439 protein-coding genes, 1 tRNA gene, 3 pseudogenes, 1 riboswitch and 1 other annotated feature (2 of these 445 only partly in view) are annotated in these 461,373 nt (G+C 48.8%); of the genes and pseudogenes, 172 read left to right on the forward strand and 271 right to left on the reverse strand.

Annotated features, from left to right (window positions below):
• The 17 genes from ACAN54_RS04100 to ACAN54_RS04180 form a co-directional block, all read right to left on the reverse strand.
• A protein-coding gene (locus ACAN54_RS04100; protein ID WP_379152835.1) for an SDR family oxidoreductase crosses the window boundary here: on the reverse strand, positions 1-15 show its 5' end (the start). It extends 795 nt beyond the left edge of the window; the window shows 15 of its 810 coding nt (coding positions 1-15); its start codon is at positions 13-15; its stop codon lies beyond the left edge, outside the window.
• A gap of 242 nt (positions 16-257) precedes the next feature.
• Positions 258-1,124 carry a transglutaminase family protein gene (locus ACAN54_RS04105; RefSeq protein ID WP_379152838.1) on the reverse strand — a complete coding sequence of 289 codons (867 nt, stop codon included), beginning with the start codon at positions 1,122-1,124 and terminating at the stop codon, positions 258-260.
• Positions 1,121-2,074 (reverse strand): alpha-E domain-containing protein, encoded by a 954-nt coding sequence (locus tag ACAN54_RS04110; protein WP_379152840.1) that lies wholly within the window; start codon positions 2,072-2,074, stop codon positions 1,121-1,123. The genes ACAN54_RS04105 and ACAN54_RS04110 overlap by 4 nt, the downstream gene beginning before the upstream one ends.
• 68 nt (positions 2,075-2,142) lie before the next feature.
• The gene (locus ACAN54_RS04115; protein WP_379152842.1) at positions 2,143-3,606 is read right to left on the reverse strand and encodes a circularly permuted type 2 ATP-grasp protein; all 1,464 of its coding nucleotides are present in this window, start codon (positions 3,604-3,606) and stop codon (positions 2,143-2,145) included.
• A gap of 381 nt (positions 3,607-3,987) precedes the next feature.
• Entirely contained in the window at positions 3,988-4,986 is a 999-nt protein-coding gene (gene ftsY, locus ACAN54_RS04120) for a signal recognition particle-docking protein FtsY (RefSeq protein ID WP_379152844.1), read from the reverse strand.
• A 32-nt stretch (positions 4,987-5,018) separates the two neighbouring features.
• Complete coding sequence (gene smc / locus ACAN54_RS04125; RefSeq protein WP_379152846.1) at positions 5,019-8,588, reverse strand: chromosome segregation protein SMC; 3,570 nt, start codon at positions 8,586-8,588, stop codon at positions 5,019-5,021.
• A gap of 75 nt (positions 8,589-8,663) precedes the next feature.
• Entirely contained in the window at positions 8,664-8,843 is a 180-nt protein-coding gene (locus ACAN54_RS04130; protein WP_379152848.1) for a hypothetical protein, read from the reverse strand.
• 33 nt (positions 8,844-8,876) lie between these two features.
• A complete protein-coding gene (gene rnc / locus ACAN54_RS04135) occupies positions 8,877-9,581 on the reverse strand; it encodes a ribonuclease III (protein WP_379152850.1) in 705 nt (234 codons plus the stop codon).
• 13 nt (positions 9,582-9,594) lie between these two features.
• Positions 9,595-10,833, reverse strand: coding sequence for a beta-ketoacyl-ACP synthase II (fabF, locus tag ACAN54_RS04140; RefSeq protein ID WP_379152853.1), 1,239 nt, complete (start codon positions 10,831-10,833; stop codon positions 9,595-9,597).
• 199 nt (positions 10,834-11,032) lie between these two features.
• Complete coding sequence (locus ACAN54_RS04145) at positions 11,033-11,266, reverse strand: acyl carrier protein (RefSeq protein ID WP_019911228.1); 234 nt, start codon at positions 11,264-11,266, stop codon at positions 11,033-11,035.
• Positions 11,267-11,386: 120 nt separating this feature from the next.
• A complete protein-coding gene (gene fabG / locus ACAN54_RS04150) occupies positions 11,387-12,136 on the reverse strand; it encodes a 3-oxoacyl-[acyl-carrier-protein] reductase (RefSeq protein WP_379152855.1) in 750 nt (249 codons plus the stop codon).
• A gap of 48 nt (positions 12,137-12,184) precedes the next feature.
• Positions 12,185-13,108 (reverse strand): ACP S-malonyltransferase, encoded by a 924-nt coding sequence (fabD, locus tag ACAN54_RS04155; RefSeq protein WP_379152857.1) that lies wholly within the window; start codon positions 13,106-13,108, stop codon positions 12,185-12,187.
• A 94-nt stretch (positions 13,109-13,202) separates the two neighbouring features.
• The gene (locus ACAN54_RS04160) at positions 13,203-14,192 is read right to left on the reverse strand and encodes a beta-ketoacyl-ACP synthase III (RefSeq protein ID WP_143191797.1); all 990 of its coding nucleotides are present in this window, start codon (positions 14,190-14,192) and stop codon (positions 13,203-13,205) included.
• Between the two features lie 8 nt (positions 14,193-14,200).
• Positions 14,201-15,190 (reverse strand): phosphate acyltransferase PlsX, encoded by a 990-nt coding sequence (gene plsX / locus ACAN54_RS04165; RefSeq protein WP_379152860.1) that lies wholly within the window; start codon positions 15,188-15,190, stop codon positions 14,201-14,203.
• The gene (gene fapR, locus ACAN54_RS04170; protein ID WP_379152862.1) at positions 15,174-15,770 is read right to left on the reverse strand and encodes a transcription factor FapR; all 597 of its coding nucleotides are present in this window, start codon (positions 15,768-15,770) and stop codon (positions 15,174-15,176) included. Before fapR ends, plsX begins: the two co-directional genes overlap by 17 nt.
• 500 nt (positions 15,771-16,270) lie before the next feature.
• Positions 16,271-16,444, reverse strand: coding sequence for a 50S ribosomal protein L32 (rpmF, locus tag ACAN54_RS04175; RefSeq protein WP_019911234.1), 174 nt, complete (start codon positions 16,442-16,444; stop codon positions 16,271-16,273).
• Between the two features lie 52 nt (positions 16,445-16,496).
• Positions 16,497-17,018, reverse strand: coding sequence for a YceD family protein (locus ACAN54_RS04180; RefSeq protein ID WP_379152864.1), 522 nt, complete (start codon positions 17,016-17,018; stop codon positions 16,497-16,499).
• A 151-nt stretch (positions 17,019-17,169) separates the two neighbouring features.
• Between ACAN54_RS04180 and ACAN54_RS04185 the strand changes: the two genes are divergently transcribed.
• Complete coding sequence (locus ACAN54_RS04185) at positions 17,170-18,408, forward strand: nucleotidyltransferase (protein WP_379152866.1); 1,239 nt, start codon at positions 17,170-17,172, stop codon at positions 18,406-18,408.
• Here the strand turns inward: ACAN54_RS04185 and ACAN54_RS04190 are convergent.
• On the reverse strand, positions 18,398-19,435 hold the full coding sequence (locus tag ACAN54_RS04190) for a SepM family pheromone-processing serine protease (RefSeq protein WP_379152868.1): 1,038 nt from the start codon (positions 19,433-19,435) through the stop codon (positions 18,398-18,400). The two genes, ACAN54_RS04185 and ACAN54_RS04190, sit on opposite strands and share 11 nt — an antisense overlap.
• A 162-nt stretch (positions 19,436-19,597) precedes the next feature.
• Here ACAN54_RS04190 and ACAN54_RS04195 point away from each other — a divergent pair, with 162 nt between their 5' ends.
• On the forward strand, positions 19,598-20,827 hold the full coding sequence (locus tag ACAN54_RS04195; RefSeq protein ID WP_379152870.1) for a nucleoside recognition domain-containing protein: 1,230 nt from the start codon (positions 19,598-19,600) through the stop codon (positions 20,825-20,827).
• Here the strand turns inward: ACAN54_RS04195 and coaD are convergent.
• The 8 genes from coaD to ACAN54_RS04235 all read right to left on the reverse strand — a co-directional run bounded on the left by coaD (position 20,796) and on the right by ACAN54_RS04235 (position 24,785).
• Complete coding sequence (coaD, locus tag ACAN54_RS04200; RefSeq protein ID WP_379152872.1) at positions 20,796-21,317, reverse strand: pantetheine-phosphate adenylyltransferase; 522 nt, start codon at positions 21,315-21,317, stop codon at positions 20,796-20,798. The two genes, ACAN54_RS04195 and coaD, sit on opposite strands and share 32 nt — an antisense overlap.
• Positions 21,301-21,909: a 16S rRNA (guanine(966)-N(2))-methyltransferase RsmD gene (gene rsmD, locus ACAN54_RS04205; protein WP_379152874.1), complete on the reverse strand. Its 609-nt coding sequence runs from the start codon at positions 21,907-21,909 to the stop codon at positions 21,301-21,303. The genes coaD and rsmD overlap by 17 nt, the downstream gene beginning before the upstream one ends.
• 141 nt (positions 21,910-22,050) lie before the next feature.
• Positions 22,051-22,173 carry a hypothetical protein gene (locus ACAN54_RS04210; RefSeq protein ID WP_379152876.1) on the reverse strand — a complete coding sequence of 41 codons (123 nt, stop codon included), beginning with the start codon at positions 22,171-22,173 and terminating at the stop codon, positions 22,051-22,053.
• A gap of 196 nt (positions 22,174-22,369) precedes the next feature.
• The gene (locus ACAN54_RS04215) at positions 22,370-22,834 is read right to left on the reverse strand and encodes a ferritin-like domain-containing protein (protein ID WP_379152878.1); all 465 of its coding nucleotides are present in this window, start codon (positions 22,832-22,834) and stop codon (positions 22,370-22,372) included.
• Positions 22,835-22,943: 109 nt separating this feature from the next.
• Positions 22,944-23,234 (reverse strand): hypothetical protein, encoded by a 291-nt coding sequence (locus ACAN54_RS04220; RefSeq protein WP_379152880.1) that lies wholly within the window; start codon positions 23,232-23,234, stop codon positions 22,944-22,946.
• A gap of 115 nt (positions 23,235-23,349) precedes the next feature.
• Positions 23,350-23,487 (reverse strand): YjcZ family sporulation protein, encoded by a 138-nt coding sequence (locus ACAN54_RS04225; protein WP_379152882.1) that lies wholly within the window; start codon positions 23,485-23,487, stop codon positions 23,350-23,352.
• A gap of 294 nt (positions 23,488-23,781) precedes the next feature.
• Complete coding sequence (locus ACAN54_RS04230; protein ID WP_379152884.1) at positions 23,782-24,066, reverse strand: holin; 285 nt, start codon at positions 24,064-24,066, stop codon at positions 23,782-23,784.
• Positions 24,066-24,785 (reverse strand): glucosaminidase domain-containing protein, encoded by a 720-nt coding sequence (locus ACAN54_RS04235; protein ID WP_379152886.1) that lies wholly within the window; start codon positions 24,783-24,785, stop codon positions 24,066-24,068. Before ACAN54_RS04235 ends, ACAN54_RS04230 begins: the two co-directional genes overlap by 1 nt.
• Positions 24,786-25,109: 324 nt before the next feature.
• Here ACAN54_RS04235 and ACAN54_RS04240 point away from each other — a divergent pair, with 324 nt between their 5' ends.
• Positions 25,110-25,394: a hypothetical protein gene (locus ACAN54_RS04240; RefSeq protein ID WP_379152888.1), complete on the forward strand. Its 285-nt coding sequence runs from the start codon at positions 25,110-25,112 to the stop codon at positions 25,392-25,394.
• 185 nt (positions 25,395-25,579) lie between these two features.
• Positions 25,580-25,960 carry a PilZ domain-containing protein gene (locus ACAN54_RS04245; RefSeq protein WP_379152890.1) on the forward strand — a complete coding sequence of 127 codons (381 nt, stop codon included), beginning with the start codon at positions 25,580-25,582 and terminating at the stop codon, positions 25,958-25,960.
• Positions 25,961-26,060: 100 nt separating this feature from the next.
• Here ACAN54_RS04245 and ACAN54_RS04250 read toward each other — a convergent pair whose 3' ends face one another.
• From ACAN54_RS04250 to ACAN54_RS04270, 5 genes are read right to left on the reverse strand one after another with little or no spacing between them, the layout of a single operon-like run.
• On the reverse strand, positions 26,061-26,792 hold the full coding sequence (locus ACAN54_RS04250) for a hypothetical protein (RefSeq protein ID WP_379152892.1): 732 nt from the start codon (positions 26,790-26,792) through the stop codon (positions 26,061-26,063).
• Positions 26,786-27,487, reverse strand: coding sequence for an ABC transporter ATP-binding protein (locus ACAN54_RS04255; protein ID WP_379152894.1), 702 nt, complete (start codon positions 27,485-27,487; stop codon positions 26,786-26,788). Before ACAN54_RS04255 ends, ACAN54_RS04250 begins: the two co-directional genes overlap by 7 nt.
• Positions 27,488-27,500: 13 nt before the next feature.
• Positions 27,501-27,875 (reverse strand): GntR family transcriptional regulator, encoded by a 375-nt coding sequence (locus tag ACAN54_RS04260; protein ID WP_379152896.1) that lies wholly within the window; start codon positions 27,873-27,875, stop codon positions 27,501-27,503.
• Entirely contained in the window at positions 27,875-28,621 is a 747-nt protein-coding gene (locus ACAN54_RS04265; protein WP_379152898.1) for an ABC transporter permease, read from the reverse strand. The genes ACAN54_RS04260 and ACAN54_RS04265 overlap by 1 nt, the downstream gene beginning before the upstream one ends.
• The gene (locus tag ACAN54_RS04270) at positions 28,614-29,585 is read right to left on the reverse strand and encodes an ABC transporter ATP-binding protein (RefSeq protein WP_379152900.1); all 972 of its coding nucleotides are present in this window, start codon (positions 29,583-29,585) and stop codon (positions 28,614-28,616) included. Before ACAN54_RS04270 ends, ACAN54_RS04265 begins: the two co-directional genes overlap by 8 nt.
• 213 nt (positions 29,586-29,798) lie before the next feature.
• Between ACAN54_RS04270 and ACAN54_RS04275 the strand changes: the two genes are divergently transcribed.
• Positions 29,799-31,196, forward strand: a complete 1,398-nt coding sequence (locus ACAN54_RS04275; protein WP_379152902.1) for a cryptochrome/photolyase family protein — start codon at positions 29,799-29,801, stop codon at positions 31,194-31,196.
• 5 nt (positions 31,197-31,201) lie between these two features.
• On the opposite strand, the gene ACAN54_RS04280 is transcribed toward ACAN54_RS04275, so the two are convergent.
• A complete protein-coding gene (locus ACAN54_RS04280; RefSeq protein WP_379152904.1) occupies positions 31,202-32,206 on the reverse strand; it encodes a phosphotransferase enzyme family protein in 1,005 nt (334 codons plus the stop codon).
• 184 nt (positions 32,207-32,390) lie between these two features.
• Here ACAN54_RS04280 and ACAN54_RS04285 point away from each other — a divergent pair, with 184 nt between their 5' ends.
• Positions 32,391-33,284 carry a sulfurtransferase gene (locus tag ACAN54_RS04285; RefSeq protein WP_379152906.1) on the forward strand — a complete coding sequence of 298 codons (894 nt, stop codon included), beginning with the start codon at positions 32,391-32,393 and terminating at the stop codon, positions 33,282-33,284.
• A 211-nt stretch (positions 33,285-33,495) separates the two neighbouring features.
• Here ACAN54_RS04285 and ACAN54_RS04290 read toward each other — a convergent pair whose 3' ends face one another.
• A complete protein-coding gene (locus ACAN54_RS04290) occupies positions 33,496-33,633 on the reverse strand; it encodes a hypothetical protein (RefSeq protein ID WP_379152908.1) in 138 nt (45 codons plus the stop codon).
• A gap of 1 nt (position 33,634) precedes the next feature.
• Positions 33,635-34,558 (reverse strand): hypothetical protein, encoded by a 924-nt coding sequence (locus ACAN54_RS04295; RefSeq protein WP_379152910.1) that lies wholly within the window; start codon positions 34,556-34,558, stop codon positions 33,635-33,637.
• A gap of 1 nt (position 34,559) precedes the next feature.
• Here ACAN54_RS04295 and ACAN54_RS04300 point away from each other — a divergent pair, with 1 nt between their 5' ends.
• On the forward strand, positions 34,560-34,787 hold the full coding sequence (locus tag ACAN54_RS04300; RefSeq protein WP_379152912.1) for a hypothetical protein: 228 nt from the start codon (positions 34,560-34,562) through the stop codon (positions 34,785-34,787).
• Positions 34,788-35,276: 489 nt separating this feature from the next.
• Here ACAN54_RS04300 and ACAN54_RS04305 read toward each other — a convergent pair whose 3' ends face one another.
• Entirely contained in the window at positions 35,277-35,705 is a 429-nt protein-coding gene (locus ACAN54_RS04305) for an SRPBCC family protein (protein ID WP_379152914.1), read from the reverse strand.
• A 318-nt stretch (positions 35,706-36,023) separates the two neighbouring features.
• Here ACAN54_RS04305 and ACAN54_RS04310 point away from each other — a divergent pair, with 318 nt between their 5' ends.
• Complete coding sequence (locus ACAN54_RS04310; protein ID WP_379152916.1) at positions 36,024-36,245, forward strand: hypothetical protein; 222 nt, start codon at positions 36,024-36,026, stop codon at positions 36,243-36,245.
• A gap of 680 nt (positions 36,246-36,925) precedes the next feature.
• Here the strand turns inward: ACAN54_RS04310 and ACAN54_RS04315 are convergent.
• Positions 36,926-37,750, reverse strand: coding sequence for a GNAT family N-acetyltransferase (locus tag ACAN54_RS04315; protein ID WP_379152918.1), 825 nt, complete (start codon positions 37,748-37,750; stop codon positions 36,926-36,928).
• A gap of 332 nt (positions 37,751-38,082) precedes the next feature.
• Here ACAN54_RS04315 and ACAN54_RS04320 point away from each other — a divergent pair, with 332 nt between their 5' ends.
• On the forward strand, positions 38,083-40,359 hold the full coding sequence (locus ACAN54_RS04320; RefSeq protein ID WP_379152920.1) for a preprotein translocase subunit SecA: 2,277 nt from the start codon (positions 38,083-38,085) through the stop codon (positions 40,357-40,359).
• 190 nt (positions 40,360-40,549) lie between these two features.
• On the opposite strand, the gene ACAN54_RS04325 is transcribed toward ACAN54_RS04320, so the two are convergent.
• The 3 genes from ACAN54_RS04325 to ACAN54_RS04335 all read right to left on the reverse strand — a co-directional run bounded on the left by ACAN54_RS04325 (position 40,550) and on the right by ACAN54_RS04335 (position 44,298).
• Positions 40,550-42,463 (reverse strand): serine hydrolase domain-containing protein, encoded by a 1,914-nt coding sequence (locus ACAN54_RS04325; RefSeq protein ID WP_379152922.1) that lies wholly within the window; start codon positions 42,461-42,463, stop codon positions 40,550-40,552.
• A gap of 110 nt (positions 42,464-42,573) precedes the next feature.
• On the reverse strand, positions 42,574-42,807 hold the full coding sequence (locus ACAN54_RS04330; RefSeq protein ID WP_379152924.1) for a hypothetical protein: 234 nt from the start codon (positions 42,805-42,807) through the stop codon (positions 42,574-42,576).
• A 429-nt stretch (positions 42,808-43,236) separates the two neighbouring features.
• Entirely contained in the window at positions 43,237-44,298 is a 1,062-nt protein-coding gene (locus ACAN54_RS04335; RefSeq protein ID WP_379152926.1) for an S-layer homology domain-containing protein, read from the reverse strand.
• A gap of 828 nt (positions 44,299-45,126) precedes the next feature.
• Between ACAN54_RS04335 and gdhA the strand changes: the two genes are divergently transcribed.
• The gene (gdhA, locus tag ACAN54_RS04340; protein ID WP_379152928.1) at positions 45,127-46,509 is read left to right on the forward strand and encodes an NADP-specific glutamate dehydrogenase; all 1,383 of its coding nucleotides are present in this window, start codon (positions 45,127-45,129) and stop codon (positions 46,507-46,509) included.
• 112 nt (positions 46,510-46,621) lie between these two features.
• Here the strand turns inward: gdhA and ACAN54_RS04345 are convergent, their stop codons facing one another.
• The 6 genes from ACAN54_RS04345 to ACAN54_RS04370 form a co-directional block, all read right to left on the reverse strand.
• A complete protein-coding gene (locus ACAN54_RS04345) occupies positions 46,622-47,605 on the reverse strand; it encodes a diaminopimelate dehydrogenase (protein ID WP_379152930.1) in 984 nt (327 codons plus the stop codon).
• 291 nt (positions 47,606-47,896) lie between these two features.
• Complete coding sequence (locus tag ACAN54_RS04350; RefSeq protein WP_379152932.1) at positions 47,897-48,331, reverse strand: OsmC family protein; 435 nt, start codon at positions 48,329-48,331, stop codon at positions 47,897-47,899.
• Positions 48,332-48,348: 17 nt separating this feature from the next.
• Positions 48,349-49,095: an amino acid ABC transporter ATP-binding protein gene (locus tag ACAN54_RS04355; protein WP_379152934.1), complete on the reverse strand. Its 747-nt coding sequence runs from the start codon at positions 49,093-49,095 to the stop codon at positions 48,349-48,351.
• A 19-nt stretch (positions 49,096-49,114) separates the two neighbouring features.
• Positions 49,115-49,759 carry an amino acid ABC transporter permease gene (locus ACAN54_RS04360; RefSeq protein WP_379152937.1) on the reverse strand — a complete coding sequence of 215 codons (645 nt, stop codon included), beginning with the start codon at positions 49,757-49,759 and terminating at the stop codon, positions 49,115-49,117.
• Positions 49,760-49,801: 42 nt separating this feature from the next.
• Positions 49,802-50,623, reverse strand: a complete 822-nt coding sequence (locus ACAN54_RS04365; RefSeq protein ID WP_379152939.1) for a substrate-binding periplasmic protein — start codon at positions 50,621-50,623, stop codon at positions 49,802-49,804.
• Positions 50,624-50,643: 20 nt separating this feature from the next.
• Positions 50,644-51,228 (reverse strand): TetR/AcrR family transcriptional regulator, encoded by a 585-nt coding sequence (locus ACAN54_RS04370; protein ID WP_379154167.1) that lies wholly within the window; start codon positions 51,226-51,228, stop codon positions 50,644-50,646.
• 261 nt (positions 51,229-51,489) lie between these two features.
• Here ACAN54_RS04370 and ACAN54_RS04375 point away from each other — a divergent pair, with 261 nt between their 5' ends.
• The 5 genes from ACAN54_RS04375 to ACAN54_RS04395 are packed head-to-tail and all read left to right on the forward strand — an operon-like array spanning position 51,490 to position 55,713.
• Positions 51,490-52,152 carry a Crp/Fnr family transcriptional regulator gene (locus ACAN54_RS04375; RefSeq protein WP_379152941.1) on the forward strand — a complete coding sequence of 221 codons (663 nt, stop codon included), beginning with the start codon at positions 51,490-51,492 and terminating at the stop codon, positions 52,150-52,152.
• Positions 52,153-52,181: 29 nt separating this feature from the next.
• Positions 52,182-52,970, forward strand: a complete 789-nt coding sequence (locus ACAN54_RS04380; protein ID WP_379152943.1) for an ABC transporter ATP-binding protein — start codon at positions 52,182-52,184, stop codon at positions 52,968-52,970.
• Complete coding sequence (locus ACAN54_RS04385; RefSeq protein WP_379152945.1) at positions 52,954-53,718, forward strand: ABC transporter permease; 765 nt, start codon at positions 52,954-52,956, stop codon at positions 53,716-53,718. Before ACAN54_RS04380 ends, ACAN54_RS04385 begins: the two co-directional genes overlap by 17 nt.
• Before the next feature lie 37 nt (positions 53,719-53,755).
• Positions 53,756-54,781, forward strand: coding sequence for an ABC transporter substrate-binding protein (locus tag ACAN54_RS04390; protein ID WP_379152947.1), 1,026 nt, complete (start codon positions 53,756-53,758; stop codon positions 54,779-54,781).
• A gap of 14 nt (positions 54,782-54,795) precedes the next feature.
• Positions 54,796-55,713 carry an MBL fold metallo-hydrolase gene (locus ACAN54_RS04395; RefSeq protein WP_379152949.1) on the forward strand — a complete coding sequence of 306 codons (918 nt, stop codon included), beginning with the start codon at positions 54,796-54,798 and terminating at the stop codon, positions 55,711-55,713.
• Positions 55,714-55,898: 185 nt separating this feature from the next.
• Here ACAN54_RS04395 and ACAN54_RS04400 read toward each other — a convergent pair whose 3' ends face one another.
• The gene (locus ACAN54_RS04400) at positions 55,899-57,491 is read right to left on the reverse strand and encodes an ABC transporter substrate-binding protein (protein ID WP_379152951.1); all 1,593 of its coding nucleotides are present in this window, start codon (positions 57,489-57,491) and stop codon (positions 55,899-55,901) included.
• Between the two features lie 279 nt (positions 57,492-57,770).
• On the opposite strand from ACAN54_RS04400, the gene ACAN54_RS04405 reads away from it, so the two are divergent.
• Entirely contained in the window at positions 57,771-58,148 is a 378-nt protein-coding gene (locus ACAN54_RS04405; RefSeq protein ID WP_379152953.1) for a PilZ domain-containing protein, read from the forward strand.
• A 52-nt stretch (positions 58,149-58,200) separates the two neighbouring features.
• Here the strand turns inward: ACAN54_RS04405 and ACAN54_RS04410 are convergent, their stop codons facing one another.
• From ACAN54_RS04410 to ACAN54_RS04425, 4 genes are all read right to left on the reverse strand, one after another.
• Positions 58,201-58,845 carry a hypothetical protein gene (locus ACAN54_RS04410; protein ID WP_379152955.1) on the reverse strand — a complete coding sequence of 215 codons (645 nt, stop codon included), beginning with the start codon at positions 58,843-58,845 and terminating at the stop codon, positions 58,201-58,203.
• 92 nt (positions 58,846-58,937) lie between these two features.
• Entirely contained in the window at positions 58,938-59,672 is a 735-nt protein-coding gene (locus ACAN54_RS04415; protein WP_379152957.1) for a helix-turn-helix domain-containing protein, read from the reverse strand.
• Between the two features lie 315 nt (positions 59,673-59,987).
• On the reverse strand, positions 59,988-60,767 hold the full coding sequence (locus ACAN54_RS04420; RefSeq protein ID WP_379152959.1) for a hypothetical protein: 780 nt from the start codon (positions 60,765-60,767) through the stop codon (positions 59,988-59,990).
• Positions 60,768-60,999: 232 nt separating this feature from the next.
• Positions 61,000-61,962: an EamA family transporter gene (locus tag ACAN54_RS04425; RefSeq protein WP_379152961.1), complete on the reverse strand. Its 963-nt coding sequence runs from the start codon at positions 61,960-61,962 to the stop codon at positions 61,000-61,002.
• Positions 61,963-62,261: 299 nt separating this feature from the next.
• Between ACAN54_RS04425 and ACAN54_RS04430 the strand changes: the two genes are divergently transcribed.
• From ACAN54_RS04430 to ACAN54_RS04445, 4 genes are all read left to right on the forward strand, one after another.
• Positions 62,262-63,014 (forward strand): hypothetical protein, encoded by a 753-nt coding sequence (locus ACAN54_RS04430; RefSeq protein ID WP_379152963.1) that lies wholly within the window; start codon positions 62,262-62,264, stop codon positions 63,012-63,014.
• Positions 63,015-63,028: 14 nt separating this feature from the next.
• Entirely contained in the window at positions 63,029-64,717 is a 1,689-nt protein-coding gene (locus ACAN54_RS04435) for a vWA domain-containing protein (protein WP_379152965.1), read from the forward strand.
• A 131-nt stretch (positions 64,718-64,848) separates the two neighbouring features.
• Positions 64,849-65,988, forward strand: coding sequence for a toxic anion resistance protein (locus ACAN54_RS04440; RefSeq protein WP_379152967.1), 1,140 nt, complete (start codon positions 64,849-64,851; stop codon positions 65,986-65,988).
• A gap of 191 nt (positions 65,989-66,179) precedes the next feature.
• On the forward strand, positions 66,180-67,487 hold the full coding sequence (locus ACAN54_RS04445) for a DUF5050 domain-containing protein (RefSeq protein WP_379152969.1): 1,308 nt from the start codon (positions 66,180-66,182) through the stop codon (positions 67,485-67,487).
• A 159-nt stretch (positions 67,488-67,646) separates the two neighbouring features.
• Here the strand turns inward: ACAN54_RS04445 and ACAN54_RS04450 are convergent, their stop codons facing one another.
• The 13 genes from ACAN54_RS04450 to ACAN54_RS04510 form a co-directional block, all read right to left on the reverse strand.
• The gene (locus ACAN54_RS04450) at positions 67,647-68,504 is read right to left on the reverse strand and encodes a DUF4405 domain-containing protein (RefSeq protein WP_379152971.1); all 858 of its coding nucleotides are present in this window, start codon (positions 68,502-68,504) and stop codon (positions 67,647-67,649) included.
• A 174-nt stretch (positions 68,505-68,678) separates the two neighbouring features.
• Positions 68,679-72,065: a GH36-type glycosyl hydrolase domain-containing protein gene (locus ACAN54_RS04455; protein ID WP_379152973.1), complete on the reverse strand. Its 3,387-nt coding sequence runs from the start codon at positions 72,063-72,065 to the stop codon at positions 68,679-68,681.
• A 52-nt stretch (positions 72,066-72,117) separates the two neighbouring features.
• Positions 72,118-74,283, reverse strand: a complete 2,166-nt coding sequence (bglX, locus tag ACAN54_RS04460) for a beta-glucosidase BglX (RefSeq protein WP_379152975.1) — start codon at positions 74,281-74,283, stop codon at positions 72,118-72,120.
• 135 nt (positions 74,284-74,418) lie between these two features.
• Positions 74,419-75,411: a LacI family DNA-binding transcriptional regulator gene (locus tag ACAN54_RS04465; protein ID WP_379152977.1), complete on the reverse strand. Its 993-nt coding sequence runs from the start codon at positions 75,409-75,411 to the stop codon at positions 74,419-74,421.
• A gap of 43 nt (positions 75,412-75,454) precedes the next feature.
• Positions 75,455-76,279 (reverse strand): carbohydrate ABC transporter permease, encoded by an 825-nt coding sequence (locus ACAN54_RS04470; protein WP_379152979.1) that lies wholly within the window; start codon positions 76,277-76,279, stop codon positions 75,455-75,457.
• A gap of 43 nt (positions 76,280-76,322) precedes the next feature.
• The gene (locus tag ACAN54_RS04475; protein WP_379154169.1) at positions 76,323-77,177 is read right to left on the reverse strand and encodes a carbohydrate ABC transporter permease; all 855 of its coding nucleotides are present in this window, start codon (positions 77,175-77,177) and stop codon (positions 76,323-76,325) included.
• Between the two features lie 157 nt (positions 77,178-77,334).
• Complete coding sequence (locus ACAN54_RS04480) at positions 77,335-78,576, reverse strand: sugar ABC transporter substrate-binding protein (protein ID WP_379152981.1); 1,242 nt, start codon at positions 78,574-78,576, stop codon at positions 77,335-77,337.
• Positions 78,577-79,005: 429 nt separating this feature from the next.
• Positions 79,006-79,503 (reverse strand): DinB family protein, encoded by a 498-nt coding sequence (locus ACAN54_RS04485; protein ID WP_379154171.1) that lies wholly within the window; start codon positions 79,501-79,503, stop codon positions 79,006-79,008.
• Between the two features lie 112 nt (positions 79,504-79,615).
• Positions 79,616-80,608 (reverse strand): YiiG family protein, encoded by a 993-nt coding sequence (locus ACAN54_RS04490; RefSeq protein ID WP_379152983.1) that lies wholly within the window; start codon positions 80,606-80,608, stop codon positions 79,616-79,618.
• 310 nt (positions 80,609-80,918) lie between these two features.
• Positions 80,919-81,350 carry an SRPBCC family protein gene (locus tag ACAN54_RS04495; RefSeq protein ID WP_379152985.1) on the reverse strand — a complete coding sequence of 144 codons (432 nt, stop codon included), beginning with the start codon at positions 81,348-81,350 and terminating at the stop codon, positions 80,919-80,921.
• A gap of 2 nt (positions 81,351-81,352) precedes the next feature.
• Positions 81,353-81,853 (reverse strand): MerR family transcriptional regulator, encoded by a 501-nt coding sequence (locus tag ACAN54_RS04500; RefSeq protein ID WP_379152987.1) that lies wholly within the window; start codon positions 81,851-81,853, stop codon positions 81,353-81,355.
• Positions 81,854-82,045: 192 nt separating this feature from the next.
• Positions 82,046-83,278 carry an aminopeptidase gene (locus ACAN54_RS04505; RefSeq protein ID WP_379152989.1) on the reverse strand — a complete coding sequence of 411 codons (1,233 nt, stop codon included), beginning with the start codon at positions 83,276-83,278 and terminating at the stop codon, positions 82,046-82,048.
• Positions 83,279-83,401: 123 nt separating this feature from the next.
• Positions 83,402-83,749: a hypothetical protein gene (locus ACAN54_RS04510; RefSeq protein ID WP_379152991.1), complete on the reverse strand. Its 348-nt coding sequence runs from the start codon at positions 83,747-83,749 to the stop codon at positions 83,402-83,404.
• A 227-nt stretch (positions 83,750-83,976) separates the two neighbouring features.
• Between ACAN54_RS04510 and ACAN54_RS04515 the strand changes: the two genes are divergently transcribed.
• Positions 83,977-85,071 carry a VanZ family protein gene (locus tag ACAN54_RS04515; RefSeq protein WP_379152993.1) on the forward strand — a complete coding sequence of 365 codons (1,095 nt, stop codon included), beginning with the start codon at positions 83,977-83,979 and terminating at the stop codon, positions 85,069-85,071.
• A 100-nt stretch (positions 85,072-85,171) separates the two neighbouring features.
• Positions 85,172-86,635, forward strand: coding sequence for a serine hydrolase domain-containing protein (locus tag ACAN54_RS04520; RefSeq protein WP_379152995.1), 1,464 nt, complete (start codon positions 85,172-85,174; stop codon positions 86,633-86,635).
• An 84-nt stretch (positions 86,636-86,719) separates the two neighbouring features.
• On the opposite strand, the gene ACAN54_RS04525 is transcribed toward ACAN54_RS04520, so the two are convergent.
• Positions 86,720-87,484 carry an exodeoxyribonuclease III gene (locus tag ACAN54_RS04525; protein WP_379154173.1) on the reverse strand — a complete coding sequence of 255 codons (765 nt, stop codon included), beginning with the start codon at positions 87,482-87,484 and terminating at the stop codon, positions 86,720-86,722.
• 140 nt (positions 87,485-87,624) lie between these two features.
• Between ACAN54_RS04525 and ACAN54_RS04530 the strand changes: the two genes are divergently transcribed.
• Positions 87,625-87,912 (forward strand): hypothetical protein, encoded by a 288-nt coding sequence (locus ACAN54_RS04530; RefSeq protein WP_379152997.1) that lies wholly within the window; start codon positions 87,625-87,627, stop codon positions 87,910-87,912.
• A 109-nt stretch (positions 87,913-88,021) separates the two neighbouring features.
• Here the strand turns inward: ACAN54_RS04530 and ACAN54_RS04535 are convergent, their stop codons facing one another.
• Positions 88,022-89,125: a citrate synthase gene (locus ACAN54_RS04535; protein WP_379152999.1), complete on the reverse strand. Its 1,104-nt coding sequence runs from the start codon at positions 89,123-89,125 to the stop codon at positions 88,022-88,024.
• A gap of 114 nt (positions 89,126-89,239) precedes the next feature.
• Positions 89,240-90,091, reverse strand: a complete 852-nt coding sequence (locus ACAN54_RS04540) for a helix-turn-helix transcriptional regulator (protein WP_379153001.1) — start codon at positions 90,089-90,091, stop codon at positions 89,240-89,242.
• Between the two features lie 257 nt (positions 90,092-90,348).
• Between ACAN54_RS04540 and fabF (ACAN54_RS04545) the strand changes: the two genes are divergently transcribed.
• Entirely contained in the window at positions 90,349-91,587 is a 1,239-nt protein-coding gene (gene fabF, locus ACAN54_RS04545; RefSeq protein ID WP_379153003.1) for a beta-ketoacyl-ACP synthase II, read from the forward strand.
• Between the two features lie 170 nt (positions 91,588-91,757).
• Here the strand turns inward: fabF (ACAN54_RS04545) and abnB are convergent, their stop codons facing one another.
• From abnB to ACAN54_RS04580, 7 genes are all read right to left on the reverse strand, one after another.
• Positions 91,758-93,191 carry an arabinan endo-1,5-alpha-L-arabinosidase AbnB gene (gene abnB, locus ACAN54_RS04550; RefSeq protein ID WP_379153005.1) on the reverse strand — a complete coding sequence of 478 codons (1,434 nt, stop codon included), beginning with the start codon at positions 93,189-93,191 and terminating at the stop codon, positions 91,758-91,760.
• A gap of 169 nt (positions 93,192-93,360) precedes the next feature.
• On the reverse strand, positions 93,361-94,431 hold the full coding sequence (locus tag ACAN54_RS04555) for an ABC transporter ATP-binding protein (RefSeq protein ID WP_379153007.1): 1,071 nt from the start codon (positions 94,429-94,431) through the stop codon (positions 93,361-93,363).
• A gap of 346 nt (positions 94,432-94,777) precedes the next feature.
• A complete protein-coding gene (locus ACAN54_RS04560; protein WP_379153009.1) occupies positions 94,778-95,758 on the reverse strand; it encodes a phosphotransferase family protein in 981 nt (326 codons plus the stop codon).
• 4 nt (positions 95,759-95,762) lie between these two features.
• Complete coding sequence (locus ACAN54_RS04565; RefSeq protein WP_379153011.1) at positions 95,763-96,731, reverse strand: sugar phosphate isomerase/epimerase family protein; 969 nt, start codon at positions 96,729-96,731, stop codon at positions 95,763-95,765.
• A gap of 37 nt (positions 96,732-96,768) precedes the next feature.
• A complete protein-coding gene (locus ACAN54_RS04570; protein ID WP_379153013.1) occupies positions 96,769-97,833 on the reverse strand; it encodes a Gfo/Idh/MocA family protein in 1,065 nt (354 codons plus the stop codon).
• A gap of 39 nt (positions 97,834-97,872) precedes the next feature.
• A complete protein-coding gene (locus ACAN54_RS04575) occupies positions 97,873-98,970 on the reverse strand; it encodes a Gfo/Idh/MocA family protein (protein ID WP_379153015.1) in 1,098 nt (365 codons plus the stop codon).
• A complete protein-coding gene (locus tag ACAN54_RS04580) occupies positions 98,963-99,730 on the reverse strand; it encodes a sugar phosphate isomerase/epimerase family protein (RefSeq protein ID WP_379153017.1) in 768 nt (255 codons plus the stop codon). Before ACAN54_RS04580 ends, ACAN54_RS04575 begins: the two co-directional genes overlap by 8 nt.
• 326 nt (positions 99,731-100,056) lie before the next feature.
• Between ACAN54_RS04580 and ACAN54_RS04585 the strand changes: the two genes are divergently transcribed.
• Positions 100,057-100,890 carry a helix-turn-helix domain-containing protein gene (locus ACAN54_RS04585; RefSeq protein ID WP_379153019.1) on the forward strand — a complete coding sequence of 278 codons (834 nt, stop codon included), beginning with the start codon at positions 100,057-100,059 and terminating at the stop codon, positions 100,888-100,890.
• Between the two features lie 40 nt (positions 100,891-100,930).
• On the opposite strand, the pseudogene ACAN54_RS29910 reads toward ACAN54_RS04585, so the two are convergent.
• A pseudogene (locus tag ACAN54_RS29910) lies at positions 100,931-101,197 on the reverse strand (hypothetical protein); the annotation flags it as partial.
• Positions 101,198-101,331: 134 nt separating this feature from the next.
• Between ACAN54_RS29910 and ACAN54_RS04590 the strand changes: the two are divergent.
• Positions 101,332-102,012 carry a TIGR00266 family protein gene (locus tag ACAN54_RS04590; RefSeq protein WP_379153021.1) on the forward strand — a complete coding sequence of 227 codons (681 nt, stop codon included), beginning with the start codon at positions 101,332-101,334 and terminating at the stop codon, positions 102,010-102,012.
• Between the two features lie 133 nt (positions 102,013-102,145).
• Here ACAN54_RS04590 and ACAN54_RS04595 read toward each other — a convergent pair whose 3' ends face one another.
• A complete protein-coding gene (locus ACAN54_RS04595) occupies positions 102,146-102,616 on the reverse strand; it encodes a Fur family transcriptional regulator (RefSeq protein WP_379153023.1) in 471 nt (156 codons plus the stop codon).
• 174 nt (positions 102,617-102,790) lie between these two features.
• Here ACAN54_RS04595 and ACAN54_RS04600 point away from each other — a divergent pair, with 174 nt between their 5' ends.
• Positions 102,791-103,666 carry an AraC family transcriptional regulator gene (locus ACAN54_RS04600; RefSeq protein WP_379153025.1) on the forward strand — a complete coding sequence of 292 codons (876 nt, stop codon included), beginning with the start codon at positions 102,791-102,793 and terminating at the stop codon, positions 103,664-103,666.
• Positions 103,667-103,799: 133 nt separating this feature from the next.
• Positions 103,800-104,474: an S-layer homology domain-containing protein gene (locus tag ACAN54_RS04605; RefSeq protein ID WP_379153027.1), complete on the forward strand. Its 675-nt coding sequence runs from the start codon at positions 103,800-103,802 to the stop codon at positions 104,472-104,474.
• Positions 104,475-104,547: 73 nt separating this feature from the next.
• Here ACAN54_RS04605 and ACAN54_RS04610 read toward each other — a convergent pair whose 3' ends face one another.
• The 4 genes from ACAN54_RS04610 to ACAN54_RS04625 all read right to left on the reverse strand — a co-directional run bounded on the left by ACAN54_RS04610 (position 104,548) and on the right by ACAN54_RS04625 (position 108,702).
• A complete protein-coding gene (locus ACAN54_RS04610; protein WP_379153030.1) occupies positions 104,548-105,300 on the reverse strand; it encodes an amino acid ABC transporter ATP-binding protein in 753 nt (250 codons plus the stop codon).
• 11 nt (positions 105,301-105,311) lie between these two features.
• The gene (locus ACAN54_RS04615) at positions 105,312-105,980 is read right to left on the reverse strand and encodes an amino acid ABC transporter permease (RefSeq protein WP_379153032.1); all 669 of its coding nucleotides are present in this window, start codon (positions 105,978-105,980) and stop codon (positions 105,312-105,314) included.
• A 58-nt stretch (positions 105,981-106,038) separates the two neighbouring features.
• Positions 106,039-106,890 (reverse strand): amino acid ABC transporter substrate-binding protein, encoded by an 852-nt coding sequence (locus tag ACAN54_RS04620; RefSeq protein WP_379153034.1) that lies wholly within the window; start codon positions 106,888-106,890, stop codon positions 106,039-106,041.
• A gap of 291 nt (positions 106,891-107,181) precedes the next feature.
• Positions 107,182-108,702, reverse strand: a complete 1,521-nt coding sequence (locus ACAN54_RS04625; protein WP_379153036.1) for a DHA2 family efflux MFS transporter permease subunit — start codon at positions 108,700-108,702, stop codon at positions 107,182-107,184.
• 192 nt (positions 108,703-108,894) lie between these two features.
• Here ACAN54_RS04625 and ACAN54_RS04630 point away from each other — a divergent pair, with 192 nt between their 5' ends.
• The 7 genes from ACAN54_RS04630 to thiE all read left to right on the forward strand — a co-directional run bounded on the left by ACAN54_RS04630 (position 108,895) and on the right by thiE (position 114,796).
• The gene (locus ACAN54_RS04630) at positions 108,895-109,551 is read left to right on the forward strand and encodes a TetR/AcrR family transcriptional regulator (RefSeq protein ID WP_379153038.1); all 657 of its coding nucleotides are present in this window, start codon (positions 108,895-108,897) and stop codon (positions 109,549-109,551) included.
• A gap of 71 nt (positions 109,552-109,622) precedes the next feature.
• Positions 109,623-109,725: riboswitch (TPP riboswitch) on the forward strand.
• Between the two features lie 153 nt (positions 109,726-109,878).
• Positions 109,879-110,637: an ABC transporter ATP-binding protein gene (locus ACAN54_RS04635; RefSeq protein ID WP_379153040.1), complete on the forward strand. Its 759-nt coding sequence runs from the start codon at positions 109,879-109,881 to the stop codon at positions 110,635-110,637.
• Positions 110,638-110,650: 13 nt separating this feature from the next.
• Positions 110,651-111,400 carry an ABC transporter permease gene (locus tag ACAN54_RS04640; RefSeq protein WP_379153042.1) on the forward strand — a complete coding sequence of 250 codons (750 nt, stop codon included), beginning with the start codon at positions 110,651-110,653 and terminating at the stop codon, positions 111,398-111,400.
• A gap of 5 nt (positions 111,401-111,405) precedes the next feature.
• Positions 111,406-112,449 (forward strand): ABC transporter substrate-binding protein, encoded by a 1,044-nt coding sequence (locus ACAN54_RS04645; RefSeq protein ID WP_379154175.1) that lies wholly within the window; start codon positions 111,406-111,408, stop codon positions 112,447-112,449.
• 49 nt (positions 112,450-112,498) lie between these two features.
• The gene (thiM, locus tag ACAN54_RS04650; RefSeq protein WP_379153045.1) at positions 112,499-113,299 is read left to right on the forward strand and encodes a hydroxyethylthiazole kinase; all 801 of its coding nucleotides are present in this window, start codon (positions 112,499-112,501) and stop codon (positions 113,297-113,299) included.
• A 25-nt stretch (positions 113,300-113,324) separates the two neighbouring features.
• The gene (thiD, locus tag ACAN54_RS04655; protein ID WP_379153047.1) at positions 113,325-114,155 is read left to right on the forward strand and encodes a bifunctional hydroxymethylpyrimidine kinase/phosphomethylpyrimidine kinase; all 831 of its coding nucleotides are present in this window, start codon (positions 113,325-113,327) and stop codon (positions 114,153-114,155) included.
• On the forward strand, positions 114,155-114,796 hold the full coding sequence (gene thiE / locus ACAN54_RS04660; protein WP_379153049.1) for a thiamine phosphate synthase: 642 nt from the start codon (positions 114,155-114,157) through the stop codon (positions 114,794-114,796). Before thiD ends, thiE begins: the two co-directional genes overlap by 1 nt.
• 72 nt (positions 114,797-114,868) lie before the next feature.
• Here the strand turns inward: thiE and ACAN54_RS04665 are convergent, their stop codons facing one another.
• Positions 114,869-115,411, reverse strand: coding sequence for a GNAT family N-acetyltransferase (locus ACAN54_RS04665; protein WP_379153051.1), 543 nt, complete (start codon positions 115,409-115,411; stop codon positions 114,869-114,871).
• A gap of 159 nt (positions 115,412-115,570) precedes the next feature.
• Between ACAN54_RS04665 and ACAN54_RS04670 the strand changes: the two genes are divergently transcribed.
• Entirely contained in the window at positions 115,571-116,008 is a 438-nt protein-coding gene (locus ACAN54_RS04670; protein ID WP_379153053.1) for a MarR family winged helix-turn-helix transcriptional regulator, read from the forward strand.
• 62 nt (positions 116,009-116,070) lie between these two features.
• Positions 116,071-117,849 carry an ABC transporter ATP-binding protein gene (locus tag ACAN54_RS04675; RefSeq protein WP_379153055.1) on the forward strand — a complete coding sequence of 593 codons (1,779 nt, stop codon included), beginning with the start codon at positions 116,071-116,073 and terminating at the stop codon, positions 117,847-117,849.
• Between the two features lie 65 nt (positions 117,850-117,914).
• On the opposite strand, the gene ACAN54_RS04680 is transcribed toward ACAN54_RS04675, so the two are convergent.
• From ACAN54_RS04680 to ACAN54_RS04720, 9 genes are all read right to left on the reverse strand, one after another.
• A complete protein-coding gene (locus ACAN54_RS04680) occupies positions 117,915-118,811 on the reverse strand; it encodes a hypothetical protein (RefSeq protein ID WP_379153057.1) in 897 nt (298 codons plus the stop codon).
• Between the two features lie 31 nt (positions 118,812-118,842).
• On the reverse strand, positions 118,843-119,553 hold the full coding sequence (locus ACAN54_RS04685) for a pseudouridine synthase (RefSeq protein ID WP_379153059.1): 711 nt from the start codon (positions 119,551-119,553) through the stop codon (positions 118,843-118,845).
• A 107-nt stretch (positions 119,554-119,660) separates the two neighbouring features.
• Complete coding sequence (locus ACAN54_RS04690; RefSeq protein WP_379153061.1) at positions 119,661-119,837, reverse strand: DUF3934 domain-containing protein; 177 nt, start codon at positions 119,835-119,837, stop codon at positions 119,661-119,663.
• 145 nt (positions 119,838-119,982) lie between these two features.
• Positions 119,983-121,071: an aspartate-semialdehyde dehydrogenase gene (asd, locus tag ACAN54_RS04695; protein WP_379153063.1), complete on the reverse strand. Its 1,089-nt coding sequence runs from the start codon at positions 121,069-121,071 to the stop codon at positions 119,983-119,985.
• Between the two features lie 126 nt (positions 121,072-121,197).
• On the reverse strand, positions 121,198-122,409 hold the full coding sequence (locus tag ACAN54_RS04700; RefSeq protein ID WP_379153065.1) for a VWA domain-containing protein: 1,212 nt from the start codon (positions 122,407-122,409) through the stop codon (positions 121,198-121,200).
• Positions 122,410-124,755 (reverse strand): DUF5682 family protein, encoded by a 2,346-nt coding sequence (locus tag ACAN54_RS04705; protein ID WP_379153067.1) that lies wholly within the window; start codon positions 124,753-124,755, stop codon positions 122,410-122,412.
• The gene (locus tag ACAN54_RS04710; RefSeq protein ID WP_379153070.1) at positions 124,752-125,855 is read right to left on the reverse strand and encodes an AAA family ATPase; all 1,104 of its coding nucleotides are present in this window, start codon (positions 125,853-125,855) and stop codon (positions 124,752-124,754) included. Before ACAN54_RS04710 ends, ACAN54_RS04705 begins: the two co-directional genes overlap by 4 nt.
• 32 nt (positions 125,856-125,887) lie before the next feature.
• Complete coding sequence (locus tag ACAN54_RS04715; protein ID WP_379153072.1) at positions 125,888-127,741, reverse strand: HEAT repeat domain-containing protein; 1,854 nt, start codon at positions 127,739-127,741, stop codon at positions 125,888-125,890.
• 51 nt (positions 127,742-127,792) lie between these two features.
• Positions 127,793-129,232: an SWIM zinc finger family protein gene (locus ACAN54_RS04720; RefSeq protein ID WP_379153074.1), complete on the reverse strand. Its 1,440-nt coding sequence runs from the start codon at positions 129,230-129,232 to the stop codon at positions 127,793-127,795.
• 503 nt (positions 129,233-129,735) lie between these two features.
• Here ACAN54_RS04720 and ACAN54_RS04725 point away from each other — a divergent pair.
• Both ACAN54_RS04725 and ACAN54_RS04730 read left to right on the forward strand, forming a co-directional pair.
• Complete coding sequence (locus ACAN54_RS04725; protein ID WP_379153076.1) at positions 129,736-130,854, forward strand: amidase domain-containing protein; 1,119 nt, start codon at positions 129,736-129,738, stop codon at positions 130,852-130,854.
• 79 nt (positions 130,855-130,933) lie between these two features.
• Positions 130,934-132,421 (forward strand): oligosaccharide flippase family protein, encoded by a 1,488-nt coding sequence (locus ACAN54_RS04730; protein ID WP_379153078.1) that lies wholly within the window; start codon positions 130,934-130,936, stop codon positions 132,419-132,421.
• 49 nt (positions 132,422-132,470) lie between these two features.
• On the opposite strand, the gene ACAN54_RS04735 is transcribed toward ACAN54_RS04730, so the two are convergent.
• The 9 genes from ACAN54_RS04735 to ACAN54_RS04775 all read right to left on the reverse strand — a co-directional run bounded on the left by ACAN54_RS04735 (position 132,471) and on the right by ACAN54_RS04775 (position 143,774).
• The gene (locus tag ACAN54_RS04735) at positions 132,471-133,073 is read right to left on the reverse strand and encodes a response regulator (protein ID WP_379153080.1); all 603 of its coding nucleotides are present in this window, start codon (positions 133,071-133,073) and stop codon (positions 132,471-132,473) included.
• Positions 133,070-134,215, reverse strand: a complete 1,146-nt coding sequence (locus ACAN54_RS04740; protein WP_379154177.1) for a sensor histidine kinase — start codon at positions 134,213-134,215, stop codon at positions 133,070-133,072. The genes ACAN54_RS04735 and ACAN54_RS04740 overlap by 4 nt, the downstream gene beginning before the upstream one ends.
• 135 nt (positions 134,216-134,350) lie before the next feature.
• Positions 134,351-135,415, reverse strand: coding sequence for a Delta(5) desaturase DesA (desA, locus tag ACAN54_RS04745; RefSeq protein ID WP_379153083.1), 1,065 nt, complete (start codon positions 135,413-135,415; stop codon positions 134,351-134,353).
• A gap of 296 nt (positions 135,416-135,711) precedes the next feature.
• Positions 135,712-137,310 carry a response regulator gene (locus ACAN54_RS04750; protein ID WP_379153086.1) on the reverse strand — a complete coding sequence of 533 codons (1,599 nt, stop codon included), beginning with the start codon at positions 137,308-137,310 and terminating at the stop codon, positions 135,712-135,714.
• 18 nt (positions 137,311-137,328) lie between these two features.
• Positions 137,329-138,699, reverse strand: a complete 1,371-nt coding sequence (locus tag ACAN54_RS04755) for an ABC transporter substrate-binding protein (protein WP_379153089.1) — start codon at positions 138,697-138,699, stop codon at positions 137,329-137,331.
• Positions 138,700-138,713: 14 nt separating this feature from the next.
• The gene (locus tag ACAN54_RS04760) at positions 138,714-140,438 is read right to left on the reverse strand and encodes a sensor histidine kinase (RefSeq protein ID WP_379153091.1); all 1,725 of its coding nucleotides are present in this window, start codon (positions 140,436-140,438) and stop codon (positions 138,714-138,716) included.
• A gap of 65 nt (positions 140,439-140,503) precedes the next feature.
• Positions 140,504-141,352, reverse strand: a complete 849-nt coding sequence (locus ACAN54_RS04765) for a carbohydrate ABC transporter permease (RefSeq protein WP_379154179.1) — start codon at positions 141,350-141,352, stop codon at positions 140,504-140,506.
• An 11-nt stretch (positions 141,353-141,363) separates the two neighbouring features.
• Entirely contained in the window at positions 141,364-142,317 is a 954-nt protein-coding gene (locus ACAN54_RS04770; RefSeq protein ID WP_379153093.1) for a carbohydrate ABC transporter permease, read from the reverse strand.
• Between the two features lie 98 nt (positions 142,318-142,415).
• Entirely contained in the window at positions 142,416-143,774 is a 1,359-nt protein-coding gene (locus tag ACAN54_RS04775) for an extracellular solute-binding protein (RefSeq protein ID WP_379153095.1), read from the reverse strand.
• 226 nt (positions 143,775-144,000) lie between these two features.
• Between ACAN54_RS04775 and ACAN54_RS04780 the strand changes: the two genes are divergently transcribed.
• Positions 144,001-144,213: a hypothetical protein gene (locus ACAN54_RS04780; RefSeq protein ID WP_379153097.1), complete on the forward strand. Its 213-nt coding sequence runs from the start codon at positions 144,001-144,003 to the stop codon at positions 144,211-144,213.
• Between the two features lie 111 nt (positions 144,214-144,324).
• Here ACAN54_RS04780 and ACAN54_RS04785 read toward each other — a convergent pair whose 3' ends face one another.
• Together ACAN54_RS04785 and ACAN54_RS04790 are read right to left on the reverse strand one after the other, a co-directional pair.
• Complete coding sequence (locus tag ACAN54_RS04785; protein ID WP_379153099.1) at positions 144,325-144,483, reverse strand: hypothetical protein; 159 nt, start codon at positions 144,481-144,483, stop codon at positions 144,325-144,327.
• Positions 144,484-144,680: 197 nt separating this feature from the next.
• Complete coding sequence (locus tag ACAN54_RS04790; protein ID WP_379153101.1) at positions 144,681-145,679, reverse strand: aldo/keto reductase; 999 nt, start codon at positions 145,677-145,679, stop codon at positions 144,681-144,683.
• A 233-nt stretch (positions 145,680-145,912) separates the two neighbouring features.
• Between ACAN54_RS04790 and ACAN54_RS04795 the strand changes: the two genes are divergently transcribed.
• Positions 145,913-146,584 carry a tetratricopeptide repeat protein gene (locus ACAN54_RS04795; protein WP_379153103.1) on the forward strand — a complete coding sequence of 224 codons (672 nt, stop codon included), beginning with the start codon at positions 145,913-145,915 and terminating at the stop codon, positions 146,582-146,584.
• Positions 146,585-146,710: 126 nt separating this feature from the next.
• Here ACAN54_RS04795 and ACAN54_RS04800 read toward each other — a convergent pair whose 3' ends face one another.
• The 5 genes from ACAN54_RS04800 to rpiA form a co-directional block, all read right to left on the reverse strand.
• Positions 146,711-149,869 carry an MMPL family transporter gene (locus tag ACAN54_RS04800; protein ID WP_379153105.1) on the reverse strand — a complete coding sequence of 1,053 codons (3,159 nt, stop codon included), beginning with the start codon at positions 149,867-149,869 and terminating at the stop codon, positions 146,711-146,713.
• Positions 149,866-150,315, reverse strand: a complete 450-nt coding sequence (locus ACAN54_RS04805) for a MarR family winged helix-turn-helix transcriptional regulator (RefSeq protein WP_379153107.1) — start codon at positions 150,313-150,315, stop codon at positions 149,866-149,868. The genes ACAN54_RS04800 and ACAN54_RS04805 overlap by 4 nt, the downstream gene beginning before the upstream one ends.
• Before the next feature lie 239 nt (positions 150,316-150,554).
• Positions 150,555-150,995, reverse strand: coding sequence for a GNAT family N-acetyltransferase (locus tag ACAN54_RS04810; RefSeq protein ID WP_379153109.1), 441 nt, complete (start codon positions 150,993-150,995; stop codon positions 150,555-150,557).
• A 21-nt stretch (positions 150,996-151,016) separates the two neighbouring features.
• Entirely contained in the window at positions 151,017-151,598 is a 582-nt protein-coding gene (locus tag ACAN54_RS04815; RefSeq protein ID WP_379153111.1) for a VanZ family protein, read from the reverse strand.
• Positions 151,510-152,196: a ribose-5-phosphate isomerase RpiA gene (gene rpiA / locus ACAN54_RS04820; protein WP_379153113.1), complete on the reverse strand. Its 687-nt coding sequence runs from the start codon at positions 152,194-152,196 to the stop codon at positions 151,510-151,512. The genes ACAN54_RS04815 and rpiA overlap by 89 nt, the downstream gene beginning before the upstream one ends.
• Positions 152,197-152,272: 76 nt before the next feature.
• On the opposite strand from rpiA, the gene ACAN54_RS04825 reads away from it, so the two are divergent.
• The gene (locus ACAN54_RS04825; protein WP_379153115.1) at positions 152,273-152,470 is read left to right on the forward strand and encodes a hypothetical protein; all 198 of its coding nucleotides are present in this window, start codon (positions 152,273-152,275) and stop codon (positions 152,468-152,470) included.
• Between the two features lie 6 nt (positions 152,471-152,476).
• On the opposite strand, the gene ACAN54_RS04830 is transcribed toward ACAN54_RS04825, so the two are convergent.
• Both ACAN54_RS04830 and ACAN54_RS04835 read right to left on the reverse strand, forming a co-directional pair.
• The gene (locus ACAN54_RS04830) at positions 152,477-152,953 is read right to left on the reverse strand and encodes a GNAT family N-acetyltransferase (RefSeq protein ID WP_379153117.1); all 477 of its coding nucleotides are present in this window, start codon (positions 152,951-152,953) and stop codon (positions 152,477-152,479) included.
• A gap of 97 nt (positions 152,954-153,050) precedes the next feature.
• Complete coding sequence (locus ACAN54_RS04835) at positions 153,051-153,518, reverse strand: hypothetical protein (RefSeq protein WP_379153119.1); 468 nt, start codon at positions 153,516-153,518, stop codon at positions 153,051-153,053.
• A 229-nt stretch (positions 153,519-153,747) separates the two neighbouring features.
• Between ACAN54_RS04835 and fsa the strand changes: the two genes are divergently transcribed.
• The 3 genes from fsa to ACAN54_RS04850 all read left to right on the forward strand — a co-directional run bounded on the left by fsa (position 153,748) and on the right by ACAN54_RS04850 (position 156,202).
• Complete coding sequence (gene fsa / locus ACAN54_RS04840; protein WP_379153121.1) at positions 153,748-154,395, forward strand: fructose-6-phosphate aldolase; 648 nt, start codon at positions 153,748-153,750, stop codon at positions 154,393-154,395.
• A gap of 130 nt (positions 154,396-154,525) precedes the next feature.
• A complete protein-coding gene (locus ACAN54_RS04845; RefSeq protein WP_379153123.1) occupies positions 154,526-154,969 on the forward strand; it encodes a MarR family winged helix-turn-helix transcriptional regulator in 444 nt (147 codons plus the stop codon).
• Positions 154,970-154,981: 12 nt separating this feature from the next.
• Positions 154,982-156,202 (forward strand): MFS transporter, encoded by a 1,221-nt coding sequence (locus ACAN54_RS04850; RefSeq protein WP_379153125.1) that lies wholly within the window; start codon positions 154,982-154,984, stop codon positions 156,200-156,202.
• Between the two features lie 130 nt (positions 156,203-156,332).
• Here the strand turns inward: ACAN54_RS04850 and helD are convergent, their stop codons facing one another.
• Positions 156,333-158,690 (reverse strand): RNA polymerase recycling motor HelD, encoded by a 2,358-nt coding sequence (gene helD, locus ACAN54_RS04855; protein WP_379153127.1) that lies wholly within the window; start codon positions 158,688-158,690, stop codon positions 156,333-156,335.
• A gap of 270 nt (positions 158,691-158,960) precedes the next feature.
• A complete protein-coding gene (locus tag ACAN54_RS04860; RefSeq protein ID WP_379153129.1) occupies positions 158,961-159,992 on the reverse strand; it encodes an FUSC family protein in 1,032 nt (343 codons plus the stop codon).
• A gap of 290 nt (positions 159,993-160,282) precedes the next feature.
• Between ACAN54_RS04860 and ACAN54_RS04865 the strand changes: the two genes are divergently transcribed.
• Positions 160,283-160,789, forward strand: a complete 507-nt coding sequence (locus ACAN54_RS04865; RefSeq protein WP_379153131.1) for a hypothetical protein — start codon at positions 160,283-160,285, stop codon at positions 160,787-160,789.
• 70 nt (positions 160,790-160,859) lie between these two features.
• Here ACAN54_RS04865 and ACAN54_RS04870 read toward each other — a convergent pair whose 3' ends face one another.
• On the reverse strand, positions 160,860-161,435 hold the full coding sequence (locus ACAN54_RS04870) for a phosphatase PAP2 family protein (RefSeq protein WP_379153133.1): 576 nt from the start codon (positions 161,433-161,435) through the stop codon (positions 160,860-160,862).
• Positions 161,436-161,625: 190 nt separating this feature from the next.
• On the opposite strand from ACAN54_RS04870, the gene hfq (ACAN54_RS04875) reads away from it, so the two are divergent.
• Positions 161,626-161,847 carry an RNA chaperone Hfq gene (gene hfq / locus ACAN54_RS04875; RefSeq protein ID WP_379153135.1) on the forward strand — a complete coding sequence of 74 codons (222 nt, stop codon included), beginning with the start codon at positions 161,626-161,628 and terminating at the stop codon, positions 161,845-161,847.
• 144 nt (positions 161,848-161,991) lie between these two features.
• Here hfq (ACAN54_RS04875) and ACAN54_RS04880 read toward each other — a convergent pair whose 3' ends face one another.
• Positions 161,992-163,104, reverse strand: a complete 1,113-nt coding sequence (locus ACAN54_RS04880) for a lactonase family protein (RefSeq protein ID WP_379153137.1) — start codon at positions 163,102-163,104, stop codon at positions 161,992-161,994.
• A gap of 220 nt (positions 163,105-163,324) precedes the next feature.
• Between ACAN54_RS04880 and ACAN54_RS04885 the strand changes: the two genes are divergently transcribed.
• Positions 163,325-163,660, forward strand: a complete 336-nt coding sequence (locus ACAN54_RS04885; RefSeq protein WP_379153139.1) for a LytTR family transcriptional regulator DNA-binding domain-containing protein — start codon at positions 163,325-163,327, stop codon at positions 163,658-163,660.
• A 216-nt stretch (positions 163,661-163,876) separates the two neighbouring features.
• Positions 163,877-165,076, forward strand: coding sequence for a peptidylprolyl isomerase (locus ACAN54_RS04890; RefSeq protein ID WP_379153141.1), 1,200 nt, complete (start codon positions 163,877-163,879; stop codon positions 165,074-165,076).
• Positions 165,077-165,178: 102 nt separating this feature from the next.
• Here ACAN54_RS04890 and ACAN54_RS04895 read toward each other — a convergent pair whose 3' ends face one another.
• Both ACAN54_RS04895 and ACAN54_RS04900 read right to left on the reverse strand, forming a co-directional pair.
• A complete protein-coding gene (locus ACAN54_RS04895; RefSeq protein WP_379153143.1) occupies positions 165,179-165,373 on the reverse strand; it encodes a DUF2188 domain-containing protein in 195 nt (64 codons plus the stop codon).
• Positions 165,374-165,447: 74 nt separating this feature from the next.
• Positions 165,448-166,047, reverse strand: a complete 600-nt coding sequence (locus ACAN54_RS04900) for a nitroreductase family protein (RefSeq protein ID WP_379153145.1) — start codon at positions 166,045-166,047, stop codon at positions 165,448-165,450.
• A gap of 430 nt (positions 166,048-166,477) precedes the next feature.
• On the opposite strand from ACAN54_RS04900, the gene ACAN54_RS04905 reads away from it, so the two are divergent.
• Entirely contained in the window at positions 166,478-167,758 is a 1,281-nt protein-coding gene (locus ACAN54_RS04905) for a metallophosphoesterase (protein WP_379153147.1), read from the forward strand.
• A 76-nt stretch (positions 167,759-167,834) separates the two neighbouring features.
• On the opposite strand, the gene ACAN54_RS04910 is transcribed toward ACAN54_RS04905, so the two are convergent.
• From ACAN54_RS04910 to ACAN54_RS05010, 21 genes are all read right to left on the reverse strand, one after another.
• Positions 167,835-169,352 (reverse strand): copper amine oxidase N-terminal domain-containing protein, encoded by a 1,518-nt coding sequence (locus tag ACAN54_RS04910; protein ID WP_379153149.1) that lies wholly within the window; start codon positions 169,350-169,352, stop codon positions 167,835-167,837.
• Between the two features lie 88 nt (positions 169,353-169,440).
• Positions 169,441-170,109: a TraX family protein gene (locus ACAN54_RS04915; protein ID WP_379153151.1), complete on the reverse strand. Its 669-nt coding sequence runs from the start codon at positions 170,107-170,109 to the stop codon at positions 169,441-169,443.
• A 262-nt stretch (positions 170,110-170,371) separates the two neighbouring features.
• Entirely contained in the window at positions 170,372-171,535 is a 1,164-nt protein-coding gene (gene mmsB, locus ACAN54_RS04920) for a multiple monosaccharide ABC transporter permease (protein ID WP_379153153.1), read from the reverse strand.
• Between the two features lie 6 nt (positions 171,536-171,541).
• Complete coding sequence (mmsA, locus tag ACAN54_RS04925; RefSeq protein ID WP_379153155.1) at positions 171,542-173,071, reverse strand: multiple monosaccharide ABC transporter ATP-binding protein; 1,530 nt, start codon at positions 173,069-173,071, stop codon at positions 171,542-171,544.
• 104 nt (positions 173,072-173,175) lie between these two features.
• On the reverse strand, positions 173,176-174,270 hold the full coding sequence (gene chvE / locus ACAN54_RS04930; RefSeq protein ID WP_379153157.1) for a multiple monosaccharide ABC transporter substrate-binding protein: 1,095 nt from the start codon (positions 174,268-174,270) through the stop codon (positions 173,176-173,178).
• A 244-nt stretch (positions 174,271-174,514) separates the two neighbouring features.
• The gene (locus ACAN54_RS04935; protein WP_379153159.1) at positions 174,515-175,744 is read right to left on the reverse strand and encodes a response regulator; all 1,230 of its coding nucleotides are present in this window, start codon (positions 175,742-175,744) and stop codon (positions 174,515-174,517) included.
• Between the two features lie 25 nt (positions 175,745-175,769).
• Positions 175,770-177,632 carry a cache domain-containing sensor histidine kinase gene (locus ACAN54_RS04940; RefSeq protein ID WP_379153161.1) on the reverse strand — a complete coding sequence of 621 codons (1,863 nt, stop codon included), beginning with the start codon at positions 177,630-177,632 and terminating at the stop codon, positions 175,770-175,772.
• 23 nt (positions 177,633-177,655) lie between these two features.
• The gene (locus ACAN54_RS04945) at positions 177,656-178,669 is read right to left on the reverse strand and encodes a substrate-binding domain-containing protein (protein ID WP_379153163.1); all 1,014 of its coding nucleotides are present in this window, start codon (positions 178,667-178,669) and stop codon (positions 177,656-177,658) included.
• A 207-nt stretch (positions 178,670-178,876) separates the two neighbouring features.
• Complete coding sequence (locus ACAN54_RS04950; RefSeq protein ID WP_379153165.1) at positions 178,877-180,682, reverse strand: LTA synthase family protein; 1,806 nt, start codon at positions 180,680-180,682, stop codon at positions 178,877-178,879.
• 174 nt (positions 180,683-180,856) lie between these two features.
• Positions 180,857-181,846, reverse strand: coding sequence for an aldose 1-epimerase (locus ACAN54_RS04955; protein WP_379153167.1), 990 nt, complete (start codon positions 181,844-181,846; stop codon positions 180,857-180,859).
• Between the two features lie 83 nt (positions 181,847-181,929).
• Positions 181,930-182,652, reverse strand: coding sequence for an MgtC/SapB family protein (locus tag ACAN54_RS04960; RefSeq protein ID WP_379154181.1), 723 nt, complete (start codon positions 182,650-182,652; stop codon positions 181,930-181,932).
• A 256-nt stretch (positions 182,653-182,908) separates the two neighbouring features.
• The gene (locus tag ACAN54_RS04965) at positions 182,909-183,700 is read right to left on the reverse strand and encodes an SDR family oxidoreductase (protein ID WP_379153169.1); all 792 of its coding nucleotides are present in this window, start codon (positions 183,698-183,700) and stop codon (positions 182,909-182,911) included.
• Between the two features lie 284 nt (positions 183,701-183,984).
• A complete protein-coding gene (locus ACAN54_RS04970; RefSeq protein WP_379153171.1) occupies positions 183,985-185,097 on the reverse strand; it encodes a rhamnogalacturonan acetylesterase in 1,113 nt (370 codons plus the stop codon).
• A gap of 34 nt (positions 185,098-185,131) precedes the next feature.
• Positions 185,132-185,971 (reverse strand): carbohydrate ABC transporter permease, encoded by an 840-nt coding sequence (locus ACAN54_RS04975; RefSeq protein WP_379153173.1) that lies wholly within the window; start codon positions 185,969-185,971, stop codon positions 185,132-185,134.
• A 3-nt stretch (positions 185,972-185,974) separates the two neighbouring features.
• Positions 185,975-186,871 carry a carbohydrate ABC transporter permease gene (locus ACAN54_RS04980; protein ID WP_379154183.1) on the reverse strand — a complete coding sequence of 299 codons (897 nt, stop codon included), beginning with the start codon at positions 186,869-186,871 and terminating at the stop codon, positions 185,975-185,977.
• Between the two features lie 106 nt (positions 186,872-186,977).
• Positions 186,978-188,309 (reverse strand): ABC transporter substrate-binding protein, encoded by a 1,332-nt coding sequence (locus tag ACAN54_RS04985; RefSeq protein WP_379153175.1) that lies wholly within the window; start codon positions 188,307-188,309, stop codon positions 186,978-186,980.
• A gap of 148 nt (positions 188,310-188,457) precedes the next feature.
• Positions 188,458-190,017, reverse strand: coding sequence for a response regulator transcription factor (locus ACAN54_RS04990; protein WP_379153177.1), 1,560 nt, complete (start codon positions 190,015-190,017; stop codon positions 188,458-188,460).
• On the reverse strand, positions 189,992-191,785 hold the full coding sequence (locus tag ACAN54_RS04995) for a sensor histidine kinase (RefSeq protein WP_379153180.1): 1,794 nt from the start codon (positions 191,783-191,785) through the stop codon (positions 189,992-189,994). Before ACAN54_RS04995 ends, ACAN54_RS04990 begins: the two co-directional genes overlap by 26 nt.
• Positions 191,786-191,940: 155 nt before the next feature.
• A complete protein-coding gene (locus ACAN54_RS05000; protein ID WP_379153182.1) occupies positions 191,941-192,735 on the reverse strand; it encodes an ABC transporter ATP-binding protein in 795 nt (264 codons plus the stop codon).
• Entirely contained in the window at positions 192,722-193,648 is a 927-nt protein-coding gene (locus ACAN54_RS05005) for an ABC transporter permease (protein ID WP_379153184.1), read from the reverse strand. The genes ACAN54_RS05000 and ACAN54_RS05005 overlap by 14 nt, the downstream gene beginning before the upstream one ends.
• Positions 193,649-193,712: 64 nt before the next feature.
• The gene (locus ACAN54_RS05010) at positions 193,713-194,753 is read right to left on the reverse strand and encodes an ABC transporter substrate-binding protein (RefSeq protein WP_379153186.1); all 1,041 of its coding nucleotides are present in this window, start codon (positions 194,751-194,753) and stop codon (positions 193,713-193,715) included.
• Between the two features lie 326 nt (positions 194,754-195,079).
• Here ACAN54_RS05010 and ACAN54_RS05015 point away from each other — a divergent pair, with 326 nt between their 5' ends.
• Positions 195,080-196,009, forward strand: a complete 930-nt coding sequence (locus ACAN54_RS05015) for a C40 family peptidase (RefSeq protein WP_379153188.1) — start codon at positions 195,080-195,082, stop codon at positions 196,007-196,009.
• A gap of 115 nt (positions 196,010-196,124) precedes the next feature.
• On the opposite strand, the gene ACAN54_RS05020 is transcribed toward ACAN54_RS05015, so the two are convergent.
• The 4 genes from ACAN54_RS05020 to ACAN54_RS05035 all read right to left on the reverse strand — a co-directional run bounded on the left by ACAN54_RS05020 (position 196,125) and on the right by ACAN54_RS05035 (position 201,291).
• Positions 196,125-196,412 (reverse strand): stage VI sporulation protein F, encoded by a 288-nt coding sequence (locus ACAN54_RS05020; RefSeq protein WP_379153190.1) that lies wholly within the window; start codon positions 196,410-196,412, stop codon positions 196,125-196,127.
• Positions 196,413-196,483: 71 nt separating this feature from the next.
• Positions 196,484-198,535: an ATP-dependent DNA helicase RecG gene (recG, locus tag ACAN54_RS05025; protein WP_379153192.1), complete on the reverse strand. Its 2,052-nt coding sequence runs from the start codon at positions 198,533-198,535 to the stop codon at positions 196,484-196,486.
• A 13-nt stretch (positions 198,536-198,548) separates the two neighbouring features.
• Positions 198,549-199,409 (reverse strand): DegV family protein, encoded by an 861-nt coding sequence (locus ACAN54_RS05030; RefSeq protein WP_379153194.1) that lies wholly within the window; start codon positions 199,407-199,409, stop codon positions 198,549-198,551.
• Positions 199,410-199,509: 100 nt separating this feature from the next.
• Positions 199,510-201,291, reverse strand: a complete 1,782-nt coding sequence (locus ACAN54_RS05035; protein WP_379153196.1) for a DAK2 domain-containing protein — start codon at positions 201,289-201,291, stop codon at positions 199,510-199,512.
• Positions 201,292-201,482: 191 nt separating this feature from the next.
• On the opposite strand from ACAN54_RS05035, the gene rpmB reads away from it, so the two are divergent.
• Positions 201,483-201,671, forward strand: coding sequence for a 50S ribosomal protein L28 (gene rpmB / locus ACAN54_RS05040; protein WP_019911441.1), 189 nt, complete (start codon positions 201,483-201,485; stop codon positions 201,669-201,671).
• 101 nt (positions 201,672-201,772) lie between these two features.
• Here rpmB and spoVM read toward each other — a convergent pair whose 3' ends face one another.
• From spoVM to ACAN54_RS05140, 20 genes are all read right to left on the reverse strand, one after another.
• The gene (spoVM, locus tag ACAN54_RS05045; RefSeq protein ID WP_020431362.1) at positions 201,773-201,853 is read right to left on the reverse strand and encodes a stage V sporulation protein SpoVM; all 81 of its coding nucleotides are present in this window, start codon (positions 201,851-201,853) and stop codon (positions 201,773-201,775) included.
• Between the two features lie 280 nt (positions 201,854-202,133).
• A complete protein-coding gene (gene rpe / locus ACAN54_RS05050; RefSeq protein ID WP_379153198.1) occupies positions 202,134-202,802 on the reverse strand; it encodes a ribulose-phosphate 3-epimerase in 669 nt (222 codons plus the stop codon).
• A 4-nt stretch (positions 202,803-202,806) separates the two neighbouring features.
• A complete protein-coding gene (gene rsgA, locus ACAN54_RS05055; RefSeq protein WP_379153200.1) occupies positions 202,807-203,712 on the reverse strand; it encodes a ribosome small subunit-dependent GTPase A in 906 nt (301 codons plus the stop codon).
• Positions 203,713-203,836: 124 nt separating this feature from the next.
• Positions 203,837-206,026: a Stk1 family PASTA domain-containing Ser/Thr kinase gene (gene pknB / locus ACAN54_RS05060; RefSeq protein WP_379153202.1), complete on the reverse strand. Its 2,190-nt coding sequence runs from the start codon at positions 206,024-206,026 to the stop codon at positions 203,837-203,839.
• Positions 206,023-206,799: a Stp1/IreP family PP2C-type Ser/Thr phosphatase gene (locus tag ACAN54_RS05065; RefSeq protein WP_379153204.1), complete on the reverse strand. Its 777-nt coding sequence runs from the start codon at positions 206,797-206,799 to the stop codon at positions 206,023-206,025. Before ACAN54_RS05065 ends, pknB begins: the two co-directional genes overlap by 4 nt.
• Positions 206,800-206,805: 6 nt before the next feature.
• Positions 206,806-207,846 carry a dual-specificity RNA methyltransferase RlmN gene (gene rlmN, locus ACAN54_RS05070; RefSeq protein ID WP_379153206.1) on the reverse strand — a complete coding sequence of 347 codons (1,041 nt, stop codon included), beginning with the start codon at positions 207,844-207,846 and terminating at the stop codon, positions 206,806-206,808.
• 194 nt (positions 207,847-208,040) lie between these two features.
• The gene (rsmB, locus tag ACAN54_RS05075; protein WP_379154186.1) at positions 208,041-209,501 is read right to left on the reverse strand and encodes a 16S rRNA (cytosine(967)-C(5))-methyltransferase RsmB; all 1,461 of its coding nucleotides are present in this window, start codon (positions 209,499-209,501) and stop codon (positions 208,041-208,043) included.
• Between the two features lie 38 nt (positions 209,502-209,539).
• On the reverse strand, positions 209,540-210,478 hold the full coding sequence (gene fmt, locus ACAN54_RS05080) for a methionyl-tRNA formyltransferase (RefSeq protein ID WP_379153208.1): 939 nt from the start codon (positions 210,476-210,478) through the stop codon (positions 209,540-209,542).
• Between the two features lie 5 nt (positions 210,479-210,483).
• Positions 210,484-210,969: a peptide deformylase gene (gene def, locus ACAN54_RS05085; protein ID WP_379153210.1), complete on the reverse strand. Its 486-nt coding sequence runs from the start codon at positions 210,967-210,969 to the stop codon at positions 210,484-210,486.
• Between the two features lie 125 nt (positions 210,970-211,094).
• Positions 211,095-213,626 carry a primosomal protein N' gene (gene priA, locus ACAN54_RS05090; RefSeq protein WP_379153212.1) on the reverse strand — a complete coding sequence of 844 codons (2,532 nt, stop codon included), beginning with the start codon at positions 213,624-213,626 and terminating at the stop codon, positions 211,095-211,097.
• A complete protein-coding gene (gene coaBC / locus ACAN54_RS05095) occupies positions 213,626-214,858 on the reverse strand; it encodes a bifunctional phosphopantothenoylcysteine decarboxylase/phosphopantothenate--cysteine ligase CoaBC (protein WP_379153214.1) in 1,233 nt (410 codons plus the stop codon). Before coaBC ends, priA begins: the two co-directional genes overlap by 1 nt.
• Positions 214,859-215,085: 227 nt before the next feature.
• A complete protein-coding gene (gene rpoZ, locus ACAN54_RS05100; RefSeq protein ID WP_379153216.1) occupies positions 215,086-215,286 on the reverse strand; it encodes a DNA-directed RNA polymerase subunit omega in 201 nt (66 codons plus the stop codon).
• A gap of 55 nt (positions 215,287-215,341) precedes the next feature.
• Positions 215,342-215,911 (reverse strand): guanylate kinase, encoded by a 570-nt coding sequence (gmk, locus tag ACAN54_RS05105; RefSeq protein ID WP_379153218.1) that lies wholly within the window; start codon positions 215,909-215,911, stop codon positions 215,342-215,344.
• 18 nt (positions 215,912-215,929) lie between these two features.
• On the reverse strand, positions 215,930-216,190 hold the full coding sequence (remA, locus tag ACAN54_RS05110; RefSeq protein WP_006209218.1) for an extracellular matrix/biofilm regulator RemA: 261 nt from the start codon (positions 216,188-216,190) through the stop codon (positions 215,930-215,932).
• A gap of 51 nt (positions 216,191-216,241) precedes the next feature.
• Positions 216,242-217,132, reverse strand: a complete 891-nt coding sequence (locus ACAN54_RS05115; RefSeq protein ID WP_379153220.1) for a YicC/YloC family endoribonuclease — start codon at positions 217,130-217,132, stop codon at positions 216,242-216,244.
• A 38-nt stretch (positions 217,133-217,170) separates the two neighbouring features.
• Entirely contained in the window at positions 217,171-219,045 is a 1,875-nt protein-coding gene (locus tag ACAN54_RS05120) for a bifunctional homocysteine S-methyltransferase/methylenetetrahydrofolate reductase (protein ID WP_379153222.1), read from the reverse strand.
• A gap of 154 nt (positions 219,046-219,199) precedes the next feature.
• Positions 219,200-220,915: a methyl-accepting chemotaxis protein gene (locus tag ACAN54_RS05125; RefSeq protein WP_379153224.1), complete on the reverse strand. Its 1,716-nt coding sequence runs from the start codon at positions 220,913-220,915 to the stop codon at positions 219,200-219,202.
• Complete coding sequence (locus ACAN54_RS05130) at positions 220,912-222,216, reverse strand: ABC transporter substrate-binding protein (RefSeq protein WP_379153226.1); 1,305 nt, start codon at positions 222,214-222,216, stop codon at positions 220,912-220,914. Before ACAN54_RS05130 ends, ACAN54_RS05125 begins: the two co-directional genes overlap by 4 nt.
• A 249-nt stretch (positions 222,217-222,465) precedes the next feature.
• Positions 222,466-223,302: a diaminopimelate epimerase gene (gene dapF, locus ACAN54_RS05135; protein WP_379153228.1), complete on the reverse strand. Its 837-nt coding sequence runs from the start codon at positions 223,300-223,302 to the stop codon at positions 222,466-222,468.
• Between the two features lie 71 nt (positions 223,303-223,373).
• Entirely contained in the window at positions 223,374-226,199 is a 2,826-nt protein-coding gene (locus ACAN54_RS05140) for a calcium-translocating P-type ATPase, SERCA-type (protein ID WP_379153230.1), read from the reverse strand.
• A 192-nt stretch (positions 226,200-226,391) separates the two neighbouring features.
• On the opposite strand from ACAN54_RS05140, the gene ACAN54_RS05145 reads away from it, so the two are divergent.
• A complete protein-coding gene (locus tag ACAN54_RS05145; protein WP_379153233.1) occupies positions 226,392-228,317 on the forward strand; it encodes an Rqc2 family fibronectin-binding protein in 1,926 nt (641 codons plus the stop codon).
• 182 nt (positions 228,318-228,499) lie between these two features.
• Here the strand turns inward: ACAN54_RS05145 and ACAN54_RS05150 are convergent, their stop codons facing one another.
• The 11 genes from ACAN54_RS05150 to ACAN54_RS05200 all read right to left on the reverse strand — a co-directional run bounded on the left by ACAN54_RS05150 (position 228,500) and on the right by ACAN54_RS05200 (position 239,377).
• Positions 228,500-229,402, reverse strand: coding sequence for a PHP domain-containing protein (locus ACAN54_RS05150; protein WP_379153235.1), 903 nt, complete (start codon positions 229,400-229,402; stop codon positions 228,500-228,502).
• 49 nt (positions 229,403-229,451) lie between these two features.
• The gene (locus ACAN54_RS05155) at positions 229,452-230,351 is read right to left on the reverse strand and encodes a LysR family transcriptional regulator (RefSeq protein WP_379153237.1); all 900 of its coding nucleotides are present in this window, start codon (positions 230,349-230,351) and stop codon (positions 229,452-229,454) included.
• Positions 230,352-230,488: 137 nt separating this feature from the next.
• A complete protein-coding gene (locus ACAN54_RS05160) occupies positions 230,489-231,004 on the reverse strand; it encodes a hypothetical protein (RefSeq protein ID WP_379153239.1) in 516 nt (171 codons plus the stop codon).
• 36 nt (positions 231,005-231,040) lie between these two features.
• Complete coding sequence (locus tag ACAN54_RS05165) at positions 231,041-232,006, reverse strand: GGDEF domain-containing protein (RefSeq protein WP_379153241.1); 966 nt, start codon at positions 232,004-232,006, stop codon at positions 231,041-231,043.
• Positions 231,987-232,895, reverse strand: a complete 909-nt coding sequence (locus ACAN54_RS05170) for an EAL domain-containing protein (protein ID WP_379153243.1) — start codon at positions 232,893-232,895, stop codon at positions 231,987-231,989. Before ACAN54_RS05170 ends, ACAN54_RS05165 begins: the two co-directional genes overlap by 20 nt.
• A gap of 208 nt (positions 232,896-233,103) precedes the next feature.
• Positions 233,104-233,367, reverse strand: a complete 264-nt coding sequence (locus tag ACAN54_RS05175; protein ID WP_074088579.1) for a YlbG family protein — start codon at positions 233,365-233,367, stop codon at positions 233,104-233,106.
• Between the two features lie 39 nt (positions 233,368-233,406).
• Complete coding sequence (locus tag ACAN54_RS05180) at positions 233,407-233,847, reverse strand: YlbF/YmcA family competence regulator (protein WP_379153245.1); 441 nt, start codon at positions 233,845-233,847, stop codon at positions 233,407-233,409.
• Positions 233,848-233,920: 73 nt separating this feature from the next.
• Complete coding sequence (locus ACAN54_RS05185; protein ID WP_379153247.1) at positions 233,921-235,879, reverse strand: helicase-associated domain-containing protein; 1,959 nt, start codon at positions 235,877-235,879, stop codon at positions 233,921-233,923.
• The gene (locus ACAN54_RS05190; RefSeq protein ID WP_379153249.1) at positions 235,876-237,576 is read right to left on the reverse strand and encodes a DNA repair helicase XPB; all 1,701 of its coding nucleotides are present in this window, start codon (positions 237,574-237,576) and stop codon (positions 235,876-235,878) included. Before ACAN54_RS05190 ends, ACAN54_RS05185 begins: the two co-directional genes overlap by 4 nt.
• 123 nt (positions 237,577-237,699) lie before the next feature.
• The gene (locus tag ACAN54_RS05195; RefSeq protein WP_379153251.1) at positions 237,700-238,128 is read right to left on the reverse strand and encodes a CBS domain-containing protein; all 429 of its coding nucleotides are present in this window, start codon (positions 238,126-238,128) and stop codon (positions 237,700-237,702) included.
• A gap of 79 nt (positions 238,129-238,207) precedes the next feature.
• A complete protein-coding gene (locus tag ACAN54_RS05200) occupies positions 238,208-239,377 on the reverse strand; it encodes a M20 family metallopeptidase (RefSeq protein ID WP_379154188.1) in 1,170 nt (389 codons plus the stop codon).
• Between the two features lie 237 nt (positions 239,378-239,614).
• Between ACAN54_RS05200 and ACAN54_RS05205 the strand changes: the two genes are divergently transcribed.
• Together ACAN54_RS05205 and ftsW are read left to right on the forward strand one after the other, a co-directional pair.
• Positions 239,615-239,962, forward strand: a complete 348-nt coding sequence (locus ACAN54_RS05205; RefSeq protein WP_379153253.1) for a YugN family protein — start codon at positions 239,615-239,617, stop codon at positions 239,960-239,962.
• Positions 239,959-241,203 (forward strand): putative lipid II flippase FtsW, encoded by a 1,245-nt coding sequence (ftsW, locus tag ACAN54_RS05210; protein ID WP_379153255.1) that lies wholly within the window; start codon positions 239,959-239,961, stop codon positions 241,201-241,203. Before ACAN54_RS05205 ends, ftsW begins: the two co-directional genes overlap by 4 nt.
• 141 nt (positions 241,204-241,344) lie before the next feature.
• Here the strand turns inward: ftsW and ACAN54_RS05215 are convergent, their stop codons facing one another.
• The gene (locus ACAN54_RS05215) at positions 241,345-241,710 is read right to left on the reverse strand and encodes an Asp23/Gls24 family envelope stress response protein (RefSeq protein ID WP_019911482.1); all 366 of its coding nucleotides are present in this window, start codon (positions 241,708-241,710) and stop codon (positions 241,345-241,347) included.
• 153 nt (positions 241,711-241,863) lie between these two features.
• On the opposite strand from ACAN54_RS05215, the gene cax reads away from it, so the two are divergent.
• Complete coding sequence (gene cax / locus ACAN54_RS05220; RefSeq protein WP_379153257.1) at positions 241,864-242,934, forward strand: calcium/proton exchanger; 1,071 nt, start codon at positions 241,864-241,866, stop codon at positions 242,932-242,934.
• A 113-nt stretch (positions 242,935-243,047) separates the two neighbouring features.
• Here the strand turns inward: cax and ACAN54_RS05225 are convergent, their stop codons facing one another.
• The 5 genes from ACAN54_RS05225 to ACAN54_RS05245 all read right to left on the reverse strand — a co-directional run bounded on the left by ACAN54_RS05225 (position 243,048) and on the right by ACAN54_RS05245 (position 248,108).
• Entirely contained in the window at positions 243,048-243,353 is a 306-nt protein-coding gene (locus tag ACAN54_RS05225; protein ID WP_379153259.1) for an Fpa/YlaN family protein, read from the reverse strand.
• A gap of 180 nt (positions 243,354-243,533) precedes the next feature.
• A complete protein-coding gene (locus ACAN54_RS05230; RefSeq protein ID WP_019911485.1) occupies positions 243,534-243,779 on the reverse strand; it encodes an HPr family phosphocarrier protein in 246 nt (81 codons plus the stop codon).
• Positions 243,780-243,915: 136 nt separating this feature from the next.
• Positions 243,916-245,031: an aminopeptidase gene (locus ACAN54_RS05235; RefSeq protein ID WP_379153262.1), complete on the reverse strand. Its 1,116-nt coding sequence runs from the start codon at positions 245,029-245,031 to the stop codon at positions 243,916-243,918.
• Positions 245,032-245,126: 95 nt separating this feature from the next.
• The gene (locus tag ACAN54_RS05240; RefSeq protein WP_379153264.1) at positions 245,127-246,032 is read right to left on the reverse strand and encodes a hypothetical protein; all 906 of its coding nucleotides are present in this window, start codon (positions 246,030-246,032) and stop codon (positions 245,127-245,129) included.
• Positions 246,033-246,101: 69 nt separating this feature from the next.
• On the reverse strand, positions 246,102-248,108 hold the full coding sequence (locus ACAN54_RS05245) for a sensor domain-containing diguanylate cyclase (protein WP_379153266.1): 2,007 nt from the start codon (positions 248,106-248,108) through the stop codon (positions 246,102-246,104).
• Between the two features lie 492 nt (positions 248,109-248,600).
• Here ACAN54_RS05245 and rpsD point away from each other — a divergent pair, with 492 nt between their 5' ends.
• Entirely contained in the window at positions 248,601-249,200 is a 600-nt protein-coding gene (gene rpsD, locus ACAN54_RS05250) for a 30S ribosomal protein S4 (RefSeq protein ID WP_379153268.1), read from the forward strand.
• A 116-nt stretch (positions 249,201-249,316) separates the two neighbouring features.
• Here rpsD and tyrS read toward each other — a convergent pair whose 3' ends face one another.
• A complete protein-coding gene (tyrS, locus tag ACAN54_RS05255) occupies positions 249,317-250,570 on the reverse strand; it encodes a tyrosine--tRNA ligase (protein WP_379153270.1) in 1,254 nt (417 codons plus the stop codon).
• 79 nt (positions 250,571-250,649) lie between these two features.
• Positions 250,650-250,905 (reverse strand) — a binding site (T-box leader).
• A gap of 137 nt (positions 250,906-251,042) precedes the next feature.
• On the opposite strand from tyrS, the gene ACAN54_RS05260 reads away from it, so the two are divergent.
• The gene (locus ACAN54_RS05260) at positions 251,043-254,126 is read left to right on the forward strand and encodes a transglycosylase domain-containing protein (RefSeq protein WP_379153273.1); all 3,084 of its coding nucleotides are present in this window, start codon (positions 251,043-251,045) and stop codon (positions 254,124-254,126) included.
• Positions 254,127-254,226: 100 nt separating this feature from the next.
• Here ACAN54_RS05260 and acsA read toward each other — a convergent pair whose 3' ends face one another.
• Complete coding sequence (acsA, locus tag ACAN54_RS05265; RefSeq protein ID WP_379153275.1) at positions 254,227-255,951, reverse strand: acetate--CoA ligase; 1,725 nt, start codon at positions 255,949-255,951, stop codon at positions 254,227-254,229.
• Between the two features lie 162 nt (positions 255,952-256,113).
• Between acsA and ACAN54_RS05270 the strand changes: the two genes are divergently transcribed.
• Positions 256,114-256,746, forward strand: coding sequence for a GNAT family N-acetyltransferase (locus ACAN54_RS05270; RefSeq protein WP_379153277.1), 633 nt, complete (start codon positions 256,114-256,116; stop codon positions 256,744-256,746).
• Between the two features lie 28 nt (positions 256,747-256,774).
• Here ACAN54_RS05270 and ACAN54_RS05275 read toward each other — a convergent pair whose 3' ends face one another.
• From ACAN54_RS05275 to ACAN54_RS05285, 3 genes are all read right to left on the reverse strand, one after another.
• Positions 256,775-257,470 carry a 5'-methylthioadenosine/adenosylhomocysteine nucleosidase gene (locus ACAN54_RS05275; protein WP_379153279.1) on the reverse strand — a complete coding sequence of 232 codons (696 nt, stop codon included), beginning with the start codon at positions 257,468-257,470 and terminating at the stop codon, positions 256,775-256,777.
• 93 nt (positions 257,471-257,563) lie between these two features.
• The gene (gene ccpA, locus ACAN54_RS05280) at positions 257,564-258,574 is read right to left on the reverse strand and encodes a catabolite control protein A (RefSeq protein WP_379153281.1); all 1,011 of its coding nucleotides are present in this window, start codon (positions 258,572-258,574) and stop codon (positions 257,564-257,566) included.
• Between the two features lie 321 nt (positions 258,575-258,895).
• Positions 258,896-259,327, reverse strand: a complete 432-nt coding sequence (locus ACAN54_RS05285; protein ID WP_379153283.1) for a hypothetical protein — start codon at positions 259,325-259,327, stop codon at positions 258,896-258,898.
• Between the two features lie 249 nt (positions 259,328-259,576).
• Between ACAN54_RS05285 and ACAN54_RS05290 the strand changes: the two genes are divergently transcribed.
• Complete coding sequence (locus tag ACAN54_RS05290) at positions 259,577-260,101, forward strand: type 1 glutamine amidotransferase domain-containing protein (RefSeq protein WP_379153285.1); 525 nt, start codon at positions 259,577-259,579, stop codon at positions 260,099-260,101.
• A 141-nt stretch (positions 260,102-260,242) separates the two neighbouring features.
• Here ACAN54_RS05290 and ptsP read toward each other — a convergent pair whose 3' ends face one another.
• The 5 genes from ptsP to aroA all read right to left on the reverse strand — a co-directional run bounded on the left by ptsP (position 260,243) and on the right by aroA (position 266,682).
• Positions 260,243-262,009, reverse strand: coding sequence for a phosphoenolpyruvate--protein phosphotransferase (ptsP, locus tag ACAN54_RS05295; RefSeq protein WP_379153287.1), 1,767 nt, complete (start codon positions 262,007-262,009; stop codon positions 260,243-260,245).
• The gene (locus tag ACAN54_RS05300) at positions 262,006-263,892 is read right to left on the reverse strand and encodes a glucose PTS transporter subunit IIA (RefSeq protein ID WP_379153289.1); all 1,887 of its coding nucleotides are present in this window, start codon (positions 263,890-263,892) and stop codon (positions 262,006-262,008) included. The genes ptsP and ACAN54_RS05300 overlap by 4 nt, the downstream gene beginning before the upstream one ends.
• A gap of 338 nt (positions 263,893-264,230) precedes the next feature.
• A complete protein-coding gene (locus tag ACAN54_RS05305) occupies positions 264,231-264,665 on the reverse strand; it encodes a CoA-binding protein (protein ID WP_379153291.1) in 435 nt (144 codons plus the stop codon).
• A gap of 133 nt (positions 264,666-264,798) precedes the next feature.
• On the reverse strand, positions 264,799-265,347 hold the full coding sequence (locus tag ACAN54_RS05310; protein WP_379153293.1) for a GNAT family N-acetyltransferase: 549 nt from the start codon (positions 265,345-265,347) through the stop codon (positions 264,799-264,801).
• A gap of 42 nt (positions 265,348-265,389) precedes the next feature.
• Complete coding sequence (gene aroA, locus ACAN54_RS05315; RefSeq protein ID WP_379153295.1) at positions 265,390-266,682, reverse strand: 3-phosphoshikimate 1-carboxyvinyltransferase; 1,293 nt, start codon at positions 266,680-266,682, stop codon at positions 265,390-265,392.
• 113 nt (positions 266,683-266,795) lie between these two features.
• On the opposite strand from aroA, the gene ACAN54_RS05320 reads away from it, so the two are divergent.
• Complete coding sequence (locus tag ACAN54_RS05320; protein WP_379153297.1) at positions 266,796-267,104, forward strand: rhodanese-like domain-containing protein; 309 nt, start codon at positions 266,796-266,798, stop codon at positions 267,102-267,104.
• 25 nt (positions 267,105-267,129) lie between these two features.
• Here the strand turns inward: ACAN54_RS05320 and ACAN54_RS05325 are convergent, their stop codons facing one another.
• The 4 genes from ACAN54_RS05325 to ACAN54_RS05340 form a co-directional block, all read right to left on the reverse strand.
• The gene (locus ACAN54_RS05325) at positions 267,130-267,642 is read right to left on the reverse strand and encodes a shikimate kinase (RefSeq protein ID WP_379153299.1); all 513 of its coding nucleotides are present in this window, start codon (positions 267,640-267,642) and stop codon (positions 267,130-267,132) included.
• A gap of 189 nt (positions 267,643-267,831) precedes the next feature.
• Complete coding sequence (gndA, locus tag ACAN54_RS05330) at positions 267,832-269,244, reverse strand: NADP-dependent phosphogluconate dehydrogenase (RefSeq protein WP_379153301.1); 1,413 nt, start codon at positions 269,242-269,244, stop codon at positions 267,832-267,834.
• A 268-nt stretch (positions 269,245-269,512) separates the two neighbouring features.
• On the reverse strand, positions 269,513-270,109 hold the full coding sequence (locus tag ACAN54_RS05335; RefSeq protein ID WP_379153303.1) for a hypothetical protein: 597 nt from the start codon (positions 270,107-270,109) through the stop codon (positions 269,513-269,515).
• Between the two features lie 348 nt (positions 270,110-270,457).
• Entirely contained in the window at positions 270,458-271,747 is a 1,290-nt protein-coding gene (locus ACAN54_RS05340) for an MFS transporter (protein ID WP_379153305.1), read from the reverse strand.
• Positions 271,748-271,837: 90 nt separating this feature from the next.
• On the opposite strand from ACAN54_RS05340, the gene ACAN54_RS05345 reads away from it, so the two are divergent.
• Entirely contained in the window at positions 271,838-273,313 is a 1,476-nt protein-coding gene (locus ACAN54_RS05345; RefSeq protein ID WP_379153307.1) for an aminotransferase class I/II-fold pyridoxal phosphate-dependent enzyme, read from the forward strand.
• A 119-nt stretch (positions 273,314-273,432) separates the two neighbouring features.
• Here the strand turns inward: ACAN54_RS05345 and ACAN54_RS05350 are convergent, their stop codons facing one another.
• Positions 273,433-273,756: a DUF1292 domain-containing protein gene (locus tag ACAN54_RS05350; protein ID WP_019911532.1), complete on the reverse strand. Its 324-nt coding sequence runs from the start codon at positions 273,754-273,756 to the stop codon at positions 273,433-273,435.
• A 90-nt stretch (positions 273,757-273,846) separates the two neighbouring features.
• Complete coding sequence (locus ACAN54_RS05355; protein ID WP_379153309.1) at positions 273,847-274,398, reverse strand: copper amine oxidase; 552 nt, start codon at positions 274,396-274,398, stop codon at positions 273,847-273,849.
• A 153-nt stretch (positions 274,399-274,551) separates the two neighbouring features.
• Here ACAN54_RS05355 and ACAN54_RS05360 point away from each other — a divergent pair, with 153 nt between their 5' ends.
• Positions 274,552-275,286: an MBL fold metallo-hydrolase gene (locus ACAN54_RS05360; RefSeq protein ID WP_379153311.1), complete on the forward strand. Its 735-nt coding sequence runs from the start codon at positions 274,552-274,554 to the stop codon at positions 275,284-275,286.
• A gap of 75 nt (positions 275,287-275,361) precedes the next feature.
• Here the strand turns inward: ACAN54_RS05360 and ACAN54_RS05365 are convergent, their stop codons facing one another.
• From ACAN54_RS05365 to ACAN54_RS05385, 5 genes are all read right to left on the reverse strand, one after another.
• Positions 275,362-275,601, reverse strand: a complete 240-nt coding sequence (locus ACAN54_RS05365; protein ID WP_379153313.1) for a DUF3892 domain-containing protein — start codon at positions 275,599-275,601, stop codon at positions 275,362-275,364.
• 93 nt (positions 275,602-275,694) lie between these two features.
• Complete coding sequence (locus ACAN54_RS05370) at positions 275,695-276,138, reverse strand: GNAT family N-acetyltransferase (protein ID WP_379153315.1); 444 nt, start codon at positions 276,136-276,138, stop codon at positions 275,695-275,697.
• A gap of 103 nt (positions 276,139-276,241) precedes the next feature.
• Positions 276,242-276,457, reverse strand: coding sequence for a hypothetical protein (locus ACAN54_RS05375; RefSeq protein ID WP_379153318.1), 216 nt, complete (start codon positions 276,455-276,457; stop codon positions 276,242-276,244).
• A gap of 67 nt (positions 276,458-276,524) precedes the next feature.
• Positions 276,525-277,604: a site-2 protease family protein gene (locus tag ACAN54_RS05380; RefSeq protein ID WP_379153320.1), complete on the reverse strand. Its 1,080-nt coding sequence runs from the start codon at positions 277,602-277,604 to the stop codon at positions 276,525-276,527.
• A gap of 152 nt (positions 277,605-277,756) precedes the next feature.
• A complete protein-coding gene (locus tag ACAN54_RS05385) occupies positions 277,757-278,239 on the reverse strand; it encodes a cupin domain-containing protein (protein WP_379153322.1) in 483 nt (160 codons plus the stop codon).
• Positions 278,240-278,371: 132 nt separating this feature from the next.
• On the opposite strand from ACAN54_RS05385, the gene ACAN54_RS05390 reads away from it, so the two are divergent.
• Positions 278,372-278,443, forward strand: a tRNA-Val gene (locus ACAN54_RS05390).
• Between the two features lie 142 nt (positions 278,444-278,585).
• Here the strand turns inward: ACAN54_RS05390 and ACAN54_RS05395 are convergent.
• Complete coding sequence (locus ACAN54_RS05395; protein WP_379153324.1) at positions 278,586-278,777, reverse strand: helix-turn-helix domain-containing protein; 192 nt, start codon at positions 278,775-278,777, stop codon at positions 278,586-278,588.
• A gap of 504 nt (positions 278,778-279,281) precedes the next feature.
• Positions 279,282-279,524 (reverse strand): hypothetical protein, encoded by a 243-nt coding sequence (locus tag ACAN54_RS05400; RefSeq protein WP_379153326.1) that lies wholly within the window; start codon positions 279,522-279,524, stop codon positions 279,282-279,284.
• 383 nt (positions 279,525-279,907) lie between these two features.
• Between ACAN54_RS05400 and ACAN54_RS05405 the strand changes: the two genes are divergently transcribed.
• Positions 279,908-280,342 (forward strand): DUF4279 domain-containing protein, encoded by a 435-nt coding sequence (locus ACAN54_RS05405; protein WP_379154190.1) that lies wholly within the window; start codon positions 279,908-279,910, stop codon positions 280,340-280,342.
• 561 nt (positions 280,343-280,903) lie between these two features.
• Here the strand turns inward: ACAN54_RS05405 and ACAN54_RS05410 are convergent.
• The 3 genes and pseudogenes from ACAN54_RS05410 to ACAN54_RS05420 form a co-directional block, all read right to left on the reverse strand.
• Positions 280,904-281,116 carry a hypothetical protein gene (locus tag ACAN54_RS05410; protein WP_379153328.1) on the reverse strand — a complete coding sequence of 71 codons (213 nt, stop codon included), beginning with the start codon at positions 281,114-281,116 and terminating at the stop codon, positions 280,904-280,906.
• A 509-nt stretch (positions 281,117-281,625) separates the two neighbouring features.
• Positions 281,626-281,820: pseudogene (locus tag ACAN54_RS05415) on the reverse strand (DNA cytosine methyltransferase); the annotation flags it as partial.
• Between the two features lie 288 nt (positions 281,821-282,108).
• The gene (locus ACAN54_RS05420; RefSeq protein WP_379153330.1) at positions 282,109-283,281 is read right to left on the reverse strand and encodes a fibronectin type III domain-containing protein; all 1,173 of its coding nucleotides are present in this window, start codon (positions 283,279-283,281) and stop codon (positions 282,109-282,111) included.
• Positions 283,282-283,441: 160 nt separating this feature from the next.
• Here ACAN54_RS05420 and ACAN54_RS05425 point away from each other — a divergent pair.
• Positions 283,442-283,870, forward strand: a pseudogene (locus ACAN54_RS05425) (ATP-dependent DNA ligase); the annotation flags it as partial.
• Between the two features lie 173 nt (positions 283,871-284,043).
• On the opposite strand, the gene ACAN54_RS05430 reads toward ACAN54_RS05425, so the two are convergent.
• The 5 genes from ACAN54_RS05430 to ACAN54_RS05450 form a co-directional block, all read right to left on the reverse strand.
• The gene (locus tag ACAN54_RS05430; RefSeq protein ID WP_379154193.1) at positions 284,044-284,115 is read right to left on the reverse strand and encodes a helix-turn-helix domain-containing protein; all 72 of its coding nucleotides are present in this window, start codon (positions 284,113-284,115) and stop codon (positions 284,044-284,046) included.
• A 92-nt stretch (positions 284,116-284,207) separates the two neighbouring features.
• A complete protein-coding gene (locus ACAN54_RS05435; RefSeq protein WP_379153332.1) occupies positions 284,208-284,384 on the reverse strand; it encodes a hypothetical protein in 177 nt (58 codons plus the stop codon).
• 647 nt (positions 284,385-285,031) lie between these two features.
• Positions 285,032-285,505 (reverse strand): YhjD family protein, encoded by a 474-nt coding sequence (locus ACAN54_RS05440; RefSeq protein WP_379153334.1) that lies wholly within the window; start codon positions 285,503-285,505, stop codon positions 285,032-285,034.
• Entirely contained in the window at positions 285,502-286,764 is a 1,263-nt protein-coding gene (locus tag ACAN54_RS05445; protein ID WP_379153336.1) for a DNA polymerase IV, read from the reverse strand. Before ACAN54_RS05445 ends, ACAN54_RS05440 begins: the two co-directional genes overlap by 4 nt.
• On the reverse strand, positions 286,757-286,954 hold the full coding sequence (locus ACAN54_RS05450; RefSeq protein WP_379153338.1) for a hypothetical protein: 198 nt from the start codon (positions 286,952-286,954) through the stop codon (positions 286,757-286,759). Before ACAN54_RS05450 ends, ACAN54_RS05445 begins: the two co-directional genes overlap by 8 nt.
• 250 nt (positions 286,955-287,204) lie before the next feature.
• Here ACAN54_RS05450 and ACAN54_RS05455 point away from each other — a divergent pair, with 250 nt between their 5' ends.
• From ACAN54_RS05455 to ACAN54_RS05465, 3 genes are all read left to right on the forward strand, one after another.
• Entirely contained in the window at positions 287,205-287,441 is a 237-nt protein-coding gene (locus ACAN54_RS05455) for an MATE family efflux transporter (protein ID WP_379153340.1), read from the forward strand.
• Positions 287,438-287,671 (forward strand): MATE family efflux transporter, encoded by a 234-nt coding sequence (locus ACAN54_RS05460; RefSeq protein ID WP_379153342.1) that lies wholly within the window; start codon positions 287,438-287,440, stop codon positions 287,669-287,671. The genes ACAN54_RS05455 and ACAN54_RS05460 overlap by 4 nt, the downstream gene beginning before the upstream one ends.
• A 251-nt stretch (positions 287,672-287,922) precedes the next feature.
• Positions 287,923-288,225: an MATE family efflux transporter gene (locus ACAN54_RS05465; protein WP_379153344.1), complete on the forward strand. Its 303-nt coding sequence runs from the start codon at positions 287,923-287,925 to the stop codon at positions 288,223-288,225.
• Here ACAN54_RS05465 and ACAN54_RS05470 read toward each other — a convergent pair.
• Together ACAN54_RS05470 and ACAN54_RS05475 are read right to left on the reverse strand one after the other, a co-directional pair.
• Positions 288,206-288,877, reverse strand: a complete 672-nt coding sequence (locus ACAN54_RS05470) for a stalk domain-containing protein (RefSeq protein WP_379153346.1) — start codon at positions 288,875-288,877, stop codon at positions 288,206-288,208. The two genes, ACAN54_RS05465 and ACAN54_RS05470, sit on opposite strands and share 20 nt — an antisense overlap.
• Before the next feature lie 359 nt (positions 288,878-289,236).
• A complete protein-coding gene (locus ACAN54_RS05475) occupies positions 289,237-289,350 on the reverse strand; it encodes a YjcZ family sporulation protein (protein WP_379153348.1) in 114 nt (37 codons plus the stop codon).
• 210 nt (positions 289,351-289,560) lie between these two features.
• Here ACAN54_RS05475 and ACAN54_RS05480 point away from each other — a divergent pair, with 210 nt between their 5' ends.
• The 4 genes from ACAN54_RS05480 to ACAN54_RS05495 all read left to right on the forward strand — a co-directional run bounded on the left by ACAN54_RS05480 (position 289,561) and on the right by ACAN54_RS05495 (position 293,911).
• A complete protein-coding gene (locus ACAN54_RS05480) occupies positions 289,561-289,746 on the forward strand; it encodes a hypothetical protein (RefSeq protein WP_379153350.1) in 186 nt (61 codons plus the stop codon).
• Positions 289,747-289,886: 140 nt separating this feature from the next.
• Complete coding sequence (locus ACAN54_RS05485; protein ID WP_379153352.1) at positions 289,887-290,081, forward strand: hypothetical protein; 195 nt, start codon at positions 289,887-289,889, stop codon at positions 290,079-290,081.
• Positions 290,082-290,313: 232 nt separating this feature from the next.
• Complete coding sequence (locus ACAN54_RS05490) at positions 290,314-291,369, forward strand: LacI family DNA-binding transcriptional regulator (protein WP_379153354.1); 1,056 nt, start codon at positions 290,314-290,316, stop codon at positions 291,367-291,369.
• A gap of 106 nt (positions 291,370-291,475) precedes the next feature.
• A complete protein-coding gene (locus ACAN54_RS05495) occupies positions 291,476-293,911 on the forward strand; it encodes a glycoside hydrolase family 94 protein (protein WP_379153356.1) in 2,436 nt (811 codons plus the stop codon).
• Between the two features lie 129 nt (positions 293,912-294,040).
• Here ACAN54_RS05495 and ACAN54_RS05500 read toward each other — a convergent pair whose 3' ends face one another.
• The 6 genes from ACAN54_RS05500 to ACAN54_RS05525 all read right to left on the reverse strand — a co-directional run bounded on the left by ACAN54_RS05500 (position 294,041) and on the right by ACAN54_RS05525 (position 298,779).
• A complete protein-coding gene (locus ACAN54_RS05500; protein ID WP_379153358.1) occupies positions 294,041-294,802 on the reverse strand; it encodes an ABC transporter permease in 762 nt (253 codons plus the stop codon).
• A 2-nt stretch (positions 294,803-294,804) separates the two neighbouring features.
• Positions 294,805-295,563 carry an ABC transporter ATP-binding protein gene (locus tag ACAN54_RS05505; protein WP_379153360.1) on the reverse strand — a complete coding sequence of 253 codons (759 nt, stop codon included), beginning with the start codon at positions 295,561-295,563 and terminating at the stop codon, positions 294,805-294,807.
• Positions 295,564-295,578: 15 nt separating this feature from the next.
• A complete protein-coding gene (locus ACAN54_RS05510; RefSeq protein ID WP_379153362.1) occupies positions 295,579-295,896 on the reverse strand; it encodes a DUF1048 domain-containing protein in 318 nt (105 codons plus the stop codon).
• 12 nt (positions 295,897-295,908) lie between these two features.
• Positions 295,909-296,256, reverse strand: coding sequence for a DUF1048 domain-containing protein (locus ACAN54_RS05515; protein ID WP_379153364.1), 348 nt, complete (start codon positions 296,254-296,256; stop codon positions 295,909-295,911).
• A complete protein-coding gene (locus ACAN54_RS05520; RefSeq protein WP_379154196.1) occupies positions 296,256-296,561 on the reverse strand; it encodes a PadR family transcriptional regulator in 306 nt (101 codons plus the stop codon). The genes ACAN54_RS05515 and ACAN54_RS05520 overlap by 1 nt, the downstream gene beginning before the upstream one ends.
• Positions 296,562-296,811: 250 nt before the next feature.
• Positions 296,812-298,779 (reverse strand): glycoside hydrolase family 127 protein, encoded by a 1,968-nt coding sequence (locus ACAN54_RS05525; protein ID WP_379153366.1) that lies wholly within the window; start codon positions 298,777-298,779, stop codon positions 296,812-296,814.
• A gap of 160 nt (positions 298,780-298,939) precedes the next feature.
• Between ACAN54_RS05525 and ACAN54_RS05530 the strand changes: the two genes are divergently transcribed.
• Complete coding sequence (locus tag ACAN54_RS05530) at positions 298,940-299,812, forward strand: helix-turn-helix transcriptional regulator (RefSeq protein WP_379153368.1); 873 nt, start codon at positions 298,940-298,942, stop codon at positions 299,810-299,812.
• Positions 299,813-299,842: 30 nt separating this feature from the next.
• Here ACAN54_RS05530 and ACAN54_RS05535 read toward each other — a convergent pair whose 3' ends face one another.
• The gene (locus ACAN54_RS05535) at positions 299,843-300,055 is read right to left on the reverse strand and encodes a hypothetical protein (RefSeq protein WP_379153370.1); all 213 of its coding nucleotides are present in this window, start codon (positions 300,053-300,055) and stop codon (positions 299,843-299,845) included.
• 130 nt (positions 300,056-300,185) lie between these two features.
• Between ACAN54_RS05535 and ACAN54_RS05540 the strand changes: the two genes are divergently transcribed.
• Together ACAN54_RS05540 and ACAN54_RS05545 are read left to right on the forward strand one after the other, a co-directional pair.
• On the forward strand, positions 300,186-300,704 hold the full coding sequence (locus tag ACAN54_RS05540; protein WP_379153372.1) for a DUF3231 family protein: 519 nt from the start codon (positions 300,186-300,188) through the stop codon (positions 300,702-300,704).
• 118 nt (positions 300,705-300,822) lie between these two features.
• Positions 300,823-301,416 (forward strand): YitT family protein, encoded by a 594-nt coding sequence (locus tag ACAN54_RS05545; RefSeq protein ID WP_379153374.1) that lies wholly within the window; start codon positions 300,823-300,825, stop codon positions 301,414-301,416.
• Between the two features lie 112 nt (positions 301,417-301,528).
• On the opposite strand, the gene ACAN54_RS05550 is transcribed toward ACAN54_RS05545, so the two are convergent.
• The 5 genes from ACAN54_RS05550 to ACAN54_RS05570 form a co-directional block, all read right to left on the reverse strand.
• Entirely contained in the window at positions 301,529-302,578 is a 1,050-nt protein-coding gene (locus ACAN54_RS05550) for a protein-glutamate methylesterase/protein-glutamine glutaminase (RefSeq protein ID WP_379153376.1), read from the reverse strand.
• Positions 302,579-302,608: 30 nt separating this feature from the next.
• A complete protein-coding gene (locus ACAN54_RS05555) occupies positions 302,609-303,412 on the reverse strand; it encodes a CheR family methyltransferase (protein ID WP_379153378.1) in 804 nt (267 codons plus the stop codon).
• A gap of 5 nt (positions 303,413-303,417) precedes the next feature.
• Positions 303,418-305,154 (reverse strand): methyl-accepting chemotaxis protein, encoded by a 1,737-nt coding sequence (locus ACAN54_RS05560; RefSeq protein ID WP_379153380.1) that lies wholly within the window; start codon positions 305,152-305,154, stop codon positions 303,418-303,420.
• Positions 305,155-305,180: 26 nt separating this feature from the next.
• Entirely contained in the window at positions 305,181-305,669 is a 489-nt protein-coding gene (locus ACAN54_RS05565) for a chemotaxis protein CheW (protein ID WP_379153382.1), read from the reverse strand.
• Positions 305,670-305,764: 95 nt separating this feature from the next.
• Positions 305,765-307,864, reverse strand: coding sequence for a chemotaxis protein CheW (locus ACAN54_RS05570; RefSeq protein WP_379153384.1), 2,100 nt, complete (start codon positions 307,862-307,864; stop codon positions 305,765-305,767).
• A 216-nt stretch (positions 307,865-308,080) separates the two neighbouring features.
• On the opposite strand from ACAN54_RS05570, the gene ACAN54_RS05575 reads away from it, so the two are divergent.
• Both ACAN54_RS05575 and ACAN54_RS05580 read left to right on the forward strand, forming a co-directional pair.
• Positions 308,081-308,848 carry a threonine/serine exporter family protein gene (locus ACAN54_RS05575; protein ID WP_379153386.1) on the forward strand — a complete coding sequence of 256 codons (768 nt, stop codon included), beginning with the start codon at positions 308,081-308,083 and terminating at the stop codon, positions 308,846-308,848.
• A 45-nt stretch (positions 308,849-308,893) separates the two neighbouring features.
• Entirely contained in the window at positions 308,894-309,325 is a 432-nt protein-coding gene (locus tag ACAN54_RS05580; RefSeq protein WP_379153388.1) for a threonine/serine exporter family protein, read from the forward strand.
• A gap of 142 nt (positions 309,326-309,467) precedes the next feature.
• On the opposite strand, the gene ACAN54_RS05585 is transcribed toward ACAN54_RS05580, so the two are convergent.
• From ACAN54_RS05585 to ACAN54_RS05595, 3 genes are read right to left on the reverse strand one after another with little or no spacing between them, the layout of a single operon-like run.
• Positions 309,468-309,977, reverse strand: coding sequence for a GNAT family N-acetyltransferase (locus tag ACAN54_RS05585; protein WP_379153390.1), 510 nt, complete (start codon positions 309,975-309,977; stop codon positions 309,468-309,470).
• A 2-nt stretch (positions 309,978-309,979) separates the two neighbouring features.
• Positions 309,980-312,001: a Na+/H+ antiporter gene (locus ACAN54_RS05590; protein WP_379153392.1), complete on the reverse strand. Its 2,022-nt coding sequence runs from the start codon at positions 311,999-312,001 to the stop codon at positions 309,980-309,982.
• A gap of 57 nt (positions 312,002-312,058) precedes the next feature.
• Positions 312,059-312,262 (reverse strand): helix-turn-helix transcriptional regulator, encoded by a 204-nt coding sequence (locus ACAN54_RS05595; RefSeq protein ID WP_379153394.1) that lies wholly within the window; start codon positions 312,260-312,262, stop codon positions 312,059-312,061.
• A gap of 231 nt (positions 312,263-312,493) precedes the next feature.
• Here ACAN54_RS05595 and ACAN54_RS05600 point away from each other — a divergent pair, with 231 nt between their 5' ends.
• A complete protein-coding gene (locus ACAN54_RS05600) occupies positions 312,494-313,255 on the forward strand; it encodes an MBL fold metallo-hydrolase (protein ID WP_379153396.1) in 762 nt (253 codons plus the stop codon).
• Positions 313,256-313,378: 123 nt separating this feature from the next.
• Here the strand turns inward: ACAN54_RS05600 and ACAN54_RS05605 are convergent, their stop codons facing one another.
• From ACAN54_RS05605 to ACAN54_RS05680, 16 genes are all read right to left on the reverse strand, one after another.
• On the reverse strand, positions 313,379-314,254 hold the full coding sequence (locus tag ACAN54_RS05605; RefSeq protein ID WP_379153398.1) for a beta-1,6-N-acetylglucosaminyltransferase: 876 nt from the start codon (positions 314,252-314,254) through the stop codon (positions 313,379-313,381).
• 75 nt (positions 314,255-314,329) lie between these two features.
• Complete coding sequence (locus ACAN54_RS05610; RefSeq protein ID WP_379153400.1) at positions 314,330-315,196, reverse strand: VOC family protein; 867 nt, start codon at positions 315,194-315,196, stop codon at positions 314,330-314,332.
• A gap of 245 nt (positions 315,197-315,441) precedes the next feature.
• The gene (locus tag ACAN54_RS05615) at positions 315,442-316,173 is read right to left on the reverse strand and encodes a metallophosphoesterase family protein (protein ID WP_379153402.1); all 732 of its coding nucleotides are present in this window, start codon (positions 316,171-316,173) and stop codon (positions 315,442-315,444) included.
• Positions 316,174-316,269: 96 nt separating this feature from the next.
• Positions 316,270-316,641 carry a helix-turn-helix domain-containing protein gene (locus tag ACAN54_RS05620; RefSeq protein WP_379153404.1) on the reverse strand — a complete coding sequence of 124 codons (372 nt, stop codon included), beginning with the start codon at positions 316,639-316,641 and terminating at the stop codon, positions 316,270-316,272.
• A gap of 120 nt (positions 316,642-316,761) precedes the next feature.
• Positions 316,762-317,313, reverse strand: a complete 552-nt coding sequence (locus tag ACAN54_RS05625; protein ID WP_379153406.1) for an O-acetyl-ADP-ribose deacetylase — start codon at positions 317,311-317,313, stop codon at positions 316,762-316,764.
• A 39-nt stretch (positions 317,314-317,352) separates the two neighbouring features.
• A complete protein-coding gene (locus tag ACAN54_RS05630) occupies positions 317,353-317,529 on the reverse strand; it encodes a hypothetical protein (protein WP_379153408.1) in 177 nt (58 codons plus the stop codon).
• A 424-nt stretch (positions 317,530-317,953) separates the two neighbouring features.
• The gene (locus tag ACAN54_RS05635) at positions 317,954-318,232 is read right to left on the reverse strand and encodes a hypothetical protein (protein ID WP_379153410.1); all 279 of its coding nucleotides are present in this window, start codon (positions 318,230-318,232) and stop codon (positions 317,954-317,956) included.
• Between the two features lie 143 nt (positions 318,233-318,375).
• Positions 318,376-318,801 (reverse strand): Rrf2 family transcriptional regulator, encoded by a 426-nt coding sequence (locus tag ACAN54_RS05640; protein WP_379153412.1) that lies wholly within the window; start codon positions 318,799-318,801, stop codon positions 318,376-318,378.
• Positions 318,802-318,853: 52 nt separating this feature from the next.
• Complete coding sequence (locus ACAN54_RS05645; protein ID WP_379153414.1) at positions 318,854-319,669, reverse strand: hypothetical protein; 816 nt, start codon at positions 319,667-319,669, stop codon at positions 318,854-318,856.
• A gap of 79 nt (positions 319,670-319,748) precedes the next feature.
• The gene (gene map / locus ACAN54_RS05650) at positions 319,749-320,495 is read right to left on the reverse strand and encodes a type I methionyl aminopeptidase (protein ID WP_379153418.1); all 747 of its coding nucleotides are present in this window, start codon (positions 320,493-320,495) and stop codon (positions 319,749-319,751) included.
• A gap of 21 nt (positions 320,496-320,516) precedes the next feature.
• Entirely contained in the window at positions 320,517-321,032 is a 516-nt protein-coding gene (locus ACAN54_RS05655; protein ID WP_379153420.1) for a YhfM domain-containing protein, read from the reverse strand.
• Positions 321,033-321,212: 180 nt separating this feature from the next.
• On the reverse strand, positions 321,213-321,671 hold the full coding sequence (locus tag ACAN54_RS05660) for a ferritin-like domain-containing protein (protein WP_379153422.1): 459 nt from the start codon (positions 321,669-321,671) through the stop codon (positions 321,213-321,215).
• Between the two features lie 259 nt (positions 321,672-321,930).
• Positions 321,931-322,560: an SGNH/GDSL hydrolase family protein gene (locus tag ACAN54_RS05665; protein WP_379153424.1), complete on the reverse strand. Its 630-nt coding sequence runs from the start codon at positions 322,558-322,560 to the stop codon at positions 321,931-321,933.
• A gap of 114 nt (positions 322,561-322,674) precedes the next feature.
• The gene (locus ACAN54_RS05670) at positions 322,675-323,286 is read right to left on the reverse strand and encodes a class I SAM-dependent methyltransferase (RefSeq protein ID WP_379153426.1); all 612 of its coding nucleotides are present in this window, start codon (positions 323,284-323,286) and stop codon (positions 322,675-322,677) included.
• A gap of 259 nt (positions 323,287-323,545) precedes the next feature.
• Positions 323,546-324,724, reverse strand: coding sequence for an NAD(P)/FAD-dependent oxidoreductase (locus tag ACAN54_RS05675; RefSeq protein ID WP_379153428.1), 1,179 nt, complete (start codon positions 324,722-324,724; stop codon positions 323,546-323,548).
• 18 nt (positions 324,725-324,742) lie between these two features.
• Positions 324,743-325,150 (reverse strand): helical membrane plugin domain-containing protein, encoded by a 408-nt coding sequence (locus ACAN54_RS05680; RefSeq protein ID WP_379153430.1) that lies wholly within the window; start codon positions 325,148-325,150, stop codon positions 324,743-324,745.
• A gap of 332 nt (positions 325,151-325,482) precedes the next feature.
• On the opposite strand from ACAN54_RS05680, the gene ACAN54_RS05685 reads away from it, so the two are divergent.
• Positions 325,483-326,103: a nitroreductase family protein gene (locus ACAN54_RS05685; protein ID WP_379153432.1), complete on the forward strand. Its 621-nt coding sequence runs from the start codon at positions 325,483-325,485 to the stop codon at positions 326,101-326,103.
• Positions 326,104-326,186: 83 nt separating this feature from the next.
• On the opposite strand, the gene ACAN54_RS05690 is transcribed toward ACAN54_RS05685, so the two are convergent.
• The 3 genes from ACAN54_RS05690 to ACAN54_RS05700 form a co-directional block, all read right to left on the reverse strand.
• A complete protein-coding gene (locus ACAN54_RS05690; RefSeq protein ID WP_379153434.1) occupies positions 326,187-328,376 on the reverse strand; it encodes an alpha-galactosidase in 2,190 nt (729 codons plus the stop codon).
• A gap of 253 nt (positions 328,377-328,629) precedes the next feature.
• The gene (locus ACAN54_RS05695) at positions 328,630-329,253 is read right to left on the reverse strand and encodes a hypothetical protein (RefSeq protein ID WP_379153436.1); all 624 of its coding nucleotides are present in this window, start codon (positions 329,251-329,253) and stop codon (positions 328,630-328,632) included.
• Between the two features lie 556 nt (positions 329,254-329,809).
• Entirely contained in the window at positions 329,810-330,697 is an 888-nt protein-coding gene (locus ACAN54_RS05700) for a LysR family transcriptional regulator (RefSeq protein WP_379154199.1), read from the reverse strand.
• Between the two features lie 168 nt (positions 330,698-330,865).
• Here ACAN54_RS05700 and ACAN54_RS05705 point away from each other — a divergent pair, with 168 nt between their 5' ends.
• Positions 330,866-331,606: an SDR family NAD(P)-dependent oxidoreductase gene (locus ACAN54_RS05705; RefSeq protein ID WP_379153438.1), complete on the forward strand. Its 741-nt coding sequence runs from the start codon at positions 330,866-330,868 to the stop codon at positions 331,604-331,606.
• Positions 331,607-331,767: 161 nt separating this feature from the next.
• Here the strand turns inward: ACAN54_RS05705 and ACAN54_RS05710 are convergent, their stop codons facing one another.
• Both ACAN54_RS05710 and ACAN54_RS05715 read right to left on the reverse strand, forming a co-directional pair.
• Complete coding sequence (locus ACAN54_RS05710; protein ID WP_379153440.1) at positions 331,768-332,424, reverse strand: cellulose binding domain-containing protein; 657 nt, start codon at positions 332,422-332,424, stop codon at positions 331,768-331,770.
• Positions 332,424-333,293 (reverse strand): AraC family transcriptional regulator, encoded by an 870-nt coding sequence (locus ACAN54_RS05715; protein ID WP_379151580.1) that lies wholly within the window; start codon positions 333,291-333,293, stop codon positions 332,424-332,426. The genes ACAN54_RS05710 and ACAN54_RS05715 overlap by 1 nt, the downstream gene beginning before the upstream one ends.
• A 178-nt stretch (positions 333,294-333,471) precedes the next feature.
• Between ACAN54_RS05715 and ACAN54_RS05720 the strand changes: the two genes are divergently transcribed.
• Positions 333,472-335,541 carry a beta-galactosidase gene (locus ACAN54_RS05720; protein WP_379151583.1) on the forward strand — a complete coding sequence of 690 codons (2,070 nt, stop codon included), beginning with the start codon at positions 333,472-333,474 and terminating at the stop codon, positions 335,539-335,541.
• A 95-nt stretch (positions 335,542-335,636) separates the two neighbouring features.
• Here ACAN54_RS05720 and ACAN54_RS05725 read toward each other — a convergent pair whose 3' ends face one another.
• Complete coding sequence (locus ACAN54_RS05725; protein ID WP_379151585.1) at positions 335,637-336,260, reverse strand: NUDIX hydrolase; 624 nt, start codon at positions 336,258-336,260, stop codon at positions 335,637-335,639.
• 108 nt (positions 336,261-336,368) lie between these two features.
• On the opposite strand from ACAN54_RS05725, the gene ACAN54_RS05730 reads away from it, so the two are divergent.
• The 3 genes from ACAN54_RS05730 to ACAN54_RS05740 all read left to right on the forward strand — a co-directional run bounded on the left by ACAN54_RS05730 (position 336,369) and on the right by ACAN54_RS05740 (position 337,990).
• Positions 336,369-336,887, forward strand: coding sequence for a hypothetical protein (locus tag ACAN54_RS05730; protein ID WP_379151588.1), 519 nt, complete (start codon positions 336,369-336,371; stop codon positions 336,885-336,887).
• 81 nt (positions 336,888-336,968) lie between these two features.
• Positions 336,969-337,271 (forward strand): ArsR/SmtB family transcription factor, encoded by a 303-nt coding sequence (locus ACAN54_RS05735; RefSeq protein ID WP_379154090.1) that lies wholly within the window; start codon positions 336,969-336,971, stop codon positions 337,269-337,271.
• A gap of 143 nt (positions 337,272-337,414) precedes the next feature.
• Positions 337,415-337,990 (forward strand): NAD(P)H-dependent oxidoreductase, encoded by a 576-nt coding sequence (locus ACAN54_RS05740; RefSeq protein ID WP_379151592.1) that lies wholly within the window; start codon positions 337,415-337,417, stop codon positions 337,988-337,990.
• Positions 337,991-338,286: 296 nt separating this feature from the next.
• On the opposite strand, the gene kduD is transcribed toward ACAN54_RS05740, so the two are convergent.
• From kduD to kduI, 3 genes are all read right to left on the reverse strand, one after another.
• Positions 338,287-339,042 carry a 2-dehydro-3-deoxy-D-gluconate 5-dehydrogenase KduD gene (gene kduD, locus ACAN54_RS05745; RefSeq protein ID WP_379151595.1) on the reverse strand — a complete coding sequence of 252 codons (756 nt, stop codon included), beginning with the start codon at positions 339,040-339,042 and terminating at the stop codon, positions 338,287-338,289.
• A gap of 65 nt (positions 339,043-339,107) precedes the next feature.
• The gene (locus ACAN54_RS05750; RefSeq protein WP_379151598.1) at positions 339,108-339,863 is read right to left on the reverse strand and encodes a DeoR/GlpR family DNA-binding transcription regulator; all 756 of its coding nucleotides are present in this window, start codon (positions 339,861-339,863) and stop codon (positions 339,108-339,110) included.
• Positions 339,864-339,897: 34 nt separating this feature from the next.
• Positions 339,898-340,731, reverse strand: coding sequence for a 5-dehydro-4-deoxy-D-glucuronate isomerase (gene kduI, locus ACAN54_RS05755; protein WP_379151601.1), 834 nt, complete (start codon positions 340,729-340,731; stop codon positions 339,898-339,900).
• Positions 340,732-340,953: 222 nt separating this feature from the next.
• Here kduI and ACAN54_RS05760 point away from each other — a divergent pair, with 222 nt between their 5' ends.
• The 3 genes from ACAN54_RS05760 (at position 340,954) to ybaK (ending at position 343,565) form a co-directional block, all read left to right on the forward strand.
• On the forward strand, positions 340,954-342,630 hold the full coding sequence (locus ACAN54_RS05760) for a hypothetical protein (protein WP_379151604.1): 1,677 nt from the start codon (positions 340,954-340,956) through the stop codon (positions 342,628-342,630).
• Between the two features lie 167 nt (positions 342,631-342,797).
• Positions 342,798-343,049 carry a YolD-like family protein gene (locus ACAN54_RS05765; RefSeq protein ID WP_379151607.1) on the forward strand — a complete coding sequence of 84 codons (252 nt, stop codon included), beginning with the start codon at positions 342,798-342,800 and terminating at the stop codon, positions 343,047-343,049.
• Between the two features lie 39 nt (positions 343,050-343,088).
• Positions 343,089-343,565 (forward strand): Cys-tRNA(Pro) deacylase, encoded by a 477-nt coding sequence (gene ybaK / locus ACAN54_RS05770; protein ID WP_379151610.1) that lies wholly within the window; start codon positions 343,089-343,091, stop codon positions 343,563-343,565.
• Between the two features lie 82 nt (positions 343,566-343,647).
• On the opposite strand, the gene ACAN54_RS05775 is transcribed toward ybaK, so the two are convergent.
• On the reverse strand, positions 343,648-344,397 hold the full coding sequence (locus ACAN54_RS05775; RefSeq protein WP_379151617.1) for a YdcF family protein: 750 nt from the start codon (positions 344,395-344,397) through the stop codon (positions 343,648-343,650).
• A 390-nt stretch (positions 344,398-344,787) separates the two neighbouring features.
• Between ACAN54_RS05775 and ACAN54_RS05780 the strand changes: the two genes are divergently transcribed.
• From ACAN54_RS05780 to ACAN54_RS05805, 6 genes are all read left to right on the forward strand, one after another.
• On the forward strand, positions 344,788-346,386 hold the full coding sequence (locus ACAN54_RS05780) for a response regulator (RefSeq protein ID WP_379151620.1): 1,599 nt from the start codon (positions 344,788-344,790) through the stop codon (positions 346,384-346,386).
• Between the two features lie 35 nt (positions 346,387-346,421).
• On the forward strand, positions 346,422-348,170 hold the full coding sequence (locus tag ACAN54_RS05785; protein ID WP_379151623.1) for a cache domain-containing sensor histidine kinase: 1,749 nt from the start codon (positions 346,422-346,424) through the stop codon (positions 348,168-348,170).
• Between the two features lie 75 nt (positions 348,171-348,245).
• Entirely contained in the window at positions 348,246-349,580 is a 1,335-nt protein-coding gene (locus ACAN54_RS05790) for an ABC transporter substrate-binding protein (protein ID WP_379151626.1), read from the forward strand.
• A gap of 244 nt (positions 349,581-349,824) precedes the next feature.
• On the forward strand, positions 349,825-351,174 hold the full coding sequence (locus ACAN54_RS05795) for an ABC transporter substrate-binding protein (RefSeq protein WP_379151629.1): 1,350 nt from the start codon (positions 349,825-349,827) through the stop codon (positions 351,172-351,174).
• 87 nt (positions 351,175-351,261) lie between these two features.
• Entirely contained in the window at positions 351,262-352,194 is a 933-nt protein-coding gene (locus ACAN54_RS05800; protein ID WP_379151632.1) for a carbohydrate ABC transporter permease, read from the forward strand.
• Position 352,195: 1 nt separating this feature from the next.
• A complete protein-coding gene (locus tag ACAN54_RS05805) occupies positions 352,196-353,032 on the forward strand; it encodes a carbohydrate ABC transporter permease (protein WP_379151635.1) in 837 nt (278 codons plus the stop codon).
• Between the two features lie 290 nt (positions 353,033-353,322).
• Here the strand turns inward: ACAN54_RS05805 and ACAN54_RS05810 are convergent, their stop codons facing one another.
• Positions 353,323-354,429 carry a glycoside hydrolase family 88 protein gene (locus ACAN54_RS05810; protein ID WP_379151638.1) on the reverse strand — a complete coding sequence of 369 codons (1,107 nt, stop codon included), beginning with the start codon at positions 354,427-354,429 and terminating at the stop codon, positions 353,323-353,325.
• A gap of 132 nt (positions 354,430-354,561) precedes the next feature.
• Complete coding sequence (locus ACAN54_RS05815; protein WP_379151641.1) at positions 354,562-355,419, reverse strand: helix-turn-helix domain-containing protein; 858 nt, start codon at positions 355,417-355,419, stop codon at positions 354,562-354,564.
• Between the two features lie 140 nt (positions 355,420-355,559).
• Between ACAN54_RS05815 and ACAN54_RS05820 the strand changes: the two genes are divergently transcribed.
• Positions 355,560-357,143 carry a glycoside hydrolase family 43 protein gene (locus ACAN54_RS05820; protein WP_379151644.1) on the forward strand — a complete coding sequence of 528 codons (1,584 nt, stop codon included), beginning with the start codon at positions 355,560-355,562 and terminating at the stop codon, positions 357,141-357,143.
• A 322-nt stretch (positions 357,144-357,465) separates the two neighbouring features.
• Complete coding sequence (locus ACAN54_RS05825) at positions 357,466-358,755, forward strand: L-cysteine desulfidase family protein (protein WP_379151647.1); 1,290 nt, start codon at positions 357,466-357,468, stop codon at positions 358,753-358,755.
• Between the two features lie 109 nt (positions 358,756-358,864).
• Here the strand turns inward: ACAN54_RS05825 and ACAN54_RS05830 are convergent, their stop codons facing one another.
• Positions 358,865-359,620, reverse strand: coding sequence for a DeoR/GlpR family DNA-binding transcription regulator (locus ACAN54_RS05830; protein ID WP_379151650.1), 756 nt, complete (start codon positions 359,618-359,620; stop codon positions 358,865-358,867).
• A gap of 361 nt (positions 359,621-359,981) precedes the next feature.
• Here ACAN54_RS05830 and ACAN54_RS05835 point away from each other — a divergent pair, with 361 nt between their 5' ends.
• From ACAN54_RS05835 to ACAN54_RS05905, 15 genes are all read left to right on the forward strand, one after another.
• The gene (locus ACAN54_RS05835; RefSeq protein WP_379151653.1) at positions 359,982-361,133 is read left to right on the forward strand and encodes an iron-containing alcohol dehydrogenase; all 1,152 of its coding nucleotides are present in this window, start codon (positions 359,982-359,984) and stop codon (positions 361,131-361,133) included.
• Positions 361,134-361,160: 27 nt separating this feature from the next.
• Positions 361,161-362,624 carry a rhamnulokinase gene (gene rhaB, locus ACAN54_RS05840; protein WP_379151655.1) on the forward strand — a complete coding sequence of 488 codons (1,464 nt, stop codon included), beginning with the start codon at positions 361,161-361,163 and terminating at the stop codon, positions 362,622-362,624.
• 36 nt (positions 362,625-362,660) lie between these two features.
• Positions 362,661-363,917 carry an L-rhamnose isomerase gene (gene rhaA / locus ACAN54_RS05845; protein WP_379151659.1) on the forward strand — a complete coding sequence of 419 codons (1,257 nt, stop codon included), beginning with the start codon at positions 362,661-362,663 and terminating at the stop codon, positions 363,915-363,917.
• A gap of 58 nt (positions 363,918-363,975) precedes the next feature.
• Positions 363,976-364,821 (forward strand): rhamnulose-1-phosphate aldolase, encoded by an 846-nt coding sequence (rhaD, locus tag ACAN54_RS05850; protein ID WP_379151662.1) that lies wholly within the window; start codon positions 363,976-363,978, stop codon positions 364,819-364,821.
• 201 nt (positions 364,822-365,022) lie between these two features.
• On the forward strand, positions 365,023-366,117 hold the full coding sequence (locus tag ACAN54_RS05855) for an NADH:flavin oxidoreductase (RefSeq protein WP_379151665.1): 1,095 nt from the start codon (positions 365,023-365,025) through the stop codon (positions 366,115-366,117).
• Positions 366,118-366,280: 163 nt separating this feature from the next.
• The gene (miaB, locus tag ACAN54_RS05860; RefSeq protein WP_379154092.1) at positions 366,281-367,888 is read left to right on the forward strand and encodes a tRNA (N6-isopentenyl adenosine(37)-C2)-methylthiotransferase MiaB; all 1,608 of its coding nucleotides are present in this window, start codon (positions 366,281-366,283) and stop codon (positions 367,886-367,888) included.
• Positions 367,889-367,948: 60 nt separating this feature from the next.
• On the forward strand, positions 367,949-368,365 hold the full coding sequence (locus ACAN54_RS05865) for a YlbF/YmcA family competence regulator (RefSeq protein WP_379154094.1): 417 nt from the start codon (positions 367,949-367,951) through the stop codon (positions 368,363-368,365).
• A 50-nt stretch (positions 368,366-368,415) separates the two neighbouring features.
• Positions 368,416-369,186: an NUDIX domain-containing protein gene (locus ACAN54_RS05870; protein ID WP_379151669.1), complete on the forward strand. Its 771-nt coding sequence runs from the start codon at positions 368,416-368,418 to the stop codon at positions 369,184-369,186.
• A 15-nt stretch (positions 369,187-369,201) separates the two neighbouring features.
• Complete coding sequence (locus ACAN54_RS05875; protein WP_379151672.1) at positions 369,202-369,744, forward strand: cysteine hydrolase family protein; 543 nt, start codon at positions 369,202-369,204, stop codon at positions 369,742-369,744.
• A gap of 44 nt (positions 369,745-369,788) precedes the next feature.
• Complete coding sequence (locus tag ACAN54_RS05880) at positions 369,789-371,261, forward strand: nicotinate phosphoribosyltransferase (RefSeq protein WP_379151675.1); 1,473 nt, start codon at positions 369,789-369,791, stop codon at positions 371,259-371,261.
• Positions 371,262-371,704: 443 nt separating this feature from the next.
• Complete coding sequence (locus ACAN54_RS05885) at positions 371,705-372,715, forward strand: 2-oxoacid:acceptor oxidoreductase family protein (RefSeq protein ID WP_379153443.1); 1,011 nt, start codon at positions 371,705-371,707, stop codon at positions 372,713-372,715.
• Positions 372,716-372,740: 25 nt separating this feature from the next.
• On the forward strand, positions 372,741-375,047 hold the full coding sequence (locus tag ACAN54_RS05890; protein ID WP_379151681.1) for a thiamine pyrophosphate-dependent enzyme: 2,307 nt from the start codon (positions 372,741-372,743) through the stop codon (positions 375,045-375,047).
• A gap of 217 nt (positions 375,048-375,264) precedes the next feature.
• Positions 375,265-376,293 (forward strand): ROK family transcriptional regulator, encoded by a 1,029-nt coding sequence (locus tag ACAN54_RS05895; RefSeq protein WP_379151683.1) that lies wholly within the window; start codon positions 375,265-375,267, stop codon positions 376,291-376,293.
• Between the two features lie 13 nt (positions 376,294-376,306).
• Entirely contained in the window at positions 376,307-377,506 is a 1,200-nt protein-coding gene (locus ACAN54_RS05900) for an MFS transporter (protein WP_379151686.1), read from the forward strand.
• Positions 377,506-378,105: a DUF1349 domain-containing protein gene (locus ACAN54_RS05905; protein WP_379151688.1), complete on the forward strand. Its 600-nt coding sequence runs from the start codon at positions 377,506-377,508 to the stop codon at positions 378,103-378,105. Before ACAN54_RS05900 ends, ACAN54_RS05905 begins: the two co-directional genes overlap by 1 nt.
• A gap of 174 nt (positions 378,106-378,279) precedes the next feature.
• Here ACAN54_RS05905 and ACAN54_RS05910 read toward each other — a convergent pair whose 3' ends face one another.
• Positions 378,280-378,795, reverse strand: a complete 516-nt coding sequence (locus ACAN54_RS05910) for a MogA/MoaB family molybdenum cofactor biosynthesis protein (RefSeq protein WP_379154096.1) — start codon at positions 378,793-378,795, stop codon at positions 378,280-378,282.
• A gap of 176 nt (positions 378,796-378,971) precedes the next feature.
• Here ACAN54_RS05910 and ACAN54_RS05915 point away from each other — a divergent pair, with 176 nt between their 5' ends.
• From ACAN54_RS05915 to ACAN54_RS05925, 3 genes are all read left to right on the forward strand, one after another.
• Positions 378,972-380,012: a CobW family GTP-binding protein gene (locus tag ACAN54_RS05915; protein ID WP_379151692.1), complete on the forward strand. Its 1,041-nt coding sequence runs from the start codon at positions 378,972-378,974 to the stop codon at positions 380,010-380,012.
• Positions 380,013-380,104: 92 nt separating this feature from the next.
• Complete coding sequence (locus tag ACAN54_RS05920) at positions 380,105-380,452, forward strand: four-helix bundle copper-binding protein (protein ID WP_379151695.1); 348 nt, start codon at positions 380,105-380,107, stop codon at positions 380,450-380,452.
• A gap of 253 nt (positions 380,453-380,705) precedes the next feature.
• Positions 380,706-381,173: a hypothetical protein gene (locus tag ACAN54_RS05925; protein ID WP_379151698.1), complete on the forward strand. Its 468-nt coding sequence runs from the start codon at positions 380,706-380,708 to the stop codon at positions 381,171-381,173.
• Between the two features lie 10 nt (positions 381,174-381,183).
• Here ACAN54_RS05925 and ACAN54_RS05930 read toward each other — a convergent pair whose 3' ends face one another.
• The 3 genes from ACAN54_RS05930 to ACAN54_RS05940 all read right to left on the reverse strand — a co-directional run bounded on the left by ACAN54_RS05930 (position 381,184) and on the right by ACAN54_RS05940 (position 386,441).
• Positions 381,184-382,434 (reverse strand): winged helix-turn-helix domain-containing protein, encoded by a 1,251-nt coding sequence (locus tag ACAN54_RS05930; RefSeq protein WP_379151701.1) that lies wholly within the window; start codon positions 382,432-382,434, stop codon positions 381,184-381,186.
• A 145-nt stretch (positions 382,435-382,579) separates the two neighbouring features.
• Positions 382,580-384,670, reverse strand: coding sequence for an ABC transporter ATP-binding protein (locus ACAN54_RS05935; protein ID WP_379151704.1), 2,091 nt, complete (start codon positions 384,668-384,670; stop codon positions 382,580-382,582).
• Positions 384,671-384,692: 22 nt separating this feature from the next.
• The gene (locus tag ACAN54_RS05940) at positions 384,693-386,441 is read right to left on the reverse strand and encodes an ABC transporter ATP-binding protein (protein WP_379151707.1); all 1,749 of its coding nucleotides are present in this window, start codon (positions 386,439-386,441) and stop codon (positions 384,693-384,695) included.
• Positions 386,442-386,970: 529 nt separating this feature from the next.
• Here ACAN54_RS05940 and ACAN54_RS05945 point away from each other — a divergent pair.
• Entirely contained in the window at positions 386,971-387,288 is a 318-nt protein-coding gene (locus ACAN54_RS05945; RefSeq protein ID WP_379151709.1) for a HesB/YadR/YfhF family protein, read from the forward strand.
• Positions 387,289-387,388: 100 nt separating this feature from the next.
• On the opposite strand, the gene ACAN54_RS05950 is transcribed toward ACAN54_RS05945, so the two are convergent.
• Positions 387,389-387,904: an ADP-heptose synthase gene (locus tag ACAN54_RS05950; protein WP_379151712.1), complete on the reverse strand. Its 516-nt coding sequence runs from the start codon at positions 387,902-387,904 to the stop codon at positions 387,389-387,391.
• Positions 387,905-388,041: 137 nt separating this feature from the next.
• Between ACAN54_RS05950 and ACAN54_RS05955 the strand changes: the two genes are divergently transcribed.
• Entirely contained in the window at positions 388,042-389,790 is a 1,749-nt protein-coding gene (locus ACAN54_RS05955; protein ID WP_379151715.1) for an ABC transporter ATP-binding protein, read from the forward strand.
• A gap of 103 nt (positions 389,791-389,893) precedes the next feature.
• Here ACAN54_RS05955 and ACAN54_RS05960 read toward each other — a convergent pair whose 3' ends face one another.
• Positions 389,894-390,337, reverse strand: coding sequence for a DUF441 domain-containing protein (locus ACAN54_RS05960; RefSeq protein WP_379151718.1), 444 nt, complete (start codon positions 390,335-390,337; stop codon positions 389,894-389,896).
• 80 nt (positions 390,338-390,417) lie between these two features.
• Entirely contained in the window at positions 390,418-391,404 is a 987-nt protein-coding gene (locus tag ACAN54_RS05965; RefSeq protein ID WP_379151721.1) for a YpdA family putative bacillithiol disulfide reductase, read from the reverse strand.
• Between the two features lie 193 nt (positions 391,405-391,597).
• On the opposite strand from ACAN54_RS05965, the gene ACAN54_RS05970 reads away from it, so the two are divergent.
• The 4 genes from ACAN54_RS05970 to rsgA (ACAN54_RS05985) all read left to right on the forward strand — a co-directional run bounded on the left by ACAN54_RS05970 (position 391,598) and on the right by rsgA (ACAN54_RS05985) (position 395,142).
• Complete coding sequence (locus ACAN54_RS05970) at positions 391,598-392,194, forward strand: DUF2087 domain-containing protein (protein ID WP_379151724.1); 597 nt, start codon at positions 391,598-391,600, stop codon at positions 392,192-392,194.
• Positions 392,195-392,315: 121 nt separating this feature from the next.
• A complete protein-coding gene (locus ACAN54_RS05975; RefSeq protein ID WP_379151729.1) occupies positions 392,316-392,771 on the forward strand; it encodes a DUF3939 domain-containing protein in 456 nt (151 codons plus the stop codon).
• 144 nt (positions 392,772-392,915) lie between these two features.
• Positions 392,916-393,587: an HAD family hydrolase gene (locus tag ACAN54_RS05980; RefSeq protein ID WP_379151732.1), complete on the forward strand. Its 672-nt coding sequence runs from the start codon at positions 392,916-392,918 to the stop codon at positions 393,585-393,587.
• 463 nt (positions 393,588-394,050) lie between these two features.
• Positions 394,051-395,142 carry a ribosome small subunit-dependent GTPase A gene (rsgA, locus tag ACAN54_RS05985; RefSeq protein ID WP_379151735.1) on the forward strand — a complete coding sequence of 364 codons (1,092 nt, stop codon included), beginning with the start codon at positions 394,051-394,053 and terminating at the stop codon, positions 395,140-395,142.
• Positions 395,143-395,306: 164 nt separating this feature from the next.
• Here rsgA (ACAN54_RS05985) and ACAN54_RS05990 read toward each other — a convergent pair whose 3' ends face one another.
• Positions 395,307-395,933: an FMN-dependent NADH-azoreductase gene (locus tag ACAN54_RS05990; protein ID WP_379151738.1), complete on the reverse strand. Its 627-nt coding sequence runs from the start codon at positions 395,931-395,933 to the stop codon at positions 395,307-395,309.
• Positions 395,934-396,261: 328 nt separating this feature from the next.
• On the opposite strand from ACAN54_RS05990, the gene ACAN54_RS05995 reads away from it, so the two are divergent.
• Positions 396,262-396,402, forward strand: a complete 141-nt coding sequence (locus ACAN54_RS05995) for a hypothetical protein (RefSeq protein ID WP_379151741.1) — start codon at positions 396,262-396,264, stop codon at positions 396,400-396,402.
• A 143-nt stretch (positions 396,403-396,545) separates the two neighbouring features.
• Here ACAN54_RS05995 and ACAN54_RS06000 read toward each other — a convergent pair whose 3' ends face one another.
• A complete protein-coding gene (locus tag ACAN54_RS06000; RefSeq protein ID WP_036687997.1) occupies positions 396,546-396,785 on the reverse strand; it encodes a hypothetical protein in 240 nt (79 codons plus the stop codon).
• A 290-nt stretch (positions 396,786-397,075) separates the two neighbouring features.
• Between ACAN54_RS06000 and ACAN54_RS06005 the strand changes: the two genes are divergently transcribed.
• A complete protein-coding gene (locus ACAN54_RS06005) occupies positions 397,076-397,588 on the forward strand; it encodes a hypothetical protein (RefSeq protein WP_379151745.1) in 513 nt (170 codons plus the stop codon).
• Here ACAN54_RS06005 and ACAN54_RS06010 read toward each other — a convergent pair.
• Positions 397,578-399,311: an alpha-amylase family glycosyl hydrolase gene (locus ACAN54_RS06010; RefSeq protein ID WP_379151748.1), complete on the reverse strand. Its 1,734-nt coding sequence runs from the start codon at positions 399,309-399,311 to the stop codon at positions 397,578-397,580. The two genes, ACAN54_RS06005 and ACAN54_RS06010, sit on opposite strands and share 11 nt — an antisense overlap.
• 375 nt (positions 399,312-399,686) lie before the next feature.
• On the opposite strand from ACAN54_RS06010, the gene ACAN54_RS06015 reads away from it, so the two are divergent.
• From ACAN54_RS06015 to ACAN54_RS06045, 7 genes are all read left to right on the forward strand, one after another.
• Positions 399,687-400,694, forward strand: coding sequence for an ABC transporter substrate-binding protein (locus ACAN54_RS06015; RefSeq protein ID WP_379151751.1), 1,008 nt, complete (start codon positions 399,687-399,689; stop codon positions 400,692-400,694).
• 208 nt (positions 400,695-400,902) lie between these two features.
• Positions 400,903-401,682 (forward strand): ABC transporter ATP-binding protein, encoded by a 780-nt coding sequence (locus tag ACAN54_RS06020; protein WP_379151755.1) that lies wholly within the window; start codon positions 400,903-400,905, stop codon positions 401,680-401,682.
• Positions 401,679-402,515 carry an ABC transporter permease gene (locus ACAN54_RS06025; protein ID WP_379151758.1) on the forward strand — a complete coding sequence of 279 codons (837 nt, stop codon included), beginning with the start codon at positions 401,679-401,681 and terminating at the stop codon, positions 402,513-402,515. Before ACAN54_RS06020 ends, ACAN54_RS06025 begins: the two co-directional genes overlap by 4 nt.
• Positions 402,516-402,677: 162 nt before the next feature.
• On the forward strand, positions 402,678-403,655 hold the full coding sequence (locus tag ACAN54_RS06030) for an aromatic acid exporter family protein (protein ID WP_379151760.1): 978 nt from the start codon (positions 402,678-402,680) through the stop codon (positions 403,653-403,655).
• Between the two features lie 247 nt (positions 403,656-403,902).
• Positions 403,903-404,934 carry an HD-GYP domain-containing protein gene (locus tag ACAN54_RS06035; protein WP_379151764.1) on the forward strand — a complete coding sequence of 344 codons (1,032 nt, stop codon included), beginning with the start codon at positions 403,903-403,905 and terminating at the stop codon, positions 404,932-404,934.
• A gap of 268 nt (positions 404,935-405,202) precedes the next feature.
• Positions 405,203-405,760, forward strand: a complete 558-nt coding sequence (locus tag ACAN54_RS06040; RefSeq protein ID WP_379151767.1) for an outer spore coat protein CotE — start codon at positions 405,203-405,205, stop codon at positions 405,758-405,760.
• Positions 405,761-405,908: 148 nt separating this feature from the next.
• Entirely contained in the window at positions 405,909-407,378 is a 1,470-nt protein-coding gene (locus tag ACAN54_RS06045; protein ID WP_379151771.1) for a putative amidoligase domain-containing protein, read from the forward strand.
• A gap of 41 nt (positions 407,379-407,419) precedes the next feature.
• Here the strand turns inward: ACAN54_RS06045 and ACAN54_RS06050 are convergent, their stop codons facing one another.
• Positions 407,420-408,217 carry a GNAT family N-acetyltransferase gene (locus ACAN54_RS06050; protein ID WP_379151774.1) on the reverse strand — a complete coding sequence of 266 codons (798 nt, stop codon included), beginning with the start codon at positions 408,215-408,217 and terminating at the stop codon, positions 407,420-407,422.
• Positions 408,218-408,546: 329 nt separating this feature from the next.
• Between ACAN54_RS06050 and mutS the strand changes: the two genes are divergently transcribed.
• The 15 genes from mutS to ACAN54_RS06125 all read left to right on the forward strand — a co-directional run bounded on the left by mutS (position 408,547) and on the right by ACAN54_RS06125 (position 426,727).
• Positions 408,547-411,384: a DNA mismatch repair protein MutS gene (gene mutS, locus ACAN54_RS06055; RefSeq protein WP_379151777.1), complete on the forward strand. Its 2,838-nt coding sequence runs from the start codon at positions 408,547-408,549 to the stop codon at positions 411,382-411,384.
• Between the two features lie 84 nt (positions 411,385-411,468).
• Positions 411,469-413,571 (forward strand): DNA mismatch repair endonuclease MutL, encoded by a 2,103-nt coding sequence (mutL, locus tag ACAN54_RS06060; protein WP_379151781.1) that lies wholly within the window; start codon positions 411,469-411,471, stop codon positions 413,569-413,571.
• Positions 413,572-413,614: 43 nt separating this feature from the next.
• The gene (locus ACAN54_RS06065; protein WP_379151784.1) at positions 413,615-414,394 is read left to right on the forward strand and encodes a class I SAM-dependent methyltransferase; all 780 of its coding nucleotides are present in this window, start codon (positions 413,615-413,617) and stop codon (positions 414,392-414,394) included.
• The gene (gene miaA, locus ACAN54_RS06070) at positions 414,384-415,364 is read left to right on the forward strand and encodes a tRNA (adenosine(37)-N6)-dimethylallyltransferase MiaA (protein WP_379151788.1); all 981 of its coding nucleotides are present in this window, start codon (positions 414,384-414,386) and stop codon (positions 415,362-415,364) included. Before ACAN54_RS06065 ends, miaA begins: the two co-directional genes overlap by 11 nt.
• Positions 415,365-415,383: 19 nt before the next feature.
• Positions 415,384-415,623 (forward strand): RNA chaperone Hfq, encoded by a 240-nt coding sequence (gene hfq / locus ACAN54_RS06075; protein ID WP_025703341.1) that lies wholly within the window; start codon positions 415,384-415,386, stop codon positions 415,621-415,623.
• A gap of 140 nt (positions 415,624-415,763) precedes the next feature.
• Positions 415,764-418,430 carry a transglycosylase domain-containing protein gene (locus ACAN54_RS06080; protein WP_379151793.1) on the forward strand — a complete coding sequence of 889 codons (2,667 nt, stop codon included), beginning with the start codon at positions 415,764-415,766 and terminating at the stop codon, positions 418,428-418,430.
• 197 nt (positions 418,431-418,627) lie between these two features.
• Complete coding sequence (locus ACAN54_RS06085) at positions 418,628-419,182, forward strand: ribonuclease FAU-1 family protein (protein ID WP_379151796.1); 555 nt, start codon at positions 418,628-418,630, stop codon at positions 419,180-419,182.
• 2 nt (positions 419,183-419,184) lie between these two features.
• Positions 419,185-419,844: a YdcF family protein gene (locus ACAN54_RS06090; RefSeq protein WP_379151799.1), complete on the forward strand. Its 660-nt coding sequence runs from the start codon at positions 419,185-419,187 to the stop codon at positions 419,842-419,844.
• Between the two features lie 144 nt (positions 419,845-419,988).
• The gene (locus ACAN54_RS06095; protein WP_379154098.1) at positions 419,989-420,960 is read left to right on the forward strand and encodes an AAA family ATPase; all 972 of its coding nucleotides are present in this window, start codon (positions 419,989-419,991) and stop codon (positions 420,958-420,960) included.
• A 62-nt stretch (positions 420,961-421,022) separates the two neighbouring features.
• Positions 421,023-422,312 (forward strand): GTPase HflX, encoded by a 1,290-nt coding sequence (gene hflX, locus ACAN54_RS06100; protein WP_379151802.1) that lies wholly within the window; start codon positions 421,023-421,025, stop codon positions 422,310-422,312.
• 201 nt (positions 422,313-422,513) lie between these two features.
• Positions 422,514-423,767 carry a methionine gamma-lyase family protein gene (locus tag ACAN54_RS06105; RefSeq protein ID WP_379151805.1) on the forward strand — a complete coding sequence of 418 codons (1,254 nt, stop codon included), beginning with the start codon at positions 422,514-422,516 and terminating at the stop codon, positions 423,765-423,767.
• Positions 423,768-423,900: 133 nt separating this feature from the next.
• Positions 423,901-424,116 carry a hypothetical protein gene (locus ACAN54_RS06110; protein ID WP_379151808.1) on the forward strand — a complete coding sequence of 72 codons (216 nt, stop codon included), beginning with the start codon at positions 423,901-423,903 and terminating at the stop codon, positions 424,114-424,116.
• A gap of 294 nt (positions 424,117-424,410) precedes the next feature.
• Positions 424,411-424,821, forward strand: coding sequence for a MerR family transcriptional regulator (locus ACAN54_RS06115; RefSeq protein ID WP_019910684.1), 411 nt, complete (start codon positions 424,411-424,413; stop codon positions 424,819-424,821).
• A gap of 30 nt (positions 424,822-424,851) precedes the next feature.
• Positions 424,852-426,180, forward strand: a complete 1,329-nt coding sequence (glnA, locus tag ACAN54_RS06120; protein WP_379151813.1) for a type I glutamate--ammonia ligase — start codon at positions 424,852-424,854, stop codon at positions 426,178-426,180.
• Between the two features lie 163 nt (positions 426,181-426,343).
• A complete protein-coding gene (locus ACAN54_RS06125) occupies positions 426,344-426,727 on the forward strand; it encodes a MerR family transcriptional regulator (RefSeq protein ID WP_379151816.1) in 384 nt (127 codons plus the stop codon).
• A gap of 83 nt (positions 426,728-426,810) precedes the next feature.
• On the opposite strand, the gene ACAN54_RS06130 is transcribed toward ACAN54_RS06125, so the two are convergent.
• A complete protein-coding gene (locus tag ACAN54_RS06130; RefSeq protein ID WP_379151819.1) occupies positions 426,811-427,029 on the reverse strand; it encodes a hypothetical protein in 219 nt (72 codons plus the stop codon).
• 403 nt (positions 427,030-427,432) lie between these two features.
• Between ACAN54_RS06130 and ACAN54_RS06135 the strand changes: the two genes are divergently transcribed.
• On the forward strand, positions 427,433-427,660 hold the full coding sequence (locus ACAN54_RS06135) for a hypothetical protein (protein ID WP_074084564.1): 228 nt from the start codon (positions 427,433-427,435) through the stop codon (positions 427,658-427,660).
• A gap of 422 nt (positions 427,661-428,082) precedes the next feature.
• Here ACAN54_RS06135 and ACAN54_RS06140 read toward each other — a convergent pair whose 3' ends face one another.
• From ACAN54_RS06140 to lexA, 3 genes are all read right to left on the reverse strand, one after another.
• Positions 428,083-428,457: a hypothetical protein gene (locus tag ACAN54_RS06140; protein ID WP_379151823.1), complete on the reverse strand. Its 375-nt coding sequence runs from the start codon at positions 428,455-428,457 to the stop codon at positions 428,083-428,085.
• 235 nt (positions 428,458-428,692) lie between these two features.
• On the reverse strand, positions 428,693-429,031 hold the full coding sequence (locus tag ACAN54_RS06145) for a L,D-transpeptidase (RefSeq protein ID WP_379151826.1): 339 nt from the start codon (positions 429,029-429,031) through the stop codon (positions 428,693-428,695).
• A 229-nt stretch (positions 429,032-429,260) separates the two neighbouring features.
• Positions 429,261-429,887, reverse strand: a complete 627-nt coding sequence (lexA, locus tag ACAN54_RS06150; protein WP_379151829.1) for a transcriptional repressor LexA — start codon at positions 429,885-429,887, stop codon at positions 429,261-429,263.
• Between the two features lie 236 nt (positions 429,888-430,123).
• On the opposite strand from lexA, the gene ACAN54_RS06155 reads away from it, so the two are divergent.
• The 18 genes from ACAN54_RS06155 to ACAN54_RS06240 all read left to right on the forward strand — a co-directional run bounded on the left by ACAN54_RS06155 (position 430,124) and on the right by ACAN54_RS06240 (position 448,247).
• Positions 430,124-430,531, forward strand: a complete 408-nt coding sequence (locus ACAN54_RS06155) for a LysM peptidoglycan-binding domain-containing protein (protein ID WP_379151832.1) — start codon at positions 430,124-430,126, stop codon at positions 430,529-430,531.
• A 109-nt stretch (positions 430,532-430,640) separates the two neighbouring features.
• Positions 430,641-430,814 (forward strand): DUF896 domain-containing protein, encoded by a 174-nt coding sequence (locus ACAN54_RS06160; protein WP_379151835.1) that lies wholly within the window; start codon positions 430,641-430,643, stop codon positions 430,812-430,814.
• 84 nt (positions 430,815-430,898) lie between these two features.
• Positions 430,899-431,426, forward strand: coding sequence for a hypothetical protein (locus tag ACAN54_RS06165; RefSeq protein WP_379151838.1), 528 nt, complete (start codon positions 430,899-430,901; stop codon positions 431,424-431,426).
• Positions 431,427-431,462: 36 nt separating this feature from the next.
• On the forward strand, positions 431,463-432,248 hold the full coding sequence (locus ACAN54_RS06170; RefSeq protein ID WP_379151841.1) for an HAD family hydrolase: 786 nt from the start codon (positions 431,463-431,465) through the stop codon (positions 432,246-432,248).
• A gap of 220 nt (positions 432,249-432,468) precedes the next feature.
• Complete coding sequence (locus ACAN54_RS06175; RefSeq protein WP_379151844.1) at positions 432,469-432,891, forward strand: FixH family protein; 423 nt, start codon at positions 432,469-432,471, stop codon at positions 432,889-432,891.
• A 188-nt stretch (positions 432,892-433,079) separates the two neighbouring features.
• Positions 433,080-436,457 (forward strand): methionine synthase, encoded by a 3,378-nt coding sequence (gene metH / locus ACAN54_RS06180; protein ID WP_379154100.1) that lies wholly within the window; start codon positions 433,080-433,082, stop codon positions 436,455-436,457.
• Positions 436,458-436,627: 170 nt separating this feature from the next.
• Positions 436,628-437,569, forward strand: coding sequence for a ribonuclease Z (gene rnz, locus ACAN54_RS06185; protein ID WP_379151847.1), 942 nt, complete (start codon positions 436,628-436,630; stop codon positions 437,567-437,569).
• Between the two features lie 317 nt (positions 437,570-437,886).
• Positions 437,887-438,675 (forward strand): TIGR01457 family HAD-type hydrolase, encoded by a 789-nt coding sequence (locus ACAN54_RS06190; protein WP_379151851.1) that lies wholly within the window; start codon positions 437,887-437,889, stop codon positions 438,673-438,675.
• 45 nt (positions 438,676-438,720) lie between these two features.
• Positions 438,721-439,536, forward strand: coding sequence for an Fpg/Nei family DNA glycosylase (locus ACAN54_RS06195; RefSeq protein ID WP_379151854.1), 816 nt, complete (start codon positions 438,721-438,723; stop codon positions 439,534-439,536).
• A complete protein-coding gene (locus tag ACAN54_RS06200; protein WP_379151857.1) occupies positions 439,526-440,380 on the forward strand; it encodes a deoxyribonuclease IV in 855 nt (284 codons plus the stop codon). Before ACAN54_RS06195 ends, ACAN54_RS06200 begins: the two co-directional genes overlap by 11 nt.
• Positions 440,377-440,721, forward strand: a complete 345-nt coding sequence (locus ACAN54_RS06205; protein WP_379151860.1) for a cyclic-phosphate processing receiver domain-containing protein — start codon at positions 440,377-440,379, stop codon at positions 440,719-440,721. Before ACAN54_RS06200 ends, ACAN54_RS06205 begins: the two co-directional genes overlap by 4 nt.
• A complete protein-coding gene (locus tag ACAN54_RS06210; RefSeq protein ID WP_379151863.1) occupies positions 440,718-441,041 on the forward strand; it encodes a thioredoxin domain-containing protein in 324 nt (107 codons plus the stop codon). Before ACAN54_RS06205 ends, ACAN54_RS06210 begins: the two co-directional genes overlap by 4 nt.
• Positions 441,041-441,823, forward strand: a complete 783-nt coding sequence (locus ACAN54_RS06215; RefSeq protein WP_379151866.1) for an ABC transporter ATP-binding protein — start codon at positions 441,041-441,043, stop codon at positions 441,821-441,823. Before ACAN54_RS06210 ends, ACAN54_RS06215 begins: the two co-directional genes overlap by 1 nt.
• Positions 441,820-442,887, forward strand: coding sequence for an SAM-dependent methyltransferase (locus tag ACAN54_RS06220; protein ID WP_379151870.1), 1,068 nt, complete (start codon positions 441,820-441,822; stop codon positions 442,885-442,887). Before ACAN54_RS06215 ends, ACAN54_RS06220 begins: the two co-directional genes overlap by 4 nt.
• Positions 442,888-443,020: 133 nt before the next feature.
• Entirely contained in the window at positions 443,021-444,526 is a 1,506-nt protein-coding gene (locus ACAN54_RS06225) for a serine/threonine-protein kinase (RefSeq protein ID WP_379151873.1), read from the forward strand.
• 155 nt (positions 444,527-444,681) lie between these two features.
• Positions 444,682-446,235, forward strand: coding sequence for an ABC-F family ATP-binding cassette domain-containing protein (locus ACAN54_RS06230; protein WP_379151876.1), 1,554 nt, complete (start codon positions 444,682-444,684; stop codon positions 446,233-446,235).
• Positions 446,236-446,305: 70 nt separating this feature from the next.
• On the forward strand, positions 446,306-447,376 hold the full coding sequence (locus ACAN54_RS06235; RefSeq protein ID WP_379151880.1) for a ThiF family adenylyltransferase: 1,071 nt from the start codon (positions 446,306-446,308) through the stop codon (positions 447,374-447,376).
• A gap of 112 nt (positions 447,377-447,488) precedes the next feature.
• Positions 447,489-448,247 carry a winged helix-turn-helix domain-containing protein gene (locus ACAN54_RS06240; protein WP_379151883.1) on the forward strand — a complete coding sequence of 253 codons (759 nt, stop codon included), beginning with the start codon at positions 447,489-447,491 and terminating at the stop codon, positions 448,245-448,247.
• Positions 448,248-448,313: 66 nt separating this feature from the next.
• On the opposite strand, the gene ACAN54_RS06245 is transcribed toward ACAN54_RS06240, so the two are convergent.
• Together ACAN54_RS06245 and ACAN54_RS06250 are read right to left on the reverse strand one after the other, a co-directional pair.
• Positions 448,314-448,820, reverse strand: coding sequence for a C40 family peptidase (locus tag ACAN54_RS06245; protein WP_379151886.1), 507 nt, complete (start codon positions 448,818-448,820; stop codon positions 448,314-448,316).
• Positions 448,821-449,102: 282 nt separating this feature from the next.
• On the reverse strand, positions 449,103-449,744 hold the full coding sequence (locus ACAN54_RS06250) for a thiamine diphosphokinase (RefSeq protein ID WP_379151889.1): 642 nt from the start codon (positions 449,742-449,744) through the stop codon (positions 449,103-449,105).
• Positions 449,745-449,901: 157 nt separating this feature from the next.
• Here ACAN54_RS06250 and ACAN54_RS06255 point away from each other — a divergent pair, with 157 nt between their 5' ends.
• Complete coding sequence (locus ACAN54_RS06255) at positions 449,902-450,366, forward strand: low molecular weight protein-tyrosine-phosphatase (RefSeq protein ID WP_379154102.1); 465 nt, start codon at positions 449,902-449,904, stop codon at positions 450,364-450,366.
• Positions 450,367-450,518: 152 nt separating this feature from the next.
• On the opposite strand, the gene ACAN54_RS06260 is transcribed toward ACAN54_RS06255, so the two are convergent.
• Positions 450,519-451,250 (reverse strand): alpha/beta hydrolase, encoded by a 732-nt coding sequence (locus ACAN54_RS06260; protein ID WP_379151892.1) that lies wholly within the window; start codon positions 451,248-451,250, stop codon positions 450,519-450,521.
• A gap of 265 nt (positions 451,251-451,515) precedes the next feature.
• Here ACAN54_RS06260 and pdhA point away from each other — a divergent pair, with 265 nt between their 5' ends.
• The 8 genes from pdhA (at position 451,516) to ACAN54_RS06300 (ending at position 460,906) form a co-directional block, all read left to right on the forward strand.
• Entirely contained in the window at positions 451,516-452,583 is a 1,068-nt protein-coding gene (pdhA, locus tag ACAN54_RS06265; RefSeq protein WP_379151895.1) for a pyruvate dehydrogenase (acetyl-transferring) E1 component subunit alpha, read from the forward strand.
• 15 nt (positions 452,584-452,598) lie between these two features.
• Positions 452,599-453,576, forward strand: a complete 978-nt coding sequence (locus ACAN54_RS06270) for an alpha-ketoacid dehydrogenase subunit beta (RefSeq protein WP_379153447.1) — start codon at positions 452,599-452,601, stop codon at positions 453,574-453,576.
• 115 nt (positions 453,577-453,691) lie between these two features.
• Positions 453,692-455,353: a 2-oxo acid dehydrogenase subunit E2 gene (locus tag ACAN54_RS06275; RefSeq protein WP_379151901.1), complete on the forward strand. Its 1,662-nt coding sequence runs from the start codon at positions 453,692-453,694 to the stop codon at positions 455,351-455,353.
• A 3-nt stretch (positions 455,354-455,356) separates the two neighbouring features.
• Positions 455,357-456,769: a dihydrolipoyl dehydrogenase gene (lpdA, locus tag ACAN54_RS06280; protein WP_379151905.1), complete on the forward strand. Its 1,413-nt coding sequence runs from the start codon at positions 455,357-455,359 to the stop codon at positions 456,767-456,769.
• Positions 456,770-456,958: 189 nt separating this feature from the next.
• On the forward strand, positions 456,959-457,696 hold the full coding sequence (locus tag ACAN54_RS06285) for a class I SAM-dependent methyltransferase (RefSeq protein WP_379154105.1): 738 nt from the start codon (positions 456,959-456,961) through the stop codon (positions 457,694-457,696).
• A 160-nt stretch (positions 457,697-457,856) separates the two neighbouring features.
• Entirely contained in the window at positions 457,857-458,651 is a 795-nt protein-coding gene (gene thyA / locus ACAN54_RS06290) for a thymidylate synthase (protein WP_379151908.1), read from the forward strand.
• Between the two features lie 41 nt (positions 458,652-458,692).
• Positions 458,693-459,184, forward strand: a complete 492-nt coding sequence (locus ACAN54_RS06295; protein WP_379151910.1) for a dihydrofolate reductase — start codon at positions 458,693-458,695, stop codon at positions 459,182-459,184.
• Positions 459,185-459,418: 234 nt separating this feature from the next.
• A complete protein-coding gene (locus ACAN54_RS06300) occupies positions 459,419-460,906 on the forward strand; it encodes a glutamate synthase subunit beta (RefSeq protein WP_379151914.1) in 1,488 nt (495 codons plus the stop codon).
• A gap of 100 nt (positions 460,907-461,006) precedes the next feature.
• On the opposite strand, the gene ACAN54_RS06305 is transcribed toward ACAN54_RS06300, so the two are convergent.
• A protein-coding gene (locus tag ACAN54_RS06305; RefSeq protein ID WP_379151917.1) for a methyl-accepting chemotaxis protein crosses the window boundary here: on the reverse strand, positions 461,007-461,373 show its 3' portion. It continues 1,631 nt past the right edge of the window; the window shows 367 of its 1,998 coding nt (coding positions 1,632-1,998); its start codon lies off the right edge, out of view; the stop codon is at positions 461,007-461,009.

Here is a 461,373-nt window from a genome sequence, read left to right on the forward strand (position 1 = left end):
TATACTTGGGCTCATATGTACACTCCCTTTCTAATTCGTCCAGCTTAGTGGCTCTGTTTCAAGATTACCCAAACAGGCCTTGATTATAATCATTTTATGCAAAATTTGCACAAATTTGATGCAACGTGCACACTATACCTGCTAGATAACACTCCTTCCTTCCATGTCAGGAGCATTTCAACATTGCCAACTTACGGGTAACTCGCCCGCCATAATCAATAAAAAAGCCCCGCTGTCGCAGGGCTCTCCTCACTTCTTCAATTCTCCAGCTTACGGACATCCACCTTTACCGTCAGTGTTCCGCTGACTCCGCGGTAGACTCCTTTTACCGGAACGATATCCTTGTAATCACGTCCATGCCCCAGTTTAATATACCGCCAGTTCACTTCAACATTATTCGTAGGATCAAAACCGAGCCACCCGGTACCGGGGATATGCGTCTCCACCCAGGCATGCGAAGCTTGCTCGAAATCAGCATTGCCGCCCTGAAGGTCACCCACAAAATGATACCCGCTGACGTATCGTGAAGGAAGTCCGACACTGCGGCAGACAGCGATCATCAGATGAGCGTAATCCTGACACACACCGCGTTTTAGCTTTAAAGCTTTTTTAACGGTAGTGTTGACACTTGTCGCCTCAGGATCATAGGTAAATTGTTCATAAATCGTCGATGACAGCTTTTTGGTCCACTCGTACATGTCTTCCGCTTCATCAAAAGGATGCTGCGACGCAAATTCGACCAACTCTGGTGTAACCTCGGTATATCGGGTAGGTAAAATGAACTCCACGTACCGGTTCTGGAACTTATCATCATTTAGCAGCTTCACCTGATCCTCCAGCGGAATATGCGGAAGGTCTAATCCTTGCGCCTTATCCAGTGTAACCACAGTGGCCTTGGTATGAATCACCATCTCGGTATGTGGCTTATTCACTGAATAAGCATGCACACGATTGCCGAAAAAATCCTCATAAGTGAGCAAATTCGCTGGCGGAAACACTTCTACCTCATGGTGATAGCAGGACTGGCGGTAATTGGTCCGCGGGGTTAGGCGAATTTCATTGACACTGTCCGTAACCGGCTCCGGGTAACTGTATGTGGTCGTATGATTGATCTCGATTTTCATACAGAGACCCCCTCTCGGCGAAAAAAGGCACCTTCCATCGTTTTACCCAGCTTCTGGCAAGAGGTCATCAGCGATTGCAATACAACCTCTACGAGATCGCCCGACATCTCTTCCTTTTCCATAAAATCAAGCTCTGCCTTGATCTTCCCGGCCTGCCGGATCACCCGCTCGTGACCGGATCCCTTCTCGGAAGTATCCAGATCAAGCTTAGCCAAATGCTCCTCGAGCTTGTGGAATGAGAAGCGGATCGAACGTGGAAAATACGCATTTACGATTAAGAACTCCAAAATGCTCTCCGGGGACATCGCATCAGCATAATAACGCCGGAAGGCCTGATACCCGCTGACTGATTTGAGGACTGCCTGCAGCTGGGTATAGATACCGTTGATATCCTTAGACTTACAGGAGAACGTAACGGCTTGCAGAATTCGGGTCGTATTCTCTGCCCGCTCCAGGAAACGCCCACTTTCAATGAACCGCCACTCATTGGCTCGTAGCATAACGGATTGCTCAGCCCCAAGAAACATGGCAGCCCGTTCTTTGACATGCTGGTAGAATTGATGGGGTCCGACCATGATATCTGCCAAGGTTTGTTCACCGAGCCACAGGTTAAAACTGTTTGCAATATCCCACAACTCACTGGGAAGATGCTGCCTCAGCGTCCGAAGATTATTTCTCGCCTGATGTACGCAAGAGAATATTGAATTGGAATTTCCAAGGTCCAGTGTAATAAAGGACAATACATCCTGCTCGCAAAAGCTGTCAAATTGCTGCTGATATTCTTTTCTGACACCCAACGCATCAATCAGCCGTGACCATTTATGTCCCTCAGCCTGAAAGTCCTCTTCCTGTTGGATATGATAATGCACATCGATCAGCCTGGCATGATTCTCCGCCCGCTCCATATACCGGCCAATCCAGAACAAAGCTTCCGCATTGCGATTCAGCATCGTAGCCACTCCTTCATTTAACGTATGGATGCTGCATTTGTTAATTCTGAAGTCTTATGCTGTAGTGTCTAAGCCATTACCCAAGTGTCTTTTACTCCACCACCCTGGGAAGAATTCACCACCAGCGAGCCTTCCTTCATGGCTACTCGTGTCAGACCACCTGGAATCACATGCGGTTTGCGGTCGGCGCCCATGAGCACAAAAGCCCGCAAGTCAATATGACGGGGTTCCATACTGCCACCTGCAAGCACGGGAGCTCTAGACAGCGACATGATCGGCTGTGCGATATAACGAGCCGGATCGGCAAGAATTTTGAGTCGGAAATCGGAAAGCTCCTCCCTGGTCGCTTCACTGCCAATCAGCATCCCATATCCTCCAGACAAAGAGGTTTCCTTTACCACCATTTCATGTAGATTATCGAGCACATATTGTCGTTCCTGTAACCTTGATAACAGATAAGTAGGCACATTCCCAAGGATGGGTTCTTCGTTCAGATAATAGCGGATCATATCCGGTACGTATACATACATCGCTTTGTCATCTGCAACGCCGGTTCCCGGTGCATTGGCTATGGCTATATTCCCTGCCCGGTATGCATTCATCAGCCCAGCTACGCCCAGAAGTGAATTGGGCTGAAACGCCAGCGGATCTATGAAATCGTCATCCAATCTGCGGTACAGTACATCCACACGCCGGAGACCGTTCATTTCTTTTAAATACACCTTATGGTCCTGAGCAACCAAATCCCGACCTTCTACCAGGTGTATTCCCATTTGCTGAGCCAGAAAAGCGTGCTCGTAGTAAGCAGAATTGTATTCACCTGGTGTCAGCAGAGCTATGACCGGATTCTTCGTCCGAGACGGGGAAAGACTTCGCAGGACTGACAGAAACCGGTTCAAGCTATGGTCCACATCACGTATGAAGCTGGCAAAAGAGACTTCGGGAAACAGCTGGTTCATCAGGGATCTGCCTTTAAACAGGTAAGAGAATCCTGAGGGTGTCCGCAGATTGTCTTCAAGCACGTAATATTCTCCATCATGATGGCGGATCAGATCAATTCCCGAAGTAGTAATGTAAGCTCCGCCAGGTACCCGCATACCGGCCATCTCCGGGCGGAAGTAGCAGTTCGAGATGATCATACGCCGCGGCACGATACCGTCTTTGACAATGTATTGTTCATGATAGATATCATGAATAAAAAGATTTAACGCCGTAATACGCTGAACAATCCCAGCTTCCAGCCTTTCCCACTCCAGCTTGGGAATAATCCGAGGAATCATGTCAAAAGGAATTGTACGCTCCATAGGATGATCCTGTGCAGGATTATACAGTGTAAACGTAATTCCCTCTTCCATCATCCGACGCTGCATCAGTTTCTGCTTACCTTGCAGCTCTTCGGGGCTCATCCCGGAAAACATGCGGTTGACATGTTTGTAATGCGGCCGGACGCTCCGTTCATCGGCATACATTTCATCATAAAAATGTTGCAGTGGATACGGAGACAGCCCGGGCAGAGGATCAAGTTTGGACATGAGCCCGACTCCTTTCGGATCAATTTAATGTTACGTTTATTTACATTGATGCAAATTTCGCAAAAAAAATATGATGAAAATGTTATAAGATACTTTAATAATACGTAAATAATATTGTTCATGTCAATATATATAACGGCAAAATGGAGTTGTACTCCATTAAGCAACGGTGGAATCGCTTCCTTTCTCCTATAAGTGATGATCAGGGACAACCATATATAGAGTACATAGAATTGTATGCGCGAGAGTTGACATGCATTACTATTATGAATTTTTCATATGTTGAAATTTTGATACTTTATCTACAAAAAAAGAGCAGCTGTTGCTTCTATTAAAAGCACAGCCGCTCTTGTTGCCAAATCTCGTTCCATTGACTAAGGTTTAGTCCTGCTTTTCATTCAGTTCTTCATTGGCGATCATTCCAGCAAAGAGGGCATGTACAAACTGGGTAGAATCAAATGGCTGCAAATCCTCCATCTTCTCTCCCAGACCCACAAGCTTAACTGGCAAATTCATTTCTTGGCGGATTGCGACTACAATCCCGCCTTTGGCTGTTCCGTCCAGTTTGGTAAGCACCAGTCCGGTGACACCACTCTTTTCTCCAAAAAGCTTGGCTTGGGTCAATGCATTCTGTCCGGTAGTTGCATCCAGCACCATCAGCACCTCATGTGGGGCGCTTGGAATCTCCCGCTGGATCACACGGAAGATTTTGTTGAGCTCTTCCATAAGATTGCTTTTGTTCTGTAGTCTGCCTGCCGTGTCGCAGATCAGCACATCCACATTCCGCTGCTTGGCCGCCTGAACGGCATCGAACATAACCGCTGCCGGGTCCGAGCCTGCTTGCTGCTTTATGACATCCACTCCAGCACGCTGCCCCCATACTTCAAGCTGTTCTATTGCCCCTGCACGAAAGGTATCTCCAGCCGCAAGAAGTACTTTTTTACCTTCCTGCTTATAGCGATGTGCCAGCTTTCCGATGGTGGTCGTCTTCCCGACTCCATTAACGCCGACGAACAGAATGACAGTGATCCCGTCCGGGTTCTCCTTCAAGCTGTTATCATCATCACCACGCAGGAGTTCCATCAGTTTCCGGGACAGAATCGGCTGCAGCTCGGAAGCATCCTCAATCCGCTTCTGCTTCACTTCTGCTCTTAACTCCTCAACCAGCGTCATCACGGTGTTAACTCCGACATCGGCTCCAATCAGAATTTCTTCCAATTCCTCATAGAACTCTTCATCTATCTTTTTGCGGCGGATGATCAGGTCAGATACCTTCTCTACGAACCCTATACGGGTTTTCTCGAGACCGTCGCGGAACTGTTTTGTGACACTCTCCGTTTTACCGGAGATGCTTTCTTTTAATTTCCGAAAAAAGCTCATTATGTTCCTCCTCAATATTTGTAACGATTCCGTTAAGCAATCTCTGCTTCATCATCCTCCAGTTTAACCGAAACCAGCTTGGAGACGCCGCCCTCTTCCATCGTAACCCCATAGAGCACATCCGCTTCTTCCATAGTTCCTTTGCGGTGGGTGACTACAATAAATTGCGTCTGTTCCGAGAATTCACGCAGATACTGGGCAAAGCGTACTACGTTAGCTTCATCCAATGCAGCTTCAACCTCATCCAGAACGCAGAACGGAACCGGTTTAACCTGAAGGATGGCGAACAGCAGTGCCATGGCCGTCAATGCGCGCTCTCCTCCGGATAACAGCTGCAGGTTTTGCAGCTTTTTGCCTGGAGGCTGGGCTACAATATCAATCCCTGTATCCAGCATATTCTCAGGGTCCAGCAGCATTAGATCTGCTCTGCCTCCGCCGAAGAGCTTGGAGAATACGGTGCCGAATTCACGGCGGATGGCGTCAAAGGTCTGCTTGAAACGTTTGGACATCTCTTCTTCCATCTCATGAATCACGTGGTATAATGTGGTTTTGGCTTCCACCAGATCATCCTTCTGACCGCTGAGGAAGGTATAGCGTTCATGCACACGCTGATATTCCTCAATCGCCCCCAGGTTCACCTCGCCCAGCGCAGAAATGCTGCGTTTGAGTCGCTGAACCTCCATCTGGGCGGCAGGTACATCCTCAGGAATAGGGTACCGCTGCTTAGCCAGTTCGTAACTCAGCTCATAATCATCACTCAACTTGCGCAGAATATTGTCCAGCTCTACATCGAGCCGTCCCACCGCCACCTCGGTCGCACGCAGTTTGTCATCAACCGACTTCAAGGCCTGACGCTGATCCTTGGTTTCACCTTCCGCAAGCTCCAGCTTGCGTGTCAAAGCGGCACGGTCGGCACGAGCCAGATCCAACTTGCCTGCAGTATCTTCTTTTTTCAGCCGGTAATTGTTCAGGTCTTCCTTCTGTTTCACAGCTTCTCTCGTGTTTTCTTCCAGATCCTGTTCAATCGTGATCAGCAGGCTGCGGCTGTGACGCAGTTCTTTGTCCTGCGAACCCGCATCCTGTCTCATGCGCCGCAGCTGCTCTTCCAGCGAGAAAATCTCCTGGTCCAGCTTGCCCTCGGTCACCTTCATCCCGGTCAGCTTGCTTTGCAGCTCTTCTTTGGCCGATTCATTTGCTTTGCGCGCCGATTCCGCATTACGAATCGCCTCATGAGCCTCTTTCTCTTCCTTCTCTAACCGTTCAAGCTCGGACACCGCATGCTTCCGGCTCTCATCCAGTTCACGCACTTCGCTCTCAAAACCGCTGCGCTCTGCACCAGCTCCATCCACCTGCTCCTGTACATGGCGCAGTTCCTGCTCAAGCTGCTTCAAATCACCGGAGACACGCTGCTCTTCCAGCCGTTTCTCATCACCGCCATGACGAAGCTCTTCCAACTTCCGTGAAGCCGTCTCCTGTTCTTCCCGCAACCGGTTGATTCCCTGCTTCAACTTGGCAATTTGCCGCTCACTCTCTTCGATCTCACTAAAGAGCTGGTCAAGCTGACGTTTGCGGCTCAGCAGACTGTTATTCTTCTTATGCTGACTACCCCCAGTCATTGAACCACCCGCGTTGACCACATCGCCTTCCAAGGTTACCACCCGATAACGATATTGACACTTGGCGGCAATACGGTTAGCCTGCTCCAGACTCTCAGCGATAACCACATTCCCAAGCAGGCTGCCGACGATACTCGCGTATTTATCCTCGTATCCCACCAGTTCTGACCCGATTCCCACAAACCCTTCCGCGCCTTCAACCATTGCACGGTCACTTCCGCCAATCTGCCGGGAACGGATAACGTCCAGCGGCAGAAAAGTCGCACGTCCCAGCTGACGCTGCTTCAGGAAAGCAATTGCTTGCCGGGATACAGCTTCGTTATCCATAACTACATGCTGAAGCGAAGCACCCATAGCGGTTTCCACAGCCATTTCCAGCTTCTCGGGAACGGATATCAGCTCCGCGACCGCACCGTGTACACCACGAAGTTGTCCTTTGCGCGCACCCTTGAGCACCTCTTTTACCCCGAGCATGAATCCGTCAAAATCATCCTGCATTTCCTTCATGGTCTCATGCCGGGAAACCTGGGCTTCGCGTTTCTGCTCCCATTTGCGGAGTCCGCCCTGCGTCTCCTCCAGCAGCTTCTGGCGTTTGCTGGTCTGCTCGCTTTCAGTGATGTAAGCATTGCGGAGGGAGCCGATTTCATTGCCCAATCCCGCGATTCTATCCTTAAGTGCGCTCTGGGCGGCAATCAATTCTGCCAGCTTTGCCGTCCACTTACCGCTTTCTTCCTGACTGCGGCTCATTCTACGCTCCAGGCTTTCTTTTTGCTGGTCGGCATAGCGAATTTCATTCCGGGCCTGTGCCATCAGATTCATCAGTTCCAGCAGAGCACTCTTCAGCTTTTCTTCCTTGCTCTGGCTGATGCCTCCAGCAACGCCTTCCAGTCTGGACTCCTCGTCTGCCAGCTGCTTACGCAGCTCTTCGAGCGACAACCGGGATTGCTGGAGCTTATGCTCCAGCTCCGCAAGCTCGCGTTGACGGTCAGCGGAACGTTCGCCAACAGAACCCAGCGTAGCCATCAGCTGCTCCCGGTTACTCTCCAAATTGCGTCTGCGCTCTTTAAGCAGCTCCCCGTAGCCTTCGCTTTTCTCATTAGCTTCGCTATAGCGCAGCAGCTGTTCCTGCAGCTTCTCTACTTCCTCTTCCAATGTCCGCAGTTCTGCACGTCCACTTTCGAGCTTTGCGTCGTGGGCGGACACAACGGTTGACAACTGAAGCTGTTCATTACGGAGTACTTCCAGCCGGTCATTGCCTTCCTTCCACGCCGTATGTATCCCATCAATCTGGTGAACATACACAGCAATCTCCAATTGCTTGAGCTGCTCTCTCAGTTCCTTGTAACGGATTGCCTTTTCGGACTGATCCTTCAGCGGGCCTACCTGGTCTTCCAGCTCGCTGATCAGATCATGAATGCGCAACAGATTCTGCTCGGTTTCATCCAGCTTGCGGCCGGCATCCTTTTTGCGTGATTTATATTTAACAATCCCTGAGGCTTCTTCAAATATACCGCGGCGATCCTCGGAACGGGTGCTAAGGATCTCTTCAATCCGGCCTTGTCCAATAATCGAATAGGCCTCTCGCCCGATACCGGTATCCATGAAGAGTTCAGTAATATCCTTCAACCGGCAGGCCTGCTTGTTAATTAAGTATTCACTATCCCCGCTTCGGTGCACACGGCGTGTTACGGTTACCTCGCTGAAGTCCAGAGGCAGTGCATGATCCTCATTATCCAGAGTCAGTGATACTTCCCCGTAATTCACGGCTTTACGTGCATCACTTCCGGCAAAAATAATATCTTCCATCTTTCCACCGCGCAGTGATTTGGCGCTTTGTTCACCCAGCACCCAGCGGATGCCGTCGGATATATTACTTTTGCCGCTGCCGTTCGGGCCGACTACGGCTGTAATTCCGCGGACAAATTCCATTTCCGTTTTGTCGGCAAATGATTTAAAACCTGCTAATTCAATCCGTTTCAAAAACATACCCTGTTATTCACCTCTGCCCCATTATACCATAGCGCCTCACCGCCTAAAACAGCTCTTCACTACAAACCGTTTCTAGGCTGTATCTCTTTTTATTCCTTTTCTTACACTAGTCTGAATCTCGAAAAAGAGCAGCAAAAGTCTGACCTCCGCCTGTACGCCGGCTTTCAGACCATTGCTGCTCTCCTCCGCTGGACCCGCCACATTGTAAAGCTTGTCCTTGAAGTCAATAACAAAAAGTTCGAGAAATTCCAAAAAGCAAACTTTCACTACAGCACGTACACGGTACTACGCGCCATCTTCCTTCAACTGCAAAAGCGCTGCTGCTGCTGCCTGTTGCTCCGCTTCTTTCTTGGAGCGGCCACTGCCTCTGCCAAGTGATCGGCCGGCCATATAGACCTCAGAGACGAATTCCCGTTCATGTGCCGGTCCGCGTTCTTCAATAATCCGATATTCCAGCGTACCCATTCCGTGATGCTGAATCAGCTCCTGAAGCTCCGTCTTGAAATCGCTCATCTGCATTTGCAGCTTGCCATCCGTCTCCACCAGCGGAAACACATGATTATCCAGAAACCGCCGTGCTGTTTCCAGACCTTGGTCCAGATAAAGCGCTCCCACGAAGGATTCGAATACATCGGCCAGCAAGGCCGGGCGGGTTCTGCCGCCCGTAAGTTCTTCCCCTTTACCCAACAATACATAGCGTCCAAAGCCCAGACTTTCGGCGAATCTCACCAAAGAAGGCTCACATACAATTGCAGCCCGCAGCTTGGTTAACTCGCCTTCAGGTCGGTCCGGAAGCAAATTGTACAAATATTCAGACACCGTAAGCTCCAGAACGGCATCGCCCAGAAATTCCAGACGCTCGTTGTCCTGATGCTGATTGAACCGGTGTTCATTCACATAAGATGCATGGGTAAAGGCCTGCTTCAGAAGTGCAGCATCGTGAAATTGGATTTGAAGTTGGCTCTGTAACTGCTTCAGGTCTCCTTTCACTGCACTGTCTCCCTTACTGATTATATTTTTTGAGAATCACTGTTGCGTTATGTCCGCCGAATCCAAAGGAATTCGACATCACGATATTCAGATCCGCTTTGCGCGGAACATTCGGAACATAATCCAAATCGCATTCCGGGTCTGGATTGTCCAAATTAATAGTAGGTGCAATCATTCCTTTTTGCAGAGATAATCCGCAAATAATCGCTTCCACACCTCCGGCAGCACCAAGTAAATGGCCGGTCATGGATTTGGTGGAGCTAATTGCAACCTTATATGCATGCTCTCCAAGAGCTATCTTTACGGCAGATGTCTCCGACTTGTCACCTACAGGTGTAGAGGTTCCATGAGCATTGATGTAATCGATCTCTTCAGGGGCAATACCTGCATCGCGTATCGCCATCTTGATGCAGCGTGCAGCACCATCCGGATCAGGTTCCGTCATATGGTGGGCATCCGCACTAAGACCGTAGCCAATGACCTCGGCATAGATCTTGGCTCCGCGCTTCTCAGCATGCTCGAGTGATTCGAGAATTAATATTCCGGCTCCCTCTCCCATAACAAATCCATCGCGGTCTACATCAAACGGACGACTCGCCTTCTCAGGCTCATCGTTACGAGTCGACATCGCTCTCATTGCACAGAAGCCTGCCATACCCGTTGGACGAATAGTGGCTTCTGAACCGCCACAAATCATCGCATCCGCATCTCCGCGCTGAATCAGGCGGAAAGATTCACCAATGGAATGACTTCCTGTTGCACAAGCTGTTACTGTTGTAGTATTCGGTCCCTTGGCTCCCAGGCTAATCGACAATTGACCTGATCCCATGTTCGCAATCATCATCGGGATGAAGAACGGGCTGACCCGTTTTGGTCCCTTTTCCAGAAGAAGATTATGATTGTCTTCCCATGTGCCAAGTCCGCCAATACCGGACCCTACAGAGACGCCAATCCGCTCCGCATCGATATCTTCACCGATCACAAGCCCGCTATCCTTGAGTGCATCTTCACCTGCTGCTACTGCAAACTGGACGAAACGATCCATCTTGCGTGCTTCCTTACGGCCAAACCGCGCCTCCGGATCAAAGTCTTTAATGGATGCTGCTATTCTGGTTGTGTACTCGCTGACATCAAAAGCGTCCACTGTCGACACTCCGGATTTGCCATTCATCAAATTATCCCAGAACGTATCCAAATCCGTGCCAAGCGACGTCATCACGCCCATACCTGTTACAACTACTCTATGACTCAAACGCAATCACCCCATCTGTAGGCTGTATCTTCTTGTTATTAGAAACTATATAAACTTCAATCGCCGCAAGAACATTCCATGCGCGGTCCAGTTATTTTCCCCGTAAAGGTGCATATGGCATCCTTTGGTATTGACTTATTGCTGTAAAATGAGGAGAAGTCCCGCCCTCTGTAGGAACGGGACTCTCAATCATATGACTCTAGGTATGAGATTGTATGTACTTCACAACTTCACCCACGGTCGTAATCTTCTCTGCATCTTCATCAGAGATTTCCATATCGAATTCATCTTCCAATTCCATAACCAATTCTACTACATCAAGAGAATCAGCACCTAAATCATCTTTGAAAGACGCTTCTAATGTTACCTCAGCTTCATCGGCACCTAAGCGGTCGATGACAATGCGTTTTACACGCTCCAATACATCGGACATCCGGTTCACCTCCTCTTTTGGTATTATACGAGATATGAAGTCAAAATACCATAGAGCTCAAAAAACGCTTTCCGGCCGCCCCAATTCTCTTCCACTGTAGACTTTACAACTTTTGTGGCCTTACATGTACATTCCGCCATCCACATGGAGTGTCTGACCTGTCATGTAGGCTGCCCCTTCCGAGGCTAGAAATACAACCGTCATGGCAATGTCCTCCGGCCGCCCGAGACGTGCAAGGGGAATCCCCTTCTCGTATTCGCTGCGGACTTCATCGGACAACTGGTGTGTCATTTCGGTATCTATAAAACCCGGAGCAATACAGTTGACCGTAATTCCCCGTGAAGACAACTCGCGTGCTGCAGATTTAGTCATTCCAATAATACCTGCTTTGGCAGCCGAGTAGTTCAACTGTCCGGCATTTCCAATCACACCGATGACCGAAGAAATATTAATAATCCGGCCGTAACGCTGCTTCATCATGGGGCGGGTTGCTGATTTCAGACAGTTGAACACGCCTTTTAGATTCGTCTCAATAACCTGATCAAACTCTTCTTCCTTCATGCGCATGATCAGATTATCGCGGGTGATACCGGCATTATTGACCAGAATATCGATCTTCCCCCAGGTGTTTATAACCTCTTTCACCAGGTTATCTGCTTGCTGGCTGTTACCGACATCGCCCTTCAGCGCAATCCCTTCCGAGCCCAGTTCGACGATTCGCGCGACGGTCTCTTGTGCTGCCGCTTCATTACCGGAGTAATTCACAGCTACTTTCACACCATATTCCGCAAGTGCCAGTGCGATACTACGGCCAATGCCGCGAGATCCGCCAGTGACGAGAGCCGTCTGGCCTTTTAATGCTGAGAACATGCCATATTCCCCTTTCATCCATTCCACATCGTTTGACTATATCAGACTTTACCAGCCTGTCTGCGCACTTTCCAGACTATTGATATTAACAACTTTAACGGTTTTGTCAATCTTTCGGATTAAGCCTGCAAGCACACTGCCTGAGCCAATCTCCACAAAAGTATCCACTCCGGCTGCAATCAGCCATTCTACGCTATCCTGCCACAACACAGGAGAAAATACCTGCTGAACCAATAGTTTGCGGATCTCATCCGGTTCGGTCACGGCTGTTGCATTCACATTAACAACCACAGGAACAGATGGAGTATTAAAGGTCACCTTTTCAAGTTCAACAGCCAGGCGTTCAGCAGCTTCCTTCATCAGGGAAGAATGAAACGGTCCGCTTACTTCAAGAGGAATAGCCCGTTTCCCGCCAATTTCTTTGACACGCTTCACTACTTCATCAACACCAGCCTGAGAACCGGAGACAACAATTTGACCAGGGCAGTTGACGTTGGCCAGTTCCACAATCTTACCTGCTTCCGATATCTGGCGGCAGAGCACAGTCAAGGCTTCACGTTCCGCACCAAGCACAGCTGCCATGGCCCCTTGACCGCCGGGAACTGCTTCTTCCATAAAGCGTCCACGCAGACGCACCAGACTTACTGCATCTTCATAAGACAGCACTCCGGCCGCTACCAGAGCACTATACTCCCCAAGACTGTGTCCTGCAACATAGTCAGGTGTGACTCCTTGTTCCCGCAACGCCTCGAGATAAGCCACACTCGTTGTAACAAGTGCCGGCTGTGTTTTTGCAGTCTGCTTCAGATCACTGTCAGGGCCCTCAAAAATAAGGCGGCTAAGCGGAAATCCCAGCACTTCATCGCCCTTCTCGAACACCGCACGGCTATGCGGAAGAGCATCATATACATCCTTACCCATCCCTACGGCCTGTGCACCCTGGCCAGGAAAAACAAATGCTATTTTACCCATAACTCAATACTCCTTCACGTTGAACAATGAGGCAACCAGCCTGCTTACGACTGTTCTGCCATCACTTCCTTCTATTATTATAGAATCCGCGGCTTTACCAGATCAGGACAGAAGCGCCCCATGTAAGACCTCCACCGAAACCTACCATCAGCACAGTGTCGCCTTCCTTCATCCGGCCTTCTTCCGCTGCCTCTACGAGTGCGAGAGGAATCGATGCTGCAGAAGTGTTAGCGTATTTATCGACATTGATGACGCATTTCTCCGGCGGCAGATCCAAACGCTGCATCGCCGATTGGATAATGCGGATATTAGCCTGATGAGGTACAAACAGATCAATATCTTCTTTGGAGATACCTGCTTTGGTTAGTACACGCTCCGTCGCTGAACCCATGATCCGCACAGCAAATTTGAAGACCTCTCTGCCGTTCATGTAAATGAAATGTTTTTTATCTTCCACTGTTTGCTGTGATGCCGGGAGTCGTGAACCACCTGCTTCCATCTTCAGCAAACTTCCGCCGGAACCTTCAGCACCGAGATCAAAGGATTGGAACCCTCTTCCTTCAGGCACCTCCCCGAGAATAACAGCACCCGCACCGTCACCGAATAGAACACAGGTATTACGGTCTGTGTAATCGGTGATCCGTGACAAGGTATCTGCACCGATAATCAGTGCGTTATTGTACATCCCATTCTGGATAAATCCGGTTGCTGTAGCCAAGCTATATACGAATCCAGAACAAGCAGCAGACAAATCAAATGCCGCCGCCCCTTTTGCACCCAGTTTGTCCTGCAGGATGCAGGCCGTAGATGGAAATGCACTGTCCGGCGTTACCGTTGCGATAATAATCAGATCCAGATCTTCCGCTTTCATTCCCGCTGAATCCAGCGCTCTGAGCGCTGCTTCGTAGGCAAGATCGGAAGTCGCTTCATGCGGAGCGGCTATATGCCGTTCCCGGATACCTGTACGGCTGACAATCCATTCATCGTTGGTTTCGACGATCTTCTCCAGATCACTATTGGTTAATATTTTCTCAGGCACATATTTCCCAGTGCCAATAATCCCTACCGGACGTAATTGTTTCATGTCCTCACTCACTTCCCGCTAATTTCCTTGGATATACTGGATACCAAATCTGCTTGCAAAGCAATTCGTGCTTGTCTGACTGCATTCTTGACAGCGTTACCGTCAGATGAGCCATGTCCTTTCACTACCAACCCGCTAAGACCGAGCAACGGTGCTCCGCCATGCTCTTTATAATCCATTTTGCCTTTGAGGTTTCTAAGCTCTGGCATCAGTATGGCTGCTCCGAGCTTAGTCTTCAAGGACTTGCTGAACTGTTCCTTCAGCAGAGAGAACATCGCGCCAGCTGTACCTTCCAGTGTCTTCAATAGTATATTCCCTGCAAATCCGTCACATACGAGCACATCACAGTTGCCAGTGAGCACATCCCGGGCTTCCACATTGCCGACAAAATGGATCCCCTGCATTGCTTCCAGCAGCGGGTATGCTTCCTTTGTTAGTTCATTGCCTTTCCCAGGTTCGGTACCCACGTTCAGCAGGCCCACACGAGGTTTAGCTATGCCATGCACCTTACTGCGGTAAATACTGCCCATGAGAGCATATTGCACCAGATGTTGGGGCGTGGCATCCATATTGGCACCCAGATCGAGTGCCAGCACACCGACATCATCCAGAGTCGGAATCATGGGAGCCAGAGCAGGGCGTTCAATCCCCTGCATTCTCCCTACAACCAGTAACCCCGTAGTCATTAAAGCTCCTGTATTCCCTGACGAGATCATGGCGTCCGCTTCACCTTCGCGAACCATACGGCCTGCCACTACCATGGATGAATCCTTTTTACGGCGGACCGCCTTTACCGGTTCTTCATCAGAACCGATAACGTCCCCCGCGTGACGCACAGACACATTAGACGGTTTGTTCTTCAGCAGTGGTTCAAGTCTGGCCTCATCGCCGACAAGCACAATCTGCGTGTCACTCCACTCTGCTGCTGCGGATAATGCACCCTCAACATTACATTCAGGAGCATTGTCCCCACCCATCGCATCAATGGCGATCAGCACTGCGGTTTCCCCCTTCGCTGTATTCTTCAAATGCGGACCGGTATACCACGAAATGGCCCTGAAAAACCAATTCTTCACCGACATAGGTAAATACATCCACTTCCGCTTTGCCGTTCCGGCCCGCGAGTGAACGCACCTGCGCTTTGGCGATACATTTCTCATGGAGTCTAACCATTCGGATAAAACGAATATCAGCGGAAGCCGTCAGGGCAATCTCATCATTGATCACGGCAACCGCCAGTGAATTGGCTTGGGCGAACACATAGTGTCCACGCGCGATCCCGTTTCTGGAGAAGACATGCTCTTCACGAATTTCAAATATGGAAATCCCGCTCCGGTCCAGCTGCAGGTCTACAATATCACCGACCACTTCATCAGCAGGCAAAGAGCGCACCTGATCGTAGGAATGCTCGGCCATCTGCTTCATCCGCTCACGCAGCTCGGGAATCCCAAGCTCCATCCGGTCCAGGCGGATCGTCTGTATGCTCACTTTGAGCTGCCGGGTCAGTTCCCGGTCAGTTACAAATGGATTGCCGTCTATAATCTGCAGCAGCTTCTGCTGACGTTCTTTCTTGGACATCCGCTCTATGGCGGCTCACCTCCTGGCACATGCCAAGCGGAAACGGCTTCGGCGCCCATGAACAGGACGTCCCGTTTCAGCGAGAAATATAAGGACATTGAGTAACATGAAAAATTGGCTTCCTTATATTTTGAAAATAGCATCCGGCCTTGGATGGCCGCTGTTATCATAGCTATAAATCTTATGAAAAATTTAGAACCAGGTACTAATATGTAGTATAAAGCATGCCGCTACAAAAATAAAGCGCAGACTTACAAGCTTGCTTAAGAAGGCCTCATAACGCCGAGAACTTGAATGCGTGAAACATAGTATATAAAGCTTTTCACATGAAGCCTTTATAGATATTCCGAAGCAATCATGACAGCTTACCCCTCATAGAGATAGGATTCTTAGCAGTCGTGAAATCGAAGAACCTTTTATACGATTTAGTCTGTAAAAGCTTATCATTTCAAAAAAAATAGCACCTCACCAGCAGATGAAGTGCTACTTTTGTCGAGAGACTATTGTTTGATGATCTCTCTAGCTTTGTAAGTTCCGCAAACTTTGCATACGTGGTGAGCCAGTTTCAGCTCTCCGCATTGTTCACATTTCACCATGCCCGGCACAACCAGTTTGAAGTGGGTGCGGCGTTTGTCACGGCGTGTTTTGGACGTTCTCCGTTGAGGTACTGCCATTGTGTTACACCTCCTAATTCTGTTTTAACCCGTTATCACTCGGGATTTGTTCTTAGTCATCTTGCTTGGTAAAGAATCCTTTCAACCCAGCGAGTCTTGGATCGATCACTGTGTTGTCGCAACTGCAGGTGCCTTCGTTCAAATTTTGTCCGCATTTCTGACAAAGACCAAGACAGTCTGCCTTGCACAATACCGAATCCGGTAAGTGCAGTACGAAATTTTCCTCCACAAACGGGACAAGATCCACAATCTCATCCTCGATGTAAATGAGTTCATCATCTTCATCTTGGGGAAGAAGCGGCTGCTTAAGCCATTTGAAAGTCTCAGCAAAAGGAATGTTCAATTCACTGTTAACCTCTGTAAGGCAACGTGCACATAACATGTCCACATTCCCGTTCAATTTCCCCACCACGTTCACACAATCGGTGTCCGCGGGCAGCGCTTTAAGGTCCACTGAAAGTGGTGCAACAGCAAGTATATCCTTCCGCCCTTTGACAAGCTCGCTTACATCCAGTGTATCCTGAAAGTGCAGAGGCTCGTCGGCATTAGCCAATTTGCGAAAGTGAATCTTCATATTTCATCACTCCAAACAAACAAAATTTATTATACCTAGTATTACCGAACTTTGTCAACCATTTTCCCTTTATATTGTTTCGATGGACAGATCAAATTATGATATAACTAATCTAGAATCCTAATTATCAAGAATACGGGGTGAAATCATAGTGACTGCGGTCGGTATTATTGCAGAGTACAACCCTTTACATAACGGTCATGTCCACCACTTTGAGGAGGCCAAAAAACTGTCCGGTGCGGATCACTCCATTGTGATCATGAGCGGGCCATTCACCCAGCGCGGCGAACCGGCGACGGTGAGCAAGCGCGCCCGCACGGAGATGGCGCTCCATATGGGAGCCGACGTCGTGATTGAGCTGCCGGTGGCGTATGCCGTACAGCCGGCAGAGTGGTTCGCCTTCGGAGCGGTTGCTCTGCTGGAAGCGACCGGGGTCGTGGACAGCTTGTGCTTCGGCTCCGAAGCCGGCACTTTGAGCGTGCTGCTGCCGCTGGCCGAATTCCTGGCCAAAGAAAGCAGCGCGCTCAAGAGCGAGATCCGCAGCCGCATGGCACTCGGAGCGAGCTTCCCCGCCGCGTACAGTGCAGCTGCGGCGTCCGTCTGGGAAGCTTCTCTCCCCGGACAGGAGAGAAGCTTCGATGCCGCCGGGCTGTTGCGCCAGCCGAACAACAGCCTCGGCCTGCACTATCTGATCGCGCTGCAACGGCTCTGCAGCGCGATCAGGCCCCTGACTGTGCCGCGAACCGGCGCAGGGTTCCACGACCCGCTGCAGAGCGGGTCGAGAATTGCCAGTGCCACAGCGATACGCCAGGCGCTGTCAGAAGGCGAATCGCCAGAGGCATACATGCCAGATTATAGCATGTCCATCCTGGAAAGAGAGCATGCAGCCGGCAGAGGCCCGCTGAATCTGGAAAGCTTCAGCATTCAGCTCCGCCACCTGCTCTCCATACGGACAGCGCCCGAGCTGCAAATGCTGCAGGACATGAATGAAGGCCTGGAAAACCGGCTGCTGCGGATACTGCCTGCTCTTCCCCACTTCACTATGTCCGGTTTGCTGGAGGCACTGAAAAGCAAACGCTATACACATACCAGACTGCAGCGTCTGCTAATCCATGTCCTGCTGAACCACAGCAAGGAAGAAATGGCCCCTGCCCTCCTCGCTCAGGGACCCGGATACATTCGGGTCCTCGGTTTTCGGGAAAGTGGCCGCCAGTTGCTGAAACAGATGAAACACCGTGCTTCCTGGCCTGTAGTGACTAGTCCGGCCCATTTCTCTCATCCGCTGCTCGACAGAGATCTGCAAGCAGCGGCCGCTTATGCAGGAGCATTCAGCAACCCTTCGCGCACAGATTTTTACAGCGACTATCTGGAGTCCCCGGTCAGGATTTGACCGGCAGCTCCTGCATATATTTCAGTGCTTCGGCAAAGGTCGATACAGGTACAAGCTTCATGTCCGTACCGATCTTATCGGCCTTCGCCTTGGCTTCATCATAATTCTGAACCGGCACGAAAAAGATTTCCGCCCCTTTTCGGTCAGCAGCTACGATCTTATGTTTAACTCCTCCAATAGCCCCTACTTTTCCATCCGCATCAATGGTGCCTGTACCTGCAACCCGATGTCCCTTTGTCAGATCACCAGGAGTCAATTGGTTGTATATCTCCATGGTGAACATTAGTCCGGCAGAAGGCCCGCCTACATCTGTATCTACAAATTTGACCGTTGTGCCTTCAATCTCGGGTTTTACCTTCTGCACAGCTCCAATTACAACCCCAAGACCAGGTTTTACTGCTCCCGTCTGCTGATTCTTGACTTCTACAAGCTTGACCGTTTCCTTTACTTCCTTGCCTTCCCTTTGCAGTACAACCACTGCCGGATCACCAATTTTTCGGGTTGAAAGAAGTCTGGATAACGAGTCCGGATCAGGAATGGACTGTCCCTCTACACTGATAATTTTGTCGCCGGGTTTGAATTTTTGCTGATTGCCAGTCACAGGCACCGAGAATACGTACAGGTAGTCCACTACATCTTCATAAGGAATACCCGCAGCATGATAAGCCGCCTGGACTGCATAGGACTGTGAACTATTCATGTAATATACTTGCTCGGCCGCATACTCCTGCTCCGTTTTATCTCTCAGCCGGGTTTCTTTCAGGACCACCTCTGCATTGGAATTGAACACAGAGGCTACCAGTAGTGCTACATTGGCATAGCTGGCAGATACTGTGGTCATCATGAAGGTTCCCTTTTCATCCTTGTCAGCATTCTGAACCTGAATCATTGGCTCCACTTCAGAGGCGCTACCGGGTTGATAGACAATATAAGGCGTATTCATAAATACAGCAACATAAACAATCACCACAAATGTGAACAAGTAGACTGTGGCACGGAATCCTACCCGGCGTTTCAATGGCCTCACTGCTTTTCCCTTCTTTCCCTCAGCACTGGACTATACTCTTGGAATGATCTGTAAAGGCGGCTGGTTGAACCGAGGCATGACGGTTGTCTATTCTGCATAAATTGATAACAGTCTTAAGCCTATGTCCTAAGCTATGAAGAGGTGATGCTCAAAATGAGTCCTATGAAAATACAACGAATAACCTCAGGTGCCGCTCCATTTGCTGGCGGGGCAGCAGCCATACTGCTGGCTATTGCTATCGTATCTGCGCCGGAATCCTCATTCGCGGCCTCTCTGCAAGGCCTTAAGCTATGGTGGACCCTTGTTTTCCCGGCCCTTCTACCTTTCCTAATCCTCTCAGAGATGCTTACCGCATCCGGAATAATTCACGGCATAGGTGTATTGCTGGAACCTTTAATGAATCGAATATTCCGATTGCCCGGAGCGGGCGGCTGGACCCTTGCTCTGGGCATGACCGCAGGTTTCCCCGCCGGAGCTGGAGCAGTAATACATCTGCATAAACAGGGCCGTATTACGGACAAGGAGGCAGGAAGGTTAGCTTCTCTGGCCCACTATGCCAGCCCGGTGACTGTGCTGATCGTGGTAGGTGCAGCTTTTCTGCACAGTCCCGCGTCAGGATATGTACTACTGTCCATCCACTGGCTTGCCGGGCTATCAGCAGGCTGTACATCTGCTTTGTTTGCCAAACGTCCTAAGCTTCAATCAGCCATATCGCTGAAACAGCCACATCACAAAAGAGCTTCTCTGCTGATACGCATCAATCGTGCGGCTGCGGAAGCTCGTCTACAGGACGGACGCAGCTTCGGCAGACTGCTTGGTGAATCCATAAGTACCGCCGTCCAGAACCTCATGATTGTCGGCGGTTATATGATCATTTTTGCAGTAGTAATCCATATAGCGGCTTCAGTATTCCCCCAGATACCCCAGGCACTGGTTTCAAGTCTGCTTGAAATTCACCTAGGGGCAAATATGCTTACCACCGGAATCAAAGCAACCTCTCTTACAGTCTACAGTCATATGGACGCACTAGAAGCTGCCTGGTTATCGGCTGCCCTTGGCTGGAGCGGAATATGCGGACAGCTCCAGGCACTGACTTTGCTTAAGCAGGCAGGTGTAAGTTATCTTCCTTATGCTGCAAACCGATTGCTTCATGGCATGTATGCTTTTGTGTTCACGATTCTCCTATGGAAACCGTTGCTTAATCTGCAGACGATTGTACAGCCAGTAACGAGCGTACCGGATGAACATATGCCAGCAGTCATACTAAATCCTGTAGCATTCTGGAGCTCAATCCCGAAATTACTTGGTTTGCAGGTACTGATCCTGCTCTTATTATTAGCACTATCTGCAGCTGTATATGTTACGGCTTCACTCCGCCGTCCATCCGCTTGAATTTGAGATTCATGGCTTGCTCAACTTCGGGTGTCACGAAGTCGGACACATTCCCGCCGAAGTGTGCAATCTCCTTCACGACACTCGAACTTAAATAGGAATATTTCGGATTGGTCATCATAAAAATGGTTTCTGCGTCGGGGTCCAGATTATGATTGATCGAGGCATTCTGCAGCTCATATTCAAAATCGGTAACCGTTCGGATTCCGCGGACAATGACCTGGGCATCCTTCTGCCGGACATAATTGACCAGCAGATCACGGAAGCTGTCTACCTCCACATTAGGTATGTTTTGGGTGGCCTGCCGAAGCAGATCGGTACGCTCTTCCACAGTAAATAACGGATTTTTGCTTAAATTGTTAAGAACGGCAACAATCAGTCTGTCGAACTGTTTGGCTGCACGGTGAATAATATCCATGTGTCCCATCGTCACGGGATCAAAGGTTCCCGGATATATGGCCACACGTTCTTTTCTAATCTGCAGACTCATCATTACCCTCCTTGCCGCTCTCCTGAGTTTCTTGGGAGGCCGGCTCATACTTATAAATAGAGACTGTCGTCTCTCCGTATACAGCTTGCCGTATTCTCTGGAATCCCGGAATGTCCTCCGGATATTCATAGCCCGACTCATGCTCCAGCACGATAACGGCATCCGGGCGCAGCAGTCTCTTTTGTACCATAGCCAGCATTAGCTCATCCCCGTGCTTCAGCCTGTATGGAGGGTCCAGGAAGACCAGATCGAACGAACGACCCCGTTTCTCCAGTGCACTAAGCGCTCTCCCGGCTTCATTACGATAGACTTCTGCTTGTTCCTCCACCTTGGCCGCCTTCAGATTTGCGCGCACCGTATCGATACTCTTCTGTTCCATATCCACAAATACCGCCTGATCCATTCCTCTGCTCAAGGCCTCAATTCCGAGACCGCCCGTTCCGGCAAACAAATCCAGCGCGGCGCCACCCTCAAAATATGGACCAATCATACTGAACATTGCTTCCTTGACCTTGTCGGTTGTTGGCCGCGTTCCGCTTCCCGGAACACTCTTCAAAGGTCTTCCCTTTGCACTTCCCGATACAACTCTCACCGCTCATTCACCTGCTCTTATGTCTCTGTTAGTTATGCTGATTAGGGCATAAGTCCAAGCCTATAGTACCACAATTGTTTAATGAAATAAAAAGAATGTCTGTATATGTCTTCCTAAGACCGATAGAATTCCTCCGGCTTCTCATGTATAAGATTGGTCTTGCAGGGACATCATGTAATTATCGGCATTGCAAAATGTCGTAGACAACCGCGGAGCAGGCTTACGTTTCCCCATAAGCTCTTCGTCCGGTTTCTCCTCTCCCATGAAAGGGCGCTCCGAAAGGGGCGCCCGATTGTTATTTTAGGCCCCCCACTTTTGATACATAATTATTATCCGCAATACAAAAAAGCTGCCATCGTGGCAGCCTTTTACATAAAACCACACTTGAATCCATTTCTTCTTGTTCCGTTAATGACTTACTCAAAAAAAGCACCGAGCAAGGTGCTTTCTGAGCTCTTAATTACTTGTTTTTGGCGTACAACCAATTGTAATAGCTGGCATGTTTGATTTCATCCGTCATGATCTCAAAGATCCAGTCCCGGTACTGCGGGTTAATGTGCAAATACAGCTTGCGATACTTTTCAAACGCTTTAAGTTCACCCATCAGCGCCTTTTCAATCCCCTCCAGATAACTGGACGGCAATGGTTCTGTTCCTTCATCTGAAACCACAGGAGCCATTCCGGTCAGCTGGGTGTAAAGCGTCTTGAACATTTGCCGGTGTCTTCGCTCATCATCACGGATACCTGCAATAATCTCTTGTTCTTGCCGTGTAGGGGCCAATTTTATAAGATAGTCATAAAACAGCTCATCATTACGTTCTCCTTGAATCGATTGCTGAATGATTTGAAGAACCATTTCATCATTGCGGGTCAGAAGCCGGTTGGGCGTCTGGAAATTAGAAGCAAAATACGGTTGATAATTCACAGTGGCACCGCCTTTACTATAAATAGGAACACTTAATTACAGGATATTCACCTATAGCCTAAATGTTCCCCCGCGACGGATGTATACTCTAAGCAGTATTCTTAAATACTCACATCCTTCCAGACTCTTTCAGGAAAATAAAGTCTTTGCCACGCCGGGTCAATCTCACACCCTGTGTGTTGACGCCAAGCAGCCGGTTGCCGGCCCTTGAGAAGATAATATTCTCTACCAGCCGGTCATCAAAAATCTCCTCTATTCTTTCATTGAAATCTTCCTCACCCAGTTCCAGCGTCTCCTTATCCAGAGGAATACCCGATTCAATCAGCTTAAGTATGATATATACTCTTTCTTTCTCTTCCATCACTCCACCACTCTCATAGATAATTAAATTTGCACACAAAACTATACCCTCTTATTCTACACTACTCTTCTATATAATCACTGGCTTGTCCATCAACCCTGCGGCCGGAGACGCGACCCGGCATTCCTGCTCAGATACGCGTCTATATCCTGTATTAGATGAAACAGGCACTCAAAATAATAACCAGAAGGATATAAAGCACCAGAATCGCACCTGTGGAAGTAAACGGACTTCCAACAGGACCAACATTAGCACCACCTACATTAGCGCCATATCCGCAATCTGCACCCATGAGATTACCCCCTTCAATTTGATTACTACACAGTAGAATATGTACCCGCTTCCTATACAGTTTGGGCTAAACGATTTATTTTTAGGCCCTGGCTTGTATATTACCAAAAAGCATCCTGCCTTCTTAATGAAAAGGAATGACAGGATGCTGCTTATTAGTCCGAAACCAGAATCCCGTCGAAGTTCTCCGGTCCGACCCGGACAGTACCCAGAAGATTGGAGGAGACCAAACAATTGAGGCGTGTTGATTGCTTGGTCGACTGGCGTATGAGTAAGGCTCTAATATAAACAGGGGTCAATCCTTGGTTGAACCGTCCCTTTTGTTGAATGCAAGCTCAAAAAGTCCGGTTGCAGACAATCCTGCAAGTCCACCTGCCCAAAGGCGCAGAATCAGATTCATATCCGTAAACGGATAGGCAACAGCACCGACAAGCAGCCCAATCACCAGTCCAACGGCCGGCACCAGATTTCGCGGGAGGGTCACGGTTGTTTTGACCAATTGTACCAAAGCGAGGACAAAAACAGCCAAGACTGAAGCAAATGCCAGAACATTATTTAATGCCTCATTCACCACATTCATCACCCTTCCTTCTTCTCCGGCAAGAGGTCTGCCCGGTATAATATGGTGAGTGTTCTGTAGAAATCATAGCTGCCCTGGGAAGGGGTATCCAGCACTCCAGCACTTATTGCAGCGCTAACGGCTGATTTCGCCCACTCCGGAACATCCATGGCAAAATGTCCTTCTACAGCAGCCAGACGCTGCTGGAGTTCCTGCACCTTCGCTTCCAGAACATCCAGCCTTTGTCTATCTTCTGCTGACATCTCATCATCCTCCTTCATCTCATCATATGGAAACAGATTATTGGCCTTCATAATTTGAATAAGCTTAGAAGCATAATCGGGATCCGTGGCGTACCCTGACTCAGCGATCTCTCTTGCAGCGTCGGCGCCACCTAACCCAATTACCTTACTGTACAGATTCCGGTTCCAGTAAACCCCGTTCCGGATCAGCTCTGAATGGTCAGCAACGGATTCTCCCCAGTTATTATAGGCACGAAAAGCCGTAGTGACCTTCATGGCCTTGCCATCACGATATTCCGTAGTCTGCATTGAGATACTACCGGCTGGTCCAGTTCCTTTGATCCCGAACAAATTATTGGCTCTAACTGTTAATCTGCTACTGCCCCAGCCGGATTCAAGCGCAGCCTGAGCGATCGTTAAGGAAGCTGCAATACCACTTCGTCGCATATCAGCTATAGCAAAGGGGGCGATTGCAGCTATAAATTCTGTTCCGGTCATCCCATCACATCCTTTCTATATATAGAATGCTCGTTCTGTTAATATGCTTGTGCTGTCTCCTATAGATATGCGATTTTAGTAGATTTAAACACACAAAAAAACACCAGAGCATCAGCCCGAGCGTTCTATTTACGAAGATTATCCATCGGTTATACGGCACATCATATTTAGCTCATCGTCTCACATCGCATATAGACAGGATGTTCTTTCTTCATTTATCTGATCGCTTATAGCAAAATAATACTATGTTATCTGTATGATAATGCTTACATGAGAACGCTGTAGTATAATCTGCTCATCAACCATCACAAGGAGTGATCTCTGATGTCAGAACAATTCGAAATGTATGATGACCCGTTCAAGATGCTTATCCTTCTGGCTACCTTAATTTCCGAGAAGCAGGGTACTGAGCTCAAATATGAGCATGTCCCTTCGTATGAAAATGCTGTTTTTTCTATGGAGCATGAGAGATTCCTTTATAAAAAGGATCACACTGAAATTACATGGTTTGAATTCCTGGGCAGAGACATCGCTTCCTCCCGGGACTTGTCACGGTCTGAATACAACAAAATGTTCGTGGACTGCATGTCTTCCCTCTACAATCTGTAACCCGCTAAGCGATCCTACATAGTACCGCTTGATTTAGGAATCCCCTCCCTCATACCACTGAGGCTGAGGGGATTTCTGTTATCATTCTGAAAATATAATTCTTTTATTTCAAAAATAGCACTTTAGTAGATTGCCCAGATCCGAACAGTTCGATATAATAGCAAAAAAAAACAGCGGAGGTACATATGGACGACTCCAGCAGAAAAGAACCGTTCCGATACGTGATGAACCAGCCCATCGAATGCTGGCTGGAACTTCCCGCGGACAATTCCGGTCCAGGTGCCGGAAAATTGACAGAAGGGGTACTGCTTGACCTTAGCCGTTCCGGCTGCAAGGTGCGCACTTCGCTTAACCTCCGCTTTACCGCTGGTGATACGAGGCTGATCATTCATTTTCAGCTCGCGGATGACAAGCTGCAATTCGAAGGCAGCGTGCGTTGGGGATGGATGTTCGGACTGGGCCAGTTCCAGTATGGAATCCGTCTCGATTTACAGGAAGACGAAGAAGAGCAGCTGCTGCGCGAATTGGAGCTTTGGACCAACACCCGCAGAGCTCAAGGATTATAACAGGCTCGTCATGTTAGATGCCCTCCTTCAGGAGGACGTCTATTTGTGATGTGTGGTTCTGCCTTATGCCAGGACCAGAGGCTGCTGAAGACAAGGTCACCTATTCTTCAATCCTCTTCTTGATCAGCACAGTCATTACATAAATGAGAATGGCTCCAACAGCAGCCTCAAAGATCAGTGCCCACAGATTCGTTCCGATGTCAGGCAGACTTAGTCCAGTGTGTATGGCAGAAGCATCATAAATCTTAAACTGGAATGCTTTATCCAGTGCGTTCATGTAGCTTCCCCAGAACTTATTTTCGATAAAGCTTATTCCGTTATCGATCAAAGCAAACACGGCGATAGCGATCCAGATTGTCCCTTTTACCCGGAGGCTCATGGCTACGGTGATCGCAAACATTAAGAGGATTAACTCAAATCCGGAGGTCCAAAGAAGATTCAGTACGCTCCAAGGAGCCACATGCCAGAAATTCACCGGAAGAAAATCAGAGGAGTACACCAGAACATATAGACCCAGATGGATCGCTGCAATAAGAACCACCAGGAAGAGCAGAACCCAAATGAGCAACAGTGGCGAAAGAACGTTCTGAACAGTACCTACCGGTACAAGCTTTCTGGCATAAGACTTCAAGTAGCGAACATAGTTGAACACGACAAAAAGCAGCAGGATGCATCCAAAAATGCCGTAGATCATCATATGATATGAAAGTAGTTCAACACCCATGGAGCTGTTCGAAATCCATGTTCCGACCTGTGCCAAGAGCATAATAACAAATACTGCAAGAATCCGTTCCCGTCTGCGTTTCAAGTCGTATTTCATCAGCCTTAGCATTCTGCATACACCTCTCTGAATAGCTCATCAACACTTTTTCCGTGCTGAAGCCGGAGCTCCTCAACTTCACTATGGAGCACAAGCTTCCCCTCTTTGATAAAGATCACTTCGTCAAAGATCCGCTCAATATCCGTTACAAGATGTGTGGAGAGCAGAATTGTACTGTCTTCCTCATAGAACTCCATCAGCGCGTTAAGTATCTTTGTCCGGGCAACAGGGTCAACCCCGCCGATAGGCTCATCCAGAATATATAAGCTAGCCCGGCGTGAGAGCACCATAGTCAGCTGCAGGCGTTCACTCATTCCTTTGGACAAGGTGCGGACCTTGTCATTCCCCCTAAGCTTCATGAATTCAAGCATCTTCTTCGCTTTGCCTGGATCAAAGTCCGGATAAAAGTCCTGCTGAAACTTAAGCGCATCCCCCACATTCATCCAGGATTCGGTTAAGGGACGGTCTGGCATGAAAGAAACCAGCGATTTGCTCGCTTCTCCTACCGGAACACCAAGCACGGAGATCTTTCCTGAAGTCGGGTGGGCAAGCCCGGCAATAAGCTTCATCAGCGTAGTCTTGCCACTGCCGTTGCTGCCGAGCAGACCAACGATTTTACCCGCACCGATCCCCAGTGTGACATCATGCAGTGCGTGCTTGGAACCGTATTTTTTGGTCACATTTTCAACCTGAAGTATCCTGTCCACTGAAATAATCCCCCTATGATTTATTCCTTGAAGCAATATTTTCTGCTACAGCCGTCAGGATCTCTTCGCTCTGAAAGCCCAGCTCCTGCATGCCCCGAAAAAATCGTTCCAGCACATCCTGTGCCATCTCTTTTTTTATTGTGAGAATAGTTTGTTCATTACCTGTAACATATCTGCCCATCCCGCGCCGGGTTTCCACGATTTCTTCACGCTCCAGTTCCTGAAAGGTTCTTTGAACCGTATTCGGATTAATCTGCAGTTCTGCGGCCAATTCACGTACGGAGGGGATTTTATCTCCTGGTTTCAGCTTTCCGGTGACGATTTCCCCTTTCAGATAATTCATAATCTGGAGATAAATCGGCTGATTGTTGTCAAATTCTATGGTCATCAAGCAACGTCCCTTCGTCTGAACACCATAAACCCTGCCAAAAGAAACAATACGAAGTATACTGCCAGCACCAGGATAGAGAAGTGCAGAGTCATTCCCGGAATAGGGGCTCCTCCCCCTTCATAAGCCGCCAGATTCATATTAGGAAATAATACATATTTGTAGAACTCGCGGAAAATAACCAAATTGCTAATCGTAATAGCAAACATCGTGCTCCCTATGGTTACTCCAGTGGAAGTAGTCAGGATTCCAATCATAAAAGAGAGCGCAGTGTACATCACCAGATACACGCTGTTATAGAGCACAGAAGTGAGAACATCGCGAATACCAAAGCTGCTCCCCTCCATTCCAAACCACACACTGCCTGATGCATACACCGCAATGGTGGTCACGACGGTCAGGCTTAGGGCATACAGCAGCACGGTCACGTATTTCGAGGCCAGAATGGCAGTTCGGCTTCGCGCACGGATCAGCAGGAATTTGATGGTTCCCTGACTGTATTCCTTAGTGACCATACCCGCAGTCCCGATAATGACCAGAATACTCAGCACCTGGCCGATAGCATTCGGCATCATCATTTCCTTCGCAAATGCAGGCCCGGAGGCAAAAAGATCTGACGCAACCGAGTGCACAACGTACCCTACCAAAAAAGGCAATCCGATTAAAAGCGCGTAAGCTACGAAAAAGGTGCGTTTCTTGGATAATTTTAGCCACTCATTCAGTACCAGATTATTGAATTTACGCAATGCGGTTCCCTCCCGTCCATTTCAGGAATTCTTCTTCCAGACTCTGTTTGTTGTCTGTAATGCGGTAGACACCCACTCTTGATTCGCTGAGTGCAGCTACGAGCTCTGGCACTTCGTTATCTTTTATACTGACCACGAGTTCAGAATTCGCCTCGTCCGCCCGAATGAGCTGTACTCCCGATCGGGCTCCAATGACAGCAAGAGCAGCTTTCAGCTGATCTACCCGGATCGTAAGTGGGATCTCACCTCCGGCCTGCACTTCTTCTCCCAGGGGAGTTACAGCAATCAGCTGACCATTCTGAATGACAACCGCGCGGTGACAGATCTGTTCGATCTCTGCAAGCATATGGCTGGATATTAGAATCGATATCCCTTCCACCTCAGCTATTGTACGCATATATTCACGCATCTCACGGATTCCAGCAGGATCCAGCCCATTCGTAGGCTCATCAAGGATTAACAGCTTTGGCGCTTGCAGCAGAGCCTGGGCTATCCCAAGACGCTGGCGCATCCCCAGTGAATAGGCTTTTACCTTCTTGCCCATAGCTTCCTGCAGGCCGACTAGCTGTACCACTTCATCGATTCGGGCATTTGTGATGCCATCACTCATCCGCTGATATTGCTTCAGATTGTCATAACCTGTTAGATGGGGATAAAACTCCGGGTTCTCGATAATCGCGCCAATGTGGGCGATGGCCTTGTTGAAGTTATTACGGATACTGTGCCCGTCGACCAGCACATCGCCTTCCGACATACGGATTAGTCCGGTCATCATACGGATTGTGGTCGTTTTGCCGGCTCCGTTAGGTCCGAGCAGCCCCACAATTTCTCCCTTACGAATATCAAAAGACAGTTTATCGACAATCGCTTTCCCTTTGATAATCTTGCTGACACCATTCATTTGCAAGATAATCGGCGCGTTCCCAAAACCTGATGATTCAGCATGATATGCAATCTGACTCATGGCACCCTCCTGGATGAAATCAAATATTTCCGGTAAATTTTCGTTGTACCGGTGTGTTAGTTAAATAGTACACTGACTCATGTCATTTGTAAAGCCTAATTCTTCCAGACCGAATCTGTGGAACCAAGGCTGACGATGAATTCAAGAAGCTGGTATCTTGAATCATGTTACGGGTAATAACTATTTGGCTTGCGGAAGCTGTAGGGTCCCGCTATGATCAAAAGATCAGTTTTTTTAGGAAAGGAACCCGTACTTATGATTCTCTTCATTCACCGCAAAGATTTGCGGACTACCGATCTACCGGCCTTTGATGCCATCCATTCTGGTGGTGCAGCCAGCTTACATGTACTCATCCTTGATCCTTTTCTGCTGCGTAAAGAGCGGTATCTTGAACACAGCGGCCTGAACTTTCTCAAGCAAGTTGCAAGGCTACAGCAGGATTATATCCGTGCGGGAAAACAGCTTCATATTCTGTACGGCGAGCCTGACACAATCGTCAGGAAGCTTGTACAGACCCAGCCCATTCAGCAAATAATGGTTCATGCAGATTACACTCCTTATGCAGTGAAAAGAGACAAGCTGTTGAATGATACAGCATCCTCTCTTGGTATCCGTTATCAAGCTTACACAGACAACATGCTCTGTGACCTAGATGATTTCATGGAGTGGAGCGGGCGGGCAGAACCTTATAAGGTGTTCACTCCCTATTACCGCCGCTGGCGCACCTTCCTCGCAGAACGTTTCCGTCCTCCTTATTCCACAGACTTGAAGGAACTGCAAACGGTCAGCCTGGAACAAGGTATAACGGATACCTTCAGGATTCCGGATGAGATTGGCCTGCAGCTCAGGCTAGTATCCAGTCAGACCAAAGATCTGGATCCAAATCGAATGCTCGATCATTTTTTTAGTCAAAAACTGGCGGATTACACAGTGAATCGGGATCAATATGCGGAGGATGGCACGAGCCGGATCAGCCGGCATCTGAATACTGGAGCAATTTCAGCAAGGGCGATATACGTAAGGCTTACAGAGGAAGAACGGAGCGGAGAAGATTGGCTAAGACAGCTGGCCTGGCGGGATTTTTACCTGCTTCAGGCTCGTCTGGATACTGATTTTTTCAACTATGAGAATGTCTTTGATCTGACCAGCCTGGGTACCAAACATTTTGAAGCCTGGTCAAAAGGGAACACTGGTATTCCAGTCATCGATGCGGCTATGCACCAGTTGAACGAAACAGGCTGGATGCCGAACCGTCTGCGGATGATTACCGCGATGTTCCTCTCGAAGAATCTGGGCTGTCCGTTTATATACGGAGAACGGTACTTCCGGCTGAAGCTGAGCGATTATGATAACGTGCTGAACCGGGGCGGTTGGCTGTGGAGCTCTTCTCTCGGATTCGACGCCTCCCCTTACTTCAGGATTATGAATCCGGTAACCCAATCACAGACTCATAATCCAAGCGGAAGCTATATCCGTAACTGGCTGCCGGAGCTGTCAGAATTGTCTGACAAAGAAATCCATCTCCCCCGCCCCGGAGCGATTGTGGATCTGAAAAGCTCACGGGCACGGGCGATTGAAATCTATAAGGAAATTCTCCAAAGTAAAGGATAGATGCTTCAAATCCCCTCTTGTTCTTGCTTGAGAATTTCCAGAATAAGTGTTGTCCCTGCCGATAGCTGAATTAAGTCTTCTGCCAGCAGCTTCACTTGCTCCTGGAGCACATGCGCCTCATCTGTACCCTCCAGATACCGGGTGACAAAATGAAGAAAAACATCTACTTTTCTAAGCAGCATCAGAACTGGAATAGCCTTAATTTCTGCTTCCGTGAGATGGATATGGCGGCTGAAGCCCCGGCAAAAAGCTTGGACTGCGGCCCTTTCCTCCGCATGTCCAAGCAGCCCGGACAAAACAACCGCCGGCTCCATCGCCCGGACATCATAGGTACAGAATTCAAAATCCAGCAGCGCGGCTACTTGCCGGCGGCCGGTTGTCTCTACCAGAAGATTAGAAGCATTTAGGTCCCCGTGCACCAGCTGGTGCGGTAGTTCTTGCAATTCTGTCAGCGATCCAGCGATGTTGTCATAAGCTTCATATAGCATGTTCAGCTCTTGAGCAAGTTCTGCAAACGGCACAGCCGGCTTCAGACATAGCTCACGGATCGTATCTGCACTGCAAAGCGGATATGCCTGCCGGAGTTCATAATATGGCTTGTACACCGGAGAAAGGCCGGCATGAATGTCAGCCAGAGTGGAAGATAATACGCCTGCAGCCTCCCCGAAGGATTCTAAATATCCGCTATCCCCTTCTGACGGTGAATCCCCGTCAATATATTTGAACAGGCAGGCGAATTTGCCGTCTGCATCTTTCAACTGCACCACTGTCTCTCCAGCTGGGGTACAGACCGGTACAGGTATTTTAAAAGGTAAAGCGAGCTTTCCCAGCTTTTGCAGCAAGGCATGCTCAAATTCTATTTTTTCTCTGTCACGATGTGTATCATATATCCGCAAAATGCTCTTCCGGGCACCGCCGTTTACAATATAAGTCGTATTATTCCAGCCTCCGCTGCGCTTCTCCAAGGTTCCGGTCCACTGCGGCCAGATCTCGCTAACTATTGTTTCCACAAGGTGCGCCTCTCTTTCATGAATTTCAATCACCTATCAGTTCAAAAGCAATACTATATTTGTCATCCGTCTGTGTCAAATCCCTTTTCCCAACACTGAAAACGAATTTGAGGCCTGTATGCGTCTCTGTGTTTTTTCCGCTATAATAAATTTCATATTGATATGAGCAAAGGATGGGATATTTATGGACGCTACAGTTTCTAAGCGCTGGCTGCTGGCCAGGCTCTATGAGCCCGAGCAGACGATCGTGGACTGCCGTTTCACCCTCGGTAAACCGCAGGCCGGACGGGAGAGCTATGATCAGGAGCATATTCCGGGTGCTATTTATCTGGATCTGGAGCTGGATCTATCAAGCCCAGTAGGTGACCACGGTGGACGTCACCCTCTGCCCGATCCGGAGGTGCTTGCTGCACGTCTCTCCAAACTCGGAATCGGCAATGATACACGTATTGTCGCTTACGACGATGAGAGCGGTATGAATGCAGCACGGCTCTGGTGGCTGCTGCGCTACCTTGGGCATGAGCAGGTATTCATTCTGGAGGGCGGCTTCAGTTCATGGAAAGCTGAGAAATTCCCGGTCACAGATCATCAGCCGGTGCGGATACCAAGCAGCTTCACACCAAAGCTTCAACCGCAGATGCTGGCAAATGTCGATGAAGTTCGCAGTATTTCGGAGCAAACGGTTAAAGCAGGTGCGGGGGCTGGAATTAACGATTCTGCTGCAGGCTCGCCCGCTACTCTCTCCATCCTTATCGACTCCCGAGCGAATGACCGCTATCAAGGCAGAAATGAGACTCTGGATAAGAAAGCCGGTCATATTCCCGGAGCGGTCAACTACTTCTGGAAAGACACACAAAATGAGGATGGAAGCTTCAAGACCGCCGAACAGCTATCTGAACACTTCGCAGGATTAGATAGAGATCGTGAGATCATCGTCTACTGCGGCTCCGGCGTTACCGCCTGCCCGAATGTGCTGGCCCTTGAAAAGGCAGGGTTCAAGAACGTACGGCTGTATGCGGGGAGCTGGAGCGACTGGATTAGTTATGAGCAGAATCCCGTGGCTATTGGAGAGGAATGAACAATGGCATAAGCATGCAAAAGCCCGCGTCGGGTTCTCGCCCGACGCGGGCTTTTTGTACTGATTACCGCTACACTGGCGGTGCAACTTGATTTCAAAAAACACGGACTCCCTGTGCTTTTCCAGCGATTCGCGCTTATTACAATTGCTGCACAGACTCAAGTTGCGTATCTGCTGACTTCTACGGCCACATGCTCGAGCTTGGTTTTGCTTAACGAATGATAGGAGCAAAGGTTTGAATGATCTTTTTGTACTCAGCAGACGAATAAGGCACATCGCTCACCGTGAAGTTCAGCTTTTGGGAGGCTGCGGTGGAATTCGAAGCGACAGACGCTGCCTGTCTTTCCATATTACCGGCTGCCGAGGACGGCTGAGCCGATACGATTCCTGTGTTTGGTCAGCACATGCGCGCTCACAAAGTAATCCCTGTCTTCATATTCGTCATGGACGAACTCCCACAGCAGCGAAAACCTTAATTCAACTTTATACAACCGCATAATTTGCGGATGAACGTGGACAAATGCCCCCGGCAGGCACAAGCCTTGTTTTGCCATCTCCGGCAGATGCCCGTAAATCAGGTCAAAGTTTTCCCGGAGATTTCCTCCCGTCAGCTCCAGAGTCTTAAAAGCAGCCGGGCTGGTATAGCCGGTTGTTTTGATGTGCTGCAGCAGCAAAGTATCCGTTAAATGGACAATCACCCCTTCCGGTGCCAGAAGGCCCCACAAAGATTGAAAGATATTGATATGGATCCGTTCTAGCAGCCGATCCAGCTGAGCGCTGAATTCTGGCGTATGGGCAACCTTATTTTTCTTCCGGTAAAAAAAGGCGGAGATGAGCTGAGTCGTGAAGCATAAATTCATGACCACGTCAAAAGGAGGGTGCAACGGCGAGAAATCCACGTTTGGCAGCAATTCGTCAACCTTTGCTTTCAAGTCATCCGGCGATGACACTTCCGTTCCTACTCCGGTCAAATCAATGATTGCCCGTTCGTATTTTTCCGGGTGCGCCGACTTGGCCAGAAAACGGTCCAGCGCTTTTTCATCGATATCAACGATTGTGATCCGCTCAAATATAGACTCAATGTACGAAATGGGCACATCGTTTCCGTTCCCGGCCCCAAGCAGTAAAATATGCCCGCGCCCACAGCGGTTATGTTCCAGCGTTTGCTCCAGAACTTGCTGAATCTGATCCCGGTAACCCGCCCAGTGCTGCCAGTCATGCTGGGTCGAGTCATTTCGGAGGGTGTTGGCTTTGCGGAATCTGATGTAAGGCACTTTGACTTTTCTAGTAAATGGATTCATATCGGGATTCACCTTTTCTATCCAGAATGGAGCTTTAAGGAAATTATATCGTTTTTTCAGCCTTATCTCACCGGACTATGAGCAGGCCTCGAAATCCGTCGCCAGACTGAAGGTGTTCGATATCGGAACGGTCATTACTTATCACGGCGGTGTAAATACGGAACGAATTAAGGAACGTCTCACTGAAATTGCAGATGGATGAGGCTAAGTTCCGGTGGCTACTGGAAAAGAATAGTGATAAAGGTCCGCAGCGTATGCGGGCTTTTGTGCGTAGCACGATGTACAAAGGCTCAATGGATGCCCGCCATTAACATTGTTTCCAGTATAATTTCTGCAATCTTCAGTACTCAGTCAAATAATATAATTAATTGTTTGTCTATTCGTATAATATATGGTATAAATTGTAATAAGAAGAACAATATGCAAACTGGAGAGATTTTTATGAGGGATCGCAAAGAATTAAAGAGAATGGCTAAGGATGTACTCCGCACCTCGTATTGGAAGGCTTCTGTGGTAAGCTTAATTCTGGTTTTTCTCGGAGAAGGCTCGGGTATACCAAGCTTGAATCAAAGAATGGGTTCCTCATCGCACCGTGTTGATTTGTCCTAGCGGATTATCCCTATATGATTAAATGAGCAGCCTGTGTCTGATATCACGAAACTGCCTGATTCTGTTTGGTGACATGCAATGATCAGAAAGCTTGCCGCCCTCCTCCTTTAGCCTCTGCCTCAATCGTCGCCTTCATAATCTCCGCACCGCGGTGTACTCGCGCCTCAATCTCTGAAGCGAGCTGCGCCGGAAGAAAATCAGTAATCCAGATTAGTCTGGCGCTGTTGTCACCATGCGGGAAGACTTGAAACGATGCATGATGATGCGCAAGAGGCATACGGCCTTCAACAACCGCGTACGCCATTCGGCGTTCCTTGTGGTCCGTGGAGACGATATACTCACGTGTAATTCCGCCATTTGGCAGTATGAGTGTCCTTTCGTAACCGTCGAGCAAAGTGTTCTCGGTATAGATTGGAACTAGACGATAATGTACGGCTCCTACGTCACTGACGGCATCCCACACTTGCTCGGGTGAAGCATCAATAATAATCTCTTTGCGAATCGATGGCAAATGATCACGCTCCTTGTAATCATTTTAGGTATTGATACATTTAGAAGTCAATTAGAACAGAAGCCAAATTTAAAGAGAAGTATCTGTCAGCATCCAGGAGTATCTGGCAGCACTTTTGCGAACCCGTCCGCTGAAGGTTTCAGTTCCCGTCTTAGCGGTAATCTCCCTATCTGAGGACGACTGGTCCTCGTTGGGTACATTTGGACTTTCCTGTATAATGTTAAACATTACGTCGGATGTGATATTACACGTACGAGCCAACAAGTCAATATTGTCTATCCGACGTCTGAAACCGCAATACGGAAAGGATGAAGTAAATTGAGTTATACGGAAGTACTGGAGCGGAAAAGCGAAATTCTGAAGAAAACGGTGGAAAATTGGCTTTTGAAAGAAAATCGTGACGGATTGAACCGACAGGAGATCCATATTTATAGAAATACGCTCAAGGAACTTCATCAGAACCAACATGAATTAAATGGAGCACGGGACGAAGAAGTAATCAAACGTCAGGACTCCGAGTCCACGGAAAATAAATTGTAAAAGCCCTCGAACGGGCGGCGCAAATGCAGTGATCTCTGAAACCCAGGCGGTCAGCAGACTAGCTTCATGTTCCTCAATCCAAATCAAAAACCTCTAAACATCTCTAACTTCTGATTATAATGACGGATTATATTATCTTGATTACTTCACCTCGATCAATCCGCTCAACGAAGCAGGCTGGAGAGATTCTGAGTATGATAGCTACGTTCAAAATGCACATCTGACCAGCGATCCTACCACTAAAGCGCTAATGATGCAAAAAGCAGAACAGATTCTTTTAGATAAGGCGTTCATTATTCCTTTGTAATATAAATCTGAGTTATGGGTGCAAAAGACGATTATTCACGGAGTTTACATTAGTTTTGAGAAAAAGTTATTGATTCTTAATTAACCTCTTCTCTTTAACCGTAAATAAGTACCGATCATGGTGAGGTAACCGTGTTCGGTACTTTTTATTATAGTTGAAGTTAAAATAGGCTAAGTTCAACTCTACATTCCAGCGAGGTCACGCAGCATTGGCAGGCTTTAAACCCGTGTTCCAATGAACTCTTTCCATAAAGAGGTATTGAATGCGAGACATAACCCTTCCTTTTGGAAAAGAGAGATATCTCTTATCAGCCTCTGCAGGTTACATTCCATTCCTTTTTCAGTCATATCATTGATCACAGACATAGTCTTTTCTACTCATTGGCTTTGACATAGCAATATAGTGAATCCCATATCAGCTCTGGCTTTTCCTTCGACGCCTTCTCGAAATAGGTTCCCCATTCATACCAGCCGTCGTCACCTAAATCGGTCAGGTTTTCAATCGGAGGTGAGACACACAGCCAATCAATCTTGTTATACCCTTTATCAAAGCAAAGTTGGACAACTGCTGACACAACCTTCTTGGCAAGACCATTTCTTCTGTATTCAGGGTCTGTATGAATCCCCACAGCAATGCTATCACCTGCGCAACAATCGCTGATAGACCAACTGACAATTTTGTCATCCTTACGTATATAGCAGCCGCAGCCTGATTCCTCGAACCTCTCTTCGCTGCCCCAAGCCTCTGCCCAGTCGTAGATCCGATTTGCATTGCTGTAGTTTTTTTGCCTAAGCTCCTTAAGCTTAACGGTTTCAAGGACATAACCCTGCGGGAGGGAGAGATCCGCCATGATGTAATCTTTTCTAGTCAGAGTGTATTTATATCTTGTATACTCCCTAATCAATCGGTTGGGATGAACGGCTGGGATCTTCACTCTCCACTCATCACTATCGGGGGTTATGCTATCCCAAAAATCCAACATTCCGGAAATTCCCTTGTTATAATCCTCATGGGTGACACTACCAGCAATCAGTGTGGTCTCACTGGTCTTAATGAGCACTACATCCCGGTTTTCTGCTGAATTCACTATCACCTCACCAGACATTTCCCCGTCCAAAACTGAGAATACAGATAGCTCGTTTTGACTTTTCACCAGATGTCTTACCTTTCCATATTCCTCTTCTTTTAAAATAATCATTGTTCTATGATTAGTTCCCATTTATTACTAGGTAAAGTTTAGATAAAACTAAATTATTCGTATTTTCTAGAAGGTATAGCAGCTGGAGCAACCGGAACAATATGAACCTGTTAGAGAACAATACAGAGCTCTCAACTTTATCTGTAAGTAACTTCTATTTGTCACAATTGCTTTTAATAGAATATATTGGTAGATTGAATCCATGAACAAAATTGACTTAGTTATTCGATCTCGGTAAGTGGCGGAAGAGATACTGAATAATGATGATTGACTGATCATCTCAAATCGTGCTCAAAAGTAAGCTTATGTCTAACGAGGGGAGATCAAATTATATGAATATCGCCTACAAGATGATGAAAAAATTCAAAGACCGAGATACCCAGAATAAGCTGAAGATCTATCGGGACACAACAGAGCTCATCAGGCAGCGGAATTTGGAAGCATGGGACGATGAGCAGCTACAAGCGGAGTCCCTCCGGCTGCAAAAGGAAGCAAAAGCGGGCACGCCTTTAGATGAACTGCTTGTCGATGCGTATGCGTTAGTCTGCGAGGCGGCGAAAAGAAAACTCGGATTACAGCCTTACGAAGTCCAGATCATGGCTGGTATTGCTCTACATGAGAGATTTCTGATTGAGCAGCATACAGGTGAAGGAAAAACACTCTCAGCTGTTATGCCTGCATATCTAAATGCTCTGACTGGAAAAGGAATCCATGTGCTGACTTTTAACGATTATTTGGCCAAGCGTGATGCGGAGTGGATGGGCCCTATCTATTGTTTCCTCGGGTTAACGGTAAATTCGGTCCAAGCGGGCATGAAATTGTCCGAGAAACGGGAAGCATACTCCGCAAATATAACATATGTTACAGCTAAAGAGGCCGGATTCGATTATTTGCGCGATACAATCGCACTAAGCAAAGCCGATACCGTGCATCGTCCTTTTCACTACGTAATTGTCGATGAAGCGGATTCGCTGCTTCTCGACGAAGCTCGGGTGCCGCTAGTCATCAGTAGTGATTCGGCCTCTTTCTGGTCCGATGGCTTTCGTTTCGCAGAAGTGGCTCGGCAGCTCAAGCAAGCAGCGCACTACGAATTCGACGAATTCCAGCGGAACGTTTACTTAAATGAAGCAGGCGCTGCAAAAGCGGAGTCGCTGCTGGAATGCGGCAATTTGTACGATACACATAACATTCACCTGCTGACATCATTAAATTGTGCGCTGCATGCGGAATCGTTACTAAAAAAAGATGTCGATTACATCGTCCGGGATAACAAAATCGAGCTGATTGAAGAATATACCGGCCGCGTAGCAGAGAACCGGTATTTACCGGACGGGCTGCAAGCCGCTCTTACAGCCAAGGAAGGGTTGCACTCCATAGCCGGCGGGAAAATTCTCGGGACGATTACCCTTCAACACTTCATCAGTCTGTATCCGCAAATTTGCGGAATGACGGCTACCGCGTATGCTTCCGCAATGGAATTCAATGATATTTATGCGCTACAGGTCTTGCAAATCCCGCCGAACCGGCCAAACATTCGGATCGACCATCTACACCGGATTTATACCCATAAAGAAGCCAAGCTTAAGGCACTGGTACAAGAAATCTCATCTGTCCATAGTTCGGGACGTCCCATTCTTATTGGTACATCAAGCGTTGAGGAGTCTGCGTTGCTGACAGAGGAGCTAGCGGCTGCCGGTGTACCTTGCCATGTTTTGAATGCGAAAAACGATGCAGAAGAAGCCGCCATTATCGCCAAAGCGGGAGAAGTTGGCGCAGTAACAGTGTCTACAAATATGGCGGGACGCGGCGTGGACATACGGCTCGGCGGCGGCGACCCCTTGCAAGCAGAAGTAGTCGCCAAGCTGGGCGGGTTATACGTCATTGGCACCCATGTGAACGAGAGCGTGCGGATCGATGACCAGTTGCGCGGGCGTTCCGGCCGGCAAGGCGATCCGGGAGCTTCCGTTTTTTATATAAGCTTGGAGGACGAGTTGCTGCTTCGCTTCGGCATCCATAAAGCGGTTCGCGCTCAAAGGCAGGATGAGGCTCTTGAAGATCCGGTGCTCCGCAGCAAGATCACAAGTATTCAGCGTATTGTTATGAGCCAAAACTTCGATATCCACAAGGAACTGAACTGTTATTCGGATATGGTGGAAGATCAGAGGCGAATTCTATACGCAGAGCGGCTCCGAATATTGAAAGGCGAGCAGCCGTTGAGCCCTGCGGAGCAGCGGGTCCGGCTTTTCTATATCGACGAATTCTGGGCTGAACATCTGGCATACGTCTCTTATCTTCGCGAAGGCATTCACTTGGAGGGCCTTGCCAGCCGCAATCCGATCGACGAATTTCATGCGCATATCACCGAAGCCTACGAACAAATTCCTTCTAAAGTAAATTGTGCCTCAGAGAATATGCTTGAAATGCTCGGAGGTTCGAATGATCCGGCAGAATGGGAAAAGTTCGGTCTGAAGAGCCCTGCTTCCACCCGCACATATATTATTAGTGATCAATACCTCCAGAATAAGCGTAGCTCATGGACCGGATCAACCGTATTTGCTTATTGGCTTCGCACGATTATAAGGCCGGTATTCAAGCTGTCAAAATATTGATGCAGCGTCCAAGTTACAGGCCCTAGGCTTAGTAACACAAAAAATACATCGCCGGTGCATAAATCTCACTCGGCGATGTATTCAGAAACTGCGAACGATTAGAAATTAGCGTAGAAAAGTCCATCACGTTCACCGCGTATGTCGTTCCACAACGTGGAGAGGGTAACAATAACAGGCACACCCTGCCTTCTTAACTGTAGAATTGCCAGAATGCAAGCTGTCCCACCAGAATAATCATCATCACCACGGGAAGAATGACCAACCACTTGCCACGGGCAGATGAAGAAGAACGGTTATTCTTCCAAGATAGCAGCATTGCCGCCAAGAACAATACAGCCAGTCCAGTCAGACCATAGTTAACCATAATCTGTGGGTATACTTCGGCATAGGCACGCTCATTGTTGCTGAGCATTCGCAAGGCCAGAACCAGATTGTTAACCACAATGCCGGTTCCCGACAAGGTAAGTCCTACCACTAACTTGCTGTTGATGGCAGAAGGTACAGGGCGTGTTCTCCCTCTACGCTTATTCAAGACCACCTGCACCAGCCATACAAACGGGGCGATAATGAAGTAGGCGATGGCCAACACAGCCAGAGCGGCACTCAGGAGCAGCACCGGCAATGATTTATAGGCAGGTAGCGGCAAATAATCAGTGGTATAGACCGAGATCGCTTTTACCTTTCCATCATCAACCTTGGCATGTAGCATTGGCCAGGCATCTAGCGCCGAGTCTCCACTAACTTTCTCATAGAGGTATGGTTGAACCTGCTGATAGCTTCCGGTCATGCCTGCAAGAGACACCCGGATCTGATCTGCTCCCTGCGGCTCAATCTTCATCAGCGTGAGACAAGGGAATAGATTCATGAAGCCATGTTCAGTGCGGCGGGCTGCTACGAATTCGCCTTGAACTTCTGACGCATCCGGCAGATCGGCAGGAGCTGCCTGCTCACGCTGGCCCACTACTTCTTTGGTCAGACCATGGACAATATGGGATTCACTCGCCTGATTGGTCATAATTACGATCGCAAACCGGTCTTCAGGTACGATCTGCAGATTAGTGGCAAAAGCAATCGTATTCCCGCCATGTCCGAGCGTCCGGTGCAGTCCGGGATATTCCCAGAATCCATGCGCAATGCCCGGCATTCCTTCAGCTGAGGCATAACTCTGAGTGAGCATCATGCCTAGCGTCTCGGGCTTCTGGAACAGAGGGGAATGCTCGCCAGTTGCAGGCAGGAATGCCATCGCAAACTTAGCCAGATCTTCCGCAGTGCCATTATTACCGCCGTTGGGGTACATGGACATATAATTCCACGATCCCTGCTTAAAGGACCCTTCTCCTTCGAAGAAATAACCTTTAGCTTTATGTGCCAGCAGCTCCGGGCGGTCCTCTACGACGGAATATGCAATGGAATCCTTCATTCCCAGTGGATCAAAAATATGCTGCTGAACGTATTGATGATAAGGCTGACCACTGATTCTCTCCACTATATACGCAGCCAGTGAGTTGCCATAATTCGAATAGGCCACAACCTCACCAGGTTTATAAATCTGAGCCGGCTGGGCAAGCCGCAGGCCCTCTTCCAGCGACCGCACTTCCTCAGGGGATTGATAGGCCATATCGAACATATACTCTTCGAATCCGGCATTGTGGTTCATTAGGTTGAGCATCGTTATGGGATCATCATATTTCAGCTTGGTTAGGAAATGCTCCGGCAAATAGCTGCGGATATCTTCATTCAGATCAATTTTCCCTTGTTCCTCCAGCTGCATCACAGAAGTCCACACAGTAAGCTTGCTGATCGAACCCCACTCCATTACCGTATGCGGTGAGACAGGGATTTTCTGCTCCACGTCGGCATAGCCGTAACCCTTGGACAGTACCACCTTGCCATCCTTCACCATAACAACAGATGCTCCTACGGATTGTTTACCTATGTACTCTTTTACATAATTGTCTACAAAAGCTTCCAAACCGTCCAGCGGAATCCCGGAAGGGGTTGCTCCCCCTGCTCCCCCGCTTACCTTCGCCGCTGCAAATGTTGTGATACTTCCGGACAAAAGCAAAAGTATCAAGAACACAACTGTAAATCCTTTTCTTAACAATGAGACATCTCCTTCAACCCAATAAATTCCTGAAGCTCTCCTATTCTATCAAGAATCCGGACACATAACTGCATACTTTTGTAAATAGAAGCTAAGAAGAGCCCCCTATCTTATTTAAAAGCCACAGATTCTAGAATCCTATCCGTTTCAGCTTTTTCCTCATCCTTTATGTAGGTAACAATGAAACAGAGTGCATACTCATCTATTAGTGTGCTGTAAACCTCTTGTGTAGTTACAACAGCAGTTCCATAATCAACGGTCCCCTTCAACTTGTACATCTTTTTTCCACCAACTTTTACCTTGATGATATCTTCGAATTCATATGGGTACCCAGCTTTATTCATAAACCTTAGATAAGCCTTCAATTAGCTATGAGGAGAATCCGTTGTCGACGGGAGAAGAGCCAGAACTAAGATAGATCAGACAATTAGCTTAAGAGGAAATACATCGCCATAGGGTGAGAGTGCCATGAGCGATGTATTTTCTATGCCGGAGTCAACAAGTGGGGTGGAAATCCTTTGGTACAGAAGAAGCATGCTGTACTGCGGGTAGCATTCAGGCATAATCTTTTACAAAAGGATATAGGAAGAGTAGCACAAAGAACCTGTGCTGAATGCAGGTTCTTTGTGCTGGAAATTAAGCGGCTGTTAAGCGTTGAGATTCTGGGTGAGCCGTGTATAGATACACAAAAGCCGCCAAAAGATGGCGGCAACAAACTTGTTCAAAAAATATGCTTTTAAAGCTACACCCCACGCAGATAAGGTGTATAACATTTATGGAATAAGAATTGTACAATTGGGAAATAGCTCAGTCGGATTCGGACACATCGGCATCGGTGGCATTGTTGGTATCGGATAGAACGTCGGTGTCGGCGTTAATGTCGGAATTGGTGGTAGTGTCGGCTCCGGCGTCGGAGTTGGCGTCGGCTCCGGTGTTGACGTTGGTGTCGGCTCCGGCGTTGGTGTTAGCTCCGGTGTTGGCGTTAGCTCCGGTGTCGGCTCCGGCGTCGGAGTTGGCGTCGGCTCCGGTGTTGACGTTGGTGTCGGCTCCGGCGTTGGCGTTAACTCCGGTGTTGGCGTCGGATCAAAGGTTTGTGCTGGCAACGGTGTTGATGTTACAGTTGGTGCTACAGTTGGTGTTGGTGTCGGTGTTGGTGTCGGTGTCGGTGTTGGTGTCGGTGTTACTTTTGTCAGCGGCACATACTGTTGCTTGGCTTCATACGCCCCAGTAAGGAGCAGATCGCGTGTTGCATTAGCTTGACCACCAAACTTTCCATCTGTACCTGCAGACAACAATTTCAATGATATTGCCTGAGCGACATAACCTTGCGCCCAATCGGATACCGTTGTATCGGTTCCAGTTTTGGCTTTAGCTTCTTTGTCTTTACCCAAGATTCTAACCAGAAACGTTGCTAATTGTTCTTTGGTAACCTTGCCGGCCGGATCGTATACCCCTGCACCGTATCCATCTGTAATTCCGGCAGTTTTAATTGCTTCTATGTAAGGTAGTGCATAGCCATTAGCGGCGTCATCAGCTTTGACGTCCTTAAAACTGGATGTCTTCAGTGAAGTCTCGACGTTAAGACCCGTGATCAACGCGGCAACCTTGGCGAACTGGGCACGGTTCATTTCATCTTTTAACCCGAATGTCTTATCTGATATACCGTCGAAAATGCCAGCTGAAATCAATGCATCGAACTTAGCTTTCGTCGCAGCATCCAGATCCTTTAAATCGGTAAAATCGGCAGAGGTTTTTATCTCGGCCTGGGCAAGGCTAATCGAACCGTTTAAGCACAGGAATACAGCAATCGCAGTGCTCACAATTTTCCTTTTCATTTTTCCCACTACTCCTTCTTATGATTTAATAGACTCTTAGTTCATAGTTGCATAATATACCAGTAAAATATAAAAATAAAGAATTTTAATTTTTAACGATTTAGAAAAGTCAATACTTTTACATATAAAAGATAGATTGGTAAATAATTAATCTTAAAACTAACAGAAAGTGATGTCTCTTCCTCTTATTGGTTGCAATGAAATATCTGATGCATCAATTCGGCGAGGGATCATTTTTAAGTGATGGGTACCCGAGTGAATGACCGCTATCACAGCCAGACTTAGATACTCGGCAAAAAGGCCGGGGAGAAGAATGCTGAGAAAGCAGTTTTAAGGCATCCAAAACAGCCACATTCGCGGCAGCTAACACGTACTGGAGTTAAATGCTCTGTTGGTTCACAATTTACAATGACGCAGGGGATCAGTTTTGTTTACTGGATTTATCTGAAATGTGTGTATGACTCTACTATAAGGCCAATTAGCACTGTCATAAGTTTCACGAAGAAGTATCAGGATTGGGCACTTGATTCTGATTTGGAGAGTTGGTAGTGAGTTGATGAGGTCATGGAAAAGTCGATACTTCAACCCAAATCACTTACAGAAATAATTGATGGGTGGATTATTCTCGATTCTTCACAAATTAATAGTAAATGGACTGGATCAATCGTGGTTCAAATATAACCCGTCATGAAAGGTTCATAGATTTTTTCAATAAACTCGCGAAAAATATTTGATTGGTAAATTGATGTTAGGTTATATAAACTTATTAAAAATTCTAATAAGGCCGGTGTTACCCAATCCACGATCAGACAGGGAGTGTTTGTTAAAGTGTCCACCCTTCTTTCAGTTACTTCAGAAACTTTTAACCAGGCTGTAAAGTATGTACAGCAAATTTACGCCGATGTCCAACTCCGCGACCCGCATGAACTTGAGTTCCATCAAGCCGTCAAGGAATTTCTGGATTGTCTTGTACCCGTTCTAGCCCATCATCCCCAATATATGAATCATGGTATTCTGGAGCGGCTCGTTGAACCTGAACGCAGTATCTCCTTCCGTGTGCCATGGGTGGACGATTCCGGCAAAACCCAGGTCAACCGCGGCTTCCGCGTTCAGTTCAATAGCGCAATCGGCCCCTACAAAGGCGGACTCCGCTTCCATCCCTCAGTATACCTTGGTATTATCAAATTTTTGGGCTTCGAGCAAATTTTCAAAAATGCTTTGACCGGTCTGCCCATGGGCGGCGGCAAAGGAGGCAGCGATTTCGATCCCAAGGATAAGTCGGATCAAGAAATTATGCGGTTCACTCAAAGCTTCATGACTGAGTTATACCGCCACATTGGTCAAGATACGGATATTCCTGCCGGTGATATTGGTGTTGGCGCCCGCGAAATTGGTTATATGTTCGGGCAATATAAGCGGATTCACGGCGGGCATGCAGCCGGAATACTTACAGGAAAGGGAATTTCGTACGGCGGCAGCCTGGCTCGTAAGGAAGCTACTGGATACGGCTGTGTATACTTTGTACAGGAAATGCTATCAGCGCGGGGAACCAGTTTACGTAATAGCCGGGTTGTTGTATCTGGTTCAGGCAACGTCTCCATATATGCTATCGAGAAGGCTCAGCAGCTTGGAGCGTTGGTTATAGCTTGCAGTGACTCGGATGGTTACATCCATGATCCTCAGGGAATTAATTTGGCGACTGTTAAAAGACTAAAGGAAACCGAACGTCTGCGCATCAGCGAATACGTGAAAGAACATCCTCATGCCGAATACCAGGAAGGCTGTATCGGAATTTGGAACCTTCCCTGCGATATCGCTTTGCCATGTGCTACCCAAAACGAGCTCGACAAGGCATCTGCCCAAACGTTAATTCGTAACGGGGTCCAGGCGATCGGCGAAGGGGCGAATATGCCCACCACGATTGAAGCGGTTGAACTCTTCCTTGAGAATAATGTGCTGTTTGCTCCAGGCAAAGCGGCGAATGCGGGCGGGGTAGCAGTCTCCGGTCTGGAAATGAGCCAGAACAGCATGAGACTGGCTTGGAGCTTTGAAGAAGTAGATGAGAAGCTGCAGCAGATTATGAAAAATATTTACTGTAGTTCCATGCAGGCGGCAGAAGAATATGGCGTTGCTGGTAATCTGGTAGCCGGTTCCAATATTGCCGGTTTCCTGAAAGTTGCTGATTGTATGATTGCTCAGGGTATTGTATAAATTTTCGCATGCATAAGATTGATTCTGACAAAAAGACCCACAAGAATGAAGCCAGTTCATCGGCTTAGCCCCTTGTGGGTCTTTCATTTATATTGATAGTCCAATCAAATCTTTACAGAAGCTCCCGACGCAGTGTATCTGCCGATTTTCTGGAGAGGTAGCCCAGAGGAATATCGAATACCGTCTTTGCTCCCTTGCTTCCTTCACGGTTCATCCTATGGGCTGCCCGGGCGTAGGCCACCAGCACACTGGCCGTAAATTCGGGATTACTGCCAAGCTTCAACCCGAATTCCGCAATCTGTTTGCTTCCGCCGCCTGTTGACCCGCTGCGAATAACGAAACCGCCGTGCGGCATGCCTGAATGCCCGGATGCAAGTTCTTCTTCCGTAATAAAGGTGACGGATGTATCATAATCGGCAAAATAATTCGGCATTTCAACAATGAGCCGGGTAATTTCATCGCGGTCCGCTCCTTCTTCCGCCACGACAAAACATTCCCGGCAGTGTTTCTCGCGGGTGGACAACTGTGGTGTTTCTCCGGCCCGGATGCTGTCAATTACTTCTTGGACAGGTACGGTATATTGTACGCCTGCCTTCACTCCCGGAACACGGCGGATGGCATCCGAATGCCCTTGGCTGACCCCGGTGCCCCAGAATGTATACTCCTCACCTTCCGGAAGAACTGCCTGCATCAACAGACGGTTCATGGAGAAGAGCCCCGGGTCCCATCCCGTTGATATCACACTTACCTTCCCTCCTTCCAGCGAAGACTTATTAACCTCGTTGAAGAAATCGGGAATTTTGGCATGGGTATCAAAACTATCCACCGTATTAAACAATCCAGCAAGCTGCGGTGTCTGCTCCGGCAAATCCGTAGCCGATCCGCCGCATAGAATCATAACGTCGACTTTGCCTATATATTGATCGGCTGCGGAAATATGCTCTGTGAGCACACCCGTGATCTCAGCTAGTTGCTGTGGATCTCTGCGCGTGAATATGGCTGCAAGCTCCATATCCGGATTTTGTGCAATGGCCTGCTGAACCCCTCTACCCAAATTTCCATACCCGACAATCCCAACTTTGATTGTTGAATTCAATATAATCCTCCCTTTCCACTTGTTCCGGAAATATATTCTTCATAAATTATAAGTATATATACATTACACGAAATGTAAACATTATACCACAGACCTTCACTTCCTGATTGTTGAAGCCAAAGTTGTGATAAGCCAGCAAAATGACGTATAGAAGATTCTGCGGCTCTGAGATTGGTTCGTTTACTATTGTCTCTGGAAAAGGTAGGTTACTAGAATGTGAAGTTACATGCGGGGAGTTAGAGGACTGAACCAGCAGATTCATGATTCTCCTGTTACAGTCCTCTCATAACATTAATTAGCTTTCTCTGGTTTCTCTACTTCTACTCCATTGAGGATTAGATGCGGGTGAATCTCTGCTTTGAGTGAATCAGAGACGGCACAGTATTTCTCCTCAGCCATCAGGATGGCTTTCCAGAGACGGTAATCGGGGACGTTCCCATCGATATGAAAATACAGGTCAATCGCTGTAAATCCAGAAGGATTCGCTTCCTTGCGTGTTCCGTCTGCTTCAATTTCGAGGCGTGTGATTTCAGGCAGGAATCGATCCAGTATCATTGTGATATCGATACCCATACAGCCTCCCAAACCTGCCAGCAGCAATTCCATCGGAGTCATCCCTTCGCCGTTTCCGCCGTATTTGGGAGTTGCATCCATTCCTACGGAATAACCTGAAGGCCCTGTGGAATTAAACATCCGTTTACCCTTCCAAATGGTCGATACTTTCATAATATATACCTTCTTCCTTAAATTTCGCTGATCTGACGTAAGAATCTCCGCGTACGCTCCTCTTGGGGATCTTCAAAAAACCGCTGCGGAGCGGCTTCTTCGACAATTTTTCCATCTGCCATCAAAATGACTTTGGAGGCCACCTCACGGGCAAACTTCATCTCATGTGTTACGACCAGCATCGTCATGCCCTCCTGGGCAAGCTCGCGCATTACGCTCAACACCTCACCTACAAGCTCGGGATCAAGCGCAGAAGTAGGCTCATCGAATAACATCACCGCAGGTTCCATGGCCAGAGAACGAGCAATTGCCACTCTTTGCTGCTGCCCGCCGGAAAGTCGGGAAGGATAATATTCTTCACGATCCGCAAGTCCAACACGGTCCAGAAGCTTTCGGCCTATAGCTACCGCTTGATCCTTCGGCAGCTTCTTCACGGTAAGTAGACCTTCGATTACATTGCCGAGCGCTGTTTTATGCGGATATAGATTGAATTGCTGGAATACCATCCCGCTCTGCTTACGGATATTCCGGGTGGCCAGCTGGCGCGTACGTCTGGAGGCTGCGGCATCCACCACAATCCCGTTCACTTCAAAGCTCCCGCCCGAGATGTCCTCCAGACCATTTAAGCAGCGAAGCAATGTACTTTTCCCTGAACCGCTAGGTCCCAGGACGACGACAATATCTTGTGCGGCCACCTGTATATTGATGCTCTTCAGCACTTCATGATCCTGAAAATGCTTAGATAAGCCTATAGTCGTTATCATATTAATGTCATCTCCATGTTCAGTAAGCTCTGGCTAATCTCCGTTCAACCCTCTCCAGGATGAAGGCCAACCCTGTACTCATAATCCAATACATGATTCCGATTCCCAGATAAAAAGGCATATATTGATAATACTGCGCAATGAGCAGCTGTGCTTGACGCAGCAGTTCGCTGACTGTGATCACCGATACGAGTGAGGTCTCCTTCAGCATACCAATAAACGTATTGCCCATAGGAGGGATCGCAATACGCATGGCCTGAGGCAGCACAATTCTGCGCATAGCCTGCCATGGCGTCATTCCGGTTGAATACGCAGCCTCCAGTTGTCCCTGCGGAACAGATAGAATGGCCCCGCGAAACGTCTCGGACAAGTAAGCCCCGGCATTCACACTAAGCGCAATATAGGCTGCTGTCAGGGAACCCAGCGTAATTCCATAATCCACAAGCCCATAATAAATGATTACTATCTGTACCAGGAGCGGTGTACCGCGGATAATAGATACATAGAAACGGGCAATCCACCGAATCGGCGGATTCCCTTTGAGCCGTGCAATCGCCACCACTAGCCCGATGATCAAACCAAAGAACATGGAGACGATCGTCAAAATCAAGGTATATCCGGCGCCCTTCAGCAAGAAGGGCAGGTTGTCGAATACGAGTTGCATAGATACTACCCCCTTCCCGCCATAGGGCGCACGCTCCAACATTTATTTTGCAGGTGTCTCATTGAACCATTTCTGAAAAAGAGTATCGTAGGTGCCGTCTGCCTTCATATCTGCCAATGCTTTATTCATAGCATCCCGGAGTTCTGTGTTATCCTTACGGAGAGCTACACCCGCCATATCGGATTTGATAGCTTCGCCAACGGCTTTAATCTGAAAGCCATTCTCATCCACTACCGGCTTCAAGGCATACAGATTATTAATGGTAGCATCAATCCGGCCGGCATCCAGATCTTTCAATGAAGTAATGACATCATCATAGGTCTTGATCTCAAAATCCCCAACCTTTGGCAGCACTTCGGTACGCAGGTAGGTTTCATCGTTTGTTCCCAGTCCAACACCAATCTTCTTGCCTTTGAAGTCTTCCAGCTTCGTGATATCTGTATTCTTGGTATTGACGATGATCTTGACATTGTTCGTGATATAAGAATCCGTGAAATCAATTTGTGCCTTACGTTCATCTGTGATCGTAACCTGGCTAATGACGATGTCGAATTTCTTCGCTTGCAGACTTGGGATCAGCCCGGAGAAATCTTGAGTTGTGAATTCTGCTGTTACTCCAAGACGTTTGGCAATTTCCTTGGCGATATCAGGGTCAAAACCGTCTACTTCTTTCTTATCATTCAAAAAGGTATACGGCGGATAGGTTCCCATTGTACCAACCTTAATCACACCTGCTTTTTTAATTTGTTCCAGTTCATTTGCAGCCGTATTCCCCGAGTCGGATTTACCACCGCAAGCACTTAAAGCCAGACCAAACACCGCTAGAGCGGTTATTGTAACCACAGCAAATTTACGTTTTATCATTATTGTTTCTCTCCCTTTATCTATAGTTTTCCCAACAATCCGTAAAATTCAAAATTGGCCAATTCACTCGCTAATTGCTGTGCCGAGGCTTCTGCAACCTTAGAATGAATGTCTTCGGAGCCAAATAACCAGCGTGAGAGCAAACCGTCACACATACTCATCAACAGTGCAGCGCGAAGCTCAACGTCTATTCCCTCAGGCAGCATTTGCAGCTCAATTGCTCTTTCGATATTCCGGCGAAAAGCTTGCTCCATCGCATTTCGGGTAGCCGAAATACGTGTCCTTATGGTATGGTCGGCTCCATTTCCCATCAGGAGAATCTCCATCAGATGGCGGTTCTCTGCGGCGAAATTGAACAACCTGTGGAACAGTGCTTCTGAAGCTTTTACCATATCCGCTACATTTCCCGGATCTTGACGATAACCTTGGGATATCACTTGCAGCAGCTGCTCCTTGCCCGTGTCGATAATCTCTAGTGCAATAGCTTCCTTACTCTTGAAATGCCAGTAAAAGGTGCCTTGCGCTACACCAGCTTCTTGAACGATGTCAGATATTTTCGTCTGATGATATCCAAGTCTGGCAAACTTCTGCAGAGCTATCTGCATAAGTTGATTTCTACGATCTATGTTTCCATTGTTGTCATCTATAGGCAATCCCTGTCCCTCCTCCTGATTGATTCGTCAGTCAGTTGTCTTTTTTCAAATCCTATAGGATAACTGTGTTATTGTCAATAGATTCTTGATATTTCTTCCTATTGTCAGCTACACGACATTTTTTACGCATATATTGTGTTAATATACATATATCACATATGATTACTGTGAATTATTGTTCTATAGACTCTTCCGATAAGAGGTGACCTATTTATGGATTCCATTGAACCCTTGGATTTATTAGAGAAGCAGCAGATCAAGGAGGTCCTTCTTCGTGTCTTTCAAGAATACGGAACCCCAAAATCCTATAAGAAAAACGAATTCATTTTTTTGGAGAATGATCCCGCCAATGCAGTCTTTTATGTAGACACAGGCTTAGTGAAAATTTCACAGTCCTCTCAGGAAGGTCAAGGCATTACCCTCTTTCTACGTTATGCCGGTGAGATCTTCGGGAATGCGGAGCTGCTGGCGAACCTTCAACGCAAACGATATGCCAAGTGCCTGGTAGACTGTCAGATGATCACGTTAGACGGGCAGATATTTCTGGATTTAGCCAAGACCAACGCTGAGTTTGCGTACTCTTTAGCGGTTATCGGCGCCCATCGGCTATTGCAGACCCAAAACATGGTTGAGACGCTAATCAGTCGGCCTGTGGCATGGAGATTAGCCTGGTTAATATTCCAGATGGGCACTCGGAAAGATGAGCAGATCCATCTGCAACTGCAGCTCAGTCATGAAGAGATTTCTTATGTAATTGGCTGCAGCAGACAGACGGTCACCGAAACCTTGAATAAATGGCGTGAGAAAGCACTTATTGACTACAGCCATAAGAAAATTATCATAAATCATCCAAACCGCTTTTTCACAGATATTTAATGAGGCGCTTGGGTCAGGAAGGTGATCACATGATCGAAATCAACAATGTCAGCAAAGTATTCAAGCAGCGGAAAGGAGAACCTTACACGGTACTGGATCAGGTCTCCTTCCAAGTAGAACGCGGGCAATTTGTGTCCTTGGTAGGTCCTTCCGGCTGTGGGAAATCTACTTTATTAAACCTGATCGCCGGGTTTGAGACTTCCTATGAGGGTTCGATTACCTCCAACGGGCAGCGCATTACGTCACCGGGCTCGGACCGTGTTGTCGTCTTTCAAGAGCACGGGCTCTTTCCTTGGTTAACCGTACTCGACAATGTTGCCTTTGGATTAAAGCAGCGGGGCTTATCCAAAAAAGACCGTTATGAGCTGGCCTATGAGCAGATTAAAGCCGTGCATTTAAGTAAGTTCGTGGAACGTTATCCGCATGAGCTCTCCGGCGGGATGAAGCAACGGGTTGCGATTGCCAGAGCGCTGGTCATGGACCCGGAGATTTTATTAATGGATGAGCCCTTTGCCGCCTTAGATGAGCAGACCCGCTATATTCTGCAAAAGGATCTGGAGGAGATCTGGCAGAAAACGCAGAAAACCATTTTGTTTATCACTCACAATATTCGCGAAGCTATTCTTCTGTCTGAACGTGTGTTAGTCATGTCCACACAGCCCGGACGGATTAAACAGGAGTTCGCCGTCCGGGCCTCCCGCCCTCATGCGCTGGATGATCCTTTGATCCATTCTCTCGAAACAAAAATTCTGGCAGTTCTGACAGATGAACTGGATAAGGTTGTTCAAGGGGAGATAGATCATGAATACAGCATTTAGAAGGATTATTTTTCTGATTATTCTTGTTATTGCTTGGGAGCTAAGTTACCGGATTTTCGAATGGGGCTGGAAGTTCCCCTCTCCATTGCAGACCTATCAAGCCTTTTATGATGGATTTACGAAGGGGAATTTGCTGGAGGCTACCTTTTCTAGTCTGCGCCGCTTATTGATTTCGTTTGTTCTTGCCATTGGAATCGGTACGCTGCTGGGATTCTTATTCGCCCGTTTTCGTTATTTTGATGAAACCTTTGGGTTCCTGGTCGTTGCACTGCAGACAGTTCCCAGTATTGCCTGGCTGCCTTTCGCCATCATCTGGTTCGGACTTAACGATACCTCCGTTATTTTCATCACCACCATCGGCGCAACCTGGACCATGTCTATGGCCAGCCGAACCGGCATTCTGAATATCTCCACCATCCATTTAAGAGCGGCGCGGATGATGGGTACGGGCAGCGGGTTTAAGATGTTTTTTCAAGTGATGCTTCCCGCGGCTTTCCCTCATCTCATCACCGGAGTCCGCGTGGCTTGGGCATTTGCCTGGCGCGCACTTACTGCTGGTGAGCTTATTGCCAGAGGGCTGGGACTGGGCCAGACACTGCAGGACAGCCGCAGCATTGGCGATACCGCAACGATCCTGTGTGTTGTCATTATCATCGCCGTGATCGGCACCCTGTCGGATCATTTGTGCTTCAAAAGGCTGGAGGATCGTATTATGCTCCGCTACTGCTTAGATTCAGCCAAAGGATAAGTTGAAATCATCCACTCCAAGGTAAAGGGGCACAATCATGAGAAAATTATCGGTCGTCTTGTTACTAGTATTCACTCTGGTCGTATCAGCTTGCGGAAATAATGGCGGGAACGCTTCAACAACAGGTAATCTGACAGTTCATATTGGGCTTTTGAAAAATGTAACCCATGCTCCAGCCTTCATTGCCCTGAAGAACGGCTATTTCCATGATGCCTTCGGGGCCAATGTTAAGATTGAAGTCACGGCCTTTGACAACGGCTCTGACTTCTCTACCGCCATCGCAACCCACCAGATTGATCTGGGCTTTGTGGGTCCTGGGCCTGCCATCAACCAGTTTCTGAAGAGTGAGAACTTTCGGATCATTTCCGGTTCGAATAATGGAGGTGCGGTCTTCATTGCCCGCAAAGATGCCGGCATCCATTCCGTGAAGGACCTAGTGGGCAAAACCGTAGCTGTTCCCACCAAAGGCAGCACCAATGAAATCTCTTTGCGTTTACTTTTAGAACAGGAAGGTCTGAAGGTGTCGACGGATACATCCGGCGTACAGATTATCACCCGTGCTCCAGCAGACACGTTGGTCGCCATGCGTCAGAAAGAAGTCGATGCTACCTTAATTCCGGAGCCTTGGGGAATGCAGATGGTAGAGGAAGGCACTGGCGAGGTCTTGGTCGATTGGGACAAAATCCCGCCAAATGATGGCAACTACCCTTTAACCCTGTTAGTAGCCAGCGACAAATTTCTGCAATCGCATCGTGATCTAGCCAAACGAGCGATCCAGGCCAATTTGGACGGAATTGACTTTATTCAATCGCATCCTGCAGAAGCCTATGAAGCAATTAGCGCAGAGCTTAAAGAATTAAGTGGAAAAGGCATGGACGTCAAATTAATCAAAGGCGCCATAGAACATTTGAACCTAACCGATGAGGTTGATCCGGAGGTTATCGAGACCATGGCTAAGGTGTCTTTTGACGCAGGATACATCAAGGATATTACTGAGGATAAGCTCGACCTAAGCAAGTTTATCGATTTATCGTTATTAAATGAAGTGAAAAAGGACAGATAAGGAGATACAACTATATGCAAATACAAGATCAGAACAAACAAGAACCGAGCTTTCATGAGAACTTAAAGGTGATTATATTGGGCACAGGCACACCACGGGCATTCCAAGGTCGGGCCAAAGCAGGTGTGGTCGTTCTAGCCGGAGAGAATACCTTCTTGGTAGATTGCGGTGGTGCTACTGTAGATCAGCTCCTTAAAGCGGGTGTCATGCCGCAGCGGATTTCAGATATTCTCTTCACTCATCATCACAGCGATCATAACTCGGGATTCTTCGATGTATTCATCTCCAGCTGGCGCACCCATGTCAATGCCAATCAGGTATTTCAGGGCCGCTCAACGCCAATGAATGTTTATGGACCTACCAACACTAAGGAGATTATCGGCAAGATGCGCTTGGCCTTCGATTTCGATGTCAATCTGCGAATTAACTATAACCTCTCGGCTGACGAAGGGGCCAATATCAACTATTTTGAATGCAATGAAGGCATAATTTATGAGCAAAAGGGCATCAAGATTACAGCTTTTGAAGTCGATCATAAACCCGTCTATCCTGCGATTGCCTATAAGTTTGAGTATAATGGGAAGTCTGTGGTCATTTCAGGTGACACCATTCCCGTTGACAACATGGTTAAATACAGCCGGGGAGTTGATCTTCTAGTTCATGAATCCTATAACAAGAGATGGTTAGATGCCCTGATTGAGAAATTCCCGGATCAAGCAGCCTCCCTATCCAATCCCGCCAAATACCATTCCACTACACACGAAGTAGCTGAAATGGCCCAGCAGGCTGAGGTAAAGCATCTGGTGCTCACCCATCACATCCCCGCACCAGCAGAAACGGTAGAAGCAGAAGCAGAGTATAGTACAGGCATGCAGGAGATTTATAAAGGTCCCATCACCATGGGCCGTGATTTAATGGAGTTTGAATTGTGAGTATACTTGAACCAGTATATTCAAGATTCTATAGTTAATTTAAGGTCTGCTGTAAGGAGAGGTTCAATATCCTTATTGACAAAGTTGACTAATACATAAAGAAGAGCCCGCGCAGAATGCGGGCTCTTCTTTATGCTTTGAGTATAACAACCAACGGAAACAAGTTAACTCATTCTGATACATAATTATTTTGCCGATTTGGCCAAAAACTCATCGATCTGACGTTGTACTTCTGCAATAATCTTGTCTATTCCGGCAGCTTTTACCTGCTTTTGCAAGGTTGCCAAACCTTTGTCTACATCTTTCACTGTTCCATACTCCAGCGGAATGCCATATTGGAGCATTACATTGCCTACGTTAGCGACTTCCGTTTTGACCTTACTATTATCGAACGCAAAGGTTTCCAGAGGATAGTGGTACACCTCTCCTTCCCATTTGTTTGTCAGCGCGTTCGCTTCTTCCGGGAAGGAAGCATTGTCCCGGTTCAGCGGCGAGTTAAAGCCCCAATTGGAAAAACCAGTGAAGTTGGCGTTCTTTTCTGCATTCGTGTATTTGTCTTCTCCAACCGGATTGTAATGTACAGCAGGAATTCCGTTCATGATCAGATCATGCAGTTCCTTATCGTTCTGCAGCAGATCAACCATCATCAGCGCCCGTTCCGGGTTCTTCGAGGTCGAATGAATAGCGATCCCGTTCTGAGTAGAGACAGCCACAGATTTCTTCTTATCCGGTGTAATGTCTGCCAGTGCTAATTCATAAGGTGTTTTCTTCTCCCGCATATCAGTCATCAGAGCGCCAAGGGTGCCCAGATTGTGTGTAATAGAAGCCGTCTTCCCGGCCTTGAACTCCTGCTGGTGATCCAGCTTACTGTTCAATGCACTTTTTGACCAGGCATTGTTATCGGCCAGATCCTTATAATAGTAGATCAGGTCCTTGAATTCCGGCGTTTCGTATACATTGAATACTTTACCGGCAGGGTCGGTCAACTTGAAGCCAATTGGCAGATCAAAGTCGAGCATGTTCCATTCGTTCTGCTGCTTCAGCAGCACCCGGTCCAGATTATGCAGCTTCCAGTCCCCCGTCTCCGGCACGAATGGAGTAACGCCTTTCTCCTTCTCGGCGATCGTCTTGAGATAAGTTGCATACGCTTCCGGGCTGTTGATCTCCGGCAGGTTGTATTTCTTACGGAGGTCCTCCCGGTACAGAATCAGCTTCTCAACAGTTTCCCCGCGGTTCTGAGGCACCATATAGAGCTTGCCATTCACCTTTGCCTGACCCCAGCTCACCTCTGGCATTGCCTTCCAGGTTAACGGAGTGTACTTCTGCAGCATATCATCGGTCAGTTCCAGGAATCCGCCTTTGAGAGCCTGATCGTTATACCCTGCCCAGTTCGCCGCATAAATGAGGTCGAAATTCTCGTTGGCCGCAAGTTTGAGCGGATATTTCTGCGCCCAGTCCGACCAGTCCAGGAACTCGCCTTCTACCGTGGCATTGATCTTCTCCTTCAACTTCTTATTGATCTCCGCAAATACCGTATCATAATCGACTGGTTTCGGTCCCACGAAGATCATCTTCAGTGTGACTGGCTTGGATGTATCCACTGTGCCCGCATCCCCGGCAGGCTGAGTATTATCTCCCGCAGCCTGTGTTGCTGCAGCAGAAGCGGTAGGATCCGCCGCATTCCCTCCAGTGTTACCATTATTATTGCCTCCACACGCACTTAGAAGCGACAGAGTTAGAATACCTGACAGCAGTGTCAACCCTCTTAGTTTCTTCAAAAGATTAAGCCCCCTATCGATATATGTAATCGTTTACATTCATAGTATAAAGAAAAGTTACTCCTCATTGAATGCAGGCCGTCAACGATTATACATACTTTTGCAACGACTTCATCAATGCAGTATGTATATAACAGAACTACAGTGCCTGAAATAGGGGTTTTGAACAGAATGTGAATTCATTGTCTTAAATAGTCAAGATGCCCAAAGCTCTTCACTTCTCCCGTTTCCATGTCGATAAATTTAGAATACACTACTTGGAAAAGGTTGGAGGAGCATATGATTAGTAACCGCAGAACCGAGCCCTTTCGGTACACCCTTTTAGAACCTGTTGAATTCGATCTTCATATTCTTACCATCAATGGAACTCCGGTTCCTCCTAAGCCTGTAAATGCCGTACTGTATGACATCAGCCGTTCGGGATGCCGCCTGTCGATTCCTTTGAACGTCAATCCGGATGTTAATCAGGTACGTGTTGGTATGGAGATGAATCTTTCCTTAGAAACTATCTATATAGAAGGAACGTTGAAATGGAACAGGGAGCAGGAGGGCACCTTTCATTACGGTATTCAATTGGATATTCCCGAAGCTGATCGTGACCGTCTTCCAAGAATACTACGCACACTGGCCGGCGAAGGTAAAATATTGGTTCGTTAATAGGAACAAAAAAGGAGCATTCCTTCTGAGGGAATGCTCCTTTTTCCGGTTCCTATTTAAACGATACAGATTCCAATATCTTATCTGTTTCAGCCTTTGTCTTCTCATCTACGTACGTAAGAATGAGGTTAAATGCATACCCGTCAATAATGGTGCTGTAATATTCTTGTGTAACCAATGCCGCCCCAGTATTAATGGAAGCCTTCATCATATCCATATCTTTACCACCGACTTTGACTGTCTTGATCGCTTCGAATTCATACGGAAGTTTGCTGTCTTCCATCAATTTTTTTGAAGATTCAAGATAGTCCTTACCATCCTTAATGCCTTGGAGCATGCTGACCTTCTCGGCAACCGAGATAGCAGAAGCTCCGGTTTTACCGGAATCCAAAGGGAATTCAGAAGCCATCAGCAGGTTCAGCGTTTTGGTCTTCGCCAGATCAAGCATTTTACTCTTGGCTTTGTCCCCTCCGGCAACCACTTCCTGGCCTGCATCCATAAGCTTCATCATCTGGTCTGCGTCCTGATAAACCCATTCTTTAGGAAAGTTAAGGGATAACCCGAAAAAGTCATTAGTGTAAGTACCGCTTTCAGTCACACCCAAGCTAACCTCTTTGTTGTCTTTCCCGCCGCATGCTGTAATCATCATCAGCATTAACACCATAACCATAGATAATAAACCAACTTTTTTCTTCATAATACCCTCCTGATGTTTTCTCTCTTTGTGTACACCAGAAAAGTTTAACATGTAATGTCATCCTTTCCACCTATATAAAACTATAGGGAACACTAAAACAATAACATCCGTGTGGCTACGGAAACAGCTTCGGAGCTGGATTGGACCCCCAACTTATCAAAAATAATTTTTTTATGATGATTAACCGTACATTCTTTTATCTTTAATTTGTAGGCAATCGCTTTACCCGTCAGTCCTTGAGAGATCAGCTTGAGTACTTTCAGCTGACGTTCACTTAGTTGCGGAGGAAGATGGCCTGCGGTCTTGCTTGCAAGCTGGACCTGGTAACTGATGAGCATATCTGCCGGAATCAGCTTGGCAATCGCGATCAGTTCGCTTTTCATAGCTGCATTGATTGTTGATACATCGAGATAGCCAATAATTTCATTACTGACCATTAACGGAACCGAAAAACAGTGCCAATTCTTAAAAAAAGGACTTTCATGGTCTTCAGGCGGCAAATACACGGAACAGCCCTGTGCTATGGCCTCGGATATCGCATTAACACCACAACATTCTTCTGTAAAAAACATCCCCAGGTGAATAGGAGAACTGCTTACAACACTTTCCAGATTACGACTGTAATCCATCGCAAGGAGAACCCCCTCCTCATCCGTAAGCAGAAATAAATATGTACCGCTAAGATGATCTTTAATATTGAATATACAGTGCTGAAAAACATCAATTAAAAGTTGATTAGGAGCGTTAATACAGTTAAATTGCTGCGTGTTCGATGACAAACAGACCTCTTTTTCAAGCCGGCCAGGTGTATCGATGGTTGTGATCATTCCTACATTTCTCCTTCCACTTAAGATCACCCAGAAACTGGAGAATCCAATATACTTATCGGAATAAATGCAGGGGAAAATGAATTTTCGGCAAACCACGCTATATATTTCTGAATCTTTGAATATACGACTTTTGGCATGTTGTACTTAAAAAATACAATCATATCATCATCATTAAACGTTAATCTGCTAAAAAACAGGACTTTAAGTGCATATAGTAAGCTCATGTTATTACTGATCATCAGATAAACGTTACTATTATACTATTTTTTCATTTACTCTGTTCATGGACTGATTTATACAGATTGTTAAGCTTCAGAGCAGTACTACTGAATTCACTGCTCCTCTGGCGCAATGCACCAGGATTTCATACAACCGGGCTGATAGTTCACTATACTCCTGCTCCCGGTCATGCTGATAGGCAGAATATGGAGGACCGTCATTCCAGGAACCCATGCCCCCGAATACCCAAGCTTTGTAGACAGCATTCAGCAGAGTACGAGCCTGGTCGTTATAAATATCCGGTAAGGTAAAAGACAACTGCACAGCTGGACCGGTTCCGTTCAGTACTTGTCCTGCTGGCTCAAAGAAATGTTCCGTCCAGAAACTCTCACCGATCTCGCTAGCGAGGTCTCCAATCTGTCTTAGTACTGCTTCCAGCTTCCCTGATAAATCGGATAAAGGAAGGAATTCGCGATTGCCCTTCTGCCCATCGAGAAGTTTCTGCTCGGTATAGATAACTTTCCACTTGGTCTGCGAGCCATACTTATCCATCCGCCAATCAGCTTTCCATAACGATTCCCCTGATGTTCCAAGTGAGGTCACTCCGGTGGGTACCCCAGCGGCACTATAAGTACTACTGCTCCCAGAAACTTCTGAAGACATACCATTTAACATGAGCCGCCGGCATCCATTATTTCTCAGCTCAGCAAGCCACTCCGGCCAGGTTCTGCCCTTCCCGCCCGATTCTGCTATGAATTGTACTTCTATAGACTCCATATGCTCCATTTCTGCATTGGAAGCATCGGCCCCGCTAATCAAATATCCATTGCCCAGCGCTGTGATTAATAATAGCTGATGCAACTCCCCGTTCATATGTAATTCCCCCTTTTCTTGGCATAACCTGTGGTTGCAGTATCCAAATCTCCTATCTATATCCTCTCACTTCCTTGTTCCATTCATCAACCTAAGAATTCTTTTTTGCTGCAAAAACCTCTTTAGAATAAATAGAATTTAGCATTTAACGAAAACAGCGCGTACCCGTCTTATCCGGGTACGCGCTGTAATTTGACTGTTTTTACGTAAGCACACTCTCTAAATGACTGGGTTAGGCCTGTGAAGCTGCCCTGTCCGACATTCTCCATCGAAGTTTGTACACTTCAGGAAGCACAACTCCCAGAAGTACCAGGACAACCCCGGTCCACTGCAATCCGCTTACCTGCTCATGCAGTACGAATGAGGACAGCAATACGGCAACCGGCAGCTCGGCTGCACCAAGAATGCCAGCCATGCCGCCCCCGATATGAGGAACACCAATCGCAAATAATACCGGCGGAATAAACGCCCCGAACAAACCAAGTAAAAATCCAAACAGCAGCAGTTGTCCCCACAAAAGCCCGTTAAACAGAAAGTATGGCGGGAATATAATGAAGAGAAGAAGCAATCCGCCGGTAACCATCCATGCACTCCGGTATGCCGGATGTGCAGAGGGAACCGCTTTGCCGCTGAAAATAATGAACATGGAATAGCTCACAGCTGACAGCAGGCCAAGTGTAAGCCCCAGAGTGTTGAAATGTGCTGCACCCTGATCCATGATTCCTGCTGCAAGCAGTGTTCCGCCAAAGAGAAGCAGCAGCGTCAGCAGCGTCACCTTGTCAGGCCGCTGCCGCTTACTGACAGCCTGAATCAACACACTGATCCAAGTGAACTGGAATAGTAAAATAATGGCCAGCGAAGCCGGAATATAGCGCAATGACTGGTAATAGACTAAGCCCGTAACCACGGTTGGCGCACCCGCCATCATGAGCAGCAATCGCTGCTTCCAAGTAAGAGCTGGCGATTCCTGACGTGCGGCAGCAGGTGTGATACCTTGTCTACGTTGTTTGCGAGTCTGTCTAACCTTTGTATATAAAGCCAGCAGCCAGGCAAGGATGCAGCCGGTCAACAGCTGCGTTCCAACCACTTCACCAAGCTGGTACCCCTCTCCGTACGCCAATACGACGATCGTGGATAAAATGCCGTAGCTCATGGCACCCAATAATACCGATAACAAATATTTCAAATCCTTCATTCATTTATGCCTCCTGAATCTATTGAATCGGCCGCAATACGCAAATAAACCTAACTCCGGGGACGAGGACCGTGGAACACGATCCTTGCCATCGTAGTTAGGAAGAGTAGGCTTCCTGTAGAAACCCTCGCCCTGTTGATGCCCGTTAGGCTGCGAGGTTATACGAGAACAGTATGTAATTATACGTATGACGACTGTTCATATGTTACATGGCAAGTAAACTGCTGTCAACCTTTATTTCTTAAAATTTTAGGGTTCAACAATTCCTGACAAGAATCCTACCCTACCCTGCAGAGGAGGTGTGCATTCTGAATCGTTCTCGACCCGTCAAGCTGTTAGGACTCATCACCGGAATTACGCTCTCCAATATAGCTGTACTTTCCCCAGGACTGCTCGGTCTTCAAATTGTCGGCGGAAGTACGCTTGAGACTGCTTCAGGCGTTACCATGTTATTTATTAGTTTGCTTGTCGTGTTATATGGGAGTTATACCCTCCTCTTCAACACTCCGGCCGCTCCCTCTCTGCGTGCTTTAGTAACCCGGGAAGACTACCTCGCAGAGCTGAACCGCTACAAGAATGTGCAGGTGCTCAAAAAGGATGTCCTGCTTGCCCTGGAACAATTGGATAGAATCGACAAGAAGAAATCCACTTTGATGAATATACTGGGCGAGCGGTTTGAGCCTACGGAGTTAAGCTTCCGGAAGTTCCAATCCGTCATTATGGAGGTTGAAAAGCTCTTTTTCCTGAATCTGCGGGGAATTCTGAACAAACTCAGTGTATTCGATGCCTCTGATTTCACCTTGTTCACCAGAAGGCAAAAGCCGAAGGCCTTCACCGATACCCTGGTACAGAGAAAAACCGAGCTGTATAACGAATATTTTGCCCATATGACTGGCTATCTCGGGGCAAACGAGGAGATTCTGCTTAAGCTGGATCAACTGCTGCTGGAAATTTCTCTGCTGGATAGTACGGACTACAGCATAGTTGATGAAATACCTTGCATGAAAGAGCTTAACGCCTTGATCGGGCAAACCAAGCTCTATCAGAATTAGAAAGGAAGATGCACATGTCCGGAAAAGGCAAAAAAGGAATCATACTTGCAGGGATTGCAGCATGCGTATTTGCACTTGTCTATTTTGGAATCACGTTGACCGCTAATTTGGGTAAATCCGATAAGGAGATTTCGGCAGAAGACGCCGGTAAAAAGCTGAACAGACTATACAGCAATATTAATGTAACGATCGCAGATACAGTAAAAGGGCAAATCGATCTGGACCCTGCAGATATCGGTGAATCCTTGCCCGACATCTCCAAATTCCCGATTTCCGTTGAGAATACTACGGACAATTTCGTTGAAATATTCGCTTCCCCTGAGAAATCCGGGACGGGAAATAACGGCTGGCTGAATGAAGTAGCCACCGCCTTTAATGACGCAAAGATCATGATCGGCGGCAAACAGGCTTCTGTGAAGATCCGTAATATCGCCTCCGGTACCGCCGCAGACTTCATACGGTCCGGCAAGTATATTCCGGATGCTTTTACCCCATCCAATGAACTGTGGGGAGAAATGGTCAAAGCGAACGGTACACCTGCCGAGCTTATATCCAAGCGCATGGCCGGTAATGTCGCCGGTATCGTAACCAATAAGAAGAAATATGATGAACTGGTCGGCAAATACGGCTCTTTGAATGTCAAAACCATCACGGATGCTATCGCTGCGAATGAACTGTCGATGGGCTATACCGATCCGTTTGCCAGCTCCACCGGACTGAATTTCCTGGTGACCGCTCTCGGTACTTTTGACAGTTCAAATCTCCTTAGCGATCAAGCCGTGCAGGGCTTTGAACGGTTCCAGGCCAATGTACCTTTCATCGCTTCAACCACGCTGCAAATGCGGGATGCGGCCTCTACAGGGGTACTGGACGCTTTCGTTCTGGAATATCAAACCTATGTCAATGCGCCTGATCTGAAGAGCGGCTATGTCTTCACCCCGTTTGGAGTGCGTCATGACAGTCCACTCTACGCACTTGGGAATTTACCTGATGAGAAGCTGGACATCATTAAGAAATTTGCTGAATTCACAGAACAAGACAAATTTCAAAAGCTGGCTTCGGATAAAGGCTTCAATGGATTGAATGAATACGTCTCCGAACTCTCCCCTCCCCAGGGCAGCCTCCTCTCATCTGCGCAGAAGCTCTGGAAGGAGAAAAAGGATGGCAGTAAACCGGTTGCAGCTGTATTTGTGGCTGATGTGTCGGGAAGCATGGCTGGAGAACCGCTTAATCATCTGAAGGAGTCGCTCCTCAAAGGACAGAAATTTCTTGGTAAAGACAACAGTATCGGTCTTGTATCTTACTCCAGTGAAGTGACTATTAATCTGCCCATCGGCAAATATGACACCAATCAGCAGTCCATGTTCGTAGGTGCAATTAACAACCTGCAGGCTACCGGAGGCACTGCTACTTTTGACGGAATCATTGTGGCGATGAAAATGCTTCATGACCAAATTGCAGTGAATCCGGATATGAAGCCGCTGATCTTCGTACTAAGTGACGGTGAAACGAATGAAGGCCATTCACTGGATGAGATTAGAGGCTTAATTGAGACCTACAAGATTCCGGTCTATACCATTGGCTACAATGCGAACATCAAGGCATTAGAGAGCATCTCCAGCATAAATGAGGCAGCTAATATCAATGCGGATACAGACGATGTCGTATACAAAATAGGTAATCTGCTCAACGTGCAAATGTAGCTAAGGCTACCACCGTGCATGTTATCGGGGAAGCGAAGCTTCATAAAACTTGGCGTATGCTTTCGTAGCGAGTTTTATTGCGGTGATTAATCGGGGAAGCGAAGCTTCATAAAACTTTTAGGAGGTATGTTATGTCATTTACCATGGAAATTCCTAATACAGAAACGCTAAAAGCTGTTATTGAGGAACAGGTTAAGCCGGAGCCTGCTGAGATTACGCAGCTGAAGGAGCTGGCCGCAAGCAATGTGGCAAGTATTCTGGAGCTGGATATGGACTCTCTGGAAAAACGCAGATCCGTTCTCCAATCGATCGATACTTTCGGCATGAATACGATGCGCTCCTCTTCAGAGAAAAACTCTCTGCTTCAGGTGTCCGTTGGCAATCTATCCAAGACAGGTGATGAAGGCGGGCAAGTCGCCAAAGGATTAACGGAGCTTCATTTGCAGTTAAAGGATCTGGATCCCGGCGCTGTCGATTTTGCCAAAAACGGGATACTCGGCAAGTTCTTTAATCCGCTGCGTACGTATTTTGCCAAATACCAAAAAGCCGATGCTGTCATTTCTGATATTATTGTCTCCCTGGATAAAGGCAAATCCATTCTGAAGAATGACAACACAACCCTTGAGATCGAACAGCAGACCCTGCGGGAGCTCACCAAAAGGCTGCAGAAGGAAATCCAGCTTGGCATGCTGATGGACCAGGAAATCGAGCAGCAGATTGAAGCCGCCACGGTGCGAAGTGAGTCCGAAGACAAGATCCGCTTCATTACCGAAGAAGTCCTCTTTCCGCTCCGTCAGCGGGTCATGGATCTGCAGCAGATGCTGGTGGTGAATCAGCAAGGCATCATGGCCATCGAGGTTGTGATCAGAAATAACAAAGAACTGATCCGGGGCGTCGACAGGGCCAGAAATGTTACCGTATCTGCTCTCAAAATTTCAGTCACCGTAGCAAGCGCACTATATAATCAAAAAATTGTACTTAAAAAAATCGAACTGCTGAATCAAACGACAGACAATCTGATCAGCGGCACCTCAAAAATGCTAAAAGAGCAAGGTGCCGCCATCCAAAAACAATCGATGGAAACCGCGGTCTCCCCGGATACACTGAAACAGGCATTTACCGATGTCTTGTCCGCCCTGGACTCAATCAGCACCTACAAGCAGGAGGCACTGCCGAGGATGCGCGAGACCATCCATCAGTTCCGGGAGCTGGCCGACAATGGCGAGCAACAGATCCGGCGTCTAGAACGGGGCAATTCGCTAGGGTTATAGGTCACGATTCTATGTGAGAGTATGAAGGATATTTCTGATTTGCACATTTATGCAGGTCTTTTACCATGAAATATATGAATTGACTGATAAATAATGGTTCTTTCGCTTCATATATTTTCCTATAGCAATTCCGATATGTTATTAAGGTAATGTTATTATTCATACTATTTCACCTAAAGAGGAGTCGACAAATGAAAAAGTTCCAGAAGTTAACAAAAAGAATAGGGTCCATCCTGCTTGCAGGTGTACTGATCAGCACAGCCTTAGGGGTAGGAAAGCTGAATTCACAAGCATCGGCAGCAGCTGCTGAGAACGGGTATGTGTACTATAGTACGGAAGATGGAGCATTGTACCGTGTCCCTACTGCCGGGGGTAGTGCTCAAATGATCTCTGATTATTTCGAAGGATCCTATCTGGATGCAACCAGCCAGTATTTGTATTTTTATGATAATGAGGAAACAAGCAAGCTGCAGCGCTTGTCTCTGACCGAACCGGACGCACTGATCAGCAACTTTGCCGGCGGAAAGGATGTTATATTTTACCAGATCGAGGGTGATTACCTTTATTTCATGGATGATCATGGCGTGATCTACCGCTCGCTTGCTAATGCACCTGATGACACCCAGATCAAGCAAATTGCTAATAACGCAGACACAGAATTCCCTGGATTCTATGTTGAGGGTGGCCGCATTTACTACAATGTTCTGAAAAACGGAACCAACACCTGGGCTGCTTCAAAGTCCCGCGATGGTAGCGGAAATGTACAATATATAGGTCAAGGCGCCATTCCATCTTATTCCTTTATCCATTCGACTCCTACTACAGTATCTGTAATGGTAGATACCAAACCGGCAGAAAACTACTATTCACTTAACTCCATGGTTCTGTACACTCTTCCGATTACTGGAGGAAATCCCAAAGCAGCCAATGCCAAAAGCCCTCTGGATGTTAATGCAACCTTATCCGGCTTCTGGTCCAAAGATTATTATGTCTATAACAAAGGTGTTACCGTAGATGAAAATGATGATTATGTGTATTCCAAGGCCAAAAGCTTTGCTATAGATCATAACGGAAAATCGTTTCAGCTCAGTCAAAGCGCAGTTGTCAGCCTGGCCGATATGGGCGGAAATAAGCTGGCTTACGTAGGCAGCAACGGTAAAGGATACGTCAGTACGATCGCCAACGGTAAAGTAATCAGCACCAAAACGCTTGGGCTAAGTCAAGTGACAAATGTCTATAATGTGAAGAATGGTACAGCTGCCGGACAAACTGTATTTTTCACCAACAATGCGGCTTATGCTGTAAATGCGGATTTATCTTTATCCAAATTGAACGGCGTGACCTGGGATAACAGTTCAATCTATGACGATGTAACCGGTATTTTCTATTATAACGCTGATGATAATGATAGCCTCTATAAAATGAGTACCGACGGTAAAACAAAGCTGAAGCTCACTGATGGAGCTGTGAGTGAAATCTATACAATTACCACTAACTAAAAAAGCATGCTGGTACCTAACATCTGTCAGCCGGAGCTTCCTTTGAAGCTTCGGCTTTTTTTTCGCAGCAAGGACCCCCTTGTGGACGGGCCAAAAGGACAGATTACGGTCATTACATTCGTTACCTTGTCCTCTTGTCCAGATCCACACCGCAAGTAATTACGTTATACCAGGGTGCTCAAGCTTCTTCACAGCTAGCTTAACCTTCTTTCTCCGTGCAATCCATTTGTCCAGGTAATATGTAGCTCCGGCAAACACAGCCATAATCCCCGTGTAGGTAAAGAGCACTTTATACCAGCTGGTGCTTCCGATATTCCTTCCTTTTGACTTCCCTTTAACCGGGAAAGACGGCTTGTTCTCGCTTCCTCTTTGAGGTTTCACGAACTCCGATCTATTCCTATCCCCATGTTCATAGATTCCCTCTCCAGAAGCTGAGGAGACCGAGAACACTCCCTGCAGCATCTGCAGTCTGGAGAAGTAATTAGTCGTGTATACCTGATAGACCCCAAATGCAAGCACCATAATTGCCACGCCTGTCATTAGAACGCGGGATAATGAACGTGGCAGCTTGAGATTTAAAGGTTTCTGCAGCACTTTAATCACCCAATGCCAATGAAGTCCAATATGTACACCGATTAACCCAAGGCCCAGATACGCTACAGACATATGTGCTATTTTGAACCAGTTCTCATTTCCTAGCTGGAAGGTTGGAAGTACGACCCGAGAGATGACTAGACCGCTAACTAGAATGAGTGTCATCGATAACAACAGCGAAACGTTCAGTAAATAACTGAACCGTGTACGTACCGGAAGGGACCGGTCAAACAGCCTTAGGGTCACCTTCTGGACAAATCTCCAATTCAGTATAATGTGGGCCACGAACGCAAACCCGATCGCTATTCCAGCGATTTCATGAAAAGCAAGCCCGCCTAACACTCTTGTGTTATAGAGCAGTGCAAAGGTAATCCCCATTAATAGATCGAGAGTAAGTTTTACATATGATTTTTTATTCTTCATGATCTTCGTCTCCTTATCCTAATCTCTGAGCTTATGATAAGTGTGCTTGGTGAAAATTTGGTGAATATCGAAATATAGGCGGACAAAAAAACGGCCAGTGAGTGCCTGGCATCCCCAGAGGATGTCTGCATCACTGACCGCTATTAAATGTGTTACATAAAGTTTCTATAAAAATTACATATAAATATCTACAACTGTACCTTCTGTGCTGCGCAACCGGTCAAAATCAGCCCGTTTGATCCGTAGTCCGCCCAAGCGGTACCGATTCTCCAGCCGTTCTGCTGGAACTTCCTGTCCATTCACCTTAACATAGGCTAGTTGGCCTTGTGCACAATGGTACACAAACACGGCTGGCTTGCCATCGTAGTCGAAGTCGAATCGTGTGCCGTCCAGTTCATCCGGTAATACCGGATCGATGATCAGATCACCGCCGTCTTCGCGGATACCCAGCACATTCGAGATCAGTTGATTCATATAGATCCCCGGACCGCTGGAATAGATTCTCCAGCCGCCTTTTACCGGAACCGAACCGTCACGAAGCTCCGCAAAACGCTCCTGCGCTTCATACCGATTGGAGAATTTGCCGTCCGAGCTGCTGAAATAAGAATTGCTCTGCCGCAGCTCCGCATTTGGCACCGCATCACGAATGCCAATCGGGTTAATGACGGCCAATCCCTTCCATACCTGATCCCGTTTGCCGATCTTCGCCATTGCTTCAACAAAACGGATATGGGCATGCACATACTGCAGACCAATCTCGCGGCCAAAATTCGCCGCCTGCTCCGCACGTTTGAAGTGCAGACTGACACCACCGGCATATTGTGCCGGATGATTCATCAGACGCACGCCGTCCGGACAAAGGAATTGTTCCTGGATCAGCTTGTAGTGCTCCTCCATCTGCTCTGGAGTTAACAGCTCGCCAATCATGCTTCTGGTCATCGGTAGGAGCCGGTACTGGATGCCGGTCTCCTTATCTTCAGGATGCAGCAACAGCTTGGCATCGGCAGGATCTTCGAAGTAAAGGAAGCCCGGAATCACATCGGTTCCCAGCATATAGCGGTTGAAGTCACCTTGGATGCCTGTAGCTAGCTCCTTCAGTTCCCCGGCCCATGCGGCATCCGCGTCCTGCAGTACTCCCGATAATCCGAGCACCGTCTGATATGTCAATGCGACTGTCCAGCTGCTGACCATGTACTGCTTCAGCTGGGCATTGGCCGGTTGAAGGGTATCATCCCAGTCTCCGTCACCGTAAGAGGAGAGGAACGTATCATGCAGAAAATTCGCTTTGATATAGTCCAGTTCTTTGATCGCATGTTCCCGTAAGGAAGCTGTTTCTGATGTGAAGTCAAAATGGTGTCTGCGGGTGTACGGAAGCTGCACATCCAGAACATCGTAATCCCGGGTCGCCCGCAGATAATCGCCTAATACCTTCAGCGGCCAGACAATGATATCTCCGTGGCTCTCCTCCTGCTGGACTTGTGTATACTTGTCAAACATGAACCACTGCGGCCAGCTGCCGTCATCCTCATACTGATGAGTGAATACAGTAAGCAGGATTTCACGAACCTGTTCATACTTGTGGGTGGCCAGGAAATATTCCACCGGTCCCTGACAGACATCGCGGGTTCCCCATGCGGCTCCGCCGTACTGCTCCAGACCGTGAGGTACGGAATAATGAACCAGCATATTGTGGGTATACCACCAAGCCAGCGCATTCACCTTGAATAATTCTCCTTGTGTACCGCCCTGCTCCGTCAGCTTGAAACCATTCATGACTCCAGACAAAAATTCACGGTACCGTGCCGCCTCGGCTTCAACAGAAGTGGAGCTTATTGTACGCGCCTTGCCATCCAGCAGTCCTTGTATCGTCAAGGTCCAATCAGCACTTTCTTGCAGCTCCATCACTACAAGAGATGCACTGCCTTGAACATGCCCCTCTACCAGAATCGACTCGTCTCCCAGTTCGTATGCTGCGCCATCCAGTTGCATCCGGTAAGCTAATTCAGGGTATACCTGTGCGCTAGTCCCTGTCTGTGCTGCCCGGAAGGTTAGCGTACCATCCGAAGGGTCTTGGGACATTTCATATGGAACCTCATATTCCGCTACATTCATGGTGATCTGGTTCGTGATCAAGAACCGGTATGCCATGCCGTTAGCAGAATGCACATGCAATCTAACCTCCGGCTGATCCATCGTGGTGTAATTGGTGATTACCAGAGTATCCGATACCGTTTTATAATACCAGCGCACATAATTAAAGCCGATTTCGAACAGAGAAGGCATCGTTAGCAGATGATATTGTCCTTCCATGTAGACATATATCCGTTGTCCTGAAGTCTTGTAGACGTTCAAGGCGCTGCGGGCATTGGACATCATTTTATTGAAATTGGTGTTGCCTACGACCACCTGAGAATTGAAGATACCATACATATAGGAGGTTGTCGTCATCACCTCTGGGTTCATCCGCGCATTATCACCGCTCATAAGAATTTGTCCATGCGGACGCTCGACAAGAAGTTCCTTATCCTTGAGTACAACATGCTCATAGCCTTCCGTGAAAAAAGCCAGCAGCTTACCATCCTCACGCTCTTCTTGCAACTTGTGAGGGAACAGCACATCGAGCTCGGCACTAGTCAAAGAAAGAGTCTGCAGAGGTTCACCAATCTGAGGTTTGCCCGTTATCCGGTTCAGCAATTCCCCTTCAGCGGTGATGCTTCCCAAAGACTGTACCTCTTGCCAGGCTTCTTGAACCGACTCTGCATACTCCAGCTCCGTAATCGCAGCCGGATGATCCTCGCGAAACAATCCATAGAAGGTAAACCGCGTCTCCCCTTCCAGCTGGACCTTTGCAGACTGCAGGGCCGTGTAGGCAAATTCATACTGGTAAACCTCGTTTGCAAGCATGTCCCCTGACAATGCTTCTGGCTGATCCGTTTCCTTGTATGATAAGCCGAAAAATTGAAAACCATCGGTAGAATATCCAGCAGCACCTTCAAGCAGACCCTGCTGAAGATATGGGAACTTCCCGTCCTGCGGCTGATTCTGGCGGGAGCATACAACATATCCCTTATCTTTACTTTCAAAAACCGCATGATCGATGTATTGGGACAGATAAGCCTCATTGCTTGTAACTGCTCCAGGAGACGCTATACCCACATCTTGTGTATATATCACATCCACAAGAACTCCGCTGCCTTGGATGGAAATATCCCAGAACCAGACACCCGAACTTGTCATGGAGAAGACTACCTGATAACGGAGAGCCTCTTTCGCTCCCGTTCCTGCCTGCTCTACAGGAATATCGCCCTGCCATACTAAACGTTCGCCGTCTTTACGGAAACGGCTGGCTGATTTGACGCCAAGCAGCGGATAAGCCTGGATCCCTTTGGGGGTATGGAGCCTTACATACAGATTCCCAGGTGCACCATCCACAATGTTTGATAAAAGCTGATTAATCATCATTTTACCGCCCAGAGCCTGATACAAGTCACCGCTCTCCAGAAACGTAAAGGTTAAGTCACCCTTTTGAAGCGACAGCCTGGTTGTTGATGCAATTGTCATTTCGTTTCACTTCCTTATCTGCTGCGGTGAGAATACCGCTAATTAATAAATATTAGAGTAAACGGAACATGGCCGATTGAGTGTCACGACTGCTGGACCCGACATATACGGTGAACTGGCCGGGATCACTGGTGTAGGACAAATCACTATGGTGATAGCGAAGCTGGGATTCCTCAATGTGGAACACAACCTCTTTACTCTCTCCGGGTGACAGCTGAATCTGTCTGAAATCCTTAAGCTCTTTAACCGGACGCACAGTCTCACCGGACATATCTCGGATGTAGAGCTGAACGGTCTCGGTTCCGGCAAGGCTGCCAGTGTTCGTGACGGTTACTTTGGCTTCCAGCGGACGGTCTGCTGTCATCCGATCCGAAGACAGGGAGAACTCTGCATAGGCAAAGGAGGTATAGCTTAGACCAAAACCGAAAGGCAACAGCGGTTCATTGGGAATATCGATGTATTGAGAAATATAGCGGTTGTCAGTTGCTTCCTCCGGTTTCGGACGTCCGGTATTGTAAGCATTGTAATATACAGGAATCTGGCCCACAGAATGCGGGAAGGACATGGACAAACGTCCAGACGGATTCACCTTGCCATACAAAATATCCGCCAGTGCCGCACCGCCTTCACTCCCTGGGAACCATGCCTCCAGCACTGCATCGGCCACATCATAGACTCCATGGAGATCAAGCGGACGACCGTTAAAAAGCACAACAGCCAGCGGCTTTCCAAGCTTCTTCATCTCTCGGATCAGCTCAAGCTGAGCTTCCGGAAGACGGATATCACTGCGGCTGCCTCCTTCTCCGCTCATGTCTGAGGACTCGCCGAGCGCCAGTACAATAACTTCAGTTGCTGAAGCAGCGTTCAGCGCCTCAGCAAGGCCGCTTTCTGTAATTGTATCAATGCCGCAGCCCTCTGCGATTAATACATTTTCGGGATCACTGCTGATTTTCTGCATCGACTCTCCAAGCTTCACCGCAGTTTCCTTGGAACCGGTCCAGGACCACCAGCCGAGAATATCACCGCTTGCTGCAAACGGACCTATCAAGGCAATCCGCTGGTTAGCCCGGAGCGGAAGAACTCCTTCATTTTTGAGTAGTACACTCGACTTCTCAGCAAGTCTCCGGGAGACCTGCCGGTGCTCCGAACTAAACACGATTTGCCGTTCCAGCTCAGGATCAGCTCCGCGCATTGGATTCTCGAATAAGCCCAGCTTCTCTTTCAGCTCCAGAATCCGCAGCACGGCTTCGTCAATTATCGCTTCGTCAACAAGCCCATCTGCCACAAGCTCCGGCAAATGATTCACATAACTTGTGGTCATCATATCTATATCAACACCGCTGTGGATCGCCTTGAAAGCAGCCTCTTTCTCATCTTCTGCTGCTCCATGCGCAATAATCTCCTTAATCGCCGCCCAGTCAGAGATCAAGACCCCCTCAAATCCCCATTCGTCACGAAGCAGCCCGCGCATCAATTGGTGGTTGCCTGTAGCCGGAATACCATTCACAGTATTGAAGGAAGTCATCACCATTTCGGCGCCTGCGTCGATGGCCGCTTTATAAGCCGGCAGATAATATTCGCGCAGCTGACGCTCTGATAGATCTACAGTGTTATACTCACGGCCTCCTTCGGCCAGCCCATAGGCCGCAAAGTGCTTCACACATGCCGCAACACGGGTCATATCGTCCTTAAGATTATCTCCTTGGAAGCCTTGGACAAATGCCTTGGCAAATTCAGCATTCAAGTAAGTATCTTCACCCGTTGATTCCATCACCCGGCCCCAGCGGGCGTCACGAACCAAATCTACCATAGGGGCAAAAGTCACATGAAGTCCGGATACAGCCGCCTCACGCGCAGCAATCTCGGCACTTTGTTCAGCAAGATTGAGGTCCCAGGAACAGCCAATCGCCAGTGGAATCGGAAAAATCGTCTTGAAGCCATGAACGATATCCGCCATGAACAATAGCGGAATACCGAGTCTGCTTCCGGACAGGTGCTCTTTCTGAACCGCCATCATTTTCTCCGCACCTGCAATACCGAGAACCGAACCCGCAGCCCGTTTCGTATTGGCATCAATTCCGAGCTCTTCCATAGGACCGGTAATCTCAGAATCATCACCCGGTTCATCATAGAAAGGCGCTGCCAGCTGCAACAGTTGGGCTACCTTCTCTTCCAGGGTCATATGTTTCACATATTTGTTGTACAAATGTTCAGTCATAGCTGCTCCCCCAAAGAAACGAAACGTTTCTATTATATTTTTCCATATATAATATAGATTTTTTTTATTGAATCAATTTTATTTCCTAAACGTTTCAATTTAATTCGAAGATCCGCCGGAACCTCCCCAGGGCAGTCAGCTCCGGGGTTTGACCGATTTGCGTTCAACCAGCTCAATCTTGAGCTTATAGAAATCATTAACGGTGTCGCCGTTAAGCATTTGGAACAGCAGATGCCCCGCAAGCGATCCGGATTCATACATAGGCTGACGGATCGTTGTGAGAGGAGGCTGAATGTATTCGGACAGTTGGATATCATCAAAACCGATCACAGAAATATCATCAGGAACACTGATACCTCCCTCTTCAAGGGCCTTCAATCCTCCAACAGCCATTTCATCATTCGCATAAAAGACAGCTGTGGGCAGCTCTCCCTGCATCAGCATCATTTTGGTCGCCTTATATCCGCCCTCACGGATGAATCCCCCGTTCAGCTTCCATTTGGCCTTTTCCTCCAAACCTGCTTCCCGCATGGCCCGCAGAAATCCCTGGTAGCGCAGCGCATTATCATAGGAATTAGCCGGACCACTGATATAAGCAATATGCTCATGGCCTTTTTCGATCAAATAACGGGTAGCACTGTAGCCGCCCTGCTCTCCATCTACCACAACATTTATGAGTCCTTTGCCTGCAATCAGCCGGTCCATGACAATAATAGGAAATCTGTCACTTCCGGCAGCCTGCAAAATCTCATCAGTAATGTTATGTGCAAGCACAATGGCTCCATCCACCCGCTTCTCCAAAAGAAATCTTACCGCCGTGGAGTCCTTCCCGCCCATAGAACTGCATGCGATCAGGTCATAGGAATTGGACAAGGCCACATCCTGAATGCTCCGAATCAGCTCTGAATAATAAGGTCCGGATAAATCTGTCAATATCAGAGCTATGGTATTCGTACGGCTTCTCTTCAAATCCATGGCAAAGCCATTTTTCTGATAATTCAGCTGTTTTGCGGCTTCAAGCACCTTTTCCCTGGTTTTGGCGCTCACCTTGCTGTCGCCGCTCATAGCATAGGATGCTGTAGATAAGGCCACCCCTGCCAGCTTTGCCACATCTTTGATTGTTGCCATGTTTGTTCAACCCTTCCCGAGTCATGCCATATGCTTCTCTATATTATTTTATGCCGGAGATGGTATATCCTTCTATGATATGTTTTTGGAAGAAGATAAATATGATAATAATCGGCACAACCATGAAGGCCGCTCCGGCCATCTGCAATCCGAACTGTGTACCATATTGGCCTTTCAGCAGCGAGAGACCTACCGATAAGGTGTACAGCTTCTCATCATTGGCAATAATAAGCGGCCAGAGAAAGCTGTTCCAGGCGCCGATAAACGTCAGGATACCTTGTACTGCAAAAACCGGTTTCACAATCGGAACCATCAGTTGGAAAAAGATCCGGAGCTCCCCGGCTCCGTCCAATCTGGCTGCCTCCAGCAAGTCCATAGGAATCGTGGTCATGAACTGACGAAACAGGAAGATTGCGAACGCACCGACCAAACCAGGCAGAACTATTCCTGCCATCGTATTCACCAAATGCATCTGGTTAATGATCAGATAAGTTGGAATCATCGTAACCTGTCCAGGAATCATCATGGTGCCCAGAATAATATAGAAGAACTTGTTTTTACCCGGAAAATCAAATTTAGCAAAAGCATAACCGGCCATCGCGTTGAGAAACAGTCCTACAAAGGAGCACAGCACGATGATCAGTGTATTTTTCAAATAGATTAAAAAGTCCATCTTCACGAACAAATCCCGGTAGTTAGAGAACGTCGGGTGGTTCGGAATCAGTGTCGGGGGAATTACAGTGAATTCACTCTCCGGTTTAAAGGACGAGCCGATCATCCAGATGAATGGCACCATCATCAGCAGTCCGCCGATAATGAGCAGTGCGATCATCAATCCTTTTTCCATATGTTTCATTTTCAATGCCATGAAATTATACCTCCTCTTTAAGCAGCAGCGCTACAGCTGACACTTAATATTCCACTTCTTTCTTTTTGACCGCGAATTGAATGAGTGTTGCAATAATGATGATAATGAACAACACGAACGAGCCGGAAGCCGCATAACCGAACTTGCTGAGCTGGAAGCCGTTGTTATAGATGAAGAGTGCCATAGACATCGTGGCATTCAGCGGCCCGCCCTTGGTCATGACCAGCGGTTCTTCGAAGAATTGAATCCAGCCGATCAAGGTCGTAATGGTCACAAAGAAAGTAGCGAATCCAAGAAGAGGTACTGTGATGAAGCGCAGCTTCTTCCAGCCAGTCGCCCCGTCAATTTCAGCCGCTTCATAATAGGAACGGGGAATGCCCTGCAATGCTGCCAGGAAAATAATCATATTGAGACCTATGGATTTCCAGAACGCCAGCAGGATCAGAGATAATTTCGCAAGATTCGGGTCTTGAAGCCATTGCTGTGCCGGAAAGCCGAAGATAGACAGAATGTAGTTGAACAGCCCATAGCTGCCGTTATACAAATATCCCCACACCACCGCGACGGCTACAATGTTAGTAATCGACGGCATATAGTAGATGACGCGGAAGCTTTTGAACAGCCACCCTGTTCCATAATTAAGCAGCAGCGCCACCCCCATGGAGGCAATCACGACCATCGGTACACCGATAACTACATAGATCATTGTGTTGTACATCGATTTCAGGAAGACCGGGTCTTTGAAAATGTTAATGTAATTATCTAAGCCCACACTGCTGATATTGGAATAATCCGCAAGCCCCACCAAATCCATATCTGTAAAGCTGATGACCAGCGCTATGATAATTGGAATTATGGAGAATACAGTCAGCAGCAGGACAGCAGGTGCGATAAACATATATGGATATTTATTTTTGTTCCATTGCTTCACAAATGAACTCACAATCACTCACATCCTTTCGCTTTCTTGCACTACCTTTCCATACAATGAACGCACACACTGCCGAAACCCCTTCATTACGGAGAATCGGCAGTATGCCTGGAAAGAGTGTTGCTTATTTGTTGCCCAGAAGTTCATTTGCCTTTGCGTTAAGCTTGTCCAGTTCGGTCTGTGTATCCGCACCGCCAACCGTGATCTGTTCAAAGGAAGCCATAGCCGCTTGTGCAATCTCTTCATATTCTTTTACCGTTGGAGCAGGACGTGCATTCTTAAGCTGTTCACCAAAAGCGGCAATCATCGGATCTTTCAGCGCATCGTTATCCCAAGCGGCCTTCAGTGCAGGCATCGAGTTGGAAGTTTCATAATATTTCAGCTGTGCATCCTGTTCAGCCATGAATGCGATAAATTTAGCAGCTTCATCCGGATTTTTGCTGTAGTTGAAGATGGACAGATCAGCACCACCGATGGAAGAGGTGTTAGTTTTTTGAGCAGGAAGAGTGGTTACTGCCCATTTGCCGTCAATCTCCGGAGCTTTTTCCTTAACAGTCTGAATCATCCAAGGGCCACTGATGAACATCCCCATGGTACCATCTTTAAATGCAGCTACCGTATCCAGATCTGTTCCCTTAGGGGACAATCCTTCATCGTAGAAGCTCTTCAGAAATTTAATCGTGTCCACATATGCCGGCTGGTTGAACTGGGGCTGACGGTTGCTGTCAATCAGCTCGCTTCCGTTCTGCCAGGCGAAGATAGCCGTATAGATCGAATCCTTCGCTTCGATAGGTAACGCATAATGTCCAGCTCCACCTTTGGCAACCAGCTTCTTGCTGGCATCCTTCAATTCATCCCAAGTCTTGGGACCTTCCGGATAACCTACGTCACCTAGCAGATCAGTGCGGTAGAACATAGCGCGCGTCTCAACATAGAAAGGAACTGCTACCGTTTTGTCTTCATATTTTGTCGTTTGAACTGCACCGTCGAAGAAATTCTCCGCTTTCATGCTGGGATACTTTTCAATATAAGGCGCCATGTCCTTTAGTGCACCTGCTGCCGCAAACTCAGGAATCCAGGTTGTTCCCATTTGGATAACGTCAGGACCGTTTTTAGAGGCAACGGCAGTCAGCAGTTTATCATGTGCAGTATCCCAAGGAATCGCTTGCACATCCACTTTGACACCCGGATTCTTCTCTTCATACATTTTGGTAATCGGCGTTACAGTATCCGAAGTTCCCATGAACCATACTTTCAACGTTTTGTTATCACCAGCTGCTGAATCATTAGAATTCCCACAACCTGCTGCGACCAAAGAGAAACCCATTAATACAGTTGTAGCTACCAAACCAGTCTTTTTCATCATTACTTTCACCCCTGTTGTAGTGTTTGACAAATTTATATATTCATGAATAAAACCCTTACATCGAAACGTTTCGATTCACTTCGAAAAAAAATTCGAGTTTTTCTGTGAAACATAGTATAAATCGCAGACTCCTTAATGAATAATTACCCATAAAAAGAGATCTAAAACTACTTTTTCTACATTTTCCCTTGAAAACGAGATCTTTCCCTAAGTGTAAGGCTCATTAGTCGGATTCACAGATCGAATCGTTTCGATAAACCTATTATATGACTAGCTGTTAGCGATTTCAAGTAGGCCGTCTAAAAATGTCGAAAATAACATAAATGCCTTCGATTCATTTGCGCAGTTGAGAGGACCTTCCATCAGATAATAGCAAAAAGACCGCCATTTCTGGCGGCCCCTCCCGTTGCCTGTTGTGAAGAGTACACGCTACTTGCCGAGTTCGTCCGCGGTCGGACCGTAGACACCAGGTACCGGCTGATCAAGCAGACGCAAGTACATTCCGAGCTGTGCACGATGATGAATCATATGGCTCATCCCCATCGTACGGAATGCTATAGCCTTCGGCTGTACGGCCATGACCGTATCGCCGCGACGGAGTGTCCAGTTCGAGCCCAATGCCGCTTCATCGATTGTGTCCAGCGTCTGCTCGAGCTCCTGGATGTTCGCATTGAATTCGTCTAGCATCGCCTGCCTGCTCTCTAAGGCTACCCTGCGTGATGGTATGGTCCCCAGATCCAGTTCCGGATCGCGCAAAATGAACAGTTGCCAATTAATCAGGTTGACGACATGCGTTGCTAATTCCCCAAAAGTATAAGACTTCGCATGCGGTCTCCAACCCAGATGTTCGTCCGGTATGCTTTCCAACAACCTGCGCGTTCCCGCCCATTCTTGCATAACGTCCCCGACCAGCAATGATTTGTTCAACATCTCCTTGTTCCTCCTAATTGTTCAAATACTGTCAGTTCACTTAATTTTATAATAAAACCTCCCCATCGAAGCTATTAGATCTAGGTTTGCTTCTAAAGGGAGGTTTTGCTTAATTCATTTCATTATAACGTTCAACAGCCTTGCTCAGCAGATAATTGAAATTTTCAGGTGTTCCATCTGTAGTGTGGAGGAACTGACCGTTCAGATCAGAATCCGATACAGGCTCCTTCTTATTGATGCGCTCAATAATTTTCGAAGCGGCCGCTTTTGCCTCAGTGGCTGAGTCCACATAATTCCCTATACTGAAACTGTTAACCCCTTCTTTTTCAATCCGTTTCTTATCTTTTGAAAGGGTCATGAGCTCACTCAAATCCGCGGTCATCGTATCGTATTTGACTTTAAACTTCGTCATATCAAGCTTGAGCACATTGCCGGCGGTGATTCCCTGTTCATCCATTTCAATGGCCGTAGCCTCGGCGTCTATCATGAACTTCAAGGCACTATACCGGATCTGCTGGTCTGAATCCTTGAGTTTTTGCAGTTCAGCCAGACGCTGCTCGTTACCCAATTTCTGCAGAGCTGTGAAGAATGGTTTGGCGACTTTCTCATAAGCAAGATTGGCACTTACCAGCTTGGTATGCAGCTGCTTTCCTTGTGCGAATTCATCATCCACGTAACCCCTTGAATCATAGTAGGCTTTCATTTCATCCAGTACGGACAACAGCTCTTTGATGACTGGTGTCAGTTGGATTACTAAGGGGTCTGCGTTCGCAAAAGCAGGTTGGCTTGCGGTATAGCCGTTCGCTTGATCAATGACTACCCGTTCAGGTTCAGCAACGTCGAGCATGATGAAGCTGAAATTCTTCTCGATTACAGGCTGTGTATCCATTCCGAACTTCTCAAAATAATGAATTAGAACCTCATTGATTCTGCCTGTCATCAAGTTATTAAGCCTTACATATGCATTGTACTTCTCAATTTCCTTTTTCTCTCCGGAGGTAACACCAGCAGGCGCTTTATCCACTGAAGAGGTAATAGCAGAACAAGCGGATAACATTGTACCTAACATGATAATGGTAATAAAGAATGATAGCTTTCTCAAAATAGTGATTCCTCCGACTAGGTCATTTAATGTTCTCTTTCGGGTCTATACTCTTCTCTTAGCCGCATATCAATAAAGATTATGATACACATCTCTTCAATTTTAAAATTATTTTGTGAATAGGTCTTGAGTCTGGAGTAGCAAAATTGTCAAATTTTATTTATCGGCTCTCCGCTTGATCTGAACAGGTAAATTAAAAGGGGTGCCTTTCGGCACCCCTTAAGCTAAGTAAGATCTTTTTCTGTGTAACACGCAAATTTTCGCTAGGATATGAGGTCCTCGTCTGCAATAGTCCACATAATAAACCCCGCTAGAGTGTTTTGCCCAAGGCATCAAGCATTTCGTTCGTGCCTTGCTCGCGAATCTCTGGAGTATCTTGCCCGTCAAAAAACGCCCCCTGTTCGGTGAAAACCAGCTTGGTTCCTTCCTCGACCGGGATGAACTCAACCGTTGTAAGCGAAACGGAAAGGCGCTTATCGCCAGCATCCAATGAGTAAGTGTAGACAATCCGCTGTTCCGGAATGATCTCTTGGTAGTTAGCCTCGAAGGTGAAAACCGGTCCTTCTGGCGGCCCTCCTCTGCTATATTCCCGTCCTCCAACACGGAATTCAAAAATATCGGGCTTCGAAAACCACCTTGCTTTTAGAGCCGGGTCAGACCAAGCACCATAAACCTTTCCAAGCGATGAGGCATAGGTTCGTTCGACAACAAACGTAGCATGATTGACGAATCTTTCACTCATGGTTAATCCTCCTTTGATTTTGTTGCTTCATGTTCAGCATCAAGCAAATTTCCTAGAGTATCCAGTCTGTGCTCCCAGCTCATCCGACGCTCGATAACCCGCTTTTCATGGCTCATTTTCATTGTGTATAGGATACTTGTAAAGTCTTCCACCGTTAAGGGAGCCTTTACTTGAATGGACTTGGATACATATTGGAGTTGTTCTAGAAGTCTCTGCTGCAGCTTGATTTGGTCTTTGATCCGTGCTATTTGCAGGTCAACGATCTCAAGTGCACTGATCTGCCCGCCTTCCAGAAGACATTTCACTTCATCAAGGGATAGGCCAAGCTCCTTAAGGGATACAATCTGCTGCAGACGCGACAGGTCGGATTCGTTGTACAGTCGATGACCGGAGTCGGTCTGTCCGGACGGCGAAAACAAACCGATTTGATCGTAAAATCTAAGGGTACGAACGGTAAGTCCCGTTATTTTCGCAAGGTCTCCTACCTTCCAATACTGTCCCATAGTCACTCCTTCGTTAGCGCTAACGTACATTGATTATAAAAGATGACGTTACGTAAGGTGCAACAAAAATATTTTCAATGAAAGCTTATCCACACGGTTTATGACGATTCTAAAAAAGCCGCAAACCCACCCTTAGAGGGGTTCGCAGCTTCAGTAACCGGAACAACAAATAGGATCACATTCCCATGTGTTCTATAGTACCCAGTTTCCTTTGCGGAAGACAGGTTCAATGGTCCCATCGGCTAATTCGCCATCAATATCAAGCTCTGCAGAGCCTATCATGAAGTCAACATGCGTCAGGCTTACATTGGCTCCCCGCTCCAGCAGCTCCTCGCTGCTAAGTGAGGTTCCGCCTTCTATATTTACCGGATACGCACTGCCGAGTGCAAAGTGACAAGAAGCATTCTCGTCGATTCCAGTATTGTAGAAGACTCTATTCAGATTTGAAATAGGAGAATCATGTGGTACCAGTGCCACCTCTCCCAGATAAGAGGCGCCTTCATCCGTTTCCAGCAGGGAAGTCAGATGCTCCCGCCCGGATTCGGCATCATATGCAGTTACTTTACCGTCCGTAAAAGTGAGCTTGATACCATCTACTAGCCGTCCATTCAAATTAAGCGGCATCGTGCTGCTGACAGTACCGTTGACTCCTTTGCGGTGCGGCATGGTATAGATTTCTTCTGTCGGCATATTGGCTACAAAATAGACCCCGCCGGCATTTTCGCCGCCGCCGCCGCGCCAGAGATGTCTCTCTGGAAGCTCCACATGAAGATCCGTTCCAGGAGCGCGGTAATGCAGACTTTTGTAGCGTTTGGCATTCATCCGTTCCTGGGATTGCTTGAGGTCTGCAATATGTGCTCGCCACGCGGCTACCGGATCCTCGCTGCCCACACGGTTCATCTGGAATACCGCTTCCCACATGGCTTCCACACGCTGTTCCTCCGGTAGATCAGCAAACACTTTGTCCGCCCAAGCCCGTGTTGGCGCCTTGATCAGCGACCAGCTAATCCGGCTGTTGCGGGTATAGCTCTGATATTTCTTGCGTGCTATGGCTGCAGCTTTCACTGCCGTGGAAACTTTGGAGGAATCAATACCGCGGAATAATTCCGGATCAGGTACTTTGATATGTAATACAGCCCCACCTTCTTCCGCGAACCCTTCCAGCATATCTGCATGCCACTGCGGGTAATATCCAAAAGAATCATCTGCAGCCTTCTCATAACGAATACGTGTTACCTTTTCATCATCCCAATCCACAAGCACGTATTTGGCTCCTGCTTCATAGGCCTTGCCTACAATCAGACGAGTTAGCTCTGCCGTTTCCAGTGGCGAATGAATCATAAGTACTTGACCAGACTGCACATTTACTCCGACCTTGACAACCAGGTCAGCATACTTTTCCAGCATTACATCAAAATCCTTCATCGCTTCATTTCCTCCGTATCATGGATTGCTCTATTCAAATATATAAAGGAACACTTCCTTTATTTTAGCGCAAAATGCCGGAGGTGGCGATTTCTTTACTAAATACACGATTCAAGAATGGATTTATTTCTTATCTACTTGCAGCAGTGTAACTGTCTTGACAGCATACGTATGGGCGATTTTTTCTTCTTCGATAATATTCAGTTTAATCAGACTGGCGATTTTCGCCGAGTCCGCTTTGGAGAGCAATCGCCAGACCTCAGGATCAGATAACGTCCGGTATAGCTTGTCATCATCGTATTCCCTGCGGTTTTGCGTGACCAGCTTCACTCTGTAGCCTCCGATTTCATTGTCCGCCTGTCCCTGCTGCGCACAAAATGCCAGGATCTCTTGCCGAAGCTCGCCCAGTTCTTTCTCCATCTCCTTCTGCTTGGCCTTCAGTTTGTAATATTGCTGTACTTTCTTGTCCATCTTGCTTCACGCTCCTCTCCAGACATATGTATGCCGGATAGGCTCAATAAATAAGTGTCACTCCGCATTGCAGGGTTACCGGCACAACGCGGCGTCTAACATACGAAGGGTACTCATTGGTTTATTTCATGTTCAGATTTATTTCATGTACACACCACAACTACTATTCTATTTACGGCAGGTGGATCATGCTTCAATCCTATCTATTTCCAATTTCCTACGCATTCATGTCTTTTCCTGTGGCAGCGCTGCTGTTCACGCTCCCATTTCTTATGGTCCAATACAGACGCCATGGCTATATCAACAAGATTAGGGCACTTATTCTTTATTTGCTGCTGCTCTATTTGCTGAACGCCTTTTATCTGATTATGCTTCCCATGCCGTCGTCCAGGCATAATGCCTACCCTATCGGAAATATGATTCAGCATATACCGCTGCATTTCATTCAGGATATCATCCGCAATTCCAACATCAGCTCCGATGACCCTTTATCGTATTGGAAGATACTACGACAACCGGATTTCCTTCAGGCATTGTTCAATGTATTGTTGACGGTACCCTTTGGGATGTTCCTGGGTTATTATTTCCGCACACGCTGGGTCGTTTGCATTCTGCTTTCCTTTACGCTGTCACTGCTTTTTGAGATCACCCAGATCACGGCTCTCTTCGGATTTTTTGATCATCCCTACCGGATCTTTGATGTTGACGATCTATTGACCAATACGCTGGGCGGAATTGCCGGTTACCGGATTGCACTCTGGGTATCCGCACTGTTGCCACGAATCGAACAGCTCGATACACGGGTAGATTTATCTGCCAAAAGAGTCACCTATACCCGCAGAAGCATCGCCTCGGTATTAGACGCACCAATCTGGAGCATGGTATTGCTGCTGCTCTATTCCTTCCAGGTGCCATACGCTTATTGGATCACAACAGGTATATATTTTGTGGTGATACCTTGGTGTACCGGAGGGAGGACCTTTGGCAAATGGGTGGTCCGGATCCGCATCAGCAGCGAAGACGGCCGCAACCGGTTATGGGGATTAATCGTAAGATACCTGTTCCTGTATGGAATACTGGTGGGTATGAATATACATCTGCTTTCTCCCTCACGGCTCTCGAATTTGCCAGGTCCATGGATGGGAATCGTGTACGGCGCAGTCATGTTCATGAATCTCGCATTCTTTGTCCATCTTGTAATCCGTGTATTCAAGCGAAATCCGGTGCTGGTGTATGAACAACTTAGCCGGACCCGTAACAGAATTACCTGGCCCGACAAGGAGCACGCAGACTCCGGGAGTCCATTGTCAGATTCCGTCTGAACCTATAGGGGTCCCATACAGGACTCTCGTATCTTGTTCATGATTGTTATAATATAGGGGTTATAAGCTTTTATCCATATCATTCAAGGGAGATAGGATTATGGAAAATACGCAACAGAAACGTCAATTTCCAAGAAGCCTGCCGGAAGCGCAGGGGATCCCGTCAGCAGCAGTTTCTTCTTTTCTTAATGCGATGGAAGAGCAGCAATTAGGTCTTCATAGCTTCATGTTGCTGCGCCATGGTGCTGTAATAGCGGAAGGCTGGTGGTCGCCTTATCAACCCGAGCTGCAACATTCTTTATTTTCACTCAGCAAAAGCTTCACCTCAACCGCTATCGGACTGGCAGTGGCAGAAGGATTATTATCCCTGGAGGACCGGGTTGTGGCCTTCTTTCCCGAGGATGCTCCGGAGGACATCAGCCCCAATCTGGCACTGATGAATATTAGCCACCTGCTGATGATGGGTACGGGCCATACAGTAGATACCATGCCAACTATGATGAGCAGCGAAGACGTCAACTGGGTCAGAACATTCCTCCGGCTTCCGGTCGATAAGACACCTGGTACACATTTCCTGTACAACACTGGAGCTTCGTACATGCTCTCTGCCATTTTGCAAAAAGTAAGCGGTCTCACTTTACTGGAATACCTGGAACCCCGCTTGTTTGTTCCGCTGGGCATTCAACATCCGACTTGGGGCTCTTGTCCCCGGGGGGTCAATCTGGGCGGATTCGGGTTAAGTATCACTACCGAAGACATTGCCGCATTCGGACAATTGTATCTGCAGCAAGGGGTATTGAACAATACTCAGCTGCTGACCCAAGAATGGATTGCGGCCGCTACCTCCAAGCAAATCAGCAACGATGATGGTAGTCCGGGTGCAGCTTCCAGCGACTGGGCACAGGGTTATGGCTTTCAATTCTGGCGTTGCCGCCATGACGTATACCGCGGAGACGGAGCCTTTGGCCAATTCTGTATCGTAATGCCAGAACAGGATGCGGTAGTTGCCATAACAAGCGGCAGCAGTGATATGCAGCGTATTATGAACGGAGTATGGGAGCACCTTCTGCCTGCCATGACAAATGAACATGTAATTGTTGATAACGATCCTGCTGCAGCGGAGTTGAATGTACAGTTAGCCCAACTAAATATTCAGCCTCCAGAGATAGCCCCCTTTTCAAGCTTGGAAGAAACAGTGAACGGCAAAGTCTATACACTGGAAGCCAACTCGCTGCAGCTGGATGCACTGGCGGTTTCTTTTAGCGAATCAGCGGCTGAATTAACACTGCAAGGACCGTCGGGTGAACAAAAGGTTTCTTTGGGCCGCGGGGAATGGGTTGAAAGCACCGCCAGCATTCTGGATAATACTAGGAATCTAATCATGTCCAGCTTTACCTGGGTCACCGAGGATACGCTGCTGCTGACCCTCTTGTTCGTAGAAACTCCCTTCCGATTTACTGTAGAGATCACATTCCAAGAATCTTCCATTGTGGTTAAGCAGCAATATAATGTGTCTATGTCAGCTGAAGATCTGGAAACCGTAGTTACCGGCCATTTGTTGTAAATAATCATCTGGATTAACGACAAGGACCGTACACCCCTGATGTGGGATGTACGGCCCTTGTTTAGTTTTTACCCAACCTGCCCATTATTCCTGTATATCCTCAAACTCCACTACCACCGGGCAATGATCACTGCCCATTACGCTACACTCTATTCCCGCCATCCTCAGCTTCGGCGCTAATCGTGAAGAGGCCAGAAAGTAATCGATACGCCAACCCACATTCCGTTCTCTGATCTTCGGCATATAAGACCACCAGGTGTAGGCTCCCTCCTGATCCGGGTGCAGGTGTCTGAACGTATCAATGAATCCTGACTCCAGTAGTACTGTCATCTTCCCCCGCTCTTCATCGGTAAAACCTGAATTCCCGCGGTTGGCTTTGGCATTCTTCAAATCGATGTCCTGATGGGCTACGTTCAGGTCTCCGCATACCAGTACTGGCTTCAGCTTGTCCAGCTCCAGCAGATAGCTGCGGAAGCGATCCTCCCATTCCAGCCGGTAATCCAGTCTCGCCAGCTCACGTTGTGCATTTGGAGTATAGACATTTACGAGATAAAAGCCGGCGAATTCCAGTGTAATCAACCGGCCTTCGGGTTCAGAGTCCTCTTCCATTCCGTATCTTACAGAGAGTGGCTTGATTTTTGTGAATACCGCCGTTCCTGAATACCCTTTTTTCACTGCATAATTCCAGTATTGCTCATACTCTTCTCCCATATCCAGAAGAATCTGCCCCGCCTGAAGTTTAGTTTCCTGCACACAGAAAATATCTGCATCCGTTTCTTTGAAGTAATCCATGAAGCCTTTGCTAACACAGGCTCTTAGTCCATTCACATTCCAGGACACCAGCTTGATCATATGAATTCTCCTTACTATTAACAGTATTATTCTAAGTGTAACATATCATATTTGTGCGAATCTCCTATGTCATTTGTCAAAGCAATAATAGAGTAACCGAATATAATATTCTATCAAATGAAAAGGAGGTCGTTACCATGGCTATCTTGTTACCCATTCAATACTTTAATCTGGCTCCATCTGTAGGTAAATCATATTACGAGAATCTGTCAGGTGGCATTAACGCAGCTGTAACAGTAAACAACAATTCCGCATTCCCCGTGGATCTTGTCATCTACCGGGTCAACGCTCCAGTTGTCACTTATACCATTCCTGCACTGAACAGCCTTACACTTAGCGTGAGTGCTCTGCTCGTAGCCGCTCTTCTCAGCACGGCTGCCGGCGCTGTCTTTGGCACTATTGAAATTGCGACATCCGACTTCTAAAAAAACCCCAGAGTATCCCCCTCATACTCTCGCTCATGACCATCTCCTCTATATGAACAACCCCGGCCGCTTATCGGCTGGGGTTGTTTTTGCGCATCCATACTGTTCTTTAGAATTCGTTCTTGGGCATAGATCCTGTATAGACAGATTGCGGCCGAAAAATCCGGTTGTTCTCTGCCTGCTCCATAATATGAGCGGTCCAGCCAATAATTCTTCCAGCTGTAAAGGTTGGTGTGAAAATATCCGGAGAAAGCTCCAGCGCCTTCAAAATAGCTGCTGCATAAAACTCAACATTGGTGAACAATCTCCGGCCCGGCTTGTATTCTTGAAGTAAATGTATCGCCGTAGCTTCTACATGAAGTGCCAGATCAAAAGAAGGATCCTTGCCGATCATTTCCTGTGTCGCGATCTGAAGAGCTTCCGCACGCGGATCCTTGGTTTTATAGATCCGGTGCCCGAAACCCATGAGCTTGGTGCCACTATCCAGAGCATTCCGCAGCCACGGTTCCGCCCGCTCCTTGGTTCCGATATCCTCAAGCATCGATATCACCTCATATGGAGCACCGCCATGCAGCGGCCCTTTCATCGCTCCGATTGCACCGGCTACCGCAGCATTCATGTCCGATTCGGTAGAGAGCACAACGCGGGCAGCGAATGTTGAAGCGTTCATCCCGTGCTCCATGCATAGAATCAGGTATGCGCTAAGTGCCTTCACATGCGCCTCCGTTGGCTTTTCTCCAGTAAGCATATATAAGTAATTGGCAGCATGACCAAGTTCAGATAGCGGTTCCAGTGGTGTTAATCCATTCAGTGTACGATATCTGTAAGCAATAATAGTCGGCAGGATGGATGCCAACCTGACCGCCTGCCCAATTACCGGAGGCCAAGTGGAGTTTCCCTGCCCGCCAAGCGCAGCAACAGAGCTCTGCAGCACCAGCATCATAGGTACAGACGCAGGCATCAGTTCTATGATCTGGCGGAGATATTCAGGCAATTTACGGGATACGGCCATCTCGCTCTTTAGCAGTTCCAGCTCATCCGCAGAAGGAAGATGCCCGTTCCACAGCAAATAGGCCACTTCTTCGTATGTACGCGTGACTGCAAGCTCTTTTGCCCAATATCCCCGGTATACCAAATACCCCATTTCTCCATCTACCAGACCAATGTTGGTTTCTCCTGCCACAATGCCTTCTAATCCGGTGACTTTTGCCATTATGCTGCACTCCTTTTCCGATTCCATAAGTTAAACATCATATTAGGAGTATAAACGCCAAACCTTACATTGCATATTTATAGTTTTTTATGAATCCATAAAGATTTTTTATCATCATTCCTCTACATGCTGCTCCATTAACTGCTTAAGTTTGGCTTCAGTGTTGGAATCGCCTTCTGGCGTATAGATACTGCACCGCAAATCAGTACTGCCGTGTACTTGGAGCGAAGTGAGATGAAACAGCATTTTGCCCGCTTTGGCGTGACGGAATTCAAGCACTACGTCAGGTGCTGAGCTAACCCGGCTCTCTTCCCATAGCAGATTGAACTCCGTATGCTGCTGCTTCATCTCCGCAATGAAATCATCATACCAGCGATCCTCCACGTATTGGCCGTAATAGGCCCGGAATATGGATAAATACCCTCTGACGAACTGCTGCCAGTTCACGGCAAGGCGCTTGAATTCCTTCCGCACAAACAGTAGGGAGATCATATTCCTCTCCTCAGGCGGCAGTGTAGCAAAGTCGAGAAATACATGGGCTGCGGCTGCATTCCAACCAACGATCCCGCATCGGCGGTCAGAAATTATGGTTGGACAATTGGTTAATTCCTGCAGGATCTTCTGCAGTGAAGGACTGATCTCAGAGATATTCTCCTGCGGATAAAGGGCAGCGCCGGGACCGTTCTCCAGTGCCAGGGCAAATAAATAGCTACGCTCATCTTTGGTAAGCTGCAAAGCAGCAGCAATACAGTCCAATACAGAAGGCGAAACTTTGATGTCCCTGCCTTGCTCCAGCCAAGTGTACCAAGTGTTACTGACTCCTGCCAGCTGCGCAACCTCTTCCCTCCTCAGACCCGGAGTTCTTCTGCGCGTACCTTGAGGCAGCCCGGCCGATGCAGGGGATATCGCAGCCCGCCTTGCTTTTAAGAAGTCTGATAAAGCCTGAAGTCTGGTTTGAGTGGACATAAGTTAAGCGCCTCTTCCTGAATGAAGTTTAGAATAGCACTAATTATACTATGATAAACGACAACTTGTAATAGGATAAATTAAGTGGAAAAATAAACGTATAACAAAAACAGTTACATGCTTCGTCAGCAAGTTATACGGAGCCGATTCACATGGAGCTTATGCTATCAAAACATGTAGATGCTTACGAAGCCAGTTTTGCGGAGTCGATTCACATGGAGCTTATGCTATCAAAACTTTTAGGAGGATCATTCATTATGGAACGCGTAGTAATAACAGGCATGGGTTTGGTCTCGCCGCTTGGAAATACAGTAGAACAATTCTGGGGACGCCTGGTTGCAGGAGAATCAGGGATTTCTCCGATCACCACCTTTGATACCACACATTTCAAAGCAAAGATCGCTGGTGCTGTGCACGATTTCGATCCTGAGGGCAGGTTTGGACGTAAGGAGGCCCGGCGGATGGACCGGTTCAGCCAATTCGCCCTGGCTGCTGCCGAAGATGCTTGGGCAGATTCCGGACTTCAGTTAGACAAAATCGACCGCGAACGAATTGGGGTATACGTAGGCTCAGGAGTCGGAGGTATTCAGACCTTGATGGAGCAAGCCGATGTGCTGCGTTCCCGTGGTGCGGAAAGAGTCAGTCCGACGCTGATCCCTATGCTGATCTCCAATATGGCTGCAGCCCTGATCAGTATTAAGCTTGGGGCACTTGGCCCTACTCTCTCCCCTGTAACTGCCTGTTCCATCGGCAATACAGCTATAGGTGAAGCCTTCCGGATGATCCGTTTCGGCGGTGCCGATATCATCATTGCAGGAGGCACCGAAGCTGCAATTAACGAAATATCACTGGCCAGCTTCGGAAATGCGACTGCGTTGTCCACCCATAATGAGGACCCGCACAAAGCAAGCCGCCCATTTGATGCGAATCGTGACGGGTTTGTCATCGGAGAAGGGAGCGGGATTGTCATTCTGGAGTCCTTGTCTCATGCGCTGAAGAGAAATGCCGTCATTTACGGTGAAGTAACCGGTTACGGTGCCAGTTCCGATGCCTATCACATGGTGGCTACTCATCCCGAAGGTATAGGCGCCTATCAGGCGATGAAGCTGGCGATTAAGGAGGCCGGGATAGAGCCTGGGGATGTGGATGTGATCAGCGCTCATGCTACCAGCACTCTGGTGGGTGACCGTTCCGAAACGATGGCGATCAAAAAACTGTTCGGCGATCAAGCCTACCGTATTCCGGTCACAGCCAATAAATCAATGACAGGGCATGCCCTGGGCGGCGCCGGAGGTCTTGAGGCCATTGCACTCATCCAAAGCATCAGGAAGGGCATTATTCCGCCTACCATCAATCTGGAGGAGCCGGATGAAGTCTGTGACCTCGATTACGTACCTAATATCGCACGCCAAGCGGATCTGCATATCGGAATCTCTAATTCTTTTGGCTTCGGAGGACATAATGCAGTTATTGTGCTGCGGAAATACACAGAGTAACTAGGCACTCAACTTAAGGAATGTCTATAAGAATAAAAAGCCTCCAGCCCCCTACACAACAGGTGGGTCTGGAGGCATAATTACTGGTATAACTGCTGGTGCTTTTGTGGCAGGAATCACCAGAAGATTATTACTCTTGCTATATATTGGGTAGCGGGTTGGTGTAACGTTTAATTCTTATCGGTATCCGGCACATCATGGCTTCCCCAGAGTGTGACGCCAGCAGTTGAGACCACTGAAAACGTCATTACGTTTTTACCAGCCGCTTCATTCCACTCCTTCAGGAAAACTCCGCTGTAAGCCACTCCATCAATAGTCACCTCTGCATTATGATCTCCAGTCAACTTCCAGGTGCCTTCAACCGCCCCCGTGATCTTCCCGTCAGCTGTGAATTCAATGGATTCCGAGCTGACTATATCAGCAGTGATGTCTTTGCCGTGGTTGATGTATCCATAGCCGCCGCTGATCTCTTTGGTAGTGTACTTTCCAATCTTTTCTCCACTGTAACGGTGCGGAGCTACCACCGGCCATCCGTCTGTATTCATAAATATCTGATGTACACGGACCTCATGTTCCTCACCTCTTCCAGGAAAACGGGAATGGAAAATGAGGAAATACTGACCGCTCTTGGCATCGTAATAAGCTGAATTGTGTCCTGGAGACACATAACCACTACTTCCAGACTCCGCTTCATCTTCTGTATTTGTGAATTCGAAATTACCCATCAGCTTCACTCCATATGGAGAGTATGCCGGATCATCGAACAGTACGCCAGCTGTACCTTTCGCATCAATCATAGCCTTGCCTTCCGAGTCTTCAAAGGGACCATCCGGATTCTTGGAGCGGGCAACGCGGATATTATAGCCGCCGTTCGCATCCAAACCCCCATATGAGAGGAAAAGATAGTAATAATCGGTCTCCGGACTGTAGAGCATATAAGGCCCTTCAATCCGGGCATGATTGCCCCCTAGCAGCTTCTTGCCATAACCTTGATCAGGCAGCGGAAACCCGGTCGCGGGATCCAGCTCTAAAATGAAGATCCCCCCAGAATAGGAGCCATACACCATCCAAAGCTTGCCTTCCTTATCAAAAAACACATCCGGATCCACTACGTTAGGTTTCTCCGTTGCATCATAAATCTCACCGTCATCGCCGGTGCCTGCCATACCGGATTTAAGAATAATCCCTTTGTTTGTGTAGGGTCCCTCAATGTTGTCAGATACTGCGATTCCCATCGCCGACAGTGGAGAATCTCCTCTGCAGGCGTCATAGTACATATAAAATTTCCCGTTGGATAGCTGGATGACATCAGGTGCCCAGAGGGTATCCGACTGCGCCCAGCTGAGTGTCTCACTTAATTCTTCGGTTACATTAGGTATAAGTACATTGCCATCGGCAACGCCCGAAGACAACTGTGTCCAATTCATCAGATCCTTGGATTTGGCTGAAGCCAGGTGGGAACCAAAGACATAAAACGTATCATTCACTTTGATTACAGAGGGGTCATGAACAGAAACATTACTAAATTCAGGGTTGCTGTTACTACTGCTGCATGCCGACAATATAGACAACGATATTAAAGTGGTAAACATTCTTTTTTTCATCCTCTAGCCTCCTATGTATACCCTTACATTTTGCCGTCCGGAAATGAAATAGTCAATACTTTTATTTATATATATTAGTTATGTTTCACATTTACTTAAAGTATAATCTTTTATTCAGCACAAAAAAAGCGCCAAGCCCGTTAAGGAACTTGACGCCTCGTTACTATTATTAATAATCGCCGGCGTTCTCTACCAGCACCGGTTGAGGATATGCATTGCTAAGCACGCGCTGTCTCTTCTTCACCACTTCAGGCGGTTCTGCCGCAGGCGCCATGGGGTGCATGAGCCAAGACTTCACCAAATGGGAATCAGATACCTTGTACATTGGTGGTTCTTTCTCCATGTCGATCTGCATCGCATAAGTGCTGCGGAGTGCAAAAGCATCGCCCTTTGGCGGCTTGATCAGATCTGGAGGCGTTCCTGGAATCGCAGTAAGCAAAGATCCTTTGCTCTCGAGACTTGGCATGGAAGCCAGCAATCCCCAGGTATACGGGTGTCTCGGGTCATAGAAGATTTCTTCTGCTGTACCCATCTCAACAATTTGACCGGCATACATTACCGCAACACGGTCAGCCATTCTGGCTACAACTCCAAGATCATGTGTAATGAAGATAATTGCGGTATCAATCTTCTTCTGAAGGTCCTTCATCAGATCCAGAATTTGTGCCTGAATCGTTACATCGAGCGCGGTTGTCGGCTCATCGGCAATCAGTAGCTTAGGGTTAGCCGCAAGTGCCATTGCAATAACCACACGTTGGCGCATCCCGCCGCTGAACTCATGCGGATACTGCTGATAACGGCGTTCCGGTGAAGGAATACCCACCAGATTCAACAGTTCGATAGCGCGTTTGTACGCAGCATCCTTGGTGATTTTCTCATGCTTGAACAGCACTTCGGTAATTTGCTTGCCGACCTTCATCATCGGATTCAGCGAAGTCATCGGGTCCTGAAAAATCATTCCGATTTCTTTCCCGCGGATCTTCTGCATTTGCTTTTCCGTTTTACCGATTAGGTCCTGACCGTCGAACAAAATCTGTCCGCGCTTGTATTCACCCATCGGCTGGGGAACCAGCTTCATAACGGCCTGCGAAGTTACGCTCTTACCGGAACCGGATTCGCCCACGATCGCCAGTGTTTCCCCTTTATTCACATGAAAGCTAACTCCACGGATTGCTTGTACTTCGCCTCCGCGTGTTCTGAATGATATAGCCAGGTCTTTTACCTCTAAAAGGCGCTCCATCCTGTCACCCTCTCGTTTCTTTTCAAATTACGATAAAGATTCTCAATACGTAAAAAACACACAATAAGTATTATTTTATCTATTTACATGTGCTTACGTCAAGAATTTTCTGAAAATCGGCGATGCCGTAGCAAACGTCTTCATACTTGTGAAAACAGACATTTCTAAAATAGGAAATACCCAATTTATTAGAGCTGGCTTAATTCACGCTTACAAGAAATAAGCCTTTACAAAATATACACGAAACACAAGGGTATAGCAAAATTCTACATGGCTGTGCTAAGGCCGTTGCTGCTATTACCGGCAAGAAGACCGGTGTCTCCTGTGAGAACCGGCCTTCGCTTTTTCACACTTTCTCTTCAACTGTATCTACAAAGTCTTTCAAGGTTTCACGCAAATTATCAAAGGCCCAGCGTACATGATTCTCATCCTTGTATTGCCGGGAATAACACTCAATGACCATAATCAGATCAAGATACAGGTCGTACAACCTGATGCGGAGCTGCTCACCAGGAGTGTTAAAAGGTACGCCGTAGCCCTCCAGGAACGCAGGAGAATTCTCAAAATGGCGGAAGTAATATTCAAGCAGCACATCCCCCCAGAGCGCGCGTTCCCAGTCAATGATCGACACGATCACACCGTCTTTGACAAAAATATTGCCATTCCACAGATCCCAGTGAATCAGACGAGGTTCAGTTACCTCATCAAGTGCAGGCAGATACCTCTCCAACCCCTGCCTGATGTCCTCATAGGAAGACGGTAGCTTAGCTTCCAATCTTTCGCCATCATCCAGCACAGCATGAATCATGGTTGTAAAAGTCTCACGCCATGTTCTTCCCGCGGCTCCTGCAGATTCTCCAAAAAGCCCAAAATGTTCGCCAGTAATTTTATTAATCAGGTATTGATATCGGCCCAGCTCCCGTTCAATGGAGGCTTTACCTTTGTCCGTGAGACTCTCTTTGACCTCATCGTAGGGCGTTCCCTCAACCTTTTCCATGAAAAAATAAGGACTTCGAATCCGTTCACAGCTCTCATCGAATCCATACACAGCCGGCACCGGAATACCGCCTCTGGCCAGAACCAGGCGAAGCGCCTTCACTTCAGCACGCATGATGTCTTTTTCGTAGCTAAGCGTTGCTGTCTCCTCAGCAGGGGCGACCTTCAGAATCACGGATTTGCCGTCTGATAGTTCAAGATCATAAGCAGTATTGAAAAAACCTCCGGTCAACTCCTTGCTGCTGATCAAAGATATATCATTTCCAAATGTGCCCGTTACTAATGCTCTAAGCTGCTGATCATCTAATTTGACTTTTGTAAAGCTCTCCATTCATTTAGACCCACCACATATCGGCTAGAGGCTCCTCAATCAATACCTGGCGGAGATTGTCTACTGCTTTGGAGAATCCTTCTTCAATAGACATCAACCCGTCCTCGTGTTCAATGCTGACTACATAATCATAGCCAACTAATCGCAGTGCGCTGATGATATCCGCCCAGACCTTCACATCATGACCGTAGCCCACTGAACGGAACTGCCAGGCCCGGTCCAGCATATTCGTGTAGGACTGCATATCGGTCAAACCGTACATATTCACATTGACCGGATCGATCACGGTATCTTTGGCATGGAAATGATGAATTGCACCTTGGCGTCCCAGGATATGAATGGCCTGCACGGGATCAATACCCTGCCACCACATATGGCTCGGATCAAGGTTCGCGCCGATTACTTCGCCTGCAGCCTCCCGCAGACGGAGCAGTGTAGCCGGTGTGTGCACGGAGAAGCCCCCATGCAGCTCAAGGCCAATCTTCACATCGTGCTGTGCAGCAAACGCGCCCCATTCAGTCCAATAAGGGATGACCTTGTTCTCCCATTGCCAAGACAGAATCTCCTGATAATCATTCGGCCACGGAGCTACCGGCCAGTTGGGGTATTTGGCATGTTCATGGTCGCCCGGGCATCCAGAAAAGGTATTCACAACTGAAACACCCAGCTTCTGCGCCAGTTTCACAGAGTTCACGAAATCCTCGTGATCTTTGCGAGCGAGCTCTTTCTGGGGATGCAGCGGATTGCCGTGACAGCTCAGCGCACTGATCATCAGACCGCGTGACTCTACTGCATGCTTGAATTCCTGGAGCGCTGTCTCATTCTCCAGCAGCAGCTTGGGATCACAATGACTGTTACCCGGATTGCCTCCGGTACCGATCTCCACTGCCTTAAGTCCTTTGGAAGCTACATAATCCAGCGCGTCCTCCAGCTTGCGACCGCCGAAAAGCACCATAAATACACCAAGTTTCATTGCTCTGCCGCCTCTCATTAACGATTGTTAATCCTGTTTAGTACAAGTCAAAATCCTTCACGGTCTGATTAGTCTCAGCCGATTCAAATATCGCTTCTATTAGCTTCAATACACGCATTACCTCGGTATTTTTGACAATCGGCTCTGCCTTGCCCTCAATTACATCCGCAAAGTTGCTATAGAAGCTGGAGGACAGTTCCACTGCCTGCGGCAGCGCTTCAGTAATCGTCGCTCCTTCTGATGGAGGAGCCATGGTCTTGGTGAGACCGACACCGGCGCGGATCGGGGTAGGTTCCCGTCTCTCATTCTTCTGGTTACGGGTAACAATACGGCCCCTCAATGACCAATCTTCAATAATCCCTGTGCCTTCTGTACCTTTGACGTACCATCTTGGGAGTGTGATAAAATTGGTAGTCCCCACTTCGACGACAGCTTTGATACCATTCTCGAATTGCAGCAGGGCCTCGAAGCCATCATCCACTTCATTGCCCAGAATAAAGCTCAGGCTGCTGCTCACACTGGTTACTTTACTGTCAATCATGAACAACAGCTGATCCAGCAGATGAACCCCCCAGTCCAGCAGCATGCCGCCGCCCTGTGCCTTCACATGCCTCCAGTCACCCGGAATACCGTTGGCTCCGTGAACACGCGATTCAAGCTGGAACAGTGGACCGATCGTGTTACGCTCATACATTTCCTTGATGACCCGGAAGTCTTCATCCCATCTCCGGTTCTGATGTACCATCAGTACACGCCCGGCCGCCTCTGCCGCCTCCGTCATTTCTTTGAACTCATCTGACGACAGAGCGACCGGTTTCTCACAGATGACATGCTTACCTGCTTGGAACGCAGAGATAGCGATATCTTTATGCACATCGTTCGGCGTTGCAATCAGTATGGTATCAACCTTTGGATCTGCCAGTACATCCTCATAGCTAACGTAAGCGGTGTACCCTGCCGCTTCGGAGGCGCCTCGGCGCTCCTGCAGCAGGTCGAACGTTCCAGCCACCACCAGGCGGCCGTCCTCCTGAATCAATTGTGTGTGATAGCTGCCCATACCGCCATAACCAATGATGACAATGGTATGTTTCTGTAAACTCATGGTCTCCACTCCTGTTTCAATAGATGTTGCTTTTTCTAATTACTTGTCTGTGCTTCCGTCAAAATACACCGCACGACCTGTACGTGCCGATTCATAGACGGCTTCAAGAATTTGTGTAACGACAAAAGCCTGTTCCGGTTTAACTACCGGCTCCTTGTCTTCAATTACTGCTTCCAGCCACAGGCGGGCTTCCCGGTCCGCTTCACTCTCAGCAGAACCGCTGTAGAATGCCACACCACCCGAGGAGAGGTCCACTTTGGTCTCATACAGACGTCCGGCACGTTCTCCGTTCAGACGCAGACCATCCTTCATGTCCGCTCCGCCCTCTGTGCCAGCAAGCATGGTTTGGGCTTCACCGAATTCCGATACGTTCAGCGCCCAGCTGGATTCCAGGGAGATTGTAGCCCCATTCTCCATCGTAATGAAACCAAATGCAGAATCTTCTACTTTAAATTGTTCAGGGTCCCATGGACCGAAGGCATTGGCCGCATTTTTCTTCTGCCCCAGCTTGTGGAAAGTCGAGCCGACTACCATACGCGGTTTGTAATTATCCATCAGCCACAGGGTCAGGTCGAGCGCATGAGTCCCGATATCGATCAGCGGGCCTCCGCCTTGCTTTTCTTCATCCAGGAATACGCCCCATGTAGGTACTGCACGGCGACGCAGTGCAATGGCTTTGCCATAATAAATATCGCCCAGTTCTCCGCTCTCACAGAGTCCCTTCAGGTATTCACTGTCTGAACGGAAGCGGTTCTGATAAGCGATGGAGAGCTTTTTGCCGGTCCTGCGTGCAGCATCCAGCATTTCCTGAGCCTGGGCTGTCGTCTTAGCCATCGGTTTCTCACACATCACATGATTGCCGGCTTCAAGTGCTGCTACCGAGATCACGGAATGACTGTCATTAGGTGTACATACATGAACGATATCAAAACCGCCTTGGGCCAGAAGCTCACGGAAATCCGTGTAGACAGCTGCATCCTTCGTTCCGTAGGTTTTCGCCGCCTCCTGTGCACGTTCCTCTATGATGTCGCAAAAGGCCACCATTTCGGCATTCTCTTGACGGGACAGACTTGGCATATGTTTGCCGTTTGCGATACCTCCGCAACCGATAATAGCAATTTTGAGTTTGTTAGACATGAACTTTTCCTCCTTGATTGGCGTATGCTTTAATCCATTTTAAGCTGTCCGCTACACTTTCAAGCGGTGAACGGCTGCAATAATCCTGCTCTACAACTGCCCATTCTGCACCTGCTGCATCAGCGGCTTCCAGAATATCGGCCAAATTTACTTCCCCTTCGCCCAGAACTACTGTCTCTGCCGATCCGTCGTCTAGCTTCTTCATATCCTTCAGATGGATAATGGGCAGTCGTCCGGAATATTTGTGAATGTACTCTACCGGATCATATCCGCCGTAATATACCCAGCAGGTATCCATTTCCACCTTCAATACTTCTGCAGGAACTTCTTCGAAGATATAATCAAAAGCGGTCCGGCCGCCGATTTGCTCTGTGAATTCAAATTCATGATTATGATAAGAAAGAACGGCGCCGCGGGCGCTGCATTTCTCTCCGATAATCCGCAGATCTGCTGCAACCTTTTCCCAATTCCGCTGCTCTTCAGTCAAATAAGGGACAATCAGATTGGGGTTGCCGATAGCCAGATTGAAGCTGATCTCCTGCTCCGTATCATTCAGCATGGCATCATACGGACGGTGTGCTCCGAGTGCGGTAAGACCGGTTTCTTGAAGCAGCGCATTCACTTCCTCTGCCGTCCGTCCAAAGAAATGATAAAATTCCACACCGGCATATCCAAGCTCAGCCACCTTGCGGAGGGTTCCTTCAAAATCCTGTTCCAGTTCTTCTCTCAGCGTATACAGCTGCAAGCCGATCTTCAGCATGTTTGCCTCACTCCTCATGGTTTGGTTTGTACGTTCCTATCTATTCTGTTACTCCTAGTCCTTGGGTGCCAGATTACATGACTCACCTGAACAAAAGGGCTGCAAGCACCTGAATCTCCAATATCTGTCTCCCTTATCCCTTATGTTCCATTAGCGTATCTATGTAGCCTTCAGAGCCGCTATAAAGCCCCCTCCACCTTATTTATATGTTTTTTGCTCAGGTTCATAGTAATATGAAAGCGTATATAATAAAATGAAGAATATGATTAATACATGAACAATCTGCTTACTATTTATTTTCCCCACTTCATCATCAGGGAGGACCTATGACACATACAGCACCTTGCCACATCCTGTCTGCAGGATTCTCAGTACACCGTAAGCCATTCCATATGACTGGCGGTGACAGCGTTCAATATTATCTTCTGCGTCTGCAGACGGAAGGACGAAGCCGGACCCTGGTCGATGGTGTTCTCACCACTGTGGAGAGCGGTGATCTTATGCTGTTCGCACCAAGTGATCCTTATTATCTAAGCATCGACAAAGAAAGCTATCCCGTAGGGAAGCCCCGCATTGAAAGCGGTGATTATCATATTTTTTGCGGGGGGCCCTGGATTGAAGAATGGTGGACCCGCAAGAAGCGCCCGCTGGTTCTGCCCATGCCGCTAAGTGATTATTTCCTTGGCCTCTTCCGCCAAATCGTGCTGGAGCAGCGCCGGCTGTCCAACCCCTCACCGGAGATCTCTGCTTGTTATCTGCAGATTCTGTGCCTGGAAATCGACCGGTTGATGTCTGAACAGCCAGCGGTATCGCCTAAGGGCTATCTGGCTTACCGCATGAAGCAATATGTCGAGGAACATGCCGCTTATCCTTTCCGTCTTGAGGATGTGGCGGGACATGTGGATATTTCGGTCTCCCGTGCGGTTCATTTATTTAAAGAGGCTTTTGGCACCACAATCGTCAAGTATGTGAACGACGTCAGGCTGGATATGGCACGGGAACGGATCACCTTCAGCCCTATGCCGCTGGAGCATGTCTCCGAGACATGCGGCTTTGCCAATTATACTTACTTCCACCGTTTGTTCCGGGGACGCTTCGGGATGTCGCCCAAACAATATCGTACGTATAGCCGGCAGACAGAAATGGCTTCTTTACCGTAAAATAATTCTTCTGCGCCTTCTCCAGACATGCAAAAGGAGCGCCATCCTGAAAGATCCGCTCCTTGTGTTTGACCTTATTAAGTTTTTCCCGCTTGCTCGGGGTAACCCGGACATGCTGTGATATCGTGCCGTATTGATCGTTCTTCCTGCGGTTTCGTTCCGCGCACCAGGTACCGGAGCGTTCTGCTTGAAGCAGTGCCTTTTGTGTTTTTGTGCGTGCCATTTGCGCTTGCACTCCTTTATTGTTCTGAATGGTCAGCAGATGGGTGTCAGAACCTGCTGATATTTTTAATTTTAACATATTCATATGACAATTTCCCGGTAAAGTTGACTATAATCATCACGCCTGCCGCAGGCCGCTTGCACAAGCAGCTTTGGGTACAGTATCCTTGAAAGTGAAAACTAGGAAAAGCCGGTAACCACGGATGCGGAGGGGAATTCATGAAATACGATGTATTGTACGAAGGTGCTTTTGCCATGCTTAAGGTGCAGTTGAATCCGGGTGAAAGTGTCAAAGCGGAGATGGGAGCCATGGTCGCCATGTCCCCGAATGTGGAACTTAGAGGTACTGTTGACGGGGGGCTGATGAGGGGTCTCGGGAGAATGCTCAGCGGGGAGAAGTTTTTCTTCCAGGAGCTGACGGCGACAAGAGGGCAAAGTGAAGTCCTGCTCTCTCCAGGTTCCATTGGTGACATTCAGGCCATAGAGCTGGACGGGTCGTACAAGCTGTATGTACAAAAGGACGGCTTTCTCGCCGGTACCCATGGCATTCAGGTCAATACAAAAATGCAGAATCTGACACGAGGGCTATTCTCAGGAGAAGGATTCTTCATTATCGAGATCAGCGGCAGCGGAACCGTGTTCCTCTCATCGTTCGGAGCCATTCATGCCATTAATCTGGAACCCGGCGAGGAAATGATCATCGACAACGGGCATCTGGTGGCCTGGCCGGATTATATGGATTACAAGGTGGAAAAAGCAGCCTCCGGCTGGTTGAACAGCTTAACGAGTGGTGAAGCTCTGGTCTGCAGGTTCCGCGGTGAGGGCGTGGTGCTCGTGCAATCCCGTAATCCGGGCAGCTTCGGAACTTGGATTAAGTCTTTTGTGCCGTCCCGGCCTTGATCAATAGCAAAAACGGCATCTCAAAGCGTATGGTGTACGCTCTTGAAATGCCGTTTTTTTTGAGGTGCAAAAGCTCCAGCCTTGGCTAAATCCTGAACTTGTTAACCGTCCGCTCATAGCTGAACCAGACTTCTTAAACCGCCTGGCATTCCTTTTCTCCTTTACAGCCGCTCCGTTTGCATGTATGGTATGTGCCTTTGAAGTCCAGCCGGTGATCCGTAACCATGAAGCCATATTCCTGCTCCAGCCGCAGCTCCAGGTCATGGAGCCAATCGTCCTTGATCTCCTCCAGCCTGCCGCACACATTGCATATCAAGTGATGATGCATATGGGCATGATTATCATCGCGCAAATCATAACGTGCTGCCCCATCGCCAAAATTCATTTTTTCAACAATATGAAGTTCACATAGCAGTTCAAGTGTCCGGTACACCGTCGCTAGTCCAAGATGCGGATAACTGGCCTTCACCAGCATATATACTTCTTCAACACTTAAACGGTCCTTCTTATTATCAAGCAGAACTTGGACAATAGCCTCACGCTGAGGCGTCAATTTATAGTTTTGGGCAGCAAATTGCTGACTGATAGTAGCAATCGGGTTCACCTTAAGTCTCCCACCTTTCAGGAAGCGCAGATTGAGAATATAAATGCCCCTTTGAGTAAAGGGTCTGACATTATTATAACATTATGCATGGAAGTTACGCACAAACCATCAAAAAAAATCATTTCTCATGCCTCATAATAGAATTTGTACTCCACTTGTAAAGGGATGAAACGGATGAGTTATTATCAAAGGATTCAGCTGTCGCTGGATTATATTGAAGAACATCTGCAGGAAGAACTGCGGATTACCGAGATTGCCGGCAAAGCCTGTTTCTCGGCATTTCATTTCCAACGGATGTTCCTGGCGGTTTCCGGTTTTACTGTACACGAGTACATCCGTAAACGGAGACTTACCGAAGCTGCAAAGCACCTGCGCCACAGCAGTGAAAGTGTACTGCAAATATCCCTGGACTGCCAATATCAGTCCCAGGAGGCCTTCACAAGAGCTTTTCAAAGCTATACAGGTGTGACTCCAGGCAAGTACCGCAAATCTCTGGATATGATTACTGCATCCCAGCAAAAAATCAACTTTTTGGAGCTGCATAAAAATACCGAAGGAGATGTAGAGCAAATGGACAAACCAACCTTGATCCAGCTTGAACGCACACCTATCATCGGCTGCAGATACAAAACCAGCCTGAACGGAGATGGCCATTACGCGGATATTCCCGCATTTTACGATGATTTCGGACGACACGGGCGCTTTATGCCTATCACGGAAAAGGTCTCTCCTGGAATGTCTTACGGTATTTCTTGTGATTATCAGGACAATGGCGACTTCTCATTTATCGTAGGGGAGGCGGTATCAGAAACCGCACCATTACCGGATGAGAATTACCATCGGTTCATCCTGCCCGCAGGAAAGTATGCCATGTTCAAAGCTTATGGACCAGCATCGCTGACTCCAACAACCCGCAACTATATATATGGAACCTGGCTGCCAAATTCCGGCTATGAACGGCGGGAAGGTCCGGATTTTGAAATCACGGATGTGATGAACTCTTCGTTTCCCGATCATATGCGTATCACGATATATATTCCCGTAGATTAAGCATTCAAACCGTGTAGACTAACCTCCAATAGTGCTAAAAAATCAATTGCCTGCAACCTTTCCATATTCTGTGTCGTCTAAGAGTTGAAAAAGGCCAACGGCCTGAATTCTACAATCAAAGGCGGGCATTCATATGAACTTTAAAAAAACAGCTTTTGCAGCGGTCACCAGCTTATCCCTTCTTAGTTTTTCACTCGCCGGCCCCATCTTTGCCGCTGACAGCAGCTTCAAGGATATTGACAGCATAACCGGCAAAGACAAAATCAATTCCCTAAAGGACCAAGGTTTGATTAAAGGCATCTCAGACACCAAGTTCCTTCCAGGTTCCAAAGTATCCACAGCTCAAGGGATACAGTTCATCTCAGGAGGACTTCAGCTGAGCCTTGCGGCTATAGACTTCAATAAAGCACCGCTCGCCAGCAGCCTGTTCTCCAAGGTTAAGGACAATGCCTGGTACACGGAAGCTTTCATTAACGCGCACTACAACGGGATTGAAATTGCCGCCGATATCGACCCAGCGAAGCCAATGACCAAAGAACTTTTCACGAACCTGCTGATCCAAGGGGTAGAAAAAGCGGGCAATCTGCCAATGATCAATATCGTCCCTGTCGACATCACCGATGCAGATGCATTGAACCCTTCCTTCCAAGGCAGTATTCAGCGCTCGTTGAAATACAAGATCAACACCTTGGATACCGACGGCAAGTTTAATCCAAAAAGTGAAATCACACGCGCCGAAGCCGCTATTATGCTCTACAACGCTCTGGAATACCTGGAATCCAAAACAGACATCGCTCCCCAGAGTTAAGATCCATCCCGTGGTCAAGCAAAAAGGCAGTCCGGACTTTTCTCCGGACTGCCTTTTTGCGTTATGCATCTGATTAGATATCTTCACCGCTAAGCCGGTTTAGAAACTGTAGCGCCCGCGGATTTGTTGGATGCTCCAGCACCTGCGCCGGTGTCCCCTGCTCCAGGATTACGCCGTTATCCATCAATATAATCTGATCCGCCACATCCGCAGCGAATTTCATCTCATGGGTCACGATGACCATGGTCATCCCTTCAGCGGCAAGCTGCTTGATTACCTTCAATACTTCCCCTACCAGCTCGGGATCAAGCGCCGAAGTGGGTTCATCGAACAGCAGCACTTCAGGCTCCACGGCCATCGCCCGCGCAATGGCAACCCGCTGCTGCTGTCCGCCTGATAATTGATGCGGATAGGCGTCTACCTTGTCCGCAAGCCCAACCTTGGTCAGGAGTTCGATGCCCCGCTTGCGGGCCTCCTCCTTGGAACGTTTCTGGACTGTGACCTGACCCTCCATTACATTGCCCAGAGCGGTCATATGCGGGAACAAATTATAGGACTGAAAGACCATCCCGGTCCGCTGGCGGAGCGCCAGAACTGAACGTTGCGGGATTTTGACTCCGGCCGTGAAATTTAGCTTCAGATCACCCAGTGACAGGCTTCCCTGATCAGGTTGTTCTAACAGATTGAAGCAGCGCAGTAATGTTGTTTTTCCGGAACCGGAAGGACCTATAATTACGAGTACTTTACCATGTTCTACGGTAAGATCCACACCCTTCAGTACTTGGAGGGGACCGAATGATTTATGCAAGTCACGAATTTCAATCACGGTACTTCTCCTTATCTCGCCGAGAAGCGGTCGAGCCGTTTCTCCAGGTAATTTTGCAGAACGGACAGTACAGAACAAAACAGCAGATAGAACAAAGCCGCTTCGCAATACAACAACAGCGGTTCGTACGTAGTTGCTGTGATCTGCTGTGCTGTTTTGAAAATTTCGACATATGTGATCGTCGCGGCTAGCGAGGTATCCTTAACCAGACTTATAAAGGAATTGGACAATGGCGGAATCGATACCTGTGCCGCCTGAGGAAGGATGACTCTCCGCAGTGCCTGTCCCCTCGTCATTCCGACTGAGAATGCGGCTTCCCATTGGCCTTTATGTATCGACAGAATTGCAGCCCGCACAATCTCAGAGGAATAGGCGCCCACACTGAGCGTGAATCCTATTGTAGCTGCAATAAAAGGATCAAGTATGATGCCAACTACCGGCAAACCGTAGAAAATAATAAACAGCTGGACCAGAAGCGGTGTGCCGCGAATGATCCATACGTAAAAACGGGCGATCAGCTTCGGTATAGTCCATGGTGACAGACGGACAAGTGCGGTCAACACAGCAAGAAGCAGTCCCAATATAAAAGAGACAACAGCCAGCGGAATGGTAAAAGCCACCCCGGCTTTGAGCAGGGGCAGCATCGAATCAAGGAAAATTTGTATTTTGCGGTCATCCATAGATCAGACATCCTTCTCTAGACTCCGGGCGGCCTGAGCCGCCCTCGTCCATCCGTTATTATTTGGAAACGTCAGCGCCAAAATATTTCTCGGAAATCTTCAGATACGTACCGTCACTCTTCATAGCTGCCAGGGCTTCGCTCACCGCGGCTACGAGCTCATCATTGCCTTTCAGGAAAACAGCAGCACTCTGGGAACCCTCTGCAATCTCGTCAACGACCTTAATCTTCACATCCGGCTTCTGCTTCTTCAGATCCAGATAGGATAGTCCGTCATTCACGGTTGCATCAATACGTCCTGAGGTCAGCAGATCAATAGCCTGATTGAAGCCTTCAATTGGAACGATTTCAGCTCCGTTCTCACGAGCGATATCGGACAGGTTACTGGTCAGGGACTGGCCGGCTTTTTTGCCTTTCAGATCCGCGAAGGCTTTGATGTCTTCATTCTTCTCACCAACGATCAACACGGCTTTGGAGACAATATAAGGATCCGAGAAATCGTACTTCACCTTGCGCTCGTCGGTAATGGAAACTTCATTGAAAATAACGTCAAAGCGCTTGGCGTCCATCCCGGCAAAAATTCCGTCCCACTGGGTTTCGAAGAATTCCGCTTTCACTCCCAGCCGCTTAGCAACTTCTTCAGCGATCTCTACGTCAAAGCCAGTTAGTTTGCCGGAAGCATCATGGAAAGTAAATGGCGCATAGGTACCCTCTGTTCCAATACGCAGCTTGCCGCTGGCTTTGATGGCCTCCAGGCTGTTTTGTTCCGCAGATGCAGCTGCTCCTTCAGTGGGTGCTGCCGAGGACTCGGCTGCTGTGTTATTGCCTCCAGCATTATTGTTATTATTGCCGCAAGCAGCCACCAGCACCACTGTAAGCAGCAATAGGATAGTCAGACTAAGTTTTTTCATAAATAGATTAACCCCTCTCGTATCATTCTCTGTATGTACCGGCTGTTCACCGGCAAGTTGAATAGTAACACCGTCAAGTCAGTGGAGTCAATACCTTTTTCCGATAATAAACATCGGAATTATATTGTAAGCGTTATAACCCTACAATTCACTTTCTGAAGGCACTCATATAGGGATAGCTTGCCCAAAACTTATTAATCTCCCCAGAAGAATCAGAAACAAAAAAATCTCCGCAGCACCTGAATGCTGAACGGAGATTGTCAGATCTAATCCTGACTGTACTTCCAGAATTTAACCATGCATCATTTCTGGTTGCACTTTTGACTTTGAACCGTCTTTCCCACCTCTGCGCCCTCTCCGTAGGAGCAACCCCAATACAGCACCTCCGAGAGCAACAAAGATCATAATGTGAAAAGTATCGTCGAACCCTTTGGCCAGAACAGTCTGTGTAGCCAGCTTCAAAGCATCGGGCGAAGCTTGGGCCGCGTCCTTGCCGGCTGCACCTGCAGCCTTTTGCATTTCGGCGCCCCGTGCTGCCGCTCTTGAGGTCAAGATCGTTACAAGTGTAGATACAGCCAGTGAGTTGATTACCTGTTGCATGGAGTTAGTCAAAGAGGTAACCCGGTTAACCAAATGACTTGGGGCCTTGTTGAGCAGATGTGTATTCATAGGCATTACCATCATACCCATGCCTGCACCGCACATGATCAGCGGCAGAATCAAATCTCTGCTCTGCGTGGTGAGGTCCACATGAGAATACTGGAACAAAGCACCCGAGACAAGGCTAAGTCCGCAGACCACCAGCCAGCGAACTCCAATCTTGTCGAACAAAATCCCGGCAATGGGCATCATAAGGCCGGAAGCGATCGCCTGGGGCAGCAGGGTAAGACCGGTATCGAATGCCCCGAAGCCGCGGGCCTGCTGCAGAAACTGGGGGAGCAGGAACAACGCACCATACAAACCGAACTGTGCGATCCACTGTACAAATATACCTGTGCTGAAATCAAGCGAGCGCAGAATACGCAGCTCCAGCAGAGGTGTATCCGAACGGAGCTCAGCAATGACAAAAGCAATTAACGCTGCCGTACCCAGTAATAGGCCGATCAGTGTTTTGTCCGATGTCCAGCTATCCGCTCCCTGGCTTACCCCGTAAGAAAGAGAAGCAAATGCAAGCGGCCCAAGAATCATCCCAAGCTTATCCATACCCGGAACCTGGCTGCGTTCCGATTGCGGCAGCTTACGTGAACCGATGAGAAGACAGATGATTCCGATAGGAATATTAATCAGAAAGATCCAGCGCCAGGAATGATATTCCACCAGCCAGCCGGATAGGACCGGACCGATTGCCGGAGCGAACAGTACAGGAATGCCCATAATTCCCATGACTACGCCTACCTTACTCTTGGGAGCCAGCTTATAGACATAGGCCATGCCGACCGGGAGCACACATCCTCCTCCCAGACCTTGCAGGACCCGGAACGCTATCAACCACTCTGCACGGCTAGGTGTTGCACAGAGGATAGAACCGATAGTGAATACAATAACCGCAGTCAGAAAAACAGTCTTAGAACCGAATCGGTCAGACAACCACCCGGATAACGGGATTACTGAGGCCTGAGCCAGCATGTAGCCGGTCACAATCCATTGCAAAGTATTTAAATCTGTATTGAAATCCTTAACCAGAGTGGACAAAGCTACATTCATAGCAGTACTGTCGAGCACCACCATGAATACACCGGCAATAATAGCCAGCAGTGGAACCAGAATGCTTGACAGACGAAAATCGGCATCCGATTTCAGCGATTGCTCCATTCTCTATCTCCTCCTGAATTGAACTGCGAAGGGGAATTCATTGACCGCAACGCAGCATAATTTATATAATGTATATTGAAACGGACAATTGTCCGGTATCGCATTTTTTAGTCTACGGACAATTGTCCGCTCTGTCAATGTAGTTCTCACGTTTTCTGTAAATTTATGCTGAATTTCTGAAAGGAGTCTGCTATGAACCCGAGAGAACCCGCCAGCAGCCCGTCCTCAAATCCAACAGTTCAAACCAATCCATCATCCTCCCGGAACTATCAGGATCCATATGTACAGCGTATTCTTGAAGCCGCCCGAGAGCTTTTTAGAGATAATGGTCTCGAAGCAGTCAGCATGTACAGCATCGCCAAGCGGGCAGGAATGGGTCAGGGGTCGCTCTACCGCAGATTTACGGATAAAGGTGAAATTTGCTCTGCCCTGCTCTCCACCAATTCTGAACAATTTCTTGCAAGTCTGGAGCACGAGCTTCAAGTCCCGGCTGGATCAGACAGCTCCATTGAGGGGCTGCGGAGGAGTATCGAACAGGTCGTGGATTTCATAGACCAGCATGCCGAACTGCTCCAGATGATCAAGTCTGAGTTTACCGGCAAAAAACAGCTTACCCAGTTTGAGCATCCGATTTTCCAGCGGCTGAATGCTGTGATGGCCGAGCGGCTGCAGCGGCTCGCTGATGATGGCAAGCTGATAACCATTGATCCCCATTTTGCTGCAACTTCATTGATCGCAGTCCTCAGTCCTGATCTCTACCTCTATCAACAGAAGCTTCACGGGTCCGGCAAAAAAGAGATTACCGAGGGAATTCTGACCCTCTTCGTAACCGGGCTGCAGCGGTGCTGAGTACTATTTCTTTTGACAACATTCTGGAATATGCTATATTAGTTAGCAATTGCGAATATTATATTAACCTGCTATTTCACTAGGGGAGTCTATGACTGAGACGAAGCTTTAAGCTTCGGACCCTTGGAACCTGATCTGGATCATACCAGCGGAGGGAAGTGGAACAGAAACGATCTGCGGTACTGCTCCTTGCCTACTGCCGAACCTTTCAGACCCATTTGCCTCCTCTGGAGACGGATGGGTCTTTATTGTGTTTCCATCCCATTCAGATCGTTACAAATCCGGCTGCAAATGCGTGTACAAGAAAGGAGGCTTATACATACCAAGATGATATCTATCCGTAACCTGTCCTATTCCTACTCTGCTTCACCGCAGTCTACGGTATTCAGCGAACTCTCAATGAATGTCAGGCGGGGCGAATTCATTTCCATAGTCGGTGCCAGCGGCTGCGGGAAAAGCACCCTGTTCAAGATCATTGCCGGATTGCTTCAGCATACGGAAGGTGAATTGAAAATTCACGGAATGACGTCTAATGATCCTTCATCTAGACTAGGCCAGGTCGCTTATATGCCTCAGCAGGATCTGCTGCTGCCCTGGAGAACCGTGATGGACAACTGCCTGCTCCCCTGGGAGCTTAAGCGAAAAGGCAGCAAATCAGAAGCCATAAAGGAGATCCGTGAGATGCTAGACCGGTTTGGACTTAAAGGTAAAGAGCGGCTCTACCCGCAGGAGCTGTCCGGCGGGATGCGTCAGCGTGTAGCTATGCTGCGCACCCTTGCTGCCGGAAATGAGCTGATGCTGCTGGATGAGCCTTTTGGAGCCTTGGATGCCATTACCAAACGCGAGTTACACCGCTGGCTCCTGGAATTATGGGGCAGTCTGCAACAAACCGTTCTGTTCATTACCCACGATCTGGAGGAGGCACTGCTGCTCAGTGACCGGATCTATCTAATGAATGGAATTAGCGGCGGTGTACAGGAATTCAGGGTGGAAATGCCGCGTCCCAGACACTACCGTATGAATTATGAACCGCAATTTGTTGCTTTGCGGGAGGAATTAGAGCGGAGGCTGCATGAGACGCGCTAGTATCAGAACCCTTGTGAGTGATTATGTTCCTTTTGCCGTGCTAGTCCTCGTGACACTTACCGGCTGGGAGAGTGCTGCCCGGTTGAAGCTGATTCCGGCTTTCATTCTCCCTGCACCAACAGCCATATGGGCCGCGCTTGTGGAGCAGAGACTGCTGCTCTTCGGTCAGCATCTACCCGCTACTCTGGAGGAGGTTCTGCTTGGTTTTGTTCTGTCGGCCACCTGCGGGATGCTGCTGGGGACGGGTATGCACATGTTCACTCCACTTGAAAAAGCACTATACCCCTTGCTGGTGATCAGTCAGACCGTTCCACTGATTGCACTGTCGCCCATTTTTATTATGTGGTTTGGCTATACCATGTGGAGCAAGGTAGCGGTAGTATTCCTTACCGCCTTCTTCCCGGTAGTTATAGGTACCTTTGATGGTCTGCGCAAAAGTGGTGCTGTGTACAAAGAACTGCTGCTCACACTAGGTGCCACCCGCTGGCAGATTCTGCGTAAGATCCAGATTCCGCCTGCACTGCCCTCTTTGTTCTCCGGACTTAAGCTCTCTATGGTCTACTGCGTCATTGGTGCGACGATCGGGGAATGGCTGGGCGGAAGCCGGGGGCTCGGGTATTTCAGCCGGCGGATGGCGGGGAATCTGCAGAGTGCGGAAATGTTCGCCGCTGTATTTCTTTTATCCGCACTCGGAATCGTTCTATTTCTATTTATTGTGCTGCTCGAAAAAATTATTGTGCAGAAAAGAGGCATTCATCAATGAAACTAATGCATACTGAACAACCCTTTCGAAAAAGGTCCCTTCCTTTGCTTCCATTATTGCTGCTTCTATGCCTGGGAGTTGCGGTAGCCGGCTGCGGAAATAGCAGTACTAAGGAACCTGACAGTTCTGCAGCTGCAGATCATAGCGGGACCCCCCACAAGCTGACGATTATGCTCGACTGGTATCCGAATGCTGTCCACTCCTTCCTGTACGCTGCCCAGCAGAAGGGCTATTTTGCCGACGAAGGTCTTACTGTGGATATTCAGATGCCCGCAGACAGCAATGATGCTCTCAAGCTTGTAGCCGCAGGCAAAGTTGACCTGGCCCTAAGCTACCAGCCGCAGGTGCTGATGGCACGGGGTGAGCAGATTCCGGTGAAGTCCGTTGCTGCGATCGTCCGGCATCCGCTTAATCATCTGATGGTTCCTGCGGACAGCGGGATCAAGAGTCCTAAAGACCTGGCAGGCAAAACTGCCGGATACTCCTCTATCCCTCTCTATGAAGCAATGCTGAAAACAATGATCCAAAGCGATGGCGGGGATCCTGGCGCAGTAAACATAACTGATGTTGGCTTTGACCTGATTCCTGCCCTTTCTACCGGACGTGTAGATGGAATTATAGGAGGATTCATTAACCACGAGGAGCTGATTCTGGAACAGGAAGGCCATCCGGTTATTTCACTGGATCCAAAGGATTACGGTGTACCCGATTACTATGAGCTAGTCCTGGTTGCTAGTGACCTGGGTCTGCAGAATTCGGAAGGTTACATTCAGAAGTTCATCCATGCAGCACGTAAAGGACAACAATTCGTGGCAGACCACCCGCAAGAGGCGCTTGATCTTCTGCTGGCTCACGAAGATGCTACGGCTCCACTCGACAAAAGCATTGAGTCCAAAAGCCTGAATCTGTTGCTGCCCCTGATGGACGCCGGGAATGAGCCGTTTGGCTATCAGGACCCTGCATCGTGGGAAAAGGTACAGAACTGGCTGAGTGATAACGGTCTACTAAATGGTAAGGTGAAGACCGGAGAAGCTTTTATTAACTTGTGATGGGGAATTTAAGGAAGGATCACTCAAATATATTTTAGGAGGAATCATCATGTCTTTTTTATCCAAGGTGCGGGACAGCAATCCGCTAGTGCACAACATTACGAATATTGTGGTCGCGAACTTTAGCGCGAACGGGCTGCTTGCACTGGGGGCTTCCCCTTTTATGGCGGATGCACATGAAGAAGTCGCAGATATTGCCGCTATGTCGGGAGCTGTGGTGCTGAATATCGGCACCCTTAATGATTATGCCATTGATTCGATGCTGCTTGCCGGTAAGGCGGCTAATCTGCATAACGTGCCGGTCGTGCTAGACCCTGTGGGTGCCGGGGCTACCGCTTACCGTACCAGTGTTACCCATAAGCTGGTCAACCATATGCAGATTACCGCACTGCGCGGCAATGTCGCTGAAGTGGCCCATGTTGTAGGCGAGAGTTGGAGCATTAAAGGGGTGGATGCCGGAAGCGGAGATGGTGATGTGGCAGCACTTGCTGTAAAAGCTGCGCTGAAGCTTAAATGTGTGGTGATTATCACCGGTAAAGAGGATGTCATCACGAATGGCGTTACCACCTATGTAGTCAGTAACGGACATCCTGTTTTGACCAAGGTTACCGGCACCGGCTGCCTGCTCAGTGCAGTCGTTGGTGCATTCCTGGCAGCAAGTGGCGGAGCTTGGCTGGAAGCAGCGGTAGAAGCCCTGTCCTTCTATGGAGTTGCTGCCGAAATCGCAGCGGACCGGACGCGCCAGCAGGGAATTGGCAGCTTCCAGATCGAGTTCCTGAATCAATTGGCTCTCGTTACACCTGAAGTATACGCAGAGCGCTCCCGTGTACAGCAACTGGAACAACGATAACTGCTTAACCAAAGGAGAACCCGTAATGACAGAGTCTACAGGAAAAAAAGTATTCAAGGCATTAACCATTGCCGGTTCCGACTCCGGAGGCGGAGCTGGTATTCAGGCCGATCTGAAAACCTTTCAGGAGCTGGGGGTATACGGCATGTCCGCCCTTACCGCAGTAACTGCACAGAACACCTTAGGTGTACAAGGTGTATATCCTCTTGAAGTGGATGCCGTTGCTACCCAGCTTGATTCCATCGGAACCGATCTTAGACCGGATGCCGTCAAAACCGGCATGTTGTTCAGCAGCGGAATCATCCGTGTGGTAGCAGGCAAGGTCCGGCACTATGGCTGGGATCATCTGGTCGTTGATCCGGTCATGGTCGCCAAAGGCGGTTCCCCCCTGCTTCAGCAGGAAGCCGTGCAGGCTTTGATTACCCATCTGCTGCCATTGTCCTTGGCTGCAACACCGAATATCCCTGAAGCCGAAATCCTGACAGGAATGAGGATATCCGGCATGACTGACCGTGAAACAGCAGCCAGAATTATTCATGCCATGGGACCGCGATATGTGGTCCTTAAGGGCGGTCATGATGAAGATAATCACATGGTGACTGACCTTATCTATGATGGAGTGAAGTTCACTTATCTGGAAAGTCCGCGTATTGCAACGCACCATACCCATGGAACTGGCTGTACCTATTCAGCTGCCCTCACGTCCGGGCTAGCGCAAGGGCTTCCGTTCTCAGAGGCAATCCGTACGGCCAAGGATTTTATCCATGCAGCCATTGAAGACGGCTTGAATATAGGCTTGGGACACGGTCCGACGAATCACTTCGCCTACCAGAACAGACTGAGGGGGAAACGCTGATGCAGCGGATGGACAGTGAGCGGATGCGCAGAATGCTGAAGCTGTATTTCATTATGGGTAGTGTAAACTGCCGGAAAGATCCATTGGAAACACTCACTGAAGCGATTGACGGTGGGATAACCTTGTTCCAGTATCGGGAAAAAGGCAGCTCAGCTATCACAGGCCAAGCATATGTTGAGCTTGCCCGGCAGCTCCAGCGGTGCTGCCGGGAATACCAGGTACCCTTTATCGTGAACGATGATATTGAGCTGGCGATTGCCCTGGATGCGGACGGTGTTCATGTCGGGCAGGAGGATGCGCCGGCACGTTCTATCCGTGAGCGGCTGGGAGCACACAAAATCATCGGCGTCTCCGCCCACACCCTTGAAGAAGCTCAACAGGCCATTGCAGACGGAGCCGATTATCTGGGTGTCGGACCGGTCTATCCTACCTCATCCAAGGATGATGCTGAGGCGGTCCAGGGAACCGCTGTGATAGAGAAGCTGCGCCGAAGCGGACTTACCATTCCCCTGGTTGGAATCGGCGGTATTACTGCGGACAATGCAGTACCTGTAATGAAAGCCGGAGCCGATGGAATCGCCATAATCTCAGCGATCGCCGGAGCAGACAACATCAGCGTTGCAGCACGAAAGTTCCTGTAGGTAATTTAACAAAAAAGGCACAACAGCCCTTCTTCACTCGGCGTTGTGCTTTTTATATATCAACAAGAATCTTCAGTGCCATCTCCCCATTACAATAGTGTGGTAATACCTACCGTCAGAGAGCAGCTTATCGTTCTTCAGCAGGCCTTCCTCTTCAAATCCCAGCTTCTGATAGAGTGCGATTGCCTGGATGTTGGTTTCCAGCACTTTCAAAGTGATTTTGCGGATGCCACTGGCTTCCGCCCAGTTAATGGAGGCGGCCAGCAGCTGGCTGCCAATGCCAACGCCCCAATATTCCTTCAGCACACCTATCCCAAATTCCACTTGATGATTCAAACGCTTCAAGCTACTCCCCTCACATCTGGAGAATCCAGCCAGCCTGCCGTCTACCTCTGCCACTAAAAAAAGGTGCTTGGGGTTAGCAGCATCATCTTGGATAAGCTGTTCGAAGCCCGCTGCATCGATGAACGCCTCCCCTTGTTCCCTATCTAAATTCTCAGTCTCTCCATCGATTTGCAGCCGGAGTTGTGGCAGTAATCGGGCATCTGCGGGGTCTGCCTCCCGTATCGTGATGATTGTGCCTCCGCGTTCATATTGGCATAGTTCCTTTTTCATTATGTACTCTCCTTCCTGAGGGGTTTAGCTGCGCTACACCTTTCCATATTAAGCCTGCAAACAGTTTAGTCAATATTACTCGTTCTTGACTTTACTGTATTATTAGTTTACTTTATAAACAGTTTACAAGGATAACTTTTCTTCAAAGGGGGGTGCAGGATGGCTGATCGTGAGCAGACCATAGAAGTGTATCAATCGTTTTTTGCAGTAGCACGCCAGCTTAAGAAGCTGGCACATCAAAGCGCGGCGGACCTTGGTCTGACCGTCCATCAATTCGGCATCCTCAATTCCCTTCTACAGCATCCGGGTCAGACCCAGAAGGATGTCACAGAACGTATGATTTTTAACAAAAGCAGGGTTAGTCTGCACATTGATGCTCTGGCACTTAAAGGCTTGGTCACCCGTGCAGTATCGGAGTTGGACCGCAGAGAGACTAAGCTGTATCTCACCGCTGAAGGCGAAGCATTATGTCTGCGGTATAACGAGGAAGCCTGGTCCCATAAAGTACTCGGGGATGCCCTGGAGCAATTCAACGAGGATGAGCTGCGTCAGCTCATTCATATGAACAAGCAGCTGCTACTGCAACTGAATCCCTAAATCAAGAGAAGCTGGTGATGTAAATGTCCCGAGGTTTTGGACCGGGGGGCCCCCATGGCCGATTGAATTTCGATGATGACGCACGCAAAACTAATCTCAGCAAAGCTCTCCTGCTGCGTATCGCGAAATTTTTCATACCCTACTGGAAACAAACTCTACTCGTTATGGCTGTACTAATGGTAACCGCTGTGCTTGGACTCCTGCCTCCCCTGTTCATCCAGCAGATTATCGATCAGGCGCTTCCGGATAAAAATCTGCGGCTGCTCACTCTGCTCGTTTTTGCTTCACTCGGTACAACTATCGTGTCCGGCCTGCTGGGTGTACTGCAGAATTATTTGAATTCATTTATCTCACTGCACATTGTCTACGATATGAAAAATCAGATGTACCACCATCTGCAAAAAATGCCTCTGCAGTTCTACTCCGGGGTGCAGCAAGGTGAAGTCATTACGCGGATGACGAGTGACATCTCCGGTGTGCAGAGTGTGTTCAGCAGCACAGTAGTCAATTTTGCCAGCAATCTGTTCATTCTTGTCTCCACTGGAGTTACGCTGTTCATCATGAACTGGAAGCTGGCGCTGCTCGGCATGATTGTGATCCCATTATTCATCGTCCCAACCCGCAAGATGGGCAGTATTAGCTGGAAGCTGGCCAAGCAGACCCAGGAAAAAATCTCTGATCAGAATCAGATTATCCAGGAGACACTCAGCATTAGCGGGTATCTCCTTATGAAACTGTTCACCAAAGAATCTTCGGAATACGCGAAATTCCAGACCATCAACTCCGAAGCCACCCGCCTGCAAATCCGTCAATCTATGGCCGGACGCTGGTTCATGATGGTTCTGTCCACCTTCACCAGTATTGGACCCTTGCTGATTTACTTATATGGCGGCTATCTGTTCATTCAGGGAGATTTATCTGTAGGGGCAATCGTAGCCTTTGTAGCCTTGCTGGGGAGACTCTACGGTCCCGTGATGCAAATGACGAATCTCTATGTGGATATCAAACGATCTGCGGCGTTGTTTGAACGGATCTTTGACTATTTTGACATGAAACCTCAGATTATTGATAAGCCGGAGGCCAGGGCCTTAAGCGCAGTTGGCAAGGACGTCGGATTTCATGAGGTTTCTTTTGCCTACCAGGCGGATAAAATAGCGCTGCACGGAATTTCGTTCACTGCTGCTGCGGGAACCTTGACTGCACTCGTCGGTCCCAGCGGCGCCGGGAAAACAACCGTCACCAACCTTCTTCCGCGCCTCTATGATACAGATTCAGGATCGATCACGATCGGCGGCAGCGAGATCCGCGACTTCACGCTTGCTTCACTACGGTCACAGATTGGCCTCGTCACACAGGATACCTATCTGTTCAATGGAACGATTCGGGATAACCTGATGTATGCAGAAGACGGGGCCAGTGAAGCTGAGATGATCGCCGCGTGCCAGGCAGCCTATATCCACGATTTCATTATGAGTCTCCCGGAGGGATACGATACAGTTGTAGGCAACCGGGGCATCAAGCTGTCCGGAGGCGAGAAACAGCGGATTTCCATCGCCCGGGTGCTGCTTAAGAATCCGCCGATCATTATTATGGACGAAGCCACCTCCTCCTTGGACACAGCCTCCGAATATTATATCCAGCAAGCCATGCATTCCCTGCTTCAGGGCAAGACCAGCATCGTTATCGCCCACCGGCTCTCCACTATCATGGCGGCGGACCAAATTCTCGTGATGAAGGCCGGTGCGATCGTTGAGAAAGGGACACATAAGTCGCTGCTTGAGATTAACGGAGTCTACAGGGATTTATATGACAAACAGTTCGAACCCAAAGTGCTGGCTTAATGTAAATAAATGTATGACAAAAAATCCGCACAGTCCATCTAAGAAACGGGACTGTTGCGGATTATTTATAATGATGATGAAGGATGAGAGTGTTTCAGCGGTGTGAGCTTGCTCATCCATCCGTCGATCTGATCATAGGAACCCTCTTGGATGCGCCGGTTGTAAGTGTCCACAAAACCTCCATCCCCGGCAGTCTGTCCTGCCCAGTTATAGAACTCCGGGAACTTTGCCTGCGCCTTATCTATCCTCTCCAGGATCAGATAGACATCAAGCAATGCCTCTAAATTGCTTTCCGTAGGGTCAGTCTTGAAGTTCTGTTCCAGATGTGGCAGCTGATCCTCATAATATTGCAATGTTCTGTCCTTATCGGGAACATACTGGTTGCCCCTGAGTTCATATACTGCGAATAATGCAGGACCCAGCGGCACCTGACCGGAATAAGGACTGGCTAACAACTCCGGCTGTTCATCCTGATCCACATCCTCAAAGATCAGCAGCACATTATCATTTACCGTAACCTGAAACTCGCCATCAATCTCCTCAATTACTATCGTTGCTGACTCGGGTCGATTATCAGCCAGCTCGAATTGAAAGGTGGGCCGGCTGTTCTGCAGGAGTGCTTTTGCCCAAACCTCTTCCTTGCGATCACTAATCATTCCGCCCTCTGGTTTTAATGCGGCTTGCTGACTATCGAACACGATCTCGCGGTTCTTAGCGATCAAAAACTGTGTATAATCAAATTCGCCGTTATTCCAGTAGTAGACTTCATAGTTCTGAGCGTTCAGTTCAAAAGAATCCTTATGTACATAACCGGGATACTGATCCTCGATCCGTGGGAACGATTCTGGAGAGACTTCTGGAGAAGGAAGCGACGAAATAGCCGGTGTAGAAAGAGGTAATGTGGATGAGCACCCGGCTAGGGTCAGCATCAATAAAATGAGAGTAAGATTCACAAATCGCATATGAGATAGTCCTCCTCTATCACTCTAATTTTTATATAGAAGACGGGTTACCGCTCAGCGTTCCAAGAAGCTCTGTCAACTCTTTTTGCTCCAGATGCCTCCACTGCCCTCTCTCCAGTCCGCTTAAGGATATATTCATTATCCTGATCCGCTCCAGCCTTAGCACTCTGTACCCTAATTCCTTGCACATGCGGCGGATCTGCAGATTCAGCCCTTGGGTGAGTATAATCCGAAACTCGCATTCGCTAACACGGCTGGTCTCACATGATTTGGTCCGGGTGCCCAGGATATCTACGCCAGCGGACATTTTTTGCAAAAACTCATCGGTAACGGGTTTGTCTACGGTAACCACATATTCCTTCTCATGCCCGTTCTCCGAACGCATCATTTGGTTCACGATCGCACCGTCATTGGTCAGCAGGATCAGTCCCTCGGAATGTTTATCCAGCCTGCCGATGGCAAACACCCGCGAAGGATATCCCACAAAATCAATGATATTCCCCTCCACCTCACGCGAGGATGTGCAGGTGATGCCCACCGGTTTGTTAAGTGCAAGATAGACGGGGGCACCTTTCACCGTTGTTATCCGCTCTCCATCTACAGCTACAATGTCTCCCGGCTCAACCTCCGCACCTTTTGCACAAGGACGGCCATTAATCGTAATCCTTCCAGCCGCAATTAATCTGTCTGTTTCCCGTCTTGGATACACACCTGTCTCACTTATGTATTTATTGATTCTCATATTAGATTTCGCACTCCTGCAAGTTAAATAGAAAAAACATCTGATTTGAATCGAAGTAGCCATTCCAAATCAGATGCCCCTTGATGATCTATTGGCATCCGGCCGTTTTACTTGCCGCTCCCGGTTTGTTTTGCGTTGCTGCTCTTGGCTGCACCCGTACCTTTGCCGCCAGGTCCCCCGGAGGGTCCGCCTTTTGGTTTCACAGGTTTCGCCGTTTTGTTCCAGCGGGTCCAGCCTTTGCTGCCTGTTCCTCTGCCTGTGCCGCCGCCTTTACTTTTTGCCACAATATCACTCCGTCAGTAATCAGTTTTCGCCTTGCTTCCATCTATCTTACCATTACCATGCACCATATGTCAGGAAAATACGCAAACAGCCTGCCGGGGCAGATCCGGCAGGCTGTTACTACTCCAAATTATATAGAAATGCAGATTACTTTTTCGGTTGAATGTAGCCTTCTGCTTTGAGCAGTTCAGCGATTAATACCGCGCCTCCGGCTGCACCTCTTACCGTATTGTGGGACAGACTGACGAATTTGTAGTCGTACAATGAATCTTCGCGGAGACGGCCTGCAGAGATACCCATACCATTCTCGATATCACGGTCCAGCTGCGTCTGAGGACGATTTTCCTCTGTGAAATAGGTAATGAACTGTTTGGGCGCACTTGGAAGACCAAGTTCCTGCGGACGGCCTTGAAAGCTGTTCCAGCGTTCAAGAATCTCTTCCTTCGACGGCTTCTGTTCAAAGGAGGCGAACACTGCAGCCATATGACCGTCAGCAACAGGCACACGGATACATTGTGTCGTAATAACAGGCTGTTCGCTTTTCACAATACCTTCGTCTGTCACATTACCCCAGATCCGTAGAGGCTCCTGCTCACTCTTCTCTTCTTCACCACCGATATAGGGAATGACGTTGTCCACCATTTCCGGCCAGTCGGTAAAGGTTTTGCCTGCACCGGAGATCGCCTGATAGGTAGTCACCACCACCTTGGACGGCTTAAAATCATTAAGCGCATGCAGTGTAGGCATGTAGCTCTGAATCGAGCAGTTAGGCTTAACCGCGATGAATCCAGTCTCTGTGCCCAGACGTTTGCGCTGCTGAGCAATGACTTCCAGATGCTCAGGATTGATCTCAGGGATCACCATAGGAACGTCAGGCGTCCAGCGGTGAGCGGAGTTATTGGAAATTACAGGAGTTCCAGTACGCGCATATGCTTCTTCCAGCGCCTTAATCTCTTCTTTTTTCATATCGACGGCGCAGAAGATCAGATCAACATCTGCAGCTACTTCCTCCACCTTGGAGGCATCCTGAACCATGATGCTTTTGACCGCCTCAGGCATAGGAGTGGAGAGCTTCCATCTGTTCTTGACCGATTCTTCATAAGTTTTACCTGCCGAGTTCGCACTTGCGGCAATAGCCGTTACTTGAAACCAGGGATGATTCTCAAGCAATGCGATAAAACGCTGGCCTACCATTCCGGTACCCCCGACGATACCCGCTCTCAACTTACTTGACATAAGAATTTCATTTCCTTTCAAGCAGCGCCTTCGATAGGTGCTTTTTAATAACCGATTATAAATGATATATGCAGCTTACACAATATGTGATTGTAAAGAAGAGGCTTTTGGAAAAAATTATCGGTGTTATGAAGCGCCCAGGCGTTTCGCCAGTTCGCCAAGATCCTGCCCCTTAAGCGCCCCTTCCACAAGCGCAGGCAGTAGAGCCGGAGTACAGGCGAAACAAGGAGTGCCATCGCGTGACAACTGGCCAGCCAGCCGCTCATCATAGGAGGGCTTGCCTTCATCCGACAAGGCGAGCAGGGTCATTGTGCGGACTCCCGACTCGCGCAGATCGCGCATCCGGCGCACAAGCCCAGCTTGGTTCCCGTTCTCATACAGATCCGAGACGATAATAAACAGCGTTTTCTTCGGCTCTTCAATGAACTGCTCGCAATACTTTACCGACTTATGGATATCCGTTCCGCCGCCTAGCTGAATCCCGAACAGCATATCCACCGGATCATTCGCACATTCTTCCGTCAAATCCACTACCTCGGTATCAAAAACAACCACCCTGGTATTCAGCGCCGGAATACTGGCGAAGATTGACCCGATGACCGAAGCCCAGATAATAGAGCTGGCCATCGAACCGCTCTGGTCAATATCAACGATAACTGTCCATTCCTTGCTGCGTCTGGCCCGGTCAAAATAATAAAACCGCTCAGGAATAATGATTCGCCGCTCCTGGTCGTAGTGCTTCAGATTCCGCTGAATGGTCCGCTTCCAGTCAAGCCCACTTAGCGAAGGCAGTGGAGAATGCTGCCGCTTGTTCAGCGCCCCGGTAACAGCACGGCGGATATCGGTTTCAAGCAGCTTAACCAGATCATCAACCAGAGCTTGAACCAGCATTCTTGCGGTATCTTTTGTTTTTTCAGGAATTTTCCCCTTCAATGACAAAAGCGTGCCTACCAGCTGGATATCCGGCTTCACCGCAGCTAGCAGTTCCGGCTCGAACAGCAGCTGTTTCCAGCCCCGGCGCTCCATGGCATCGCTCTGGATGATCGATACGACATCCTCCGGGAAGTAGCTGCGCACATCACCAAGCCATTTCGAGAGATTCAGGGCGGCATGGCCGGTCCCTGCTCCTTTCCCCCGGCCGGCAGGAGAGTTACCGGAGCTGCTTCCTCCGTTTGTCTCATCATAGATAGCGGCAAGTGCTGAGTCCATAATCAGCTCCTCTTCAGTCAGGCTAAGCTGGCCGCCTTCGCCATAAGCTGCGAGTGATGCCTCGGCTTCCTGTCCCAAGATCAGACGCCAACGGGTAACTGTGCTCTCTTGCTTAATATCATTCGTCATCTAGAAATCCCCGAAGTCAAAATCATTCAAATCGTCCAGCATCTTGGCTTCATCCTCCTTCAGTTCTCCGGTAAGGATCTCTGCTGCCTGCTCCGTATCCACACCCCACAGTTCGCCAAGCAGCTCGGAGATCATCGTCTTCTCCCTTGGCGAGAAAGTGCTGAATGCCCGGCGCAGAAACACCAGCGCCCGCTTGAATTCATCATCTTCGAGCGCATTAATATATTCGTTCAACTGCTCCCAGAGGCTCATTCTTGACAGCAGTCCATACCGGTTACGCATGGACAGGCCTTCGAACCAGCCAGCCCCCAGATCGGCCGGGATGCCGGGAGACAAGCGGCGGGAGACTTCCGAAGCAACCTCCTCAGCAGTGATCGCCCCACGCTCCATTAGAATGGCACAGGCGAACCCGGAGAGTCTCGGGTTACGGTTATCCTGCTCCGACAGATGCAGCAATTCCTTCAGCCACAGCGGTTCATCAACCGTCTCACTGTGGTCCAGAGATATTCCGTTCAGTTCATTCATAGCCACAATCATCTGCCCGGCGGCCTCATCATTGCAGCCACTAGCATCGAGCAGGAACAGGCATCCCCGCCGGAATAGTTCTTCCAACAGTGGTCTTAGAGGCACGGTATCCACCTTACGGATGTCGCCAAAGCCGATAATGGTGGCCAGTTCACGGGCTGCTGCAGCAATACCAACTACATCGCGGCTGTCTGCAGCAAGACTCTGAAGTACACGGCTGGCTTCCTCCATCTGTGCCGTCAAACCGCATTCACAGGCGACTCGTATGAGCACCGAGGCTTCGGCGATAGACCGGCAAGCCTGCAGCTTCTCACGCAGTACATAGGCGGCAGCCACTTCGATCGTTTCTCCCAGCAGGGTCGATTCGACAACCTGAATCTCGACCTCCGGGGTCCACTGGATGATCCAGTATTCTGCCCAGGTGGCCGCATCCTGTCCACTGGGCCTATTCTTGGCAAAAGATATGCCAAGCAGCTGCAGTCTATGGAAGAGAACAGACCGGTTCAGATCCAGATACGCTGCTTCCTCACGAGTTACTCTGCGGTTCTCCCGCAGGTCTAACGATAGTTCACTGGCTACGGTAGATTTATACTTCTCCAGCTTATATCGCTTCAGCAGCCGGTTCAGATCGTCCTGAATGGGGGTCTGACTGACACCTTCAGCCAGTTGCCCGATGGCTGTCCCCACATCCACTCTAGCCAGGGCATCGGCAATGACAGATAATTCACCGTGGCCAAGAAGAGTCTGAGCAGCATCGCGCAAATCACGCAGGGTAGGCGCACTACCGCCGTGCAGCGCAGCCAGCGACTCGGCCAGGCGTACCGCCTCGATTACCTCAGCCGTGGAGCGGTGGGTCCCGCTGCTGCGCAAATAGCCCGCCAACGTGGACAAATAAAGATGCGCCAGCTCCTCCGGCCGCCCGGCCTCCATGGTCTCCCACATCATTTCAAAGTAATGTGGTGCTCCATTCCCTGCCCCGTAGCCAGACTTTGTCGAGAGCTTGTAATACGAATATGGCATCAGTGTCAGCTTGGTACTGCGTGAAGGCAGACCCGCCAGTTGCTTATCATCCAGGGGTTCTGACAGATCGGTAAGCGCAGAAGCATGATATGCTCCGCAAATGACCACGATCTTATCCGGCGCATGGCCCTCAGCGATTTTCTCCCGGATCTGCCGCCGCATATAGGCTTCGCGCAGCGCGTTATAAGCGTGCTCCTTCGGCTGCTCAAGCTGCTCCCGACCTTCCGACAGTAAGCGCATCTCGGCGGAGAATGAAAGAATCGCCGCACGATAAGCTCCGGTACTTGCGTTGTGTTCGTAATTACGCTCCCAGTACATATCATAATCATGTTCACCGGCCAGCCGAGCAATCCGGCTATACACCGACTCTTCTTCCTTAATCGCTTCCGTAGACGGCTCTCCCGTCTCATTCACTTCTGGCTTCACTTGCTGTACGGATAGACTTTCCCGTCTCATGGCATCCTGCAGACTCAGAATAACCGAGGAAGGAAGATCAATAAATGCTGCATCCGCCCCATGATCCCTGGCCCATTTCATCCCCTGATATTCAGGGGAATAGACCGCTAAAGGCCACAGTGCAGTCCGAACCGGCAGCTCTTCCGTGAAAGCCAATATAGCAACGGGAGGTTGGGTTGAACGATGCGTCAAATGGCGAATTTCATCCGTGGCATCACTTGGGCCTTCGATCAGCACCGCCGTTGGCTGAAGCTCATTCAGGTATTCCAGCAGATGCTTCGCGCCGCCCGGAGACAAGTGACGTACTCCGAAAATATTCACCCCGGCTTCAGCGGTCGCTTTCACTCGTTCAGCTCCTTACAGGCCTGGTAAAGTCCGCGCCATTCTGCTCCTTTTTTCTTCATCACATTATCCAGGTATTCTTTCCAGACCAGCTTATCCTTGTCATCGTCCTTGACCACTGCTCCTTGAAGTCCTGCAGCAAGGTCGCGTTCTGTCAGCTCACCATCACCGAAGCTGGCTGCAAGCGCCATACTGTTCGTCAGCAGGGAGATGGCCTCAGCCGTGGAGATCACCCCAGCCGGTGTTTTTACCTTCTCCTTCTTGTCCAGTGTCATGCCGCTGCGCAGCTCCCGGAAGATCGTAACCACCTTCAGCAGCGCCTCATCCGCAGGAACGGAAGCCCCAAGATTATAGGAGGATGCAATCTCAGCAACCCGCTTCTTCACAATCGACAACTCGGTTTCAATATCCGTCGGTGCAGGCAGCACGATAATATTGAAGCGCCGCTTCAGTGCAGCCGACATTTCGTTGACACCGCGGTCTCTTGTATTGGCAGTGGCTATAATGGAAAAGCCCTTGCGCGCACCCGTTTCCTTACCAAGCTCCGGCACGGAGATCGTCTTCTCCGAGAGAATGGAGATCAACGCATCCTGCACCTCCGAAGCACAGCGGGAGATCTCTTCGAACCGGGCAATCCCGCCATCCTCCATAGCCCGCATAATCGGGCTTTTGACCAGTGCTTCCGGGGTTGGGCCGTTAGCCAGCAGCATGGCATAATTCCATGAATAGCGAACATGCTCTTCACTGGTGCCGGCCGTGCCCTGTACAACAAGTCCAGAGTTGCCATAGATGGCCGCTGCCAGGTTCTCCGACAGCCAGGATTTTGCCGTTCCCGGCTCCCCGATCAGCAGCAGTGCGCGGTCGGTGACCAGGGTGGCTACGGCCATCTCAATCAGGCGCGTGTTGCCGATGTATTTAGGGGTAATCACCTTTTTGCCAGCCTTTCCGCCTGCGATAAAGGTCAGCACCGAGCGCGGTGACATCTGCCATCCGGCCGGAATATTACCTTTATCCTCCTTACGCAGCGCCTCCAGCTCTTCCTGATACAATACCTCTGCCGGCAGACGCATATAATCCTGAAGGTGTTCTTGTTCCGTTGACATGGATATCTCTCCTTTGATTAGACCGCTCATGATTATTCCTGGCTGCGAAGCTGATTGATCACATATTCCAGCTGCGCACGGCTTTCGTAGTACCTCAGATTCGGGAGAAGTGCTTCCAGACGGCTGATGAAGCTTACGGGAAACTTCAGCATTTGCTGGAATTGGGCATATTCAAATCTGTAGGGACTATAGCCCTTCTCATTTTCCATTGCCGATATCTGCAGCTCATTCAGTTCAGAATCCGGCATCCCAGAACGCGCCAGACCTGTAAAGATATTCGCCATAAAGTCATGATTCCGCTGCTTTTTCTGCTGGATGCTCTGATCGCTCAATTTATTCAGCAGATAGCTGCGGGATTCTTCATGATCCGGTCGGGCAAAAGCGCATACCAGCTCGGTCACATCCCGATGTATGAACAAATCCAACCAACGAGGGTCCCATGCGGCCTGGATTTTTTCGGGGGAGAGCATTCCCATCTCACGGTATGGACGCTCCCTCTGCGGGTCCCAGACTGCGTCATACCATATTTCCTCTACATTCATAACCTGCTGCATAATTGTATCCATAAGCAGCTTGTTACGCTGCGCAGAATCCTTGGTGACTACAGCTTTTAGCTTGTTTATCAGCGTGCCGCCAAATTGTCTGTAGAGCTCCTCAGGTGACATCAGCTGCTGGGCTGCGCGGAAAAAGTGCGGGAAATAGCGGGAATCAAGTTTTTCCAGCTGTCGCAGCTCCTCAAAAGCCGATTCCGAAGCGGCTCTCTGTTTATACCACGCGGCTTCATTAATTACAGTCGTAAAGCCCAGGGAAGCAAACCGTCTATATTCCTGGATTACATAGCTGTAGAGCTCATCCAACTGCGAATTCCGCTGTCCGGAAAGAACCGTCGCAAACGGCCGGATTCTGTTCCATACTTCCTCCGTATGCTTCTTATCCACATTCTCCTGCGGCGCTTCATGCAACTCTTTGTTATATAGTACTGACAGCTTTTCAAATAGTGTTGCTGAAGAACTGTGCACTATAGCATCTGCAGCTAGCTCCCGGTCTTTTTTGCCCGAAAAAGCTTCATACAGACGTTCCTCGCCTTGTGGTGAACCGCCTGCAGCCAGTGCTTTATACGCAGCTTCGCGGATCACTTTTTTCTTATCGGTACTCCACTCCAGCAGGGCTGGCAGGTAAGCTTCATGTGTGCCAAGGCATTCAATAGCAGCGGCCCGGATCTCGTCACTGCCGGTTTCAGCAGCATGAAAGATCTCTTCAAGCACTTCCGTTCCTCCCGCCTTGGCGATGGTCTTTAGCTTGCGGACTTCACTTTTACCGCCGGTGATATTCAGATTTTCGATCAGATAGCCGGTAATGTCAGGACCGTAGGCCGGGAGAATCTCCGACATACTATATTCGGCGATCTCGGAATAAGGATCATTGAGTGCCGCAATCGCGAGCGGAAGCAGACGAAGATCCTGAAACATCCCCTCCTTAAAAGCCTCAATTACAATCTCATATCTGCCGCTCCCGGTGGTAGTGAGCGCCTGCCGTACTGCGGCGAGCTTACGGTAAGGATATTTGGTCTCCAGCAAAAGATTACGGCTGCGAAGCTCACCAGGAGTGCCTTCTGGTGCAGTAACCCCTTGGGTATACAGCACCGATTCCAGCAGCAGCGTCAGCTCCTGCAGCCGGGTCGCGGCCTGCATTCCTTGCCCGTCCCCGGGCTCCAGCAGAGAGGCAATGCCTTCCCCGAGCCTTTTGAACACTGCAGCCCGCTCGCCAAGCTGCTGAAATTGCGGCAGCAGCCGTTTTAGGCGGAAATCACCTGCGGCCAGATCACTGCCGGCGATATATAATCTTCTGACCTCTTGGTGAAGCTCTTGCAATAATGCTGTACTCATGGGCTGTCCCCCTATAGGATATATAAGAACGTATATGATATTTATAGACAGTTAGTACAATAGCCGGGTAATCGACCCACCCTGGATCAGGGATAACGGCTGAGCTACCAGGCGTCCCTGATCCAGCAGATGCTCGAACATCACCAGCATGCAGCAATCCTTCAGAGCAGATGCAGGCAGGAACGGGAGCAGCTCAAGGGTGCCCTGAGGCAACGAAGGAATGTCTTCCAATACCAGCCCGGCTCCGGATTCATCCGTGATCACATACTGGCCGTTTTCGGTCACACCGAGGCTGGATGCATGAAGTAATACAACAGGGGTTTTATCACTTAAAGGGTTCTTCAATTGATTTTTGACCTTCTTGAGCGTCTCAGCATAAGAACGGCTAGCTTTTACCAAGACTTGTTCGAGATCTGCATCACTTACAGCTCTTGATGTCATTTCTTCATAACGCACTCTGACATTCATATCTCCCGGGTAAGTGTACAGCAGCGGAATACAGGCAAGCTCAAAAAAGCTGTCTTCCTCCCGCATCAGCTTGGCAGCTTTATAAGGACGGTAATTCACAGTCCGGTGAATCTCGCCGCTAGCGGTCTCCAGCCAGTAGCCTACATCTACCAACTCCTGCCGGGCAGCATCATCGTAACTATAGAACGCAAGCTGCATTAGCTCCACATTTTCCTTCACCAGCCCATACTCCTTAAGCTCCGATAGCTGCCATGCATGTCCCAGCCATTCATCAATCGAAGATTCATGATCGAGAGCCAGCTCCGGGTCCTCGGCTCTGGCTGTCAGATAGATCCGGCCTTTCTTGATAAAAGCATGCAGCCGCGTTAACTGCTCCATGGCATATGTATAACCCTCTTCTCTGTCCTCTCCCTTGCCCAGCAACAGAGCAAACCTGCGCAGCTGTGTCTGCGCTCCAGATAAATAATAATTACCAAGCTGCTTCACATGCTCTTGTATGGTTTTGAGTGTCTTGTTGTCGATGGAGGATAATCCGCCGCGGATCAGAGACAGCACAAGCTTTTCCAGCAGATCGAGTCCCTCGAGCTGTGCGTTTATTTTCTTCTTCAATGCAGACTTGTTGACCTTCTTTGGCTTACTCTCGGTACCCTCGGCCGTCTGCTTCGCCTTGTTCTCAACCCGTTTCTCCGCCTTCTCACGTTTGGAGGCAACATCCTCCGGCACAGGTGCTAGCGAGAAAGCCTGCCCATCCACATAAGCATAAAGGAGGCCCAAGGTGTGCTTGCAAGGGAACTGGCGGCTGGGACAGGTACAACGGAACACCGGACTTTCAGGGGTAATAAAATCCACAGAGCATTCGTAAGGGGTTTTACCGCTCCCGGCGCATTGACCAAAGAGCAACTCTCCATTCTCTGAAACATGCAGCTGTACGAAGCTCTTCTTGCGCACCAGACCCTGGCCATTCTTAATGGCAGCGGCATTGGGTGCGAGCGAATCTACATAGGATGATGTTAGTTCAGGCAAATTAGTTGTCCTCCCGACTGAATTAGGTGGCAGTTCAGCTGATATATTGTGTTATTTGCACACATGTACTTCATTACGTCATTACCCAGATTAAGGGATAAGATCACATGTTTGCATTTATCTTAGCAAAAATATCCACCGGTTCCAATCCGGGACACGCTCAGGCGGGAAAAACAGGAATAAAGTCATGTAAAGATAAGTTTATTGACAGCCCCTAATTAATTTCGCAAAAACAAAAAGATAACGCCCGAATGAAGCCCGGAAGCCATCTTATAATGTTCATCTGAAGCATTGCATTTCAAATGGCATTAAATACCCATATTAACCCGTAGCGTGTTGGGCAATATTAATTCTCGCAACAAAAAATTTCTTGTAGTAAACACAAAAAAAAATGGTCTGTAGCAATCTTGTCAATGTGCTCTGAACAACAAATGGATAATCGTAAAAAGCATTCCATGATAATCATGTATTTCCACAAGACTGGAAGGTGAACTTTGACACTAATGAAAAACAGATATCTCGTCTCTGCTGTTATTCTTCTGCTTGTTTCCTTACATTTCTCCGTTGAAAGGGCTGCTGCAAATCCCAGTGAACCCGATCGTGAGCTTGAAGCCGAGCTTGAAAACATTTATGCGGATAGAGCCAAAATCATCATTAATGGCAAAACGGGTCTCCTTAAGGAACATTACTTTATGGAACAGACCTTGAGTAAACATGCTCTCCAGCATGAACGCAATAGAACCGAATATATGAATACTTGGGCGGAGAAGCGGAATATTAAATTAATCCATGCCAACAACAACATTCGGATGATCCGCCGGAGCATCATTGGAGATACCGCCAAAGTATCTTTGGTACAATCACTTAAAATCACCTATGTATACAACAATAAAATTATCCCTGAGCAATACTTCGGCGTTGGGACGCGCCATTTTATGACCTTGAAGAAAAGTAACGGTCACTGGAGAATCACGCGCGAATGGTATTTGGACCCTCTGGATGAGAATCCCCGGAAGATCGCGGAAAAAGCTGAGCGGGCTGCTCCTTCTGTCACACCCAAATCAAATCAAAATGATGACAAGAACTTCAATCGCCTGCGGGCCGTCGCATATGCAAATAAATATGCCGGAGCTGCATGGGGGGCTGGAAATCAGCATCACTATAATAAAAAATATCTGGATTATACCAGTAAAGGCGGGGATTGTACGAACTTTGCCTCACAGGTTATCGGGGATTCTGAAGAAGGCGGAGGTTTGCCAATGAATGGAGCCTGGCGGTATTTCTATAAATCCGGCGGCACACAAACCTGGGTACAAACCGATTCCTTCAGCAGATTTCTCTTGAGGTCAGGATACGGGGAACTAATTGCCAAAGGCAATTATCAGCAGATTATGTCCCCGTCTAATAAATATCCCGGTGGGGCCATTTCAAAGCTTCAGCCTGGAGATCTGATTGGCTATATCCTGAAGCACGATGATACGGACCATTTCTCCGTGATAGTCGGATTTGATGATTCGGGCTATCCGCTTGTCAATTCTCACACCGCAGACCGGTATCGCGTTCCTTTTGATCTGGGCTGGGACGAAGATACCAAATACCAGCTTTTTCACATCAAAGGATGAACAATTCAGGCTTGTCAGCATAACACAGAATCAATGTCATAAATTAATCATATGATATTGGTGTTATGTTGGAGGTATTATGAAAGTTTCCCGTCTGTTAAGGCAATCTGCAATCAGAGCTTTTGCTTTGTTCATCGTGAAACTAATCGGACTGATCGGTCGTGTGATCTTGACAAGAATTGTTGGTGCAGAAGGAATTGGTCTGTATCAAATCGCCTACTCTTTTTACGGATTTGTGCTTATGTTCACAGGGGGATTGCCGACAACCTTGGCTATGGCAAGTGCAAAGAAACCTGCCCAAAGCTGGAGTCTACTTAAAATCATATCGCTGGGCGTTATTTTTTCTGGAGGAATTGTCAGTCTGGTGGTTTTTCGGCAGGCCACCGCTATCTCCGAAAGGCTAGGTAATCCCGGTCTGGAATTTTCAATTCGAAGTCTCGCTCCTGCACTGTTAGCTGTGCCGCTCTTGGGATTGGTGCGGGGATACTTGCAGGGTCACAAACAAATTGGGGTTATAGCGCTGTCCGAGATTATCGAGCAATCCTCCAGAATTTTCTTCTTACTATTGATTGTCTGGCATGTCTTGCCCCTTGGGATCAACCGCGCAATAGGTTCAGGGATTTACAGTACTTTCATAGGCGCATTGTTCGCCTTTTCTCTGCTCACTGTCTATATTTCTATAAATAAAGCAAGCTTTCATAACAACACCAGTTATTCAGTCCAGTCTCTTCCGATCTTCTGGTTCATTCAATCTTCACTTATGATCTCTGCCACAAGACTTATCATTCCCGCCTCTGAATTTATAGATGCTGTACTCATTCCCAATCGGCTGCTAGCAGCTGGCTATAGCACATCCGAAGCAACCTCTATATATGGAGTAATCTATGGAATGGCTGTCATTGTAGCCTATGCGCCCACCCTTCTGACTGGAGCCTTGTGCCACACCCTGACCGTGCAAATGGCGGCGGAGTGGCAGCAGGGAATGATGAAGAGATTTAATCATCTTTCCGCTACAGCCTTAAAAATATGCTGGTTATGGGGAATGGCAACAGCCCTATTTCTAAAGGGATATGCCCCTGAGCTATCATTATTTATCTTCAATACAGAAACAGCCGGACCTGCTATAAAATATTTAGCGGCGATCCCCCTATTGGTGGGTTTTCGCGAAATCTCCACCAGTATTTTGTGGTCACAGGATATCAGGAAGAGTCCATTTTACGGACTTCTTACAGGAATCACCTGCTCCATTATTGTCCAATATTTTCTGGTAGGAATCCCCGGTTTCGGTTATAAGGGTGCAGCCATTTCCATACTTTCACTGGAGGTAATTGCTTCTATATGGAACTTGCGGGCTTTACGGATTAAGCTAAATAAGCTCAGTAGATTGTTATTTGCCTTACTATGTGATCTCATGGTTCTATCTGTCACATTGTTCGGAGTCAGGCAATTATCGCAATCTTATCATGGAACAGCAGTGAGCTTATGGAGGTTTCTGTTTGCAGCTCTCTTGTATTTTCTGGTTTCGGGACTTTATATGTATCTTCGGTGCATGCGAAATAGAAAATAGATACAATTCAAAGCCTTGTTAACATACGCTCAGGCTTTACATCTCCGGTTTATTTAAACCAGCCCTTTTCCTTAAATCGGGTAATCGCTTCAATCCGGTTCCCTACGTCAAGCTTATCGAGTATTACAGATATGTAGTTGCGTACTGTTCCGGTTGTGATGTAGAGCTGGCTGGCGATCTCTTTCGTATTTTTGCCATCGGCAATGAGTCCGAGCACTTCCTTCTCCCGCTGGGTCAAGGGATTCGCTTCATTGCTGTAGGCCTCATCCATCAGTTCGGGAGCATAGAGCCTTTTGCCGGCCATTACACTGCGGATCGCGAGCGCAAGCTCTTCACTTGGACTGTCCTTCAGCAGATAAGCATCCACACCGGCTTTGACAGCACGTTCGAAATACCCCGCACGTGCAAAGGTGGTCAGAATCATTATTTTACAGACAGAATCCTTCAAGGCCTCCGCAGCCTCAAGACCGCTCATCGCCGGCATCTCAATATCCATGATACAAATATCCGGCTGGTGCAGCTGCACGAGCTTGACAGCCTCCTCACCGTTGCTTGCCCGGCCTACCACCTGCATATCTTCCTCAAGATCCAGCAGGGAAGCAAGTGCCCCCAGCAGCATGCGCTGATCTTCAGCAATTACTATTTTGATCATAGTTCTTTTACCTCCAGTTCCGGTTGCTTAAAGACATTCGGCACCTTAATGACGAGCGTCGTTCCTTGATCTTGCACTACATCCATACTTCCGTTCACGAATTCAAGCCGCTCCTTCATCCCCTGCAGCCCGTGTCCCTTATCGTACAGGTTGGTTCCTTCAATTCCCGTACCGTTATCCTTCACCCTAATCTGCAGGTCGGTCCGTGACGGTTCGATCAGCACCTGGCAAAGTGTTGCTTGGCTGTGCTTCACTACATTGGTAATAGCTTCCTTCAGACACATGCTTAGTACATTCTCTGTAATCAAGGAGGTATTCGTCAGCCTCGGACTGCCCTCCAAAGTGAATTCAATTTCTGCCGCCTGCAGCAATTGCCGGATACGTACCAGCTCATCCTCCAGACGGATTCCGCGCATTTGCGTAACCATTTCCCTGACTTCCTTGAGTGCACTTCTGGCAGTCTGGCGGACGTCATTAATCTCGTGTACCGCTTGCGCCGGATTTTTGTAAATCAATTTGCCGGCCAGATCACTTTTGAGGCCGATCAGCGACAGCTTCTGTCCAAGTGTATCGTGCAGATCCCGGGCGATCCGTTGCCGCTCCTCCATGATTACCAGTTCAGAAATGCGTTTGTTGGCATCCTCCAGCTGACCCTGCAGCTTATCCTGGTTGTTCCGGTTATGCGTTGTCGCGGGCAGAAGAACTACCGCGATCATACTCACCAATACAAACGGAATCTGTGAGATGAATACAGGGTTTCTAGTAATCAGCTCATAGTTGATAGCTACGATAGTGGTCAGCAGATGAATCGAATACAGAATAAAAAAACCGGCTCTTTTCTGAATATTCCCGATAAAAAAGGCAATAAACAAAGCAAAATACATATATCCGAACAGCAGAGTCATGGTAATTGAGACAACGATCTGCACACTGGTCCAGAAATAGACAACCCAGCCCTTCGATTTGAAGGAGAGGACATAGCAGGCGAAAAAGACCATAATCATAACGATTCCATAGACCCACTGGTTCTGATTCACCGAAGCGGAACGGAAGATGAAATAAAACGGGAGAATATAAAACACTACCCATACATATGGGCTGAGACCCGTACTTTTGTGAAAAATATGATGCCACTTCTGCATGTCAGCCATCCTTTTTGCCAGCAAGTTTGTACCCCCATTTTAGCATAAACCCAGCATCCTCCAACAATATGCAGCAAAAAAAGAGAAAGAGCAGCGCCTGATGTTCTCCGGCTGCTTCTTTCTCTGCTATATATTTTATTCGCCCTGGAATCCGGGTTTGATGACTTTCAGGCCATCTGTTCCCGGTTTCGGCTCTTTCATTCTCGCCTTGATCTCCCTGAAACCGACAAAACCTTTATTCTCTTCATCCCATAAGCGGAAATGGAGGGCCTTCAGGCTGGTTCCGATGGTAATCGTTGTTGCATGCTGCAGCGGTGTGGAGGCATTGTGTGCCAGCTCCAGATTATAGTTCGGCACCTTCGGACTTAGATGATGAACATGGTGAAATCCGATATTACCGGTAATCCATTGCAGCAGCTTAGGCAGTTTATAATAAGAGCTGCCTTCCACTGCGGCTGATACATAGCTCCACTCCTCTTCATGCTCGAAGTAGGAATCCTCAAATTGATGCTGTACATAGAACAGCCAAATGCCTAGAAAGCCGGATACGAATACAACAGGCAACTGTACCAGCAGAAAAGCCTGCCAGCCCATGGCCCAGATCAATGCAGCATAAAGTGCGGCAATAGAAACATTAGTTAAGTAAGTGTTCATCCGCTCCTTGCGTCTTGCACCCTTGGCATTGAAACGGTACTGAATCAGGAAGACAGCGATCGGCCCGACCACGAACATGATCAGCGGATTGCGGTAAATGCGGTAGTACAGGCGCTTCAATGGCTTCGCAGCAATATACTCCTCTACCGTCATAATCCAGATATCGCCGATTCCCCGTTTATCGAGGTTACTGCTCCCGGCATGATGGATAGAATGGCTATGCTTCCACTGGCGATAGGGTACAAGCGTCAGTACGCCCGTAATCGTGCCGATGATATCATTGGCTTTGCGGTTTTTGAAGAACGAGCCATGGCAGCAGTCATGGAAAATAATAAAGGTGCGGATCACGAATCCCGCAGCTGGGACCGCGAACAAAAGCGTGAGTCCGTAGGATACAGACAGGCTGAAATAGGCTGCCATCCATAAAAGTACCAGCGGAACGAGTGTATTGATCAATTGTCTGATGCTCGCACTCTGATTAGTTTTTTCAAAAGGGGCCATGCTTTTTTTCAGGCTGGAGAGCTGTGATGTCTGGTTTGTAGTCATCTTGTTCATTTCCTCCTCGGATGTGCCCGGTCACGGATACATTCATCTATCTTAATTATAGAGAAGTATGTGTCATCTGCGGAAGACATAAACATCAATGATACAGTATGACAAATGTCATACTTATGACAGGGAGACAGGCTGAACACCTCGTTTATCCCTGGGAGAAAGCTCCTTCCATGTATCCGGACAGCATCAAGCCAACCACCAATACAACAAAAAACCGCAGCAAAGGTCTTCAAGACCAGCTCCTGCGGTTTTGTTAGGCAAACTTAACATCAGAGATAAGGCAAAGCCTAATTAGCCTGCCGGGAATTCAATTCACGGTATTCCGTAGGTGTTTTTCCGGTGGCTTTCTTGAATACCTGCGTAAAGTAACGCGGATCCTGATAGCCGACAAGCGGTGCAACCTGATAGACCTTAACATTGCTGTTCTGCAAAATATATTTGGCTTTCTCCATCCGGCAGTGGGTTACGTATTCCAGGAAGGTATAGCCCGAGATTTGTTTGAACAGGGTGCAAAAGTGGCTGATGCTCAGATCTGCGACCTCCGATACCTCTTCTATGCTGAGATCCTTATGGTAATTTGCCTCAATATACCGTTTGGACTTCTCCACGATGCTCCGGCCATCCTCACGGGTGGCAGATTTATGGCTCTCCAGCATCCACTCGCGAAATTCCATCTTCAGTGCCGCAATCATAGCTGAAAGTGTACCTAGACCGTGTAGCCTGCTGAGCAATCCTTCTAAGGACCAGTCAGTATGCATATTGAGATGTTCAAACTGTCGGTACAGCACCACAATCATCTCAATAATCAGCCTCTCCGCAAGCTCCTGCGGCAATCCCTGTGCTTCAATGAAACTGGACAATTCATCGAATAAGGACAGCATCCGCTCAAGATCTACGGTGCGGATACTTTCAATCAGGGCAAGCTCCAGCTCTTTCGGATATTTCACTTCCCGGCTTCCGCCAGGTAAGGAATCCTCATCGAGGAATACACCTGCCTGACCTGAATAAAACCGCTGGTACAGAGCTTTGCAAGCAAGCGGGTACACGGTGCTCAATTGATTAAGCCCGTGTGTGATGCGGCTGATCCCCACTGAACATTCCAGCTTGGAATATCTTTTGATCCCTTCGATCAACTGTTCGCCAAGTTCTTTTCTGCCGGTAGTAAGATTTCCTGGAAAAAGCAGGATCCATTCACCGTTATAGAACGGGAACACAGACAACACACCATTTTCCAGCGACCACTCTTCCAGAATGTTCCTTACCGCGAACAGCCAAAGGCGCTTCTCCTCCACACTCCACTCGGCGATCAGAGCGGCATAATGATCCAGCCGGACCACCGCCATGAAATAGTCGCTCTCCAGCTCACTGTTCTCCAGCCATTTGAGATGCTGAAGCGGACGCGGATTACCAAGCGTGAACTCGGCAAACATCCGCTCACGGGCCAGCATCGACAGAGTCTGTACCGAGAGCATCAGCTGTTCATTCTCCTTCTGATGGTCGAGTCTTGCTCTGGCCCGTGTGAGCATCTCGGTTAATTCCTCATGATCAATTGGTTTCAGCAAATAATCAAATGCCCCCTGCCGCAGTGCTTCCCGTGCATACTCAAACTCCCCGTACCCGCTGATAAAGATAAAGATCAGCTTACCACTGCGCGGCAGCACCTCCTTCATCAGTGCAATACCATCAAGAACTGGCATGCGGATGTCGCTGATGATAATGTCAGGTTCCGTCTCCTCGATCATATGCAGCGCCACTTCCCCATTCCGCGCTTCCCCCACAATAGTAAGGCCAAGTTCTTCCCACGGTATGGCAACCTTCAAGCTTCGCAGAATGACCGGTTCATCATCCACCAGCAGCACTTTATAATTCACCTGTGTTACCCCCATCTAAAGACCCCCCCAGGCTTATTGAATGGCCGAGCTCCGAATCAATTTCCAGTATTGTTCCGATGAGGCCTGCAGCTGCTTTAATGCCTCATTGCCCTGCAGACCGCCATCAATCATCTCTTCTATGACACTCAGGAATGTTTTCTTGACCTCAGGGGAAAGGAGATTATCATACGGCACAAAGCTCTGCTGATTTTTCTCCATCATCTCCATGACTTGTGCAAATACCGGCCCTGTCTTATTCGGATCAATGATAATCCGCATGGACGGGATTCTTAAGCCTTCGTATACAATCCGTCTCTGTATCTCTTGTGTATAGAATGCTTGCATCAGCGCAAGCGCCGCTTCCCGTTTGGCTCCGCTCAGGCTCGAAGACAATCCGATTCCGATGGTGTACCCGCCCGCAATAGAGGCTTCCTCATCACTTCCTAGAGCCGGGAACGGAATAACCCCTACCTCGTTCTGGAAACCCTCAGATGCCTTCTCTCCAGTGAACAGGTTAATATCCCAGTTGCCGTTCAAATACATGGCAGCTTGCCCGTTTGTAAACAGGCCGACTGCATTTTCCGGTGATGTATCATTAGAGAGCGGACTAAATGCCTCTTCGTGGATCCACTCACCCAAATGCCGGAAAGCTTGTTTGTAATAGCTGTTCTCAAAGCTGGCTCCATCCTTGCCGGTGACCAGCTTCTGGATCAGATCCGGACCGGCATAGCGGTCCATTAAATAATGGGCAAATATTCCCGCAGGCCAGCGGTCTTCATTGCCGAGCGCAAAGGGAATGTAGCCGGCCTGCTTCAGTTGGCGGATCGCCTCATCCAGTTCAGCCAGCGTCTCAGGCACCTTAATACCGAGCTTGTTGAAGATCGTCCGGTTATAGTACAGCGGCTCCGCATTGCCTTCAATCGGCAGACCGTAAATATGATTATTATTGAACGTCCAGAGGTGCAGATCCTTGAACTGATCCTTCAAACCGTTCTCCTCGGCAAAGTCCGTCAAATCCATCAAACGGTTGGAGCGGACATAAGGTTCAATCTCGGCCCCTCCGAATAACACGAACATATCCGGCGGCGTACCGGTAACCATTTCACTCTTCAGCTTTTGCTCCCGGTGTATGGTCTGGTCCAGTCCCTCGAAATTCACTTTGACATTAGGATGCTCCTGCTGATACTCCTCCACAACCTCTTCAAAAATAGCCAGTAATGGCCGGTCATGCTCCTTAATCCAAAAATGGCGGAAGGTGAGTGTAATTTTCTCCTGGGCATTGTCCTCAATAGGTTCCCTTCTGCCTTGCATAATAAAGAAGACCGCCCCCGACATCAGGCCAATATAAAGAATGATCCATCCCCGTTTCATCAGCCATCTTTGGATCGTCTGCTTCCTGGTCATTCCGTCAGCCCCCGTCATGGCAGAATTCTCGGAATGCGGATACATATCGTTGACCCGAAACCTGGGGAGGAACAGACTACAATGCCATAAGGATTGCCGAACCTGATCTTCAGGCGCTCATGCACATTTTTAAGCCCGACCCCGCTGTCGCTGTATTTTTTCGGATTGATGCGTTCCTTATTCCACAGACTCATCATCGTAGCAAGATCAAAGCCCGGGCCATTATCCTTGACAATAATAATCAGATCCCTTCCCATCTCCTCCGCAGAGATTGTAATCACTCCATGCTCCTCCATCTGTTCAATGGCATGGTATAAGGCATTCTCGACAATGGGCTGAACTATGAGCTTTTGAGTCATCAGATACTTAAGGGAATCCGGCAGCTCCAGCGCATAAGAGAACTTGTCTTCAAAACGGAATTTCTGGATATCCAGATAATGGCGGACATGCTCAAACTCCATCTGCAGCGGAATCAGTTCCTGATTCTGACTGATGCTGATCCTCAGCAGCTTACCAAGCGAGATCACCATTTTACTGATATCCCGGTTGCCTGCCAGTATAGCCATGGAATTGATGGATTCCAGTGAATTATAGATGAAATGCGGGTTAATCTGTGCCATCAGCGCCTGCATCTCCGCTTCCTTCTTACGGCCCTGCTCCGTCTGCACCTGCTCGATCAGTTCTACGATCTGCGAGCTCATCCGGTTAAAACCGTCAATCAGCGAATCGCTCTCATCGTCGGCACGAGGGGGAATGGTAATGGGTGTAAAAATCCCCTGCTTCACCCGTTTCATACCGTTCACTGCACTGTTGATGCTGCGCACAAGCCTGCGCACAAAATAATGGTCAAATAAAAAAGCAGATATCAGCGAGACCGCACCCAGTATGAGCGCAATATTGCGGATGGAGACTGACTCTGATGATATCAGATTCATCGGTGTAATCGCTGCCAAATACCAGTCTGCATTATGTGAAGGGAGGAAAGTAATCAGTGATTTCTCCCCCTGATAATTGTCGATGTAATAATCCTCATCCTGAGAATAGTTATCCTGTAAAAAAGGAAAATCCGTTCGTTGTCCGATATGCTCTCCGGATTTGGTAAAGACGATGTTCCCCTGCTTGTTCACCAGCAGAATATCCCCTTTTTTCAGTGTGGCGGCTTCCCAGAAGATTTGATCCAGCAAATCCGGCTTCACATACACCACCAGATAGCCGATATCTTCCAGCGAATAATAATCCTTAATAATTCTGGCCTGCACCAGCACAGGGTGACCCGAAGCTTCCGAACCGTTCTCCCCTGGACCAGACCAGACAGGGCGCCCCTCTGCGCCCTCCATTGCCCCATACCAGACTTGCTTCCGCATGTCAGCGAAGGACATCGGAGCGTTGTATTGATACAATAAGCGGTCTTTGCCATACAAACTAAAGGATGTAATCATAGGATGATTGATCAGCAGATTATTGATCTCCTGCTTACGGTCATACGTCAGCACAAAATCCGGCTGCTTCAGTGACTGCTGAATCGCCGGCTGTGTAATGGCCGAATTGGTTATGGATGAGATTTCACTGAGCGCAAACTTCAGCTTGCGGTCGGTTTCCAGAAGGGAGATCCAGTAGAAATTGCTGGATTTCTTCTCCATGGCATTGGAAAAATTAACGTAGGTCACACTTCCCATCACAATGACGGGGATGAACACGAGAAGAATAATAGCGAACAATATTTTGCGGCGGAGCTTCATAAATCCTTCCCTTCCTCCTGCTGTCCTATGTCCTTATTATTCTTCACGGCAATCCTTAATTCCTCTTAGCTCTTGATCGCACCCGACGTAAGTCCGGCAATGACCCAGCGGCTGAAGAGCAGGAATACAACGAGCAGCGGTAGTGTTGCGGTGAATGTTGCAGACATAATCATTCCATAATCCAGGCCGTCACGCGTGGTGAACAGCTGCTGCAATGCAATCTGAATGGTGAAATTCTCTTTGTTCTTCAGCACGACGAGCGGCCAGAAGAAATCATTCCATACGGTCATGAAATTTAGAATACCAAGCGTAGCCATAGCTGGTGTAATGACAGGAATTGCAATGTTCCAGAAGATACGGAAATGACCTCCGCCGTCGATCCGACCGGCTTCAATCAGCTCCGTATGTACAGCTGTGGAAATGTACTGGCGCATCCAGAAGATCCCGAAGGCATTAACCATCGCTGGTACAATCAGCGCTTTGAAACTGTCGATCCAGTGCAGTTTGGCCATAATGACATAGGTTGGCAATACTCCGAGCTGCTGCGGCACGAACAGGGTGGCAATGACGAAGTAGAATAGTACATTTTTGAACGGAAACTCATATTTGGCAAACGCATAACCGGCCAGTGTGCAGAAGAATACGACCGAAACCGTCACCATTGATGATACAAACAGGGAGTTGCCCAGTGCCTGGAAGAAATCCGATTTATCCAGTACACGCTTGAAGTTGTCAATGAACTGATCCCCGATGGTCAAGAGCGGCGGCACATGGAATACAGCACCTTTGTCATTGGTACCTACCACAAACATCCAGTAAAACGGGAAGATGGACACCAGGGCCCCGAGAATTAGCAGAACATAGAACCAGAACTTACCGAAAAGGCCGAGATCGTCCGGATTTTTTTTGAACATACGCAGTGTGCTCACGCTTTTTTCCCTCCTGTATCTCCGCCCATGCGGCTTGAGACCAGCATATTAAGCAAGGAGAAAATAATCGTGACGAGGAACAGCAGAACTGCCGTAGCCGCCGCCGTACCAAAGAATCCATTACGGAAAGCTTCACTGTAGAGATAGGTCACCATCGTAATTCCTTCCTGTCTAGTCGATCCGGTTCCGGATTGGCCCAGGAATACATATGGCTCTGTAAAGAGCTGCAATGCTCCAATCGTTGAGAGCAGGGTAACAAAAATTATGAACGGACGCAGCAGCGGCAGGGTAATGAAGGTAAGCTGCTGTCTTCTGCTCGCTCCATCAATGCGGGCCGCTTCATACAGATCCATTGGAATACTCTGCAAGCCAGATAGGAAAATAATGGCATTGTAGCCCGTCCAGCGCCACATGACCATTGAAGAAATGGCGATTTTAACACCCCACCAGCCAGAGTTGAAGGCCATGCTGTCCAGACCGAGTCCATTCAGCATCCAGTTGATCATACCGTTATTACCGAACAACGTACTGAATACGAGAGTAACGGCAACAATCGAAGTGATGTTCGGCATGAAATAGAGGATACGGAACGTTTTCTTGAAACGGGTCATCCCCGAATGCAGGAGTACTGCCAGCAGCAGCGCAAGAATAATCTGCGGTACAGTTCCCATAAGGCCCATAATGAGCGTGTTGGTGAAAGAGATCCAGAAAGTAGGGTCGCTCGTCACCAGATCATAGTTTTTCATACCGACGAATTTCATGGGACCCAGTGCATCCCACTTAAAAAAGGATAAATAAATTGTGAAGAATATCGGGTACAGTCCAAATATCGAGAACAGAATAAAGAAAGGAGAAATAAAGGTATATGCAGTAATGCGGCTCCGTCTTTGTTCAGTTAAAAAAGGGCGTTTGCTCTCGGCATGTGGACTCGCGAGTACGGGCTCAGCCATGTCACACCTCCAGGGAATATAACGTTTTTAAATCCGGATTCAAGGAGGATACTGCTCCCCCATGAATCCGGACGATCATAACAACTTAATTGAACTAATTAACCGCGTTCTGCCAGAGTCTTCGCCTGTTTTACGGCTTCATCCCACTCTTTGGCCGGATCGGCTTTCTTCTCCAGTACATTCTTCAGTGCGTTCTTGAAGAACGTATCCGTCTGGTCATGCAGAGGACCGTAGTAGACAGGTTTTACACGGTTTGCTGATTTACCGAATTCAACCGCAGTCTGCTGGCCGCCGAAGAATTCATCCTTGAAGTCCTTAAAGGCAGGATCTTCATACAGTGCAGGAATGGAAGGCATCAGACCTTTAGTCTTGAACGATTCGAGCTGGTTGTCTTTATTAACAAGCCATTGGATGAAGTCATAAGCTTCCTTAGGATGCTTGCCTTCCTTCGGCAGGGTGATGAATGATCCGCCCCAGTTGCCGGCACCTTCTGGAAGCTGAGCAATTTTCCATTTACCGGAGGAATCCGGTGCATTGCTCTTAATATTACCGGCCATCCATGCAGGTCCCATAACTACTGCAAAGGAACCGTCGTTCATGCCTTGGCCCCACTCAGGAGACCACAGCATTACATTGCTGATCCATCCTTCCTGAATACCCTTAACTGTGAAATCATATGCCTTCTTAACCTGCGGATTCGTGTCACCGATGAATTTGCCATCAGCTTTGCTGAAGTAAATTTCGTCAGCCGACTGGTCGCGCAGAGCGTTATAAGTCAGATCCGTCAGATCCACAAACGGCTTGCCGGTCTTGTCTTTGAACGCTTTGGCTACTGTAGCAAATTTATCCCAGGTATCGATGGCAGCACCGAAGCCGTCTGGATCATCCGGTAGACCGGCATCTTTAGCCAAGTCGGTACGGTAGTATACAACAGTAGGTCCGATATCTGTTGGAAGACCCAATTGGAAGCTGCCATCCTTGGAAGAGGCTTGTTTCCATTTCCAGTCCAGATAATTGGCTTGAATATCCTTCGCGCCATAATCGTTCAGGTTGTAGAATTTATCCTGGGCCCCCAGGAAACGTTCCATGAAACCGATTTCAAGTTGGAAAATATCCGGTGCTCCCGAACCTGCTGACAATGCAGTCGTCAGGTTGTTGTGGTGAGCGGTCTGGTCACCGGTGTTCTGAACCTTAATGGTAACATTCGGATGTTCCTTGGTATACTGGTTCCCCAACTCTTCATAGTTGACGTTACCGAGTGTCCAGAAAGAGAGCTCAATTTTTTCAGCAGGATCTGCTGCCTTTTCTGTTGCTGGAGCATTAGTACTTGCCGCATTGTTACCTGAATTATCTTTTTTACCGTCGTTCCCGGCGTTATTGTTTCCTCCGCATCCTGCCAGTGAACCGACGAGCAGAACGGCGGCAAGTGACACTGCCAGGTGATTTGCTTTTCTCATTCCTCTGTACCCCTTTCAAAGGTTTCTCTTACTATATTTAGTGTACAGTAGGCGATCTTTTTTTTTGAGGAGGCAAACTTCTGATTTATGGTGGAAATACTTACGATAGATGTGACCCACATTTGAGTTCCTTCTGGATTTATCTGCTGCCCGCAGGTATACTATTTTTGAATTCCATTATCAGCAATCGCAGCATCGTTATATTGTATAAAAGGAGAGTACCATCATGCCTATTAACCGCCCTTTGCTGACCGACAGCGATCTCCAGGAAGCCGTTGACCGCAAACTGCCGGTAAGAGTCTTCGAGGATGACCATCTGGTGAATACCGGAGCCACCGTTGTACGCTTTACTGATTCGGATGTCGTGATTCAATCCAGAGTCAGCGACTTAACCTATTATTCCCGCAGCAGCTGCCAATTCTATGAGGTTAGACCTTAGCTTCTTTAACCAATCCACATTAGAAGGTACGCAAAAAGCCGGATAAACGACCTTAGTCGATTTATCCGGCTTCTATCTTATTATCATTATAGATATACTGAAGTATTGTAATTATTTCTTCATTCCGTTCTGCGCCTTCAGCTTCTCGCTCAGAATTTCCTTGAAGCTCAATGTGTGGTCATCGGATCTTTGCGGCTTGGGATCAGCAACGGGCTGAGGTCTGAAATAGTGAGGATTATAAGCCATAAGATTATGTACTGCCATACTCATTTAAGTCAACCTCCTTATATAGGTTCGTCCATATTTGCGCATCTGTGCACTATCTTATCCCTTAATTAACCCGTAACTTCCAATCCTAAACAGTTTTATTGCACATTGAGGAAAAAAATAAAAACCTCCAAATCCGCGCTGCGGAATGGAGGTCTTCTACGTTTCATTATAAAAGGTTCATTATCCAGTCATATCCGTCACTTCAAAACGGTCCAAGAGACTTCATTCAGATGCTCAAGCTCGCCTTGCTCAAGACGGAAGCTCATCGCTCCGATATTCTCCCGGGCATGCCGGACCTTGGATGCGCCTGGGATAGCAACCACCGTGTCGCCGTTGAAATACATCAGCCAGTTAAGAGCAATTTGGCCAGGAGTCACGTCGTACTTCCCTGCCAGTTCCTTCAGACTCTCGATTAATGGCTTACTGCGGGCCAGTCCTTTGTCACCAAGTCCGGACTGCATTCTCCGCATACGGGAAACAGCCTGTATCTGCGCAGGGTCCTCGTGGAAACGTCCGGTCAAGATGCCCTGCTGCAACGGAGAGTAAGCAATAATCGAAATTCCAAGCTCTTTCGCAGCCGCCATCGTTCCGTTCTGGTCAATTCTCCGGTCCAGCAGATTGTATTTCACCTGGTTGGAGACAAGATTCAAGCCATATTGGCGGAGAAGCCTGTGGGCTTCCGTCATCTGCTTGGCCGAATAGTTGCTCACTCCGATGTTACGGATCTTGCCGGCTTGAACAAGCCCTGCCATCGCTTTCATCTCACTGGCAATCGAAGAAAGGGAGAATGGCTGATGAATCTGGTACAAATCAATATCCCGGCCGCCGAGGCAACGGATCCGTTCATCAATCGTGGAGGTAATGGAATTAGCGGTACGGAAAAGCGGCCACCATTTGGTTGCAATCAGAGGTGCAGCATGGGGGCTCCCCTCCCTTTTTAGCTGATCCAGCACATGGGCTAGTGCTTCCTCCGATTTACCGCCGCCATAGATCTCAGCAGTGTCAACCCAGTTCATGCCCCCTTCCAGACTCACCCGGACAATATCCAGAATATCCGCATCCTCCAGATTACTCCAATACTTCCCGACAATGCCTTTACCCCGGCTGAACTGCCAGCATCCCAGTCCAAGCGGCGACACCATTAATGTGGATTGTCCCAAGGGACGTAAGCCGGCTGTTGCCAATCCTGATTCCATGAATCATCCTTCTCCCATAAATAGAGTACGTTCAGTTATGCAGGCAGAAAACAGGAAATCCCTGTGCGGAGCTGCAGATATTCTCAGCTTAAATCTTAAGCCATAGACTGTCAATTCACCCTGCTGCACGAAAAATAACAATCTGAAATAAAGGTCAATATGGTATAATTACCCTGCTCTGCAATCAGCTATAGGAATGAAGTTCGGATACACCAATATAACGGAGGGAATTCATGTTTAAAATTTTCGGTTTCTTACTGCTGTACCGCCTGGTGGGCAACCCTTTTCTGGCACTTCTCATTTTGTTCGTTATCCTGTATTTTCTGGACCGCCGATATGTCGGTATTTTCCCCAGCATCACCAAGCCGTTCCGCCGGAGCCGGCAAATGTCCAGACTGCGGACAACCATTTCACTCAATCCGAATGACGTGTCCGCCAAATTCGATTTGGCAAGACTACTGATTGAACGCAAGCGTTACAGTGAAGCCAAGGAATTGCTTGTACAAATCGCTGACCGCTATGAGCAATCTGCGGAGTATTGGGTGGAGCTGGGCTATGCGAATTTGAAGCTGGGACTGCTGCCTGAAGGCGAAGCACAGATGCTGCAAGGTCTGGAGATCAACCGCAAAGCCCAATACGGACAGCCTTATCTCCGTCTCGCTGAAACCTTCCGAAATATCGATCATGACAAAGCCTTGCATTATGTAACCCAGTTTCAGGAGATACAATCTTCTTCCAGTGAAGCCTATTATCTTGCCGGTTCGATGTATAAGGCACTGGGCAGAACTGACGATGCCAAACGTGCTTTTGCCGAATCGACAGCCATTTACCGCTCACTGCCCAAATACAAAAAACGCCAGGAACGCGGGTGGGCGCTTCGCAGCTATTTTGCAAAGATTCGCTAATTCAGCCGCTACATACATCCGCTAGACCAAAAACCTCCTGCCAGCACAAGTAATGTGCGGCGGAGGTTTTTTGGGATTAAGGACAATCCATTCAGCTGGTATTGATCGTTATATAAATATCCAGTTTTACATGTCTAGTGTTCTTGGTTTGTCATCCGAAGCAGATCCGCTGAACGGCCACCAGTTGGCCCGGCCGAACATTCTTACCATCACTGGTACGAAGAATGGCAGGAATACCAGGGCGTACAAGGCAAGACCCGACAGGACTACAGTAGCAATCTGCATCATCGACAGTACGCCGGACGGATACATCGAAGCGAAAGTTCCGCCCAGAATGACAACCGCGGACAAGATTACTGTACCCATGTTACGCATGGCGTGCAGGATGGCTTCCCGCACATCCCATGTCTTGTTCTCATTGAACCGGGCCATGAGGAAGATGCTGTAATCCACACCCAGCGCAATCAGCATTACAAAACTGAAGAATGGTGTCGTCCAGGTAATCCCGGAGTAGTTCAGCAAATGTACGAAAATCGCCTCAGTCACCCCGAGTGCTGTGAAGTAGGTGATCACTAGTGAAAGGATCAGGTATAGCGGCATAATAACCGAACGCAACAGCAGTACCAGTATGATGAAGATACCGCCTAACATTAGGATAACTGTCCGCGTATAATCCTCATTGGATATTTTCTGCAGATCGCTATAGGTGCTAGTTACACCGCTGATGGCCGTTTCGGCATTTTCCAGCTTTGTACCTTTGACGGCGCGGTCTACAGCTGCCTGAATATCACCCATACTGTCGATGGCTTTTGCGCTGTATGGATTAGCTGTAAATACCACATCCATGGTCATCACCTTGCGGTCAGATGACAGATAATTATCAAATACCTGCCCCATACCCTCAGCCTTAAGCGCCTCTTCCGGTACCAGGAATCCACTCAGTTCATCATCTTTGGCATCCTGAATCTGCTTCAGATAATCCTGAGCCGAATCCAGTCCGCCTGTAATCTGCTTCAGGCCCTTCGCACTGTCGCTCAGACCATCTGTCAATTGGCCAATTTGTCCTGTAAGCTGGCCGAAACCGTCCGCCAGCTGTTGCTGGCCGCCCTGTAGCTGATTCAGGCCGCTTGTAATAGAAGGTATCTTATCTACAATCTGTCCTTGTCCGGCAGCCGCCTGATTCAACCCTGATTGAAGCTGGCCGATACCCGCCACGAGCTTGTCGAGCCCCTGCGCAAGCGCAGTCTGTCCGGCTGCCGCTTTGGCATATCCTGTATTGGCCTGATCCAGGCCTGATGCAGCTCCTTTTAACTGTCCGGATATCTGGCTTAATCCAGCTGCTAGCTGGGCCGCTCCTGCCCCACTCTGCGTTACTGTGCCTTTGATTGTCTGATAGTTCACATCCTGCAAGAGATCGGGATGAGTAGCTTCCAGACCGGTGAAAGACGCATCCAAGCCGCCGAGCGCAGCCGCCACACCTTGAAGCTGGGTCTGGAGCTGACCAAGTCCGCCGTCTAGCGCCGTCAGTCCTGCTCCAATTTTCTTGTAACCCTCCAGCAGTGATGCATTGGCATCTGCTAACTTCTTGGCGCTGGCTGCCGCCTGTGCCAGTCCGGTTTTGATCTCTCCGGCGCCTGCGGAGCCGCTCTGAATGCCGCTTTGAATGCGTGACAGCCCATCACCCAGAGCATCGATACCTTTTTTCAGCTCAGTTGTACCTTCTGTCAGCTTCGCGCTGCCTGATACGGCTTCGTTCAGCTTCGGCTCATTGTCACTGAGCTGTTTGCTTGCTTCCTCAAGGCCCGATTGAATCTTGGTCAGTCCTTCATTGCTCTGACTGAGACCATCGGATAGGGTTGCCACTTGAGTTGGAATCAGGAAGTCATTGATCTGCTCGCCGGTCGGACGCGACATACTGCGTACTGATTTGACCCCTTCCACCTTTTCCAGCTCACGGCTGATCTTCTCCGCGAGTCCAATATATTCCGAGGTATCCATACGGTCGTCATTTTTGATGACGATCTTGCCTGGCATGGATTCACCCGGGCCGAAGCTCTCAGAGATGATGTTAAAGCCTTTGACTGAAGCATAGTTGGAACCAATTTCATCCATGCTGTTAAAGGACAGCTTACCCGTGTAAGTCAACAGGAAAGGCACTACGATCGCCGCTACGATCAGCAAAGCTGCCCAAGGTCTTTTGAGGGAAAAGGAACCTGCTGCCCCCCAAATCCGGCTCTCACTGTGCTCTAGCTTACTGCTTGAAGGCCAGAATAGTGTCTTACCCAATACTGCCATGAAGAAAGGAACGACTGTTACGAGTGCCAGCATCATCACAGCGATTCCTACGGCTACTGCTACCGCAGAACGGTAGAGACCGAACTTGGACAGCCCGATCGCCAGAAATCCTACGAATACGGCAAGGCCGGAGTAGAATACAGTCCCACCCGCTTTACGGTATGTAGTGATAATGGCACTTTTAGTATCCTCAGCAGCAGCCAGTTCTTCTTTGAAGCGGCTGATCAGTAAGATACAGTAATCCGTCCCGATCCCGAACATGACGGCAACCATAAAAATCTGCGTAAAGGTCGATAAAGGAAAATCGAAGCGGTCCACCAGGAATGCTACTACGGACTGCGAGACAATATAACTGAGCCCTACGGTCAGAAGCGGCACAAAGGGGGCAACAAACGACCGGAAGACCACAAACAGAATCAGCAAAATAAAGATGACCGTAATGTATTCCGATTTTTTGAGTCCGGCTTCCGAACTGGCAATGGTATCCTCCGTAATTAGTCCTTCACTCGTTAAGTAGTGATCGGCACTGACACCGCTAAGCAATGCATCCACCTGATCCGGCAATTGCTTAACCGCTTCCTCCCCGCCGCTTACCATCAGCGCAACCATTAGGGTTTTGCCGTCTTTGGCAATCAGGGTGTCCTTCAGTTCAGACTGCGAAAACGGGTCGGTGATCGAGTTGATCTTCAGCGTATCTTTTTGAGCAGCAAGCTTCTCAACGCCCTGCTTAATGCTCTCAGTATCTTCTGCGGAAAGACCGGCTGGTTTGTTGAAGACTAGCGCCACTTGATGCAGCGTCTCTCCGCCTTTGGTATCGGCCACTTCCTTCATAATCTCTGAAGCTCTAGTCGAGGTATAGCCGTCCGGAACGGATATCTGCCCCTTCTCACGAACGAGATCTGACATGCCCGGTGCAGTTAAAAATAATAGTACGGCTACCGCGAGCCATACGACTATAATGGCCCATCTTGCTCTAAGTATTGTCTTCAATTGTCTTTCCCTCCTGTTTCCTGCATCAAAAATGCCAGTTTCTCAAACATCGTGATAAATTTCTCGATATCCTGTTCCTCAAAATGCGAGAAATAAGGAGAAATCACCTCATGAACCTGCTTTTCAGCCGTACAATAGGTTTCACTTCCTACAGGTGTCAGCGTCAAATAGACTTGACGGCGATCATTCTCATCACGGGTCCGTTCAATAAATCCGGCTTCAACCAGCCGATTGATGATTGCAGTAATGGAGCTCTTCCCCACAGCTACTGCTTCTGCCAAAAAAGTGGATGTGCACAGGGCCTGGCTTTTGATCAGCCGCATAATTAGAAACTGGTCATTGGTTAATCCCTCTGCCATACTATCCCTGATCTGCGAGTTGATCTGCCGGGTCACTGCCATATATGCATCCACATAGCGGTTAATCCATTGTTCTTCAAGGTTCAATATTCCAACCTCCTATCTTTGATAATAGTTCGTGTGTAGAATAGTTTCACAGTGAAACTATATAATTTGCAGACTAAAAAGTCAATCTGCTTACAGAATATTTTCATACGGCCAAGTCAATATCACATACTCATTCCTGCAAAAGATATATCTCACACAAAAAAGCCACCCCGCCATAAATATGCGAAGTGGCTCATGCCCATGCTGCCTATGTGATAATTACGAATGCATCTGGCTGTTTACTCTTCATCCTCTTCTACTTCCACTTCATACACACAGCGGAACATCTCAATACCCGCAGGATTCTCACCAAGACTGTACACCATGAAGCCCAAGTTCCTGTAAAAATCTGCGGCAATCTCATCCTCTGTCTCAGCCAGAAGATACCGCGGATTGCGGGCTGCCAACAGTTCGAGAATGATCCCCCGCGCATAGCCTTTTCCCCGGTTCTCCGGGAGTACGGCAATATGACGGATGTCCAGCGAACCATCTTCAGTTTCCTCAAATCCTACCAATCCTACAAGCAATCCTTCCTCTTCCCACCCATAGAGCTGCAATGCAGCCTTGCTGCTATATTCCACCGTGGTGCGCCAGAGCGCATCCGGTTCATCAATCACGGCATAAGCCAGCAGTTCCTTCACTTCCTCTGTATCGGTACGCTGCTTCAAATCTGTCAGCATGTAATTCATTCTCCTCTCCATCTATTTTCTTCTAAAATACACAATGCGCAGCAAGAGGTATCCGAGTAATACTCCCGCCAGGTTAAGGATCACATCATCAATGTCAAAGCTACCGGCGCGAAGCAGCATCTGCATGATCTCCAGGAGCAGTATTCCTGCTGCCGACACTAGAAGCAGCCGAAAGACAGCATACAGATTCCTCTTCAGCAAGGGCAACAGAAAACCAAATGGTGCAAAGACAATGACATTGCCCAGTAAATTGATTATTCTGCCTGACAAAGAAACTCCGTTATCGAGATTTAGATATAATTCAATGGTACGAAGCGGCTGCACGTTATACCGGAACGGCCCTTCTGAATGAACAGTTCGTCCAAACCCCAGGAACATCCAGTACACAAGGGCGGAGCAGTATGCTACTAACAGGATCATAATCAATGCCCGGCCTATACCTCTAGTCTGCGGAGGCCTATGTTTTCTTTTGACTCTTTGGCCGGAACTGCCATGTTTACTTCTGCTATAAGACCTTCTTGAGCTCAATGATTTCAATGCTCCCGTCCGCTTTACCGATGATTGCCATATCGGCGATACCAATGAACAGTCCATGTTCCACTACCCCGGTAATATTCTGAAGAGACTCTGCGAGTGCAGTAGCTGAAGTAATGGACCCGAAGCAGCAATCTGCAATATAGTTTCCGTTGTCCGTCTTGTACAGAACATCCCCGCTGCGCCGAAGCTCTGGTGTACAGCCCAGCTTGGCCAGCTCGGCTACAGTCCACTCCCAGGCAAAAGCAACAATCTCTACTGGCAACGGGAATTTGCCTAGGGTATCAACAGCTTTGCTCTCGTCAGCCACCACTATCATCTGTGTACTATTGCGGGCCACGATCTTCTCACGAAGCAGCGCACCGCCGCCGCCTTTTATAAGCTCCAGATCATGATTCAGCTCATCCGCTCCATCAATGGTCAGATCAAGACCGTCGATATCACCGAAACCGACCAGGGGGATACCGAGCTCACGGGCCTGTTTCTCCGAAGCAACCGAAGTGGCAACAGCAGTAATCTGCAATCCCTCCTTCACCCGTTCACCCAGCTTGCGGATGGCCCAGTAAGCAGTAGAACCAGTTCCCAGTCCAACCTTCATTCCGTCCTTCACATACTCCACTGCTTTCTCTGCCGCGAGTTGCTTCACATTGATAGTCATTTTCTAATACCCCCATGTATCCGTTATAATAGTCCTTGAGAAGTAAGCAAATTATCATCGCCAGGAGGCTTCCAGCATGCGAACCGAACATCAGATCCAATCCAAAATTAATGAATTGACCCTGCAAAAAAGATCCATGGAATCCCGCCTGGCACCACTGCCGGCCGGTAGCCCGCAGCGAGAAACGCTGAACGCCCAGTTAAGCCGGCTTGAGGATATGATCCTGATGCTGGAGTGGGTACTGGATGCACCGACCGGCAAGTATCACGCTTAAAGTTAATTAAGACAAGACTTTGCCGTAACAAAGGCTGTCAGGATCACCAATATAGGGTCCAAACAAATCAATCGGCCGGTAGCCGTGCTTCTCATACAGCGCAATAGCTTCCGGCTGCTTGATGCCTGTCTCCAGCCGGATCTCTCTGCAGCCCACCGCTGCCGCCTTCTGCTCCAAATCCAGCAGCATACGGTTTGCAATTCCTTGTTTGCGGGTATCCGGGTCTACATAGAAACGTTTTAGTTCCATCATTGAAGAATCAGCAGCAAGCGGGCGCAGACCTCCGCAGCCTACCGGCTGATTCCCGGCATAGGCCACTACAAACGTCATCTCCCTCACCTTGGGATCAGAGAAATCCACAACATAGATCGTCTCATGCGGATATCTGGATTTCAATTCATCATCCAGCCGTTTAATCAGTTTCTGCAAATCTCTATTCTCTGGATCAACCACAACAAATTCCACTCCGATATTCAGTGACATTCCCGGTCCCTCACTCTCATCTGTATATTATCCAACTATTATATAGTTTTAGTATGGGTTTTCTTATCACCTTGTACAGGTATCAATGACCACATGGCTAATGACGATCCGCAACTGCGGTCTCCTCTTTTACGGCTGATTCCAAACGGAAGATCAGTTCTTTCTCCCCTTTGTTCACGGCCTTGTCCGTAAATGATGCAGGTAGAATCTGCTCGCCCCGCAGCGCAGACTGCCGGATACTGCCCAGCATCCAGTTCTGTGCGTCAGAGAGTGCCATTTCCCCGCTTCCGGCTGGAACACGGCAAAGGGCGATCGTCTTATCAACCTCTCCGCTAGCAAGCCGCCCCTCTTCGTCCGAATGTACGGTGAATTGAAACAAAGGAACGGCTTCCGGACGCTCTTCATTCATTGAAAAGGATTGATAATAGACGGAATACATCAAGCTGCTGATACGTCCCGTAGACTCTCCAGCCTCCTGTTGGGCAATTAGCCTGCTGTTCTGAAAGGCCATGACGCCGGCAGCAAATAACAGAAAGATAACAACCCCTGCATATACCATAATCATATCTGACACCTGCCATTTCAGCGTTATGAACAATACCGTTTCTATATTATCACGTGATGAACGTGTCAGGGAATGGGCACGGCCTGCTGAATTTACATTTCAGCCTGGAATTCTATAAAGTTATTTTGAAATATTCATCTTAACAGTTGAATCTTCCAGCAGCATGATTCATAATGAAGTGGTGCAAAACGTTTGTCAATCCATATCAACCAAGGGAGGATACCACGAAATGAAATTTTTCTTGGATACCGGAAATATTGAAGAAATCAAACGTATTACCCGCCTCGGATTAGTGGATGGCGTAACGACGAATCCGTCGCTTATCGCCAAAGAAGGCAGACTGTTCAAAGATGTAATCAAAGAAATCGTTGCGATCGTCCCAGGCCCTGTCAGTGCTGAGGTCATCGGTCTGAAAGCTGAAGAAATGCTGAAGGAAGCTTATGAAATCGCTGAATGGGCACCGAATGTTGTGATCAAGCTGCCAATGACCGAAGATGGTCTGGAAGCATGTTATGAACTAACCAAAAAAGGTATAAAAACCAACGTAACCCTCATCTTCTCGGCAGCTCAGGGCCTGATGGCAGCCAAAGCCGGGGCTACCTATATCAGCCCGTTTGTTGGACGTCTGGATGATATCGGTGTAGATGGCATGAAGCTGATCTCGGATTTGAAGACGATCCTGACCAATTACGGACTCCAATCGGAGATCATCGCTGCGAGTATCCGTAACATTGCGCATGTGGAGCAGGCTGCCATTGCAGGTGCACATATTGCAACCATTCCTGGTTCCCTCCTGCCTTCACTCTGGAAGCATCCGCTCACTGATAGCGGCATCGAGCGTTTCCTGAAGGACTGGGAGAAGGTTCCGCAGCTCTAAGCACTGTTTAACGATAAATTACCAGCCTATTTCCGCTAATGCGGGGATAGGCTTTTTTGTTGTTCATTGACAATTTTAATTGTCTTAAATATAATTGTCATAACAAGTATATTGGAAAGGACGACTATTCATGTCCCATTCTTCACATCAAGATTTTCTCGGATTTTTGCTGGGCTCTACGCACCGGAGAATCTCCAATCTATTCGCCCGTGTCCTTAAGCCCTATGACATCACCCCTGAGCAGTGGTCTATCCTGCTGATGATCTGTGACCATGAAGGCATCAATCAGAAAGAGGTTGCCGCTGCGGCTGCCAAAGACCAGCCGACGACTGCCCGCATTGTGGAGCTTTTGCAGAAGAAAGGTTTCATCCACAAGACCATGAGCCCCACCGACCGGCGTGCCTTCTTACTCTATGCAACAGAGACAGGCAAGTCATTGATAGAGCACACGGTTACTCTGGAGCAACAGACCATTGCAACAGCTGTTAATGGACTAAGCCGGCAACAGCTTGAAGATCTCCGCTCCATGCTGGAATTGATCTACAACAACACCGGAAATACACTTCAAGAATAGGAGACACCCGTTTTGAATCATACATCTGAACGTTTATGGACCCCGTCATTTATTATTCTTACGATCTGCAATTTAATGCTGTTCATGGGCCTGCAGATGACCCTCTCCACTCTCCCTGCCTATGCAGAAGAAACACTTCACGCTTCATCTGTTCAAGTCAGTCTTGTGACCAGTCTCTTCGCACTGAGTGCCATCGCTTCACGCCTCCTCTCTGCGAAGGCTATGGAGAAAGGCGGCCGCAATCTGCTGATCTTCCTTGGGCTTGCTATATCCCTTGCTGCGGTTATCGGTTACTACTGGGCAGGAAGCATTCTTGCTCTCTTGCTTATGCGGATGCTGTTCGGGGTAGGATTCGGCATGGCCAGCACCGCCTTCCCGACGATGGCCTCTGATGTAATTCCGATCCGGCGGATGGGTGAAGGCATGGGGTACTTCGGCCTGTCTACGAGTCTCGCCATGTCAGCCGGTCCCCTTCTCGGGCTGAGCCTACTTCAGGGGCCCGGCTTCAGCTCGCTGCTGATCTGTACAATCGCCGTATTGGCGCTGATTGTGCCGCTTGGCTACCGTCTGACCGCTAATTTGCCGGCACATCACAAGGAGCCCGCAAATACTCCGGTGACACAACTCAAAGGTGGAGCCTTCCGCAGACTATTCGTTCCCTGTGTGCTTAACTTTCTGCTCTCTGTCTCTTACGGGGGGCTTCTGGGATTTCTGGCTCTCTTCGGTAATGAAATTCATCTTGAACATATCGCTTACTTCTTCATGTTCAATGCTGTCGCTATTGTAGTGGTAAGACCTCTATCCGGCAAAATCTACGACCGTTATGGTCCTCCCGCTCTGCTCATTCCAGGCAGTCTCTTCATTATTGCAGGATTGCTGCTGCTCTCTTTCGCCACATCAACAGCCGCACTGTTTCCGGCCGCGATATGTTATGGTATCGGATTCGGATCCATGCAGCCTGCACTGCAGACCTGGATGATCCAGTCTGTAGAGCCCCGGCAGCGCGGGATGGCTAACGGGATGTTCTTTAACTCACTGGATCTGGGTGTAGCTATCGGCTCGCTGATTCTCGGTTCGATTGCACTTTATACCAGCTATGCTGTCATGTACCGTTATTCAACCCTTGCCCCGCTTTTATTGTTGTTGATCTATTTGGTTATTTTGCTTACTTCGCGGTATCAACGCCGTAGCTTTGCCCAGGAACCTTCCATAAATCATCCAGTAGGCAAATAAATTCCGCCTAAGATGTTACGGCTACGGATAAGACCCATTGATATCCCTTTAAATTAAATCTAACGCACAGCAAAGACCGCCTTCCAATATCCTTATGAAGGCGGTCTTTACGTATTGAAATCTTCGGTTCTTATCTCTGTGAAGCCCCGGCAGTCACGGACTCACGAACTTCAGCAGGCAGGAAATGATTGGGCTGGCCCAGACTGTAGATATGGAGCAGATGCATAGCCCGGGTGCATGCGGTATAGAACAGCTTGCGTTCACTTTCGCGGCCATATTTAGCTTCAGAGCCGTCGTAAATGATAACGGCATCGAATTCAACCCCCTTGGCCAGATAGGCGGGGAGAACCAGCGTTCCTTTTTGAAAATTGGGCGTATCCTTGGTAACCAGCCTCACTGGAAGCCGGTCCTGCAGTTCAGCATGAACGCGTGCACTTTCTTCAGCAGTCTTGCAGATTACGGCCACATAATGATAACCCATGGAATGCAAATTCAGTACATCCTTTTCTATAGAAGCCAGCAGGCCTTCCTCATTGTCCATAACCGTCAGCAACGGTGATTCTCCCCGCCGGTTAAATGGAATGATCTTTTCCCCTCCGGGTATCATCGAACGTGTAAACTCAACAATCTCATACGTAGAGCGATAGCTGCGGGTTAGGGAAATGACTTCGGTGTTCTCTTCCCCATAGATACTGACCAGTCCTCCCAGATCCCCCAGCACCTCGCCTTGGGCATAAATCGCCTGATTCAGATCACCAAGCACCGTCATTTTGGCCCGCGGGAACAGCCGCCGCATGAATTCCAGCTGGAATGGAGAGTAATCTTGCACCTCATCTACAATCACATGACGAATTAGTGTGTTCGTGCGAAAACCCTGACTAAGCTCTTTCAGATATAGAAAAGGTGTTGCATCTTCATAAGCAAGTTCGTTCTGGTTCAGCGAAATTAAAGTCTGCCGGCAGATGTCATTCCAGGCCTCAGGCAGCCTGCGGCCACCGCTCAGACGTTCCATTAATTCTTGATCCGTAAAAAGCAGGCTGTAGAGCCCCTTCACATCCACAAACCTACTGCGTTTGGTCCAGCCGCGCAGGGGCTTTAGACGCTGACTGACGATAAATCTGGCCAGCGAGGTTTTCTCCATATCGAAATCATCAAAGCTGTCATTCTGGCCTCCACCCTTACGGCGGAGCATATTATAAGCGCGCTGATAGTCACTGGAATCCATCAGCTCAATCTGATCCTCCACCCATTGCGAATCCCGTTCTTCCACGCTGAATGCAGCGATTTTTTTGAGCAGCCAGCCCGTCATAAGATCAATCCGGTTCGCCAGTTTAATACTGGGATCGAAGCTGTAGAACTTGTGCTCCATCTCTTCCTTGCTAACCACAGCCCGGCCTTGAAACATAAGCGGTTTAAACAGCATCCCTTCATGCTCCAGAAGATTAACGTAATGCCGGATCACATCCAGAAAAGCCACTGAGGATTTATAAGCGATCCCTTCTCTGCGTATAGCCGCCTCGGGCCCGTCCGGGGCATTCAGCAGACTTTCCGTCTGATTGAAAACATCCTCAAGCTCGAATTCCTGGCCTAGCCGATGCTCCAAATACATCTGGAACGTGGTCTGCTGCATATTTTCTTCACCCAGCTCCGGCAGCACTGTGGAGACATAGCTGTTGAAAAGCGGATTGGGCGAAAAGAGCAGCATTTGGTCTGCTTGGAGCACCTCGCGGTATTTATATAATAGATAGGCTACACGCTGCAATGCGGCTGAGGTTTTACCGCTGCCGGCAGCTCCTTGAACGACAAGCATCCGGCTCCGGTCATTGCGGATGATGGCATTCTGCTCCTTCTGTATCGTCGCAACGATGCTTTTCATCCGGTCGTCAGCGCTGTGGCTGAGGACTTGCTGGAGCAATTCGTCACCGATGGTAACGCCTGTATCAAACATGACTTCTATCGAACCGTTATCGATGACGAACTGGCGCTTTAACTCCATCGTTCCGGAGATTTGGCCCCCGGGCGTTTCATAGGATGCCGGTCCCGGAGCCCCGTCATAATAAAGACTGGAGATGGGGGCGCGCCAGTCGTAGATCAGGAAAGTACCGTTATCCTCCATTAACGAACCGATACCCAGATAAATCTTCTCTGTCCCGGCTTCAGGTGTCTCCTTAAAATCAATCCGGCCGAAATATGGGGAAACAACCAGCTTTCTATATTTTTTAAGTGCTTTGCTTGATTGTAGATGATGGCGTTCACGTTCATTCAGAATCTGGGCCTGCTGCCGAAGACTTGTTGATGTTTCCCCAAGGTCATCCGGGCTGCTGAAATTCACAGTAACCTCTTCCCAGAACTCTTTACGCATATCCACGACATCACTGCGATGAAGACCGAGCTCACCGGATAACCTCCGGATATGTGCTGTCAGCAGCTTCGTGATTCCATCGACCCTTTCCTGCTCTTCTTTCCATTCAATATCGTGTTTCTCCATTGAAATTCATCCCCTCCGAAAGGTTGACATCCACGCATTATCATGTTACAATTAAGTTGCGTAATTGTGCTTTGTATATCTAGAGTTACTGATATCCTTCAATTGTAACAACTACATTATATTTAATCAAGTCTTTGATGATCCGGTCCCCTTTGGGGCCGGATCTTTTGCTGTGTTCCAATCGATGCCCTTACAAGCTGATCACTATAAAGTATGCTCCTCATTCCGATGGATGGTCAACTTATTCGAATATTCATTAGGGATAGCGGATTATTCTTTTTCATCACCGGTAAGACGATTGATCTGGTCCGCCACCTTATCCAGGCGCTCCAGCTGGTACCCATAGTCATAGACCGCCGCAGCTACAACAGATAACCTCAACTGCCCGCTTTTCTCTGCATCATAGCCGCTGATTGCTGCTTGCAGGAAACTGTCGTTGTCTTCGCTGAGCGGGTCGATATCGGTCGCTCCCGGCTTCAGTTTGTCTTCGAATTTGAGCAAAATCGTCTCATGGTATTTGATTAGCTGCTCCAAATGACGGTCGAACAGCTCGTCTGTGCGTTCTGTACGTTCAGCCTGAAAATAATGCCGGTCCACCGCCTCCAGCACCTCAAACCCTTTCTGCAGTGAAGCCAGCAGATTCTTGTAGACGACCATTTGCCGGGTTTGGCTGTATTTAGCTCTGCGAAGCTGCTTTTGCTCCTCCTCAAACAAAGCATATTTGTCTGCAAGCGACCGGATAGAGCCTTCCAGCGCATTTTTCTCATCACGGAAGACGCTCTCCTTCATCTCGTGCGACACGGCAGTTCTGAGCAGTAATGACAGGCTTCCAAAAACATTTTCAATCTGCTGGATATATTGCTTACGCGGCTGGGGAGGAAATACTGCGATATTAATGATAAATGCTGCAATAATACCGGTCAGCGTGAGTAAAAAACGGGTTAAAGCAAACTCCCACTGTCCCGAGGCCTCCATGACCGAGATCACGGTTACCAGTGTCAGACCTATCGTATCGGCCCGGTTCATTCTCATACTGATCATAATCACAAGAATACATACCAGACCGACGGCAATCGGTTCATTGGATAGCAGCATTCCACCCAGGAGCGCCAGTACAGCACCCATGGTACTTGTCTGTATCTGGTCCAGAAAATAACGCCAGGATCTGTATATTGAGGGTTGCATTGCGAATATCGCTGCAATCGCCGCGCCCACGGGGGATGTGAAGTTAAGCAGAGCGGACAGATAGAGGGCAAGGGTTACTGCCAATCCGGTTTTGAGTATGCGGGCGCCAAAAGCCAAATCCATCCCTCCTAAAGTTTTGTGAGCATTACTTCATCGATTTCACTTCGTACAAAACTCACTTCGAAAGCATATGCCTAAGTTTTGTGAGCATTACATCATTGATTTCACTTCGTACAAATATGTATATCCTGATCTGCTTTGGTTCATCTCTAATAAAGCACAGACATTATTACCCAAGATGCGGGCTGGCGAATTTTAGTATGTCTTAAGCCGGCTTTCAGGTTTCTTTCAGCATACGGGGAATACTGGGTACTGCAGTCCCAACACATTACAGTAGAGGTGAAACAATGAACAACAATGTCAAAAGAATCACAGCCTTCGCAACAGCATTTCTGCTCTGTTTGGCTCCTGCCGCCGCTTATGCTGAGAATACGGCAGGTAATATTCCTTCCGCTAAGCCGGATTCGGCGGTTCATGCTGAAAAAGAACATCACCATTCCCATGCGCCTAATATGGACAAGGGATTTAAGGCCGCACGCGGACATTTCATCATCAATGAAACGTCCAAGCTGCTGGAGATGGACCGTACAGAAATAATCCGCAGCCTTAGAGCAGGAAAAACGCTATATACTTTAGCTCAGGAGAAAAAAGGCTGGACCGAAGAGCAATATATTCAAAAGCTAAGTGATGCGGCAAGCCTGAAGCTCGATGCTTCGATTAAAGAAGGCCAGCTTACCCGTGAAGAGGCGGATAAGCTAAAAGCCAGCCTGCCGGCGCTTATGAAACTGAGTATTAGCCGCACGGCACATGTTCAGGAGCCCAAATCTTCAGCCTTGCCTTCCAGAACACCTTGATTTCATATCCACGAACCAATTGTTAGCAAATGCGGATTCCCATACGAGCTGTATAGGGGATCCGTATATTTTATAGGCTCTGCTTTCCCTGCATCCTGGAATTCCGATATACCTCAAAGCAGGTGACACACAGCAGCAACCAAGCCCCGCTTGCAGCGTATCCTCCAATGACATCACTAGGGTAGTGAACGCCCAAATACACACGGCTCCAGCCGATCCCTCCTGTCATTAACACAGTAAAGAGAATCAGCAATATCCGTTCGGTACTGCTCCTCATATGCCTCCACAGCAGGAACGCAAGCACACCATAGAGCGAAAATGCCGCCATAGAGTGGCCGCTGGGGAAACTGTATCCTGCCTGTTCAATAAGCCTGTGAACGTTAGGGCGCTCCCGGTGAAACCATAACTTCATCCATGTGTTCAGCACCTGCGAGCCTAAGCCGACTACAAGAAACAAGAGAAGTTCCAACCTGTGCTTCAGTACAAAGAACAACAGGGCCATAGTAATAAGTGAAATACCTATCGCAAGTTTTGAGGAACCCACCAGAGATAGACCTTTGGCCAGGGAAGTGAGTGCCGGAATTTCTGCTGATTGTACCGCGTGTATGATCGAGATATCAAAACCAGAGATCCGATCCAATTTCACAAACACAGCGATCACAGCAAACACAAGCAGAAAACATAAAAAACCACGAAAACTTTTGTATCTATATAGAAGTTGCAGCTTGACTACCTCCTTGTATACTCTTAAACTTGGCGACTCTATTTCCTGAGAAGGTCTTACCCGTGGTATAATACCTTGGAAGACAATTCAAAAAAGATGGAGTGCTGCCAAAGTGGAAACTCTGAAATTACAGGAACGTTTGTTGAACCAATGCATCTCAACCAAGGTTCCCGTGACAATCTTTACTACCAATGGAGTCAAAATGCAGGGACAAGTAACCTCCTACGACGCATATACCATCACTTTGCAGGGTCAAGGTGACGGTAGACAGAATGTGCTGTTCAAATCGGCTGTTTCCACCATCGTGCCGCTGAAGCCCGTTTCGCTAAAATAAGCATATTTTGCCACAAGCCTCTTCTCAAAAGGAACACCGGAGCATGCAGCTCCGGTGTTCCTTTTGCATAAATTTGTAGGGATGTTAAGGGCTAACCTCGTACAACATCCCCCTGTTCCTCACAGTGCGGGATTCTCCCGAAATTTATAGTACCAAAGGAAAATATGCTGGTTTTACACATACCGGTTTGGAGACCTCAGCTGTATGACCCGTGAAGGCAAGCCTCCCGGTTGCGCGGTCAACACGGAATACAACCAGATTATTGCCATCACGATTAGCAACTATCAGGTAAGCCCCGTCCGGAGTCAAGGTAAAATGGCGGGGATGCCCACCACGGGTGGAGACATGTTCTACTAGTGTAAGTACGGCAGTTGCTGGGTCAACGGCGTAGACCACAATACTGTCATGTCCGCGGTTTGATCCATATAAATAAAGACCATCTGAAGATAAGGCAATTTCAGCACAGCCATTGTCAGCTGATGGGTAGCCTTCAGGCAATGTAGAGATTGTGGCAACCGTTTGAAGCGTTCCGGCATTCCGATCATAGATAAAAGAGGTAACGGTACAATCCAATTCATTAATGACATAAGCGGATTTGCCGTCCGGATGAAAAACGAAATGGCGCGGTCCGGCTCCTTCATGCAGCAAAGTATCCCCCAGCACTTCCAGCTTCTTCGCCTCGTGGTTAATCCGGTAAGTACGAATCAGATCAAGCCCAAGATCAGCAACGAAGAGGAATTTCTCATCCGGACTGAAGATGGCAGAATGGGGATGAGGTTTCTCCTGCCCAGGTAGATTTCTTTGACCCGTATGTACAGCAGTATCCTCCAGCCGAACCGGCAGTCCTTCCTGATCCAGAGTCAACAGACCCACCAGTCCACCATGATAGCTGCATACTATAAGATATTCATTGTGAGCATCTCTTGAAATATGGCAAGTTGTAGTTTGTTTGCTGCCTGTGGCAGGCATCGTTGAAACACGGTTCAATTCGGTGAGCTTGCCAGACTGCGGATCAATGGAAAAAGATACCACTTCCCCTTCCTTGCCACCTTCCCCATTCGACTTTTCTCCGATGGCATACAGCCGGCCTTCGGCAGGATTTACATTCACAAAGGTCGGGTTAGTAATACCCTGAATCTTATCCACCAATGTAAGTGTACCTCCAGCTTCTCCATCGAATTCAAATACCTGAACCCCGCTTTCCTCAGCGCTTGCGTAGGAACCGGTAAACAGCAGCAGTCTAGTATGGTCTTTCATCTCGGTCATCCTCCTCCAATGGTTCATCTCTCTTGTAAGCCTAGGCATCTCATTTCGGGTTAGCCATCTATATAATTTACATTTTTTCAGTGTCTATGACAAATCTCAAGCGGAAAATGTCATAAAACATTTTAAAAATAAGGCTTCTCAAGGTCAAATCAATATGCTATAATGAAAGCGCTAACATTGAGTTTTTATTTTTTATAAAGGGGGAACATGAATGAGCAGCCTGCTGGAAGCCAGAAATGTGTATGAGGACTTCGAGGTGGAAACGGACATTCTGTTCTTTAAGGTCGGAGACCATGATTTGGTCATTTTTCACGGCAGAAACTATAACATTAAAAAGAGAATGACTGCCGAACAGCTTAACCGTTTGTTATCTAATCCAAGTTATTATCATGTGTATGGGGGTTGTTACGTTAACCTCAACAAGATCAGTTCCATTGAAGACGACAGTATTTATTTCGGGGAGATGGGCCTGTTTGCCAAAACGGTCCGCGTGCCAAGACGCAAACAGGAAAGCATTCGCCATCTGTTGAAAAGCCTCAGTTCCTAAGCGGTACATATCCGCTGCAACCGAGGACTGCGGAGCCTTCACAAAGCCGGAGTAACATGGGTATATCCCTGTTACTCCGGCTTTTTCTTTGTATCTTAAGAAAAACTTAAAAAGTAAATCGGCTTTTTTATACTTTCTTAAGGTTTGGAATCCTGATTTCTGGTAAAGTTGTAGAAAGACAGGCAACACCTATATTGAAGGGAGTCATTAATTATAATGGACAAAAAGGATTTCAATGAGAATGAACAGCTAGACAACAATGGAACAACGGAAGATAACAGCACTTCCGGTATCAATGAAGCCACTCTGGAGGAATCTTCATCTGCTCCTGAATTGGAACCAGTAACCGCTCAGGAAGCTGCAGAAGTATTCGAAGAGGATGCTACACCTGACAGCGCTGTCAATGTTCCCGTTATGAATAAAGTCGGGGAAGGAACACCTCCATCCACCCCATCCTCCAAAAGCGGAAAGGGCTGGATGATCACATCACTTGTACTGGCTGCAGCCCTTATCGTTGTTCTTATCGTTCAGCCCTTCCAAAAGGATGACAATAAAGTAGCCGTTGCATCCGTCAATGGTACTGATATTACCAAAGCTCAGCTATACGACAAGCTCGTTGAAGCCGGCGGGGATTCCACCCTGGAGAACCTGATCACCACAACGCTCGTTGACCAGGAGGCCAAAAAGGCCAATATTACGGTTACCGATGCTGATATCACTAATGAAATTGAAGATCTGAAAACACAATTTGGCGGTGAAGAAGCGCTTAACAGTGCCTTGCAGCAAAGTTCAATGACGCTGGATGATCTGAAAAAACAAATGCCGCTGCAGGTTAAAATCCGCAAGCTCGTTGAGCCTAAGGTGACGGTTACCGATGATGAAATTTCCAAATACTTCGAGGACAACAAAGCTACCTTCAACCAGGAGGAACAAGTCCGCGCTTCCCATATTCTTGTAAAGACAAAAGAAGAAGCTGATGCCATTCTGAAACAGCTGAAAGATGGCGCAGATTTTGCTGCGCTTGCGAAAGAGAAATCCGCTGATACCGGCTCCAAAGATAAAGGCGGCGATCTTGATTTCTTCAAGAAGGGCGATATGGTTGCTGAATTCGCTGATGCTGCCTTCAAGCTCAAAGTTGGTGAAACTAGCGGCGCTGTCAAAACAGAGTACGGCTACCATATTATCAAAGTAACTGACCGTAAAGAAGCTCATGTATATACGCTTGCAGAGAAAAAAGAAGAAATCACCAAAACCCTGAAAGCTCAAAAGGTATCCGAAATGTCTAGCACTTGGCTTGCGGATCTGAAAGCTGGCGCCAAGATTACGAATACATTGACTGATGCCAAAGCGAAAGCATCCGCATCTCCTGCTACCAGCGCGGATCCGGCAGCCACGGAAGCCCCTGCTACTAAGTAGACGGTAACTTTACCGGCCAGTTATATTTAAGACCTTCTAAAAGAGGACAGGCACATCTATCGTGCCGTCCTCTTTTTTTAATTCAATTCGGGCAGACAATGGTTACTGGTTCTTTTTGCGGATCTGCTTATCATGGTTCTCGCCCCATTCTTTGGCTTGTGCCGTGGCGATGGAGATTGCCCTTCCCTCTTCATATCCTTCGTCCAAGAGGGCATTGGCGATCTCAATTGCTTTATTGCGCACCGGGGCCATAAAATTCTTCAGAGAATCTGGATAATCATCTTTGTTCCATGGCATCACAAAAACCTCCTTATTCGGGCTATAGATATCATTAGCCTGATCAAAGAGGTTTTAAACCATTTCTGGATCGCTTATTTAATAACTTTTACACGTTCTTCGATCGGTTGGAATTCCTTTTCACCCGGTGCGTTCACGGTTTTGCCAAAAGGCATTTGGGCAATAAGCTTCCAGTCTGCCGGAATATCAAAGGTTGCTTTCACTTCATCATCAATGAGCGGGTTGTAGTGCTGCAGTGAAGCACCAAGACCGGCATCAGCAAATGCTGTCCATACTACAAACTGAAGAATCCCGGAGGATTGGTTAGACCAAATCGGGAAATTCTCAGCGTACAAGGCAAAGTTCTCCTGCAGATGCTTCACCACTGCCTGATCTTCAAAGAAAAGTACTGTACCGTAACCAGCTTTGAATGAAGATAATTTCTGGGCTGTACCTTCAAATTGTTCTGTGGGAACAATTTTACGAAGGGTTTCTGAAGTAATATCCCATACCTTATCATGCTTATCTCCCAACAGTACTACTGCTCTCGAGCTCTGGGAGTTAAATGAAGTCGGGCTATGCAGAACGGCCGTTTCTACAATTTCCTGGATTTCCGCATCAGAGATCGGGGATTCTTTGCTGATTGCATATACGGAACGTCTGCCTTTTACTGCTTCAAAAAAGTTTTTAGACATAAAATTTAAACCTCCATTTATTTAGTAACTTACTTTTTTAAATCTTAACACTTTTATTCCGAATTCACAATACTTTTTCTTAATTTTTCCTTTGACTGATTTTCAATGCCAACGCTTATTGTTGTTTGCCTCGAATATAATTATACGTTCCCCTATTCTGTATACTCCATTCCCATGATTAAGAAACAGTTACTCACTTTTCGATATACAATCCCCCTCCAAATAGGCTACAATAATTCAGCAAAAGTTCAAAAGAAGGGTTGATCGAATGAGATTTCAAAGCCATAAAGAGATGTTTTCTACAAAAAAGACCAATATATATGCACTTTCCTTACTTTTAGCGGCCGGCTTCGCTCTTGCAAGCTGCAAGGACACAACTTTGTCACTACGAAATACTGCAGCAGCAAGCGTAGTATCTGCGGAAGAAACAATGGCTCCTATATCTTTCTGGGTAGCTACGGATACCCATTATCTCGATAATGATCTTCAGGATGGCGGGGAAGCCTTTCAGGCTTATGTGAATGGCGGAGATGGTAAAATTCTGCCTTACAGCGATGAACTAATGGAAGCCCTTGTCTATGATGCAGGGGTAAAGAAGCCGGAGTTTTTGATTCTCAGCGGGGATCTTACCAATAACGGGGAAGCAAGCAGCCACAAGAAACTAGCCGAGAAGCTGAAGCGTGTGGAAGCCGCGGGCACCGATGTCTATGTTATTCCTGGCAATCACGACTTGAATAATCCATGGGCAAGATCGTTCAAAGGGGGGAAGCAAGTAGTAGCTCCGCATATCACTCCGGAGAATTTCACAGAATTGTATGCGGATTTCGGCTATAAGGAAGCTATTACCCGTGACAAGGACAGCCTTAGCTACCTCGTTCAAGCGGCACCTGAATTATATCTGCTGATGATTGACAGCAGTCAGTATGCCAACAACGAAAGCTACGGGTTTCCCCAGACAGACGGCCGTATCCTCCCTTCAACCCTATCCTGGATAGATGAGTGCACGAAGCTTGCAGCTGAGAAGCAGGCCTCCGTCATTACGGTGATGCACCATAACCTGATCAGCCATACCTCCATGTCTGTATCGGGATTCACCCTTAACAATAGTCAGGAGACGATGAAGACCCTGCGCAAAGACGGGCTAAACCTGGTATTGTCCGGACATATACATATGCAGGATATTGCGCGTGATCCAGAAGAAGTGACTGACGGTACTGCCGGTTCCGGAGACTCGCCGGTCTATGATATTGCTACTAGTGCTATGGCTGTGAACCCGCACCAGTATGGTGCAATGCACTTTGATCCTGTTACCCGGGAAGTCACCTATCACACTACAGCGGTCGATGTGGAGGGCTGGGCCAAGGCCAATGGTAGTACCGATCCCCATTTATTAGACTTTAAAAATTATGCAGAGAAGGTATTCGCGGGACAGTCGTATGAGAAGGCAATGTCCAAGCTCAAAGACTCCACCTTCAGCCAAGATGAAAAACAGTCGATGGCTGAAGTGATGTCACGGCTTAACGTGAATTATTTCGCCGGGACGGCTGCGAGTAGGCTGGATGAAATCAAGGCCATGCCGGGTTATGAACTGTGGATGGGTATGGACGGCGGATTCATGTCCGGATATATCCAAAGTATGGCTAAGGGTAAAGAACTCAGCAATGTTTCACTCAGAATGGTACTGTCAAATCTAAAATCTTTAGAAGAATGATCCTGCAAAGTATAGAACGTCAAAAAGCCGGAGCCTCTTGTATAAGAGATTCCGGCTTTTTGTTGTTTAGTTTAGCTTATGGACGGTCAATATAGATGTATCCATCTTCGTCCACTTCAACTTTTGCATGGAGCGCTTCTGCCAGTACACGAAGCGGTACATAAGCATCACCATACTCGTCCACGAATACCGGCTGCGGGAGTTTCACTGTCTTCCCGTTAATCAGAGCCTTGTTAGACCCAATTGTGAATACCAGCTTATCTCCGTAGACGTCATCGGTTACAGTGATCGCACGTTTTGCCCCATCCCACTCCACTGCTGCATCCATATCTTCAGCAAGATACCGTAGTGGCACGTAGGTAGTGCCTCCTTCGACAATCGGATAATAATAATCATCATCAGGTGCAATCATCAGGGATTTTGCGGTAATATTCATATCATTCTTGAGCATGTTGTAGACATCTGAGCCTGGCGCAAAGCTTCGGAGGGTCTCTCCTGGTGTAAGCCCGGCAGAAGTCAAATCCATTGCTCCGTCTGTTGAAATCGAATCTGCGGTTACCGCACCATTCACGTTCCAGGTTTGTGTAGCCATTTTGAGGGAAATACTCTGAAGCGGCAGATCCTCACTTGCCGGCAATGCGACAAAGAGATTGATATTTTGCTTGCGGACATGGAATCCACTATCTACAAACATATCGATATCAAGCTTGGTCTCTTTGCTCAGGATGGTTTTCAGTTCTGGGGTGGATGAGTATAGATTATCCAGCTGTTTATCATAGATAAGCAGAAGGGCATCTACAGCCAATTTGGCCGCATCATGCACTACAGTCACTACACCTTCCTTGTCTTCAAGCGGGATTTCGCCCAGTCCCAGATCACTGAGTTCGTCTGCCCCGATACCATTGGCTTCGAGAAGCGGGTACAGATAATCATAGAGACTGCTGATGAAAGTCGTAAAGCCTTCAGAATCCTTAGAAATGGATTTCAGGAAGCTCTTCACAAGCACCGGCATTTCATCGCCAGTAATCTCCGTATGTAGCTTAGTCAAATTCAGTTGTTCGCCATATACAGATTCATTTACAGCAGCTACACTGATCGCGCCGGGATTCGGCAGATTTTTCACCACGAACTGGGTCAGCAGCTTGGAAATCTCCTGTGCTTTGTTCTGGTCAAGTCCTTCAATGCCCATGGATTCTTCGTACCCGGCAATCGGGTAGTAGAATGGATGTTTTGCTCCTTCAACATTAAAGACGACAGCCTCTTTATCCATAAAGAATGTAAAAGGAATAGATAATTGCTTGAAGCCTACAACTCCAGCTGCTGATACGTTGCCATTGTCCTGAAGCTTCATACTGCTAAGATTCAGAGAGAAGGAATTGATGAGATCTACCATTTCCTTATCTTCCGCACTAATTCCCGCAGCAGGTACAGCATTCAATGACATGGTGGTGCTGGATTCAGAAGACTTCACATCCAGATCTCCCAGTAGCGCCTTGTTCACATCAAATCCCGCAATACTCTGGCAGCCTGCCAATATCAGCAGTACGGCGAGAAAAGGGAGCAACCACTTGGTTCTTGCTTTCATTTTCTTCATAGCATTTCTCCTCTGATCATATTTACAATCTATATCCATCAACTCATAAAGAGGGAGGATCGTGCATAAAAGGAAACCGCTAACAGGATTATATTGTAAACAGACTCTGCCAATCTATAAATACCCATTCCTGAAATATCAGAATCTTCACTATTGCCAGTACCGCCAAATGGGCCGGGTAGAATGACCACCAGATCCAGCGCGGCAGCCGTTTTTTCTCCAGAAGCCTCCAGAAATCCGGAACCGCTCCTATGAGAATAGCAGGCACGATACTGAACATTTGTATCACCCATCCATAATAGAATAAATACACAACATTGAGTATGAAATGGGCCAGAATGAGCCAGTAGAATCGGGCATAACGGAAGATAAGCACCAGCAGCAGACCATAGGCATTATAATCCATCGGTAGACGGTCCATGAGAATTAATGCAATAAGGATTACTGGAATTCCATACCAGAGATTAGGCAGCTTATCGAGTATAAATAAAACTGCTGCAGAGAGCAGCAAGGTGAATACGACATTCCAGCCGCCAGGATCCAATGCCAGATTATAGGGAATCTGGGCTAACAGCGCTATCCATAGCAGCCGCCTCAAATAACGGGTTCTTGATGATGTATGTATATGCCCTTGTACGAGCGCATAGCAGTATATTGGAAAAGCAATTCTCCCCACATATCTCCAGGCCATCTCTCCCGGAAAAAAAATGTAGCCGATATGATCAATCAGCATGGTCAGCATCGCGAGAATTTGCATCTGTGGCCTCCAGTTGAATGAATGATGGGATGACGTCTTATGTAAACATATTGTCAACATTATAGCAGAGATGTAAGCAGTTTACTAAGAAAGAACTGTCAATTCCATCCTGATTCTACGAAAGGATCCGGTTCATACCTCTCCTTTACTATCGGCCAGATCATGATCCGAGTTGAATTCTATATAGAAAAGAACCTCTCCTTTATAATACCAGGAGCGGTTCTTCACATTTCTACTTCTTGTATTACAGTAGCCAGAGTTGTTAAGCAGTCTTCGACTTATTGTAAATATCAAAGCCCACAGCCAGCAGCAGCACCAGGCCTTTAATACCTTGCTGCCAATCTACACCGAGTCCGATGAGTGACATCCCGTTGTTCATAACACCCATGACCAGGCCGCCGATGATGGCGCCTACCACCGTTCCGATCCCGCCAGATGCAGATGCTCCTCCGATGAAGCAGGCTGCGATGGCATCCAGCTCGAAGTTGGTGCCGGCTTTTGGTGTCGCCGAATTCAGACGGGCTGCAAACACCAGCCCGGACAGGGCTGCGAGCACACCCATATTAACGAATACCCAGAAGGTGACACGTTTGGTTTTGACACCGGAGAGACTGGCTGCCTTCTCGTTGCCGCCGAGTGCGTAAATGTGACGCCCCATCGTCATATGATTCATAACAAAGGAATAGATAACGATCAGCACCATCAGGATCACCAGAATGTTCGGAATCCCGTTATATTGGGCAATGACATAAGTGAACAAGTTAATGACGATTACTAGCGCTGCAGCCTTGGCAATGGAGAGCCAGACAGAGGTTTGCTCAAAGCCATATTTGACAGAGATTTTCCGGTTACGGAACTCCTGATAGACAACCAGTACGGACAGTATAACGCCCACCACTAATGTCAGGACATTCAGCGTGCTTCCTCCAAAGATATCCGGAATGAACCCGGAGCTGATCTTTTGAAAGGTTTTGGGGAAAGGGGCTATCGACTGGCCATTCAGCACAATCATCGTCAGCCCCCTGAACAGTAGCATACCTGCAAGCGTTACGATGAACGCGGGGATTTTGATATAAGCGACCCAGAAGCCCTGCCAAGCTCCAACCAGTGCTCCCATCAGCAGTGAGAGAATGACCGCCAGCACTGGATTCATCTGCATGTCCACCATCATTATTGCGGACAGCGCCCCGATAAAAGCGGCTACGGAACCGACAGAAAGGTCGATATGACCAGTGATAATTACGAGCACCATCCCGATGGCCAGCACCAGAATATAGCTGTTCTGAAGAATCAGATTGGTTACATTAAGCGGCTTAAGCAGAATGCCGTCTGTAAGAATCTGAAAGAAAATCGAGATAAAGATCAGAGCAATGATCATGCCGTATTGGCGGATATTCTTTTTGAAAATTTCAGTTATCGCTCCCATGCGGTGCTACCCCCTGCTTCGTGTCATATATTTCATTAGCAGCTCCTGCGATGCATCCTGCCGTTCCACTTCGCCGCTGATGCGGCCTTCACACATGGTATAAATCCGGTCACACATTCCGATAATCTCCGGCAGTTCCGACGAAATGACCAGCACCCCTTTGCCTTCTGCCGCCAGCCCGTTAATAATGGAGTAAATTTCGTATTTGGCTCCCACATCAATTCCGCGTGTAGGCTCATCAAGAATGAGGATATCCGGCTGGGCGTAGATCCATTTGCTGAGGACAACTTTTTGCTGATTGCCTCCGCTGAGGTTCACGGTTTTCTGCAAAATGCTTGGCGTCTTGATGTTCAGCTTCCTGCGGTATTCCTCCGCGACCAGCACTTCCTCGTTCTCATTAATGACACCCCGGCGGGACAGCTTCTTCAAGCTGCTGAGCGAAATATTACGTTTGATGTCATCGATTAGAATCAGTCCGTAATGCTTGCGGTCTTCAGTCACATAGGCCAAACCGCTGTCGATTGCTTTGTTGATATCATTCAGATGGACCTCTTTACCCTGCATGAACAACTGGCCGCTGATCCGTCTGCCGTACGATTTGCCGAATACACTCATTGCCAGCTCTGTCCGCCCTGCTCCCATCAGTCCGGCAATACCAACCACTTCCCCGCGCCGGATATGGAGATTGATATTGTCGAGCATTTTGCGTCCCGCCTGAGTCGGATGGTATACTTCCCAATCTCGGATTTCAAAAATTGTCTCTCCCAGATTCGGCGTCCGCTCCGGATAACGATTGGTCAAATCACGGCCCACCATGCCTTTAATAATGACATCCTCGGTAACCTCATCTTGCTTCATATCCAAAGTGCGGATCGTCTGCCCATCCCGTAGAATGGTTACAGAGTCTGCTACCTTCTCAATTTCATTCAGCTTGTGGGAAATGATAATTGAAGCAATCCCGCGTTTTTTTAGCTCGAGAATTAATGTAAGCAGGTTTTCACTGTCATCCTCATTCAATGCCGCTGTCGGTTCGTCGAGTATGAGTAGCTTAACCTCTTTGGACAACGCTTTGGCGATCTCCACCAGCTGCTGCTTGCCGACACCAATCGTGGATACCTGTGTGAACGGCGATTCACTTAGGCCGACGGTCTCCAGCAGCTCCTTGGTTTTGACCGTGGTTGCGTTCCAGTTGATCACCCCGCGACTTGCCTGTTCATTGCCGAGAAAAATATTCTCCGAGATGGACAGATAAGGAATCAGGGCCAGCTCCTGATGGATAATGACAATCCCCAGGCTTTCACTATCTTTAATATCCTTGAACTGACAGACCTGTCCTTGAAATAAAATATCCCCCTCATAGGTTCCATGCGGATAGACGCCACTCAGTACCTTCATCAGAGTAGATTTTCCAGCTCCGTTCTCACCACAGAGGGCATGAATTTCCCCGGCTCTAACCTGCAGGTTCACGTTGGAGAGTGCCTTGACCCCGGGAAAGGTTTTGGTTATGCCCTTCATTTCCAGAATAATCTCGCTCATTGCCTCTCACCCAGCTTTCCTTTATGACTGTTGCAGCGGTTGTTGCGGCTTGCAGCCTTTAAAAGCACTGCTTGCCGCATTCCGCTAAAAACATTCGCAGCCTGCTATTCGCCAAGCTGTTCTTTTGTATAGTAGCCGCCTTCTACGAGCACTTTATCCACATTGGCAGCATCCACTGATACTGGCTCCAGCAGGTAAGATGGTACAATTTTGACTCCATTGTCATAGGTGGTGGTATCGTTGACTTCTGCTTCTGTGCCGTTTAGTACACTCTCCGTCATCTCTACAGCTTTTTTGGCCAGCAGACGAGTATCCTTAAATACAGTCTGTGTCTGCTCTCCGGCCAGAATCGACTTCACAGAAGCGAGCTCAGCATCCTGTCCGGTTACAACCGGAAGCTTCTTGTCACCCGAACCATAGCCCACGCCTTTCAGTGAAGAAAGAATACCAATACTGATGCCATCGTAAGGGGACAGGACAGCATCCAGATTATCGCTGGCATAATTGGCACTCAGCAGATTGTCCATGCGGGCTTGAGCAGCCGCACCATCCCAGCGAAGTGTAGCCACTTGGTCCATCGTAATCTGCTTGCTGCGGACAACTAGCTTGCCCGAATCAATGTAAGGCTTCAAGATCGACATGGCTCCGTCAAAGAAAAAGTAGGCGTTGTTGTCATCCGGCGAGCCGCCGAAAAGTTCAATGTTAAACGGCCCTTTGCCTTCTTTCAGTCCCAGCTTTTCCTCGATATAAGAGCCTTGCAGCACACCAACTTTGAAATTATCGAAGGTAGCGTAGTAATCCACGTATTCGCTTTTCTTGATCAGACGGTCATAGGCGATGACTTTGACGTTAGCATCATGCGCTTTTTGCAGAACGTCTGTCAGGGCTTCACCGTCAATGGAAGCGATAACGATGGCATTCACGCCCTTAGTGATCATATTCTCGATCTGTGATACCTGGTTCTCAACAACATCCTCAGCGTATTGCAGGTCTGTGCCATAACCCAGGCTCTTGAATTCTTTTACCATATTGTTGCCGTCGTTCACCCAGCGCTCTGAGGACTTCGTCGGCATCGCAATGCCCACCTTGCCCTTCGTTCCTTCCGAACTGCCGCCGGAGCTGTTTCCTCCGTTATTGCCGCAAGCGGATAATACCAGTACAAGTGCCAATGCCAGCATAATGAATGAATACTTTTTCATAATCTGCGCTACCCCCTGAACTATTCTGGTGTCGCGGGCAGTCTGCCCGTTTGACAAGTTGAGTATAGCAAGGGGAACAGGGATCGGTATTTACACTCAGGCTACTGTTTTTATAAAATCAGAACTTTTGTCAGCGTTTTCAAAATTGATATGTATGTCGAACTTTTGATTTATTTATGACGATAAATAAACCACATACGGGATAAGCCGCATGTGGTTCCTTTTATAGCCTATGAGTATAGTCTTACTCTCCTTCGCGGCCTGTACGCTCTCCATCTTCCGGCAGTACACCTTTGCGAAACTGGAGCGGGGATACGCCCGTCTGCTTCTTAAAAGCGGTACTGAAATAATGCTGGGTTTCGTAACCTGTACGTTCCGCAACTTCGCTAATGCTAAGTTCTGTGGAGTGCAGCAGCTGCGCCGCTTTGCGGATGCGGATTTGGGTCAGATACGCCCCGAAGGATTCACCTAGTTCCTGCTTGAATAGTCGGCTGAGGTAGACCGGTGAGGCTTGAAGACTGCCGGCAGTAGATTCTAGAGTGAGCCCGTATTCATTAAAATGCTCCAGCATATACTGCCTCGTTCTGCGGACCAAGGGGGACAAGGGCTGTTCCCTGGAGAGGTTCACTCTGCATTTGCGGTAAGCGGCTGCCAGACTTGAGGTATCTCCCTCAACAGATTGGATGCCAACCTCAACGGCGATCTTGAGATGGCTTCGCACTACGGCCTCAACCCCGGCCAGTACCGGTTCCCCAGATTCATCCCACAACAGAATGATGATCTGACCTGCGGCATCCCGGAAGATTACCTTACGATAATCCTGAAACAACTCTGCCACAATGTTCTCAATCGCAAAAAGAAACAGCTGCCGCTCTTTCTCCTGCATCCCTGAGTTCTGTGTCTCCCTCCAGCGGATCATGCCGATAACTTCAGGACGCTCCGGCGGCAGGCGCAGGAAGTGCAGCTGCTCCCTGATTTCGCCCCGGCTCAGATTCCCTTCCAGCCATTCCTGGCAGAAGCGTTCCCTGAGCAGCGGGAAGTTCTTAAGAATCTGCCGGGAGGCCTGCTGGAGATGCTGGCTCTTTTGCTTCTCCAAGACCAGCTGATCCCTGACTCCGCGAAGCACCTGCATCAGCTGCTTGGGATCGGCAGGCTTGAGAATATAGTCGTGAACCTGCAGACGAATCGATTCCTGGGCGTAAGAGAACTCATCATGGCCGGTAATCACAATGATTTTACAGTCAGAACGGTTCTCCCGCAGCTGCTTCATCAGCTCAAGGCCATGCATGATCGGCATGTTCAAGTCCACTAAGGCAATGTGTACTTCATGCTGGACGGCCAGCTCCAGCGCTTCCTCGCCGTCCTCCGCTTCCGCAACTACCTGAAGCCCCAGACCTTCCCAATCCACACTTCGTCTGATCCCTTCACGGATGATCGCTTCATCATCGGCAATCATTACTTTCCAAGGTTCCATTGCTTTCGGCTCCTCCCTATCAGATTCATTTCTCCGGATAGCTGTCAAGGACAACGGGATGTCGCACAGTTACTACCGTTCCCTTACCGCGTTCGCTCTCAATATGCAGCCCATAGGGCTCTCCATAAGTGAGCCGCAGGCGGGCCTGCACATTCAGAATGCCGTAGCCACTACCCGCACTGCCCGGCACCGGCTGCTCGATTTCCCCGGCATCTCCGTCATTTCTGCCCACAGCCGAAAGACGCTCCTGTAGCATAGCAAGCCGTTCCGGGGTCATTCCTGCCCCATCATCTCGGATCGTCAGGTACAGCTCATTTGCCTGCTGTACCACCTCGATGGAAATATGGCCCGGCCCCCGGCGCTCCTTGATGCCATGGTAGATGGCATTCTCCACAATGGGCTGTAGCAGCAGCTTAAGCACATATAGCTCGTGAAGCTGCGGATCCACTTCAATACGGTAAGCCAGCTTGCTGCTGTAACGCACCTGCTGAATTTTCAGATAGCTCACCATATGCTCCAGCTCGTCGGACAACGGAACCAGATCACTGCCTTTGCTGAGGCCCAGCCTGAACAGCTTGGATAAGGATTGAACCACTTCCGCAATATCCTCCGCCCCCTTGTTGCGGGCCATCCAGTGGATCGTATCCAGTGTATTATAAAGAAAATGCGGCTTGATATGCGCCTGCAGGCTGCGCAGCTCCGCTTCCCGCTTCTGCCGGGCCTGAAGCTCTGTCAACGAGAGCAGCCGGGCAATCTGGGCCAGCATCGAGTTGAAGCTGCGGCCCAGCAGGCCAATTTCGTCAGAACGGTTGCCCCAGTAACGGATCGTCAGATCACCGGACTGCGCCTTGCTCATGAAGGAGGCCAGTTGACCGATCGGACGCGAAATCGAGTAGGCCAGATAGAACGAGGCTGTCATCCCCAGCATGCAGACGATAAATACGAAGGTGACCACATTGAATGTAATCTCCCTGACCCCATAGGCCGATTCGTCCATTGGGAACACGCCCATGGTGGTCCAGCCCGTAAAGGGAGAGGTTCGATAAATCAGCTGCAGATGACGGCCAGCCACGGTCTCTGATGTAAAACCCGAGGTTTCAGTGAACAACGCTTTTGGGATATTGTTCATAAAAGGATGTTGCGGCGCGTAGATGATCTCCCCGCTGCTGTCGACGACGGTAAGATAACCGGTTTTGCCCAGTGTGACGTCTCTTGCTGTTTCAGCGATGACCCTTAGCTTCAGATCAATCAGCACAACCCCCTGAACCACTTGTGTCTCGGGGTCAACAATGGCTCTTACAGCAGACACCACCTCGCTCTCCTTATAGTCCACATGTGACATTACGGCACGGCCATAAGGGTGACCGATGATTTTGAATATCCCTTTATTGTTTTCAGCTTCTTTATACCAAGCCTCATTAATCACAGAGGTGCCCGGCCGGGTATACATCTCATTGCTGATGAAATCGCCTTCACGATTAACCAGCATAATACCCGCAATTTCGGAGCTAAGGGTGGTAAAGCCCTGGAGAAATTTACGGATGTTATATTCCGCAGACTCCCCGCCTTCGTACCATTTCCCAGCTTGCTCCGGATCCTTCATTGATCCGTTCATAAAGGCCTGCACACCGGGGTCAAATGAGATCAGGTAGGTGATCTTCTGGAGATCCTCCACTTCATTTTCCAATGAGGAGTTGACTTTGCCGATAAGCTGCATTGTATTCTCGTTGCTTCTTTCCTCTACAATCCGATCAACTGTCCAGCCGATGAGCAGCCCGAGTCCGATGGAGGGGAGAATACTGATTAAGAGAAAATGAATAATTAGCTTATAGCGGATCGGGAGGTTATTCAGCTTCAGCTTTTCCACATTCAGGCTATTCTTGCGCACAGGCAGCCCTCCCCTGCTTCTCACTACTTGGCATAGTAATTATCCACATTGGCCCGGGTCACTACATCAATCCCGGTATCCACATTATCCGGCACGGGCCTCGGCTTGCTGCCCTCATAGGCCGCCCGGTCTTGCTGCAAATCACGGTGCAGGTGGAACAGCTCGGTCAGCGACCAATAACCCATGTTCCAGGTCCCTTGCGCCATAGTCGCAGCAATCCTGCCTTCCTTTACAAGGTCGAGTGTCCCCTTATCGGTATCGAAGCTGATAATCTGTAGCGTGGAACTGTCTCCCTGCTTCGCCTGCACGGCTTCGGCTACGCCTATTCCACCGTTCGACTCTGTTGCAAATATCCCTTGAAGCTGCGGATACTGAATCAACAGCTGCTCTGCCGCCTGCCGTGAAGCTACCTGATCTCCACGTCCATCCTTGACCGATACCAGCTTCATTTCCGGATACTCACTGCGGATCGTGTGACTGAACCCATCCGTGCGTTCCTGGTGATTGTGCTGGTCAGGTGTTGTAATCACCGCCACTTCGCCTTTGCCTCCGGTAAGCTCGGCCATTTTGCGGGCAGCTTCAACACCAGCATTGTAATTATCCGTCCCAAGAAAAGAATAGGCTTTGCTGTCAGGCGCCCCCGAATCAAATAGAACTACCGGAATTCCACTCTCCACCGCTTTGTTGATCGTAGCTGTAAGCAGCTTTGAATTCACCGCAGAAATGGCGATTCCCGCTGGTTTTTTGGCTATCGTCTGCTCCAGCACCGTCATCTGCTCATTGGCATTATGCTGGGTTGAGCCATGATATTCTACAGATACATTCAGCTCCTCAGCCGCATCCTCGAAGCCTTTGAGCACACTTTTCCAGTAATCTATGCCGATCTGGAACGTAACCATCACGTACTTATCTTCGATGTTCCCGCGCAGACCGGCATTTTCCCAAGGGTCCTCGGGGCCCGGCTGCAGCTTGTAATTCAGCACATAAATCAGGAATAGGCCAATCAAAAGCACATAGACAAGCCCCAGCTTTTTCAACATGTAACCCCTTTCAATAATAAAATAACAGCTATTCGCTTTATACCCGCTCCCACCCTCATATGTTAAGTCCAACATGCTGATTCCGTCAATGAATGTACCAGACATTCCCTTGTCCGATTCCTAGAATCAAAAAAAGAACTCTGCCATAACAGCAGAATTCTCATCTTTCAAAAGTATCATTTTTCTCCGGAACAATAGGGTTACTCAGAACATCAAATCTGCCGCATATCCTTCTCCTTCAAGCAGATCATACTCCACCATACGGTAATCATCCAGCAGCGGCTGCTGTTCGGGAGTCACCGTGGTTATCTTGTCTGTTGCGCCGATCAGTGCGTTTTTACTGAGGCCGGGCAGCTGTGTCTGCACCTGCTCCAGCATTTTATAGTAGGACGGGAGCGATTGGCCAGATAGCTTGAACACGGTTGGTCCAAGATAGGCAGGACTCAGCGTTCCCAGCTTTTCCTTCCCGATATCATAATTGGCCAGGATCATAAGCTTGGTCTCATGCTTCAGCCGGGGTTCCTGGTCCCAGCCAGCATCCGTATAGATTCCCGCCGACAACGCCGGCAGATGGTCCCCCCAGAACACTACAATGGTTGGCCGTTCGATCGTCTTCAGTTCCTGCTGCAAATAAGACAATGCCTCGTCAGTCAGCTTGGTGTCCTGAACATAGGTTTCGAGCTCATCCTTCCAGGAATCCTTAGCACCATGTACAGTGATCGTATTCGGGCCATTATGACCTTTGGTAAATGGAAAATGATTCTGCATGGTAACCATGTGCAAAAAGGTCGGAGTATCTGAAGCTTTCAGCTCATGGATAGCCTCTTGGACTGCAGCTTTATCAGAAATATATCCCTCTGGTGTGATCCGCTCTGCATGCTGTAAATCCTTCTCACTCGTAAAACGGTCAAACCCAAGTACAGGATATACCCGGTTCCGGTTGTAAAATGTCTCATCGAACGGATGCAGAGCCAGCGTCTGATAACCTCTTTCCTTCAGGATGCTGACGATGGAGGGAAGCGAGGACATTTTGACAATCCGCTGCTGATAAGGAATCGACCCGTCCCCCAAAAAATACATCGACATCCCCGTCAGCGCTTCAAATTCCACATTCGCCGTATTGCCTCCAAACTCAGGGGAAAGCAGGTACCCTGCCGGGGTTACCGTTTCCTCTTGATGAATAAATGACAACGGATCTTCACTGAACTGGAGGCCAGGCAGCCGGGTGGGATCAAAAAACGCCTCATCCATCATGAACATGATGTTCGGCTGCTCCACCGCTTTTGACGCTGCAGGAGTATCCGGCAAAGAGCCATATTTTGCAGCTATGACTTCAATTGCCGCCCGGCTATATCCTTCCGGTTTCTCCAGCAGATTCTGCCGCAGATTCCCTGTGAATGCAAACACAAAGCCATTCTGGGAGTAATTCACCTTCTGGTTCCAGAAAATATTCTGGTAATTCAGGGAGGAAGCAAAGGTCGTTTGTCCGCTGACCATCACCACAAAACCGGCCATCATACCCGCTGACACCGCAGTGAGCAGCAGTCGCAGCGGCAATTGCACTCTGACCTTGGGTAACTTAAGCAGCAGCCATACCCCCGCTGCAATCACCAGAATAGCAAATATAGCCGCAAGCGGAGAAATCATACCTTTCGTAATCTTGCTCATTTCTCCGGCATTCTTCACCAGCATCAAATCCCAAGGAAACAGTGGCTCCCCTGTTGTACCCTGCTTCTTGTAATTCGCGATACCCAGCAGAAGAATCAGAAGAGTCCCAATCACCGGGCCAATATACATATTGGGTAAGATCGCCGAAAAGGCCATAAGCACGAAGAAAAAGAACAAGCTGCCGCCTACATACAGCCAATAAGACTTCCCGATCCACTGGAGCACGCTTATGAAATTCATGTCCAGCGAAGCCGCCTGAATAAAAAAGTTCAGCACGAAACCGCCTAGCAGCAGGCCAAGCAGCAGAAAACCAAGTTTTTTGGAAGGTAGAATATAACGCATTGCTTTCACTCCTATCTGTACTAAACGTACAGTATACGCCTCTTAGCTTAAAGGAGCATTAAAGCGGCCTCATAAATTAAGCTTCATACTATATAGCTGCAAAAAAACAGGGCGCAGCCACATTCGCTGCACCCCATCCGTAACACTGCTTACTGAACTCCCGCACTTAGTGACTTATTTTACATAAATACGGCTGGTTTCTTCCCAATATTCGCCCGGCTCCAGGCCAAACAATCCGATATCATCTGCTGGTAGATCTACCTTAGGTGCGTTAACCAGATTGATCTGCGGCTCAGGACAGAAGAATCCTTCGGTTGCGCCGTTGTTCCAGATCATCCATTGCTTGTAGGAAGTTCCCACATCGTATACGAGTGTGACTCCGGCCTTGCTGTCCGTAAGCTCCATGCGGTTGCGTCCATTCTGGGCGACTGCAGTGTAATGATTGTCCATTGGCGCATAAAAAGGATACAAGCCTTCGTCACGAAGAGCAATCTCATCGGCGGTCAGTTCCTGGAAGGATCCAGTTGGCAGCATACGGTTGCTGAGCTCCCAGCGGTTCCCGATGGTTAGCTTCACCCGGTAATCCTGAGGAGTGCTTCCCGGTGCAAATGGTGCATTAATCGCAGTGTGGAATGCGAGCAGACACGGCATAAGTTCCTTACCATCATTATGCACCAGAAGCTGCTGGGACAAACCGGCATCGCTAAGGCTATAACGCAGTTTGACCGTATATTTGAACGGGAGGTATTGATACGATGGATGATTCTCGTCGACCTTGATGAACACCGTAACAAAGCTCTCACTAACCCCACTGCCGAATTCTTCAACCTGCCAGGCTGCTGTATGTAAGAATCCGTGCAGATGGTTGTGCGTAGCCTCTTCATTCACCGGGAGACGATAGGTTTGTCCGTTCCATGGAAATTCCCCGTCCTCATAACGATTCGGTGGAAACAGTACAGGGATACCGTGGATTCCTGGGTTCGCCTTGAACGCATCCATCTCATCTGCACCCGGCTCATGCAGAAAACGGTAACCGTTTTCGGTATCGCGGAAGCAAATCAGATTGCCGCCGATGCCTGGTAGAATAGCTGCTTCATACCGGCCCGCCTTCAACCAGACCGCAGCCTCTCCTTCATATAGTCCTTCATAAGCTGTAATTGTCATAGTGTGTTTCTCCCTTCCATAATCTCAAAATGACGCTCTCCTAGATAGATTACCACATCTGTCCAGGAGGGAACATGTCATTTTTACAACTGTTCTACTTCAACGCTCATTACATGCTCTATTTTCTTCACGTCATAATAGATTTCTGTTGCGTAATCCCGGTCAGGGGCGGAAATAACCATATCGATCATTTGTCTGCCATCATCCAGATCCTTGATTTTCATCCGGCGGATCGTTCTTCCGTTCCTCTTCGACTTCCGGGATTCGACGGCATGACGTTCCTCAATTTTCTGAATTACATCCGTCAGTACATAATTAGGCTCCATGATGATTTTGATAGAGATCTCATGCTTGTTCAGCACCCCAGGCCCAATGGCTTTGATCAGATGCGGGACAGCATTGACAGCGAACATCAGCAGCACAACCGCATACCCGGCTTCCATATAAAAGCCTGCCCCGACCGCAATTCCGATCCCGGACGCCGTCCAGATCAGCGCAGCCGAGGTGAGGCCCGAAATAGCATCCCCGCCGCGCCGGAGAATAACACCAGCGCCGAGAAACCCGATCCCGCTGACAATCTGCGCCGCGAGACGCATGGGGTCCATATTCGGATGCGACGTCCCACCAAATTTGTCGTAAGCGTGAATAGAGACGAGCGTCACCAGACAGCTCGCGATACTGATGACCATACTGGTCCGGATGCCCAGCGGCTTCTGTTTCAATTGCCGGTCAATCCCGATGAACAGCCCGAACAGCATGGCCACAAGCAATTTGATAATCGATTCCATGTGCAAATTTAGATCCATACTCATAAATGCCCTCTCTTCTAAGACGATAAAAATAGTATACCTAAGCAGCAACGCCCGCGCCATCTTTAATAAGGGATCCTTATTAAGGATATTAACGTGAAGTTGTCTCATCAATAGAAAATGAAGAAACGGCATCGCTGAGATCTGCTATGCTTGCAGCCGTTCAGAGCTGCGCAAGTGCAGAAGACAGAGTCCGTTTCTCCAGACCACTGTTTCATTCAAGGTATGCTTTTTTATTATCGGTTAGAAGAGGTCACCCGTGCAGTAACGACTCAGCACCATCACAAAAGATTTCCGTACCGGTAATGTGGTCGGAATCATCGGAAGCCAGGAATAATGCCAGCTTAGCAACCTGATCCGGACGCCCTGGCCCTTTTTCCAGCGGCTCACCGCCATCCGGGAATTCCACAGCAATCTGCACTTCCTTCAGATCCTCGGATGGATAGGTATTGTCGTCAATATTGGTAGTGATCGCTCCCGGACATATCGCATTGACACGGATTTTGTATTGAGCCAGCTCCAGCGCGGCCATCTTCATAAAAGCGACTTGCCCAGCCTTGGTGGTACTATAAGCTGAGAAGCCAATATTTGAAAAAACACGGTTACCGTTAATCGAACTGTTAATCAATATGCTGCCGCCACTCTCTTTCAAGAATGGAATTGCATATTTAACAGTGGCAAAGGTACCGCGCAGGTTGATGTTGATCGTCTGGTCCCAAGATTCAATGTCCATGGTCTCAATAGGTGTCATCGCCCCATTAATACCAGCGTTGGCGAAGACAATGTCAAGTCTGCCCCATTTCGCTGCAGCCTGTTTCACCGCCTCTTCCACCTGCTGCGGTTCAGCAATGTCACATGCAATGACAATGGCTTCTCCGCCTTCTTCCTCCACCTGCTGGCGTACCTTCTCGGCATTCTCAACCGTCCGGTCAAGCAACGCGACTTTTGCTCCGTTTCGGGCAAATTCCAGCACAGACGCCCGTCCTATGCCTGATCCGCCTCCACTGACTATGGCTACCTTGCCTTGAAGCCTTTGTTCTGCCATACCTGATGTCCCTCCCTAAGTAATTACGTGTTCAAGTTATGTTGTTTCCCTAACTTATACCTCGCATACCTTGTCGTGAATCGGCAAATCATCGGAACTTCGGGTATTTGGAGGTGCAGTGTTGGTCAATTGGCTCCATAGGGCGGCTAATGCTCATATGTACAATACATGCTAAAAGGTTCCCGCCAATGAAAAATACACCCAGCAGCGCTCCCCGGATGGGGGACCGCTGCTGGGTATATTTAATTATTGTAACTTGATATAGTGAAAAGTACTGCTTACGTTCATTCACCCTGGCGTAAGTGAATAATCAGATCATTCAGTCCGGCTTCGCGGATGCCATCCACGACAAGCTGTGCCATAAGACGTGCTCCCAGGATTTGAAAATGAGTGTTATCTTGTACTCCGGCAGAGTGGCATAGATACTCACCGGGATAACTCCACATGAACAAGTCCTTGCTACCCTCCGGACCGTAAGTTTCATACAGCCTGCGGCTTTTGGAAGCCAGGTCAACCAGTGGCACCTGCTCGTCAGCGGCTAGTTCCTGCATTGCCGCTAAATATTCGCCGTGGGTATCCACGATCAAGCCTGCCTGATCGAACCGCCGCCGGTGCATTGGAGTGACTAGCACCGGGTAGGCACCAGCGTTCCGTGCGGCCATAATCATCTGGAGCAGGTTCTCTTTATAAGTCGTGTACGGTTCCGTATGTCTGGCTTCATCGGGCTTCGAATCATTGTGTCCGAACTGGATGAAGAGGTAATCGCGTGGCCTGAGAACGGCACTGATCTCCTGGAGGTGGCCTTCCTGGATGAAGCTGCGCGTGCTGCGCCCAGATAAAGCGCGGTTATCTACGACAACCCCGGATTTGAAGAAGAGCGGAAGCAGCTGCCCCCAGCCCGCGTAGGGATAACCCTCCTCTCCCTGGTCGGTTACAGTTGAATCTCCAGCGAGTACAATCGCCAACGCCTCGGTATCCTCTTGAATCACAAGTGTGTTAATCCGCGGCGCCTGTCCCGAAAAGGACAGGCTTAGCTGCCCTCCGCTCACTCTAAGCGCGAAGGCTTCATACAAAGCCTGGCCTGCCGGAACGTTCAACGTTTCAAGGACATATTTGCCATTGCCCGGTCTAACTGTGGTAATGGTGTCAGCCAGTATATCGCCGACCAATAGCGTGACCCGGTAGATGCCATCCGGCATATCCACCAGAAACTTAGCCTTCTGCGGAATACAAAAGTCTCCCACGAGAGTATCATCACCACCCCGGAATCGTCCAAACACAGATGAACCGGGAGTGAAGCCAAAGCCCTGCTCAGGACTGTAAAGGCTATCCGGCTTCACTTTGGTGTAGCCGGGTGCCGCAGCCTGTATGCCAAAATCAAAACAATAACTTTTCACAGGCGAAGCGCATCCTTTCCCCATGCATGCATATCTAGCCCTTAAGCCCGCTGGTGCTGATGCCATCTACGATCTGCTTCTGGAAGATGAAGAAGATCAGCATAACCGGTGTCAGGCTCAATACGGACATGGCGAACATCGGCCCCCAATTGGATACGGACTCACTGTCCAGGAACATTTTGAGGCCCATGGACACGGTATACTTGGACGGTGAATTCAGATATAGCACTGGTCCCAGCAGATCCTCCCAACGCCAATAGAAGGAGAAGATTGCTGCTGTTGCCATCGAAGGACGGATCAACGGAAGGATGATTTTGTAATACAGTCTGAACTTGCCGCACCCGTCGATGGTTGCCGCTTCATCCAGTTCACCGGGAATGGTGCGGATGAACTGCAGCATAAGAAAGATGAAGAATGGAACTCCGAAGAACTGCGGAATTACAATCGGGCGGATGCTGTCCAGCCAGTTCAGCTTGGTATAAATAATATATTGCGGTACAAGCACGACGTCAGCCGGCAGCATCAGTGTCATCATCATGATTCCGAACCAGAGACCATGACCGACAAATTTATTGCGGGCAAAGCCGAAAGCGACCAACGATGAGGAAAATACTGCTCCAATTGTAGCTACGATAACAATTACAAACGAATTTTTGATGAAAACACCGAAAGAATAACCGGCTACCCCTTCCCAGCCTTTAGCATAGTTCCCCCATTCCCAGGGATGCGGAAGCAGGGTCTTAGCCGTAACAAACACCATACGGCTTTCCTTGAAGGAGCTCATGATCATCCATAGAATCGGGTAGAGCATAATGATGGCGAGCCCGCCGATAAGGATGTGATAGATCGGCCATTTGATTTTATTCTTCGCCATGACTCACTTTCCTCCTCCCGATTCGTAGAAGACCCATGATTTGGAGGTCTTGAACAGAATACCTGTCATAATGCCGACCAGCAGCAGCATCACCCAAGCCATAGCCGAAGCATATCCCATGTTGTTGAACATGAAGGCCTGACGGAATAGATACAGGGAATAGAGCATCGTGCCATCCATTGGTCCACCCTCGCCTTTAGAGATGATATAGGCAGGAACAAAGGTCATGAATGCACTGATCGTCTGCATAACCATGTTGAACAAGATGACAGAGCTGAGCAGCGGCAGCGTGATTTTGAAAAATTTACGGAAAAAGCTCGCCCCGTCCACACTCGCGGCTTCGTACATCTCACCTGAGATATTCTTCAGCCCGGCCAGGAATATCAGCATGGAGGAGCCGAATTGCCAGACTGACAAAGTAATCAGCATGAACAGTGCGGCATTCGGATTACCAAACCAGCTAACCGGTCCAAGACCAAAGAAGCCAAGCATGCCGTTGATAATACCGGTATCACTAAAAATATTACGCCACATGATGGAGACTGCAACACTTCCCCCGATGATAGAAGGCAGATAATACACCGTACGGTAAGCTCCCACCATCTTGGATTTTGTATTCAGAATCATCGCGACGAACAAGGCGAAACCCAGCCGAAGCGGCACTCCGATGAACACATACAGCAGCGTAACCTTAAGGGAATGTAAGTATTTCGGATCGCCGGTGAACATTTTGACATAGTTATCCAGTCCTATCCAGCGCGGCGGAGCGAACAGATTATATTTAGTAAAAGACAGATACAGTGATATGACCATCGGCACCAGTGTAAAACACAGGAAACCGATAATGAAAGGACTGATAAAGGCATACCCCGTCAAATTTTTGCGCAGCCGCTGACCCAGCGATTTTTTCGCTCTATAAGTGCCAGGACTTACGGTAATGGGATTACTTAAGCCCAATGTTCTCCAACTCCTATCCAGTTAAATTCACAGTATGGCAATCACCATTTTAGCGGTTCGCAAGAATCTCGCTGGCTTCTTTGCGGAACTGGGTTGAAGCTGCTTCTGGTGTAATCTGGCCAAAGTTCATCTGCTCTGCAAGGTCAGTCAGCAAGGCTACCACTTCAGGTGAACCTACAGGAGGACTCATCGGTGAAGTTTTCGGCTCCATATCAGCAACGAATTTGAATACCTGTTTGCCGGAGTCTGTTAATTCTGTAGCAAGCGATTCCTTGATTTTACTCGAAATCGGTACGCCGCGTTCGCCCTTGATCAGCTTGTTCGCCTCAGCATTATTGGTCCAGAAATCAATAAACTTGGCTGCTTCTTCCTTGGCTTTGGAGTTCGATGTGATCGACCAGTACATGCTCGGCTGCATATACAGACCTTTCTCCATATCCGGACCCGGCATCGGGGCCAGTTCCATCGGGCGGTTCACCGCGATTTGAAGCGCGACATATTGGTTGGACCACTGCCACATACCGATTCCAGTTCCTTTGACGATGTCAGATTCTTCGATAACGCCTTTATTCTGACTCAGCTTATCTTGCGACGGTACTGCCCCTTTGGCAATCAGATCAGATGTCATCCCGAAAAAATCAGTGAACAGCGCATCGTCATCATACCCGAGAGCAGAGCCGTCTGAATTATAGAGTGACAGGCCTTTAGTACGCAGATAGTAGTTGAAGAAAATATCCGCGGCCATCGAGGAGTCCATGAAGAGTCCGGCATCCTTGGCTTTCATGGCAATTTCTTTGTATTGATCCCACGTCCAGTTCTCTTGAATCGAATCTACACCGGCTTTCTTCAGCAACGCAGGATCATACTGGAACCCGAGTACGTTAACTCCCAGCGGAATACCATATTGTTTGCTGTCGATAACACCGGTAGAGAGGACATTCTCATTCACATCCCCCACCTGAATCGTTTTGTTCAGGTAAGGCGTCAGATCCTCCAGTTGGCCGTTTGTGCCGTATTGATTAATATAAGAAACATCCATTTGTACGATATCAGGGAGGCGGTTAGCTGCAGCTTGGGGAGCAAGTTTTTTCCAGTAATCATCAAAAGATGCATATTCCGGTTCGATCTTCACATTAGGATTCTGGGCTTCATACATATCAATGACCTGTTGGGTATACGAATGACGCGTATCGCTGCCCCACCAGGCAATCCGCAGGGTTACGGGATCTGACGAGCTGGCGGCCGTTGCTGCAGCTGGCTGGTTGCCTGCTGCGTTTGTGGCAGCCGCATCCTTGGCGGCGTTATTGCTATTGTTGCCGCCGCATCCTGCCAGTATAGACAGCAGCATCGGAACAGCCATTAATGCGAATCTCTTTTTCAATTGGATATCTCCCCTTTTAGTGAAATGAGTAGGAAGTCCAGTTGTTCTGGTAACGCTTCCATGAATAGATTTTCTCAAATTCCGCCGCTTTCTTGAATACAAAAAACCGTCATCTTTGTTCAATAATCAGGTCCAAGTGTTCAATCAATCACTGAGGCTTCATAAAGTCAGTCGGCGTCATCCCGGTTACCTTCTTGAACACCTGACTGAAATACTGCGCGTTGCCGCCAAATCCGTACAGCTCTGCAAGCTCAAATACCTTCACATCACCGCTGCGGGTAATATGCTCAGAGGCCTTGCCGATCCGATAATTAGTGACATAATTCGAGAACTTCTCGCCGGTCACTTTTTTGAATATTTTGCCGAGATAGTCCGGATTCATATATAGCATCTCTGCAGCCACCGAACCGAGCGACAGCTCCGAGTTCTGATAATCCGCCTCGATGATCCGGAGCATTTTATCTACAATGGACGATTGTCGGGTCACAAAATGGCGGTCATACATTCCAGTAAGTCGTTCTGCCGCCCTCATAACAAAACCTTTGAGATTGCCCAGCGTACCCAGCTCTGCCAGCTCTGCCAGCCCGGAAGTAAAGCTGCTGCGCTCGTCTGGAACGCATAAACGGATCATAGCCGAATACAGCTGAAGCACATAAGAACGCGTTACATTCATATCATAGCGCTGGTCTGCAAGTACGCTAAATAAGCGGTCCAGCTCGTTCACCACTGCATTTTGATTCCCGGCTTTGATCAGGAGACAGATCTGCTCCTCTTGCAGATCTATTTCGCCATGACCGCTAAGCTCATCCTCGGGAATATCGCTGCCAGTGATCAGACTGCCTTCTTCCAGATAAAAGCGGTGGCTCATGCACTGCAGCGTCTGCCTGAACAGACTGCGCGACTCACTCATCCTTCCCTGGTCGCTGACAGCGGTCGTAACATGGATTTTATAAAAGTTAAAAAATACCTCCTTCACACTTGAAATCCGCTCAAGCAGATGTTGCTGAGGGACTGCTTCTTCCGGCTGCTCCAGAAGAATCAGAAGTTGTGATCCGATATTTGTGCTGAGAAGCACCTCACATAGCATATCTTGGGCGATATTTTGCAGGGCGAACAAATGCTCATACTCAAAGGAATCCTCCAGCTTGAAAAGAATAAGCCGGACGTTTTTGCTGCCCAGCTCAATGCCGAACAGCTCCTGGTAATAATCCAGGTCATGGCTGCCATACATCTTATTGGAGATCCATTCCTTTAGAAATTGTGTTTTGACATGCGGCAGCACCTTGGTAAGGCGTTGTTTCATCTCGGTAACAAATTGCTCACGGCGGCTCTGCTCATCCAGTTCCTGCACAAGCTCCGTCAGCGCTTCATGAATCTGCTGCTCATTGCAGGGTTTCAGCAGGTAATGCCTTACTCCATGCTGCATGGCGCTGCGGGCATAATCAAAATCTTTATAGCCGGTCAGCATGATGAACTTTATCCCGGGATACTTGCTGCTGCAGCGGTCTACAAGCCCAAGTCCATCCAGCCCCGGCATGGAAATATCAGTGATTACAATGTCCGGTTCCAGCAGCTCAATTTGTTCCAGCGCTTCAAGACCGTTGCGCGCCGTTCCCACCAGCTCGGTCCCTGCAAGCCCCCATTCCACCACTTGGGATATCCCCTCCAGAATCAGGCGTTCATCATCTACCAGCAGCAATTTGTACATGTCTTATTTCTCCTCTCCAATACGGGATATGCACATGAATCGTAGTGCCTTCTCCCGGTTCACTCTCAATGTCCGTTCCCCATTCCTGCCCAAAAACAATCTGAATACGCTCTGTTATATTAGCCAGCCCAATCCCTTCTCCACGTGTCTGAATGTTGCCCTGCTGCAGTTCACGGATGAATTCAGCCGTCATTCCCGGGCCGTTGTCACTGACCATCAGATCCAGTCCGCTTTCCGTCTTGGTGATGGTAATCGAAATAATACACGGCTCAATATTTGGCTCAAGCGCATACCGGATTGCATTTTCTACCAATGGCTGCAGCGTGAGCTTGGGAATCAGCGCATCCAGCAGATCCTCAGGAACATCCATCCTGAAATCCAGACGTTCCTCAAACCGTGTGCGCTGAATCGTTATATAGCTTCGGACGATATTCAGCTCCTTTTCCAGGGAGATCAGCATGTCTTTAAGCCCGATAGAACTTCGGAGCAGAAATCCCAGTGCCTCAACCATTTCAGAAATTTGCTTCTGCTTGTTGACCTTTGCCAGCCAATTGATGGATTCCAGCGTATTATACAAAAAGTGTGGATTAATCTGGGCTTGGAGCGCTTTCAATTCTGTCTCCCGAATCACCAGCTGCTTGGCATAATTCTCGTCGATCAGCTCCCGGATCCGCCGGATCATCATCTGGAAAGTCCGGTTCAATTGACTTACTTCATCCTGCGCAGTTTGCGAGACAAACCCTAACGCCTGCTCCTCAAGATTATCCAGGTCGCCCTTCTCAATCCGCCGCATCTTTTGTGTCAGCTTGGAGATAGGCCGCGCAATGCTTCGTGCCAGCCGGTATCCCAGCAGCAGCCCCAGCAGGAGGATACAACCGAAGATGACTACCACTAGTCTTTTGACAAAGGTGATCTGTCTGAACATTTCATTGAACGGTGTAGCATTAATGTAGGTCCAGTCCATATAAGAAGAATTCGTCTTGGCTACAAAATACGTGCCCTTGCTGTAGCTAACGGTTCTGTAGGATTCCTGGCGACGCACTTCCTCAGTCAGTTCCTGCGGCAGAAGGAACGGATTAACCGGGTAAATGGACTCTCCGGTACCTTTATCCATTACAATAACCTGGCTGCCATCCTCCGCTGTGCTGGTGCTGTCCGCAATAATGCGTTCGACGCGGATACGGATGACAAGGGTTCCCAAATGGTCCAGTGTGAAGGTAGACCCGGTGTACGATTTGATTTGTCGAATGGCCAGAAGTGAATTTTTGCTTCCCTGGGTGTACCATACATTACTGCCTGCACCTTCGATCGCGAGCGGTTTAAGCCGGTCCTGCAGATCTTGTGACAGTCCTTCCCTGTTCCCCGCAGTCATCACTCCGTCGTTCGCATCCAATATCATCATCGAATACACATATTTCTCCGCACCCGCAAAAGCCACGAGCCGGTTGATGATCTTGTTGTGGAGCAGCTGACGCTGATACGGTGAAGGATTGTCCAATAATTGGCGCAGACAGTTCTGAATCTGTTCATCTGATACAACTGTGAAGGATAGCTGCTCCAGTTCTTTCAGTTCGTTCTCAATGCTGATCGACGACATACCCAGCACCTCTGAGGCTTTTTCATAAATTTGATGGTCATAAATTCGATAGACATATTGGAGGAAGATCAGAGAGAACAAGAACGACAGTAGTAGTAAAAACGAAATCAGCATGATCATCTTGCTAAAAATTCCTGAATTCTTGAAAGCGCTCTTATTTCTATGCAACATCATGTCTCTCCCTCTGCTTTCTCATTCTGTTGTAAAATATGTACTTCATTATATATTAATCGAAAGCGCCTGCCATGGAAATATAAACCAAAAAAACTTGAATATCAGTCACATTTGACTGAAATCCAAGTTTATTTGCTTTTGCCTATTGGCAACTAACCCAACATCATCCGGTCATCCGCCAGCTTATGTCCGCTGATGGCCTCAAATTCACCAAGCAACCGCTCAACCGTCAGATCCTGCTTGCGGTCCTCATTAATATCCAGTATGATGCTTCCTTTGTCCATCATGATCAGCCGGTTGCCCAGACGTATGGCCTGTTCCATATTATGTGTAACCATAAGTGTTGTCAGCTTCAACTCACGGACAATGGACTCCGTGAGCCCGGTGATCAACTCCGCTCGGGCGGGGTCCAGTGCAGCCGTATGCTCGTCAAGAAGCAGAATCTGCGGATTCGTGAAGGTCGCCATGAGCAGACTCAGAGCCTGGCGCTCCCCGCCGGAGAGCAGTCCTACCTTGGCTCTTAGCCGATTCTCCAGACCAATACCAAGCCGGCTTAGCTGCTCACGGAAAAGGGTCCGGCGTGCAGCAGACACACCGAGAGACATACGGCGGCTCTGGCCTCTTTTGTAGGCCATAGCCAGATTCTCTTCGATCGTCATGTGAGGTGCTGTACCCGCCATAGGGTCCTGAAAAACCCGGCCAATCCAGCGGGCCCGCTGGAACTCGGCGAGGGAGCTGATCGGGCTCCCTTCAATGTGCACTTCCCCAAGATCCGGTTTCATCACACCGGAGATGACATTCATCAGAGTGGACTTGCCAGCACCGTTGCTGCCGATGACGGTCACAAAGTCTCCGCTTCGAAGCTCAAGGTCAATACCGAGGAGCGCAATTTTTTCATCCGGTGTACCCGGATTGAACAGCTTGGATACACGATTAAGCTTTAACATCGGCTGCGCCCCCTTTCTTGTTGTTCAGCGCTTCTTGCACCAGCTCCACACTACGTCTGCGCGCCATTCTCTTCTGCTTCATGAAACGCTGAACCGAAGGGAATACGAGTGCAATAATGACAATGATTGCAGTGATCAGCTTTAGGTCCGATGCCTTGAGCCAAGGAACCCGTAGCGCCAGCGCAACAACTATGCGATAGACGATGGAACCCAGTATGACTGCCAGCGTTGCCCGGAACACATTTCCCGCTCCAAAGATGGCCTCACCTATAATGACCGAAGCCAGACCAATCACGATCATTCCTATCCCCATAGTAGAATCAGCAAAAGCTGAATATTGGGCTACCAGCGCACCCGAGAGCGCCACCATTCCATTTGCCAGACTGATGCCGAGGATAGTAGTGGTATCCGTATTCACTCCGAAGCTTCGGATCATTCTGGAATTATCGCCAGTAGCCCGGAGAGCAAGCCCCAGATCGGTACGCAGAAACAGATCCATCAGAATTTTGACGGCAATCATCACAATGGGCATTACCAATAGAGGGTTAATAGAGGTAAATAAAGAATCTTCGCCCATGATTGAGACGTTAGGCTTATCCAGAATCCGCAAATTAATGGAATACAATGCGATCATCATCAAAATACCGGACAGCAGGCCATTAATCTTCCCCTTGGTATGCAGAAGTCCTGTACACATTCCCGCTGCCATTCCTCCGACAAGTGCACAAATTGTGGCCAGCCACGGCGAATAGCCGTGCGTAATCATAACCGCGGCAATTGCTCCACCTGTAGTGAAGCTTCCATCCACAGTCAAATCAGGAAAATCAAGAATACGAAATGTAATATATACACCTAAAGCCATAAAAGCATATAACAAGCCCATTTCCACGGCTCCAATTATTGAATCAACCATTGCTGACTTCCTCCTTCAAGCGGCAAGGGGCGCTCCTTTCGGATTCCCCCCATTGTTGTCATAATTATTGAATAATATTATTATCCGGATCAGCAACTTCAGCCTTCATAGCATCTGTCACTTCAATCCCCTGCGCCGCCGCAGCTTTGAGATTCATAATCAGGTCCAGCTTCTCCTGCATGGTCACCTTCATGTCCCCCGGATTCTTACCGTTTTTCAACACTTCCACAGCCATTTGGCCTACTTGGTAGCCATGATCATAGTATTTGAACCCGACGGTTGCAAAAGCCCCTTTTTCTACCGTATCCCGGTCAGCGGAGAAAAACGGAATTTTGTTGTCATTAGCAGTCTGAATGATCGTATCCACAGCGCTTACTACCGAGTTATCGAGAGTGATGTACAAGGCATCCACACGGCCAACAAGTGATTCTGCTGCCTGCTTCACTTCAGAGGTGTTAGTAATCGCAGCTTTAACCAGCTCGATGCCATGCTTGTCCAGCTCTTTTTTGGCAATATCAGCCATTACGACAGCATTCGGTTCACCCTCATTGATAATAAGGCCGAGTTTTTTGACCTTCGGGAACTGTTCGGCGATAAATGTCATCAGGCGTGTGATCGACTCAGGGTTGGTATCCGAAGCCCCGGATACATTGCCGCCGGGATGATCCAGATCGGTTACGATCTTGGCATCCAGCGGGTCTGTGACCGCCGCGAACAGAATCGGTGTATCCTTGCCCTCTGCCTGAACAACAGCCTGAGCCGAAGGTGTGGCGATCCCCAGCACAAGGTCATTCTTGTCAGCCGCTATCTTCTGGGCGATAGACAGATTATTGGATGAGTCTGCCTGGGCGTTCTCCAGATCCACCTTCAGATTCTCGCCTTCCACCAATCCAGCGTCCTTCAGAGCGGCGAGGAACCCTTCCCGTGTAGCATCCAAAGAAGGGTGCTCGACATATTGTGAGATAGCTATTTTGTAAGTTTTTGAATCCGCGCTCCCGGAATCAGCTTTTCCTGAATCCGCAGCATTGTTATTGTTGGAACCACAGGCAGTAACCGCCAGCAACGCGCTTAGACTTAAACCTAGCCATATTTTCTTTGTTCTCATCGTATAAACCCCTCTTCTTTTTACGAATTCAGCGCGTGCTTCAAGGGTAGCGTCTCAGCAGTAACACTTTCATCTTTAAAAGCATTAAAGCAAAATCAGCCACGAAGCCCGTAACTAAAAAGTAAATATAATATGCTTATCTTATATAAAGGTTCATTTTCCGTCAATCACTTATGACAGGACCACTTTTTACAATAAACGCACAATATTGGACTTTATCTTATTTATCTGGGTGATTATTACAGCGCTTGTCTTCTTCTCTTCCTACATAAAATAGGGCTCACTGTGCAAACTTATACTACAGTTTGAATATGGAGCGTGCCATTATGACAACAAACCGATCTGTAAAATCCATCACTGTCTCCGCTTTGTTGACTGCAGCAATTATAGCAAATAGTGCTTGCAGCTACGGCACAAGCGATCAGAAGCCAAAGGTCAATGCAGTCACGCCTGCCGGATCTCTTTCAGGCAGCTATTATGAAAAAGCTTCGTTCACCGATAAACAAGGTAAATACTGGATCCCTCTGAAACCGGCAGCCGCTTCTATCGGTTACCGGATGAAGGATGATACCGCCAGCGGGGGCTATGCCAAAATCGGCTATACCGATGTAATGTACATGCTTCATCCGAATTCAACCCAAGTATTCTCCTTGGGGGAAAAAATAAAATTGCCGGATGCTCCGATTCGTCGAAACGGTCAAATTTATATCACTCCTACTTCACTGTCAAAATTATTGCAGACCGAAGTCGGCTGGAACTCCCGTACCGGTGAGATCAACGTCGCTTCTCCCGCCGATAAGGAGCGTGCTGAACAGACTGGCAGACCCGAATCAGCCAATACTCTGCGTATCCAAAGTCTGTCCACTGCAGACAGCAGAGAACTGGTTGCCTATGCCAAAAGGTTTCTCGGCGTTCCGTATGACTTCGGCGCAGGACCATACGAGGAAACCAAGCGGTTCGACTGTTCCTCATTCACTCGCCATGTCTATAAGAAATTTGGTGTAGACCTCCCCCGTTTAGCTAAAGACCAGGATAATCGAGGCAGACGGGTAAGCCGCAGTGAACTGGAGGTTGGCGACCTGATCTTCTTTACAGTACCCGGACGTTTTGAGAGTGATGCGGTTCCGGGACATGTCGGCATATACATCGGAAACGGCAAATTCATTCATACCTGGGGTGATCCGGGTGTCCAGATCAGTGATCTGGATACTGGCTACTGGAGTAATGTCATGCTACACATGCAAAGAGTTCTTTAAACCGGCAACGCACCATCACGTAAAAATGCAAGGGGATCAGGACTCCGGGTAGCCGAAGTACAGACTCTCCTTGCATTTTTTACGGCCGGCTGGGTCATCCTGAGTTTGCATATTACTACCGGAACATTCCCCATAACCGGATCAAATGAAAAGTATTGTTAGGGTCAATCTTCTGCGCAATAACAAATTTAACAATTTGCTCTTCCTGCGTGGAGGTCAGCTTCTCCCCCAGTACTACCGAGGCATTTCGCACCAGTCTGCGCACCACCGCAGGATCCTGAAGCTCCTGTTTGGAGACTCCGTTGATCATATTCTTAATACGTTCTTTAACAGCCGGATTTTTCATCTTCAGCTTGATGCGATCCACTAGCTGGGGACTGATTCCAAATTGCTGATAGCCCACGCGCAGCACCTCCTGTCATATTCCAACCATTCACAGTATATGAGGGAGAGCTGGCACATGTGCCTAATTAATTAATCGATTAAGTCCCCTTGAAAAATCTGCTCATTCTGCAAATAGCTCCGCAGTGGCGCATAGTCATTAGAGGTCCAGAAGTCAGTTTCTTTCAGCAATCCTGCAGCATCATCTCTGGCTTGCTCCAGCACATCAAAATCAGCAGTCATATCGGCCAACCTGAACTCCGGAAGCCCGCTCTGCTTAGTCCCAAAGAAATCCCCCGGGCCCCGCAGCTCCAGATCCCTTCGAGACACCTCAAATCCATCGTCTGTATCGGTCATTGCCGTCATGCGCTCACGCCCGATCTCTGATTTGGGATCAGCTACAAGCACACAGAAGGAGGCGTGCTGGCCCCGTCCTACCCGTCCGCGTAACTGATGCAGCTGGGACAGTCCAAAGCGGTCTGCATCCATAATGATCATCAGAGTAGCATTAGGAACATCGACACCAACCTCTACCACCGTTGTGGAGACCAGCAGTTGAACCTCATTACTATAAAAAGCACGCATGATTTCGTCCTTTTCCCCAGGTGTCATCCGTCCATGCAGCAGCCCTACCTTGTAATTGGGAAAAGACTGCGACATTTGAATATGCAGGTCAATCGCGTTCTGCACATCCAGCTTTTCCGATTCCTCAATGAGCGGACAGATTAGATAGGCTTGTCTGCCCTGATCGATCTCACGGCTGATCAGCTTCAGCACCCTCTCCATCAAGTCCGGTTTTACCCAATAGGTTGTGATCGGTACACGTCCCTTAGGCCGCTCAGAAAGTGTGGACACGTCCATATCTCCGAAGACCGTAATCGCAAGTGTACGTGGTATAGGCGTTGCCGTCATGGTCAACACATCCGGATTGTAGCCCTTGCGGCGCAAAATACTGCGTTGGTTAACGCCAAAACGATGCTGCTCATCCGTGACCACCATTCCCAGCCCCCGAAAAAAAACATCCTCCTGAATCAAGGCATGCGTACCCACCACAATATCGAGCATTCCCAATTGCAGGGAGGCTAACAGATCCTTCCGTTTGCGTCCGGTGACGCTTCCTGTCAAGAGACCGACCGTAATCCCAAATGGCTCAAACATCTTAGTGAGTGAACGCATATGCTGCTCTGCAAGAATCTCAGTAGGTACCATCAGCGCTCCCTGAAATCCTGATTTCACTGTGGCATACAGGGCAATTGCTGCGAGTACTGTTTTACCGGAACCCACATCCCCTTGTAAAAGACGATTCATGCAATGCGGAGAACGCATGTCCTGCAGGATTTCCAGCTCCACGTGCTTCTGAGCATCGGTCAGTTCAAAAGGCAGGCTGCGGACAAACTGCCGGACCGTGGCATTGTCTACCGTATGCACCACTCCATCCATTCTGCCGCGGTTTAGCACCCGGAAAGCCTGTACCTTAAGCTGGAACAGAAACAGTTCTTCATATACCATCCGCCGCCGCCCCTGCTGGCCTTCCCGCGTATCTTCAGGCCGATGGATGGTGGCAATAGCCCGTTTGCGGGACATAAAATCATATTTACGTATAATCATCTGCGGAAGAATTTCCGGAATCAGCTCACCATACTGCTGCAGGCCCTGATGAATCATTTTGCGTATCCAGGACTGTGTTATCTTGCCCCCCACAGAATAGACCGGCTGCAGGGTGCCGATTTTGCCTTCTCCCCGATCAGTAAATTCATAATCCGTAACAGTGATGGCGTTACGTTTCTGATCCCATTTGCCGGTTATTACAATTTCACGCCCCACGGTCAGCTGCTCACGTACATAATGCTGGTTGAACCATGTAGCTGTGAACATCCAAGGCTCTGCTACCATTTTGCAGCTCAGTCGGGATTTACCCCCAAAACGCTGCAGGACAGGTATACCGATAACCTTCGCGACAAGCGTAGCCTTATCACCGTGTTTGATCTCACTCAGTGAGCGGGGGCGGAAATCATCATAGCGGAATGGATAATACTCCAGCAAATCCTTCACTGTAAAGACGCCAAAGGCGTGAAGCTCATTTTGCTTTTGAGCGCTCACGCCATTTATTTGTTTCACTTCGATTGAATCCAAAGATAGTCCCATATTCATCCCCTATTTACGCAGGCCAGATGAAAACGGCTAAGGTACCGTTGCCAACATGGCTCCCCACAACCGGGCCCACATTGGTCAGCACTTTCTCTTCCAGGGTGAAGTGTCCGGCCAATTCCCTAAGGAACTCTTCGCCGGAAGCCGGTTCAGCCGTATGACCCACGGCCACGTTGATTTTGTCCACACCCGGCAGTTCATTTTTGAACAGCTCGATCATGCGGGCTACTGCCTTTTTACGTCCTCTAACCTTCTCAACCGCGTAGATAATTCCTTCTGCATCAATAGAAAGGATCGGTTTGATGTTAAGCAGCGTCCCCAGAAACGCGGAGGCTTTGCCGATTCTTCCGCCTTTTTGCAGGTATTCCAAGGTATCGACGAGAAAGTACAGCTTGCGGGATTGACGAAGACTCTCGACTTTAGTCAAAATATCTTCCGGGCTATGCCCCTCTGCCGCCAGCCTCGCCGCCTCGATAACCATAAAGCCGAATCCATAGGAAGCGGAGAGTGAATCAATTACAGTAATTGATTCACCTTCCTCTTCCAGCATGGATTTAGCCAGAACAGCCGATTGATACGTACCGCTAAGACCTGAGGAAATGTGAAAAGATAGAATTCGGCAACCCGGTACACGTTCCTGAATCGCCCGGTAGACATCCATATATTCAGCCGGTGATGGCTGAGAAGTGGTCGGAAGCTGCGTTGAACGGGGAAGACGTTCATAGAATTGCTCCGGCGTCATGTCCACATTATCCCGGAATGCCTCCTCGCCAAACATCAGAGTCAAAGGAACAACCTCAATACCATACGCTTCCGCCATGGACGGCGGGATATCGGAAGTGCTGTCGGTGACGATCACAGTACGATTCATGGATTTCCTCCCCAAACTATGATGTGGCAGACAGAATGGCAGACCTGATAAAGGACACCATGCTGATTCTGCTTAAGACTATATAAGGAGTAAATGAAGCCTACGGTTCGACAGAGAAAAGGTAATAATACAGCGGCTGGCCGCCTTCATGAACCTCAACTTCAACCTGCGGGTAAGCCTGTTCAAGCCAGCTCTTGAGTGTTTCGGTAACCTTTTCCTCGGATTCAGCACCTGTCAGAATAGTGACAATTTCATCACCATTCACAAGCATGCTTGTGAGCAGCGCCTGACTTGCAACCAGCAGATCATCGGCAGCGGATACAATCTTCGAATTGGAAATTCCGATATATTGCCCCGATTTGATCTCCAGCTCCTCGATAACCGTATCACGGACGGCATTGGTAATTTGCCCCGATTTCACTTGAGTGATAGCTTCCAGCATATTGCTTGTATTCGAGTCTACCGTGTCCTCCTCCTGGAAGGCAAAGGCAGCGGCTATCCCCTGCGGGATGCTTTTGCTTGGAATAACGGTGATTTCCCGTTCTCCTTCAAGCAATTCCTTGGCCTGCTGGGCGGCAAGCACAATGTTCGAGTTATTTGGCAGGATGTAAATATGCTTCGCCGAAATGGATGAGATCGCGTTAACGAAATCTTCGGTACTCGGATTCATCGTCTGCCCGCCGGACAGAATAGCATCCACCCCCAGGCTTCTGAAAATATCAGAGATGCCTTCACCCGAAGAAACGGCAATGAATCCGTACTGAGCCATATCATCCGCAGGAGGAACAGCTGGAGCCTGTACACTGCTCACTTCCTTAGGAATATCTGCAAATACCTCAGGCATAGGCGCAATATCCATTCCTGCAATCAGAAGATCACGATGCTGCTCGCGCATGTTGAGGATATGGATTTGTGTGATCTCACCATATTGAAGCGCCAGATTCAGTACCTCTCCCGGAGTCTTGGAATGAACATGTACCTTGATGGTCTCATCATCCGAAATGACGATAATCGAATCACCATTAACTGATAGTGCTCTGCGGAATGCCTCTTCATCAAAGTGCGTTTTCACCGAATTGCCAAGCAAACGGTTGATAAAAAACTCCATATCGTATAAAAATTCAATGTCTTCCGTAGACAGCCGGGATTGAGCAGAGGACTGCACTGAGGACAATACGTTCTCATGTTTGGTCAGCACTGGGGCTGGGGCCGCTGCAGGAGCGGGGGCTTGTCCTTGCACAGTAACGGGAACTGCCGTGCTTCCATGGCCCGTCAAATGTTCAAGAAATCCTTCGTAAATATATACCAAGCCTTGCCCCCCGGAATCAACTACCCCTACCTGTTTCAGCACAGGCAAAAGTTCTGGAGTATTGGCTAACGCTTCTTTGGCTTTGGCCAGGACCTCAGTCATCAGTTCTATTACATCCGTTGTGCGCCGTGCATAGTAGCCGGCATGTCTTGCAGCTTCCTTGGCAACTGTAAGTATCGTTCCCTCTACCGGTTTGACCACCGCTTTGTAGGCTGTATCCACTCCGGTCTGCAGCGCTGCTGCGAACTGCTGCGTGTTCAATTCTTCGTATTGGGCAGCGTACCGTCCAAGACCTCTGAACAGCTGTGACAAAATAACGCCGGAATTTCCCCTCGCGCCCATTAAGAGACCCTTAGACAATACTCCTGCACATTGGCCAACAGAGGCGGTATTATTTTTCTTCAATTCGTTCACGCCTGCAGTCATCGTCAAATTCATGTTGGTTCCCGTATCCCCATCGGGTACAGGAAATACATTCAGGGAATTGACGTGCTCTGCATGCTGCTGCAGCTTCTCCGCTCCGGCGAGTACCATTGCGGTAAAATCTGTTCCGTTTATAGAACGCTTACTCAATGAGAATTCCCCTTCCTAACTTCATGCCTAATCAATTCTATGATTAACTGGACATAATACACTAATTTATATTGTACTATAAGAGCCAAAAGAAATAAATGTTTTTGAAGCGGTTGACGAAGCAAATTTTGCTGTGATATTATATTTAAGTATTGTTTTACGCAGGTGTAAGTAACAAGGAGGTGTAATCTATGTCCCGCAAATGTACTGTAACTGGCAAGAAACCGGGCAGCGGCAACCACGTATCTCATGCGAACAACCGCAACCGTCGCTCTTGGGGAGTTAACGTTCAGAAGGTCCGTATCCTCGTGAACGGCAAACCGAAACGCGTGTACGTCAGCACCCGTGCTTTGAAAGCCGGCAAAGTTGAACGCGTTTAGTCTTAGGTTTTCCTAGGACCTAGCGATATCTCATATGAAGCAAAAAGCACCCTTTACATATGTAAGGTGCTTTTTTTCATGTTTTCTTTTCTATTCCGCCCTCAACTTTTCTGAAATGTGTTCAAAATCGCTTTAACAAAACCTCCCAAAAATCTTGGCAGCTTGAACGTGTAAAATTTCATTATTAACCCTCCCATCAATTCATGCCATACGGTAGGAGACTTTCCTGGCGAGCCGATAACCTGGCGAATGCAGACCTCCCTTATTGAATAAGAAGAAACGACTTGGCCGTCCCCTGGAAGAGGCGGTGTTTTTGTTTCTCAAAAAATAAAAGGATACAGGGAATACTGGAACTTCGGCTTTCCTATTCAAAAAAGGCTACATGAGATTTCTGCTCATGTAACCATATTTATGCGTCGGCAACTTGGCCTATACCATTAGATCGAACGTATCGCTTACGTTTTAGCGCAGGGCTGCCTCCGCCGCTTCCCGAATGGCCTTGATGGCAGCTGCGCGGTCACTTCGTCCGAACACCGCATTTCCGGCGACCAAAATATCCGCACCAGCTTCTGCAACTAGTGGAGCGGTCTCTTCGGCGATTCCACCGTCTACTTCAATCCGTAGGGAGGTATGATTCACTTCCCGGGCCCATTCCCGGATCTGACGGATCTTCTTCAAGGTGTGCGGAATAAACGATTGACCTCCAAAACCGGGGTTTACCGTCATTATAAGCACCATATCAATATCCTCCAGCACCTCTTGCACAGCTGATGCAGGTGTACCCGGATTAATCGCCACACCGGCCATTAGTCCAAGCTCCTTAATCTGGTGAACTACACGGTGAAGATGAACACAAGCCTCGGCATGAACTGTAATAACCGATGCCCCTGCGGCTGCAAACTCTGGGATATAGCGTTCCGGATTCTCAATCATCAAGTGGACATCGAGCGGCAATGAGGTGTGTGCTTTGACAGCTTTTACAATCGGTGGGCCTAGGGTAATATTCGGCACAAAATGGCCGTCCATGACATCCACATGAATCCAGTCCCCGCCACTGGCTTCGGCTTCTGCGACCTCTGCGCCCAGTGCGGCAAAATCAGCTGATAATATCGATGGTGCGATTGTAATCATAGGGTTAGTACCTCCGCTTTTTATCTTTCATTTCAGTATAGAACAGCTTGTAATGGTCATAACGGCTGCCTGCAATCACTCCCGTATTCACGGCATCAATGACATGGCATCCGGGTTCATGCAGATGGCTGCAGCCGCGGAATTTGCATTGTTCGGCAAAAGGGGCAAACTCCCGGAAACAAGTAGACAACTCATCCACACCGAGCTCCAGAAAATCCAGCTGACTAAAGCCCGGAGTATCGGCCACAAAACCTCCGTTGCCAATATCCATTAACTCCACATGACGGGTAGTATGCCGCCCCCGGCCCAAGCGAAGACTGATTTCTCCTGTTTCCAGTTCAAGGCCGGGCACAAGGCGGTTCAGCAATGTAGACTTGCCGACACCGGACTGGCCGGAGAAGACACTGATAATGCCTGCCAGACGATTCCGCAGCTCCTCACTGCCGGAGCCGGTAAGCGAACTGGTGACCAACACTTCGTAACCAATACGCTCATACAGCTCTTTGACAAGTGCAGTGGCTTCACCTTTATCGTCAGCCAGATCCTGCTTCGTCAGCACGATAAGAGTCTCCAGACCGGAGTGTTCAATGTGTACCAGGAATTTATCAAGAAGATTCAGATTCATATCCGGTTCCCGCACCGAGAAGAGAAGCACAGCCAGTTTGACATTGGCTACCTGCGGACGGATCAGCTCGGACTCCCTGGGAAGCAGCTCATCAACCATCCCTTCTCCATTTTCGGTCAGAATATATTTAATCCGGTCACCCACAAGCGGAGCAACCCCTTTCTTCTTGAGGATTCCCCGCCCTCTGCATTGTACAGCCTCTTCCTCCGTAGCTATCAATCCTTCACGAAGCGGCTTGACGTAATAATAACCGCTTAATGCTTTGATTATAATTCCTTCAGGCATACATCCTAAGCCTTCCTCTCCTGATATTGCACAAATGACCCAAGTCTATAAAAAGCTCCCGGGTCATTCTGCTAGCTGCAGTCAGCTCCGGAATTTCTTCAGAAAAGCTGCAGCTTTTATCCATTTATTTACCTTTTTTATCTTTTCCACTCTTCGAAGATGCCTGTACGTTTCCGGCATTGTTATTCGTAAATCCGGTCTGATCCGCTGCTCCAGTGCTGCCACCTTCAGTAGAAGGAGGTAAAATCTCCGGTGCTATTGTAGGATCAGCTGAAGCTGGTGCCTCCGTAGGGGCCTGAGTCGGCTCAGGAGTATTCTGAACCGGTGGCTCTGGATCAGGAACCGTCCCATTTTTGGCGTCTGAATATTTTATCGTATAGGTTTCGATGAAATCGCCATCCTGATATACAGAGATGGAACCGTCCTTATTAGGAGCTAGCAATAGATTCACAGCCAGATTCTGGCTTTTGGCTATCGTGCGGGTTCCCCATTCCTGGTTCTCGCCATCCTTACGGGCGTCAGCATAAATAATGCGGATTTTTGTCTTTTTACCTTCGACTGAAGGAGTCACCGGCACATTGAATGTGTATTCCAAAGCCTCAGGTGGATAACCTGTACTTACCGTAATATTGATCTTCTCACCCGGTGAGGCCGTATCGCCTTTTTCATATGGCCATTGGTTCATTACGATGCCTTTTTCTTCAGAGAAGCTGGATTCCTCTTTAACTTCACCAAGGACAAGACCGGCTGCCTCCAGCATAGCCTTCGCATCTTCCTTCGTGTGGCCTTTGAGATCAGGTATAGGTGTCGTCTCTTGCCCCAGACTGACGATCAGCTTGATCGTTGCTGTCTCAGGGTCATATGGACTGCCCGCGGCCGGCTCTGTGCTGATGACCTGCCCTTCAGGAAAGTCCTCGCTATAACGCGGATCTTCAGTAATCCGGTTCTGTTCAACACCCTCTGCGATCAGCAGTTTTTCGGCTTCGTCTTTAGGTTTGCCCGATAACTCAATCATCTCAGGCAGCTCCTTGGCAATACTAACTGTGAGCAGAATAGAGGTTCCTTCTTTGACCATGGTATCCGGAGCTTTATTTTGCTTAAATACCACATCAGGCTCCTTATTGGGATTGTACTCCGTCAGTGGTGGTTCTTCCGCGACGAGCCCTACCTTGGCCAGCTCTGCTTTGGCCGCTTCAAAGGACATGTCGGTCACCGAGGGTACTGCCACTTCATCCACATCGAATTTGTCACTGACATACCACACCAGCCCGCCCATCGCCGCCAATAGCAGCAGTGTGAGGCCGATCCATAGCACAGGACGTCCCCATTTCCGTTTGGAAGGGCTTCGCGGCATTTCTTCTTCGTCATCACGCCTCATCCGATCTTCGCCGCCACGGCTGCCTAAAGTCCGCTGCATCGGCCGGATTGCCGGAATAATACGGGTTCTGTCCTCATCTTCTTCATCATGGAACTGAGCTTTGGACTCGCTTCGACGTTCAGGCAGCAGACATGTCTCCAAATCCTGCAGCATTTCTTTGGCAGACTGGTATCTCTCTTCCGGATTCTTGCGCATGGATCTTAAAATAACATTCTCTACGCTTTGGGGTATCAGCGGATTCAGAAGACGCGGCTCTTCAAATTCCTCCTGTAAATGCTTCAAAGCTACGCTAATCGGGCTTTCACCCAAGAATGGAAGCACTCCGGTAAGCATCTGGTAAAGGACAATTCCCAGGGAATAAAGATCGGACTTTTCCCCAGTCGCTACCCCTTTTGCATGCTCTGGCGAGAAATAATGAACTGAACCAACTACAGATCCCGTCTGGGTTATGGTAGTAGAAGTAACTGCACGGGCTATTCCGAAATCTGTTACCTTGACTCGTCCATTACGGCCAATCAGAATGTTGTGGGGTTTGATGTCCCTGTGAATGATCTGGTTCTGGTGTGCATGGTCCAGGGCATCGCATATCTGTGAAGCAATACGGATGGATTCATCTACCTGAAGCGGGGCCCGTTCTTTAATAATCTCATTCAAGTTCTTGCCTTCTATATATTCCATAACAATATAATGAATTTCATCTTCCTGTCCTACATCGTATATGCTGACCACATTTGGATGAGACAAGGATGCGGCGGATTGCGCCTCCCGCCGGAACCGGCGGATAAATTCCTCATCATGCACAAACTGGTTACGCAAAACTTTAATCGCGACGTTACGGTTAAGCAGGATATCATGGGCCCTATAGACGAGCGCCATGCCACCTCCTCCAATCCGTTCGATAACCTGGTAACGGCCGCCCAATTCGTGACCGATCATTTATCCCACTCCTTCGTTTCGGGCACAGCGGCCACTCCTTGATGTTCTAGCAAAGCGACGCTAATGTTATCGCCACCGCCGGCAAGCAAAGCCAGCTGAAGTAAACGGTCCGCTCTTTCTTCCAGGGATATTTCATGTATCCCTGCCACCTTGCCCAAATGCTCCTGGCTGACGAAATTGCTTAATCCATCACTGCACAGAAGCAAAAGCTCCCCTTGTGACAGATGGACAGGTGCCAGATCAGCCGTTACCTCCGCATCCGTACCCAGAGCCCTGGTCAATACATTTCTACGCGGATGGTTGTCAAGCTCCTCGTGGCTGATCTGGCCATTCTTGAACAGCTCATTGACCAGCGTATGATCATCGGTTAACTGTACGGCTATACCATCCTTGATCAAATAGGCTCTACTATCCCCGATATGGCCGATATATCCATCCGGACCATTTAAAAGAACAGTAACGACAGTCGTACCCATGTTATGGTATTTCTCATCGCGGGAAGCCTCATTGTGGACTGCACTGTTGGCCTCATAAATGGCAGCAGCGAGCGCACCCTGAAGTTCTTCCTCCGGAAGATCAGGCTGTAGCCCGTCCAAGGCATTCTTTATGGTCTCCAGAGCAAGACGGCTCGCGGTGTCGCCAGCCAAATGTCCACCCATTCCATCGGCTATAATGCCGAGGGTATAGCCGTTATGTGTCACCCCGATCCAGACTGAATCCTCATTGACCGTACGTACCCGGCCAATGTCGCTGGCATGAACTGTTCTGATCAAATATCCTCACCCCAACTCCATATGTTTGGCGCGCAGCTGTCCGCATGCGGCCGCTATATCATGGCCCTGCTCACGGCGGATGGTTACATTCACACCGTGATCGGCCAAAATACGTTGAAATTCAAATATATCATTGCGTGAAGTCCGTACATATTTGCGTTCAGGCACATGATTGACGGGAATAAGATTCACGTGGCACAGCATCGTCTTAAGCACTCCGGCAAGCTCCTCGGCATGCTCCTTCTGGTCATTAACGCCACCAATCAGGGCGTACTCAAAGCTGATCCGCCGGCCTGTCTTAGCCTGATAATACCGCAGAGACTCAATCACATCATCAAAAGGATACCGCCGGTTAACCGGCATCAGCTTCGAACGAAGTGTATCATTGGGTGCATGAATGGAAATAGCCAGATTGATCTGTGTATCTTCATCAGCAAACTTATATATATTCGGCACAATACCGCTGGTTGAGACAGTGATATGCCGTTGTCCAATATTCAGGCCTTTCTCATGGATCATGAGACGCAGGAATCGCATAGTGGCGTCATAATTCTCAAAAGGTTCACCCGTTCCCATGATGACAATGCTGCTGACCCGCTCCCCACGGCTATCCAAAATCTGTTGGGACCGGACGACTTGAGCCACTATCTCGCCCGCGGTCAAATCACGCTTAAGACCACCAAGTGTAGAGGCACAGAATGTGCACCCGATCCGGCAGCCTACCTGAGTCGTAACACACACGCTGTTGCCATAATTGTGTTTCATAATTACAGTCTCTATCGCATGATCATCATGCAGCCCGAAGAGGAATTTCACAGTACCATCTTTGGATTCCAGCTTAGTGATCTCCGTAAGAGCCGTAATACGAAATTGTTCTTCCAGCTTGGCGCGCAGCGCCTTGGACAAGTTACTCATAGATTCAAAATCATTCACCCGTTTGACATACAGCCAGTCAAAAATCTGGCCTCCGCGAAAAGCCGGCTCACCATTCTCCTTGGCCCACTGCTGCAACTCTTCCAGAGAAAAATCATATATTAAAGGTTTCATTAGATTCAGCACCTGTACTTTCTTAAAATATTGAAATTTATTAGAATACGCATCAATTTATACATTTTTATCATATGCGTATTATTTCTCATTCTTCCTATTTTAACACAAATTTCAGAGACGGTAAAAGAAAAGCCCGCCGCGCATAAAGACGTGCGGGCGGGAGACCGTAAAATGTCTTAAAGTTTGCTATATTACAAGAGTCTTTGAAGCCTGGAAATGAAGAAACCATCACTGCCATAATGCTGCGGCAGCAGCTGTATTCCGTCGCCCTCAGCAAGCGCGGTTCCCTTTACTCTATCCCATACTGGGGAGCTGAAGGTTACAGAGCTAAATCCGGGATTATTCTGAAGAAATTCAGCGATAATTTTGCTGTTTTCCGCCTGTTCAGTTGTACATGTACTATAGACCAGAATACCACCGGGTTTCAATAAACCAGAGACTGTCTGCAGCAGCTCAGACTGTAGTTCAGCCACACTGGCTACATCCTCCGGCTGTTTACGCCATTTAAGATCCGGTTTGCGGCGGATCACCCCAAGTCCGGAGCAAGGGGCATCAAGCAGAATCCGGTCAAACGATTCCGGCTCGAACTTCTGTGCTAGCTGCAGTGCATCACTGCTTCCCGTAACTATGCTATCGAGTCCAAGCCTCTTAGCCTGGTCTCCAATCAGCTGTGCCTTGTGAGGATGCAGATCATTTGCATAGATGAACCCTTCGTCCTTCATCAGCTCACCCATATGGGCGCTTTTGCCGCCAGGAGCAGCACAGCAGTCAAGTACTCTCATACCTGGTTCCGGTGCAACTGCCTCCGCCACCAGCATGGAGCTCTCATCCTGAACAGACAAATAGCCGTCCCGGTACCAGGTACTAAGCGCGAGATTGCCGCCGCCTTTGACAATAATGCCATAAGGGCTGAGCTGGGAGGGGGAGGCCTCCAGTCCTGCTTCAACCATTTGTGCCAGCAGTGCTTCGCGGCTGATCATCGTAAGATTCACACGAACACTGGATACTGGCGGTTCATTGTTCGCAGCGCATATCGCTTCAGCAGCCTCCAGCCCATACTCCGCAGCCCACTGTCTAACCATCCACAGCGGATGGGAATGGAGTACGGAAATCCGTTCTTCGCGGCTCAGATTCTCTGGCAAAACTGGGAGATCCCCGGCGCGAAGCACGCTTCGAAGTACACCGTTCACCATGCCAGATATCCCTTGATGCCCGCGTTTTTTGGCGATATTCACCGCTTCGTTAACAGCTGCATGGGACGGGACACGGTTCAGATACATAATCTGGTACAAGCTAAGTCGAAGCAAATTGCGTACCCAAGGCTGGAGCTTGGCAACACCTTTGCTTACGAAACCACCAAGTACATAATCTAAGGTAATTAGGCGAGAGATACTGCCATATACCAGCTCCGTTGCCAGTCCCGTATCTTCACGGCTAAGCGAGGACTTCTGCAAGCTGCTGTTGAGCAGCAGGTTACTGTATGCTCCTTGCTGCTCAACACGGACAAGAATATCTAGCGCTACTTCCCGTGCAGATTCGGCTGCTCCGCTACCCGAAGCACCTGACCGGTTATTCCTACCACTAGCTCCTTTGCCTTTGCTGCCACCTGCAGGTCTCGCTCCAGATCCCTTACCGCTGCCGTTCGGCTTCACCTGTGGACCTTGGCGGTCCGCGCCGCCTTTGCCCGCGCTCAACCCAGCACCATCCCGGGCTTCATCACCCCTCCACGGCTGAAGTCAGCTGCAGTCATGGCTTTTTTACCTGCTGGTTGAACTGAAGTAAGCAGTAGACATCCATCCCCTGACTTCACCTCAATACCGTCACTGCTCACTGCAAGCACCGTTCCTGGCATAGTCCCTTTGCTTTCACTGTTCCCGGCAGGTTTCTGCGCACCCCATACCTTGAACGTTTCTCCATTCCAAAGTGTAAAAGCGCCTGAGAACGGGACCAGTCCGCGAATACGGTTATAGATATCAAGCGAATTCGCCTTCCAGTCAATCCGTTCATCTTCTCTGCTGAGATTTGGAGCGTAGGTTGCTTCACTATCGTCCTGAGGAGTTGCCTGCACGCGGCCACTGACAAGCCTCGGCATTTCATCCTTAAGCAGCTCACAACCTGCCAGACTAAGCTTCTCAAACAACGTTCCCGACGTGTCCGTATCTTCAATAGAAACCTCTACCCGCGAGATCATATCACCAGTATCTAGTCCCTCCGCCATATACATCAGAGTAACGCCGGTAACCTTTTCCCCATTAATAATACAACGCTGAATTGGAGCACCCCCCCGGTATTTCGGAAGCAGTGATCCATGGACGTTCACACAACCGAATTGCGGAAGATCCAGTACCGATTTGGGCAAAATCTGCCCGTAAGCAGCCGTAACAATCAGATCCGGCTTGTAGGCTGCCAGCTCAGCTACGGCTTCAGGGCGCCGCATCCGTTCAGGCTGCAGGACCGGCAGGCCCAGAGCCAGAGCCGCTTCCTTCACCGGAGAAGGCGTCAGTGTTTTTTTGCGTCCCTGCGGACGGTCCGGCTGGGTGACGACGGCCACAACCTCATAGCCCTGCTTAAGCAGCATTTGCAGGGAGGGTACCGCAAACGCCGGAGTTCCCATGAATACTATCTTCATTTCCTTCACTCCTCAGTTTCGCTGCGCTCAGCTGTATACTCATATACCTTCTCGGCAATATCCGTGAACAGCACCCCGTTCAGATGATCAATTTCATGCTGAAACGCCCGGGCCAGCAAGCCGCTTCCGGTGATTGTCACTTCCGTACCCTCACGGTCAAGTCCGCGTACAGTCACTGTCTCTGCACGGCGCACATCTCCATTTAAGCCAGGTATGCTTAGGCAGCCTTCCGGTCCGAACTGCTCACCTTCCATACTAACAATTTCCGGGTTGATCAGCTGGATCAGTCCATGCTCTTCATCTGCATCCACTACGATGAGACGCTTCAGAATGCCAACCTGCGGGGCAGCGAGTCCGACGCCCTCCGCATCATACATAGTATCCGCCATGTCATCCAGCAGTTTTTGAACATTGGGAGTTACCTTCGTTACTGTCTTTGCTGTCTTGTGCAGCACTTCATCCGGTTCTTTTACAATCAGCCTTATCGCCATATACACACACCATCCTTGAAGATTTCTATAGGTTATCTAATTCTAATCAATCCAAGCTTGCTTGCGCTCTATATTTGCATTTTAGAATTCTCTGTAATGCGTACTTATTGTAACATGCCTGATGATCACATCAACATCTGCGGGTCTACGTCCAGACTGATTTGAAGACCTGTATCGCGAACTGAATCCTCAAGTTCTTCAGCCACCTGACGGGCCAGCCCAATCGCATCAATAGAGCCGCGCCACTTGATAATACATTGGAATCTGTATCTGCCTTTCAGCCGCGGTAGCGGAGAAGCGACAGGTCCGAGCAAATCCAGCGCATCGGATGACAGCTTATCCAGACTGCCGAACCAGCGCAGCTGCCGGGCCTTTCCCTGCAGATTCAGCGCATAATTTTCTGCCATCCGCAGCAGCACTGGAAGCTGTTCATGGGAAAGGGTAACAAGAATCAGGCGGCAATACGGCGGATAATGCAGCTCCCGGCGGTGTTTCAGCTCTTCCCGCACAAACGAGTGATAATCGTGTCCGCTGGCATGCACAATTGAATAGTGCTCCGGCGTATACGATTGTACAACCACCTCTCCCGGAAGCTGGTGTCGCCCAGCTCTCCCTGCCACCTGTGTCAGCAGCTGAAAAGTCTTTTCTGCCGCTCTGAAGTCCGGCAAATTCAGTGCTGAATCTGCTGTGATCACACCCACCAGCGTAACATCAGGAAAGTCCAGCCCTTTGGCTACCATTTGCGTGCCCAGCAGCACATCTGCTTTCTTATCTCTGAACTGGTTAAGTAGTTTCTCATGCGAACCCTTCTCCGTGGTAGTGTCAACGTCCATTCGGATGACACGGATACCCGGGAACAGCTTTCCGAGCTCCTCCTCCACCCGCTGAGTCCCCGTACCAAAGAAACGGATATGCTCACTGCCGCATTCCGGACACAGCTTGGGCGCCGGTTCGGCATGGCCGCAATAATGGCAGCGCAGGTTATCGCTGCGGCTGTGGTAGGTAAGAGAAATATCACACTCTGGACAGCCGGCCACATACCCGCAGTTACGGCACATCACAAAGGTGGAAAACCCTCTGCGATTCAATAGTAATACTGTCTGCTCTCCGCGTTCCAGTCTGCTCTCCAGAGCCGAATGGAGCCGGCGGCTGAACATCGAACGGTTCCCCTCCTTGAGCTCCTCCCGCATGTCAGTCACATGCACCTTAGGCAATTCATTGCCGAGCGCACGGCTTGGCATGTGCAGGAGAACCGGCGAGAAATGAATATCGCTCTGGGAGCGGGCCGCATGATAGCTCTCCAGCGAAGGAGTCGCTGAGCCGAGAATCACAGCAGCTCCTCCCTGTTCTGCTCTACGAACCGCCACATCACGGGCATGATATTTCGGATTCTCCTCCTGTTTATAAGAGGATTCATGTTCTTCGTCCATAATAATGAGGCCAAGATTCACAAACGGTGCAAAAACTGCGGAACGTGCGCCTACCGCCACTGTTGCTTTGCCTTCACGAATTTTACGCCATTCATCATATCGTTCACCGACAGACAGGCGGCTGTGCATCACCGCCACGCCGCTTCCGAAGCGGCCTTTGAAGCGTTCGACCATCTGCGGAGTAAGGGCAATCTCAGGAACCAGAACCACCGCCTGTCTGCCCTGGTCCACACAGCGCTGAATACACTGGAGATAAATTTCTGTTTTACCGCTCCCGGTTACCCCATGCAGCAGGAACACCTCATGCCGCTGCTCATCGACGGTTGCTGCGATTCGCGTATACACTGCTTCCTGTTCGGCTGTCAGCGGCAATGGAGCAGTGGGCTTAAAGTCACGGCCACGGTAAGGATCACGGTATACTTCAATCTCTGTGATCTCAATAAACCCCTTATCTTCCAGTGCTTTCACCGTCCCGGCCGTTACTTGCAGAACTGATAATATATCCTTCATCGGCATGGGCAACACGGCTTCCATTTCAATCAAAAAGGCCAGCACTTCTTTTTGGCGGGCTGAACGCGCCGGAAATCCGGCGAGGGATTCGCGGGCTGCGGAAAGGCCAATGGCCAAATCGACTGCCTTTAGCTTTTTTTTGCCCATCTTATCCTTAATCGACTGGCTCTCAGCCAATACACCGCGGCGGAGCATAAACTTCACCGTCTCCGCAGCATGAGGAAAGGTACGTGTCAGCAGCTTCATGGAGACTTCACCATGACGTCCCACGAATTCAGTGATTCGGCTCTCTTCCTGATCGGTCTCCAGAAACATAGGAAACAGCTCATCCGGATTGCTTCCGTTGTCTTCCGAAGTATCGCCAAGTGTGATGAGCCGTTCGGCCTTGCCTTTCAGAGCGGTTGGAAGCATCGCCTGAAGCGCAGAAATACGTCTGCAGGCATATCTTTGGCTCATCCAGTCACCGAGCTCCACTAGCTCAGGGGATAGCGGGGGAAGCAAGTCCAGCACTTCCTGTATGGGTTTCAATCCCGATACTGCACTAGTCTCCCCTGATTCCAGTGACACTACAAAGCCTTGCACCGTCCGGTGTCCAAAAGGCACCGCCACCCGGCTTCCCACTTCAATCCACAGCTTAAGCGAGTCCGGTATCAAATAGTCAAAAGGCCGGTCAGTGCTGCGTACAGGAACATCGACAATGACCTTGGCTATCTCCATTATAATCCAGCTCCGGAAATGCGAGTTGCAGCCAATTGCAGCACTTGCCTCGCAACTTCGTCTTTTGAAACCAGCGGAAGATCAAGCACTAGACCCTTGGCGTCATAGATGGATACGATATTGGTATCTGTCCCAAAACCCGCACCTTCGGTTGCCACATCATTGGCAACGATCAAATCCAGATTTTTGCGGATCAGCTTGTCCTTGGCATAAAGTTCGGCATTACCTGTTTCGGCGGCAAATCCGATCAAAAATTGCTTATCCTTCATTTTCCCGAGGCTCTCCAGAATATCCGTTGTCTTCACCAATTCAAGTGTCATCGTATCGCCGCTTTTTTTGATCTTGGATTCAGCACTCTGCCGAGGACGGTAATCTGATACTGCAGCGGCCTTGATCAGGAGATCACAATCCTTCCAGCGGCTTACCACTGCTTCATACATCTCCGCAGCCGATTCAACCTTAACCACCTGGATCTCCGGGTCCTGTGGAGGTGCTTCGTCCGTTCGTGCTGCGATAAGTGTTACCTCAGCTCCCATTGCACGCGCAGCCCGGGTGAGTGCAAAACCCATTTTTCCGGAGGAATCATTGGTAATGTAGCGTACCGGATCAATCCGTTCAATGGTTCCGCCAGCGGTGATGATCACTTTTTTGCCGGTTAGGGGCCCGTTAGCTGAAGTATGCTGAAGAGTGAAAAATTGCTCTACAACTTTTACTATAGCTTCAGGCTCCTCCAGCCGACCCTTCCCTACATAGCCGCAGGCCAGCAGACCCTCGCCGGGTTCAATAAACTTCACACCCCGCTTATACAGCGTATTAATATTTTCGAGCACCGCCGGATGCTGGTACATGTGCACATTCATAGCAGGTGCCACCATTACGGGAGCCGTTGCAGCAAGCAGTGTAGTGGACAGCATATCATCCGCCAGCCCATGTGCCATTTTAGCGATGATATTGGCGGTTGCCGGTGCTATCAGAATAAGATCGGCAGAATCTGCCAGGTCAATATGCGAAATCGAAGACGGATCACGCTCCTGAAAAGTATCGCTGTATACGCGCTGTTTGGACAATGACTGCAATGTCAGTTCGGTTATGAACTGTTTCGCTGAAGCTGTCATGATCACATGCACCGTAGCCCCTTTTTGCGTAAGCTTGCTGGTCAAGGCAGCTCCTTTGTATGCAGCAATTCCACCGGTAATCCCCAATATAATCGTTTTGCCCTGTAAGCTCTTCAACTTAATCTCCCCCCTGTTTCCTTGCTGGCACCTCTACCATCCTCAATTATGAAAAGAAAAACCGAAAATCCTCACTTTTTGAGAAAAAAATAACAACCTTCCGGTTGTCAGGTACAGCCCGGTCCGGGCTATTTAAAATATTGGACCTCTAACCCAAGAAGAAACGGCAGCAGCCATACAAAAGGTTGCGTCCGTTTCTGATCATGGCTTAGCAGGAATAGCTCGGACTACTCTTCGCCGCGGGTTACAACGATGCGGTCTTCATAAATTTCTTCCAGAGCGACACCGACGTTCTTATGTGATCTCGGAGCTTTGACATCAGTCTTGCCGCCTTCACGCAGCGCTCTTGCCCGGCGGGCTGCAGCAACAACCAAGGAATACTTGCTGTCGACTTTGGTCATCATTTCATCAATGGATGGATATAGCATGTAAAACACCTCTTCATCTTTTACTGTGATATGAGCTTGAGTTCTGATGTAGCTATCATCTCACCTTACAATGCTCGGCGATGATGATACTTTCTATTCGTTTGCAGGCCAGATCAATCTCATCATTCACTACTGCATAATCGTAATGTCGGATCAGGCCGATCTCATCCTCTGCCACGGACATACGGTGGTTAATGACATCAGGATGCTCCGTACCGCGTCCGCGGATGCGGTCCTTCAATTCGTCCATAGACGGTGGAAGGAGGAATACAAAGATACCTTCGGGAAATTTGTCTTTGACTTTGAGGGCTCCCTGAACTTCGATCTCCAGAATAATATCTCTTCCGCTGTCGAGTGTTCTCTCCACAAAATCACGCGGAGTACCGTAATAGTTGCCTACGTACTCCGCATATTCAAGCAGTTGGTCAGCTTCAATCATAGCTGCAAACTGCTCTCTGGTCTTAAAGAAATAATTGACTCCGTTCTCTTCGCCTTCACGCGGCAAACGTGTGGTAGCAGATACGGAATAGACTAGTTCAGGCATCTTCGGCCGCAGTGCGGAACACACGGTTCCTTTGCCAACACCGGACGGACCGGATAGTATGATCAGCAATCCTCTTGACATAGTACACTCCATTTGTTGTTATTCGTCGTTATCGTCATCTTTGCTGGAAAGACGGTGTGCCACAGTCTCCGGCTGCACAGCCGAGAGAATGACATGATCGCTGTCAGTAATGATGACGGCCCGCGTCCGGCGGCCATAAGTGGCGTCGATCAGCATATGCCGGTCTCTGGCCTCTTGAATAATACGTTTGATTGGTGCAGATTCCGGGCTGACAATGGAAATAATTCGGTTGGCCGATACGATATTTCCAAAGCCGATGTTGATTAATTTAATTGCCATGTTCCGGTTGTTCCCCCCATAGGTTACATCGTTGCTTGCTTCAGATAGCTGTCATTCCAAATTCGCTGCTTGTTCACGTATCTTCTCCAGCTCAGCCTTCATATCCAGCGTGAGGTTAACCAGAGTCAGATGATTGCATTTGGACCCGATTGTATTCGTCTCCCTGTTCATCTCCTGAATGAGAAAATCCAGCTTGCGTCCTGCCGGCTCGCTTCCTTTCAGCAGAGCCTTACATTGTTCAAAATGACTATACAACCGGGTAAGCTCTTCATCAATATTACAGCGGTCGGCAAAGATAGCCATTTCCATTCCGAATTTATGCTCTTCAAAAGGGAACGTCCCGTCACTCAGCACGCTAAGACGCTGGCGCAGCTTCTCACGGTATTCGTTCACGACCACTGGAGCAAGCACAGCCATTTCAGCATGCAGCTCCTCCAGATGATTCAGCCTGTGCCCCAGATCAGCGGTTAGAAATCCGCCTTCACGTGCCCGCATCGCTATCAAGGCTTCCAGACTCTGGTTCAGACCCTGCACAAGAATATCCTTGAAGTCCTGGGACAAGTCGGATGCATGGGCATCTTCCTTGGACTCCATTACACCGGGTAGCGAAAGGACGTCTTGCAGCAGCAGCTCACCTTGAATTCCAAATTCTTCTCGCAGCTGCTCGGCAGACTTCAAATAGGAACGTACCGCCGAACGGTTCAGCACTTGTGCTAACTCAGCTTCTTCGGTATGCTCCCTGTTAATGATGACATCCACTCGTCCCCGTTTGATATGAGTTTGAACCTGTCTTCGCAGCATATCCTCATAAACCGTCCATTCCCGGGGCATCCGCAGTACAACTTCGTAGTAACGGTTATTCACCGATTTGACTTCGAATGTAATCTTGTAACCGCCGAATTGCAGGGAAGACTGACCGTATCCGGTCATGCTAAATGACAACGGAATCACATCCATTACACTATTGTAATTGATTATTACTAGCGAAACAAGGGGGACAATTTGCGTCCTTGTTTCTCCCACACATACTCCAGTAGCTGCACACTCATATCATAGAACATGAAAGGCGTCATCAAATAGATACCATTAAAATGCGCAGTAGCCGCATCCAGCAGTTCTTTGGCGATCCGTACACCCTCTGCACGTCCTTCTTCGCCTTCCAAGCCCTGCATTCGGCTTCTCACTTCCTGGGACAACTGTATGCCGGGAACTTCGTTGTGAAGGTATTCAGCGTTACGTCCGCTGGCCAGCGGCATAATGCCGATAAAAATTGGAATCTCCAGATGTGCCGTAGCCTTTGCAATTCGTTCGATCAGCTCTGGATCATAGACAGGTTGGGTCATGATATAGTCTGCACCGGAGGCGATTTTTTTCTCCAATCGTTCAACTGCCTTGTCCAAATGTTTAACATTAGGATTAAAAGCGGCTCCGATGACAAAATTCGCATTTTGTTTCAGCGGCTTGCCGGAGAAGGCGATACCGTCATTCAACTGCTTGATCATCCGTATAATCTCAAAAGAGGTCAGATCGTAGATCGAGCTTGAACCCGGCAAATCGCCGAATCTGGCCGGGTCACCCGTAACTGCCAGCACATGATCAATCCCTAAGGCATCGAAACCCATAAGATGGGACTGGGTTCCGATCAGATTGCGGTCACGGCAGGCAATATGAACCAGCGGGCGCAGCCCCGTACGAGCCTGTACCAGATGTCCCAGCGCCATGTTGCTCATCCGTGTTACAGCGAGCGAATTATCCGCCAGAGTCAGCGCATCTGCTCCTGCTCTGCGCAGCGCTTCCGCTCCACGCATGAACTTTGCGATATCCAAATCACGCGGCGGATCAAGCTCAACAATTACCGTATGGCGTTCCTTGACCAGATCAACAAGTGTCGGTTCATGGCCATCGCGTTCCTCGTTCTCTCCCAAATGCTCCTGCACTATAATTCGTTCCAGATTGTTCTGGACGGTAGGCTCCGGCAGGGGCTGCAGAGAATACCCTCTAAGTGCAGCAGAGATTTCGGTGATATGTTGTGGCGTTGTGCCGCAGCAGCCGCCAATAATACGGGCGCCCATATCCGCAAAGACCGGGGCCATCTGGCCGAAATAATCCGGCGACGCACCATACCGGTACTGGCCGTCCACATAATCTGCGATCCCGGCATTGGGATACACCGATGCGGGGAGCCTCAGGCTTCCCTGCAGCGAATTCAGCGCCCGCTTAATGCCATTAGGTCCGGTCCGGCAGTTGAAGCCGATAATATCCGCCCCATCCTGTTCAAGAATATGAAAGGCCTCCGTCAGTGTTAATCCGTCCAAGGTCCGCGCGGTCTCATCTACAGCGAGCTGGCAGATGACCGGGAGCTCGCTGAGCTTGCGGACTGATCTTAATGCCAGATGCAGCTCCTCCACATCATAGAATGTTTCCAGCATAATCCCGTCAGGCTGCTCTTCCAGAAGCGCCGAAAACTGCTGGGTATAAAACCGCTTCAGCTCCGAGCTGGACAGATTTGCCCGTTTACCTGCACGGATTGAACCTACCGCACCTACAACGTAACCGTTATCTCCAGCGGCATGCCGTGCGATCCGCACACCTGCGCGGTTGATATCAGCCACCTTGGCCTCCAGGCCAAATTTGGACAGCTTATCATAATTGGCGGAGTACGTATTACTCTCTAGCAGCACCGCTCCCGCTTCCATATAGCTCCGGTGTACATCTTCAATAACCTCCGGAGAGGTCAGATTCAATTCTTCATAGGAGATACCGACCGGGAAGCCTTTTTGATATAAAAAAGTTCCCATCGCTCCGTCTCCGACCAACACGTTATTCTTCCACGCAGAGCGCAAATCCGGCTTCACCGTAAGAACCTCCCCTATTCAGTCCATAGTTTCATACTAATGTAACATAAAACGGGATGGATGATAAGCTTTCGCCAGGTAAAAGCTAAACGTCTTATCCGAACTAAAAAAAGCAAATCTCCGTATTGGAGACTTGCTGTAAACACATGGAAAATCAGCTTATTCTGAATTTCCCGGCGAGTTCTAATAATTCTTCAGACATTTTTGCCAGAGCCATAGAAGCACCATTGACTTCTTCAACCGTCGCCAGCGTTTCCTGCGCAGAAGCTGATACACTCTGTGTCCCGTCAGATGTCTCATTGACAATTGCAGATATTCCTTCAAAAGTTGTAACCAGATTATTGGTATCACTGGACATTTCTTTGGAAGCCTCGGAAACTTCACTTATCTCAGCGGTCACACCATTCATGGCCAATTCTATTTGTTCAAAAGCTTCCCCCGCTTCAGTGACAGAACGGATGCCCACAAGCACCACTTCTTCGCCTTTCAATACCTTGGATACACTGATTTCGCTCTCCACCTGGATACTCTTGATGACCTCAGATATCTGTTTTCCTGACATTGCAGTTTGGTCAGCAAGCTTCTTCACCTCAGAAGCTACAACCGCAAAACCTCTGCCTGCTTCTCCTGCACGCGCTGCTTCGATGGAGGCATTCAAGGACAAAAGATGGGTCTGCTCTGCAATCTCATTAATAAAGTTAATAATCGTACCGATTTCCTTTGATTTCTCACCCAGGGATTTAACGGATATGGCAACCTCAGAAGAATTATCCTGAATCGATGCCATTTGCTGTATAGCTAATTTTACGGCGTCTGAACCCTGAACCACAATTTGTGAGGCATTAATAGCTGATTGATTCACACTGAAGGCACTTTCTTCTATAAAAGTTGCCTGTTCATTCATCCTGTTTACCATCTTCATGCTTCCGGCTATACTTTCAACTTGTTTATCCGTACCTTGGGCCAGATCCTCAGTAGTGCGGGCAATATGTTCAGTGGCCTGGCTTGTCTGTTCCGCACCTGCTGTCAGTTCTTCGGCTGAAGCTGCAACTTGCTCGGCATGAGAGCCGATTTCCTGAATCAGATGGCGCAGATTGCCTGACATGTGATTAAACGAAACTGCCAAATCGCCAAGTTCATCCTTATTCTTGATATGAATTTCGTTAAGTGTCAAATCGCCATCTGCAATACGGACTGCCGCTGCCTGCAGCAACTTGATGGGCTTTGATATCTGACTGCTGATCAGTAGAGATGACCCCACTGCTGCTATTAGCGATATGATACTGATTCCAATGATTGTCGTTTTCACATCTTTTGCACGTTGCTGTGCCATTACAGTTCTAGCATCAGCTTCCGTCTGTTCCGTGGTAACCAGGTTACGGGCTACTTCAACAAACTTATCCAGTACGACGCTTTGGTTAACTGCAATAGAGACAACGCTCTCTAGATCACCTTTATTTTTAGCGTCAATCATCTGATCAGAGATTACTATAAATTGCAGTTGCAGCAAATCTAGTCCGGCCAAAATCTGCTTTTTACCGGGATCCGTTATCAGTGATTCCAGCTTTGCATGATGATCCGTGAATTTGAGGCGTGCAGCTGCATAACCATCCATTTTTTTCGGATCAGCGGATATAATATAATCGGATACATTGGCATGTTCAGATTCGATGGTAGTGTTCAAATCTTTGATTAAACCAATGGTGGCCACTTGCTTTTTCAGGAGGCTGGTATAGGTTGCATTAATTTGCGAAAGATACATGTATCCGGTAGCTCCGAGAAACACCAGCAAAACCAAAACAATACCAAACCCTACATATAAACGCTGCTTGATACTTTTCGCTTGTAAAAACCCCTGGATTCTATTCACTTGTTTCCCTCTCCCCTTGGCCCCAAAATCTCTTCAGCTTGTGCTCTGAACGTGCTTGCAGCCACCTCCGGTGTAATACTGCCGGCATATAGGTTTTTTAGTATAATTTTCAGAGCGTTTTGAACAACTGTATCAGACAACGGTGCCGGCGGATCAATAGGGGTAGAGTGCTTGGCAATATAACTCATATATGTGTATTGTTCTTTCCCCTGTTCGGTGGACTGGCTGGATAATTCTTTTGCAATTTTAGCAGCAATCGGAACCCCTCTGTCACCCTTGAGAATGTTATTCGCTTCCTTGTTATTGGTGAGAAAATCAATGAATTTAACCGCCGCTTCCTTATGTTTAGCATAAGAAGATACCATTATGAACATGGAAGGTTTCACAAAGTTCCCTTCTGCAGTAGCTCCCTCGACCGTAGGAAGGTTCATGATTTTCAGCGTTCTGCCCGCTTCTTCACCGTTAGAGACCATTTGGTTGCTTACAAGTTGTAAAAATGCCGCTTTCCCTGTTGCCAGTGGATTTTTCTCATCCTTGGACGAATCTGTACCGGGGTTCAGAAGCCCCTGATCCAGCCATGTTTTCGTCAGTGTCAGATATTCAACCAGGGTAGCATCTTTGAAGCCAAGACCCGTTTTTTCCTTATTGTAAAAGGACTCACCCTTCATTCTGAACCAATAAGATAAATCAAACATTGCATGCAAAGGATAAAAACCCGGTGTTTCCACCTTATCTTTAAATTGCTGCATGGTTTGCTGCAGATCCTGAATGGAATACGAATCTTTAAGCGGCTCTATGCCATACTGTTCAAACATAGCAGGGTCATATCCGATTCCGAGGGCATTTGATCCCAAAGGGATACCATACTGCTTCCCCTCATACTGCCCTGAGGCCAAATAGGATTTATCCACATCCGACAGATCAAGGATTTTGGATTTGATATACGGTTCAAGCGGCTCGATCAAATTATGGGTGACATAGTTAAAAGCAAAATTATAGTCCGTTTGCATAATATCCGGTGTTTTTTGCTCAGCGGTATCCATTGCCAGCTTTTGCGCTACCTCGGCAGTTGAAGAATAATCCTCTGTACTAATTTTTATATTGGGATTCTCTTTCTCAAACATCTCTATAACCTTTAAGGTGATCTCCTTACGGGCCGGTTTACCCCACCACACAAAATTCAATGTGATTTGTTCATCCTTCTGTACTTCTTCGCTCTCTTTTCCGGCACAACCCACAAGTGATATCAACATCACAAAGGTAAATACAATAGCAGAAATACGTGTTGATTTGTGTTTCATGAATGCCCGCCTCTCTAATACGAATCAATTTCTGTAAAAATAAATTCCTATAATTGCAAGTAACTTATCATCTATATCGGCTGGTTCAGTTAATTATTGCTAAGTTTTTTCGACTTATTTCAACAATAAGAAACTATTCCTATTGTGTATAAATTCACATTTCTACATAAATGCGAAAAAGAGCTACTTCCAAGTGAATAATCCACTCGAAAATAGCTCTAGTTATTAATTCATCTTATAGAAGGGCCGTTAGATATCTATAGAACCAGTGTAAACCACCTGAGCCGGACCGGTCATGTAGACATGATTGTCTTGTTCGTTCCATTCAATGTACAGATCCCCGCCCTTCAGACTGATCGTCGCGGAGCGGTCGGTGAGACCATTCATCACAGAGGAGACTAATGTGGCACAGGCGCCGGTTCCGCAGGCCAAAGTAGGTCCCGCGCCGCGTTCCCAGACACGCATATCGACATGTCCGCGGTCCAGCACGGTAGCGAATTCAACGTTAACTTTTCTCGGGAACAGCGGATGAACTTCCAGCTTCGGTCCCCAAGTGTTCAGGTCAAAGCCTACAGCATCGTCCACATAGATTACGCAGTGTGGATTGCCCATGGATACAGCTGTGAATTTGAACTCTCTGCCATCCGCTTCAATCGGCTGATCCAGTACCGGCTCAGCGTCAATAGCTACAGGTATCTGTGTTCCCGACAATACAGGCTCGCCCATATCAACCGTAACAGTCTCCACCACGCCATTATCCACCTTCAAAGATACTTTCTGTTCGCCGGCACCGATAGTTTCGATAACGATCTGCTCCGAGCTTACCAGGCCGTGCTCATAGACATATTTGGATACGCAGCGGATCGCATTCCCGCATTGTTCGGCTTCCGATCCGTCTGAATTCATGATGCGCATCATATAATCGCCGCGTTCAGACGGCAGGATATATACCAGTCCGTCAGCACCAATGCCGAAGAACCGGTTACACAGCTTTACTGCAAGCTCAGAGGCATTGGCAGGAAGCTCCTGTTCGCCGAAAACGATAATAAAGTCATTGCCAAGGCCGTGCATTTTGGTAAATTCCATTGAGATCCCACTCCTAAATGTTATTAACGTTAACCAAGCATACCTTAAGGAGTAGGTTTAAGCTATTGATTTTATGCCGAAATTTTTGTACTTTTTATCATCGTCCGTCCTCCGCTGCGGCTGCGGTTTTTCTTACCACCCCAGACACTGCCCGCTCCCATAAGGAAGGTGGGGATGCCAGCGGTGACAAGTACCAGACACCATTCACGGAAGCTAAGCGGCACAGTCTTGAATACTGGCTGGAGCACAGGCAGATACATAACTGCCAGCATCAGCAGAACAGATGATAGCACCGCTAGCACCAGATATTTGTTCTGGAACGGATTCCGGTGGAACACCGAACGGGAGCTGCGGCAGTCGAAGACATGAATCAGTTGAGCCATAACCAGGGTGGCAAAAGCAACAGACTGCGCCCGAATCAGCTGCTGCGGACTGTTTGGGTCAATTCGCAGGGTAAGCCAGAATGCAGCCAAGGTGCACAGGCCGATTAACAGCCCTCGGCTGATGATTTTCCAGCCGAGACGGCGGGCAAAGATATTTTCCTTGGATCCGCGCGGCTTGTGTTCCATCAAATCTTTCTCGGCCTGGTCCACACCCAGCGCCATCGCTGGCAGGCCATCGGTCACCAGGTTAACCCAGAGAATCTGGATGGGAACCAGAGGCAGAGGTAATCCCAGCATCATGGCAAAGAACATTGTCAGAATCTCTCCGACATTCGAGGCGAGCAGGTAACGGATGAATTTACGGATATTCTCGTAAATGTTACGCCCTTCTTCGATTGCAGCTACAATAGTAGAAAAGTTGTCGTCACCAAGGATGAGTGCTGATGCTTCTTTTGTTACATCTGTACCTGTGATGCCCATGGAGATCCCGATATCCGCCGCTTTGATCGCCGGAGCATCATTAACACCATCTCCGGTCATAGCCACCACATGTCCATGACGCTGCAGCGACTTGACAATACGCAGCTTGTGCTCAGGGGAAACCCGGGCATATACATATACGTTATCCGACACTTTATCCAGTGCATCGTCGTCCATCCGTGTAAGCTGACTGCCGGTCAATACAGTGCCGCCACGCTGCAAAATACCCAGCTGATGGGCAATCGCTTCAGCAGTGGTACCATGATCTCCAGTAATCATTACTGTCTTAATTCCAGCTCTGCGGGTGATACTGATGGCATCACGGACCTCACGGCGCGGCGGGTCGATCATCCCGGCCAGTCCGGCGAATACCAGCTGGCATTCCGCCTCTTTTTCACTGCCCGCAACTTCTCCGGAGCGCATATCCCTGTAGGCCATTCCCAGTACCCGAAGTGCGCCTGAAGCCATTTCTTCATTGGCCTCCAGCACCTTCTGGCGCAAGGTAGGCGTACAAGGCACGACTGCACCCTCCCACAGCATATAAGAGCAGCAGCTCAGCAGAACATCCGGTGCACCTTTGGTGCAGATCATTTTACCACCCGGATGCTTCACAACCACTGACATCAGCTTGCGTTCCGAATCAAACGGGAACTCTGTTTCCCTTGTATAGGTTACAGCGAGCGACTGCGCAGTGAGCCCCATTTTTGCGGATAAGGCGACCAGCGCCCCTTCTGTAGGATCACCTTTCAGCTCCCACACGGACGACTGAACCATATTCTTGTCGGCTTCACTGCCCTTTTCTTTCTCCTTGCCTTTGCGCTTGCCGCGCGTTTCTCCGGGAGCAGTCTCAATAATCTCTGCGTTGCTGCACAATGCACCGATTTGGAGCATGCGCCGAAGGCTTTGGTCATTTTTCAGGTCAATGGGCTTGCCTTTTTGCAGCACATGTCCGATTGGAGCATAACCCTCACCCGTAACCTCCAACTTACGTCCGGCGCTCCATAGCCGCGTAACCGTCATTTTGTTCTGAGTCAGCGTCCCTGTCTTGTCGGAACAAATTACCGAGGCGCAGCCAAGTGTCTCGACCGATGGAAGCTTGCGGACAATGGCCTTGCGCTTGATCATCCGTTGAACGCCGAGTGCTAGAGCAATGGTGACAATTGCCGGCAATCCTTCCGGAATCGCGGCTACCGCAAGGCTTACCCCGGCAAGGAACATAGCAGCAACAGGCTGCCCGTGTAAAATACCCGCCGCGACAACTACAATCGTTAATCCTAATGAAACATAGATCAGAATTTTACCCAGCTGCTCCAGCCGGTGCTGGAGTGGAGTTTCCTGGGATTCGGTATTCAGGATCAGATCGGCAATTTTGCCCATCTCGGTATCCATGCCGGTTCTTACCACGATAGCCCGGCCGGTTCCCCGTGTGACCATCGTGCCCATGAACCCGATATTTTTCTGGTCACCAAGTGGAATTTCTTCGGCATGAATGGTTTCCGAGTGCTTCGAGACAGGCAGCGATTCACCGGTTAGCGCAGACTCCTCGGCGTACAGGGCGCTGCACTGGAGCCAACGGACATCTGCCGGAATCCGGTCACCGCTCTCCAGCAGCACAATGTCCCCAGGCACTAGCATTTTAGCAGGAATATGCTCAATCTTACCGTCCCGCAGCACTTTGGCAGAGGGTGCCGAGAGCTGCTTAAGCGCACGCAGCGAACGTTCTGCGCGGAATTCCTGTACAAAACCCAGCACTCCGTTCAACATAATAATGGCGACAATCGTTATGGCATCCAGGTATTCTCCCAGCAGACCGGACACCAGTGTTGCTCCCATCAGCACCAGCACCATAAAATCCTTGAACTGGTTGAGCAGCAGGATAAGCGGGGATATCGCTTTTCCTTCCGACAGCTCATTGTGGCCATTCTCCTTTAACCTCTGCGCGGCATCCTCTCCGCTTAGGCCCGATCCCGGATGAACGCCGAATAATTGCTGCAGTTCCTCTGCACCGAGCCGGTGCCAACTTTTTTGTTCCATATTTCTTCTTTCCCCTCCCGGTCGTTTCTTGACTTCCGGCGGCGCACAGCTTTTCCACCTGTTCATGTCCAAGTGTATTCATGGTCGTCCCAAAATATCACCTTCGCCCGGCTTCTCCTTTTGCGCAATTGTGTCAAAGTATGGCATCATAGAGAGAGTAACTTTATTATCAGGCGACAGGAGAACATGATTATGGCATTAGACGGCATTGTAACCAAAGCGATCGTGCATGAGCTTCAGCCCTTTATAGGTGCACGCATCGGCAAAATATATCAGCCCAGCACACACGATCTAATCTTCATCCTGCGTGGCTCCGGCGGTGGCGGCAAGCTGCTGCTCTCGGCCAATCCTACTTATCCGCGGGTTCATCTGACCGACAGAAACAGCATTAACCCGGCGGAAGCGCCGATGTTCTGCATGCTGATGCGCAAACATTGTGAAGGCGGAGCCATTGAGAGCATCACTCAAGTAGGTATGGAGCGCATTATTCATATTCAGGTACGGACACGGGATGAGCTCGGGGATGTATCGGCCAAAAAAATCATCATCGAGCTGATGGGCCGCCACAGCAACATCATTCTTACCGATCTTGCGACAGGCACCATTATCGACGGTATTCATCATGTTACACCGACGATCAGCAGTTACCGGAATGTTATGCCTGGTATTGCCTATATTGAGCCGCCGCAGCAGCATAAGCTGAATCCTCTGGAAATTGATCAAGAGTCATTCATCGATCTGGCAGCAGCTGCCGAGCAGGAAGCACGTTCAGCCGGCTCCGGTGAAGATCAGGAGCCCGAAGAGATCATTGAGGGCGAGCTGGCCGACCTATTGAAGTCGCTGGAGGAGCCTAAGGTTGACGGTTCGGGGGGACCGGCGCCATCCGCAGATCCTATAGGCTGGATAGTGCATGCCTTCAGCGGCATGAGCCCTCTGATTGCCGGTGAGATTGTGCGGAAGAGCGGCGTGACCGGCGCTGCTGCAGCAGATGGCTCCGCAGGTGAACCTTCTGTGGCTTCACCTGATTTGGATGAACATTGGACGCAAGGGATCACTTCCTTATGGAGAGCCTTCGACAAAGTGCTTGCACCCGTACGGGCATGCAGCTTCTCCCCGATGTCAGGAGCGAATGCCAAAGGTAAGCCTGTCTTCTCGGCCATTACACTGACACTTCCGGATGAGCATGTGAAGCATTACAGCTCTATCAGCGCCTGCCTGGAGGATTATTACGGAGATAAAGCCGAACGAGATACAGTGAAACAGCGGGTTAGTGACTTAATTCGTTTCCTGAGCAATGAACGGACCAAAAATATCAAGAAGCTCGCCAATCTGCAAAAGGACCTGGACGAAGCCCAGGATGCCGATCAATTCCGGATCTGGGGCGAGCTGCTGTTCGCTTCATTACACGCCGTCTCCAAAGGCGACAAGCAAGCCACGCTTGTGAATTACTACGATGAGGACCAGGCAGAAATTACTATCCCGCTAGATCCGCTGCTCACCCCCTCAGACAATGCACAGCGGTATTTCAAGAAATATAATAAATACAAGAACAGCCTGCTGGTGATCAATGAACAGTTGCTCAAAACCCATGAGGAAATAGCCTATATGGAAACACTACTCCAGCAGTTGGCCCATGCTTCATTGAATGACATCGAAGAAATCCGCGATGAGCTTGTAGGTCAGGGCTACCTGCGCGACCGTAACAAGAAGGGCAAGAAAAAGAAAAAAGTCACCCGCCCTACCCTGCAGGTATTCACTTCCTCGGAAGGCGTGGAAATCTATGTTGGCAAAAACAATCTTCAAAATGAATATGTCACCAACCGTCTGGCTTCAGGCAATGATACCTGGCTGCATACCAAGGACATTCCCGGCTCTCATGTAGTGATCCGGAGTGAAACATTTGGAGATGCTACCCTCGAGGAAGCTGCACAGCTGGCTGCTTACTTTAGTCAAGCCAAGCAGTCGAGCAGCGTCCCTGTGGACTGCACACTCATTCGTCATGTCCGCAAACCTAGCGGAGCCAAGCCCGGCTTCGTCATCTATGATCATCAGAAGACTCTTTTCGTCACTCCTGACGAGGAAAGGATCAAGAGTCTGCCGAATACGCTCAAGAGTTAACGCATACTTAGGATTGCTGCTGCAATATTGAGCGCAACCTAAGCTCTAACCTAAACATAAAGAACCACCAGCCGCATCCGTCCTTTGGCTGGTGGTTCTTTATGTATCAAGAATTCGTTGACAGCATAAGCGGGGGGGTGCAAATAAAGGCATTTCTGCCGTTATTCCTACCTATTTTTCACCTAAGCTCCAGATGCCTCGCCCTTCAGCTGTTCCAGCACCGACACCGGTACCGAGACACTGCCGATCTCTCCATGGAATACAACACCTTGGCGTGCACCGTGAAAATCCGAACCGCCGGTGACCAGCAGCCCGTACTCTTCAGCAAGCGAGAGGTAACGATCTTCATCGGCCCGGTTATGATCCGAATGGTAGGCTTCGATGCCGCGCAGTGTGCTGCGTTCAATAATACCGCGGACCAGCTCATCATCCCCGTAGATTCCCGGATGAGCTAGTACAGCTGCCCCTCCTGCTTCGGCAATCCATTCGCAAGCCAGCTCCGGCGTAATACGCGGCGGTGACACATAAGCTGCTGCACCTTCAGCCAGGTATTTGTCAAATGCATCGCGCATATCTGAGGCGGCACCGAGTCGAACCAATGCGTCAGCGATATGCGGACGCCCCACGCTCTCGTCCGGTTTCAGTTCCCGTCCTATACCTGTGATGACTTGGTCTAGAGTAATGTCGATGCCGAGTCCCTGCAGCTTAGCAATAATAGCCTCATTCCGCTGCGCGCGGGTATCTCTTTGCTCCGCAAGCCGGGACAGGAACAGATCCTGCTCCGTATCCATGTAATATCCCAACACATGGATCTCTTTACCGCCGGCTCGTGTACTGATCTCGACACCAGGAACAACGGTAATACCATATTTCCGCCCAGCCTCAAGCGCTTCAGCAACTCCGGCTACCGTATCGTGATCCGTGATTGCCACTGCCGCCAGCCCTTTTTCATAGGCCAAACGCACATTCTCAGCCGGAGGCTGCATTCCGTCCGAAGATAATGTATGGGTATGCAAATCGGCTCTGCCTGAGAAACCGCTGCCTGTCTGTTCTTTTAAATAGTTATTCATATGATTCTGACCCATCGCTTCTCCCTGCCCTTCAGGTCTAGTATTTACAACATAATTATACTCTTTACTGATCTCCTGCATGGTCACGCAAAAACGTCAAAAACGTCACCGCCGAGATAGGCAGCAGCGTCGATTTGAGATGGATCGCATAAAACTGCCTTTTAAACGAGGCATCCGCAATGTTGACAATCTTCAGTAATCCCAGTGCCACTTCATGCTTGACCGAGGAGGTAGAGATTATAGTGAGGCCGAGCCCTGCTTCCACCGCAGATTTCACAGCTCCTGTACTTCCCAGCTCCATCACCACACGCATCGCTCCCGGGTCTAGTCCTTTGGCCAGCAATTGTTCTTCCATGACCCGGCGTGTTCCCGAGCCCTGCTCGCGCAGAACAAACGGATGCTCCAGCGCTTCAACAAGTGTGACTTCGTCTCTCTCAGCCAGCGGATGCTCCCGGGGCACGATCAGCTTCAGCTCGTCCCCCATCACCGGTTCAATGACCATATCCGGATGAGAGATCGGCGCCTCAATCAGGCCGAAATTCAGCTGATGTTTGTGAATCTCCTCCAGCAATTGCGAAGTATTCATTACCTTCATCACTATAGAAATATGGGGGTAAGTTTTGCCGAATGGACCTAACAGGCGAGGCAGCACGTACTCCCCAATAGTCAGACTTGCCCCCAGCAGCAGTCGTCCCTCCAGCATATGAGTAAATGCCGACATCGCCTGGTCCGTATCACGCATCAGCTGAATGCTGCGCAGTGCGAACGGCATCAGGGTGCGGCCTGCTTCTGAGAGTATGATTTTTTTGCTGGAACGGTCGAAGAGCTTAGCTCCAAAATAATCCTCTAGCGCCTGAACCTGCATGGTCACTGCAGGCTGAGTCATGTGCAGCGTCTGGGCTGCGGCAGAGAAGCTTCCACGCTCTGAAACGGTATAAAAAATATGCAGCTGATGAAAATTCATCCTCATTACTCCTTCATCAAAATCCAAGTAGAAACGGCTACGCCTTCCTTAAATGTAGTGTAGGCCTACTATTTCTCTATATCAAAAAAAGAACATGCAGCCTTCCGCCGCATGCCTTCTCTGTAACCGTGCACTTGTTACCTGCGTCTGCGGCGTTTCTTCCCCAGCTTTATACGGCGGGAATGGCGCAGCCACGAAAAGTAGGCTCTCAGATCCCGCAGCTGTGGAGTTACCGAAATATTGCCGAGAAAACTAACCACAACCATCACATACAGCGGTTGGCCTGAGAGTGTGGTGGTGCCTTCCAGTTCCTTGAACTGAACCACCATCGACGTATTGTTGTCGATCAAGTAAGCATTATATTCAGTCTGCGAATACGGCCTTACCCGGTTCTGTTTCACGCATTGCCATATCCACGCGCCAATATCCGCTTCCTTACCGTCTTCATTGCTGATCCGGTCTGCATATCGGCTTTTCGCATGCGGTGTTATAACAATATCGGCTACCCTGTATTCATTCAGCATGATGTGAAAGGGCTCGTACACCCCCCACATTTCCATCCCCTTGACATGCATAATCATCACACTCCACTGAAAGGGTCTTGGCATGCTCTTATTGTTGTCAATCTTACCGCATTGACGTTTGTTGTTCAAGCATGCTCCCGTTTCAGACCCTGGTGCCGCAAATGATTAGCTGGGTTTATTTACGGATAGATCCCTATCATCCACATAACTGCTACCTTTGATCGATTTGCATTTTTTCTTAAGCCTTGCGGCCTCACCAGAGAGGTCCTCAATAGAATCGAATGGGCGGTAACGGTTCGTAACAACGGCTATGGAGATCGAGACCAGCGGAATTTCTTCCACCACGCCTGAACGGCTCTCGGTCAGCACGTAATGCTGTGCCAAATGCCCGGGATGATAGAACTCTAGCATCACTTTGTCAAACTCTGCCATGATGGTCTGGCAATATTCCTCATAGTGATAATCGTCTATACAAATAATAAAGTCATCCCCACCGATATGCCCCAAAAATCCTTCCAGCCGCAAGGTACAATGCTTTAGGATCTCCGCCGTGGCCTGAATCATCCGGTCGCCTTCCTTAAACCCGTAAGTATCGTTATACGCCTTGAAATGATCCAGATCTATGTACAGTACACTGAACTGCTCTTGCAGCAGCGATTTCACCATCCACTCATTGATGCTCAGATTTCCCGGCAGACCGGTCAGCGGATTCAAAAAGCTCGCGGCCACCGCCTGGATCTCGGCAAAATTCAGCAGCAAATCCCTCACGCTTACCGCCCCGAACAATGCCCCTTCATGGGTGACCAGCACGTAATCATACAGATGCTCTTCAGTTCTGTCCATTGCCAGCCGGCTAACCTCGGTAATTGGCGTTTTGTAATCTACAACCAGCGGAGAACCGTCCATGATCAGTCCGACGGAGCGGCCCATATATAGCGTGAAGCCATAGAGCGTGCCAATCTGCTGATAAAATCGAATCCTCATAATCAGTGCGACCGCTTGTCCGCCCTCCGTCACCGCCACACCTTGAAGCTGAGGGTTGCTTTTGAAAATTTGATCCACATACGCGCATTTCTGGTGAGGGGAGATCTCCGGAATTTGTTCAGCAATTTCACCGATCTGAAGAAACATGCTTATAACCTCCTCTAACTGGAACTTGTAGTGAATCCGTTGGAAAAGCGCCTCGCACAGGCAAGTGGCCGGGTCTGCCAAGCGCATAACCCTGTCCGAATTCAATGCCTGCCATTTGCAGATACAGCAGTTCTTCCCGCGTTTCAATGCCTTCGGCAATGATCCGGGTAGCAGAGCGATAAGCATATTCACGGATCAGCTCCAAAAGCTCCTGCTGCTCCCTGTTGCCGTGGATGCCTCGGATCAGTGATTTATCCAGTTTTATGAATTCTGGCTTCAGATAGACAAGCGTCTTGAGGCTATTATAGCCGGAGCCGGCATCATCCACCGCAATACGAAAGCCCTGCTCACGATAATGAGACAACACTTTCTCGAATCCTACATAATCCTGGACCGCCTGCCGCTCGGTTAATTCAAATACAACCCGCTCCGGGGAGAGATTCAGCTCCTGCAGAAGACTGAGCGTTTCTCCGCTTTTATGCCGGGCATCGTTCAGGACTCCAGGGTGTACGTTGATAAATACAAGCCTGTCTGTCCATACTTCATCTTCCGGCAACCGTTCCATGTAGCGAGATAGTGAAATCCGCCGGCAGTAATGCTCAAATCTGAACATCTGATCTGTGCGGCCAGCAAATTCGTAGAAATGCTCCGTGGTGGGAAATTGTGCAGAGTTAGGCGGCCTGTTCAGAACCTCATGTCCCATCGTCTGCCCGCTTCTCAGCTGCAAAATCGGTTGAAAAAAGGTATCCAGCCGCCCATGATTCATAATATCCAGCAGAGCAGACAGCCTTCCCAGCTCTTTCACTTCGTTACGCAGCCTTCCGCTGATATGTTGAACATACTGGGGAATTGCTGATATTTTTTGGGTTATTGCCATTCGTTTCGTCATTTGGTCACCTGTATGCTTTTCCTCGTGAATTTGGCCACTCTCTCCCCAGCTTAATCCGGAAGTATTAAGCAGCGATAAAATACAAGGGAAAACAGAGGCATTTCGACAAACTTCACAGCTTCACCAAAAGTCCAAAGCTCATATTTAACCTCCTTACACAAAAAAAAGCAGATGCCCCTGGCACCTGCTCATTCTCAAAGATCAGAACCTACAGACCATAATAACGGGTCTTGTCCGGTCCATTGCTTGTATATTCCGTCTTCAGTTCATTCCGGTAGGATCTTTCAATCTTGCGCACGTAGGAGAGTCTGCGGACGTTCTTCATTACTTCCTCGGCACGTTCAGCGTTCACATACATTACGGCGTAATGCATTTTCCTGGACACATAATGCAAAGTCCCGTATTTCTCCAGATTCCGTGCCGCCTTAACGTCACTTACCCATACAATATATCCTGTTCGTTCCGCAAACATCAGCTATTCGCCTCTCTTTCTCTTGCCCTGATCCGAAGCCTATCCGCAGGAGCAGCTACCGCCGCTTCCGCATCCGCCGCCCTTGGGAGACGGGTCATTGCTTGGAACCTTGATGCTCTCCGATACCGAGAAAGCAATGGTTTCCGACATGGAATGAAGCATGTCATCGAGGTTTTTCTCAGCCTGCTTGAAGCGGGCAACCTCTTCGAACAGCTCAAGCTTCTGCTCAACCGCTGTAACCTCATCCTTAGCAGAATGATAATTGGGATGGAAATGTCCAAACCGCTGCGTCTCCTCAAACAGCTCTTTTTTCATTTGCAGCTGCTTGACCATGGCCTGGACTTCTGGGTTGGCATCCACCTGGCCCTTCCAGTATAAGTAATCCGATACCTCGGCGGATTGATTAATCATATCACCTAATTCATAGGCGTATGTCAGCACTTCGGCCATATCAACCGTATTCAATTCCGCTACGCTCATGAACTTCAACTCGTTTCTCTGTTAATGTTCTACTTCATATCGTAGACTTACTTATCATACCATACCCGGCCGCCTAAGCAGAAGAGGAATTTCTCCGCATTTTGGGAATGATGAGCTGCATTTCCTGCCAATCCTCTGCGCCTAGACATGCCTCCTCCACACTATCCGAATCCACAGAGAGCAGCACACCCTGTACTTCCCAAGGATTCCGGCGGATGTGTGCGGGAACGAATTCATAGATTTGGCCCTTAACGGACAAACGGACCTTAATCCCCCAGTCCCAAGCCTGCTCCATCACTTTCTGAGCGGTCGTAACGTGATACTGGCGCCATTGCTTCATCCACATCTGTGGCACAGACGCAAGACCGGTGAGCATCGCCTCCTCGTCCGTATGCAGATTCAAATGGACTTTTGGCAGGTCTGGTGCGGTGACAAGCAGCCCTCGTTCAGGCACATATGCGGAAAAAGCAGATGCGGATGAGAGATGCACCTGGCTCCCGCTGATTAATGGCCATTCCTTCCCCGGCTTCTCTTCCACTCCCGCTATCCGCTTGGCTGGAGCCATTCCTGCTGCTCCCAGCTCCTTACGTACTGCTCCTATATCTTCTGCTTGGATAATAAAATGCAAGGGACCAATGCGGGACAGCTTTCCTGCCAGACGGGGATGGGCAGCGATATCATTGCCGTCTGTTTCGGACAGACAGGCAAGCAAGATTACCTGTGTGAGTTCCGTCCTGCCAATCCCTTTTCCCCACTGTTCCAAAGACAACTCCACCTGTTCCGGCAGTCCGCCTATTGCATGACTTGCCAGCCAGCTAATTACAGTTTGCGGTGAGAGCCCGAGCTCCGCTGCAGACTCCAGCTTTTCCCGGGTCAGCCGGTAGCTCCAAATATCGTCACTGTGCAGAAGCTCTGCACATGCTGCGAGTATCCAGCGCTGGATGTAAGGACACTCCCGAGGAACCAGCACTTCAAAATCAGGGTGAATAATGAACCCTTTAGATGCCGGAATGCCCACTTCTCCCGCTTGCTGTGTACCCTGCTGATTCCCTTTTATCTCAGCTTCGATATCCCGTTCTGCAATACCGCTGCCTGAGCATATTAGCATAGCAGACTCGTCCGAATGGATCTCCGGTTTAGCCGGTGCCCAGCGGAAACAAGCTGATCCGTCCTCCGTACTTCCCAGCTCACACCAGCCGAATCCTGCCAGCCCTTTGAGCCAACGATGTGCAGAACCCTCTAATGTTTCTAGAGATTGTCCATGCGCCATTCCCTGTTCAGACATCCAGGCCAGAACATCCCGGATCATATACCACTGGCCTGAATGATATGCGGATGAGGAAATGATATAACGGAAAAGCTGCTCTGCTGGTCCCAGAAGACCGTAACGATTCAATATCAATCCGTACAGCTGATTTGACATCTGCTTGCCGGTAAGCTGCAGCCAGCTTCCCAGTATGTCCGTTTCCACAAGGTATGCCGATTCCGTTCGGCGGATAAGCCCAAGGCATAGCAGCAGATCGAGCATAACCATAACCGGAAGTGGAAAAGGATACACTGCAAGCTGCTCCGGCGGGAACAATCCTTTCAGCAGTTCCTCGGACAGAGTAAGCTTGGCAGCTAGACGGCTGATACTTTTTTTATGAACAGCTCCTTTGGCTGTAACCGGCAGCCCATCGCCGGCGATGAACATAAGAGTTCGAAATAATTCTCCCGCGAGTTCCGGTCCGGCCTCCGCTTCAATTCCCGTTACCCTTTCTGTAGTCGGCATAGGCTTACGTCTGGGGAACAATTTGTGCAAAAGACCGGACAGGTGCTCTACGGGGATTTGATACAGCAGTTCCCCCCATAATTTCTGCCGAAGCTCCAGCATACCTGCCTCCCGCAGTTCCAGCAGAGCCAGATGCAGATCTACCCGGCACAGCGACACTGGAGACAGCTGCTCCGCCTGCGCTTCATTAAACGGGCGGGCAGCGTAGGCTTTGATAATCTGGTGGAGTACCAGCAATGCTTCAGGCGATAACCCCATCATAAGATAATCTCCTCCTGTTGCTCTGTCTGGACCGCATAATCATAACCCTGCTCGGTCAAAAACCTGCGGCGGCGCAGTGCAAAATCCTGCTCCCTGCTCTCTCCAGACACGAGTGTATAGAAGTAAGCCTTGTTCTCTCCGGATTTTGGCCGTAGAATACGTCCCAGTCGCTGGGCTTCCTCCTGCCTAGAACCGTAGGCACCAGACACCTCGATGCCTACAGAGGCATCCGGAAGATTCACAGCAAAGTTCGCTACCTTGGATACAACCAGAATCCGTATTTTTCCATCTCTAAAAGCAGAATACAACTCGCTGCGTTGCCGCTGCGGCGTTTTTCCGGTAATAAGCGGTGCACCCAGGCTTGCCGCCAGCTGGTTGAGCTGGTCCAGATATTGTCCGATGACCAGAACCGCTTCATCAGGATGTGCATTAACGATCCTTGTTACAGCAGCAATCTTAGCCGGATTGCAAGCAGCGATCCGGAACTTTTCTTTTTCTCCGGCATACAAGTACTTCAGCCTGATCTCAGCGAGCATGGGTACGACAACCTCTATGCAGTCTACTGAAGCTATCCATCCCTGCTTCTCCAGCACCTTCCACGGCAATTCGTAACATTTGGGACCGATAAGCGAAAATACATCACTCTCCCTTCCATCTTCCCTGACTAAGGTTGCGGTCAATCCAAGTCTCCGGGTGGCCTGAATATCCGCCGTAGCTCGAAATACCGGAGCTGGAAGAAGGTGTACCTCGTCATAAATAATCAGTCCCCAATTCCGCTGCGTGAACAGATTCATATGAACAAAAGCACCTCCCCTGGAACGCCGGTGTGTCAACATTTGATACGTCGCTACCGTTACAGGTAAGACCTCTCTTTTCACGCCGCTGTATTCCCCTACAGATTCTTCATTCAGTCCCGTTCTCTCCAGCAGCTCATCCCGCCACTGCGCCACTGAGGTGGCGCTTGAAGTTAAGATCAATGTCTCGCATTGCAGGCTCGCCAGCACAGCCAGACCCACAATTGTCTTACCAGCACCGCAGGGCAGAACTACAACTCCGCTAGCACCCATCTCCTTGAATCTACGGACTGCTGCTTCCTGATAGTCGCGAAGTCCAAAAACATCCTTAACGGAAGCCGTCCCGCTCGGCGCTGACTCTTTCCATGGCACATCCAATGCCTGACCATCCCGATAGCCTGCATAATCAAGAACAGGATACCCCATCCGTGTCAGCTCCTGCTTTAGCAGACCGCGTTGTTCCGACGGACACCGGTATTCCAAAGGAGCGGTTCTTATCAGACCAACCCCGCTCAAGCAGTTTTGCTCTGCCAATTCATCCATTAGCCCCGGGTTATCCGCTCGCAGAATGAGCAGCGAAGGATCCGCCGAATCGGTATGGAGCTGCAATCTTCCGTAACGGGAGACCAAAAGTCTGATCTCCTCCTCCAGACCGGCAGGAACTCCCGAGCTAGATAGCAGAGCCAGATTCTGCAGTATATCTTCGGCTGTTCTGCCTGAGGCCGCCGCATTCCAAAGTGACAGATGGGTAATCCGGTAAGTGTGATAGGCCGGCAGGCTCTTCACAAGCTCACAAAAATCAGCCAAAAGCATCCTCGCCGCCTCAAAACCCGAATGCCCGCATTCCAGCAGCAAGGACCCGTCCTTACGGACAGTGCACGCTCCCATTCCGCTACCTTTCATCCAATAACCTCCATTACAAATCTCTCAATGATCAACGGCACTATGTATCTTTTGAAAAAAATAAGATAGCAGGAAAAAGCCCACCCCCGTAAACAACGGACATGAGCTTCCCCTAATTATTATCTAATGCAGATGCTGCTGCGAAATGTCAGTCAAGGCATCCGCCGCTTCATCAGCGAAAATGTTCTTCACTGCCAAATCGCCTAGCGATACAATTCCGATCAGCTTTTTCCCTTCTACGACCGGTATACGACGAATTTGCTTGGAAGCCATCAGATCGGCTGCTTCATCTACAGAGGTGGTCTCAGATACTGCTGTGATCCCTTTGGTCATCACCGTTTCCACGGAAGTTGAACCGGAATGCTTCTGCGCATAACCGCGGATGACCAAGTCCCGGTCCGTAATGATGCCAATCAGGGTTTCTCCATCCGAATCCACAACAGGAATTACACCTGTATCGGCATCTTTCATCTTCACAGCAACCTCATACAGATTATCCTGCAGCTTCACACATACAGGATGTGCTGTCATCACTTCTTTGACTGTCTTCAAGATTGAACCCTCCTGTCATGTTATCCATGCTATTCGGAAGTAGGTTCCCCTTGAAGTCCAAAATTTATGCGTGAGTCATCTATTCATTCAGACAGGAATCAGCCATCGCTATAAGCAGTTTCGCTCCATACAGCAAAGCATCCTCGTCAAAGTCAAATTTGCTGTGGTGGTGCGGGTATACTGCATCTTTATCAGGGTTCCCTGCACCAACAAAGATAAAGCAGCCGGGAATTTCCTTGACATAGTATGCAAAATCCTCAGCCGGCATGATCTTCTCCATCTGTACAACGCTGACCGCATCACCGAGCGCGGATGGCGCCACACGGAGAAAACGCCGAAACTCCGCTTCATCATTCTCCAGCGGAGGATACCCCATTAAATAATCCATCTTGGCTTCCGCACCGTAAGTAGCCGCCACGGCAACCACCATCTCTTCCATTCTCTTCTTAATGAGGTAACGGGTCTCCTCGTCAAACGCGCGCACTGTCCCTGTCAGCCGGCAGCGCTCCGAGACGATATTCTGAGCGGAGCCTCCCTGAATCGTGCCTACATTGACTACAGCGGGCCGAAGCGGGTCTACGGACCGGCTGACTATGCTCTGCAGCTGTGTCACAAGAGCAGCTCCGGTCAGTATACTATCAACTGTGCGGTGCGGTGTACCGGCATGTCCGCCTTTACCGGTGATGTCAATGAAGAATTCATCGGCTGAGGCCATCAATGGTCCAGGTGCACTGGCTACTGTTCCAATCGGCAAAGGTGTCCACAGGTGAAGCCCATAGACCGCATCTGCACCCTCCAGCACCCCTTCTGCAATCATTCCCAGTGCTCCCCCAGGGCATATCTCCTCCGCCGGTTGGAACAGGAAGCGCAGCTCTCCTTGCAGCTCTTCCTTGCGGCTGCTGTAATAAGCCGCCGCCGCTAGCAGCATGGACGTATGTCCGTCATGACCGCAGGCATGCATGACTCCTGGTTTCTGCGAGGCATATTCACGGCCATTCTCTTCTGTAATGGCCAGAGCATCCATGTCAGCACGCAGCACAACTGTTTTACCAGGCTGCCTTCCCTTTAATATCCCGGTCAATCCATAACCGGCTTTGCTTCTAATGACTTCAATCCCGAATGCTTCCAGCTTGGCAGCAACAAATGCCGACGTTTCTTTCTCCTGGTAAGACAGCTCCGGATGACGGTGTAAGTGCCGGCGCCATTCCACCATATCCGGCATCAGCTGTTCAAGCTCTAACCTCTCCATATCCAATCCATTCCCTTCTCCTGATTCCTGCTATGGCAAGGCATATAAGTCTACCGTTCTACTTCCAATCAACCCTAAGGCTATATTTCTATTATTGTAGCAGAAACACAAAAAAGAGGGTACCGATAGGCCTCTCGTGCCTTGCAGAACACCGGGAAACATACTATCATGAAAAAGAACATCTATAATAATGAGCATAAAATTATGATTATACTTCATAAGGGGGATATGTGCGCTATGATATTTGAGAACACGGGCCTCGTTGGATTGAAGAGTGACCTTGTCTATCTGGACGAAAGTGCTGCCAAAGCCGGATTTATCCGCTGGCAGTGGGAATACTACCGTGCCACTTACGACTGCAAAATCGAAGATAAGCAGAACGGTGGAGAGTACTTTTTGCGGATCAATACACGTGCTGTCGAGGGTAAGCTGGAAAAATCGGATGCTGTGCTCGCAATTGAAGCCGTTTACTTGGGTAAAGCTACCTTTCCGCATGGTCTGGAGTATGAATCTCCGGTGCCCAAGCCTGTTCTGGATGATGCAGCGAAGCATATTCTTGAACTGAAAGCGTTGCTGGAGGCTTGAGCAGTGTAAAGGGAAAGACGGCCAAAAATGTCAGCCTGCCCAAAAGAGGAACACCTGATTTCCAGTTGCTTATTCTGACCCTCCTGCTTGTCGGCTTTGGACTGGTGATGGTCTTCAGTTCCAGTTCAAGCCTTACCCTGGCCAGTGAGAAGTTCGGAAATGACCCCTTATATTTTGTTAAACGCCAGATCATATGGGTGGTGCTTGGAAGCATTGTTATGTTTGTAACGATGAATATCCACTACACCAAATTCAAGAAATGGTATGCCCCAATCTTCATGATCACCCTATTTCTGCTATTATTCGTGGCATCCACAGAGAAAATCAACGGTGCCAAAAGCTGGATCGGCATTGGCGGACTCGGCATCCAGCCCACGGAGCTGGCCAAAATATCCATTATTCTCTATTTGGCCGCCCTGATTACCAAAAAAGGTGAACGGCTTAGAGACTTACGTACAGGATATATTCCCGTGATGGTTATTGTCGGAATTGTCGCCGGACTCATTATGATGCAGCCGGATTTAGGTTCATGTCTTATCCTTGTAGCCACAAGCGGGCTGGTCATCTACGCAGGGGGGGCCAGCATGAAACATATTATGGCCTCTATTGCTCTGCTTGTGCTGGGTGTCGGGATTGTTATGGGGGCGAAAACGGTTATAGATTCCCTGTCACCGTCTTCAGAGACCGCAGTAGTCAACCAGGACTACAAACAGGACCGGATCAGTGCCTTTATTGACCCCCTCGCAAATGCTGAGGACAGTGGCTTCAATATCGTTCAGTCTTTGATCGCTCTTGGTGAGGGTGGAACCCGCGGCTCAGGCTTCGGGCAGAGTATTCAGAAGCTACACTACCTCCCTTATCCCTATACAGACTTTATCTTTGCCGTTATCGGTGAAGAACTGGGATTTGTGGGAACCTCCATTTTTCTGTTGATCTATCTTTACTTCATTTGGAGAGGCATCCTGATTGCGCTTAGATGTACTGATCCCTTCGGGACCCTTGTCGGTATCGGTGTCATGGGTCTGATTGCCATCCAGGCCTTTGTCAACATCGGCGGTGTCACCAACACCATCCCGCTTACCGGGGTAACACTTCCATTTATCAGCTATGGAGGTTCTTCCTTGCTTGTTACCATGCTGTCCATGGGAATTATGCTGAGTATTTCAAGAGAGACCAACCGGCCAGCCAAAGAGGAAGTCACGAAATCTGTTACGACCGTTAGACAAGTACGTGCCCGCTGACGCTACATAAGTGTCATCTCAGCGACTAACCCCATCTAACATTTTTTTTACCAAATACACAAAAGGCAGCCCAGGATAACCTCCCGGACTGCCTTTTGTAATTTGGGTCAGCATGCTGCCCTCATAAGCCTTTATACAGTTTTACGAAATTTCGTCGTTCTTAAAGGCTACGCCTTCTACCTTAACATTGACTTCAACGATATGAAGTCCTGTCATGCTCTCCACAGCCTCACGGACATTCTGTTGAAGCATCCGGCACACCTCGTGAATCGGAGTTTCATACAGTACGATAATTCGCAAGTCTACTGCGGCTTCAAGCTGACCCACTTCAACGGTTACACCCTTTTGAACGTTCTTACCGCTGAGACGTTTAGCCCAGCCTTCCGACAAGCCGCCAGACATGGCCGCGATTCCCGGGGTCTCCAAAGCAGCCAGTCCGGCAATCTTCGAGACGACGTCATTTGATATCCGTATGTTACCCATTTCCAGTTGAAGTTGTTCCGCCATGCCATAACCCCCCTACACTCATTATCAATTATTGTAATTCGAAAACAGGCTAAAAAGCAAATGACTTTCTTGCATTCCCGTTTACACTTAGGAACAATTTGGGTATATTGATTATGAATTCAACCTACATATTGAGACTGGAGTGTGCTTTACTTGAAAAAATGGATATCTCCGGCGCTGTTAGCTGTTACTTTTCTCCTCAGCGCCATCGGACACTATGCGAATTGGGACCACACGCTGCAGTTCGTGCTTTCTGCCATTTCGGTCGTTTTTGTAGCAGGGTTTCTGGGAAGAGCTACCGAGAGTGTAGCCCACTATGCCGGACAGCGGCTGGGAGGCTTTCTTAATGCCACCTTCGGCAATGCGGCTGAGCTGATCATCGCCTTTTTCCTGGTAAAGGAAGGTCTCTTCGATATGGTCAAAGCCAGCCTCACCGGTTCCATCATCGGTAATCTCCTGCTGGTACTGGGCCTCAGTATTTTTGCCGGCGGCATGAAATTCAAAGTTCAGAACTTCAATGTCACGCTGGCTGGACTGAATGGCTCCCTGATGATCGTTGCGGTTATAGCCCTGTTTGTACCCGCCATGTTCTTCAACACCCATTCCATCACAGAAAAAGATACCGATGTACTAAGTCTCGTGGTGGCCGGACTGCTGATCGCCGCCTACATGGCCTGGCTGATCTTCTCCATGATTACACACAAAAAATATCTGGCAGACGTTACCGAAGACAACGATGAAGAACTGCCGAATGAACACAAGCCAGCCTGGTCTATGCGCAGATCAATTATCTATCTGGTGCTGGCAACGGTTATGGTTGCTTTCGTCAGTGAATGGCTGGTCGGCACACTGGAAACCTTGACCGAACGTTTTGGCTTCAGCGAGCTCTTTGTTGGTGCATTCCTTGTAGCCATCATTGGGAATGCCGCAGAGCACAGCGCAGCAATTATGCTGGCTATGAAGAACAAGATTGGGGCTGCGGTAGAAATTGCTGTCGGCAGCAGTCTGCAGATCGCCTTATTCGTTGCTCCGGTTCTGATCTTTGCCAGCTATTTCATGGGCAACACAATGGATATTGTCTTCACCACGATAGAGATTGTCGCGATCGCCGTATCGGTCTTTATCGCCAAATCCATCATTCAGGATGGTGCAACCAACTGGTATGAGGGATTGCTCCTGCTTGCCGTGTACATGATTCTCGGCGTTTCTTTTTATCTCGTGTAAGACAAAAAAGCACATGGGCGGACCAAAGGTCCCCATGTGCTTTTTTATAATATAAGAATTATAGGTTGTGCACCATTCATCATCCTGCTATTCACTGCTTCTAAAGGTTAGGATTACAGCATCTCGCGCTCCTCAGCCTTCTTATTCAACGCCTCGTACAGTACAGCCAGATTACGCTCCAGTTCGCTCAGAATCAGCTTGCCCGTAATTTCCGGAACCAGCCCTGCTCTGACCGCAAAGTCTACCTCTCTGGAGAAACCGTACATCTGGGTATCCAGCACTTCCTCATAGAGAGGACAGTAACGTGTCGCCAGATTCTCCATTTGCACTTCAATGAGCTTCTGAATTTTATCTGCATCTTCTTGTAGAAGAGTGATTGCTCTTAGATTAAGCTGTTCCTGTAAATCCGGTGAAGTCATGCATTATCCCCCCATTCCCAAAAGTTACAGCTGCAATTGCTATTAAGTCTAATATTAGTCGAAATCGGAACCCAATACAAGAATGCAGTTCATCCTCAGCCAGAAATGCAGTCTATATTCAAATATTTATAGAAAAAACGCCCTGCCGCACAGGCAGGACGTCCCACGGAAATAAATAATTTATTCCGCTACTACTGTAAATTTCAAACCGTGTTTGGCAAAAACTTCGCTCATTGCCTTCTTGGCTTCTTCAGCATCTGCGCCATGCACATGCAGCTCGTAGCTTTGGCTGGATACAAGAGTTGTAAACAAACCAAGAATACTCTTAACATCAATGTACTTGTTCTCTGCTTGCAGAACGATAGATGAGTTGAACCGGCTTGCCGTTTGGGCAATATCCACGATTGCCGCATTGTTACTGGACATAGGAATCCCTCCGCAACTTGATTATGAAACTTAAGTCTGGTGTAACCAATACCATGATACATTGAATCCGCTTACTCGTGCAAGGAATTTTCCTGAAAATAGAATGTAAGCAGCAAATTTCGCTTGTGATACCATTTTATTTCAAGTTTTCGGGGTTCAGACCTTCAAGCTCAGGAAGTACAAAAATCCCATCCTTACGGATCAGCACATCGTCAAAATAAATTTCGCCGCCGCCGTATTCCGGACGCTGAATGAGGACAAGATCCCAGTGAATCGAGGAACGGTTCCCGTTATCCGTTACATCATAGGCTTGGCCCGGTGTGAAATGCAGGCTGCCGGCGATTTTCTCATCGAACAGAATGTCTTTCATGGGGTGCAGGATATAGGGGTTAAAGCCGATCGCAAATTCGCCAATATGGCGGGCACCCTCATCAGAATCGAGAATCTCGTTCAACCGCAAGGTATCATTGCTGGTAGCTTCAATAATTTTCCCGTTTTCGAATTTGAATTTGACATTTTCGAAAGTCACACCGTTATAGAGTGTAGCCGCGTTATAGCTGATCGTTCCATTCACAGAGTCACGTACAGGGGCGCTGTAGACCTCGCCGTCCGGGATGTTTTTCTGTCCGGAACATTTCTCTGCACCAATTCCCTTAATGGAGAAAGTGAGCTCTGTACCTGGTCCGGCGATGCGGACCTTGTCCGTTCTGCGCATCAGGTCAGCAAGCGCGTCCTGAGCCTTGTCCATTTTGGCATAATCCAGATTGCAGACCTCAAAGTAAAAGTCCTCAAAGGCTTCAGTAGGAGTATTGGCCAGTTGAGCCATACTTGCATTCGGATACCGCAGAACAACCCATTTAGTGTGCTTTACGCGCTGCTCGCTATGTACCGGATGGGAGTACAGTGAATTATATAGCTTCATATTCTCTTCAGGGACGTCCGAAAGATCATTAACGTTCTCCCCGGCACGTATACCGATATAGCAATCCATTTGTTTCATCCGGTTCAGATCAATTTCAGCCCAGGCTTGAAGACCTTCGGGTGTTGCATATTTAAGCATGCTGCGCAGAACCGTACGGTCGGTAAGTTGCACAAATGCACGGCCTCCGGCTTTGCCCACTTCCTCCACCACAGCTTTGATCAAATCTCTTTCGCTGCCAATCATTTCCACGAGCACATTTTCACCCGGCTGCACGTTTACGGAGTAGCTTACAAGGTTCTCCGCAAGCTTTTGAATCCTTGGATCCTTCATTCTTTTCTCTCTTCCTTCCTCATGCTAAATAGTAGGCATACCGTTTTATTGTAGCATGCCTGTACTGGAGCGCAAGGCATTTGAGGCACTGAACCTCAGCGGTAGCCATAAAAATTGACCTGTGTTAGATAATTTTCCTCTGCAGTGTTGCCGCTTGCTTCCCGGACTCCCGGATAGCTTACTGTGCGGCTGCTGGTCAGGCTCCTCGGAAGATTTCGTTTGGTATCTACCTTGAGGTAGTACACAGTCTTGACGGATGCCCGTTGAAGCTTCTGATGAAGTTCATTATTCTTCTTTTCCCAGAGAAGCTGTAATGGCTCCAATCCCTTGTCAACCATCTGATGGTTTGCTGTCACCCCTTCGGGACGGATGGCATCCATCTGACGCTCCAGTTCAGCAGTTAACTGCCTGTTGGCCTCCGCTTCACTGAGCTCAATGCGCAGCACCCGGGTTCCTCTTGCTGCACCAGCTTCTTCGCTCACCTTTTTCTCCAGATTCTCCAACTCTTCAAGCTGGCTGATCGGATTAAGCGAAGGCAGCGGATTCTTGCCCTGGGCAGAACCCTTCTCCGATAATAGAGTCCACTTGCCATTTTTTTTCTCAAGCTTGGAATAGTAGGCCGGAGTTCCTGCTGAACTTGATTTCAGCGTGTTCTTCTTTTCGCCACTGACCGCAGTACGAGGTGTGCGACTATCCGGCAACAGCGTATAAAGGCTTACCTTGTTATGGTCTGCTACCGTTCCTCCATAGTAAAGAGCGGCTTCCGGGACTGGTTTACCGTCAAGCAGCAGGGAAGAAGCCCCTTCAAAGGTTACTCCGTCGCTCCCGTCCATCCCGGCCAGCACCAGACTCAAATTCTCAGCAGCAGGTTTGTCATTAAGAGCGCTACAACTCGTGCTAAGTATGGCGGTACACAGCAAAAATGTGCTTATTACCACCCTGTTAACTTTTCTCATGGCAGTCAGGCCTTTCGGGTTATGGATGCTTAGATTTCTTTCCATAGGATTTCCCGCCAGCTGCGGCTTATACGCCTTAAGATTTGCAGTTAAACGCAAAAAAAATCCTCAGGCTTACACCCAAGGATTCTGTACATTGATCTCAACTTTTTTGTTATCTATCACAACCAGGTTTCTGCCGTTATTCTTCGCTTCATACAGCGCCATATCTGCCCGATAGAAGAGCGATTCCACACTGACTTTATCATCGGTCCAACTCCACTCCGCAATACCGCAAGATACGGTAACATGTGGATGAGTCTCAGCCATTACCCGCTTGCGGATACGTTCTGCCACAAATACTGCCTGCTGGACGCCAAGCTGAGGCAAATAGACCGCAAGTTCCTCCCCGCCCCACCTTGCGGCAATATCCCCCTGACGGATGGATGACTTGACGATTTCGCTTACCTGCCTCAGTATTCTGTCTCCCTGTTGATGCCCGTATGTATCATTAACCATCTTGAATTGATCGATATCCACAACGATTAAAGAACCGCAGAAATCAGTAACCTGCTTATCCTTGATCACTTCGTCCAAATAATGCCTCGCGTACAATCCAGTCAGAGTGTCCCGGTTTGCCAGACGCCGTACCTCGGCATGCAGACGGGCATTGCCTACTGCAAGTCCAATATGGCCCGCCATTGCCTGCAGCAGCCTGTAGCTGTCATAAGAGAAGAAATGCGGATCACGGTGGGTCAGCATAATCGCACCACGAACCTCTCCACCGACACTAAGCGGAGTGGCAATCATGGAATTCGATCCTGTAGCATCCATCAGACGCGAGTAGGTTTCTGCCGAATTCTGATAATCGGATAGAATAAGCGCTTCGCCCGTAGCATAGACCTTTCCTCCAAGGCCAACACTCTCCTCAATAATCTCTCCCTGCATCGGATGATAATTGCAGGCAATCGTCTCAAGCCCGCCCTTTTCTTCATTCATATGTAAAATGCAGCAATAATCTGCATCAAACATTTCGAGCAGCTCTTCAAAAGCAAATTTAAAAATATCACCAAGCCGCAAGCTTTGATTCAGGCGCTGAGTAAGTTCATTGCTCATGCGCAGTTCCCGAATCAGCTGATTGGAGCGTTCATACAGTTTGGCATTTTCAAAAGCAGTCCCTGCTGTATCAGCAACCATTGATAGAAATCGCAAATCAACTTCCGGGAATGAGGGTTTGTCCATGACCAAATGAAATACTCCATACACCCCCTGCTTACCGCAAAGCGGGAGTCCAATTTCAACGGAATGGCTGTTATCACGGCCGGCATACAAGGTAACACGCCCATCTTTGAACGCCCTTGCACACACATCATCATTCCCCCAGCGGAGCGGGAGCGGTTTGACCTGCGGATGTGTGCTGCGGTGATCTTGAGACATGAAAAGCTCCAGTCTAGCTCCCGGGTACATGGCAGAAATACTGTCAATAACCTCTGTAAGCACAGCGTTCACATCTATATTGTCATGCATCCGCTGCACAATCTGGAAGAGTAGGGAACGCCTGCTGCTCTCACGCTCTGCATGAAGGTGCACACCGGCCATATCAGACACGAACACCTGCTCAAATCTGCGGTAGAAGCAGGTCTGGAAATGTGCAGCCATGGCTTCCGCAACATGCAGCCCGCCTTGCTCATATTGAGATTGCAGCATGGCACAGCCGAGCAGCGCAAAGATTTCATTCTGCGTACGCGAGAATACCGGCAGAACGATAACGGTCATTTGGCGTCCATCTGCCACTTGATGGGCCGTATAAACCTCTCTCGATTCCAAGGCAAAAGCGGCAACCTCTTCCCATTCATCCTTCCAGTTGTGCACCGAATGACCTATATCCTCTGTACTGCAAATATATTCACCTTCAAAATTAAGCACACCCCAGTTCCAGGACCTCGCGAATTCCGGTGCAACCTGGCTCTGCCATTCTGTGAAGCTCTCCACTATCAAATTGACTGCATAAGGAAAGTCATACGATACAATATCCATTTCCCTGAGCCATGCGGCCGGATCTTGATGTTCTCCGCTTGATCGCATGGTATCCTGTAACAGCACACGATTCTCCTTGCGTTCGTATGCTTCCCGTTCTGACATAAAAAGGATCCCCTTTACATCTCGTACAAGCAGAAACGGCTTTGCCAATCACCAAGAGGCCTGTACCGTTCCAGCGAGAAAGAGAAGGATATTTTTAGAATGTGAAACATATAAACACTTAAATTGCAAAATAGCTTTCCGATAACATCTAATTAGTTATATTTTACTCCCTTTCATTGGGTATTGCATTATATTTTCCTCAAAACCGGGATTTTTTTTAGGACCTAAGAACTAACGACAAAGTTAGACAAAATCTCTTTTAACTTGCACTTGACTTTATCTGTCGTTTTCATATAATATTTATTGTTGAACAAGACTGTAAGCAGTCTTAATTGGGCGTAACGTTGTGTCACCCTCACGCATCTCGTTACTGCCAGGGCAGCGGCTGAACTTCCCCGGCAGAGTGAAACCATCTAACGCTTTCACGGATACGATTTGCGGCGCAAATAGGCCCTAACATGAAATTTCAATTATAAAGGAGTCTACTATAACATGGCACGTTACACCGGACCTAAATTCAAACTCAGCCGCCGTCTGGGCATTTCCCTTAGCGGTACAGGCAAAGACCTTAAACGCCCTTTCCCACCAGGACAGCACGGCGCTAACCAACGCAGAAAAGTAAGTAACTACGGAATGCAGCTTTTGGAAAAACAAAAACTGCGTCACATGTACGGTTTGGGTGAAAAGCAATTTAAAACTCTTTTCACTAAAGCACAGAAGCTCCAGGGTATCGCGGGCGAAAACTTCATGTTCCTGCTCGAAAGCCGCTTGGACAACCTGGTATACCGTCTTGGTTTTGCTAACTCCCGCGCTGGTGCGCGTCAGCTGGTATCCCACGGACATGTTACCGTTAACGGTAAAAAAGTCGACATCGCTTCTTACCGTGTAAGTGTAGGCGACGTTATCGGACTTCGTGAAAGAAGTCGCGCTATGGCTTCCATCAAAGAAGCTTTGGAAAACCGTTCCCACCTTGCAGGCTATCTGGAATATGCTGAAGGTTCTTTCGAAGGCAAATACATTCGTTTGCCAGAACGCGCCGAGCTGTCCCAAGATATCGATGAAAAGCAAATCGTCGAATTCTACAACCGTTAAGATTTCGCCTACAAGCGAAAACGAGCAAAGCCTCCAGAGCAATCTGGAGGCTTTTTTCATTTCCATTGAACAAGGTATATCAGAGAGAGATCCCTTCGCTTGTTATTCAGCCATGCCTAGACCAAGATCAACTTGACGAACTTCCGCTTGCCCGACTGGATTATATCCCCATCCTTAGGCCGGAGTTCACCGTTGATGTCCTCCTGTTTCACTTTGTTCCATTTAACCGAACCTTGCTTGATACTTCGTTTGGCTTCACTTTTGGAGTCTGCAAAACCAATCCGGGTCAGAAGCTCCGCCAGTCTGATCATGCCGTTCTCAAGCTCAGCCTCTGCGAGAGTATACGTCCCGATATCCTCAGGCAGCAACCGCCGCTGAAAGACAGTGACGAAATGCTCCTGTGCGGCATCTGCCGCTGCCATACCGTGGTATGTACGTACAAAGTTATGGGCCAGCTGCATTTTGACATCCCTGGGATGTGCTTTTCCTGATGCCAGAGCTTCCTTCAGTGAAGCCAGCTCCTCATTGCTCAGGTCCGTAACCATTTCGTAGTATCTAAGCATCAGCTCATCCGGAACAGACATGGTTTTCCCGTACATTTCATTCGGCTCTTCATCGATACCAATGTAATTGCCAAGACTCTTACTCATTTTCTTAACTCCGTCAAGCCCTTCAAGCAGCGGCATCAGCATCACAACCTGCAGCTCTTCGCCGTATTCTTTCTGCAGAGTACGTCCCATCAGTATATTGAATTTCTGATCCGTGCCGCCCAGCTCGATATCAGTCTTATTGTGAACCGAGTCCATTCCCTGCATCAACGGGTAGAAAAATTCATGTATGCTGATGGCTTGGCCGCCCTGGTAACGTTTCGTGAAGTCATCACGCTCCATCATCCGGGCTACAGTGACTTTGTCCGACATATTTACTACTTCTGTAAAAGTCATCGGGCTCAGCCATTCAGAGTTGCATAGGACCTCTGTTTTTTCAGAATCTAGAATTTTGTAAATTTGCTTCTTGTACGTATCAGCGTTACGCTGAACATCTTCTTCACTAAGCTGTTTGCGTGTCTCGGATTTGCCTGTAGGGTCACCAATCCGTCCAGTGAAATCTCCGATAATCAATTGTACGTGATGTCCCAGCTCCTGGAACTGGCGAAGTTTGTGGAGCACCACTGTATGCCCGATGTGGATGTCGGGAGCGGACGGGTCCAGCCCCAGCTTAACGTTAAGCGGAATCCCTGTTACCACTGACTTTATCAGCTTGCCCCTCAGTTCCGACTCAGGCACAATTTCTGCCGCTCCGCGTGAGACGACTTTCAGTTGCCGTTCCACTTCCAGCTGCTGTTCCCGGGTCAACTCTTCCCATTTCATAACTACCCCTCCTCGAAAATCTGTCAGTGCACATTTCGTTTCAAGCCAAGCAACGCAAAAAGAGCCTTCCACTCATCCCATAAGGGACGAGAAAAAGACTCGCGGTACCACCCTAATTAAAAGCACTCGCAGCCGGCACGCCGGAGGGCTTTTCACTTCATTGCCATAACGGGATCCACCCGGAACCGGACTACTGGACAAATCTGAATTCAGATTATTGTTCCTCCGGTCAGCTCCAGACTGTAATTCAAAGGGGCCTGCTGCCGGTTCGCACCACCCACCGGCTCTCTGAAATACCTGGCTTCCCTTCTACTGATGTCCTTCTATGCCTTTATGATATCTAATTGAATCTATTTGTATCACAGCAGCTTTTCAAAAGTCAATATAAGGCTAAAAAGCCCATAAAGCAGGGGCGCATTCAAAATCGGCAAATTGTGCTATAATAGTTCCGTTAAAAGGAGGATTAACGTCGATGGTTGAGGAGAACAAAAAGAAGACCGCAAAGCAGCGTCCACCCCGTAGATCCTGGCTCCGCAGGTTCGGTTCCGTCGTGAAGTGGATGTTTATACTCGGCATACTTGGCATACTGTTTGCCGGTGGTGCTGTGGCAGGCTACGTCACTTCCATAGTGAAGGACGATCCTGTCCGTTCCGAAGAATTGATCCAACAGCAAGTCAGCCAGAATGCCGTTACCGGCTTTGCGTATTTCCGGGATGGCCAACCGATAGGCCAGCTTCGGACTGAAGAGGACCGCAGACTTGTAGAATTCAACAATATTCCGCAGCTTGTTATTGATGCCGTCCTCGCTATAGAGGACAATAATTTCTACAATCATAAAGGGGTCGATTTCAGCGGCACCCTGCGTGCCGTAAAGCAAAAGCTGCTGAACGAATCTGTCCAGACCGGCGGCAGCACCCTGACCCAGCAATTGGCGCGGCGCGTGTTCCTCAATCTGGACCGGACCGAGGACCGCAAGATCAAAGAGATTCTGCTGTCTCTAAGACTGGAACGTTATTTATCCAAGCAGGAAATTTTAACGGCCTATTTGAATAAGGTTCCTTTCGGGAATGGATCGAACGGTTACAACGTGTACGGTATCAAAGCAGCGGCAAAAGGGATTTTTGGCTTGGATGATCTGGATAAGCTGAATACAGCCCAAGCCGCGTATTTGGCCGGACTCCCCCAACTGCCCTCCAAATATTCCGCGTTTAATGGAGTCGGTGAATTTAATGAAACCGCATTTAATCGTGCTATGGAGCGGCAGAAGCTTGTACTTCGCCGGATGCTGGAGGAGAACAAAATTACTAACTCCCAGTATAACGAAGCGCTTCAGTTTGATATCAAGGGTTCTTTAGCACCGCATACGAAGAAGGCTTATGCTACATATCCTTATTTGATGCTGGAGACGGAGCGCAAAGCGGCCGAGATCATTCTGTCCATCAATGAAGGCAATAATGGTGTGATCGATCCAAACACCCCTGCCACTGAAGATAACAGTGTGCAGTTGGAGGAAGCACGCCTGCAGCTTATGACCGGAGGGTACCGCGTATACACAACGATAGATAAAAAAGTATACAGCGCCATGCACAGCATCTCCGAGGACAGCGAAAACTTCACGAAGGACAGTAAGGCCAGAGGTAAGGAACAGACAGCTGGCATGATGATCAATAACAAAACTGGGGCTATCCTGGGCATGATTGAAGGCAGAGACTTTAATATTGAGCAAATGAACTATGCCACACAAATGGTTCGTCAGCCGGGCTCAACCATGAAACCGATAGCAGCCTACCTCCCTGCACTGGACGCCGGATTAATTCAGCCTGCAGGCATTCTGGATGATGCGCCGATTATTCTCAAAGACGGTGGCAAAGGCTTCCACATTCCAAAGAATGCCAACAACCGGTATCAGGGACTGGTAACAGCCCGTTATGCGCTTAACAAATCCTTAAATCTGCCAGCCCTTAAGCTGTTCAACGATAAGGTTGGCATCGAGAAAGCATGGGCCTTCTCCAAGAAATTGGGCATTACAACTATACAGGATAATGATTACAACGCTCAGACCGGGGTTATCGGCGGGTTACGTTATGGGGTTACTGTTGAGGAATTAACAAATGCCTACTCTTCGATTGGGAATCAGGGGGCATTCAATGATGCCTATATGATCGAGAAGATTGTGGATTCACAGGGTAAAATTATCTACCAGCATAAAGTGAATCCGGAGCAGGTATACTCCAAACAAACCGCTTATCTAATGACGGATATGTTGCGTACGGTTATTACCGACGGTACAGCAAGCACAGTTAAGAAAAACTATAAACACTTCAAAGATGTACCCATTGTCGGCAAAACCGGGTCTACCCAAAACTATGGAGATGTGTGGTTTATGGGCTATACACCGGATGTAACACTTGGAATGTGGGTGGGCTACAAGGAACAAATCAATACACTACAGGGCGATACCCAAAAACGTCAGGCACAGACCCTGTGGACAAAAGTGATGAACGCCGTTATTGACAAGCAGCCTGAGCTTTTTGTTACCAAGGAATTTCCGAAACCTGAAGGAATCGTCAAAAGGACAGTATCTGCATACAGCGGCAAGCTCCCGACTGACTTGACCGACAGGTTCACCACAGATGTATTTAATGTGAAGTATGTACCTACTTCAAGCGATGATGGAATCTCAAGAGCCAAGTATATTAGTTATAACGGAGTTAATTATATCCCTCTCGAAGGCACTCCTGAGGATTTCCTCAAAGAAAAAATTGTCGTCAAGCGTGAAAAACCAATTCAGGATCTGGTGAAGGAGCTGCTTGCCGCATTCCCGTCGATGAAAGAGCATGAATCGCTGGAATATTATATGCCTGAAGATGCGAAATCCGATTATCCTACCGAGGTTGATCCCCGTGTGGATGATGGAAGTGCACCAACGGCTCCAAGCGGAGTCAATATATCCTACAATACAGGCAAAGCGGTTATCACCTTTAATCCGAGCGGTTCGCCGGATGTAATTGGCTACCGTTTGTACCGCTCGCTGAATGGTGGTTCGTTCCAAAAGCAGGCCATTCTGTCAGTTGGCGAAGGAACTACTTTCACACCGGGCACTCCGGCCAGTGTGAATGCGTCCTTTTATGTAGCTGCAGTAGATGTTGCCGGTCATGAGTCAGCTTCCGGCAGCGTGGCCGGGGCTACACCAACACCAGAAACCACCCCTCCACCCGTAGATCTTCCAGATGCAGAAGCTACACCAGAGCCGGGAGCTCTACCGGGAGCTACGGAGGATCCCGGGATGATTATTATCCCGCCATCGGATGGCTCTGACATTCCTACGGGATCCGGAACCAACGTTGCCGGCGGCGGCAATGCCGCTGGCGGCGGAAACGCAGCTGGTGGTGGCAACGCCGCTAGTGGTAGTAACGCCGCTGGTGGTAGTAACGCCGCTGGTGGCGGCAATGCCGCTGGTGGTAGTAACGCCGCTGGTGGCGGCAATGCCGCCGGAGGTAATGCCAGCGGCGGCGGGAATGCCGGCTCTGGCAACGGTGGAGCTAAAACCCCTTAATATTAGGTCTGCAGACACCATCATACTTTCGAAACCCCAAAAAACACCACTACCGGTTCATCACCGGCGGTGGTGTTTTTTCCATGTCTCTGGGAATCAATTAATCCTCTATGGTGGATAGATCTCCTGCGGGAAGATGCAGCTCCCAGGCTTTCAGCACGCGGCGCATAATTTTGCCGGAGCGCGTCTTGGGCAGCTTTTCCTTGAATTCAATTTCACGCGGCGCCGCATGGGCAGATAACCCGGTTTTGACGAAAGCCGCAATTTCCTCCTTCAGCTCTGCCGTAGGGAAATAACCATCCCGTAAAGAAATGAACGCCTTGATGATCTCTCCCCGCATGACATCCGGTTTACCGATTACCCCAGCTTCAGCAACTGCAGGATGCTCTACCAGTTTGCTCTCCACCTCAAAAGGTCCTATCCGCTCACCAGAGGAATTGATGACATCATCAATGCGACCCTGAAACCAGAAATAACCTTCATCGTCCATGTAAGCAGAGTCCCCGGAAATGTACCAGCCTGGAATGCGGAAATACTCCTCGTATTTCGCCTGATTGTTCCAGATCTGTCCCATCATAGAGGGCCAGGGGGTCCGGATCGCGAGGTTCCCCATGGAATAAGGCGGTAACAGATTACCCCTGTCATCCAGTATTGCAGCTTCGATACCAGGCAAGGGCCGCCCCATGGAGCCGGGCTTGATGTCCATTCCCGGATAATTGCAGATCAGCTGTGCTCCGGTTTCTGTCATCCACCATGTATCATGAATGCGTTGCTGATAGAATTTATCCCCCCAACGCACCACTTCAGGATTCAACGGTTCCCCTACTGACAAGACATGCCGCAGACTGCTTAGATTGGTCCCCTGCAGGCTCGCCTCTCCTGCCCCCATGAGCATCCGGAAGGCGGTAGGTGCGCTATACCATACAGTAACCGCAAAACGTTCAATGGTCTTATACCAATCCTGCGGACTAAAGCGCCCGCCACGAACAACATTGGTCACACCGTTCAGCCAAGGAGCAAAGATCCCATAGGATGTTCCAGTGACCCATCCCGGATCTGCTGTGCACCAATAGATATCATCAGGACGCAGGTCAAGTACAACCTTACCTGTATAATAATGCTGTATCATTGCTCTTTGCACATGGTATACACCCTTGGGCTTGCCAGTGGAGCCGGAGGTATAATGCATAATCAGCCCATCCTCCAGACTAAGCCATTCGGGTTCAAGCTCCGCAGATGCCGCAGCGGTCTCTTTTTCATAGCTGATTAGCCCTTGTTCACTATCTGCAGTGCCTCCTACCACAAAAATATGCTTCAGCGCAGGCAGCTCTTCACGCTTGACCCGCTGCAGCAATTCCGGGGTTGTAACGAGAGCTATGGCACCGCTGTCCTCCAGACGGTCCTTAACAGCTGTTTCCATAAACGCCTCAAACAACGGTCCCGCCACCGCACCGACTTTGAGCACACCCAACAGACTGAAATACAACTCCGGCTTGCGGGGCATAAAAATAAACACCCTGTCCCCCCGGCCAATACCGTGCGCACGCAACACGTTCCCAAAACGATTGGATCTCTCCCGAAGGTCAGAGAACGTATACTTCTCTTCCCTAGTGGAATCACTGTAGATTAAAGCCGTCGCCGCTCCGCGGCCTTCCTGGACATGCCGGTCAATCGCTTCATGGGCCATATTCACCTTGCCACTCTCATGCCAGGAGAAGTCTTTCTCCACATCCTCCCACCGGAATTCGCTAACTGCCCGGGAATAATCCGCCATATTGGCTTGCTTCACGCGGCCCGGTAAAATTTCGCTGTGGACTTGCCCCATTACTCTTGCCTCCCTCACTCGTTTGATTTAAGCTTTAAGGGCGAGACTCTTCTCTTAAGCAATGCTGTCAATGGATTAAATGTGAATATTTTATGTCGGAACTAGTATATCACAGGAAGCGGTTACATTCTAGATTAGCCTAACTTGGAGGGGAGCCTGTCCATGGAGCACCGCAAAATCCATGTATCCCATATTCTTCATCATCAAGAAAGCACCCTTACCGTTAGTGGACCTTTGTCTCCAGACAGGCTGAGGAGGCTCCAAATGCATCCTGATCTGGACGCCTTCCGTAAACCGCAGGAGCAGCTGGAAGCGCTTATAGAGATTGCTGGACTGCCTGAAGGGCGTGTAATAGCCGCTGTTGCTGACCACATGATCACCGGATATGTTACGTTTCATTATCCCGATGAATTGGAGCTGTGGTCGCAGGGTGGTATGGTAGATCTTATAGAGCTGGGTGCTATAGAAGTAGCAAATGTATACAGGGGGATGGGGCTTGCGAAGCTGCTGATTACCACTGCTTTTGAGCGGGAACAGCTGGAGAACTGCATCGTATTCACCACTGAATATTACTGGCACTGGGATCTTAAAGGCAGCGGACTTGATGTATGGGCTTACCGCCAGATGATGGAAAAACTTATGCAAACGGTGGATATGGTCTGGTATGCTACAGATGATCCAGAGATTTGCTCCCACCCTGCCAATTGCCTCATGGTACGTATCGGTCATGAAGTGCCGATGTCTTCACAGGAAACTTTTGACCGGGTGCGATTCAGACAGCGATTCATGTACTAGGCTGCAGATAAACCTCCGGAGAAATCGTTCACATTGCTTTCAGTATATATTCGAGGATGGCATGGGAGCGTTCGGCAGCGGTTACCGTAAATTCACGATAATTCGCATGCGCCGAACCATCTGCTTTATCAGACATCGAGCGGATAATGACAAAAGGAATCTCATTCATGAAGCAGACTTGTGCCACAGCAGCGCCCTCCATTTCCGCACATGCTCCGCCCAGCTGCTCCCGGAGCTCGGATACAGCGGCCGTACTGGCAATAAATTGATCCCCTGACAGTACGATTCCCGTAATCGACTTCTGCTTCATGGCATGGCAAGCACCTTCTGCCAGCTGCACAAGGACTGGATCTGCAGGGAAAAAGGATACCTCCTGATAAGGAATCACTCCCCGCGGGTATCCAAGAGCGCTAGCATCCATGTCATGCTGAATACACTGTGAAGAGATGACGATATCCCCAATACCCAGATCCGGGTGTAACGCTCCCGCAACACCTGTGAACAACACGCACCCCACTCCGAAGCTATCGATCAGAATTTGCGTCGTCACCGCAGCATTCACCTTACCGACCCCAGATTTACAAAGAACTACCTTTTGGCCCGAGATGGTACCTGAATAGTACGCAATACCTGCCTTAATAGTGCTCTCTCTGTCTTCCATACTGTCTAACAACAGCTTGATCTCCTCATCCATCGCTCCAATTAATCCAATGACTTCATTCATATGTATCCCCCTACGGTATAATTAACGATATAAAACATAAAAAGCCCCAAAAGGAGCTTTCTACGCACTTATGTTCCAACCTATTCCGATTGCTTACTTGTTCAAATGATTAACAGACAAACGGAGAATCGTCTCATGCGGCAAAATAACCCGCGGGTTCTCAACGGTTTCCTTCTTCATCAGCTTCGTCAGCAGTCTCATTGCTACCGCACCCAGATCGTACATGGGCTGTGCTACTGTCGTCAGCAACGGACGAACCATTGAAGCCATACGGATGTTATCCACACTGATAATGGAGAAGTCATCCGGAACTTTAAGACCTTCATCCTGAATGCTGTGGATTGCTCCGATCGCCATTTCATCGGTTGCAGCAAATACTGCCGTTGGTTTCTTCTTGAGTCCGAGGAAATACTTCATGGCTTCGACACCGGATTCGTAACGATAGTTCCCGATACGCACCAGGTCCTCCTGATACTCAATACCTGCTGCTTCCAGCGCTTTCTTATAGCCTTGGAAACGGGCATAGCCGTTGGCAGGATCCTGCAGGGTACCGCTGATCATCGCAATTTCGCGGTGGCCATGACGGATCAGTGTGTTCACAGCGTCAAAGGCAGCAGTCTCATGGTCGATATCCACCGACGGATAGCTACCCTTTTCATCACGCGTCGCGCAAAGTACGATTGGCACAGCAGATGTCTGAAAAGCTTGAATATGCTCTTCAGTTACAGTCCCGCCCATGAAGAGCAGACCATCCACTTGTTTCTCCAAAAGCGTATTAATTACACGAATTTCCTTCTCTTTGCGTTTATCCGCATTACACAAAATAATATTGTAATGATACATGTTGGCAATATCTTCAATCCCGCGCGCAATTTCTGCAAAAATCGAGTTCGAGATATCGGGGATAACAACCCCAACGGTTGTCGTTTTCTTGCTGGCGAGACCTCTCGCCACGGCATTTGGACGATAGCCCAAACGTTCAATCGCTTCAAAAACTTTCTTCCGGGTCTGCGGTTTCACGTTCGGGTTATTATTCACAACCCGTGATACCGTAGCCATAGATACGCCTGCTTCTCGAGCTACATCGTAAATGGTTACCGTCAAATTACTCTCTCCATTGCGATAAATTTTATCGTTCGACTAATTAAAATTATGATACGACACTTTGTACAATTGTGCAATGATAACGCTTCATTTTCCTTTCAAAATTTCTTTCAAAGGTTAAAACGCTATTCGCTATACGGAATAAAGGCCTGGTGTTGCTACATTTCCTCCGAGTAATTGCCACTAATGAGCCAGTCGCATTCATAGGTTTGTCTGATCTGATACTATCGTATCAAAAAGCGCGTGAAAAATCCAACATTCGTGAAATATTTTCATTGATTTTGCAGAAAAAATTTCAGAATCCGCTTTATTCTGCATTAATTACGTTCTTTCTGCAGGCTCAACTGTCAATTGAGATAGTCTTTTACCAGTTTCCTCCATCCACTTCCGGTCGGAACTATCTGCCGCTACCCGGTAGACATCCAGCAGTAAATCTACACGCCCCTGTATTGCACACCGGATCGTTTCCTCTACCTCAGACATTCCGCCTTCGAACAATCCCGCAGCAAAAGTTTCTTTCAGAACGCTTGCCCATTCATTGTTATCCGCAAAGGAAATATGCCTCTTAGGCGGAGAATCCCCAAGTTCATGAATCAGCTTGGACAGATCGCTTCTGATGAATGGCAGAGGGTCGTAACGGCCGCACACTCCACAGGTATAGACTGGAACATGTGTGATTTTTATTTTTGCGCTGTAGATCAGCGTATGCATATGTATGGTCATGATTCCGCCGCAGCCACACGACTTCTTCATTAATGGCTCTTTATACATCTCCCACACCTCAGATTTAATAGTAAATTCACTGAAAGTCTATCCCATGGAAAATCGCGAAAATTCTCCTGCTCCATTGCTATATTCGACTCGCATCCTCCAAACCCTTCTGATTTGCATAAAATGATTTAATTGGAAATTAAGTAAAACATTACTGTCACCAGGATGACTTCATATATCAAATTTGCTAGAATGTACTGAAGTCAAGATTAATGAAGGGAGCTGCAAAGCATGAGACTAACCGGAAAAAAGGTCATAGCACTCGTAGACGATGAGTTCGAAGATTTGGAGCTGTGGTACCCGGTGTACCGTGTCAGGGAAGAAGGTGCCGAGGTACATCTGGCCGGACTGGAGAAGAACAAAACTTACGTTGGAAAATATGGCGTACCCGCCAAAGCCGATTATTCCTGGGATGAACTGAACGCTTCTGATTATGATGGCATCCTCGTACCGGGCGGCTGGGCTCCCGATAAGATCCGCCGCTATAGCGCTGTACTGAAGCTGGTGCAGGATTTCAATGCTGCCAAGAAGCCGATCGGCCAAATCTGCCATGCCGGCTGGGTGCTGATCTCTGCGAAAATCCTGAATGGTGTCACTGTCACTTCCACCCCAGGAATCCGTGATGACATGGAAAATGCCGGAGCGATCTGGAAAGATGAAGCTGTCGTCACAGACGGACACATTATCTCAGCCCGCCGCCCACCAGATCTGCCGCCTTATGGCAAAGCCTTTTGCGATGCGCTCGCGGAAATATAAGATTAGAAAGCCCTGACCCTCTGCTATGCAGAGGGTCAGGGCTTTTATTATGGTATATGCAGCTGTTTACGGATGGAGAGGGAGGTTTTCTTTTATCGGATTAGGTAGCTATTGATCTTCTGAGTTGAGTCCTCCTGAAACTTACGAGCTTTTACTCTTCGCCTCGGCACCTGATCCAAGAGGAATCCCACTCCGTCCAGCAAAAGCTGTCAGCAGCTTTTCCGTCTCTGTACTGGTCCGATGTTTGAAACAGAGCTTGGCCGTTTCTCTGGCTTCCGAAGCCAGCGTATTCAGGGTACGGTGCTTCACCTTCAGCAGCGCCTGCGGCGACATGCTGAGGTTACTGATTCCCAGCTCCAGCCAGAGCGGCAAGGACCGTTCGTCTGCAGCCATCTCGCCGCATACACTAATATCGATCCCCACTCTCCGCGCTGCTTCCACTGTCATCCGGATCATCCGCAGCACTGCAGGGTGGTATGGATGATACATATGGGCAATCTGCTCATTCATCCGATCCACCGCCAGTACATACTGTACCAGATCATTCGTGCCGATACTGAAGAAGTCGACCTCTTCTGCCAAAAGATCTGCTATCATCACTGCTGCCGGAACCTCAATCATTATGCCTACAGGTATATTGCGGTTATAAGGAACACCCAGTTGATCGAGCTCTTCCTTGACCTCGTTAAGTACCGCTTTGGCAGCCTGTACTTCCTCAATGGAAGAAATCATGGGGAACATCATTTTCATATTTCCGTAATGACTGGCCCGCAGTATAGCGGTAATCTGGGTTTTGAACATGTCCTTACGATCCAGGCTGATACGGATTGCCCGGTAGCCCAGAAATGGATTCTGCTCTTCAGGAAGCTGGAAGTAATCCAGATGCTTGTCTCCTCCAATATCCAGTGTGCGGATGACTACCGTTTCGGCACCTACTTTTTCCGCAACGAGCTTATAGACTTCGAATTGTTCTTGCTCAGTAGGAAAGGAGGTGCGGTCCATATACAGAAATTCGGTCCGGAACAGCCCGACACCCTGCGCCCCGTACTTGAGCGCCATATCCAGTTCCTTCACGGAGCTGATATTACCGGCCAGACGCAGCGGTACGCCGTCTTTGGTGACGGCTTCCACGGTAGCGAGCAGCTCCAGCTGCTCTTTCTTGCGCTGCTGCTTCGCCCGTCTGGATGCATAATCCTCCACAGTCCGTTCATCCGGATAGAGCTGAACGACGCCGGCTTCACCATCCATAACCAGCATGTCGCCGGTCTGAATTGGAGTCAGTATCTTGTTCTCCAGCCCGGCTACCAGCGGAATCCCGAGCGCCCGCGCCATAATGGACGAGTGTGAGGTCTTGCCTCCCATCATAGTTACGATGCCAAGCACATAAGTAGGGTTCAAATGGGCCAGCTGTGAAGGTGACAGTTCCTTAGCAACCAGAATATAAGGCTGCGTATCAGACGGAAGAGTGACCTCTGGCGCCCCCAGGAGATGCTTCAGCAGACGGTTGCCGACATCCTTGATGTCGACAGCCCGCTCCTTCATATACTCATCGTCCAGCAGATCAAACATGGCGACAAAGTGGTCGATTGCTTCCTTGACTGCCACCTCGGCAGCCTTGTATTGGCGCTCAATAATACCGCGGATTTCACTCATGAAGACCGGATCATCCAGTATGGCCAGGTGGGCGTCAAAAATGCTTGATTCCTCAGGCCCGACAACCTCCCGGAATTCTTTTTTGATAAACTCGATCTCATCCTTTGAGGTACGGATGCCTTCATACAGACGTTCAAATTCCTTCGCCAGATCTACAGGGCTGACCTGTGTATCCGGTAGGCTCCATTCCCAGTTCGGCAAGACAAAGGCCTTCCCGATGGCTACACCTGCTGCGGCGCCTATGCCTTGTATCATGCTTCAATCCCTCCAACATTGCTTTCATGTAGAACTACGGACATCACGGAAGACTGTCCTTTTTTTACACTTTTAAAAGGAGCATAGCTCCAGGACTTAACGCGGTCCGGGTTGGTGATGACCATCGGGGTAGCCAATGAGGCTGCATGGTCACGCAGGTAAGTCAGGTCAAACCTGACCAGCAGCTGTCCTGGCTCCACGCTGTCCCCTTCCTTCACAAGCGCCTCAAACGGCCCTTTTAGCTGTGAAGTATCGATCCCGATATGCATCAGCACCTCTAGCCCCTCCGGAGTCGAAATGCCCACTGCATGCATGGTCGGGTATACGTGCATAACCTTGCCGAAGACTGGTGAGACGAGCTCCCCTTTTTCCGGGAAAAAAGCCACACCGTCGCCCACCAACTTCGCGGCAAAAATATGGTCCGGCACTTCTTCAATCGGCATCATCCGGCCCTGAATCGGCGAACTGAACAGCACCTGAGGCAGATCGCGGAGCAGAAGCTTATTGATCTCCTCACGGATCAGCTCCGAATAGGTCCCGAATACGACTTGGACATTTCCTCCACCCAGCTTGATAATACCTGCCGAGCCCAGGCCTTTTAGTGCCCCCGTATCTATATTCCGGTCATTGTGCACCGTTAATCTTAGCCTTGTGATGCAGGCTTGCACTTGTACGATATTTTCTTTCCCGCCCAGCGCTTCCAGGATCAATGGGGCCTGATAAGGGATATTGCCCGCCCAATCCCCAAGCTCCGAGCCCTCTTCGCGTCCTGGCGTCGGAATCTGAAAGCGCCGTATTGCCCAGCGGAACACATTATAGTAAACAATGCCATAGCCGATCCCTATCGGAATCAGCAGCCAGGCCCGCTGCGATAAATGCAGATTAAGAAAGAAATCAATGGCCCCTGCAGAATAGGAGAAGCCGTGATGGATGCCCAGTGAATAGGTCAGCACCATCGCCAGTCCGGACATCACCACATGCAGTGCAAATAAGTAGGGCGAAGCGAACAGGAAAGCAAACTCAATCTGCTCCGATACCCCGGTCAAAAAGCAGACCAATGCGGCGCGCAAAAACGTCTTCTTGATCTTAGGCTTCAAGTCCTCACGCGCTTCCTGGATAATGGCGAACGCAATTGCCGGCAGCGCGAACATCATGATTGGAAACAGTCCCGCCATAAAAACGCCTGCAGTAGGATCCCCGGCAAAAAAACGCGGCAAATCCCCCTGAACAACAGCACTGCCGTCAGGCGTAGCAAAGGTACCCATTTGAAACCAGAACAGATTATTCAAAATATGATGCAGACCAAAGGCTGTGAGAAGCCTGTAAAGAACCCCGTAGACGAAGACTCCGTATCCGCCCGTCGCCTGAATATCCCGGAACATTATATCCAGGCCATGCTGCAGCACCGGCGACAGTCCAAGCATCACCCAGGCGAACAGCGCAGAGAACAGTCCCATAAACAGCAAAACAAAACGCGATCCTCCAAAAAACTGGATCGCCTCCGGAAGCTTGATATTTTTGAACCGGTTATGCGCTACACCGGAGACAATTCCAAGGATAATTCCGATTAGTGTTGCGGGCTGTACGGCCCCGTCTCCCATGTTGGAAACAATCCGGTCATAAGTGAACATTCCTGCGAGTGCTGCCATCCCTGCCGGTCCGGCCTGATTGGACAACCCCCATGCCACACCGACAGCAAACAAATAAGGCATGAAATAAAAAATCCCCTGCCCCGCGTAAGTAGTCACTTCGGATACCGAAGAAAGTCCCCATGCAGACCACGGCAGACTGCCCAGACTAAGAAGGATAGCCGCTGCCGGAAGCACCATGGTTGGAAGCATTATGGCTCTGCCCAATTGCTGCAAAGATCCGAGCCAATTCAAGGTGACCCTCTCCTTTCATTCTATATTGAATGGTAAGCGCTACAGCAGCTTTTGTCAAAAGATTATGAACTTAAATTACCGAGTAAATGAGGAATTCGCACAAAGTGCAATAGTTGCATTTTATTAGGGTGTTATTTATTAAATTCACGATTTCCGGACTACAGTATAGCCTTCCCCACCGCTCGCCAGTCCTTTCGTGCGTATGCAAGTCCATGAAGAAACTGTGTGCTTGCTCAATAAAAAAGAACGTCCTGCTCCAAGAGTGAACCGGAGAAAAGGACGTTCTTCGTCTGCGTTCAGTATTTAACCATTCCGGCCGCTTGGCTCCACCTTCAACCTTATAGCCGGCTGCGGCCTTTCATCGTGATTGCTTCCTCGACCTTGATGCAGCGGTCCATAATGGCAATCATATCGTGCTCAGCCGCGATATCGGCTGCTTCCTGACTGATGATGCCCTGCTGGAGCCAGAGGACACGTGCACCGATAGCGGCGGCTTCCCGGGCTACATCCGCGCAGTATTCACTACGGCGGAACACATTGACAATATCCACAGGCTCAGGAATTTCCGCCAGCGTATGATAGCATTTCTCGCCAAGGATCTCGCCATCCACCGATGGATTGACCGGAATGATGCGATAGCCCCGGCTCTGCATGGCACCTGCCACCATATACGAAGTGCGGTCTGTTTTGTCGGAGAGCCCGACCACAGCTATATTGCCTGCGGAGGCAAGGATTTCTCCAATCTGTTCACGGCTTGGGTTCTCAAAGCTCATGTCTATTTCCCCTTTCTGTTAATTGTGCCGCTGGTAACTTAAGCAACATAAATGCTTTTTCCACACAGCACATTAATCTTTTGCTATTCCATCATACCGTGCAGCGTAAGAAGATCCAAATTTACAGCGTCAGCTAAAATTCGCTTACTTTGCACAACCATACCATGTGAACAGAATCGGGACCCCAATAGTCCTTAACCGTCCTGTAGGGTACTCCAAATTTCCGCAGCCATCTTGCCTGTGCACGTGTATAGCCGCTGTCAAGACAGAACTGTTCAATTCCTTGCTGGCGCAGATACGCCATAAGTTCCTTGATGAGCGCCGAACCTACACCTTGCCCCTGATAGTTCGGCATAATGTATAAACTCCCCAGTTCCCCAACATCATCAAGCTGGTTTCCGGTACATGATCGGATATCCTCACCACACGGTGCAAATGATATCGTACCGACGATAACCCCATCTATTTTTGCAACGAGGAAATAGGGGGATGTATTTCTTGAATCCAGGGAAGCTTCAGCCATTAACTTCTTTTTTTCAACCTCATTGTGAATGTCCTCTTGCAAATAAGCCAGTCCTTCTTGTTCAAAGGCATCCGAGATCGAACATGTGAAAAGCTGAATGACCGGCTGAATATCCTCAGGAGTAAGTGTGCTGATGCTTAGCTTACCAAGCTTAGTCATTATTAACACCTCAAAATAAAATAAGCTATACAGGCGGGAGGCTTATTCTACCCACTCTACATTTGCTCCAAGCAAACGCAGATGGTCGAAATACTGCGGATATGATTTGGCAACATGATGAGCATCCTTGATCCGCAGAGGCTGACGGGCGCGGAGGCCAACTACGGTCAGTGCCATAATCACCCGGTGATCATAGTGTGCATTAATCGTTACACCACCCTCAACGCCCTCCGGCTTGCCGTGGACAATGATCTCATCCCGCCGCTCCTCCACACTGGCTCCTGCCCGGGTCAGCTCAGCCAAATAGTCAGTGATGCGGTCGCATTCCTTGTACCTCAGATTCTCTACATTATAGAAACGTGAAGTTCCTTCGGCAAAAACAGCCGCAGCCACCATCGCGAGAACCGCATCCGTTGCCGCATCACCATCGAATTCCACAGCCTTCAGGATACCGTTACCCTGCACATGGACTGTACCTTTCTCATGGGTTAGCGGTACTTCCATCATGCGCAGCACGTCAACAATCGCTCTCTCTCCCTGCTTGCTTTGTTCGGCAAGCCGGTGGATTTTCACATCTGATTTCGTGACCGCCGCCGCCGCAAGCACAGCTGCCGACCCCGGGTAATCTCCCTGTACCGTGTATGATTTGGCTTCATAGGCCTGGCGGCCCGGCACCTTGAAGGACATATAATCCTCAGCAGCATGAACGACAATCCCTGCCTGCTCCAGAACCTCCAGCGTCTGTCCTACAACTACTTTTGACTTCAGGTCATCCAGGACAATAATTTCGCTGTCTTCCTCAAGCAACGGTGTCAGAAACAGCAAGGCGCTTAGATACTGCGAGCTGACCGCGCCTGATACCGTGATCCGTCCACCCGCCGGTTTACCGCCGCGGATCGTAATCGGCAATCTGCCGTTATGATGCTCAACCTCAACACCCAGCTGGCCAAGTGCAGTAATCAAATCGTCGTGGGGCCGTTTGCCCAGAGAATCGGGATACGTATTCACAAAGGTGACCTCAGGACTGAGCGCGGCCACAGCCATCAGAAACCGCAGTACTGCACCGGCGTTGCCCACATTAAGCTCTTTGACGTCACGGGGATGGCGGCCGAAGCCCTGAATAACGATTTTCTCCTCATCTTCAGTAAGCACAGCTCCCAGATCAGCAATACACCTGCGGATCGCATCACTGTCTTCGCTGTGCGCAGGGTGATAGATGGTGCTGACTCCTTCCGATAATGCGGCGACCAGCAGGTAGCGTGTAGTGTAATTCTTGGAGGACAGAGCTCCGAATTCACCTTGAAGGGCAGGTGTAGGCCTAACGATAACATCCATGTATTAGCTCTCCTTATCGGTTGGAATATATATTATGTATTGCTCGGTTTGACAGGGTAATCTGCGATTGTGTTATCATGAAGGCATTCTTCTGATGAAAAGAGGTCACAACCATGAATGAAATTCCCCAAATCACAGCAGTGCAATTGCGGCAGCGTCTGGAGACAGGTGAAGACCTTGTACTGATAGACGTCCGTGAAGACGACGAAGTCGCTTTCGGGATGATTCCCGGCGCGCAGCATATCCCCATGGGTGAGATTCCCCAGCATGCGGACGAGCTTCCCAAGGAAGCAGAGCTCATCTTCATCTGCCGCTCCGGTGCACGAAGTCAGCGTGTCTGCGAATATTTGCAGCAGTTTGGCTACAGAACATCCAACCTCAGCGGCGGGATGATTGAGTGGAATGAAACTGCAGACGCTTAAGTCTAGCACACATACGCTTAAAAGCTCAACCGCGGTAGTGCATTAAAATATGCTGCGACACTTCTTCCACACTAAGCTCCGTTGTATCGACCGTGCAATGTGCAAAACGGTAAGCGTCCCGGCGTTGTTCCAAAATCGCGCGTACCCGTTCCTGTGCGTTGCCGGCGAGCAGCGGTCTATTCTCATCCCCGCTGACACGGGCGATAATCTCATCCTCTGTAGCTGTCAGTGCGACTACAAGTCCTTTTTGCAGCATAATCTCTGCATTCCCCGGAGCCAGTACCGCGCCGCCGCCTGTGGAGATAATACGGCCTTCCCCCTCCAGCATTTCTTTCAGTACAGCCGATTCGATCTTCCGGAAATATTCTTCTCCGCCCTCAGCGAAGAGTTCTGCAATACTCCGTCCTTCGTTCTGTATAATCACATGATCCAGGTCAACCAGCTCATAGCCCAGTTGCTCCGCCAGCAGTGCACCCACCGTCGACTTGCCTGTGGCCATCATCCCGACAAGAATGATATTTTTATTGGTGTAATTCATAACGACCCTCCAACCGCGACATTTGTCATATCATAACACAGGGTAAAAACATTGCACAAATGATAAATCGCCCAGCAGAATAGGCTTCACGATCATTAAATAGAGGCAGTTTGCATAAAAAAAAGCCCGAAAGCCCCCGCATTCGCGCGGGTAGCCATTCGGACTGCTGTCTGTAGCTTATGTCTGAATCTATTCAGACAACCATTCGTGGTGGAAGACGCCTTCCTTATCCACACGTTTGAAGGTGTGGGCACCGAAATAGTCACGCTGTGCCTGAAGCAGGTTCGCAGGCAGACGTTCTGTACGGTAGCTGTCATAGTAAGCCAGGGCGCTAGAGAAACCTGGAACCGGAACCCCCTGCATTACAGCAGCGGATACCACTTTACGCCATGCAGACTGGTAGGAGTCCATGATATCCTTGAAGAACGGATCAAGCAGCAGGTTCTTAAGCTCTGGGTTGTTCTCGTAAGCATCAGTGATGTTCTGGAGGAAACGGGAGCGGATAATGCAGCCGCCGCGCCAGATTTTGGCCAGGCTGCCATACTTCAGATCCCAGTTATATTCCTCGGAAGCTACACGAAGCTGCGCAAAACCTTGGGCATAGGATACAATTTTGCTGGCGAACAGAGCTTTGCGGACATTCTCAATGAACTCGGCTTTGTCGCCCTGGAAAGGCTCGGTTACCGGACCGCTCAGCACTTTGCTGGCTGCCACACGTTCTTCCTTCATAGCAGACAGGAAACGTGAGAATACGGATTCGGTAATCATGGACAGCGGCACGCCAAGATCCAGGGAGCTTTGGCTTGTCCATTTGCCTGTACCTTTTTGGCCGGCAGCATCAAGGATGACATCCACCATCGGTTTACCGGTTTCTTCATCATATACTGCAAAAATATCCTTGGTAATCTCGATCAGATAGCTGTCCAGCTCTCCGTTGTTCCAGTCCTCGAAGATGCTGTGAAGCTCTTTGGCATCCAGACCAAGAACATCCTTCAGCAAATGATAGGCTTCCCCGATGAGCTGCATGTCGCCGTATTCGATACCGTTATGCACCATTTTTACATAGTGTCCGGCACCGTCAGGTCCGATATATGTACAGCAAGGCTCTCCGTCCACTTTGGCCGAGATTGCTGTAAGAATAGGTTCAACCAGCTTATAGGCGCTTTCCTGGCCGCCAGGCATGATGGAAGGTCCTTTGAGCGCACCTTCTTCACCGCCGGAAACACCCGTACCGATGAAGCGGAAGCCTTTTTCCTCCAATTCCTTGTTGCGGCGAACCGTGTCAGGGAAATATGCGTTGCCCCCGTCGATGATAATATCGCCCTGGTCCAAATGCGGCAGCAGCTGCTCAATGGTAGCATCGGTTGCTTTACCCGCCTGAACCATAATCAGAATTTTACGCGGTACTTCAAGCGATTCAACAAATTCCTCGACGGAAAAAGTACCCACAAGGTTTTTGCCTTCCGCTTCGCTGATAAGGTCATGAGTCTTCTCCGGGGAACGGTTATATACCGATACTGTGAAGCCTCTGCTCTCGATGTTAAGAGCCAAGTTTTTGCCCATTACTGCCAAGCCAATCACACCGATTTGTTGTTTTGCCATCTGGTTCTCCACCCTTTGCACCATATATTTTTGTGAAATCCATTTCTCGCAGTATTAGAATACCATCCTTTATCAGAGACAGCAAAGTTCTGCCTGCTTGAAAGCAATCAATTTCATTGACAAATTCCTGCGTAAATCGTGGAAATTGCTCACAATGAGTATTTTAACGGTTTTGCCGTCAGAAGTGAACCCCCGCGCACTGCTACTCCTCCAAAACACAAGGCACCCCATAAGCGGGATGCCCTGACCTGCGTGAAGTTCGGTTGTTTCACCATTCAAGCATATTGAGTTCTCTTGTCAACACCAGAAGCCTGGCTTTGCATGCCGCTATACGTTCCGTATCCTTGGCCTGAATGGCCTCGTGAAGCTGGTCCAGATACTCATCCACCTCAAGCCTGCGGTCACGGATCCGCTCTTCCCCATCTACAGAGAAGAACAGCTTAGTCAGCTCCTGATCAGAGAGCAGCGGGCCTTTCTGGTAGAGCACCCGCTGTTGATACCCGGAGATTTCCACCAGCCGGATCACTTCGCCGAACAAAATATTTTCAATAATGATCTGGCGGTCACGGAACCGTTTAACGACGGCATGCCCCCGCATATCACCAATCAGCTTCTCCATCCACTCAGACAGGCGCGCATCACGGATCATGTAATCTCCCACCAGTTTGAAGCCTTCCTTAATCCGCTGGAAACGCAGCTTCACAAGCTTGCGGCCGGTGCGCACCGAGATAAGAAAAACTGTTTCATTCTCGCTCCAATAAAGGGAATAGCCTTCCTTAATCAAGTCCTTAATCAGGTCCTGGAGATGCTGTCTGTCAAAGCGCAGCTCCACATTGCAATACTCGACTTCGTCGTTTTTGTTCACGGCACTCCCCCCTCACTGCTTTGTTACAGCAAAGCCAGCTTCATTAGCTTAACTTCGAGCAGAACCGACTGCCGGACCTCAACCTGCCTTATGAAATTTTGCGTTCGTCTTACTCTTATTTTATACTTCATTTTATGTAGCGGTAACTTGGTTTATTGACTATTTTTACCCGCTTTCTGTCATTTTCAAACGCTATTCTCCGGTTTTGCTGCAAATAAATGGTTCTCTCCTCCTAGGGCTCTTATTGAAACTAGAGAGTTGCCCCCAATTACGCGAAAAGCCGCTGCTTCCGGAATCTCCGGCTGCCAGCGGCTTTTGCTATTTCGAAATACGATCTCTAATCACACCTCAGCTTGTCCCGGTCTTCCGTCCGGTTCTGTGGACAATAAGCAAATGCAGCCCGAATAGCAGCACCATAACAAATGCACTAACCAGAAAAGGAGTGCTGTGACCCACTGAATCCCAGAGTTTCCCTGAGATCACGGGACCAGCCACCATACCAGAGCCCTGCAACGTTAGGAAAAGCCCCCATACAGTCCCTCTCTCTCCCTTAGGTACTTGCTTGGCCAGAAAAGCATTCCAGGCCGGAAGAATCAATGCATAACTGATACCTACGAGTGCTACTGCACAGAAGGCGAGCGGCAGCCAGCGCACCTGTGAAAAGAAGGCCAGAGAGCCGGCAGCGAGCAGGAATCCTATATTCAGGAAGATGGTTGTTCCGATCCTGTCCACCAGTTTACCAGCTGGAATCAGTGCCAGAACGGTAATGCCGCCTCCTGCGATCAGCAGCAGACTGAATTGGTTCGGCGTCACATGCAGCTCGGAACGAGCAAACAGGGTGACCACAGGGGTCATGAGACCTATCGCAAATGCCTGCAGAAACAGTGCAGGAAACAGCAGACGGCTGACCTTCAGCGAGGTTCTGACCTGATGCAGTGTTCGCTTTAGACTTTCCAGAGGTTTCATCCGTCCGCGTACGGTTGCCGCTCCCTCATCTCCCAGATCCCGCACAACTGCATGAGGCGTATGAGTTCCAATCCTTGACGGTAACAGCAGGGCAACGGCCGCTACAGCTGCAGCACAGCCCATAAGCACCAGAAAGACCACCCGGTAGCTCTGTCCGCCATGATCCATCATAAAATTGACGACGATGGGGCCAATCCCTGTCCCTGCCAGTGAGGCCATCTCTACCGCACCCATGGCCGCCCCGCTGCTTCCGCTTTTGGTCGAACCGGCCAGCTCAGTAATTCCGGTCATGGTACAAGGCCAGAGCGGCGAGGTGCCAATGCCCAGAATCAGACAAGCAACCGATAACCACACAGCATCTTTGGCATAGATGATCAGTCCAACGGCCACAAGGATCAGCAGCAGAGCCCCTGTCATCGTCCAGCGGTATCCGATGCGTTCCATAACCCAGCCCGACGGGCTGCGGAAAAGATTGTCACCGAGGTATTGCATGGCAAATGCGAAGCCTACTACCGTTACCGAAAGTCCAAGGACATTCTCCATATAAACCGGCAGGAGGGCTACCAGGAGTGACCCTTTTACAAATTCAACCAGAAAGATAATGACCCACATCTCCATAATAAACGGAGAGGCCAAATTGATATGCATACGTTCTGCTACTTTGCCAGACATTTTATCACATCCTAGTATTATGGTGATTGATTTGTTATACTGATGCTTGCTTGAAAAATTACTCTTCATGAAAGGTTGTGACAGCATTAAATGGATCAACACGTAACTCCCCTCTTCACCGCTCTCAAAAAGCATGCCGCCGGAAACCCAGTTCAATTTCATATTCCCGGGCATAAGAAGGGGCTAGGAACCGATGCCGAATTCCGTGAGTTTATCGGCGATAACGCTCTATCCATAGATTTGATCAACATCGCACCGCTTGATGACCTTCATCAGCCTACCGGCGTAATTCTTGAAGCTCAAAAGCTGGCTGCAGAGGCTTTCGGCGCCGACTATACGTATTTTAGCGTACAAGGCACGAGCAATGCCATCATGACTATGATCCTCTCTGTCTGCTCAGAAGGAGATAAAATAATTGTACCGCGCAACATTCACAAATCCGTGATGTCTGCGATTATTTTCTCCGGAGCCAAGCCTGTTTTTGTCTCTCCTGTACAGGATGAGAATCTTGGGATAGACCACGGTATTACTACCAGCGCACTCGAGAAGGCCTTAAAGCGCCATCCCGATGCCAAGGGTGTACTTGTTATTAATCCAACGTATTTTGGCGTGTGTGCCGATCTGCGTTCGATTGTCGACCTGGCCCACAGTTACGGAGTTCCCGTACTGGTGGACGAGGCACATGGAGTATTGATTCATTTTCATGAGGATCTCCCGGTATCGGCTATGCAGGCCGGAGCGGATATGGCGGCAACCAGTGTACACAAGCTGGGCGGCTCGATGACACAGAGCTCGGTGCTCAATCTGAATGCCAAGACCGGCCTGGTCAATCCGCAGCGGGTTCAGACCATTCTCAGCATGCTGACCACAACTTCAACATCATATATTCTGCTGGCATCTCTGGATACCTCTAGACGTAATTTGGCCCTGAACGGCCATGAGATGGCTGCCAGAACCATTGCCCTGTCGAACTATGCACGTGATGCCATTAACAGCATTGAAGGCCTGTACAGCTTCGGCAAAGAAATTCTGGGTACGGAAGCAACGTTCAATCTAGACCCTACCAAGCTGAACATCCATGTGCGCCACCTCGGCATTACCGGTTACGAAACCGAGAACTGGCTGCGCCAGAAATACAACATTGAAGTTGAGCTTAGTGACATGTATAACATTCTTTGCCTGATTACGCCAGGAGATACCCAGGAATCGGTGGACAAGTTGCTTGCCGCACTGAAAGTACTCTCCGCTATTCATTACAGCAAGGGCGAAATCTACGAGCTCAAGGTGCAGGTACCGGAAATTCCACAGCTGGCGCTGATCCCGCGGGATGCGTTCTATGCTGATACTCAACTGGTTCCTTTCCGCGAATCTGCTGGCTATATCATCGCAGAATTCATATACGTATATCCTCCGGGAATTCCAATTCTGCTTCCTGGTGAAGTAATTACCCAGGATAACATCGATTATATCATTGATCATGTGGAAATCGGGCTGCCCGTCAAGGGTCCGGAGGACCGCAGTATCACGAACGTCAAAGTCATTGTGGAGGCGGATCCGATCTCCTGATCGCCTCCCCTTCATACATTGTACATACAAAAACCCGATACTTCTTCAGTATCGGGTTTTTGTATGCAAGCCTCGCAGGTCTTGTCCAATGATCGAGAGGCCCACTTGCTTCATGAAATCTATTCTTGCTGGGCAAGCAGCTCGTTGTAAGCTTCTTCTACAGCTTTCCATTCAGCTTCATCTTCAATGTTGTACAGCACCATTTCTTCATCTTCTTCTTCCATACGCAGAATGATGCCGTCAGCTTCAGGGTTTTCGCGTTCCAGCAGCAATGCATATAACTTCTCGCCTACGTCGAACGTTTCCACCAGCACCATTTCTACATCTTCGCCCTGCTCGTTCGTCAAGGTCAGCACAAACTCCTCGTGCTCATGGTCGTGATCATGTCCGCAACCGCATGCTTCACCATGTTCATGGCCATGCTCATGTTTGTGATCGCTCATTGTAATACCTCACTTTGAATAGAATTATCCTACATTTGGTATCGTAACACGTAAGATAAGCAAGGTCAATTTGAGCGGGCCCTGAATGGATTAATCCAGCGCAGTGATTACCTTCTCTGACACAAGTACATAATCCGCGCCTTTGGAAGGTTTGATATAGAAGCCTACCCGGTATTTCCCGGCAGCCTTGAAATCATAGGTGAACTCTGAAGTTGGAAACCAGAAGTCCTCTTTCCTCGAGCTCCCCAGTTCCTGGGCCTGGATGTCCTTCACGTTGCCCGACGGGTCTGTGATCGCAACCTTTACCGCCGCAACATCCTCGGTCAGACTATCTACCTGGGTCAGTACCTTGATCTTAAGCTTGCCTACGTTCACATTGCCAAAGACGTTATCCCCTTTAAAAAGAGCAATATGCACATTGGGCTTCAGGATACTCAGTCTCCCCGAACCATCCCAACTGACAACGCCTCCCGCCTCTCTGGCCGGAATATAGGCTTTACCGTCAATCAAGTAACCGCCGTCCGATATTTCTTTGCCGTTGCTCCAGACTCTGATCTTCTGATTAACAGCATCCGCAAACAATAATGAACCGCCCATTAAGGAAAATACAACCACGCACAGTGCTATTTTTCTCCATCTCATCCCTAGAGACCCTCCAAGTAATTCATGCTGTTAATATATACTGTGAAAATTACGACAAGTTGCGGAATGACAGGGAATTATTTCATTCTATTTGTGAAGAATGATACGATAGGATAAATAGAATGGTTATCAATTCCTGGAGGGCTTTTTACCATGACAATGAACTTACAAATGCTGGGCACAGGAGATGCCTTTTCCAAAAACTACTATAATAATAACGCGCTGCTGCAGGTCAATGACTATACCCTGCTTATCGACTGCGGAGTAACCGCACCCAAAGCTATGAAGGCACTGGGGAAGTCATTCTGTGAAGTGAACGAAACCCTGATTACACACATCCATGGTGATCATATCGGCGGACTGGTGGAGCTGGCCCATACCCTGTACCGGGAATCACACGGTAAAATGAAATTGCTGCTGGCTGAGACTCTGATTGAACCGTTATGGCAGCATCCACTGCTTCATCAACTTCATCAGGAGGGCAACCGCTCCCTATCCGATGTGTTTGATATCCGGCCGCTTACAGCAGGGATTCCCCATTCCTTGTCACCCTCACTAACCGTGGAGCTGATCCGCACACCGCATATCCCCGGAAAAGACAGCTATTCACTCCTGCTGAATGAGCAGGTTTTTTACAGTGCGGATCTGACCTTTCAGTCTGAGCTTCTGCTCCGCCTTGTCCAGGAACGCGGGGTAACCACCATCCTGCATGATTGCCAGCTGCGTGGACAAGGGCAGGTTCATACTACCCTCAAAGAGCTGATGTCCCTGCCGGAAGAAGTAAGGAAGCTGATTTTGCTGATGCATTACAGCGATGAGAAGCCTGGCTTTGAAGGCCTGACGGGAGAAATGGAATTTTTGGAACAACAGAGGCTCTATAGATTTTGATGGATTGGGACATACAAAAACAGCCGGACAGTAGCGTCAATGCACGCCTGTCCGGCTGTTTTTATCTATACCGCCTTAAAATTGCGGAAGCTGATCCAGATTGTTAGTGGGGTCGCCGTCCGCATCCCCGCGGATATACATCTCGCCGTCTTTGCCTTTAAACACATTCACTCCGGCAATGGCGCCTGCCTGAACCTCCTGCAGCGCCTGCTGATAATCAAGCACCCGTCCTGAAGAGGTCTGGAAGCTGGTTAAATCTCCGTCTCCGTTACGCTGAGCCGCAATAAACCGTTCGCGTGTACTGTTACTGTTCATTTGAAAGCTGCTCCTTCGCATTTGGATTGTCCATGGTCAAAATCAACCATAGTTTGTCCTCCCAAGCCAAAGAGTATGTATCCACTTGCCCGTTTACAACGCCTTTTCCATCCGTACATGCAGGATACCGGCATCATAGAAAGGCTCCGGGGAGATTACTTTGTAGCCCAGCTTCATATAAAAATCTTCTGCATGGCACTGGGCGTCCAGAATAGAGGTTTCCAGACCAACCTCCCGGGCCAGCTCCTCCAGCGCCAGTAAAAGAATCCTTCCGTACCCCTTGCTGCGGTAAGCTTTAAGGACGGCTATCCGCTGCATTTTGGCCGCACCGGATTTATAATAGATCAGTCTTCCGGTCGCTACCGGAATCCCTTCATCCACAAGAAGCATATGATGGGCGTTGTCACCCACTACATCATATTCATCCACTTCCTCTTCCATGGGAACCTTCTGTTCTTCTACAAATACTTTCTTGCGGATATCCAGCCCCATTTGGAGTTGTTCCTCTGTAGTTACTCGGACAATTTCTGCTGCCATAGCCTATTGGATCTCCTCTCCATAGATCAAAAATGATAGTTGACCCATTATACAGAAATTCCATTTTTCTGTACAGCGCAAGAAAGATGGCCTTCGAGCACCTCTATTGCGTGGAATAGACATCTTCCGGGATGGAAAGACCATATACATCCTCTAGTACCGGCGACAATGTGCTGTCTGTCCGGTCTAATGGACCTTCCAGATCAGACATCCGATGGAGCTCCATCACGCCGGGAGCCTCATCTCTAGCCGTGCATCCCGCCATTCCCACCAGCACCAGCAAGCAGAATACAGCTTCCACCATTAATCTTCTGCGCATAAGCATACTCCTCCTATCCTTTAGCTTTTTACAGCTTTGACGGTTTGGAGTGCTGTTAAACAGGGGATCACAGATTTACATTTCCCACTACATGCACCAGGTACATCAGAATGCCGATACAACCCGCAAGCGCAAAATAGGCTGCACCGAATTTCCAGCGTGAGCTGGCCGGTACCTCATAATATTTATCGTTCTCAAACACCGTATACTGGACCTCGCACTGTGCACTTAGGTGCAGTCCGTTCTCTGCCGTCACCTGGTCAAGCCCGGTCAGTCTGACCTTCTCAATAATGCACTGTACAGGAAGTCTGGCGGTTCCGTAATAATCCAGGCTTTCGTAGCGGATGCCGATATATTGCTCCCGCTCCAGATCACTGTAGGTGGTGAACGGCAAATCCCGTTTATGCTCAGGTCCTGGAATCAGATACCCTTGTTCCTGCAAATGCTCTACAGGAATCAGAAATCTGTACATAACCGTCCTCACCTGGCTGTTCTTGCGCCGGCTGATATATTTCTTGTACATATCATAGGCAAACAGCACCCAGATAATCAGGAACAGGATCGACTTCAGGTACAGAATCACGCCCAAACCGCCAATCAGCCCCACCAGCCAGAGCCAGCGCGTAACCGCAGTCGCAATACGCCCCCCATCCAGTGGATGGATCGGCAGCAGATTCAGAAGGTTGAGGAGAAATCCGATATAGGCCAGTGAATACAACAGCGGACTGTGATAATAATAGGCGAATGCAAAGACAACAGCCGCCCCTGCGCTGCCCAAAAGAGGACCGCCAAAGGCTACATAAGCTTCCATTTTTGCGTCAAGCGGTTGTTTTTTCATGGTGATTAAAGCTCCCAAAAAAGGGATAAATAGCGGAGCACTGACCGGCAGACCGATCCTCTTAGCGGCGATCACATGTCCAAGCTCATGGATAAACAGTAGCAGGACAAAGCCGATGGCGAATTGCCAAGGATAGATTAGTGCATAAGCCCCTACGGAAACCATCATGGATATGAGCGGTCCGGCGATTTTTCCCAGCTTCAAAAGAGACAGTATCGCCTTTCCTTTCAGGAGCAGCATGGCTGCCCCGCCTCCCAGCCACTTCAGTCCGCCCGAAGCTTTTTTCTTGTGTTCATTAGGCTCTGGCAAATTCTTTGCTCCTTTTTCGTCGTTTGATTCCAGATTATCATGTTGACGGCAGCGATTCCACTATTGCGGAGGGAGCGGGATTTAACCGGGGACTCTATTATTATAGAAGAAACGGGATGGTGATTGCATGAAAGAGACCCTCCCAAATCTATTCACTTCCATTTATTAGCTACATGATCCTCACCTGTATAATAATCCACCTGGCTCTCAGCCATATAGACTTCTTCGTAAGGCAAAATGTTGATCTTCCCGGAATCCGGGTATTCGCAAATATCGATCCCAAGGTTCGTACGCAAATCCAAATATCTGCAAGGGGCATCAGAATGATTAAACAACTGATGCGCCCCATTCGGACCCGTCTCAAAAAACACAGTATCGCCTTCCTGTACTTCCTGGTACCCTGCAGGTGTTCTAAGTGTGGCTCGGCCCGACAAGATCACAAAGATCTCCTCAGCACTTCTGTGAAAATGATACGGATACGAATACTTCCCTGGATCTAGCGACCTGATCTCAAAGAGCAGATGCTTCGACCCTGCCAGCTCCGCGAGCTTCCTGCTTGTATACCAGGAAAACTCTGGGAGCGGGGACTGTTTTTGCTCCATCATAATATTCTGTTCATTAAAAATAGTAGCCATCGCAATCTCTCCTTAACCTAGAATATCCCCAGCATATCACAATGGAATAATATTCTAATCCCAAAATCGTTTACTCCCCCGAAAAAAATATTGCCTTCATCTTACATCCTGTGGTATTATAAATTTCGTTGCAGGACGGTAGCTCAGCGGGAGAGCACTATCTTGACAGGGTAGGGGTCATGGGTTCGAACCCCATCCGTCCTATACGTAGAAAGCCTTGATTATCAAGGCTTTTCTTTTTGTCTGCTATTCGATACAAACTGTAAAATATATAATTGGTGCCATTTTGGTGCCCTGTAGTAGGCTAAAGTAAAAGTGGTGCCATAATCGGCACCACTATTTTTTGTTATCCCTCCAGCCATTTGAGAAAGACATCCTTAGATACCTTGATCATTCGGCCAACACGGACGATATGAAATTGATTGGAGTTAAGGAGCTCATAGGTTTGCCTCTCCCCTATATCTAATATTTGCTGAATATCCCTAGCATTGAGTACTGAAGGAAAATCTGCAGTACTCTTATATTGAATATCACTCACCTTGCTCACTCTCCTTTTCTACAACCAAATTCAAATCTAGGGCTAACTTATAAAATGCCTTCCAGCGTATTTTACTGTATGTGCCCGAACTTATCGGAGGCTGGAACTTGAAGCAGTAAACTTTTTCATGAGTAATATAATCGTGCTCCGTAGTCATATATCGCTCTTTAATAAGGAACCCTTCCATCTTTGGCATTCGGTTTACCACTCGTTCGATCCTATCACAGAAATTAACACGTTGGCTTGGGTATCTACATTGAAAATCGCTATGTTAGCTGTCTGGTCACTTGTTGTGCCAGTGTACCCCTTAGGGGAATCGGACCAAGCTGTTGTGGTGTTCGCCTCGCGTTCCTCGAAAGATAAGAACTTATATATCCTATACTTTTCTAGAGCCGCTTCAACAGCAGCCTACGTCCTCTCTCTATCTATCTCAGGCAGGAAGCTCTGTTGCACCTGCTATCACCTCGCTGTAAAGGATTCCCCGACCGAAGCCGGGGAGTGTGCTTATTTAGAACGGCAGGTCGTCAGAGTCACACTCAGGAATATCTGGGCCTTTAGCGTCGTCTGGGTATTGCTTGCCTGGATCTTCTGGTTGGTCTTCATCGGAATCAGTAGCGTCAGGAGACGAATTCGGCAGAGATCAATCTCATCGCCCACATCTTCAGTTCCTTTAATCTCAAATTTCAGAATTTCCTTCTTGTCGTCCTTCTGCAACGACTTAAACAGCACATTCATTGTAGTTTTCATATATAATTGCTCCTCTCGGGTTTGGGTTTATGAAAAAGTAACTACTACAGCAAGAGCTAACATGCCAGCGATACAGATCCCGGCTATGTGCATGCTTCCTTCTTTGTTGCGGTCTATTTCTGCGATAGTGCCAGCGAATGAAATAATGACGATTATTGCGATTATGATCTTAACCCACATGGTCCTCTCACCCCTTAATAGATTCGTGTTGCCGTGTATCTTCGTACTGTTCATCATCTAACGGAGTCATTTCTCTCAAAAGAAAATAAAGTTATAATCTGTCGAAGGAATAGGAACGGGCAGAATAGCTCAAATAATGATACACTCGCCATTAAGAGGAATTTTTATAATAGGGGTGATTGATAGTGAATAAGACCAATGTTATGGCGTATTTCAGGTTATATGGAGACCATTTTCCGATAACTGAAGCTACGCAATTATTGGGTATCGAACCAACCAAGTCGTATAACAAAGGAGAAGTTATTGTCAGACTGACGAATGACAATATGACTTCTCACACCGTTAATTACAGAAAAATAACGGCTTGGGAACTTAGTTCAGGCTACCAAGAATCGTATGATGTTAAGGTACAATTGGACCATATTTTAGAAGCGCTAAAAAATAAAACAGCGATAATAAATCATTTAAAAACGAAGTATAATCTCGATTGTCTAATCTCAATAGTGATAAAGATAGAAAATGGTTTCACGCCAGGTTTTCATCTTGATACTCAGCAGATTGAATTCGCAAATAGCATAAAAGCAGAATTTGATTTTGATTTGTATGCAAACCCATATACAAGCGACTCTAACACTTGAAAGCTAATAATTAGCTAATTGCTGTTGCACTAACAGGAAGCGGGAAACGCGAATTAAATAAACCAACATTAGTTTAAGACTTAATTTTTTTAAGACAGCTGTTATTTTTTATATTGGATCCATAAAAACCAAATATTGGAATTCGCTAGTGATTAGTTTGCGTCTACTCCACCCTGTCCTGTAATAATGTGAGATACGCTGCCTCTGCATATGCCATCAGTGCCGCCCGCGCTGCCGGGTCTTTGGCTGGCTTAAGCAAAGTTATTGTCCGTCTGCTTCTTTGCTTTTTTCCCGGTTGATGATCTGATATTTGTTATAGAGTCCTTTGTCTTGATCGCTCATTGCTTATCAGCTCCTTTATAGGGAATAAATCCGTGAACTATTGCACTTGCCCTCATCCTCGGACATGTTATTATTTGGTTACTGGAGGTGCGTAAGTGAGAAATGAATGGGTAAGAACTGTGCTGTCAATAACATCCGCTTTACTCGCGTTTTTTGTTATCCTTAAAATTAATAGGGATAAAGAAAAGAATAAAGATAAATAACTTGGGTAGAGGGTAATTAACCCTCTACCTTTGTAACTACAATGCAATCTGAATCAACCTGATCAGAAATGCCTTTGAAATAAGGACTTTCCGCAGATACCTTGCCGTCAGGCCAGAGCTTGCCTTTGCAAACATCGCCTTTGAAAAACACCTTTCGGAAATGCCCCCAATCCTCCCAATAAACGTCTTTGACGACTTCAAATTCGCAAGGCTTTGATTTACGTGACATCGTTTATCTCTCCTTATAGGGGATACACCAGCCCCTTTAAATAATTGCTGCTATTTGGTTGCCTTCGGCTGCTACAGGACCAATGGACACCAGCGTTTAGCTGTTTTAATAGTTAGAGGGCTTTCGTAATTCATCGCCCCAAATCCTACGAAAGTGTTATCTGTTACTGCATTCGCTTCTGGATGTTGGCAATAGTATTTCATTCCGCCTAGGCGATTCTGTTGCGTCAGCATCCTGCCGTACTGCTTGCAGAAATTACAATATTTACACTGCATTTTCTTGACCTTCACTCCTTTGATCGCCATTTATAGCCCGGATAGTCTCTTTCAAATATGAACTTCCGCAGCTGTTCGTTGGTCTGCTTCTCAATTTCCTCAGCCTTCAGGATGCTTGGCTTCCCTTGGTCTTCAGCGAATCCGACATAATCACGGGTAATCTTCATCAAGTCATACCGAGGGAAACGCCGTAGCAAGTCGCGGATCTCTCGGATGTCAGCTGCGGAAGCTTTGTCATAGACTGAACTCCATCTGTCCCGCAGCAGGCTTGTATCTCTCCAGGGATAGCGCCCGGCCAGAGCCGACACACATATGCGGGAGGTTTGCCCGGACCAGTGCAGCTGCGAAAGGCGGCGGTACGGCGTTTCCACAGCGGGCGACCTGGGCACTCTTGGAATACTTTTGCCCGTCAGCATCAACATCAATAATGGGAAATCGACTTTAGGAGGAATGGAACTTGAACAAACGGAACAGATCGTTTCAAAGATATTGTGGTTTTCGATTTTGCCGTCATTGTGTGCGCGACGATTGTAAAATGGATTGGCCCAGCATTGGTCAGGATGAGCCGGAGCTACTACAACCCCTTCACACCACAGTAAAAACTCGATTAGAAGCATAAAAAAAAGCCCGCCGACCAATTAAGGTTGACAGGTTTTTACCGGTGCTTTGGATCCGTGTAACAAGACATTTTCATTCTTGGGGCGATAATAAATAATTTTATTTAGTAGAGTATTCATCGACGCTAAAGGTTAAAATTTTATCAAAAATCACATATTCTTTACGAGTTGTAAAAGGTCCCTTATTGTTATTATGTCTATCAATAGCAAACTTAGCCGGTCCATTTCCTGCATCCCGCGCATCGTACCAATTAAGGAAAGCGTTAATTTCTTCCATACTAAGGTCAAACTCTTTTTCAAGACCTGTGTTCATCGTTACAACAAGAATGGCTCGATCACCTGTTTGTTGTCCTGGTGTTGGTGTTGGTTTTCCGGAGGGCTCAGGAGTTGCCGTCGGTTCAACCGTTGGTGTTACTGTTGGTTCTGGTGCAACGGTAGATGTTGGCCATGGCGATGCACTAGATATTGGTGTTATTGTTGGTTCAGGGCCTATTGGAGTTGCAGAAGCTTCATTCGAATAATCAGATGATAAGCCATTTACAATTGCATTGACTACAAAGTAGTATTTTGTCCCATTGGTTAATCCGGGAATAACAAAATTACCATAATCGTCTTTTGTTGCAACTACCGTTTTATTGTACACTCCTGACTCAGTTCCTATTTTAACATTATAGGCTGATGCGTTTTCAACGGGGCTCCATGTAAGTGCAACCTGCTCATTTCCGGCGTGTGCTATTAAATTCATAGGGTCTTTAATATTTATAAACTTTCCGTCACTATCAATATCTATTGCATCTATTTGCATGTAGCCGTTTGCGTTATTAGTGATAATAACAGAGTGATATCCTAATTCTAAGTTATCTTTTTGATAAACTATTGCCTGATTAACTTCTGGCATACTTTTTGCCGAGTATATTTCCGTTACTCCATCAATTGTAATACTATTACTCGCAGAACGGTTTTCATGAAGAACATCTATAATTCGAATTTTAGTCCCATAAAAATTAAACTTGAGATATGCTCCAGTCTTTGTTGTAAAGTGAGCCGATCCATTGTATAAAGTGTACCCGCTTCTGACGTATTTAGTTATCCCCCAATTGCTTGAATATGTAGCATTTACATCATTGTCATCAATACGCATCCAGCCTTCTTCAGGTTGTGTAAGTGCGCTACCCACAGTTGCTGCATTTGCATTTGATTGATAAGAAAAAAATGACATAACCAATACTAAAACCAAAAATAATTTTGACTCTGTCCTCATCCATCTCTTCACCAAATCCATCTCCTTCAATATGTATACTTCAAGCCTATACTAAAAAAGGGCGAACAAACAGTCTGTTATTCGACAAAAAATTACATTACACTTAAGGGTTCTTTAGGAAGTAATTGGACTATTATAGAATTTAAGTAACTTCCAGGCGCGTAGAGCTGATAGGGTCAAGCAGCTCACAACTATGCTAACAGCCTATTACACCATCCTTAGCATCCTGAATTATAAAGGCCAGGACCTTACAGGTTTGCCGCTGTTGCGCCGCAAAAGATACTGCAGGATTATCCCTCCCTTCCGGCATTTTTGGTATAGTGCGTATGTGGAAGGCGCTGGTGAGGCGTTTTTTAATCAGATTGAGACACTGAGCATGGAGGGTGTCGTAGGCAAGCGTAAGAACAGTATCTACGAATTCGGCCGAAGGTCTCACGCTTGGCAAAAGGTATATGTAGAGATTTATATCACGGGATATCGTAAGCATGAATTTGGGTGGCTTGCTGTGGTGCCTGATCCACACGGCAAGCTACGCCCTGCGGGAATTATCGAGCTTGGGGCATCGCCTCTGCATAAGCAGGCTTTTCGAGGAGTAGCCTAACAACTTATGAAGGGTGAAGACAAAGAGTTTGTACATCTTGAACCCCGACTACGAGCATAGGTGAGAATAAGGAAATGGACCAAATCCGACATGCTTCGGAGTCCGGTGTTTACAGAATTCATAATTTAAAAAGAGCCTCCTAGGTTTATTCCTGTGACGGCTCTTCTACTTGTTCAATGAATATCGTTTGGCTGTACCCCGAAATGACTACAAAGCTTATCCAAGACCCCAGCTCTTACTTCCATTTAATTGGTTTGAGAGTTTACACAATATATTTTACAGACCCGGAGAAATCAATATGAAATTTACCGAACGTCTTTACTTAAATAATCACATCCTAACCACTCGATACAAATTGAAGAACTCCAATTACTGTAAGAATAATAAAAATCCCAATTATAATGCTCAGTGTGATCCATACAAATCTCCGGGGTCCAATAGCAGATGATTGCTCTAGTCTCGTAATTCGTTCTTCAAGCTCGTGTACCCTTTTCTCTGGATCATGATCGTTCATAGGATTCCCTCCAAGGATTGAATTACCTAATATCGGCACTTAATTCCATTATATTCAATTTGTCCCTTTATGTATATTGAAGCAAATAAAATCCTATAGTCTTCTACCTCTATAAAAAAGCCGCCCATCATGGATGGGTCGGCTTTTCAAATTAATTACTATTGTCTTATTCTGAGGACGTCTTGAGGCGCTCTACCCGTGCTTTGAATGACGGAAATTTCCGAGTTTGTAAGGTTGCGTCCTACCAGAATAAACGAGGATGTGACGTTGTTAAAGTTGAAATTACCCAAGTTCGCTACGCTTTGGCTGCCGCGGAATACACGGAAGGACCCCTGAAAATTAAAACCTGAGAATAATACAAGTGTTACTTGGGAGCTCTGCACAACATTTCTGAGCCGGAAACTCGAGAGAACATTGTTAAACCGAAACGCTCTAAGATCACGAACCGCAACGCCCCCACGTCTGAAGATAATCCTGCGAGCGGTAAAATTGGTTCCAGACCAGAGAGTAAGACGTACATCACTGTTTGCCATCTATATCACTCCTTTTCTTGGGATGATATAGTCTATTACTAACTTCAAAGAATGGTATAAGCCAAATACACTGTACTAAACGTTTGTTTTTCAAGGTTATGTAACAGGTACGATCTATTTCAAATAATCTTTTAGCACCGCCCCAATCTCGGCTGTATACCGGGTCAACCTTAAGCTTATCTCTGTGCGCATCACATCACGGGTCAGGCCAAAGCGCTCCTGATATCCCCGGCAAAAGATTTTGTAATACAGCAGGAATTCCTCCTGTTCATCCGCCAGCACCCTGATATTCCGCTGCTTGAGCTCTTTTTGCAACTGGTAGGTATCCTGCATGACCCGCCGCTGAATGGCTTGCGCAGCCATCAAATAGACGCGCTTGAGGATATTGCTGGAGTGCTCGATCTCCTTCAGGCTCTTGCCAACCATTGTATCTATGTAAGGAAGCAAAATAAGGTCACGCACCATCGTCCGCTCTTCGATCGTTATCATTTTATCTCCGGGACTACGCTGCTGCTCCTCGTACTGCTCCACATGCTCCGTCATAATCATCTTTGTTTTCCAGCGTTCATTGCCTTCAAGCTTGCTCATTTATAATGCCCTCCAATCTGTTCAGCTCTCTCCAGGGCAACTCCGGATTCAAGTAATGAGGAAGCCCTGATGAGGGCCTGATTACCATACCGGGCTTTAATTCCGTCGATGGCCCGTTCCTTATTGTAAGAGCGGACCCGGTCATCGAACAGTGTAAGCTGGATTACACCGTCGTCTGAGAGTCGGGACAACGTTACGGCTAGACGTCCTACAGGCAGCCCCGTCCAATGGTCCACGAACAATTTTAGCGCCGCTGCTGCGACTTCATGCGTCAATGATGAAGGCTCGGGCAATGTCATCTGACGCTCGTAAGCGTGCGAGTGCTCTCCATCCGTCTCCAAGACTGAAACAGAGACCACAGCCCCCATGTAACGATACCGCCGTGCCCGCTGGCACACCTCAATGACGAGTTCAAGCAGCACCACTTCGATATCCGTAAGCCGGGTGTATAAATTCCAGCGCAAAGCCTTGCCATGCCCTACTGACTTAATCTGATGGCGTATCCCTGTAACCACAGGGCTAGGATCAAGGCCACGTGCCGTTTGCCAATAATATTCCGCCTGGATATCACTTTGCTTGCCCATAGTAATCCGCATTCGCTGCTTAAAATCCGGCAGCTCCATACGGGCTATGTCTCCGATGGTAGATATACCCATGCGCCAAAAATTCCTGGTCATCCTGGACGCCACCATAAACATATCCTGGACCGGCAGTTTCCACAGAGTGGACTCTAATTGGTCAAAGGTAAGCTCATATATCCCGTCTTTCATCTTTTTGGCATAGTTATCTGTCGCCATTTTGGCCATCACTTTAGTAGATCCAATGCCTACACGGGTCCAGACCCCTGTCGACAGCAAAACATGGTGCTGGATTTTTTGAATCATATTTTGCAGCGATCCCCCAAAATAAGCGATTGAGCCTGTGACATCCAGGAACTGCTCGTCGATGCTATAGGGTTCCACCAAATCGGTATATGTCCGATAGATTTCTGATATCAACAGCGAGACCTTAATGTAAGTTCCCATACGGGGGCGTATGACGGTTAGCCCGGGGCATTTGGTCATAGCTTCCCCCACTCGTGATGCCGTCGTTACTCCCTGAGCTTTGGCAATGGGGCAGGCTGCCAGCACAATGCCGTTCATACGGGTAGGGTCTCCTATTGCAACAGGTTTATCCCGGTATTCGGGATGGGCTGCTTTTTCGACGCTGGCATAAAAGGACTGGCAGTCGGACAGTAAAATAACGCGGTTCTTAGGCATAGCGCTTCTCCTCTACCGGCTGCCAGGCCAGAATATTGGCCATGATAAATACGCGGGGTGCTCCGGCAGTAAGACAATGAGCCCGAAGCCGCCCGTCCCTGATTCCCACAACCTCGATTTTCCGCTGAGATATTTTCCCCGACTTATCCATATATACAATTTCAATAATTTGACCGTCTCGAATCTGCATAAGATCCGCCTCCAAAACAGGAACATTTGTTTGTATTATAACCGCCACACAGATTTTTAAGCAATGGTAAAATAGAACAAACGTTCCTAATTTACAGAAATCACCTAACTATCATGGTCATAGGCCGGCGGCTTTCTTAAAAGGGGTGAATGGGGATTCGGCTGAAAGCCGCGTAAATCCCTCTTGGTTTTAACCCCCCGGGGGGGGATATAATTAACTCGAATAAATCCAAATTTACAGGAGAATTATTATGCCGGAAGCAGTAATCATCAAAGACACCGAGTATAAACAAAAAATAAAAATAATCTTAGCACTTGCTGTACCTGCCATGATCGAGAACTTCCTGCAGACGATTGTAGGGTTTGTAGACACTCTTTTTGTTGCGAAGCTTGGTTTGGATGACGTTGCCGCTGTTGGTGTGTCCAATGCCATTGTGGCGGTCTATATTGCTGTTTTCATGGCTATTGAGTGGGAACTTCCTCATTGATTGCCAGAAGCGTTAGTGCGGGCCACATCGACCAAGCAAAGGCAGTCGCCCGGCAGTCCGCATGGATTTCTGCTATTGCAGGCATCTTGTTCGGTCTCGTTACTCTCTTCTTCGCGGAACCGTTATTGCGTCTGATGGGAGCTGAAGCAAATGTCATACAGCAAGGAGTTGTATATTTCCGGATCGTAGCTGTACCTTCTGTTTTCCTGGCCAGTCGGCATTTGGATTAATCTTATTCATATTGTGCTGGATTATGTGCTCATTTTTGGTCTTTGGGATTGGAGCGGAGGGGGAATCGCTGGCGCGGCCTGGGCAACATCAATCGTGCGGGTTATCGGTACTATAGCGTTGTACCTTTATATTCGTAAGTCCAAGCTTTCATTTTCTATCTGGAAAGGCTCTGGAAGCGGGGTTACCATCCCGTTGTTAAAGCTTTCCGGTCCTGCTGCAGCGGAAAGGTTAATCATGCGACATCATTCACATGGTCACGACAGCCCTTCGAATAGATGCTTTTGCCCAGCCATTCCTTGCTGTCGGGCTTGTACATGCCGGGGCGTTACAGGGTGCTGGAGACACCAAAAGCCCAATGTATAGTACAACAATCGGGATGTGGCTGATTCGAGTCGTGGGTGTGTATGTATCAGATTCAGAAGACATATGCATGCGGGCCAAGACCGAGCTTAATAACCCCCCTATCAAATACCCTGCCAATTCTGGCAGGGTACAGAGGTTGTGTAACATTCATTTTATAATGACAGCTAAATTTATTTGTAGTATGAAGTAGTCAATGGAATAAATACGGAGGAGCCGTCTTTCACATCTCCGGTTACATAAAGTTTACTTACTCCCGCAATGTTCACTTCTATCGTTATGAGTCCCTCCTGGGCCGTAATGTTCTGTTTCTTAAGCACCGTGTCGGTATCACTGTCGATAATGGAGAAGTCTTTAATATCATCGCCTATAGCTGCAACCTGGAGGTACAGCTTTTGATATTTTTTATCAGGGTAGAGCATAAAGGAAGAGCCACGGGTTCCATTGCCGTTATCGAAATGGACATCTTTATAATCTTTGTCTTTATACACCGTTTTGTCCGGATCTTTCGTATGATAGGATGAATCAAATCCGGCGGCAATAGATACACCCTCCGTTTGTTCGCCTAACAATATGGTGTTGGCTGCAGCATCAAAATTAACGGTAACCCCCAGCAGGTCAGACACCGCTCTCACAGGTAAGTACGTTGTATTCTTATAACTTATTGGAGCTACGACTGCACCGCTGCTGTTCTTAAGCTGGACAGGCTGGCCATCGACCTTAAATTTGATTCCGGGATTGAGGAAAGCTTTGATCTCTTGCAGGTTAGCACCGGCGTATACACCCGTCCCCATGCCTCCAAGCACAGCAAAAACAGTCAGCGCGGCCGTCAACTTCTTTTTCAATTCATCAAAACCCCTTTCCGTTATTTCAAATTTTAATATCTCTATTGGAGTATAATGAATCTTCCCATCGTATGCAATATTTTCCGGCTCTCCCCTTTTCTCGGCTGTAATAAAATCCAATATATGGTACGATCAATCTGGAGGTAGATAGTGATGGGTGTCTTTTACTGGGCTTTTTTGGTTATAGGAATAATCACTACCGGTGGTTTGATAGGTACCAAGAGACGCAGGTGATTCCTTGTACTGTATACGAACAATTACCACAATAGGCTATTATGGGATGATCTCCTCATCAGGCCAACCAAAAAATCCGCCAGCTTAAGGCTGACGGAGGGTACCTGTCGTTGCAGTGCAGATGCTTACAGCAGAATAGTTCTCGAGATGATTACCAACAAAATAAACAAAACCAGGATTGCACTGGTAGAGGTAAATGCGCCATATCCGCCACCGTATCCGCCAACATTTTCACCCATAATGTGTAATTCCTCCTTAATGTAGAGTACAGCTTAGAGTATGCGAATCGCCCCCATGTGCTTGGGCATAACTGCAAGAACTTGCTTCCGCGATTGGTGATTTCAAATAATAACAAAGATGTAACCTTAATAACTGTTAAGGATTGCCAAGGTGGTTTAAGTAATTAGTACATAGAGTTGTGAGATAGAAGTAAGGGAAGTGAAAGATCAATGAAGAAAAAAGATATTCAGCTTGCCCTCGTTGCCAGCATGTGTCAGCGTGTCCTTCTGGTGAGCGGAGAAATCTATACCGGAAAATGTGAAATCGATCCGGCTTCCGATGTGTTGGAGATCATAACGAATGAGGGGCGGCTTAAACTCCCCTACTGGACCATAAAACGTTTCGTAAGGCTGTAACCCCTGAGGTGAAATTCATGAGTAAATCCAAACATTCAGATCAAACAATCGTCTCATTTTTGCTCGGTCTGGCTTCTTTGTTGATTATCGCCTTTTTTGTCATCCGCTACATTATTCAGAATATTTAAACGGAGGCGGTAATGGTGCAGCAGGAAAAGAGGATCTGCCCCGCATGCGGAGGCAGCCAGTTCACGAAAGGAGTCATGAAAAGCAGTCATGCCAACGTAAGACCCATCGGCAAACCTTTTTCATTTGGCTCTCCATTGATTTTCACCTTTTGCAAACAATGTGGTGAAGTGGCTTCCATAGCAATTGAAAACCCCGAAAAATTCTAATCTACTGCCTCCTGGAGCAGATCAGGCATCCGGCCCATGGTGAACAAAGGACAGCACTGACTCTTCTCCTAATCCATCCCCCCCATAATGTGAAATGATAGTATGCATTACCGGCAATGATAATAAATCGCAGAAGATTGGCAAGAAAATTTCTTGGCTATGGTGATTGATTTCTGCAGAAATATATCTTACAATGGGTTCATAAACGCGCGTTTACAAAAAGGGGGACACTATGCGCAGCGAAGATATAGCCAAGCTCGCCGGGGTATCCCGAAGCACGGTTTCCCGCGTGATCAACAACTATTCCAACGTCCCTGAGGAGACCCGGGCCAAGGTGCTGAAGGTGATTGAGCAGCATCAGTATGAGCCGAACAGCTTCGCCCGGGCTCTGGCCGGCAAGAAGACCGACACGATCGGACTTTTCGCTATCAGCATGAATGAGAAAGAGAATACGACCCGGATCTATCAGAACAATTACTTCGCGCCTTTCGTGGATGCCGTTGTCGACACCTCGAATGCCCGCGGCTGTTATGTGCTGATACACACTGTATATTCTCCGGACGATTTCCTGAAGGTGAAGCAGGCCTTCCTGCAGAAACGGATTGACGGCGGCATTATCGTCGGCACCCAGAAGGATATTGATATCGTACGGGAGATGGTTAGCCTCGAATTCCCGCTCGTGCTGATCGATTACGACATTTCCGAGATTATGTCAGAGCATCTGGACCGCAACCATCTGGCTATCGTGAATTCCAAGGACTATGAGGGTACAGTCGAAGCTATTGAGTATCTGATCAACCTGGGGCATGAAGAAATCGGCATGATCTGCGGACGGATGAACACCTACTCCGGACGGGAACGCTACATGGCTTACGAGGATACGCTGAAGAAGCATGGATTGGCGCTGAATGAGAGATTTGTCCTAAAGGGTGATTTTCTCAAAGAAACCGCCTATGAAGAGGTCAAGAAGCTGCTTGCTTCCGGCGGATCTCTGCCGACCGCCTTCTTCTCCTCCAATGACGACATGGCTATCTCAGCGATGGAAGCGTTCTCTGAACATGGCATTTCCGTCCCGGAGGATATCTCCATCGCCGGATTCGATGATGTGCAGCTGGCTTCACGCATTCATCCTAAGCTGACCTCCGTCCGTCTGCCGATTTACGAAATGTCCAAGGCTGCGGTTGAGAAAGTGATCGAGCTGTGCGATTCCCGCCAGCCGACCTTCAGTACCATCAGCTTCCCGGCGCGGCTGGTCGAAAGAGACTCCTGCCAGCCGCCGAAGAAGTAAAGCAATCATTGCTAATCCTTATCTTTCGAGAAACTCCCTTTCCCCCGGGGGATTTTTTCTCAAGTTTGTAAACGCGCGTTCACAATTGAAAGGAGACTACTCTCTCATGAAATTCGGAACTTTTGACGACACTCGCAAAGAGTATGTAATCAACACTCCCAAAACGCCTTACCCATGGATTAACTACCTCGGCAACGAGCAATTTTTCGGCCTGATCTCCAATACTGCCGGCGGTTACACCTTCTACCGCGATGCGCGGATGAGAAGACTTACCCGTTACCGGTATAACAATATTCCGCTGGATACAGGCGGACGCTACTACTATCTGTATGATGACGGTGATTTCTGGACCCCGGGCTGGATGCCTGTAAAACGCGACCTCGATTTCTATGAGTGCCGCCACGGTCTGGGCTACACATCCATTACAGGCGAACGTAACGGTATTTCCGTGAACCAGCTCGCTTTTGTACCGATGGGCCACAATGCCGAAGTGCATCGTCTAGTTGTTAAGAACACTGGCTCCGCGAAGAAATCCGTGAAGCTGTTCTCTTTCGCCGAATTCTGTCTGTGGAATGCCAATGATGATATGACCAACTTCCAGCGCAACCTCAGCACCGGCGAAGTTGAAGTGAAGGATTCCGTAATCTATCACAAAACCGAATACCGTGAGCGCAGAAATCACTATGCTTTCTACTCTGTAAATAAAGAAATTGCCGGCTTCGATACAGACCGCGAATCCTTCGTGGGTATGTACAACGGTCTGGACGCTCCGCAGGCAGTCGCTGCCGGTGAAGCCACCAACTCCGTGGCCAGCGGCTGGTCGCCAATCGGCTCCCATGCCCTGAACATCACGCTGGAACCAGGCGAAGAACAAAGCTTCATCTTTGTACTCGGTTATATCGAGAACCCTGAAGATGAGAAATGGGAATCCCTGAACGTCATCAACAAGAAACCGGCTCAGGCTGTAATTGAGCAATTTGCTACAGATGCTCAAGTGGATGCCGCCCTGGCTGTTCTGGCTGCACACTGGGATAACCTGCTGTCCAAATATCAGATTCAGAGCAGTGACGACAAGCTGAACCGCATGGTTAACATCTGGAATCCGTACCAATGTATGGTTACCTTCAACATGTCCCGTTCCGCTTCCTATTTCGAATCCGGCATTGGCCGCGGTATGGGCTTCCGCGACTCCAACCAGGACTTGCTCGGCTTCGTTCACCAGATTCCAGAACGCGCCAGAGAGCGTATTCTTGATATCGCGGCAACTCAATTCCCTGACGGCAGCGCGTATCACCAGTACCAACCGCTCACCAAAAAGGGCAACAACGAAGTCGGCTCCGGCTTCAATGATGATCCGCTATGGCTGATCTCGGGAACGGCTGCTTACATTAAGGAAACCGGCGACTATTCGATCCTTGATGAGCAGGTTCCTTTTGACAGCAACCCTGACCACACAGCTACCCTGTTCGAACACTTGAAGCTGTCCTTCGAGCATGTAACGAACAACCTCGGACCACACGGCTTGCCGCTGATCGGCCGCGCGGACTGGAATGACTGTCTGAATCTGAACTGCTTCTCCACCGAGCCGGGCGAATCGTTCCAGACGACTGAGAATATCGCTGGCGGCGTAGCGGAATCCGTGTTCATCGCAGGCCTGTTCGTCTTCGTTGGACCGGACTATGCTGAAATTTGCCGCATGCGCGGACTGGATGATGTAGCTGCAGATGCGGTTGCAAAGATTGAGAACATGAGTGCCATCACTCTCTCCCACGGCTTTGACGGCGACTGGTTCCTGCGCGCTTATGACCACTACGGCGACAAAATCGGCAGCAAAGAGAACGAAGAAGGCCAAATCTTCATCGAGCCGCAAGGCATGTGCGTAATGGCGGGTATCGGCGTGGAGAACGGCGAAGCCGCCCGTGCGCTGACTTCCGTACAGGAACGTCTGGATACGGACTACGGTATCGTATTGCAGCAGCCTCCGTACTCCAAGTACTACTTGAACCTGGGTGAAATTTCTACGTACCCTCCGGGCTACAAGGAAAATGCCGGTATTTTCTGCCACAACAACCCTTGGATCATGATTGCTGAAACCGTGCTGGGCCATGGCGACAGAGCTTTTGATATCTATAAGAAAATCGCTCCGGCTTATCTGGAAGACATCAGCGAAGTTCACCGTATGGAACCTTATGTGTACTCGCAGATGATCGCTGGTAAAGATGCTGTACGTCACGGGGAAGCGAAGAACTCTTGGCTGACGGGTACTGCTGCATGGAACTATGTAGCCATCACACAGTCCATCCTGGGTATTCAGGCTGATTTCGCCGGTCTGAAAGTAGATCCTTGTATCCCTGCTGAATGGGATGGCTTCGAAATCACCCGTGTCTTCCGTGGAGATACTTATGTGATTCAGATCAAGAATCCGAACCATGTCTCCAAAGGCGTAGCAAGCCTCACCCTCGACGGCGCTGCTGTTGAAGGCAACATCATCGCCCCTGTCGGCGACGGCGCTGTGCATCACGTTGTTGTAGAGCTGGGCTAATCCGGTTTTCTGCTGCACGGATACATCGTATCCTTTAATAAAGTAAAGCACGGGCCTTCTCCTTGTAAAAGGAGGGGGCCCGTTGTTTATTGCGGATTATGGCTTCATAGCGCGCAATACTGGTGAAGCTTAAGCGGCTTTCCGTTTGAATGCGCGCATCGCAAAGATATAGGCTATGATCGTAATTCCGACACACCACGAAAGCGCGATCCATATCTCATTACCCACAGGCTGACCTGAAAGCAGCGCACGTATGGATTCCACGATTGAAGTTACCGGCTGGTTGTCGGCAAAAGCGCGAACTCCCTTCGGCATCGAATCGGTCGGCACAAAGGCCGAGCTGATAAACGGGAGGAAGATAAGCGGATAGGAAAATGCGCTTGCCCCTTCCACTGTTTTTCCGGACAATCCGGCAATCGCCGCGACCCAGGTCAAAGCCAGCGTAAACAGCACGAGTATACCGGTTACAGCGAGCCATGGAAGGATCCCTGCCGACGAGCGAAAGCCCATCATGAGCGCTACAAGAATGATGACGATAAGCGAAATGACGTTGGATACCAGCGAGGTCAGCACATGCCCCCATAGCACGGCGGAACGCGCAATTGGCATGGAGTGGAACCGCTCAATGATGCCCCGTTGCTTATCCATAAACAGGCGGTAAGCCGTATAGGATATACCGCTCGCAATCGCAATCAGCAGGATGCCGGGCAACAGGTAGTTCACATAGTTATCCGTACCGGTGCGGATGGCCCCGCCAAATACATAGACAAACAACAGCATCATCGCAATCGGAGTAATGCAGACCGTGATGATGGTGTCCATGCTGCGGAAAATGTGACGCATGGAACGCCCAAGCATAACGCTCATGTCGCTGAAAAAATAATTATTCATGGTTACTTATCCTCCTTTTTACCGATGATTGCGAGGAAGATCTCCTCCAATGAAGGTTGTTTTTCCACATACTCCACCTTTGCGGGCGGGAATAGCTTCTTCAGTTCTTCAAGCGTGCCACCCGCAATAATCCTGCCCTCATGCAAAATGGCAATCCGATCCGCAAGCTGTTCAGCCTCATCCAGATACTGAGTCGTCAGGAATACCGTCGTACCACCGTTCGAGAGCTCCTTGACAATCTTCCAGGCCTCCATGCGTGCCTCGGGATCAAGCCCTGTGGTCGGCTCGTCGAGGAAAATGAGCTGCGGTTTTCCGATCAGGCTCATAGCAATGTCGAGCCTGCGGCGCATACCGCCTGAATAGGTGGACGCCTTACGGTTGGCAGCATCCGTTAAGCCGAAGCGTTCCAGCAGATCGTCCGCAATTTGACGCGGATGCTCAAGATGCCGCAGCTTCGCAATCATAACCAGATTTTCCAGACCGGTCAAAATCTCGTCCACGGCGGCAAATTGCCCGGTCAGACTGAGTGATTGCCGCACATGGTCGGGCTGTGCCGCAATGTCAAATCCGTTTACGGCGGCAGTTCCGCTATCCTGTTTGAGCAGCGTAGTGAGAATTCTAACAATTGTCGTCTTGCCCGCGCCGTTAGAGCCCAGCAGGGCAAAAATCTCACCCCGCTTCACTTCAAAATCGACGCCTTTTAGGACTTCAGTGTTCTTATAAGATTTCCGCAGACCCTTCACTTCAATTGCTCTCTCCATCCCGCTTCCCTCCCGTTACTTTTTTTTATGGTCAAGAGATTCTTGGTAGATGTCCGCGTAAGTTTTTGAATCTTTGATTAAGTCATCGGAGAAAGCTGCTACGTCACTGCCCGTCACTTCCAGCACACCTTTCCCCCTAGCCGCTCCCTCTTCAAAAAGATCGACAATCCCCGAGAGTAACCCCGTCCCCTCGGTAAGCTCGACAGGGCCGACCTTGAAGAGATATTTTTGAATCTCTTTATAAACAATCTGATAATCCTGCGGGAGCGCCTGGACACGCGCCACGTGCGCGCGCCACTCTTTTTTGCCTTCGATAATATCTCGTATATTCATTTTATCCTCCTCCTATTTACCTAATTTTTTAGCGATATTATTGTTGAGCTGCTGACGCCATCTGTCGCGATAAGACTTTGCCCCTTCTTCGCCGGCCAGTGCTGAACAGAATCCTTTGATATCGTCACCTAATACCTCTTGGACACTCTGACCATCCGCCGCCGTCTCCTCAAGCAGGCCAAGCACACCATCAAGAATGGGCATAAGATTGCGTCCGGTGAAATCGGAGTGTGGCCAAAGATTGCCGTTAATTTCTGTCCATGCCACTTGATAATCCGCAGGCAGCTTCTTGGCTCGAGATTCAAAAGCTTTCATTTCCTTAGTCATGTCGCTGCCGGTGATTTTTTCCCAAAAATTCATTATTTCCTCTCCTTTAACTCGTTGATTTTTGAGGATACGAACTCCCACTTTTCCCAGAACTTCTGCAGCTCCTCACGCCCTGCATCGTTAATCGCGAAAAACTTTCGCGGCGGTCCCATGTCGGAGGGTTTCTTGGTGATCTCCACCAGCTTATTTTTTTCAAGCCGGATCAGGATCGTGTACACCGTCCCTTCAACAACATCTGTGAAGCCGAGGGCGTTCAGCTGCCGCGTAATTTCGTATCCGTAGGTTTCTTTGCGGCCTATAATTTCAAGTACACAGCCCTCAAGCACGCCTTTGAGCATTTCTGTTATGTTATCCAGCACAATCGCTCCTCACTATTCTGTATGACTGGTATGCAGTATTACTTACTACTGCTATAAAGTAACACGTAGTAGTCGCTTTGTCAATATCATTTTCACTGACTTTGGCCCCTGTAGCATATCGCCAAGCACAAAAACCACCCGTTCGTCCGCTGCTCAGCGGTACAACCGGGTGGTTGAGATTACATAAGAATAGTACGCTTACACACGGTTCAGGAAATGCCGCTGCAGCTTACGCCTTGCTCTCCGGGATCCATACCTTCATCTCGCCGCTGCCGCGGTTGCCCCACAGATAATAGGGAATGGCTGTGATCTCGGAGGGTGTCATTGGTGCCTTAGCTTTGCTATATAAGCCTCCGCTCCAGCCTGCCTGTTCTATCCGGCTGCCTTGACCTTTTACCACTACTGCACCGCCCAACAGTGAATCTTCAAAGTGCTCCGTGAACGATGCCGATTCATCTATCGCTATCGAGCTCAGAGGCGCTCCATTATCGGACTCTTCCAGGCAATAGACCAGCGGGCCCCGCTGGATGGCTGTCTTCCCTGCATCGGCCCGCAGCTCAGGATGGGCATAGACCCGGTGTGCTTCCATAGGCAGCTTCAGCTCGATGATATCCCCGGCGTTCCAGACTCTGCGGATCACGCAGTACCCCTGGGTTTCATTCTCGTCCAGACTCAGTTTCTCACCGCCGACCCGGATTTCCACATCGCTGCTCCAGGAAGGTATACGCAGGGCGATGCCGAACTCTCCCGACTGATCCGGATTTACCTTCAGCGTAACTGTCCCTTCCCACGGGTAGCTGCTCTGCTGACTGACCACTACTTCTGTCCCGCCCAGTGTGGTCTTTAATTCACTGCCAATGTACAGGTTGGTATACAGCGTATCGCCATGAACCGTATAGATATACTGATTCAGCGAGGTCAGTAGCCGTGCCACATTCGGAGGGCAACAGGCGCAGCCGAACCAGCCCTGGCGCTCGGATTTCACATGGTGCTTATCCGGGTTGCAGGTGCAGGCCTGAGGCCATACCTCCAGCGGATTCACATAGAAATAATGTTTGCCGTCCTGTGCCATAGAGCCAAGAACGTTATTATAGAGCGCCCGCTCCATCACATCCGCATAACGGGCATCCGGCTCCAGTTCCAGCATCCGCCGGGCAAAAAAGATCAGGCCGATCGAAGCGCAGGTCTCCGCATAGACCGTGTCATTAGGCAGGTCGTAATTGAAAGTAAAGGCCTCCCCCCTGTGCGTGGAACCAATACCTCCGGTAATATACATTTGCTTGCCTGTCATGTTATCCCATAATCTTACACAGGCATTGTGTAAGGCTTCATCCCCGGTAATCGCCGCAAGATCTGCCATCGCCGTATACATATAGACCGCCCGGACCGAATGCCCCACTGCCTCACTTTGCTCCCTCACCGGGAGATGGGCTTGATTATAGGCCAGATCTATACTGTCTGTCTGCGTTCCGCTCCAATGTGTAACCCGGCCACGGCCTTCCCATTCCTGCCGCAGGAAATTCGGCTCTTGCCCTCTCTGATCGATAAAAAAGCTGCTAAGCTTCAGGTACTTCTCCTCACCTGTCAACCGGTACAGCTTCACCAGTGCAAGCTCGATTTCCTGATGTCCGTCATACCCCTTCAGCTTGCCCTCCTCCGGTCCAAATACGGAATCAATATAATCGGCCATCCGGCGCATGATATGCAGCAGCTTGTCTTTACCCGTCGCTTCATAATAAGCAACCGCAGCTTCAATGAAATGTCCTGCACAGTACAGCTCATGACAATCCTGCAGGTTGGTCCAGCGTTTGCCGGGCTCCTTAATGGTAAAATAGGTGTTCAGGTAACCATCCGGCTGCTGCGCTTCAGCAATCAGGTCAATGACCGCGTCAGCCCGGGACTCCAGTTCCGGGTCACGTTTCAGACTAAGCGAGTAACCTACCGCCTCCAGCCACTTGGCGACATCGCTGTCCTGGAACACCCAGCCGTGGTACTGGCCTTCTTTTCTCCCGGCGGCAATTTCAAAATTGGCAATCGCATGGCTCGGCTCCGCATCCGGCACACGGTCATGCAGCGCTTCATATTGATAGGGAATGACCACATCCTGTACCAGACGGATATAGCGCCCCCAGAATTCATCCTGAATGGTTACGGACAGTTTGTCTGCTGCTTGATGAATTACGGATATTTTGTTCATTTCCACTACTCCTCTGTGTTTATTTCCTTCTCGCTAATTGCCATTATAGACGGTAAAATAAATAAAAAACAGGATCAGAAGCAACCCTGTTTTTGTACTATTTCACACTCGGATTATATCAGTGCGTTAGCGCAGATAACCTATTAATAAGGAGCAGAATATGATCTTTAATCCATCTTATATCCATCTGGCGGCACCGCCGTTCCCGTATTTTCTGGAAGGCGACCGTACTTTGTATCAGCCGGGAGATCAGCATCCCAGCCGAAGCCGCATGGGAAAATTCGATCTGCTGATTGTTGAACAGGGATGTCTGTTCATTGGGGAGGAGCACAAACAGTGGGCAGTGCCGGCTGGACATACTCTTCTCCTGCTGCCCGACCGCTACCATTATTCGGTTAAGCCCTGTGAGGAGACAACCTCCTTTGTATGGGTGCATTTCCACACCGTAGGTGAATGGATGGAAGCCGAGGGCGAGCCGGTATATGCCAGCCGGGAGCATCATTTCCAGCAGTTTCTCACCTACCCCTATACCATCCGTGTGCCGCAGTTTGGTCCGCTACCTGGTCCTTTAGCGCGGAGCGGTCAGGCTGAGCGGCTGCTGCAGCTGAACCAGGGGAGACGTTCCAGCGCGGTATGGCAACAGCAGCGGATCTTCGAGGATATCCTGCGGATGCTGGATCTCGCGCAACACCATGCTGAGGGGAGCCCTGCTGCAGAGATTGCAGAGCAGACGGAAACCTATCTGCGCAATCACTATACAGAACCGCTGACCAATAGCAGCCTGGCGGACGCGCTGCATTTCCACTACAACTATCTGGCCCGCTGCATGAAGCGGGTCTACGGCCTGACTCCCATGGAATATTTAACAGATTACCGGCTGGAGCAAGCCAAACTGCTGCTGCTTAAGACGGAAATTCCCATCGCCGGCATTGCCGAACGAACAGGGTTTGAGAGTACTGCCTATTTCTCACGGCGTTTCGCCCATAAGGTTGGCATATCACCGCTGCGCTTCCGCAAACGCTATTCCCGCTAACTCCGTGTCACGGCTTATTCCGGGGCTGCCTTAGCTCCTCTCTCCGCTGACCCGGAATTCATGCAGCTCCCGGTTATAGGACAATCCCCGGATCCGGACGGAGTGGGAGGTATAGGCTCTGATCGGCCCCCCGGGCTCTACAATTCCCGCACCGCCTTTTACGGCTACCATTACATTGATCTCCGACAGAGCGGCTGCCAGCAGTTCCATATCGCTCACCAGCACTTTATAGATAAAGCTCATTCGTATCACTCCTGCCCTGTGGGTAAATTTCAAGTATGCTTGTCATTAGGCTTCGTCTACCCGAATAAAACCTCTGCCGCCGGACATGCTAAATTACGTTCCTAATCTTATTGTAGAGGGGTATGTAATCATGGGAGTTCTTAACGGTAATCCTAAAGACGAGCCTTTGCATTACGGCGAAGTTTTCAATCTCTGGGAGTTCTCGGCTGCGGCCAAAATGGCCATGTCTGCCTATCAGGCTTATCATTATCATGCCGGGGATCACGATCTGAAAAAGATCATTGATGATCTTATGGATCAGGCTCAGCATGAAATCAAGGATTGCGACAGGCTGCTGAAGGAGAACGGGTTTACACCTCCCCCGTCTCTGCCGGACCGCCCCTCTGTCAAGCTGGAGGATATTCCGGCCGGAGCCCGGTTCTCGGATCAGGAAATCGCTGCCGCCCTCTCAAGCGGTGTCTCACTCAGTCTCGTCGTATGCAGCCAAATCATGGGCATGTCCATCCGGGAAGATATCGGTATGATGTTCATGAAGATTCATGCACAAATGGCTGCACTAGGTCTCGCTCTACTGAAGCTCAATAAGGAAAAAGGCTGGCTCGTCCCCCCTCCGCTGGAACTGAAGAAGCGGGAACCGGTTCATGCCTAAGATTAACACCTAGTGATCCTGCGCAAGCAGGATTTTTTGCTTTTTAGCTATTTTTTACCATTGATGCGCATATTCATTAAGACATGTTCTCTCTAAAGACATGCCTTAAGATCTGGAGATGTTGAGTATGCGATATTTGCCCAAAATCATCATTATCCTGTTATCCAGCTTGCTGATTGCCGCAGGCACGAACTTTTTTCTCGTTCCCTACAAAATACTTGATGGGGGAATTATCGGCATCGCCCTAATTATTAATTATATTTCCGGTACAAAAATCGGACTTGCCATCATCTTATGCAGTCTCCCGGTCTTTTGGCTTGCCTGGCTTAAAGAGCGGGATATTTTTTACAGCAGTGTGCTCGGGCTCATGGTGTCCTCCTTCCTGATCGAGCTTCTGGGACCGCTTCAATACTACTTTCTCTATTATATAGAGCTTGGTTCGATCTCCAGTGCGATTATCGGCGGCTTCCTGATGGGCAGCGGTCTCGGGCTTATGCTGCGGTTCCAAGCAAGCACAGGCGGTACGGATCTGCTGGCCAAATTCATTCAGCGCTACATACCGATTAATGTAGGCATCATTATTTTTCTGACGGATGTGCTGATCATTGGCGCTGGCGGCCTGCTGATCTCCAAGGAGACCTTTTTTCATTCCATTCTGACCATTCTCTCCGGCGGAGTGGCAACCGGTCTATGTACTCTTGAAGAAGGATAATGGAAATAAATATACTGCCAAAGGTCCTGCGCCAAAGTCAAAAAAATCCGCCAACCCGTCGGGCAGATTGAATATCAGACCGGCGGGTTGGCGGGCATTACAAGTAAAAACTCTATTGCAGCATAGACAGCAGCAGCCGGGGGATTGCAGAGAGGGCTGCCTGCTTCTCTACAGCACCCATCTCATAAGCCGCCTTTGGCATGCCGTAGACTACAGACGAGGCTTCATCCTGCCCGATCGTACGTGCACCTTTGCGGCGCAGGGCGAGGAGCCCCTTCGCCCCGTCATAACCCATCCCGGTCAGCAGTACGCCGATAGTCTGTGCGCCAGCCGCTTTTGCCGCCGATTCAAAGAGCACATCGACGGATGGGCAATGACCATTCACTTTCGCTCCAGCCGCACAATCCAGCCGATACTGCCCCCCAATCCGCCGCAGGCCTACCTGCTTATCTCCTGGAGCCACCAGTACCTTACCGGGTGCAACGAGATCACCATCCTCGGCCTCTTTGACCGTGAGCGCTGAACTGAGATTCAAACGGTCGGAGAACATACGCGAGAATACAGGCGGGATATGCTGTACGACTACGATTCCCGGCATATCCGGCGGCAGCACATTAAGCACGCTGGCAATCGCCTCAGTCCCGCCGGTAGAAGCTCCGATAACAATCAGTTGCTCCTTAAGGGCATGACCCGTGCCGGTGGTTCCCGTACGGGACCAATATCCTGGTCCTCCAGGCAGAGCAGGCTGCGCCGGAGCCAGAATTTTCGCTTGGGCAGCATTCTTGATCTTGATGATCAATTGTTCCAGGAAATGCTGCACACTGCCCGGTGAATTCATATCCGGCTTCGCTTCAAAGTCAACTGCTCCGGCGCTTAAGGCCTCAAACACAGCTTCCGTCACACCGCTTACGACGATAACCGGAATCACATATTGCGGCAGAAGGCGGCGGATGAATTCAATACCGTTCATCTTCGGCATCTGTACATCGCAGATCATCACATCCGGCCGTACACGCAAGAGCTCGTCTCTTGCTTCAAACGGGTCTCCCGCCTTCGCCGCCACTTCGATGCGCGGATCGGTAGAAATCCCCCGGGATATCACTTCACGGAACAATACAGAATCATCCACCACCAGTACCCGTATGCTTCGGGTATTCTTCATAAGAATCTTTCCTTCCCTGCAGCCGGGCTGTTATTTGCGGTAGACAGCAGGCATGATATAACGGTAATCCGTAAGCCCGCGGTCAAGTGACTCCGAATGGCCAATAAAGAGATAGCCGCCGGGTTCGGTCCATTCATAGAATTTGCGTACCAGCTTATAGCGGGTAGCATGATCGAAATAAATCATCACGTTGCGGCAAAAAATGGCATGAAACCGCCTGGTGAACGGAAAACGCTCCTCCATAAGATTAAATCTGCGGAACAGTACCTGACTCCGGAGATACGGCTTCACAGAGTACGTGCCTTCTGCCGAAGGTTCAAAGTACTTTTTTCTCCAGTTCCCGGGAAGCTCCTTCATGGCTGATGCCCCATAAGTCCCTCTGCGCGCCTTTTCCAGCACGGCACTGCAAATATCTGTGGCGAGCAGTTGCGTATCCCAGCCGAATTTGCCTCCCCCGAATGCTTCATCGATGATCATAGATAGCGTATACGGCTCTTCTCCGCTGGAGCAGCCTGCACTCCATACCCGCAGATCCCTTTCGTTCTTCCGCTTCATCACCTCTGGAAGGACATGATGCTGGAAATAAGAAAAATGTTCGCTCTCCCGCATAAAAAAAGTATGGTTTGTACTGATTTTGTCCACAAGCAGCGCAAGCTCGGTGGCGCTTCCCCCTGTTCGCAGAAAGCTGTAATATTCGCCGAAGCTGGCCATCCCCTTAGCCTGCACCATTTGTTGAAGTCTGCCCGACATCATCGCCCGTTTCTCCGCTTTGAGATGAATGCCGGCACGGGCTTTAATAAAGTCCGCGAGCTCGGTGAATTCCCGGTCTGTCATAGGAATCATAGGCTGTATTTGCCGAACTCGTTATCACTGAGGGCAATCGTAACGGGAGCTGCAGGCGTACTTTCTTTCACCCATGAAGACGCTGACGCTTTCTGGCCGCCCAACTTGTTTCGCGACATCTGCTCCAGCATCCGCAGAACTTCAGGGTTCAAATCCTCCATTCCCGTAAAAGCATTCTGCGGTTGCTGCTTCAGCTTGAACCTTGATACTTGCTCCCGCATCAGTTCCGCCTGTCCGGCCAGCTCTTCACTGGCTGCCGCAGTCTCCTCTGAAGTGGCAGAGTTCGTCTGAACCACCTGCGAGAGCTGCATTACTCCCTGATTAATCTGGCTGATGCCTGCAGCCTGTTCTGTGGATGCCGCTGTAATCTCCGAGATAATCTCCGCAACCTTGGAGACATCGCCGACAATCTGCTCCAAGGCGGAAGCCGTCGCAGCAGCGATTTTGGTGCCGCCCTCCACCTTTTTCATAGAGCTCTCGATCATAGCCGTAGTTTCTTTGGCTGCCCCTGCTGAACGTGCTGCCAGATTGCGCACTTCCTCGGCTACCACCGCAAAACCCTTGCCATGCTGGCCTGCCCGGGCCGCCTCAACCGCAGCGTTCAGTGCAAGAATATTCGTCTGAAAAGCAATTTCATCAATGACTTTAATAATTTTGGAGATACTGTCCGAGGCATCATTGATCTGCTCCATCGCCACCAGCATATCCTGCATTTGCGTATTACCCTCTACGGCATTGTTCATAGCCCCTTGGGCCAGCTTGTTTGCCTGCTCCGCACTATGGGCGTTCCGTGAAGTCTGTGCCGCGATTTCCTCGATCGACGCAGTCAATTCTTCAATGGAGCTAGCCTGCTCTGTTGCACCTTGCGAAAGCGCCATGCTAGACTCCGACATTTGCTTTGAACCCGAAGCCACCTGCTCGGCCGCCCCTTGAATACTGCCCATCACCTCATTAAGAGTGCAGGACATACGCCGGAAAGATTGGGACAGCTTGCCAATTTCGTCAGACGCTTCGCCCTGTATCTCCACATTCAGATCACCATCTGCAATCCGATCCGCAGCATACACCAGATTGACTACAGGCTTGCTGATCATACGGGACAGGACAATACCCAGGAGCACCGCCAACACCATAGCCCCGGCTACAACGATCATTAACACCAGGATGGTACGTGCGGCTCCCTTGGAGTACACTTCCGATTTGATCTTGCCGTTGGTCTCTTTACTGGCGAACAGATCGTCGATATGTTCATTGGCCTGGGCGACAATGGAAGAACTCTCCTTATAAAAGTAAGTGAGTGCTTCTTCCCGGCCAGAGGTTTCCGAGATTTCAATGGCCTTGTCTCGTACAGCATCATACTCGTTAATGACAGTTTTTAGATTGTTAAAAATATTACGGGTTTCCTGCGACTGGATACTTACGCCAAATTCATCAAGGCTGGCCGTAAGCTGTGTATCCAGCGTTTTGATTTTCTGAATAATCTCTGCTTTGTTCTGAGAACTATGGTTAATCAGCACATCGCGGGTAAGCGCGCGGATCTTGTGAAATTCAATGCCCGACTTTCCTATATCCCCCACACCTATCCCGTAATTCACATACAAATCCGTATAATTACGGTCGATCCGTTTCAGGTTCACTACTCCCACAACGCCTACGATACCAGCCATAATTGCAACAATAATAAACGAAGAGATCAGCTTGGTGCTTAATTTCATGTTGTTGAACCATTTCATCGTTATCTTCTCCTTATTCTTCTCGTCTAGAGTGCAATTCCCGGCAGTTCTACTTCAGCGTCCCGGAGCAGCCTGGCGCAATCCACCAGCAATTTCACTCCATGTCCGGTTTTCCCTATACGTGTTACAAATCCTCCGCCCCCCGGTGAATCCGGTGCCGGTACAATCTCCTCCGGCAGGATAGGCAGCACCTCCGATACACTCTCCACGATCAACCCCAATACCTCGTTCATAATGTCGATGACAATGATGCAGGTACGGTCATTATACGTTTGCGGCTCCATACGAAAGCGCATTCTTACATCCATCACAGGAATGATCTTGCCGCGCAAATTGATAATACCTTTGATATATTCCGGCAGATCCGGAATGGCGGCAATCGGATGAATCCCGATGATTTCGGTCACATACTGAATCTCAATCCCGTAAAATTGGCTGCCGAGCGAAAAAATCAAATATTTGTCCCGCAGGGTATCCTCCTCCAGCGCCTCTTCGTATGCATTGTGTCCAGACACAGGAACACCTCCTAAGCTGATTTAACTAAAACAATAAATTACATATATTCATACAGGCTGACATACCGGAGAGCATACTTACCGCCCGGCAGCCCTTAGAGAGCCGCCACGGCATTCATCGAAGAAGCCAGACGGACAACGTCTAGAATCAGACTGATGCTCCCGTCGCCCAGCAGCGTACAACCAACAAAATGCTTACTCCCCGCACTGCTCAAAATATAATCCGGGAGCGCCTTTACTACTACCTGCTGCTGGCCGAGCAGCTCGTCCGCAAGCAGGCATAGACTGCGCCCCTCGTCCTCTACCATGATGAGAATCCCTTCGTCTATGGGACAGCTGTGCTGTGGAGCACCCGTGAGATGATGCAGGCGAAATACCGGATAGCAGTTGCCGCGCACTATGATCCACTCCTGCCCATCAGGATCATTCAGCAAGTCTTTGGCATTCGCCCTGAAAGAACGAATGATCGATGCGGTCGGGAGCGTAAACCTTGATTGTCCAACACCTACATTCATTCCATCAATAATTGCCAGTGTTAGCGGAATTCTCAGAGTGATTATGGAGCCTGAACCCGGTATGCTGTCTACGGAAGCGGTACCCCCGACTTTCTCCAGATCCTTGACAACCACATCCATACCTACCCCCCGCCCGCTGAATTCGCTGATGCTGTCCTTGGTGGAGAACCCCGGATGAAAAATCAGCTTGAATATCTCTTTGTCGCTCATTTCGTGTTCATCCCGGGTCAATAGCCCGTTCTCCAGAGCCCGGGCAACAATCTTGTCCCGATGCAGCCCTTTGCCGTCATCCCGGATCATCACCATCACATCTCCCCCGGAGTGCCTCGCTTCCAGTGTTACCGTTCCACTTCGCGGTTTGCCTGCAGCCAGGCGCTCCTCAGGCATCTCAATCCCATGATCCAGCGCATTGCGCACCAGATGCATCAGCGGATCAGAAAGATGTTCGATAATATTCTTATCAACCTCCGTCTCTTCGCCAAGAATAACAAGGTTAGCCTCCTTCTCCAGCTTCCGGGTCATATCTCTTACGATCCGTCCCATTTTATGAAACGTAGCAGCTAGTGGCACCATGCGCAGTGACATGACCACATCCTGCATTTCTGCCGAAATCTTACGCAGCTGTCTGGCCGCTTTATTGAAATTGCCCAGCGATCCGCCTAGACCGGCAAGATCGGGATTCTGCGTTACCATGGCCTCTGCAATGACCAGCTCACCGATCAAATCCATCAGCTTATCCATTTTGGCCACATTCACGTTAATCATGGTCTGCTGGGATGAGGGTGGCGGGTTGCCCTCTTTAGATTTCTTCTCCCGGCCCGGTACAGTTAAGAGCTTCAGATCAGCATCCGGCAGCTCAGTAGCTTGAGGCACCTCCTCAGAAGCATCCGGTGGAGCCGGGATAGCAACAGCTGTATCTTCCGCTTCAAGCCGTTCTATTTCGACTTCCCTAACATAGGGAGCATTCCGCAAAAAAGCTGTAACCACGTCTTCTGATTCCACTGTGTGCAGTACAATTACAAATCCATGCCGGCGGATGACCTCGGCACTGTCGGGATTCTCTATAATATCCTCAGGCAAGTAGGTACAACTGCAGTCCAATGCTTCGCCAAGCTGATGAATCACTGTGAATGCGCGGATATTCTCCAGTTGACAGGTCTCTTCAAAACGCAAAACCGCTCTGTAACCTACGGATGCCTCTGTAGCCATATTAGCTCCCGGCAATCCGACATCAGCGTTCTGTCCTATTTCTTCCCGTATTCCCGCAGAACCGTTCTTAAGAAATTGCAAATAAGCCTTCAGTTCTTCAGCCAACAGGGCGCAGTCTCCATCTGCGTGATCTCCATTCTTGATCTTGATCGTCTCCAGCTTGGTAAAATCAACACCTTGCAGAATGAGATCCGACAGCTCAGAGGCATTATACGGCGTATGAGGATGGTCGCGCAGATAAAAAAACAAATCCTCCATTACATGTGCCAGGGAAGAAATATTCGTAAATCCCATCACGGCGGCCGAGCCTTTAACCGTATGCATTATCCGGAAGATTAGATTAATATCCTCAGGTTGAAGAGTTTCATGCTGTTCACTGGCAAGAATAGAGTCTTCCAGCTGCTGCAGCGATTGCAGGGTCTCGAAAATAAATAGATCAAGCAGTGAATCCTCCGGAAAAGAGCCTGACATTATGTTCTCCTTTCGGCCCATCAAATGGGAAGCGTTGTAGTGTTATGTGAGATTTCTCCATTTTTATATCGTAAGATGGAAATAAAAAATGAATATCTAATTTAAAATTTTGATAAATTTTGATTATTTAAGTGAACATTATGAATAAAGGTTGATCTTTTGAGAAATTGAAGCGACAATCGGATATATAACACTCCAGGGGAGGATCGAACGAAGTTGGATAGCACAAGCAACAATAGCAACACTTCCGCGCATGATATTATCGACCTGTGCCTGCTCGCCGGTAAAATCATGCTGCAAAGCGGCGCGGAAACCTACCGCGTGGAGGACACTATGAGCCGTATGGCGGCATCGCTCGGTTTTCCGGGAGCGCACAGCTATGTAACGCCAACCGTCATTATGTTCACCACCAGCCGGACGGAACCGGTGAAGCTGTTCCGTATTGCGGAGCGGACCACAGATCTGCAAAAGGTGTCCGAGGTCAACGACATCTCGCGGCGCCTGAGTGAACGCCAGCTTACCGCAAGTGAAGCCCGCGACCGGCTAAGTGTGGTGGACGATGCAGCCCACGCTTATCCGGTCTGGCTGCAGATTGTCGCCGCCGCCTTGACCGGAGCGTGCTTCACTGTAATGTTCAAAGGCAGCCTGTGGGATGCCCTGCCAGCTATACTAGTGTCCGGGCTGGGATTCGCCGCAGCGACATACCTTCACCGGCTGTTCCAGATCCGTTTCTTCGCGGAATTCACTGCCTCGTTCCTGATGGGACTGCTCGCCTTCCTGTCCGTGAAGCTCGGCGTAGGTCAGGAAATGGATAAGATCATTATCGGTTCAGTCATGCCGCTGGTGCCGGGACTACTCATTACCAATGCCGTCCGTGATCTGATGGCCGGACACTTGGTCTCCGGCCTCTCCAAGGGAGCCGATGCATTCCTGACGGCGTTTGCAATCGGGACAGGCATCGGGCTTGTGCTGTCACTTTTTTGAAACATACAATTCATGTACTTCACACGTGAAAGAGGTTAACTGTTCATGATTTTGCAATTGATAACCAGCTTTATTGCCGCTGCCACCTTCTGCATTCTGTTCAATGCACCGGTCCGTGCATTGGTACAATGCGGTTTTGCCGGAATGGTGGGCTGGATGCTGTATCTGCAGCTCGATGAAAGATGGGACACCGTGGTAGCCACCTTCGCAGCTACAGTAGTGGTGGGGGTGATCAGTCAGATCTTTGCCCGCATTTACAAAATGCCGGTCATTATCTTCAGTGTCGGCGGCATTATCCCGTTGGTCCCTGGCGGTCTGGCTTATGATGCCATGCGCAAGTTCGTCGAGAACGATAATAATCTGGCCATCCAGTTTGCTGTCCAGGCTCTGCTCCTTTCTGGAGCAATAGCAACCGGACTTGTGCTCAGCGAAGTGCTTGGACAGATGTTCCGGCGGAAGCATGTCCCCAGCTCTTAAGCCGGTCGACAAGGAACCTGCAACATGGCTCGTCACCATAAACATAAAAAAGCTGCTCCACAATGTCATGAAGATGACTAGTAGGAGCAGCTTTTTTATATGCCAGAGGGAGAGAGCCGTAACTACGCCCCCGGTTCCCTGGTCAGATTATTTTTTGATAGCTTGCAATGTCCAGCCATTGGCCGAATTTGTTGCCGATCTCTTTGAACAGCGCGCTTTGCTCATATCCGTGTCTGGTGAACAGCCGGCGGCTAGGTTCATTATCGGAGCATACGGTTGCCACCAGCACATGAAAACCAAGCTCGGACGCCCGTTCCTCAATGAAGCTTAGCGCTTTGCCGCCCAGTCCCTGTCCGCCGCTGCCGGGTCTCAGATAGATGCTGATCTCACCAGAGGTATCGTAGGCCTGCTTGTTCTTATGTCTGGCAATCAGAACATAGCCCTGCATTTCACCGTCCTGTAGAATGGCGTAGGACTTGAAGCGCGGATCACCGCTTAGCACCGACTCACGCATCGAAGCTGAGTCCAGCGGCGCGGTATGAAAAGAAACCGTAGTATTCAGTACATAATAATTATAGATATCTACTACTTCCGCCAGATGCTCTTCCCTAATCTCCGTAAAAGACAAACCGCGTGCTGCTGTTTCCCCCATGACTAATCCTCCCAGATCGCTGTTTCCAATTGATCGACAAATTTGCGTAGCTTACCAGCGATCTTCAGGTTGATCGCCCCATTCTGATACATTTGCTGCACCGTATTCCGCTGTTCCTGAATCGCCTGCAGCTTCAGCTCAAGCTTCTGGTCATCCACGACGCCATCCTTGATCCAGCCGTCTCCCTCGATAAGGCGGGACTCCATCTGCTCATACTTGTCAATAACCTTCTGTGAAGGCAGACGGTTCTCTTCACTCATTCCGGCGTTGACGGCAGAAATGGCAGCCTGGCACATTGAAATTTTGGCCATACGGGCACTCTCGGCATTCTGCGCTGCCAGCCGTCCTTCATCGCCGTTCAGCCGCCCGGAGAATAATCCCGAGAACAGGCGCTGAATTTCAGTGAGCGAAAATTTGATCTGCGTGTCTAGCCGCTTGCACATCAAGGCTTCCTTATGATCCAGCAGCTCTTCCATCTTCGCTGCTACGGGAGCCGCGACGGAGCCGTTCTCGAGCATCCGGCGGAGTTCCGTACGCTCAGCAGCAATAGCATTCCGCTTAGCCTGGACCCCCAGCTGCCGAAAGCGTTCCGCTTCCGGATCATCGCCCGTTTTCGGAGCGCACAGCTTGTCAATCTTGTCCGTGAATTCCAGCATGACCGGCTGATTCCCGGGCAGCGGATTCTCTGAGACCAGGCTTCGAAGCATGCTCATTCCGGCATCAATCACTACCGACCTTGCCGTCAGCTCAGAATTGACCGGCACACTCTCCACCACAACAGGGTCTTCCCCGTCCGCAAGCAGCGGCAAAAAGATGCTTGCTATGAGCAGCGAGACGAGAATGACACCTGCCGCAAGAGCAATGATGAGGTCCCGCTGCGGGAACGGTGAACCATCCCCAAGAACCAGCGGAATTGAGAAGGCACCCGCCAGCGTTACCGCACCCCGCACACCCGAAATCGATGTTATGAGCTGCGACTTCAGCGGTGAGCGGGGGGTTCTTAGCCTTCGGCTCTCGAACAAAGAGTATGCATACACCCACAGAAACCGCAGTACAATCAACAGCGCTGTGATCGCCAGTACATAACCGGCCACGATAAAGTTGTTCAAGGTATTGTCATTGTAAATCACTTGAACGACGTCCGGAACCGATACGCCCAGCATCAGGAAGACCAGGCCATTCAGAACCATCAGCAGCACTGACCACGTGCTGGCAGATACAAGCTGGAGCTTATATTGCGGTGATACGGCCCGATCCTTCTCTATAGCATACATCACACCGCCTGCCACTACGGCAAGGATCCCCGACACGCCGATCTCTTCACTCACCAGATAAATAATAAAAGGTGTAAGAATCTGCAGCAGCACATGAATGGTGACATCTTCCATGCCGAAGCGGCGGATAAATACACTAAGCCGGATGAGCACAAATGACAGCAGCGCTCCCAGCAGCAATCCCCCAGCAGCAATGAACACAAAGCTTATCGTCGCCTTGGGCAGGGAGAACATCCCGGTAACCGCCGCAGCAATGGCAAACTTAAAAGCAACCAGCCCGGATGCGTCATTCATCAGCGACTCTCCTTCAAGGATGCGGTGGATACTCTTCGGCAGATGCACCTTTCCGGCCAGCGCGCTGACTGCCACAGCATCGGTAGGCGAGAGGATGGCGGCCAGCGCAAAGGAAGCAGCCAGCGGTATGGACGGAATCATCCAGTGGATGGCATATCCGGCGACAAAGACTGTTGCAAAGACCAGTCCAAGCGACAGCAGCAGGATCGGCGCCCTTAGGTTCCACAGCTCGTCGCGTGGCGTCCGCCGCCCGTCATTGAACAGCAGCGGGGCAATAAACAGCACAAAAAACAGCTCCGGCTCAAACGACATATGAATTCCCATCGGGAAAGCGGCCGCAATAACTCCCAGCGCAATCTGAATCAGGGGAACCGGCACAAACGGAATGAACCGGTTCACGATATTGGAGACCGCGATCAGTCCCAGCATTAACAGTACAGCAAGAAATGTCTCCAAATCTCTCAACTCCCCCGATGTATAATCATGAAACTTGCTTCCATTCTCCGAACCCGCCTATCCGTCCTCTTCTTCATATTCAAAAATATCCTCAATGCTGAGCTTGAAGTATCTCGACAGCTTGAAAGCCAGAATGATCGACGGATTATACCTTCCGTTCTCCAGGGAGCAGATCGTCTGTCTCGACACCTCCAAGGCTTCTGCGAGCTCTTCCTGATTAATGCCCTGCTGTTTCCGGATTGTCTCAAGCTTGTTCTTCATCGCTGTTCCTCCCGGTCATGTAAAGTTAGCTTTACAAAGAGAATATCATCCTGAGCGTAAAATGTAAAGTAAGCTTTACAAAAAACTGAAAATGTTCATCGTTTACACGATTGACAAAAATATTTATTTGTGTTATAATATAATATTTTTCGATTGAAAACAGTTTGGAGTTTCAGTATGATATGCATTAGCCTGCAGGCACATTCTTATCTAGTGTAATGGAGGGATATTATGCATATCGCCAAAGGAATTGAAATGCTGGAGATTTCCGTCCCCGTGATGGGCGGAATAGACACGTTCTACCCTGCCTTGATCTGGGACGAAGAGGGAGCTATCCTGATCGATACCGGAGTACCGGGAGCAGAGCAAAAGTTCAAGCAAGCTGCAGCCGAGGCCTCCGTACCCTTGAGCCATGTTCGTACCATACTGATTACTCATCAGGATATCGATCATATCGGAAGCCTTCCGGCTCTTCTGGAACAGAGCCAATCTACGATAACTGTACTCGCACATGAAATCGAGCGGCCTTATATCGAAGGCGATAAGATGCTGCTGAAGCATACTCCTGACGCACTGGCTGCCGCCGAAGCCATGCTTCCGCCGTCTGTACCGGAGGAGTGGAAGCGCGCTTTCCTCCACGTGTTGGCCCATCCACCCAAAGGTCGAGTTGACCAGACGCTTACAGGTGGCGAGTATCTGCCCATCGGAGGCGGAATTACCATTATTCATACCCCCGGCCACAGCCCTGGCCATCTGAGCCTGTATCATCACACCAGCCGCACGCTGATCGCAGCCGATGCATTGACTGTGCGTGACGGCCAGCTCTACGGACCCGATGCAACGGCTACTCCCGATATGCTAACAGCGCTCCAGTCTCTTCACAAATTCGCGGATTGGGAGATTGACCAGGTGATCTGCTATCACGGGGGTCTCTATCGCGGCGATGTGAACCGGCGGATTGAAGAACTGGCTCAGGCTCAGGGAACACATTAATAAGCTGCTCACAGGTTGGGTTGTCACGGTAAACATAACAAGCAGGAGCTGGACCGTATCACCGGTCTGACTCCTGCTTTATTTTAACATCTGTCCTGCTTCAGCCCTACTATAGTTCGTCTGTCAAGCCAGCTGGAGGATATCCTGAACGATCTCACGGTCCACATCCAGATCAAACTTGCGGCCCCAAAAGCATTCCGTTCCCTTTTGCCGGATCCGTTCGTAATCCTCTGCCCTGAGTGTTCTCGGGAATTCCGGGCCCGTGTCCCAATCGGTATAGCGTTTGATCTCATTCACAACCTGCTGCTTAAAGCTGCTGTTCAAGATAATCGAATGAAAAAAGATTTCGTCTCCGCAAAAAGAGTTTTTAAACAAACGGACGTACCCGGGATTACTGCGGATATACTCCAAAATGTACTCCATACACGCTCCGGTAATCGACATCCAGTTCGAGCCCTTATATAAAGTACCCGGCAGATTCTTCAGGCTGCGCTTCAGCACCGGCACCGACATCACCAGATTGATATAGCGGTTGCGGATCTCGGAGACGGTTTTGGCGCGTGAGACGAGGAATCTCGGATAATACACGGACACTCTGTACATACAGCCCCACATCTCCGCTTCATTCGGCAACTGCAGATGTTTGACGAATTCTTTACCCTGATTTTCCTGAAAAAAGTCAACGATTGTCCGGTTCGGAACCAGCGGCAGATCCTGTCCGCTTATAATATGAATATAATCGAAGTGTCCCTTCTCCTTGATCAGCTCAAAACATTTGAGGATGCATTCAATCTGACCGTAATGCCCCCATTGCACATCCACCGGCTGCTGTACGAAATGAATGTCTTTCCGGTGGATAATCTGCGCCTCAATCCCGCTTTTCCGGTCCACATGGAGAAAAAATTCCACATGCTCATCCGTTAAAGCTTCCAGCAGCAGGTTGATCTGCTCCGGGTTCTTATGACAAAGGACCACATATGCCATTTTGAAATGTTTCAAAACATTCATCCTTTCGCTCATTGATTTCCACATATTATAGGGGAATGAGCGGAGATGAACAAGTTTTGCTTTATTTTACTGCTTTACCAGCAGCTTAATCCCTATGTTCCAAGGGTCGGTAACTGTTACTATGCCGTCCGTTACATCCACTCTGTATCCCGCGGAACGCACCCGTCCTTCTACGGCATCACGTTCCTGAACACTTGGCAGCAGCAGGGTAAAATAGTCAATGCCCGCCGCATCGGCCGGTGCTGCCGGAGCACCTTGACCTGCCCAGACATTCAGTCCCATGTGATGATGGTACCCGCCGGCCGAGATGAACATCGCCGCATCACCGTACTCAGCTGTCTGCTCGAAGCCAAGCGTATCGACATAGAATCTCTTGGCTTCGCCAAGATCACCCACATGGAAGTGAACGTGCCCGATCACGGTGCCCGCAGGCAATCCGGTCCATTCCAGACCCTCAGAAGCGGCCAGCAGACCGTCCACATCCACCGGATCTGTAGTCATTACAACGTGCCCGTTCGCCTCATACTTCCAGGTGTCCTTCGGCCGGTCGCGATAGATTTCAATTCCGTTATGATCCGGGTCCTCAATATACAGGGCCTCACTAACGAGATGATCGCCCTGTCCGACTTGGATCTCCGAATCAATCAGATTGCGAAGCACCAGCCCCAGGCTCGGACGGTCCGGCACAAGAATGGCGAAGTGATAGAGCCCTGCGACTGAATTCCGCCGGAGTACCCGCGCGTTCTCAATCTCCCGCAGAATAAGGAGTACGCTATGACCATCTGCTGTCATTTCGGCTTCACGCCCGATCTGGCGCAGAACCTTCAGTCCAACCACATTTTGATAAAAATCAAGCGAACGCTCCAAGTTACTTACCCGAATCTGCACAAGTCCAATTTCCAAAGTTTGCGGCAATGTTGCTGCTGTTGTCATATAAACCCCTCCTGAATTTAACTAAGATATTATCCAAATTCTGCGATTGCAGTTAGTCTTAACAAGTTCCAATATACCCATTCAAGGCTGTAACAGTTTCTGTTACATATCAACTAACTTTAGTTTAGTAGCATTCTATAAGTTTGTCAATTACTTTCCGAAAAAAAGAAAAACCCGACCACAATCGCGGTCAGGCTCAATCGTTACAGGACAGAATTCAAATTTTAGCCGCTGCCAGCTTCTGTTCAAACGCTTTTACCCCGGTACTCTGCCGTTCTAAGCTCCCGAATATACGGCTCCAAATGAGGCATCTTCGAATCTAAGGCCTGCTGTACAGCCTGCTCGATATCATAAGGAACTCTTACGAATTGTAAATTGAGCGGTGCCTGATCATGGCTGCCATAGTCCCCTTCCAAGATCGTATACGAAGCCTGTGTGATATCCAGAGGATTGCCGACACTCCCTACATTGAACAATGTTTTTCCTTCCGGATGCTGAAGATATACCCCGTGGATATCTCCATAGCCGGCCACATCCGCAGTCAGCAGTTCACCGCACAGCTCTGAAGGTTCAAACAAGGACAAGCGCAGCGCCAGATCATCCCAGGGCTGGATGCGCTCATTCACGCTCCGCGGCGAAGCATGGAACAGGCGGATATATTTACCGCTCATCCAGAATTCAATGGAGAACGGCAGCTTGTTCAGATACGCCCTTCGTTCGGTCCCCAGGAGAGCCTGGTGCCATTGTATCGCCTCTAGCTCACTTTCATATGCGATATATTCATCCCAGTTGCCTCTAACCACTTTCTCACAATGCAATCGAATCAGGTCAACCGCCAGATCCGAATTAGGCCCTTTGCCCACCAGATCCCCCAGACAGAAGATCCGGCTGATCCTGCGCTGCTGAATGTCCGCCAAGACGGCCTCCAGTGCGGTTACGTTGCCATGAATATCAGAAATAATGGCGATTCTCTCCACGTATGTACCCTCCATTGCTGTACTGTATAAACTCAACTTGTAATTTTATCATTTCGGGACTTGGTTCAATTTATTAAGTATGTAGTATCTATTTGTTTAATTAACCATTTTAGGGCCGATGTAGACTCCTTTTTCAGAGATTGCGGCTTGAATCCATTCCAGCAGCCCTGTCTTACTGAATAGAAACTGGTCATCCACCTTGATATACTGAAGCTTCATACCGCCAAAAGCTCCATCATTTCTCAAAAGTGAGTTTTCCGCCTTCATAATGTTCTTCACCTGATCTTCGCTGATACCCAGTAGGGTTGCGGTCTCCTGAAGCGTCAGCAGGAGCTTGTTATCCATGTCTTGGGCGTCAGCCTTCTGCCCGCTATTTGCCGGCCGGTCACTGCTAATAATTACACAGCCAATAATAATTGATAATCCCAGAATCAAGCTAGCCGCTAATAGCTGTAATTGATTTTTCATAAGCATCTCCTTGCTTCAAGTATCGCTGTATTCCATAAGCCAGCAGTCAGTCTTAATATTTACTTCATACCATTCATTCCTTTTTGGGGCTTATGATAAAAGATCCTTGCCAGAATCCTCTTAGTTGGCATTCGCTTGCAGTCTATCCAGGTATAAATTATAATTCTCATCGTCAAAACAAACAAAAATGATCTCTTCCAAGATACCCGTGTGCTGCTGAAGAAATCCGGCAACAGCCTGGAGAGCGATATCCGCAGCCTGTTCTTTGGGAAAACGATAGATCCCTGTACTAATATTCGGAAAAGCAATGCTTCGGCCCTTCAGGGTATGCGCCAACTCCATGGTGTTCAGGTAGCAGTTCGCCAGCAGCTGACGTTCGTCGCGCTCACCCTCATTCCACACCGGCCCTACGGTATGAATCACATAACGGGCAGGAAGTCTGCCGGCTGTTGTATAGACCGCTTCCCCTACCGCACAACCGCCTTGCTTATTCCTGATCTCTATACATTCAGCAAGAATAGCCTGGCCTCCGGCTCTATGAATAGCACCATCCACGCCGCCGCCGCCCAGAAGACTAGTATTGGCCGCATTTACAATAATGTCAGCCTGACATTTGGTGATATCTCCCTTAATAACTTTGAGCCGTGTGTCTCCGATCTGGAACACCTTCATGATGCATCTCTCCTATAGACAAAATATATCGCTCCAGCGTTACATCCGCTTATCAATAATATGCTTGTTCTCCCTGATGTCTCTGCGCAGCAGCCGGATTTCTTCGATCAATATATCCAGCTTGTCTGATGTCCGGGATCCGTCTACTGCCTTTCTGATTACAATCATGAGGACCACCAGACCAATGAACCATAAACCGAGTGCAAAAATCAACACAATCCTCTCCCTCCAGTAGAATGCATGTTGTCAGTCTACTGCATTTGGAATATTGTGTAAAGAAATAGACAGACATCATCAGCTTCTGTGTACGCTCTCTATACACAAAAAAGTGACCCCGCCAACGTCCGGCAGGGTCAAGGTCTATTTATAAGGGGGTCATGGGATTACTATAAGCCCTGAAGCTTAAAAGCATATGAAGATCAAATAAAGGTTTGCTGAAATTGTCGATTCCAGTGCTAGGCAAAATAAAAGACCCTGCCGAGGCACGACAGGATCTATGCAAAAATCTATCCACTGGGGGGTGGAGACCTCCACTATACTCCCCAAACCTTAAATTTACATAAATCTTTGCTGAATGTTTACTTAAATTTCATTCTTCTGCCCAGGCTGCTTGTTTAAACATAGCATCACATTCCTGATCCTAAGGCCCGCTCCCACCCGATGCGGCCGTCCAGCCGAGTCTATTCTTTTTCACATATACATAAGGCAAATCCGCTTGTGGCACAACATATAAATCCCCGTACCGCGGATCGTTTTGGATCCGGCCTTCAGTGACTTCTCCTGTAAAGGCAAGCACCGGATGCTTGAACAGCAGGCTTTTTCTTACAGCAAGCTCCGGGCTTAAGGAAGGGAAGAACGCCACATAGAATATCAATATTCCTGCAAGAATATAAAGATATCGGGCTTTACTCTTACGCATGATCGAATACCTCCTGTCCATTGTAGTCAGGATAATTTTACCATCACAACTCCAAGCCCGCACGCCCAAGCACAAAAAAGGGCATCCCACAGTCATCAACATGACGATGGGATACCCTGCAACTTCGCTACATCCACTAGACTTCAAGACACCACCGGAATCTGATTCACGATCTGATCCAGTGTAACCTCCTGAAGTACATTTTCCATCGCCTGCTGGGCAAGGGAAAAGACAGGAACTATAGCTCCAGCAATATTTTTGCCGACCGGGCAGCCGGGATTGGGATGTTCGTGCACGGAGAACAAGGTATCCGCCTCAACCGCATTTACTGCTTTATAAATTTGCAGCAAGGTAATTTCGCCAGGGCTTCGCGTAAGCTTCGCCCCCGCTACTCCGGGACGGACCTCAACCAGACCTGCCTTATGCAGCATACCAGTAATCCGCCGGATCACCACCGGGTTGGTGTTGACACTGCCTGCGATCCATTCCGAGGTGCTTTTGCCCTCCTTGTTGCTATCAATCAGTGTCAAAATATGAATAGCCACCGCAAACCGGGTGCTGATGTTCATGACAATCTCTCCTTGTGTGTTACCCCATAGATGCAACTATAATAGTTACATTCTAGCCGGTTGTCAATACTTGCAAGAGCTCAGCGACCTGAGCGGGGTATTTCTTGGTCAGTCTTGTTTTGCCCAGGTTGCTCTTCACAATCTTGCTAAGCCGGGCATCTCTGCTCTCCGCATATTTACGCAGCAAAGCAAATCCTGGCTCCGGCAGCCTGGCGGCAAATACGCTCAGACTATATTCCAGACCTTTGGACAACACGCGAAAATGTTCCGGGTCAGACGAACTTATAGTGTCGCTTCTGATACCCTCCATAATGCCGTCTGCCATCTCGAGACAATACAGGACATGGGACTCCGCCTTCAGTAACGGCGGATGCGCGAGCGCCGCCATGAAAGCCCGCTGCTCCAGCAGCGTAGCTCCCTCGCGCCATCCGTCCAACAGCTGCTGAAGCAGCGCAAAATCATATTCGCCCAAAGATTGCAGCCCCATGGCCGCCGCTTCACGCTGCCTCCATCTGGCATCATTCATCGCCGCCCGCAGGAACCCTTCCGCCTGGCTCTGTCGACCGGCATCCCCGTAGGCATAATGGGCTCCGCAGGCCCAGACCGCACAGAAAGCCAGGAACTCTTGCGGATCACCTGCCGCAGCTTCAGACTCAGAGATCTGCGCCCAGGCACAAATCAGCTCCCAGGCAGTCTCCGTCACTTCAGGTTTGGCATACAGGCCAGCAAAGCTGCCCGCAAGTTCGAGGTTAGCCCTCGGTCCGGGCAGCCCGCTCTCTTGCAGCATATCATTCGTCAGCAACGGCCACAGATCATGATTTCCCATCTGCTGCTGCAGTGTTGCCAAAAGGGTTAGATTTTCCTTCATCTCATTGCCCCTTTCCCACCGTTACTATTGTCTTCTAATGATTCCCTGCACATCATAGGGATAATCCATTTGTTCCTTTTCAGGCGCTTGTCAGGATAATCGGCTTCCCCTTGGTGACTATGATCGTATGCTCATACTGCGCTACACGGCTGTTGTCCTTCACGCTCAGAGTCCAGCCGTCTGACTGCTGCTCCACAAAATCCGCTCCGGTGGAGAGAAAAGGTTCAATCGTGATGACCTGACCTTCTTGCAGCACTGTCGTTACCCGCGGATTATAGAACGGAAGGATCTCAAAAGGCTTCTCATGCAGCGATCTGCCAATACCGTGGCTGCACAGATTTCGTACGGTTTTATATCCGCGTTTACGGGCTTCAAGCTCCATCACACGGCCAATCTCGTTAACTTTCATACCGGCTCTAAGGTGATTGATAACAGACATCATAGTCTCTTCAGTGCTGCGGCACAGATGGACAAGCTCCTCATTATATGGCGGCAGTTGAAAAGATACCCCGGCGTCTCCGTAATAACCATAAAGCTCAGCGGAGACATCTATATTAATCAGATCGCCAGCTTGGATGACTCTGGAGCCGGGGATTCCATGAGCTACCTCTTCATTGATACTGATGCAGGTGCTGCCCGGAAAATTATACGTGATCTTGGGAGCTGACTTCGCGCCGAACTGCTTCAGAATTGCTGCCCCCACTTCATCCAGTTCAGCGGTTGTCATCCCCGGCACAACACTTTTCCTCATTTCTGCTATCGTGTATCCTACTAGTTGGCCTACTGTCTTCAGCCCTTGCAAATCCTGTGCTGTATCACTAGTCATCTGCCCACATTCCTCTCGGTTCTATCGTTTCACTGGGAAATCTGAATTTGTTCTTACCGGCCTACTGACAGTAACCAAAACCTCAGCAGCTTCAGAGCCGGTGTCAGTGGCGGAGCTCTCTTCGGCATAGACAAGCTTTCTTAGCTTATCGGCATTCTTGACGGGAACAGAATATCCTTTGCCGCTGTTCTCCTCCGAAACCAGCAGTCCACGGTTCCCGCTAGCCTCTCCAAGATTCAGAATATAATCCTCTGTATAGCCATCCCCATAGGTCAGCTTCATCCTGAACTCGGCACCATAATCCAGCTCGCCCTTTATCCGTTTGCTGCCGTTCATCGCATCTGCCATCAGCTTGATAAATGCAGGATCAGTAAAGGTCTTGCTCTCGAAAGGTCCATCCTGTACTTTACTGTCTGATAACTGATAGTCAAGGGTAATCTCTGAAATCCATTTCGCATTAATGAATCCAAAAGCATTCTGGCAGCCGCTCAGCAGAACAGCCAGCAGAACCGGAACCATAAGCAGTAGCCTTTTCATGGATTCCACCTCCAAATCCTTATGTATCCTCTAATTATATCAGTCTTGTGAACCAAATTACATTCTGTCGCTTTTGCAAAAAAAAAAAGAACCTGCAATGCCTGCAGATCCTTCCCTTTAAGTTTCTGATTGAGACTCCAACCTGTGCTTATCCCGTCCAGAAAAATCTCCATTATCATTTTATATCTGTTTCATCAACCAATTCTGTTTGCCTATTAATTTCATAAGCTCAAGCTGCTGCTCTCCCCACAGCATATCCTCTTCCTCATCCTTGACATAATCCTTGAAAAGATCGTAGGATATTGGATCGCCAATCATGGATTCAAGGACCTCGCCTACTTGGCCTAAGCCGCTTTTTGAAAGCTCCACATCATATTTAAGCCATTCTTCGATATCTTCGTATACCGGAACTTCCTTCACTCCACCGTTCTTGACGATGCCGCCTAGATCAATAATACGGTCAATAAATTTCTCGACAAACTGCATCTCTTCATTTGCGTGTTCTGCATATTTCTCTCCAAGTTTTGAAAAACCCTGGCTGGCAAAAATTCTGGACTCTATTCTGTGTCCTACTGACTGCTGCGAAAGTATAGTTACTAACATCTGGAATAAATCAATAGTTTTTTCATTTTTAGGCATAATAGATTTCTCCTCGTATACTATTTAATAAACAATTTTGTTTTTTACAATTATATTTTACGCAATCTATTTACATGTTTTAACTTACTGCTAAAGTTAATCACTGTCAAGAGTAAAGTCTAATTAACTTAGTATTTTCCCTCGTGTATGGAAAGCGGGGCCTTCAGCTCAAAACAAAAGGCCGATCCGTTATATCTCAACGGATCGGCCTAAGAAATTGGCAGACGATTATGTAATGAAGTACAGGCTGCCTGCTAAATTAGCTAATGGCTCCTACTGCTCTCAGCCAAGCATCGGTGATGAGTGCATGTCCGGCCGGCGAAGGATGAACGCCATCCGGTGCCCAGTACGCAGATTCTGCCTTCACGGATGCAGCAGCGAACAATCCATCGAGCGGAACCAGGGAAGCACCATACTCACGGGCCAGTTCACGCACCACATGGATTTTCGGGTCCAGATCCTGGCGCCAGCCTTTGCGGTCTTCAGGAACCGGCAGCACAAAAGGCTCAACCAGTACCAGCTTGGCATTTGTAGCTGCCAGGGTGCGATCGATCAGATCACGGTAGATGGCCTCGAACTGTGCAGCCGAAGTTTCCTCACCGGAATCAAACCAGCGCCAGGTGTCATTAATACCGATATAGATTGAGACTACATTCGGCTTCAGCTCAAGACAATCCTTGTCCCAGCGTTTCTGCAGATCAACCGCACGGTTGCCGCTGATTCCGCGGTTGATGAAGGTCAGCTTCTTCTCAGGATATAGCAGTCCAAGCCGTGCGGCTACCATCAGTGCATAGCCCACACCGAGCGAGGACGGATCTTCATAGTTGCGTCCCCAATCTGTAATACTGTCACCCTGAAATAAAATGATATCATTTTCTTGAAATTCCATACTGAAAAACCTCCTATGAAACATTACTTTTAGTATAAACATAGTTATTATAGCAAATGGATTGGAATGATAACATTCTGCATGAACGGAAGAGAGTATGGTTGTCCAATCCCGCTATTTTTTCTTCACAATATAATCAACGAATCCTTGTCTGATTCTTTGACCTTCAAAGATTCTCTCTAATACCCTGCTCTCTTTGTACAATATTTCCATGTTCTCAAAATACACATCCGGTTCATCTTCTTCATAATAGGAATGGATTACAGGATGATCATCTTCCATCTGCTCATATTGATGCTCACCTAAGGCTACACCTGTCCCGCAACGAAAATCTTTTGTGGTAAGAAAGTTTGCAAAAAGCAGGCCGTTTGGCTTTAGAACGCGTATCATTTCATTCATAGATTTTACAACATCTGTCTTCATCATATGAAATACGGAATTGTAAGAATATACAAAGCTGAATGATTCGTTATCAAACTTTAATTGTCTCATATCTCCATGCTCAATGTTCAAATGCTGACTTTTCCTGATTGCATATTGATTAGCTTCTTCTAATTGCTTCGTATTAAATTCTATCCCATGTGTTAAGTATCCATAATCTGAAAATAAGCTGAGAGGCGGACAATCTCCGCCTGCACCACAATCTAATACTGTCTTATCCATAGTAGTGTCATTACAATACATTACAAATCTATATAATGGTATTTGCTTAAATATTTCATTCATTGTATCTTCCCTTTCATAGTTTATTCAACTTCACCTTGGCGGCAGGCAGAGCTTCCTGAAGCTCCTTGCCTTTAGGTTTCAGTCCCCGATTCACCCAGCATAAGGCAGCTTCCAACTATTTACTATGTAAATTTTCACCATTATCCAATCCTGTTCCACAGCAAAAAAACCTCCAAACCCACCCGTTCCTTATATAGCATAAGGAACGGGATCGGCTTGAAGGTCATCAAAGAAATTCAATAAAGTCATAAAAAGAATATTAGTATGCCAGGCTGAACAATCCCTTAATGTGAGACAAATAACGGATATTGCTCGCTTCCTTCATAAGGGTTGCAGGCAAACCTTTGAGCGGAGTATTGCTGGCGCCAATAATCGCCACTCCGTCTTTGCGTCCCAGGCTGGCTAGGGTACCCGAGTTGATCGGGCTGAACGTTTCAGATGCGGAGTTATTCAGATAAGCATACAGATTGTAACCGATCAGCTCGCCCATCTGCCAGGCGATTTGTGCGGTCGGCGGATATGGACGTCCATCTGCTGCGAACACAACGGCGCTGTCCCCTGCCACAAAAACATCCTGATGTGAGGTCGATTGAAGGAAGTCATTGACTGTGGCACGGCCACGGTTCACTTCAAGGCCGGATTCCCCAACAAGAGGGTTGCCCTGAACTCCACCGGTCCATACAAAGGTATTGGCTACAATCTGCTGCCCATCCTTCAGATCAATCACATTACCCGCCACATTGGTTACAGGAAGACCCGTCAGGAAGGATACGCCACGGGCAGTCAGACTTGTTACCGCACGTTCAATCAAATGATCCGGCAATACCGGAAGGATTTTGGGTCCGGCTTCTACCAGCATCAGCTTGATATCGTGAGGATTTACCCCATACCGTTTGGTCAGCTTCGGCAGCACATCAGCAATCTCGCCCACTAGCTCGACACCGGTCAGCCCGCCGCCTCCAATCAGAATTGCCGCATCGGCAGGATTCTTCGTTTTGGAGTATTCACGAATGCGGTCTTCAATATGGGAATGAATTTTGATCGCATCAGCAGCGGATTTCAGCACCATGCTGTACTCTTCCAGCCCTGGGATGCCGAAATATGCAGTAGTGCTGCCAAGTGCAACAACAAGCGCGTCATAGGTGAGTGCTGTACCATCAGACAGCTGCACCTGCTTGTTATCGACGGAGAATGACTTCACCTTGGCTATTTTAAGATCAATGTCTTTTCCGGCAAAAAGCTTGGTGAGCGGCATGGCTACAGCTTGTTCCGATGCACTCCCTGCAGCCAGACGATGGAGCTCGGTAATAATCTGGTGTGTCGGATACTGATTGACAACTGTAATTTTGGCTTCTGCCTTACTCATATATTTACGCACGTTAATAGCACTCAGGAGACCGCCATAGCCTGCACCGAGAATCACGATATGTTTTGACATAATAATTTTCCTCCGTCCTTATTGATGTGGATTACGTTCGCCGCTGACCTGCAGATAAGCATTCATGAAACGAAGCATTTTTTGCATCTGCGGATCTTTAATCATACGCATCATACCGAACAGGCTGATCGTTTCACTGCTCTCATTGGCACGATCCTTGGCTTCGATCACAGTAGCTGCCATCGTTTTTACCCTATCTACTACCGGCTCAGCAAGCTCTTTGATAGCACCCACTGTATCATTCTTCAGCACATCATCGGATGCAACAGCCTGCACAAAATCAAGCGACTTGGATAAAGCACCAATCAGCTGCGTAATCTGGGGAAGCTGCTCCACCAGTGTGGTTAAGGACTCCTGCACCTCAGGCTTCAAGAGCTGATCCATAAGTTCTTCATTAATTTTTGATTGCGTAATGGTTTCTGACATAATGAGCGCTCCTTTACATTAGCTTTATTTCATATAGAAATGGGACGAAATGATACAACTCATAATCAATGTGATTATTATAACATTCCTCATGTAATAAATGTCACAATCTTTTTGCCGGAATAGCCCCATTTTGTGATTAAAATCACTTCTATTCTTCGGATTTCGATAATTCCCTCTATTTCATAAAAAAATTTAGTACCGTATTACATTTAGTCATTGACGAAGGGAAAATGCCATGGTATGTTTAGTAAGTAACAAATAGTAAGTATATTTATTAATATTAGCTATTTATAATTATTAACTACTACATACACAATGGAGGAATGAACATGGGCACTTTTTCAGAATTGGTTCAAGCACGCAGATCAGCAAACAACTTCGTAGAGGGCATCAAGATTTCTAAGAGTGAACTGGAGGAAATGTTCTCGCTGGCCCGTCTAGCCCCTTCAGCCTATAATCTGCAGCACGCCCATTATAAAGTAGTCGCTGATGAAGACTTGAAAGAAAAAGTCCGCGAAGCCGCCTATGGCCAGTACAAAATCCATACAGCATCCGCCGTCATCGTTGTACTCGGAGACAAGAATGCGTATCTGCAGGCACCGGAAATTTATAGCGGCCTAAAAATGCTGGGAGCGATGAGCGAGGAAGAATATGAAGGAACCATCGAAGCCATCAATGGCTCCTACATTGGAAATGATGCTTTTCAGCGCGATGAAGCGATCCGCAATGCCTCCCTGTCAGCGATGCAGTTCATGCTGATCGCCAAGGACAAGGGCTGGGATACCTGCCCGATGATTGGTTTTGATCCTGAAGCCCTCAAGGCGACTCTGAATTTACCGGATCATATGGTGCCGGTCATGATGATTACCATCGGCAAAGACAATAAGCACAAGATCAGACCCCGCGGCTACCGTAAGCCGATTAATGAGTTCGTTGAGTTTTTTGAGTAAACAAGACGTACCCAAAAAGAGCCATCCGGGCAACCCGGATGGCTCTTTTTGCTTAAACATAACACTGCGGCAATCCCCAAGCTCTACACTCTGCGGAAGCGCCACAGGACACTTTGAAAATCACCGTGTAACGCAGGTAGCGGCAATCCCGCATACATCAGATGGTCGCCCCCATATACGCCTCCGCCTTCCAGCCATTCATAATCTGCAGCCGGATCAAGACCCTTAAGACGCAAGTGGTATAGCTTATCATTGGGCTCAGCCAAGGTGCGGACATAGACGACCACAGCTTCCGACTGATCCTCCGCCGCAATCAGCCACGCCGTCTCATTCCCTTCAAAAGGACTACGAAGCCGGTACTGCTCTCCAAACTGGACAAGCGTACGCAGTTCTTTGTAGAGCGCCACCTGCGCTTTTACCGCTGCTTTTTCTTCCTCTGTGAACTTCGTCAAATCCAGCTCATAGCCGAAATTACCCGACATGGCCACATGTCCACGGAGTTCGAGGGATGTGTTACGCTGCACCTGATGGTTCGGAACCGCCGACACATGGCTGCCCATGGCGCTCAGCGGATAGACGATACTTGTGCCGTACTGGATTTTGAGCCGGCTGATGGCATCGGTGTTGTCACTCGTCCAGGTCTGAGGCATATAAAAGAGCATCCCGGGATCAAAGCGTCCCCCGCCTCCGGAGCAGCTCTCGAACAGCACATTCGGGAACTCCGAAGTGATTCGCTCAAGCACACCATATAGACCAAGCATATAACGGTGTGCTGTTTCCCTTTGTCTCTCCGGTGGCAGCTGTGCAGATCCGATCTCTGTCATATTACGGTTCATATCCCATTTGACATAGGTGATCGGCGCTGACCGCAGAACGGCCGCGATCCGGTCACCGATCGCCTGGCAGACATCCTCGCGTGAGAAGTCCAGCACCAGCTGCGTACGGGCCAGCGTTCTGCGGCGGCCCTGCACATGGAGGCACCAGTCCGGATGCTGCCGGTACAGTTCACTATCCGGCGAGATCATCTCCGGTTCAAACCACAGTCCAAACTGCATGTCAAGCTGGTTCACCCGCCGGGCGAGGTCCTCTAATCCTTCAGGCAGCTTGTTCGGATCAACCACCCAGTCTCCAAGTGAGCTGCGGTCATCGTCCCGGTGACCGAACCAGCCGTCATCCAGGACGAACAGCTCCATGCCCAGCTCGCTGCCGGCCCGGGCGATATTTTCAATCTTATCGGCAGTGAAATCAAAATAGGTAGCCTCCCAGTTATTCACAAGCACAGGACGTGTACGGTCACGGAAGGTACCGCGGGCCAGCCGCGTACGGTACAGCTTGTGATAGGTTCTGGACATCGCGCCAAGGCCGGCAGCAGAGAAGACAAGCACTGCCTCCGGGGTCTGGAAGGATTCTCCCGGCTCAAGCAACCAGTTGAAATCAAAGGGATTGATGCCCATCGACAAGCGGGTTGTCTGATACGGCTCAACCTCAACCTGAGCGGTAAAACTGCCGCTATAAACCAGGCTGACGCCATATACCTCCCCCTGATCTTCGTCTGCCCCCTTCGATAGAAGGGCTATGAACGGGTTATGGGCATGGCTGCTTGCCCCTCTGCGGCTCTCTACGCCTTGCATCCCTGATGCAAGCGGCCTGCGTTCTACATAACGTTCTCTTGCCCATGAACCTGACAAGTGCAGCAGATCATAGCTGGAATCCCGCAAGTCTACACTCATACTGAGTCCGCGCAGCAGCTTCAGCTCCCCTGCACCTTCATTCACAAAACGAACAGATCGCGTAATCGCATTCAATTTATTAAATACAGTGTAACTGAGTATGATCCGCAGCCCGGCTACGCTATCAAGCAGTTCAAGCTCCAGAGTCTCCGCTTCATCCTCATGCTCGGCATAAGTCGCCGGGAGGCCTTCAAGTGCGGGTTTGCCGCTGTAGATCCGATGGGTATCATATACGGCCTCGGAGGCCGTCGTTCCGCCAGGTGCCTGAATCTGGTAGGCAGGATGGCGGAAATCCCCGACACCATACGAAGGATATTCCTGCGAAATCGTATCATAGGAGATGGACATATCCTCAGGGTAGGGGCTAGGTGAGAAAGAGCAACGCTCCGTCCGCTGGAGAATAGAAGACAATGCGGTTGGTCGAATGGCTCTGCCCCAATAGACATGAGCTGGGACTCCTGTCGGAAGCAGCTGGATAACATAGCTGGTTGCACGGCTCTGAATGTGAAATATACGATCTTCTGAATGATACTGAATTCCCATTTGATCCTCCTAAAATTGTGGGCGAAGCTTCGCAGTAATTGTTCCAACTTGCACCCGGAAGCATCCGCCTGTCTGGATTTGTTAGTGTTTCATCCCCGCAAAAAACTCATTAAATAAGCATAAATTTCATTTTTGTTAGCAAAATCCATATGTAACTTCAATGAAACGGGCTTATTCCGCAAGCAAAGGTTAAATTTTGTTAGCGCTATCTTAGTATACTATGAAATCGTTTCGATTTCATTAGTGCCAGCGGTCATTTTGCATACTGCAGAATGACGATAGCCGCCCGTTCCCTCCGCTCCGCATCCTCACTCTGCAGTGCGGCCTTCAATACAGCGAGCGCTTCGGCAAGCATTTCCCCGTCCACGTTTCCACCTGTTTTCTCGCTGGCCTGGCTTTCTATGGTTGACTCTGTGATCCATAGATCAAGTCTGGCACCAGGCAACGGCCCTGAGTATTGCGAGACAACCGCATCCTCCATTAACCACTCTCTCAGCGCGTGATGAAGCATTGCAACAGGAACGCTTTTGAGCCAGGTTACTCCCCGTCTGTGGCACCGCCCATCTTCTGCCGAATCAAAAGACTCCGCATAAAAATAATCACCCAGATCACCCAAATACGCCCATTCTTCATCCGCTATCAGCACATAATCTCCATCCTGCATACCATGAACGAATATCAGAAGATTATTCAGCGCGGTGTCCAGTTCAGTTCCTTCAGGAGTCCCGGCAAGCATCAGACGACTACGTATCTCCTCCTTGCCTGCATTCTCCAGGTCCCCCACACCGTAATAACCGATACATACATAGTTATCCTGCAAAAACTCCTTCACCCGCTCCACACCCAGCGGCTCTGTCTTCATCTGATACAGCTTCATCGATGATCATCCTTCCCTTAACGATCTTCAAGCTTATGTGTAAGTAATTATATCTTAATAAACTAAGGAAAACGCAGAATAATAGCGCTTACATTAGATTCTTTTTCAAAACAGCCCCAAATTTAAAGTATTCGCCTTTTTACGGATCCGGGAAATGGGGGTATAATTCAGTTATCAACTCAAGGAAACCTACACTGCTGAAAAGAAGGCGGAGGGCAGATACATTCTCTCCGATAACAATCTTTAGCAGATGAACTTCCTGAGATTGAGACTATATCTTTGATCCTGTTGCTGAAACTTTCAATCCATCCAAGGACGAAAGGGTATGAGCTTCTTATAGCTCAAACATTGAACCATGAGACCAATCGTTAACCAGCGGATGAATTAGAGAAGAATCATAAGCAGGATGGGCAAATTTAGTGCCACCTCGGACGATTTCTACCCGGCTGAGTACAAGGATAGGATAAGGAGTCTGAGAAAAACATGGGTATAGTATCTACACCATAAACCCCTATTGTTGATGCAAATCAATAATAGGGGTTTATGCGTGTTCCGGTCATAAAGGGGCAGCCAGCTCCTGTCTGATGAAATCGTAGATGCTGCGGACGACCGGTTTCAAGGGGTAATCCACAATCCGGCAAATGATGCCGCAGGTCATATCAACAGCTTTGCCCTCCAGCCTCCGGAATACAGTTCCGGCAGGAACCGGGTCAAGCGTAACCTCAGGCACAAGCGCAATTCCGAGGCCGCTCTGCACATAGAACTTCAGTGCAGACATGCTGCCGATTTCCATTGTACTCAGCGGCGGTCCGGCAGACTCCTTCAGCACGCTCTCCAGTTTTTTGCGGTAAGGACAACCGGGTGCAGTAATCAGCAAGCGATGACCGCGCAGATGATCTGCAGTAATGACAGGCTCAGATGCAAGTGGATGACCTTCCGGCATTAACAGCACAAATCCCTCTGTAAACATCGGTTCAAAATGCAATTCCTTCCCCAGCTCCGGAGCGGAGCAGAGTACAACATCCAATTCCCCGTGCAGGAGCCGCTCACAAAGCGCACCTGAACCCGCGATATCCACGGACAGCTCTACTTTGGGAAATAGCGATATATATTTCTGCAGAATGACTGGCAGACGGTAGCTTGCTGTCGGATCAGACGCGCCTATGCGCACACTCCCTGCTTCCCCTGATTTCAAATCCGTGATGCTGCTCTGCAGCCGTTCCATATCCTTCACAATTCTGAAGCTCTGTTCATGGAACAACCGTCCGGCTTCGGTTAATGTGATCCCTTTGCCCCGTTCCAGCAATATAACTCCCAGATCAGATTCCAGCTTCTGAATTTGCATCGTGACCGTAGATTGGGCATAGTTCAGTTCCTCTGCTGCCCGGTTGAAGCTCCCGGTCTGAACGATGGCATGAAAGGTTTTTAATGTTTTCAGATCCAGCATCCTTCACTCCCTCCACCTCAGAATACACTTTACTCATACTTACACTCACATTCACATTCACTTCAACAAAATTGAATTCTTCCTTCAATTCATTCAATTATACAAAATCCAGCGCGTTGTATACACTGCAAATAAGGATAAAACAACATCAAGGAGTGGATACTTATGGAATTAGCAGGAAAGGTTGCACTAGTCACAGGTGGAGGAACGGGGATTGGCCGGGCGACTAGCCTCGAACTGGCTGCACGCGGAGCCACAGTCGCTGTTAATTATTCACGGTCTGAAGCAGAAGCGATGGTTACAGTTCAGCAGATCATTGATCAAGGCGGACGGGCCCTTGCGGTTCAAGCGGATGTAGGGCGGGATGCGGAGGTAAGAAATATGGTTGAGAGGATCTCCGGAACCTTCGGTACCATCGACCTGCTCGTGAATAATGCGAGCATCACCAGACATATTCCTATGGATGATCTTGAATCGGCTACAGATGAGGTATGGGATGAACTGTACACTGTCAACGTCAAGGGTATGTTCTTCTGCGCAAGAGCAGCAGCGGCACATATGAACAAGAGCAAGCAAGGAGCTATTGTTAACCTTGGCAGTATAGCCGGGAATACAGGAACTGGCTCCTCCCTTCCCTATGCTGTATCCAAGGCGGCCGTTCATGGGTTAACCCGATCCCTGGCCCGCGCACTCTCTCCCCATATTCGGGTCAACTGTGTAGCACCGGGTGCGGTCGCCACCCGATGGTGGACGGGACGAGAAGAACAAATGCGCCAGCTTGCGCCGAATCTGCTGCTCCAGCGGATTGCTGAACCGGTGGATATAGCCCGCCTCATCTGTTCCACTCTGGAGCAGGAAGCAATGACCGGCCAGATCATTACGGCGGATAGCGGACAGACATTATAATGACCGAAGCGTAAATAACGAACCTATAGCTCTAAAGCGGGTTTCCCGTTATCATCAACAAAAACGCAGAGCAGTGATCCTCCAATAAAGGAATGATCACTGCTCTGCTCATTTTCTGCAACAACCCTGTTAAGTTCTTCTAATCCAGGTATGCGGGTAAGTTAGGAAGGTTCATTCCCCCATACCAGATTTCCGGAAAGATACACCGGAGCTTTCATCCAGTCTACATAGTTGGTATCTGCCCCATTGAAGGAGAAGTCTCCTGTCTGCGTGTAGGTGCTCCAGTTCGACTTCGCAGCCCGCATCTGGATGTCAACGCTTGCTCCAGCCGCCAAAGATCCGGCTGCACTGGTAAAGCCAATCTCAAGGTAGTAGTCTGCGCCAGTCTTGTCAGACGGCATTTTGACAAAGCTGCCTGTAACATTCGCACTGCCGACCTGAGACCAGTCACAGAAGAAGTTCTGAGTTTGTTCACCGTCAATGGTGTAGTAGTATCTTAATTTCACGTCTGCCAGCGAAATGCTGCTTGTCCCTGTATTGACCAGCTTAAACTTTGGATTAATGGATTGAACCGTTGCTGCTGTTGCACCGTTAAACATCTGCAATTTAAGTGCACCAACCGGTGCGGCGGTTGTATCCACAATACTTACTGCAAGTGATTGCGCTGCTCCGGCGCTGAAGCTGAAGGTTAGCGTAGTGGTGCCCACTGCCTGCGCCGCCAGGTACTCTTTCTTNCCCCCAGAGCTGACAGCTGTTTTTGTACTTGTCTGTCCAGAAATGACTTCTTTGTTCACCGCCGCCAGCAGGGTGTAAATCATTAAGATTCATTCTGCCGCTTACGCATCATCCCCGGCGTACAGCCGTACGTATTCCGGAAGACACGGATGAAATAATTAGTCTCCATGCCCAATTGCAAGGCGATATCCTGAACCGGTGTATCGGCATTCTCCCGGATCAGTTGAACTGCACGTTCCAGACGGAGGTTCTGCAGGTATTTGTGCGGGGTGATTCCATACTCCTGCAAGAAAAGCCGCTGAAAATGCTGAACAGAGTAACCTACCGCAGCAGCGAGATTCGATACCAGCAGCGGTTCGGTAAAATGCTCATTGATCAGGCTGACGGCTTTCTGTAAGGCCTCATTTCGTACATTCTCCAGCTCCAGCCGCCCTGTGGGGCTTGTCTCTGAAGCAGTGCGGCGAAGCAGGAGAAGCAGCCGGTAGAGCGCCACAGAGAGCTCCTGCATCACATGTTCATCTTGTCGGCTTGCTTGGTCGTTCACCGTATGCCAGATACTGCCGACCTGTTCCCAGCATTCTTCAAAGTGCTCGGGGTGTAGCGGCGGGGCACCTGGCAGAATGCCGATTCCTGCGAGCAGGCTTTGCGTTAATTCTCCATGAAAGCCAATGAAGCCCACATGCCAGGGTGTAAGAGACAATGGATAATATTCATGACCCCTGTCAGGGGGATAGGCAAAAGCCATACCGGGTTCCAATATCGTCTCTTCTCCGGTCACAAGATCCCGGAACAGTCCTCTCCCGCTGCGGATCAGAAAGACTTGGTATACGGGAAAACCGCTTGGGCGAACATGATGATACTGAATATGACGGCCAACCGAATAAGGGTACAAGGGGAAACGATTCAGGTCGCGAGGCATTTCAATTAGAGAGAAGGGCAGAATGATGGTCACCTCATGTTCATTTTGTACTAGTAAAGCGAGCGTATATTCCTACTTCCAGAATGGGATTTTCCTTTATTATATACAGTATAAAGAATGATTCATGAAATGGACAGGGCTTTCTAACAGGATTTATCAGAGAATAATCCCATCCAGACATGAACATCACACCGAAAGGATGAACCCATCAATGAACATGAAATTACCTCCTGTCAGCAGCAAGATTCCAGTGATGCTGCATGGTGCCGACTATAATCCCGAACAATGGCTGAAATACCCTGAGGTGCTGCAAGAAGATATCCGCTTGATGAAGCTTGCCAAATGCAATGTAATGTCTGTGGGGATCTTTTCCTGGGTATCGCTGGAGCCGGAAGAAGGTGTATTCACCTTTGATTGGCTGGACAGCATCCTTAATACCTTTGCCGAAAACGGGATATATGCTTTCCTGGCAACCCCAAGCGGTGCGCGTCCGGCATGGATGTCGGAGAAATATCCTGAAGTACTGCGGGTAGAAGGCAACCGCGTTCGTAATTTGCACGGTGTAAGACATAACCATTGTTACACTTCACCCGTGTATCGTCAGAAAACAGCATTGCTGAACGGCAAGCTGGCTGAGCGTTATGCGAATCATCCGGCAGTTATTGGTTGGCATATCTCGAACGAATACGGCGGCGAATGCCACTGTGATCTGTGTCAGGCGAGCTTCCGGGAATGGCTGAAGGTGAAATACGATAACAGCCTGGATGAATTGAACCATGCCTGGTGGACTACCTTCTGGAGCCATACTTATACTTCCTGGGATCAAGTGGAGTCCCCTGCACCACACGGGGAGACGCAGGTTCATGGTCTTAACCTGGACTGGCGCCGTTTTGTCAGCGAATCTACTATTGATTTCTGTCAGCATGAGATAGATTCAGTGCGTGAGTATAACCCTGAGTTGCCGGTAACGACCAATATGCACAATATCGACGGTGTGGATTACCGTAAGCTCGCCAAGATACTCGATGTTGTATCCTGGGATTCTTACCCGTCCTGGGGATACTCGGATGACGATGACGACGCTCGCCTGGCAGCTTGGGCAGCGATGCACCATGATATGTACCGAACCTTCAAGCATAAGCCGTTCTTGCTGATGGAGAGCACACCTTCGCTGCTGAACTGGCAGAGTGTCAGCAAGCTGAAGCGTCCCGGTATGCATAAGCTGTCCTCCCTGCAGGCGATTGCCCATGGCTCTGATTCCGTACAATACTTCCAGTGGCGCAAAAGCCGTGGATCGAGCGAAAAATTCCATGGTGCCGTAATCGATCACAGTGGCCACGCCGAGACACGTGTTTTCCGCGATGTTGCCGAAGTGGGCCGTACACTCTCAGAGCTGCAAGCGGTAGTAGGTACGACAACACCAGTTCAGACGGCTATTATCTATGATTGGGACAACCGCTGGGCCATTAAGGATGCACAGGGTATCCGCAACTCGGGTCTGAAATATGAAGAAACAGTGCTTCAGCATTACCAGGCATTATGGGAGCTGGGTATTCCGGTGGATATTATCGGTTCGGAGGAGGATCTTTCCGCATACAAGCTGGTGATCGCTCCTATGCTGTACCTGATCAGTGAGGAGAATGGCAAGCGTATTGAGAAGTATGTCGAACAGGGAGGAAACTTTCTGGGGACATACTGGTCAGGTGTCGTTGGGGAGACAGATCTTTGCCACCTGGGCGGATTCCCGGGTCCGCTCCGCCGGACACTCGGCATCTGGGCGGAAGAGACAGAAGGCCTGCACAGCCGCGACCTGAATGGGCTGGTAATGAATTCCGGCAATGCGCTGTGTCTTGAAGGAGACTACGATGCGCATGAAATTGCTGAGCTGATCCACCTGGAAGGAGCTGAGGCGCTGGGTACGTACCGTACGGACTTCTACGCGGGCCAGCCTGCGCTGACGATGAACCGTCTGGGTAAAGGCCGGGCCTACCATCTGGCTACACGCGTAAAGGATGCCGGTTTCTATGTGGAGCTATATGCGGCAATTACCAAAAAGGCAGGGATTATCCGCACCTTGGATACCGATCTGCCAGCAGGTGTCACCGCTCAACTGCGGACCGATGGAGACATTGATTTTGTATTTGTGCAGAATTTCAGTGGCGTGGAGCAGTCCATTCAGCTGGATAGCAGAACATACACTGTACTTGAATCCGGCGAGCCTGCGCCTTCGGTGCTTACGCTTCCGGTTCATGGCCTGGCTATTCTCAAGCGGGCGCATTAATTCAGCAGGCATATAGATATCAAAAAGGCAGGACCCGGTATGACCAGGGCTCCTGCCTTTTTTTGCTGGAATCACGAGTTGTGACTTCCAGCCACTTAGAGGAAAGCTGCTTCGATTCCTGAGATAATCTTCAGATAATAGTCCGTATCATGAGGCACAAAATGGCTGATGTCCACGCTCTGCTGAACGGCTTCACGCTTACCGCATTCCGTTACGCGAAAACCCGAGACATCGAGTTGCTGCAGCTCACCCTGCCAGAACTTGCGGAAGGAGGCAAACTCTGCGATGACGATTCCGGCAACCTCTTCAGGCTGAAGCTGGAATTGCTCCAAGGGGAAATGATTGTCATACAGGAATACATTTGCCCTCTCATTATCGATCATCCCTTCCTTGATCATGGAATAGGGGATGATTCCGAGTGGAATGAGCTCGTCATAGGTAAGTTGCAGTCCCAGCTCTTCTTCCACCTCACGGATGCCGTCCATTGCCGTCTCACCAGCCAGTAAATGTCCAGCCGCGGTAATATCAAGCAAGCCAGGATAGTCCCGCTTGTTCTTGCTGCGCAACTGAAGATAGATATAGAATGAATCTGCACGCTGCTCTACGAACCAACAATGAAAAGTCTCATGCCAGAGCCCTAGCCGGTGTACATCATCGCGTGTGGCGGTGCCGGTCACCAGGCCCTGTGCATCATATGTAGTAAGAATTTCGTCTGACATTTGGATTCTCCTTATTGGCCCAGTTGCTAACAACACTATCACAAATAATAGGAGAATGCTCGGAAGTCATTGTACAGAAAGGTATAATATGGCTTAGGGGGGGAGAACATGCGCGTGGTGATAGGAAGGAAAGAATTCAATTCATTAACTGATGAAAGGCTCGGTTGGGCTTGCATGGAGTCGACCTTCAAGCTGATCCGAGGGAAATCACCTGAAGTGAAAGTTGCCGCAATCAACCAATTGGGTAAGGCGCAGACAGCACTTTGCATGTTCCGTATCATGTATGATCACTGCCACAAGTCATCAGCAGAGTTTTATGCTTGGAGCTCGTACCTGCTGAATCAGCAGGGAACTTGGAACGGAGTTCTGGAAGGTGTGCGTTTTTTTGCAGATGATGCCTTGTTTGAACTTCTTGAAGAGACACGGGAAAGGCTGGAGGCCAGAAACCTTAGTTTGGGTTTGGGATGGGAGGATGCAGGGCTGAACGATATCGAAACCGATCCGGAATTGCTGGAGATAGTCAACGGCCTGTATGAACGCTTTAAGCGGCTAAAACCGAATACCCATAACGTTATCGCTGAGTATATCCGTGCCCACCCTGATGAGTTCGTGGAATTCAGCAAGTAATTGGCGGAGTTTTGAGATGAAAGGCATAGTTAAGTGGGTTGACATATCGAGAAATGTCGATATAATGATGACATGAAACCAATTATCCCAATAGATGTATTTAAGGCACTTTCCAATGAAGCACGTCTTCAAATTCTAGAGTGGCTAAAAGATCCGACAGCTCATTTTGGACCCCAGGGAGGGGTTGATCTTATCGAAATTGGGGTATGCGTCAGTCAGATTACTGCTAAGCTGAATATGACCCAATCTACCACCTCTCAATATTTGTCTGTTCTGCAGCGGGCAGGGCTTGTACAGGCGACCCGGCTGGGAAAATGGACATATTACAAAAGAGATGAAGCAGCATTAACCCAAATAGCCACTTACATTCAGAAGGATCTCTAGGGAATAAAGACTGAATTCAAACATATGAATTCAGTCTTTATATATAACAACAAATCGATAATTCGTGATATATAAATCGATTATTTATAGATCTATAAATCGACATATCACGAATTGTATGATTACAAAAGGAGCTGTTCCATATGACCACCTCATCCAAACCTTCACCAAACGCCGTAACCCTCGTTATCGTGGCTCATCCACATTTGGAGACGTCCCGAATTAACAAACGATTAACAGCCGAAATTGAAAGAATGGGTAATGTTACTGTTCACCGGCTGTACGAGAGTAATCCTGACGAAAAAATCGATGTCCCACGCGAACAGGCGCTGTTACTTGCTCATGAACGAATCGTACTGCAATTCCCCTTTTATTGGTACAGCTCGCCTTCTTTGCTGAAAAAATGGATGGATGAAGTATTCGAGCATGGCTGGGCTCACGGCAGAGGGGGAGACAAGCTGAAGGGCAAGGAGCTTATGATTGCGATTTCTTCAGGAGGCGCTCAAGGCATGTACCAGGCCGGAGGTTTTCATAATTACTCCTATAGCGAGCTGCTGCGGCCGTTTCAGCAGACCGCCAACTTGACCGGAATGATCTACCGGCAGCCATTTGTGGTGAGCGGAATTCGCGAAGTAAGCGACGAACTGCTGGAGCAGTATGCCGCAGATTACGCCGTCTATGTGGATAGTCATTCCTCTCCCTCCGGCAGAAGAGCTTAACCGTCTCCGCGTACAACAAGGTAAGCTATGATCCTTTCCTGCATGGAGAGCAGCGCGGGAGGGAAAGCTTTGCACCGGGAAACGGGTTATCGAGGCCAATCACCGGAAATAGCAAAACAAGACTGTAGCGCCTTTTGTGAGGACGCCTCAGTCTTGTTGGAAAGTGATATGTTTAGCAGCAGCTGCTGGCAGAGTAAGCCGATGTCAAATCTAACTCCCCGCAGCCCAATTGTATGTGTATGTCTATTTATAATAAGCTTGCTAACCATAACCTTCAGGAAGAGAATGGCCAGGTATTATCTAGCCAACCATCCGCCATCCACATTCAGAATGTGGCCGTTCAGGTAGTCGGATGCAGCGGATGCCAGGAATACGGCAGGTCCTTTAACATCTTCGGCAGTTCCCCAGCGTCCCGCAGGAATGCGGTCAAGGATGGAATCGGAACGGTTCTGGTCGGCACGGATTGGAGCGGTATTCTCAGTAGCCATGTATCCTGGAGCGATTGCGTTGATATTCAGACCGGAGCCAGCCCATTCATTGGCAAAAGCTTTGGTCAGACCAGCTACGGCATGCTTGCTTGCAGTGTAGCCTGGTACATTGATGCCGCCCTGGTAAGAGAGCATGGAGCAGATGTTGATGATTTTACCATTTCCTCTTTCCAGGAAGTGACGGCCGGCGATTTGCGACAGCAAGAAGACAGTGTTCTGGTTGAGGTTGATTACATCGAACCAATCCTTTTCGCTGTGGTCCTTGGCCGGTGTACGGCGGATCATACCTGCACAGTTCACAAGAATATCAACCTTGCCTGTGAAGGCAACAGCTTCATCGAACATGCCCTGAAGCTTGGAGTGGTCGCTCAGGTCACAAGCGATGCTGAGTGCTTTTACGCCAAAGGCTTTAGCTGCAGCTACTGTTTCATCACTTGCATTGAGGGAAGCGGAGATAACGTCTGCGCCTGCTTCTGCAAAGGCAAGGGCAATCCCTTGTCCAAGACCTTGGGCAGCACCTGTTACGATTGCTGTTTTACCTGCCAAACTGAATAAAGATGACATATGATTATTCTCTCCTTTTATAAACATTAATGAGTATTTTGGTATTGCTTAATGCTGTATTTATACTATCCACATTCGATATGAATGCCTGCACTCCGGAATTGCCCTACGGTTTCTGCTGCAAGACCGCTGTCCGTCAGCAGCACATCAACTTCCTGCAGGGATGCGAACGTTCGCAGTGCGGTATGCCCGAACTTGTGATGATCGCAGACGGCAAATACCGTACGTGCTGTGGATACTAAGGCTTGTTTGAAATCGATGAAATCACCGGTGTAAATGGACAGTCCGTGTTCAATATGAACGGCTGTAGCCGACAGAAAGGCTTTTTCTATATTAAGCTTTTGGACGTAGGAGACCGCTTCGGGACCGGCCAGCATATTGCGGACCCGGTATCCTCCCGGAACGACGAGACGGATGTTATCTTTCTGAACCAGCTCACTGATGATGTATACATCATTGGTGATAACCGTCAGCGGAATGTTCTCCAGCCTCCGGGCAATTTCGAGCGTGGTGCTGCCGCCATCCAGCGCAATAATATCATCCTCTGCGATATGGGTCAGCGCGAGCTGTGCAATCTCCGTTTTTTCATCGGAATATTTATCTAGCGGGTTTCTCAAGGGCAGGATGCCGAACTGATCGCTCTGTGCCAGAACGGCTCCGCCGTGGACACGCATAATCAGTCCTTGCTCCTCCAGCTTGCTTAAGTCCTCGCGGATTGTTTTTCCCGTGACCTGGAGCTTGTCGCTCAGCTCGTTCACCGTTACATCCTTCTGGTTCAGCATAACTTCCATAATCATCTCATGTCGCCGTATCGGGTTCATCCGCCTGCCTCATCTTTCCGTAGTTGTTTTTGTTCTATTGTAATTCTTTCATACCTACGGGGTCCATATCATCATAACGTTTGTTGTCTCCGGCCATGCTCCAGATGAAGGTGTAGTTGTGCGTACCCACACCGCTGTGAATGGACCAGCTTGGAGAAATTACTGCCTGTTCATTGTGCATTACAATGTGACGGGTCTCTGTAGGCTCACCCATGAGGTGGAACACAATGGAATCATCCGGAAGATCGAAGTAGAAGTAAGCTTCCATCCGGCGCGGGTGAGTGTGGGATGGCATTGTATTCCACATGCTGCCCGGTTTCAATTGAGTCATCCCCATAACCAGCTGAGCACTTTGAACGCCGTTAGTATGGATGAAGCGGTGAATCGTACGTTCGTTAGAGTTCTCGAGACCCCCCATTGCACCAGATTCGGATTCAGCCAGCGTGGTTTTGGTAGTAGGGTAAGATTGATGTGCAGGTGCAGAGTTCAGGTAGAACTTCGCAGGTTTGGCGCTGTCGGCGCTTTTGAAAATAACATCTTTGGAGCCTTGTCCTACATACAGGCACTCTTTGTAATCTATTTCATATTCTGTTCCGTCTACAACAACTGAACCCTTGCCTCCGACATTGATAACACCCAGTTCACGGCGTTCCAGGAAGTAAGTTACTCCAAGCTCTTTCAGGTCAGTGGTGAGCACAACATCTTCTTTAACGGGATTAGCACCGCCGACGATCATGCGGTCTTCGTGGGTCAGGACAAGCTTCAGTTCATCCGGAGCAAAAATGACAGGAATGTGGAACTCCTTGCGCAAGCGCTCTGTGTCAAATTGCTTAACTTCATTAGGATGGGATGCGAAACGTCTTTCCATGAAATATTCAATCTCCTTCGCAAACATATTTTCGTTCGTATAGGTACAATTTAATCCATATAAGTTCATTTGGCAAGTGATAATCTTTTTTATTATGTTTATTTTAGTTCATTTATAGCGTTTAAAGCGTTGCCATATGAACTGAAAGCGTGCACAATAGTACTGAAATGAAGTTGGATCTTAAGTATGTAGTATATAAGAAATGGTGGAGGGTGAACGGAAGTGGGAGAACACAAATCTGCACCGGGTCCATATCAGGCTCGCCAAAATGAAATCATCTATACTATCGCTACCCAGGCTGAACGGCGTCCCTTACTGGATAGCGGGCTATGGTTCCATGATGATGTACGCAACAACTTTTATTATGCATCTTATCTTTTTGCTGCTGCTGTGGAATCATCTTTTGAGCTGCCTTTTGACCGGGAGGAGGCCAAACACAAAGCGGAGGCTGTGATGCTCGAAACCGTGCTCCTGCAAAACCGGCAGCCGGATACGCCGTTATACGGGCATTGGCCGCTGAATCTGCACCCGCTTCCGCGCGAGGCAGCACTGCATGAGCTGCCGGTGGAGATCATGGGCAGCCTGATGGTCTGGTTCTTCAAGCAATACGGGGGCAGACTGAATGCTGGACTGCGGATTGCTTTTCACACAGCAATCGGGCATATCTATCGCAGCGGCTTCTACTGTAAGCCAGTGATTCACTTTGGACATCATGAGGCCAAATATACAGCGGCCAAGCTGATCTTCGGCAAGCTGTTCGATGATGAAGAACTGCTGGCGGACGGGCGGCAGAGTCTGGAGAATACTCTGGTGTATATCAGAGAGAAGGGAATGCCGGAGTATGGCAGCCTGCCGTGGTTCTGGCACTGGGTGCAGGCGTTTACCTGTGCCTGGGCGCTGGAGGAAGACAGCAGAGTTAAGAGAACGCTTGGAGAAATGCTGGATTACCTGTGGAATGAACGGGGACAATTCTATCTGCAGGGTGCCTGGGTTGGCGCGCATTCCAGGGGCTGGCCGCATGATATTCCGGCCGACGGGAATGTGCTTCATGACTATGTGCAGTTTGGGAATTTCAAGCTGCCACAGGATATGCCCCGCACGGAGTATGCCGGGTTTCTCTTCTATGAAGCTCCGGCTAAGGTACGTGCAGCAGCACTGAACCGCCAGACTCCGGTGGAAGTCACCAAAGTGACGCAAAAAGTCATTCCCGAAGATCCTAACCCGCAGCCGCTGATTCACTCCTATGCGTATATTACCGAGAGCTTCGCCGCAGGAGGCTTATGGGAGCGGGTTGAGGAGTTCGACAACGAACAGCTCCGCTGGGCTTTTTCACTTCCGGTATCTGCTGAATCTGCAGCGAACCGGCTGTATTTCTTTCATCCCGGTCAAGGTTATCACACAGGAGACCCGCGCCATCAGAGCAGGTATATGGAGGTGCTGTACCACCGGAACACCATTCTATCATTGTTCCCGGTTCCAGAGGGGGAAGGGGATACAGTAGTCGGTGTGCTGCCCAAGGGCCAGTGGATGAAGCGGCATACTGCGTTGTTCGGCCAGGCGGGCGCTGTGTATTTTGCCGTATATCTGTCCCATGGTTACCAGCTGATTGAAAGGGAGACCTATCTCGAAGTGTCTGCACAGGGAATGCCGGGAGGCGTGGTTGTGGAAGCTATAAGTGTCAAGGAGGCTGCGGAGCGGGGGATCAGTGACCTTGCGTGCTTTGAAGCTGAATGGGCAGCATATGCACCATCTTTTGAGGTTGGGGCCACCTTGACCGTTCAATATGACAATAGTAATGGAGACCGGCTGCAATTAAGTGCAGGGGATCAAATCTTTACTCAAGCTCTGCTGAATGGCAGCCCAATCACATTGGAACATTATACCGTTAGCGGCAGCTAAATATGTTTTGTTAAAGAACCCGCAGGCAGATGATCCGCCTTCATGCGCGTGTTCTCCTTCGACAGATGTGGTTAAGGTTCAATCCAATGCGTGTCCATGATATAATAATTAAGAGCATTCATACAAAAATTGTGTTTATCCCTGTAATGACTTATTGGAGGAATAGCGTGGCAAAAGCGAAAGTGGCCAAACGGCCGACAAGAGATGAATTTGTGCTGGAGGAAATTGGCAATCAATTGACGGAAGCTATGCAGGAGGCCTCTGAAATCCTGTTGACCGTCTGGGGCAAAGAGGAGCAGGTGCGGGGAACGATCGTTGGCATGGATTCACGTACCGGCAAGGTGCATGTAAGCTTCAAAGAGGAGCTCATGAAGGTTCCTTTTATGGACATTATGGCCATAGATTATCCAAGAGATTAGTAGAGCGAACAGATAGAACTGCCGAAAGGTCGATGTATGATGTCAATCACCAAAACCAACGCCATGCGGATTCTCGATACCCGAAAAGTCGCTTACAGGATTCATGCGTATGACAATGAGGATGGCCAGATTCATGGAACAGCTGTGGCTGAGAAGATAGGTCTGCCGCCGGAAACTGTCTTTAAGACCCTTGTCGCGCATAGCGGAGTGAACCTCTATGTGTTTGTTATTCCGGTAGCGGAAGAGCTCGATCTCAAAAAAGCAGCGAAGGCGGCGGGCGAGAAGAAGATGGAGATGCTCCCGGTAAAAGATCTGCTGAAATGGACCGGATACGTGCGCGGTGGTTGTTCTCCCGTAGGCATGAAAAAGCTTTATCCTACCTTTATTGACGGCAGCGCCGCAACACTTGCAGCCATGGCCGTCAGCGGCGGCAAGATTGGCATGCAGATCGAATTGGTACCGGAGCAGCTGGCTGGGGTTGTCAACGCCAGATTTTGTGATGTGATCCAAGCATGAACGCATGATGTGAAAAAGCAGTGGGCCGGATGAATTCATTCCTCCGATCCACTGCTTTTTGCTGTTCAGGCTCCATTCCCTGCTACCAGATACGGGCGGCGAGGTAGCCTAAATATTCTTTTAGTGACGTTCCCGTATTATTCATTGCTCCGGGGGATGGTGAGAATTTGGCCAAATAAAGGCGTTCTTCCTGGCTGACGGTATAATCTGATGGATACGCCTGTGGCAAAAGTCCGCTATTCTTGAAGTGAATCATGGCCCGGGGCATGTGAAAAGCGGATGTAACCAGGATCGGGTGACTGAGTCCGTTGCTTTTCATAAGGAGCGCTGTGTTGGCGGCATTCTGCTCAGTATTCAGAGACTGGTTCTCTGTCAGAATATCACCCTCCGGGACACCGAGGCCAATCAGCTGACGTTTGGCGATATCCGCTTCATTGCCGCTGTCGGCAAATACCTGGCCGCCGGAGAACAGGACCGGCAGTCCGGTCTTTCGGTACAGCCGCGCCGCAGTCAGCAGCCGGTTCGCCGCTGAACCGAACATATTCCCATCCCCGTCAATGTCAGGCGTCCCTGAAGTAGCTCCACCGCCAAGTACGACGATTACATCACCTTGGATCCTCTCTGGCTGATTATACTGCCGTTCCAGGCCACCCATCAGCAGATCGCCGATTAGTGGAGTCATGGTGAGGTAGAGCAGGAAGGTAATGCCGAGCAGGACCAGAGCCGGTCGCCGGTTGCTCCGCCACAGCCAGATTGTCATACCCAGAAGCAGCAGGACGAAAAGACCTGGCGGAAGAATGAAGCTGTATAAGAATTTAATGAAATAGATCAACGGATTCACCTCGTTATGTAGAATTGCTGAATATATTGTACCATGAGCACAGGAGGCAGGCCCAGCGGCCTTGGTTCCACTCGGCATGATTCGCGAATGCATTCCATATTAGGCGGTTTCAATTCGTTCGTCGAATTGGTCCGTCTATTTAATTCTGCAAAGAGAGGGCTGGATTCTAAAAAAACTGCTATTTTATATGAAAAGGTTTCACTCCTGTCCCGGATCTGACGTGCTACAGTAAGGTGGGAGAACTCTATTTGTCAATGAGACAATGGCAAATCTTAAGTAATGTGACTGCAGTACACAAAGGCAAAGCAGGGTCTAATATGATAGCATTATAGGCAAAAAAACCTTTTCAACAGATAAAAACGGACTTGCGGAGGGATAGCGATGAACAGAAGCATCCGGGTACTGCTGGCAGATGATGAACCGGTTATTCTGCGCGGACTGAAGAAGCTGATATCCTGGGATACACTTGGTCTGGATATAGTAGGTGAAGCACGGGACGGGATCGAGTTGAAGGCGTTGATTGACTCCTGTACTCCTGATCTGGTGATCAGCGATATCAGCATGCCCGGATTCAGCGGTATTGATATTATACGGGATATTCATGAATCGGGCCGTCCAATCAAGGTTGTATTTATAAGCGCTTACCAGGAGTTTTCGTATGCCAGGCAGGCCATACAATATGGGGCGCTCGACTATATCGTCAAACCCGTGAACACAAGCCAACTAGAGCAGGTAGTAGGGAGAGCTGTGGCGGTAATCCGTCAGGAATCAGAAGAAGAGCGCAACAAGGAAAGGCTCAAATCCTATGAACGCAAAAATCATTCCATCACGATTGAGGGATTACTTGAGGGTTTAACCGATGGCAACAAAGGGGCAGTGTCAACATTAGCCAGTATGGGATATATAGCGATCACCCGTTATGCGAGCGTATGTGTGATAGAACCGGATGAATATGGCGGCCAGGCCTCCCGCTGGGAAGAGCGCGAACGCAAGCTTGTAGATTTTGCCCTGTCCAATATCATTAAAGAAACCGTGGATGCTGAAGGCAATAGCTATGTTTTCCGTAAAGGAGAGCGTTTCGCAGTTCTACTGCAGCACGAGCAGGAATCGGGGCCGGAGCAGGTCATGAAGGACCTCCATCACAAAATCAACAGTTTCCTGAAGCTACAGGTCTCGATTGGCGTAGGGCGGCCGGTGAACGGAATGGAAGAGGCGGATGAATCCTACCAAAGTGCTTTGAGAGCACTTAAATTCAGGTACTTTGCAGGACTCAACCAAGTGCTTGCAGATCGTACGCACTATCAGGAGACTACTGTAGCAATATCTGACTGGATTGCAGCTCAAGCTTCATTAATGGACGCGCTAAAATCAATGGACAAAGAACAGCTGCCCGTTCTGGCTGGCAGACTGCTGGAAACGATTCGGCTTCTGTCCGGTGACAGCAGGAATCAGGCAGTATCTCATGTGTACAATTCCATCATTCAACTGGAACAGGAGCTTGCCGGTTTTGGCGTAGATGCCGGGCTGGTGGACTCCGGAGATAAGCCACTGCTGGAAAAGCTGACGGATGCCCCGACGTTTGATGCTTTGAAACAGCAGTTTGAAGGCGTGCTGACGAGACTAACCGGCCTGTTGGCATCGAAGATGAATGGAAGAGAAATGCCACAGCTGCTGCAGGTGAAGGCTTTTGTCGAAGAGCATTATGCGGAGAATATTACATTGGACTCTATGGCGGCACTGGTCTATATGAATCCCTATTATTTCAGCAGTTTTTTCAAAAAGCATACGGGACAGAATTTTAAAAATTATGTCACTGAAGTCAGAATGGGGCACGCGCTGCGACTGCTGCTGCATAGTGATCTGATGGTCTATGAGATTGCGGAAAGTGTCGGCTATAATAATGCCCGGCATTTCAGTGATATGTTCAAGAAGCAATTCGGGAAGCTGCCCCAGGAGTACAAACAATCGCTTAAGAAGTAGTTACCAGGTTTCTATTCAGTGAAAAGGGGGGGAGCATGCTGATCTGGGGGAGAGGTTCCAAAAGTATTTTCGTCAAATTCTCTGCATCATTCCTGCTGGTTGGACTAATTCCCTTGCTGGCGCTCAGCTTCTTCTCGGTGAAGACCTTCTCCAGCTATGTAGAGAGGTATACCACCAGTAATCTGCAGCAGATGGTGCTGTATATGAGCTATAATCTGAACTCCGCGTTCAACCAGTACAATGAAATTTCCAAGCTGATGTATACCGGACGTAATGAAGCTTTCATCGACAGTTATAAGCAGGACCAGACCACTAATGTCAATGAACTGGAGCAGATCAACACCATTCCGATCGACTCTTTTCTGAAGACGGTGCTGTTTAGTGATCCGTATATTTCAAGCGCCGTCTTTGTCCGTCAGTCTGATGGCAAAATGTACGCCCAAGAGAAAGAAAACCGGTCACTGGATACTAATTCTTTTCCTGCAGCTGCACGACTGAAGACGATGGCTCTCAATCCGTCAACGGTGGCTATTTTCCCTACACATACCGACCCCTATTTCTTCCATTCCAGCCGCAAAGTATTTACAGTTGGACGCAGTCTGATTGATACATCGGGAAAAGTGACTTCACATCCCAAGGTAACTGGTACGTTATTCCTGGATATCGATACTTCGTTGTTTGAACAATTCTTCAGAGAGCTGAGCTTGGGTGACAAAGATGAGCTTTATCTTCTGGATGGTGAGGGCAATGTGTATTTCAGCAATCAGACCCTTCCGGTGGGAACTCTTGCAGAAGCTGTTCAAACGGATAGCGAGATGATCGTACTTAGTGAGGATATTCCATTCCTGAATGGTAAGGTGATTGCACGGATTCACCGCGGCAGCCTGTTCGAGCAACTGTTATCGGCCAGAGCCACAGTGTACATTGCTATTATCATTTGCGCTTTGGTCATGATTGTGATGGGGGCGTGGTTCTCCAGGCGTCTTGCGGCTCCGATCCGCGAGCTAATCAAACAGATGGCCATAGTGGAATCCGGCAACCTGGATACTCAGCTGTCAGTGCACACGAATGATGAAATGGGCAGGCTCGCCCACGGGTTCAACCGGATGGTGGAAAGGCTTCAGATCTATATCAATGAGGCATATGTGGCCCAGATCAAACAGAAACAGACGGAGCTGAATGCCCTGAAAAGCCAGATCCGGCCCCATTATTTGTATAATACTCTTGAAGTGATCCGGATGAACGCGGTGGATAAGGAGGCTGTGGAGGTCGCAGATATGATTCTAGCCCTATCCAACGAACTGAAATATGTGATCGATTATGGAGAAGACCGGGTGAGCATCCGCAGTGAGCTGGAGCATCTGCAGAATTATTTTTACATCATCTCGGTACGTTTTGAGAACCGGTACGAGCTTCAGCTGGATATTGACCCTGAGGTTCATATGGATTGGCCGATTCTGAAGCTCTCACTCCAGCCGATTGTAGAGAATGCTATTCAGCATGGGTTACGCCTGCAAGGAAAGGGTACGGTAGGGATTACCATGGAAAAAAAAGACCGCCTGCTAGCGATTACCATTTATGATGATGGTGTCGGTATGAGCCGGGAAGCGCTGGCGAGGGTTACCAAAACATTGGATGATTCCGTTGTACCCGGCAAAAATGTAGGTCTTAAAAATGTGCATGAGCGGTTACGTTCAACTTTTGGGGAGGAATACGGGCTGTCCATCAACAGCCGGGAGTATGTAGGAACCTCAGTAACGCTACTGTTCCCGATTCTAGACTGAACCTTAACCTGATAGTGGGTAAAGCGTCATTATCCAGCCTGATATCACACGGCTTGCAGGAGGTATATGCTTTAAATGCAGAAGATAAAATGGATACAGCACCGGGCCGGATTTCTGGTCGCTATACTCCTCTTGAGTGCATGCAGGAACAGCTATACAGGGGATTCAGATGGTAAGCAGGCGGAAGACAGAGTAGATCACGACAAGCAAGAAGTGCATTTCACCATCGCTTATGCAGCCGGGGACCCGGCAACCAAGCAGGCCATCGTGGCTACCATAGAAGCTTTCACTAGCGCACATCCAAATATCATTATTCAGGACAGCAGCGAGCTGTCCTCCAGCGCATACCTGGACTGGCTGAAGATGAAGGATGCCGTGGGCGAATTCCCGGACCTGGTGGAAATCCGGGATACTGAAGCTTTTGCCAGTGCCGGTAAAATTGTGGAGCTGCCTACCGACCTTCTGGAATTGTTCGATAGACTGCCGGAGGTAAACGGCAAGGTATGGAATGCGCCTCTGTTCGGCAATGCGCCTCAGGGCATCATTTACAGCAAACAGGCTTATGCCAATGCCGGAATCACCCGGCTCCCGCGAACCTATACTGAATTCCTTGAGATTCAGACTAAGTTGAAGGCTGATGGAATGACTCCGCTGGTTGTCGGAGGCAAGGATATTTTCCACATCGGATTCTGGGTGAACAAGTTTCTGATCGATGAAGTCTATGCTAAAGAACCAGATTGGAACGCCAAACGCACGAAGAGGCAGGTCAGCTTTGCTGATAAACAAGTGGTTCATGCCATGACAGATTTCAAAACACTGTTTCAATCGGATGTGAACGATGATTGGCTGACCACTGCTGATAATCAAACTGCCTCCATTCTTACATCCGGCAAGGCGGCCCAGCTCTTTTCTGGAACCTGGATGTTCTCGCAGATTGAAGAAGCTGACCCGGACTTTCAATATGGATTCTATGCAGTGCCTGACCGTGAAGGCAGACGAAACGTCGTGGGCCTGCCGTCGCCAGCCGGGTGGTCGCTGTCAGCGCAAGCTGCCAAAGATACAGAAAAGACAGAAGCGATCAAGGAGTTTATCCGCTTCTTCTTCTCCCAAGGACCTTACTCGAAATTCCTGGCCAGCATCAACGGACTTCCCTCCACCAAAGCAAAGATAAGCTATGAAACAGGAGAACAGATGCAAACCGCCCTGAGTCTGATGGCAGATCCGGACGTAACCAAGTCGCTAATGATTAACAACTGGTGGGGGGATAATCTGATTCCGCCGGATTTCCGCAACTGGTTCTACAAGCTGCTGGAGGAGATGGTTCTGAATGACGGGAATGTCGCCGAATATATGAAGCGTGCCGATCAGGAGTATGACAGACAGGTGCAGGATAATCAAATAACTGACTAATAGCTTAAACGGGGGACCTGCAGTCCTCCGTTTTTTTTGTTGCTTAGGATAAAAATCCTCTTAAATTTACCGCATATGGCACTTTAATAAGTTCATTCTAACTAAAGTTTATGGATGCTATTCTTGAAGCAAGGAAACGCTTTCGAACGATGATGCGCACATCGGGCCATACTATGCTGCTCCTTGAACAGGATTGAGACTGCAACACCATCGAACAGAATACGATTAGGGGGTTACTCTTCATATGCAGAAGAAAACAATGATGAAGCTTTCGGTTCTGCTGCTTGCAACCACGTCCATATTATCTGCTTGCGGAAGCAACAACAATAATAATGGCAGTGCCGGGAATAATGCGGCTGCCTCGGCGTCACCGGGTGCTGCTGCAACAGACGCTCCAAAAGAGGTGAGCTTCTCCATAGGTTATGCTGCGGGTGATCCTGCCACCAAACAGGCCATCGCGAATACCATAAAAGCATTCATGGAAGCTAATCCGAATGTGAAGATCAAAGATATTAGTGAAAATACCTCAGCAGCCTATCTCGATTGGCTGAAGACCAAGGATGCGGTCGGAGAATTCCCGGATCTCGTGGAAATGCGTGATACCCAGGTGTTTGCATCCGCCGGTAAAATAGTGGAGCTGCCAAGTGATCTGCTTGATCTCTTCAGTGATCCGCCTCAGGTTGAAGGCAAGGTATGGAATGCCCCGATGTCCGTCAATGTGCCTCAGGGAATTATTTACAGTAAGAAGGCTTATGCCGATGCCGGTATTACCGAGCTTCCCAAAACCTATGATGAATTCATCGCTATCCAGGAAAAGCTGAAAGCAACCGGGATTTCGCCGATTGTGGTCGGAGGAAAGGATATTTTTCATATGGGCTTCTGGGTGAACAAATTCCTGATTGATGATGTCTATTCCAAAGATCCGGATTGGAACTCCAAGCGAACCGCAAAGACCGTGAGTTTCACAGATCCTAATGTCGTTCAGGCTATGACTGATTTCAAAGACCTGTTCACCAACTATGTGGATAAAGGCTGGTTAAGTACAGGTGATAACCAGACCGCCTCGATTCTTGTATCCGGCAAAGCGGCTCAGCTGTTCTCAGGAACCTGGATGTTCTCGCAAATTAAGGAAGCCGATCCGAACTTTGAATTTGGCTTCTATGCCGTCCCTGACCGCGAAGGCAAAGTTAATGTTATCGGTCTGCCGTCTCCGGCTGGCTGGTCGCTCTCTTCCGAGGCCGCTAAAGATGCCGATAAAACACAGGCGATTAAAGAATTCATCCGGTTCTTCTTTGCACCAGAACAATATAAAACCTTCCTGGCCAGTGTCAATGCCATTCCATCCACCAAAGAAAAGGTGACATATGAAACCGGCGAGCAAATGCAAGTGGCACTGGACCTGATTGCTGATCCGAATGTAACCAAATCCCTGGCGATTAACAATTGGTGGGGCGAAAATCTGATTCCGCCGCAGTTCCGCAACTGGTATTACAAACTGCTGCAGGATATGGTGGGTAAGAACGCAGATGTAGCTGACTATATGAAGCAAGCAGATAAGGAATATGACGCTCAAGTCAAAGCCAACGCACAGTAAAATAGAAAACTGTCTGATGGAGGAGCGGCTGTACTTGAACGGCAGCCGGCTTCTCCTTAAGGAACAGCTCCGGGAGGGAGAGCAATCATGGCTACAGCAGTAGAAAGGGCAAACAAGCCGCTAACGGCAGCCATACCGAAGAAAAAGAAGAAATGGCAGTGTTACGCTTTGTTGTTTATCCTACCTTCTTTTTTAATCTATACCTTGTTTGTAATTGTTCCTACAGTAGGAAGCATCTATTTGAGCTTTACTTCCTGGGACGGCATCAGTGAGGATGTCCGGTACATTGGCTTCGCTAATTTTGTGGAGATTTGGCATAGTCCCCGGGTTCATAATGCATTGAAGAATACCATGGTTATGACGATAAGTCTGGTATTGTTGGAGAATATTGCTGCGATTGTTCTGGCTGTCCTTGTCGATAAGGTCCGTTGGTTCCGTAATTTGTTCAGAAGTGTGTTCTATTTTCCTACACTGCTCAGCGGCATCGTAATGGGTTTCGTCTGGGCTATGATTCTGAATTACAACTTTGGGGTTTTTAATCAAATTCTGGATTCGATCGGACTGGGAAGCTGGGTGGTGGACTGGCTAGGCAATCCGAAGTATGCCATGCTATCGATCATTTTGTCTACGGTATGGAAAGGCGCGGGCTATTATATGATCATCTATCTGGCGGGGCTGCAGGGTATTCCAGCTGAGCTGAACGAAGCGGCAAGCATCGATGGAGCGAGCGGATTTCAGCAATTCCGCCACATTACCTTTCCGCTGCTTGCCGGCTCGATGACCGTATGTCTGGTGCTCTCTATGATCAGCGCACTGAAGATTTTTGATCAGATTGCGGTCATGACGGATGGGGGCCCGGGCTTTGAGACCGAGACATTAACTTATATTATTTACAAGGTCGGCTTTGGTGAACTGCGGCAGGGTTTTGGTACGGCACTTGCCATGGTTCTGTTCCTGATCATCATGCTGATTACTGTCATTCAAGTGAAATTCCTCCGTAAACGGGAGGTGCAGATGTAATATGACACTTCAAGCTAAGAAAAGATGGGCCGAAATTGCCCTGCTTACATTAACCCTGGTGCTGGCAATCCTTTTCTTTTTCCCGATATTCTTCAATCTGATGTCGGCATTCAAGAGCAATGCGGAGATTATGAACGATGCCGTTGCATTTCCCACGGGGCTGTATCTGGACAGCTTCAAGTATCTGCTGACGGAGACGGATTTCCCCCGGGCGATTGTGAACAGCCTGATCCTGACGCTCGTATCGATTATAGCCCAGGTGCTGATTATCCCGATGGCCGGATATGCGATAGAACGCAGGGATTCCAGATGGACCAAGATGGTGTTTCTGTATTTCCTGGCAGGGATGATGATTCCTTTTCAGGCGTACATGATTCCTTTGTTTAAGGAATTGAGAACGTTGGGCTTGTACGGAAGTCTGGTCGGTCCGATTCTCGTCTACGTTGCTGGTGCAGTAGGCTTTGGCTGTCTGCTCTATACCAGTTTTGTCAAAGGAATACCGAAGGAGATTGAGGAGGCGGCTGAGATTGACGGCTGCAGCCGGTACGGCATCTTCTGGAAAATCGTCTTCCCGCTTCTGGGACCGGTTACGGCAAGTATGGTTGTACTGAACGGCCTTGGGATCTGGAATGACTTCCTGATGCCGATGCTGGTGTTGCCTTCCGGCGAGCCGAAGACGATGGTCGTAGAAATTTACCGTTACATCGGTGAATTCTCCTCGCGCTGGGATATGATCTTTGCCGGGACAGCTATGTCAGTGATACCGGTGCTCATCGTATTCGTCTCGCTTCAAAAGTACTTTGTCAAAGGGATAGCCTCAGGGGCAACTAAAGGATAAGCTTTGTAAAAATCAAAGGGTCAGGCAAGCCATGGTACAGTGGCTTGCCTGACCCCTAATTATTTTGAAGTTATCAAGACAGCAGGATTCTTTGACGAAGTGGTAAAGCTTCATGGTACATCCCCTGATTAAATATTACTGATCTGCGCACAGCAACAGTAGAAGAATGTGGGAATAACAAAAGCAGTCTGCCCGGATCTTAGGTTCGGGCAGACTGCCTTGTTGGATAGATAAGTAATGATATCGTACCGAAGATTGCAGATCACTTGGAAGCTTGCAACGATATGCAGCTAGAAAACCCGGTGCTTCCATCCGTTCAATTTTGCTATGGCTTCAATATAATAGTAATCTGCGTAAATCAGCGATACTTCGATGAAGGAATCCCCGCTGCCGGTACCTTTGGTAAGGATGGCTTCATGCTCAGGCTGATTCCAAGTGGCATAATTCTCGGTTAATGAGCGGAGGATACGTTCTGCTGCATCGGCGTAAAGGCTCTTTTCACCTAGCGGGACAATACCGGCGAGCTCCAGCAGGCCAGAAGCGGCAATAGCTGCAGCTGAACTGTCCCTGTACTTGCGCTCATCATTTCCGGTGCGGAAATCCCAGTAAGGGACCTGATCCTCTGGCAGCGCCGCGATGAAATAGTGGGCAATCCGCTTGGCGGTATGGAGGAAGCGCTCATCCCCGCTATGTCGGTACGTGTTGATGAATCCATAAAGACCCCATGAGGCGCCGCGGCTCCAGCAGGATTCGGGTGAATATCCCTGACCGCCAAAGTTCTCAATATACGCGCCGGTCTCGGCATCGAAAGAGAGGATATGCATCGTCGAACCGTCTTCCCGAATGCCGTATTTCATCGTCGTTTCCGCATGACTGACCGCAATATGCTTATAACGTGGATCCCCCGTAACCTTGCTGGCCCAGAATAAGAGTGAGATGTTCAGCATACAGTCGATGATGACCCAGCCGTATTTGTCCGCATTCCAGGCACGGATGAACTTACCGACGGGGTTATAGCGGGCGGCCAGGAAGTTGGCGGCCTCGATTCCTCTGCGCCGACCATCCTCATCGCCGGTCAACGTATGTTTGATGACGGCAGTAGGCAGGAACTGAAAGCCCACATCATGGTGAAATTCCTCAGTTGGCTTGACGAACCATTCCTCAAGAGTCTTGTCCCAGTGCCAGGCGGCTTCTTTATAAATGTTTTTCCCGGTCATATCATGCATGATCCAGAGAAGTCCCGGCCAAAATCCGGTAGTCCACCAGTCAGACCCGATATCGTCGTATATGCCGTCTTTACCTGCATAATGTGGACATTTGTCTCCGATTTGTTCTACCATTCGCGTAACCTTGGTGTCCAGTTTGTCCATAACTTCTTGCCAATAGGTTGTACTCATTGCGGATGCCTCCAATATATAGGATGTATCCTGAGTATATCGTGAAGGAGATTCAGGAAGTTGCGATTTTATATCTGGAAATATCGAAATTTTGTCATGATCCTCAAGAACATTTGGGTAATGTTTACCGCTTTAATTGCTTCTTCTGTACTTTAGGGGGGTAGTTCCAAGGACTCTTTTGAATAGCTGGTTAAAGTAGGAGGCATTCGGAAAACCGACCGATATACCAATTTGCTCCACCGGCATATCGGTAGTGGCGAGCAGACGGCAGGCCTGCTTAATCCGCCGGGCTGTAAGGTAATCCACTAGTCGTCCGCCTGTTTCCTGATGAAACACTCTGGAGACATAAGACTGGGACAAATGGGTCTCGGCAGCAAGCTGGGTGAGGTTTACCTCCTCCTGGTAATGCTCCTCGATCCAGTTCATAATCTGCTCAGAATAACGGAGCTTTCGCCGCTCCTCCGGTTGAATGAGGGAATTCTCGCCGGTTCCCAGAATGCTAAGCAGCTGAAGAAGCATCATCGTGATGTCTTCGGGGTCTTCCTCCATGGTGCTTTTGCGGCACAGGTTGTAATTCTTGTAGACCCATTCCACAGCTTCGGTGCTGGAGCTAAGATCAAAGCCGCAGCTGGTATTATTGCCCTGCCAAAGAGAGGAGAAGAGGGCCTTGCGTTTGGCAAAGCCCTGCAGCAGATTCTCAGCGGTATGCGGATCAATATAAAAAATCGTGCGCACAAAAGGACACTCTGGAGAGACCTCTGAGTAGATCCGGTGCAGCTGGTAGGGCTGGAAAAAGAACAACATTCCCGGGCGGATATCGTACATCTGCTGATTAACAACAACATTGCCCTGACCGTTATGGACAAACATGACTTCACAGCATTGATGCCAATGATAGTACCCTTTGTAATAATCGTCAGTGTATATCAGATAATCCCAGATCAGTGAATGGTGGTCAATAAAAACGACGGGTTCAAACAGCTGTTTCATAGCTCCTCCATCATGACAAAATATAAACATTTCATTACTAATCAGTATAACTTTTATCAGCTATAATCGCTACAATTAAAGGCAGGGATTTCGCATAAATTAAGATATGTGCTAGCTATTTATTAGGAGGGTGAAAGTTCATGGCTTCAACAATTGTTAATCCGGTTCTGACTGGCTTCCATCCCGATCCGTCTTTTCTGCGTGTCGGTGATGACTACTATATTGCCACTTCGACCTTCGAATGGTTTCCGGGTGTGGAGATCCACCATTCCCGGGATTTGGTGCACTGGCGCTCGTTAACCCGTGTCTTGACGGAAGCATCACAAGTGGATCTGCGTGGCAATGGAAGTTCCGGATCGATATGGGCTCCGGCACTTTCGTACGATAACGGAATCTATTATCTGCTATATACAGACGTGAAATCCCGCAAAAGTGTCTACAAGGATCTGCATAATTATCTGATCACTGCGACAGATATCACTGGACCCTGGAGTGAGCCGGTACGGTTGAACGGCAGTGGCTTTGATCCGTTTCTGTTCCATGACAAGGACGGCTCCAAATGGCTGCTCAATATGCGCTGGGATTTCCGCAAACAGCATAGCAATTTTTCCGGCATCATCATGCAGCAGTATGATCCGGAGAGCCGCAGTCTAACAGGGCCTGTTCACGAACTATTCAAAGGTACACCCGCAGGTGTAACGGAAGGTCCGCAGCTCTATCAAAGAAACGGCTATTACTATCTGCTTGTTGCCGAAGGCGGGACTGGCATCAATCATATGGTCACAATGGCCCGAAGCCGCAGCCGGACAGGTCCTTATGAGACCGATCCGGATTATCCGATCATGACTACTGCTCATGACCTGACCTTTGCGTTCCAGCAGGCGGGACACGGTTCTCTGGTAGAGACGCAGTCCGGTGAATGGTATATGGCTCATCTGTGCACCCGGCCGATCCCTGGGACCGGGACAATGAATCCGCTGGGCCGGGAGACGGCTATTCAGCATGTGGTCTGGACGGACGATGGCTGGCTGCGCCTGGCCCAAGGCGGTAAGCTGCCTTCGCTGATGGTTGAAGCGCCGGGGCTGCCGCTGCACCCGTATCCGGAACTACCGGAACGGGATGATTTCGATAATGAGTTGCTGGGGTATCCATACCAGAGTCTTCGGGTTCCTTTTGATTCTTCGTGGGTCAGCCTGACAGAGCGCCCGGGGTTTTTGCGGCTGAGGGGAAGAGAATCGCTTGCTTCGCTGCACGATCAGAGTCTGATAGGGCGTCCTATACAGCATTTTACCTGTACAGTGTCTACCTGTATGGAGTTCAAACCGGATACTTACATGCAAATGGCCGGGCTTGTCCTTTATTATGACGACAGTGATTACTACTATCTGCGGGTGACTGCTGACGAGATCAGGGGGATAAGTCTTGGAGTTGTAATGTGTAGAGCGGGTAAATATGACGAAATCTCCCCAATGCAGATATCGGTGAAGGATTGGGACCATTACTATCTTAAGGCGGTGATCAAAAATCGCGATATTGTATTCTACGCTTCACCGGACGGGGAAGCGTGGATTGCGATGTGCACACCACTTGATTTTGGCACATTGTCCGATGAATACGGTGGTAAGCTTGGTTTCACTGGCTCCTATGCTGCAATCTGTTGCCAGGATCTGGACCAGCAGGCGAAAGCAGCTTATTTTGATTATTTTGAGTATAGGGCTAACTAATTCAGCAGCTGAATAATAGTATTACTGAAAGCTCCCGTTTTCTGGATTTCATAAGAAAGAGTGGAGCTTTTTTTAAGCTGAATAAATATTTTTCAATGAAACCTAATTATATGTAGCGGCGGAGTATCAATTCAATCGAATAATATTGTACTTCAAAGATAATAGGAATAGGATCCCAGAAAAAATAATGATCCCTGCAGCCGTTAACCCTCCGATCAAAAAGATCATACGAAACAAAGGGTTCCCCTTTAGTTTCCTGCTGATATACTATATAGAAATGAACTTCTGGAACAGAGAGAATAGAGAGTAGGAGAATCCATACATGTCCAGCTTATTGGAGATTTTGCACAAGGAAGTTGTCCCGGCTGAAGGCTGTACAGAGCCGATTGCAGTAGCATATGCCGTTTCATTGGCGGCAGAGCTTCTGGAGGAAGACATCACGGCCATCCGGCTGCAGCTTAGCGGAAATATTATTAAGAACGCAATGGGCGTGGGCATTCCCGGTACAGGTCAGACCGGACTCCCGATCGCAGCAGCCCTCGGAGCGGTGGTGGGACGTTCCCACAAAGAGCTGGAAATTCTGTCCGGCCTAACTCCGGCCGAATTGAAGCTTGCTAATGAACTGTTGGAACGGGGGCTTCTTGAAGTAGAGCTGAAGGATACAACGGAGAAGTTATATATTGAGGCAAAGGTATTTTCGCAGAACCATATGTCTACCGCCATTATTGCCGGGGAGCACACTCATATCGATTACCTGGCACTGGATGGGGAGAAAATGACACCCCCCAAATCCAAAGCGGATTGCGGTATTCCTAGAAGAACGGGTCACGAAGCTTATACAGGTTCAATTGAAGGTATCTTTGAGTTTATCTGCACTGTCCCTTTCCAGGATATCCGTTTTCTTCTGGAAGGGGCCACAATGAACAAAGCTATCTCCGATGAAGGATTGCGCGGGAATTACGGCTTACAGGTGGGCAAGAAAATGAGCCAGCAATCGGCTGTGAACTTGTTCGGTAACGATGTGGCGAGCACCATCATCGCTGCGACGGCGGCAGCCTCTGATGCCAGAATGGACGGCAGCGCTATGCCGGTTATGACCACGGCTGGCAGCGGGAATCAGGGCATAGCCTGTACACTTCCGGTGATTGCCTTGGCGGAGCTGCTGGGCAAGGATGAGGACATGCTGGCCCGGGCGCTTGCGCTGAGCAATCTGGTTACAGTGCACATTAAGCATTACATCGGGCGGCTCTCACCGCTATGCGGTTCAGGGATTGCCGGTGGTGTAGGGGCGAACAGCGGGATTCTATATCTTATGGGCGGAACCCTTGCCCAGATTAAATATGGCATACAGAATACCATCGCCTCCTTGTCAGGAATGATCTGCGACGGGGCCAAATCAACCTGTGCGCTCAAAATATCCACCTCCACCAATGCGGCCATTCAGGCAGCCACGCTGGCTATGAATAACATTGGGCCTTCTACGAATGATGGTGTGATCTTTGAAGAGGTGGAAGACACCATCCGCAATATGGAGCGGCTGGTTCAGGAGGGGCTGGCCGACACCGATGCTACCATTTTAAGCATCATGCTCTCCAAAGGCGGAATGCTGTAGCCGTACTATTGGAAATCCTGTAACGTATAAATAAAACGAATATGTTCATAGATTTATACAAAACCGCCCGGTTCCTGTTTTAACAACGCAGGTGACCGGGCGGTTTATTTTAATACAATACTTCAATATTCTCTTCGGCAAGCCGTTTAAGCCAGGGGTTCGCAGGTCTGCGGTCAGTAATCAGCACATCAATGCTGTCAAGTGCAACCAGCCGTGTAAAGGCGGTTTTGTCAAACTTGGTATGATCGGCAAGCAGCACAACCTTCTCCGCCTGACGTAGCATGTATTTCTTCAACTCGCACTCCGGTTCGTTGGAATCGGTAATTCCTCGCTCCATATCAAGGCCCTTGCAGCTAATAATCGCGGTATCTACATTATAGCGCTGAATGGTATCATGGGCGACAGGCCCGACCAGTGACAGGGAACGGTGGCGCAGTGAACCACCGGAGGAAATAATATTCAGGCCGGAGTTCGCGAACTCATGCAGAATATTAATCGAATTCGTAATGACCGTCAGATTGTTTTTGTTGCCCAGCAGCTTCAGGAATTCAAAAGAGGTAGAGCTGGGGTCTACCATCAGAGTATCTCCATCATTAATCAAATCCAGCGCTTTTAGTGCAATATTTCGTTTGATATCCGTATTGAGCGCATTTCTTGTCACAAAAGGCAGGTCCTCATTCGTGTGCCTGTTCAGCATTGCACCGCCATAAGTCCGGCTGAGAATGCCGTCTTTCTCCAGCTTCTCAAGATCCCTCCGGATTGTTTCCTCAGTTACCTCGAACATCCGGCTGAGATCAGAGACGAGAACCCGTTTATCCTGATGTACAAGATCTATGATTTTCTTGCGTCTTTCGGCTGCCAGCATATATATCACCTTTCCAGAACTATATTATCTAACTATAGACCTGAATATCTGTGTTTTGCAAGGAAATAAACGAAACCCACAGGTGTATTATAGATGATTCTTTGTAAAACAGACACTAAACAAATAAAAACAACACAAAATATATATTATTTGTTGACAACAAAGATTTATGGAGATACGATGAGAATGTTAATGCTCTCTTTGTAAGCGATACCTTTTATAGAGGTGCCAGAGCCGGTCGGATATTGTGCCCAGAGACCAGCCTGTGGTACCAAAGCGGCATAGAGCTTGAGGCTTGCTAAGAAGAACATTAATCCTGGTAACACCGCAGTAACAAATTGCCTGGGAGGCTGGTCAATCAATGAGTACTCATGTCTATTATGTTCCGTCCACCAACATTATGGGAAAAGGCTGTCTGAAGGAAATCGGTCCTTACATTCAGGAATTGAACTTGAAGAAGGCACTAGTCGTCACCGACAAATTTCTGGTCAAGAGCGGTATCGCGGGCAAATTGCTGGCTGTATTGGATGAAACGGGAATTCAATATGCCCTATATGATGAAGTCAAACCTAATCCTACATGTAAAAATGTTCATGACGGTGTGGATTTTCTGAATTCGCAGGGCTGTGATTATTTGATCTCCATCGGCGGCGGCTCGCCGCAGGATACGGCCAAGGCGATTGGAATTATCGCCACCAATGGCGGGCATATCAAGGAATATGAAGGCGTGCATAAATCCAAGAATAAATCTCTGCCGATCGTAGCCGTCAATACAACCGCTGGCACCTCTGCTGAAGTTACGATCAATTACGTGATTACCGATGAAGAACGCAAAGTGAAGATGGTAATGGTCGACAAAAACAGCATCGCCACCATTTCAGTGAATGATCCCGAGCTGATGATCAACAAACCGGCCGCGCTTACCGCCGCAACCGGAATGGATGCGCTTACGCATGCCATAGAAGCGCTGGTTACACCTGGAGCTTATCCGGTTACTGATGCTACCGCACTGGCTGCGGTTGAACTGATCTTCGCCAATCTGGCCCGGACCGTGAAGAACGGACATGATATTGAAGCCAGGGAGCAAATGGTATACGCCATTTTCCTGGGTGGTCTGGCCTTTAATAATGCCGGGCTTGGCTACGTGCATGCGATGGCGCATCAGCTTGGCGGCGTATATGATCTGCCTCACGGTGTTTGCAATGCAATGCTGCTGCCTTTTGTAGAAGAAGAAAACGCCAAACATGTTCCTGAGAAATTCAGAAGTATTGCCAAAGCTATTGGACTGCAGATCGAAGGCAAAACAGATCAGGAATGTGCGGCATACGTTATTGAATCCATCAAGGAACTGTCCAAGGAAGTGGGCATTCCTTCCAAATTGTCAGAGCTTGGCGTAGATGAAGTCGATCTGGACCTGCTCGCCGAGAACTCAATGAAGGACGCCTGTGCCCCTGGTAATCCTTTCATTCCTACAAAAGAAGAAGTAATTGCCTTGTTCCGCAAAATCCTCTAGAACAACCTTTAAGTTAGGAGAGCTTCTATGAACAAACATATCGCCGTCGATATCGGCGCCTCCAGCGGCAGGCTTGTGCTTGGGACTCTCAGGGACGGCAAGCTGGCCCTGGAAGAGCTTCACCGCTTCAGTAATGGATTCACCGAGCGTGACGGCTCCTGCTTCTGGGATATTGATTATTTGTTCGACCAGATTATTACCGGTCTTCAAAAAGCCAAAGCACAAGGCATCACGGAGTGCACGCTAGGCATCGATACCTGGGCGGTGGATTATGTGCTCCTGGATGCGGATGGAAATCGCATCCAGGAGGTATATGCCTACAGGGATTCCCGTACCGAAGGTATTATGGGGGAAGTGGCTTCGCTCATTCCACCGGAGACAGTATATGCGAAGACGGGGATACAGCAGTTAGCTTTTAATACGTTATACCAGCTGTATGCTCATGACCGGAAAGAACTGGCCGAAGCAGAGCAAATTCTGCTGGTGCCGGATTATCTCTACTATAGATTAAGCGGGCAGAAGATCAATGAGGCTACCAATGCCTCGACAACTCAGATGCTGAATTTGCAGACTGGGGATTTCGATTCTGAACTCCTGTCACTTCTCCACCTGAGAAGAGAGCAGTTTGCCATACTGACAGCTCCAGGAGAGAGCCTCGGATTTATCCAGGAGCCGCTTGTAAGCCGGTATGATCTGCCCCGGTGCGAACTGATATGTGCAGCTACCCATGACACTGCTTCAGCAGTGCTTGGTGTTCCTGTGCAGAGGGGGCGCTCATCCGCATACATTAGCAGCGGCACCTGGTCCCTGCTTGGCGTGGAGCTAAGCCATCCGATCAATAATCCGCAAGCGATGGCCGCCAATTACACCAACGAATGGGGAGCCTTCGACACCTACCGGTTCCTTAAGAACATCATGGGGCTTTGGCTGATCCAGGAAGTACGGCGACTGGATGGAGAACGCTACAGCTTCGCCGAATTGGCCCAGCTAGCTGGTGAAGCCGAGGGCTTCCGCAGCCTAATCCCTTGCAACGATCCGCGGTTCCTTAATCCGGATAACATGATTGATGAGATTCGTGCCGCATGTGCGGAGAGTGGCCAGCCTGAGCCGAAGACGCCTGGACAGCTTGCCCGTTGTATATTCGACAGTCTGGCCTTGTCTTACCGTAGTTACCTACAGGAGCTTGAAGCCCTAACGGGAACGGAGGTAGAGGTGCTGCAAATTGTCGGAGGCGGTGCGAATAATGGACTGTTGTGCCAGCTGACTGCCGATATTACCGGCAGGGAAGTGCTGGCGGGGCCCATAGAGTCAACAGCACTGGGGAATCTCGCAGTTCAACTGATTCACGAGGGCAGTGTGGCCAATATCGTCGAAGCCAGAGAAATCATCGAGAATTCTTTTCCTATTGTATCGTATACTCCTCAACCGGTCCCTAAGCTGCAAGATCTACTAAGGCGCTGGGAGGCCCTTCACGCACCGTTTATCCATTAGTCAGTGTATGCCACAATATTTTTAGGAGGTTGCATCATGGATCAGAGCATCATCAACAGTTATAACGAAGCCAAAAAATTATACGCAGCCCATGGAATCCATGTGGACGAAGTTCTAGAAAAGCTGGCACAGATCAAAGTTTCACTGCACTGCTGGCAAGGGGATGATGTCAAAGGATTTCTTTTTAAAGACAAGGAACTGAGCGGGGGGATTGCTGTAACCGGCAGTTACCCTGGCCGTGCCGGAACACCGGATGAGCTGCGTAAGGATTTGGAAAAGGCCTTGTCGCTGATTCCGGGCAAACACAAGGTGAATCTGCATGCCATTTATGCCGATACGGATGAACAGGTGGATCTGGATGAGCTGGAACCGCGCCATTTTGCACCTTGGGTTGAGTGGGCAAAGGAACAGGGGCTGGGTCTGGACTTCAATCCAACCTGCTTCTCCCATCCCAAAGCGGCTGACGGCTTCACCTTAAGTCATGCCGACGAGGAAATCCGCAGCTTCTGGATCAGGCACTGTAAAGCTTCGCGCAAGATTTCTGAATATTTTGGCCGCGAGCTGGGACAGACCTGTGTGACGAACTTCTGGGTACCGGACGGTTACAAGGATGCTCCCGTAGACCGCCTGTCTCCGCGCGTACGGCTGAAGGAATCTCTCGATGAGGTGTTCAGTGAAGTGATTGATCCTAAGTTCAACATCGATGCGGTAGAGAGCAAGCTGTTTGGGATTGGTTCGGAGAGCTATGTGGTTGGATCTCATGAATTCTATATGGGCTATGGATTAACCCGGGGCAAGGCGATCTGCCTGGACGCCGGACATTTCCATCCGACAGAAGTGATATCCAATAAATTGTCTTCTATTCTGATGTTCAGCGAACAACTGCTGCTTCATGTCAGCCGCCCTGTCCGCTGGGACAGCGACCATGTTGTCACTATGGATGATGAGCTGCTTGAAATCGCACGCGAGCTCGTTCGCGGAGATTTGCTGGGCCGCACGAATATCGGGCTGGACTTCTTTGACGGCAGCATTAATCATATCGCCGCATGGGTGATTGGCACACGTAATACCATCAAGGCACTCCTGCGGGCCATGCTGGAGCCGGTGGCAGAGCTGAAGGCTGTGGAGTTGGCCGGAGATTATACTTCCCGTCTAGCCTTGGTTGAAGAATTTAAGTCTTATCCGTTCGGTGCGGTCTGGGATTATTACTGCGCTTCGCAGAATACACCTGTACGGGAGCAGTGGCTGGTTGAAGTGAAGAGCTACGAGCAGGAAGTGCTGTCCGCCAGATAATGTCTAAGGGGAACCTTAAGGGGTACAGCTAGCATCGCATACAAAGGAGAGATAACATATGAGTACATCCGTAATTGAATCCAAAGGTTATATTGCTTCTGTAGAAGCCCCGTTCATCCAGGAGATGTCGGAAATTACCCATCATATGTGGTCGCTAGGCTGGGATGAGCTGAACGGCGGCAACGTGAGTTACCTGCTGGATGAGGAAGAGGTAGCGAAATATATTAACATCCGAGAGTCTTTACGGACGATTAAGCTGACTTTTCCGGTACAGGAGCTGGCTGGAAAATATTTTATCGTCACTGGTTCGGGCAAATACTTCCGCAATGTGATCAAGGATCCGGAAGCGAATCTGGGCGTCCTTCGTGTCAATGATAATGGAGAGAGTGTTGAAGTACTGTGGGGTCTCCGTAACGGCGCAGTACCGACAAGTGAGCTTGCTTCGCATTTCATGAGCCATATTGAACGTTTAAAGGTCGATCCTGCACATCGCATTGTGCTGCATACTCATGCTACGAATGTCATCGCTATGACGTTCACCCATGATCTGGATGAGCTGAAATTCACCAAAACTCTATGGGAAATGTGCACTGAATGTCTGGTTGTCTTCCCGGATGGCGTTAGTGTCATTCCTTGGATCGTACCAGGCAGCAGTGAAATTGGCCGTGCTACCGCTGACAAAATGAAAGAGTACCGCGTGGTGATCTGGCCGCAGCACGGTATTTTTGTCACCGGCGCAACCATGGACGCTACCTTCGGACTCGTGGAAACGATCGAAAAAGCGGCAATTGTCTATAATCTGATTGGCGGCAGAGAAATCAAGCAGAAGATTACTGACCGGCAATTGGCCGATTTGGCCGCAGCATTCCGCGTAACGCCAAAAGCAGGAATATTGGAATTATAGAATTGCAACGAATCCAGAATCAGGGACATTATCTGAATCTTATCGCCGGACACAGCAGTGAACTGTTGTGTCCGGTTTTTTGGTATGCAGCACCAAAGGAGGGAGAATAGGAGTCCTGCAGCTCCTTCATTTGCTTTTACGAGTGACAACAGGCATAATATGCTTACTTAAAGTAATTATATTAATTAACGGAGGCTGAATATGAACACCGATAAATTGTTTGCCCCATTTCAGGCAGGAAGCTTGTCTCTTGCCAATCGTATCGTAATGGCACCTATGACCCGTGTGTATTCGCCAAATGGCGTCCCGGGAGAAGATGTTGCTGCATATTACCGCCGGCGTGCTGAAGGCGGAGTAGGTCTGATCATCACCGAAGGAACGGCGATTAATCATCCTTCAGCGGTCAGCCACCAGAATATTCCCAATATCCATGGTGAAGCCTCCCTTAAGGGATGGGCAAACGTAGTGAAAGAGGTTCATGCCGCTGGCGGCAAGATCGTACCGCAGCTCTGGCATGTCGGGATGGCCCGTACTATAGGCCAGCTTCCGAATGTAGATGCACTGCCGATAGGACCTTCCGGACTGGATCTGGCAGGCGAGCCGGTTACGGAGCCTATGACCCAGCAGGAAATAGACGGGATTGTCGCTGCCTTCGCCCAGGCTGCTGCCGATGCCAAAGCAGTAGGCTTTGACGGAATCGAGCTTCATGGTGCGCATGGCTATCTGATTGATCAGTTTTTCTGGGAAAAAACCAACAAGCGGACTGATGAGTATGGCGGCGACCTGGAAGCCCGGACGACCTTTGCGGTTCAAATCATTGATGCCTGCCGCCGTGCGGTTGGCCCGGACTTTCCAATTATTCTTCGTTTTTCGCAGTGGAAGAGCGGGGATTATTCCGCTAAGCTGGCTCAGACACCGGAAGAGCTTGCCCGATTCCTTACTCCGCTCAGCAATGCCGGGGTAGATATTTTCCACTGCTCGACACGCCGTTTCTGGTTACCTGAATTTGAAGGCTCCGAGCTGAATCTGGCGGGCTGGACGAAGAAAATCACCGGCAAACCAACCATTACTGTAGGTTCTGTAGGTTTGAACAGTGAGTTCGTAACCGCCGTAACCGAGAAGAATGAAGAAGACAATATTGAACGGTTGCTGGAGAAGCTGGATAAAGCTGAGTTCGATCTGGTCGCTGTCGGCAGAGCGCTTATCAGTGATCCAGCCTGGCCTGCTAAGGTGAAGAGCGGCAGAACAGAGGAGATTATTGCTTTTACTTCCGAATCGACAAAGACTCTGTATTAAAATGTACAAGATATTCTGAAAGTATAGCCGCCCTGATCAGGGCGGTTTTTGTTTTGGCCGTCCAATTACGAGAATGGATGATTTATGCTATAATTTTTACTTGAGTATTACCATTTCAGCCTTGCAGACGCTGCAGAGCTTCAAGAATAAAGGACGTGAAACCATGACAATGGAGAATAACTCACCGGACTTAAAATCCGGCAAGGGTGATTCGAAGGATTACTCGAAATATTTTGATTTTTCTGATGCCAAAGTCATCAGTGAAGAAGAAGGCAAAACCACCTACCGGATCAAGGGCCGCACCGTTCAGATCAATTCCAATCCGGATTACAAGGAAGGCAAACGCCGGGGTAAGCAGGATATTGAAGTCATTGACTTTGAGAATGCGGACACGAACCGGATTATGGAAGAGTTCAGAGAGATCAACCGCCACAAACAGCATTATTACTCCATAGCCACTTACGGCTGCCAGATGAATGAGCATGACACTGAGACGATGAAGGGGCTCCTGGAGCAAATGGGGTATCTTGGCACCGAGGACCGCAATATGGCAGATATCATTCTGCTGAACACCTGCGCCATCCGGGAGAATGCAGAAGATAAAGTATTCGGCGAGCTTGGACACCTGAAGAATCTGAAGCTGGAGAAACCCGGCCTGTTGCTTGGGGTCTGCGGGTGTATGTCCCAGGAGGAGGGTGTAGTCAACCGGATTATGTCCAAGCATGGATTTGTGGATATGATATTCGGTACCCATAACATCCACCGCCTGCCACATCTCGTTAAGGAAGCATATTTTAGCAAAGAGCTCGTCGTAGAGGTCTGGTCCAAGGAAGGCGACATCATTGAGAACCTGCCGAAGAAGCGGGAGGGCATGCGCGCCTGGGTGAACATCATGTATGGCTGCGACAAGTTCTGTACCTATTGTATTGTACCGTTCACGCGGGGCAAGGAGCGCAGCCGCCGTCCTGAAGATGTAATCGCTGAGATGCGGGAACTGGCACGTCAGGGCTTTAAGGAAGTTACGCTGCTGGGACAGAATGTGAATGCCTACGGCAAGGATTTTATAGATATGGACTATACATTCGGGGACCTGATGGACGATATGCGAAAAATAGACATCCCGCGTATCCGCTTCATGACATCGCATCCCCGCGATTTTGACGATAGATTAATTGAAGTGCTCGGTAAAGGCGGCAATCTGACGGAACATATCCATCTGCCGGTCCAATCGGGAAGTACAGCTGTGCTGAAGAAAATGAGCCGTAAATACAGCCGAGAAACGTATCTTGAGCTTGTACGGAAGATCAAAGCCAGCGTGCCTAATGCTGTGCTGACTACGGATATCATTGTTGGCTTCCCTGGTGAAACTGAGGAGCAGTTCGAGGATACCCTGTCACTGGTGCGCGAAGTGGGCTATGATATGGCATATACTTTCATTTATTCTCCGCGTGAAGGAACGCCAGCAGCTTCCATGGAGGATAATGTCCCGCAAGAGGTGAAGAGTGAACGCCTGCAGCGGCTCAATGATCTGATTAAGGAGCAGAGCAGGGTCAGCAATGACCGGATGCTTGGCGAGATCGTAGAGGTATTGGTGGAAGGCGAGAGCAAGAACAATTCCAATGTGCTGTCCGGCCGCAGCCGCGCCAACAAGCTGGTGCATTTTGAAGGGCCGAAGGATTTGATCGGAACCTTTGTTCAGGTTAGAATTACCGATACGAAGACATGGTACATCAAAGGGGATTGCGTAGCTGAAGCTGCGGCAATTCTATAATTATAAAGAAATGGGGCGATAGCAGTGAGCCAGGAAGAACCGCGTTTGAATGAATACGGCATGCAGACCTATAATACCCGTGACCTGATTGTACGTGAAGATATTATGGGAAAAGCCAAAGAGCTTGCCTCACTCATCTCCACGAGCGAAGAAGTAAAGCATTTTCAGCAGGCAGAGCAGAAGATCCAGAATCACGAACGGGTGCAAGGTCTGATCGCTACCATTAAGAAGAAGCAGAAAGAAATTGTGGCGTTCGAAAGCTTCAAGAATAAGGAAATGGTCGCCAAAATCGAACGTGAAATTGAAGTGCTGCAGGATGAGATCGACGGGATTCCAGTCGTGAATGAATTCCAGCAAAGCCAGAGCGATATCAACTATCTACTGCAGCTTGTGATTTCGGTGATCCGCGATACCGTTTCGGAGAAAATCAATGTAGAAGCGGGTACCGAAGCGCCTCCTTCGACCTGTGGTGATTAATTTCAAGAAGATCCACTTATTAAATATGCTGGGGCAAAGGATGATTCATTGTGAGCGAGAACGGGGAACAAACCTATAACGTCAAAAAATACCGCACGCCGGACGGGGTCCCGGCCGATATTGTCATGTTTACACTGACCAAGCGCGAGCGGAAGACCGTCACCAAGACGCTTCCGCTGCGTGAACTGAAGGTCATGCTCGTGAAACGCAAAAAATGGCCATGTGCAGGGATGTGGGCATTGCCGGGCGGATTTTGCCAGGAAGATGAATCCATCTACGATGCCGCGACCCGTGAACTGAAGGAAGAAACCGGTGTGGACGGCGGGCATTTGGAATATCTGGGCGTCTACAGCAAGCCCGGACGCGATCCGCGCGGATGGATTATCAGCCATGCTTTCTTTGCATTAGTGGAAGAATGGATGCTGGAACATAGACAAGCTTCTGATGATGCGGGAGAGGTTGGGCTGTTCACGCTGCAGGAGGCGCTTGAGGAGCTTGAGCTTGCTTTTGACCACCATGACATTATTAAAGATGCATATTTGCGGATTCAGCAGCAAATGCTGCAGACGACAATTGCCAGGCAGTTTCTGCCCCATCATTTCACTCTGAGTGAGCTGTATCAGGTGATCCAGACTGTAGTGCCTGAATTCAAGGAGCCCAATTTCATCCGCAAAATCACTTCAACCCGCAGCCGTCAGGGTATATTAAAGGAAGTACGGGATGAAGCCGGCAATCCGGTAAGCTCCAACCAGTATTCGCAGCGTCCGGCACAGCTCTATATGTTCACGGATCATGAGCCTTTGTTATCAATCTATACCTAGGGAGGGATAGCAGTAATGAGAGCTTTGATCGTAATTGACTTCACGAATGATTTTGTAGATGGCAGTCTGCCTGTGGGGCAGCCTGGTATTGATATCGCACCTCGGATCAGCGAGCTAACTCAGGCTTTCGTGGACAACGGGGATTATGTGGTGATGGCTGTGGATCTGCATGAAGAGAATGATCCTTATCATCCGGAGAGCAAGCTCTTTCCGCCACATAATCTGCGGGATACTAAGGGGCGGGAGCTGTACGGCAGTCTGAAAGATGTGTACGAACAGAACCAGGATTCAATCGATTGGATGGATAAAACACGTTACAGCGCCTTTTGCGGTACAGAACTGGAACTGAAGCTGCGTGAACGTGGGATTACAGAGCTGCACCTGATCGGAGTATGCACAGATATCTGTGTCCTGCATACGGCAGTGGATGCCTATAACAAGGGTTTCAGTATTGTCGTTCATAAGGATGCAGTGGCCAGCTTCAATCCGGAAGGCCATAACTGGGCGCTTGGACATTTCACCGGAAGCCTCGGAGCGACAGTAGTTGCAGCAGAATAACCAAATCGCACACCACTCACAGAGCACCAGAGAAAAGCTAGGAGATGAGGATTTTGAGGAGAGAACTTGCTCTACATACAGACAAATATCAAATCAATATGATGTACGCCCATTGGGTGAACGGAAGCCATAAGCGCAGAGCGGTGTTTGAAGCCTACTTCCGCAAGCTCCCCTTTGGTAATGGTTTTGCCGTATTCGCCGGGCTGGAGCGCATAACCCAGTATATCGCCGAGTTGCGCTTTACGGAGGATGATATCCGCTATCTGTCGGAGCAGGAAGAGAATTATGCCCCTGCTTTTCTTGAAGAGCTGCTGCAGTTCCATTTCCAAGGGAGCATTCATTCTATGAAAGAGGGTGCCCTGGTTTTCCCGGATGAGCCGCTTATTCGCGTCGAGGGTACGATTATGGAGGCGCAGCTGGTAGAAACGGCGATCCTGAACTTCATGAACTACCAGACACTGATTGCCACTAAGGCCTCGCGGATTAAGCAGGTGGCTCCAAAGGATACACTGCTGGAGTTCGGTACACGCCGGGCACAGGAAGCGGATGCAGCTGTCTGGGGTGCACGTGCAGCTTATGTGGGAGGCTTCCACGCAACCTCGAATATGCTGGCCGGCAAAAAGTTCGGCATCCCTACGAAGGGAACCCATGCCCACTCCTGGGTACAGAGCTTTGCCAGTGAGCAGGAGGCCTTCGATGCCTACGCCAAGGTAATGCCGGATGGTGTTACCCTACTGGTAGACACGTTCGATACGCTGCGCAGCGGTGTGCCGCATGCCATTAATACAGCCAAGATGCTGGAGGCGGCAGGCAAACGGATGAACGGTATCCGGCTGGACAGCGGTGACTTGGCGTATCTGTCTATCCAAGCTCGCAAAATGCTGGATGATGCGGGTCTGGATTATGTGAAAATTGTGGCCTCGAATGATCTGGACGAAAATACGATTATGAACTTGAAATCCCAGGGTGCGGCTATAGATACGTGGGGTGTCGGCACACAACTCATCACGGCTTCGGATCAGCCCTCCCTGGGCGGTGTATATAAGCTTGTTGAGATTGAATCACCTTCCGGTGAAATGGTTCCGACGATCAAGATTTCATCCAACCCGGAGAAAGTATCCACGCCAGGCAAAAAGGATGTTTTCCGGATCATTGGCCCCAAAGGAAAAGCTCTGGCTGACTATATCAGCTTCCCCGGGGAGAAAGAGCCGCAGAGTGGTGCCCGTCTGAAGCTGTTCAATCCGCTTCATCCTTATTTGCAGAAGTATGTGGAGAAATATAAAGCTTTGCCGATGCTGGAGCCGATCTTCGTAAACGGGTTCCAGGTCTATACGTTGCCAGATCTGGATGAAATCCGCCGCTATCATCAGGAACAGATTGATTTGTTCTGGCCGGAGTATCTGCGTAAGTTGAATCCCGAGGTATACCGCGTGAATCTCAGTGAGCAGGTATGGAAACGCAAGCAGCAACTGATAGCGGAGCATATGATGCCGGATCCGAATGATGAACTTAGCTGACAACTGGTAGTAAGTAAAAGACAGCGAGGCTGTTCCTGGAGTAGATCTTCTACTCAGGAGCAGCCTTTTTTTGGATACTGTCAAAATTCATAGGACAGGTCTCTGACCTGTGATAAATATCATGATTTATGTGATAAATTTAACATCTTAATTTTTAATTTTATTGCTAAATTAAGGGTGACATTGGTTCCACATTGGACTTGGGAAGTGCGGATTAACACACAATATTCACATTTAGACATTTTTATGGCAGATTACCTTCTATTAAAGTAACGCAGCACTGTCGTGTATAAAGAAATCGATTGAAATCCATAAATAAATGTGATTCCTGAGGCGTGGAAAATGCAAGATATGTCACTTCGCGACTGACAATTTCAAGTTACAATCGTTGAAAAAGTCATAAGGATGTTATTCTACTTGACACAAAGAAAGGGGTTATGTCGGTGGTACAATTACCAATCGTCAATGATCTCGGATTTTTCGAGATTCGTCTGGAGTCCATTGGAGGCTTAGGTGCGAACCTTGCGGGTAAGATGCTCGCTGAAGCAGGTGTAGTGGGGGCGGGCCTTAATGGCGTCAGTTTCTCTTCGTACGGCTCGGAGAAGAAGGGTTCTGCAGTTAAAGCGCATATCCGCTTCTGTGATCTGAACACACATATCCGCGATACCTCACCTGTGGAACGTCCGCATGTGGTGGGTGTGTTCCATGAAGCGCTGGCCAAGACAGTCAATGTGACTAGCGGGATTCTTGAAGAGAGCACCGTACTGGTGAATTCGGCCAAATCGCCGGAGGAACTGAAAGAGCTGCTGAAGATGAAAGCCGGAACCATTGCCGTAATCGATGCAACAAGCATTGCACTGAAAGAGAAGAATCGGGTAAATATGGCGATGTTAGGCGCGTTGTTCCGGCTGTGTCCATTTCTGGATACCGCAACGATGAAGGACGTGATTCAGAAGTCTCTAGGCAAAAAATACCCTCAGGCTGTCGAGTCTGCCATTACAACGTTTGACCGCGGCTATAATGAAGTGAACCCTATGCGATTTGAGCTGGCAGCAGGGGATACGATGCCTGAATATGTCCGTTCCGATATCGGCGTTCTGGGATATGATACGCAGCCGATCGGCGGCTCGATAATTAATCCAGGCAGCACATTCCTGAAGAACCTCAGCATCTCACGTTCCGGCATGATCCCTGCGTATGAGAACGAATCCTGCATTCATTGCGCTCAGTGCGATACAGTATGTCCGGACCAGTGTTTTGTATGGGAAGAACGGATCGACCGCAAGGGCCGTTCGCAAATGTTCCTGACGGGCATTGATTATCAATATTGCAAGGGTTGCTTGAAATGTATAGACGCCTGCCCGACCTCAGCGTTATCAAGCCAGCGTGAGAAGGAAGGCTATGCTGACAGCCACACGGTACACCACACATTTGATCTGATTACACAGCTTTAATTCTTGAAGAAAGGTGGAATGAATAATGGCTATAGATTATGAAAAAGAAGTAGGCTCCGCCAAAGTGGAGCAGAAATTCCTATATGAATCCGGTAACGAAATGGCTGCATATGCCGCCCATCAGATCAATTATCATGTCATGGGCTATTTCCCGATTTCACCTTCCACAGAAGTAGCCCAGTTCCTGGACACGATGAAAGCCAGCGGTCAGCATGACATCATGCTTGTACCTTCAGATGGTGAACATAGCTCCGCAGGGATCTGTTACGGCGCATCTACTGCAGGCGGACGAGTATTCAACGCCACCAGTGCCCAAGGATATATGTTTATGCTGGAGCAATTGCCTGTACAAGCAGGTACCCGTATGCCAATGGTAATGAACCTGATCTGCCGCTCGATCTCCGGTCCGCTTAATATTCACGGGGACCACTCCGATTTATATTTTGCCCTGAACACCGGATGGCCGATTCTGATGTGCCGTGATCCTCAGTCTGTCTATGATATGAATCTGATGGCGTTGAAGCTGGCTGAACACGCCAAGGTCCGTCTTCCGGTAATGGTTGCTTCAGATGGTTATTTCACTTCTCACCAGAAGCGGCGTGTACAAGCTTTTGCCCATCGGGAGGATGTTCATAAGTTTGTAGGCGAACAGCCGCCTACTGGCTTTACAGACACCTTAGACCGTAACAATCCTGTTACGGTAGGCCCTTACATGAACGAACCGGATTATATCAATAACCGTTACCAGCAATCTGTTGCCATGTACAATGCCGGTGAAGTATTCGAAGAGATTGCCCAGGAATTCGCAGAACTGACTGGACGCCACTATCCGATGATCGAGCAGTACCGGATGGAGGATGCCGATGTTGCCGTGTTCCTGATGAACTCTGCTTCGGAGATTATCAAAGATGTTGTCGACCAGCTTCGTCTGCAAGGGATCAAAGCCGGAGCGATCTCCCCTAACATGATCCGCCCCTTCCCGCAGAAGCAAATCGCTGAAGCATTGAAGAATGTGAAGGCTATTACGGTTGGAGACCGTGCAGATTCTGTAGGTGGACACGGCGGTAACATGGTCAATGAAATTAAGGCAGCCCTATTCACATATGGCAACACTACCACTAAGGTAATCAGCCGCATCTATGGATTAGGCGGTAAGGATTTCTACGCTGAAGACGGGCATCATTTCTTCCAGCTGGCAATGGATGCTGTAGCTGCCGATCGTGTGGAAATTCCTTTTGACTACTATGGCCACAATCCAGGTTCACCGGACCAAGCACCGAAGCGCTTGCTGAAGCCGATGAACTTTGAATCCCTCAAGACAGGTCTAATCACTGTGAAGCAGAACGAAGAGACTGGCAAGCTTAGCGTGAAGGTACCGCCAATCCGCAGCCTGATGAAGAAACCAAGACGTTTGTCACCGGGTCATGGTGCCTGTCCGGGCTGTGGGATTTTCTCCGGTCTGGAGCTATTCTTCAAAGGAATTGAAGGAGACATTGTAGCCCTGTATCACACAGGGTGTGCGATGGTTACAACTACCGGCTATCCATATTCCGCCCATAAGTCGACCTTCATCCACAACCTGTTCCAGAACGGTGCAGCTACGTTGTCCGGTGTCGTGGAAATGTTCTGGGAACGCAAACGCCGCGGAGAACTAGATGGATTGGGACTTCAGGAGGACTTCACCTTTGTCATGGTAACTGGTGACGGGGGCATGGATATCGGTATGGGTCCAGCTATTGGTGCTGCCTTACGCGGCCATAAGATGATTATTGTAGAGTATGACAACGAAGGATATATGAATACTGGCGCCCAGCAGTCGTATTCCACACCGCTCGGCCATCGTACTTCAACTTCAAGCATCGGCAAGACACAGCAGGGTAAAGTTACGCAGCATAAGGATACCGCTCAGATCATGGCGGCCACTAACATCCCTTATGTATTTACTGGTTGTGAGGCATATCCGCAGGATCTGCTCAAAAAAGCAGCCAAAGCCCAGTGGTATGCACAGAATGAAGGGCTGGTCTACGGCAAGATTCTTATTGCATGCCCGCTGAACTGGATGAGTGAAGATAAAGATGGAACTAATATTGTGTCACTGGCCGTGGAATCCTGTTTCTTCCCGCTCTACGAAGTAGAACAGGGCACGACAACGATAACGTACAATCCAGAGGAAAAGGACAAACGTGTGGAAGTCGCTGCATGGCTGAAGACGATGGGCAAAACCAGACATCTGCTGAAGCCTGAGAACGAGCCTGCTCTGCGGAGCTTCGAAGGTGAAGTACAACGCCGCTGGAATCGTCTCAAAGCCAAACACGAGCACCCGGATTTGTAGGACTTATAACATCTGTGCCGATAATACCCATAATAAATGCACAAGCCTGGCAGAATTTATCTGCTGGGCTTTTTTTTGGATCATGGTTGTGTATTAAGTGGAGAACGTAGAACGTCACAAGGCCGGAATTCCGTTTAATCAAAAAAGTAGCATACATCAGAATAACTATTTAATAAAACACTTTTATAAAGTATTATAATAAGTGGGGTGAAGAAAAATGAAGAATATCGGAGGCAACGCTCTGGTTATTAAAGAAGTGAATATCAACCTGGTGCGGGGAGTGCTGAAAGAACATAAACAGGTTACCAAACGGCAGATTGCCGAGGAAACTGGGCTAAGCATCGTTACAGTCAGTACAGTACTGGAGTTTCTGATCCGGCATTCGGAAGTTAAGGCGGCAGGGCAAATTTCGTCCAGTGGAGGCAGGCCTGCCCAGCAGTACATATACAATGATGAGCATGTTCTGGCACTTATCATGTTCCCGTTTGAAGAGCTTGGAGGCATCAGTATCAGGTGTACTGTAGTTACACTCATCGGGCGCTGTCTGTATCAGGTGAACAGGCAGGTATCTAGAGTAGATCTAGCCTGCTTTGAAGCTATTATAGATGAATTGTTAGTGCTCTATCCGGCTATAGAGGCCATAGGCTTTGGATTACCCGGTGCAGAAGCGGATGGCAGGCTGGTGGTCTCTGATTATGAAGCTCTGCGCGGTATAGCTGTTGCAGAGTATTTCAGGCAGCACTATCATAAGCGGGTTATGATCGAAAACGATGTGAATGCTGCGGCTATCGGTCACTTCAGCAGGTTTGAGATGAAATCGGAGGGTTCAGCTGTCTATTTGTACTTTCCTGACCGATTTCCACCAGGAGCTGGGATGATTATTAATGGCCGGCTATATAAAGGAAGAAGCGGATTTGCCGGGGAAGTGGCCAATATTCCTCTGGGCATTTCATGGGACAGCTGTGAGTGGCAGTCTACGCCGGCGAAGCTGACGGATGCCGTGTCCAAGCTGGCTGTTGCGGTCAGCAGCGTGCTAAATCCTGATACAATCGTACTATATGGAAGTTTTTTGAAGGAGGGACATCTGAGTCTCATAACGGAACAATGTGCAGCACTACTGCCGTCAGGGATGGTTCCTTGTGTAGTGCTCAGTACGGATTTTGCCGGGGATTATTTAGAAGGAATGATCGTTTCAACACTTGCAACTCTGGAGACAGGGCTGCGATTGACCAAATCTGAAGCATAGGCGGTTGACATCCATGGCTACAATTTTTCTGATTATTATTTATTTGGCTTTTATTAGTCTTGGCTTGCCGGATTCGATGATTGGTGCAGCCTGGCCGATGATGCGTCCCGACTTTGGGGCACCGGTGGATGCTGCGGGACTGCTATCCATGATCGTTGTCGCAGGTACAATCGTCTCCAGCCTGGCTAGTGGCGTAGTGCTGCAGAAGCTCGGTACGGGGAAGGTGACTTTTATCAGCGTTGCTGTGACGGCACTCGCTTTGCTCGGCTTTACTTATTCCCCTTCGATCATTTGGCTGGCAGTATTGTGCTTTCCACTAGGACTCGGTGCCGGCTCCATTGATACCGGGCTGAACAATTATGTGGCTACCCACTACAAGGCCCATCACATGAGCTGGCTTCATTGCTTTTGGGGTGTAGGCGCTATGCTGGGTCCAATTATTATGTCGCGTTACATTGCAGCTGGTGATTCTTGGCGGCATGGTTTTTTGACGGTCAGCCTGATTCAGTTCGTGCTGGTGATTCTGCTGTTCATTGCACTTCCCCTCTGGAAAAGGGCCGAACCTGCAGATCAGGCCCAGGCTATAGAATCTCAGCAGGAGATCATCTCACCGCAGATTCCTGTGGCAGGTGTGCTGCGCATCAAGGGTGTGAAGCTGGCGCTGATTACCTTTCTTTTTTACTGTGGGGTAGAAGCGACGCTTGGGCTCTGGGGCAGCAGCTTTCTGGTCAATGAGAAGGGATTATCGGCGGCAACCGCTGCAGGTTGGGTGTCTCTTTATTACGGAGGAATTACGGTGGGGAGACTTGTCACAGGATTTGTCACCTTCAGGTTCAATAACCGCCAGCTCATTCGTACGGGTATTCTGATTTCGCTGCTTGGTGCGCTGCTTCTGTTACTGCCTTTGCCGGCTGTGTATTCCTTATTTGGATTTATTCTTGTGGGTCTTGGTTCAGCCCCGATCTTTCCATGTATGCTACATGAGACACCCGCCCGCTTCGGGAAGGAGCAGTCCCAGAGAATTATGGGTTACCAAATGGCAATGGCGTATACGGGAGGTGCATTTTTACCGCCTTTATTAGGATGGATTGCCGCCCGCAGCTCGTTTGTGATTCTTCCGTTTATGCTTGTGGGATATATTGTTATAATGCTTATTAGCTCAGAGAAGATCAACGCTGTAATGAACAAGCGGAAAGATGAGGTGTCCATGTGATGAGAGCAGTGGATTGGCAGAGTGGAGAGTGGAGCAATCAACCAGTCACCGCCAAGGTTCAGGATGGAGCATTCGTTGTGGAAGCAGCAGAAGGCAGTGATTACTGGGAAAAAACAATGTACGGCTTCCAGCATGACAACGGACATGCACTCCTGGCTCCTTGGGAGGATAGTGATGCGGTAGAGGTCAGCTTTTCACTGCAGGGGTTTACAGAGCTGTACGACCAGGCGGGGATCATGCTGTGGCTTAACTCCACGGTATGGATCAAAGCAGGTATTGAGCTGAATGACGGTGTGCCGCATATTGGTGCGGTTGTGACTGACGGATATTCCGACTGGTCGTTGTCGCCTGTACCGGAATGGACCGGTGAGGTGATCACGATGCGGGCTTCACGGATGAATGATGCGGTTGTGATCAGGGCCAGAACAGAGAAACACCCTTGGCGTACCATCCGGGTGGCGCGTTTTCCCTATGAAGCTGGTAAAAAGGCAGGTCCATTTATCTGCGCCCCTACCCGTTCCGGACTCAAGGTATCATTCTCGCGCTGGGTGAATACAGCACCCGATACGGATATACACGCAGATCCTCCTGTGGAGTGAAGTTGCTTCGGTCCGTTCGCCTTAGATTCGACAGCTGTCAAGGATCACCTGACTAATTGGGATCATTTCGTTTTGCCGAGCGTTTAACTGCAGGCCGGTGTGAGCATCCGTGGAACGGAAGCTATACCGGCCTTTTCTTATAAAGTGAATGGGAATCACCGTTGAACTTCTCTCCTACGAACGTTTATAAATCTCCCGCATGACATGTCTTAACTCGGGGACAATCAGCCGCTCCATAGCGAGCTTGATCGCACCGGTAGAACCGGGCATGGAAAAGACTGCCGTGTTACCGATAGTGCCGGCAATGGCCCGGCTGAGGATAGCTGCGGAGCCAATGTCTTCGGTGAAGCTAAGCAGCCTGAAGATCTCACCGAAGCCCGGAAGTGTTTTGTCCAATAATGAAGCCACAGCTTCATAAGTGGTGTCCCGCGGAGAGATTCCCGTACCCCCAGTCAAGAGCACGGCTTCGATGCCCGAGTGAACGGAGCTTTTATAGACCAGTTCACGGATATCTTCATAATCGTCCTTGACGATCGTACTGCCGGTAACTACATATCCTGATGCTTCGAGCATACTTCTAATCAGTGCGCCTCCGGTATCGGTTTCCGGTGTGCGGGTGTCAGAGACCGTAATAACATAACAGGACACACTTTGGGGCGCTTCGCGCCGGTGTTCATCAACGGATGACAGGCAGACCAACTCCTATTTGATCGATTTATTCCCATGATAGGGGATTGCCTTGACAAAGACAAGCTAGCGGAGCAGGCCCACAAGTAAATCCTATACTTCAGCTGTTATCTTGCACCGAAAAGGTACTTGTAGTACACTCGCTACCAGAACCGAATTTTGTCAGGGAGAGATGAAACATGGAACAGGCTATGCCAGTTTATATATTGTCAGGATTTCTAGGGAGCGGCAAAACAACATTGCTGCAACGCCTATTGGACCATTGGAAAAGCCAGGGCCTCAAACCGGCCGTAGTCATGAACGAGCTGGGCGAGGTGAATCTGGACGGTCTGCTGGTAGAGCAGTCGGTGCCTATGGCGGAAATGCTCGGCGGGTGTATCTGCTGTTCCATCCGGGGTGACCTTAGTACAGAGCTTGCTACACTGATTAAAAAAGAATCACCGGATGTTGTTGTCATTGAAGCAACTGGGGCAGCCAATCCGCTTGAGATCGTAGACGCAGTTACTGAAACCTCGTTGTATCAATTGGTGGAACTGAAAGGTCTGATTACCGTTGTTGATGCAGCGCATCTGATTGAACTGTACCGCTCCCAGCAGGGTGCGACCTACCGGCTGATGCAGGAGCAAATCCGCTGTGCTTCAGTCCTGATACTGAACAAGACTGACCGGGTGACGAAGGAGGAAGCGGAAGAAATCACTGTAATTCTGCGGAAATGGAACGCTTATGCGGAAATACTGCCTGCTGTACGCTGCGAGCTTGAGCCTGAAGCGTTACTGGAAGGTATGGGAGGCGTTCATACCGAGGCTCGCTATGAAGTTGACGATGAGCTTCTGCAGGAGTCGGAGAGTCAAGTTGAACTTGCGGGGGGGAATCCGGAATTGGAGGGTGTAACGCATTCGTCTCATGACCATGTGATGGCTTACACACATTACTTCAAACGTCCTGTGAACAGCGAGGAATTCGAGCAGTTTGTCAAAGAGCTCCCACGGGATGTCTACCGTGCAAAAGGGATTGTTACATTCAGCGATACTTCCAGCCGCTTTCTCTTCCAGTATGCCTATAGAGAGGCGGATTTCATGAAAATCACACCTCAGGGTGAAGTGCCGGATGTGGCGGTATTCATCGGAGAGCACTTTTCTTCCAGTGAGCTACGGACCCGTCTTCTCCAACTGGAGAAGCGAATTATGACTAGACCTGCGGCTGTTAAAAGAAGTCTCTAAAAGGACTTCTTCCGGTAGAAGAATGGTTCGTTGGAGTTCCTGCAGGTTAATACATAGGCATACCCTATTAAAATTGCAGGAGGTAAAAGGCTATGACCCGAATTCAATATCAGGAGTGCATCGATGCTTGTATTCAAACCATGAATGCCTGTAACTATAGCTACGTCTCAAGCCTAAAAGAATACGATCTTGCCTCATTACGTGAAAGTATGATTCTGGACCGGGAGTGTGCTGATATTTGTTCTTTTGCCGTCCAGGCCATGACCCGTCAAAGTCCTTTCGCAGCAGAAATTCTCCGCCTGTGCGCAGAAATCTGTGAAAAATGTGCAGCAGAGAGCAGCAAACATCTACATACCCATTGTCAGGCATGTATTGATTCCTGCCGAGCCACTGCGATAGCCTGCCGGTTGATTAGTGACGCAGTAGAGGTATATGCTTAAATCGATTTCAAATTATTTATATATTTTATTCTAGCTGAGATTATCCAAGGTTCCAGTTAGATATTCCAAGACCAGAGGCTCCCGCAGTCCATACTGTGGAGTTCTGGTTTTTTTGCTGTAATGATGAAGCATTCTATCAGGTTAAAAAGGAAATTGAAGCAGACCCGGCGAATTGAGTATGATTGAGTATGAAGTACAAGGCTGCTTGTGATGATAGAATAATACCAAAGCAGAAAGGGGAACGGGAGGAAAGATGAAGGATACACACATACCGGAGAGTGAACAATCCAAAGAGCTATTTGCTTATTTCGGACTGGCTGTCTACTACTGCCAGGCACTGGAGCAGCAGTTGACCAACCTGCTGCTTTTAACGAAGCTGTCTCAGGGAAAAACGCCTACAGAAGCAGATCTTGCGGAACTGTATCAGCGCAAGCTCAGCAATTCACTCGGCCAGCTCATCAAAGAAATCCAGCATCACTTCCCTTTTTCGGAAGAGGAAACCAACCAGCTTCAGGAAGTCTGGAAGCAGCGTAATCATATTGTTCACGACTACTTCAAAGAACGGATTCAAGAGACCTTCACGCCTGCGGGCAGAGCACATATGATCCGTGAACTGAAGCGTTTCAAGAATAAAGCCCGCAGGCTTGAGATCAAATTGCAGGGCTATTGCTCTGAAATGTATAGCAAACTGGGTCTTGAAGAAGAAGAAAACCTGATCTAAATATTATGTACTATTGAAAGTAGGACGTCAGACCCTGTAGCCCATTGCTCTCCGCCACTCCGGGATTGAACCGGATTGACGAGGCGCGCGTGCACTTTGCTAGCGCATCTAAAGCGGCTGTGATCGCTGGGATCATCTCTTGGCTTAAGGCCGTATCCGGCTCCCACCACCAGTGCAAAATGTTCAGTATACCGTTTTTCTTGTCCATCACCGGTTCAAACCGCGCAATGAAACGGTCTCCGTACAGCAGAGGCAGTACATAGTAACCGTATTCCCGTTCAGCAATAGGCTTGTATACTTCCCAACGGTAAGTGAATCCGAATAATTGCCTGATCAGCTCTCTGTCCCAGAGCAGATTGTCTAGGGGAGCCAGTGCAGCTGCAAATTCAACGCTGGTTTCGTTCTTAATAGGGGTATCATAGCCATTAGCTAATATCTCTTCTAACACGTAGGCATCAATAGTTCGCATGTATAAAGGAAGCTTGAGACCATCGACGCGAACCTCGCGGAGGGAATCCCTGTGGAGCAGCCGTTCTATCGCGGCAGTCCGTTCTTTGCTCTTCAAGCCTGCAATTCCCAGCCAGCCGTCACCGGATTTATTCCATTGCAGACCGATGCTGCCTATTCTCCGAAGCACATACCAGTCGAAATGCTGCTCAGCCGTCAAGTTGGGGTCCCTGGTGCCGAGCAGATGCTCAGGCAGCAAGTTTGCCGTGAAATCATAATAGCGGCGAGTGTGTACGCGGTGATGAACGGATATTTCACCCCAGAAATACATACTTTCCATAGCTGCACGGGATAGCCGCGCCGGAGCCCAGGCCCAATCTATCTTGTCCTTACTCTCCAGATCCAGTGAGGAGAGGGGACCACGCCGTACCAGTTCTTCCCGTACATGCGCCACCATAGTTTTCAATGTCTCATTTCCCTGATAGCGTTCCGCAGCCATATCTCTGCGGCGCTGAAAGTACGGCCAGTCTTCTGTGCAGTAGATCGACATATTCTTGTCCCAGCCATCGATTAGCAGCCTGTCCTTATATAACAGCTCTGAGGCTAGTTCCGGAACGAAACCGGGGATCCGTGCCTGCAGCACCAGCTCATGATTATGGCCAGCTATACTCAGCGGATCATATTGTATGCAGCCGACATGGCGGATGAAGTCGTAAATAGCATCTTTACCGCGTGCCGAACCGCCCGAGACGAGCCGTTGATGATGAAGCAGGAACTGCCTTGCCTGCCTTTTGCTGAGCGAATAAGTGATCAACGTTTCCACCCCAATCTTATATATTATTTCCATTATACGGAACGAATGTTCCTAACACAAGGTTACAAAAGCCCCTGATGCCTACTTAGGCATCAGGGGCTATTTTGTTACGGTTCTCCCGTCCGAGAGAGCATTCCCGTACTTTTTATACTTGTTTTAGGGATGGCTGCAAGACAGCGCCGAACTGTTGATCCAAAGCAGGGGCTGATATCTCCGAGCTTTCGCCTGCACCTGCACCCAGCTGCAGCTGATACATGCGGAAGTATCTTCCGCCGAGGGCCATTAATTCATCATGACTGCCGCGTTCCACAATCTCTCCCCGGTGCAGAACCAGAATCTGATCGGCACTGCGGATGGTGGAGAGGCGATGCGCGATGATGAAGGTGGTGCGTCCCTTTTTGAGAACCTCAAGCGCTTGCTGGATCAGACTCTCTGTTTCCGTATCGATATTGGAAGTAGCCTCATCCAGAATCAGAATCGCCGGATCAAAAGACAATGCTCTGGCGAACGAAATTAGCTGGCGCTGTCCTGCTGACAATGTGCTGCCTTTCTCGACTACCGGCTCATCGAAGCCTTGCGGCAAATGGGCAAGCAGTTTGTCTGCACCTACTTCTCGCAGTGCACGTTCCACGCGTTCGCGGGAGATCCGCTCATCCCCGAGGCTAACGTTTGAAGCGATGGTGCCTGTGAAGAGATAAGGATCCTGCAACACGATCCCCATGTGGCTTCGCAGCCACTGCTTCGGTATGCCTTTAACCTCTTCACCATCAATCGTGATAGTGCCGCGTTGCGGATCGTAAAAGCGGAACAGCAAGTTGATAATCGAGCTTTTGCCGGAACCGGTATGGCCTACGAGGGCGACGGTTTCGCCAGGACGTGCCTCAAAGGAGATATTCTTAAGGACGAAGTCTTTTTTATAGGCAAAAGAGACATCCTTAAATACTACATTTCCTTTGTAACGCGGCATGGTTCCATCCGTTACCGGTTCACCCGTTTCGTCCATCAGCGTAAACACCCGTCCCGCAGATACCATGGAGCTGTCAAGGTTGGCTAGCTGGTTAACCATCCCGGTAATCGGCTGAAACATCCGTCCCAATACGTCAACGAATGCATACAGTACACCAAGTGACACAAAGGTAGAACCGCCCAGACTGCCAAATCCGAAGTACCAAAGTACGAGTACAAAGGAGAGGCTCCGCAGCGAATTCACCAGATTGTGGGACGTAAAGGCGTTCAAATTCAGCATTTTGTTCTGATATTTCAAGTAATCGTCGTTGAGATTCTCGAACTCTTGCGTACTCTGCTTCTGGCGGCGGAAAATACGGATAATCGACATCCCCTGAATCGATTCATTGATGATAGCATTAATTTCACTAAGACGGGAACGGATAATGGTATTGTATTTGGTAGCAACCTTGCGGTACAGAATGATCCAGAGAACCACAATCGGCACGATGAACAAGCTCACCAGGCCAAGCCGGATATCCAGCAGGAACAGGGCAACGTACACGCCCAGAATGTTGATAATTCCAGTACTGAAGTTAGATAATACGGCGATGAACAAATCTTTTACCGCTTCTGTATCATTCGTCACCCGGGATACGACTTTGCCTGCAGGCAGGTTGTCAAAAAAGTAGACCGGCAAACGCTGGATATGCGCATACACATCGGTCCGCAGCTTGCGGATGACCTGGTTGGCCGAGGATTGCAGCCAGTACGTTTTACCGAATTCGGCAAAGATAGAGATCACCAGGAACAGGGCGTACAAGCCTACAAGCTCGTAGATCCCAGGAAGTTCGGGTTTGTAAAAGGAAAACAGTTCGTCAGCCGACAGCTTCACAGCTGGGTAGACTGCTTCAGAGTCTCCATGCTTGATATGCAGTGAACCGTCACGGTAGGTTCGCTCACCTTCAGGCTGCGCTACCGGCTCATTGATGAAATAGAAGGATCTGCCTTCCTGAAGCAGGCGCACCTCCTGGCCTTTGGCTTCACCCGGAGCAAAACGGTCACCGCGTTTGTAGTAGGTATTGTTATATTCAGCTGCTTCCTCGGACGAGGTAGTCTGGAAGTAAGGCTTCTCGATGCCCAGCATGTGATTATCGATCATGCTCTTGGCGATAAAAGGGCCTGCGAGCTCGGCCGCTACTCCGATGGTAAGCAGCAATAGTGCTGCGATAAACGTCTTTTTGGCAGTTAAAGCATACTGCAGCAGGCGTTTGCCTGTACTCTGTGTCAACGGTGACACCTCCTAAATGTTATTATTCATTGGTCAGGTTGTTCTCTACCTGCTGACGATCGAATTGCTCACGGTACCAGCCGTTCATCTCCAGCAGCTCCTGATGGGTTCCGCGCTCGGTAATCTGTCCATTGTCCAGCACGACAATCAAGTCGGCATGCTCAATAGCGGACAGGCGGTGGGTCGAGATTAATGTAGTTTTGCCGGACCGTTCCTCACGGATGTTCTCAATAATCTTGGCCTCAGTCCTTGCGTCAACAGCGGACAGTGCATCATCCAGAATAAGGATATCAGGATTGGCTATAAAAGCTCTGGAGATTGATACACGCTGCTTCTGGCCTCCGGAGAGGGAGACGCCGCGTTCACCTACCAAGGTATCAAGACCGTCGGACAAAGTACCCAGATCGTTCTGGAATGCTGCTGCTGTGATCGCATCCATAATACGCTCATCACTGGCTCCGTGGTGACCGAACTGGATGTTCTCGCGCACGGATTTGGAGAATAAAATCTGCTCCTGAGGTACATATCCCATCCAGCTGTGAAGCTGATCGAGTGCGATCTGCCCAATAGGCACATCCGAGATCAGGATCTCCCCTTGACCCGTCGGATATTCGTGCAGCAGCTGTTTGAGTAAGGTTGATTTACCACTGCCGGTACGGCCGACTACGCCGAGTGTCTGGCCTTGGGTGAGAGAGAAGCTAACCCCGCTCAGATTATCGACCGTTGAGGTTGGATAACGGAAGGTTACGTTCTTTAATTCAATAGTGGACGGCTCAGTGACAGGAACCGGATGGGCAATATCCTGAACATCAGGTTTTGAATTCAACGTCTCGTCGATCCGTTCCAGTGATGCACCGCCCCGCTGCATGATGTTGATCAACTCACCGATAGCGAACATCGGCCAGACGATCATCCCGAGATACATATTGAAGGAGACCAGATCGCCCAAGGTAATTTGATTGCGGAAAACAAGATAAATCCCATAAGTAAGAGCGATAATGTAGCTGAGCCCGACGCACAGCCGGATGGTTGGCTCGAAGAAGGAATCAACCCGCGCTACAGCCATATTCTTGCGGTAGACATCATCCGTAATGTCGCTAAAACGTTTCTCGTCATGCCGTTCCTGCACATAAGCGCGGATGACACGAATACCGGATACCGATTCCAGTACCTGATCGTTCATGTCGCCGAACGCGTCCTGCGCCAGGCTATAGCGGTCATGAATGGCTTTGCCATAGAAGATCATGGCGATCGCGATGAGCGGCAGCGGCAGTACGGCCGCAAGGGTCAGCTTCCAACTCACCAGGAAACCCATGGCGAGCAGTACGACAGAGAGGAAGATGGTTGAATCGACGAGTGTAAGCATCCCGAATCCAACAGTTGCCGAGACGGCACGGATATCGTTGGTAGCCCGGGCCATCAGGTCACCTGTACGGTTACGCTCAAAGAACGAAGGGGTCATAGTCATCAGATGGTTCATGAAGCGGGAGCGCAATAACCGCTCTACCAGGTTGGACCCTCCGAATAGCTTATGCATCCATATGTAGGTGATCCAATAGATAATCAGCAGCATGAGAATAATCATGCCAATGTACTTCATGAGCGAACTTGCGGTGATCGACCCGCTGACAATGTCATCGATGGCGTTGCCTAGCAGACGGGGAGGCAGAAGCTCCAGAACACCGGCGACAATCAGTAAAATAAGTCCAATAGCATAGCGCTTTTTTTCGCGGCGGAAAAACCAGCCGAGATTGCGGAGAACGGAGAACAAGGGAAATCCCTTCCTTTCGTGTTGAAATGATTGTCGGCTTTAGTTAACGTCAAGAAAGTTGTGATTAATGAAAGTGGCAACTCTGACCAACATGCAAAAAGGCATACCATCCGGTAACGGATGATATGCCTGAAATTTACATCAGCTATCATGTCCACGGTGCTGTATTGCAGCACGGAGACATGGAAGAGACTTGCCTAACCTGATCTTATACGTTACGCGTAACACGTATGAATCTCAGGAGGTTTCCACTGCTAGGGCTGCTTCGGTATTCAGTTGTGTATGTGTGCCGACAATAGTTAGGAAATATACAGGTACAAGGTTAAACACCGCGCTCACCCCTTTCATTAATTTTGGTAATAACTTGAAGACGCTTCGTTATGTTCCGAGTTTATCACCCGGCCGGAAGAATTGTCAAATGTAATTTTGAATAAATTTCGAATAAGCTGTAGAATGATATCCTCGTATATGATTTGGAATATAGCTATAATTTCAGTATGATAAGAATATTCAGGAGGTGCTTATACAGATGAAGATGGTAATCAGCAAAGACGCCGCCGCCTGGTTCAAGCGGGAACTTTCCCTGCAAGACGGGGCTTATATCCGTTTATTTCCACGTTATAGCTCTGGAGGAGGATTGCACCCGGGCTTTTCGTTGGGGATTGCGAATGAGCCTCCGGGCCGTCCTTCTATAGAGACGGATCAGTCGGGAATTGTTTTTTATATGGAAGAGCAGGATCTTTGGTATATGGAGGGTTATGGCCTATCCATTGTCTATTCTGAAGCCGAGGATGACATTGAGTACAGGTATGAGCCTGAGGCGGCAGCCGGAGTTCTTGAGCGGTGAAGCATTGCGGTTATTAATATGGCCAAGAAGCCCTTGCCATAAGGCAGGGCTTTTTGTATGGCAGCCATAGCGGGATGGTCCGCTGCAGGACTGATGGAGTTTAAGGTGAACTGTGGTAGGTTTCTTCCTCCATGGCAAATTCAAAATCATCAATATCAAACACCTGAACAGGAACACCGTTTTCAATGATGCGCTGAATCAGCTCGAATTGATCGGTAAGAATCGGCACTTTCTCCCGCTGTGAGGTCAGCAGCAGCTCCGTTTCAATCGGGTCGAACGTTTCTCCATACGTTGCGTTATCGACACTGTTGATAATAGTGATTTGTGTGTGGTTGCCCATCAGGATGCCGGAGCTTTTAGCCCAGGGGATGTTCAGGCAGCGGTTGATTTTTTTGGAATTCAGCGGCTGCTCGAAATAAGCAATAAGTTCGCGGATTTTGAGCTTCACATGCTCGTCATCTTCTGCATGGCTCATCAGAGGTTCGTCACTGTCCCGCAGTTCGTATAATTCCATCACTGTAGTGTAAGGCACTATATATTCTACGGGGCTCCTTGGAATGAGAAGCTGGCCGTAAATCGCCATCATGACGGCTTCGGTCACAAATTGTCTGGACATCGTTATCCTCCTGAAGTTCGGGTACTGCTAAATAGAGTTGAACGCGTACCTATGGACTTAAAATTATAAAAACACTGTGGAGCGCAAATGTCAACAGTGCCCAATCAACACGGTAAAGAGAAAGGACGTTAGTTCCTGTGAAGCAATGGAAATCTTATTATACATTTGTACGGCCCTACATGAAATGGATCGTCCTTACCCTGTTCATCGGGATGATCAAGTTCAGTATTCCGCTTACCTTGCCGCTCATCCTGAAATATGTAGTTGATGACCTGCTGAACAATCCTGTACTTTCTGTCGCGGAGCGGGTATCCAAGCTAATGACAGTGCTCGGAGGCTCACTTGTGCTATTCATTATTATAAGGGGGCCAGTGGAGTATTACCGCCAGTATTTTGCCCAACTGATTACCAGCAGAGTGTTATTTGATATGCGCAATAGACTCTATGGTCATCTGCAGCGTCTCTCTCTTCGCTATTATCAGAATACTAAGGTCGGCGAAGCGATCTCTAGATTCATCAATGACGTCGAGCAGAGTAAGAACCTTGTTGAAGTGGGTATGATGAATGTCTGGCTGGATATGTTCACGCTGGTGTTCGCCCTTGCTTTTATGTTTTATCTGAATCCGGTGCTGGCACTCGTGTCGATTGCGATACTGCCACTGTATGGCATCGCGGTGAATACACTTTACAAGCGGCTCAAGCTCCTGACCAAGGATCGTTCCCAGGCGCTTGCAGCGATACAAGGATATTTGCATGAACGGATTCAGGGGATTGCAATCATCCGCAGCTTCACCATGGAGCGGGTGGACAAGAAGCAGTTCGAAGATATCAACGGCAAATTTTTGGAAAAAGCGATGGCCCAGACGCGCTGGAATGCTGTGACCTTCGCTATTATCAATACCCTGACGGATATCGCACCGCTATTAGTTATCGGTTACGGGGGGTATCAGGTCATTCACGGGAATTTGTCACTCGGGACCTTCGTGGCATTCTTCGGCTATCTGGACCGGATGTATGCCCCGTTGCGGCGTCTGATCAACTCCTCAACCGTGCTTACCCAAGCATCTGCATCGCTGGAGCGGGTGATGGAACTTCTGGATGAGCCGTATGATATTGTCGACGAACCAGGGGCCAAGCCGCTTGTGGCGCCGTCTGGAGCCATAGAGTTCCGAAAGGTATGGTTCAAATACAACGATGAGCATGACTGGGTATTGAAAAATATCGAACTTCGCATCGATCCTGGGCAGACAGTGGCTTTTGTCGGCATGAGCGGGGGAGGGAAATCCTCATTAATCAGCCTCATCCCGCGTTTCTATGATATAACGGAAGGCAGCCTGTGCATGGACGGACAGGATGTCAGGGGTCTGACGCAGGAGAGCTTGCGGCGGACTGTCGGTATGGTGCTGCAGGACAACTTCCTCTTTAGCGGGTCAGTACGGGATAACATCCTCTTCGGTAATCCGCTGGCAGGGGAGCAGGAGATTGTCGCGGCTGCTCAGGCTGCCAATGCTCATGATTTCATTATGCAGCTGCCGGAAGGGTATGACACGGAGGTGGGAGAACGTGGAGTGAAGCTGTCCGGTGGACAGAAGCAGCGCGTCGCCATCGCACGTGTATTCCTAAAAGATCCCAAGGTGCTGATTCTTGACGAGGCCACCTCGGCGCTCGATTTGGAATCCGAGCATCTGATCCAGCAGGCGCTGCAATCACTGGCTTCGGAGCGTACCACATTAATTGTAGCTCACAGACTGTCTACAATTACCCACGCAGATCAGATTGTCGTACTCGAGAATGGGGAAATTACGGAACGCGGGACCCATGAGCGACTTATGGCGCTCGATGGAAGTTATGCCCGGCTGTTCAATGTGCAGCGGCTGGATGCTTGAGGAATTAGACAAGCTGGAACAGGGTTTAGCGATAACGAGTAACTAAAAAGACTGCAGGCGCTTTTAAGCGAACCTGCAGTCTTTCTTTATTTCCGTAGCCGCGTTAACCTCTTCCGATCAGCAGCGACAAAATCCCGGCAGCGATCAGAGGCCCCACGGGAACGCCTTTGAATAAAGCTACCCCAAGTACAGTGCCGATTAAGAGGCCAGCAACAATCATAGGCTGACTGCCCATCAGCAGAGCGCCCCGGCCGCCAAGGTAGGCTACCAGCATACCGACACCGATCGCTGCAAGTGACTTCCAGTGCAGAAAGGAGTGCCAAATGGTGTCCAGTGAGATTTTACCGCTGGCCAGCGGAGTCATTACACCGATCGTCAGGATGATAATCCCGACTGTGAGACCGTACTTTTCAAGCCAGGGAAAAGTCTGTTGCAGTCCAAGCACCCGCAGCAGCAACAAAACAACCATGGCGATCGTGATCGGTGAATTTTTACTGATAATGCCCAGTGCAGCAAAACCGAGCAATAGTAAAGAGGTAATATCCATAGCAGGCACACTCCTTTTTTCTAATATGCCCAATGTATTAATCATTTGGATCGGATTATGCATATTGGATGTGTCGGAATTTATTCGGCCAAACGTTTGGCGACGATATGATCCGCGATCAGTTGTCCGTGCCCGCGCCCGGTTTCGATAAATACCTCATTGGCATTCCGTCCGGAAGCTATGACTCCTGCGACATAGAGTCCGGGTACATTACTCTCCATGGTAGAAGGATTAAAGGCCGGTTTATCCTGGGTGTCATCCATTCTTACTCCAGCGGATGAGAGTAACGTTCTGCTGGGTCTAAATCCGGTTAAGGCGAGCACAAAATCATTATCCAGTTCGGTCACTTTACCGCTGTGGCTAGTGATGAATACGGACCCCGGTGTAATTTCAGTTACCCGTGACTCGGTATGGACAACAATCTTCTCTTTCAGAACCATACTTTCGAAAATAGGGCGAACCCATGGCTTGATATTCTCAGAGATACTGGCTCCCCGGTACACCATATCCACCTCGGCCCCAACGCGGACCAGCTCCAGTGCAGCATCAACAGCAGAATTGCTGCCTCCGATTACAGTTACCTTCATCCCTGTATAGGGATGGGCTTCGCCAAAATAATGGGTGACCTTGGGAAGCTCCTCTCCAGGAATTCCAATCAGGTTCGGTTGATCGAAATACCCTGTTGAGATTACGACATTGGCAGCATTACGGGTTAGCGTTTCTCCACGCTTATTACGGGTATGTACTGCGAAGGTCCCGTCGTCTAAAGGCTGAACAGACAAGGCTTCCTCGTAAGCGGCTATATCCAGTCCATGTTGTTCAGCGGCACGGCGGTAGTAGACCAAGGCTTCGTGACGGAAGGGTTTGTCATTGGGTGAGGTAAAAGGCACATTCCCGATTTCCAGCAGCGCGGTTGTGCTGAAAAATTGCATATTGGTCGGATAGAGATAGATGGAGTGGACAATAAAATTCTTTTCGATGATCAGGCTGGACAATCCATGGCGCTGACATTCAATAGCCGCGGATAACCCGCAAGGACCTGCCCCGATAATGATGACATCTTTCATTAAGCTTCAAACCTCCCGGAGAATTACTTGCTTATACCATAAATCGTACCCTATATTATATATTTTCGCCATTCATCCCGCAAAATCAGTTGTTTACTCTTGCTCCATTCCATAGAAAAGCATATAATTAGATATATATCTAAATTAATTGCATTCAGCAGTTGCTGATCATATGCACAGGAGAGTGGCCCCATTGCAGCTTGATAAAATTGTGAATTACCACAAAGCCTTATCAGACCCTACACGTTTACGGATTCTTCTGCTGCTGTCCAAGGGGGAGGTTCACGGGCAGGCCTTGGCAGAGAAGCTGAATCTGTCACAGCCTACGGTTACACATCATGCCGCCAAACTACGGGAAGCAGCGCTCATAAATGAGCGGAGAGACAAGAACACCGTTTATTTCATGCTGAATCCTGAATTCATTCAGGCCGGTTCGGAGGCATCGTTGAAGTTTATTTTTGCAAAAGGGGTGGAAGATATGGAGAAAGAGTCACCTGATGTTAATCTGAAGGATTCGGTGCTGCGGAATTTCTTCGCCAAAGACGGACGTTTGCGGCAGATCCCTGCCCAGTACAAAAAGAAATTGATCGCTCTGCAGTATATCGTCGAAAAATTGGAACCTGGTGTTGTCTATACGGAGAAAGAGATCAACGAGTTCATTAAACCCTTTCATGAAGATTACGCAACCATCCGACGCGAGTTCGTTATGCATCAATTCATGTACCGGCAGAATGATCACTATGAGCTAAACCCGCCAGAGTTATGGACGCATTGGGAAAATGTCAAATAATGATCTAAAGATTGGGGAATTTCTGTGACGAAAGTCAGGCAAGCTGATTAAATGTCTGAATAACGAATAAAATGGAATTGTAAGCGTTATCTGACATATACTTCGAAAGGAGACTTTCAGTATGATTTTCAAGCGCGCCAAAAAGAATACATCCACTGTCCCTATCACTGTTACCTTGCCGCAGATCAAACAGGCTGTAAGGCAATTTGAAGAAGATATGCCCGCTCCTATTAACCGTACGGCTTTGCTGTTAAAGGATAAAAGCATTGACCTAAGCCGGCTCAGACGTTATTTAGGCGGTGTACCCGAGCAAAAGTTCTATATGTCCCGGGAGACCTTTGAGATTTTTGAGGAAGCTGACAAGCTTGTGCCTTACTATCTGGATCTGGTCCAAGCGGCTGTAGATAATTATATTAACGATACCGGAAAACTCCCGCTGGTTGAGGATGCCTGGCTGCCAGAGGTGCATTACCGGCTGCTTGCCAGTGAACGGTATCTAAAAGAAACTCCGCCTTTTCCTTTATATATTACCGAAGAGGAATTGATGCTTACACATCGGCCGGAGCATTTTGAATAACAGGATAGTAGTCCGTAGACTGTTCAGATGAAGGAGTGTAAGATCTCTTTTACCAGAATGGTCTTTTCTTGCCGAGTTTCCCCATAGTACAATGGATTTCTGAAGGGTTACGGAATGAAATTCAAGACATAAGGGGAACTTGGAATGAGAGAAGTACAAGCTTTGCTGTTTGATCTGGACAATACACTAATGGATCGCGATCGTACTTTCCGCAGCTTCAGCCGCAAGTTCGTGCAGGATTTGCTGGCTCATTTGGAGCCGGAAGAAGCGGGGCGGGTCGTGGAGGATATTATTGTCAGAGATGCGGACGGATACCGGGACAAAGATGGTTTTTTCGCCGAGCTCAGCCGTGTTCTGCCTTGGGAGAAAGTTGTAACGGCTGCGGAGATACGTGACTATTATGACGAGACCTATATTACTCACGGAGCGCCTATGAAGCATGCTGTAGAGATTCTGGAATATTGCCGGGAGCAAGGGTATGTTATGGGGCTGGTTACAAACGGCAAAAAGGATATCCAGTATGGCAAAATCGATTTGCTTCAGATACGCGGTTACTTCGAGCAGATTGTTATTTCCGGAGAGGTTGGGATCAGCAAGCCTGATCCGGGTATCTACCGGCTCGCACTTGAGCGGCTGGGCACAACCGCAGATGAAACCTTGTTTATCGGCGATCATCCGGTGAATGATATTTGGGGAGCAGCCAAAGCAGGTATGGAAACTATATGGCTTAAGCGAAATCATCCGTGGGATGAACAACTGGATGCCCATCCCTGGAAGACCATTCATGAGCTGGATGAACTGAAGTCTATTTTATAGCCGCATAAGATTACGGGGTTGACAAAATAATGCAGCGCCGTATATCATTACACCATATTAGTTCGGAAGGAGACGATGTTATATGACAGTTTATACGGTTACTTCGTTATCGGTTAATACTGCTCAGGATACGTGTCTTCCGGGAACAGAGGCTGCAGAGTAAGGATTGCAGCTTCGCAGGCCAACTCTATGATGCCTTATAGAGCCGCCGGGAACCGTATCGGTTCCGGCGGCTTTTTTGCGTGTGTATGTGCAGGGATTGATATTACTGCAACTACCGCGTGCGGAAATTCCTGGTCTGTCCTGTTATAGGGAAGAGACCGTTATTTTTCGCATGTGAAAAGACGCCGCCGGAATGTGGATTCCGGCGGCTTTTTGTGTAAGGGGAAGTACGTAAACAGAGCAGAAAATGTCAGACAGAATGCATAAATGAATTCCATTACAAAAAATTCAGGAGGCCATAATGATAATAGAACAATACGGCTGGAACGAGAACTGGCAAAGCAAGTGGGATGAAAAGGTATTAGAATATGGAGGAAAAGAGTACGTGCCGGGAAGAATTGTCGGCGATTTCGGCAGCAAGTACAGGGTAATGGCGGAAACCGGAGAGACCTGGAGCGAGCTTTCAGGGAAACTCAGACATTCGCTGTCTGACTCCGGGGAATATCCGGCGATCGGCGACTGGGTAGTTCTGGCGATGCAGGATGGCGGAGAGCATGCCGTGCTACATGGGGTTCTGCCGCGTCAAAGTGTCATCTCCCGGAAAGTGGCAGGTAATACCCTGGACGAACAGATTGTAGCATCCAACGTAGACACGCTGTTCCTTGTCAGCGCACTAAATGATGATTTTAATGTCCGGCGCATGGAGAGGTATCTGATCATGGCCTGGAACAGTGGTGCTAATCCGGTCATTTTGTTGACCAAAGCCGATCTCTGCCTGGATGCGGAGAGTAAAATTGCCGAGATGGAACAGGCGGCGCCCGGTGTAGCTATACATGCGGTTAGTGCGTTACTTGGAGACGGGCGAGAAGAGCTGCTGCCCTATATCAGTTTCGGGAAGACAGTTGCTCTTACCGGCTCCTCCGGCTGCGGCAAATCGACGATGGTCAACTGGCTCAGCGGCCGTAACCTACAGCTTACTCAGGACGTGCGCGAAGGGGACAGCAGGGGACGGCATACAACTACTCATCGGGAAATGTTCGTCCTGCCGGATGGGGGAATCATTGTGGATACTCCCGGGATGCGTGAGCTGCAGCTATGGGAGGATGAAGGTGGTCTTGATCTCGCCTTCGGTGATATCAGCAGACTGGCTGCCGAATGCCGCTTTAGTGATTGCAGGCATGAATATGAAGAAGGCTGCGCGGTACTAGAGGCTATGGCAAACGGGGAGCTGAATGAGAAACGGCTCATGAATTACCGCAAAACACAGCGTGAACTGCAGTATCAGAGCAGCAAAGAGGTGAAGCAAAAGCGAAAAACTGCTGCAGCTGCAACGAAGGCTGGAGGTTCCCGTACCCGGAGTTCAGACTGGCGCCGCGAGCTGGACGAATATTGAGAGGAATATCTGGAATGTCCGATTAGAACACAAGGGACCCATACAGCCGTTGAACGGCTGTATGGGTCCCTTGATTACTGTCCGGCGAAGATGGCTTATGATACTCCGCCTAACTATATATAAATAAAAGTCCGGATGATGTAAAAGGGGAGATGTCTCTCAACTTAGAATGATGCAGCTGCAGTTTTAGCCAATTGCAGGCCGTCTGCAATGATTTGTGCAGATTGCTGCGGGTTCTGGTTGTGTCCTTCGATGATAACCTGAGTAGTTTCCTTGAAGCCCCAGAAGTTCAGCATACCAGCTACATAATTCACAGCCATTTCAGCAGTAGCAGCTGGACCTTCAGAATAAACACCGCCTCTGGCATTCAGAATGACTGCCTTTTTGTCAGTCACAAGTCCAACGGGACCTTCTGCAGTGTATTTAAAGGTTGTACCAGCCTGGCTCAAGTAATCAATGTAAGTATGCAGTACAGCAGGAACGGTCAAGTTCCACAGCGGGAAAGCAAAGACTACTTTATCTGCAGCCATGAATTGATCAAGATATTTTTTTACTACAGCAGCGCCTGCAGCTTCTTCGGGAGTAGCTTCGTAGCCCTGGGCAGCTTTGTACATCCCTGTAATCAAGGTATTATCATAGTATGGAAGTTGTTCAGCGAACAAATCCAGCTCGGTAATTGAATCGTTAGGATGAGTTTCCTTGTAGCTTGCCAGAAACGCGTTATACAGTTGAACACTTACTGCTTGGTCTGCAGGACGGTTGTTTGCTTTGATAAAAAGTACATTTGACATTATGATTTCTCCTTAAATATCGTTTATTTATTAACTAACGTTAATATAGCATTTAATTATTTGTTTGTAAATATCCGTCGATTAAAATTTTTTTTGTTCGACATTAAGACTCTATTCTTTGCATCGCTACCATATCTCCAGGCCGTTTGAATCGTTTGGGCTATCTAGACTCAATATATAGTAATTGCGTCATTCGCTTGGTTTTTTTGCGTTTTGGAGGACAGGTTTAAGGAAACAGAGACCCGGTTATATAGGTGTTACAGGGTGCAGGAAATGATTTCCTCTCTGCTATAGCTGTAAAGGAATCCAAACCAAAGGAGCGATTGACATGTCCATTGACCGTTTTATTATAAAAAAACTGGACAGCTGTCACGAAGAGCATACCCGGCGCAACCTAGTGAAGCTGTTCAAGCTGCGGATTCAGAAAGCTGAAAAACAAGAGAAGACATCCATTCACCGGATCAGTTAGCTTCATGTCTCCCATGAAAAATTGTGCCCGATATATATATAGCAGAGCGAATTCCTTGGATAGGAATTCGCTCTTTTTCTATGCTTTTTTTCCAGTGTCCTTATGTATAGGCGGGTATTCCGTAAACAAAAAAAATCCCTCTATTAATAGAGGGACAAGGCCAATGAATCATTTTCACTGTAACTGTGCAATATAGCTTCAGAACCTTTAATTTCGATACTAATCAGAGAATTCAAACATTTCTGCAGGGCGCTTTTGCCCTTTTGAATTTTGAGTTCAAGCGTGCTGTTAAGCAGTCGAAGTACTTTTTGAGTGGGTTGTTTGTTTTCTGTAGTGAAGTATACAGGTACAAGCTTGTTCTGAAATGTGATGAGCATTCTCATTGAAATCACCTCGCTACAAGTATTTCATGATATTGACTATACCCTTGCTTTCTTAATTTTACCTTAAAATTAGCTTATGATAACATAAAGATTACAAGTTTTATAGCTGAAGCCTTATCCGGGAAGGATACATTGATGTGAATATCCATGATAGGTTACATTTAGCGCATTTTCTGTTCCCTGAAACATCTTGTAATGCGAGAGTACGGGAGGTGCTGCAAAAGGGGGCTTTAGCGGACCGTATATGCCGTCTGGAGTTTCGTGAAGGGGAATATGTACAGGATTTATGCTTGCTGGCCAACAAAGATGAAACACTGATACTCTATCTAAAAGATCCCGATGCTTTCAGCTGTGAACTCAAAACACCGGAAGAGATTAAGCGCGCTTGTTATTATCTGATGAACTGCTTTCAGCAGACAGAGGATTTGGATACGAAAATGCCTGCTCTGATGATATCAAAACACAAGTATGAGAAGCTTCAAAAGAATGCGGATACGTTCACATTATACTTTTTATCTGAACGACTGGCTGCCGAAACGGGTGATGTAGAACAAGCCTCCTTGCTGGCTAAGGCAATGAAACATTCTAACGCTGCTGCTGAGCTGAGGTTATGTAAACGTACCAAATGCAACTGGACTTTTGAGCGGGCCTCCTATCTGGAGGATGCTGCCGGCGGTTGGCTGATCCGGATCAGTTCCAGAAGCTCGGAAGACTGGATGAATGCTGCCCCGCTCACAAGACCACAGCTTTGCTCTATATTACATAAGTGGTTAGTCTGTCCATCTCCATTGTCTACTCCATAATGACAGTTGTATAAGGTGGAACTGTGAGGATCCCCTGATTCAAGCGGGCTGTGCCAGGAATTACTTGTATAATTTTATTATAAGTGTGTTCGCCGGTTCCCGGACGGATAGGAATAGATACTGCTTCACCAGTCAGGTTATGGGCAACCAAGACTTGCTGTGCAGAAGTGATCCGCTCGAAAGACATTACGCCCGCTTGACCAGAAGGATAGTCACGAATGTCCCCATTCCGCAGCGCTGGCAGTTCACCTCGAACTGAAATAAGCTGACGATATCGTTCCAGCAGGGAATCACTGCTATTCAGTTGACTTTCAACATTGACATCTGACCCGGCATCGTTATTGCTATCAAGCTCCCATGTAGTCTGTCCACCGGATGGTTGGCCTGCTGTCCAGCGCATGGGTTCGCGGATCCCCTCGTCTGGTTTGACACCAAGCATTCCAATTTCCTCACCATAGTAAATAAAAGGGTTTCCGGGCAGGGTCAACAGCATGGACGCGGCCATTTTGGCATGCTGGGGCTGGTCCTGCAGTTGACTCATTACTCTGTTCTGATCATGGTTGGTCAGAAAGATAGCGTCTGTAAAAGCACCTTCAGAAAGTTGGGAATACAGCTTATAGGTCCGTTCAAGTGTAAAAGCAATGCCGCTGTCTTTCTCTGTTGCGGCAGAGTTCACCAGGGCTTCGGCCAATCCGAAATTGAACCCGGAATCGAAAGCATGATCCAGATAAGCTCCGACGGAAACAGCAGAATTCTCCCAAACTTCACCCACGATATAAGCCTTAGGATTAACCTCATTCATGGACTGACGGAACTCTTGCCACCAGGCTACGTTTTTTGCTGTTGTGGCTGCACTTTTATCGGATAGCAGATCCTCGTAGATGTGTTTCGCGGCATCCAGACGGAAACCGTCGATCCCAAGCTTTAGCCAATACTTTCCGATACTCTCCATCTCAGTCCGAACCTGCGGATTATCGAAATTCAGATCCGGCATCCCATCCCAGAATGTGCCCATGTAATGGCTGCCTAAAAGTTCATGCCACGGATTACCGCTCCCCGCTGCACTTGTTCCGCTTATAGGCCGGTGTTGATCTTCTGCCCATATGTACCAGTTACGGTATTTTCCATCCGGATTTTTAGCCGAGTCTACGAACCATGGATGCTCTTTGGAAGTATGATTGACCACCAGATCCATGATGACCTTGATTCCACGCTTATGCGCTTCAGTGATTAGAGTCTGCATATCTTCTATAGTTCCATAATCAGGGTTAATGCTGCGGTAATCAGTGACATCATAGCCGTGGTAGCTGGGTGAGGGGTTTACAGGCATCAGCCAGATGCCCCCTATTCCCAGATCGTCCTTGGTTGAAGGATCACCATCATTGAGGTAGTCGAGCTTCTCCGTAATACCCTTCAGATCACCAATCCCGTCACCATCCGAGTCATAGAACGAACGGACAAAAATTTCATAAAAAACCGTGGACGGCTGTTCATCAACCGCTACGGATGAGGAGATAGATGAATGGGATGGAGAATGCGATGCAGCAGATTCAGAGCCGATAGAAGCTGACGGTCCGGTGACAGCTGTACTCGTGGGGGAGGTGATGTTGGCTTCAGAGGCGTTGCCTCCTGAACATCCTGCAAGCAGAACAGCAGAGAGCCCGGCAAGGGCAACGGCAGACAGAAAATGCTTCCTATGGGTTGTTTTGAATAAATGAGTCATTAATGATTCCCCTTCCAAACGGATTACTAATCCAAGTATGTATTTTGGTAAGCGCTTTACAAATATAATAGTAGATAAAATGTTTTTGGTAAAACGTTTGCACAATGTGTGAACGATTAAATAACCACTAATAATACGGAATATCAGGCTATAGATCGTAATATCTACGGTTATCTCGGTATTCTTTCATTTTTCTGAGCTTATTAACAGATTTTGCTGAGAAAATGAAAAGACTACATCAAAACCACTATGAAGAACAGTCAAATAACGCTTGATTAGAGTGCAAACGATATACTTCATGTCAGTTAACCATTCTTTAGGCAGATGCATATGCTTAATCAAGGGCGAAGACCCTGAAAGAAAGGGGAATGAAGGATGAATATCAGGAAACAAATTTCATTGTCGCTCATGATCATCCCGCTATGTTTTTCTCTGCTCGCCGGGTGTGAACGAGACTCGGCTGAGGTGAAAGTTAAAGTCGGTGAAGTTACCCGTTCGGTTTTTTATGCGCCTGAATATGTGGCATTGTCGCAGAATTTCTTTAAAGACGAAGGACTGGCGGTTGAACTGCAGACCATTCCAGGCGGAGATAAAACGATGACAGCTTTGCTATCGGGGGCGATTGATGTGGCGCTCGTAGGATCTGAAACCTCAATCTATGTTTATCAGCAAGGAGCGGATGATCCTGTCATCAATTTTGCACAGCTTACACAGAGGGACGGCACATTCCTGTTCGCACGTAAAGCGGATTCGGATTTCCAATGGGACAAATTGAAGGGGAGTACATTTCTGGGCCAGAGAAAAGGCGGGATGCCGCAAATGGCAGGTGCATTTACCCTGCTGCAGAAGGGGATCGATTCGGGAAAGGACCTCACACTGATCCAAAATATTGATTTTGCCAATATTGCGGGTGCTTTTGCCTCAGGAACGGGGGATTATGTGCAGCTTTTTGAACCAACGGCTTCCATATTTGAGCGTGAGAAGCGCGGAGAGGTCGTTGCTTCTTTTGGAATGGAGAGCGGATATCTGCCCTATACGGTTTTTATGTCCAAACAAAGCTATATCAGCAAAAACGGCGATACCGTGCAAAAATATACAAATGCCATCCAGCGGGCACAGCTTTGGGTGAAGGCGCACAGCCCTGAGGAAATTGCTGATGCGATTATGCCTTACTTTGAAAAAACTGACAGGGATATTGTGATTTCTGCGGTCAAGCGCTACAAGGAACAGGATACGTATGCCGTAAATCCGGTCATCGACGATAAAGAATGGAATAATCTGCTGGATGTTATGGAGTATGCCGGAGAATTGAAGGAACGTGTTCCTGTAACCAAGATCGTCAATAACCATTTTGCTGAAAAAGCCGAAGCTAGTGTGAAGTAATTGAGCAAGCGGATGCTTACAAAACTTAAGCATGAGATCACAGAAGCAGATGCTTACAAAACTAAAGCTAATGCTTACGAAGCGAGTTTTGTACGAAGCGGATCACAGAAGCAGATGCTTACAAAACTAAAGTTAATGCTTACGAAGCGAGTTTTGTACGAAGGAGATCACAGAAGCAGATGCTTACAAAACTTTTAGGAGGGGTGATATGCTTCCCATTGTGCAGTTAAAGGAAGTGACGCATGCCTATTTGGGGGATCGTGAGGCGTCGCTTGCCATCGAAAATTTCAGTCTGAACGTGGAAGCAGGCGAGTTCGTCAGTCTGGTCGGACCCAGCGGCTGCGGCAAAACCACGCTCCTGTCGATCATCGCCGGACTGCTGCAGCCCTCGCGGGGAGCTGTATCTGTGAACGGACATGCGGTTAGCGGCCCTTCACCTGAGGTGGGGTATATGCTGCAGCAGGATTATCTTTTTCCGTGGCGGACTATTCTGGATAATGCCTTGTTGGGACTGGAGCTCACCGGAAGTTTGAACGAGCAATCCAGGAAGAAAACGATAGAATTGCTTGCTGAAATGGGCCTTGCCGGCAAAGAGCATACGTATCCGGTTCAGCTCTCAGGAGGGATGCGCCAGCGGGTGGCGCTGGTACGGACGCTTACTACAGACCCTGGGCTGCTGCTGCTGGATGAGCCCTTCTCTGCGCTGGATTATCAGATCAAGCTGCAGCTTGAGGATCTGGTCTCAGAAACTCTGCGCAGCCGCGGAACTACTGCTATTCTGGTTACTCATGATCTGTCTGAGGCGATTGCAGTCAGCAGCCGGGTGATCCTCCTGCAGCCGAATCCCGGCAAAATCCGCAAGATTTTTATTGTACCCGAAGCGATCAGGCGTACACCTCCTCTATATGCGCGGGACTTGCCGGGGTTTGCAGAGCTTTTTCATGAAGTGTGGAAGGAAATGGAACTTGCGGGGAGGGAAGGTCTATGAAATCGGTTGAACAAATAGAATTAGCTGCCTCCCGTCAGTTGTGGCTTGAAGAGAGTCATGCCCAATATCAAAAGAAAAAACGGCGATGGCGCGCCCGTGTAATAGGAGTCCGTGGAAGTCTGCTTGTCCTGTTCTTTGTGCTCTGGGAGGCTGGCGCCAGACTGGGCTGGCTGGATGAGCTGTTGTTCAGCTACCCCACCAAGGTCTTCCGGCAAATTTGGAGTGATATGATCAGTGGAAGTCTGTGGCCACATCTGGGTATGACCGTTGGTGAAACGGTGGTAGGCTTCGTACTTGGGACACTATTAGGCACTCTTCTTGCCATAATCATCTGGTGGTCGCCCTTTTTATCGGCAGTACTTGATCCATACATGGTCGTCTTTAACAGTATGCCTAAAGTGGCGCTGGGGCCGATATTTATCGTGATGTTCGGAGCGGGCTTTACGGCGATTGTGGTAACAACGTTGTCTATCACTGTAATTATTACAACACTTGTGGTGTACAACAGCTTTTGCAGCGTGGATCCGAATCTGGTGAAGGTGGCAAAGTCGTTTGGAGCCTCACGGGTGCAGGTGTTCAATAAGGTGATTCTGCCGGCTTCCTTCCCCACGGTTGTATCTACATTGAAAGTGAATGTTGGCATGTCCTGGGTGGGTGTGATTGTTGGCGAGTTTTTGGCGGCCAAATCCGGCCTTGGATATCTGATTATTTACGGATTTCAGGTGTTCAATTTCACGCTCGTGATGTCCAGTCTGCTGATTATTGCCGCTGTGGCTACAGCCATGTATCAGCTGGTAGTATATGTAGAGAAGCTGCTTTTGTCGAGACGATGAAAAACATGTCATATTGTGCAGCTCCGCAAAATCTTGTACCATGTCTATATCTTTACCTGAACATGATTGCCAACCTGTTAAGCTGGCGTGACCGGGTTATGCTTCTCATGAAGCCAGCCAGGAGCCGCCTGACTTACAAAGACCGCAAGGAGAGGTATTTACATGGGATTTCGAGTTATCAAAACAGCGGCTGCGACACTGCTGTCGATCCTGCTGGCAGCCGCTGTGGGCATCCCGAACGCGCAGAGTGCGGGTCTGCTGGCGATTCTGGGTGTGGAAACCACCCGCAAAAGGAGCCTCCGTACGATTACTGCGCGGTTTCTTGCCTCATTGGTCGGACTTTTCTTCGGCTGTATTTTATTTTATTTACTTGGGTTTCATTACTGGGTGCTAGGGATGTATGTCCTGGTAGGGTTCCCGATGATTGTAAAATCCGGTTATAAGGAGGGGATCGTTACCAGTTCCGTTATTGTGTTCCGTGTTTTTGGACAAGCTGAGCTGTCGGTACATGTTCTGCTACAACAGATCGAGCTCCTGTTTGTCGGCCTGGGCTCTGCCGGATTGATTAATTTGATCTATATGCCTCAGACCGGCAGTGTCATTGCTGCCATTCGTAAAGAGGTAGATAGTTATTTTTCGGTCATTTTTACACAGATGGCCCGAACCCTCCGTGACCCGGGATATCTATGGGACGGTAAGGAACTGATTGGAGCAAATGAAGCAGTGCAGCGGGGACTGACAGCGGCCTCCAGAGAAATGGAGAATCATGTGATTCATCCGGATGAAGCCTGGAATGTCTATTTTTATATGCGCAAGGAACAGCTTGAATCCATTCAGAACATGATGCAGCTACTCTCTCAAGTCTACCGTCAGCTGCCACACGGGGATATGGTTGCAGACCTGTTCGATCAACTCAGCAATGATGTGCTGGCTGAAGAATATACGGGCCGGACAGAAAAACTGCTGGCACTGCTGGAACAGGAATTTCAAAAAATGGATCTGCCTGAAACGCGGGATGAATTCGAGGTCCGTTCAGCGATTTTGCAATTATGCCGTGAGCTCTCCCTGTATCTGAATATTGCCAAAAGGTATAAGATGCCGGTCGATATCAAACCGGTGAAACGGCCTGTATCTAGCTAAATGAAACTAGGTAAGCCGTAGACAAATGATGTTACCGTCCTCTGAAGGGAAATTTTAGGTATTCATATTTTGGTGGGAAATAACGATAAGAGATATAGGAGCAAAACAGCGGTTGCTTATTTAGTGCTGCATTCACCATGCTCTAAAGCCAGGATATCCTATAATATCAAGCTGAATGGAGCGGCACAGATTTCAAATTACGCAGCTTATTCACATCTTGTGAATTCTGCACTGGCAGGTGAGAAAGATGAACAACAGCAACGAACAATATATCGGCAAACAGCTTATAGACAATCTTTTTAATCACAACGGTGTGTTTGTATTGCCCGCTATGACATTACTGAGCTCAGAGCATATCCGTCTGATTACCCAGCATCGGATCATTCTTCAGCCGCATGATGTGCTCCAGCTGGACAGTGAGGCTTTCTATCAGCTGGCGGTGGATGACTGTACAGAAGCTATGGAGAATATTTTTGAGCAGTTCCGTTATACCAAAAGCAAGCGGCTGCCAATGCTGGAACTAAGAAATGAAGTCATTCCTTTTATCCAGCAGGTCAGTGAGAAAAATGATTTTTACGGGATATTGGCTGCGCTGCAGACTAAAGATGACTATACATACAGACATAATGTTGCCGTAGGTATTCTGTCAACGCTTCTTGGCAGGTGGCTTAAGCTCAGCCCGGAAGAGCTGGGGATGCTGACTATTGCCGCAACTCTTCATGATATCGGAAAAGTTATGATTCCAGCCGAAATCCTAACCAAACCCGGTCCCCTGAATGACGAGGAACTGGCCATCATGAAAAAACATACTACACTCGGCTATGAGATGATCAGGGATACAGTGGGGACGTCGCATATGCAGGCACTCGTTGCACTGCAGCACCACGAAAGAATGGACGGCAGCGGCTATCCGTTCGGGGTGATGGGACACCGGATTACGGATTTCAGCAAGATAGTAGCCGTCACGGATATTTTTCATGCAATGACTTCAGACCGGTATTACCGTTCTGCCGCACCCTTATATGAAGTGCTTACGCAGATGGAGGATAACTCTTTCGGCAAGCTCGATCCCTATATTTGCAGTGTGTTTATCAATAAACTTATGCAATCCATGATAGGCAACGACGTGTTGTTGACAGACGGGCAGATTGGTAAAATCATCATGATTCTGGCGCATGATCCGCTTCGCCCGCTAGTCAATATCGGTGAGGAATTCATTGATCTCAGCAAGCACAGAACCCTTGGTATTGTTCGAGTCCTACCACAATCAAATGGATGATAAAGACCCCCGCAGAGCACATGCGGGGGTTTTTATGCGGATCGGGACTATCTGGGAGTCTGCCTATTTAAGATGGGGTGATTCATTTCTTGGGCAGGATTTCGATTATGTACTCATATCTAAGCAAATTCATCAATAAAATGTAGCAAGACCCAGCCGGGCAGCAGCTTGGAGGGCTTACCCAAATTTATTTATACTCTAACAATCAACAAATGCCCAGAACGTGCATACACTTGATAGTGAATGATTGTATGGAGGAGGTTCAAAGATGTCATTAAGCCATAAACGTCAAACAAGGGAGATCATTACGAAGGCAATTTGCGGCAAAGGTCGTAAGTTCTCTACAGCAACCCATACCGTGACTCCGCCACACCATCCGACGAGTATTCTGGGGGCTTGGATTATCAACCACCAGTACGAAGCGGTTGCCGCCGGGAACGGAATCGAAGTAATTGGTACTTACGATGTGAACATCTGGTATTCGTATGACAAAAATAAGCAGACCGAGGTAGCCAAGGAAACGGTCTCTTATGTGGAGCTTATTCCACTGTCATACCTGGATCCCAGACACCGCGCTTCCACAGTCGAGGTATCTGCGGAGGCAACGCAGGAACCCAACTGTGTGGAAGCAGGTGTGTCTCCTGGAGGAGGAAGTGTGACGCTGCGTGTGGAGCGGGAGTTCGAAGCGGAACTGGTGGCTGAGACCAAGGTTCGCGTGTTTGTGACCGATCAGAGCGATGATCCGGAAGACAAGGATTATGACTTTGAGGGTGAAAGCTTCGATTATGATGATCTGGACCCTGACGCCCTGGATGATGAACTGTAAGGAAGAGGATCGCCGCTGCCCACTGAATATCGGTGGGTTATGATCCATTATATGTTGTGGGGGTGGCGGCGAGAGGGCGGATGCCCTCCTTTTTTATTTTTATTTATCTCCATGCATAGGCTTGAAGAATCCAAGAGGAGGCTGAGTGATGAATGAGGGCGTTCAGGTCTTCCTGCAATTATCTGCTGCCCAGCGGGAAGACAGGCTTCGGCGCATCGGACTGGAAGCTTTGCTTACGCAAAACGGCAGTGCAGGATCTGGCGAGAATACATACGAAAATGTACCGGGAGCAAAATTGTACAGACAGTTCTATAAGGTCCGTGTATTTAATCTGACGATTCTGGAAATTCTGCCTCTGGGGACAGGGGCAGCGATGAAGCCGGCTTCATTGCCGGGGTTAAAGGTTACCATGTCGACCAGGGGTATGGAGATGGACGGCCATGAGGAAGGACCGGCGCGTGTTGTCCTACCAAATGGAGAATGGTCCAGGGAGTTAACGGGGGAGAGCGGCGGTGCAGTAGCGGGGACAGCTTCCGGCAGATCATCTGTCAGTTCTGCCTCCTCCGGCCAGCGACGCGGTGCGGCGGGGAAGATAAGAGATACAGCGATAAAGACATTGTACAGTCTCGGGCTGGACAGTGGAGAGCTGCTGCTGGAAGCCATGGGCTGCCGTCACTATAGGGTTCTCAAGGTTATTCCGCTTCCGGCGGCCCCTGGCGGGGAACTGCCGGAGCCTTACCGCGCAGCATCGCTGGCACTGAGGCGCGCACTGGCTCTGGAGCAGCCCGGCCGTCCAGGGCTGCTGCTGGGCATGGACCCGGAGTTCCTCCTGCTCCGGGAATTCACGGGCCGCGTCGTGCCGGCGTCGCGGTACCTGCCCACGGACGGCGTCGCCGGCTGCGACGCCGGGCCTCCGGGAACGCGGGGCACGTTCCCGGTCGCTGAGCTGCGCCCTGCGCCGCGCGGGGAACCGCGCGCGCTGCTGGCGCAGCTGATGTCCGCCGCGCGTACGGCGGACCGGCTCATCGCCGACCGCTCGCTGCGCTGGCGGGCGGGAGGCATGCCGCTGACGGGCTGGGCCCTCGGCGGCCACCTGCACTTCAGCGGCGTGACGCTGTGCGCGCCGCTCCTGCGGGCGCTCGACAACTATCTCGCGCTGCCGCTGATGCTTCTGGAGGACACCCGTGCAGCGGCACGGCGTCCCAGATACGGGGGGCTCGGCGATTTCCGGCTTCAGCCGCATGGCGGCTTTGAATACCGGACCCTGCCGAGCTTCCTGGTGTCCCCGGTCATCGCGAAGGGAGCGGTCTTCCTGGCTCACCTGATCGTGAGCCGCTATGAAGACCTGAGACTGCGCCCGCTCGACCGGGAAGACCTGCACGCCGCCTACTACAGCGGCGACAAACCCCCGCTGCGCGCCGCGTTCCCGCCGCTTGCAGCTCAGCTTCGCGCTTTGCCTGGCTATGCGCAGGCCGCTCGTTATATTGAGCCGCTGTTCAGCTGCATTGCTGCAGAACAGACCTGGGATGAGTCACGCGATATCCGTGAGCTTTGGTCCGGCCAAAAAACACCTGTGAACGCTCCAGGAGGAATGTCCGCAGGTGCCTGTCTAAATTAATAATTCATTATCCTGAATCCAGAATCTGAACTAAGCTTTCATCACATATATAACATCGTCCAGAAGCCGATATCCTGAAAACCCAGTTTGTGATAGATCAGACCAGCCTGAGGATTGTCGTAGAACAGGCAAGGCGTGATGCCTTCTGCCTTTATGTCTGTGCATAAGCGGGCCACCACCTGACTGGCCAATCCTTGTCCCCTGTATGCAGGATGGGTGGCAACAGCAACAATCATTGCTGACATGGAGCTTTCCGCTGAAGTGGAGGCCGTAGCAATTACCTGGCCATTCTGTTCGATATAATAGGTCCGGCCGGTTCCGGTCTCCAGTGTTTTTCGCAGGCTTCTACGCGAATCGTCCGTATTGCTCATGAATTCCTCAATTTGATCCGTAAGCGAACAGACAGCTTCCACATCGTCAACGGTAGCCTTTTTAATAACATGTGATGTTACTGTGGATGTATGTACTATGCTGTTCAGCTTGCGTAGCTCGGCAAACCTCATTTGTTTCTCTATCCGGAAGTTCAAATGCCCGGCAACTGCCGTAACCACCTTCGCAGAACCGGAGACCATCTCGAATTTCTTGCTCTCCTTCATCAGCGCCGCAAATCCTGCCGCATCAAAAGGGCCGTCCGCATAAGGCAGGAAACTGCCAAAAAACCTCAGCAATACGGCAATTAATTTGCCATCAGCTTCAGTGAACTCACCCCAGAGTTCCATGAAATCCTGTTCAAACCCGAAATTCTCCACATCCCCGATAATGTACAAATTTATTGCGGGATCCTTGCTTAACAGCGACATCAGCGCCCCACGGTCGGCCTCTTCCAGTCTACGGATCATTCTGTTTTCCTCCCTTGATCATCCTTTGGCATCCTTAACCCCTTACAAAGCCGAGTTGAGGTTTTACCAGATGGTTCCCGTCCATTTTTAGGATATAAGCTTATCAATTATAGTGATTTTACTGCATCAGCTCTCAAAAGCATACCATTTCAAAGCCTTGCTGCCCAAGGTCTACATTATAATCTCAGCATATTATAGTCTGCGGTGCAGATTTGCATTTCGGTATGGGGAACAGAGGCCATGGGTGCGGCGAACACGTACAGGGTGACTTTGACAGGCAAGTTTCTGCTATAATGGAGAACAGTATGAAGCAGGTATGGAGGTTGACGATGGCAAATTATACGCCGATGATACAGCAGTATTTAAAAGTAAAGGAAGGGGCTAAGGATGCTTTCCTTTTCTTCCGTCTGGGCGATTTCTATGAAATGTTCTTTGAAGATGCCATACTGGCTTCCAAAGAGCTAGAGATTACGTTAACGGGCCGCGAGGGTGGGGGCGAAGATCGTATTCCTATGTGTGGAGTGCCATATCATGCCGCCGAGGGTTACATCCAGCGCCTGATTGAAAAAGGTTACAAGGTCGCCATCTGTGAGCAACTGGATGATCCGGCTGTAACCAAGGGGATGGTTCGGCGCGATATTGTCCGCGTGGTGACCCCGGGTACGGTGATGGACGGCAAGATCATCTCCGACAAAAATAACAATTACCTCGTCTGCGTGACTGAGGAGGACGGGATGATGGCGCTGGCGGCTTGTGATTTGACCACAGGTGAGCTATATGTGACTTCCGTGCTCGCAGGTGATGAATGGCTGCGTGATGAGATTGGTATCTATGAGCCGGCAGAGATTATCGGGGATGCAGCGCTGCTGGATATGCTGCGGAGCGAGGCCTCGCTGCTGGCCAAACCAGTAGTATATACACCTTGGGAGAAAAGAGAAGAAGGGCTGGCCCGCCGCCAGTTCGGCGAAGCCGCTTGGGTGCGTCTGGAGAAAGAGCGCGGACAGTGCCTAGCGCTGCTGATCTCTTATCTTAACGAAACTCAGCGGCGGTCTCTGGGCCAGCTGAGCCAGATTTCGCCTTACGAGCCGGGCAATTATATGATTCTCGATCCGTTTACCCGGCGCAATCTGGAACTGACTGAAACGGTACGTGAGCGTTCCAAAAAAGGCTCGCTGCTCTGGCTGCTCGACCGGACTGAAACTTCGATGGGTGGCCGTCTGCTACGCCGAAGAATAGATAAACCGCTTCTGCAGCGTGCCCCGATTGAACGCCGGCTAGAGGCTGTCGATTATTTGTACAACCAGTTCATCGTGCGCGAGGATCTGCGCGGAGCGCTGAAAGAGATCTATGATCTGGAACGATTGGTTGGCCGGATCGCCTTTGGCAGCGCCAACGGCCGGGATATGAATGCCCTGAAGCTGTCGCTCGAACAGATTCCGTCACTGAAGCAAATGTGCCTGGATTCCGGATCGGCAACTTTGCGTGAGATTGGCGCCTCTATGGATGAATGCGCAGAACTGCGCGAGGATATTGACAGGGCGATTGTTGAAGAAGCTCCAGTCTCGGTGCGTGATGGGGGAATTATCCGTGCCGGCTACCATGAACGTCTAGATGAATTGAAGGAAGCGAGCAGCAGCGGCAAACGCTGGATTGCAGAGCTGGAGGCCAAAGAACGCCAGGCCACGGGTATTAAATCCCTGAAGATCGGCTACAACAAAATCTTCGGATACTATATTGAAATTACCCGTTCCAATCTTTCTTCCTTGCCGGAAGGGCGCTATGAACGCAAGCAGACACTGGCTAACGCCGAGCGTTTCGTTACACCGGAACTGAAAGAGAAAGAGGCATTAATTCTGGAAGCCCAGGACAAGATGACGGATCTGGAATACAGCTTATTCATAGAACTGCGTGACCGGATTAGCGCGCAAATTCCCCGTCTCCAGGCTCTTGCCGAAAAGGTGGCCGAAATCGATGTCTACCAGTGCCTGGCCGCAGTCAGTGCCGAGCACCGTTTTGTGAAGCCGAAGCTATCGGATGGATATGATCTGCGGCTGGAAGGCGGACGACATCCGGTGGTGGAGGCAGTGCTGAAGGATGCGGCTTTTATTGCTAACGGCAGCACACTCAGCAAGGATGAAGGCAATATCCTGCTGATCACCGGCCCGAACATGGCAGGCAAAAGCACCTATATGCGCCAGGTTGCCCTGATTTGCATCCTCGCCCAGATTGGCTGTTTTGTGCCCGCTGGCAGCGCTGAGGTGCCGCTTATTGACCGCATCTTTACGCGGATCGGAGCAGCGGATGACCTGATTGGCGGCCAGAGTACCTTTATGGTGGAGATGGCTGATATTCAGGTGATGACAGAAAAGGCAACAGCACGCAGCCTGATCATCATCGACGAGCTGGGCCGGGGCACTTCGACCAGTGAAGGTATGGCCATTGCCCAGGCCGTTATCGAATATGTTCATGATACCATTGCCTGCAAGGCCTTGGTCTCGACGCATTTTCATGAGCTTGCCCATCTGGAGCAGAGCCTCGCCGGGCTCCGCAACTACTCCATGGCAGTACAGGAAAGCGGCGATAAAGTGAATTTCCTGCGCAAGCTCGTGCCGGGGGCGGCGGACAGCAGCTACGGGATTTATTGTGCACGGTTGGCAGGACTCCCGGAAGGTATTATAGACCGCGCCTATGGTCTACTTCAGAGCATTGAACAGGCTGCTCCTCCGGGAACTGTTTCGTTGAATTATGGCACGGGCTACATTGAACATACCGTGCAGGAAAATCAGGTCATGCCTTTGCAGCCGAATGCTGGAGGAGGTCCATCCATTGCTGGACAACCTTATTCCTCAGCGCATAGTGGTAGTGTTCATTTTGACGACAGCTCTATCGTGACTACGAATGCTGCGGCTCAGCTAGAAACGGCCGTCTCACTTGCTTCTTCTGCAGCGGAGGAGGACAATGAAGTTGTGCAGCTCTCTATTTTCGGTGAAGAAGAGCCTCGCAAGAATCGTAAAGGCAGTGCAGGAGCACCAGTAGTGAAAGAGAATCCGCTTCTTAGAGAGCTAATCACCGCTGTTCAGGGTGCTGACCTAATGAATATGACACCGCTGCAGGCGATGGGGTTGCTGAACGAGTTGAAGATCAAAGCTAAAGAGCTGACCCTTTAATTAGCCATACAGCTTCTTAACAGATGTCCAATATTTATACTGAATTACATTCATATATAAGCCTAATCGTGAGGTGAAAAGAACATGGCCAGAATTCATGTGCTTGACGAGCACATCGCCAACCAGATTGCTGCAGGAGAGGTGGTGGAGCGGCCTGCTTCGGTAGTTAAGGAGCTTGTAGAGAACGCCATTGATGCCGGAAGCACCCGCATTGAAGTGTCGGTGGAGGAGGGTGGACTGCAGAGCATCCGGGTAAAGGATAACGGCTCTGGGATTGATCCCGAGGATTGCGAGACTGCCTTCTACCGCCATGCGACAAGCAAGATTCTGAACGGCAGGGATTTGTTTCAAATTACCAGCCTGGGATTCCGCGGAGAAGCCTTGCCCAGTATCGCTTCTGTGTCCAAGCTGTCCTTGCTTACTTCAAGCAATGAGGATGGAAGAGGCAGAGCGCTCGACATCGAAGGCGGGAAGCTGATCCGGAATGAGGACGAGCCCTCCGGTAGGGGGAGCGACCTTGCGGTAAAGGAATTATTTTACAATACTCCGGCGAGACTGAAATATATGAAAAGCGTTCAGACCGAGCTGGGTCATATTTCCGATGCAATGTACCGTATGGCACTGGCGCATCCGTCTATCTCTTTCACTCTTCATCATAACGGCAATCAGCTGCTGCATACGCTTGGCAACGGAGATCTGCTGCAGGTCATTGCCGCGGTATACGGCACCTCCGCCGCCAAGGCAATGCTGCCGGTTGCTGCGGAGGACCCTGACTATCGGCTCTCAGGTTATGTAAGCCGGCCGGAATGGACTCGTTCCAACCGCAATGCAGTCACTACAATAGTAGGCGGGCGGTACATCCGCAGCAATGGGCTGAATGCTGCCATTATGCGGGCATATCATACACTTCTGCCGATCAACCGTTATCCGCTCTTGGTGCTGCAGCTTGATATGCATCCTTCACTGGTGGACGTCAACGTGCATCCTGCCAAGCTGGAGGTCCGGTTCAGTAAAGAAGTGGAGCTATATACTTTTGTTGAACAGGAAATTCGCAAGGTATTGCTCGGTCAGAGCCTGATTCCCCGGCCCGGCAAAGAAATGATCGGTTCCAAGGGCAGCAGCTCATTTATTCAAGAGCAATTCGCTTTCCCCAAGGGAGCTGTTCCTCCGCCGCCGGAAGGTTCCGGCAGCCGGAACGTTCAGGACACGGTTGATCCGGGCAGCGGGTTTGCTGCTGCCTCTGGTGCAGTAGAATCTGCCCAAGGGCAGCAGAATGGGTTGCCCACCCGTAATGAAGGAACCCGGAGCGGATTCCAGTCGCAGGCTCCCGGAATCCTTGGGAATAACGGCAGTAATGCTCCACTATTCGACGGGACAGCTGAAGGAGGGACGGGACGCTTTAGCAACCCCTCAGCACCTGGTTTCCAGACACGGGAAACGACATCAGCTTATCGTGGTGGCAGCGCTCCTCCATCCGTTACGCGAACGAATGATGGAAATGGCGGGAGTTATCGCCAGTTTCCGGCTTCGAATGCCCCGCGGGCTCAGATGCCTACTGCGGAAGAGCTTTATGCTCCTCCTTCCAGTGAGGATGCTGGACTTCCGCAGTTTCCAGAGCTGAATTATATCGGTCAGCATCATGGGACTTATATTATTGCCCAGAATGACAGCGGTCTGTATCTGATTGATCAGCATGCTGCCCATGAACGGGTGAATTACGAATATTATTATGAGAAATTTGGACGACCTGAAGACGCTTCGCAAGAGTTGCTGCTGCCGATTACACTGGAGTTTACCCCCTCTGAGAGCCGGCAGCTCAGCGAGCGGCTGCACTGGTTTCAGCAGGCGGGAGTATATCTTGAACATTTTGGCGGTCAGACCTTTCTAGTCCGGTCCCTGCCATACTGGTTCCCGGAAGGGGATGAGAAGGCAGTTATTGAAGAAATGGCGGAGTGGGTGCTGAGCGAGCGGACCATTGATCTGGCGAAGCTGCGTGAGAAGTCATCGATTCTGTGCTCCTGCAAGGCTTCTATCAAAGCTAACCAGAAGCTGACGGAGCATGAAGTGGAGTCGCTGCTCTCCCGCCTGGCCGCTTGCCGTCAGCCGTATACCTGCCCGCATGGGCGGCCCATCGTGGTATCCTTCTCCTCGTATGATCTGGAGAAGCTGTTCAAACGCGTGATGTAAAAGAAAGTTCTGAATTTTGTTATAAGCAGGAAACGGAGGCAACATGATTATAACCACGGGCTTCGACCCGATCCCGGATATTGAAATGCGGGCCAAGAGCCTGGCAGAGCGAACCGGAACGATCTATGTTCAAAGAGGCAAATGGTCCATGGCCAAGCTGGTGCAGCGTTATGGGGACGGAGAAATTCTGGTAGTCCTGCAGGAGGCCGTCCGATTGATTACTCCCGACATGCCGCCGATGGAATTCCATCCAAGCATGGGTTTCGTCCGCGCCAAACGGATTATTCGGGGGGAGCATGATCCGATGCTGGAAGCCGCTGGAATGGTGCCGGGAGACAGTGTGCTGGATTGTACCGCAGGACTGGGCAGTGATTCCCTGCTGTTTGCAGTGTACGGCGGAGAAGAATCTGTGGTAACGGCTCTGGAGAGCTCCCTGCCGCTGAGTGCACTGCTTCTCGAAGGCATGAGCCATTATATTTCGGGCCAGGAAAAAGTGAATGCTGCGCTGCGCCGCGTGCGCGTTGTGCATAGTGATCATTTAGCTTACTTGCGTGAACAACCGGACAACAGTATAGATATTGTCTATTTTGACCCGATGTTCCGTGTGCCGCTGACGGATTCAGCGGCGATTTCCCCTCTGCGCCAATTCGCGAATGCAGCAGCATTATCCCCGGAGAGTGTCGCCGAGGCCGTCAGAGTCGCCCGCAAAACGGTACTTTTGAAGGAAAAAGCCTTAAGCGGGGAATTTTCCCGGCTTGGGTTTACAGAGCTGCTTCGGGCCAGCGCCAAAACTTCGTACGGGGTGATATCCATTGACAACTGAGACAAAACGCAGGGTTCTGGTGCTGCTTGGCCCGACGGCAGTCGGCAAAACCCGGCTGAGCCTCGAATTGGCAGAGGCCTATAATGCTGAGATTATCTCTGGCGATTCGATGCAGGTCTACCGGGGGATGGACATCGGAACAGCCAAAATCAACCCTGAGGAAATGATGGGAATCCCCCATCATCTGATCGATATTCACGATCCGCAGGATTCTTATTCTGCTGCTGAATTTCAGGAACAGGGCGGGCGGCTGATCGAAGAGATCAGCCAAAAGGGAAAACTACCTTTCATAGTAGGCGGAACGGGCTTATACATTGAGTCCCTCTGCTATGGATTCCGTTTCTCGGAGGCGGTAGCAGATGAAGCTTTCCGCAGCGAGCAGGACGCCTTTGCAGAGGCCAATGGAGCTGAGGCACTGCATGCCCGTCTGGCCGCGGTAGATCCGGTTAGCGCAGCCAGACTGCACCCTAATGACCGCCGCCGGATCATCCGCGCACTGGAAATTCATCATCAGACAAAGGTCACATTGTCCGCATCCCATGCGGACCAAAAAAAGGAATCTCCCTATGAACTATGCCTCATCGGTTTGACAATGGACCGGAAAATACTATATAAACGTATTGAAGACCGAATTGATCAGATGCTGGCAGACGGGCTCGTCGCTGAGGTGAATGGACTGTTGCAACACGGCTACAGCAGAAGCCTGGTGTCCATGCAGGGGTTGGGCTACAAGGAAATTGCCGCTTACCTCGAAGGCGAGATGACGTTAGCCGAAGCAGTGACACTTCTTAAACGCGATACCCGCCGTTTCGCCAAAAGACAGTTGTCATGGTTTCGCCACATGAAGGAGATTCAGTGGATCGACGTCGATGAGAGCCAAAACTTTTCAGAGAATTTTGCCAAAATACGTGCTATAATAGCAGGAAAGTTTCTCGAAGGTCTTGAATATACTTCTGAACAATCTAATTGAACCATTGGGGGTACGTCATATGAACAAGTCCATTAACATCCAAGATACGTTCTTGAACCAACTGCGCAAAGAGAATATCCCTGCTACAGTATATTTGACCAACGGCTTTCAAATCCGGGGAATCATCAAAGCCTTCGACAACTTCACCATTGTCATCGACAGTGACGGACGCCAGCAGATGGTGTACAAGCACGCGATTTCCACCTTCACACCGCAGCGCAGCGTATCGCTCATGCAGGACAATGGAAGCGAAGAATAAGATTTTACAGTCTTAAAGCGAAACCTTTTTGTTTATAAATCGTTTTTAATAGTGAGTGCGAGAGAGCAACCTGTGAAGGTTGTTCTTTTCATTCGTGCACTCCATTACAGGAAAGTTCCGAGAGGGAGTCAGGAGGCAACATGTCCAGAGACGAGATATCAAGGACGAACCGCAATAGAGACAGAGGAGTACAGTCTTCGAACTCAAGTTCGAATTCTAATTCAAAAGGCAAGCCCAAGAAAAAAAAGAAGTTTCTAACTAAGAAGCGTGTGCTGTGGACGCTGTTTTTTGCCACGGCGCTGGCGATTTTTTGCGCTTTAGGCGGTTACCTGTTCATTATGTTGAACGGGCAAAAGCTGCTGGATGCGAACCAGGATAAACTGTCGGTCAACGAGACTACGAAGATATATGACCGTAACGCGAACCTGATCGGTGAGCTTGCGCTGGAAAAAAGCGAACCTGTTGAGTATGATGCGATTCCGAAGCTGCTGGTCAATGCTTTTGTTGCGACCGAGGACAGACGTTTCTTTGAACACAGCGGTGTTGATTTATGGTCGATCGGCCGTGCGGCAGTGAAGGATATTGCGGCGCGCAGTATGGTCGAAGGCGGAAGCACAATCACTCAGCAGCTGGCGAAGAACATATTCCTAACCCGGGACAAAACCTTTTTCCGTAAGGCAACCGAGGTTTCCATCGCCGTAGCACTGGAGAACAAATTCACCAAAGAAGAGATTATCACTAAATATCTCAACCGCATCAACTTTGGCGGCACGATTTACGGGATCAAAGCGGCATCCATCCGTTATTTTGGCCAGAGTGATCTCAATAAACTCAAAGTATGGCAGATCGCCACTCTCGCTGCAATGCCGAAAGGGCCTTCCCGCTACAACCCTCTTCGCAATCCTGAGCTCTCGAAGGAGCGGCGCGGTGTAGTACTCCAGCTGATGTACGATCAGGGTTATATCACCAAGGCGCAGATGGATGAGGCTAAAGTGGTGGATTACAACTATAAGCCGCCGGAAAGCAAACAGCGTTATCAGGCTTTTATTGATTATGCTATTGATGAAGCGGAAGAAAAGTTCGGGTTGACTGAAGATGATCTGAATATCGGCGGATACAAAATCTATACGACCATGGACGCACATGCCCAGGAGACGGTAGAAAAGGCTTTTGCCGACAGTGATAACTTCGAGAAGAGCGTCGACGATGAGCTGGTACAGGGTTCAATGACGATTATTAACCAGGAGAATGGCAGCATTGTGGCCCTGCTTGGCGGTCGGAACTATGAGAAAAAAGGTTACAGCCGTGTAGACGGCAGCCGTCGTTCTCCAGGTTCGTCCTTCAAGCCGCTGGTAGCTTATGCACCTGCGTTGGAATCCGGAAAGTTCACGAATGATTCCGTGCTCAGCAATGAGAAGCAGTGCTTCGGCAAATACTGCCCGAACAATCTGCACGGCTATTCCAAGACGATCAGCATGTCAGAGGCCTTGACGAAGTCTGAGAATATTCCAGCCGTATGGCTGCTGAATGAAATCGGTGTGAATACCGGCTTTCAGTTCGCTAAGAGCCTGGGGATTCATCTGAAGGATGAAGATAAAAACCTCTCGTTGGCACTCGGAGGGATGAGTGAAGGTACGAATACACTGGAGATGGCTCAGGCATACAGTGCCTTTGCTAACGGCGGTGAACTGCGTGAGGCTTATTCGATTAAATCGATTACGAATAGTGATGGAGACACCGTCTATAAAGCAAATACCAAGCCTGAACGGGTAATGAGCGAGAATACAGCCTACCAAATGACCGAAATGATGCAGAAGGTTGTAGAAGACGGGACGGGTAAAAAAGCCAGAATCAACCGTCCGGTAGCCGGCAAAACCGGTACCACTCAAAGCGGATACGAAGGTATCAGCTCGAACCGCGATGTGTGGTTTGTCGGATACACTCCGGAATGGACCGCTGCCGTGTGGATGGGTTATGACAAACCAAGCAAAACCCATCTACTGAAGAACAGCAGCCCGCTCGCAGCAGCATTCTGGGGCAAGGTAATGGAGGAAGCACTGGAGGGCGTACCTAAAAAGTCGTTCCCGCAGCCTGAAGGCGTACAGGAGGCGCAACCATCAGCCTCACCGGAAACGGCGCTGCCTGTGGCCGGCCTGAATGCAGCCTATGATGCATCAACAATGACGGTGAACCTGAGCTGGGAGCCTGCAGCGGTAGAAGGAGTGGAGTACCGGATCTACCGGCGTGAAACGTCAGAAACGGAATTCAGCTCGCTGCTCAACACTGTCTCGACCAGTGTCGGAGATATCAGTGCAATGCCTGGATTGACTTATGAATATTATGTCACGGCATATTATCCTGAACTCGATGTGGAGAGCGAACCTTCTGCTACAGTCACCGTAGAGGTTCAAGACGAACCGCCAACACAGGAGCCGGAAGCGACACTTGATCCGAATCTTCCTACAGATGGAACGGGTAATGGTGGTAATAACGGAAATGGCCAGCAAAATGGCAATCCGAATGGGAACAACGGGAATGGCAACAACGGGAATGGCCACGGAAATGGGAATGGAACAGGTGCTGGAGATAACCAGGGTAATGGTAACCCTGGCGGTAGTAATAATGGTGGAGGAGCACCATCCGATTCACCCCAAACGTCGCCCACACCGGCACCGGCTGCTACAGCTCCTACCGATCCAGCTGTAACCAATGGAACAGGAAGCGGAAGTGGCGGTACAGAAGGCGGTGCAGTTCCCTCGGCCGATCCCGCTGCAGGAACAGTGAATGATGGCAGTGTTACACAGTAGATTTTCTATAATTCTATAATGAAATGGTTCAACTGCCCCGTCGGCTGAGAGTCTTCCCTTTTAAGAGGAGACTTCGGCTGACGGGGTTTTGCTATGACTTTAATAAACAGTGTCTGCCGGAATTTACAAGGGATGTTTTGAGTGTAACTTGCAAATGTGTTAAGCTGAATACACCATTTCTTGAGAGGGTCATTCATATGAAACGTAAATTCGGAGACCGGGCCAACTGGCGCCGGATTACGCGCCGCCATTTTGCCTGCCGCTATGTGGAAAGCCGGGAATTCAGCGGTTACATCACCCTGTATACGATCTATGGGCTGAAGGAACCATTGTGGAAGAGCTACGGCAGGCATACATACCGCATAGCAGACAAAGGGTACTCATGGCTGCAGTATTTTCCCAAAGACAGCCATTATATTGTGACGGCCATGTTCGACGACCGGCAAAACATAGTGCAGTGGTATATTGATACCTGCAAAGTGCAAGGAGTCACCGACCAGGGGGTGCCTTGGTTCGATGATCTATATTTGGATGTTGTGGTGCTGTGGAATGGAGAGGTGTTTCTGCTCGATGAAGATGAGCTGGAGGAAGCGCTGGAACGTGAGGACATTACAGACAGCGACTATAATTTGGCCTGGGCTACAGCGACCAGTATTCTTAACAGCATAGATGCTCATGCTTTTCCTTATTTCTCTCTCTCCTTGAAACATCGCGCCGAATTGTTCCATCACGGAGAATTCAGGAGGAAATAATAATGGAGTGGTATGTCTATCAAAGAGGTTCATCCCCGATCCGCAAAGTTTCCCGCAAAGGACAACGTTTCCGGCTGCGCCGGAATCTGTTAATCCTTTTGATTATTTGTGCAGTGGCCGGACTTCTATGGTGCGCGTCTGTGCTTGGACGGATTAATAGCGGAGTTACAACGAATCCGATGCAGGAAGCGGATGCGGGTATTATTCTCGGTATGTCTATGTGGGGAGATGAGCCGAGTCCCGGACTTAAGGAACGGCTTGACTATGGGCTGGGACTCTACCGGGAAGGCAAATTCACCCGATTTATCGTGTCCGGCGGACTGGACCAGGCAGACTATAAATATACCGAAGCCGAAGGCATGAAGAATTATCTGGTAGGCAAGGGTGTGCCTGAGACGGCTATTTTTATGGAGAACAAATCTACCAGTACTTATGAGAATCTCCAGTTCAGCCAAAGGGTGATGGAATCGGAAGGATTAAAGACAGCTATTATTATTACACATACATTTCATGGTCAGCGTGCATTTGAAATTGCCAAAGAGCTGAATTATACCCGCCCTGAACTGGGATTGACCGATTCAAAGGTCATGTCGATGTATAAATACAAAACACGCGAGATTCTGGCCTATACGAAATGGAAGATGCAGCAGCTTTTTTTGTGAAAGGGCAAAGCCCTGCGGACTTTAAGTAACGGTGTAGCCTAATTTGTCCGCAAGTTCCTGAAACTGCTAATAAGACCTCATGATCCGGAATAGACTTGAGATATGATATAGAAAAAGTCAGCCCTGGATAATGAGGTGAACAAGGTGAACGGACGCGTAGCTGCGGCAAGTGGACGGGAGGAAGGCAGACCGTCACGTCAAATCAATATTGTATTGCGGAATCAGGAAACATCAGCAGTAGCCCATACGGCTGCAGATAGTGCCGCGCAGATTGCTGTTCCCAAAAATAACGGACACAGTGAGTTGTTTCAGGAGCTTAGCCGGGAGCTGGACGCACTAGTAGGCCTGGATAATATCAAAGAGCTGGTGTTCGAGATATATGCACTGCTGCAGATCGCGCGTATGCGCAGTGAAGCAGGACTGGCCAGCGGGAGTCAGGCTTATCACATGGTATTCAAGGGCAACCCGGGAACGGGGAAGACTACAGTAGCCAGGATTGTTGCCAAGCTGTTTCAGCGGATGGGTGTTCTCAGCAAAGGTCATCTGATTGAAGTGGAACGCGCTGATCTTGTAGGTGAATATATCGGTCATACAGCCCAGAAGACAAGAGATCTGGTTAAAAAGGCTCTCGGAGGCATTCTTTTTATTGATGAAGCATACAGTCTTGCCCGTGGCGGAGATAAGGATTTTGGCAAAGAAGCAATCGATACCCTGGTGAAATCCATGGAAGATCACCGGAGTCAATTTGTATTAATCCTGGCCGGGTATTCCAGTGAGATTGATTATTTTTTAATGAGTAATCCCGGACTTCCCTCCAGATTTCCTATTCAGGTTGAATTTCCGGACTACACTATAGACCAATTGCTGCAGATTGCTGAACTGATGTCCAAAGAGCGCGATTATATTCTGATGCCCCAGGCCATACTCAAATTAAAGCAGCATCTGCTGCTGGAGAAGACGGAGAGTCTCCATGCCTTCAGCAATGCACGTTATGTACGCAATTCTATTGAAAAGGCGGTACGTGCCCAGGCGGTACGGCTGCTGAATCAATATGAGAGCAACAGCCCTGGGAAGCAGGAACTGATGACACTCCGCATCGAAGATTTCAAATTGTAGGGACAATATTCACCACGGATGATACACAACTGATGTGTACAACGACAAGGAGCATGACATTCATGGCAATCACCACCCACGATACAGAAACAGAAGTACAGGACCGGGCTATTTTGGTGAGTCTGGTTACGGACAAAATCAAGCGTACAGGCATTGACCCTGAGCTATCTCTGCAGGAACTGGTTCAGTTGGCGGAGACTGCCGGAGTTCAGGTGCTCGATGTGCTGCGCCAGAACAAAGAGACTCCCGATTCCAAATGGTTTATCGGCAAGGGTAAGGTAGAAGAGCTGCGGATGGCTGCGGACGGTCTCGGAGCTAACACAGCTATCTTTGACCAAGAGCTTTCCGGAGCACAGGTACGTAACCTTGAGGAGGCCCTGGACCTCAAAATCATTGACCGGACCCAATTGATTCTGGATATTTTTGCCGGCCGGGCCAAAACGCGTGAGGGCATCATTCAGGTAGAGCTGGCACAGCTCTCGTATTTGCTTCCGCGTTTATCCGGCCATGGTAAGAATCTGTCCAGGCTTGGCGGAGGAATTGGAACCAGGGGTCCAGGGGAAAGCAAGCTGGAGACGGACCGCCGTCATATCCGCGACCGGATCACAGAACTGAAACGTCAGCTGGACGAGGTCGTCAAGACTCGTGAATTACACCGTGAACGGCGCCGCAAAAGTGGTGCTGTCCAGGTTGCGCTGGTGGGTTATACCAATGCAGGGAAGTCTACACTCTTGAAGCAGCTTACAGATGCGGATGTTTACATCGAGAATCAGCTGTTCGCTACTCTCGACCCCACCTCGCGAGTACTGCAGCTGCCTGCAGGCAAAGATGTAGTCCTGACAGACACCGTAGGGTTCATTCAGAATTTGCCTCATGATTTGGTGGCATCCTTCCGTGCAACTCTTGAGGAAGTCAATGAAGCCAATCTGGTCCTACATGTGGTAGACGCGTCTTCACCTATGAGAGAAGAGCAGATGGATGTCGTTCAGTCTATTCTGCAGGATCTTGGTGCTGCCGGGAAACCGCAAATTGTTCTCTTTAACAAAAGTGATATTTGTCAGCCCGAACAACTGCAAATGCTGCCTACGGGTCCTGGCTATCTGAAGATCAGCGCCTTTAACCCGGAAGATCTGACGCGCATCACAGAAGTAATAGCCGATGAGCTGGCGGGTGATACGTTGACCTTCCGCATTCCCGGAGACCGTGGAGACCTTTCATCGCTTCTCTACCGTGTAGGAGAGGTTCTTGAACAAAGTTATGAAGAAAATGATGTATTGTATAACGTGCGTCTTAATAAAGAGGATTACGAAAAATGGAGCTACAAGCTGGCTGAGTATGTTGCTCAGGACTAGAGCAGGCTCATATTTTCCTGAATTCTTACAAGAAGAAGCGGTGGTTCTTCACCGTTTCTTCTTGCTGATCTGATTTTATGTTTGAAGGATGAACCATTGGTAGAAATAGACTGTGAACCTTATGTCATGAAAACAAGGATGAACGACATATTCCTGTCTCCTCATGGCAAGTAGATGTAATATAAGGAGAGAAATAGTGAAATGGCAGTATTTGCAGAGGATATAATTCAGGCGGCAGAAGCCGCTGAGCACGAGATTGAAAGTGCAGTGAGGTCACTAGATCAGATAGTGGATCATAATCAGTGGAAGGTGATTGAAGCTTTTCAGCGCCAGCAGGTGAGTGACTTTCATTTTGCGGGTTCTACCGGATATGCCTATAACGACCGGGGGAGAGAGGTACTGGATTTGGTCTATGCCGAAGTGTTCGGAGCTGAGGCGGCGTTAGTGCGTCCTCATTTCGCTTCAGGCACACATACCATCTCAACTGCACTTTTTGGTGTGCTGCGACCCGGAGATGAACTGCTGTACATTACAGGACGCCCCTATGATACATTGCACAAGGTAGTCGGCAAACCTGGAGACGGGACGGGTTCACTGGCGGATTTCGGAATCAGCTACCGCGAAACCGCATTAACAGCTGAAGGTGAAATCGATTGGGAAGAAGTGAAAATGGCTATCAATGAGAAGACCAAGGTCATTGGTATCCAGCGTTCGCGTGGTTATGACTGGCGTTCTTCATTCACAGTGGCTGAAATAGGCGAAATGGTGAAACTGGTCAAATCGCTCAAAACTGATGTGATTGTATTTGTAGATAACTGCTACGGCGAATTTACGGAAAAGCTCGAGCCGCCACAGGTGGGGGCTGATCTTGTAGCGGGTTCGCTCATTAAGAATCCCGGTGGCGGAATTGCCGAGACCGGCGGTTACATCTGCGGCCGTCAAGATCTTGTGGAGCTGGCAGCATACCGTTTGACTGCGCCGGGTATAGGCGGAGAAGTAGGGGCCATGCTGGGCACGACGCGCGGACTGTATCAGGGACTGTTTATGGCGCCTCATACGGTTGGTCAGGCTGTGAAAGGTAGTATCTTTGCTGCTGCCGTGTTTCAACGTTGCGGCTTTACTACCAAGCCAGCCTGGAATGAGCCGCGCACGGACCTGATCCAGGCGGTGGCGTTTGATGGCCCTGAACATTTGATTGCTTTCGTCCAGGGCATTCAGCGTGCTGCGGCTGTGGACAGCCATGTGGTTCCAGAGCCTTGGGATATGCCTGGGTATGAGCATCCTGTCATCATGGCGGCAGGTACCTTCATACAGGGTGGCAGCTTGGAGTTATCTGCTGACGCTCCCATTCGGGCTCCGTATATCGGATACATGCAAGGTGGATTAACGTATTCTCATGTGAAATATGGAGTTCTGATGGCGCTGCAGAGTATGAGAGATCGTAAATTACTGTAAATTTTTCTATAATTTAATTTACATATTCCTCCAAGTATTATATGCTTGACTCATTGTTCGGCAGAAATGCGCAATCCCTGCTTCAATTGAAGCAGGGATTCTCATTGAATACATAAGGAAGAAGGGGTATGGAATGGTAACCCAGCAACCTGGCTTTTTTTATGCAGGCGGATTGAGTGGACTGTTTTTTTTATTTTGGCTGGTTTGCGTTGGACTTGGAATTTATGCGTTTGTTCTGTTTGTGAAGCTGGCCCGTAGAGGTATTACGGCCCTGGACTTATACAACTATGCAAAGAACCGTGAAATCCGGGAACGTTATGAGTCGGTGCCTAAAGACGATCAGTTATAAGTTCTTCCTAATCAATTTATATTTCCTCAGTTTGTGACATGCGCAGTTCTATAGTATAGCTCATCCGCTTATGCTGATGAGTTTTTTTGTGTGGCACAGTAATCAGTCTTTTGCTTGTCAATTGATCTCTGTGATATACTTCGGAGGTCATGTTATGTTTTAGCTGACACTCACTTCACTTGATTTCTACAGGTTATATAAAATGTTGTGAGAATATCTTACACACCATTGACACGCCAAATAAGGAAATGTACAATGAGATGAGAAAAAGATCATTGGAAGGTTGGATGAGTCATGGGTGATGAAATCCGCAGAAATATGGCATTATTTCCTATAGGAATCGTAATGAAGCTAACCGATTTATCTGCAAGACAAATTCGTTATTATGAGCAGCACAGCCTGATCGTGCCCGCGCGCACATCCGGCAATCAGCGGTTGTTCTCATTCAATGATGTAGAACGCCTGTTGGAGATCAAGGCATTGATTGAGAAAGGGGTAAACATTGCCGGTATCAAGCAGGTGATGAACCCTGTATCGAAGGAATCGGAAGAGGCTACTGTCATTACCCCTGACACTGAGGTTAGACGTAGAGAATTATCTGATTCACAGCTGCACCGTTTATTGAAGCAGGAACTGGTTTCCGGTAAAAGACCGGGACAAGTATCTCTTATTCAAGGCGAGCTATCCCGGTTTTTTAATAAATAATACAAAGAGACGTGAAAGGGAGAGGGTAAAGTGAGCTTCTCAAAAGAAGATATCCTTCGTATCGCAAATGAGCAAAATGTCCGTTTCATCCGCCTGCAGTTTACCGACCTGCTCGGTACTATCAAGAATGTAGAAATTCCTGTTAGCCAGTTGGAAAAAGCCCTAGACAACAAAATGATGTTCGATGGTTCTTCCATTGAAGGTTATGTACGTATCGAGGAATCTGACATGTACCTCTTCCCAGACCTCAGCACCTGGGTTATCTTCCCTTGGTTTACTGAAAACCGGGTTGCACGTATGATTTGTGATGTGTACATGCCTGATGGAACACCTTTTGCCGGAGACCCGCGTGGTATTCTCAAACGTTGCCTTAAGGAAGCTGAAGAAATGGGCTTTACGGCGATGAATGTTGGACCGGAACCGGAGTTCTTCCTGTTCAGAACCGACGAGAAGGGCAATCCGACAACAGAATTAAACGATCAGGGTGGATATTTCGATTTGGCGCCGATGGATCTTGGGGAGAACTGCCGCCGCGAAATCGTATTGACGCTGGAAGAAATGGGTTTTGAAATTGAAGCTTCCCACCATGAAGTAGCTTACGGTCAGCATGAGATTGATTTCAAATATGCGGATGCCATTAAGGCTGCCGACCAAATTCAAACCTTTAAGCTCGTCGTAAAGACAATTGCACGTCAGCACGGCCTGCATGCTACTTTTATGCCTAAACCTCTTTTTGGTATGAATGGATCCGGAATGCATGCCCACCAGTCCCTGTTCAAGGGCAGTGAAAATATGTTCTACGATGAGAGTGACACTCTTGGACTAAGCAAAACTGCCCGTTATTACATGGCAGGTATCTTGAAGCATGCACGTGCTTTTGCAGCCATTACGAACCCGACAGTGAATTCTTACAAACGTCTTGTACCTGGTTATGAAGCACCTTGCTATGTAGCTTGGTCTGCCAGTAACCGTAGTCCAATGATCCGTATCCCGGCTTCCAGAGGACTTAGTACACGTATTGAAGTTCGTAACCCGGATCCTGCAGCTAACCCTTATCTGGCACTTGCTGTAATGTTAAAGGCAGGTCTTGACGGTATCAAGCGTCAGTTGGAGCTACCTGCTCCTATCGACCGCAACATTTATGTAATGTCTGAGGAAGAGCGTATTGAAGAAGGAATTCCTAGTCTTCCGTCAGACCTGAAGGAAGCGCTTAGCGAATTGATCCGTAGTCACGTTATCACTGAAGCCCTTGGTGAGCATGCACTGGCTCATTTCTACGAGCTGAAAGAGATCGAATGGGATATTTACCGTACACAGGTTCACGAATGGGAAAGAGACCAATACATGACGCTTTACTAGTATGTAGTTGCCCTTGACGCCTTTGGCGTTGAGGGCTTTTTTGCTGTGGAAAATGATTGTGATTTATCATAGTAGCCTGCTTCAGAATATGTTATGTATTGTATAGATCTGAACATCCCCACGCCAAGGCCCCACTGCGTGGAGTCTTTTTAAGGAGATACTCATGAAAATCCATGTGTTGGTTCAAAAGACAGGACTTACTGCTCCAACCATTCGCTATTATGAGAAGGAGGGAATTCTGGATCGCCGCTATGTGCATCGGGGAGTTAACAATTACCGGGATTATGAAGAAGATATAGTAGGGGAATTACTAATGGTCAAAATGCTTCAAGCAGCCGGATTCACATTAGCGGAGCTTAAGGAGCTGAACCAGGCTGTTGGGGGAGAAAGCTTGCGCGTGAACCGTAAAATAGCGTTCCTCCGACACAAAATGAAAGAAATCGAACGTAAAAGGAGAGAACTGGAGCAAGTACAGTCCCTCCTTGAAGATAGGTTGGCTACCAAAATTTCATTACTTGAGACTTTAAACAATAGAGGTGCGGAGTGAATAATACTTTTTCTTATTGGCGGCATTTGGTCAGTCACTGTGGAAAAAGTAAAGCCCCGATTGCCGGGGCCGTTCATTTGAAATCAGGATTTAGCATATTTAATGATTTCATCAGGAATCTCTGTTTCGCCTAGGATTGATTCGACTGCCTTCCAAGCTTCAGCGAACTGCTTACCAGTATAATTGGTGCGGCTGCTTCCCGGGTTTGAGAGTGACATATCAAAAACGATATACTCACCTTCCTCCTCAATCACCCTAAAGCTGACGGCACGGTCCTTTTTTTGAATTCGTATTTCTTCCAAAGTGCATTCTCCTTATCATCCAGTCTGGGAACAAACTAACTTAGTCTTATCAAATCTAGGGAAGAAAGGCAAGTCAAGTCATGAAATTGACATGCAAATCCAGGAAAAGCAACTTCCCATTAAAAATTATTAAAAATGAATAATACTGTTATTTTAATAAATTAAGCTCGCTAAAAAACGTTTACATATTGTTCCATGTGGCTGTATACTACCTATAGAATGAAATTTACACCCTTGCTCTGATTAATGGACACATAAGCGTGGTATTTAAGTAGGTAACTACTATTAGTTTTCTAGTGAACTACTTGCCTCAAGGAGTATTGCTGAATTTTGATTTTTACATAATGTGTTTGAAAACATGTGATTTATGAGAATAAGAATCAGGAGACAAGGAGGAGCTGTTTTGAAATCAACATATAAAGTTCTGACGAGTGATGCCGATTTGTTCGCGGCAGCTCTCGCTCAAGTTAAAGTATACGTCGTCCAATTGATTGAGGGCAAACCCCATGTCATTGCAGATTATGCCGGACCTGTGCAAAGATGGACGCCTGAAGATGTACTTGTAGCAGGGATGTGTTACAGCCGGGAAGGATTTGAGTTCAGGGTCCGTGTACCGAAGAAGCAAGAATAGTCTAATAGAATTAGGACGTTTGCGGACTTACATAATGGATTTTGGCGGGCGGCAAACACATTAATCCGGCGAATGTTATATCCATTAAGATTAAGGAAGTTTAAACAGACTGTATGAGCTGCTGAATAGCGGCTCTTTTGCTGTTGCTGTGGATTGTGTCGACAGAACGCGAAAGATATCTTACTATAACGGACGGTTAATGATGGATGAAGGATAATGGAAGCCTGTAGGATTACTGAGGCAGCAGGAAACTGGCGGAGCAGGTATCAATTCTTGCGGGGCTGAAGACTAATTAAGAGATGAACCCGGATATGAGCAAGTCTGTGGTATGGCACAATGCTCCCGGGTTTTGAAAGTTATAAGAAAGGTCGCCGGGAGGACATTAGCCGATTACTGCTTCTATATGTAGTTATACGCAGGTTTTACATGAAGTTGAAGGACGTTATTTGCTCAGCATAGACAATCAGCTGTTTATATTCAATTTCAGTAGCGAAGTTGGCGAATGGCCGTACAACGACATTATCCAAAACTACGAAATTGTAATTGAAAGTCTTTTCAGGATGTTCTGCACCTAAGTAGGAGATGTATTCATCAACAATGACATCATCCATCAATGATTTGAGATTAAATACATCCTCATTGCTGTTAGTCGTTGCTACATTACCTTGGATGCTGCCGAAGGCTGTAAGGATATTAACCTTGCGTTCCCCATGATTATTGTTGAGTAGAAGATTGGAGAGCTTACCTAATGCATCGACTTTAAAATCGACATGTGTTCTAATTTTGGATTGATTCAAACCAGACACTTCCTTTCAAGATTTAATTTGCCAATATACAGGTTTCGACATATTAACTCAGAATTCCTGTTAACGTGAGAAAAAAATGTTTGAACATGACAGGGGTGTCCCGAAAAAGCCGTGAAATGGCTGCTTGGGACGCCCCTTTGTTTTACAAATAGATGTAATGTTGACGCTTGTGTGGGTGCTCTTCGAACGGACTTTAGTTCCAATCACTGTTGGCTCCAAATTTTATTTATTCCCTAATGGTTACACGGGTTCCAACAGGCACTGTTGCTGCAAGGAATAACACATCTTCATTGTACATACGGATACAGCCATGGGATACCCTCTTACCGATGGAGGAAGGGTCATTGGTTCCGTGTATTCCGTAATGAGGCTTGGATAGGCCCATCCAAAAGGCTCCGAAAGGGCCGCCGGGGTTTTTCTGTTTGTTGATAATGGTATATTCTCCGACTGGAGAGACGGACAGTATCTTCCCGATCCCGACAGGAAACCCTCTAATTACAGTCTCATTGTCAAGTAAATAGAGCATTCGCTGGGAGAGATCGGTAATGATCCGATAATTGGGCATCTTGGTCAACGCTCCTTTTATCATCAGGATATGATCGGAGTGTAGGGAGAGTTCTGGTATATTTGTTTGATCAACCGAAGCGAACAAATGTTCTTGTAAGGATAGACAGGCATGTAGAACGGGAGAGAGCCATCCATTGTGATGAATGTATAAAGAAAATAAGGAAACAATAGATAACTAAAGAAAAAACTGCTCCGCTAGACTGCGGAACAGTTTCATTAAGAGGGGGCTAGTGAATATCGCGGAATAGGCCTATAACTCTGCCCAGGATCGTAACACGATTCAGACGAAGGGGCTCATAAGCCGGATTCTCCGGCTGCAGACGAATATGGTCTCGTTCCTTGTAGAAGGTCTTAACTGTTGCCTCATCTTCTTCGGTCATGGCTACAACGATATCTCCGTTATCTGCAGTCTGCTGCTGGCGGACGATTACATAGTCACCATTCATAATGCCAGCATCAACCATACTGTCACCTAGCACAGAAAGCATGAACACTTTATCATCACCTACATAATGAGCCGGCAACGGAAAGTAATCCTCAATATTCTCTGTTGCTGTAATCGGTACCCCGGCGGTAACCTTTCCAACGACTGGAATGCGTGTTACCGTCTGAACGAACTGATGAACATTCTCGGAATCCTCTTGTCCTAGCAATTCTATTGCCCGTGGCTTCGTAGGGTCACGGCGGATAAGACCTTTCTTCTCCAACCGGTCCAGGTGACCATGTACCGTGGAGCTGGAAGCCAGTCCTACAGCTTCGCCGATTTCCCGGACAGAAGGCGGATAACCCTTGCTGCGGACTTCGTTACGAATAAATTCCAGGATCGCCAGTTGACGACTCGAAATCTTTGACATCGGAATCAACCCCATATACTATGTTTGGGAAAATTATAACATAGAACTTCCGTTCGTACAAACATAAGTTCTAAAATGATAGAAAGAGTAGATGGGGGCTGAGAATAGTTATTTTGGGCAGAAAATGAGTAGTGAAATATAAGGGAACAATTGTTCGAAGAAATGTGTTGATCAAAACACATGTTCGTGTTATATTGATTTTGAAAGTAAGAACAAGTGTTTGGAGGTCGGTTAATATGTTAAAGTACAGTACTTACCGTAGTATTTACGACGAGGTTCATGAGGACCATACAGCCAGAACCCACTCTGCTTCTTCTGATAGACTAGATAATATTCTTTTGTCCTTAGTGACATCATGCCGAGGAATGTTCCATCAGGACACTCTGGTTAAGGTGGCCTTGATTTTTCTGTTAGTGATTTCGGGATTTACCGTGGTAGGTAATGTTTTTGCAGGATCGGTGTTGCCGGCCAAGCAGGAGAAGAGAGTTGTTGTTGAACGCGGGGACACACTTTGGAGTATTGCACTTAAGAATAAACCGGCTGATATGAAAACGGCTGTATATATAGAAGGAATTAAACGGTCAAGCGGTCTAGAGAATAGTAATATCAAGGCCGGAGATGTGCTGAGCTTACCTGTATATTAATATTAATGAAGTACCTATAGACAGATACCAGGAGCTTTCAGGGAGGAGACCTTGACAAGCTCTTTTTCTCATGGCAAAGTTAGAATGAATTTATAGGGAGGGGAACATATTGAACATTGACGAATTGGTCGCCCGTATCAATGAATTAGCACGCAAACAGAAGAGTGACGGCCTGACTGAGGAAGAACTCACCGAAAGAGCCAAGCTCCGGGAGATCTACCTGGGCAATATCCGCAGTAACTTCCGTGCGCAGCTCAATAACATTGAAATTGTGGACAAATAAGTACATGAACAAGGCAACAGGGCGAGAATAAATGAGGCTTTGTTCCTTTTCATAGATATAATTGGATGACTAGGGGGAACTAACATGGCCCGTTCTTGGGAAAGAATGGTTCAACGTAACACACAGCAAATTAATAAGCAACGCAAGAAGCAGGGGAAAGAATCTATCTATGCTTCAACGACTTCTGCCGCTGCAAAGAGCGGTGATATTTTTAGAGGCCGCAATATCGTGTTTCCTGTAGTGTTGGTAATGCTTGGCCTAATGTTTTGGGTAGTTGGCTCAATAGACGAAGCTAAGAACAGCGGCATTCTTGCCAACTGGCTGGGAGTTGTACTCTATTTTCTGCTCGCGGCATTGCTGTTTTTCCGACGTCCCTATTTGAAAGTTGAACGTGCCAGACTTTCTACTATTAAATACAACCGTGAACGTCATCTTCCTGCAGCGGATATTGAGAAGATTACCGTAACACGTGGCGCAGTTTCCATTAAGTACAAAGGCAAACGCACACAGTGGGTATTCTCCAGGCTGTTCAACCGTTATGACATTAATGCTATGGCCGAACGTTTGGAACAGTTCGCCAAACAAAATCATGTGGAATACGTGAGCGAATAGAAAGATACATCCAGTATAGGGAGAGGGAGAACTATAATGCCGATTTCCGCCGTACTCTTTGACCTTGATGACACATTGCTCTGGGATGAACGAAGTGTTGAAGAAGCCTTTCGATATGCCAGTGAAGCAGCAGGTGAATCCGTCGATCCTAAGGAGCTGGAAGCAGCTGTCCGCAGGGAAGCCAGGAATCTGTATGAATCATATGAAACGTTTCCGTTCACCAAGCTAATTGGAATTAATCCATTTGAAGCGCTATGGGGGAATTTTACAGCTGGGAAGCAGCATGAATTCCGCCAGATGGAGCAGCTTGCTCCTGTCTACCGCAAAGAGTCCTGGCGCCGTGGACTAGCTGCACTGGGAGTGGAGGATGAGGCACTTGCGGCAAAGCTGGCAGCTACATTTGCTGCAGAACGCCGCAACCGGCCTTATATCTATGATGAGACTCTGCATGTACTGGATGAACTCAAAGGTAAGGTGAAATTGCTGCTTTTGACGAATGGGTGCCCTGCATTGCAGCAGGAGAAGCTGGATAGTGTGCCTGAGCTGATTCCTTATTTTGACCACATTGTTATTTCGGGGAACTTCGGTAAAGGCAAGCCGGACAAAGAGATCTTCACCCATGCGATGGAGCTTCTCGATATTTCTCCTGAGGACGGAATTATGGTTGGTGATAAGCTGACTACAGATATTCTTGGCGGGCTCAGTGCTGGTCTGACTACCGTATGGATTAACCGCACCGGCAAAGAAACTGATCCTGATATTACACCTGATTATCAGATTGAACATCTCAGTGAGCTTCTTCCACTCGTGAAATCTTTATAGGCCTCTTCCAAGAGCCGTTATCCTGACTAAGTCGGGATGCGGCTTTTTTTGTGCAAGAAAATTTGTTTAAATATGCAATTTGATATGATCAATGTCACAAAATGAGGCAGGAAAAACAGCTTGATTACTGATTATCTGAGTATTATGTGTATAATAGTAAAGAAATGCTTCACAGTATGTCAGTATCATATTATCCTAACTTGATTCGGGGGAACTCCAAATGATCAATCAAAGGAAGCTGGCAGCGTGTTTATCGGTAATCATTGCAGCAACTCTTTCGGGCTGTTCTGAAGGTGCAAAGTCGGAGTCTAATATGCATTCTGCGGCAAATATGTCTATGGAGCCCATAAAAGTAGAGTTGAATTGGAATCCACAGCAGGTTACGGCAGGACAGAAGGTAACTTTTGAAGCACATGTCACTCAAGATGGCGAACCGGTGGATGATGCAAAAGAGGTGCTTTTTGAAATCGTAAATAACAGTAATAAGGAGCAGACTTTGGAGCTGACTGGTGAATCCGCAGGGGAAGGTACATATAGGGCTGAAGGTGTATTAAAGAGCGAGGGCGATTATACAGTGACATCCCATGTGAGTGCGCGGACACAGCATTCCATGCCCAGCAAAAAACTTGTTGTACAGCCATAGTATGATCAAAATCATTAATAGCGGGAGTTGCCGCAACCATTACAGATAATGCAGAGTGGAAAGGAAGGCTTTTCGAATTCCGTATATTCTGCTAAACTTACTCTAATGTTTTACTGGGGGGATAGAAAGTGGCTAAATTCACACTTGCTGAAAGCTTACAAAAGCGCATACTGATTCTTGACGGAGCAATGGGTACGATGATTCAACAGGTGCCGCTTACCGGTGCTGATTTTGGCGGAGAAGAACTTGATGGCTGTAATGAAATGCTGGTGCTTACCCGGCCAGAGGTTATACAGGATATTCATGAGAAATACCTGGAAGCCGGAGCAGATTTAATTGAGACAAATACTTTTGGTGCGACTTCGGTCGTGCTTGCCGAATATGATATCCCACAGAAGGCTCGCGAGATCAATCTCGAAGCTGCCAGACTGGCCCGTAATGCCGTGGATAAATATGATACAGCTGACCATCCGCGCTATGTGATTGGGGCTATGGGACCAACAACAAAAACCCTTTCCGTGACGGGTGGAGTTACATTCCATGATCTTGTGAAGAGCTATGAGGAGCAGGCGGTTGCATTGATCGACGGAAAAGTGGATGCACTGCTGCTTGAAACTTCTCAGGACACACTTAATGTCAAAGCTGGTAGCATCGCTATCCGTAATGCTTTTGACCAGACAGGTATAACCCTGCCTGTTATGATCTCCGGGACAATTGAACCGATGGGGACTACACTTGCCGGACAGAATATTGAAGCCTTTTACATTTCGCTGGAGCATTTGAAACCCATCTCCATTGGGCTCAATTGTGCAACCGGACCAGAGTTTATGCGTGATCATATCCGTTCACTCTCGGCAATCTCCTCAGCAGCAGTAAGCTGCTATCCGAATGCGGGACTGCCTGATGAAAATGGTAATTATCATGAGTCTCCGGATTCGCTTGCCCGCAAGCTTGCTGGTTTTGCTGAAAAAGGCTGGCTAAATATTGCCGGAGGCTGTTGCGGAACAACACCGGATCATATCCGGGCGATGGCTGAGGCGCTTGCAGAATATCCGCCACGTGGACTGGATGGAGTTCACCCTCCGGCACTTTCCGGAATTGAGCCTGTATATATTGAGAGCGATAACCGCCCATATATGGTAGGTGAACGCACGAATGTTCTGGGCTCACGGAAGTTCAAACGGTTGATTGTGGAAGGTAAATATGAAGAGGCTTCCGAGATTGCCCGGGCCCAGGTCAAAAGCGGTGCGCAGGTGATTGATGTCTGTGTCCAGGACCCGGACCGTGATGAGAGTGAGGATATCAAGAAGTTTTTGGAGCTGGTGGTCAAAAAGGTAAAGGTTCCGTTAATGATTGATACCACCGATCCCAAGGTAATTGATCTGGCATTGCAGTATTGTCAGGGTAAAGCAATTATTAACTCCATTAACCTTGAAGATGGTGAAGAAAAATTCGAGCTGGTTACTCCGTTGATTCATAAATATGGCGCTGCCATTGTTGTGGGTACAATAGATGAAACGGGACAAGCTATTAAAGCTACAGATAAGCTGGAAGTTGCGAAACGCTCATACGATTTGCTGGTTAATAAGTATGGTCTGGCGCCGGAAGATCTGATTTTTGATACACTGGTATTTCCTGTAGGAACAGGAGATGAACAGTATATTGGTTCTGCTAAGGAGACAATTGATGGCATTCGGCTAATTAAAGAAGCCCTTCCTGAAGTGCATACGATTCTAGGCATCAGCAATGTTTCGTTTGGTCTGCCTGAAGCGGGGCGCGAGGTGCTTAACTCTGTATTTCTTTATGAATGCACCAAGGCCGGACTGGACTATGCCATTGTGAATACGGAAAAGGTAGAGCGTTATGCATCCATTTCTGAAGAAGAACGTAATCTGGCCGAGCAGTTGATCTATAATACCAATGATGATACACTGTCTGCCTTCGTTGCTGCTTTTCGCGGTAAGAAGGTGGAGAAGAAAGAGAAAATCTCCAACCTCTCGTTGGAGGAACGCTTGGCTTCCTATGTAGTGGAAGGGACCAAGGAAGGCCTGATTCCCGATCTGAACGAAGCGCTGACCCAGTCAGGACCGCTCGAGATCATTAACGGACCGCTCATGGCTGGAATGTCAGAAGTCGGAAGACTGTTCAACAACAATGAGCTGATTGTCGCAGAAGTGTTGCAAAGCGCTGAAGTGATGAAGGCTTCTGTCAGCCACTTGGAGCAATTCATGCAGAAGGATGAGACTTCTGTGAAGGGCAAGATCATGCTGGCTACAGTCAAAGGTGATGTACACGACATCGGAAAAAATCTGGTGGAGATCATCCTCTCTAATAATGGTTATCAGATTATCAATCTGGGTATAAAAGTACCACCGGAGAATATTATTGAAGCGTTCCGGCGGGAAAAGGCAGATGCGATTGGCCTGTCCGGCCTGCTCGTGAAGTCGGCGCAGCAAATGGTGCTGACAGCTCAGGATCTGCGCACAGCAGGTATCGATGTGCCGATCATGGTTGGCGGAGCTGCATTGACGCGCAAGTTCACTAAGACGCGCATCCGCCCGGAATACGACGGTCTGGTGCTCTATGCCAAAGATGCAATGGATGGTCTCGATATTGCCAACCGGTTAATGAATCCGGATGAACGTTTGAAAATTGAAGAGGAAGTGCGCCTTGAAGCAGAGACAGCGGTAGCTGTAGCTCCTCAGCAGGAGATGCCGGTGCTGACAAGGGCAGTCCGTTCCAAGATTTCGGCTGACGCGCCAGTATTTACACCGCCTGATCTGGAGCGGCATGTGTTGCGTAATTATCCTTTGGGACATATTATCCCCTATGTAAATATGCAGATGCTGCTGGGCCATCATCTTGGACTGAAGGGATCAGTGGAAGCTCAGCTTGCTGCTGGTGACCCGCGTACAGTCGAACTCAAAGAAACAGTAGATGAAATTCTCCATAAAGCTATGCTGGAGGGTACCATAACTCCTCATGCCATGTATCAGTTTTTCCCTGCTCAAGGAAGAGGTAATGACGTACTGATCTACGACCCTCAGGATACGACCAGGGTTCTTCATACCTTCACTTTCCCTCGCCAGAGTGTGGAGCCTTATCTGTGTCTGGCAGACTTCCTCAAATCTGTTGACAGCGGAGTTATGGATTATGTCGGTTTCCTGGTGGTTACGGCAGGACATGGTGTCCGTGAAATGTCTGCAGAACTGAGGGATAAAGGCGATTACCTTCGCTCGCACGCTCTACAGGCGGTGGCTCTGGAGGTTGCTGAGGGATTAGCGGAGCGTGTGCATCATATGATGCGGGATACATGGGGATTCCCGGACCCAGCCGATATGACCATGAAGCAAAGACATGGAGCACGATACCAGGGAATCCGCGTATCTTTTGGATATCCCGCTTGTCCGGATCTTGAGGATCAAGGACCTTTGTTCAAGCTTATGTCACCTGAGGATATTGGCGTCGAGCTGACTGAAGGGTTTATGATGGAACCAGAGGCTTCAGTATCAGCAATGGTATTCGCACACCCTGAAGCTCAGTATTTTAATGTGGAGAAGCAATAAGCTCCTTTTCCCATACACTCAATCTACAGGTACTGCACCCTATTAGAGCGGAACCTCCCGTAACCGGGAGGTTTTTTGTTGGAGCTGTACGATTATCGGAAAGATGATTTTTTGTTCCAAAAAGGGTAGAATTTGATGAGTTCCAAAGAATATAGAGAGGAGGAGCATGAGTGGAAATATACTTTTTGGGTACGAATGCGGGAGTGCCCACTCTGCAGCGGAATGTAACGTCGGTTGCACTCCGGCTGATGGAAGAACGGCGAAGCTTTTGGATGTTCGACTGTGGAGAAGGTACTCAGCACCAGATTCTCCGTTCACCGCTTCGGCTGGGGAAGCTTGAGAAGCTATTTATTACCCATCTACATGGTGATCACTTGTTTGGTTTGCCGGGCCTGCTGTCCAGCCGAGGTTATCAAGGTGGCACAGGACCGCTTACTGTATATGGCCCGCCGGGTCTGAAAGCTTATCTGGATGTCTCCTTATCCGTCAGTCAATCCCGAATTCCATATTCCATTGAGATTGTTGAACATAGCGGAGGACTTCTCTTCGAGGACGACAGCTTCAAGGTTGAAGCTGGCCTGCTGGAACACCGGATCGATAGTTATGGATACCGGGTGACAGAGAAAGACAGTCCGGGCAATCTGAATACAGAATTATTGCAAAGCTATGGCCTGAAACCAGGTCCGCTCTATGGCATATTGAAAAAGGGGCAGGATGTAACGACTGAGGAAGGCATTCTGATCCGTGCTTCGGAAGTAGTGAATGCACCGAAAAGAGGCCGTATAATAACCGTGCTGGGAGATACCAGACCCTGTGATGGAGTACTGCCACTTTCCCTGGGTGCAGATCTGATTATTCATGAGGCCACTTTTGGTCATGATCTGAAGGATATGGCTCATCAGTACCATCATAGTACCGCCGTCCAGGCTGCTGAGCTGGCCTGTGAAGCTGGTGCGCGGGAGCTGCTCCTGACTCACTTCAGTTCTCGCTACACTTCACAAGAAGAGCTGCTGCCGCTTCTTATGGAAGCGCAGGCAATATTCCCTCAGACACTGCTGGCTGAAGAGTTCTGTACCTTTCCTGTATATCGCAGATCGCCGGGAAATCCTTGAGGAAATGATCCGGGAAAGTGAATTATTTTCCGGGAAAGCGCAGGAAATGACAGTTTTGTGCCAAAAAAAGACCGGCGTGGCGGGTGTTCGCTAGCGTTCGACGAGGTCTGTTGAATGAAAAGAATTAACAGGCTGAAAAGATAACGAAGAAACTAAGAATTTGACGAAAAAACAGCAAGCTTTACACCAAAATGCCCATGAAATCAGCTTATTTCCCGATGGAGAACAACTGGAAATTTTGTATATGCAATAGCTGAATAAAAGAATAATGTGATTAAATATTTACACTATGAACTAAAGGCGAAATGGAGGCATCTATGAACTCTATTGGAGGATTGTTGATCGACTTGGACGGAACGTTGTACCACGGAGGACAGATGATTCCTGGTGCAGATCTGCTCATCGCCGGACTTCGTAAGGCGGGAATTCCCTATTTGTTTGTAACGAACAATTCTTCCCGGACTCCCGCCGGTGTAGCGGCTCATTTGCGTGGAATGGGGATTGAAGCAGAGCCACAAGAAGTATGCACTTCCTCCTTAGCGGCAGCCCGCTATATCGCTGGGGAATCACCGGGGGCAACAGTGGCGATACTTGGGGAAGAGGGGTTAATCGAAGCCTGCCGCGAAGCAGGGCTTGTCCTTGTGACCGAAGCGCCGGATTATGTTGTACAAGGCATTGACCGGTCTTTTACATATGATTCCCTTGCGCAAGCTTCCCGCTGGATTCGTGAAGGGGCAAAATTCGTGCTCACTAACCCCGATCTGATGCTTCCTTCGGATGACGGTGTTATGCCTGGAGCTGGTACGCTGGGCGCCGCAATTGAAGCGGCAAGCGGATTTTCTCCTGTTGTCATTGGCAAACCTGAAGCGCACCTCATAACCTATGCAACATCGCTGCTTGGAATTGACCCGGGTGAGGCTGTTGTGGTTGGGGACAACATGCGAACCGATATTTCCGCAGGTGTGCGTGCAGGGTGCAAGACTATTCTGGTGCTGACGGGGCTTACAACTAGGGACAATCTGGAGGACTATCAACGCTTAACCGGAGTGACACCGGATGAAATTTATACTGATTTAGCTGAACTTATGCTTGCACTCGGTGTATAATGTCAAAGGTATGCTTTTACCTACCTACGAAGGGAAGATGTAATTATGCCGGAACTGCCGGAAATGGAGAATTACAGAAAGCTGCTTAGCCAGCATCTTATAAATGTTCCAATTACGGGCGTAACCGTAAACCGTGAAAAAACTATTAATATGGATACTGAAGCATTCACCCAGGCGCTGCTTGGAGCCCGCATAGTATTTGTGGAGCGGCGAGCCAAACACATCCTGTTCCATCTTCATGATGGCCGCAGGCTGCTGCTGCATTTGATGCTTGGAGGGCTTTTGTTCTACGGGACTGAGGAAGAGCGTCCTGACCGTACAACACAGGTGGAGCTTGCTTTTGGAGAACACATTCTGTATTTCATGGGACTCCGGCTTGGATATCTGCACCTTCTGTCCGTTAAGGAGAGCGAAGCGGCAATGGGCAAGCTGGGGCCGGAGCTGCTGGACCGGCGCATGACGCCGGAGCGGTTCGCGGGACTTCTGAAAGGCCGCAGGGGGTCGCTGAAGAGTCTGATGGTCAACCAGCAGGTTATGGCCGGGGTTGGCAATTGCTATGCTGATGAAATAGCTTTTGAGGCAAAGCTCCTTCCAACCACGCTGGTGCAGAATCTTACACCGGAAGCGGTGGGAAGGCTGTACGACAGTGTACGTAAGGTACTGACAGAAGCTACTGAGATCGGCGGTTATATGGAAATGCCTTTTATGTCCGGGGACACGGTTACTGGTTCCTATAATGATCACTGCAAAGTGTATGACCGTGAAGGCGAACCTTGCTTACGCGGCGGGGGGAATATTGTCAAAATAGAGCTGTCCGGACGCAAAGTGTTCTATTGCCCGGATTGCCAGCATGCCGAATAGGCCCAAAATCGGGGCACATGTCAGCACTCGCGGCGGATTCGGGCGTGCAGCCAGGTTTGCCTGGGAGAGCGGTGCTGGGTGTTTTCAATATTTTCCGAAGAATCCACGCAGTCTGCAGCTAAAGCAGATGGACTTGCGTGATGCGGAGAGCTGTGCCGCCTTTTGCAAGGATAAGGGGATGGAATCGATCGCGCATACTCCTTATCCAGTCAATCTGGCGGCAAATTCAGCATCCCGGAAGATGATGGTGGACTCTCTTCTGAATGATCTGGGGATTGCTGAAGCTTGCGGTTCGCTGGGTATTGTGGTCCATTTTGGACATTTTGCCGGCATCGAGCCATTACAAGGTTATCAAAATATTATACAATGTATAAATGACACACTGGTTAACTGGGACGGGCAGGCCAAGCTGCTGATTGAGAATCAGGCTGGTAATCATGGCAAGGAAGGCATAACGCTGGAAGAACTGGTCAAGATCCGTGAACTGAGCCGTTACCCGGACAAAATCGGATTTTGTCTGGACACCTGTCATGCATTTGCCGCCGGGATCTGGAATCCGAAATCTACTGAAGACTTCATCGTTAAGGGCACGACCCTTGGCTACTGGAAGTATCTTGTGGCAGTTCATCTGAACGATTCATTATATGCTTTTGGTTCGCAGAGGGACAGGCATGCAAATATCGGCAAAGGCTGTATAGGTGAAGCTGGCTTGCGCAGTCTGTTGATTACCGAACCATTTCAACGGGTGGCCATTGCCCTTGAGACCGGGAAGGGACCGGACGGGACTCACCGCCAAGAAATGGCTATCGTACGCAGATGGTATGAAGAGGAGGTGCAGCAATGATCAATTTATTCATGGACGACTGCCGCAGACGGCCTGAGGGCTTTACACTGGCACGTTCCACGGAAGAATGTCTGCTGCTGCTCCGGGAATGTGAAGTTCGTATCTTATCGCTTGATTTTGATATGGGGCCAGATGACTTCAGCGGCAGCGAAGTAGCTAGAAGAATCGTGCTGGAAAAGCTTTTCCCCCGCGAAATATATCTGCATACCTCCAGTCTGCAAGGACGCCGGGAAATGTATGAAATTTTGTATCCAGCTCTACCTGATGGTGTTAGACTTCATAATGGCCCGCTGAATCCGTCCAGACTTCTGGAGATAACCTCCGGGACGGTGAGCCGATGAAAGAGATGAACCAACAAGAATTGCTAAATGCACTGGAACGCGGGAGCGAACCTTTGGTGATATTTTTATATACACCGCTATGCGGAACCTGTAAAGCCGCCCGCCGTATGCTGGAGGTAACTGAGCATCTACTGCCGGAAGAACTATTGATCGCAACGGGTAATGTAAATGTGCTGCCGAGGTTGGTGAACATGTACCAGATTTCCAGTGTGCCTGCACTACTGGTTGCCCCGGCTGACCGCAGTAAGGTTCCGGCTGTTTATTATTCAATGGGCTCAGTGGAACGGATGCTGGACTACATAAGGAGTGTGACCTCATAATGATATCTTTACAACATCTGTCCCTGCGCAGGGAGCATAGCCTGATTCTGGATGATGTATCACTTGAAATGAAACAAGGCGAAAACTGGGTAATTCTTGGCCGCAACGGCTCAGGCAAAACCACACTGCTGGAAATGATGACTGGCTATCTGTTTCCAAGCAAAGGTACGGTTGAGGTGTTAGGCTATAAGTACGGCCAGTGTGATCTGCGCGAGGTGCGCAAGGAAATTGGCTATATCGGACCCTCTTTGATGGAGAAGCTGTCGCTGACTGATCCCGTATGGGAGGTAGTCGCTACAGGAGCCTATGCTTACCTTCGTTTCTATCAGGAAATTCCTCGTACGGTGCATGACCAGGCGATCCGGATGCTGGAGGATATGAATCTCGGTGAGATGGCCTATCATCCGTTTGGAACCTTGTCCCAAGGGGAACGTAAGAAGGCAATGCTGGCACGCTGCCTGATGGCAGAGCCCAAACTCCTGATTCTGGATGAGCCCTGTGCCGGACTAGATCTATACGAGCGTGAGAAAATGCTTGCCGAGATCGATAAGCTGAGGCAGCGTGACGTATCCGTTGTATATGTTACCCATCATGTTGAGGAAATTGTACCGCTCTTTACACATGTAGCGTTAATCCGTGGCGGCAAGCTGGCTGGTTCTGGCCCCAAAGAAGAAGTGTTAACAAAAGAAATGATCTTGGCCACTTACGATATTCCTGCTGATATAGAATGGGATAGCGGTCGTCCCTGGATAAAAATAAGACCTGGAGGCACAACCCTTTGAACGATTTTATAGAATTAACCCCCCAGCATACTCATGCTCCGGAGGAAAAGGTACATTCGCGGTATATTTGCACCGCTAATCACGGCTTTGCTCCATATGCTCAAGAAGAGCTGCGCCGCTTGTTCGGCTCGGTGAAAAGCACACTGCTGCTGCCGGGTGAAATATTCCTGGCCACGCTGGAAGCGGAGCCCGAAGAGGTATCCCGCAGATTGGCCGCTAGTCTGCCGATCTTTCTCCGGCATATTCAGCCTGTTGAATTCCAAGACCAGGGCGACATGTCTGCGCTGGAACGGCTGGCTGTCTACCTGGGACGACGAAGTGAGCTTGAAGGGTTGAAGGTGTCCCTGCATGTCCGTAAGGGCAGTAACTCCTTCTGGCCGGACAGCCCTGGGGAATTGCGTGAATGGCTCCAGGAACGGCTGCAGGATCTGGGTGCGGAGTTCACCGTACAAGAACCTGATTGGGTCATTTCGGTGTATGCCGATGGTGAAGCGCTGTATGCCGGTGTATCCCGGCCTGAGGACAACCTGTCGAGCTGGAATGGCGGTATGATCCGTTTCCGTAAAGAGGACGGGCAGATTTCAAGGGCAAAGTTCAAACTAATGGAAGCAGAAAGGGAGTTCTCCATTCCGTTCCAGAGCTTCCGGAATGCCGTGGATATTGGCGCATCTCCAGGCGGATGGACATCGTTTTTGCTGGAACGGGGACTTAAGGTGACTGCGATTGACCCGGCGCTGATGCATGAGTCGCTCCGTAAGAATCCGTCACTTAAGATCCTGCGCAAAAATGCCGGGGAAGTAAAATTCTCGGATAATGAGTTTGATCTGCTGGTCTGCGATATGAGCTGGAGTCCGAAGCTGATGGCCAAGCTGGTCACGGGTCTGCTGCACAGCTTGTCACCTGGTGGAACGGCTATTGTCACGGTGAAGCTGATGCATAAGAAGCCGCTGGCGGTAATTAAAGAAATTATCGCTATGTTCGAAAGCGAGCGGATGCAGATTCAGCGCTCCAAACAGCTGTTCCACAACCGTGATGAAATTACACTTTATATGATTAAGTATTAAGAACTGAATGGATTGTACAGAGGGAAAGCATCCCGTTACCAGTATAGCCGGCAATATGCCGCTGTATATGAGGATAACGGAGGCTTTCCTTTTTTATTGTGGATCATAAAGGATTGAAATGGAGGAAATTACGGTGATCTTTGAAACAAAACTCAAGGGTGGAGCAATACTCGGGAATCGATATAGAATCGCTGGAAATCTAGGAACAGGGGGGATGAGTCATGTATATCTGGCTGAAGACCTGCGTCTGCCGGGAAAACGCTGGGCGGTGAAGGAGAGTATCGACCAAGAAGGTTCCTATGGAGATATTCAGGCAGAAGCTGAACTTCTGATTTCTTTGAGTCACCCTTTGCTGCCAGGTGTTGTTGATTTCTTCCCGCCAGACCGGGAGGGCCATTGTTATTTGGTTATGGATTACATAGAGGGTATCACTTTAAGCGAATATCTTGCGCAACATCCTGGACCGCTGCCAGTGAAAAGCATCCTCCGTTATGCGCAACAGCTGCTTAAGGTATTGGATTATTTGCATGGGCATCATCCGCCGATTGTTCACAGGGATATGAAGCCTGGGAATATTATGCTGACTGGCCGGGATGAGCTGATGCTGATTGATTTTGGCATTGCGCGTAAGTTTAGAAAAGACGGAAGTGAAGACACCGAGAAGCTAGGTACGGTTGGTTTTGCTGCTCCTGAACAGTATGGCGGAGGACAAAGCGAGCCTGCCTCCGATCTGTATGGATTGGGAGCGTTGCTGTTGTATATGGCATCAGGTGGGCAATTCAGCCGTTGGCAGTCAGGGCTGGAGGAAAAGCTGCGTTCCCACCTGCCTGACCCATTGATTCCGGTGATCCGTCGGCTGCTGCGCCAGCATCCTGAAGAAAGATACCCTAACGCGCAAGCGGTGTTAAGTGTTCTGGAACCGATTGAAAGTGAAACGGAACATGCTGATAACCGCAAATATCTGCGCACCCAATTAGACTTAGACCGTTCAAGCCAGCATACGGTTGTGGTTGCATTTCTTGGTGTTGCTCCGGGACTGGGCACAACGCACACCTCAATAGCGGCCAGTGTTTGCCTGCGGCGGTTTGGTACAGTTGCTTGGGTAGATTTCAACCCCGCTTCACGGATCTATGACCGAATCTGTGGTCTGCTGGGGGAACCGGAATCAGAAGTTGAATCTGGTAGAATAGGGACGCCTGTTAACTGGAAAGGGGTACATTACTATAAGAGGACATCAGAAGGTGAAATCAGTTACATGACGAATGAATCTTACAATTTTGTGATTATGGATCTGGGAACAGGGGGGTATGAGGAGGCTATAGAGCAATTTAAGGCAAGTGATATTCCAGTGCTCATAGCTTCTGGAGCAGATTGGCGGATGGAGGATACCTTGCATTGGCTGGTACGCACTGACCTTGCACCCATGCCGAACTGGAGAATCTGTCTTCCGCTTTCTACTCCGTCTGCAGCTGATCTACTGGGCTCTGCCTTGGGCGGAGTCAAAGTGCACAGCTTACCTTATCAGCCTGATCCTTTTCATGCAAAGGGAAAGCTCTCTGAAGCACTTGAACGTCTGCTAAAAGAATATGATAGGAGAAAGATTTTTACGAAAAATCGTAGATTATTTCAGAAAAAATAGCGAAAATATTTGTATTTGTCTTCCCGTACTGCTGTTTTAAGCTAATCTTCTGTATCAGTGCGGCGCTTACTTGTGCTAAAATGAATCGTTGTATATTTTGTTAGAACTGAATTCCGCCTCATTTTTAAATATAGATAGGAGCATATGGAGAATATATGAGTTTACTTACAGTAGAAGACGTTTCGCACAACTTCGGAGGCCGGGAGCTGTTCAAGGACGTATCTTTTCGCTTGCTTCCCGGTGAACATGTGGGCTTGGTAGGAGCGAATGGCGTCGGTAAATCTACGCTAATGAATATTTTGACGGGCAAATTGCTTAAAGACAGCGGGAAAGTCGAGTGGACCCCAAAAGTCCGTTATGGCTATCTCGACCAGCATACCATTCTTACTGCGGGCAAAACTGTGCGCGATGTGCTGAAGGATGCTTTTCTGCCGCTCCTTGAACTGGAGAATGAAATGATGGCTATTACCGAGAAAATGGGTGAGGCAACCTCTGAGGAGCTGGAACTGCTGCTGGAGCAGATGGGAGAAATTCAGGAACAACTGGATATCGGTGATTTCTATCTGATTGATGTAAAAGTAGAAGAAATGGCTAATGGACTCGGTCTAGCCGCAATCGGTCTGGATCGCGACGTAACGTCACTCAGCGGTGGACAGCGTACCAAGGTTCTGCTGGCGAAGCTCCTGCTCGAGAAACCGAATGTACTGTTAATTGATGAGCCTACCAACTACCTGGATGTGGAGCATATTGACTGGCTGACGAACTATCTGAAGCAGTATCCATACGCGTTCATTCTGATATCTCATGATACCGATTTTATGAATAAAGTCGTGGATGTCATCTATCATCTGGAATTTGCCAAATTGACCCGCTATACGGCCAACTATGAGCGGTTCCTGGATATGGCCGACATGAACAAGAATCAGCATATCGATGCATATGAGAAGCAGCAGGAGTTCATCAAGAAACAAGAGGATTTCATCCAGCGCAACAAAGCGCGGGCTTCCACTTCAGGCCGGGCGAAGAGCCGTGAGAAGCAGCTTGGCCGGCTGGAGCGGATTGAACGTCCGGATGAAGCTGCCAAACCTTCATTCTCGTTCAAGGAGAGCCGTGCCAGCGGGAAGACGGTGTTTGAAGGGATTGACTTCGAGATCGGTTATGATCGTCCGCTGCTGCCTAAGCTCAATATGATGATTGAGCGTGGAGAGAAAATTGCTATTGTTGGCTGCAATGGGGTAGGTAAATCAACACTGCTGAAGTCAATCCTGGGCGTTATCCCTACTTACAGCGGCAAAACATACCTCGGAGATTTCTTGAATGCTGCATACTTCCAGCAGGAGGTGAAGGCTGCGAATCTAACACCGATTGATGATGTGTGGAATGAATTCTCCAGTCTCACCCAGAATGAAGTGCGTGGACATCTAGCCCGTTGTGGATTGAAAAATGAACATATCACCCGTCCGCTGAGTATGCTAAGCGGGGGCGAACAGGCCAAAGTGCGTCTGTGCAAGCTGATGATGCGCGAAAGTAACTGGATTTTGTTCGATGAACCTACGAATCACTTGGATGTAGTTGCCAAGGCTGAGCTGAAGCGGGCATTGCAGGAATACAAAGGTACGATTCTGCTCGTCTCCCATGAGCCTGATTTCTATGAGGATTGGGTCACCAAAATTTGGGACGTTGAGCAATGGTCAGCACAAACGGTCTAATATAAACAGAAGTCGGAGAAGAGCAGCCTGTGCTCTTAACCGGCTTTTAAATATATGGGGGTGTCTTGGAATGAACCACATGGAAAAAGATGAAGCACTAGCTGACCGGGAACGCGGGCGGAACGGCCGGTATTCGCGCCAGGTAAGATTCACCCCTTTTGGTGCAGAAGGACAGGCTGGCCTTGCCCGTTCCTGTGTGCTGATTATTGGAGTGGGTGCGCTTGGAACAGGGATTGCCGAGACTTTAGCCCGCTGCGGAGTCGGACGAATCATACTGGCTGACCGTGATTATGTGGAATGGAGTAATCTTCAGCGCCAGCAGCTCTTTACGGAAGAAGATGCCTTACAGCGGGTGCCCAAGGCAGCAGCGGCCAAGGCGAGGCTTGAACGGATTAACTCGGACATCGAGATTGAAGCCCAGGTGATGGATGTGCGGGCTGAAGAGCTGGAGAGTCTGCTTGCCGGTGTAGATCTAATCATGGATGGAACCGATAATTTCGACACCCGGCTGATTATCAATGATATGGCTCAGAAGCACGGCATTCCTTGGATTTATGGGGCTTGTGTCGGCAGCTATGGAATAACTTACACGATTCTGCCGGGTGAAACGCCCTGCCTGAACTGTCTGCTGGGGGCTGTCCCCCTTGGCGGAGATACCTGCGACACGGCGGGGATTCTTCCGCAGGCTGTGCAGCTAGTTACCGCAAATGCGACCTCAGAAGCACTGAAGCTGCTTGGCGGGCGCCGTGAACATCTCAGAGGCAAACTTCTGTCCTTTGATGTATGGCGCAATGAGCATCAGGAGATCGGAGTGATGGCTGCCAAAAAAGACAGCTGTCTTTCCTGTGGCAGTCATCCTGTTTACCCTTATCTGACAGCTGCTAATACAGAGCGAAGTGATGTGCTGTGCGGCAGGGATACGGTGCAAATCCGGCCAGCGGCCCGCCGGGAGCTGAATTTGCAGGAAACGGCTGCAAGGCTCGCTAAGCTCGAAAGCGGCAGGGTCGAGAGCAATGCTTATTTGGTTTCCTATACGGAAGAACCGTACCGGATGGTTGTTTTTGCCGATGGACGGGCTTTGATTCATGGAACCAATGAAGTAGCGGTTGCACGCAGTTTTTATCACCGTTTTTTCGGATAAAGAGGATATAAAAAAGCCATTCCATGGAATGGCTTTTTTGCTTTGAGGGAAATCTAAGCCTATACTGCAGCGGCTATGCCGTCGCAAGGCTGATTTGATGCGGGGGATAAAAGTGAATGAGACCATTGCTTGGTTTGTGTCCGGGCAGTCCGCAGATGCCCTTGAGGGCCAGGAAACAGGAGACGGCAAGGGAGAACACCGGAATCTGGTGCAGGCGGTGCGTGACCTCGGGTTAAATACAGCAATAAGCGAAGATCTCGAGAATCTTCGCTTATTGCTGACCAGAGTGGAGCCCGTATTGCTGATTGCTGAGTTGGATCATGCCGCAGAATGGGCGGGGTGGAGGTTGATATCGGATCTGAGGGACCAAGGGAAAAAAATTCCGGTGATGGTGATTTCGGGCGGAACGTATGGGGAGGCGGCGGCGGAAGCTTTTGGAGCGGGTGGTAGTGAATATATGGTGAAGCCTGTACATATCGGTGAATTCAAATGCAGAGTGGAAAATATTATAAGGCTTACTGGCTCCCGCCGCGACCGTTCATCCCTGCTGAAGGTGGATGGCTTGACACTTGATCCTACCCGCAGAGTGGTCCGCCGGGATGGAATGGAACTAAAAATGACGCCCAAAGAGTTTGATCTGCTCTATTATCTGGCTGAGAATGTGGGGGAGGTTTGTCCCCGTGGTGACATCCTCCAGCAGGTCTGGGGTTATCATTTTCATGCAGATACCAATGTGGTTGATGTCTATATCAGACATATCCGGCTCAAAGTGGACAAAGGCCATAAGAATAAACTGATTCATACGGTACGTGGTACCGGATATGTAATGAGGGCGCCGGAAGGCGCGCCACATGCTGATACCATACTCTGAACAAAGCCAACCGCTTTTTTGTCAATAGAGCCGCCGTAAAGCCTGAAAGAGATTCGTATAGAGCTGTTACAGAACGCGGCGCGCTTTCAGGTAGGTTCTTTTCCAGTTGCCGGAATTGAGATTAGAGATCGTTACACCGGGTGAGCCGTAAGTGTGAAGGATTTTGCCATTTCCCATATAGACAGCCACGTGCGTTACATTTGAACCGTTAGCTCTGCTGCCGCTGGAGAAGAATACCAAATCGCCTGCTTTCAAATTCGCTTTGGATACGGCTCTTCCTACTTTGGATTGAGCTACAGAGGTACGGGGCAGATTCACGCCGTATTTGGCGAAAATATATTTGGTGAAGGATGAGCAGTCAAAAGTTCTGGTAGATGAAGTGGATGCTCCGAATTCATAACGTACACCCATATATTTTTTGCCTAAATTTACGATATTTTGACCCGTTGAGGAAGACACGGATGCTGCAGCAACAGGTGCTGTACCTACTCCGGTTGCCATTAGAGTACTCAGTCCAATCGTTGTGCACATGCCTACTACAATTGCTTGTTTAACCCATTGATGTTTCTTCATGTTGTATTTCCTCCCATATAATATATAAATGTCTATCTTGTTGCCTGTTCGTAGTATAGCAGGTTATGAATCGCCTATTTTTTGGTTAGGGGACTTCAAAGCCTTGCGGGGATTGGGTTGAAAGCGGTTTATTAAAATCTCATTAAAAGTTACAAAATATTAATATTTTGAAGAGTCCACAACACAAAAAAGACGGAAAATCCCTTTGGCAGCAAGGGATTCCCGTCTTTTCCTTTTTGAATCAAAGGTTACAACGATGTCTCTTAATTTGTATGTATGACCTCAATCTTTGCTTTGAATAATGAGCAGTAGTCCGCTGTCTATAGATACAGTTCCGCTCTTATCCGATAATACGTTGCTTACTCCAAGGGATTGTCCCAGTTTTAGAGTGGCATTTGTTAAAGGATATTGAAAGCCCTCCAGCGTGATGCCGGTTACCTCAGGGGTCAGGGGCAGCAGGGAGACATAAGTATAGCCTCTATCCAGAATCTCGGTTTTGGAACCGGTCAATGTAATATAATTATGCGTGTCCATTACTGAACAACATACCTTGCGCTGCAGTGCTCTGGTCATCATTTGAATACTGGCAAGGGTATGATCAATGCGCGTGCCTGTTACCCCGAACAGCAGGATCGATTCCGGCTGGGTATCCAGTGCCAAATCAAGCGCCATTTCACTGTCGGTTAAGTCCTTGTCTATAGGATCGCAGGTTATGGTTCTTTTGCTTCCCGTTTGGATAAGTTTCAGGTCATCAGATGTCACGGAATCGAAATCCCCAACTGAAATGTCAGGAACGATCCCGTGTGAAACCAGGAATAAGGCTCCCCGATCTGCTCCAATTATGAAATCCTCTTCATCTAATAGTGACAAATAATGCGCCGACAGATCTCCACCGGCAAAAATAACAACCCGTTTGACTGGCATAGAGTACCTCCTGAATGGTGACTGTGTAGTTAGTTTTTCCAGACCCAGTATAATGCAGAACGAAAAGTTGTACAAATGATGCTCTCACGATAAAATAAATAGTGTACAAACTATTGTACTATATTAGAAGTAAAGAAATGTGCTGGAGGTGAGAAGGATCGTTAAGGTTCTGTTTGTATGTCTGGGCAATATTTGCCGCTCGCCAATGGCTGAGGCTGTTCTTCGACACAAAATCCTGGAGCGGGGGCTGCAAGAACAGATTGTAGTCGATTCTGCAGGTACAGGAGATTGGCATATTGGAAAAGGACCGCATGAAGGAACTCGGAATATTCTTGATGCCCATGGGATCAGTTACGAGAATATGAAAGCGCGGCTTGTAAGCAGTGATGATTTCGATGATTTTGATTATATCCTCTGCATGGATCAGTCCAATGGTGATAATGTTCGTAAAATTCCCGGTGGAGATAAGGCGAAGCTCCTGTTCTTCATGGACCTGTTGCCTGAGCAAGAACTAAGGGAAGTGCCAGACCCTTATTTTACTGGAAACTTCGGGCAGGTGTATCAGTTGATCAACGCTGGGTGTGATGTGCTTCTGGCTCAGATAATTAAGGAAAAACTCTAACGGAATGTTCGTTGAAAGTAGGGCTTATTCGGTTGCCTTTGTTAAAAAGAAAGGACAGGCACCGGTCTGCCTATCCTTTTGTGAAAGCGTCATCACGGGCAAAAGATACATATGTTCTTAAGATGTTCACTTTTTTGTCTTTCAAACCTGTTTTATTGGTTAAAGAAATAGAGAAGCGATTCTGGAAGCTCTTTCTGCCAGAAGCCCCAAAGATGGCGGCCGTCTTTTTCCCGGTAGGAAACGGTTGCTCCACGTGACTCCAGCAGAGACTTGGTATCCCGGTTCATCTGCACGAAATCATAGACGCCGGTATCGGTCTTATACTCGGTTTCCTGTAGCCCGACCACCATGTTGATATCGAGCCAGGATAGATCTTCTTCCTGTGCAAGGATTTCACGTGTCTGCGGATAGTAAGCACCGGAAAGACTCAATACGCGGCTGAACAAAGCGGGATAGGCCAGTGCGAGATGCAGCGAAACGCTGCCGCCCAGCGAATCACCGGCGATGATTCGTTCTTCCGGTGTGCGTCGGACCGGATAATTATGTTCAATAAAGGGTATAATTTCTTCGGCAAAGCATGAGAGGTACTGCTTAAACCGGTTGCCGAAAGGGGCGTATTCCTCTGTCCGGACGGCTACATTCACTTCTACTCCTACAATAATGAAGGGCTCAATCTCCTGCTCCAGGATCAGTTGTCCGGCAAGGGTCGCAATGCGGCCAAAATTGAAGAACTCTTCTCCATCCTGGCAGTAGACTACTGGATAGCTGAGCACCTCATTATAGCCTGGGGGGAGATAGATGCGCAGCTTGCGCTCTTCATTAAGATGCTCGCTCCATAAGGTTTGTTTCACAATTGTACGTTTCAGAAAAACAGGCTCACTCATAGCTGAATCGTCACCTTTCCTGTCGAATTTTGCATTAGTCTCTGGGTTGCGCTAAAATTACCCAAGCAGTGAATGTGTTAAATATCATTTACTTGCCGAATAATCGTCACTCTGTTATAGGATAATTTAGATCCTGTTATACATACAAAATTTATGAAAACATAAATTTTATGCGTATTTCTTTGACGAAACAGATAAAACAGGTGTATAATAATTCTATAACAGAGGACACTGATATTCAAATTTTTTTATTGAGGTGAAGATGATGACTAAAGTTCCTTACGAAGTGTATACAGAGGATGTGGAGGCCCTTTCGGTGCTTTCCCCCGATGGAGAAGTTATCAATAAGGATAAGATGCCTAAGCTGACCGATGATCAGCTGAAAGAAATCATGTACCGTATGGTATTTACCCGGACTTGGGATGACCGTGCAGTCAACCTTGGCCGTCAGGGCCGTCTTGGTTTCTATGCGCCGGTGTCCGGCCAGGAAGCTACCATGATCGGCAGTGAATTCGCCCTTCAGAAAGAAGATTTTGTATGCCCGGGTTACCGTGATATTCCACAGCTGGTGTGGCACGGACTTCCATTATACCAGGCTTTCCTATATTCTCGCGGACATCAGCATGGTGGACAGATTCCTGAGGGTGTAAACGTACTGATGCCACAGATCATCATCGGTGCACAAATTCTGCATGCCACTGGTATTGCAATGGGCTTCAAACTCAAAAAACAGCAGAATGTAGCAATTACCTATACAGGTGACGGCGGATCTTCCGAAGGCGACTTCTACGAAGGTATGAACTTTGCCGGACGTTTCAAATTGCCGGTTATCTTCTTCGTACAGAATAACGGTTATGCAATCACCACTCCGTTTGCCAAACAAACGGCAGCCAAATCAATCGCCCACAAAGCGGTTGCTGCAGGTATTCCCGGCATCAAGATTGACGGCATGGACATCTTTGCAGTTATTTCTGCAGTACAGGACGCTGCTGAACGTGCCCGCAAAGGTGAAGGCGCAACGCTGATTGAAGCTGTAACTTACCGTTTCCGTCCGCACTCTCTGTCTGATGACGCCAGCAAATACCGTTCCAAGGAAGAAGAAGGCCAGTGGAATGAGAAGGATCCGATTGCCCGTCTTGCCAAGTACTTGGAGAAGAAGGGACTCTGGACCGAAGAAGACACGCTGCGTGTGAGAGAAGAAGCGAAGGCTACTGTGAACGAACAGATCAAGAAAGCTGAGCAAACCGAAAAAATGACCGTTCCCGGCTTGATCGACAGTATGTTTGAGGTAACTCCGAAACATCTGGAAGAACAAAAAGCCGATTTTGAATAAGGGGGATATCAGGCAATGGCACAAATGAATATGAAAGAAACAATCCGTGACGCAATGCGCGTTGAACTGAACCGTGACCCGGGCGTTTTGATCTTCGGGGAAGATGTTGGTAATGTAGGGGGCGTTTTCCGTGTAACGGAAGGCCTTCAGAAGGAATTTGGCGAGGATCGCGTATTTGATACTCCACTGGCTGAATCCGCAATTGGCGGTTTGGCATTTGGTCTGGGCGTGCAAGGTTTTCGTCCAATCGCGGAGATCCAGTTCGTCGGTTTTATCTTTGAAGCACTTGATCAAATCGTCGTTCAGGCAGCACGCCTGCGCTGGCGTTCCGGGGGCAGATTTAATGCTCCTGTCGTATTCCGCACTCCATTTGGCGGCGGCGTAAAAGCAGCCGAACTTCATACAGACTCACTGGAAGGTCTTATTGCCCAGAGCCCTGGGATTAAAGTTGTTATTCCTTCCAACCCATACGATGCTAAGGGATTGTTAATCGCCTCAATCCGTGATAATGACCCTGTCTTCTTCATGGAGCACTTGAATCTCTATCACGCATTCCGTGCCGAAGTGCCGGAAGGTGAGTACACCGTGGAGCTGGGCAAAGCTAATGTTGTCCGTGAAGGCTCTGACGTCTCGATCATTACTTACGGTCTGATGGTACATACAGCTACCAAAGCGGCCGATCAGCTTGAGAAAGACGGCATCAAAGCCGAAATTATCGATCTGCGTACGGTCAGCCCGATTGACATCGACACTATTGTTGCTTCTGTGAAGAAAACAAACCGCGCAATTGTGGTTCAGGAAGCTCAGAAGAGCTCCGGTGTTGCAGCAGAGGTAATCGCACAAATTAATGAAAAAGCTATTCTTCATCTGGAAGCTCCTGTGCTTCGCGTTGCAGGTCCTGATACTATCTATCCGTTCGCGCAAATCGAGGATTCTTGGATTCCAACCCCTGCACGTGTAATCGCTGCTGTTAAGAAAGTAATGGAATTCTAAAAATACATCTACCTGCCGTCCTTATATAAGGGCGGCCACCCGTTTCTGCATGATCTATATACAAATTAGCAGTTTTAGAAGTCATGCTCCATATAACTTTTAGGAGGTAATCAAGGTGGCAAAATTTGAGTACCGGTTCCCAGAGCTGGGCGAAGGTTTGCATGAAGGTGAAATTATCAAAATGCATATCAAAGCCGGCGATAAAGTGACCGATGACGATATCGTAATGGAAGTACAGAATGACAAGGCGGTAGTCGAAGTGCCTTGTCCAGTTAACGGCACAGTGCTTGAAGTCTTCACTAAAGATGGCCAAGTCTGCCATGTAGGTGAAGTTGTAGCAATTATTGATGCAGAAGGTGATGTGCCTGAACAGGAAGGCGGTCATGCCGAAGCGCAATCCACTCAAGAAGCGGATGCTGCCAAAGGGGGAGCAGATACAACTTCTTCTCCGGCAGCTACCAGCCCTGCAACTGGCGGAGCTTCCAACTTTGAGTACAAGTTCCCGGAACTGGGTGAAGGTCTTCACGAAGGCGAAATTATTAAAATGCATATCAAAGTCGGTGACAAAATCACAGACGATGATATTATCATGGAAGTTCAAAATGATAAAGCTGTCGTGGAAGTTCCTTCCCCTGTCAATGGTACTGTCCTTGAAGTGTTTACTAAAGACGGCCAGGTCTGCCGTGTAGGTGAAGTAGTGGCAATTATTGCTGCAGAAGGCGATGTTCCTCATCAGGAAGGCGGTCATACCGAAGCTTCAGCTGCACAGGCAACTCCTGCTGCAGCACCGGTTGCAGCAGCTGCTCCAGCTCCTAACCGGGATGTTCTGGCTACACCAAGTGTCCGCAAGTCTGCCCGTGAGCAAGGCGTTGATCTCGCAAAGGTGAATGGCACCGGCAAGAACGGCAAAATCACCCATGAAGATGTGGAAGCCTTCCTGAAAGGCGGATCCGCAGCACCTGCGGCAGCACCAGCAGCGGCGGCACCGGCTGCAGCTTCAACTACAACTGCTCCAGCCGCAGCACCAGCAGCTAAGACTTCAGCTGCTCCAGCCGCAGCTTCCGGCAATGTTAGTCTCGAAGAAGAACGTGTACCGTTCAAGGGTATCCGCAAAGCCATTGCCAATGCTATGGTTAAATCGGCATACACCGCTCCGCATGTTACTATCATGGACGAAGTCGATGTTACCGAGCTGGTAGCCTTCCGTGCCCGTATGAAACCTGTTGCCGAGAAGAAAGGCGTGAAGGTTACTTACCTTCCGTTTATCGTCAAAGCCCTTGTGGCAGCATCCCGTCAATTCCCTGCGCTTAACGCTATGATTGACGAATCAACCAATGAAATTGTCTACAAGAAATACTACAACATCGGTATCGCAACGGACACAGACAATGGTCTGATCGTGCCGGTAATCAAGGATGCAGACCGTAAGAGCATCTGGATGATTGCGAGTGCCATTACCGATCTGGCTGTACGCGGCCGTGACGGCAAACTGGCTCCGAACGAAATGAAAGGCAGCACTATTTCCATCAGTAACATCGGCTCCGCTGGCGGTATGTTCTTCACTCCGATCATCAACTTCCCTGAAGTGGCGATCTTGGGTACCGGACGTATTACCGAGAAACCGGTCGTTAAGAACGGTGAAATTGTTGCAGCTCCTGTAATGGCCCTGTCCCTGAGCTTTGACCACCGCATCATCGATGGTGCAACAGCACAGAACTTTATGAATTACATTAAGACCCTGCTTGCAAATCCTGATATGTTAGTTATGGAGGTGTAATAAATGGTAGTCGGAGACGCTTCAATCGAAATCGACACATTGGTTATTGGTGCAGGTCCCGGCGGGTATGTGGCGGCAATTCGTGCCGCCCAGCTCGGCCAAAAGGTCCTGATCGTGGATAAATCGGAACTCGGCGGCGTATGTTTGAACCGCGGATGTATTCCATCCAAAGCATTGATCTCGGCAGCACATCAATTCGAAGCTGCACAGCATGGTGAAGTTTTCGGAGTTACCGCTGAGAATGTCAAAGTAGACTGGTCTAAGACACAGGAATTCAAAAACGGTGTCGTTAAAAGAATGACCACAGGTGTAACCAGCCTGATGAAAGGCAACAAAATCGAGGTATTCAGCGGTGAAGCCATGTTCATCAGCACGAACGAAGCCCGTTTGTTCAACGAGCATGAGTCCCCGCGCTACAAGTTCAACAACTGCATTATTGCAACGGGTTCGCGCCCGATTGAACTGAAGCCGTTCCCGTTCGGCGGACGCATTCTGTCTTCGACAGAAGCGCTTGATCTTCCGGAAATTCCTAAGAGCATGATCGTAATCGGCGGCGGATACATTGGAGCAGAGCTTGGCCAAATGTACTCCAAATTCGGTACCAAGGTAACAATCATTGAAGGTCTGGACACTGTTCTGCCTGGTTTTGATAAGGATATGACTCGTCTGGTTGCCAAGAATATGGCTAAGACAGGTATCGAGATCGTAACCAATGCCAAAGCTGAAAGTGCAGTTCAGAACGACAAGGAAGTTACCGTGAAATACTCCGTAGGCGGAGAGTCCAAAGAAGTAACTGCAGATTATCTGCTGGTAACTGTTGGACGTCGTCCAAACACCGATGGCGAACTGGGACTGGATCTGATTGGCGTTGAGCTTGACGAACGCGGACTGATTAAGGTCGACCACCAGGGCCGTACGAATATCCCTAACATCTATGCTATCGGCGATATCGTTCCAGGCCTGGCACTGGCACACAAAGCTTCCTACGAAGGCAAGATCGCCGCTGAGGCCATCTCCGGTCACAAATCGGTTGTGGACTACAAAGTCATTCCAGCAGTTGTGTTCACTGATCCTGAATGCTCCAGCGTAGGTCTGACTGAGAAAGAAGCTAAAGACAAAGGCTTCAAAGTAAAAGCCGGCAAATTCCCGTTCGCAGGTAATGGCCGTGCGGTTTCCTTGAATGCTCCGGAAGGCTTTATCAAGATTGTCGCTAACAGCGAGAATAACCTTGTACTCGGCGCACAAATCGTTGGTATTGAAGCCTCCAACCTGATTGCAGAACTGGGATTGGCGATTGAAATGGGCGCAACGCTCGAAGACATCGCACTTACCATCCACGCGCACCCAACCCTTGGCGAAATCGTTATGGAAGCCGCTGAACTGGTTGAAGGACACCCGATTCACGTTGTGAAATAATAACTTAACATTGCTTTGCAAGCATACCCATAAGGATGTCTTCAAAAGCCTGAAATAGGGCTGATGAGACATCCTTATTTTGTTTCTGGGTACACCTTGGAGTGGATTGTGATAAAATTTAGGAAAAGCTTCATACTTGGTTGTGAGCGGTTTGCAACCTATGAAGAGGAGGACGTTATCGTGAATACCATGTCGTATGAGAAAGCCCGGCAGTATGCAAAATATCGGCTGCCATATTCCATTGAAGCCGCCAAGTTTGTCATTGGGGAGGCAGGAGTAAGCGGAGGTGCAGTTGCAGATATCGGAGCAGGCACAGGGCTGCTCACACAGCATTTTGCCGGTCAGGTTGCACAGGTATATGCAGTGGAGCCTGAGGATGAAATGCGGCGGCTGGCCAGGGAATTGATCGGCGGGCATGAGACTAACGTAGAGTACATAGCTGGTACGGCGGAGCAGACCTTTTTACCGGATCAGTCGGTGGATTTGATAGTTGCAGCCAACAGCTACCACCGCTTCCAGCCGGAAGCAGCCCTTAAAGAATTCGAAAGAATCCTGAGGCCGGGCGGCTGGCTGGCGGTCTTTTCCTATGCTGATGAATTTAATTTCCTTCGGGATAATATGAATGTTGGCAGAACCATAGAAGAATATTCTAAAAGGCTAAAGGAGACCAGGCATAGCCGGCCGCTGCAGTATTTCTATGGCGGTACTGAGCCGATTAAATATTTGTTTCCGCAGGAGCTGCATGAGCGTTGGGAGGAATATTGGGGTGCTGCAGCCTCAGGGATGGAAGCGCCGGATAAACATGAGGAATGGTTCCGTGATTTCCATACGGCGCATATGGAGCGTTTTGGGGGCCTGCAGAAGGACGGTGAGATTACTGTGAAATACAGCACTGAAGTCTGGCTGGGCCAACCGGATTATCGTTAATGAGTTTAACCTCCCACTATTTACATGTAGAGGGAAAACTATGTCCCATAGCAGTTCATGCGGTATGGAAAACAGCATTTTTCCTTCTTAACAAGTTACAAGGATGGTAAGGTCATGGTAAACTGATAGAAGAAAAATTGTGGAGAGGGGTGCTGGTTAATTGCGTAAATATTTGGAGTTACTTCAGGATATATTGGATCACGGCGCCTCCAAAAGCGACCGGACAGGAACGGGCACAATATCTGTGTTTGGCCGTCAGCTCCGGTTCGATCTGGCAGAAGGATTTCCGCTGGTGACGACCAAGCGTATCCATCTGAAGTCGGTAGTGCATGAGCTGCTGTGGTTTCTGAAGGGGGATACCAATACTTCCTATTTGAAAGAGCATGGAGTCTCTATCTGGGATGAATGGGCTGACGAGAATGGTGAGCTTGGACCCGTATACGGTTCTCAGTGGCGTGCTTGGGAGACTGCAGATGGACGCCATATTGATCAGATATCCGCGGTTATCGAATCGATTAAGAATAACCCTGATTCCCGCCGTCATATTGTCAGTGCTTGGAATGTGGGGGAGATTGAGCAGATGAAGCTGCCACCTTGCCATTTTGTGTTTCAGTTCTTCGTGGCGAACGGCAAGCTATCCTGTATGCTCACTATGCGTTCTGTGGATACCTTCCTGGGCCTGCCCTTCAACATTGCCAGTTATGCGCTGCTGACACATATGGTTGCCCAGCAGACAGGGCTTGAGGTTGGGGAGTTCATCTGGTCCGGAGGCGATGTGCACATTTATACAAATCATATGGAACAGGTAGCCACCCAGCTGGCCAGAGAGCCATTTCCACTTCCGAAGCTGGTGATCAAAAGAAAACCGGATAGTATTTTTGATTATACGTTCGAAGATTTCGAATTTGCTGATTACGTCTATCATCCGGGGATCAAAGCACCTGTAGCTATATAATGCCTGAACAGGGAACATAGTAAGAGTAGGGGGGGATCCATGTGAGCATTAGCATGATTTGGGCCATGGCCGCTAACCATGTGATCGGCAAGGATAATGATATGCCTTGGCATCTGCCGCGGGACTTTGATTATTTCAAGTCACAGACGCTTGGAAAGAGAATGCTGATGGGACGCAAAACCTGGGATTCCCTTGGCGGTAAGCCGTTAAAAGGCAGAACAAGCATTGTTCTCACACGGGACCGCAGCTTTGCTCCTGCAGGGGCTGAGGTTGTGCATTCACTGCAGGAAGCTGTAGCTGAAGGACAAAAGGACGATGAGTTAATGGTTATTGGCGGTGCAGAAATATACAAGATGATGCTTCCCTTTGCTGACAAGCTAATGGTAACCCGGATTGAACAGGAGATGGAAGGGGATACGGAATTTCCGGAAGTGGACTGGAGCCAGTGGAGAGAGATCTCCAGTATTCAGGGAATTCGGGATGAAAAAAATCCGTATGATTACCGTTTCTTTGTTTATGAGCGTTCGGTTTAATGAAAAAGCGTTTTCTCTGACACAACATGTGAAATAGTACAAATAATCAGCAGATTAGTCCATTACAGTGTGAAAGTATTGGATGCTACTATAATTATTAAAATTACAAATGCTAAAGGTTAAAGTATTATAGAATGTGCAGGTACTTCATTGCGCTGAAAACATAGGGATGACGCAATATGTTACAATGTACTATACATCAACACCAAGAGATCGGATGGGGGAATCGTAAATATGTCTACACCTACTGGATTTATGGAGTATAAGCGCCAGCTCCCAGGTGATCGTGATCCTGAGCAGCGCGTAAAGGACTGGGAAGAGTTCCATCATCATTTATCCGAGGACGAGCTTCGGACACAGGGCGCACGTTGTATGGATTGCGGAACTCCTTATTGCCATACGGGCATTGATATGAGCGGCGGGACATCAGGATGTCCGGTTCACAATCTTATACCAGAATGGAACAACCTGGTGTACCGTGGATTATGGAAGGAAGCGCTGGAGCGGCTGCACAAGACGAATAATTTTCCCGAATTCACCGGAAGTATTTGCCCTGCTCCTTGCGAAGGCTCCTGTACTGTCGGACTGATCGGACAACCGGTTACCATCAAGACCATTGAGCTGGCGATTATTGATAAAGGCTTTGAGGAAGGCTGGGTTGTGCCGAATCCTCCAGAGAAGCGCACAGGCAAAACCGTTGCCATCGTAGGCTCAGGACCAGCTGGTCTCGCCGCTGCGGCGCAGCTGAACAAAGCCGGGCATACGGTTACAGTGTTTGAGCGCAGTGACCGTATTGGAGGATTACTGACCTACGGCATTCCAACAATGAAACTCGACAAACGAGTGGTTCAGCGCCGCGTGGATCTGCTTGCTGCTGAAGGTGTGAAATTTGTGGTTAGCACTGAGATCGGCAAGGATATTCCTGCACAGCAGCTGGTTGATGAATTTGACGCAGTCGTATTGTGCGGCGGTGCAACCAAAGCCCGCCGTTTCAATGTCGAAGGCAGTGAACTCAAGGGTGTTATGTATGCGATGGATTATCTGAACGGAACGATCAAGAGCTACCTAAATTCCAATCTGGAAGATGGAAACTTTGTATCTGCTGAAGGCAAAGATGTAATCGTGCTTGGGGGCGGTGACACCGGTTCTGACTGTGTAGCTACATCCTTGCGTCATGGCTGCAGCAGCATCACCCAGTTCGGCACACATGACAAAGCTCCGCTAGAACGTGATCCGATCGCTAATCCTTGGCCGCAGTTCCCGAATGTCTATACTCTGGATTATGCCCAGCAGGAAGCCAAAGCATTATTCGGTGATGATCCGCGCGAGTTCTCCATCATGACAACCAAATTCGTTGGTGACGAGGATGGAAATCTGAAGGAGCTGCATACTGTTCAAATCCGCCGGATGGTGGATGAGACCGGCCGTAAGATCTATCAGCCCGTTCCAGGAACAGAAGCTGTATACCCGGCACAGCTCGCACTGATTGCTATTGGATTCGACGGACCGGAGCAGGATATCATTGAGGAACTGAAGCTGGACACGGATCGCCGCAGCAATGTGAAGGCCCGTTATGGCAAGTTCAACACAAATGTGGATAAGGTGTTCGCTGCCGGGGATATGCGGCGTGGACAAAGCCTTGTGGTATGGGCAATCAATGAAGGGCGCGAAGCCGCTCGTGAAGTAGATAAATATTTAATGGGCTCGACTGTCCTGGTGTAAGTCGGACAACACAGCCGAACAAAAGCCGTCTCTTCCGCATCATGCGGGAGGGACGGCTTTTTAAATGTTTATTCTTATATTTCCTTCAACGGACGGAAGTTTAAGCCTCTAACTTGAACCGTTCGACCTTCTGCTGAAGGTCGGTTGCCATCTTGGATAGCTCCGTGGAGGAGGCGGCGATCTCATCCATGGAGGCCAGCTGCTGCTCCGTAGCCGCTGTAACATTCTGAAAAGCATCGGATGTTGAACGTGCAATATTGGAGATTTCCTGTACAGAGGCTGCAACCTCTTCCGCACCGGCAGACATCTGTTCAGTGATGGCAGAAATATCATGAATTTGTCCATTGATTTTGGCTGTTGACTGTTCAATGCTGAGGAATGCTTCTTTTGCTTCAGCGGTGACTTTAATGCCAAGCTCAACATCAGCAGCGACGGTATGATGGATGGCTTCGTAAGTAAGGTCAATA

This window comes from Paenibacillus diazotrophicus, from assembly GCF_042610465.1.

Excerpts from the sequence above, each read along its gene's own strand:
- ACAN54_RS04105 (WP_379152838.1), bottom strand. The coding sequence starts at position 1,124 with ATGAAAATCGAGATCAATCATACGACCACATACAGTTACCCGGAGCCG.
- ACAN54_RS04110 (WP_379152840.1), bottom strand. The coding sequence starts at position 2,074 with ATGCTGAATCGCAATGCGGAAGCTTTGTTCTGGATTGGCCGGTATATG.
- ACAN54_RS04115 (WP_379152842.1), bottom strand. The coding sequence starts at position 3,606 with ATGTCCAAACTTGATCCTCTGCCCGGGCTGTCTCCGTATCCACTGCAA.
- ftsY (WP_379152844.1), bottom strand. The coding sequence starts at position 4,986 with ATGAGCTTTTTTCGGAAATTAAAAGAAAGCATCTCCGGTAAAACGGAG.
- smc (WP_379152846.1), bottom strand. The coding sequence starts at position 8,588 with ATGTTTTTGAAACGGATTGAATTAGCAGGTTTTAAATCATTTGCCGAC.
- ACAN54_RS04145 (WP_019911228.1), bottom strand. The coding sequence starts at position 11,266 with ATGTCCGATGTATTGGAGCGTGTAAAACGCATTGTCATCGACCGCTTA.
- fabG (WP_379152855.1), bottom strand. The coding sequence starts at position 12,136 with ATGTTCTCAGCATTAAAAGGCCAGACGGCTCTCGTCACTGGCGGATCT.
- fabD (WP_379152857.1), bottom strand. The coding sequence starts at position 13,108 with ATGGGTAAAATAGCATTTGTTTTTCCTGGCCAGGGTGCACAGGCCGTA.
- ACAN54_RS04160 (WP_143191797.1), bottom strand. The coding sequence starts at position 14,192 with ATGAAACAATTACGTCCGGTAGGGATTATTGGCACTGGGAAATATGTG.
- fapR (WP_379152862.1), bottom strand. The coding sequence starts at position 15,770 with ATGTCCAAGAAAGAACGTCAGCAGAAGCTGCTGCAGATTATAGACGGC.
- rpmF (WP_019911234.1), bottom strand. The coding sequence starts at position 16,444 with ATGGCAGTACCTCAACGGAGAACGTCCAAAACACGCCGTGACAAACGC.
- ACAN54_RS04180 (WP_379152864.1), bottom strand. The coding sequence starts at position 17,018 with ATGAAGATTCACTTTCGCAAATTGGCTAATGCCGACGAGCCTCTGCAC.
- ACAN54_RS04195 (WP_379152870.1), top strand. The coding sequence starts at position 19,598 with ATGAAAATACAACGAATAACCTCAGGTGCCGCTCCATTTGCTGGCGGG.
- coaD (WP_379152872.1), bottom strand. The coding sequence starts at position 21,317 with ATGAGTCTGCAGATTAGAAAAGAACGTGTGGCCATATATCCGGGAACC.
- ACAN54_RS04210 (WP_379152876.1), bottom strand. The coding sequence starts at position 22,173 with ATGGGAGAGGAGAAACCGGACGAAGAGCTTATGGGGAAACGTAAGCCT.
- ACAN54_RS04225 (WP_379152882.1), bottom strand. The coding sequence starts at position 23,487 with ATGGGTGCAGATTGCGGATATGGCGCTAATGTAGGTGGTGCTAATGTT.
- ACAN54_RS04230 (WP_379152884.1), bottom strand. The coding sequence starts at position 24,066 with ATGAATGTGGTGAATGAGGCATTAAATAATGTTCTGGCATTTGCTTCA.
- ACAN54_RS04235 (WP_379152886.1), bottom strand. The coding sequence starts at position 24,785 with ATGACCGGAACAGAATTTATAGCTGCAATCGCCCCCTTTGCTATAGCT.
- ACAN54_RS04240 (WP_379152888.1), top strand. The coding sequence starts at position 25,110 with ATGTCAGAACAATTCGAAATGTATGATGACCCGTTCAAGATGCTTATC.
- ACAN54_RS04245 (WP_379152890.1), top strand. The coding sequence starts at position 25,580 with ATGGACGACTCCAGCAGAAAAGAACCGTTCCGATACGTGATGAACCAG.
- ACAN54_RS04250 (WP_379152892.1), bottom strand. The coding sequence starts at position 26,792 with ATGCTAAGGCTGATGAAATACGACTTGAAACGCAGACGGGAACGGATT.
- ACAN54_RS04260 (WP_379152896.1), bottom strand. The coding sequence starts at position 27,875 with ATGACCATAGAATTTGACAACAATCAGCCGATTTATCTCCAGATTATG.
- ACAN54_RS04270 (WP_379152900.1), bottom strand. The coding sequence starts at position 29,585 with ATGAGTCAGATTGCATATCATGCTGAATCATCAGGTTTTGGGAACGCG.
- ACAN54_RS04275 (WP_379152902.1), top strand. The coding sequence starts at position 29,799 with ATGATCAAAAGATCAGTTTTTTTAGGAAAGGAACCCGTACTTATGATT.
- ACAN54_RS04285 (WP_379152906.1), top strand. The coding sequence starts at position 32,391 with ATGGACGCTACAGTTTCTAAGCGCTGGCTGCTGGCCAGGCTCTATGAG.
- ACAN54_RS04290 (WP_379152908.1), bottom strand. The coding sequence starts at position 33,633 with ATGGAAAGACAGGCAGCGTCTGTCGCTTCGAATTCCACCGCAGCCTCC.
- ACAN54_RS04315 (WP_379152918.1), bottom strand. The coding sequence starts at position 37,750 with ATGATTATTTTAAAAGAAGAGGAATATGGAAAGGTAAGACATCTGGTG.
- ACAN54_RS04320 (WP_379152920.1), top strand. The coding sequence starts at position 38,083 with ATGAATATCGCCTACAAGATGATGAAAAAATTCAAAGACCGAGATACC.
- ACAN54_RS04330 (WP_379152924.1), bottom strand. The coding sequence starts at position 42,807 with ATGAATAAAGCTGGGTACCCATATGAATTCGAAGATATCATCAAGGTA.
- ACAN54_RS04335 (WP_379152926.1), bottom strand. The coding sequence starts at position 44,298 with ATGAAAAGGAAAATTGTGAGCACTGCGATTGCTGTATTCCTGTGCTTA.
- ACAN54_RS04350 (WP_379152932.1), bottom strand. The coding sequence starts at position 48,331 with ATGAAAGTATCGACCATTTGGAAGGGTAAACGGATGTTTAATTCCACA.
- ACAN54_RS04355 (WP_379152934.1), bottom strand. The coding sequence starts at position 49,095 with ATGATAACGACTATAGGCTTATCTAAGCATTTTCAGGATCATGAAGTG.
- ACAN54_RS04360 (WP_379152937.1), bottom strand. The coding sequence starts at position 49,759 with ATGCAACTCGTATTCGACAACCTGCCCTTCTTGCTGAAGGGCGCCGGA.
- ACAN54_RS04365 (WP_379152939.1), bottom strand. The coding sequence starts at position 50,623 with ATGATAAAACGTAAATTTGCTGTGGTTACAATAACCGCTCTAGCGGTG.
- ACAN54_RS04370 (WP_379154167.1), bottom strand. The coding sequence starts at position 51,228 with ATGCAGATAGCTCTGCAGAAGTTTGCCAGACTTGGATATCATCAGACG.
- ACAN54_RS04375 (WP_379152941.1), top strand. The coding sequence starts at position 51,490 with ATGGATTCCATTGAACCCTTGGATTTATTAGAGAAGCAGCAGATCAAG.
- ACAN54_RS04380 (WP_379152943.1), top strand. The coding sequence starts at position 52,182 with ATGATCGAAATCAACAATGTCAGCAAAGTATTCAAGCAGCGGAAAGGA.
- ACAN54_RS04385 (WP_379152945.1), top strand. The coding sequence starts at position 52,954 with ATGAATACAGCATTTAGAAGGATTATTTTTCTGATTATTCTTGTTATT.
- ACAN54_RS04390 (WP_379152947.1), top strand. The coding sequence starts at position 53,756 with ATGAGAAAATTATCGGTCGTCTTGTTACTAGTATTCACTCTGGTCGTA.
- ACAN54_RS04395 (WP_379152949.1), top strand. The coding sequence starts at position 54,796 with ATGCAAATACAAGATCAGAACAAACAAGAACCGAGCTTTCATGAGAAC.
- ACAN54_RS04405 (WP_379152953.1), top strand. The coding sequence starts at position 57,771 with ATGATTAGTAACCGCAGAACCGAGCCCTTTCGGTACACCCTTTTAGAA.
- ACAN54_RS04410 (WP_379152955.1), bottom strand. The coding sequence starts at position 58,845 with ATGAAGAAAAAAGTTGGTTTATTATCTATGGTTATGGTGTTAATGCTG.
- ACAN54_RS04415 (WP_379152957.1), bottom strand. The coding sequence starts at position 59,672 with ATGATCACAACCATCGATACACCTGGCCGGCTTGAAAAAGAGGTCTGT.
- ACAN54_RS04420 (WP_379152959.1), bottom strand. The coding sequence starts at position 60,767 with ATGAACGGGGAGTTGCATCAGCTATTATTAATCACAGCGCTGGGCAAT.
- ACAN54_RS04425 (WP_379152961.1), bottom strand. The coding sequence starts at position 61,962 with ATGAAGGATTTGAAATATTTGTTATCGGTATTATTGGGTGCCATGAGC.
- ACAN54_RS04435 (WP_379152965.1), top strand. The coding sequence starts at position 63,029 with ATGTCCGGAAAAGGCAAAAAAGGAATCATACTTGCAGGGATTGCAGCA.
- ACAN54_RS04440 (WP_379152967.1), top strand. The coding sequence starts at position 64,849 with ATGTCATTTACCATGGAAATTCCTAATACAGAAACGCTAAAAGCTGTT.
- ACAN54_RS04445 (WP_379152969.1), top strand. The coding sequence starts at position 66,180 with ATGAAAAAGTTCCAGAAGTTAACAAAAAGAATAGGGTCCATCCTGCTT.
- ACAN54_RS04450 (WP_379152971.1), bottom strand. The coding sequence starts at position 68,504 with ATGAAGAATAAAAAATCATATGTAAAACTTACTCTCGATCTATTAATG.
- ACAN54_RS04455 (WP_379152973.1), bottom strand. The coding sequence starts at position 72,065 with ATGACAATTGCATCAACAACCAGGCTGTCGCTTCAAAAGGGTGACTTA.
- bglX (WP_379152975.1), bottom strand. The coding sequence starts at position 74,283 with ATGACTGAACATTTGTACAACAAATATGTGAAACATATGACCCTGGAA.
- ACAN54_RS04465 (WP_379152977.1), bottom strand. The coding sequence starts at position 75,411 with ATGGCAACAATCAAAGATGTGGCAAAGCTGGCAGGGGTGGCCTTATCT.
- ACAN54_RS04470 (WP_379152979.1), bottom strand. The coding sequence starts at position 76,279 with ATGGCATTGAAAATGAAACATATGGAAAAAGGATTGATGATCGCACTG.
- ACAN54_RS04475 (WP_379154169.1), bottom strand. The coding sequence starts at position 77,177 with ATGTTTATCGCACCTGCTGTCCTGCTGCTGACTGTATTCTCCATAATT.
- ACAN54_RS04480 (WP_379152981.1), bottom strand. The coding sequence starts at position 78,576 with ATGATGAAAAAGACTGGTTTGGTAGCTACAACTGTATTAATGGGTTTC.
- ACAN54_RS04495 (WP_379152985.1), bottom strand. The coding sequence starts at position 81,350 with ATGAGTGAAAGATTCGTCAATCATGCTACGTTTGTTGTCGAACGAACC.
- ACAN54_RS04500 (WP_379152987.1), bottom strand. The coding sequence starts at position 81,853 with ATGGGACAGTATTGGAAGGTAGGAGACCTTGCGAAAATAACGGGACTT.
- ACAN54_RS04505 (WP_379152989.1), bottom strand. The coding sequence starts at position 83,278 with ATGAAGGATTTTGATGTAATGCTGGAAAAGTATGCTGACCTGGTTGTC.
- ACAN54_RS04510 (WP_379152991.1), bottom strand. The coding sequence starts at position 83,749 with ATGGACAAGAAAGTACAGCAATATTACAAACTGAAGGCCAAGCAGAAG.
- ACAN54_RS04515 (WP_379152993.1), top strand. The coding sequence starts at position 83,977 with ATGTCTTTTCCTGTGGCAGCGCTGCTGTTCACGCTCCCATTTCTTATG.
- ACAN54_RS04520 (WP_379152995.1), top strand. The coding sequence starts at position 85,172 with ATGGAAAATACGCAACAGAAACGTCAATTTCCAAGAAGCCTGCCGGAA.
- ACAN54_RS04530 (WP_379152997.1), top strand. The coding sequence starts at position 87,625 with ATGGCTATCTTGTTACCCATTCAATACTTTAATCTGGCTCCATCTGTA.
- ACAN54_RS04535 (WP_379152999.1), bottom strand. The coding sequence starts at position 89,125 with ATGGCAAAAGTCACCGGATTAGAAGGCATTGTGGCAGGAGAAACCAAC.
- ACAN54_RS04540 (WP_379153001.1), bottom strand. The coding sequence starts at position 90,091 with ATGTCCACTCAAACCAGACTTCAGGCTTTATCAGACTTCTTAAAAGCA.
- fabF (WP_379153003.1), top strand. The coding sequence starts at position 90,349 with ATGGAACGCGTAGTAATAACAGGCATGGGTTTGGTCTCGCCGCTTGGA.
- abnB (WP_379153005.1), bottom strand. The coding sequence starts at position 93,191 with ATGAAAAAAAGAATGTTTACCACTTTAATATCGTTGTCTATATTGTCG.
- ACAN54_RS04555 (WP_379153007.1), bottom strand. The coding sequence starts at position 94,431 with ATGGAGCGCCTTTTAGAGGTAAAAGACCTGGCTATATCATTCAGAACA.
- ACAN54_RS04560 (WP_379153009.1), bottom strand. The coding sequence starts at position 95,758 with ATGGAGAGCTTTACAAAAGTCAAATTAGATGATCAGCAGCTTAGAGCA.
- ACAN54_RS04565 (WP_379153011.1), bottom strand. The coding sequence starts at position 96,731 with ATGAAACTTGGTGTATTTATGGTGCTTTTCGGCGGTCGCAAGCTGGAG.
- ACAN54_RS04570 (WP_379153013.1), bottom strand. The coding sequence starts at position 97,833 with ATGAGTTTACAGAAACATACCATTGTCATCATTGGTTATGGCGGTATG.
- ACAN54_RS04575 (WP_379153015.1), bottom strand. The coding sequence starts at position 98,970 with ATGTCTAACAAACTCAAAATTGCTATTATCGGTTGCGGAGGTATCGCA.
- ACAN54_RS04580 (WP_379153017.1), bottom strand. The coding sequence starts at position 99,730 with ATGCTGAAGATCGGCTTGCAGCTGTATACGCTGAGAGAAGAACTGGAA.
- ACAN54_RS04585 (WP_379153019.1), top strand. The coding sequence starts at position 100,057 with ATGACACATACAGCACCTTGCCACATCCTGTCTGCAGGATTCTCAGTA.
- ACAN54_RS04590 (WP_379153021.1), top strand. The coding sequence starts at position 101,332 with ATGAAATACGATGTATTGTACGAAGGTGCTTTTGCCATGCTTAAGGTG.
- ACAN54_RS04600 (WP_379153025.1), top strand. The coding sequence starts at position 102,791 with ATGAGTTATTATCAAAGGATTCAGCTGTCGCTGGATTATATTGAAGAA.
- ACAN54_RS04605 (WP_379153027.1), top strand. The coding sequence starts at position 103,800 with ATGAACTTTAAAAAAACAGCTTTTGCAGCGGTCACCAGCTTATCCCTT.
- ACAN54_RS04615 (WP_379153032.1), bottom strand. The coding sequence starts at position 105,980 with ATGGATGACCGCAAAATACAAATTTTCCTTGATTCGATGCTGCCCCTG.
- ACAN54_RS04620 (WP_379153034.1), bottom strand. The coding sequence starts at position 106,890 with ATGAAAAAACTTAGTCTGACTATCCTATTGCTGCTTACAGTGGTGCTG.
- ACAN54_RS04625 (WP_379153036.1), bottom strand. The coding sequence starts at position 108,702 with ATGGAGCAATCGCTGAAATCGGATGCCGATTTTCGTCTGTCAAGCATT.
- ACAN54_RS04630 (WP_379153038.1), top strand. The coding sequence starts at position 108,895 with ATGAACCCGAGAGAACCCGCCAGCAGCCCGTCCTCAAATCCAACAGTT.
- ACAN54_RS04635 (WP_379153040.1), top strand. The coding sequence starts at position 109,879 with ATGATATCTATCCGTAACCTGTCCTATTCCTACTCTGCTTCACCGCAG.
- ACAN54_RS04645 (WP_379154175.1), top strand. The coding sequence starts at position 111,406 with ATGCATACTGAACAACCCTTTCGAAAAAGGTCCCTTCCTTTGCTTCCA.
- thiM (WP_379153045.1), top strand. The coding sequence starts at position 112,499 with ATGTCTTTTTTATCCAAGGTGCGGGACAGCAATCCGCTAGTGCACAAC.
- thiD (WP_379153047.1), top strand. The coding sequence starts at position 113,325 with ATGACAGAGTCTACAGGAAAAAAAGTATTCAAGGCATTAACCATTGCC.
- thiE (WP_379153049.1), top strand. The coding sequence starts at position 114,155 with ATGCAGCGGATGGACAGTGAGCGGATGCGCAGAATGCTGAAGCTGTAT.
- ACAN54_RS04665 (WP_379153051.1), bottom strand. The coding sequence starts at position 115,411 with ATGAAAAAGGAACTATGCCAATATGAACGCGGAGGCACAATCATCACG.
- ACAN54_RS04670 (WP_379153053.1), top strand. The coding sequence starts at position 115,571 with ATGGCTGATCGTGAGCAGACCATAGAAGTGTATCAATCGTTTTTTGCA.
- ACAN54_RS04680 (WP_379153057.1), bottom strand. The coding sequence starts at position 118,811 with ATGCGATTTGTGAATCTTACTCTCATTTTATTGATGCTGACCCTAGCC.
- ACAN54_RS04685 (WP_379153059.1), bottom strand. The coding sequence starts at position 119,553 with ATGAGAATCAATAAATACATAAGTGAGACAGGTGTGTATCCAAGACGG.
- asd (WP_379153063.1), bottom strand. The coding sequence starts at position 121,071 with ATGTCAAGTAAGTTGAGAGCGGGTATCGTCGGGGGTACCGGAATGGTA.
- ACAN54_RS04700 (WP_379153065.1), bottom strand. The coding sequence starts at position 122,409 with ATGACGAATGATATTAAGCAAGAGAGCACAGTTACCCGTTGGCGTCTG.
- ACAN54_RS04710 (WP_379153070.1), bottom strand. The coding sequence starts at position 125,855 with ATGTCAACGGAACAAGAACACCTTCAGGATTATATGCGTCTGCCGGCA.
- ACAN54_RS04715 (WP_379153072.1), bottom strand. The coding sequence starts at position 127,741 with ATGAGTACAGCATTATTGCAAGAGCTTCACCAAGAGGTCAGAAGATTA.
- ACAN54_RS04725 (WP_379153076.1), top strand. The coding sequence starts at position 129,736 with ATGAAAAACAGATATCTCGTCTCTGCTGTTATTCTTCTGCTTGTTTCC.
- ACAN54_RS04730 (WP_379153078.1), top strand. The coding sequence starts at position 130,934 with ATGAAAGTTTCCCGTCTGTTAAGGCAATCTGCAATCAGAGCTTTTGCT.
- ACAN54_RS04735 (WP_379153080.1), bottom strand. The coding sequence starts at position 133,073 with ATGATCAAAATAGTAATTGCTGAAGATCAGCGCATGCTGCTGGGGGCA.
- ACAN54_RS04740 (WP_379154177.1), bottom strand. The coding sequence starts at position 134,215 with ATGCAGAAGTGGCATCATATTTTTCACAAAAGTACGGGTCTCAGCCCA.
- desA (WP_379153083.1), bottom strand. The coding sequence starts at position 135,415 with ATGACTACAAACCAGACATCACAGCTCTCCAGCCTGAAAAAAAGCATG.
- ACAN54_RS04750 (WP_379153086.1), bottom strand. The coding sequence starts at position 137,310 with ATGGGGGTAACACAGGTGAATTATAAAGTGCTGCTGGTGGATGATGAA.
- ACAN54_RS04755 (WP_379153089.1), bottom strand. The coding sequence starts at position 138,699 with ATGACCAGGAAGCAGACGATCCAAAGATGGCTGATGAAACGGGGATGG.
- ACAN54_RS04760 (WP_379153091.1), bottom strand. The coding sequence starts at position 140,438 with ATGAAGCTCCGCCGCAAAATATTGTTCGCTATTATTCTTCTCGTGTTC.
- ACAN54_RS04765 (WP_379154179.1), bottom strand. The coding sequence starts at position 141,352 with ATGTTCAAAAAAAATCCGGACGATCTCGGCCTTTTCGGTAAGTTCTGG.
- ACAN54_RS04770 (WP_379153093.1), bottom strand. The coding sequence starts at position 142,317 with ATGGCTGAGCCCGTACTCGCGAGTCCACATGCCGAGAGCAAACGCCCT.
- ACAN54_RS04775 (WP_379153095.1), bottom strand. The coding sequence starts at position 143,774 with ATGAGAAAAGCAAATCACCTGGCAGTGTCACTTGCCGCCGTTCTGCTC.
- ACAN54_RS04780 (WP_379153097.1), top strand. The coding sequence starts at position 144,001 with ATGCCTATTAACCGCCCTTTGCTGACCGACAGCGATCTCCAGGAAGCC.
- ACAN54_RS04785 (WP_379153099.1), bottom strand. The coding sequence starts at position 144,483 with ATGAGTATGGCAGTACATAATCTTATGGCTTATAATCCTCACTATTTC.
- ACAN54_RS04790 (WP_379153101.1), bottom strand. The coding sequence starts at position 145,679 with ATGGAATCAGGATTGGCAACAGCCGGCTTACGTCCCTTGGGACAATCC.
- ACAN54_RS04795 (WP_379153103.1), top strand. The coding sequence starts at position 145,913 with ATGTTTAAAATTTTCGGTTTCTTACTGCTGTACCGCCTGGTGGGCAAC.
- ACAN54_RS04810 (WP_379153109.1), bottom strand. The coding sequence starts at position 150,995 with ATGCTGACAGATTTGAAGCAGCGTACCGATACAGAGGAAGTGAAGGAA.
- ACAN54_RS04815 (WP_379153111.1), bottom strand. The coding sequence starts at position 151,598 with ATGGACTGTTCATTGGTATCGCCGATATGGCAATCATCGGTAAAGCGG.
- rpiA (WP_379153113.1), bottom strand. The coding sequence starts at position 152,196 with ATGACTATCAATGTGAAGCAACTCGCGGCAGAGAAAGCAGTGGAGTAT.
- ACAN54_RS04825 (WP_379153115.1), top strand. The coding sequence starts at position 152,273 with ATGCGAACCGAACATCAGATCCAATCCAAAATTAATGAATTGACCCTG.
- ACAN54_RS04830 (WP_379153117.1), bottom strand. The coding sequence starts at position 152,953 with ATGTCACTGAATATCGGAGTGGAATTTGTTGTGGTTGATCCAGAGAAT.
- ACAN54_RS04835 (WP_379153119.1), bottom strand. The coding sequence starts at position 153,518 with ATGATTATGGTATATGCAGGGGTTGTTATCTTTCTGTTATTTGCTGCC.
- fsa (WP_379153121.1), top strand. The coding sequence starts at position 153,748 with ATGAAATTTTTCTTGGATACCGGAAATATTGAAGAAATCAAACGTATT.
- ACAN54_RS04845 (WP_379153123.1), top strand. The coding sequence starts at position 154,526 with ATGTCCCATTCTTCACATCAAGATTTTCTCGGATTTTTGCTGGGCTCT.
- helD (WP_379153127.1), bottom strand. The coding sequence starts at position 158,690 with ATGGAGAAACACGATATTGAATGGAAAGAAGAGCAGGAAAGGGTCGAT.
- ACAN54_RS04865 (WP_379153131.1), top strand. The coding sequence starts at position 160,283 with ATGAACAACAATGTCAAAAGAATCACAGCCTTCGCAACAGCATTTCTG.
- ACAN54_RS04880 (WP_379153137.1), bottom strand. The coding sequence starts at position 163,104 with ATGAAAGACCATACTAGACTGCTGCTGTTTACCGGTTCCTACGCAAGC.
- ACAN54_RS04885 (WP_379153139.1), top strand. The coding sequence starts at position 163,325 with ATGAGCAGCCTGCTGGAAGCCAGAAATGTGTATGAGGACTTCGAGGTG.
- ACAN54_RS04890 (WP_379153141.1), top strand. The coding sequence starts at position 163,877 with ATGGACAAAAAGGATTTCAATGAGAATGAACAGCTAGACAACAATGGA.
- ACAN54_RS04895 (WP_379153143.1), bottom strand. The coding sequence starts at position 165,373 with ATGCCATGGAACAAAGATGATTATCCAGATTCTCTGAAGAATTTTATG.
- ACAN54_RS04900 (WP_379153145.1), bottom strand. The coding sequence starts at position 166,047 with ATGTCTAAAAACTTTTTTGAAGCAGTAAAAGGCAGACGTTCCGTATAT.
- ACAN54_RS04905 (WP_379153147.1), top strand. The coding sequence starts at position 166,478 with ATGGCTCCTATATCTTTCTGGGTAGCTACGGATACCCATTATCTCGAT.
- ACAN54_RS04910 (WP_379153149.1), bottom strand. The coding sequence starts at position 169,352 with ATGAAGAAAATGAAAGCAAGAACCAAGTGGTTGCTCCCTTTTCTCGCC.
- ACAN54_RS04915 (WP_379153151.1), bottom strand. The coding sequence starts at position 170,109 with ATGCAAATTCTCGCGATGCTGACCATGCTGATTGATCATATCGGCTAC.
- mmsB (WP_379153153.1), bottom strand. The coding sequence starts at position 171,535 with ATGGGAGCGATAACTGAAATTTTCAAAAAGAATATCCGCCAATACGGC.
- mmsA (WP_379153155.1), bottom strand. The coding sequence starts at position 173,071 with ATGAGCGAGATTATTCTGGAAATGAAGGGCATAACCAAAACCTTTCCC.
- chvE (WP_379153157.1), bottom strand. The coding sequence starts at position 174,270 with ATGAAAAAGTATTCATTCATTATGCTGGCATTGGCACTTGTACTGGTA.
- ACAN54_RS04935 (WP_379153159.1), bottom strand. The coding sequence starts at position 175,744 with ATGGAACCTTGGAAAGTAATGATTGCCGATGATGAAGCGATCATCCGT.
- ACAN54_RS04950 (WP_379153165.1), bottom strand. The coding sequence starts at position 180,682 with ATGCGTTATATTCTACCTTCCAAAAAACTTGGTTTTCTGCTGCTTGGC.
- ACAN54_RS04955 (WP_379153167.1), bottom strand. The coding sequence starts at position 181,846 with ATGACAATTACAGCTTATGAAGGACTATATGAAGGAGAGGCTGCGGTC.
- ACAN54_RS04960 (WP_379154181.1), bottom strand. The coding sequence starts at position 182,652 with ATGGATCTAAATTTGCACATGGAATCGATTATCAAATTGCTTGTGGCC.
- ACAN54_RS04965 (WP_379153169.1), bottom strand. The coding sequence starts at position 183,700 with ATGGCAGAACAAAGGCTTCAAGGCAAGGTAGCCATAGTCAGTGGAGGC.
- ACAN54_RS04975 (WP_379153173.1), bottom strand. The coding sequence starts at position 185,971 with ATGGCGAAGAATAAAATCAAATGGCCGATCTATCACATCCTTATCGGC.
- ACAN54_RS04990 (WP_379153177.1), bottom strand. The coding sequence starts at position 190,017 with ATGTACAAATTGCTGCTGGTAGATGATGAACGCCTGATTCTGGAGGGG.
- ACAN54_RS04995 (WP_379153180.1), bottom strand. The coding sequence starts at position 191,785 with ATGTTGCATAGAAATAAGAGCGCTTTCAAGAATTCAGGAATTTTTAGC.
- ACAN54_RS05000 (WP_379153182.1), bottom strand. The coding sequence starts at position 192,735 with ATGTTAAAGCTTAATCGTGTATCCAAGCTGTTCAATCCGGGTACACCG.
- ACAN54_RS05005 (WP_379153184.1), bottom strand. The coding sequence starts at position 193,648 with ATGGTTGATTCAATAATTGGAGCCGTGGAAATGGGCTTGTTATATGCT.
- ACAN54_RS05010 (WP_379153186.1), bottom strand. The coding sequence starts at position 194,753 with ATGAGAACAAAGAAAATATGGCTAGGTTTAAGTCTAAGCGCGTTGCTG.
- ACAN54_RS05015 (WP_379153188.1), top strand. The coding sequence starts at position 195,080 with ATGACAACAAACCGATCTGTAAAATCCATCACTGTCTCCGCTTTGTTG.
- recG (WP_379153192.1), bottom strand. The coding sequence starts at position 198,535 with ATGGGACTATCTTTGGATTCAATCGAAGTGAAACAAATAAATGGCGTG.
- ACAN54_RS05030 (WP_379153194.1), bottom strand. The coding sequence starts at position 199,409 with ATGAATCGTACTGTGATCGTCACCGACAGCACTTCCGATATCCCGCCG.
- rpmB (WP_019911441.1), top strand. The coding sequence starts at position 201,483 with ATGTCCCGCAAATGTACTGTAACTGGCAAGAAACCGGGCAGCGGCAAC.
- spoVM (WP_020431362.1), bottom strand. The coding sequence starts at position 201,853 with ATGAAATTTTACACGTTCAAGCTGCCAAGATTTTTGGGAGGTTTTGTT.
- rpe (WP_379153198.1), bottom strand. The coding sequence starts at position 202,802 with ATGATTACAATCGCACCATCGATATTATCAGCTGATTTTGCCGCACTG.
- rsgA (WP_379153200.1), bottom strand. The coding sequence starts at position 203,712 with ATGCCTGAAGGAATTATAATCAAAGCATTAAGCGGTTATTATTACGTC.
- pknB (WP_379153202.1), bottom strand. The coding sequence starts at position 206,026 with ATGATCGGTCACGAATTGGGCGGCCGTTACCAGGTTATCGAACGGATT.
- rlmN (WP_379153206.1), bottom strand. The coding sequence starts at position 207,846 with ATGAAACCTTTAATATATGATTTTTCTCTGGAAGAGTTGCAGCAGTGG.
- fmt (WP_379153208.1), bottom strand. The coding sequence starts at position 210,478 with ATGAAGATAGTATTCATGGGAACTCCGGCGTTTGCGGTACCCTCCCTG.
- def (WP_379153210.1), bottom strand. The coding sequence starts at position 210,969 with ATGGCGATAAGGCTGATTGTAAAAGAACCGGATGAAGTGCTGCACAAG.
- priA (WP_379153212.1), bottom strand. The coding sequence starts at position 213,626 with ATGGAGATAGCCAAGGTCATTGTCGATGTTCCTGTACGCAGCACTGAC.
- rpoZ (WP_379153216.1), bottom strand. The coding sequence starts at position 215,286 with ATGCTATATCCATCCATTGATGAAATGATGACCAAAGTCGACAGCAAG.
- gmk (WP_379153218.1), bottom strand. The coding sequence starts at position 215,911 with ATGTCAAGAGGATTGCTGATCATACTATCCGGTCCGTCCGGTGTTGGC.
- remA (WP_006209218.1), bottom strand. The coding sequence starts at position 216,190 with ATGGCAATTAAATTAATCAACATCGGCTTTGGAAATATCGTATCGGCC.
- ACAN54_RS05130 (WP_379153226.1), bottom strand. The coding sequence starts at position 222,216 with ATGAAACACAAATCAACACGTATTTCTGCTATTGTATTTACCTTTGTG.
- dapF (WP_379153228.1), bottom strand. The coding sequence starts at position 223,302 with ATGGAATTTACCAAAATGCACGGCCTTGGCAATGACTTTATTATCGTT.
- ACAN54_RS05140 (WP_379153230.1), bottom strand. The coding sequence starts at position 226,199 with ATGGAACAAAAAAGTTGGCACCGGCTCGGTGCAGAGGAACTGCAGCAA.
- ACAN54_RS05145 (WP_379153233.1), top strand. The coding sequence starts at position 226,392 with ATGGCATTAGACGGCATTGTAACCAAAGCGATCGTGCATGAGCTTCAG.
- ACAN54_RS05150 (WP_379153235.1), bottom strand. The coding sequence starts at position 229,402 with ATGGGTCAGAATCATATGAATAACTATTTAAAAGAACAGACAGGCAGC.
- ACAN54_RS05155 (WP_379153237.1), bottom strand. The coding sequence starts at position 230,351 with ATGAATTTTCATCAGCTGCATATTTTTTATACCGTTTCAGAGCGTGGA.
- ACAN54_RS05165 (WP_379153241.1), bottom strand. The coding sequence starts at position 232,006 with ATGTTTCTTCAGATCGGTGAAATTGCTGAACAAATTCCGGAGATCTCC.
- ACAN54_RS05170 (WP_379153243.1), bottom strand. The coding sequence starts at position 232,895 with ATGACGAAACGAATGGCAATAACCCAAAAAATATCAGCAATTCCCCAG.
- ACAN54_RS05175 (WP_074088579.1), bottom strand. The coding sequence starts at position 233,367 with ATGTTTGCGGAACGAACAGGATATATTGTATGGGTAAGTGACGTTAAG.
- ACAN54_RS05180 (WP_379153245.1), bottom strand. The coding sequence starts at position 233,847 with ATGAGCGTAGCGGAATTGAATACGGTTGATATGGCCGAAGTGCTGACA.
- ACAN54_RS05185 (WP_379153247.1), bottom strand. The coding sequence starts at position 235,879 with ATGATGGGGTTATCGCCTGAAGCATTGCTGGTACTCCACCAGATTATC.
- ACAN54_RS05190 (WP_379153249.1), bottom strand. The coding sequence starts at position 237,576 with ATGAAAGGTAGCGGAATGGGAGCGTGCACTGTCCGTAAGGACGGGTCC.
- ACAN54_RS05200 (WP_379154188.1), bottom strand. The coding sequence starts at position 239,377 with ATGGAGAGGTTAGAGCTTGAACAGCTGATGCCGGATATGGTGGAATGG.
- ACAN54_RS05205 (WP_379153253.1), top strand. The coding sequence starts at position 239,615 with ATGATATTTGAGAACACGGGCCTCGTTGGATTGAAGAGTGACCTTGTC.
- ACAN54_RS05215 (WP_019911482.1), bottom strand. The coding sequence starts at position 241,710 with ATGGCGGAACAACTTCAACTGGAAATGGGTAACATACGGATATCAAAT.
- ACAN54_RS05225 (WP_379153259.1), bottom strand. The coding sequence starts at position 243,353 with ATGACTTCACCGGATTTACAGGAACAGCTTAATCTAAGAGCAATCACT.
- ACAN54_RS05230 (WP_019911485.1), bottom strand. The coding sequence starts at position 243,779 with ATGTCCAGTAACAATGCGGCAATCGTGGATATTGCCCAAACGGCAAGC.
- ACAN54_RS05235 (WP_379153262.1), bottom strand. The coding sequence starts at position 245,031 with ATGAAGGATCCAAGGATTCAAAAGCTTGCGGAGAACCTTGTAAGCTAC.
- ACAN54_RS05240 (WP_379153264.1), bottom strand. The coding sequence starts at position 246,032 with ATGGAAAGAAATCTAAGCATCCATAACCCGAAAGGCCTGACTGCCATG.
- ACAN54_RS05245 (WP_379153266.1), bottom strand. The coding sequence starts at position 248,108 with ATGTCAGAACGGGAAGCATACGAACGCAAGGAGAATCGTGTGCTGTTA.
- rpsD (WP_379153268.1), top strand. The coding sequence starts at position 248,601 with ATGGCACGTTACACCGGACCTAAATTCAAACTCAGCCGCCGTCTGGGC.
- tyrS (WP_379153270.1), bottom strand. The coding sequence starts at position 250,570 with ATGAAATGGGAAGAGTTGACCCGGGAACAGCAGCTGGAAGTGGAACGG.
- ACAN54_RS05260 (WP_379153273.1), top strand. The coding sequence starts at position 251,043 with ATGGTTGAGGAGAACAAAAAGAAGACCGCAAAGCAGCGTCCACCCCGT.
- acsA (WP_379153275.1), bottom strand. The coding sequence starts at position 255,951 with ATGGGGCAAGTCCACAGCGAAATTTTACCGGGCCGCGTGAAGCAAGCC.
- ACAN54_RS05270 (WP_379153277.1), top strand. The coding sequence starts at position 256,114 with ATGGAGCACCGCAAAATCCATGTATCCCATATTCTTCATCATCAAGAA.
- ACAN54_RS05275 (WP_379153279.1), bottom strand. The coding sequence starts at position 257,470 with ATGAATGAAGTCATTGGATTAATTGGAGCGATGGATGAGGAGATCAAG.
- ACAN54_RS05285 (WP_379153283.1), bottom strand. The coding sequence starts at position 259,327 with ATGAAGAAGTCGTGTGGCTGCGGCGGAATCATGACCATACATATGCAT.
- ACAN54_RS05290 (WP_379153285.1), top strand. The coding sequence starts at position 259,577 with ATGAGACTAACCGGAAAAAAGGTCATAGCACTCGTAGACGATGAGTTC.
- ptsP (WP_379153287.1), bottom strand. The coding sequence starts at position 262,009 with ATGATACAAGGCATAGGCGCCGCAGCAGGTGTAGCCATCGGGAAGGCC.
- ACAN54_RS05305 (WP_379153291.1), bottom strand. The coding sequence starts at position 264,665 with ATGAGCTTTGAGAACCCAAGCCGTGAACAGATTGGAGAAATCCTTGCC.
- ACAN54_RS05310 (WP_379153293.1), bottom strand. The coding sequence starts at position 265,347 with ATGACTAAGCTTGGTAAGCTAAGCATCAGCACACTTACTCCTGAGGAT.
- aroA (WP_379153295.1), bottom strand. The coding sequence starts at position 266,682 with ATGGATGTTATCGTTAGGCCTACACCTGCCCTTCAAGGTGAATTCGGA.
- ACAN54_RS05320 (WP_379153297.1), top strand. The coding sequence starts at position 266,796 with ATGAATGAAATTCCCCAAATCACAGCAGTGCAATTGCGGCAGCGTCTG.
- ACAN54_RS05325 (WP_379153299.1), bottom strand. The coding sequence starts at position 267,642 with ATGAATTACACCAATAAAAATATCATTCTTGTCGGGATGATGGCCACA.
- gndA (WP_379153301.1), bottom strand. The coding sequence starts at position 269,244 with ATGGCAAAACAACAAATCGGTGTGATTGGCTTGGCAGTAATGGGCAAA.
- ACAN54_RS05340 (WP_379153305.1), bottom strand. The coding sequence starts at position 271,747 with ATGTCTGGCAAAGTAGCAGAACGTATGCATATCAATTTGGCCTCTCCG.
- ACAN54_RS05345 (WP_379153307.1), top strand. The coding sequence starts at position 271,838 with ATGGATCAACACGTAACTCCCCTCTTCACCGCTCTCAAAAAGCATGCC.
- ACAN54_RS05350 (WP_019911532.1), bottom strand. The coding sequence starts at position 273,756 with ATGAGCGATCACAAACATGAGCATGGCCATGAACATGGTGAAGCATGC.
- ACAN54_RS05355 (WP_379153309.1), bottom strand. The coding sequence starts at position 274,398 with ATGAGATGGAGAAAAATAGCACTGTGCGTGGTTGTATTTTCCTTAATG.
- ACAN54_RS05360 (WP_379153311.1), top strand. The coding sequence starts at position 274,552 with ATGACAATGAACTTACAAATGCTGGGCACAGGAGATGCCTTTTCCAAA.
- ACAN54_RS05365 (WP_379153313.1), bottom strand. The coding sequence starts at position 275,601 with ATGAACAGTAACAGTACACGCGAACGGTTTATTGCGGCTCAGCGTAAC.
- ACAN54_RS05370 (WP_379153315.1), bottom strand. The coding sequence starts at position 276,138 with ATGGCAGCAGAAATTGTCCGAGTAACTACAGAGGAACAACTCCAAATG.
- ACAN54_RS05375 (WP_379153318.1), bottom strand. The coding sequence starts at position 276,457 with ATGCGCAGAAGATTAATGGTGGAAGCTGTATTCTGCTTGCTGGTGCTG.
- ACAN54_RS05385 (WP_379153322.1), bottom strand. The coding sequence starts at position 278,239 with ATGGCTACTATTTTTAATGAACAGAATATTATGATGGAGCAAAAACAG.
- ACAN54_RS05400 (WP_379153326.1), bottom strand. The coding sequence starts at position 279,524 with ATGAAAACTACAATGAATGTGCTGTTTAAGTCGTTGCAGAAGGACGAC.
- ACAN54_RS05405 (WP_379154190.1), top strand. The coding sequence starts at position 279,908 with ATGGCGTATTTCAGGTTATATGGAGACCATTTTCCGATAACTGAAGCT.
- ACAN54_RS05410 (WP_379153328.1), bottom strand. The coding sequence starts at position 281,116 with ATGTCACGTAAATCAAAGCCTTGCGAATTTGAAGTCGTCAAAGACGTT.
- ACAN54_RS05435 (WP_379153332.1), bottom strand. The coding sequence starts at position 284,384 with ATGAACGATCATGATCCAGAGAAAAGGGTACACGAGCTTGAAGAACGA.
- ACAN54_RS05440 (WP_379153334.1), bottom strand. The coding sequence starts at position 285,505 with ATGAGCAAGCTTGAAGGCAATGAACGCTGGAAAACAAAGATGATTATG.
- ACAN54_RS05445 (WP_379153336.1), bottom strand. The coding sequence starts at position 286,764 with ATGCCTAAGAACCGCGTTATTTTACTGTCCGACTGCCAGTCCTTTTAT.
- ACAN54_RS05450 (WP_379153338.1), bottom strand. The coding sequence starts at position 286,954 with ATGCAGATTCGAGACGGTCAAATTATTGAAATTGTATATATGGATAAG.
- ACAN54_RS05455 (WP_379153340.1), top strand. The coding sequence starts at position 287,205 with ATGCCGGAAGCAGTAATCATCAAAGACACCGAGTATAAACAAAAAATA.
- ACAN54_RS05465 (WP_379153344.1), top strand. The coding sequence starts at position 287,923 with ATGGTCACGACAGCCCTTCGAATAGATGCTTTTGCCCAGCCATTCCTT.
- ACAN54_RS05475 (WP_379153348.1), bottom strand. The coding sequence starts at position 289,350 with ATGGGTGAAAATGTTGGCGGATACGGTGGCGGATATGGCGCATTTACC.
- ACAN54_RS05480 (WP_379153350.1), top strand. The coding sequence starts at position 289,561 with ATGAAGAAAAAAGATATTCAGCTTGCCCTCGTTGCCAGCATGTGTCAG.
- ACAN54_RS05485 (WP_379153352.1), top strand. The coding sequence starts at position 289,887 with ATGGTGCAGCAGGAAAAGAGGATCTGCCCCGCATGCGGAGGCAGCCAG.
- ACAN54_RS05490 (WP_379153354.1), top strand. The coding sequence starts at position 290,314 with ATGCGCAGCGAAGATATAGCCAAGCTCGCCGGGGTATCCCGAAGCACG.
- ACAN54_RS05495 (WP_379153356.1), top strand. The coding sequence starts at position 291,476 with ATGAAATTCGGAACTTTTGACGACACTCGCAAAGAGTATGTAATCAAC.
- ACAN54_RS05500 (WP_379153358.1), bottom strand. The coding sequence starts at position 294,802 with ATGAATAATTATTTTTTCAGCGACATGAGCGTTATGCTTGGGCGTTCC.
- ACAN54_RS05505 (WP_379153360.1), bottom strand. The coding sequence starts at position 295,563 with ATGGAGAGAGCAATTGAAGTGAAGGGTCTGCGGAAATCTTATAAGAAC.
- ACAN54_RS05510 (WP_379153362.1), bottom strand. The coding sequence starts at position 295,896 with ATGAATATACGAGATATTATCGAAGGCAAAAAAGAGTGGCGCGCGCAC.
- ACAN54_RS05515 (WP_379153364.1), bottom strand. The coding sequence starts at position 296,256 with ATGAATTTTTGGGAAAAAATCACCGGCAGCGACATGACTAAGGAAATG.
- ACAN54_RS05520 (WP_379154196.1), bottom strand. The coding sequence starts at position 296,561 with ATGCTCAAAGGCGTGCTTGAGGGCTGTGTACTTGAAATTATAGGCCGC.
- ACAN54_RS05525 (WP_379153366.1), bottom strand. The coding sequence starts at position 298,779 with ATGAACAAAATATCCGTAATTCATCAAGCAGCAGACAAACTGTCCGTA.
- ACAN54_RS05530 (WP_379153368.1), top strand. The coding sequence starts at position 298,940 with ATGATCTTTAATCCATCTTATATCCATCTGGCGGCACCGCCGTTCCCG.
- ACAN54_RS05535 (WP_379153370.1), bottom strand. The coding sequence starts at position 300,055 with ATGAGCTTTATCTATAAAGTGCTGGTGAGCGATATGGAACTGCTGGCA.
- ACAN54_RS05540 (WP_379153372.1), top strand. The coding sequence starts at position 300,186 with ATGGGAGTTCTTAACGGTAATCCTAAAGACGAGCCTTTGCATTACGGC.
- ACAN54_RS05545 (WP_379153374.1), top strand. The coding sequence starts at position 300,823 with ATGTTGAGTATGCGATATTTGCCCAAAATCATCATTATCCTGTTATCC.
- ACAN54_RS05550 (WP_379153376.1), bottom strand. The coding sequence starts at position 302,578 with ATGAAGAATACCCGAAGCATACGGGTACTGGTGGTGGATGATTCTGTA.
- ACAN54_RS05555 (WP_379153378.1), bottom strand. The coding sequence starts at position 303,412 with ATGACAGACCGGGAATTCACCGAGCTCGCGGACTTTATTAAAGCCCGT.
- ACAN54_RS05560 (WP_379153380.1), bottom strand. The coding sequence starts at position 305,154 with ATGAAATGGTTCAACAACATGAAATTAAGCACCAAGCTGATCTCTTCG.
- ACAN54_RS05570 (WP_379153384.1), bottom strand. The coding sequence starts at position 307,864 with ATGTCAGGCTCTTTTCCGGAGGATTCACTGCTTGATCTATTTATTTTC.
- ACAN54_RS05580 (WP_379153388.1), top strand. The coding sequence starts at position 308,894 with ATGATTTTGCAATTGATAACCAGCTTTATTGCCGCTGCCACCTTCTGC.
- ACAN54_RS05585 (WP_379153390.1), bottom strand. The coding sequence starts at position 309,977 with ATGGGGGAAACAGCAGCACGCGGTTTGTCTTTTACGGAGATTAGGGAA.
- ACAN54_RS05595 (WP_379153394.1), bottom strand. The coding sequence starts at position 312,262 with ATGAAGAACAAGCTTGAGACAATCCGGAAACAGCAGGGCATTAATCAG.
- ACAN54_RS05600 (WP_379153396.1), top strand. The coding sequence starts at position 312,494 with ATGCATATCGCCAAAGGAATTGAAATGCTGGAGATTTCCGTCCCCGTG.
- ACAN54_RS05610 (WP_379153400.1), bottom strand. The coding sequence starts at position 315,196 with ATGACAACAGCAGCAACATTGCCGCAAACTTTGGAAATTGGACTTGTG.
- ACAN54_RS05620 (WP_379153404.1), bottom strand. The coding sequence starts at position 316,641 with ATGAAAAATCAATTACAGCTATTAGCGGCTAGCTTGATTCTGGGATTA.
- ACAN54_RS05625 (WP_379153406.1), bottom strand. The coding sequence starts at position 317,313 with ATGAAGGTGTTCCAGATCGGAGACACACGGCTCAAAGTTATTAAGGGA.
- ACAN54_RS05635 (WP_379153410.1), bottom strand. The coding sequence starts at position 318,232 with ATGCGTAAGAGTAAAGCCCGATATCTTTATATTCTTGCAGGAATATTG.
- ACAN54_RS05640 (WP_379153412.1), bottom strand. The coding sequence starts at position 318,801 with ATGAACATCAGCACCCGGTTTGCGGTGGCTATTCATATTTTGACACTG.
- ACAN54_RS05645 (WP_379153414.1), bottom strand. The coding sequence starts at position 319,669 with ATGAAGGAAAATCTAACCCTTTTGGCAACACTGCAGCAGCAGATGGGA.
- map (WP_379153418.1), bottom strand. The coding sequence starts at position 320,495 with ATGACTAGTGATACAGCACAGGATTTGCAAGGGCTGAAGACAGTAGGC.
- ACAN54_RS05655 (WP_379153420.1), bottom strand. The coding sequence starts at position 321,032 with ATGAAAAGGCTACTGCTTATGGTTCCGGTTCTGCTGGCTGTTCTGCTG.
- ACAN54_RS05660 (WP_379153422.1), bottom strand. The coding sequence starts at position 321,671 with ATGCCTAAAAATGAAAAAACTATTGATTTATTCCAGATGTTAGTAACT.
- ACAN54_RS05665 (WP_379153424.1), bottom strand. The coding sequence starts at position 322,560 with ATGGAATTTCAAGAAAATGATATCATTTTATTTCAGGGTGACAGTATT.
- ACAN54_RS05670 (WP_379153426.1), bottom strand. The coding sequence starts at position 323,286 with ATGAATGAAATATTTAAGCAAATACCATTATATAGATTTGTAATGTAT.
- ACAN54_RS05675 (WP_379153428.1), bottom strand. The coding sequence starts at position 324,724 with ATGTCAAAACATATCGTGATTCTCGGTGCAGGCTATGGCGGTCTCCTG.
- ACAN54_RS05680 (WP_379153430.1), bottom strand. The coding sequence starts at position 325,150 with ATGTCAGAAACCATTACGCAATCAAAAATTAATGAAGAACTTATGGAT.
- ACAN54_RS05685 (WP_379153432.1), top strand. The coding sequence starts at position 325,483 with ATGGGCACTTTTTCAGAATTGGTTCAAGCACGCAGATCAGCAAACAAC.
- ACAN54_RS05690 (WP_379153434.1), bottom strand. The coding sequence starts at position 328,376 with ATGGGAATTCAGTATCATTCAGAAGATCGTATATTTCACATTCAGAGC.
- ACAN54_RS05695 (WP_379153436.1), bottom strand. The coding sequence starts at position 329,253 with ATGAAGCTGTATCAGATGAAGACAGAGCCGCTGGGTGTGGAGCGGGTG.
- ACAN54_RS05705 (WP_379153438.1), top strand. The coding sequence starts at position 330,866 with ATGGAATTAGCAGGAAAGGTTGCACTAGTCACAGGTGGAGGAACGGGG.
- ACAN54_RS05720 (WP_379151583.1), top strand. The coding sequence starts at position 333,472 with ATGAACATGAAATTACCTCCTGTCAGCAGCAAGATTCCAGTGATGCTG.
- ACAN54_RS05725 (WP_379151585.1), bottom strand. The coding sequence starts at position 336,260 with ATGTCAGACGAAATTCTTACTACATATGATGCACAGGGCCTGGTGACC.
- ACAN54_RS05730 (WP_379151588.1), top strand. The coding sequence starts at position 336,369 with ATGCGCGTGGTGATAGGAAGGAAAGAATTCAATTCATTAACTGATGAA.
- ACAN54_RS05740 (WP_379151592.1), top strand. The coding sequence starts at position 337,415 with ATGACCACCTCATCCAAACCTTCACCAAACGCCGTAACCCTCGTTATC.
- kduD (WP_379151595.1), bottom strand. The coding sequence starts at position 339,042 with ATGTCATCTTTATTCAGTTTGGCAGGTAAAACAGCAATCGTAACAGGT.
- ACAN54_RS05750 (WP_379151598.1), bottom strand. The coding sequence starts at position 339,863 with ATGAACCCGATACGGCGACATGAGATGATTATGGAAGTTATGCTGAAC.
- kduI (WP_379151601.1), bottom strand. The coding sequence starts at position 340,731 with ATGGAAAGACGTTTCGCATCCCATCCTAATGAAGTTAAGCAATTTGAC.
- ybaK (WP_379151610.1), top strand. The coding sequence starts at position 343,089 with ATGTCAATCACCAAAACCAACGCCATGCGGATTCTCGATACCCGAAAA.
- ACAN54_RS05780 (WP_379151620.1), top strand. The coding sequence starts at position 344,788 with ATGAACAGAAGCATCCGGGTACTGCTGGCAGATGATGAACCGGTTATT.
- ACAN54_RS05785 (WP_379151623.1), top strand. The coding sequence starts at position 346,422 with ATGCTGATCTGGGGGAGAGGTTCCAAAAGTATTTTCGTCAAATTCTCT.
- ACAN54_RS05790 (WP_379151626.1), top strand. The coding sequence starts at position 348,246 with ATGCAGAAGATAAAATGGATACAGCACCGGGCCGGATTTCTGGTCGCT.
- ACAN54_RS05795 (WP_379151629.1), top strand. The coding sequence starts at position 349,825 with ATGCAGAAGAAAACAATGATGAAGCTTTCGGTTCTGCTGCTTGCAACC.
- ACAN54_RS05800 (WP_379151632.1), top strand. The coding sequence starts at position 351,262 with ATGGCTACAGCAGTAGAAAGGGCAAACAAGCCGCTAACGGCAGCCATA.
- ACAN54_RS05805 (WP_379151635.1), top strand. The coding sequence starts at position 352,196 with ATGACACTTCAAGCTAAGAAAAGATGGGCCGAAATTGCCCTGCTTACA.
- ACAN54_RS05810 (WP_379151638.1), bottom strand. The coding sequence starts at position 354,429 with ATGAGTACAACCTATTGGCAAGAAGTTATGGACAAACTGGACACCAAG.
- ACAN54_RS05815 (WP_379151641.1), bottom strand. The coding sequence starts at position 355,419 with ATGAAACAGCTGTTTGAACCCGTCGTTTTTATTGACCACCATTCACTG.
- ACAN54_RS05820 (WP_379151644.1), top strand. The coding sequence starts at position 355,560 with ATGGCTTCAACAATTGTTAATCCGGTTCTGACTGGCTTCCATCCCGAT.
- ACAN54_RS05825 (WP_379151647.1), top strand. The coding sequence starts at position 357,466 with ATGTCCAGCTTATTGGAGATTTTGCACAAGGAAGTTGTCCCGGCTGAA.
- ACAN54_RS05830 (WP_379151650.1), bottom strand. The coding sequence starts at position 359,620 with ATGCTGGCAGCCGAAAGACGCAAGAAAATCATAGATCTTGTACATCAG.
- ACAN54_RS05835 (WP_379151653.1), top strand. The coding sequence starts at position 359,982 with ATGAGTACTCATGTCTATTATGTTCCGTCCACCAACATTATGGGAAAA.
- rhaB (WP_379151655.1), top strand. The coding sequence starts at position 361,161 with ATGAACAAACATATCGCCGTCGATATCGGCGCCTCCAGCGGCAGGCTT.
- rhaA (WP_379151659.1), top strand. The coding sequence starts at position 362,661 with ATGGATCAGAGCATCATCAACAGTTATAACGAAGCCAAAAAATTATAC.
- rhaD (WP_379151662.1), top strand. The coding sequence starts at position 363,976 with ATGAGTACATCCGTAATTGAATCCAAAGGTTATATTGCTTCTGTAGAA.
- ACAN54_RS05855 (WP_379151665.1), top strand. The coding sequence starts at position 365,023 with ATGAACACCGATAAATTGTTTGCCCCATTTCAGGCAGGAAGCTTGTCT.
- miaB (WP_379154092.1), top strand. The coding sequence starts at position 366,281 with ATGACAATGGAGAATAACTCACCGGACTTAAAATCCGGCAAGGGTGAT.
- ACAN54_RS05865 (WP_379154094.1), top strand. The coding sequence starts at position 367,949 with ATGCAGACCTATAATACCCGTGACCTGATTGTACGTGAAGATATTATG.
- ACAN54_RS05875 (WP_379151672.1), top strand. The coding sequence starts at position 369,202 with ATGAGAGCTTTGATCGTAATTGACTTCACGAATGATTTTGTAGATGGC.
- ACAN54_RS05880 (WP_379151675.1), top strand. The coding sequence starts at position 369,789 with ATGAGGATTTTGAGGAGAGAACTTGCTCTACATACAGACAAATATCAA.
- ACAN54_RS05890 (WP_379151681.1), top strand. The coding sequence starts at position 372,741 with ATGGCTATAGATTATGAAAAAGAAGTAGGCTCCGCCAAAGTGGAGCAG.
- ACAN54_RS05895 (WP_379151683.1), top strand. The coding sequence starts at position 375,265 with ATGAAGAATATCGGAGGCAACGCTCTGGTTATTAAAGAAGTGAATATC.
- ACAN54_RS05900 (WP_379151686.1), top strand. The coding sequence starts at position 376,307 with ATGGCTACAATTTTTCTGATTATTATTTATTTGGCTTTTATTAGTCTT.
- ACAN54_RS05905 (WP_379151688.1), top strand. The coding sequence starts at position 377,506 with ATGAGAGCAGTGGATTGGCAGAGTGGAGAGTGGAGCAATCAACCAGTC.
- ACAN54_RS05915 (WP_379151692.1), top strand. The coding sequence starts at position 378,972 with ATGGAACAGGCTATGCCAGTTTATATATTGTCAGGATTTCTAGGGAGC.
- ACAN54_RS05920 (WP_379151695.1), top strand. The coding sequence starts at position 380,105 with ATGACCCGAATTCAATATCAGGAGTGCATCGATGCTTGTATTCAAACC.
- ACAN54_RS05925 (WP_379151698.1), top strand. The coding sequence starts at position 380,706 with ATGAAGGATACACACATACCGGAGAGTGAACAATCCAAAGAGCTATTT.
- ACAN54_RS05945 (WP_379151709.1), top strand. The coding sequence starts at position 386,971 with ATGAAGATGGTAATCAGCAAAGACGCCGCCGCCTGGTTCAAGCGGGAA.
- ACAN54_RS05950 (WP_379151712.1), bottom strand. The coding sequence starts at position 387,904 with ATGTCCAGACAATTTGTGACCGAAGCCGTCATGATGGCGATTTACGGC.
- ACAN54_RS05960 (WP_379151718.1), bottom strand. The coding sequence starts at position 390,337 with ATGGATATTACCTCTTTACTATTGCTCGGTTTTGCTGCACTGGGCATT.
- ACAN54_RS05965 (WP_379151721.1), bottom strand. The coding sequence starts at position 391,404 with ATGAAAGATGTCATCATTATCGGGGCAGGTCCTTGCGGGTTATCCGCG.
- ACAN54_RS05975 (WP_379151729.1), top strand. The coding sequence starts at position 392,316 with ATGATTTTCAAGCGCGCCAAAAAGAATACATCCACTGTCCCTATCACT.
- ACAN54_RS05980 (WP_379151732.1), top strand. The coding sequence starts at position 392,916 with ATGAGAGAAGTACAAGCTTTGCTGTTTGATCTGGACAATACACTAATG.
- rsgA (WP_379151735.1), top strand. The coding sequence starts at position 394,051 with ATGATAATAGAACAATACGGCTGGAACGAGAACTGGCAAAGCAAGTGG.
- ACAN54_RS05990 (WP_379151738.1), bottom strand. The coding sequence starts at position 395,933 with ATGTCAAATGTACTTTTTATCAAAGCAAACAACCGTCCTGCAGACCAA.
- ACAN54_RS05995 (WP_379151741.1), top strand. The coding sequence starts at position 396,262 with ATGTCCATTGACCGTTTTATTATAAAAAAACTGGACAGCTGTCACGAA.
- ACAN54_RS06000 (WP_036687997.1), bottom strand. The coding sequence starts at position 396,785 with ATGAGAATGCTCATCACATTTCAGAACAAGCTTGTACCTGTATACTTC.
- ACAN54_RS06010 (WP_379151748.1), bottom strand. The coding sequence starts at position 399,311 with ATGACTCATTTATTCAAAACAACCCATAGGAAGCATTTTCTGTCTGCC.
- ACAN54_RS06015 (WP_379151751.1), top strand. The coding sequence starts at position 399,687 with ATGAATATCAGGAAACAAATTTCATTGTCGCTCATGATCATCCCGCTA.
- ACAN54_RS06020 (WP_379151755.1), top strand. The coding sequence starts at position 400,903 with ATGCTTCCCATTGTGCAGTTAAAGGAAGTGACGCATGCCTATTTGGGG.
- ACAN54_RS06025 (WP_379151758.1), top strand. The coding sequence starts at position 401,679 with ATGAAATCGGTTGAACAAATAGAATTAGCTGCCTCCCGTCAGTTGTGG.
- ACAN54_RS06030 (WP_379151760.1), top strand. The coding sequence starts at position 402,678 with ATGGGATTTCGAGTTATCAAAACAGCGGCTGCGACACTGCTGTCGATC.
- ACAN54_RS06035 (WP_379151764.1), top strand. The coding sequence starts at position 403,903 with ATGAACAACAGCAACGAACAATATATCGGCAAACAGCTTATAGACAAT.
- ACAN54_RS06040 (WP_379151767.1), top strand. The coding sequence starts at position 405,203 with ATGTCATTAAGCCATAAACGTCAAACAAGGGAGATCATTACGAAGGCA.
- ACAN54_RS06045 (WP_379151771.1), top strand. The coding sequence starts at position 405,909 with ATGAATGAGGGCGTTCAGGTCTTCCTGCAATTATCTGCTGCCCAGCGG.
- ACAN54_RS06050 (WP_379151774.1), bottom strand. The coding sequence starts at position 408,217 with ATGATCCGTAGACTGGAAGAGGCCGACCGTGGGGCGCTGATGTCGCTG.
- mutS (WP_379151777.1), top strand. The coding sequence starts at position 408,547 with ATGGCAAATTATACGCCGATGATACAGCAGTATTTAAAAGTAAAGGAA.
- mutL (WP_379151781.1), top strand. The coding sequence starts at position 411,469 with ATGGCCAGAATTCATGTGCTTGACGAGCACATCGCCAACCAGATTGCT.
- ACAN54_RS06065 (WP_379151784.1), top strand. The coding sequence starts at position 413,615 with ATGATTATAACCACGGGCTTCGACCCGATCCCGGATATTGAAATGCGG.
- hfq (WP_025703341.1), top strand. The coding sequence starts at position 415,384 with ATGAACAAGTCCATTAACATCCAAGATACGTTCTTGAACCAACTGCGC.
- ACAN54_RS06080 (WP_379151793.1), top strand. The coding sequence starts at position 415,764 with ATGTCCAGAGACGAGATATCAAGGACGAACCGCAATAGAGACAGAGGA.
- ACAN54_RS06085 (WP_379151796.1), top strand. The coding sequence starts at position 418,628 with ATGAAACGTAAATTCGGAGACCGGGCCAACTGGCGCCGGATTACGCGC.
- ACAN54_RS06090 (WP_379151799.1), top strand. The coding sequence starts at position 419,185 with ATGGAGTGGTATGTCTATCAAAGAGGTTCATCCCCGATCCGCAAAGTT.
- hflX (WP_379151802.1), top strand. The coding sequence starts at position 421,023 with ATGGCAATCACCACCCACGATACAGAAACAGAAGTACAGGACCGGGCT.
- ACAN54_RS06105 (WP_379151805.1), top strand. The coding sequence starts at position 422,514 with ATGGCAGTATTTGCAGAGGATATAATTCAGGCGGCAGAAGCCGCTGAG.
- ACAN54_RS06110 (WP_379151808.1), top strand. The coding sequence starts at position 423,901 with ATGGTAACCCAGCAACCTGGCTTTTTTTATGCAGGCGGATTGAGTGGA.
- ACAN54_RS06115 (WP_019910684.1), top strand. The coding sequence starts at position 424,411 with ATGGGTGATGAAATCCGCAGAAATATGGCATTATTTCCTATAGGAATC.
- ACAN54_RS06125 (WP_379151816.1), top strand. The coding sequence starts at position 426,344 with ATGAAAATCCATGTGTTGGTTCAAAAGACAGGACTTACTGCTCCAACC.
- ACAN54_RS06145 (WP_379151826.1), bottom strand. The coding sequence starts at position 429,031 with ATGCCCAATTATCGGATCATTACCGATCTCTCCCAGCGAATGCTCTAT.
- lexA (WP_379151829.1), bottom strand. The coding sequence starts at position 429,887 with ATGTCAAAGATTTCGAGTCGTCAACTGGCGATCCTGGAATTTATTCGT.
- ACAN54_RS06155 (WP_379151832.1), top strand. The coding sequence starts at position 430,124 with ATGTTAAAGTACAGTACTTACCGTAGTATTTACGACGAGGTTCATGAG.
- ACAN54_RS06165 (WP_379151838.1), top strand. The coding sequence starts at position 430,899 with ATGGCCCGTTCTTGGGAAAGAATGGTTCAACGTAACACACAGCAAATT.
- ACAN54_RS06170 (WP_379151841.1), top strand. The coding sequence starts at position 431,463 with ATGCCGATTTCCGCCGTACTCTTTGACCTTGATGACACATTGCTCTGG.
- ACAN54_RS06175 (WP_379151844.1), top strand. The coding sequence starts at position 432,469 with ATGATCAATCAAAGGAAGCTGGCAGCGTGTTTATCGGTAATCATTGCA.
- metH (WP_379154100.1), top strand. The coding sequence starts at position 433,080 with ATGGGTACGATGATTCAACAGGTGCCGCTTACCGGTGCTGATTTTGGC.
- ACAN54_RS06190 (WP_379151851.1), top strand. The coding sequence starts at position 437,887 with ATGAACTCTATTGGAGGATTGTTGATCGACTTGGACGGAACGTTGTAC.
- ACAN54_RS06195 (WP_379151854.1), top strand. The coding sequence starts at position 438,721 with ATGCCGGAACTGCCGGAAATGGAGAATTACAGAAAGCTGCTTAGCCAG.
- ACAN54_RS06200 (WP_379151857.1), top strand. The coding sequence starts at position 439,526 with ATGCCGAATAGGCCCAAAATCGGGGCACATGTCAGCACTCGCGGCGGA.
- ACAN54_RS06205 (WP_379151860.1), top strand. The coding sequence starts at position 440,377 with ATGATCAATTTATTCATGGACGACTGCCGCAGACGGCCTGAGGGCTTT.
- ACAN54_RS06210 (WP_379151863.1), top strand. The coding sequence starts at position 440,718 with ATGAAAGAGATGAACCAACAAGAATTGCTAAATGCACTGGAACGCGGG.
- ACAN54_RS06215 (WP_379151866.1), top strand. The coding sequence starts at position 441,041 with ATGATATCTTTACAACATCTGTCCCTGCGCAGGGAGCATAGCCTGATT.
- ACAN54_RS06230 (WP_379151876.1), top strand. The coding sequence starts at position 444,682 with ATGAGTTTACTTACAGTAGAAGACGTTTCGCACAACTTCGGAGGCCGG.
- ACAN54_RS06235 (WP_379151880.1), top strand. The coding sequence starts at position 446,306 with ATGAACCACATGGAAAAAGATGAAGCACTAGCTGACCGGGAACGCGGG.
- ACAN54_RS06245 (WP_379151886.1), bottom strand. The coding sequence starts at position 448,820 with ATGAAGAAACATCAATGGGTTAAACAAGCAATTGTAGTAGGCATGTGC.
- ACAN54_RS06250 (WP_379151889.1), bottom strand. The coding sequence starts at position 449,744 with ATGCCAGTCAAACGGGTTGTTATTTTTGCCGGTGGAGATCTGTCGGCG.
- ACAN54_RS06260 (WP_379151892.1), bottom strand. The coding sequence starts at position 451,250 with ATGAGTGAGCCTGTTTTTCTGAAACGTACAATTGTGAAACAAACCTTA.
- pdhA (WP_379151895.1), top strand. The coding sequence starts at position 451,516 with ATGACTAAAGTTCCTTACGAAGTGTATACAGAGGATGTGGAGGCCCTT.
- ACAN54_RS06270 (WP_379153447.1), top strand. The coding sequence starts at position 452,599 with ATGGCACAAATGAATATGAAAGAAACAATCCGTGACGCAATGCGCGTT.
- lpdA (WP_379151905.1), top strand. The coding sequence starts at position 455,357 with ATGGTAGTCGGAGACGCTTCAATCGAAATCGACACATTGGTTATTGGT.
- ACAN54_RS06285 (WP_379154105.1), top strand. The coding sequence starts at position 456,959 with ATGTCGTATGAGAAAGCCCGGCAGTATGCAAAATATCGGCTGCCATAT.
- ACAN54_RS06300 (WP_379151914.1), top strand. The coding sequence starts at position 459,419 with ATGTCTACACCTACTGGATTTATGGAGTATAAGCGCCAGCTCCCAGGT.